At 39.8% G+C, this 461,373-nt stretch carries 368 protein-coding genes, 5 tRNA genes, 1 other RNA gene, 1 pseudogene and 1 riboswitch (2 of these 376 cut by a window edge); of the genes and pseudogenes, 206 read left to right on the forward strand and 169 right to left on the reverse strand.

From position 1 onward, the window contains the following. Together DVR12_RS05265 and DVR12_RS05270 are read left to right on the forward strand one after the other, a co-directional pair. Positions 1 to 278: the final stretch of a hypothetical protein gene (locus DVR12_RS05265; RefSeq protein WP_116974423.1), read on the forward strand. It extends 460 nt beyond the left edge of the window; the window shows 278 of its 738 coding nt (coding positions 461-738); the start codon falls outside the window, past its left edge; its stop codon occupies positions 276 to 278. A gap of 133 nt (positions 279 to 411) precedes the next feature. Next, entirely contained in the window at positions 412 to 873 is a 462-nt protein-coding gene (locus DVR12_RS05270; RefSeq protein ID WP_116974424.1) for a response regulator, read from the forward strand. A gap of 72 nt (positions 874 to 945) precedes the next feature. On the opposite strand, the gene DVR12_RS05275 is transcribed toward DVR12_RS05270, so the two are convergent. From DVR12_RS05275 to DVR12_RS05290, 4 genes are all read right to left on the reverse strand, one after another. Continuing rightward, entirely contained in the window at positions 946 to 1,299 is a 354-nt protein-coding gene (locus DVR12_RS05275; RefSeq protein ID WP_116974425.1) for a T9SS type A sorting domain-containing protein, read from the reverse strand. A 187-nt stretch (positions 1,300 to 1,486) separates the two neighbouring features. Beyond that, positions 1,487 to 2,515, reverse strand: coding sequence for a PorP/SprF family type IX secretion system membrane protein (locus DVR12_RS05280; protein ID WP_116974426.1), 1,029 nt, complete (start codon positions 2,513 to 2,515; stop codon positions 1,487 to 1,489). A 19-nt stretch (positions 2,516 to 2,534) separates the two neighbouring features. After that, positions 2,535 to 5,384: a PKD domain-containing protein gene (locus DVR12_RS05285; RefSeq protein ID WP_116974427.1), complete on the reverse strand. Its 2,850-nt coding sequence runs from the start codon at positions 5,382 to 5,384 to the stop codon at positions 2,535 to 2,537. Between the two features lie 75 nt (positions 5,385 to 5,459). Next, positions 5,460 to 10,295, reverse strand: coding sequence for a PKD domain-containing protein (locus tag DVR12_RS05290; protein WP_116974428.1), 4,836 nt, complete (start codon positions 10,293 to 10,295; stop codon positions 5,460 to 5,462). A gap of 132 nt (positions 10,296 to 10,427) precedes the next feature. Between DVR12_RS05290 and DVR12_RS05295 the strand changes: the two genes are divergently transcribed. Beyond that, a complete protein-coding gene (locus tag DVR12_RS05295) occupies positions 10,428 to 11,033 on the forward strand; it encodes a methyltransferase domain-containing protein (protein ID WP_116974429.1) in 606 nt (201 codons plus the stop codon). Next, complete coding sequence (locus DVR12_RS05300; protein WP_116974430.1) at positions 11,015 to 11,710, forward strand: rhodanese-like domain-containing protein; 696 nt, start codon at positions 11,015 to 11,017, stop codon at positions 11,708 to 11,710. The genes DVR12_RS05295 and DVR12_RS05300 overlap by 19 nt, the downstream gene beginning before the upstream one ends. Positions 11,711 to 11,774: 64 nt before the next feature. Here the strand turns inward: DVR12_RS05300 and DVR12_RS05305 are convergent, their stop codons facing one another. Beyond that, positions 11,775 to 13,286: a carboxypeptidase M32 gene (locus DVR12_RS05305; protein WP_116974431.1), complete on the reverse strand. Its 1,512-nt coding sequence runs from the start codon at positions 13,284 to 13,286 to the stop codon at positions 11,775 to 11,777. A 49-nt stretch (positions 13,287 to 13,335) separates the two neighbouring features. On the opposite strand from DVR12_RS05305, the gene DVR12_RS05310 reads away from it, so the two are divergent. The 5 genes from DVR12_RS05310 to DVR12_RS05330 all read left to right on the forward strand — a co-directional run bounded on the left by DVR12_RS05310 (position 13,336) and on the right by DVR12_RS05330 (position 19,752). Next, positions 13,336 to 14,430: a Nif3-like dinuclear metal center hexameric protein gene (locus DVR12_RS05310; protein WP_116974432.1), complete on the forward strand. Its 1,095-nt coding sequence runs from the start codon at positions 13,336 to 13,338 to the stop codon at positions 14,428 to 14,430. A 3-nt stretch (positions 14,431 to 14,433) separates the two neighbouring features. Then, the gene (locus DVR12_RS05315; RefSeq protein ID WP_116974433.1) at positions 14,434 to 15,186 is read left to right on the forward strand and encodes a zinc ribbon domain-containing protein; all 753 of its coding nucleotides are present in this window, start codon (positions 14,434 to 14,436) and stop codon (positions 15,184 to 15,186) included. 321 nt (positions 15,187 to 15,507) lie between these two features. Continuing rightward, on the forward strand, positions 15,508 to 16,992 hold the full coding sequence (locus DVR12_RS05320; protein ID WP_116974434.1) for a tetratricopeptide repeat protein: 1,485 nt from the start codon (positions 15,508 to 15,510) through the stop codon (positions 16,990 to 16,992). A gap of 79 nt (positions 16,993 to 17,071) precedes the next feature. Further along, on the forward strand, positions 17,072 to 18,727 hold the full coding sequence (gene recN / locus DVR12_RS05325; protein ID WP_116974435.1) for a DNA repair protein RecN: 1,656 nt from the start codon (positions 17,072 to 17,074) through the stop codon (positions 18,725 to 18,727). 212 nt (positions 18,728 to 18,939) lie between these two features. Then, positions 18,940 to 19,752, forward strand: a complete 813-nt coding sequence (locus DVR12_RS05330; protein WP_116974436.1) for an enoyl-ACP reductase FabI — start codon at positions 18,940 to 18,942, stop codon at positions 19,750 to 19,752. A gap of 120 nt (positions 19,753 to 19,872) precedes the next feature. On the opposite strand, the gene DVR12_RS05335 is transcribed toward DVR12_RS05330, so the two are convergent. Further along, positions 19,873 to 20,094 carry a DUF2795 domain-containing protein gene (locus DVR12_RS05335; RefSeq protein ID WP_012794455.1) on the reverse strand — a complete coding sequence of 74 codons (222 nt, stop codon included), beginning with the start codon at positions 20,092 to 20,094 and terminating at the stop codon, positions 19,873 to 19,875. Between the two features lie 100 nt (positions 20,095 to 20,194). Here DVR12_RS05335 and DVR12_RS05340 point away from each other — a divergent pair, with 100 nt between their 5' ends. Continuing rightward, entirely contained in the window at positions 20,195 to 20,845 is a 651-nt protein-coding gene (locus DVR12_RS05340; RefSeq protein ID WP_116974437.1) for an ABC transporter ATP-binding protein, read from the forward strand. Here DVR12_RS05340 and DVR12_RS05345 read toward each other — a convergent pair. The 3 genes from DVR12_RS05345 to DVR12_RS05355 are packed head-to-tail and all read right to left on the reverse strand — an operon-like array spanning position 20,842 to position 24,895. Further along, entirely contained in the window at positions 20,842 to 21,744 is a 903-nt protein-coding gene (locus DVR12_RS05345) for a histone deacetylase family protein (protein ID WP_116974438.1), read from the reverse strand. The two genes, DVR12_RS05340 and DVR12_RS05345, sit on opposite strands and share 4 nt — an antisense overlap. An 11-nt stretch (positions 21,745 to 21,755) precedes the next feature. After that, positions 21,756 to 22,403, reverse strand: coding sequence for a ligase-associated DNA damage response endonuclease PdeM (gene pdeM / locus DVR12_RS05350; protein ID WP_116974439.1), 648 nt, complete (start codon positions 22,401 to 22,403; stop codon positions 21,756 to 21,758). Between the two features lie 38 nt (positions 22,404 to 22,441). Next, on the reverse strand, positions 22,442 to 24,895 hold the full coding sequence (locus DVR12_RS05355; RefSeq protein ID WP_116974440.1) for a ligase-associated DNA damage response DEXH box helicase: 2,454 nt from the start codon (positions 24,893 to 24,895) through the stop codon (positions 22,442 to 22,444). 29 nt (positions 24,896 to 24,924) lie between these two features. On the opposite strand from DVR12_RS05355, the gene DVR12_RS05360 reads away from it, so the two are divergent. Further along, entirely contained in the window at positions 24,925 to 26,268 is a 1,344-nt protein-coding gene (locus DVR12_RS05360; RefSeq protein WP_199417046.1) for an NCS2 family permease, read from the forward strand. Here DVR12_RS05360 and DVR12_RS05365 read toward each other — a convergent pair whose 3' ends face one another. The 3 genes from DVR12_RS05365 to DVR12_RS05375 all read right to left on the reverse strand — a co-directional run bounded on the left by DVR12_RS05365 (position 26,269) and on the right by DVR12_RS05375 (position 28,627). After that, positions 26,269 to 27,300 carry a S66 peptidase family protein gene (locus tag DVR12_RS05365; protein ID WP_116974442.1) on the reverse strand — a complete coding sequence of 344 codons (1,032 nt, stop codon included), beginning with the start codon at positions 27,298 to 27,300 and terminating at the stop codon, positions 26,269 to 26,271. A gap of 23 nt (positions 27,301 to 27,323) precedes the next feature. Continuing rightward, a complete protein-coding gene (locus DVR12_RS05370; RefSeq protein WP_116974443.1) occupies positions 27,324 to 27,710 on the reverse strand; it encodes an ester cyclase in 387 nt (128 codons plus the stop codon). 71 nt (positions 27,711 to 27,781) lie between these two features. Beyond that, positions 27,782 to 28,627, reverse strand: a complete 846-nt coding sequence (locus tag DVR12_RS05375) for a helix-turn-helix domain-containing protein (protein WP_116974444.1) — start codon at positions 28,625 to 28,627, stop codon at positions 27,782 to 27,784. A gap of 60 nt (positions 28,628 to 28,687) precedes the next feature. Here DVR12_RS05375 and DVR12_RS05380 point away from each other — a divergent pair, with 60 nt between their 5' ends. Further along, the gene (locus DVR12_RS05380) at positions 28,688 to 29,275 is read left to right on the forward strand and encodes a hypothetical protein (RefSeq protein ID WP_116974445.1); all 588 of its coding nucleotides are present in this window, start codon (positions 28,688 to 28,690) and stop codon (positions 29,273 to 29,275) included. A gap of 8 nt (positions 29,276 to 29,283) precedes the next feature. On the opposite strand, the gene DVR12_RS05385 is transcribed toward DVR12_RS05380, so the two are convergent. The 9 genes from DVR12_RS05385 to guaA all read right to left on the reverse strand — a co-directional run bounded on the left by DVR12_RS05385 (position 29,284) and on the right by guaA (position 38,586). Next, positions 29,284 to 29,928 (reverse strand): hypothetical protein, encoded by a 645-nt coding sequence (locus DVR12_RS05385; protein WP_158563206.1) that lies wholly within the window; start codon positions 29,926 to 29,928, stop codon positions 29,284 to 29,286. A 64-nt stretch (positions 29,929 to 29,992) separates the two neighbouring features. After that, positions 29,993 to 30,673: a hypothetical protein gene (locus DVR12_RS05390; protein WP_116974447.1), complete on the reverse strand. Its 681-nt coding sequence runs from the start codon at positions 30,671 to 30,673 to the stop codon at positions 29,993 to 29,995. Between the two features lie 56 nt (positions 30,674 to 30,729). Further along, positions 30,730 to 31,431, reverse strand: coding sequence for a hypothetical protein (locus tag DVR12_RS05395; RefSeq protein ID WP_116974448.1), 702 nt, complete (start codon positions 31,429 to 31,431; stop codon positions 30,730 to 30,732). A gap of 152 nt (positions 31,432 to 31,583) precedes the next feature. After that, positions 31,584 to 32,171, reverse strand: a complete 588-nt coding sequence (locus DVR12_RS05400; protein WP_116974449.1) for a hypothetical protein — start codon at positions 32,169 to 32,171, stop codon at positions 31,584 to 31,586. Positions 32,172 to 32,205: 34 nt separating this feature from the next. Beyond that, entirely contained in the window at positions 32,206 to 32,700 is a 495-nt protein-coding gene (locus DVR12_RS05405; protein ID WP_116974450.1) for an Lrp/AsnC family transcriptional regulator, read from the reverse strand. A 57-nt stretch (positions 32,701 to 32,757) separates the two neighbouring features. Continuing rightward, on the reverse strand, positions 32,758 to 34,350 hold the full coding sequence (locus tag DVR12_RS05410; protein ID WP_116974451.1) for an ATP-dependent DNA ligase: 1,593 nt from the start codon (positions 34,348 to 34,350) through the stop codon (positions 32,758 to 32,760). A 12-nt stretch (positions 34,351 to 34,362) separates the two neighbouring features. Further along, positions 34,363 to 35,370, reverse strand: coding sequence for a ligase-associated DNA damage response exonuclease (locus tag DVR12_RS05415; protein WP_116974452.1), 1,008 nt, complete (start codon positions 35,368 to 35,370; stop codon positions 34,363 to 34,365). Positions 35,371 to 35,478: 108 nt separating this feature from the next. After that, positions 35,479 to 36,786, reverse strand: a complete 1,308-nt coding sequence (locus tag DVR12_RS05420; protein WP_116974453.1) for an ABC transporter substrate-binding protein — start codon at positions 36,784 to 36,786, stop codon at positions 35,479 to 35,481. A gap of 261 nt (positions 36,787 to 37,047) precedes the next feature. Then, a complete protein-coding gene (guaA, locus tag DVR12_RS05425; RefSeq protein ID WP_116974454.1) occupies positions 37,048 to 38,586 on the reverse strand; it encodes a glutamine-hydrolyzing GMP synthase in 1,539 nt (512 codons plus the stop codon). Between the two features lie 95 nt (positions 38,587 to 38,681). Here guaA and DVR12_RS05430 point away from each other — a divergent pair, with 95 nt between their 5' ends. From DVR12_RS05430 to DVR12_RS05475, 10 genes are all read left to right on the forward strand, one after another. Continuing rightward, on the forward strand, positions 38,682 to 39,413 hold the full coding sequence (locus tag DVR12_RS05430) for a head GIN domain-containing protein (RefSeq protein WP_158563207.1): 732 nt from the start codon (positions 38,682 to 38,684) through the stop codon (positions 39,411 to 39,413). Positions 39,414 to 39,697: 284 nt separating this feature from the next. Beyond that, positions 39,698 to 40,618: a dialkylrecorsinol condensing enzyme gene (locus DVR12_RS05435; protein ID WP_116974456.1), complete on the forward strand. Its 921-nt coding sequence runs from the start codon at positions 39,698 to 39,700 to the stop codon at positions 40,616 to 40,618. A 188-nt stretch (positions 40,619 to 40,806) separates the two neighbouring features. Beyond that, entirely contained in the window at positions 40,807 to 41,943 is a 1,137-nt protein-coding gene (locus DVR12_RS05440) for a beta-ketoacyl-ACP synthase III (RefSeq protein ID WP_116975116.1), read from the forward strand. Positions 41,944 to 41,967: 24 nt separating this feature from the next. Next, positions 41,968 to 42,366, forward strand: coding sequence for a hypothetical protein (locus tag DVR12_RS05445; protein ID WP_116974457.1), 399 nt, complete (start codon positions 41,968 to 41,970; stop codon positions 42,364 to 42,366). Between the two features lie 42 nt (positions 42,367 to 42,408). Continuing rightward, the gene (locus DVR12_RS05450; protein ID WP_116974458.1) at positions 42,409 to 43,413 is read left to right on the forward strand and encodes a BtrH N-terminal domain-containing protein; all 1,005 of its coding nucleotides are present in this window, start codon (positions 42,409 to 42,411) and stop codon (positions 43,411 to 43,413) included. A 64-nt stretch (positions 43,414 to 43,477) separates the two neighbouring features. Continuing rightward, positions 43,478 to 44,224, forward strand: coding sequence for an ABC transporter ATP-binding protein (locus DVR12_RS05455; RefSeq protein ID WP_233522136.1), 747 nt, complete (start codon positions 43,478 to 43,480; stop codon positions 44,222 to 44,224). 5 nt (positions 44,225 to 44,229) lie between these two features. Then, complete coding sequence (locus tag DVR12_RS05460; RefSeq protein WP_116974459.1) at positions 44,230 to 45,522, forward strand: ABC transporter permease; 1,293 nt, start codon at positions 44,230 to 44,232, stop codon at positions 45,520 to 45,522. An 89-nt stretch (positions 45,523 to 45,611) separates the two neighbouring features. Next, positions 45,612 to 45,878, forward strand: coding sequence for a phosphopantetheine-binding protein (locus DVR12_RS05465; RefSeq protein ID WP_116974460.1), 267 nt, complete (start codon positions 45,612 to 45,614; stop codon positions 45,876 to 45,878). Between the two features lie 15 nt (positions 45,879 to 45,893). Beyond that, positions 45,894 to 47,108 carry a beta-ketoacyl-[acyl-carrier-protein] synthase family protein gene (locus tag DVR12_RS05470; RefSeq protein ID WP_116974461.1) on the forward strand — a complete coding sequence of 405 codons (1,215 nt, stop codon included), beginning with the start codon at positions 45,894 to 45,896 and terminating at the stop codon, positions 47,106 to 47,108. 16 nt (positions 47,109 to 47,124) lie between these two features. Then, the gene (locus DVR12_RS05475; RefSeq protein WP_158563208.1) at positions 47,125 to 48,141 is read left to right on the forward strand and encodes a beta-ketoacyl synthase chain length factor; all 1,017 of its coding nucleotides are present in this window, start codon (positions 47,125 to 47,127) and stop codon (positions 48,139 to 48,141) included. Positions 48,142 to 48,669: 528 nt separating this feature from the next. Here DVR12_RS05475 and DVR12_RS05480 read toward each other — a convergent pair. Continuing rightward, the gene (locus DVR12_RS05480; protein WP_116974463.1) at positions 48,670 to 50,394 is read right to left on the reverse strand and encodes a M14 family metallopeptidase; all 1,725 of its coding nucleotides are present in this window, start codon (positions 50,392 to 50,394) and stop codon (positions 48,670 to 48,672) included. A gap of 75 nt (positions 50,395 to 50,469) precedes the next feature. Continuing rightward, a complete protein-coding gene (gene rpsT, locus DVR12_RS05485) occupies positions 50,470 to 50,724 on the reverse strand; it encodes a 30S ribosomal protein S20 (RefSeq protein WP_116974464.1) in 255 nt (84 codons plus the stop codon). A gap of 243 nt (positions 50,725 to 50,967) precedes the next feature. Between rpsT and DVR12_RS05490 the strand changes: the two genes are divergently transcribed. Together DVR12_RS05490 and odhB are read left to right on the forward strand one after the other, a co-directional pair. Beyond that, positions 50,968 to 53,721, forward strand: coding sequence for a 2-oxoglutarate dehydrogenase E1 component (locus DVR12_RS05490; RefSeq protein ID WP_116974465.1), 2,754 nt, complete (start codon positions 50,968 to 50,970; stop codon positions 53,719 to 53,721). 77 nt (positions 53,722 to 53,798) lie between these two features. Further along, positions 53,799 to 55,358: a 2-oxoglutarate dehydrogenase complex dihydrolipoyllysine-residue succinyltransferase gene (gene odhB, locus DVR12_RS05495; RefSeq protein ID WP_116974466.1), complete on the forward strand. Its 1,560-nt coding sequence runs from the start codon at positions 53,799 to 53,801 to the stop codon at positions 55,356 to 55,358. 50 nt (positions 55,359 to 55,408) lie between these two features. On the opposite strand, the gene DVR12_RS05500 is transcribed toward odhB, so the two are convergent. The 6 genes from DVR12_RS05500 to DVR12_RS05525 form a co-directional block, all read right to left on the reverse strand. Then, a complete protein-coding gene (locus DVR12_RS05500) occupies positions 55,409 to 56,104 on the reverse strand; it encodes a LytR/AlgR family response regulator transcription factor (RefSeq protein WP_116974467.1) in 696 nt (231 codons plus the stop codon). Then, entirely contained in the window at positions 56,105 to 57,109 is a 1,005-nt protein-coding gene (locus tag DVR12_RS05505) for a sensor histidine kinase (protein ID WP_116974468.1), read from the reverse strand. A 53-nt stretch (positions 57,110 to 57,162) separates the two neighbouring features. Further along, positions 57,163 to 57,555 carry a lipocalin family protein gene (locus DVR12_RS05510; protein ID WP_116974469.1) on the reverse strand — a complete coding sequence of 131 codons (393 nt, stop codon included), beginning with the start codon at positions 57,553 to 57,555 and terminating at the stop codon, positions 57,163 to 57,165. A gap of 200 nt (positions 57,556 to 57,755) precedes the next feature. Continuing rightward, entirely contained in the window at positions 57,756 to 58,226 is a 471-nt protein-coding gene (locus tag DVR12_RS05515; protein ID WP_147323413.1) for a hypothetical protein, read from the reverse strand. Positions 58,227 to 58,253: 27 nt separating this feature from the next. Continuing rightward, positions 58,254 to 62,531, reverse strand: coding sequence for a DUF6443 domain-containing protein (locus tag DVR12_RS05520; protein WP_116974471.1), 4,278 nt, complete (start codon positions 62,529 to 62,531; stop codon positions 58,254 to 58,256). 25 nt (positions 62,532 to 62,556) lie between these two features. After that, positions 62,557 to 65,316, reverse strand: coding sequence for an RHS repeat domain-containing protein (locus DVR12_RS05525; protein ID WP_116974472.1), 2,760 nt, complete (start codon positions 65,314 to 65,316; stop codon positions 62,557 to 62,559). A gap of 306 nt (positions 65,317 to 65,622) precedes the next feature. On the opposite strand from DVR12_RS05525, the gene DVR12_RS05530 reads away from it, so the two are divergent. Continuing rightward, positions 65,623 to 65,973: a hypothetical protein gene (locus tag DVR12_RS05530; RefSeq protein WP_116974474.1), complete on the forward strand. Its 351-nt coding sequence runs from the start codon at positions 65,623 to 65,625 to the stop codon at positions 65,971 to 65,973. A 57-nt stretch (positions 65,974 to 66,030) separates the two neighbouring features. Here DVR12_RS05530 and DVR12_RS05535 read toward each other — a convergent pair whose 3' ends face one another. Both DVR12_RS05535 and DVR12_RS05545 read right to left on the reverse strand, forming a co-directional pair. Then, the gene (locus DVR12_RS05535; protein ID WP_116974476.1) at positions 66,031 to 66,237 is read right to left on the reverse strand and encodes a hypothetical protein; all 207 of its coding nucleotides are present in this window, start codon (positions 66,235 to 66,237) and stop codon (positions 66,031 to 66,033) included. A 653-nt stretch (positions 66,238 to 66,890) separates the two neighbouring features. Next, positions 66,891 to 67,205, reverse strand: coding sequence for a hypothetical protein (locus DVR12_RS05545; RefSeq protein WP_147323414.1), 315 nt, complete (start codon positions 67,203 to 67,205; stop codon positions 66,891 to 66,893). A 550-nt stretch (positions 67,206 to 67,755) separates the two neighbouring features. On the opposite strand from DVR12_RS05545, the gene DVR12_RS05555 reads away from it, so the two are divergent. Next, entirely contained in the window at positions 67,756 to 68,910 is a 1,155-nt protein-coding gene (locus DVR12_RS05555; RefSeq protein WP_116974483.1) for an RsmB/NOP family class I SAM-dependent RNA methyltransferase, read from the forward strand. A gap of 54 nt (positions 68,911 to 68,964) precedes the next feature. Here the strand turns inward: DVR12_RS05555 and mnmA are convergent, their stop codons facing one another. Then, positions 68,965 to 70,071, reverse strand: coding sequence for a tRNA 2-thiouridine(34) synthase MnmA (gene mnmA / locus DVR12_RS05560; protein ID WP_116974484.1), 1,107 nt, complete (start codon positions 70,069 to 70,071; stop codon positions 68,965 to 68,967). Between the two features lie 191 nt (positions 70,072 to 70,262). Here mnmA and DVR12_RS05565 point away from each other — a divergent pair, with 191 nt between their 5' ends. Genes DVR12_RS05565 through DVR12_RS05585 form a run of 5 tightly spaced genes read left to right on the forward strand, consistent with a single transcriptional unit; the run spans position 70,263 to position 76,141 of the window. Beyond that, on the forward strand, positions 70,263 to 71,753 hold the full coding sequence (locus tag DVR12_RS05565) for a tagaturonate reductase (protein WP_116974486.1): 1,491 nt from the start codon (positions 70,263 to 70,265) through the stop codon (positions 71,751 to 71,753). 11 nt (positions 71,754 to 71,764) lie between these two features. Next, positions 71,765 to 73,162, forward strand: coding sequence for a glucuronate isomerase (gene uxaC / locus DVR12_RS05570; RefSeq protein WP_116974488.1), 1,398 nt, complete (start codon positions 71,765 to 71,767; stop codon positions 73,160 to 73,162). Further along, on the forward strand, positions 73,159 to 74,157 hold the full coding sequence (locus DVR12_RS05575) for a sugar kinase (RefSeq protein WP_116974490.1): 999 nt from the start codon (positions 73,159 to 73,161) through the stop codon (positions 74,155 to 74,157). Before uxaC ends, DVR12_RS05575 begins: the two co-directional genes overlap by 4 nt. Before the next feature lie 4 nt (positions 74,158 to 74,161). Further along, positions 74,162 to 74,824 carry a beta/alpha barrel domain-containing protein gene (locus DVR12_RS05580; RefSeq protein ID WP_116974492.1) on the forward strand — a complete coding sequence of 221 codons (663 nt, stop codon included), beginning with the start codon at positions 74,162 to 74,164 and terminating at the stop codon, positions 74,822 to 74,824. Between the two features lie 33 nt (positions 74,825 to 74,857). Next, the gene (locus DVR12_RS05585; RefSeq protein WP_116974494.1) at positions 74,858 to 76,141 is read left to right on the forward strand and encodes an MFS transporter; all 1,284 of its coding nucleotides are present in this window, start codon (positions 74,858 to 74,860) and stop codon (positions 76,139 to 76,141) included. A 186-nt stretch (positions 76,142 to 76,327) separates the two neighbouring features. On the opposite strand, the gene DVR12_RS05590 is transcribed toward DVR12_RS05585, so the two are convergent. After that, positions 76,328 to 77,974, reverse strand: coding sequence for a UxaA family hydrolase (locus tag DVR12_RS05590; RefSeq protein WP_116975118.1), 1,647 nt, complete (start codon positions 77,972 to 77,974; stop codon positions 76,328 to 76,330). A gap of 169 nt (positions 77,975 to 78,143) precedes the next feature. Here DVR12_RS05590 and DVR12_RS05595 point away from each other — a divergent pair, with 169 nt between their 5' ends. From DVR12_RS05595 to DVR12_RS05625, 7 genes are all read left to right on the forward strand, one after another. Beyond that, the gene (locus DVR12_RS05595; RefSeq protein ID WP_116974495.1) at positions 78,144 to 80,078 is read left to right on the forward strand and encodes a heparinase II/III domain-containing protein; all 1,935 of its coding nucleotides are present in this window, start codon (positions 78,144 to 78,146) and stop codon (positions 80,076 to 80,078) included. A gap of 83 nt (positions 80,079 to 80,161) precedes the next feature. After that, positions 80,162 to 81,004, forward strand: a complete 843-nt coding sequence (gene kduI, locus DVR12_RS05600) for a 5-dehydro-4-deoxy-D-glucuronate isomerase (RefSeq protein ID WP_116974497.1) — start codon at positions 80,162 to 80,164, stop codon at positions 81,002 to 81,004. Positions 81,005 to 81,028: 24 nt separating this feature from the next. Beyond that, positions 81,029 to 83,200: a DUF4861 family protein gene (locus DVR12_RS27550; protein WP_158563209.1), complete on the forward strand. Its 2,172-nt coding sequence runs from the start codon at positions 81,029 to 81,031 to the stop codon at positions 83,198 to 83,200. 4 nt (positions 83,201 to 83,204) lie between these two features. After that, complete coding sequence (gene kduD, locus DVR12_RS05610; protein WP_116974499.1) at positions 83,205 to 83,966, forward strand: 2-dehydro-3-deoxy-D-gluconate 5-dehydrogenase KduD; 762 nt, start codon at positions 83,205 to 83,207, stop codon at positions 83,964 to 83,966. An 11-nt stretch (positions 83,967 to 83,977) separates the two neighbouring features. After that, entirely contained in the window at positions 83,978 to 85,027 is a 1,050-nt protein-coding gene (locus DVR12_RS05615) for a LacI family DNA-binding transcriptional regulator (RefSeq protein ID WP_116974501.1), read from the forward strand. A 20-nt stretch (positions 85,028 to 85,047) separates the two neighbouring features. After that, a complete protein-coding gene (locus DVR12_RS05620) occupies positions 85,048 to 86,241 on the forward strand; it encodes a glycoside hydrolase family 88 protein (RefSeq protein WP_116974503.1) in 1,194 nt (397 codons plus the stop codon). A gap of 47 nt (positions 86,242 to 86,288) precedes the next feature. Further along, positions 86,289 to 87,539, forward strand: coding sequence for a DUF2264 domain-containing protein (locus tag DVR12_RS05625; protein ID WP_116974504.1), 1,251 nt, complete (start codon positions 86,289 to 86,291; stop codon positions 87,537 to 87,539). On the opposite strand, the gene DVR12_RS05630 is transcribed toward DVR12_RS05625, so the two are convergent. Next, the gene (locus DVR12_RS05630; RefSeq protein ID WP_116974505.1) at positions 87,540 to 88,070 is read right to left on the reverse strand and encodes a GNAT family N-acetyltransferase; all 531 of its coding nucleotides are present in this window, start codon (positions 88,068 to 88,070) and stop codon (positions 87,540 to 87,542) included. 2 nt (positions 88,071 to 88,072) lie between these two features. Further along, positions 88,073 to 92,005, reverse strand: a complete 3,933-nt coding sequence (locus DVR12_RS05635) for a Pls/PosA family non-ribosomal peptide synthetase (protein WP_116974507.1) — start codon at positions 92,003 to 92,005, stop codon at positions 88,073 to 88,075. 686 nt (positions 92,006 to 92,691) lie between these two features. Between DVR12_RS05635 and DVR12_RS05640 the strand changes: the two genes are divergently transcribed. Continuing rightward, positions 92,692 to 93,099, forward strand: a complete 408-nt coding sequence (locus DVR12_RS05640) for a c-type cytochrome (protein WP_116974509.1) — start codon at positions 92,692 to 92,694, stop codon at positions 93,097 to 93,099. Positions 93,100 to 93,152: 53 nt separating this feature from the next. On the opposite strand, the gene DVR12_RS05645 is transcribed toward DVR12_RS05640, so the two are convergent. Next, complete coding sequence (locus DVR12_RS05645; RefSeq protein WP_116974511.1) at positions 93,153 to 94,034, reverse strand: hypothetical protein; 882 nt, start codon at positions 94,032 to 94,034, stop codon at positions 93,153 to 93,155. Positions 94,035 to 94,136: 102 nt separating this feature from the next. Here DVR12_RS05645 and DVR12_RS05650 point away from each other — a divergent pair, with 102 nt between their 5' ends. The 9 genes from DVR12_RS05650 (at position 94,137) to DVR12_RS05690 (ending at position 103,234) form a co-directional block, all read left to right on the forward strand. Further along, on the forward strand, positions 94,137 to 94,847 hold the full coding sequence (locus DVR12_RS05650; RefSeq protein WP_116974513.1) for a glycine-rich domain-containing protein: 711 nt from the start codon (positions 94,137 to 94,139) through the stop codon (positions 94,845 to 94,847). Between the two features lie 12 nt (positions 94,848 to 94,859). Further along, positions 94,860 to 95,207, forward strand: a complete 348-nt coding sequence (locus DVR12_RS05655; RefSeq protein ID WP_116974514.1) for a hypothetical protein — start codon at positions 94,860 to 94,862, stop codon at positions 95,205 to 95,207. 473 nt (positions 95,208 to 95,680) lie between these two features. Then, positions 95,681 to 96,841, forward strand: coding sequence for a sensor histidine kinase (locus tag DVR12_RS05660; RefSeq protein ID WP_116974516.1), 1,161 nt, complete (start codon positions 95,681 to 95,683; stop codon positions 96,839 to 96,841). Positions 96,842 to 96,844: 3 nt separating this feature from the next. After that, complete coding sequence (locus tag DVR12_RS05665) at positions 96,845 to 97,597, forward strand: LytR/AlgR family response regulator transcription factor (protein ID WP_116974518.1); 753 nt, start codon at positions 96,845 to 96,847, stop codon at positions 97,595 to 97,597. A gap of 107 nt (positions 97,598 to 97,704) precedes the next feature. Continuing rightward, a complete protein-coding gene (locus tag DVR12_RS05670) occupies positions 97,705 to 97,911 on the forward strand; it encodes a hypothetical protein (RefSeq protein WP_116974520.1) in 207 nt (68 codons plus the stop codon). Between the two features lie 39 nt (positions 97,912 to 97,950). After that, complete coding sequence (locus DVR12_RS05675) at positions 97,951 to 98,313, forward strand: response regulator (protein WP_116974521.1); 363 nt, start codon at positions 97,951 to 97,953, stop codon at positions 98,311 to 98,313. Between the two features lie 71 nt (positions 98,314 to 98,384). Beyond that, the gene (locus DVR12_RS05680) at positions 98,385 to 101,432 is read left to right on the forward strand and encodes a lantibiotic dehydratase (protein WP_116974523.1); all 3,048 of its coding nucleotides are present in this window, start codon (positions 98,385 to 98,387) and stop codon (positions 101,430 to 101,432) included. A 96-nt stretch (positions 101,433 to 101,528) separates the two neighbouring features. Beyond that, positions 101,529 to 102,812, forward strand: a complete 1,284-nt coding sequence (locus DVR12_RS05685) for a PQQ-dependent sugar dehydrogenase (RefSeq protein ID WP_116974525.1) — start codon at positions 101,529 to 101,531, stop codon at positions 102,810 to 102,812. An 8-nt stretch (positions 102,813 to 102,820) separates the two neighbouring features. After that, positions 102,821 to 103,234 carry a c-type cytochrome gene (locus tag DVR12_RS05690; RefSeq protein WP_116974527.1) on the forward strand — a complete coding sequence of 138 codons (414 nt, stop codon included), beginning with the start codon at positions 102,821 to 102,823 and terminating at the stop codon, positions 103,232 to 103,234. Between the two features lie 209 nt (positions 103,235 to 103,443). Here the strand turns inward: DVR12_RS05690 and DVR12_RS05695 are convergent, their stop codons facing one another. Beyond that, complete coding sequence (locus tag DVR12_RS05695) at positions 103,444 to 104,052, reverse strand: M15 family metallopeptidase (protein ID WP_116974528.1); 609 nt, start codon at positions 104,050 to 104,052, stop codon at positions 103,444 to 103,446. A gap of 202 nt (positions 104,053 to 104,254) precedes the next feature. Here DVR12_RS05695 and DVR12_RS05700 point away from each other — a divergent pair, with 202 nt between their 5' ends. Next, positions 104,255 to 105,532 (forward strand): HAD-IB family phosphatase, encoded by a 1,278-nt coding sequence (locus DVR12_RS05700; protein ID WP_233522137.1) that lies wholly within the window; start codon positions 104,255 to 104,257, stop codon positions 105,530 to 105,532. A 39-nt stretch (positions 105,533 to 105,571) separates the two neighbouring features. On the opposite strand, the gene DVR12_RS05705 is transcribed toward DVR12_RS05700, so the two are convergent. Further along, positions 105,572 to 106,909: a DUF3748 domain-containing protein gene (locus DVR12_RS05705; protein WP_199417047.1), complete on the reverse strand. Its 1,338-nt coding sequence runs from the start codon at positions 106,907 to 106,909 to the stop codon at positions 105,572 to 105,574. A 464-nt stretch (positions 106,910 to 107,373) separates the two neighbouring features. Here DVR12_RS05705 and DVR12_RS27860 point away from each other — a divergent pair, with 464 nt between their 5' ends. Beyond that, positions 107,374 to 118,473 (forward strand): PKD domain-containing protein, encoded by an 11,100-nt coding sequence (locus DVR12_RS27860; protein WP_116974535.1) that lies wholly within the window; start codon positions 107,374 to 107,376, stop codon positions 118,471 to 118,473. 42 nt (positions 118,474 to 118,515) lie between these two features. Here DVR12_RS27860 and DVR12_RS05715 read toward each other — a convergent pair whose 3' ends face one another. From DVR12_RS05715 to DVR12_RS05735, 5 genes are all read right to left on the reverse strand, one after another. Next, entirely contained in the window at positions 118,516 to 119,919 is a 1,404-nt protein-coding gene (locus DVR12_RS05715; RefSeq protein WP_116974536.1) for a hypothetical protein, read from the reverse strand. Positions 119,920 to 119,996: 77 nt separating this feature from the next. Then, on the reverse strand, positions 119,997 to 121,583 hold the full coding sequence (locus tag DVR12_RS05720; RefSeq protein ID WP_116974538.1) for a RagB/SusD family nutrient uptake outer membrane protein: 1,587 nt from the start codon (positions 121,581 to 121,583) through the stop codon (positions 119,997 to 119,999). A gap of 17 nt (positions 121,584 to 121,600) precedes the next feature. Continuing rightward, positions 121,601 to 124,990, reverse strand: a complete 3,390-nt coding sequence (locus tag DVR12_RS05725; RefSeq protein WP_199417048.1) for a SusC/RagA family TonB-linked outer membrane protein — start codon at positions 124,988 to 124,990, stop codon at positions 121,601 to 121,603. Positions 124,991 to 125,019: 29 nt separating this feature from the next. After that, on the reverse strand, positions 125,020 to 125,970 hold the full coding sequence (locus tag DVR12_RS05730; protein WP_116974540.1) for a FecR family protein: 951 nt from the start codon (positions 125,968 to 125,970) through the stop codon (positions 125,020 to 125,022). Positions 125,971 to 126,017: 47 nt separating this feature from the next. Beyond that, complete coding sequence (locus DVR12_RS05735) at positions 126,018 to 126,572, reverse strand: RNA polymerase sigma factor (RefSeq protein ID WP_158563210.1); 555 nt, start codon at positions 126,570 to 126,572, stop codon at positions 126,018 to 126,020. A 309-nt stretch (positions 126,573 to 126,881) separates the two neighbouring features. Between DVR12_RS05735 and nfi the strand changes: the two genes are divergently transcribed. From nfi to DVR12_RS05750, 3 genes are all read left to right on the forward strand, one after another. Then, entirely contained in the window at positions 126,882 to 127,544 is a 663-nt protein-coding gene (nfi, locus tag DVR12_RS05740; RefSeq protein WP_116974543.1) for a deoxyribonuclease V, read from the forward strand. Positions 127,545 to 127,606: 62 nt separating this feature from the next. Next, positions 127,607 to 127,680: transfer RNA gene (locus tag DVR12_RS05745), tRNA-Asp, on the forward strand. Positions 127,681 to 127,797: 117 nt separating this feature from the next. Next, positions 127,798 to 128,916: an EVE domain-containing protein gene (locus tag DVR12_RS05750; protein WP_147323415.1), complete on the forward strand. Its 1,119-nt coding sequence runs from the start codon at positions 127,798 to 127,800 to the stop codon at positions 128,914 to 128,916. Positions 128,917 to 128,948: 32 nt separating this feature from the next. On the opposite strand, the gene DVR12_RS05755 is transcribed toward DVR12_RS05750, so the two are convergent. The 3 genes from DVR12_RS05755 to DVR12_RS05765 form a co-directional block, all read right to left on the reverse strand. After that, complete coding sequence (locus tag DVR12_RS05755) at positions 128,949 to 129,134, reverse strand: hypothetical protein (protein WP_116974547.1); 186 nt, start codon at positions 129,132 to 129,134, stop codon at positions 128,949 to 128,951. Positions 129,135 to 129,279: 145 nt separating this feature from the next. Then, the gene (locus DVR12_RS05760; RefSeq protein ID WP_116974549.1) at positions 129,280 to 129,960 is read right to left on the reverse strand and encodes a LytR/AlgR family response regulator transcription factor; all 681 of its coding nucleotides are present in this window, start codon (positions 129,958 to 129,960) and stop codon (positions 129,280 to 129,282) included. Next, positions 129,953 to 130,990: a sensor histidine kinase gene (locus DVR12_RS05765; RefSeq protein ID WP_116974551.1), complete on the reverse strand. Its 1,038-nt coding sequence runs from the start codon at positions 130,988 to 130,990 to the stop codon at positions 129,953 to 129,955. The genes DVR12_RS05760 and DVR12_RS05765 overlap by 8 nt, the downstream gene beginning before the upstream one ends. A gap of 156 nt (positions 130,991 to 131,146) precedes the next feature. Here DVR12_RS05765 and DVR12_RS05770 point away from each other — a divergent pair, with 156 nt between their 5' ends. The 9 genes and pseudogenes from DVR12_RS05770 to DVR12_RS05815 all read left to right on the forward strand — a co-directional run bounded on the left by DVR12_RS05770 (position 131,147) and on the right by DVR12_RS05815 (position 138,716). After that, a complete protein-coding gene (locus DVR12_RS05770) occupies positions 131,147 to 131,791 on the forward strand; it encodes a DUF4395 domain-containing protein (protein ID WP_116974553.1) in 645 nt (214 codons plus the stop codon). Next, positions 131,792 to 133,234 (forward strand): aminotransferase class V-fold PLP-dependent enzyme, encoded by a 1,443-nt coding sequence (locus DVR12_RS05775; protein ID WP_116974554.1) that lies wholly within the window; start codon positions 131,792 to 131,794, stop codon positions 133,232 to 133,234. Between the two features lie 45 nt (positions 133,235 to 133,279). After that, complete coding sequence (locus DVR12_RS05780; protein ID WP_199417049.1) at positions 133,280 to 133,726, forward strand: PaaI family thioesterase; 447 nt, start codon at positions 133,280 to 133,282, stop codon at positions 133,724 to 133,726. Positions 133,727 to 133,752: 26 nt separating this feature from the next. Continuing rightward, positions 133,753 to 134,001, forward strand: coding sequence for a patatin-like phospholipase family protein (locus tag DVR12_RS27995; protein WP_116974557.1), 249 nt, complete (start codon positions 133,753 to 133,755; stop codon positions 133,999 to 134,001). Then, entirely contained in the window at positions 133,962 to 134,507 is a 546-nt protein-coding gene (locus tag DVR12_RS05790) for a patatin-like phospholipase family protein (protein WP_116974559.1), read from the forward strand. The genes DVR12_RS27995 and DVR12_RS05790 overlap by 40 nt, the downstream gene beginning before the upstream one ends. Before the next feature lie 443 nt (positions 134,508 to 134,950). Further along, complete coding sequence (locus DVR12_RS05795; RefSeq protein ID WP_116974560.1) at positions 134,951 to 135,181, forward strand: ATP-binding protein; 231 nt, start codon at positions 134,951 to 134,953, stop codon at positions 135,179 to 135,181. 521 nt (positions 135,182 to 135,702) lie between these two features. Beyond that, positions 135,703 to 135,846, forward strand: a pseudogene (locus DVR12_RS28105) (helix-turn-helix domain-containing protein); the annotation flags it as partial. Between the two features lie 512 nt (positions 135,847 to 136,358). Continuing rightward, positions 136,359 to 138,110: an SWIM zinc finger family protein gene (locus tag DVR12_RS05810; protein ID WP_116974563.1), complete on the forward strand. Its 1,752-nt coding sequence runs from the start codon at positions 136,359 to 136,361 to the stop codon at positions 138,108 to 138,110. Between the two features lie 144 nt (positions 138,111 to 138,254). Next, positions 138,255 to 138,716 carry a hypothetical protein gene (locus DVR12_RS05815; RefSeq protein WP_116974565.1) on the forward strand — a complete coding sequence of 154 codons (462 nt, stop codon included), beginning with the start codon at positions 138,255 to 138,257 and terminating at the stop codon, positions 138,714 to 138,716. Between the two features lie 335 nt (positions 138,717 to 139,051). Here DVR12_RS05815 and DVR12_RS05820 read toward each other — a convergent pair. Next, a tRNA-Asp gene (locus DVR12_RS05820) sits at positions 139,052 to 139,125 on the reverse strand. A 146-nt stretch (positions 139,126 to 139,271) separates the two neighbouring features. Here DVR12_RS05820 and DVR12_RS05825 point away from each other — a divergent pair. Next, the gene (locus DVR12_RS05825; protein WP_116974567.1) at positions 139,272 to 140,111 is read left to right on the forward strand and encodes a rhomboid family intramembrane serine protease; all 840 of its coding nucleotides are present in this window, start codon (positions 139,272 to 139,274) and stop codon (positions 140,109 to 140,111) included. Positions 140,112 to 140,162: 51 nt separating this feature from the next. On the opposite strand, the gene DVR12_RS05830 is transcribed toward DVR12_RS05825, so the two are convergent. The 5 genes from DVR12_RS05830 to DVR12_RS05850 are packed head-to-tail and all read right to left on the reverse strand — an operon-like array spanning position 140,163 to position 147,944. Then, positions 140,163 to 141,200, reverse strand: coding sequence for a family 16 glycosylhydrolase (locus DVR12_RS05830; RefSeq protein WP_116974568.1), 1,038 nt, complete (start codon positions 141,198 to 141,200; stop codon positions 140,163 to 140,165). 3 nt (positions 141,201 to 141,203) lie between these two features. Continuing rightward, complete coding sequence (locus tag DVR12_RS05835) at positions 141,204 to 142,088, reverse strand: PKD domain-containing protein (protein WP_116974570.1); 885 nt, start codon at positions 142,086 to 142,088, stop codon at positions 141,204 to 141,206. An 18-nt stretch (positions 142,089 to 142,106) separates the two neighbouring features. Continuing rightward, entirely contained in the window at positions 142,107 to 143,189 is a 1,083-nt protein-coding gene (locus DVR12_RS05840; RefSeq protein ID WP_116974572.1) for a PKD domain-containing protein, read from the reverse strand. 18 nt (positions 143,190 to 143,207) lie between these two features. After that, positions 143,208 to 144,707 (reverse strand): RagB/SusD family nutrient uptake outer membrane protein, encoded by a 1,500-nt coding sequence (locus DVR12_RS05845; protein WP_116974574.1) that lies wholly within the window; start codon positions 144,705 to 144,707, stop codon positions 143,208 to 143,210. 24 nt (positions 144,708 to 144,731) lie between these two features. Next, positions 144,732 to 147,944 (reverse strand): SusC/RagA family TonB-linked outer membrane protein, encoded by a 3,213-nt coding sequence (locus DVR12_RS05850; protein ID WP_116974576.1) that lies wholly within the window; start codon positions 147,942 to 147,944, stop codon positions 144,732 to 144,734. 291 nt (positions 147,945 to 148,235) lie between these two features. On the opposite strand from DVR12_RS05850, the gene DVR12_RS05855 reads away from it, so the two are divergent. Continuing rightward, positions 148,236 to 151,121, forward strand: a complete 2,886-nt coding sequence (locus tag DVR12_RS05855) for a triple tyrosine motif-containing protein (RefSeq protein ID WP_116974577.1) — start codon at positions 148,236 to 148,238, stop codon at positions 151,119 to 151,121. A gap of 83 nt (positions 151,122 to 151,204) precedes the next feature. On the opposite strand, the gene DVR12_RS05860 is transcribed toward DVR12_RS05855, so the two are convergent. The 9 genes from DVR12_RS05860 to DVR12_RS05900 all read right to left on the reverse strand — a co-directional run bounded on the left by DVR12_RS05860 (position 151,205) and on the right by DVR12_RS05900 (position 165,585). Further along, a complete protein-coding gene (locus tag DVR12_RS05860) occupies positions 151,205 to 154,816 on the reverse strand; it encodes an ABC transporter permease (protein ID WP_116974579.1) in 3,612 nt (1,203 codons plus the stop codon). A 23-nt stretch (positions 154,817 to 154,839) separates the two neighbouring features. After that, positions 154,840 to 155,727 carry an ABC transporter ATP-binding protein gene (locus DVR12_RS05865; protein ID WP_116974581.1) on the reverse strand — a complete coding sequence of 296 codons (888 nt, stop codon included), beginning with the start codon at positions 155,725 to 155,727 and terminating at the stop codon, positions 154,840 to 154,842. Positions 155,728 to 155,809: 82 nt separating this feature from the next. Then, positions 155,810 to 157,312 carry a PKD-like family lipoprotein gene (locus DVR12_RS05870; RefSeq protein WP_116974583.1) on the reverse strand — a complete coding sequence of 501 codons (1,503 nt, stop codon included), beginning with the start codon at positions 157,310 to 157,312 and terminating at the stop codon, positions 155,810 to 155,812. Between the two features lie 10 nt (positions 157,313 to 157,322). After that, entirely contained in the window at positions 157,323 to 158,042 is a 720-nt protein-coding gene (locus DVR12_RS05875; RefSeq protein ID WP_158563211.1) for a DUF4843 domain-containing protein, read from the reverse strand. 13 nt (positions 158,043 to 158,055) lie between these two features. Continuing rightward, positions 158,056 to 159,465: a RagB/SusD family nutrient uptake outer membrane protein gene (locus tag DVR12_RS05880; RefSeq protein ID WP_158563212.1), complete on the reverse strand. Its 1,410-nt coding sequence runs from the start codon at positions 159,463 to 159,465 to the stop codon at positions 158,056 to 158,058. 11 nt (positions 159,466 to 159,476) lie between these two features. Beyond that, entirely contained in the window at positions 159,477 to 162,824 is a 3,348-nt protein-coding gene (locus tag DVR12_RS05885) for a SusC/RagA family TonB-linked outer membrane protein (RefSeq protein WP_158563213.1), read from the reverse strand. A gap of 272 nt (positions 162,825 to 163,096) precedes the next feature. Next, entirely contained in the window at positions 163,097 to 164,047 is a 951-nt protein-coding gene (locus tag DVR12_RS05890) for a FecR family protein (RefSeq protein ID WP_116974591.1), read from the reverse strand. 65 nt (positions 164,048 to 164,112) lie between these two features. Further along, positions 164,113 to 164,706, reverse strand: coding sequence for an RNA polymerase sigma-70 factor (locus DVR12_RS05895; RefSeq protein ID WP_116974593.1), 594 nt, complete (start codon positions 164,704 to 164,706; stop codon positions 164,113 to 164,115). A gap of 93 nt (positions 164,707 to 164,799) precedes the next feature. Then, a complete protein-coding gene (locus DVR12_RS05900) occupies positions 164,800 to 165,585 on the reverse strand; it encodes a PhzF family phenazine biosynthesis protein (protein ID WP_116974594.1) in 786 nt (261 codons plus the stop codon). 121 nt (positions 165,586 to 165,706) lie between these two features. On the opposite strand from DVR12_RS05900, the gene DVR12_RS05905 reads away from it, so the two are divergent. Next, entirely contained in the window at positions 165,707 to 166,057 is a 351-nt protein-coding gene (locus DVR12_RS05905; protein ID WP_116974596.1) for a hypothetical protein, read from the forward strand. A gap of 301 nt (positions 166,058 to 166,358) precedes the next feature. Here DVR12_RS05905 and DVR12_RS05910 read toward each other — a convergent pair whose 3' ends face one another. The 4 genes from DVR12_RS05910 to DVR12_RS05925 form a co-directional block, all read right to left on the reverse strand. Then, the gene (locus tag DVR12_RS05910; RefSeq protein ID WP_116974598.1) at positions 166,359 to 166,556 is read right to left on the reverse strand and encodes a KTSC domain-containing protein; all 198 of its coding nucleotides are present in this window, start codon (positions 166,554 to 166,556) and stop codon (positions 166,359 to 166,361) included. Positions 166,557 to 166,580: 24 nt separating this feature from the next. Further along, positions 166,581 to 167,396, reverse strand: coding sequence for an oxidoreductase (locus DVR12_RS05915; RefSeq protein ID WP_116974600.1), 816 nt, complete (start codon positions 167,394 to 167,396; stop codon positions 166,581 to 166,583). An 85-nt stretch (positions 167,397 to 167,481) separates the two neighbouring features. Continuing rightward, positions 167,482 to 168,456, reverse strand: a complete 975-nt coding sequence (locus tag DVR12_RS05920) for a family 43 glycosylhydrolase (RefSeq protein ID WP_233522138.1) — start codon at positions 168,454 to 168,456, stop codon at positions 167,482 to 167,484. A gap of 96 nt (positions 168,457 to 168,552) precedes the next feature. Next, a complete protein-coding gene (locus tag DVR12_RS05925) occupies positions 168,553 to 169,782 on the reverse strand; it encodes an ROK family protein (RefSeq protein ID WP_116974602.1) in 1,230 nt (409 codons plus the stop codon). A gap of 263 nt (positions 169,783 to 170,045) precedes the next feature. Here DVR12_RS05925 and DVR12_RS05930 point away from each other — a divergent pair, with 263 nt between their 5' ends. Then, the gene (locus DVR12_RS05930; RefSeq protein WP_116974604.1) at positions 170,046 to 171,776 is read left to right on the forward strand and encodes a GMC oxidoreductase; all 1,731 of its coding nucleotides are present in this window, start codon (positions 170,046 to 170,048) and stop codon (positions 171,774 to 171,776) included. A gap of 352 nt (positions 171,777 to 172,128) precedes the next feature. On the opposite strand, the gene DVR12_RS05940 is transcribed toward DVR12_RS05930, so the two are convergent. The 4 genes from DVR12_RS05940 to DVR12_RS05960 form a co-directional block, all read right to left on the reverse strand. Then, positions 172,129 to 173,073: a nitrilase family protein gene (locus DVR12_RS05940; RefSeq protein WP_116974608.1), complete on the reverse strand. Its 945-nt coding sequence runs from the start codon at positions 173,071 to 173,073 to the stop codon at positions 172,129 to 172,131. A gap of 27 nt (positions 173,074 to 173,100) precedes the next feature. Continuing rightward, positions 173,101 to 173,892 (reverse strand): helix-turn-helix domain-containing protein, encoded by a 792-nt coding sequence (locus tag DVR12_RS05945; protein WP_116974609.1) that lies wholly within the window; start codon positions 173,890 to 173,892, stop codon positions 173,101 to 173,103. Positions 173,893 to 174,330: 438 nt separating this feature from the next. Further along, a complete protein-coding gene (locus tag DVR12_RS05955; RefSeq protein ID WP_116974613.1) occupies positions 174,331 to 175,506 on the reverse strand; it encodes an aminotransferase class V-fold PLP-dependent enzyme in 1,176 nt (391 codons plus the stop codon). A 9-nt stretch (positions 175,507 to 175,515) separates the two neighbouring features. Then, a complete protein-coding gene (locus DVR12_RS05960; RefSeq protein WP_116974615.1) occupies positions 175,516 to 176,112 on the reverse strand; it encodes a hypothetical protein in 597 nt (198 codons plus the stop codon). A 117-nt stretch (positions 176,113 to 176,229) separates the two neighbouring features. On the opposite strand from DVR12_RS05960, the gene DVR12_RS05965 reads away from it, so the two are divergent. Next, entirely contained in the window at positions 176,230 to 176,778 is a 549-nt protein-coding gene (locus tag DVR12_RS05965) for a DUF1801 domain-containing protein (protein WP_116974617.1), read from the forward strand. Here the strand turns inward: DVR12_RS05965 and DVR12_RS05970 are convergent. Next, entirely contained in the window at positions 176,768 to 178,576 is a 1,809-nt protein-coding gene (locus tag DVR12_RS05970) for an ABC transporter ATP-binding protein (protein ID WP_116974618.1), read from the reverse strand. The two genes, DVR12_RS05965 and DVR12_RS05970, sit on opposite strands and share 11 nt — an antisense overlap. A 154-nt stretch (positions 178,577 to 178,730) precedes the next feature. Between DVR12_RS05970 and DVR12_RS05975 the strand changes: the two genes are divergently transcribed. Beyond that, positions 178,731 to 179,258, forward strand: coding sequence for a GNAT family N-acetyltransferase (locus tag DVR12_RS05975; protein ID WP_116974620.1), 528 nt, complete (start codon positions 178,731 to 178,733; stop codon positions 179,256 to 179,258). On the opposite strand, the gene DVR12_RS05980 is transcribed toward DVR12_RS05975, so the two are convergent. Beyond that, a complete protein-coding gene (locus DVR12_RS05980; protein ID WP_116974621.1) occupies positions 179,250 to 179,831 on the reverse strand; it encodes a TetR/AcrR family transcriptional regulator in 582 nt (193 codons plus the stop codon). The two genes, DVR12_RS05975 and DVR12_RS05980, sit on opposite strands and share 9 nt — an antisense overlap. A gap of 67 nt (positions 179,832 to 179,898) precedes the next feature. On the opposite strand from DVR12_RS05980, the gene DVR12_RS05985 reads away from it, so the two are divergent. From DVR12_RS05985 to DVR12_RS05995, 4 genes are all read left to right on the forward strand, one after another. After that, the gene (locus tag DVR12_RS05985; protein ID WP_116974622.1) at positions 179,899 to 180,093 is read left to right on the forward strand and encodes a hypothetical protein; all 195 of its coding nucleotides are present in this window, start codon (positions 179,899 to 179,901) and stop codon (positions 180,091 to 180,093) included. Next, positions 180,048 to 180,479 carry a hypothetical protein gene (locus tag DVR12_RS27475; protein ID WP_147323416.1) on the forward strand — a complete coding sequence of 144 codons (432 nt, stop codon included), beginning with the start codon at positions 180,048 to 180,050 and terminating at the stop codon, positions 180,477 to 180,479. Before DVR12_RS05985 ends, DVR12_RS27475 begins: the two co-directional genes overlap by 46 nt. A 75-nt stretch (positions 180,480 to 180,554) precedes the next feature. After that, positions 180,555 to 181,403, forward strand: coding sequence for a hypothetical protein (locus tag DVR12_RS05990; protein WP_116974624.1), 849 nt, complete (start codon positions 180,555 to 180,557; stop codon positions 181,401 to 181,403). Positions 181,404 to 181,670: 267 nt separating this feature from the next. Continuing rightward, positions 181,671 to 182,549 carry a hypothetical protein gene (locus DVR12_RS05995; protein ID WP_116974626.1) on the forward strand — a complete coding sequence of 293 codons (879 nt, stop codon included), beginning with the start codon at positions 181,671 to 181,673 and terminating at the stop codon, positions 182,547 to 182,549. Between the two features lie 58 nt (positions 182,550 to 182,607). On the opposite strand, the gene DVR12_RS06000 is transcribed toward DVR12_RS05995, so the two are convergent. Then, positions 182,608 to 182,982 carry a winged helix-turn-helix transcriptional regulator gene (locus DVR12_RS06000; RefSeq protein ID WP_116974627.1) on the reverse strand — a complete coding sequence of 125 codons (375 nt, stop codon included), beginning with the start codon at positions 182,980 to 182,982 and terminating at the stop codon, positions 182,608 to 182,610. A 130-nt stretch (positions 182,983 to 183,112) separates the two neighbouring features. Between DVR12_RS06000 and DVR12_RS06005 the strand changes: the two genes are divergently transcribed. The 4 genes from DVR12_RS06005 (at position 183,113) to DVR12_RS06020 (ending at position 186,369) form a co-directional block, all read left to right on the forward strand. Continuing rightward, positions 183,113 to 184,051 carry an alpha/beta hydrolase gene (locus tag DVR12_RS06005; protein WP_116974629.1) on the forward strand — a complete coding sequence of 313 codons (939 nt, stop codon included), beginning with the start codon at positions 183,113 to 183,115 and terminating at the stop codon, positions 184,049 to 184,051. A gap of 137 nt (positions 184,052 to 184,188) precedes the next feature. Continuing rightward, positions 184,189 to 185,019: an AraC family transcriptional regulator gene (locus DVR12_RS06010; RefSeq protein ID WP_116974631.1), complete on the forward strand. Its 831-nt coding sequence runs from the start codon at positions 184,189 to 184,191 to the stop codon at positions 185,017 to 185,019. Positions 185,020 to 185,092: 73 nt separating this feature from the next. Beyond that, on the forward strand, positions 185,093 to 185,641 hold the full coding sequence (locus DVR12_RS06015) for a cupin domain-containing protein (protein WP_116974632.1): 549 nt from the start codon (positions 185,093 to 185,095) through the stop codon (positions 185,639 to 185,641). 200 nt (positions 185,642 to 185,841) lie between these two features. Next, positions 185,842 to 186,369: a helix-turn-helix domain-containing protein gene (locus DVR12_RS06020; RefSeq protein ID WP_116974634.1), complete on the forward strand. Its 528-nt coding sequence runs from the start codon at positions 185,842 to 185,844 to the stop codon at positions 186,367 to 186,369. Between the two features lie 214 nt (positions 186,370 to 186,583). On the opposite strand, the gene yiaA is transcribed toward DVR12_RS06020, so the two are convergent. Then, positions 186,584 to 187,006, reverse strand: a complete 423-nt coding sequence (yiaA, locus tag DVR12_RS06025; protein WP_116974636.1) for an inner membrane protein YiaA — start codon at positions 187,004 to 187,006, stop codon at positions 186,584 to 186,586. 80 nt (positions 187,007 to 187,086) lie between these two features. Further along, the gene (locus DVR12_RS06030; RefSeq protein ID WP_199417050.1) at positions 187,087 to 187,650 is read right to left on the reverse strand and encodes a Crp/Fnr family transcriptional regulator; all 564 of its coding nucleotides are present in this window, start codon (positions 187,648 to 187,650) and stop codon (positions 187,087 to 187,089) included. A gap of 296 nt (positions 187,651 to 187,946) precedes the next feature. Here DVR12_RS06030 and DVR12_RS06035 point away from each other — a divergent pair, with 296 nt between their 5' ends. After that, a complete protein-coding gene (locus DVR12_RS06035) occupies positions 187,947 to 189,053 on the forward strand; it encodes a Fic family protein (protein WP_116974638.1) in 1,107 nt (368 codons plus the stop codon). 357 nt (positions 189,054 to 189,410) lie between these two features. On the opposite strand, the gene DVR12_RS06040 is transcribed toward DVR12_RS06035, so the two are convergent. Beyond that, positions 189,411 to 189,484 (reverse strand) — tRNA-Asp (locus DVR12_RS06040). A gap of 174 nt (positions 189,485 to 189,658) precedes the next feature. On the opposite strand from DVR12_RS06040, the gene DVR12_RS06045 reads away from it, so the two are divergent. Together DVR12_RS06045 and dapA are read left to right on the forward strand one after the other, a co-directional pair. Further along, on the forward strand, positions 189,659 to 190,612 hold the full coding sequence (locus tag DVR12_RS06045) for an acetyl-CoA carboxylase carboxyltransferase subunit alpha (protein WP_199417051.1): 954 nt from the start codon (positions 189,659 to 189,661) through the stop codon (positions 190,610 to 190,612). A gap of 77 nt (positions 190,613 to 190,689) precedes the next feature. Beyond that, positions 190,690 to 191,565, forward strand: coding sequence for a 4-hydroxy-tetrahydrodipicolinate synthase (gene dapA / locus DVR12_RS06050; RefSeq protein ID WP_116974641.1), 876 nt, complete (start codon positions 190,690 to 190,692; stop codon positions 191,563 to 191,565). A gap of 89 nt (positions 191,566 to 191,654) precedes the next feature. Here the strand turns inward: dapA and DVR12_RS06055 are convergent, their stop codons facing one another. Further along, complete coding sequence (locus tag DVR12_RS06055; RefSeq protein WP_116974643.1) at positions 191,655 to 192,563, reverse strand: ribonuclease Z; 909 nt, start codon at positions 192,561 to 192,563, stop codon at positions 191,655 to 191,657. Between the two features lie 40 nt (positions 192,564 to 192,603). Further along, positions 192,604 to 192,978, reverse strand: a complete 375-nt coding sequence (locus tag DVR12_RS06060; RefSeq protein WP_116974645.1) for a hypothetical protein — start codon at positions 192,976 to 192,978, stop codon at positions 192,604 to 192,606. 297 nt (positions 192,979 to 193,275) lie between these two features. Between DVR12_RS06060 and DVR12_RS06065 the strand changes: the two genes are divergently transcribed. The 8 genes from DVR12_RS06065 to DVR12_RS06100 all read left to right on the forward strand — a co-directional run bounded on the left by DVR12_RS06065 (position 193,276) and on the right by DVR12_RS06100 (position 208,254). After that, positions 193,276 to 195,810 carry an ATP-dependent Clp protease ATP-binding subunit gene (locus DVR12_RS06065; RefSeq protein WP_116974647.1) on the forward strand — a complete coding sequence of 845 codons (2,535 nt, stop codon included), beginning with the start codon at positions 193,276 to 193,278 and terminating at the stop codon, positions 195,808 to 195,810. A 460-nt stretch (positions 195,811 to 196,270) separates the two neighbouring features. Beyond that, on the forward strand, positions 196,271 to 198,055 hold the full coding sequence (locus tag DVR12_RS06070; protein WP_116974649.1) for an autotransporter outer membrane beta-barrel domain-containing protein: 1,785 nt from the start codon (positions 196,271 to 196,273) through the stop codon (positions 198,053 to 198,055). Between the two features lie 91 nt (positions 198,056 to 198,146). Continuing rightward, positions 198,147 to 201,263: a hypothetical protein gene (locus DVR12_RS06075; protein ID WP_116974651.1), complete on the forward strand. Its 3,117-nt coding sequence runs from the start codon at positions 198,147 to 198,149 to the stop codon at positions 201,261 to 201,263. A 16-nt stretch (positions 201,264 to 201,279) separates the two neighbouring features. Then, positions 201,280 to 202,848 carry a T9SS type A sorting domain-containing protein gene (locus tag DVR12_RS06080; protein WP_147323417.1) on the forward strand — a complete coding sequence of 523 codons (1,569 nt, stop codon included), beginning with the start codon at positions 201,280 to 201,282 and terminating at the stop codon, positions 202,846 to 202,848. 123 nt (positions 202,849 to 202,971) lie between these two features. Continuing rightward, complete coding sequence (gene cmk / locus DVR12_RS06085) at positions 202,972 to 203,661, forward strand: (d)CMP kinase (RefSeq protein ID WP_116975124.1); 690 nt, start codon at positions 202,972 to 202,974, stop codon at positions 203,659 to 203,661. A 383-nt stretch (positions 203,662 to 204,044) separates the two neighbouring features. Further along, a complete protein-coding gene (locus DVR12_RS06090) occupies positions 204,045 to 204,722 on the forward strand; it encodes a formylglycine-generating enzyme family protein (protein WP_199417052.1) in 678 nt (225 codons plus the stop codon). 762 nt (positions 204,723 to 205,484) lie between these two features. Next, the gene (locus DVR12_RS06095; RefSeq protein ID WP_116974656.1) at positions 205,485 to 207,431 is read left to right on the forward strand and encodes a tetratricopeptide repeat-containing sensor histidine kinase; all 1,947 of its coding nucleotides are present in this window, start codon (positions 205,485 to 205,487) and stop codon (positions 207,429 to 207,431) included. 55 nt (positions 207,432 to 207,486) lie between these two features. Beyond that, complete coding sequence (locus tag DVR12_RS06100) at positions 207,487 to 208,254, forward strand: LytR/AlgR family response regulator transcription factor (protein WP_116974658.1); 768 nt, start codon at positions 207,487 to 207,489, stop codon at positions 208,252 to 208,254. A gap of 259 nt (positions 208,255 to 208,513) precedes the next feature. Here DVR12_RS06100 and DVR12_RS06105 read toward each other — a convergent pair whose 3' ends face one another. Together DVR12_RS06105 and DVR12_RS06110 are read right to left on the reverse strand one after the other, a co-directional pair. Beyond that, positions 208,514 to 209,737, reverse strand: a complete 1,224-nt coding sequence (locus tag DVR12_RS06105) for a 4-hydroxy-3-methylbut-2-enyl diphosphate reductase (RefSeq protein WP_116974660.1) — start codon at positions 209,735 to 209,737, stop codon at positions 208,514 to 208,516. A 24-nt stretch (positions 209,738 to 209,761) separates the two neighbouring features. Then, positions 209,762 to 210,646: a rhomboid family intramembrane serine protease gene (locus DVR12_RS06110; protein WP_116974662.1), complete on the reverse strand. Its 885-nt coding sequence runs from the start codon at positions 210,644 to 210,646 to the stop codon at positions 209,762 to 209,764. A 483-nt stretch (positions 210,647 to 211,129) separates the two neighbouring features. On the opposite strand from DVR12_RS06110, the gene rpsA reads away from it, so the two are divergent. After that, positions 211,130 to 213,025, forward strand: a complete 1,896-nt coding sequence (gene rpsA / locus DVR12_RS06115) for a 30S ribosomal protein S1 (protein WP_116974664.1) — start codon at positions 211,130 to 211,132, stop codon at positions 213,023 to 213,025. 211 nt (positions 213,026 to 213,236) lie between these two features. Here rpsA and hxpB read toward each other — a convergent pair whose 3' ends face one another. Next, positions 213,237 to 213,899 carry a hexitol phosphatase HxpB gene (hxpB, locus tag DVR12_RS06120; protein ID WP_116974666.1) on the reverse strand — a complete coding sequence of 221 codons (663 nt, stop codon included), beginning with the start codon at positions 213,897 to 213,899 and terminating at the stop codon, positions 213,237 to 213,239. A 455-nt stretch (positions 213,900 to 214,354) separates the two neighbouring features. Here hxpB and DVR12_RS06125 point away from each other — a divergent pair, with 455 nt between their 5' ends. From DVR12_RS06125 to DVR12_RS06135, 3 genes are read left to right on the forward strand one after another with little or no spacing between them, the layout of a single operon-like run. Beyond that, positions 214,355 to 216,475, forward strand: coding sequence for a nitrite reductase (locus DVR12_RS06125; RefSeq protein WP_116974668.1), 2,121 nt, complete (start codon positions 214,355 to 214,357; stop codon positions 216,473 to 216,475). 30 nt (positions 216,476 to 216,505) lie between these two features. Next, positions 216,506 to 217,282: a uroporphyrinogen-III C-methyltransferase gene (gene cobA / locus DVR12_RS06130; RefSeq protein WP_116974670.1), complete on the forward strand. Its 777-nt coding sequence runs from the start codon at positions 216,506 to 216,508 to the stop codon at positions 217,280 to 217,282. Beyond that, positions 217,282 to 217,875, forward strand: a complete 594-nt coding sequence (locus tag DVR12_RS06135; protein ID WP_116974672.1) for a precorrin-2 dehydrogenase/sirohydrochlorin ferrochelatase family protein — start codon at positions 217,282 to 217,284, stop codon at positions 217,873 to 217,875. The genes cobA and DVR12_RS06135 overlap by 1 nt, the downstream gene beginning before the upstream one ends. Here the strand turns inward: DVR12_RS06135 and DVR12_RS06140 are convergent, their stop codons facing one another. Next, the gene (locus DVR12_RS06140; protein ID WP_116974674.1) at positions 217,876 to 218,217 is read right to left on the reverse strand and encodes a DUF488 domain-containing protein; all 342 of its coding nucleotides are present in this window, start codon (positions 218,215 to 218,217) and stop codon (positions 217,876 to 217,878) included. It lies immediately after the preceding gene. An 83-nt stretch (positions 218,218 to 218,300) separates the two neighbouring features. Here DVR12_RS06140 and DVR12_RS06145 point away from each other — a divergent pair, with 83 nt between their 5' ends. After that, a complete protein-coding gene (locus tag DVR12_RS06145) occupies positions 218,301 to 218,975 on the forward strand; it encodes an HD domain-containing protein (protein WP_116974676.1) in 675 nt (224 codons plus the stop codon). Between the two features lie 124 nt (positions 218,976 to 219,099). Here the strand turns inward: DVR12_RS06145 and DVR12_RS06150 are convergent, their stop codons facing one another. Next, positions 219,100 to 219,618 (reverse strand): acyl-CoA thioesterase, encoded by a 519-nt coding sequence (locus tag DVR12_RS06150; protein WP_116974677.1) that lies wholly within the window; start codon positions 219,616 to 219,618, stop codon positions 219,100 to 219,102. Between the two features lie 336 nt (positions 219,619 to 219,954). Here DVR12_RS06150 and DVR12_RS06155 point away from each other — a divergent pair, with 336 nt between their 5' ends. Continuing rightward, complete coding sequence (locus DVR12_RS06155) at positions 219,955 to 221,598, forward strand: CTP synthase (protein ID WP_116974678.1); 1,644 nt, start codon at positions 219,955 to 219,957, stop codon at positions 221,596 to 221,598. Between the two features lie 243 nt (positions 221,599 to 221,841). Further along, the gene (yidC, locus tag DVR12_RS06160; protein ID WP_116974680.1) at positions 221,842 to 223,683 is read left to right on the forward strand and encodes a membrane protein insertase YidC; all 1,842 of its coding nucleotides are present in this window, start codon (positions 221,842 to 221,844) and stop codon (positions 223,681 to 223,683) included. Positions 223,684 to 223,775: 92 nt separating this feature from the next. Here the strand turns inward: yidC and DVR12_RS06165 are convergent, their stop codons facing one another. Beyond that, a complete protein-coding gene (locus DVR12_RS06165; RefSeq protein WP_116974682.1) occupies positions 223,776 to 224,363 on the reverse strand; it encodes an RNA polymerase sigma-70 factor in 588 nt (195 codons plus the stop codon). A 161-nt stretch (positions 224,364 to 224,524) separates the two neighbouring features. On the opposite strand from DVR12_RS06165, the gene DVR12_RS06170 reads away from it, so the two are divergent. From DVR12_RS06170 to DVR12_RS06195, 6 genes are all read left to right on the forward strand, one after another. After that, positions 224,525 to 224,728: a hypothetical protein gene (locus tag DVR12_RS06170; RefSeq protein ID WP_116974683.1), complete on the forward strand. Its 204-nt coding sequence runs from the start codon at positions 224,525 to 224,527 to the stop codon at positions 224,726 to 224,728. Then, the gene (locus DVR12_RS06175; protein WP_116974685.1) at positions 224,707 to 225,522 is read left to right on the forward strand and encodes a FecR family protein; all 816 of its coding nucleotides are present in this window, start codon (positions 224,707 to 224,709) and stop codon (positions 225,520 to 225,522) included. Before DVR12_RS06170 ends, DVR12_RS06175 begins: the two co-directional genes overlap by 22 nt. Positions 225,523 to 225,759: 237 nt before the next feature. Continuing rightward, positions 225,760 to 229,020, forward strand: a complete 3,261-nt coding sequence (locus DVR12_RS06180; RefSeq protein WP_158563214.1) for a SusC/RagA family TonB-linked outer membrane protein — start codon at positions 225,760 to 225,762, stop codon at positions 229,018 to 229,020. Between the two features lie 22 nt (positions 229,021 to 229,042). Beyond that, on the forward strand, positions 229,043 to 230,677 hold the full coding sequence (locus DVR12_RS06185; protein ID WP_116974689.1) for a RagB/SusD family nutrient uptake outer membrane protein: 1,635 nt from the start codon (positions 229,043 to 229,045) through the stop codon (positions 230,675 to 230,677). Positions 230,678 to 230,694: 17 nt separating this feature from the next. After that, positions 230,695 to 231,972 carry an IPT/TIG domain-containing protein gene (locus tag DVR12_RS06190; protein ID WP_116974691.1) on the forward strand — a complete coding sequence of 426 codons (1,278 nt, stop codon included), beginning with the start codon at positions 230,695 to 230,697 and terminating at the stop codon, positions 231,970 to 231,972. 2 nt (positions 231,973 to 231,974) lie between these two features. Then, entirely contained in the window at positions 231,975 to 233,102 is a 1,128-nt protein-coding gene (locus DVR12_RS06195; protein WP_116974693.1) for a family 20 glycosylhydrolase, read from the forward strand. Between the two features lie 246 nt (positions 233,103 to 233,348). Here DVR12_RS06195 and DVR12_RS06200 read toward each other — a convergent pair whose 3' ends face one another. From DVR12_RS06200 to DVR12_RS06220, 5 genes are all read right to left on the reverse strand, one after another. Beyond that, complete coding sequence (locus tag DVR12_RS06200; protein ID WP_116974695.1) at positions 233,349 to 233,981, reverse strand: SprT-like domain-containing protein; 633 nt, start codon at positions 233,979 to 233,981, stop codon at positions 233,349 to 233,351. 4 nt (positions 233,982 to 233,985) lie between these two features. Beyond that, positions 233,986 to 234,372, reverse strand: coding sequence for a hypothetical protein (locus DVR12_RS06205; RefSeq protein ID WP_116974697.1), 387 nt, complete (start codon positions 234,370 to 234,372; stop codon positions 233,986 to 233,988). After that, a complete protein-coding gene (locus DVR12_RS06210; RefSeq protein ID WP_116974698.1) occupies positions 234,365 to 234,589 on the reverse strand; it encodes an AtpZ/AtpI family protein in 225 nt (74 codons plus the stop codon). Before DVR12_RS06210 ends, DVR12_RS06205 begins: the two co-directional genes overlap by 8 nt. Continuing rightward, a complete protein-coding gene (locus DVR12_RS06215) occupies positions 234,558 to 234,980 on the reverse strand; it encodes a bactofilin family protein (protein ID WP_199417053.1) in 423 nt (140 codons plus the stop codon). Before DVR12_RS06215 ends, DVR12_RS06210 begins: the two co-directional genes overlap by 32 nt. A gap of 147 nt (positions 234,981 to 235,127) precedes the next feature. Next, a complete protein-coding gene (locus tag DVR12_RS06220; protein WP_116975126.1) occupies positions 235,128 to 235,532 on the reverse strand; it encodes a hypothetical protein in 405 nt (134 codons plus the stop codon). Positions 235,533 to 235,785: 253 nt separating this feature from the next. Here DVR12_RS06220 and porW point away from each other — a divergent pair, with 253 nt between their 5' ends. After that, positions 235,786 to 238,863, forward strand: coding sequence for a type IX secretion system periplasmic lipoprotein PorW/SprE (gene porW, locus DVR12_RS06225; RefSeq protein WP_116974700.1), 3,078 nt, complete (start codon positions 235,786 to 235,788; stop codon positions 238,861 to 238,863). A 201-nt stretch (positions 238,864 to 239,064) separates the two neighbouring features. After that, positions 239,065 to 241,464, forward strand: coding sequence for a penicillin-binding protein 1A (locus DVR12_RS06230; RefSeq protein WP_116974702.1), 2,400 nt, complete (start codon positions 239,065 to 239,067; stop codon positions 241,462 to 241,464). Between the two features lie 49 nt (positions 241,465 to 241,513). Here DVR12_RS06230 and DVR12_RS06235 read toward each other — a convergent pair whose 3' ends face one another. Then, positions 241,514 to 243,655 (reverse strand): TonB-dependent receptor plug domain-containing protein, encoded by a 2,142-nt coding sequence (locus DVR12_RS06235; RefSeq protein WP_116974704.1) that lies wholly within the window; start codon positions 243,653 to 243,655, stop codon positions 241,514 to 241,516. A gap of 267 nt (positions 243,656 to 243,922) precedes the next feature. On the opposite strand from DVR12_RS06235, the gene DVR12_RS06240 reads away from it, so the two are divergent. Further along, positions 243,923 to 244,918, forward strand: a complete 996-nt coding sequence (locus DVR12_RS06240) for a helix-turn-helix transcriptional regulator (protein ID WP_116974706.1) — start codon at positions 243,923 to 243,925, stop codon at positions 244,916 to 244,918. 238 nt (positions 244,919 to 245,156) lie between these two features. Here the strand turns inward: DVR12_RS06240 and DVR12_RS06250 are convergent, their stop codons facing one another. Further along, the gene (locus DVR12_RS06250; protein ID WP_116974709.1) at positions 245,157 to 245,486 is read right to left on the reverse strand and encodes an antibiotic biosynthesis monooxygenase family protein; all 330 of its coding nucleotides are present in this window, start codon (positions 245,484 to 245,486) and stop codon (positions 245,157 to 245,159) included. Positions 245,487 to 245,659: 173 nt separating this feature from the next. Here DVR12_RS06250 and DVR12_RS06255 point away from each other — a divergent pair, with 173 nt between their 5' ends. The 5 genes from DVR12_RS06255 (at position 245,660) to DVR12_RS06275 (ending at position 249,732) form a co-directional block, all read left to right on the forward strand. Further along, the gene (locus tag DVR12_RS06255; RefSeq protein WP_116974710.1) at positions 245,660 to 246,355 is read left to right on the forward strand and encodes an HmuY family protein; all 696 of its coding nucleotides are present in this window, start codon (positions 245,660 to 245,662) and stop codon (positions 246,353 to 246,355) included. Between the two features lie 24 nt (positions 246,356 to 246,379). Beyond that, entirely contained in the window at positions 246,380 to 247,168 is a 789-nt protein-coding gene (locus tag DVR12_RS06260) for an HmuY family protein (protein ID WP_116974712.1), read from the forward strand. Between the two features lie 20 nt (positions 247,169 to 247,188). Next, entirely contained in the window at positions 247,189 to 247,932 is a 744-nt protein-coding gene (locus tag DVR12_RS06265; RefSeq protein WP_116974714.1) for a hypothetical protein, read from the forward strand. A 12-nt stretch (positions 247,933 to 247,944) separates the two neighbouring features. Continuing rightward, positions 247,945 to 248,964 (forward strand): hypothetical protein, encoded by a 1,020-nt coding sequence (locus DVR12_RS06270; RefSeq protein WP_116974716.1) that lies wholly within the window; start codon positions 247,945 to 247,947, stop codon positions 248,962 to 248,964. A gap of 63 nt (positions 248,965 to 249,027) precedes the next feature. Continuing rightward, complete coding sequence (locus DVR12_RS06275) at positions 249,028 to 249,732, forward strand: hypothetical protein (RefSeq protein WP_116974718.1); 705 nt, start codon at positions 249,028 to 249,030, stop codon at positions 249,730 to 249,732. A 206-nt stretch (positions 249,733 to 249,938) separates the two neighbouring features. On the opposite strand, the gene sucC is transcribed toward DVR12_RS06275, so the two are convergent. After that, complete coding sequence (gene sucC, locus DVR12_RS06280) at positions 249,939 to 251,150, reverse strand: ADP-forming succinate--CoA ligase subunit beta (RefSeq protein WP_116974720.1); 1,212 nt, start codon at positions 251,148 to 251,150, stop codon at positions 249,939 to 249,941. 126 nt (positions 251,151 to 251,276) lie between these two features. Between sucC and DVR12_RS06285 the strand changes: the two genes are divergently transcribed. The 9 genes from DVR12_RS06285 (at position 251,277) to DVR12_RS06325 (ending at position 259,467) form a co-directional block, all read left to right on the forward strand. Then, positions 251,277 to 252,098: a purine-nucleoside phosphorylase gene (locus DVR12_RS06285; RefSeq protein ID WP_116974722.1), complete on the forward strand. Its 822-nt coding sequence runs from the start codon at positions 251,277 to 251,279 to the stop codon at positions 252,096 to 252,098. 19 nt (positions 252,099 to 252,117) lie between these two features. Next, positions 252,118 to 254,097: a putative porin gene (locus DVR12_RS06290; protein ID WP_116974724.1), complete on the forward strand. Its 1,980-nt coding sequence runs from the start codon at positions 252,118 to 252,120 to the stop codon at positions 254,095 to 254,097. Positions 254,098 to 254,134: 37 nt separating this feature from the next. After that, positions 254,135 to 254,521 carry an HYC_CC_PP family protein gene (locus tag DVR12_RS06295; RefSeq protein WP_116974725.1) on the forward strand — a complete coding sequence of 129 codons (387 nt, stop codon included), beginning with the start codon at positions 254,135 to 254,137 and terminating at the stop codon, positions 254,519 to 254,521. Between the two features lie 83 nt (positions 254,522 to 254,604). Continuing rightward, positions 254,605 to 255,153 (forward strand): heavy-metal-associated domain-containing protein, encoded by a 549-nt coding sequence (locus tag DVR12_RS06300; protein ID WP_158563216.1) that lies wholly within the window; start codon positions 254,605 to 254,607, stop codon positions 255,151 to 255,153. A gap of 14 nt (positions 255,154 to 255,167) precedes the next feature. After that, positions 255,168 to 256,022, forward strand: coding sequence for a hypothetical protein (locus tag DVR12_RS06305; RefSeq protein WP_147323418.1), 855 nt, complete (start codon positions 255,168 to 255,170; stop codon positions 256,020 to 256,022). A 6-nt stretch (positions 256,023 to 256,028) separates the two neighbouring features. Beyond that, on the forward strand, positions 256,029 to 256,601 hold the full coding sequence (locus DVR12_RS06310; RefSeq protein WP_116974730.1) for an AraC family transcriptional regulator: 573 nt from the start codon (positions 256,029 to 256,031) through the stop codon (positions 256,599 to 256,601). 267 nt (positions 256,602 to 256,868) lie between these two features. Next, complete coding sequence (locus DVR12_RS06315) at positions 256,869 to 258,539, forward strand: L,D-transpeptidase family protein (RefSeq protein ID WP_147323419.1); 1,671 nt, start codon at positions 256,869 to 256,871, stop codon at positions 258,537 to 258,539. Positions 258,540 to 258,673: 134 nt separating this feature from the next. Next, positions 258,674 to 259,225, forward strand: a complete 552-nt coding sequence (locus DVR12_RS06320) for a hypothetical protein (RefSeq protein ID WP_116974733.1) — start codon at positions 258,674 to 258,676, stop codon at positions 259,223 to 259,225. 2 nt (positions 259,226 to 259,227) lie between these two features. Beyond that, positions 259,228 to 259,467: a hypothetical protein gene (locus DVR12_RS06325; RefSeq protein ID WP_116974735.1), complete on the forward strand. Its 240-nt coding sequence runs from the start codon at positions 259,228 to 259,230 to the stop codon at positions 259,465 to 259,467. 32 nt (positions 259,468 to 259,499) lie between these two features. Here the strand turns inward: DVR12_RS06325 and DVR12_RS06330 are convergent, their stop codons facing one another. Together DVR12_RS06330 and icd are read right to left on the reverse strand one after the other, a co-directional pair. Next, the gene (locus DVR12_RS06330; protein WP_116974737.1) at positions 259,500 to 260,732 is read right to left on the reverse strand and encodes an NADP-dependent isocitrate dehydrogenase; all 1,233 of its coding nucleotides are present in this window, start codon (positions 260,730 to 260,732) and stop codon (positions 259,500 to 259,502) included. Positions 260,733 to 261,091: 359 nt separating this feature from the next. Then, positions 261,092 to 262,360 (reverse strand): NADP-dependent isocitrate dehydrogenase, encoded by a 1,269-nt coding sequence (icd, locus tag DVR12_RS06335; RefSeq protein WP_116974738.1) that lies wholly within the window; start codon positions 262,358 to 262,360, stop codon positions 261,092 to 261,094. A 165-nt stretch (positions 262,361 to 262,525) separates the two neighbouring features. Here icd and DVR12_RS06340 point away from each other — a divergent pair, with 165 nt between their 5' ends. The 5 genes from DVR12_RS06340 (at position 262,526) to DVR12_RS06360 (ending at position 266,297) form a co-directional block, all read left to right on the forward strand. Continuing rightward, positions 262,526 to 263,128 (forward strand): SGNH/GDSL hydrolase family protein, encoded by a 603-nt coding sequence (locus DVR12_RS06340; RefSeq protein ID WP_233522139.1) that lies wholly within the window; start codon positions 262,526 to 262,528, stop codon positions 263,126 to 263,128. A gap of 184 nt (positions 263,129 to 263,312) precedes the next feature. Continuing rightward, positions 263,313 to 264,086 carry a LiaF transmembrane domain-containing protein gene (locus DVR12_RS06345; protein WP_116974742.1) on the forward strand — a complete coding sequence of 258 codons (774 nt, stop codon included), beginning with the start codon at positions 263,313 to 263,315 and terminating at the stop codon, positions 264,084 to 264,086. A 53-nt stretch (positions 264,087 to 264,139) separates the two neighbouring features. Beyond that, positions 264,140 to 264,493 (forward strand): DUF4288 domain-containing protein, encoded by a 354-nt coding sequence (locus tag DVR12_RS06350; RefSeq protein ID WP_116974744.1) that lies wholly within the window; start codon positions 264,140 to 264,142, stop codon positions 264,491 to 264,493. An 18-nt stretch (positions 264,494 to 264,511) separates the two neighbouring features. After that, complete coding sequence (locus tag DVR12_RS06355) at positions 264,512 to 265,576, forward strand: sensor histidine kinase (RefSeq protein ID WP_199417054.1); 1,065 nt, start codon at positions 264,512 to 264,514, stop codon at positions 265,574 to 265,576. Continuing rightward, on the forward strand, positions 265,554 to 266,297 hold the full coding sequence (locus DVR12_RS06360) for a LytR/AlgR family response regulator transcription factor (protein ID WP_116974746.1): 744 nt from the start codon (positions 265,554 to 265,556) through the stop codon (positions 266,295 to 266,297). The genes DVR12_RS06355 and DVR12_RS06360 overlap by 23 nt, the downstream gene beginning before the upstream one ends. Here DVR12_RS06360 and DVR12_RS06365 read toward each other — a convergent pair. From DVR12_RS06365 to DVR12_RS06375, 3 genes are read right to left on the reverse strand one after another with little or no spacing between them, the layout of a single operon-like run. Then, on the reverse strand, positions 266,292 to 266,684 hold the full coding sequence (locus tag DVR12_RS06365; protein ID WP_116974748.1) for a thioesterase family protein: 393 nt from the start codon (positions 266,682 to 266,684) through the stop codon (positions 266,292 to 266,294). The two genes, DVR12_RS06360 and DVR12_RS06365, sit on opposite strands and share 6 nt — an antisense overlap. Before the next feature lie 9 nt (positions 266,685 to 266,693). After that, on the reverse strand, positions 266,694 to 268,556 hold the full coding sequence (locus tag DVR12_RS06370) for an Nramp family divalent metal transporter (protein WP_199417055.1): 1,863 nt from the start codon (positions 268,554 to 268,556) through the stop codon (positions 266,694 to 266,696). Between the two features lie 8 nt (positions 268,557 to 268,564). Further along, positions 268,565 to 269,224, reverse strand: a complete 660-nt coding sequence (locus DVR12_RS06375; protein WP_116974751.1) for a metal-dependent transcriptional regulator — start codon at positions 269,222 to 269,224, stop codon at positions 268,565 to 268,567. Between the two features lie 133 nt (positions 269,225 to 269,357). Between DVR12_RS06375 and DVR12_RS06380 the strand changes: the two genes are divergently transcribed. Both DVR12_RS06380 and DVR12_RS06385 read left to right on the forward strand, forming a co-directional pair. Next, positions 269,358 to 270,302 carry a hypothetical protein gene (locus tag DVR12_RS06380; RefSeq protein WP_116974753.1) on the forward strand — a complete coding sequence of 315 codons (945 nt, stop codon included), beginning with the start codon at positions 269,358 to 269,360 and terminating at the stop codon, positions 270,300 to 270,302. 229 nt (positions 270,303 to 270,531) lie between these two features. Continuing rightward, a tRNA-Val gene (locus tag DVR12_RS06385) sits at positions 270,532 to 270,606 on the forward strand. 271 nt (positions 270,607 to 270,877) lie between these two features. Here the strand turns inward: DVR12_RS06385 and DVR12_RS06390 are convergent. Then, positions 270,878 to 273,022, reverse strand: a complete 2,145-nt coding sequence (locus tag DVR12_RS06390) for a cation:proton antiporter (protein ID WP_116974755.1) — start codon at positions 273,020 to 273,022, stop codon at positions 270,878 to 270,880. 127 nt (positions 273,023 to 273,149) lie between these two features. On the opposite strand from DVR12_RS06390, the gene DVR12_RS06395 reads away from it, so the two are divergent. The 3 genes from DVR12_RS06395 to DVR12_RS06405 all read left to right on the forward strand — a co-directional run bounded on the left by DVR12_RS06395 (position 273,150) and on the right by DVR12_RS06405 (position 274,913). Beyond that, positions 273,150 to 273,458, forward strand: coding sequence for an ATP-dependent Clp protease adaptor ClpS (locus tag DVR12_RS06395; protein ID WP_116974757.1), 309 nt, complete (start codon positions 273,150 to 273,152; stop codon positions 273,456 to 273,458). Continuing rightward, positions 273,458 to 274,096 carry a leucyl/phenylalanyl-tRNA--protein transferase gene (gene aat / locus DVR12_RS06400; protein ID WP_116974759.1) on the forward strand — a complete coding sequence of 213 codons (639 nt, stop codon included), beginning with the start codon at positions 273,458 to 273,460 and terminating at the stop codon, positions 274,094 to 274,096. The genes DVR12_RS06395 and aat overlap by 1 nt, the downstream gene beginning before the upstream one ends. Before the next feature lie 202 nt (positions 274,097 to 274,298). Then, a complete protein-coding gene (locus tag DVR12_RS06405; RefSeq protein ID WP_116974761.1) occupies positions 274,299 to 274,913 on the forward strand; it encodes a DinB family protein in 615 nt (204 codons plus the stop codon). Positions 274,914 to 274,916: 3 nt separating this feature from the next. Here the strand turns inward: DVR12_RS06405 and mtaB are convergent, their stop codons facing one another. Then, on the reverse strand, positions 274,917 to 276,194 hold the full coding sequence (gene mtaB, locus DVR12_RS06410) for a tRNA (N(6)-L-threonylcarbamoyladenosine(37)-C(2))-methylthiotransferase MtaB (protein WP_116974763.1): 1,278 nt from the start codon (positions 276,192 to 276,194) through the stop codon (positions 274,917 to 274,919). A 79-nt stretch (positions 276,195 to 276,273) separates the two neighbouring features. Between mtaB and DVR12_RS06415 the strand changes: the two genes are divergently transcribed. From DVR12_RS06415 to priA, 3 genes are all read left to right on the forward strand, one after another. After that, on the forward strand, positions 276,274 to 276,717 hold the full coding sequence (locus DVR12_RS06415; RefSeq protein ID WP_116974764.1) for a DUF4258 domain-containing protein: 444 nt from the start codon (positions 276,274 to 276,276) through the stop codon (positions 276,715 to 276,717). Positions 276,718 to 276,788: 71 nt separating this feature from the next. Further along, the gene (locus tag DVR12_RS06420) at positions 276,789 to 277,556 is read left to right on the forward strand and encodes a lysophospholipid acyltransferase family protein (protein WP_116974766.1); all 768 of its coding nucleotides are present in this window, start codon (positions 276,789 to 276,791) and stop codon (positions 277,554 to 277,556) included. Next, entirely contained in the window at positions 277,553 to 279,994 is a 2,442-nt protein-coding gene (priA, locus tag DVR12_RS06425; RefSeq protein WP_116974768.1) for a replication restart helicase PriA, read from the forward strand. The genes DVR12_RS06420 and priA overlap by 4 nt, the downstream gene beginning before the upstream one ends. A 2-nt stretch (positions 279,995 to 279,996) precedes the next feature. Here priA and DVR12_RS06430 read toward each other — a convergent pair whose 3' ends face one another. Then, entirely contained in the window at positions 279,997 to 281,943 is a 1,947-nt protein-coding gene (locus DVR12_RS06430; protein WP_116974770.1) for a DUF3857 domain-containing protein, read from the reverse strand. 30 nt (positions 281,944 to 281,973) lie between these two features. Continuing rightward, positions 281,974 to 282,648 carry an oxidoreductase gene (locus DVR12_RS06435; protein WP_116974772.1) on the reverse strand — a complete coding sequence of 225 codons (675 nt, stop codon included), beginning with the start codon at positions 282,646 to 282,648 and terminating at the stop codon, positions 281,974 to 281,976. 88 nt (positions 282,649 to 282,736) lie between these two features. On the opposite strand from DVR12_RS06435, the gene murB reads away from it, so the two are divergent. Further along, positions 282,737 to 283,753: a UDP-N-acetylmuramate dehydrogenase gene (murB, locus tag DVR12_RS06440; protein ID WP_116974773.1), complete on the forward strand. Its 1,017-nt coding sequence runs from the start codon at positions 282,737 to 282,739 to the stop codon at positions 283,751 to 283,753. Here the strand turns inward: murB and DVR12_RS06445 are convergent. The 5 genes from DVR12_RS06445 to DVR12_RS06465 form a co-directional block, all read right to left on the reverse strand. Beyond that, the gene (locus DVR12_RS06445) at positions 283,750 to 284,715 is read right to left on the reverse strand and encodes a YpdA family putative bacillithiol disulfide reductase (RefSeq protein WP_116974775.1); all 966 of its coding nucleotides are present in this window, start codon (positions 284,713 to 284,715) and stop codon (positions 283,750 to 283,752) included. The two genes, murB and DVR12_RS06445, sit on opposite strands and share 4 nt — an antisense overlap. A gap of 15 nt (positions 284,716 to 284,730) precedes the next feature. After that, the gene (locus tag DVR12_RS06450) at positions 284,731 to 285,426 is read right to left on the reverse strand and encodes a glutamine amidotransferase-related protein (protein WP_116974777.1); all 696 of its coding nucleotides are present in this window, start codon (positions 285,424 to 285,426) and stop codon (positions 284,731 to 284,733) included. A gap of 18 nt (positions 285,427 to 285,444) precedes the next feature. Then, the gene (locus DVR12_RS06455) at positions 285,445 to 286,326 is read right to left on the reverse strand and encodes a class I SAM-dependent methyltransferase (RefSeq protein ID WP_116974779.1); all 882 of its coding nucleotides are present in this window, start codon (positions 286,324 to 286,326) and stop codon (positions 285,445 to 285,447) included. Between the two features lie 122 nt (positions 286,327 to 286,448). Continuing rightward, entirely contained in the window at positions 286,449 to 287,282 is an 834-nt protein-coding gene (locus DVR12_RS06460) for a hypothetical protein (protein ID WP_116974781.1), read from the reverse strand. Positions 287,283 to 287,329: 47 nt separating this feature from the next. Continuing rightward, positions 287,330 to 287,710, reverse strand: coding sequence for a hypothetical protein (locus DVR12_RS06465; protein WP_116974783.1), 381 nt, complete (start codon positions 287,708 to 287,710; stop codon positions 287,330 to 287,332). 175 nt (positions 287,711 to 287,885) lie between these two features. Here DVR12_RS06465 and DVR12_RS06470 point away from each other — a divergent pair, with 175 nt between their 5' ends. The 3 genes from DVR12_RS06470 (at position 287,886) to DVR12_RS06480 (ending at position 294,654) form a co-directional block, all read left to right on the forward strand. Further along, a complete protein-coding gene (locus tag DVR12_RS06470; protein WP_116974785.1) occupies positions 287,886 to 289,667 on the forward strand; it encodes a type VI secretion system Vgr family protein in 1,782 nt (593 codons plus the stop codon). Positions 289,668 to 290,145: 478 nt separating this feature from the next. Next, positions 290,146 to 293,382: a PAAR-like protein gene (locus DVR12_RS06475; protein WP_116974787.1), complete on the forward strand. Its 3,237-nt coding sequence runs from the start codon at positions 290,146 to 290,148 to the stop codon at positions 293,380 to 293,382. 153 nt (positions 293,383 to 293,535) lie between these two features. Next, positions 293,536 to 294,654: a hypothetical protein gene (locus DVR12_RS06480; RefSeq protein WP_147323420.1), complete on the forward strand. Its 1,119-nt coding sequence runs from the start codon at positions 293,536 to 293,538 to the stop codon at positions 294,652 to 294,654. Between the two features lie 113 nt (positions 294,655 to 294,767). Here DVR12_RS06480 and DVR12_RS06485 read toward each other — a convergent pair whose 3' ends face one another. The 9 genes from DVR12_RS06485 to DVR12_RS06525 all read right to left on the reverse strand — a co-directional run bounded on the left by DVR12_RS06485 (position 294,768) and on the right by DVR12_RS06525 (position 306,608). Beyond that, a complete protein-coding gene (locus DVR12_RS06485; RefSeq protein WP_116974791.1) occupies positions 294,768 to 295,334 on the reverse strand; it encodes a hypothetical protein in 567 nt (188 codons plus the stop codon). A 195-nt stretch (positions 295,335 to 295,529) separates the two neighbouring features. Beyond that, a complete protein-coding gene (gene nagB, locus DVR12_RS06490; protein ID WP_116974792.1) occupies positions 295,530 to 297,455 on the reverse strand; it encodes a glucosamine-6-phosphate deaminase in 1,926 nt (641 codons plus the stop codon). 234 nt (positions 297,456 to 297,689) lie between these two features. Continuing rightward, positions 297,690 to 299,975 carry a glycoside hydrolase family 20 protein gene (locus DVR12_RS06495; RefSeq protein WP_116974794.1) on the reverse strand — a complete coding sequence of 762 codons (2,286 nt, stop codon included), beginning with the start codon at positions 299,973 to 299,975 and terminating at the stop codon, positions 297,690 to 297,692. Between the two features lie 43 nt (positions 299,976 to 300,018). Then, the gene (locus tag DVR12_RS06500; protein WP_116974796.1) at positions 300,019 to 300,789 is read right to left on the reverse strand and encodes an endonuclease/exonuclease/phosphatase family protein; all 771 of its coding nucleotides are present in this window, start codon (positions 300,787 to 300,789) and stop codon (positions 300,019 to 300,021) included. A gap of 42 nt (positions 300,790 to 300,831) precedes the next feature. After that, positions 300,832 to 301,716: an alkaline phosphatase gene (locus DVR12_RS06505; RefSeq protein ID WP_116974797.1), complete on the reverse strand. Its 885-nt coding sequence runs from the start codon at positions 301,714 to 301,716 to the stop codon at positions 300,832 to 300,834. A 60-nt stretch (positions 301,717 to 301,776) separates the two neighbouring features. Then, positions 301,777 to 302,532, reverse strand: coding sequence for a copper homeostasis protein CutC (locus tag DVR12_RS06510; protein ID WP_116974800.1), 756 nt, complete (start codon positions 302,530 to 302,532; stop codon positions 301,777 to 301,779). A gap of 131 nt (positions 302,533 to 302,663) precedes the next feature. Beyond that, the gene (locus DVR12_RS06515) at positions 302,664 to 303,707 is read right to left on the reverse strand and encodes a N(4)-(beta-N-acetylglucosaminyl)-L-asparaginase (protein ID WP_116974802.1); all 1,044 of its coding nucleotides are present in this window, start codon (positions 303,705 to 303,707) and stop codon (positions 302,664 to 302,666) included. A 47-nt stretch (positions 303,708 to 303,754) separates the two neighbouring features. Further along, on the reverse strand, positions 303,755 to 304,720 hold the full coding sequence (locus DVR12_RS06520; protein WP_116974804.1) for an ROK family protein: 966 nt from the start codon (positions 304,718 to 304,720) through the stop codon (positions 303,755 to 303,757). Then, positions 304,692 to 306,608 (reverse strand): MFS transporter, encoded by a 1,917-nt coding sequence (locus tag DVR12_RS06525; RefSeq protein ID WP_199417056.1) that lies wholly within the window; start codon positions 306,606 to 306,608, stop codon positions 304,692 to 304,694. The genes DVR12_RS06520 and DVR12_RS06525 overlap by 29 nt, the downstream gene beginning before the upstream one ends. A gap of 195 nt (positions 306,609 to 306,803) precedes the next feature. On the opposite strand from DVR12_RS06525, the gene DVR12_RS06535 reads away from it, so the two are divergent. Both DVR12_RS06535 and galK read left to right on the forward strand, forming a co-directional pair. Continuing rightward, on the forward strand, positions 306,804 to 308,126 hold the full coding sequence (locus DVR12_RS06535; protein ID WP_116974806.1) for a sugar MFS transporter: 1,323 nt from the start codon (positions 306,804 to 306,806) through the stop codon (positions 308,124 to 308,126). A gap of 207 nt (positions 308,127 to 308,333) precedes the next feature. Continuing rightward, entirely contained in the window at positions 308,334 to 309,491 is a 1,158-nt protein-coding gene (gene galK / locus DVR12_RS06540; RefSeq protein WP_116974808.1) for a galactokinase, read from the forward strand. Positions 309,492 to 309,680: 189 nt separating this feature from the next. On the opposite strand, the gene DVR12_RS06545 is transcribed toward galK, so the two are convergent. Then, on the reverse strand, positions 309,681 to 311,075 hold the full coding sequence (locus tag DVR12_RS06545) for a Gfo/Idh/MocA family protein (RefSeq protein ID WP_199417057.1): 1,395 nt from the start codon (positions 311,073 to 311,075) through the stop codon (positions 309,681 to 309,683). A gap of 262 nt (positions 311,076 to 311,337) precedes the next feature. Here DVR12_RS06545 and DVR12_RS06550 point away from each other — a divergent pair, with 262 nt between their 5' ends. The 9 genes from DVR12_RS06550 to argH all read left to right on the forward strand — a co-directional run bounded on the left by DVR12_RS06550 (position 311,338) and on the right by argH (position 322,284). After that, positions 311,338 to 313,374 carry an alpha-L-fucosidase gene (locus DVR12_RS06550; RefSeq protein ID WP_116974810.1) on the forward strand — a complete coding sequence of 679 codons (2,037 nt, stop codon included), beginning with the start codon at positions 311,338 to 311,340 and terminating at the stop codon, positions 313,372 to 313,374. A gap of 573 nt (positions 313,375 to 313,947) precedes the next feature. Further along, positions 313,948 to 314,724, forward strand: a complete 777-nt coding sequence (locus tag DVR12_RS06555) for a GNAT family N-acetyltransferase (protein WP_116974812.1) — start codon at positions 313,948 to 313,950, stop codon at positions 314,722 to 314,724. A 47-nt stretch (positions 314,725 to 314,771) separates the two neighbouring features. Further along, on the forward strand, positions 314,772 to 315,962 hold the full coding sequence (locus tag DVR12_RS06560; protein ID WP_233522140.1) for an argininosuccinate synthase: 1,191 nt from the start codon (positions 314,772 to 314,774) through the stop codon (positions 315,960 to 315,962). Then, positions 315,962 to 316,945, forward strand: coding sequence for an N-acetyl-gamma-glutamyl-phosphate reductase (gene argC / locus DVR12_RS06565; RefSeq protein ID WP_116974813.1), 984 nt, complete (start codon positions 315,962 to 315,964; stop codon positions 316,943 to 316,945). Before DVR12_RS06560 ends, argC begins: the two co-directional genes overlap by 1 nt. A 31-nt stretch (positions 316,946 to 316,976) precedes the next feature. Then, positions 316,977 to 318,101: an aspartate aminotransferase family protein gene (locus DVR12_RS06570; RefSeq protein WP_116974815.1), complete on the forward strand. Its 1,125-nt coding sequence runs from the start codon at positions 316,977 to 316,979 to the stop codon at positions 318,099 to 318,101. A gap of 6 nt (positions 318,102 to 318,107) precedes the next feature. Beyond that, complete coding sequence (locus DVR12_RS06575; protein WP_116974817.1) at positions 318,108 to 319,061, forward strand: N-acetylornithine carbamoyltransferase; 954 nt, start codon at positions 318,108 to 318,110, stop codon at positions 319,059 to 319,061. Continuing rightward, positions 319,058 to 319,846, forward strand: a complete 789-nt coding sequence (gene argB / locus DVR12_RS06580; protein WP_116974819.1) for an acetylglutamate kinase — start codon at positions 319,058 to 319,060, stop codon at positions 319,844 to 319,846. The genes DVR12_RS06575 and argB overlap by 4 nt, the downstream gene beginning before the upstream one ends. Before the next feature lie 3 nt (positions 319,847 to 319,849). Next, entirely contained in the window at positions 319,850 to 320,914 is a 1,065-nt protein-coding gene (locus DVR12_RS06585; protein ID WP_116974821.1) for a M20 family metallo-hydrolase, read from the forward strand. 35 nt (positions 320,915 to 320,949) lie between these two features. After that, a complete protein-coding gene (gene argH / locus DVR12_RS06590) occupies positions 320,950 to 322,284 on the forward strand; it encodes an argininosuccinate lyase (protein ID WP_116974823.1) in 1,335 nt (444 codons plus the stop codon). A gap of 161 nt (positions 322,285 to 322,445) precedes the next feature. On the opposite strand, the gene DVR12_RS06595 is transcribed toward argH, so the two are convergent. The 6 genes from DVR12_RS06595 to DVR12_RS06625 form a co-directional block, all read right to left on the reverse strand. Further along, the gene (locus DVR12_RS06595; RefSeq protein WP_116974825.1) at positions 322,446 to 322,766 is read right to left on the reverse strand and encodes a hypothetical protein; all 321 of its coding nucleotides are present in this window, start codon (positions 322,764 to 322,766) and stop codon (positions 322,446 to 322,448) included. Positions 322,767 to 323,383: 617 nt separating this feature from the next. After that, positions 323,384 to 323,704 carry a hypothetical protein gene (locus DVR12_RS06600; protein WP_116974828.1) on the reverse strand — a complete coding sequence of 107 codons (321 nt, stop codon included), beginning with the start codon at positions 323,702 to 323,704 and terminating at the stop codon, positions 323,384 to 323,386. A gap of 61 nt (positions 323,705 to 323,765) precedes the next feature. Next, positions 323,766 to 324,014 carry a hypothetical protein gene (locus tag DVR12_RS27480; protein WP_147323421.1) on the reverse strand — a complete coding sequence of 83 codons (249 nt, stop codon included), beginning with the start codon at positions 324,012 to 324,014 and terminating at the stop codon, positions 323,766 to 323,768. A 331-nt stretch (positions 324,015 to 324,345) separates the two neighbouring features. Next, positions 324,346 to 324,663 carry a hypothetical protein gene (locus tag DVR12_RS06610; protein ID WP_116974832.1) on the reverse strand — a complete coding sequence of 106 codons (318 nt, stop codon included), beginning with the start codon at positions 324,661 to 324,663 and terminating at the stop codon, positions 324,346 to 324,348. 648 nt (positions 324,664 to 325,311) lie between these two features. Then, entirely contained in the window at positions 325,312 to 326,211 is a 900-nt protein-coding gene (rhuM, locus tag DVR12_RS06620) for a RhuM family protein (protein WP_199417058.1), read from the reverse strand. A gap of 403 nt (positions 326,212 to 326,614) precedes the next feature. Continuing rightward, a complete protein-coding gene (locus DVR12_RS06625) occupies positions 326,615 to 328,990 on the reverse strand; it encodes a TonB-dependent receptor (protein ID WP_116974835.1) in 2,376 nt (791 codons plus the stop codon). Between the two features lie 249 nt (positions 328,991 to 329,239). Here DVR12_RS06625 and DVR12_RS06630 point away from each other — a divergent pair, with 249 nt between their 5' ends. The 5 genes from DVR12_RS06630 to DVR12_RS06650 all read left to right on the forward strand — a co-directional run bounded on the left by DVR12_RS06630 (position 329,240) and on the right by DVR12_RS06650 (position 332,419). Beyond that, a complete protein-coding gene (locus tag DVR12_RS06630) occupies positions 329,240 to 329,644 on the forward strand; it encodes a single-stranded DNA-binding protein (RefSeq protein WP_116974837.1) in 405 nt (134 codons plus the stop codon). 108 nt (positions 329,645 to 329,752) lie between these two features. Further along, a tRNA-Met gene (locus DVR12_RS06635) sits at positions 329,753 to 329,824 on the forward strand. Between the two features lie 96 nt (positions 329,825 to 329,920). Next, on the forward strand, positions 329,921 to 330,790 hold the full coding sequence (era, locus tag DVR12_RS06640) for a GTPase Era (RefSeq protein ID WP_116974839.1): 870 nt from the start codon (positions 329,921 to 329,923) through the stop codon (positions 330,788 to 330,790). A 25-nt stretch (positions 330,791 to 330,815) separates the two neighbouring features. Beyond that, positions 330,816 to 332,129, forward strand: coding sequence for a ribosome biogenesis GTPase Der (gene der / locus DVR12_RS06645; protein ID WP_116974841.1), 1,314 nt, complete (start codon positions 330,816 to 330,818; stop codon positions 332,127 to 332,129). 77 nt (positions 332,130 to 332,206) lie between these two features. Further along, positions 332,207 to 332,419: a hypothetical protein gene (locus DVR12_RS06650; RefSeq protein ID WP_116974843.1), complete on the forward strand. Its 213-nt coding sequence runs from the start codon at positions 332,207 to 332,209 to the stop codon at positions 332,417 to 332,419. A gap of 100 nt (positions 332,420 to 332,519) precedes the next feature. Here the strand turns inward: DVR12_RS06650 and DVR12_RS06655 are convergent, their stop codons facing one another. Together DVR12_RS06655 and topA are read right to left on the reverse strand one after the other, a co-directional pair. Continuing rightward, the gene (locus DVR12_RS06655) at positions 332,520 to 333,419 is read right to left on the reverse strand and encodes a transglutaminase-like domain-containing protein (protein ID WP_233522148.1); all 900 of its coding nucleotides are present in this window, start codon (positions 333,417 to 333,419) and stop codon (positions 332,520 to 332,522) included. A gap of 97 nt (positions 333,420 to 333,516) precedes the next feature. Beyond that, complete coding sequence (topA, locus tag DVR12_RS06660) at positions 333,517 to 335,868, reverse strand: type I DNA topoisomerase (RefSeq protein WP_116974845.1); 2,352 nt, start codon at positions 335,866 to 335,868, stop codon at positions 333,517 to 333,519. 268 nt (positions 335,869 to 336,136) lie between these two features. On the opposite strand from topA, the gene DVR12_RS06665 reads away from it, so the two are divergent. The 4 genes from DVR12_RS06665 to DVR12_RS06680 all read left to right on the forward strand — a co-directional run bounded on the left by DVR12_RS06665 (position 336,137) and on the right by DVR12_RS06680 (position 339,058). Further along, positions 336,137 to 336,904, forward strand: a complete 768-nt coding sequence (locus DVR12_RS06665) for a Rossmann-like and DUF2520 domain-containing protein (protein WP_116974848.1) — start codon at positions 336,137 to 336,139, stop codon at positions 336,902 to 336,904. A gap of 102 nt (positions 336,905 to 337,006) precedes the next feature. Beyond that, positions 337,007 to 337,528: a KdsC family phosphatase gene (locus DVR12_RS06670; RefSeq protein ID WP_116974850.1), complete on the forward strand. Its 522-nt coding sequence runs from the start codon at positions 337,007 to 337,009 to the stop codon at positions 337,526 to 337,528. 15 nt (positions 337,529 to 337,543) lie between these two features. Beyond that, complete coding sequence (locus DVR12_RS06675) at positions 337,544 to 338,485, forward strand: geranylgeranylglycerol-phosphate geranylgeranyltransferase (protein WP_116974852.1); 942 nt, start codon at positions 337,544 to 337,546, stop codon at positions 338,483 to 338,485. After that, complete coding sequence (locus tag DVR12_RS06680; protein WP_116974854.1) at positions 338,486 to 339,058, forward strand: Maf family nucleotide pyrophosphatase; 573 nt, start codon at positions 338,486 to 338,488, stop codon at positions 339,056 to 339,058. 85 nt (positions 339,059 to 339,143) lie between these two features. Here the strand turns inward: DVR12_RS06680 and DVR12_RS06685 are convergent, their stop codons facing one another. Together DVR12_RS06685 and DVR12_RS06690 are read right to left on the reverse strand one after the other, a co-directional pair. Next, positions 339,144 to 340,325 (reverse strand): homoserine dehydrogenase, encoded by a 1,182-nt coding sequence (locus DVR12_RS06685; protein WP_116974857.1) that lies wholly within the window; start codon positions 340,323 to 340,325, stop codon positions 339,144 to 339,146. 72 nt (positions 340,326 to 340,397) lie between these two features. Beyond that, positions 340,398 to 341,576 carry a trans-sulfuration enzyme family protein gene (locus DVR12_RS06690; protein WP_116974859.1) on the reverse strand — a complete coding sequence of 393 codons (1,179 nt, stop codon included), beginning with the start codon at positions 341,574 to 341,576 and terminating at the stop codon, positions 340,398 to 340,400. Between the two features lie 178 nt (positions 341,577 to 341,754). Beyond that, positions 341,755 to 341,871, reverse strand: a riboswitch (SAM riboswitch). 119 nt (positions 341,872 to 341,990) lie between these two features. Here DVR12_RS06690 and DVR12_RS06695 point away from each other — a divergent pair. Beyond that, positions 341,991 to 343,304 (forward strand): DUF2851 family protein, encoded by a 1,314-nt coding sequence (locus DVR12_RS06695; RefSeq protein WP_158563217.1) that lies wholly within the window; start codon positions 341,991 to 341,993, stop codon positions 343,302 to 343,304. Between the two features lie 190 nt (positions 343,305 to 343,494). Here the strand turns inward: DVR12_RS06695 and DVR12_RS06700 are convergent, their stop codons facing one another. After that, positions 343,495 to 343,902 (reverse strand): OsmC family protein, encoded by a 408-nt coding sequence (locus DVR12_RS06700; protein ID WP_116974862.1) that lies wholly within the window; start codon positions 343,900 to 343,902, stop codon positions 343,495 to 343,497. Between the two features lie 174 nt (positions 343,903 to 344,076). Here DVR12_RS06700 and DVR12_RS06705 point away from each other — a divergent pair, with 174 nt between their 5' ends. The 5 genes from DVR12_RS06705 (at position 344,077) to DVR12_RS06725 (ending at position 351,920) form a co-directional block, all read left to right on the forward strand. After that, entirely contained in the window at positions 344,077 to 344,898 is an 822-nt protein-coding gene (locus DVR12_RS06705; RefSeq protein ID WP_116974864.1) for a hypothetical protein, read from the forward strand. 36 nt (positions 344,899 to 344,934) lie between these two features. Further along, positions 344,935 to 345,831: a lipoyl synthase gene (gene lipA, locus DVR12_RS06710; RefSeq protein WP_116974866.1), complete on the forward strand. Its 897-nt coding sequence runs from the start codon at positions 344,935 to 344,937 to the stop codon at positions 345,829 to 345,831. A gap of 399 nt (positions 345,832 to 346,230) precedes the next feature. Beyond that, the gene (locus DVR12_RS06715; RefSeq protein WP_116974868.1) at positions 346,231 to 347,565 is read left to right on the forward strand and encodes a TolC family protein; all 1,335 of its coding nucleotides are present in this window, start codon (positions 346,231 to 346,233) and stop codon (positions 347,563 to 347,565) included. An 18-nt stretch (positions 347,566 to 347,583) separates the two neighbouring features. After that, a complete protein-coding gene (locus DVR12_RS06720) occupies positions 347,584 to 348,708 on the forward strand; it encodes an efflux RND transporter periplasmic adaptor subunit (protein ID WP_116975131.1) in 1,125 nt (374 codons plus the stop codon). Positions 348,709 to 348,737: 29 nt separating this feature from the next. After that, positions 348,738 to 351,920: an efflux RND transporter permease subunit gene (locus tag DVR12_RS06725; RefSeq protein ID WP_116974870.1), complete on the forward strand. Its 3,183-nt coding sequence runs from the start codon at positions 348,738 to 348,740 to the stop codon at positions 351,918 to 351,920. A gap of 295 nt (positions 351,921 to 352,215) precedes the next feature. On the opposite strand, the gene DVR12_RS06730 is transcribed toward DVR12_RS06725, so the two are convergent. From DVR12_RS06730 to DVR12_RS06740, 3 genes are all read right to left on the reverse strand, one after another. Continuing rightward, positions 352,216 to 353,658, reverse strand: a complete 1,443-nt coding sequence (locus DVR12_RS06730; RefSeq protein ID WP_116974872.1) for a LamG domain-containing protein — start codon at positions 353,656 to 353,658, stop codon at positions 352,216 to 352,218. 189 nt (positions 353,659 to 353,847) lie between these two features. Beyond that, positions 353,848 to 354,237, reverse strand: a complete 390-nt coding sequence (locus DVR12_RS06735; protein WP_116974873.1) for an SdpI family protein — start codon at positions 354,235 to 354,237, stop codon at positions 353,848 to 353,850. Between the two features lie 79 nt (positions 354,238 to 354,316). Then, a complete protein-coding gene (locus tag DVR12_RS06740; protein WP_116974875.1) occupies positions 354,317 to 357,004 on the reverse strand; it encodes an AsmA-like C-terminal region-containing protein in 2,688 nt (895 codons plus the stop codon). A gap of 66 nt (positions 357,005 to 357,070) precedes the next feature. On the opposite strand from DVR12_RS06740, the gene DVR12_RS06745 reads away from it, so the two are divergent. Continuing rightward, complete coding sequence (locus tag DVR12_RS06745; RefSeq protein WP_116974876.1) at positions 357,071 to 357,679, forward strand: TrmH family RNA methyltransferase; 609 nt, start codon at positions 357,071 to 357,073, stop codon at positions 357,677 to 357,679. A gap of 231 nt (positions 357,680 to 357,910) precedes the next feature. Here the strand turns inward: DVR12_RS06745 and DVR12_RS06750 are convergent, their stop codons facing one another. Together DVR12_RS06750 and DVR12_RS06755 are read right to left on the reverse strand one after the other, a co-directional pair. Continuing rightward, the gene (locus DVR12_RS06750) at positions 357,911 to 360,286 is read right to left on the reverse strand and encodes a ribonucleoside-diphosphate reductase subunit alpha (protein ID WP_116974877.1); all 2,376 of its coding nucleotides are present in this window, start codon (positions 360,284 to 360,286) and stop codon (positions 357,911 to 357,913) included. A gap of 38 nt (positions 360,287 to 360,324) precedes the next feature. Then, positions 360,325 to 361,299, reverse strand: coding sequence for a ribonucleoside-diphosphate reductase small subunit (locus DVR12_RS06755; protein ID WP_116974878.1), 975 nt, complete (start codon positions 361,297 to 361,299; stop codon positions 360,325 to 360,327). Between the two features lie 424 nt (positions 361,300 to 361,723). On the opposite strand from DVR12_RS06755, the gene DVR12_RS06760 reads away from it, so the two are divergent. Together DVR12_RS06760 and DVR12_RS06765 are read left to right on the forward strand one after the other, a co-directional pair. Beyond that, positions 361,724 to 362,365 carry an ABC transporter ATP-binding protein gene (locus DVR12_RS06760; protein WP_116974879.1) on the forward strand — a complete coding sequence of 214 codons (642 nt, stop codon included), beginning with the start codon at positions 361,724 to 361,726 and terminating at the stop codon, positions 362,363 to 362,365. Between the two features lies 1 nt (position 362,366). Next, on the forward strand, positions 362,367 to 363,494 hold the full coding sequence (locus DVR12_RS06765) for a hypothetical protein (protein ID WP_116974880.1): 1,128 nt from the start codon (positions 362,367 to 362,369) through the stop codon (positions 363,492 to 363,494). Between the two features lie 2 nt (positions 363,495 to 363,496). Here DVR12_RS06765 and DVR12_RS06770 read toward each other — a convergent pair whose 3' ends face one another. Next, positions 363,497 to 365,050, reverse strand: coding sequence for a hypothetical protein (locus DVR12_RS06770; RefSeq protein ID WP_116974881.1), 1,554 nt, complete (start codon positions 365,048 to 365,050; stop codon positions 363,497 to 363,499). A gap of 155 nt (positions 365,051 to 365,205) precedes the next feature. Here DVR12_RS06770 and leuC point away from each other — a divergent pair, with 155 nt between their 5' ends. The 6 genes from leuC to DVR12_RS06800 all read left to right on the forward strand — a co-directional run bounded on the left by leuC (position 365,206) and on the right by DVR12_RS06800 (position 371,129). Next, positions 365,206 to 366,606: a 3-isopropylmalate dehydratase large subunit gene (gene leuC / locus DVR12_RS06775; RefSeq protein WP_116974882.1), complete on the forward strand. Its 1,401-nt coding sequence runs from the start codon at positions 365,206 to 365,208 to the stop codon at positions 366,604 to 366,606. 10 nt (positions 366,607 to 366,616) lie between these two features. Next, positions 366,617 to 367,366, forward strand: coding sequence for a methyltransferase domain-containing protein (locus tag DVR12_RS06780; protein ID WP_116974883.1), 750 nt, complete (start codon positions 366,617 to 366,619; stop codon positions 367,364 to 367,366). A gap of 14 nt (positions 367,367 to 367,380) precedes the next feature. After that, positions 367,381 to 367,980: a 3-isopropylmalate dehydratase small subunit gene (gene leuD, locus DVR12_RS06785; RefSeq protein WP_116974884.1), complete on the forward strand. Its 600-nt coding sequence runs from the start codon at positions 367,381 to 367,383 to the stop codon at positions 367,978 to 367,980. 19 nt (positions 367,981 to 367,999) lie between these two features. Then, positions 368,000 to 369,079, forward strand: a complete 1,080-nt coding sequence (gene leuB, locus DVR12_RS06790; protein WP_116974885.1) for a 3-isopropylmalate dehydrogenase — start codon at positions 368,000 to 368,002, stop codon at positions 369,077 to 369,079. Between the two features lie 25 nt (positions 369,080 to 369,104). Continuing rightward, positions 369,105 to 370,610, forward strand: a complete 1,506-nt coding sequence (locus tag DVR12_RS06795) for a 2-isopropylmalate synthase (RefSeq protein ID WP_116974886.1) — start codon at positions 369,105 to 369,107, stop codon at positions 370,608 to 370,610. Between the two features lie 264 nt (positions 370,611 to 370,874). Then, on the forward strand, positions 370,875 to 371,129 hold the full coding sequence (locus DVR12_RS06800; RefSeq protein ID WP_158563218.1) for a hypothetical protein: 255 nt from the start codon (positions 370,875 to 370,877) through the stop codon (positions 371,127 to 371,129). On the opposite strand, the gene DVR12_RS06805 is transcribed toward DVR12_RS06800, so the two are convergent. Beyond that, positions 371,126 to 371,806, reverse strand: coding sequence for a M15 family metallopeptidase (locus DVR12_RS06805; RefSeq protein WP_116974888.1), 681 nt, complete (start codon positions 371,804 to 371,806; stop codon positions 371,126 to 371,128). The genes DVR12_RS06800 and DVR12_RS06805 overlap by 4 nt on opposite strands. Before the next feature lie 134 nt (positions 371,807 to 371,940). Here DVR12_RS06805 and DVR12_RS06810 point away from each other — a divergent pair, with 134 nt between their 5' ends. The 9 genes from DVR12_RS06810 to DVR12_RS06850 all read left to right on the forward strand — a co-directional run bounded on the left by DVR12_RS06810 (position 371,941) and on the right by DVR12_RS06850 (position 379,602). Then, a complete protein-coding gene (locus tag DVR12_RS06810) occupies positions 371,941 to 372,723 on the forward strand; it encodes an SDR family NAD(P)-dependent oxidoreductase (RefSeq protein ID WP_233522153.1) in 783 nt (260 codons plus the stop codon). Positions 372,724 to 372,784: 61 nt separating this feature from the next. Next, positions 372,785 to 373,525 carry a hypothetical protein gene (locus DVR12_RS06815; RefSeq protein ID WP_147323423.1) on the forward strand — a complete coding sequence of 247 codons (741 nt, stop codon included), beginning with the start codon at positions 372,785 to 372,787 and terminating at the stop codon, positions 373,523 to 373,525. 25 nt (positions 373,526 to 373,550) lie between these two features. Further along, entirely contained in the window at positions 373,551 to 374,402 is an 852-nt protein-coding gene (locus DVR12_RS06820; protein WP_116974890.1) for a fumarylacetoacetate hydrolase family protein, read from the forward strand. A gap of 5 nt (positions 374,403 to 374,407) precedes the next feature. Continuing rightward, the gene (locus DVR12_RS06825) at positions 374,408 to 374,737 is read left to right on the forward strand and encodes an L-rhamnose mutarotase (protein ID WP_116974891.1); all 330 of its coding nucleotides are present in this window, start codon (positions 374,408 to 374,410) and stop codon (positions 374,735 to 374,737) included. A 136-nt stretch (positions 374,738 to 374,873) separates the two neighbouring features. Continuing rightward, positions 374,874 to 375,701 carry an amidohydrolase family protein gene (locus tag DVR12_RS06830; protein WP_116974892.1) on the forward strand — a complete coding sequence of 276 codons (828 nt, stop codon included), beginning with the start codon at positions 374,874 to 374,876 and terminating at the stop codon, positions 375,699 to 375,701. Positions 375,702 to 375,724: 23 nt separating this feature from the next. Further along, positions 375,725 to 376,507, forward strand: a complete 783-nt coding sequence (locus DVR12_RS06835) for an L-fucose dehydrogenase (RefSeq protein ID WP_116974893.1) — start codon at positions 375,725 to 375,727, stop codon at positions 376,505 to 376,507. A 49-nt stretch (positions 376,508 to 376,556) separates the two neighbouring features. Beyond that, positions 376,557 to 377,792 carry a sugar MFS transporter gene (locus DVR12_RS06840; protein WP_116974894.1) on the forward strand — a complete coding sequence of 412 codons (1,236 nt, stop codon included), beginning with the start codon at positions 376,557 to 376,559 and terminating at the stop codon, positions 377,790 to 377,792. A gap of 47 nt (positions 377,793 to 377,839) precedes the next feature. Next, complete coding sequence (locus DVR12_RS06845; RefSeq protein ID WP_116974895.1) at positions 377,840 to 378,571, forward strand: MbnP family protein; 732 nt, start codon at positions 377,840 to 377,842, stop codon at positions 378,569 to 378,571. Beyond that, positions 378,568 to 379,602 carry a cytochrome-c peroxidase gene (locus DVR12_RS06850; protein WP_116974896.1) on the forward strand — a complete coding sequence of 345 codons (1,035 nt, stop codon included), beginning with the start codon at positions 378,568 to 378,570 and terminating at the stop codon, positions 379,600 to 379,602. Before DVR12_RS06845 ends, DVR12_RS06850 begins: the two co-directional genes overlap by 4 nt. A gap of 247 nt (positions 379,603 to 379,849) precedes the next feature. On the opposite strand, the gene DVR12_RS06855 is transcribed toward DVR12_RS06850, so the two are convergent. From DVR12_RS06855 to DVR12_RS06870, 4 genes are all read right to left on the reverse strand, one after another. After that, entirely contained in the window at positions 379,850 to 380,425 is a 576-nt protein-coding gene (locus DVR12_RS06855; protein ID WP_116974897.1) for a DNA-3-methyladenine glycosylase I, read from the reverse strand. Further along, a complete protein-coding gene (locus tag DVR12_RS06860; protein WP_116974898.1) occupies positions 380,413 to 382,614 on the reverse strand; it encodes a DUF4954 family protein in 2,202 nt (733 codons plus the stop codon). The genes DVR12_RS06855 and DVR12_RS06860 overlap by 13 nt, the downstream gene beginning before the upstream one ends. Before the next feature lie 156 nt (positions 382,615 to 382,770). Continuing rightward, on the reverse strand, positions 382,771 to 384,606 hold the full coding sequence (gene glmS / locus DVR12_RS06865; RefSeq protein WP_116974899.1) for a glutamine--fructose-6-phosphate transaminase (isomerizing): 1,836 nt from the start codon (positions 384,604 to 384,606) through the stop codon (positions 382,771 to 382,773). Positions 384,607 to 384,985: 379 nt separating this feature from the next. Beyond that, a complete protein-coding gene (locus DVR12_RS06870) occupies positions 384,986 to 387,349 on the reverse strand; it encodes a S9 family peptidase (protein WP_116974900.1) in 2,364 nt (787 codons plus the stop codon). 101 nt (positions 387,350 to 387,450) lie between these two features. On the opposite strand from DVR12_RS06870, the gene DVR12_RS06875 reads away from it, so the two are divergent. Further along, positions 387,451 to 387,990 (forward strand): histidine phosphatase family protein, encoded by a 540-nt coding sequence (locus DVR12_RS06875; RefSeq protein ID WP_116974901.1) that lies wholly within the window; start codon positions 387,451 to 387,453, stop codon positions 387,988 to 387,990. 66 nt (positions 387,991 to 388,056) lie between these two features. Here the strand turns inward: DVR12_RS06875 and DVR12_RS06880 are convergent, their stop codons facing one another. The 3 genes from DVR12_RS06880 to DVR12_RS06890 all read right to left on the reverse strand — a co-directional run bounded on the left by DVR12_RS06880 (position 388,057) and on the right by DVR12_RS06890 (position 391,972). Continuing rightward, complete coding sequence (locus tag DVR12_RS06880; RefSeq protein WP_116974902.1) at positions 388,057 to 389,400, reverse strand: hypothetical protein; 1,344 nt, start codon at positions 389,398 to 389,400, stop codon at positions 388,057 to 388,059. Positions 389,401 to 389,659: 259 nt separating this feature from the next. Continuing rightward, positions 389,660 to 391,036, reverse strand: a complete 1,377-nt coding sequence (gene mgtE / locus DVR12_RS06885) for a magnesium transporter (RefSeq protein WP_116974903.1) — start codon at positions 391,034 to 391,036, stop codon at positions 389,660 to 389,662. Positions 391,037 to 391,093: 57 nt separating this feature from the next. Continuing rightward, positions 391,094 to 391,972 (reverse strand): bestrophin family protein, encoded by an 879-nt coding sequence (locus tag DVR12_RS06890; protein WP_116974904.1) that lies wholly within the window; start codon positions 391,970 to 391,972, stop codon positions 391,094 to 391,096. Between the two features lie 127 nt (positions 391,973 to 392,099). Between DVR12_RS06890 and DVR12_RS06895 the strand changes: the two genes are divergently transcribed. The 6 genes from DVR12_RS06895 to hutG all read left to right on the forward strand — a co-directional run bounded on the left by DVR12_RS06895 (position 392,100) and on the right by hutG (position 398,733). Further along, a complete protein-coding gene (locus tag DVR12_RS06895) occupies positions 392,100 to 392,498 on the forward strand; it encodes an SET domain-containing protein (RefSeq protein WP_116974905.1) in 399 nt (132 codons plus the stop codon). Positions 392,499 to 392,662: 164 nt separating this feature from the next. After that, positions 392,663 to 393,142: a MarR family winged helix-turn-helix transcriptional regulator gene (locus tag DVR12_RS06900; protein WP_116974906.1), complete on the forward strand. Its 480-nt coding sequence runs from the start codon at positions 392,663 to 392,665 to the stop codon at positions 393,140 to 393,142. Between the two features lie 13 nt (positions 393,143 to 393,155). Continuing rightward, the gene (hutH, locus tag DVR12_RS06905) at positions 393,156 to 394,724 is read left to right on the forward strand and encodes a histidine ammonia-lyase (RefSeq protein ID WP_116974907.1); all 1,569 of its coding nucleotides are present in this window, start codon (positions 393,156 to 393,158) and stop codon (positions 394,722 to 394,724) included. Next, the gene (hutU, locus tag DVR12_RS06910; RefSeq protein ID WP_116974908.1) at positions 394,702 to 396,375 is read left to right on the forward strand and encodes a urocanate hydratase; all 1,674 of its coding nucleotides are present in this window, start codon (positions 394,702 to 394,704) and stop codon (positions 396,373 to 396,375) included. Before hutH ends, hutU begins: the two co-directional genes overlap by 23 nt. Before the next feature lie 133 nt (positions 396,376 to 396,508). Continuing rightward, complete coding sequence (gene hutI, locus DVR12_RS06915; protein WP_116974909.1) at positions 396,509 to 397,735, forward strand: imidazolonepropionase; 1,227 nt, start codon at positions 396,509 to 396,511, stop codon at positions 397,733 to 397,735. Continuing rightward, complete coding sequence (hutG, locus tag DVR12_RS06920) at positions 397,732 to 398,733, forward strand: formimidoylglutamase (protein WP_116974910.1); 1,002 nt, start codon at positions 397,732 to 397,734, stop codon at positions 398,731 to 398,733. Before hutI ends, hutG begins: the two co-directional genes overlap by 4 nt. Here hutG and DVR12_RS06925 read toward each other — a convergent pair. Next, positions 398,712 to 399,557, reverse strand: coding sequence for a CHAD domain-containing protein (locus DVR12_RS06925; protein ID WP_116974911.1), 846 nt, complete (start codon positions 399,555 to 399,557; stop codon positions 398,712 to 398,714). The two genes, hutG and DVR12_RS06925, sit on opposite strands and share 22 nt — an antisense overlap. 78 nt (positions 399,558 to 399,635) lie before the next feature. Between DVR12_RS06925 and DVR12_RS06930 the strand changes: the two genes are divergently transcribed. Next, a complete protein-coding gene (locus tag DVR12_RS06930) occupies positions 399,636 to 400,220 on the forward strand; it encodes a hypothetical protein (RefSeq protein WP_116974912.1) in 585 nt (194 codons plus the stop codon). Between the two features lie 202 nt (positions 400,221 to 400,422). Here DVR12_RS06930 and purU read toward each other — a convergent pair whose 3' ends face one another. Then, positions 400,423 to 401,292, reverse strand: a complete 870-nt coding sequence (gene purU / locus DVR12_RS06935; RefSeq protein WP_116974913.1) for a formyltetrahydrofolate deformylase — start codon at positions 401,290 to 401,292, stop codon at positions 400,423 to 400,425. Between the two features lie 52 nt (positions 401,293 to 401,344). Here purU and DVR12_RS06940 point away from each other — a divergent pair, with 52 nt between their 5' ends. Both DVR12_RS06940 and DVR12_RS06945 read left to right on the forward strand, forming a co-directional pair. Continuing rightward, entirely contained in the window at positions 401,345 to 401,818 is a 474-nt protein-coding gene (locus tag DVR12_RS06940; RefSeq protein ID WP_262511918.1) for a metallophosphoesterase family protein, read from the forward strand. Positions 401,819 to 401,853: 35 nt separating this feature from the next. Further along, positions 401,854 to 402,906: a DUF4421 domain-containing protein gene (locus DVR12_RS06945; RefSeq protein WP_116974915.1), complete on the forward strand. Its 1,053-nt coding sequence runs from the start codon at positions 401,854 to 401,856 to the stop codon at positions 402,904 to 402,906. Here the strand turns inward: DVR12_RS06945 and DVR12_RS06950 are convergent. The 3 genes from DVR12_RS06950 to DVR12_RS06960 form a co-directional block, all read right to left on the reverse strand. Beyond that, positions 402,903 to 403,484: an LOG family protein gene (locus tag DVR12_RS06950; protein ID WP_116974916.1), complete on the reverse strand. Its 582-nt coding sequence runs from the start codon at positions 403,482 to 403,484 to the stop codon at positions 402,903 to 402,905. The genes DVR12_RS06945 and DVR12_RS06950 overlap by 4 nt on opposite strands. Before the next feature lie 3 nt (positions 403,485 to 403,487). After that, positions 403,488 to 404,117 (reverse strand): HD domain-containing protein, encoded by a 630-nt coding sequence (locus DVR12_RS06955; protein ID WP_116974917.1) that lies wholly within the window; start codon positions 404,115 to 404,117, stop codon positions 403,488 to 403,490. Between the two features lie 317 nt (positions 404,118 to 404,434). Next, positions 404,435 to 406,705 carry an aconitate hydratase gene (locus DVR12_RS06960; RefSeq protein WP_116974918.1) on the reverse strand — a complete coding sequence of 757 codons (2,271 nt, stop codon included), beginning with the start codon at positions 406,703 to 406,705 and terminating at the stop codon, positions 404,435 to 404,437. Between the two features lie 342 nt (positions 406,706 to 407,047). Here DVR12_RS06960 and DVR12_RS06965 point away from each other — a divergent pair, with 342 nt between their 5' ends. Then, complete coding sequence (locus DVR12_RS06965; protein ID WP_116974919.1) at positions 407,048 to 407,269, forward strand: PspC domain-containing protein; 222 nt, start codon at positions 407,048 to 407,050, stop codon at positions 407,267 to 407,269. Positions 407,270 to 407,446: 177 nt separating this feature from the next. On the opposite strand, the gene DVR12_RS06970 is transcribed toward DVR12_RS06965, so the two are convergent. Continuing rightward, the gene (locus DVR12_RS06970; protein ID WP_116974920.1) at positions 407,447 to 407,851 is read right to left on the reverse strand and encodes a hypothetical protein; all 405 of its coding nucleotides are present in this window, start codon (positions 407,849 to 407,851) and stop codon (positions 407,447 to 407,449) included. A 69-nt stretch (positions 407,852 to 407,920) separates the two neighbouring features. Continuing rightward, entirely contained in the window at positions 407,921 to 408,736 is an 816-nt protein-coding gene (gene kdsA, locus DVR12_RS06975) for a 3-deoxy-8-phosphooctulonate synthase (RefSeq protein ID WP_116974921.1), read from the reverse strand. Positions 408,737 to 408,973: 237 nt separating this feature from the next. On the opposite strand from kdsA, the gene DVR12_RS06980 reads away from it, so the two are divergent. Beyond that, on the forward strand, positions 408,974 to 409,912 hold the full coding sequence (locus DVR12_RS06980) for an NAD-dependent epimerase/dehydratase family protein (RefSeq protein WP_116974922.1): 939 nt from the start codon (positions 408,974 to 408,976) through the stop codon (positions 409,910 to 409,912). Positions 409,913 to 409,996: 84 nt separating this feature from the next. Here the strand turns inward: DVR12_RS06980 and DVR12_RS06985 are convergent, their stop codons facing one another. Genes DVR12_RS06985 through DVR12_RS06995 form a run of 3 tightly spaced genes read right to left on the reverse strand, consistent with a single transcriptional unit; the run spans position 409,997 to position 412,895 of the window. Continuing rightward, a complete protein-coding gene (locus DVR12_RS06985; RefSeq protein ID WP_116974923.1) occupies positions 409,997 to 411,244 on the reverse strand; it encodes a sulfate adenylyltransferase subunit 1 in 1,248 nt (415 codons plus the stop codon). Between the two features lie 29 nt (positions 411,245 to 411,273). Then, positions 411,274 to 412,182 carry a sulfate adenylyltransferase subunit CysD gene (cysD, locus tag DVR12_RS06990; RefSeq protein WP_116974924.1) on the reverse strand — a complete coding sequence of 303 codons (909 nt, stop codon included), beginning with the start codon at positions 412,180 to 412,182 and terminating at the stop codon, positions 411,274 to 411,276. 29 nt (positions 412,183 to 412,211) lie between these two features. After that, entirely contained in the window at positions 412,212 to 412,895 is a 684-nt protein-coding gene (locus tag DVR12_RS06995) for a phosphoadenylyl-sulfate reductase (RefSeq protein ID WP_116974925.1), read from the reverse strand. 487 nt (positions 412,896 to 413,382) lie between these two features. Here DVR12_RS06995 and DVR12_RS07000 point away from each other — a divergent pair, with 487 nt between their 5' ends. Continuing rightward, positions 413,383 to 414,159, forward strand: coding sequence for a hypothetical protein (locus tag DVR12_RS07000; RefSeq protein WP_116974926.1), 777 nt, complete (start codon positions 413,383 to 413,385; stop codon positions 414,157 to 414,159). Between the two features lie 94 nt (positions 414,160 to 414,253). On the opposite strand, the gene DVR12_RS07005 is transcribed toward DVR12_RS07000, so the two are convergent. The 7 genes from DVR12_RS07005 to DVR12_RS07035 form a co-directional block, all read right to left on the reverse strand. Further along, on the reverse strand, positions 414,254 to 414,724 hold the full coding sequence (locus DVR12_RS07005) for an NDR1/HIN1-like protein (protein ID WP_147323424.1): 471 nt from the start codon (positions 414,722 to 414,724) through the stop codon (positions 414,254 to 414,256). 199 nt (positions 414,725 to 414,923) lie between these two features. Beyond that, positions 414,924 to 415,340, reverse strand: coding sequence for an RrF2 family transcriptional regulator (locus tag DVR12_RS07010; RefSeq protein WP_116974928.1), 417 nt, complete (start codon positions 415,338 to 415,340; stop codon positions 414,924 to 414,926). A gap of 137 nt (positions 415,341 to 415,477) precedes the next feature. Further along, complete coding sequence (gene dapB / locus DVR12_RS07015) at positions 415,478 to 416,197, reverse strand: 4-hydroxy-tetrahydrodipicolinate reductase (protein ID WP_116974929.1); 720 nt, start codon at positions 416,195 to 416,197, stop codon at positions 415,478 to 415,480. Between the two features lie 46 nt (positions 416,198 to 416,243). Continuing rightward, positions 416,244 to 416,960: a DUF5683 domain-containing protein gene (locus tag DVR12_RS07020; RefSeq protein ID WP_116974930.1), complete on the reverse strand. Its 717-nt coding sequence runs from the start codon at positions 416,958 to 416,960 to the stop codon at positions 416,244 to 416,246. After that, a complete protein-coding gene (locus tag DVR12_RS07025; RefSeq protein ID WP_116974931.1) occupies positions 416,953 to 417,867 on the reverse strand; it encodes a ParB/RepB/Spo0J family partition protein in 915 nt (304 codons plus the stop codon). The genes DVR12_RS07020 and DVR12_RS07025 overlap by 8 nt, the downstream gene beginning before the upstream one ends. Next, positions 417,851 to 418,672 carry a ParA family protein gene (locus DVR12_RS07030; RefSeq protein ID WP_116974932.1) on the reverse strand — a complete coding sequence of 274 codons (822 nt, stop codon included), beginning with the start codon at positions 418,670 to 418,672 and terminating at the stop codon, positions 417,851 to 417,853. The genes DVR12_RS07025 and DVR12_RS07030 overlap by 17 nt, the downstream gene beginning before the upstream one ends. A gap of 66 nt (positions 418,673 to 418,738) precedes the next feature. Next, complete coding sequence (locus DVR12_RS07035; RefSeq protein ID WP_116974933.1) at positions 418,739 to 419,419, reverse strand: metal-dependent hydrolase; 681 nt, start codon at positions 419,417 to 419,419, stop codon at positions 418,739 to 418,741. 452 nt (positions 419,420 to 419,871) lie between these two features. Here DVR12_RS07035 and DVR12_RS07040 point away from each other — a divergent pair, with 452 nt between their 5' ends. The 4 genes from DVR12_RS07040 (at position 419,872) to lon (ending at position 425,555) form a co-directional block, all read left to right on the forward strand. Then, positions 419,872 to 421,131, forward strand: a complete 1,260-nt coding sequence (locus DVR12_RS07040) for a metallophosphoesterase (RefSeq protein ID WP_116974934.1) — start codon at positions 419,872 to 419,874, stop codon at positions 421,129 to 421,131. A 109-nt stretch (positions 421,132 to 421,240) separates the two neighbouring features. After that, complete coding sequence (locus tag DVR12_RS07045) at positions 421,241 to 422,146, forward strand: hypothetical protein (RefSeq protein ID WP_116974935.1); 906 nt, start codon at positions 421,241 to 421,243, stop codon at positions 422,144 to 422,146. Between the two features lie 110 nt (positions 422,147 to 422,256). Then, a complete protein-coding gene (locus tag DVR12_RS07050; protein ID WP_116974936.1) occupies positions 422,257 to 422,865 on the forward strand; it encodes a porin family protein in 609 nt (202 codons plus the stop codon). A gap of 287 nt (positions 422,866 to 423,152) precedes the next feature. Next, positions 423,153 to 425,555 carry an endopeptidase La gene (lon, locus tag DVR12_RS07055; protein WP_116974937.1) on the forward strand — a complete coding sequence of 801 codons (2,403 nt, stop codon included), beginning with the start codon at positions 423,153 to 423,155 and terminating at the stop codon, positions 425,553 to 425,555. 348 nt (positions 425,556 to 425,903) lie between these two features. Here lon and DVR12_RS07060 read toward each other — a convergent pair whose 3' ends face one another. Continuing rightward, positions 425,904 to 426,635 carry a pyridoxine 5'-phosphate synthase gene (locus DVR12_RS07060; RefSeq protein ID WP_116974938.1) on the reverse strand — a complete coding sequence of 244 codons (732 nt, stop codon included), beginning with the start codon at positions 426,633 to 426,635 and terminating at the stop codon, positions 425,904 to 425,906. A 247-nt stretch (positions 426,636 to 426,882) separates the two neighbouring features. Continuing rightward, positions 426,883 to 428,211: an adenosylhomocysteinase gene (ahcY, locus tag DVR12_RS07065; protein WP_116974939.1), complete on the reverse strand. Its 1,329-nt coding sequence runs from the start codon at positions 428,209 to 428,211 to the stop codon at positions 426,883 to 426,885. Positions 428,212 to 428,712: 501 nt separating this feature from the next. Between ahcY and DVR12_RS07070 the strand changes: the two genes are divergently transcribed. From DVR12_RS07070 to DVR12_RS07085, 4 genes are read left to right on the forward strand one after another with little or no spacing between them, the layout of a single operon-like run. Beyond that, positions 428,713 to 437,913 carry a Calx-beta domain-containing protein gene (locus DVR12_RS07070; protein ID WP_158563219.1) on the forward strand — a complete coding sequence of 3,067 codons (9,201 nt, stop codon included), beginning with the start codon at positions 428,713 to 428,715 and terminating at the stop codon, positions 437,911 to 437,913. 23 nt (positions 437,914 to 437,936) lie between these two features. Further along, entirely contained in the window at positions 437,937 to 438,848 is a 912-nt protein-coding gene (locus DVR12_RS07075; protein WP_158563220.1) for a PorP/SprF family type IX secretion system membrane protein, read from the forward strand. Positions 438,849 to 438,869: 21 nt separating this feature from the next. Next, positions 438,870 to 441,008: an OmpA family protein gene (locus DVR12_RS07080; protein WP_116974942.1), complete on the forward strand. Its 2,139-nt coding sequence runs from the start codon at positions 438,870 to 438,872 to the stop codon at positions 441,006 to 441,008. A 34-nt stretch (positions 441,009 to 441,042) separates the two neighbouring features. After that, positions 441,043 to 443,529, forward strand: a complete 2,487-nt coding sequence (locus tag DVR12_RS07085; RefSeq protein ID WP_116974943.1) for a Calx-beta domain-containing protein — start codon at positions 441,043 to 441,045, stop codon at positions 443,527 to 443,529. Positions 443,530 to 443,818: 289 nt separating this feature from the next. On the opposite strand, the gene DVR12_RS07090 is transcribed toward DVR12_RS07085, so the two are convergent. The 6 genes from DVR12_RS07090 to rplU all read right to left on the reverse strand — a co-directional run bounded on the left by DVR12_RS07090 (position 443,819) and on the right by rplU (position 448,738). Further along, entirely contained in the window at positions 443,819 to 444,313 is a 495-nt protein-coding gene (locus DVR12_RS07090; RefSeq protein WP_116974944.1) for a GNAT family N-acetyltransferase, read from the reverse strand. An 8-nt stretch (positions 444,314 to 444,321) separates the two neighbouring features. Next, on the reverse strand, positions 444,322 to 445,035 hold the full coding sequence (locus DVR12_RS07095) for a PrsW family intramembrane metalloprotease (RefSeq protein ID WP_116974945.1): 714 nt from the start codon (positions 445,033 to 445,035) through the stop codon (positions 444,322 to 444,324). After that, positions 445,032 to 446,720 carry a DNA polymerase/3'-5' exonuclease PolX gene (locus DVR12_RS07100; protein ID WP_116975133.1) on the reverse strand — a complete coding sequence of 563 codons (1,689 nt, stop codon included), beginning with the start codon at positions 446,718 to 446,720 and terminating at the stop codon, positions 445,032 to 445,034. The genes DVR12_RS07095 and DVR12_RS07100 overlap by 4 nt, the downstream gene beginning before the upstream one ends. 781 nt (positions 446,721 to 447,501) lie before the next feature. Then, positions 447,502 to 448,032: a histone gene (locus DVR12_RS07105; protein ID WP_116974946.1), complete on the reverse strand. Its 531-nt coding sequence runs from the start codon at positions 448,030 to 448,032 to the stop codon at positions 447,502 to 447,504. Between the two features lie 64 nt (positions 448,033 to 448,096). Further along, the gene (gene rpmA / locus DVR12_RS07110) at positions 448,097 to 448,375 is read right to left on the reverse strand and encodes a 50S ribosomal protein L27 (RefSeq protein ID WP_089765535.1); all 279 of its coding nucleotides are present in this window, start codon (positions 448,373 to 448,375) and stop codon (positions 448,097 to 448,099) included. Positions 448,376 to 448,435: 60 nt separating this feature from the next. Beyond that, the gene (rplU, locus tag DVR12_RS07115; protein WP_116975134.1) at positions 448,436 to 448,738 is read right to left on the reverse strand and encodes a 50S ribosomal protein L21; all 303 of its coding nucleotides are present in this window, start codon (positions 448,736 to 448,738) and stop codon (positions 448,436 to 448,438) included. 400 nt (positions 448,739 to 449,138) lie between these two features. Between rplU and DVR12_RS07120 the strand changes: the two genes are divergently transcribed. The 5 genes from DVR12_RS07120 (at position 449,139) to DVR12_RS07140 (ending at position 454,474) form a co-directional block, all read left to right on the forward strand. Beyond that, positions 449,139 to 450,638: a GH3 auxin-responsive promoter family protein gene (locus tag DVR12_RS07120; RefSeq protein ID WP_116974947.1), complete on the forward strand. Its 1,500-nt coding sequence runs from the start codon at positions 449,139 to 449,141 to the stop codon at positions 450,636 to 450,638. 92 nt (positions 450,639 to 450,730) lie between these two features. After that, positions 450,731 to 451,897: a 1-deoxy-D-xylulose-5-phosphate reductoisomerase gene (locus DVR12_RS07125; protein ID WP_116974948.1), complete on the forward strand. Its 1,167-nt coding sequence runs from the start codon at positions 450,731 to 450,733 to the stop codon at positions 451,895 to 451,897. Positions 451,898 to 451,982: 85 nt separating this feature from the next. After that, positions 451,983 to 453,314 (forward strand): RIP metalloprotease RseP, encoded by a 1,332-nt coding sequence (rseP, locus tag DVR12_RS07130; protein ID WP_116974949.1) that lies wholly within the window; start codon positions 451,983 to 451,985, stop codon positions 453,312 to 453,314. Positions 453,315 to 453,395: 81 nt separating this feature from the next. After that, positions 453,396 to 453,769, forward strand: a transfer-messenger RNA (tmRNA) gene (ssrA, locus tag DVR12_RS07135). Between the two features lie 60 nt (positions 453,770 to 453,829). Next, positions 453,830 to 454,474: a putative polyvalent protein kinase domain-containing protein gene (locus tag DVR12_RS07140; protein WP_116974950.1), complete on the forward strand. Its 645-nt coding sequence runs from the start codon at positions 453,830 to 453,832 to the stop codon at positions 454,472 to 454,474. A gap of 377 nt (positions 454,475 to 454,851) precedes the next feature. On the opposite strand, the gene DVR12_RS07145 is transcribed toward DVR12_RS07140, so the two are convergent. The 4 genes from DVR12_RS07145 to DVR12_RS07160 all read right to left on the reverse strand — a co-directional run bounded on the left by DVR12_RS07145 (position 454,852) and on the right by DVR12_RS07160 (position 459,331). Beyond that, on the reverse strand, positions 454,852 to 455,193 hold the full coding sequence (locus DVR12_RS07145) for a HopJ type III effector protein (RefSeq protein WP_116974951.1): 342 nt from the start codon (positions 455,191 to 455,193) through the stop codon (positions 454,852 to 454,854). Positions 455,194 to 455,236: 43 nt separating this feature from the next. Further along, positions 455,237 to 457,603, reverse strand: coding sequence for an ABC transporter permease (locus DVR12_RS07150; RefSeq protein ID WP_116974952.1), 2,367 nt, complete (start codon positions 457,601 to 457,603; stop codon positions 455,237 to 455,239). A gap of 155 nt (positions 457,604 to 457,758) precedes the next feature. Then, a complete protein-coding gene (locus DVR12_RS07155; RefSeq protein ID WP_116974953.1) occupies positions 457,759 to 458,751 on the reverse strand; it encodes a nucleotidyl transferase AbiEii/AbiGii toxin family protein in 993 nt (330 codons plus the stop codon). Then, positions 458,726 to 459,331, reverse strand: a complete 606-nt coding sequence (locus DVR12_RS07160; RefSeq protein WP_116974954.1) for a DUF6088 family protein — start codon at positions 459,329 to 459,331, stop codon at positions 458,726 to 458,728. The genes DVR12_RS07155 and DVR12_RS07160 overlap by 26 nt, the downstream gene beginning before the upstream one ends. A gap of 418 nt (positions 459,332 to 459,749) precedes the next feature. Here DVR12_RS07160 and DVR12_RS07165 point away from each other — a divergent pair, with 418 nt between their 5' ends. Further along, a complete protein-coding gene (locus DVR12_RS07165) occupies positions 459,750 to 460,337 on the forward strand; it encodes an RNA polymerase sigma-70 factor (RefSeq protein ID WP_158563221.1) in 588 nt (195 codons plus the stop codon). 75 nt (positions 460,338 to 460,412) lie between these two features. After that, positions 460,413 to 461,373 carry the 5' portion of a FecR family protein gene (locus tag DVR12_RS07170; RefSeq protein WP_116974956.1) on the forward strand. 224 nt of this gene lie beyond the right edge of the window, so only the first 961 of its 1,185 coding nucleotides appear in the window; the start codon lies at positions 460,413 to 460,415; the stop codon falls past the right edge of the window.

Raw genomic sequence — 461,373 nt, forward strand, 5'->3', positions numbered from 1 at the left:
AAAGGCTCAGAGTCACAGCTACGGAATGGCCAGACTATGTTTTTGGTAAAGATTATCAGTTGATGGATATCCTGGAAGTAGCAGCGTTTATTGAAAAGAATAAACACTTACCGGAAGTACCATCGGAAACGGATATACGAAAAACTGAAGAGGTTGATTTAGGAGATATGAATAAAATTTTATTAAAGAAAATAGAAGAACTAACACTCTATATCATAGAGCTAAAGAAAGAAAACCTCTCAATGATAGAACGGCTGGATCGCAATAATATCAAGTGATTCAGCTTGTAACCAATTTTCTCATTTTTATAGTATTAAAAAATTTCTATGTTCAGGATTCATCATTGAATATGTTTTTCAGAATAAATTCGCTCTGTTAATCACGAATTTTATTACCATAAAAAATTATTTTATGTCAGAAGATCAGTTCAAAATGATTTCGGTATTGATGGAAACCGTAGCCACTAAAATGAGCGGATTTGAAGAGAGGTTTGACAAAATGGATGCGAGGTTTGATAGAATGGATGCGAGACTTGATAGAATGGATGAGAGATTTGATAAAATGGATGAGAGATTTGATAAAATGGATGCGAGGTTTGATAGAATGGATGCGAGGTTTGATAGAATGGATGCGAGGTTTGATAGAATGGATGAGAGATTTGATAAAATGGATGAGAGAATTGATAAAATAGATGATAGATTATCAGTCTTAGAATCAGAGGTTGGATTAGTTAAGTATGGATTAAATAGTGTAGAATCTCGATTGTATAAAGTAGAGTCACGACTGGGTAATGTAGATTCACGACTAGGCAATGTTGAACTAGGTTTGGTTGATATAAGAACCTGGATTGACAACAAAGAAATGTTAAATTAATCATCTAAATCCCAAAAAGGCGAAGGGCTTAAGTATTACAACTTAAGCCCTTCACCTTTTATATAAGTTACTTTATTTTATCACATTAAACTTCCCCGATTCAATCAGATTCCCTCGCTGATCGCGCAGCTGGAAAATATACAGGCCATTGTAATAGTTATCCAGACTTACAGTTGTTCTATTACTAATGCCTTTCAACTGCTCAATTTTCTTTCCCAGAAAATTATATACAATAAGATCGTACAAACGATCGTTATTATGCTGTTGAATTTCGAAATTGATAATCGTGGTAGCGGGGTTGGGATATAACTTCACAATCTTACTACCCCCATCCGTATTAGGTTGGGTTTTATCGCTTTGAGCCTTGCCAATAAATGACGTCAGGCTAAAAACCATTATGAGAAGTAGGGTAGAGGTTTTCCACATAGTACTATAAAAATAAAATTTTATTCAAATATATCCTAATTTTCGTTTGATAATTTCCTCCCATCTAAGGACATTGCACACCTTGTAAAAATAACAAACGGCAGGCCATTTTGTTAATCTCTCGTTATTTTTTATGTTAAATTTAACGCTTGAAAAGATTTTTCGTTACATATTGAAAATCAAGTAGTTAAAAACGCGGACAGTTCACACTCTCCAAAGTCGAGTTCCTACTATTCAAAAATCCTTTGAAAACCAATGATATTTCAAACCCTCCAAAGCTCTGACTCGCCGTTTTTAGCTGGGAAATATTCGTATCATAACTCATAGCAATCTCATACTTGTCCATATCCAACTTAACAGTAGGTATAATTGCGTCATTCCATCTCAGAAAAATACCCCCATAAATCGCTCTTGTGGATTCTAATCCACGATCCATCAACCCATATCCAATTAATGCCCCACCAATAAACTCAGAATAAGTACCCTGATGTAATTGATTGTACTGGGCAATTACCTTTACCCGCTCTTCTACAGGTATCGTAATCCCCGCATTAAAGGTAATCTTTGGGTTTAACTCAATGTTTTTATCATTATAAAAGGAAATCTTAGGGCGGTTAAAGTGAAAATATCCGGCTCCAATAAAGTAATTTACATCTTCCCCAATTACACTATTATAACTTAATCCAACTCCGGCATCAAGATAAGAATAGCCTTTGAGAGCTAATTTACCTTCCTCTCCCGTAGCGGCAGCAGCATCAAACCGCCCGCCCGTATACTGGTTGTTGAATGTCATCCGGGTAAGATCAAACTGCCGTTGTACCAATCCTCCCATAAAACCAAGCGATAGGAAACTGCTCTTATCCTCATTTAAGGATTTATGATAGTTCAGTGCCGGCAATACCTGGGTAGCCTGCAATTTTGAAGTACCCGCTCTGTCGTAGGTAAATTGCAATCCTGCTGTCAGGTAATCATTTCCCCTGCCTATCGGAAATTTGATTTCTCCGCTCAAGGTACCTGTCTGGTAAGGTACTGTTACGCTGTTCCATTGATTTCTGTAAACAGCCTGTACACGCACATCTCCATTAAATATACCTATCAGCGCCGGGTTTCTTAAAATCGGCGTTTCGTAGAATTGAGATAAATGTATATCCTGGGCATACAAAGACTTTACACCTAAAAGGCAGGCAATCAGTAGTATCCGGCATATGGTTTTCATGTTATCCAGGTTAATTGGTTTATCTGAGTAAGGTTACATTCCCTTTTAATTGGAAAAATTCATTCGTATCGCAATAAGCTTCAACAAAGTAGATGTAAACATCTGCTGGCATCGGCTTTCCGTTATAGTTGCCATTCCATCCGGCATTGATATCATCAATATTTATTTTCTCACGATGAAAGACTTCCTGTCCTAAACGATTGAAAATCCGGAATGACTTGATGAAATTGATTCCCTTTCCTCTTACATAGAAGATATCGTTTACGCCATCTCCATTAGGACTAAAAGTATTAGGGATATACATCACATCCGAGTTGCAGACAAGGTCTATATTTACAACATCACTTTTCTTACACCCATATTGGTTGGTTCCCGTAACGCTATAAGTCATGGGTTTACGAACCGCTGCTATAGCGTAAGGGGTATTAGGATTATCGAGGTACTCGGTTGGTGACCAGGTGTATTTTATAACATCCGGGCTACCGCTTGCCCGCAATGAAACGATGCTTCCAACCATCACCGTCTGGTCTTTCCCTGCGTATACCTGTGGCACTGGTTTAACTTCCACTTTTACTGATAACGGTGCGCTCATCGGGCAAATAGGATCATTGGTTCCTGTTACCTGATAGGTAATGTCTTCAATTGGAGTGGTTACCGGATCTGCCACATTATCGTTGGTTAATCCTAATACCGGCGTCCATTTATAGTAGGCTGCACCAGCAGCTTTCAACTGTACTGAGCTTCCGTAACATGCAATAGTATCATTACTTACGGTGAGGTTTACTTTCGGAACTACAGTAATATCTGTTGAGTCCTTCATCATACATCCGTAAACGTTGGATGCCTGTACTATATACCTTGTATTGGTAGTTGGATTGGCAATTGCATCTGTGCAGAAGTTGCAACTAATATTGGTTGTTGTAAGCCATTGAACTGTACCATCAGAAATTGCCTTCAGGGAAACACTATTGCCTTCACAGATTTTTGATTGTGCTGCATTTGCTTTTACAAATGGAGTTGGATTGATGTTGATGGATTTGGTAATGGAATCCTTGCAATTACGGGCATCTACCACTACCAGTTTAACAGACTGATTTCCGGATGCACTAAATTTGGTATCAGGTGGTGGTGTCAGGGCGGTAGAGCTACGTCCATTGCCCAGATCCCATTGCCAGTTTGCAATTGGAATATTGGGTGATGGAATCGTTTGATTCACAAAGGTCACAGGCTGACCAGCACACAGCAACGAGCTGGTTGTGAAGTTGGCCTGTGGTGCGAGAATATTAATATCATTTGTTTTAGTAACAACATCATCGCAATACGCCGGATCTTTATAATGAATAACTAACTGATTCGCAAATAATCCGGCATTGTTCCAGGTTTTGATTTGCGTTTGACTGGTAGTTGTCATGGAGGTGCCATCTCCAAAGTTCCATGTATAGCTCGAAACCAGCCCTAAAGGCACGTTTAATACTTCATAGGTTGCTTTAGTTCCACGGCATATAGCATTTACCCCTGAAGTGAAGTCGGGAATGAAATAGTAAATCTTCTGATAACTACTATGTGAACACGCTTTGCCATTCTCACTAATTGTAAGTCTGACAGTATAATCACCAGGAACAGTATATATATGCGAAGCATCTCTGCTTTTTACAATTGGAGTATTATCTCCGAAATCCCATTCAAAATTAGTGTTGGCAGTAATACCACTCGAGCTATTGGTAAAGATGAACTGACTTTTATTATTACAGTCACGAATGACATTGAACTGGGATATTGGACCTGTAATATCAACGGTAGCAGGAGTTGCAGCGATATAGCAACCATTGTTGCCTGCCTTCATATTTACAGTTAAAGTACCATTGGCATTGAAATTATGTCTGATATCATTTTCCAGACCAATTAGCGTCTGACCATCACCAAAATCCCAGCTATAACTATCCGCATACCTGGCGCTGGCAATTAATCTTACCGGTTCGCCAACGCAAGCAGCCGTTGGTGCCAATGTGAAACTTACGTTGCCAGGAGGATTGCCAGTACGTACTTGTTTGGAAAATGTTTTTGTAACAGTACATCCGCTACCTGTAGTAATAGTTACTCCAACATCATAGGTGCCTGTTTGAGTGTACTGATGCGTTAGATTTCCACCAGATTGAGTCACAGTTTGACCATCCCCGAAATTCCAGGTATAAGAGGTGGTAGGATCATTGGTAGAATTAGTAGAAGTAGCTGTAAATACTGCATTGTATGGTACACAACCGGATACAGGACTGCTCAGCACTACGTCTGGCAGGGATATGTCTATATATTCTGTTTTTTTAAGAGTAGCCTGGCATCCACTACTTGATGTAACAGTAAGCGTTACATCAAATTTACCTGCTTTCGTATAGGCATGCTGAATATACGGATTACTTGTTGTAAGCGTTGTTCCATCGCCAAAATCCCAAACCCGGGTGGCGATATTAGGAGTAGCATCGGTAAAATTAGCAGTATACGTTTTACAGCTTTTGGTAACATCGGCTGAAAAACTGATGACAGGTGTACCACCGATGGTAATATCCTTATAATAACTACTGGTATTAATACCTCCTGGTGTATAATACTGTGCTTCAAGTGTAATTCTTTTTATGCCCCCAGTCGTGAAAGTAATTTGTGGATTAGGTTCAGTCGATGTACGTCCATCCCCAAAATCCCATTTGTACCCTAATGCGGTGCCAGTACTGGTATTTTTGAATGTCAATTCCACTGGCGTACACAAATTGGCCGATGATGCCGTATAACTAAAGTCGGCCTTCTGCGCCAACACATTGCTTACAGAAAGAATAAAAACCAGAAAAGTCCATAAACACTTTGCCTGTAGGTATTTCATAGGGTACACAGGTTTTCCATTTACGATTAATTATACAAATTAACAAAAAATATATATGATTACCTCGTTTTTTTATTACTTGATGAGTGTAACATTACCTTTTATAAGTGTTACTTCTCCTTTATCACACACAATTTCAACATAGTAAACAAATACATCCGGATTAAGTGGCTGTCCTTTGAATTTACCATCCCACCCTTTGGAAGCATCATTGGTATTGCTATTATATCGCTCAAAAATCAACTGTCCCCAGCGGTTGAATATTTTGAAGGCCCGGATGGTCTGCATCCCTTGCCCCCGAACATAAAATATATCATTCATCCCATCTCCATTAGGAGAAAAGGTATTAGGAATAAATACATTACCGGTTTCGCAGACAGTAGATATTTTCAATTCATCCGTAGCCGTACAACCAAATCTGTTAGTCACTTTTACACGATAGGTAATATTTCCTGTTAGTGTAGTTGTAGGAGTAAGGCAATTATAACAGCTTAATCCGGTTTGTGGCGACCATTCAGTGCTAATAATATCTTCACTTGCCTTAGCTGGTATTTGTAGTACCGACCCTGTTGGCAAAACTATATCCGGCCCCAGATCAATCGTTGGAGCGGTGCGAACATAAATTCTTGCTAAAACAGTATCTGTAAAACAGGTATTATCGTTATAGCCTACTACCTGGTAAGTTATGTTCCCATCTGGCTTGGCAACCGGATTGGCAATATCACTTCGATTAAGCCCCCTGTCTGGAATCCATTTATAAGTCAATGCGCCTCCGGTCTGCATTTGAACACTTTCTCCCTGACAAATTTCCTGATCTACTGCATAAATTTTAAAAGGTTGATTAACCTTGATGCCTATTTTTCCGGTATTCGTACATCCATATTGGTTAGTTGCTACAACGCTGTAGGTAGTATCAATATCTGGTGTAACCATTGGATGCAAATCATAGGGATCAGAGATCTTATAATCTGTCCAGACAACATTTACATTATTGTTTGTTAATGCATTCAGTTGTAAGGCAGCGCCTTTACAAATAGTAGCGGTGGTAGGAGTTAGATTTAAATCTGGCGATGGATTAACCACCATCGTGCTATTGGCAACCGAAGGGCAGGAGCCATCCTCATTGGTAATGGTCAGAGATACTGGTATATTACCCGGAGCAGTTAATGAAATCAGTGGCGGCACTACCTGATTATAGGTATTGCTGCCCACTCTCCAGATCCATTTGGCGGTAGGTAAATGACTGTCATCGATCCCGGATAACTGTATTTGTCCACTTACACAAAGCGGATTTATAGGATCTATTGTAGCTTTCGATTGTGTAGGAATCGTTAAGGGCAGCGTCATCTGGTCTTTACAACCATAGGCACTGGTAATTTGTAGTGTTACATTGGCAGCTCCGGGTTGTGGATAATTAAAGGAGCCATCCAGTGTAGTACCGTTGTTATCCGGAGCTCCGGAAACTCCATAATCCCATGCATTGATGAATGGTAATCCGAGCGAATCATTAGTAAGTGTCTTGCTGTTGTTAGGGAACGTGATTAATCCGCCTCCACATGCACTGAAATTGTCTATGCTGAAATCTGCTTTCGCATAATCTACTATAATCTTGTCATTACCCTGGGCTTTAACAATACATCCCTGATCATCTTCCAGTGATACTCTTGGATAATAAATTCCAGGCTTCGTATAAGTATGTGCAGGAGAAGTTGGGGTATTGGTTATTAACACGGAACCGTCGTCAAAATCCCACATATATTTGTTAGTCTTGGCAGCAGTAGCACTAATGCTTATATCCATTGGCACACATCCCTGTGTTGGAGTTGCTTTCATTGCTCCATCAGGCCCTTTAATAGTGATTGGCAGGGTGGTGCTGCTGGTACAGCCTCCATCGGCATACACTGTAAGTTTTACATTATAGGTTATTGCCCTGGTATAAATATGTTCGTCAGGATCATTTTTGGTAGATATACCATTATCTCCGAACTCCCACAAGGCTGATTTGAAATCGGTAGAAGTGTTGGTGAAAAGTACTTTCACCGGTGGACATAAATCCAGGTCTGAAGGAACTGTGAAACTGGCCTGCGGATCGGGTACAGTTATAAAAGCCGGTTTAGTAATCTGATCTGTACATCCATAAACGCTGAGAATACTTAATGTTACATCATAGTTGCCCGGAACCGAATACTTCTTAACCGGTTGTACTCCTGTTCCCGTAGTATTATCACCGAAATCCCAGACATAATCTTTAATGGTGCCGGTAGATTGATCCATGAAATCGAATGTCTTATCCTTACAGGCAATATTTGATGGCGCTGTAAAATCGGCTTTTATTTTTTCGAACTTTACGGGCTTGGTGGTAAATGCTTTACAACCAAATTTATCTGTCAGCGTAAGTTTAACAGTATAGTTGTTATCATTTATATATGCATGGGTAACATTTGCTCCTGTAGTATTATCAGTGGTATTTCCATCTCCAAACTCCCAATGCCAGTCGGTTAATTGATTGCCGGTATTGGTAGTTGAATGATCAGTAAATGTTAAAGGTTCATTTTTACAGAGCTTTCCTGTAAAATCAAAATCCGGAACGGGACCATTTATGGTTACACTTAAAGCGTTGGAAGTACGAACACAATTATTGTTATCGGTGATCGATAATACTATATTATATTGGCCGGGAGTAGTGTAGGTATTGCTTCTACCCTGTGTTGGGTCGAAATTAGCGCCTGGTATATATTCAAGGAAGTTGTATCCCCAATCCCACGTATAGTCCTGAATGTTAGATGCGATCAATGGGCCTAATGTAATATTTACAGGTTCGCCTATACATGCACTATTTTTCGCTGTAGCGATTACTGGTATTTCGTCAATGATATGAATAGTTTCACTGTGAGTAGAAGTACATACGCCATTGTCGATCGTCAGTGTTACTACTTTATCGCCGGTTGTAGTGTAGGTGAAATCGGGATTTGGATCAGTGGAGGTAGCCCCATTTTCTCCAAATTCCCAATACCAGGTTTTAACAGGTGTAGGAATAGGCCCAAATGTTGAATTATCAGTGAATTTCCTGTGATAAGGATTAACACAGTCCGGAGCTGTAGTGAAATTAGCAATTGGTGGGATAATCTGGATATAGTCCAGTTTAACCAGTTGATTTTGACATCCCTTGTGGATGGCCGTTAGAATCACATCATGACTCCCGATTACATTAAATGTGTGATTGGGATTTCGTTCTGAACTGCTGCTATTGTCTTGTGGAAAATCCCATATCCATACAGTTTCATTTACAGGAGTTGAATTGTTGGTAAATTGAATGGGGTCTTTGGCACAAGACTTAAGCGGGTTGGCGGTAAAGTCAATAATAGGCATGGTTCCCGCCTGAAGAGCGGTGGTAGTAGTAGCTTCACATCCACTTTGGGTTTTGATTTTTACGGTTACGATAAAATCTCCTTCATTAATATAAGTATGGGAAACCGGACTTCCTGTGCCGGTAGTTCCATCTCCAAAATCCCATTCATAACTGGCAATTGGTTCTGGAATATTGATGCTTGCATTAAAATTTACAGCCAGAGGAATACAACCTTCAATTACATCAGGCTGTATAGTTGCTTGTGGCTGCACAATACTTATATAGTTGGTTTTACTGATTGTTTGCGTACAACCTTCGGCGTTGGTAGCCTTAAGGCTGATGCTATAGCTGCCAGGTTGAGTGTAGGTATGCGGTGGATTTTCAGCATTAGAAGTACTGCCATCACCAAACGTCCAGTTCCAGGAAGTAGCATTGGCCGACTGAGCATTGAATTGAGTGGTGAAAGGAGCGGTACATGAACTTTGTGGCGTAGCAACAGGATCAATTGTTGGTGATGGGTTTATATGAATTGTTTGGGTGATTTCCTCTTCACAAGCTCCAATTGTTGCTTTCATTTTAATGATATAATCACCCGGTGCATTAAACTGTTTAACTGCATTGTTGGTAAATTGTGTAGTGCCATCCGGGAAAGTCCATAATACATTTGCAGGAATAGGCATAGTAGTATTGGTAAAGATCACAGATTGGCCGGCACATTGATTAGATGCTGTAAAAGAGGGTTTTATTTTTTCTATGACTATATAATCCTTCTTTACCAGAGGTTTGGAGCAGGAAGGAGTATGGGCAGTAAGTGTAACGGTGTATCTTCCTTCCTGGGTATAAGTATGTTGGAAATCCTGACCAGTAGTACCATCTCCATAATCATAGGTATAGGTAACCGGGTCAGGAGAATTATTAACAGTAGAATTGAAGAAGTTGACTGTTAAAGGAGCTGTACAGCTTTGTGTTTTATCGGCTGTAAATGAAGGTGTTGGAGCACTTTCCACTTTAATTGGTACCGGATCACCATTGCTGCTACAATTCATAGTGTTGGTAACAATGCTGATCACATTATAAGTTCCTGCCTGCGTATATGTATGTGCGGCATTAGGACCTGTAGCTCCGCTTCCATCACCGAAATCCCAGGTAATACTTTTAATGCTTCCATCTCCAGGGATAGACTGGTCGGTAAATGAAGCCATAAATGGTGCACAGCCGGAAAGATTCAGGGCATTTATTTTTACGGTTGGTTTGTTATAAACCTGAATATCCAATTGCCGGGTAATCACAACACCCGGATAGGTAGCTGTTAGGGTAACATGATAGATACCAGGGTTCTGAAAAGATTTGGAAGGATTTAACTCGTTGATAACATTGGCGCCAAGTCCAAAGCTCCATTCCAGTTTCTGATATCCGGGATCAGCAGTTGCACTGAAATTAACAAGAAATGGCGGACATCCTGCCATTTTATCTGCCTGTATTGAAACTGTTTGTGCCTTGGCATTGAATGCCAATACAATAAGCATCAGGCTATATAAAAAAATTCGAAGTAGGTTTTTCATTTGACATAGGATGGCCAAGGGGCCGGTTCGGTCATAGGTATGTTCAAAGTATAAAAATAATAATAATGTTTGTAAAACGCATTAGTTTAATGTATATAACCGAATGACCGTAACTTTGCAGAAAGTACTAAGATGAATTTGGACAGTCAATATTGGGATAACAGGTATTTGCATCACGAAACCGGGTGGGATATGGGAGTAGTATCACCTCCTTTAAAATCATATATAGATCAGATCCATAATAAGGATTTGAGTATTATGATTCCTGGTGGAGGAAATAGCTATGAAGCCGCCTATCTGGCAAGTCAGGCTTTTGGTGATGTTACAGTAATTGATATTGCTCCGTCTTTAGTAGAAAAGCTACAGGAACAATTTAAGCATACACGAATAAAGGTGATCTGCGGCGATTTCTTTGAACATACAGGATCATATGACCTGGTGCTGGAACAGACCTTCTTTTGTGCGATTGATCCGGCAAAAAGACCAGAATATGCTGCACATATGTATTCGTTGCTGAAGCCTGGTGGCCATCTGGCAGGTGTGCTTTTCGACAGAACATTCGAACAAAGTGGCCCGCCTTTTGGAGGTAGCCAGGAAGAATATGAAAAATTATTCTCAACATTATTTGACATAAAGACATTACAACCGTGTTACAATTCTCACCCTGCCCGTAAGGGTTGTGAATTGTTTATTAACTTAATGCCGAAAATCAAACACCTATGCGACAATTCGTATTAGCAGTTGCAATAGCACTGTGTTCCACGTCCACGTTAGTAGCCCAACAATCTGGCAGCATTGATGCTGTTGCTTTTGAGAAAGGGATTCAACAGGCTGGTGTACAAATATTTGATGTGCGTACAGCCGGTGAGTTTAGTACAGGTCATTTACCCAACGCTTTACAGGCAGATTATACAAAGCAGGATGAGTTTAAGTCAAGAGTTCAATATCTGGATAAGCAGAAGCCGGTATATGTTTATTGCCTTAGTGGCGGCAGAAGCAGTGCCGCTGCCAAATGGATGCGCGAAAATGGATTTGCCAATGTGGTGGAGCTTCAAGGGGGTATAAATGCCTGGAAACAAGCCGGTAAAGGGCTGGATGGAGTAACAGACAGCAAATCTCAGCAAAGCATTGAAGATTATAACAAGGCTATAGCCGCAAAAGGTTATGTGCTTACAGACGTTGGTGCTAAATGGTGCCCTCCCTGCCGGCAGATGGAACCTGTATTGGAAAAATTCTTCAACTCACATAAGAATGTAAAAAAGGTGTTGGTAGACGGAGGAAAGGATACAGAAATAATGAAATCAATCAATGCTACTACTTTGCCTACTTTCATCATATATAAAGACGGGAAAGAAGTTTGGAGAAAACAGGGCGTATTGGAATTGAAAGAATTAGAGCAGCATGTAACTATATAATGCTATCATCAACATAAAAAAAGACCAGCGCAAAACTGCTCTGGTCTTTTTTATGTTGAAAAATTTATAAGCTATAAATACCACTGTATTTCTTTTTTGCATAGTTCATGAAAGCACTGAACTCCAGTGGCTTTCCTGTAACCCGCTTACATAATTCGTTAGAGGTATAAAACCTGCCAAACGGATGGATATTCGTATGTAACCAGGTCAGGAGTGGTTGGTAATCGCCGGTTGAGATACTTTCATCCAAACCCGGAACCTGTTTTTGTGCAGCTTCAAAAAACTGTGCAGCATAGAAACTTCCTAAAGAATAAGTTGGGAAATATCCAAAGCTGCCATGAGACCAATGTATATCCTGTAAGATGCCTTGCGCATCATTAGGTACCTTGATATGCAAATATTGCTGATAGTACTCATTCCAAACATGATTAAGATCTTTCACATCAATACTTCCGTCCAGCAGCCCCTTCTCAATTTCATACCTGATCATGATGTGGAAATGGTAGGTCAATTCATCGGCTTCGGTACGAATGAGGGATGACTGTACTTTATTAATAGCCTTATAGAAGTCGTGCAGTGATACGGTACGCAGATTTCCAGGGAATAATTCCTGGAGTTGTGGATAACGGGATTGCCAGAAATTGAGGCTTCTGCCAACATTGTTTTCCCAGAGGCGTGATTGAGATTCATGAATTCCCAGACTGGTGGCTTCTCCGCAGGGGAGGCCATATTCATCGGTTGGCAGGCCTTGTTCGTAAAGTGCATGTCCGCCTTCATGAATGCAGCTCCAGGTCATATTGCCAAAATCGTTTTCATCAATTCTGGTGGTAACTCTGACATCCAGTGGGTTAAAGCTGGTAGTGAACGGGTGTTCGGAAATATCCTGTCTACCGGCCTTCATATCATATCCCATTTGTTTAAGCAGGGTAATACCGTAGTTCCATTGAGCATCTTTCCCATAATGGAGATGTAGGAAATCCTTGTTTATTTCAGGTTTCAGCTCAATTTCTTCGAGTAGGGGAACCAGGGAAGTCTTAACCTCTTTGAAGATAGCATCCAGTTCAGTGGTGGTCATGCCTTTCTCATATTCATTGAGCAGGGCATTATAAGGGTGACCGGTATATCCCAGCAGTTCGGCTTCCTGTTTTTTCAGGTCCACCATTTTGGCAAGAGCAGGAGCATAGATCTGGTAGTCATTTGCTTTCCTGGCTTTTATCCATGCATGATAGCATTCGTTTGTAATATTGGAAAGGGCGGCGACCAGTTCGGCCGGGTATTTTTTATTTTTTTCCACATCTTCGAGAGAAAGCTCAACATTTTTCAGCTCCACTGGGTTAAGATCGGAGTTTTGGTGCAGAGATCGGATGATCTGTTCAAGGTCTGGCGACGTAAATAATTCATGGGCAATACCGCTGAGAGTAGTGATTTGTTGTCCTCTGAATTCGGCGCCTTTTTCGGGCAGGTAGGTTTCCTGATCCCATCCCAGTACAGCAATCGCATTTTTAACATCTGCGATTTTTTGCATTTTTATTTTATAATCTGCATATTGTTCTGCTGTAGATTTGTTGCCAGCCATAAAAAATAATTTTTTACAAATTTAGGTTGATGCTATAATTTTCCGAGATATGAAGATAAAAGAGATTATTCAGGTTATAGAAGCTTATGCTCCACCGGTTTATCAGGAGAGCTATGATAATGCCGGGTTAATTTTCGGGGATCCGCAAACGGAGGTGACCCAGGTGCTGCTAACCTTAGATACCACGGAAGCCGTAATAGACGAGGCAATAGCGAAGGGGTGCAATTTGGTGATTGCGCATCATCCGATAGTATTTGGGGGATTAAAGAAGATTAATGGAAAGAATTATGTTGAAAGGGTGGCTATAAAAGCTATTAAAAACGATATAGCGGTTTATGCGGCTCATACGAATCTGGATAATGTGAGGAATGGGGTATGTATGGAAATGTCGGCCAGGCTGGGGTTGACAGATTACCGTGTTTTACAGCCAAAGAAGGGGCTGTTGAAGAAGTTATACACATTTGTGCCACAGGCGGAGGCAGAAAAGGTGAGATCGGCTTTATTTGAAGCAGGGGCCGGGCATATTGGAAACTATAGTGAGTGTAGTTTTAACGGGGCAGGAGAAGGAACTTTTAAAGCGGGGGAGGGAACAGATCCTTATGTAGGGGTTCAGGGTCAGAGACATTTTGAAGCAGAAATAAAATTGGAAGTAATTTTTCCGGTATATTTGGAAGGCAAAATTTTGCAGGCCCTGTTAAGTCATCATCCGTATGAGGAGGTGGCATATGATATAGTGGCTTTGGAGAATGCTTATTCGCAGGTTGGTTCGGGAATGGTAGGGCTTTTACCGGAGGCTATGGATGAGATGGCCTTTTTGCAGCTGGTAAAGGATCGATTTGGGGCGGGATGCGTAAGATATACCCCGTTGAGAGGTAAGCAGGTTAAGAAAGTGGCGTTATGTGGAGGTGCCGGCAGCTTTTTATTAAAGTCGGCGATTAGTTCGGGAGCGGATGCCTTTGTTTCTTCAGACTTTAAGTATCACGAATTTTTTGATGCTGAAAATCAATTAATTATAGCAGATATCGGACATTTTGAGAGCGAGCAGTTTACAGTGGAATTATTTTATCATATATTGACTGAAAAATTCCGTAATTTTGCGCCTCTAAAATCTACGATTAAAACAAACCCGGTAAATTATTTATAATACATGGCAACTGTAAAAGAATACTCCGTTGAAGAAAAATTAGCCTCTGTACTCAGATTGCAGAAGATTGATTCCAAGCTGGATGGAATCCAGGTGTTGAAAGGGGAGTTGCCGATGGAGGTAAAAGACCTGGAAGACGAGATCGAAGGTTTAAATACCCGTCAGGCACACATTGAAAACGAGGTGAAAGGAATTCAAGACTTCGTTGCCAGCAAGAAAAACGCTATCAAAGATGCGGAAGCGCTGATCAAGAAGTATGAGAAGCAGCAAGACAATGTAAAGAATAACCGTGAGTTTGAAGCAATTACCAAGGAAATGGAAATGCAGGCCCTTGAAATCAAATTGGCAGAAAAGCATATTAAAGATGCCAATGAAGAGATTAAGGATAAGAGCAGAGTCCTGGAAATGGCTAAGAAAGCGATTGCTGACAAAGAAGCTAACCTTAAGCACAAGAAAGGCGAACTAGAAAAGATCATAGCTGAAACAGATAAAGAAGAGAAAGCTTATCGCAAAGAAAGTGAGGAAGCTAAAACTAAAGTAGATCCACGCTTATTGCAGGCTTACGAGAAAATCCGTAAAAATTACCGTAACGGTCTGGCTGTGGTAACAGTAGAGCGTGATTCCTGCGGTGGTTGCTTCAATGCGATTCCTCCTCAACGTCAGGCTGAAATTCGTCAACACAAGAAAATTATCGTTTGTGAACATTGTGGCCGTATCCTGGTAGATAACGACCTGGATGCCACTGTCACTATTTAATAAACGACAGACAAACAGTATTTTAAACGGTTAATGGCTTATAGCTGTTAACCGTTTTTTCATGCCAGAACTTTCTTTTATTTCTGTAGTTATAATTAAAGGAATTTTTACGCTTTATATTTTTTCCCAATATTTTTAGTTTTGTTTTACTAAATTTATTAGCTTTGTGCCAGCCTGCCACTACGCAGGTAGCATGCGTAAAAGTTCTTTTATTTTATGGCAGGGAATTGGATAAGCGATTAGGCATAAATTGTGAATTGTTTTTGGGATGTGCAGCGATTATGTGAGATTTGACCATTAATTGTAGGAATACTTGCCCTTATGCGTATTATTTTTTCTTTGTTGCTATTGCTGAATGTATTGAATGTTAGCGCCAGACAGAAAGTCTACGATTTTAATCCTCGCTGTGAACAAGCCTATGATGCTATCATGCAGCTACGGCTAAACGCAGGTAGAGCTTTGCTGGAGGCAGAAAAAAGAGAACATCCTGATAATTTAGCACCCTATTTCCTGGATAATTATGCAGACTTTTTTACGCTCTTCTTTAATGAAGACCCTTCAGAATATTCCCGTAAAAGAAGTATGCGTTCTTTCCGATTAAGTAAAATGGAGGAAGGCTCGTCAGATTCTCCCTACTACTTGTATACGCAAGCTGCTATCAAGTTTCAATGGGCGATGATCAAAATTAAATTCGACGAAAAATGGGATGCTACCTGGGAAGTACGGAAAGCTTATATGCTCCTGAAAGAAAACCAGCAGAAATTCCCTGATTTCGTTCCTAATAATTTATTGATGGGAGCCATGCAAACAGTGTTTGGAACTATCCCCGAAGGTTATAAATGGATTACCAACATCCTGGGCCTGAAAGGAAGCATTAAACAAGGAATGGCCAATGTGAACAAGTTTATTGAAAGCGGCGCTCCGGAAGCAAAATTATTCAGGGAAGAGTCTTATTACTATTACTGCTATCTCACATTGTTTATTGTGAATAAGCCCGAAGAAACCTGGGCATTTTTGCAAAGAAAACAGTTAGATACTAAAAATAACTACCTGTTTGCCTTAATGGTGGCTAACCTGGCATTAAACAATCAGAAAGCTGCCATGGGATTGAAGGTAATGGAGGAAAGAAACGATACGCCGGAATACGCTGATATTGAATATTATAATTATGTAGTTGGGTTACTAAAACTCAGCAGACTGGATCCCGATGCGCATGTTTATCTTGAAAAATTCATTAATAGTTTTAAAGGTAAATTTTATGTGAAAGAATGTCTGCAACGCCTTAGCTGGTTCTATTTTCTGGAAGGAAATCAGGCAATGGCCAATAAATACCGGGCAATGATCCTGACTAAAGGCGGAACCGAAACCGATGCAGACAAACAGGCTTTGAAAGAAGCTAAAACAACTAAATGGCCTAATCCTTTTTTACTTAGAGTTAGATTACTAAGCGATGGAGGATTTTTCAACAAGGCCTTAACTTTGCTCTTATCCAAAAAAGTTTCCGAATTCACCGCTTTAGAAGATAAACTGGAATATGCTTATCGACTAGGCCGTATTTATGATGAAAACGGACAGGATGATCAGGCAATTACCATGTACGAGGCCACAGTAAAGGTAGGGAGCAACCGCCCTGAATACTATGCTGCAAGAGCAGCCCTCCAAATGGGATACATATACGAAAAACGTAGAGATAAAACCAAAGCCCAGGAATGTTATCAGCAATGTCTGAACATGAAAGGGCATGATTATAAAAACTCCCTCGACCAAAGAGCCAAAGCCGGGCTACAGCGGTTGAGCGGATCCTGACCTAGAAGTTTAAAATTAACGACTGTTCCTTCCTTTGGTTGGTAAGTCAATCCGGGCAGCCGGGCATTTTACATTACTTATGTTACAGCGATTAACTATCAGGAATTACGCTATTATCGATTATCTGGAAGTCGATTTTTCCCAAAATCTCAACGTGATCACCGGTGAAACCGGTGCGGGTAAATCTATTCTCCTGGGTGCTCTTTCCCTAATCCTGGGCGACAGAGCCGATCCTGGCGTTTTATTCGATAAAACTGGGAAATGTATTATCGAAGGGTTCTTCAAAGTGAAAAAAGCGCAGGTGCTTTCTTTCTTTGAAAAACATGAACTCGACCTGGAAGAACTCCTCATTATCCGGCGTGAAATAAGTGCATCCGGCAAATCCCGTGCATTCGTTAACGATACTCCCGTTAATATATCACAACTCGGTGAACTAAGTACTTACCTGGTAGATCTGCATCAGCAGTTCGATACCCTCGCACTGGCAAATGCCGATTTTCAACGGGAAGTAATTGATGCCCTGGTAAATAAACCCGTTGTCTTACAAGAATATCAACAAGTTTATTCACAATATGCACAGGTGCAAAAGCGATATAAACACCTGGTTGAAAGCAGAGATAGCGCTAACAAGGAACTTGATTATAATCGTTTTCTGCTGGATGAGCTGACAGAAGCTAATTTCTATCAGAATGAAGTTGAGGACCTGGATGCTGAGCTGCAAACCCTCAGCCATGCCGAAGAAATTAAGAATACCCTGAATCGTATTTACTTTCAGCTTAAAGAAGATGAACAACCAATTCTTCAGCAAATAAAACAACTACAGGCCTCCCTGAATGGCTTGGCGAACTTCCATAAGGAAATTCCCGGTTTAGCAGAGCGATTATTATCGACTTATGTTGAACTGCAGGATATTTCCGGGGAAATAGAAGGGATCAACGACCAGGTATTTTATGATGCTGCCAGAATAGAAGTCGTAAATGAAAGACTTACTATGGGGTATCGCCTGTTCAAAAAGCATAGCGTTCAAACAACCAATGAATTACTGGAAATAAAAGAGGCACTGTCAACAAAGGTTGCCGATGTTTTAAACCTCGACGATCAGTTACTGGCGCTGGAACAGGAGCAGACAAGATTACAGGAACATTTGCTGCAAACGGCAGCCATTATTACTGCACATCGGCAGGAACAGGCAATGCCATTTGCTCAACGTGTCAATGAATTGCTGGCCCAGGTAGGCATGCCAAATGCCAGATTGAAGGTCGATATTCTTGTTGGTGAACTGAATCCGCATGGTCAGGATACTATCGATTTCCTGTTCGATGCCAATAAAAGCAATCAATTTGCGCCAGTGGGTAAGGTGGCTTCCGGCGGTGAGTTAAGCCGGATTATGCTGTGTATTAAGTCTCTGGTTGCTAAATCAGTGGCTTTACCAACCCTCATTTTTGATGAAATTGATACTGGTATTTCCGGAGAAGCCGCCCGTCAGGTAGGTATTATTCTGAAAGATTTGGCTAAATCTCATCAAATCATCTGTATTACACATCAGCCGCAGATTGCCGGTAAGGCAGATGCTCATTATTTTGTCTTTAAAGATGCAAAGGCAGATAAAGTGACTACCAGCGTACGTTTATTGTCGGTGGAGGAACGTGTAAATAAAATTGCTCAGATGCTTAGCGGTGAAAAACCAACTGCTGCAGCGCTTGAGAATGCACGTGAAATGCTGACGAGTTTCTAGCTCGCGATGCTCGCGTTTTTCTCGCAAAGAAGCAAAGAAGCAAAGAGGCATAAGGATCAAAGCGGATGTTTTCAAGAGCTATTGACCGATTTCTTTTATAATTGGAGCGAATCGGAAGTCCTTAAAAACATCCGCTTTGATCCTTATGCCTCTTTGCTTCTTTGCTTCTTTGCGAGAAACTACTATTTTTGCCGAAATTAATTTTTGACCAAATGGCTCATAACTTATTAAAAGGGAAGAAAGGTATCATTTTCGGTGCATTAGATGAAAAGTCTATTGCATGGAGAACTGCACTTCGTTGTGTAGAAGAAGGCGCTGAAATTGTGCTTACCAATGCCCCTATTGCCCTCCGTATGGGTGAGATCAACAAACTTGCGGAAACTTGTAAAGCACCTGTAATTCCTGCGGATGTTACCAATATGGATGATCTGACCAACCTGTTCAACAAATCTATGGAGCATTTTGGTGGCAAGATCGATTTCGTGCTCCACTCAGTAGCAATGGGTATGAATATCCGTAAAGGCAGAAGTTATATGGATCTGGATTACGATTTCAATCACAAAACCTTCGATATTTCTGCAATTTCATTACACCGCGTTCTGCAAACAGCTTACAAGCTCGATGCATTAAACGAATGGGCTTCTGTAATTGCATTATCTTATATAGCTGCTCAACGCGTATTCCCTGACTACGGCGAAATGGCCGATGCTAAAGCATTACTCGAGTCTATTGCCCGCAGTTTTGGTTATCACTACGGTACTCATAAGAAAGTACGTATCAATACCATCTCTCAATCTCCTGTTAAAACAACTGCAGGTGGTGGGGTAAAAGGTTTTGATGGCTTTATGGCTTATGCAGAGAATATGAGCCCTCTTGGTAATGCAACTGCAGACGAATGCGCTAATTATGCAGTGGCATTGTTCTCAGACCTTACCAAAATGGTTACTATGCAGAATTTGTTCCATGATGGAGGTTTCTCCTTTACCGGAGTTTCTCAGGGAGTTATTAATCAGATGGAGAAATAATTACAAATGGGTATGGCCTGGCCATACCTTTTTTGTTTAAAAAATAAAAAGCCGTTTCCTTCCGGGAACGGCTTAAATATTATTTGTCATAGTGTGGGAGAACAATAAACAAACACTTGTCTAATACTCATCTTCATTAAAGAAGAAGTCGTCTTGGGACGGATAATCAGACCAAATATCTTCAATCCCCTCGTAAATTTCTCCCTCATCCTCCAGCTCCTGAAGGTTCTCGATTACTTCGATCGGTGCACCGGAACGAATGGCGTAGTCGATAAGTTCGTCTTTTGTAGCTGGCCATGGAGCGTCCTCCAGGTATGAAGCTAATTCTAATGTCCAGTACATCGTATTAAAATTTTTACTTTTTAATTTTCCGCAAAAGTATTATTTAATTTGAAATAAACAACTTTTACTATTTTATTGGTTAATTACGTTTCTTTGGGTTATGCTAACCGCTCGCAATCTTACCAAAAATTATTCCAATTTACCCATTCTGAAAGGGGTAGATATTACTGTTGGCAAAGGAGAAATCGTAACCATCGTAGGCTCTTCAGGCGCTGGGAAAAGCACTTTGCTGCATATTCTTGGCACACTGGATACTCCCTCTTCAGGAGAAATTTTTCTGAATGATGTCAATCTGGCCGATCTGAAAGGCGACTCATTGGCCGATTTCAGGAACCGGCATATAGGCTTTATCTTTCAGTTCCATCACCTTTTACCAGAATTTTCAGCACTCGAGAATGTTTGCATTCCAGGCTATATTGCTGGTACCAAAAAGAGTGAGGTCAAAGAAAAAGCACTTTTCCTCCTCGAAACGCTTGGCCTCCAACACCGGTTAGATAATAAGCCCAATCAGTTGTCGGGCGGTGAACAACAACGCGTTGCCGTTGCCCGTGCCCTGATCAACAATCCGGATGTGGTGATGGCCGATGAACCGACAGGCAATTTAGACTCTAAGAATGCTTATGAACTGCACCACCTCTTTTTGGAGTTAAGGGATAAACTGAAGCAAACTTTCATCATAGTAACGCACAACGAAGAACTGGCGCCAATGAGCGACAGGCAGCTGGTGATGAAAGATGGAAGAATTATTTAATGACCAAAGATATCTGCGGCTGCCTTAAAAGTCTGACAGTGGGCATTCACCACATCCCTTACCTGCGGGGAGTATCCTCCTCCCATTGCTACGGCACAGGGAATCTGATGTTTATATAGGCATTCAAAAACCAGCTCGTCACGCTGCCGGCAGCCATCTGGAGTTACTTTCAATTTTCCGAATTTATCTGTTTCCAGGATATCTACCCCTGAAAGATAAAATACGAGATCAGGCTTCACCTGGTTTATCAACTTAGGCAGGGCTCCGGCCAATAAACCCAGATAGGCAGATGTATCCATTCCGTCCTGCAATGGAATATCCCAATCCGACACCTCTTTGTGGAATGGATAGTTATGTGCACCATGCATACTAAACGTATATACATTGGGGTTATTGGCAAAGATAGCCGCACTGCCATTCCCCTGATGCACATCCAAATCAATGATCAGCGCCTGCTTAATTTTTTTCTGTTCCAGCAGATAATTGGCCGCTACGGCAAAATCATTCAACAAACAAAATCCTTCTCCTCTGTCTGCAAATGCATGATGGGTACCTCCGGCGATATTTAAACCTATACCATGCTCAAGCGCATGCAACGCAATATCAATCGTACCTTGAGTAATTACAATTTCTCTTAATGTTAATGCAGGAGATTGCGGAAAACCTATTTTTCTCTGCTCCCTGGCCGGTAAGGTCTGGTCTCTTAGTTGCTGCCAATAGGATTTGCTATGGGTTAAACAAATAACCTCTTCCGCAGCAGGTGCAGGTTCAAAGAGGTGTTCAGCCTGAATAACACCTTCTCTCAGCAACTGCTCTGGTATTAATTCATACTTAACCATCGGAAAGCGATGATCGGCCGGTAACGGATGTGTATAAATCGGATGATATGCTATTTTCATGAATGTATGGTTCACTGCGCCCGAATTATGGATTTTCCGGCTATTACAAACACGATGTCATCTTCTGAGGGGTTAATGTTCGCATGGCCAGTAAAGTGTCCGAAAGCGGGTAAAATGCCGCAATGTTCACCAAAATAGAAGCAGGGTACTCTCAGTCGCTGCTTGCCGGCCCCCTGCATTACAAACGCCGGATGTAAATGCCCCGAAAAAGTATATTTATACCCATTAGCCTCTTCACAAGGTTCATGGATGAAGTGAATATCCCTTATTGTCAGCGTATCATGCACATTTATTGCTAATTGTTCGTATACGGATTCTGCCATGATATCATGATTTCCTTCAACTAAATCAAAATCAATATTTGCAAATTGCTGGCGCCAGATCTTAAAATACTGCACTTCATTATTCTCTGCACTATGAAACATATCGCCTACAATGATGATCCTCCGGGGCAGAAATTTGATGATCAGCTGCTGTAACCTAAATAAGTCTTCCTCGCCAATACCCGATGGTACGGCAATCCCCGACTTACGGAAATGCGTTGCCTTACCCAGATGAAGATCTGATACAATCAATGCTTTTTCTTCTTCCCAAAAAATAGCCCGCTCGGCCAACAAATGCCAATGCTGATCCTGAAAGTTAAATATTTCCCCTACCACTGAACCTTGTATTTAATGGGGTGCAAATTATTAATTTCTTAACCGTTCACCGCTATCAATTTTTTGATACGGTCTTCCAGCTTTTCACTGGTCATAGTATCTCTTAAACTATCTACCTTAATCGGGAAGCAGAATGGTGTAAGCTTCTCAGGGGTGGTGATTACAATATGGCTAACTGCAATACGCTCAAGGGTTTCTCTTAACCTGGCCTCTTCCATCTGGTAGAAGAATGCCTCGTTAAAGGCTTGGCGAAGCAAAAGATTATCGGGATCATAATCCTTAAAAACATTAAACAACAAGGAGGCCGAAGATTGTAAGTGCCTGTTGGCTTTATGTTTACCCGGATAGCCCTGAAATATCAGTCCGGCTATCACTGCTATGTCTCTGAATTTCCTTCTGGCCATTTCTGTAGCGTTAACACTGGTCTGAAGTTCTGTCAGCAGATTATCTGTAGTAAATAATGCTTTGGCATTCTCTATAGTTAATGGGATTGGCTGGTCAGATAAAAGCTCAAACCCATAGTCATTCATCGCTATGGAAAAAGTGATCGGTTGTATCTGGCTGATTCGGTATGCTAATAATGCAGCCATTACTTCGTGTACCAACCTTCCTTCGAAAGGATAAACAAAAAGATGGTAACCATCTTTTGTAGTTATTTTTTCAACCAGCAATTCATTATCCTTAGGTATATGTGATAATGTTTCCTGTAAATTGAAAAGCGGCTGCAATGCGATTAATTCAGGGTCTTTGGTGCGCCCGGAAAGTGCCTCATTGAATTTCTGCCTGAGCATCCTGCCCAGGTTCGAAGACAGCGGAATTCGGCCTCCCTGGTAACTTGGCACTATTGTTTTTTTAGCATTGGATTTACGCACCAGTACTGTCATGTCTTTGATCATCACAAATTCCAGGTTTCGTCCGGCCAGTGTAAAGGTATCACCAGCCTGCAATCTGGATATAAATCCTTCTTCTATTACGCCTACGTAGCCTCCACTGAGAAATTTCACTTTAAGCATAGCATCGCTCACGATGGTACCAATATGCAGCCGGTGCCGCATTGCCATAGTTCGATTCCTGCAGATATAGAAATCGCCTGTTCTTTCTACTTTTTTAAATTCATCATACCCGCCAAGTGCATCTCCTCCGGTTGTGAGAAAAGCCAGTAACCATATCCATTCCTCTTCTGTAAGATCCTGGTAGCAAAAGGTTTTCTTTACTTCTTCAAAGATTTCATCAGAATTAAAGCCTTCCGATACAGCAAGGGTCATCAGGTACTGAAGTAATACATCGAAAGCCAACATCACCGGCATTCGGCTTTCGATAAGATCTTCTTCCATAGCAGCTTTTAATGCAGCCGCTTCCACTAATTCCAATGCATGGGTAGGTAAAAAGAATATTTTACTCACAGCTCCAGGTTGATGGCCGCTACGTCCGGCTCTTTGCAGAAACCGGGCTACTCCTTTAGGGCTACCTACCTGAATAACACTGTCGACCGGCCGGAAATCTACTCCCAAATCCAGACTGGCAGTACAAACCACTGCCTTTAGTATACCATTGTGTAAGGCTTCTTCCACCCAAATTCTCAATTCCTGATCAATAGATCCATGATGCAATGCCAGGGCTCCTGCCAGCATTGGATCATACTTCAGTAATGCCTGATACCAGATTTCTGATTGAGAACGGGTATTGGTAAAGATCAGGGTAGTTTGGCTTTCTTCAATAACTGGCAATGCCTGAGGCAACATTCGTATTCCTAAATGTCCGGCCCAGGGGTAGTTTTCAATTTCTTCGGGAATAACACTTTTGAGTGCAATATTCTTTTTAAGATTAGATCTGATGATTATTCCATTTCCGTGATAAGGCCCCAATAATACTTCGAGTGCTTCATCCAGGTTGCCAATGGTGGCTGAAATACCCCACACTTTAAGTTCACCGGCTTTGAGTCCTTTAAGTCTGCTAAGTGCCAGTTCTACCAATACGCCTCTTTTACTGCCTATCAGTTCGTGCCACTCATCCACTACCACTGTATGCAGCTTTTTAAATACAGCCGGGTATTCTTTCTGAGCTAATAACAAATGCAGACTTTCGGGGGTGATGATCAAGACTTCCGGCATTTGTCGTTTTTGGGCAGCACGGGTAGCTACAGCTGTATCTCCGCTTCGAATACCTACCTGCCATGGAATATCCAGTTCCTGTAATGCGGCTTCCATTGCTCTGCCAAGGTCTTTGGCCAGGGCACGCAAAGGAGTTACCCACAAAAGTTGCAGGCCATTTTTTGTTTTACTCTTATAATCTTTTGGATGATTATCAATCCAGGAGATCACGGCTCCTAAAAAGAGAGAGAATGTTTTTCCGAATCCTGTGGGAGCATTCACAATACCTGATTTGCCCTGCAAATAGGCTTTCCATGCATCTTCCTGGAATTTAAAGGGTTTGAGTTCCTTATCTTCCAGCCATTTATTAATCACTTTCCAGCCACCCGAACGTTGTTGCATGGTATGAAATTAGGACAAAATGATAAATATTGAATCGCTTATTTTTGCATATGCTTTCTTATTTCAAACTATCTGAAAATAATACTACAGCGAAGAAGGAGATTCTTGCCGGACTTACAACATTTTCCACAATGGCATACATTCTGGCAGTGAATCCGGGGATTTTATCTACCACCGGAATGGATTTCTCTGCACTGATTACTGCCACAGCGCTGGCCGCAGCCATCGGTACGCTGGTAATGGCATTTTATGCCAATCTACCTATTGGGGTTGCACCCGGCATGGGCTTAAATGCTTTCTTCGCCTATACTATTGTTTCATCCATGGGATATAGCTGGCAGTTTGCGTTGACAGCTGTATTTCTGGAGGGAGTGATTTTTATCTTTTTGTCGATGTTTCGGATTCGGGAAGCTATAATCATCAGTATTCCGCATAATCTGAAGCATGCCATATCTGTGGGTATAGGATTGCTGATTGCATTGATTGGGATGGCAAATGCAGGGATTATAGAAACAGGTATGCATCATGTTGGTGAGGGCAAGTTGGATGGGGTAATCCTGAAGATTGGAGATATAACAAGCGCGGGTCCGCTTATTGCACTAACAGGTCTGGTAGTGAGTGGCGTACTGATGTATAAAAAGGTAAATGCTGCATTGCTGATAGGAATACTTGCCGCAACCGTGGTTGGTATCCCGATCGGGTTAACACATTTACCAGCAAACGGACATTTTGTGAGCCTGCCTCCTTCTATTGCTCCCATTGCTTTTAAGCTGGAATTTGATGAGATCTTTTCGTTAGATATGCTGTTGATTTTATTTACGCTGTTAATGGTAAATCTTTTCGACACAGTAGGAACCCTTATAGGGCTATGTAATAAAGCTGGTTTGTTGGATGCCAATGGCCGCTTTCCCAGAGCTAAGCAGGCATTAATGGCAGATGCTGTGGGCACTACAGCAGCCGGATTGCTGGGTACCAGTGTGGTTACTGCTTATGTAGAAAGTGCCAGTGGTATTGCTGCCGGAGGTAAAACTGGGCTAACAGCTTTAACAGTGGCCGTAATGTTTTTACTTTCCCTGTTTTTTGCTCCTGTTTTTGCAATGATTCCTGCAGCTGCAACTGCTCCTGCATTGATTATTGTTGGTATGTTGATGATGGGGGCGGTTACGAAAATCGACTTCCATGATGTTACAGAAGCTATTCCGGCATTTCTGGCAATTGTTATGATGCCTTATAGCTATAGCATTGCTGAAGGGATTGTATTTGGAATGTTGTCTTATGTATTGTTGAAGGTATTAACCGGACAATACAAAAGTATCAGTCCTGTAATGTACGTTTTGTCGATCCTTTTCATCATTACATTCCTGGTGAAATAATTATTCTTTTAGAGTAGTGCCACTGGTTGTCACGTTTAATGTGTGCATAGCTCCGCATTTTAATGCGTAATTATTTTTTTGATGCCCAACCGGGAAGTTGAAACATACAGGATATTTGAAGTCTTTTACTTTTTCCATTACAATATCATAAACACTTCTTCCAAATTCTTCACCGGGGTCATCAGCTTTAATCTTGGTAAATCCACCAATGATGAGGCCTGCCAGGTTATCTAATTTGTGCGCCCTGTGCAGGGTGCCCATTAGTCGGTCGAGGTTATAAAGATATTCTCCTGTTTCTTCCAGGAAGAGTAATTTACCGGTAGTTACAATTTCTGAATTTGTGCCGCACATTCCCTGAATAATAGACAGGTTGCCACCGATAAGTACGCCTTTGGCTTCGCCACGACGATTGTGGATATCTGCAGGGGCTGTATATTTCATTTTTTTACCGGTCAGCGCCTGGTAAATAGACATAATTGTATCCTGAACTATCGGTTCTGCTTTTGAAAAATCATCAGGAAAACTATTACACATTTTCGAATGCAGGGTGCCTATTCCGAAATGCCTGTTGATATGGCAATGCAAGACTGTTATATCACTGAATCCTATCACCCATTTTGGGTGGTGCTGAAAATGAGAAAAGCTTATCTGATCAATAATTCTGGCAGATCCATATCCTCCCCGGGCACATAATATGGCTTTGATTCTGTCGTCGTTTAACATGCTTTGAAGGTCGGCGGCCCTTTCGGCATCGGTACCTCCAAATGTATAATCACGGGCTCCTACTGTTTTGCCTATTCTTACACTAAATCCCCAACTCTCTAAAAGACGTATGGCAGGCATTATATCTTCACGCTTGATATAACCTGCAGGGCAGGTAATACCAATTGTGTCTCCAGGTTGCAGATAAGGGGGAAGACGATGTTCCGGCTTATCGGGCAACTCCGAAAAACCGGAACTGGCAAATGAAGAAAGGGTTGTGACACCAACACTGGTCGTAAGAAGTGTCGACAAAAAATGTTTGCGATTCATTTGCTTAAAGTAAGCAATATTCTTTAGATAATTACTTCACGGACCGACCAATGTCCTATGTATTTTTCATCTCTTAACTGCACGATATCAATGATTTTAAGGGTGATTTTACTACCTATGACGGTTGCATTCATAAAGGGGGCTGAGAGAGTTCCTTCAATAGTTTTGAAGGTAACCACTTTGTCTCCTTCCGTTAGCATGTCGATGATGGTAAGTTTCCTGTTGGTAATAGCTTTATGCAGGGTGTAAATAAAATCGCGGGTAATAGTTCTGGTGTCTTCGCTGGCAGGAAAATTATAGTTGATAAAATCTTTATCTACCACTGTTTCAAATACTTCCAGATCTCCATTCATCAGAAATTCTTCATTAAATTTTCTGACGATTATTTTGTTTTTTTCCTGTGTAGTCATGTTTCAAATATTTGAAACAAAAGTATTGTGGATATTTTAGATCCGATTATGGTATTAGCTCAGATAGTTATTTAATTAGCTCTATCCTGGTTTGGCGTAATGCCGAAGTTTTGCTTATAGGACTTGATAAAATGAGGGATATTGTTGTATCCGCATTCGTAAGCTATTTCAGCAACTTGCTTGTTTGTTTGTCTCAAAAGCATTCGGGCATGCATGAGTCTTTGTTCATTAATCCATTTCCCGGGGGCTTTATTAAACTGGTGAACAAAATCTCTTTTGAAAGAGGCCAGGCTTCTGCCAGACAGTTTGGCTAATTCGGGTAGTGAAAGTGGTTGGAAAAGGTATTGTTTTACCAGGTAGCTAATATCGGCAGGTTGCTGAAAGGCTATCTGTTGCAGGTAAGCCAGTATTTGTTGCTGTTGCGGAGTAGCCATTAAAAGCAGAAAAAGCTCATTGAGCTTTAATTGAAGGATAGAAGAAAGGGTATTTATGTTTTGGTTGAAGTATTTGATATAATGCAACCTGAAATCTTCCAGCCCATTACTTATGGGTATTGATAAATAAGAATCTGTAGATTGAGAAACTGCTTCAGTATAATTAAATTTTATGAGGAATTTCCTGATTTGCTCATCAGTAAAATAAATCAACAAACTTTGAAAGACAAGTCCATCATCCACAAAATCAGACATGACATAAAAGCCTCTTTTCAGGAATAATAAAGAGCCTGAATTAACTTTAATATTATGATTTTCGAAATGGAGCATTTTATGACCTTCAATGACGAATACAAGTGTATTCTCCTGCAGGAAAATAGTTCGCTTACTTGCTCGGGTTCGCTGTTTTAGAAGGGCATAATGGTGATTATCGACTTTCAATATTTGTTGTCCATCAGCCTCGTTTGGGAATCTTAGAAGCATCCTATAAAGTTAGGATATTGATGGCAATATTTTTGACCTTTAACCTCAAAAAATACTTGCATGAAACAGATAATGTTAACCTTGAGTTTGTGTATATGTATCTTGTTTTCTCAGGCGCAACAGCAGGCCTGGCTTATAGTACCGGGCAAGTCGATAGGTCAGGTAAAAATCGGATGGCCATCGGATAGTTTATCTGTTGTTTTAGGAGCATCGGATGCAGGAGATGCTGCTATGATGAAAGCATGGAATTTATGGTATGGTCGCAGGGCTGATGGTGAAAGGGATTCCTCACATATTTTGGCAGTATTTACTGCCATGAGGGATCAGGATACGCAATTTGTTAAGCAAATCAGGGTTACTTCTCCTCAGTTCAGAACTCCACAGGGATTAGGTGCAGGAAGTACGATAAGGGCTATACGCAAGGCATATCCCGGATTAAAGCTGACGAAGGCTTATGAATCTGCCGATCATAAGAAACGAATTGATGTATATGAAGATAAAAAAATGGGAATAGCCTTTGAAACTGCCAACCCGAAAAATAAAATACCACTTTGTTCCATGGTTGTGGTATTTGATCCGGGAGATTCAGCTGAAGGCTATTTGGATTATCATGTCGGCTTCGATGAAATGGTGCCGGCAAAGCTATAAAATGAGGTTTATAGCCTATGCCGCTTTTTCATTTTCGGATGTATAGGAGTATTGATATTATACAATATTGAACAGGAGAAAATACCATTGATATCTGAAGATTTTTCGCTATAACTATAAGTTTTAAAGGTATAATTGGCATTAAAAGTCCATGAAGTATTTCCGATTGGAAAGTTGAATTTGCCATCTATGCAAATCCCTTCGGGGTCTACCTCCTGGCTCCAATCATCAATAGAACGGGAACCTCCGTAGGCACTATATCCAAAGCCAATTGCACCTCCCAATTTTTTATATGCCCGCCTGGTGGCTGCATTGCCGAAATTATAGGAAAATAATCCTTTAAAACTGGCCGATAAACCTACTGGCAGAAATCGAATTTCATATATATCAAATGAGTCTTTTGCATTGGAATTGTATTCATTACGGCCATATCCAATACCTAGTCTGCAATTTAGTGAAATGGAAGAGGTGGAAGAGAATGCATAGTTCAGCCTGGCTTCATATTCTCCAAAGTTAAAGCCATTGTATTGGTGGGCGGTAAAGTAACCTATCCCAACCGCCTGCTGAAAAGATACTTTGTTCTGGGCGTTTACAGTGGTTGAAATAAGTGCTAAAATGAGTACCAGGCCATAGTAATATTTACGTATATTCATAAAGGTTGTTGTATTTGTTTCGTTTAATTTTTTGGATGTCGACTTTTTCATTTATCGAAGCTTATCATATAAATTTATTGTACTTCTCTTTTTTGAGCTGATGCCTGCTTTTTCTTTTGGGTTCATGAATTGGAACATGAATATTATAAAGCAGCGCAAAGGAAAACATTCCTTTGATGTCGGGATTTTTGTTGAATAAATTGTAAGTGTAATTGGCATCTAAAGTCCATGAAGTATTGAATACAGGGAAGTTAAATTTGGCATCCACGCAAATTCCGGAAACGATGATTTCCGAGCCTTTCCAGTAAGTTGTAGAATCAACAAACCTCCATCCATTTTTGTAGTTGTAACCAACACCAAGAGCTCCGCCAAATTTTTTATATGAGTAGCTATTTGCAGCATTCCCAAAATTATAGCTTACCAGGCCGCTGAAGCCAAAAGACAGATTACCCAAAGGTTTACCACGATGAAGGATGGAATCTATAGGTCGTTTATCCTGTCTGTAATCATTTTCTCCCACTCCTGAAATTAATCTGCCACTTAATGATATTGAAGAAGCCGGAGTAAGCGCATAGTTAAGTCGTGCTTCGTAATTGAAGAAATTAAAGCCTGTAAACTGATGTGAAAAAAATCCACCCAGTCCGCCAGCTTGCACGAGATTTACTTTTCTTTGAGCCCTGGTTGCAAGTGGAATAACCGCTAATGAGGCTATTAATAACCGAGTACAGAAGTGACGGAAGTTCATAAATTGTTGTAGGTAAATGCTCTATTTGTCGGCTAACCGATGAGATGAGAGAATCTTCACAAGGATCTGAGCTTCTGCTCCTTGTTTTCCTGTCTGATTTGTTTTTGCCTGATAGCACGTTGATGCCTGCTTATACCTGTTGTTTCATGAATGTGAATACCTATATTATAAAGCAATGCAATTGAAAATATTCCTTTGATATCAGGATTATATCGTTGCAAATCATAAGTATAATTGGCATTAAAAGTCCAGGAAGTATTGCGAAGAGGAAAATTGAATTTCGTATCTAGGCTAATACCGGACAGTCTTACTTTTGAACCGTTCCAGATAGTTGTAGAATCAACAAATCGTCTGCCTCGTTTGTGGTTAAATCCAATGCCTACAGCGCCACCAAATTTCTTATAGGCAGTTCTTGTTGCAGCATTTCCAAAGTTATAACTTACAAATGTACCAATACCGGAACCCCATCCAACACCAAGGGCATCATATTCATGAAGTACCGAGTCTAAAGCTTTTTTTTCTTTTCTATAGTCATTCTCTCCATACCCTACAGTCACTCTGCCACTTAGTGATATGGAAGAAGCGGGAGTAAGTTCATAATTTAGCCGGGCTTCATAATTGACCAGGTTAAATCCGGCGAATTGATGAGCAAAAAATCCTCCTATACCACCGGCTTGTTGAATGCTAATTTTTTGGGCACTGGCAGCCAACGAAAAGGTTGATAATAGTAAGCCAATACATAAATATCGGTTGTACATAATTTGTTTTTGAGGTTTGGTATAGTTTCAAGTTACGTTTGCAAACAGGAACTTTTCAATTTATAGGGAATCATCACTAAATCTTCCTAAAATCTGATCAAAGTGCTACCCATATAGTACGTATATCCAATATTAAATGTTACAATTTATTCTTAATTAATACCATAATCCAGGCAGATAGTTCCGATGCCTTTAATATCGGCATTGTATTGATTGTTGTTGTTTAACCAGTTGAACCTGAGCCCTAAAGTTTTCTTGCCAACCGGCCAGCATACTCCGGCACTTAAAGATAAACCGGATACGTGAATTTGTGCGGGGGTAGCTTCTTCATCTTCCGATACTTCCACAATACCATGGGCAGAATTGTGAAAGCCCCAGCCTATACCTGCTGAATAACCAATTTTCTTATGTACATCATGTGTAGCATTATGGCCAAAATGCCAGGATAATAATACGGGAACATTCAACATAAAAATACTGGTAGAGTTGCCACCTGTATTGCTATTATAATTATCGCCAATACTCATTCCGGCAGCAATATTACTTTCAAGGGAAAGGGTAGAGCGATCGCTTAAATGCAGGAAGTTAAAACGCGGTGAATATACTGCAGCAGCCCCCAGGAACTGTTTGGCAGTATAAATACCAGCTCCTATAGCATGTGAAAAATGGTTGGATTGCGCGCTAATTGTAAATGGTATTAATAAGGCATTACACAATACAATTGTGTATTTCTTAAGCATAGGTCAAATAGGTTTATTAATATTCAGTTTGTTATTAAAATACGACCTGGTGAGTTGTTTTGATTACTGATATTACAAATATACTTTGTGTATGGCTTAGGTTGTCTAATTCTCCCAATTTATTTACATAAAATTCACGATACTCGTCCATATCTTTTACCTGAACTTTTATCATGAAATCAAATTCGCCTGAAATATTCAGGCATTCGGTAACTTCTGTAAAGCCAAGTATTTCCTGTATGAATTTCTTACCATACTTCTTACTATGTTCTTTCAAAGTAATATAGCATAAAACGGTAAGGCCTTTATTAATCTTCTTGGGATCCACAATTGCAGCATACTGTTTAATTACTTCAGCCTGTTCCATTTTTTTGATTCGCTCATATACAGGAGTAGTACTTAGATTAAGTTTTGAGGCAATATCACGAATTGTCATTTTGCCATCTATCTGCAATAACTTTAAAATAGCCATATCCTTTTCATCTAACTGAAGAATGGGTAACTGGTTGGTAGATTGTTTGGTGGACATTATATTTTTTAGAACAAATGTCTGTTTTTTATTTTAATGCCAGATGTTTTTACTTTTTTAAGAAGTATATCGATGAAGTAATTCTTTTAAGTCATTAAGTGTATTGATTTCATCAAGTGGTTTATCATGCCGCCACCGTTTAATACGTGGGAATCTTAATGCCACACCAGATTTATGTCGATTGGATGCTGCTATTCCTTCAAAAGCAATTTCAAAAACCAGGGAAGGAGTCACAGTTCTTACAGGTCCGAATTTCTCAAGGGAATGTTGTCTGACCCATCTGTCTACCTCTGTAATTTCCTTATCTGTAAGTCCGGAATATGCTTTGGTGAATGGTACCAGTTTATCACCATCTTTCACAGCAAAAGTATAATCAGTATAAAGATTAGATCTGCGTCCATGGCCTTTTTGGGCATAGATCATTACGGCATCAATAACGAATGGATCTATTTTCCATTTCCACCAGTCACCTCGTTTACGACCCACCTGGTAGGAAGAACTGAGCTTTTTCAACATCAACCCCTCACTTCCAAACTGCCGGGCAGTTAAACGCTGCAAAATCAACTCTTGCCATGTTGCAAACTCCAGTATCGGTGAGAGCTTCAAAACTGGGAGATCAACTAACTGTACTATTTTTTCAAGCAGTGCTCTTCTTTCAGCAAGTGGCTGGTCGCGGATATCAGTTTCTTCATACTCTAAAAGATCATAGCTATAGAAAATGACAGGAGCTTCCTGCAATTGTTTTTTGGTAATATTTTTCCTTCCAATCCTGGTTTGAAGAGTTTGAAAAGGCAGAGGGCTACCATTGTTGTAGGTGAGTATTTCACCATCCAGGACCGTACCATTGGGTAGTGCATTGAGCAATGGTTGGAACTCCGGAAATTTTTCGGTGATTAATTCTTCACCTCGCGACCACACAAAGAGTTTATCTTCTCTTTTAACAATCTGTCCTCTGATTCCATCCCACTTCCATTCTGCCTGCCAATCTTTTACACTCCCCAGTAAATGAGGATCTTCTTCCAGGGCATAAGCCAGATAAAATGGATAAGGCCGCGATGCATCAGCTCCTGAAGTATGCAGATGTAATAAATCTTCTATGGTAACCCGATAGGGGCTCCAATTACCACTAAGCATATGCGATAAAGTGGGGGCTGGAATTTTATAGGTTTCAGCCAGCGCATTAACCATTGTTTTTTGAGAAACACCTATTCTGAATCCACCGGTGATCAGTTTATTAAAAATGAATCTTTCATTATGGTCTAGCGACTCCCACGACTGTACTATAAAATCATGTTTAATAGATTCGTCTGCCTTATCCAATCTCATCAGTTGTTCCATCCAGTAATGGAGAGGAGCAGATACCAGTTTGGTAGCAGGAGGCAATAGTAGGGCAATAGTTTCTGCCAGATCACCGACGGTATGATAACATTCATCAAAGAGCCAGGGAGGAAGATGACTTACTTCAATGCACCAGTTTTTTAATTGAGTGCTATTAACAGTTCTTTTGGGGCGGCGGCCCGAAAATAAAGCAAGGACCCATGTTTTATCTTTATCCGGGGCAGTTGCAAAATACTGGCTCAGGGCAGCTAACTTTTCATTAGTTTTTGTGCTGCCGCTTAAAAGCTTTACCAGGTGAGAAAACTGCTGCACTTGTTTTGGGGTTTAAGGTTCAGGGTTAGAAATTATTTCTTCATCGCCATAATCTGTACTAACAGCAGAGGCAAGTATTCCATTTTCTGTTAAGTATCTGGCAAACACACTGCTAAAACCATGGGTTACAAATACCTGCGCTGCGCTGGTTTCCTTCACCGCCTTTAATAATCCGTTCCAATCGGCATGATCAGACAAAACAAAGCCTGCATCAGCATTTCTGCGACGCATGTTTCCTCTGACTTGCATCCATCCGCTACATATGCCTAGAGAATAGGGTTGCATGCGCCTCAGCCATACATGATCTTCTGCAGATGGGGGAGCAATTATTACAGCATTTTTAAAGTCTTCTTTGGGAGTTTCCGGTGTAATCCTTTCTACCGGAGGCAGTAACCAGCCTTGAGATAATAAGGTTTCATGAGGTATTGCTATTGCTCCATGAACTAAAAATCTATCTACCTTATCTTTTAATTGAAATAATAATCTTTGGGCCTTTCCTAAGCTATAAGCGAGCAATACACTGGCTTTACCATCGAGTTTATTATTACTGATCCATTGAAAAATATCACTGAATATTTGTTCCTGGGGTTGCCATCTGTAGATGGGTAAACCAAAGGTAGATTCTGTAATAAATGAATGGCATTTAACAGGTTCAAAGGGAACCGACAGGCCATCATTTTCTAACTTATAATCTCCGCTTGCTACCCATACTTCTCCGCCATAATCTACTTTAATTTGGGCCGATCCAATCATATGTCCGGCGGGTATAAGCGAGAGTGTGACACCGTTTATGATAACTGTTTCATGATATGCTACTCCCTGAACCTTGATATCACTGCCTAAACGCAATTTGAGTAAGGGAACAGTAGCGTGTTCGCATAAATAATACTGGTTTCCATATCTGGCATGATCGGCATGTGCATGAGTAATAACAGCTCTTTTAACGGGCTGCCAGGGGTCTATATAAAAATCACCGGCGGAGCAATAAATGCCTTTATCAGTGAATTCCAGGAGTTTCATATCAATGGGGTCGGTATAAAATAAAAAGATTGAAGCGAATAATATTAAGAGCTTTTCTCAATATTATTCGCTTCAATCTTTATGCCTTTCTGGCTATGCCTGAGCAACCTATTTATTCATCTTAATATCGGTGCTATCGCCTTTCTGAATGATGAAAATGTTTTTATTTTCAAAGTAGGATGGTGTTGTTTCATTCTCTTTGATATAAACAGGCTGGAAATCATAATTTGAAATCACTTTAGGAGCATTTTCAACTTTCGAATTGAAATAAACACCATTGTTATAAAGCAGCCTAACGAAATAGAAGGTATTTTCAAATCCTTTGAAAGCCATATCTGAAGGTCTTGCTTTATAGGTTTTTCTGAATACATCATTCAGATATCTGCTATAGCTATCAGATTTGTCGTTGAAGTAAGGAGTAGAGTAATATACCTGTAATCCTTTAAATTCAGGTTCTTTGAATTTAAAAACATCCCAGGTAGGCATACCAAAAATTTGCATTGGGTAGGTAGAAGAAATACTGCTTAATTTCCTGAGTAAGTTTTTGGCGCCTGCTTCGTCTAAAGCGGTAACGATAATTACGTTTGTGCGATCGGTAAGCAGGGATGCTGAAATTTCATCTGTAGTGGTGTTATCGTTCCATACAACTTCTCTGATCCGGCTTTTTTTGCTGCTTTGCAGTTTATCGTACGATGCTTTGAAATCGGCTGCCAGTTTTGTTTCAAAAGGAGTATTTCTGCGGAACAGTACTATATTTTTAGTTGCGAATGCTTCCTGAACATAGTTTTGGAGTGCTTCGCAATGTGTTTTAAGAGTACTGTTGGAAAGATACAGGAATGGATTATCACTAATTCCGCCATCGTTAGGGAATGTGGCAGAAACAAAGTTGATTTCCTTTGTTTTAGCGAAATCGCTTAAGTCTTTCAGTTCTGGATTGTTAACAGAGCCTATTATGAGGTCTGTATTGTCCAGGGTTTTGCTATGAATCAGACTTGCTACGCTTTGTTTGCCTTTGCTATCGTAAACATTTACTTTCAGTTTATAGCCCAGTTGTTGCAAACTATCGAGAGCTATTTGGGCTCCTTCGTAAAATTCCAGCCCTGGCATTACATATCTTGGCATAGTACGGCCAGGAATTTCAGTAGATGTTGCAAAAACTGAATCCAGATATAAAGGTGCAAAGATGGCGATATTATAAGAAGGCTTCTTTACTTCCTTTGCAAATGCAGGTACATTGAAAGGAGCTTTTGCTATTGTCTTGGTTTCTTCCGGTTTTTTAGCCGGAGCAGGTTTACTCAAAGATGGCGGTGGGCCGTCTACTTTTCCTGAACTTTTTCGGGTGGAAGAGCAGGAGGTAATAAATACCAGGCAAGCTATTCCAGCCAATAATTGTTTTGTAACAGCTAAATAATTCATAATTGGCGCTAATTTACAAAAATCATTCCGTATGTGTCTCGCAAAGGGGCAGAGATTAATATTAAGGTACAAAGGATTTTTTTTAAGATTTTAAGGATTGAAGCGGGTATTATTAAGAACTACTGATTGGTTTCTACTATTGTTGAAATCTATCTGAAGTTCTTGAAAACATTCATTGCAATCCTTAAAAATCTTAAAAAAAATCCTTTGTACCTTAATATTAATCTCTGCCCCTTTGCGAGAAACAGCGAGTTTACGAGCCTATTCCCACTCGATAGTTGCTGGTGGTTTTGAGCTGATATCGTATACAACGCGATTGATACCTTTTACCTTGTTAATGATGTCGTTAGACATTTTAGCAAGGAATTCGTAAGGTAAATGCGCCCAATCGGCAGTCATACCATCTACGGAAGTAACAGCACGGAGAGCAACGGTGAATTCGTAGGTACGTTCATCACCCATAACGCCCACACTCTGAACAGGGAGGAGAATGGTACCGGCTTGCCATACTTTATCATATAATTCGGCTTCACGGAGTCCTTCGATATAAATAGCATCAGCTTCCTGCAGCATCTGTACTTTTTCCGGGGTGATGGCACCCAGGATACGGATAGCCAGGCCCGGGCCAGGGAATGGATGGCGGCCAAGGAAGATATCGCTGATACCAATTTCACGGCCAACGCGGCGTACTTCGTCCTTAAACAGGAATCGGAGTGGTTCTACCAGCTGCATATTCATCTTTTCCGGTAAACCACCTACGTTATGGTGTGATTTAATGGTAACGGAAGGGCCGTTAACAGAAACGGATTCAATTACATCGGGATAGATAGTACCCTGACCGAGGAATGAAATATCTGTTAATGAAGTGGCTTCCTGCTGGAATACTTCTATGAATAAACGACCAATGATCTTTCTTTTTTGTTCAGGATCAGAAACACCATTCAGTTCACCGTAGAAAAGGTCTTTGGCATCAACACCTTTCACGTTGAGACCCATATGTTTATAAGACTCAAGAACGGTAGTGTATTCATCTTTTCTCAATAAACCATTATCTACGAAGATGCAGAAAAGGTTTTTGCCAATTGCTTTATGAATCAATTCAGCGGCAACGGTAGAGTCAACGCCTCCGCTAAGTGCCATTACCACTCTTTTGTCGCCAACCTGGGTTTTGATTTTTTCGATTGTTTCCTGCACGAATGCAGCAGGGGTCCAATCCTGTTTGCAATTGCAAATATGGATGAGGAAGTTGCGGATGATTTGTTTTCCTTCCAGGGAGTGGGTTACTTCCGGGTGGAATTGCAGCCCGAATATTGGATTTTGGGCAGCGGTAAGGCTTTTGAAAGCGGCAACCGGAATGTTTTCGGTTGTTGCAATGACCTCAAAATTCGCCGGGATTTGTTTGATGGTATCGGAGTGGCTCATCCAAACCTGGCTCTTGGCAGAAATATCGAATAATAATTTCTCCTCTTTGTCGGAATGTAGCATAAATGCACGGCCATACTCACGGATATTGCTTTTCGCCACTTCTCCGCCAAAGTTTTTTGCCATTAGCTGAGCGCCGTAGCAGATACCTAAAACCGGTACTTTTTCCGCAATGGCAGCAATATCAATATTGGGTGCCTGAGGATCATTTACGGAAAATGGACTACCGGATAAAATAACACCTTTGATGGTTTCATCCCATTGGATGGGCTGAAGACAAGGCTTAATTTCACAATAAACATTTAGTTCACGAATGCTGCGAGCAATCAGCTGTGTGTACTGGGAACCGAAATCGAGGATTAGAATCTTTTCTGTCATGGTGGTGCAAAGATATACTCCTTCTTTCAATTTTCGGGTTGTGGAAATTCGAATTTCATAAAATTCTGATGTATCTTTCCTCACAATCTAAACCGATGATAGCAACCAAATTTTTCCCAAGAATTAGCCTTGCCCTGCTGGCTTTAGTTAATCTAACCTCCTGCGATATCGCCCAAAATCGTGTTAAAGGCAGTGGAAATGTAGTAAAGGAACAACGCCAGATTTCCTCATTTCATCAACTGAAAGTACTGGGAAGTATGGATGTTGAATTAACCCAGGGAACATCCACCTCTGCAGCTGTGGAGGCCGACGACAATATTCTTCCGCTTATCGAGCTAAAGGAGGAGGGTGATCAGCTTGTTGTAAGAATTAAAAAAGGATATAATGTTAGCAATAGTAAGCGAATGGTCGTTTACTTAACTACGAATGAAATTGAAGCTGCCAGTATGGCCGGATCGGGCGATCTTAAGATTATAAATAAATTCAACTCTGACAGGGAGGTTAAATTTGGCCTTTCTGGTTCCGGAAATATTACCGGAGCTATAAATGCCCCTGCTGTACGTGCTTCCATTGCGGGTTCAGGAGATATAACATTAAATGGTGAAACTAAAGATTTAAGCGTGTCTATTGCTGGTAGTGGAAATTATCATGGATATGAGTTAATGGCAGAGAACGCAACAGTTAAAATTGCCGGCAGTGGGGATGTAGATTTGTTTGCCAGTGTAAAACTGGATGCTAAAATTGCCGGAAGTGGAAATGTAAATTATAAGGGTACTCCACAGATCTCCACCCATATAGCTGGTTCTGGTACTGTTAGCCAGAAATAAGCAGAATATTTGCAAATTTTTAACATTTCAATTATCATATTTTCGACTGAAAGTGAGTTAATTAGAATATTCAAATTATTCATTCAAAAGTCCTTGAGACCAGGTACCGCATTCGCAACATTATGCCGGCTGATGCTGTACCTGGCTGGGGCACAAAGCCACTTCACTTATTATCACTAACCCCAATCCATCAACTTTTCACATCAAGTTATCATTAAATCACATGAATAATTGTGTTTTTTTGTATGTTTACAGTTTGAATTGTTGAACTCCTTATTCCTTTTATGAACGAAAGACCGAAGGTCCTGGTCGTATATTTTACGCAAACAGGGCAATTAAAAAGGATTATTGATCATGTGCTGGCTCCGTTGGAAGGCAAAGCAGATATTACTTTTGAGCAGCTGGTACCTGTAACACCGTTCCCTTTTCCATGGGGGAAACAGCAGTTTTATGATACTATGCCGGAATCAGTTCGAGGTGTACCCCGGGCAATTGAACCCATAAAAGTAGATCCGAATACTCATTTCGATCTGGTAATTTTAGCTTACCAACCCTGGTTCTTATCACCATCTCAACCCACTGCTGCATTTTTACAAAGCGAGGCAGGGAAACAACTGTTGAAAGGAAAAAAGGTAATTACCTTATTGGGAAGCCGGAATATGTGGTTGAATGCACAGGAAAAAGTAAAACAATATCTTCATCAGGCAGGTGCTCAGTTGGTAGGAAATATTGTGCTGGTAGATAAATCACCGAACCTGGTATCATTGATAACAGTGTTGCGTTGGGCTTTTAAAGGTAAAAAAGAAGCTACCAAATATTTACCACAGGCCGGTGTTCAGGAAAATGAAATTCTTACTTCAAATAGATTTGCAGCACCAATAGAAAATGCGTTGACCAGGCAGCAATGGGATACGCTACACCCCCAATTATTAGAGTTAAACTCCGTAGAGTTATTGCCTAATTTGGTTATATTGGAAAACAGAGGGATAAAAGCATTCCGTTACTGGGCTAAATTTATCAGTGAGAAAGGAGGGCCGGGAGCATCTTCCCGCCAGGGTCGTGTGACTATGTACAGAAGTTTATTGTTGCCAGGAATAGTTGTTTTATCACCTATTACATTCGTTTCCTCAGTTTATCAATTGAACTTCAGAAAAAAACAGCTAACGCAGGAAGTAGAATACTATAAAGGAATTGCTTTACGTTAAGTAACGCCAATACTTTACCGCTGTAGCAAAAACGGGAACGTAAACACTGTAATTCCGCTTAGAATTCTATATTTACGTCCTATGTACAACTAATTCTAAACACAAATCATCACTGTGAACTGGCCCAAGTGAGGCAGGTTGGTTCTATTCAGGTTTATATATTAGCCTTAAAGACGAATAATATTCAAATGAAGGAAGTTTATATTACCAGGCTGTCTAAGTTTTTACCCAACAAGCCTGTTGAAAATGATGAAATGGAGAGCATTCTCGGCATGGTTGATGGCAAAGCTTCTCGTGCCCGGTTAAAAATTCTGGGTAATAATAAAATTAAAACACGTTACTATTCATTAGATAACGAAGGCAACTCTACTCATTCCAACGCTGAAATGACAGCAAATGCGGTAAGCCAGTTATTTGATGAAAAGTTTCCTATAAGCAAATTGCAATTACTGGCTTGCGGAACTACCTCGCCAGACCAATTGCTGCCTAACCATGCTGCAATGGTTCATGGTATTCTGAGATGTCAGCCCGTTGAGCTCATCGCAGCTACCGGTGCCTGTGCTGCTGGTATGCAGGCTTTCAAATATGCCTGGATGTCGATCCGTTGCGGAAATACATCCAATGCAGTTAGTACCGGTTCCGAAAAATTCTCGTCCTGGATGCTGGCACGCAAATTCCAGCCGGAAGCTGAGAATCTGAAGAATCTCGATGAAAATCCAATCATTGCCTTTGAAAAAGACTTCCTCCGCTGGATGTTGTCTGATGGTGCCAGTGCTGCATTATTCCAGGATAAACCTAATGAAGATGGACTCTCGCTGAGAGTTGATTGGGTAGAAATCCTTTCTTATGCCAATGAACTGGAAACCTGTATGTATGCAGGTGCCATTAAAAATGCAGATGGTACTACCAAAGGATGGATAGATATGACTCCTGACGAATGGGGCCATCATAGTGTTTTCTCATTCAAACAGGATACCCGCCTCTTAGGTAAAAATATCGTTCCTTCCGGTGCTGTGATGTGGAAAGAACTGGTAGAACGTCATAACATCAATCTCGATGAAATTGATTTCTTCCTGCCACACCTTTCTTCTGAATTCTTCAGATTAAAAATTGAAGAAGAAATCTCTCGTATCGGTGCTCCTATTGCATTAGACAAATGGTTTACCAACCTGGCAAATGTAGGTAACGTAGGTACTGCCTCTCCTTACCTGATGCTGGAAGAACTAATGAATACCGGTAGATTGAAGAAAGGACAGAAGATAGTGCTGATGGTGCCTGAGAGTGCACGTTTCTCTTATGCTTATGCCCACATTACTGTGGTTTAATAATCATTGTTAAAAAACTGTGTCATGAAACAAGACGAAGTACCACAGGATGGCGATAATCTTCACCAGGGTACATTCAAACAGATTATGTACGCGGTGGATAACACCGGGAATTATGTACAGGTACCAAGCTCTGGTTGGGAACCGGAGAATGTGGCCTTGGGACAAGCCTGGGAAGAAGTGAACGAAAAAGTTAAAAATGCGCTCGCAAGAGTACATGCAGGTGAAATTAGTCCTGTTGCCTACTATATGGAAAAAACCTTGATGGACCTGCCCCTGTTGGCCAGTTACGTAGGTAAATTTCAATGGCAGGTTAAAAGACATCTTAAACCTGAAGTATTTAAAAATCTTTCTCAAAAAATGTTGTCACGCTATGCTGCTGCTTTTAAGGTCAGTGTAGCTGAATTAATACAACCAGCTTGAAAACGCAATTGAATTTCAATTGCGTTTTCTCAATATAACAATATGAGTAATTCCTTTTTCCAGCACACACAAACTGCTCATTGTGAAAGTGGTGTCATTTCCAATTTATTGGGCCACTATGGATTGCAAATCAGTGAACCAATGGCTTTTGGTATTGGTGCCGGTATTTTTTTCGGTCATCTTCCTTTTGTTAAAGTGAACGGGGTACCGGGTACTACCTATAGAATCTGGCCTGGAGCTATTTTTCAACGGGTATGTAAAAGACTGGGTGTAAAAATGGAGGCCGAGAAATTTTCTACTCCGGAAAAAGGAATGCAGGCTTTGGATAAGGTTATTGCAGAAGGAGTGCCGGTTGGATTACTATCCAGTGTATACTATCTGCCTTATTTTCCACCTTCCTATCGGTTTCACTTCAATGCACATAACCTGGTTGTTTATGGCAAAGAAGATGGTCAGTACCTGGTAAGCGATCCGGTTATGGAAACCGTTACTACCATAGATCCCGAAAGTCTTGCTCAAGCTCGTTTTGCCAAAGGGTTTCCTGCTCCTAAAGGAAAAATGTATTACCCCGTAAGTGTTCCTGACTCGGTTTCTTTTGAGAAACCAATAAAAGCCGGAATTGAGCAGGCCTGTCATTATATGCTAAAAATCCCGGTTCCGTTATTTGGGGTAAAAGGTATTCGGTATCTGGCTAAAAAAGTACAGCATTATGCCGAAAAACCAGGTGATCGCAAGGCTACTCTTTATCTGGGTAATGTGATCCGCATGCAGGAGGAAATTGGTACCGGTGGCGCCGGATTCCGATTCCTATATTCAGCTTTTTTGCAGGAAGCCTCCACCGTTCTGAAGAACGATCAGCTTAGCAAATTGGCTACTGAATTTACTGAAACAGGCGATTTATGGCGCAATTTTGCTTTTGCTGCCGGAAGAGTTTGTAAAAGCAGATCTGTTGATTCAGTTTCATATAAAGAGTTAAGCGAAATGCTGTTGCAATGTGCTGCTTCAGAAGAAGTATTTTTCAGAAAGCTGGCACAGGTACAACTCTAAGTTTCAAGCACGGATTTTGACCAGCCTCTATGGCTAATTCTACAGAATCCCCAATGATATTATTATGTCCGGCATTGTTGTTAATGATTTAAATAAAACCTATAAAGGTAATCTTGAACCTACATTGAAAGGATTGTCATTTCAGTTTAGGGAGGGAAGTATTGCCGGGTTATTAGGGCCAAATGGAGCCGGAAAAACAACTACTATTTCAATTCTGTGTGGTATCGTAAGAGCCGATAGCGGCGAGGTCACCATTTTCGGCAAACATCAGGATGCAGCTAACAGGGAAACTATTAAACAATTAATAGGTATTGTGCCTCAGCAAATTGCATTGTATCCTCAATTGTCGGCCTTCGAAAACCTTACCTACTTTGGAAATCTGTATGGGTTCAAAGGTAAGGCGCTCACAGAAAAGATTATGCACTACCTGGAAATTTTCGGGCTGGCACAAAATGCACATAAAGAAATTTATAAGTATAGTGGTGGAATGAAAAGGCGGGCGAATATCATTGCTGCAATTTTGCACGAACCCCGGTTGCTGATTCTGGACGAACCAACAGCAGGGGTTGACGTACAATCCCGCAGTATGATTCTCCAGTTTTTACGTGACTACAATCAGCAGGGCGCAAGTATTTTATATACTTCACACTTGCTGGAAGAAGCACAATCTATCTGCAATGAAATTGCAATAATGGATGCCGGCCAGTTAATTGTACAGGGAAATCCGAATGATCTGATTTTGCAACATTCACAATGCAATAATCTGGAGGAGGTATTCCTGTATTATACAGGTGAAGCACTAAGAGACTAACAGCTATGTTAAGGTTACTGGCAACAATAAGAAAAGAATGGCAACTGCTGTTACGCGATAAAACAGGTATTATACTGTTGTTCGTCATGCCTGTGGTGCTCATTACTGTAATGGCACTCATTCAGGACGCCCCGTTTAAGGATTATCAGGATATTAAGTTCGATCTGCTGACGGTGGATAATGATCACGGTAAGCTTGGTGCATTTGTAAAAGAGGGATTGGCTAAAAGTGGTCAGTTCAATATAATAGATTCTATTGATGGTAAACCATTAACAGAAGATGAGGCCAGGAAGTTGGTAAACGTTGGTAAGTATAAGATCAGCATCATTGTACCGAAAGGATCAACAGCGGAGATTGTCAGCAATGCTAATCGAATTGTCAATGATATTACCAAAAGAATGGGGATACCGGGATCTTTGCCGGTAAAGCTAAGACCAGATTCTTTGCACGTCACCATTTATTTCGACCCTGCTGCTAAGAAGGCTTTTAAAAGCGCTATACATCAGGCGGTCGATAATTTTCTGACACAGGTAGAAACAGATATGCTGATTGATCGGATTCAGCGACAGCTAAACAGTAAAGATAGCAGTCATGTAGCTTCCGATACATTATCAATTCGCCTGCAGGCAGTTGGATTAAAAGAACAAAGCACCGGAACGGGAAAGCAGTTAGATGTTATTTCCAATTCGGTACAGCATAATGTACCAGCCTGGAGCATTTTTGCCATGTTTTTTATCGTAATACCTATTGCTGGTAATATGATCAGAGAAAGGGAAGATGGTAGCCTGTTGAGAATGAAATTGATCCCTGGTTCCTATTTGAATATACTCGCAGGAAAAATGTTGTTCTTTGTTGGAATCTGTGTTGTTCAGTTTTACCTGATGATGTTGGTAGGCATCTATTTAATGCCACTGCTGGATTTACCAAAACTGGTGATGGGATTTCATCAGGGTGCTACATTAGTTGTTGCTATTGGTATAGGCCTGGCTGCAACATCATATGGAATTTTAATAGGAACGATTTTTAAAACGCCTAATCAGGCACTCAACTTTGGAGCAATATCAATAGTAATCCTATCTGCCATCGGAGGAATCTGGATTCCACTGGAAGTAATGCCGGAAAAGATGCAGGTTATTGGCCACTTATCACCATTGAGCTGGGGATTAGATGCAATCAACGATATCTATCTGCGAAACGGAGATATCGGGTTTGTATGGATGAAGGTAGTAAGGTTAGTATTGGTAAGTATAGCCATGCTGACAATTGCCGGATATATTGAAAAAAGGAGAATGGCCTGATAAATATTTTCAAAACAACTGTAAAACCGTATTTTTACTCCCCACAAGGGCATTCGCCTTCTAAATACAGGCGATAAACCTACAACATTATGGAAGATTTAAAAACAAAACTGAAAGTACAAATCATTGAGGCATTAAACCTTCAGGATATTAAACCAGAAGATATTGATGATAACGCAGCATTATTCGGAGATGGTGGCGAGGGCCTGGGGCTCGATAGCATCGACTCTCTCGAATTGATGGTGTTAATGGAAAGACAATATCATATCAAAGTGGAAGATCCAAGGGAAGGCCGCAAGATACTAACGTCTGTTCAGTCTATGGCCGATTTTATTAAATCAAAACAGCCAGCATAAGTTTAAGTTAAGCAGATGGCGGAAAGAGTGTATATAACAGGGGTAGGAATGATCACCGCCATAGGTGATGACGTTGCCGGAAATTTACAGCAGCTGCATGCCCAAAAAAGCGGCCTGGGATATACTCGTTATATCGATACTGTTTATAAAAACGTACTACCGGTTGGTGAAGTAAAACATTCGAATCAGTCGTTGTTTGAACTGGCCGGAGTTCCAATACAGGAAGGTCTTACCCGTACTACTTTATTAGGACTGGTGGCAATGCGTGAAGCCTTACAGCAAGCCGGGATCGGCGATCTCAATGCTGTGCCTACCGGTTTCATTAATGCCAGCACCGTAGGAGGGATGTGCGATACCGAAAAGGTATACTTCGATATTACTGACCCTGAAAAAGATGGGTCGTTCTTAAAGTTTATTGATACACTCGATTGTGCGGATTGTACTCAACGTATAGCCGATATAGTTGGATTTGGTGAACATATTGCAACTATCAGCACAGCCTGCTCTTCTTCTGCCAATGCATTGATGTTTGGCGCCAGAATGATTAAACAGGGATTGTACGATCGTATGGTTTGTGGTGGTACTGAAGCACTGACACGTTTCACGTTAAATGGATTTAATTCATTGAAAAATGTGGATAAGCAGTTTTGCCGCCCATTTGATCAGCAACGCACCGGCCTGAATCTGGGAGAAGGTGCAGCCTATCTGGTACTTGAATCAGAATCATTTGCAAAAGCAAATAATAGCAGGATCTTAGGAGAACTTTCAGGTTATTGTAATACCAATGAAGCGTTTCATCCAACCTCGCCTTCTCCGGATGGAGATGGTGCTTTGGAAGCAATGCGGAGCGCAATGGCAATGAGTGGCATTACCAGTAACGATGTTTCATATATCAATGTACATGGTACTGCTACGTTGAATAATGATATTTCTGAGGGTAAAGCCCTGGAAAGATTGTTTGGAAGCCAGGTTCCGCTGTTTAGTTCTACCAAGCCTTTTACCGGCCATACGCTGGCTGCCGCCGGAGCAATTGAGGCTATTTACTCATTGCTGGCAATCAGACAAGGGCTTATTTTCCCTAATCTGAATTTTTCTGAACAGATGGAAGAACTACAAATTTCACCTGTTACCACGCTGATGGAAAACGTAACTGTAAATCACGTCATCTCAAATTCTTTTGGCTTTGGCGGTAATAACGCCTCACTTGTGATAAGTAAATATGAAGGGTAAGTGCTACATACAAGGAATGGCAGCAATTTCGCCGCAGCCAACATTTGAAGAGAATCTCTTTTCAGCTCAGTTATTATATACAGATAACAATCTCCTTCCCTGTAAGGAACCCGATTATAAACCATTCATTCCGGCAAATAGTCTGCGCCGAATGTCGCGCATGCTGAAAATTGGTCTGACAACCGCACTGAAAGCGATTACAGATAGTAATCTTACCGTCCAGGGACCAATTGTAACCGGAACAGGAAAAGGATCATTACAGGATACAGAGAAATTTCTGAAAGAGATAGTAACCTATCAGGAAACTGCTCTGAATCCAACTCCGTTTATTCAGTCGACCTACAATTCTGTAAATGGTCTGATAGCCTTACAACAGAAATGTACTGCCTATAACAACACTTTTGTACATCGTGGATTCTCTTTTGAGAATGCATTGTTAGATAGTATGATGTTGTTACAGGAAGGCTCAGATCATGTGTTGACAGGCGCTTTTGAAGAAATTACCGCAGAGCATTTTTATATTAAGAGCCGAATCGGTTTTTGGAAATCCGAGCAAATAGATAGTCGTGAATTGTTGTTGCACAATACTCCAGGCTCTGTTGCCGGAGAGGGTGCAGCTTTCTTCATGCTCACACAAGAGCCAACCGATCAAAGTTATGCAGCAATCAATGGTTTGAAGCTATTGTATAAGCCTTCTGCGGAGAAAGTGTTATCTACCTTACAGGCATTTGCTCCTGAAGTAGATGCAGTAATAACAGGTAGAAACGGAGATTGCAGGTTCAATCATTTTTATAATATTGTTGAGCAGCATTTTGATAATATCCCTCATATTCCATTCAAACATTTATGTGGTGAATATGATACAGCAAGTGCGTTTGGAATGTGGCTGGGTGCTAATTTGCTGAAACACCAGGAACTTCCTGAAGCCTGGTTTGCAAAGGATCAACATCCATCTAAACCAATTAACAAAATACTGTTATACAATCATTTTTACGGAGAACAACATGCGTTTATATTGTTAGAGCGAGTGTAGTTTTCCTGAAGCGAATTTTAAAGGCTAACCTTTTTGGGTTAGCCTTTTTTATGTTGATGATTATGTGATTAATTGGAATGAAATTGAAGTATCTGTATGTGTGTTTCTCGTGGCTGAAGACAGGGGAGGGGCAAGCCCAATGCTATTAAGTTAAGGAAGGGGGGGATGGAATATTGACTTCAATTTAAATAATTGGTTTCCTTTACCGTAAACTGGGCAGGGGTAAACTCTGCCCCTACAGGGCTTCAGCGAATTACAGTTTCTATATTGTAGAATTGTTTCTTTACAGAAATGAAATTAGTAGATGACATTTAACATGAAATATATCTAACAGATGAAAATATAGTTTCGCTGAAACTCTGTAGGGGCAGGGTTTACCCCTGCCAGTTTATGGTAAAGGAAACTAGCCAATTAAATTGAAGTCAATATTCCATCAACCCCCTACCTAATCCTAATAGCATTAGACTTGCTCCTGCTCCGCTTACAGTAAAAGAAATTTATCAATCACAGAAAGCCTATAAAATCATCTTAGAAAACCCTATACACCGGATATCTCATATACTCTGGCTCTGCGTAGGGAGAGCTATTAAAAATGAATTCGAGTTGGGCACCTGCACTATTGGCGAAAGTGGAATCACCTGCTTTTTTCTGTTGTAATTGCTCCTGTACTTCAGGGTGCTGAGATAACCATTCGGCGCCTGTATCTTCAAAAACGTAAGGGCTATAGCCTTCTTTCTGGCTAAGAATTGCATCAAAAAAGTTCCAGGCAAAGTAGGAATCAGGAGCAGTTGGTTCCAGCACTTCCATGAGGTATCGATTTGCTGTCTGGTTCATAGGGATATAATAATCGCCTTTTCTGAACCGGATGCTATCCATGCTGCTTCGTACTTTGACGTTAGTGTGCAGATAATGTTTTTCAAATGGTTTGGGATATGATTGATAATCTGTAATATGATAGGTTTCCACTACCATAATAGTATCCTTTTGCAATTGTTGGAGTTTCACCTGATTGTTTTTGAGCAAATTGATGACTGCCCACCAACCTTGAGGAATAATATATGCCTGGGGTTTATTCACAAAATTTTCGGGGCTATAGGTATCGTAGAACTTTACTTCTTTTACGTAAGGAGCAGCGCGATCGTAGTATAGTCGGGGTAATCCGGAAATTGAGCTGGGTTTATAACCGGCAGTAAAACCTCTGAAGGTAATCAACCGGTGTTGGGATTTATCGACTTTCCAGGCTAGCGGGAAGGACGTTTGATTGATGCTGGCTTGTTTGGTAGCATCACGCAGTTGTTTTATTTCCTGGCTATGTTCGGAGGTAAACTGAATGAAGCATTCCATGAGCGCATAAGTAGCTTTAACTCTTTGTGGGTATGGTTTCAGCATATGTGTTTCGGGTACAAATCCGAATGTATGAAATAGGGTAGTATAACCGGAAGAGTAGCGTGGGCCATCGGCAAATTCCGTCCAGCCGCTATCTGGTGTGTTGCCGAAATGATTCACGTATGGTACAAGGTCATAACCTTTAGCTTTCATGAGGGAATAAAGGCCGGGTTCGAAGGTTTTATGCAGAAAATCGCCCATTGGGCCACCCAGTTTAGTATGTTGAGTGGCGAGGAGGGTGATGATATGTTGATAATCGGCACCATTGCTAACATGGTTATCGATAAAGACATCGGGATCGGTAAGGTGATAGATTTGCTGGAAGGCCAGGGCGTTTCTGGAATCCGTTTTTATGAAATCGCGGTTTAGGTCCAGATTCTGGGCATTTCCTCGCGATCCGAAGGCATCGGGGCCATTTTGGTCTACCCGGTAATAAGGGGAACGATTTAGCATACCTCCGATATTATAGACAGGGATTACGGCCAGAACAATATTATCGGGGATAGAGATACGTTTGAGTGCCAGGTCTCTGAGGAGCATCATTGAGGCATCTATTCCGTCTGGTTCCCCGGGATGTATTCCGTTGTTGATCAGGATAATACGTTTGTTTTGTTGGCGTAATTTATTGAAATCGAATACCTTAGAGGTAGAATAGGTGACAAGGTGCAGGGGGAAGCCGGCATCGGTATTTCCTATAGTTTGGAGGTGGATTTGTGGAAAACGTTTGGCCAGGAGTTTATAATAGTCGATTACTTCGTTGTAAGTGGCGGTTTGTTGTCCGTTTGTTTTCTCGTAACGGGTTGTCAGATCTTGGGCAAAGGCCAGGAAAGGGATAAAAATGGCTATTAGCAGGCAGATTTTCTTCATTTTCACAAAAGTTGATAGAAAAACAAAAAGCCCTTCCTGTGTAAGGAAGAGCTATAAATATTGTTACTGAAGCAATTAAGCGAGAGTAGCGATTCTCTTAGCCAGTTTGCTTTTCAGATTTGCTGCTTTGTTTTTGTGGATAACGTTACGTTTAGCCAATTTGTCGATCATGGAAGCTACCTCAGCCAAATCTTTCTGCGCTGTTGCCTTATCGGTTACGGCTTTCAGGTCACGGATGGCGTTACGAGTGGTTTTACCGTAGTAACGGTTACGCTCATTACGTTTTCTGCTTTGACGTACGTCTTTTTTCGTTGCTTTATGGTTTGCCATTTTTCAAATTTCAAGTTTCGGACGGCAAAGGTAAAGATATTCCTTTTACAAAACAAACTTAAAGTAGTTTTTCCGTCAAGCTGCAAATATAAGTACCTTTTATCACAGATAATTGCTTGATTTTTTCTAATTTTTTCGATCCTATGTATTGAAAAACGTGCGATATTTGCAATCCCATATATTAATATATAGGGAACACTGAAGAAAAGTATTTGAACTGAAGATCAGCAAAACTCGTTGTAAATGAAGGACTTCTCATTCGTCACCAGCTCACATCCTGCTTACATTGAATCGTTATATCAGGATTTCCGCAAAGATCCCAATTCTGTGGACCCAGAATGGGTTAAATTTTTTGAAGGATTTGATTTTGCAGTATCCAATGTAAACGGTAAGGCCGGAGCGCCTACAGCAGGAGGCAGCACCTCTTTGCCGGTGAGTGACGACCAGTTGGCAAAAGAACTGGGCGTATACCGTCTGATACAGGCGTATCGCAAAAAAGGCCACTTAGTCGCAAAAACCAATCCCATCCGTGAACGAAAGGACCGCAAGGCCAATCTGGATCTCGCCAGCTATGGTTTGAGCGATGCTGATCTAAAAACCACATTCTATGCCGGTACAGCTATCAATTTGGGAAAAGCAACCCTAGAAGATATCGTTGCTTACCTGAAGAAGATATACACCGGTTCTGTAGGCATCCAATATACCTATATCAATTCCCGCGAAAAGTCGAAATGGCTTGAAAAGGAATTTGAAAAAATCATGACAGAGCCATTATCGCTCGATCAACGCCGCCGTATTCTGCAAAAATTGAATCAGGGCGTAATTTTCGAAAAATTCCTTCATACAAAATATATCGGGCAGAAGCGTTTTGGTCTGGAAGGTGGTGAAGCTACTATTCCGGCGCTGGATGCAATGCTTAATGTGGCAGCCGATTACGGTGTTCAGGAATCTGTGATCGGAATGGCACACAGAGGACGTCTGAACGTGCTGGCTAATATTCTCGGTAAAACATATGAGCAAATCTTCAACGAATTTGAAGGATTAGCAGTACCGGATATGACCATGGGAAGTGGCGATGTGAAATATCACCTCGGTTTCCGTTCTCAGGTAACTACCCAAAATGGCAAAGCAGTAAACCTGCAACTGATGCCAAACCCTTCTCACCTCGAAGTAGTAGATCCTATAGTAATTGGCTTCTCCCGCAGTAAGGCAGATGTTATTTACGATAGCGATTACGATAAAATATTGCCTATTCTCATTCATGGTGACGCAGCTGTTGCTGGTCAGGGTATCGTGTATGAAGTAGAACAAATGAGCAAATTGAAAGGCTACTACGTAGGTGGTACCATTCACTTTGTAATCAACAACCAAATTGGTTTTACTACCGATTTCGATGATGCAAGATCTTCAGACTACTGTACCAGCGTAGCTTCTATCGTTCAGGCTCCGGCCTTCCACGTGAATGGCGACGATGCTGAAGCGGTGGTAAAAGTTTCTCAACTGGCTGCCCGTTACCGTCAGGAGTTCAACGAAGATGTATTCATTGATATGGTGTGCTACCGTAAGCATGGTCATAACGAAGGTGATGAACCTAAGTTTACCCAACCTAGCTTATATGCACTGATCGAGAAACATGCAAATCCTCGTGAGGTTTATACTCAGTTCTTACTGAATAATGGTGAGTCTGATGCCCAGGCATTAGCTAAGGAAATGGAGAAAGGATTCTGGGATGAGTTGCAAGCCCGCCTGGATGAAGTAAAGCAACATCCGCTGCCTTACTTTAATCAGAAACCAGAAGAATGGTGGCTGGCTTTACGTAAAGCTACCCCGCAGGACTTTGACGCTTCTCCTACTACTGCTATTAAGGAAGAAGATTTCAAACGTTTATTCGATGGTTTGATGAAATGGCCTGAAAACTTTGTGCCATTACGTAAAGTGAGCAAACTGCTTCAGGATAAAATCAAATTGTATCAGGAAGAAGGAAAAGTTGACTGGGCAACCGGTGAACTTCTGGCTTATGCCAGTCTTTTGATTGAAGGCAAGGATGTAAGAATGAGTGGGGAAGACGTGAAACGCGGTACTTTCTCTCACCGTCATGCAGTATTGTTCGATGAAAACACGAATGAGACTTACAACCGTCTTAACCATCTTCAGGAAAATCAAGGTAAATTCAGAATATATAACTCTTTATTGAGTGAATATGGAGTATTAGGATTTGAGTATGGCTATGCAATGGCTAATCCTAATGCCCTGGTGCTGTGGGAAGCACAGTATGGCGATTTCGTTAACGGTGCTCAAACAGTGATCGACCAATATGTAACCAGTGCAGAGCAAAAATGGACTACTCAGAATGGGTTGGTAATGTTATTGCCTCATGGTTATGAAGGAGGAGGGCCAGATCACTCTAACGCCCGTCCGGAGCGTTTCCTGCAACAATGTGCTGAAGAAAACATGGTAATTACCAACATTACTACAGCAGCCAACTTCTTCCACGCATTGCGCCGTCAGCTTACCTGGCAATTCCGTAAGCCATTGATCAACTTCTCGCCAAAAGCGAATTTGCGTCATGTGGGTGCTTACTCTCCAATGGAAGAATTTACATCCGGAGGCTTCAAGGAAGTGCTGGATGACCCATTCATTGAAGATGCCAGCGTAGTGAAGAAAGTATTGCTTTGCACCGGTAAGATGTATTTCGACCTGAGTGACAAGCAGGCAAAAGATGATCGTAAAGATGTAGCAGTTGTAAGATTGGAACAGCTTTATCCATTACCACTGAAACAGCTGGATGTTATTGCTCAGAAGTATAAGGGCGCAACATTCTTCTGGGTACAGGAAGAACCACTGAACATGGGTGCTGCTTCTTACTTACAAATGAATCTGAAACAGATCAACTACGGTGTTATTAGCCGCAACCCTAGTGCTTCAACAGCTACAGGTTATGCGAAAGTACATGCTCGTGAACAACAGCAGATCATTGATACAGCTTTTAACATCTAAAAAAATTGAAACTATAAACAGAATAACCAGGTTTTATGTTTAGGCTAAAAGCTGGTATCACCATCAACTGATTAAATATGGTTATCGAAATCAAAGTCCCTACGGTAGGAGAATCTATTAGCGAGGTAACAATTGCGAAGTGGTTGAAGAAAGACGGAGACTATGTACAGCAGGACGAGGTATTGTGCGAAATGGAATCTGAAAAAGCCACCTTCGAATTGAATGCAGAAAAGGCAGGTATCCTGAAGATAGCGCCTAACGCACAGGAAGGAGCAACACTAAAGATTGGTGATGTTGCCTGCACAATTGATACAGACGCCGCTGCCCCTGCTGCATCTGCCAGCCCTGCACCCGCTGCTGCGCCGGCTGCTGCTGCACCTGCCGCTGAAGCTGCTCCGGTAGCTCCAGCTGTCAACAAAGGGACCATTGAAATGAAAGTACCTACGGTGGGAGAGTCTATCAGCGAAGTGACTTTAGTACAATGGTTAAAGAAAGATGGTGATTATGTAGAACGTGACGAAGTAGTTTGCGAACTGGAATCAGAAAAAGCAACTTTTGAACTGAATGCAGAAGAAGCCGGTGTACTGATTACTGTAGCAAAAGAAGGTGATACTTTAAAAATAGGTGATGTTGCCTGCAAGATAGATACCAGCGCTCCACGCCCTGCCGGTAAAGCCGCCCCGGCTGCTGCCCCTGCAGCTCCTAAAGCCGCTCCTCAGGCCCAACAAGCTCCTGTAACCAGCATTCCTAATGATGTGAAAGCTTCACCTGTTGCCGCCGCCGTACTGGCCGACAAACACGTGGATCCTACCAGCATCAAAGGTAGCGGTGCAAATGGTAAAATCATGAAAGACGACGTTTATGCAGCCCTGCAAAACCCAGGTGTGGCTATCGGACATGAAATGTTTAGCCGCATAGAACGTCGTGAGAAAATGAGCAACCTGCGTAAAACAGTTTCCCGCCGCCTGGTAGAAGCTAAAAATACCACAGCTATGCTAACTACCTTCAACGAGGTAGATATGACCGAAATCATGGCATTGCGTGCGAAATATAAAGAGGTATTCAAGAAACAACATGATGTGAACCTTGGCTTCATGAGCTTCTTCACCAAAGCATGTTGCTTCGCCCTGCAGGAATTCCCGGCTGTTAATGCGTATATCGACGGAGAAGAATTGGTATACCACGATTACTGCGATATCTCCATTGCTGTATCTGCACCAAAAGGACTGGTAGTACCGGTTATCCGTAATGCAGAAAGCCTGGATATGGCAGGAATTGAAAAAGCAGTATTGGCCCTGGCTACCAAAGCAAGAGACAATAAATTATCAATGGATGAGATGACCGGAGGAACTTTCACTATCACCAACGGTGGTGTGTTTGGTTCTTTAATGAGCACTCCAATCATCAACATTCCTCAGTCTGCCATTCTTGGAATGCACAAAATACAGGATCGCCCAATGGCCATCAACGGACAAGTAGTTATTCGCCCGATGATGTACATTGCCCTTAGCTATGATCACCGTATTATCGATGGTCGCGAGTCTGTAAGCTTCCTGGTGAGAGTTAAAGAAATGCTCGAAAATCCGGAGCAACTGCTGTTCGGTAAAGATCCACTGAAAGCATTGCTGAAGTTATAATCCTATAATACGAAAAGAGGCAGCTTCTACTAAGTAGAGGCTGCCTCTTTTTATTTACTGTCTTTGAATCCTAATAAGGCGTAAAAACTGTTTCTGTAAGTTTCGCTGATTGGGAAGATCTTATCCCTGACTTTTACCTGCCCCCTTTCTATATACTCCACTTTATCTATTGCTACCATAAAGGATTTATGTATTCTGCAAAGCTTATCTCTTGCAACTATAGATTCCAGTTCATTAAATGTTTGCAGGGTGAGGATTTTCTCTTTTTCTGTGTAGATGCAACGGTAATCCCTCATTCCTTCTATATATAACACATCCTTGTAAAAGAGCTTAATGTTTCGATATTCAGATTGTATGAAGAAGAAATCCCTTGTTTCTGATTGCTTAGCCAAAAACAATTCCTGTATCTTCTCGGAAGTTTTAAGAAAGCGCGCGAAATCGAATGGCTTAAGCAGATAATCGGTTACATTGAGCTCATAACCTTTTAAGGCATATTGCTCATACGCAGAAGTAATAACGATATAAGGTATATTATTTAATGAAGAGATCAATTCAATCCCATTCAATGCTTCCATCTCTATATCAACAAACACTAAAGGTACCGGACTCTCTTTCAAATAAAGAAAGGCTTCCATACTATTATGAAATCCCTTTATCAGATTAAGGTAAGGTACCTTTCTGACAAAATCGGCTGTCTTTTCCAAGGCCAGAGGCTCATCTTCAATGATAATACAATCTATAAGCATCTAAAACAACTTTAAGATTACTTCATAATAGTGTTCATCTTTATTTATTTCCATAGAATAACAGGAACCATAAATAAGATCCAATCTTTGCTTCAATAACTGCCAACCGAGACCACCATTTTTAGTGTTTCTATTTTCATATTTATTTCTGCAACTAAAAAAAATCTGCTTATCATCTGCATTCAGATTTAAAACAATTGCATCTGTTTGCATTCGACTGCTATGTTTGAATGCATTTTCGAGAATGGGTATTAGTACCATTGGTGCAATTAGCTGCCCATTTACCCTACCTGTAATATGAAAATTAATAAATTCAGGATTTACAGATCTTATCTTCTCTAAGTTAATATATTCCTGTACGTAATTAATTTCTGAAGTAAGCAGAATCTTTTCATTAGAAGATTCATAAAGCATAAACCGGAGCAAACCTGATAACCTATTGAGATACTGCGATGCTTGCTCCGGATCACGAGATATCAGTGCATCTATATTGTTGATTGTATTGAATAAAAAGTGAGGATCAGTTTTTGATTTTACCAGCTCTAATTGCGTAGTAGTATTAGCCTTTTCAAGCATTAACAATTCATCTTTTGCCCGGATAAATTTTTTAATAACTGCAGAGAGTGACCCCATAATAGAAAAAGGTAAAACTACCATGTAGGTTCTGATTACAAAATAGGGGAAAGACCAATATACTGCAAAAAATGGGTAGGTTAGGCTTAGGTTGAGTAACACCGGAAAGCTTAGCAGTAAAATGGTTTTATAAATGATCTTTTTCTTTGAAGGATATAGAATTATTGATTCAGAAAGATAAAAAGAATTTATACCAACAAATACGATAAATAAATTAATGAGTGCTGTTTCTCTCAGCAAAGAAGAATAACTACGGATAGGAATACTTTTTAAAGGTGTGAGAGCCGCAATCTGAAGCCAATTAATAAAAGTAAGAACAAATGGCACTGATATCCAGAAGAGAATATGCAGCATTATGATATATTTCTTCATTAGTCGCAAGTTTAAAAGGGTGAAATGCGCTGAGAACAGCGCATTTTCATTTTCTACTTTTTCACGTATTGATAGTAAATACTTCCTCCGGCTTTATTGCCTGATGGAGCATAACTTTGTTCCAGGGTCATTTCCTGCTTACTTACTTCAGCAACTTTCATAGAAACTTCTTGTCCGTTGCTGAGCTTAAGTATTATATTTTCGTTTTGCCTGATCCATCGACCTTGGGAGTTTCCTGAAGTTATAAAACTTCCGTCGGCATTAAAAGCAACCGTAGAATAATTCAGCGCTGCAAGATCGGTATTTTCTGGTGTTCCCTGAGAATCATTTACTTGCATTAAGTCGTTGAGCTTCCAGCTTCCATTAATTTCATCTACTGTGGTATCTGTTTTTTTACAGGCACTGAGGCAGGCGATTACTGTCAATAAGGTTAATAATGTTTTCATGATACTTTGTTTTGTTACAATCCAAAAGTAGAACTTAGGTGGAGTGGGAGATTTAGGGATTTGTGTAGGGGGGATATTTGTCGGTTAAATTGAGGAAGATGCCTGCAAGAGGGGAGGATTATATAAGGGCTGTTTTACCAGCCCCCGTTTTTAGTGCCCAAAGTATTCAGTAAAAGTAAATAAGTAAGTATCCAATGTATTTAGAGGATAATTACATTTTCTAATATCTCGTAGTTTTCGATAAGTACTTGGTATATTTTTAATTTTTTCTTACATGAAATATCAGGTTTATATTTTTTGGTAAAAGAGTTGAATTTTAATAAATCAGACTCTAATTTATCATTGCCATAGAAGGTATGATTTTTACTTTCATTAACAAGTAGATAACGTCTACTATGAGCCCCATTATTGCCAAATACATAAACTGCATCTCCTTTTTTATTATTAAGTTTGAAGAGCCTGAAAATGTAATATTGGTCTTTAGCCAATTCTATCTGTCCATTTTTTATGGCTTCATTTTGTGATGATTTAAAATTATCATTCTCGGCAAGATATTTTATTACTATTTTAAGGATATTACTATCAGTAGTAAATTTCTGTGCAGATATATTTATGGAATAAAACATGCAAAATGTAAACGTAACTAATGCGAAAAATTTATAGACCTTCATTTTAGTAAGTTTTATTTTTAATACTCATTAAGGATTTTTCCTTTGATTATAGTAAATTAATTCTAGTTTCCTAGGATTATCTTCGGTACCCCCACTTGTAAATACAGTCATGGACTTTTTGTCGGTTGCATGTACTCCTTCATGTACTCCATTAGCGCCAATATGGTCCTCTAGAGAATAATCTGTCAAATTTACTTTAGTACCATTAAAGTCTTTTTCAACATTCTTCCCTTGAGATTTTGCATTATCTATTTTTTTTATGTTTTTTTCATAAATAGTAATCTCTGAACCTATTAATTTATCCTTATCACGAATATTATCTGTCCAACCAAATAGAAGTAGTTTAGCCATACCCTTATCAGTAGTACGCCCTTTGCCATCAAAATACATATCATCAGTTGTGTTGATGATCATCTTAATTGGGTGTTTAGCTTTAGACATATCATCCAAGGTTTTGAGCCCTATTTCTGTTTGAGCCATTGCATTTCCGATTCTCATAATATCACTAGATACATTATTTGACCATTCAAGCCCACTATTTTTTATGCTGTAGCTGACTTTTGAACCGTCATTATTTACAATAGTATCGCCCAAAAAATCGGAGTATTTAATAGGATTATTAGCCATACTTGCATAAGGACTAGAATAATAAGTTGGTTTGGGGTCTTTTTGTAGCCATCTCCCAATTTGTGGATCCAAGTTTCTTAACTTAGCATCATAGATATTAAGATCAAAATCGGTGGTATGCTCTATACCATTATACTCATTTCGATTCTTCGGATAATTTGATCCTTTCATTGCGTTAGAACTAATCCCTGCCATCGTCAACCCAAACGGATAATAATGTGTTTCTTCTACAACTGTTCCGGTAGATAAAGTTATTGCTAAATTGTCGAAATAGACATCTAATGGAGATTCATTACTGGTATATACATAAATGAATCCTGATTTTGAAGCGACTATTTCATCCTGAGCTAATACCTGTACCTCATCCGGAGTTTCTTTTACCTGTTTTACACCACTGTTTTCATCAACCATTTTAAATTGTTCATCAAACAGAACATAGCTGAGATAGGCTTTGGGCTTATTTGGATTGTTGGCATCGGTATTTTTTTCTTTTAATAACTCATACTGTTTGCTGTTAAATTCATTGTTTTGTATAGCATCAATACCACTGGCTTGTACATCGTGTGCAGCGACACTTGAATTATTGCCGGTGCCATTTTGAAGTATATTGGCAGCAAGGCTTTCCAATACAGATGATGCAGGTTTATTTTCTTCAGGGCCCTGTGATTTATAGAAAGCTTTTGTGCCAATACGGATAGTATCACCAGCCATTACATGCAATACAATAGACGGACCAACAACCTTCTTGCCATTTTTAGCATTTAGCTTAGCAACAAATTTATTATTTGCATCTTTTTCAGGATATCCGACAGGAGCTTCACTTCTTGTTTCATCTACATTACTGAATAAAGCTACTTCTGTACTGGCAGCTTGTGTTTCCATTGTTGCTACATAGTTGGATATTTCTTTTTTTTCTGTCAGAACTATGCGTGTATTTCCTAGATGATCTTTAACGAAATAATCGAAAATATATTCAGGAGTTTGACCTGCAGTATATTTTAACCTCACCCTTCCTTCTTCATGTCCGAAGAATTTTAAACTATCATTTTCAAATACCAGACCATTACTATAGTTGGTTGTAGTAGTTTTGACTGGGTTAGAGGTTTTATCGGTAACTACCTTTTTTATTTTGTTTCCTTCTGCGTCATAAACATATTGTATTGTGCCTTTATTGTCAATAGTTATAAGTGATGGTAGATTCAGATGGTTGTTAATAATATTTGAAATAGATCTGCTAGGATTTTTAAAAAGGTTACCATTTTTATCATAAAGATTTACATCTGCAGTATTTGAAGAATTTTTATAATCTCCTAACATAGGAACAAAACCAGAGCTATCATATACAGATGCCAGTCTATTACTATTATTTTCATAGCTATACTGGAATCTGTCGATATATGTACTGGTTGTACCATTCATTCCTTTTTGGGCCATTTTGGTAATGTTTCCATTTGCATCATACCTAATCCATGGAACGGTGAAATCTATTGCAGTATTACTCCAGGTTGTAGTGCCTGTGTTATTATTTTGCAGATAGTCTGCTTGGGATAATCTACTGGCCTGATCATATGTATAACCATATGAGCGCTGTATAGGAGCATTAAATCCCTTCCATTTGATACCTGCTATATCTCCATTATAGTATTTAGTTGAGTATCCTGCATCAAAGTAAAGTTCTTCTCCAAAATGCGAAGTAGCATTACCATTATCAAGGTAGTCTTTATTTATAGCTTTAATCCATCCATGGATATTATAATCATAAGTTAATTGGGTGATACCCTGAGACGCTGAAACTTGCCCTAAAACTTTATTTTTTAACCGACCTAATTGATCATATTCATTTACACTGACAGATCTTTCCAGGTTTGTATTATCATTGACTCTTTTTCTCAGCTTAGCAAGCCGACCAGATTCGTCGTATTCGTTAATAGTAAGAATAGTAGTTACCGGAGTAATGCCACTTTTTAAATTATTATGACGCTCATAGGTACTTAGTAGCTTATTATTAAAATCATAAAGCGATGAGATAATAGACTTTCCTCCAGATTCATTGTCCTTTACTACTTGTATAACGCGATTCTTTTTGTCGTAGAAATTTGTTGAAGTCAACCATTGATCTGTGCCTAATAATCTTACTTTCTTGCCAGTAGTAAGTCCTGTGGTTGCAGTACTGGTGGAGGTTGCAGGTTCTGCATACAAATTACTTCCTGCCTCCGGTTTGGAAAGGTCGGTAAGCAAGGAAGCATGTACCCCTGAAAAGTTGTAGCTATCATAAAATGTATAGGTTAATGGCATCAGTTGAGCCGGATCAATAGATGGCAGCGGATTAGATACAGTACTTACTATTGTTTCTCCAGCAGCAGATGGGTTTATAAATACATCTATCTCAGTAGCTGCATCAAAACCGGGTAGTAAAGTGACAGAATTGGTAGCGACATAACTACTTTGAGTATTTACAGCAGTCTCCAAATCCTGAATTGCAGGTATAGTATAGCTCAATGAAGAAGATGGTAGAATAGCATTCATGCTATTTTGCAATGTAGTTCTACTGGCGTTACTATTATAAAACGCTGTCTGAACTGGACGATTGAGGTCATCATAGAAGGTAGCTAACCATTTTCCATCCTGTTTTTGATTTCCATCTCTTGAAAATACGAGCCTTCCTCTAATGTCATAGACCATTTCAACAGAATCGGAACCTGGGGTAATTTTAGAAATCACCTGATTTTTAGTATCGTATCTATATTGGAAACATAATGTATTAAGGACGCTACTGGTATTCCAGGTGCCTGCTATTTTTTCTACGGCTAATGGAGGGAGAACGGTGCGAAGATTATTATAATCATCAAATACATAATAGGTGCAAAGCCACCCGAAGTGGCCTTCAGCCGTATAGGATTGAAACTGTTTTTTTACCAGTATAATCCTCTCACTTTTGTCTTTATAAGTGATTGATTTGTTGCCGCCTGCATCTGTAGTAATAGTTTTATAAAGTTGTCCGGCAGCATATGAACTTGTAGATACTACCTGATCTGAATTATTAATTCTCCAAATTCTTACGGAGTCTTTATCGGTATTGGTCATGTAATCCATGAGTACAGGTCGATTACCCCCAGTCTTTCCCCAGCTATTTCCTGGAGAATAGTTACTGGTAGGCCGATTTAATGATGATTGTTCAAAAACCATTTCCTGGTAATAGATTTTTTCTCCGTTGATACCTGGATTTAATGTGGTATTTGAGTAGAATGAATTTTGTGCAGAAAAAGGATCTGATTTAAATTTGCCATCATTCAAATTACCCATTTGTTGGGTATATGGAAGATATTTAAAGGCCTCTCGTCCAAATTCATCATAAAGAACAGGAGTTACCTCATCTTGTCCACTATTAATTCCTTTTTTTACTGTCTGTAAAATTCGACCAAAGTCATCGTAATATTCAGTCTGTTGTTGAACCTCGGCAGTAGTACGTTGAGTTGATCTAACAATCGCAGTATCGGTAGTAGGAAGTGCGGGCGACCATGTTCGTCTGTAATTAACAGCATTATAGTTATAAGTACTAGGAACAGGACGTGCTACTGCAGTAGGGGCAAAGCTTCCATCGGGCTTATTTTGTGCCCATAGAGTAGTTGATATTGCAGTAAATATTATGGTGAATATTATAGCTTGTTGAATTTTCATGTAATAGGCGTTTTGGGAGAATAGATTATTTATTGAGAGGGGCCTGAAATTGGTAATCAAAAGTTTTTATTATTTTTTGATCCATATCTCTTAAGGCTATAAGACGTCCAACGGCATCATATTCATAGTAAATAGTCTGGCCGCTTGGATCTGTTTCACTACTCAACCCTCTCAGAAGTTTATATGTATAGGTATAAACTAGTGCTTTCCCTTTTAGTGCTACTCTGATTTTATCTAATTCATTTCTCAGTGTTTGTTCGTTGGGGTTATTGCTAAGGAGTATACTATTATCAAAATAGGTTTTTACTGTATTATAGTCGCTTCCAATAATTTTAGCTACGGGATATTGTTTGTTGTAGCCCCAAATATATACTTCATTAGCATCCCCATATTTGGCTTGCTCCAAAATGTTGCCTTCGTTATCATATTGTTTGAATGTGATTCTTTCTTCCAGGGTATTATTGCCAGTTTTCTCTGAAATTTTTCTGACAAGAGCAATACTATCTGTACCGACACTGAAACTTGTGTAGGAAGTTTTAATATGATTATTATTTATTGAATAAATTGAGGCAATCGGCGAGGCTACTATTCTTCTTCTTTGCATGAAATTTCTTGCAGTTTCTTCAGTACCCGTAAGTAATGTATCCGATACAAAAACTTGTTTCAGTATACTGGAATCACCATTGCTTAAATAATGCACGGTTCTAGTAGGGTAAAAATGTGATTTGCTATCGTAATAGTATTGAGTTATCTGGCTGATAGAAGTATTATTAACCCTGTCAAATTCAGTGACAGTGGAATTCAATTGAAGTAGCTGTCTGGCTTTTACTATATTTCCAATATATGACTGATGGTAATGTGTAGCACAATAATATTCCCACAATCCGTCCCACTGGGTTCCAGGAGGAGTGAGGTAAGTTCCGGCATTAGCATAAATGTATTGCTTAAGGCTATCAATTTCGACAGTTGTATAATTATAAGTTGTCTGTTGTAGAATGTTTGCATCTGTGGGAAATGTACCTTTGTATACATACCTGGCACTTAGATATGGTTTGTAAACATTATACATTTGTAAATCGCCTTTATAAATCTCTTTAGTTATTTGTGCCTTGTTGATATCTTCTCCTGATTCTGTTACAATTACTTCATTATAGAAATAGTTACGAGGTAAAACATCGTCACCTTGCATACTAGAGTTATAATCAATCCTTACGCAGCCGTGATTTCCATCAGATGCAAGTGCCTGATACGTGTATGCAGGAACTGTACTGAATCGCCCATTAAATCCTTTATAACTAAATGATTTTCTATTAATCAGGGTACTCTTCTGATCAAAATTCTCAATTTTGGAGACTATTACTCCACCGCCATAGATATTTCCTTCCATGTTCAGCTGGTAAGTGAACCTGGTTTTACCGCCTGTGGGATAGGTTATTTCATTTAATGTTCCATATAATAATGCATTAAGGTTCGGGTCTCTGTTTGCTGGAGTAAAAGGTACGTTACTAGATAATGGTCGTATTAGGCTGGTATTGTATGCACCATTGTTGTAACCCATAATATCTTTGGACAGGTCTCCCAAATTAGGCACGCCCATACTCCCATATGAAAATTGATAAGAAGAAACTACGGCATCAGTTTGAGGATTTAGATCCTGAATACTTTTAAGTGCTAGTTTACCTAGCGAATCGTCTATATTTAGTTTTGATTTATGGATAGCGCTGTTATTAGCATCACTAACAATAATATTGGTAAGTTTTCTTTTCCATACATCAGCAGTATTTAAATCATCATAATTAAATGTGATATTACCATATTTAGAGGTAATCTTTTTTATTAGATAAGTACCACCTGAATAAGTAAGCCATCTAATAGTGCCTTGAGATGAGCCACAACCACAATTAAATAATTCAGATCCAGGTCCGGGAGGAGTTAGACTTGCATAAACAAACGTTTTTGCTGTTTCATAATTATAGTTATAAAGTTCATAGTCAAATTTGATCGTATCCTTTTCAGGTGTGATGATCTGGTAGAGTTTCCATGAATTGACACCATTTCCATCTATACTTCCTGGAATAACATCATCACTTATTGCAGTAGCACCTGTTAGATGTGTATTTGAATACTCTATATATTGGCCTCCAAAGAAAAATTTGTTACCATTATTATCGGTGATAACAAAACTTTTTAACCCATTAATGTTTGTTTCGATGTCATAGTCACTAGATTGATTTTCTGAGTAAAATTTGCCATTATTATGATTGAATAGCATATTTCCACCCCCAGTAGGCAAGCTATAACTATATTCATCAGTCAGAATATCAATAATATTTTTGTTCATGGCCTCATAAGTCACCTGAGCTCCCCAAGTCATAAAAACAGTTTTAAGGCTATCTATATATGCTGGAGTATAGCGCTTATAGTTTTGGAAGAAGTAAGTCTCATCTGGGGCACCGTTTATGGAACGATCAATCGAACCACCTGCATTTAAACTCCATTTTAAACCAGCAGCAGTGGCAATATCATCTACTTTTACACCTGAAGCATGATAGCTTAAAGTAATAGGAAGTTTATAGCTCCCTACTTCCAACGTGTAAATTGGTATTGAAATTTCCGGAATGCCAGTGGTTAGACTAACAGGGGTATTAATATAGTTATCAAATGCTGTAGCTACCGGATTTTTAGGAACTAAATTCTTTAATGCTGATTGTTCCGGAACCTGGCCATAGGTCAAAAGAGATAGGCATAGTGCGGTTAGCACCAGTACAGATTTTAACTTGTTCATAAGTATAGTTTCCTCGTATAGGTTAAACTGTTAGCAAGTGAAACTAACAGCGGGTTCACATATTTTTACTCTAATATTTGATTTTGTGTATTAATTCTTTATTGGTGCTAATGTAATCAATTGAATTGAAAAAATAGTAATAATGTTTTCATGTGGATTGTTTGGTTTCAATTTTCATAAATATAAATTGTGTGGAGTGTGAGACTTACGTAGCTGATATTTGCCGGTTAAATTGAGGAAGATGTCTGCAAGAGAATTTATAATGATTCAGGGTTATCTTTGTTTCATAACATAGTAACTCAATAAATGATAGTTTATTTATTAACTGGATATTTAATCCTTGCAAGTATTATTATACCTCTGGCATTTGCAGGTGATTTGATTGATAGGAATATTAAGAAAGAAATTTCGAGAATTTTAAAGGAGCATGATTGCCAGCTAGTTTCAATAAATGATACCTATAAATCATTTGTTTTTAAAAGTCAATTATCTGAATTGGATTGGAGAAATTTCGTTTGGTTCAAGCCAAGGAGCCGTCCTTATAAAGAAGTAACTTTTGTTAGAGGAGATAATGACGAGGTAATAACTTCATTGGTATTTGTAAGATGTTTATTCTTCAAGCCGTATGAAATAGTGTTTGATAAAATCTCTAAATAAGTTTGAGTGTTAGAACAATTACCAGATTAATTAAATTGTGTTTAATTAGAGTCGTACTTATTTAAAGAATTTATGGCATAAATTGATGAGTAAACCGACTATAATTCCTAATAAGTACAACAAAGCAAAAACCATAAAGTAAACTTCAATAGCATTCTCTTTGATTGCAATAATTGCAACGCCTGTCATTAAAATTGTAAAAACTATATTTCTTGGATTTTTGAACCATTTTTTTAGTTTTATCCACATTTTTTTCCTTCTCATTGAGTAATATTGTTATATATAATCTGAACTACATTTTTAATACACTTAATTAATTTTACGGATTTTTTTTCTGGAGATGAATCATTTTTTTTATTAGCCATATTGAACCAAAAATAATAAAGAGAAGTACTGCACACATTAGTATATATAGATTAATACTAAGGCGCTGTGTTTTGTTTAAAAATGAATTGGCAACTACAATCAATATTGAATAAATAATTGTTCTGGATATATTTATTGATGTGTATTCTTTGAACTTTATCATTATGTACAATGTAAATATCAAAAATGCCGGGCCGAATAAAGCTATTATTCCTAAAATATATACTACATTATTATTTAAATTGTCCATTAAATTATTAATTGGCTGCATTTTGTGTTGTCACTTTTTCAGGGTTTCGAATTATTGAATCTAATTAATTTTTAGTTCACTAAATTATTCAGCGTATTTAGAGAATAATTACATTTTCTAAGATCTCGTAGTTTAAGTGTAATTTTCTGTTCTCTGCTTAGTTCTTCCTCTTTCCCAGTATTGTCTTTTACTACCTAATGTAGAAACGCGGATATTCAATTCGAAATCTGATGGGAGAAATTACATCATCAGTTTACATTGATAATTTATTCTAGAATTATAATACTCCTTATTCTATCTGTTATTCGTTACAAATCCATTTAGTAACTATAGTCGTATCTTTTTTAATTAAGGAGATTTTAGCCTCTCCTAGTATCTTCAGTATCGTATCGCCTGGCTCTGCTGCATCATAAATTTTGTAATCGCCAGTTGTCCTATATTCTTCATACTTACCATCAATATTCACACCCTTTATAAGTATCATTCTGAATTGTCTAGACTTTTCTTTTACTACAAAATGGCATGAATTTGCCTTGAACTGCTCGGCAAACTCCTTACAGGAGTGGCATGACTGTAGTATGCATAAAGCTGTAATGAAAAATAATCCCTTTACCATTATTCTCATTTTATGTATCTGATATTTAATCAATTTTTTGACCGGATCATCTTTCTAGGCTACATCCTTTTTACACTAATCCATAAAATGTTTCCTGAAATAATTATATAGGAAGCAACCAACATTTAAATATAACCAGTTAATAACAGTAAACATTATTACTCCGGATAACGTAAAAATAAGACCTATAATTAATCCTTGTAATCCTACAATGTTGTCATTGTTATAATTTATCGGTATTATCTCAAAAAGAGCGAGAAAGGATAGTATGATGCCTAATGGAAGTATTGCAAAGGCATAGGCAAGGAATAGACTTCTGAACTTAAAATAACTCATAGATTAGGGAATTGACTAGGTAATAATGTTATGCTATTTAATCGGATAAGCTTTTAGCAATTCGACGTTAAGAAATAGCGTATTTCAGTCTAAAATACTTGAATGTTTTAAGTATTCATAATTATCCATCAATATCTGTAATGATTATATCTTTTTAATTACTCATTTAGAAAAGATAATCCGCCAACCCTGTAAAATCGATTATCTTCGCTGCATGACCCGGTGGGAAAATTACTTATCATCAGCAGAAAAAATTATCGCAAGCTATAATGGCAGCTTGCCTCTTCATCATTTCCTGAAATCTTTTTTTAAGGAACATCCTTATATGGGGGGAAGAGACAGACGATGGATATCGCAACTGGTATATCAATATTTCAGATTGGGATATTGGGGCAAGTCTTTACCCGTAAAGGAAAAGATAATTACAGGAGTATTTGTTGGAGAAACGTCTGAGAATGATTTTCTCAAGGCAATAAGACCCGAATTAAATGATAAGGCGAATTTATCTCTGGAAGAGAAGTTACAACTACTGCCATTACCTTTGGATGCAAGTATGCTTTTCCCGTGGATAAGTGAATTGTCGGAGGGTATAGATGCAAAAGCTTTTGCAGAGGCATTACTGAAACAACCACGATTGTTTATTCGTGTCAGAAATGATAAACTTCAGAAGATATTAGCATTGTTAGAGAAGAATGAAGTAAAGTATGAAGTCCTAAATACCCATACTATTTCTCTTCCAAATAGTACAAAAATAGAAACAATCATCCCTGATAAAGGCTGGTATGAGGTACAGGACGCCAGCAGCCAGGCTACCGGCGAGTTATTCAGACCTCATAAGAATGAGCAATGGTGGGATGCTTGTGCAGCAAGTGGCGGAAAATCCCTGCTGTTAAAAGACGAGCAACCGGATGTTAGGCTGGTAGTTTCAGACATCAGGAAATCGATCCTCGATAATCTGCAGCAGCGATTTAAAACGGCGGGAATAAAACAGTACGAATCTATCGTGGCTGATCTCACGTCCGACAAGCTACCTGCTCTGTTGGGTAAAAGAAAGTTTGATGGAATCATCCTGGATGCGCCATGCAGTGGTTCAGGAACCTGGGGGCGTACGCCTGAAAGCATCAGCTTTTTCAATAGAGATGAGATCTATAAATTTCAATCATTACAACAGCAGATAGTAAAGAACGTGATACCTTATTTGAAGGAAGGGGGAGCATTGATTTACATTACCTGTTCGGTATTTAAGCAGGAGAATGATCAGATGGTGGAATATATAGAGAATATCAGTAAGCTGAGAAAACAGGAGGGAGGAGTAATTCCGGGATATGACAGGAATGCAGATACGATGTTTGCTGTGCGAATGCAATAAAAAAGGTGAGCTGGGATGCTCACCAATTTTTATATCTATCTTATGAAATTAAATCTACTGAAATAAAGGAGTACTTCTTTGAATGATACCTCCGCCAATTACATCGTCGCCTTCGTAGAAAACCGCTGATTGACCAGGAGCAATTCCTTTTACATTTTCGAAGAAAGTAACTTTTACTTTACCATCTTCATTATTGAGTGTGCTTAAAGCACCTTTGTCTTTGTAGCGGATCTTGGTTACAGCTTCCATACCATCAGGGATAGACGCATATTTACCCATATTAATACCGCTTACAAACATCTCGCTTTTCTGCAGTTCATCTTCGTCTCCCAGTACTACTGTATTAGTTTCCGGGATGATTTCAGTTACATAGATTGGTCGGCCTAATGCTATTAATCCCTTACGTTGACCAACTGTATAAAAAGGATACCCATTATGCTTTCCAACAATGGTGCCATCTGCTAAAACGAAGTTGCCACCCTGCACTTTTTCTTCGAGTCCATCTACTTTCCTTTTCAGGAAACCGCGATAGTCGTTGTCTGGAACGAAGCATATTTCATAGCTTTCGGCTTTCTTGGCTAATTCGGGGTAGCCAAAATCGAAGGCCATTTGTCGGATTTCGGTTTTGCGATACTTACCTAATGGCAGTATTGTACGTGCCAAAACGTCCTGTTCTATGCCCCAAAGCACATAGCTTTGATCTTTGGTTTCGTCTATTCCTTTGCTGATAACGTATCTGCCATTATCGTGCTGGCGAATTTGACCATAGTGGCCTGTTGCGATGAATTCGCAGTCCATAGCGTCGGCACGTTTCATGAGCGCGCGCCATTTTATATGGGTGTTGCAAAGCACACAAGGATTGGGAGTGCGACCTGCAAGGTATTCATCTACAAAGTTATTTATGACAAAATCCCCAAATTCATCACGGATATCCAGTACAAAGTGAGGGAATCCGTGATGCACCGCTGCTGCGCGGGCATCATTGAAAGAATCGAGGTTACAGCAGCCGGTTTCCTTTTTACTGGAGCCAGCAGAAGCATAATCCCAGGTTTTCATGGTAATACCTACCACTTCATACCCCTGTTCATGCAACATTAATGCTGTAACAGTGCTGTCTATACCGCCACTCATGGCTACCAGCACTTTACCGTGCTTACTCATTTTAAATTGTTTATGGGTGCAAATTTACGTTAATTCCAGCCAATCGCCATACCAACCCCATCAATCCTGCCGATACTGGCATCGATTCTATTGATATCAACGTTTTATTTTTAAAAAATATTAAGAATCTCTACTCCTTCAGGAATAAATTTATTAGTTTTAGCCACCTTTTTTAGCATAAATCAACTAAAATGCTACCTATTTTAAACAAGACGCTAATTCAAAGCAACGCGAATTCCAACGTTAGTCAAGACGTTTTTTCCTTTCCGGAAACAATTCTCCAATTCGGAACCGGCGTATTATTACGTGGTTTGGTAGATTATTTAGTAGATAAAGGCAACCGGAAAAATCTGTACCAAGGGCGAATCGTAGTAATTAAATCAACTGACGGTAGCACCAGCGACTTCTCCAGCCAGGATTCCCTGTTTACCACTCATATTAAAGGCGTGGCACAAGGCGAATTGGTGGATAATGTGCTCATTAACAGTTCTATTTCCCGTGTTTTGCAATCGAATGCAGAGTGGAGCGAGATTTTAGCCTGCGTGCATCAGCCCGCCTTAAAAACCATTATTTCAAATACTACAGAAGTAGGAATCCAGTACTCCGCCGAAAAGATCAATACAGGTGTACCAACCTCTTTTCCAGGTAAACTACTGGCCATCCTCTGGGAACGCTTCAATCACTTTAAGGGTGACTCAAGTGCCGGATTCGTTATTGTACCCACTGAACTGATAGTAAATAATGGTAATCTGCTCAAAGAAATCATTATCAAACTGGCCAACTTCAACGAACTACCTGATAACTTCATCCAGTGGATCAACACTGCCAACAGATTCTGTAATTCACTGGTCGACAGAATTGTACCGGGTAAACCCCGCAACCTGGCCGATTCTGAAGCCAAAGCCGGATATACCGATCAGTTATGGATTGAAGTAGAACCCTTCCTTCTTTGGGCTATTGAGGGGGATGAATACGTGAAATCTGTACTCTCTTTTCACCAGGCCGATGAAAGAATGCTGATTGAAAGCGATATCACTCCATTCAGAGAGCAAAAGCTCAGATTACTGAATGGAAGCCATACTGCCGCCGTGCCGCTGGGTTTCTTAAGTGGACTCAATACGGTATACGAATGTATGAGTGATCCTTACATGAACGGCTTCTTCAAAAAAGTAGTCCTGGAGGAGATTCTGCCCACTATTCAAGACGATTGTCCAACCGCCACCGCTTTCGCCAATGATGTTCTCGACCGCTTTGCCAATCCATTTATTGAGCATAAACTGATCAGCATCACCTTCCAGGAAAGCTCAAAGATGAACGCCAGAAACGTAAAGACGCTCTTGCGTTATCAACAAAAATTTAATAAACTTCCGGAAAATATCTGTCTGGGCTTCGCCGCTATGCTGCTCTTCCTCCGTCCTGCCGGTATTAATAAAGATGGCAAGTACTACGGTAACAGAGAGGCTGGCGAATATGTTATTACTGATGATAATGCCGCAATTTTTGCTGATTATTGGCAAAATGAAACGGATATTAATAGCTTAGTAAATAAAATTGCTTCAGATACCCGTTTATGGGAAACAGATTTGTCTGTCATTCCTGGATTTGTATCTAAAGTTTCAATGTTTTTATCCGCTTTAAAAGATAATGGCGTTTCTGCATTCATTAAATCGCAGAACCTATAATAATCATCGTTATGAAAGAATTTTTGTCAGAAGATTTCTTGTTACAAACGGAGACGGCTAAACGCCTGTACTTCGAGTTTGCCGCAGATATGCCAATTATCGACTATCATAATCACCTTCCTCCCGATCAGATAGCCGATAATAAAGCCTTTGAAAACCTATATGAAATCTGGTTGAAAGGAGATCACTATAAATGGAGAGCAATGCGTGCCAACGGGGTATCAGAAGAGTTTATTACCGGAACCGCCGACGACTATACGAAATTTCGTCATTGGGCCACTACTTCGCCATATACCATGCGCAACCCTCTATACCACTGGTCGCATATGGAATTACGCAATCCTTTTGGTGTTACCGAATTACTGAGCGAAAAAACTGCTGAGAAAATCTATCACGATTGTAATGCCCAGCTTCCTAACCTTACTACGCAGAAATTATTACAACATTATAAGGTTGAAGCCTTGTGCACTACCGATGATCCGGTAGATAGCCTGGTGCATCACCAACATATTTCAAATAATCCTTTCGGAACAAAAGTATTTCCTACTTTCCGCCCAGACAGGGCCATGGCTGTAGATAACCCAGTTAGCTTCAATCAGTTTATTGATCAGCTTTCTGCTGTTGTCGGAAAAGAAATCAATACATATGAAGATTTGCTGGATGCCTTAAAAAGCAGACATGATCATTTTCATGCTGCTGGTTGCCGACTGAGCGACCATGGCTTAAATACTTTCTACTTCACAAAGGCAAGCGCCCAGGAACTGAATGCTATTTTTAGAAATACCAAAAGCAATCAACCTGCCACTGCATTAGAAAATGCACAATTCAAAACTGCTGTATTACTGGCTGTTGCAGAATGGAATCACCAGGCAGGCTGGGCTCAGCAATTTCATGTTGGTGCTATTCGTAACAACAATTCCAGGCTGCTTTCGAAATTAGGTGCCGATGCAGGGGTAGATTCAATTGGCGATTGGCCGGTTGCCGAAGCCATGAGTGGGTTCTTTGATGCATTGGACAGGAAAGACAGACTGGCTAAAACCATTGTTTATAACCTTAATCCAGCTTATAACGAGGTATTTGCTACTATGGCAGGTAACTTCCAGGATGGGGAGATTGCGGGTAAAATTCAATTTGGTTCTGGTTGGTGGTTCCTCGATCAGAAAGATGGAATGGAAAAACAAATGAACGCATTGAGCAATATGGGCTTACTGAGCCGCTTCGTAGGCATGCTCACCGATTCAAGAAGTTTTCTTTCTTATTCGCGACATGAATATTTTAGGCGTATTTTGTGTAACCTGTTAGGTAAGGATGTGGAGAATGGAGAATTACCGAACGATGTGGCCTGGTTAGGAAAGATGGTACAGGATATTTGCTATTATAACGCTAAAGCATATTTCGAGTTTTCATGAAACCGGTTAAAGTAATTACGTTCGGTGAAATCTTGCTACGATTATCACCCGATTTTGCGAAAAATTCGGCAGCTGTTTTTGTTGGAGGTGCAGAAGCAAATGTTGCTGCTTCACTGGCACAATGGGGTACTGATGTTGCTTATATCAGTAAAGTACCAGAAAATGGGTTGTCTAAAGATATTGTATCCCAGTTGGGGTTGAAGGGGATTGCAACAGACCGTATGATCTGGGGAGGCGAACGTATAGGGCTATACTATCTTGCGCAAGGAAGTGATCTGAAACATGCGGAAGTAGTATATGACCGTGCTGATTCGGCTTTTAGCACGATTGAGGCCAAAACTCAGGATTGGGATGCTTTGCTGGGAGATGCTGAATGGTTCCATTGGAGCGCCATCACTCCGGCACTGAATGAAAACATGGTCACTATCTGTGAAGAAGTACTGAAAGCTGCATCCCGTAAGGGAATGACCATTTCTACGGATCTGAATTACCGCAGTAAACTTTGGCAATATGGCAAACATCCGATTGCCGTTATGCCAACTCTCGTACAATATTGCGATGTGATTATGGGTAATATCTGGGCTGCTAATCTGATGCTGGATACGGAACTCGACGAAGATGCCATCGGTACCAATACGAAGGAAGCCTATCTGCAACAGGCGGAAGCTGTTTCTACTGCTATCTTTTCTCAATATAAAAAATGTAAAAGGATAGCATTTACCTTCAGGTTTAGCGACGGGCCAACCCATAACAGATACTATACATTCTATAATCATGATAATGTAATCAGTATTTCCAAAGAATATGAAACCAATGAAGTGGTGGATAGAGTAGGAAGTGGCGATTGCTTCATGGCCGGACTTATTCACATGCAACTAAAAGGGGGAAATGATCAGCAGATCATTGATTTTGCTACTGCTGCAGCCTATTCCAAATTCTTTGTAAAGGGTGATTTTAATTCAACATCAGAAAAAGATATACTAAAACTTATTTAATCTTATGGCTACTAGTCCAGATACTATTATAGCAGCATTTGAGCAGAGTGGAATTATCCCTGTATTTTATCATGATGATGCAGACGTTTGCCTGGCAGTTATGCAAGCCTGCTATGATGGCGGTTTGAGAGTTTTTGAGTTTACCAGCAGAGGTGCCAATGCGCGTAAGAACTTTACCATCTTAAGAGAGAAGAAACTGGCTTCAATGCCTGACCTGTATTTGGGAATAGGTACTATAAAGCAGGCGGAAGATGCTGCGATTTATTCAGGATTAGGGGCCGATTTTATAGTAAGCCCGATTATTGATCCTGCAACTGCAGAATATTGCAGGTCGGCCAGGCTGCTTTGGATTCCTGGATGCATGACGCCTACCGAGATTTCTCTGGCAGAAAAGCAGGGTGCTAAGCTGATAAAATTATTTCCGGGTAATGTACTGGGCCCGGGTTATGTAAAAGCTATAAAGCCGCTGTTCCCTAATCTTAAATTTATGCCAACCGGAGGTGTAGAGCCAACAGAGGACAGTATTGCTTCCTGGTTAGAAACGGGAGTGGTTTGTGTGGGAATGGGATCTAATTTATTATCAAAAACATTGATTGAAAGTAGAGACTGGGAAACGCTGAAAGATAAAGTTTTGCAATCGTTTGCAATTGTCAGAACGATGAAGTAACTTATGCCCTTTATAAATGTCAAACGGACTGAAATGAATTCCACAACTTTAGGTAAATATCGGTGGCGGGTATGCGCACTCCTTTTCGTTGCCACAACAATTAATTACATCGACAGACAGGTATTAGGACTATTAAAAACTGATCTTTCAGCCGAATTTAACTGGACTGAAACAGATTACAGTAACCTTGTAATGGCTTTTTCTGCAGCCTATTCAGTTGGTTTACTGTGTTTTGGTGCCTTAATAGATAAAATAGGATCTAAGCTCGGATATGCAGTATCTATTGCTGTTTGGAGCTTATCTGCCATGGCACATGGTATAGTGCGCAGTACTTTGGGTTTTGGTGTTGTAAGATCGATATTAGGAGTAAGTGAAGCCGGCAACTTTCCAGCAGCAATTAAAGCTACTGCCGAATGGTTTCCAAAGAAGGAACGTGCCTTGGCAACCGGAATCTTTAATTCAGGATCAAATATAGCAGCCGTTGTAGGCCCGGTATTGGTATACTGGCTGGCTCGTAATCATGGCTGGAGAAGTGCATTTGTATGGACCGGCGCCATCGGATTTATATGGCTGGTTTTATGGTGGATTTATTATGAAGTGCCTTCAAAGCAAAAGAAACTTTCAAAAGAAGAATACGATCATATTCATTCAGATCAGGAAGAAGAAGGAACTGGTGAACGAATTAAATGGGCCAAACTTTTAGGCGTAAGACAAACTTATGCATTTGTATTCGGAAAGTTATTAACAGACCCGGTTTGGTGGTTTTTCCTCTTCTGGTTGCCAGGTTATCTCGAATCTATATTCCATATGGATCTGAAAGCAAATCTGGGCCTTCCGATTATTATTATCTATTCAGTTACAAGCTTAGGAAGTATTGGAGGTGGATGGTTATCATCCCATCTGATTAAAACAGGCTGGCCTGTTTTTAAAGCAAGAAAAACATCTATGTTGATTTTTGCTATTTGCGTGGTACCTATTATGTTAATTCAATACACCAATAACCTGTGGATTGCTATTGCACTTATTAGTTTGGCTACGGCTGCGCATCAGGCCTGGTCTGCAACAATTTTCACTACAGCATCAGATATGTTTCCTAAACGTGCGGTTAGTTCGGTTGTTGGAATAGGCGGTATGGCAGGTTCAATCGGAGGTACATTATTCCCGATGGTTATTGGAGCAATGTTGGATCACTATAAACTTTTAGGTAATATCGGAACCGGCTACAATATTCTCTTTACAATGTGCGGAGTAGCGTATTTAGTAGCATGGACTGTTATGCATTTCTTTGCACCTAAGATGGAGAGAGTAAATTTGTAGATTTCTCGCAAAGGGGCAAAGAAGCAAAGAAGCATAAGGAATTTTTTTAGGAGACATAAGGATCGAAGCAAATGTTATTAAGGACTCCCGTTAGGTTTCAATTTTAATAGAAACCAGTCAGTAGTTCTTAATAACATTCGCTTCGATCCTTATGCCTCTTTGCTTCTTTGCCTCTTTGCGAGAAATCTATAAAGAAACCCCTCTTTTCCAAGGAATAAAATCATCCTGATTTAAAAGTTCTGCCTTCGTATATACTTCCCCGCTGGCTGTTTTAATAACATACTCTAATATTTCTTCACCCATTTCTTCAATACTTCTTTCCCCGCTGATAATTGTACCGGTATTGATATCGATGATATCTTTCATACGGGTAGCGAGTTTGGTATTGGTAGCTAATTTTACAACAGGGGCAATAGGGTTACCGGTTGGGGTACCCAATCCGGTTGTAAATAATACTACATTGGCGCCGGAACCTACTTCCGCGGAGGTAGACTCTACGTCGTTGCCGGGGGTACAAAGTAAATTTAGTCCGGGTTTGGTCACGTATTCTGTATAATCCAAAACATCAGTTACAGGAGAGGTACCGCCTTTTTTAGCAGCACCGGCCGATTTAATGGCATCGGTGATCAATCCGTCTTTGATATTACCAGGAGAAGGGTTCATATAAAACCCTGAACCAACTAATTGGGCCTGTGATTCATAAGCCCGCATAATTTTGATGAATTTATCAGAGATTTCAGTAGTCTGACAACGATTTATCAGTTCCTGTTCTACTCCACATAACTCAGGAAACTCGGAGAGGATAGAGGTGCCACCTAATGCAACCAATAAATCGGAGGTATGACCAACAGCCGGATTTGCAGAGATGCCTGAGAAGCCATCGGATCCGCCACATTCCAGGCCTATGACGATTTTCGATAAAGGACTTGGCTGCCTGGTTAATTTATTTGCTTCTGCCAGTGCCAGGAAGGTATCTTTAATAGCTGAAGATAACATGGCAAATTCGGAAGCACTTTTTTGTTGCTCGTAAACCAATACAGGTTTATTAAACGATGGATTCAGCTTCTTCAACGATTCCTGTAAAATAGAAACCTGGGCATGCTGGCAACCTAAACTCAGAATAGTTGCTCCGGCTACATTTGAGTGATGTATATATCCTGCCAGTAAAGCACACAGGGCATCTGAATCCTGACGTGTGCCTCCGCAACCACCTTCGTGAGTAAGGAATTTTATACCATCAATATTAGGGAAAATAGAACTACGTTGATTCGTAGACGTTAGTTCTTTTGCCTGATAATTACGAACAGCCTCAAGGTCTCCTTTTTTATAAAGATCTACCAGTTCATGAACCTGATCGTTATAAACCTCTGCAGGAGCAAATCCCAGCCCTTTTTCAAAAGCTGTTTTAATTACACTTACATTCCTGTTTTCACAGAAAACCAAAGGAATTACCAGCCAATAATTGCGGGTACCTACTTGTCCGTCTGCTCTCTGGTAGCCCATGAAGGTTCTGTTCTTCCAACTGCTAACATCCGGAGCCTGCCAGTCGATAGCTCCTTCTTTTTCATGAAAAGCATTAGCATCGTGAATTACATTCTTGGTATTTATACTGGCTCCCTTCCCGATAGGTTGATTTGATTTACCTACCAGCACTCCATACATGGTAATAGGAGCACCCGATTCTACATCATTTATCAGAAATTTATGTTTAGCTGCAATATTTTCTTTTAGTTGAATTTCATGCCCTTTAAATGAGATATTAGTGCCCGCCGGTAAGTCTTGTAATGCTACCAGCACATTGTCATCCGGATGTATTTGAAGATAAGTATTCATAGAGCTAAAGTAGTAAATCTGGTTTCTGGCTGATGATACTATAATATTAATCCTTGATAACATTTTGTCCAATCATTATTCAACAGCCGAAAAGCCATACTGCCACTGGTAAAAAAATGGTTTTATCCCTCGATTTATAGAGTATCTTGTTTATAAAATTAACTGTCAAATGTACAATATAAAGCCGACTTTCATAATACTGGTATTGCTTCTCGGTATTGGGGTAAATGCCTATAGCCAGCGAGATTACCTTTATAAAGAGTTCCGGAGGGCAGGTGGAACTACTGCTTTTGCTGATATAGAAAAATGGAAACAGGAAAAGTATTCAGCTATTATCAGCGATATGGCTAGTTTGCCAGCCGAAGCAAAAGCCAATATCCTTGCGGCAGCCGATAAAGCAAGGGAGTTTAACTGGCCCTCTCTCACAGCCGCCCTATATCTGCAATACCGGGATAACGGAAACCGGGTAAATTTTGAAAATGCTCAATTTGAAAGAAGAAAAGTTCTTTCTGCCCTTGTAGCCGGCGAATTAGCAGGTGGAAATGGTAAGTATTTACCTCAGATAGCCAATGGTTTATGGCTGATTTTGGAAGAAAGTACCTGGGTTTTACCTGCCCATATAGGCGCACAAAAAGCCGGCAGCGGCTTGCCGGATCCTTCCGAACCTGTAGTGGATTTATTTGCGGGTGAAACCGCTGCCACTATCAGCTATACACAGTTTCTCCTACGAAAGGAGCTGGATAAGCTTTCGCCTCAGCTAAACAGACGAATCGATTTTGAGCTAAAATATCGTATTACAGAGCCTTTTTTAGCAAGAAATGATTTTTGGTGGATGGGATTCAATGGCCGTGAAATGAACAACTGGAATATATGGATCAATACTAATGTGTTGCAGGTCGCCCTGCTGAGTGAACAGGATACTGATACAAGAAATAAAATGATAGACAAGGCTATCAGAAGCGCCGATTTCTTCCTGAATGGTTACCCCGAAGATGGTGGATGCGATGAGGGGCCCACCTATTGGGGCCATGCAGGTGGTAAACTAATTGAATTTATTAACTGGTTGCAAATAGCTTCCAATCAGCAATTGAACTGGAGCAATAATGAACTGATTCATCAGATTGGAAACTATATCTATAAGATGCATGTAGATAGTAACCGGTACGTAAATTTCGCCGATGCATCTGCGCAAACGATTCCACCACCACATACCGTGTTTTTATACGGACTTGCATTCAATGACCCGGCATTGCAACATTTTGGGGCTTACTTAGCCCAGATCGAGAATCCCGACAGCAACAAGATTAAGAACCCTTCACTTGCCTTTTTTATCTATAATCTGGAATATCGCCGGGCTATGCTGGCCACCCAACCGGCAGCTCCGTATACTGCAGTAAACTGGTTGCCCAACCTGCAGGTGTTATCTATGAGGTCTGAAGCTGGTACTGCAAAAGGTTTATTCTTTGCTGCCCAGGGCGGACATAATGCCGAAAGCCATAATCACAACGATGTAGGCAATTTTGTACTCTATATGAATGGTAAACCCGCTATTATAGATGTGGGTGTGGGAACCTATACTAAACAAACATTTAGTGCCGACAGATACAAACTATGGTTTATGCAGTCGCAATGGCATAATTGCCCGACAATCAACGGGGTACAACAACATGATGGAAGAAAGTTTCAGGCAAAGAATGTTTCCTTTATAAAAAATAAGCTGAGCATGGATTTATCGGCTGCCTATCCCGAAGCTGCCGCGGTAAAGGAATGGCAGCGTAGCTTTATTTTTCAGCCGGCGAAACGTTCCTTACAGTTAGATGATCAGTGGGAACTTTCTGCTTACAAAGAACCCACCAGGCTACATTTTATTACTTCCCTGGAAGCCGATACCAGTAAACCAGGCCGCATTCTGTTGAAAAGTGCAGATGCTACTCTCCAGATCTCCTATAATGCTGCTGCCTTTGAGCTGCAGATCGAAAAACAGGAGGTGGCAGACGGAAGGCTTACACCAGTATGGGGAGATCATATCGGACGTATTTCATTGCAGCCTAAATCCAATACCCTGAAGGGTAGTAGCCATATTGTATTTACCATGCTTAAGTAAGAAAGTACATTTTTTTTATATTGATGCCTTGATTTTTGCAAACGTTTGCATAAATTTATTGTCAATTAACACAGCGCGAATTTATGAGTACCATCTTTGAATCCAGATATGCCAACAGCCCGGCAGCAATTAAACAATTTGATACCGCACAATTAAGACAGGAATTCCTGATAGAAAAGATTTTTGAAGCAGAGGAGTGTAGATGGACTTATACCCATTACGACCGCTTTATGGCTGGTGGTGCAATGCCTGTTTCCAAAGCAATTAAACTCGAAACAATAGATTTGCTCAAAGCTCCGTATTTCCTGGAAAGACGAGAACTTGGCATCATCAACGTAGGAGGCACCGGAATAGTGCAGGTAGGAGATACCACCTATGAACTGGCTTTTAAAGAAGCACTATATATAGGAAAAGGAGAAACACAGGTAGTTTTCCACAGTAAAGATCCACAACATCCGGCTAAATTTTACCTGAATAGTACTCCTGCTCATCATACTTATCCAACCCGTAAGGTGTCAAGGCTCGATGCAGAGGTTGTAACGCTGGGAGCTTTGGAAACCTCAAACCATCGCACTATCAATAAACTGCTTGTAAACAGTGTGTTGCAAACATGCCAGCTGCAAATGGGAATGACAGAACTGAAACCTGGTAGTGTATGGAATACGATGCCTGCCCACACTCACGACAGAAGAATGGAGGTCTATTTCTATTTTGAAGTACCAGAAAACCAGTCTGTCTGCCATTTTATGGGCCAGCCTCAGGAAACCCGCCATATATGGATGCAGAACGAACAGGCTGTAATTTCCCCACCATGGTCTATCCACTCCGGTGCCGGTACCAGTAACTACACCTTTATCTGGGGCATGGCTGGTGAAAATATGGATTATGGAGATATGGACCATTGCAGGATCAACGATCTACGTTAATGAACTGATAACATCTGCTAAAACATGAAAAAGAAATTAAGTAACCTGCTGGCTTTATTACTATCCGGTTTAGCGCTGCAGGCTCAACAACCAATTTCAGAGTATAGCGCACCACAAATAGTGACGCAAATGGAAAAAGTAGCTTCCTGGCAGTGGCAACGCATTACCGACAGAGGCTGGAACCATTCCCCTACCGACTGGACCAACGGCGCTATGTATGCTGGTATGATGGCCCTTACCACCGTTTCCAACAATGCTGCTTATATAAACAGATTATTGGAGGTTGCTAAAGGAAATAATTGGAACACAGGACCAGACAGGTTTTTTGCAGATGACTATTGTGTTGGCCAAATGTATTCACAACTCTCTTCCCTATATAGTGATCCATCGATGATTGCTAAATGGAGGAAGCTAGCGGATAGTATAGTGGCTGCTCCACATACCGAATCGCTCGAATGGAAAAATAGCATTCATCGCAGAGAATGGGCATGGTGCGATGCCTTGTTCATGGGCCCACCGGCGCTGGCTTACTTAAGCACAGCAACCAAAGATCCCCGTTATATTGAAACAGCTATAAAACTCTGGTGGAAAACTACCGACTACCTGTACAATAAGCAGGATAGTTTGTATTATCGTGATGGTAGCTTTATTGGAAAGAAAGAACAGAATAATGCCAACATATATTGGAGCAGAGGCAATGGTTGGGTAATGGGTGGATTGGTGCGTATGCTGAATAATCTGCCTGCAAATCATCCTTCCCGGCAGCAGTTCATAGAGCTATATAAGCAAATGGCCTATCGCATTAAACGCCTGCAATCGGCCGATGGTACCTGGCATGCCAGCCTGCTCGACCCGGACAACTATCCTGCAAAAGAAACAAGCGGCACTGGTTTTTACGTATATGCATTAACGTGGGGAGTCAATAATAATATACTTCCGGCGGCAGAATTTCTGCCTGTTGTACAGAAAGGCTGGCAGGCCCTTATCGGATGCGTACAACCCAATGGTAAACTTGGCTTCGTACAGGTAATAGCTGCTGCTCCAGGCAAAGCAACAGCGGAAGATACCGACGTTTATGGCATAGGCGCTTTTCTACTGGCAGGATCAGAGTTAATTAAATATGATCTTCAACAGCAAAAAGCTCCGGTACTCACAATCACTAATAATACCGGCTTAAGCAGAGAAACGGAAGTAGTGGAAATACCCTATTCACAGTTTGCAGCTAAGCTAAATAAGCAGCTTTCCAAAAGCTTTATAGTAACTGACCTGTTAAGAGGCGTCGAAATTCCATATCAACTCGTTTATGAAGGAAAAACTACTCCTCAGAAAATAGTTTTTCTGGTTACCATCCCTCCCGGAGCCAGCATCCCGGCAGCTATTACTGCAGGTACTCCGGCTCCTGTTAAAGCAAGAACCTACGGCAGATACGTACCTGAAAGAAAGGACGATTATGCCTGGGAAAATGATAAAATTGCTTTTAGAATGTACGGAAAAGCATTGGAGCAGGTGCCTAATGAAATGGCACATGGTATTGATGTCTGGGCTAAACGTACAAATGACCTGGTAATAGATACCTGGTATAAACTGGATAATTATCACCACGATAATGGTCAGGGGCTCGATTTCTTTAGTGTACATCTTACCTTAGGTGCTGGAGATACCGCGCCCTATGGAAAAGATTCAATCTATTATCCAAAAAACTACAGGCAATGGAAAACATTGGATAATGGACCCTTACGCACTACTTTCGTTTTAACTTATGAAGCCTGGAATGCTGGTAATGTTCCTGTAACCGTTACCAAAACAGTGACAATAGACGCGGGTTCCCAGCTCAACAAAATGCAGATGCAATTCAGCTTTAAAGGCGATTCTTTACCGGTAGTTACAGGCATCATCAAACGAGACGAACCAGGAACCCTGCTACTCGACGAAAAAAATGGGATAATGGGATATTGGGAACCTCAACACGGCGCAGATGGAACTATTGGAACCGGATGTGTGTTTAATTCTCCGGTAAATCTTCAGACCGATAAAGTGCATCTATTGCGCAAAGGAACGGCAAATAATCAACAGCCCTATAGTTATTACTTTGGTGCTGCCTGGAGTAAGGGTGGAAATATAGAATCTGCCAATGCCTGGTTCGATTATCTGCAATCATTTGCACAGAAATTAAAACAACCATTAACGATTCAATAAACTCATGAATTTATTTCAGCTAAACGGAAAGATAGCCCTTGTAACAGGTTGTAAACGTGGCATTGGTAAAGCAATGGCTATTGCACTGGCAGAGGCAGGAGCCGATATTATCGGAGTATCTGCCTCCCTGGAACTACAAGGCAGCGAAGTGGAAAAAGAGGTTACCGCTATAGGCCGTAACTTCAAAGCATATCAATGCGATTTCTCTGATCGTAAAGCCCTTTACACGTTTATTGAACAGGTGAAACAAGACTTTCCGGTTATCGATATCCTAATCAATAATGCTGGTACTATCAAAAGAAAACCGGCTGCCGAACATCCTGATGAATATTGGGATGAGGTAATTGATACCAATCTTAATGCCCCGTTTATTCTTACCCGTGAAATTGGTAAACGAATGACGGAACAAGGGAGCGGAAAGATTATCTTTACAGCCTCACTGCTAACCTTCCAGGGTGGAATAAACGTACCGGGTTATGCGGCCAGTAAAGGGGCTGTAGGCTCTCTGGTGAAGGCATTTGCAAATGAATGGGCCTCAAAGGGTGTAAATGTAAATGCAATAGCACCAGGATATATAGATACCGACAATACAGCCGCATTAAGGGCAGATAAAGACCGCAGTCAGTCAATTCTCGACAGAATACCTGCTGGTCGCTGGGGTACACCCGCCGATTTTGCCGGGCCGGTTGTTTTTCTGGCTTCCAAAGCTGCCGATTATGTACACGGTACTACCCTGATTGTTGATGGAGGTTGGATGGGAAGATAATAAGGAACTACATGAGCAAACGTACTGAAAAAACTATTGTTGATATTGCAGAAGAGCTAAACCTCTCCGTATCTACCGTGTCACGCGCCTTAAATGATAATCCAAACATTAGCGCACGTACGAAAGAGAAAGTGAAGAAAATGGCTCGTAAGTTGGGTTACCGACCCAATGCACTGGCAGCCGGACTTAGAAATAATAAAAGCAAAACTATCGGATTGATAGTGCCGCGTATTTCTATGTTCTTTCCGGCAACTATCAGTACCATTATCCAGAACAAACTCCAGGAGTATGGATATCACCTGATCATTTGCCAATCGAACGATAGCTACGAACAGGAAATTGCACTGGTCAATACATTGTATTCGGCCAGGGTAGATGGTTTGGTGGTTTCAACTACTTTATATACCACCGACTTCTCGCATTTTGATATTTTCAGAACAAACAATATTCCTGTCGTATTTTTTGATAGGGTTCCGAAAGATTATGATGTTAAAGTAATTAAGGGGGATGATTATTTAGGAGGATACCTGGCCACCTCCCATCTTATAGAACGTGGCTGCCGTGATATTGTGCATATTTCAGGGCCCTTGTCCTGTAACCTGTATGTAGAGAGAGTTGCAGGTTATAAGAAAGCATTGCAGCAACATCAGATTCCGGTTAGGAAAAACAGGTTGTTTTACCAGGAATTAACCCGTGAAAGTGCCTGGCAGACCTGTAAGAAGATATTTTCCCAGAAGCCTTATCCCGATGGGATTTTCGCTTCCAATGATACCACTGCCATTACTGTTATGGAGTATTGCAGAACAATAAAGGTAAAAGTGCCCGAAGAACTAAAAATAGTAGGATATTCTAATGATCCGAGAACGGAAATTATTTCACCACCTATTTCTAGTGTGGATCAATATCCTGCAATGATGGGTGAAAGAGTAGTGGCAGCACTGATGGAATTGATAAATTCTCCAACTGCTGCAACAAAGTTCACTCCGGAAATTATACCTATCCAACTGCTGGAGCGCGAATCGTCTGCTGCTCCGGTGAAGCATGGGAGAAAGAAGAAATGATTAAATAATAATCCACTGTTATGAAGAAACGTTATCTAACCTTATTCTGTTTGCTGGTTCCTTTTATGCAAACGTATGCACAAACCGGTAAAGCTAATGCCGGGTTACTTGCAAAAGCTGATGCAGCACTGCAACTAGCCGCCAAGCAATACAAAGGCATGATGGCAGTTTTGCCTGCCAATGTATTACCCAAAACTACCAAAAGTAAAGACGGAAGTCTGGAAACTTCCAATTCAGGATGGTGGACATCCGGTTTCTATCCAGGTACCAACTGGTACCTGTATGAATACACTAAAGACCCCATCTTTAAAGATGAAGCACTGAAGCGGATGGAATTAGTCAAAAAAGAACAATTCAATACATCTACCCATGATCTTGGGTTTATGATGTATTGTTCATTTGGCAATGCCTTGCGTATTACAAAAGATACTGCTTACAGATCCATTTTATTAACAAGTGCAAGATCTTTATGTACCCGCTTTAACCCAACTGTTGGTTGCATAAAATCCTGGGATCATGGTACCTGGAAGTTCCCCGTTATTATTGATAATATGATGAACCTGGAACTTTTAAACTGGGCTTCAAGAACCAGCGGAGATCAGTCTTTTGCCAAAATAGCCCGTACGCATGCCAACACTACTATTAAGAATCATTATCGGAATGATTATAGTTCTTTTCACGTAGTAGATTATGACCCGGCAACCGGAAAAATAAATGAGCGAAAAACGGCTCAGGGAGCTGCAGATAGCTCTGCATGGGCAAGAGGGCAGGCTTGGGGTTTGTATGGATTCACCATGATGTACCGCGATACCAGAGATAAAAAATACCTGGCGCAAGCCAAGCAGATAGCCGACTATATGCTTAATCATCCAAATATGCCGGCCGACCTCATTCCATACTGGGATTTTAATGCTCCTGGTATTCCGGATGCGCTCAGAGACGTATCTGCCGGTGCTATCACCGCTTCGGCTCTTCTTGAGTTGAGTGGTTATGCCGGAAAAACGGAAGGCAAACGTTATTGGTCGGCTGCTGAAAAGATTTTAAATAGCTTATGCAGCGATGCCTATCTCGCTAAGGAAGGAACAAATAATCATTTCATACTGATGCATAGTGTTGGTTCTATACCTCATAAATCAGAAGTAGATGTACCATTGACCTATGCAGATTATTATTTTGTTGAGGCATTATTGAGATATAAAAATCTTGCTAAATAGTTTTTAGATTGATGCTTAACATTTTTAGAGTATAAATATTTAGAACAATGAACAGGCGTTTTTTTCTTAAAGCCGTTCCAATGGCTGGTGTGGCTACTACCCTCGGTAGTGGCCATATCACCCAGGCTATTGCGGCCCCTGCTCCCGTTTCGGACAGAGATTATAATGTAGATCTGCTGATTAAAATTGTAAATCCGGTTATCAAACAATTAAGTGCAGGAAATCTGAAAGCTACTATGCCTACAGAAGTAGCTCCGCATTATGGCAAGCAGGTAGATAAAGTTACTTATCTGGAAGCGTTTGGAAGAACTCTTGCCGGTCTGGCTCCCTGGTTGGAACTGGGGCCCGATAATACGGTGGAAGGAAAGAAACGAGAACGTTTATTAACCCTAACTCTGCAAGCCATAGAAAAGGCTGTAGACCCACGGTCGCCCGATTATATGAATTTTACCGGGAAGTACGATGGGCAGCCATTGGTAGATGGTGCATTCCTGGCACATGGAATGTTGAGAGCGCCTAAGCAAATCTGGCAAAAGCTTTCAGCAACAACTCAGCAACAGGTAATCGATGGATTAATAAGTTTGCGTAGTATAAAACCTGGAAACAGCAATTGGCTATTATTTTCAGCTATTATTGAAGCAATGCTGTTACAATTCGGGGCAGCCTGGAAAAAGAAACCTGTTACCTATGCAGTAGAGAAGATGCAGGAATGGTATAAAGGAGATAGTATGTATGGAGATGGGGCGGCCTTCCATTTCGATTATTACAACTCGTTTGTGATTCAACCCATGCTGGTTGATGTTCTTAAAGTAATGGCCGATAAGAATGAAGTGCCTGTAATGGCTTATGAACAGGCATTCAAACGTATGCAGCGTTACAGTGCTATTTTAGAAAGGCAGATTTCACCAGAAGGTACATTTCCCATTGTTGGCAGATCTATGCCTTACAGAAATGGTGCATTCCAGGCATTGGCACAAGTGGCACTGGCAGATAAACTTCCCGAAGGAATTACTGGTGCGCAAGTAAGAGCTGCACTAACGGCAGTGAATAAACGTTTATTTGAAGCTCCTGGTACTTTCGATAAAAATGGGTGGTTAAGAATTGGAGTATGTGGCCACCAGCCGGATATAGCAGATGTTTATACTTCTACGGGCAGCCTGTATTTATGTACTACCGGGTTCCTGGCTCTTGGCCTGCCACCGGAGCATCCTTTCTGGTCTGACCCGGCGGCAGCATGGACTTCAAAAAAAGTATGGGGTGGTGAAAATGTGATGAAAGATCATGCAATTGACTTTTGATTATTGTTTAGGTTGAAGACCTAAATCAATTGTCTTTGTGCCGTCTTCATCCAACCATTTTTCGTATACAATCCTGACCGCTGTATATTCCTTGCTGGCCAGGAATTCCTGCATTCTGTGATTGTTGGTGAGGGTATACCTGACTATTCTTCTGACTCCTTTTGCCAGGTATATTTTCTCCAGTTCATCATTCATCATTCTGTAAATACCCTGACGTCTGAAAGTTGGTTGAACATATCCATCAGAGACATACAATGTATTGCCGGTATAGGCTTCAATTCTGCTCTCGTCGGGTTCTTCGATATATGCGAAAATAAATCCTGCAGGAACTCCATCAACATAAGCCATTAAACAAGTACCATCATAGTTTTCCTGCATTTCAATTACATGATCAAGATAATCGCCTGAAATGCTATCCCAGTCGGCCGTTTGAGCGAAGAACATTTTCTCTGAAATATGTAATTCTCGCATCAGATCATTCATGATAGTATAATGATCTCTGATCTGTACAGGTACAATGGTGATGCTCATAACTATGCAGGTTTAACCGGGCTACCCGTCCAATTGGTACCAGATTGTAAATTTTCGCCTTTCATGACCAATGAAAGCGGAGCGATATTTACATCGTCTCCCACTTCACTATCATAAAGGATGATGGATCTTGCACCGATGCTACTTCGGTCACCTATTTTAATAGCTCCAATCTTCATTACTCTGTCTTCAAACAGATGTGTCTGAGGGCCGCTGTCTTCATTTAGTGCACTATCGCTACCTATGCTCACCATATCAAATTCAGTGATATCTGCTGTATACATTATTACTCTTCTTCCTGTTTTTACGCCTAATAATCTCAATGACATAGGTAACCAGGGAGTACCTTTCAGAAAATCGAGCAGGAAGGGAATTGAAAGCGCCTCATAAGTGGCAGTGATCAATTCACTGCACCAAACTTTGCTGGTCCACATCGGGCTTTGGATAGGTTTATATTTACCTATCAACAGCCATTTTACAATTACTGTAAACATAAATGCAGGAAGGCCCAGGAAGAATAGGTAGTAAAGTGGGAATTTCAATAATACCTGCCACATAGGCTTCTGAGTAAGCAAATCATGGCTATAGGCGATGAAAAGAATACTGCAGCAGATAACAACTGTTTCAGGGATGAGAATTCTTACAAATTCTACGAATGCCCTTGCTGTTCTTCTTCGGTTAGAAGGGTTAGTTGTTAGTTCCGGAGGGAAGTAATAACTGGCCTGTCTGCGAGGCAGGGCAATCGCAGGAGAGCCAAACCAATCGCGTGATTTATCGCTTTTCAATTGTTCTTTATCCGGAGGTGTGGATAAAACACCGATCAGCATGTTTTCGGGTAACTCGTAGCCCTGAGGAATCAGAGCACTGTTACCAACAAAACTGGTATTATGAATAATTGTTTTTTCAAGAATTAATCGTTGTCCTCTTACGTCCGATTCCCCTAATGTTACGGCATCAGCAATGAAGGCACCGTCGCCAATTTCCAGTAGCGGATGTGTAACACTACTTGCAGTCGAAACCTCTGTGTTCTTCCCGATTTTAGCTCCTAAAGCTCTGAAGAGTGAGGAGATATAAACTGTTGCATAAATCGGATGGATCACAATTAAGGATAATGACATCAATTGATCTGCAAACCATTTACGTACATAAAAAGCACTGTATACCGGATAAACACCCGGTTTTATGCCGGTTTGCAGCAGCCTGCTTAGTATAATCGTTTGTGCTATAAACAGGATGATATAACTCAACGCCAAAGCCGGAACGATGATCATGTAATTGAAATTATAATCGGGGGCAGCGTCATCCATCCTGTTAATTGCAATAATGGTAGGCAACAGCGGAAGTAAAACCGTAAATGGAAATACAAGCAGGAATAATGAAAAGATTACACTATACCTTATTCTGGTTGCCCTCGATACAGGCAGTGGTTGCGGTAATTCGTCCAGCGATTTTGTTACCTTTAAAACAGCAGGGCTACCGTACCAAACTTCTCCACTTTTAATAGTATTATTGGCTGAGAGATAGCTTAAGTCCTGTAGTTCGCTCCATGGCTCCATTACAGTATCTCCTGCTACTACTGCACTACTACCTATATAAGCATGATCACCCAGGTAAACATGGCGAAGCTTAAGCAATCCATCTTCCACCACTGCATTATTAATTACTACCTGAGAACTGATACTTACATCACTTCCGATAGTAACCAGATCTTCGGCACCAATAGTTACGGCGGCCAATTGCGCATCCGGCGAAATTTTTACTCCCAATGCCCTTAAGTACATTGGGTACAGCGGAGTTCCGTTGAGAAACTGGCTTGGCATCAGTCGTTGTATTGTTTTTACCAACCACCATCTGAAGTAATAGCCTCCCCAAACGGGATAATCTCCGGCTTTCATTTTGCCGATAATTAATCTTTTGGAGATAATGATTAATGCTGAAAATATAGGTGGCAATAAACAGAATAATACCAGGGCAGTAAGTATACCATAACCCAGGTGTTCTGTATTTTCCTGAACATAATAATAACCCAGATAAGGAAAGAAAATCTGCATGGCGAAAAGTCCGTATATCACCAAAACAGAAATAGTTTGTCCAAACCAACATAGCAAATGGCGCCATTCCGGCACTTTCTGAAAAGTAGATTCTTTGGGTTTAGTAACGGGAGCGGCACTTTCCCAGGCTCTCACCAATTTCTGGAGCGGCCTGTGCATATAAATATCCTTTAAGGATGCCTGAGGTACATTTGCTTCTTTCCGAAGTCTGGAAACAAATGCAGCTGCCAATAGAGAATGGCCTCCCAGGTCTGTAAAGAAGTCTTGCTGCCAATTGATTTCCCGGTCAGGAAAGACTTTTTTAAGAATAGCGTGTACACGTTCCTGTAAAGGAGCATTAGGATCTATTGTTTCGTGAGATGCCACCTCTTTAAAAGCTTCGGGAAGCGGTAGGGCTTTCCTGTTAATTTTGCCACTTGGCAAACGAGGCATATCAGGCAGTTCTACAATAATTCCGGGTATCATGTAGGCTGGCAAAACCTTAGCGAGGTTGGCTCTTAAGATAGCCTGGTCCTGTTTTATGCCGGCTTCACTTACGATATAACCAACCAGTTGATCCTGGTCGTTATTATCTTTTTTCACGGCTACAGCTGCGGCCACAATACCTTCATTCGCATTAAGCTGGTTTTCGATTTCGCCTAATTCAATTCTGTAACCACGTAGTTTTATCTGATCATCCAGTCTCCCCTGAAAGTCGATGCTTCCATCGGGCATAATGATGGCAGCATCACCGGTTCGATATAATCTTGTACCCGGTAAATCGGTCATCCTGGCTGGCTTATCTACAAATTTAGCGTTGGTGAGTTCGGGATTGTTAATGTATCCCAATCCTACACCTGGTCCTGAAATAATTAGCTCACCCCTTTCACCGGCGGGAAGAATATTTAACTGATCATCTACCACAGCCATATTATAGTTGGGCAATGGCTGGCCGATGGTGATATAGTCGCCAGGTTTGAGAGCAGCAAAGGTGGCACTCACGGTAGTTTCCGTAGGACCGTAGCTGTTGTAAAACTTTCTGGGAGGATTTCCCCAGCGGGCGAGTACCTGAGGAGTGCAGGCTTCACCACCTGCATTGATTAAGCGAATAGATGGAATATCGTTGTCCATAATTGCCAGTAAACTGGGAACAGCATGTAAAACAGTAATCTGTTCTTTTTTAAGGACATTGGCCAATTCATCTATTGCTTTAGCAGTGGTGGCATCAGCAACCCAGATGGTAGCTCCTACATAGTAGCTAACCCAGGTTTCTTCGCACCACATATCAAATGATACAGAGAAGCCCTGGTATACTTTATCTGTTGGTAATATATTCAGCACCGTTTGTTCAGCTCTGATTAGGTGGCAGATCTGACGTTGGGTGATTGGAATTCCTTTGGGTTTGCCGGTACTTCCGGAAGTGTAGAGTACGTAAGCGATGTTATCCGGTGAAGTACTGCCTTTAAGTGTAAAGGTTTCGGTTTTATTGGTGAAAGCCGGAACACTTAAAATAGGGGCCGGGATTTGTAAAGCATGTTGACTAAAGCAGGCGGCAGCTTGTACTTCTGTTAATACGCCTTCCACTCTTTCAGCAGGCATTTCACTATCGAGAGGTACATATCCGGCACCGGCTTTAATAATGCCAAGAATGGCAGCATGTAATTCGGCACCACGAGGCCACCAGACGCCTACAAGGCTGCCGGGGCCAATACCATTCTCCTGTAGGAAAGCAGCAATAGCATTACTCCAGTTATCTAATTCCTGATAAGTATATGATCGTTGTTGAAAGATCAGGGCGGTGTGTTGAGGATTCGACGTCACAGTGGCAGCAAATAGATCTGCCAAGGTTTCATCGTGGATAAGTTCTGGCTGGTGGGGCCCTTTAACTATGCTATTCACATTCATAAATTCTTGTGCCGTATTTCTTCGTTGTTTGTACCTCAAAGGTACACGTAAGAAAAGTACGTTGGGCTTATAATACCCTTAAAAAAATGAGGTTTGGTATGGTCAACTTCGGGTTTCATCTTCCGAAGATACTTAATTCGGGTTCTGTAACAAAATCAGAAATAGGTGTAGTAACACCAGTGTTGCGATTTGATGAATAATTGATTAAATTTAAGAAAGCTTCAACCAAAAAAATACTGTCGTTAGCAATTTAAGCATTCCAATTCCGAATACTAGACAATTATACTTGCTGCTGGTAAAATCTGATAAATAGCAAAACCATTATCTGACTAAGTGTTTCAAGGATCATGTTTAAAAATTATTAGCCAAACTATAGCAGGTATTGGTTTTAACTACTTTCTTTATGGCCACAAAAATTATTCTTTCGTATAACCGGCAGGCACTTTTTAGTGCTGGTCCTTTTTTCATAAGCAAAAACCGGGCTGTCCACTTAACCGGGCAGCCCTTCTTTTGTTATATAAGTTTTTTTAAATACAGCCTCTAGCGTTATATAATCAAATTTTAAGGTTTTACCCCATGTATTTCATGGCTTTAGATTAAATCTAACGGACATAACAAGATATTATTCTTTTTTGTAGATTACCTGTCTGAAGGAAGCATTTAACAGACTAATTAAACCTATGGTCATGAAAATCAGAAAAAGTTTCGTGGTAGTTGCTGCTATTGTTGCAGCAGGTACCCTTTGTTCTCTTACTCTGCCCCAGGAGCCGGAGAAGGCGACTAATCTAAAAGTCCTGCCTAAAAATATTGGGCATGAAGAGCTTATCACTGTTATGCGTGGTTTTAACGCTGCATTAGGCGTAAAATGTAATTTCTGTCACGAGCCTCGTCAGGATGATCCCAAAAAACTGGATTTCGCAAGCGATGCCAATGAGCATAAAGGAATTGCAAGAGATATGATGCGTATGAGCCAACGTATTAATAAGAAGTTCTTTAAAGGCAGTGCAACAATGTCTGTTACCTGCTACACTTGTCATAATGGTAATAAAGAGCCAAAGACAAAACCAGATGTAGCACCGGAACCAGGAAAATAGTAGATGTATTTGCAAAGCAGCAGGGAGCTTATCACTGCTGCTTTTGTATGAATCTAGTGCTGAGTAATCCGGTTTTGCTCGCTATCCTTCAATTGCTCCAAAATGCGCTGTGGTAACAATGGACTATCAAATGGCAGGTCTATCGATTGGCGCTGAAACTCCTTAGGCTTAATCCGGTGAAAGATCTCATAGAGTGCAATTGGCTCCTCATTAAAACTAACGCAGGTGCTTACAAAATTCAATTCATCAATCTTATATCCGTTGCGATGTAATTTATCTTCCATATCATTTACTTTCCCAATAAAATGACGTTGGCGAATAAACGTAGTACTATTCAGAATAATAAATATGAAGTTGTTGAAGCAGGTGATTTTCCCGTAGTAAATATGGTTATCTCTACCACTTCTTTCTACCAGATATTCTTCCCCCGACTTATAGATTTCCAGCGATGAGCGCATAATTCTTTCCTCGGCTTTCTTACTTGTTTCAGAGGAGAGGTTGCGGTTATAACAATACCAATGCCCTACAAGCTGGTCTAACAGCTGACGATTGGGAGAAGCCAGAGGAATATTGATTTTCAATTCCTGGAAAGGGTGATTGGTAGCTGCGCTGTTGAGGAAATCTATATAATTGTGATACCCCAGTAAAAAGCTTATTTGGTTGAGCTTTGAGAAATTGGGGCTACTTATACTTTGTAAGGATTGTTTGTTACCTGCTTTTAATTTTTTGATGATGATGTGTTCATATAAATAATTATCTCCCAGTAGAGGCAGTATGTTTTTCTTACTGTGTTTTCTTGCTGCTATAGCATTTAATTCTTGTGCTGCGTAGGTCCATTCGGCTTTGCTGACATGCTCCCAGGACGATTTTTTGAGGAAATGCCAGGATATATAGTTCACTAATCTTTCTAAGTTATTAAATTCTTCCCTAGTCATAATAAGACGATTATAATACAGAAATAAGATGCGATAAGATACGTATAAGATTTCTGTATTAATATAATTTTTCAATTTTAGTTCAACATAAAAAAAGAAGATATGAGTACAAGTCAAAAATTTATGGAGTTGCCACCAGGCAAGCAGTTATGGGATAGGATAGTGGCCTTTGAGATAGATGATCCGTTGGCGTTAGTTCCTTTTTCGGGGCGATTGGCAAAAGAGCAGAAATGGGATAAAAGCTTTACGGATCGGGCAATAGAAGAATATAAAAAGTTTGTTTACCTATGTTGTATCTCACCAACGGGAGCCTCCCCCAGCCAGGTAATTGATGAAGTCTGGCATTTACACTTACTCTACACAAGAAATTACTGGGAAGTATTTTGCGGGCAGACATTAAAGCAGTCTCTTCACCACGAGCCAAGTACCGGCGGAGCTGATCAGCGGACTAAGCATAAGGAATGGCAGCAGGCAACTATTAGTTCGTATGTGGAGCAGTTTGGAGAAACCCCACCGGCCGACATTTGGGAAGTGAGCAAGCCGGTGAAAAAGTTACCAAAATTTAAATGGCCTTTGTTAATATTCTTAGCTTTTATAGTACTACTTACGGGTTGTTCCTCTGCTCCTCCCGTCTTTTATATTAGCCTGATGATAGCAGCCTTTGCCTTTATTTCCACATTAGGAGGAGGAAAATCTGATGGTAGTGGAGGTGGAACGAGTTCCTGTACGAGTGGCGGTGGAAGTAGTTGTGGAAGCAGTTGCGGTAGTAGTTGTGGCAGTGGATGTGGCGGATGCGGTGGAGGGGGAGATTAAAACATGAATACTATGAGAAATACAAAAGTCTTAGATCTGGTATATATCGGCTACTTTTTACCTTTCATATATGTTTATATAAAAAGTGGTGGAATTTCTCCTTATAATTTGGATGGGAAGCAGTTTTTAAGTTTCTATTGCAGTCTGTTTTTGGTCAACCTGGTAGACGTGAGGTGGTTGTTAAAATTAAATGAATCGCGGGTCGATTTACTGAGGTGGGTAACAACCGGAGTGATGGTTTTAGGGATGGTAAGGTTGACTCAGGGGCTTTATAATGGGCGTTCTATAGGATATTTGAGTATTATACTGATAGTTCAGTTGTTTACAATGCTGATGGTGTGGGCAAACAAAAAGAGATAGACTATTGTCTATCTCTTCAAAGGGGGCTTCATAGAATCAAATGTCTTTAATAGATATTGAGACGAATTATAGATTGTAAATGAATTATAATGATGTTAATGCTCTGGTACAAATAGCACAATGGTAACAACAATGGATGAAAGTATTAAGTACGTTTGTGAGACGAACATTCATCATTGTTTTTGAGTTCAATACAGTGTCATTCACTAGCACTGCTTTCTGATATCAAAAGTGAGCATAAATTATCTGTTTGATAAACTTATTAGATGAAGTAACTAATATACACGATGAAAATACGGTACTATCCAATAACTGAAGTAGTATATAGGGTATAATCAATTAGGAATCTGGAAGTTGCAGAGGAATTATGATAATTAAATTATAAGTATATTTAATGTGAAAAGAAATTAACAGACAGATCAGGTATTTTTTATTACTTGCTTTTTTAAATGAAATAGATATACACAGAAGTAATGACTGGAATATTAAGTAACACGGCAGAATTAGATGAATCCAGGGTAAAAAAGAAACTGGCGTCCTGGGTTTCATTTTTTATGTCTGACCGGTATTATAAGACTAATGCACGGTTATGGACACATATAATTATGTGGGTAGGTCTGGCGGTGATGAATTTTATCATGTTTTATTCGGGCTTCATGGTATCGTTACCGGTAGCCTTTTCTATTCTGGCCAGGAATATTTTCGGCAGTATGTTTGCGTTTTATACTGTCTTTTATTTTACTATTCCTAAGCTTTTGCTGAAAGGGCATTGGTTTTTGGCATTTATAGGGTTTTGCCTGCCATTTGTATTCTGGGCGGTCCTCAATTATTTGAGTGCAACCTATACGATGTCGCATTTTGAGGTATCGGATCTGGGAACGAGGCAACTGATGCAAAGGGTTGTAGACGGAGGATGGGCCCAAACACTGTCGATTTCCAATCTTTTACGTTTATTTATTCCAGTGATTATTGCGATCGGACCAGTAATGATTTTAAAATTGGTGCTCGATATAATAAGGGGTACAACGCGTCAGCTGCGTTTAGAGAGAGATAATCTGGATTTGGAGGTCAATTTTCTAAGATCTCAGTTAAATCCTCATTTTTTATTTAATACACTTAATAATATTTATTCCTTATCTATTCGTAATGATGCATTGGCTTCAGATCTTATTATGCACCTGTCGGAAATGATGCGTTATACATTGTATGATTCAAATACGGATAAGGTACCATTACAGATGGAAGCGGAGTTTCTTAAAAACTATATTGAGTTGGAATCCGTAAGATATGGTAAGAATGCAAGCATCACCTTTAATTATGATCCTGATCAGATGACAGATCTGACCATTCCTCCATTATTAATGTTCCCTTTTGTAGAAAACGCATTCAAATATTCTCACAGCACTAATTCTGCTGAGTGTTGGGTGAATGCAAAGATTGAAGTGACCGATAAACTCAGATTTGAAATTGCAAACAGCAAAGGGCAGGGGCCGGAGCAAAAGCAGGGAGTTGGAGGAATCGGATTGGTAAACACAAGAAAACGCCTATTATTACTATATCCTGGTAAGCATGATCTACAGATTGAGAATAAATCAGATTCTTATAAAGTAGTGCTGACAATAACCTTAAGCTAAAGTATGGAGCAAACAATTAAATGTCTCGTTGTAGATGACGAGCCATTTGCCAGAGACCTAATGGAGAACTATATTTCACGGATTCCTTTTTTACATCCTGTAGCATTTTGTGAAAACGCTATGGAAGCCATTGAGGTGTTGCAGACACAACAGATCGACTTACTGTTGTCCGATATTCAGATGCCTAATATAAATGGGCTTGAAATGATCAGATCGCTTAGTAATCCTCCCTTTATTATTTTTACAACAGCATCCAGAGATCATGCTATTGCTGGTTTTGAGCTCGATGCGGTAGATTATCTAGTAAAGCCTATTTCCTTCGAACGTTTTCTGAAAGCAGTTAATAAGGCAAGAACAACCATTCAGCAGAAAAGTCTGCAATCTATCGCCGCAGAAGCCGCTAAACCCAAGGCAGCAGCGAATAATCATCTGTTTGTAAAGGATAATAATAAATTTACCAAAATACTGTTCGATGATATTCTTTATATTGAGGGAATGAAAGACTATATAAAGATTATCTGCCAGGATAAGTCGATCATTACTTACATGCGAATGAAAGGAATCGAAGACTTACTCCCCTCAGATCAGTTTTTCAGAATACATAAATCCTATATTGTAAGGCTGCAGGCAATTAAATCTTTAATGGGCAATACAGTTGAAGTAGTGAATGGTCAGAACATTATTATTTCTAAAACTGCAAGGCAAGATTTGAAAAGATTATTGGGAATTGCAGGATTTAATGATGAGGAAGAATAACTGTTTGTCGAAAATTTCGGTAATTACGTCTAATAAACTGTGAGAGTTAACCCTCTTGAACGAATTTCGGCGTGACAAACAATTAATCACTTTTAAATTTGTTTATCATGTTAAAAGATAACGCTGTTATCAGCCGTTCAATGCTGAAATTCGAGAAAGAAGTTGTTATGAAAGCTGATGTAGCTGTAATTGAAAATCTGAAAGCTGGTAGAACCAGAGGTACAGCTGCCATGAGTTTACCTACTCAACCTACCACTTACGAAACTTCACCAACTACAACTATTCTTACCACAATAACTACCGGTAAACCTTAATTAAATTTATTCATTGTGCTTAACCCCCCTTGTGATACAATGCAATACAGATGCGCGATAATTGATGACGAGCCACTTGCATTAGACATACTAGAAAGCTATATCCAAAGAACACCCTATCTGGAACTTGTTACTAAATCCCTGGAATTGAAAACCGTAGCTGATTTAATTGCTGAAAGGAAAGTGGATGTTGTCTTTATGGATGTTAATCTAAGAGGTGATAATCGGGAATATATCTCACGACTTATGCAAAATGATTGTGTTTTTATTCTCGTAACGGCATACTCGAGCCGCGAAGTGCAACACCTTTTTCATCGTGGAAAACGTGGTTACTTGGGAAAACCCGCAAGCTATAAAAAGTTTGTCGGAGAAATGGAACGATTGAAGATTGCCTCTTCATAAGTTTTTTCTTAGAAAAAGAAAGTACCTTTATTTAAACACGCGATCAAAAAATTTCGATCCACTGTTTAGATATGACATGTGCATTACAACCAGCGGACTTCTTTTTAATTAGAATTCCACTACTGCCTTTTAACACGGTACATCATTTTCATCAAACTACTAATCGCAATACTCAGTCATTTATTGACGAATTACGCCGATTATTTAGTGATCCACTCATGCAGGAAGCCGTTTTCCTGGCTAGTGTACCACTTTACGACGAAACATTAAAATGGCTAAATAACCCAAATGATTCTTCCCTCAAATTACCGTTAGCTTTATACCGGTATCTTATCAGAATGTGTACCCGATGTACTCCATATGGCCTGTTTGCCGGCTGTACAACGGGTACAATATCTGATAAACCCTCTTCCTTTCATCTACCCCAAAAAATCATTCACCAAAAAATAAAACGCCTCGATATGGGGTATCTGTCAACTTTGTTGAATGAATTAGTCAATACCCCCACCATACGTGAACAAATTCTTTTCTATCCCAATGATAGTATCTATAATATTGGTGATAGCTCCAGATATTTCGAATATCAATTGTCTCAACAACGTAGACAATACTTTATCAGCGCTTTTGCCAGAAATGAGTTTATAGATGAACTCCTGGAAACCGCTACAGACGGCGCTTCCTTAAACACCCTCTCCGAAGTATTAACAAGCCAGGATATAGCAGAACCCGATGCTCAGGAGTTTATTAATACACTCATCAATAACCAGGTTCTGGTACCTGGATTAGTACCTGCTATCAGCGAACCTGGAGACTTACAGTTTACCACCTTCTTTAAAAAACTGACACCTATAAAGGAATTGTTACAAATTCAACAAACCGGTGTAGCTAGCTATAAACAAATATCTTCACTGTTGGATGAGCAGTTTCCCTCCGTACCAGCAAAGGCCCCCGTGCAGGTAGATCTATTCTACCCAAATATCAACAGCAATATTTCAAATACAGTAATAGTAGATTTACTTTCAGATCTTGAAAAGCTATCTCCATTAGCCTCTGCTCATATCCCTACAGATCTTAACCTTTTTAAGGAACAATTCCTGCAACGGTACGAACAACAGGAAATTCCACTAATGATAGCCCTGGATAGCGATATTGGAATTGGATATGGACTGATTACAGGCGGAATTGCAAACTATACTCCTCTGGTAGATGATTTGATATTGCCAGGTAAAGATGTTGAACAGTCTTTAAAATGGAATAGCCTTACCCAGTTTGTATGGCAACAGTTTCTGCAATCACAGCAACAGGAAAATCAGATCATCACCATAAAAGAAGAAGATCTCCAAAAACTCTCTGAGCAACTGCCCACTGTGACTATGCCTAATTCCCTTGTTTTAATGGGAAGCCTGATGGCTGAAAATACTCAACAACTGGAGAATAAAGATTATAAATTCTTACTCAAAACCTGTAGTGGCCCTAATGCACTTGCACTACTCGGCAGATTTGGCGCCGGTAATCCTGAACTGGCCACTTACATGAGAAACTTTGCCAGAACAGAACAATCTATTGATCCGGAAAAAATATTCGCTGAAATCATTCATCTGCCGGAAGGTAGAATTGGAAATGTACTACTGCGTCCGAAGATCTACGATTACGAAATTCATTTTCTGGGTAAAAGCAGTGTTGATACTTCATATCAGATTCCTGTCAGTGACTTGTATGTAAGTGTACGAAATGATAAAGTTGTATTGCGATCCCAACGCTTAAACAAAGAAGTAATCCCCCGACTTACCAGTGCTCATAATTTTGTAAGGGGATTAGCGATCTATAAATTCCTCGCAGATTTACAACAACAGGTAGCTATTGGCATACAATGGAATTGGGGGGCTCTTCTCGAACAACCATTCTTACCGCGTGTAGCGTTTAAACATCTGATTCTGCAAAGAGCACGTTGGTATATTACTTCAGAATACTATCAGCAGTTGCTGCTGAAATATACACCTGAAGAGGCTTTGAAGGTATGGCAAAAAAAATATAATGCTCCTGATTTTGTTTTCCTGACCGAGGGCGATAACGAATTACTGATTGATCTTAACAATGAATTTGCATGCACCTTATTAATTGATAAATTAAATAAGGCAGATGTTGTATTGTATGAAACATTAATGGATGATAATGACAGATTACTGTCTAATGAGGATGGTTCTTTCTGTAATGAGCTGATCATTCCATTGAAAAATTCGGCCTACCATCACAACGATTCAATAAGTAATAATATTATTTCCGAGCATATACAGCGAAGTTTTCCGCCTGGTAGTGAATGGTTGTATATTAAAATTTACTGTGGTTTTGCCTGGATTGATAAGCTGCTTGTAAATGCCTTATATCCGCTTATCCAGCAATTGCAGGCAGTAGGGATGGTAGACAGATGGTTCTTTATCAGATATCAGGATCCTGATGCTCATTTGCGGATTCGGCTGCATCTGACCGATCCGGGTACCCAGCTGGGCTATGTGCTACAACAAGTACATAACATTTTGCAGTCTTATCTCGATGCGAAAATAGTGCAGCGTATACAATTAGATACCTATGTCAGGGAGACAGAACGCTATGCGGCAGAATATATGGAGCTATCAGAGCAGTTTTTCTGGCACGACAGTGAAATGGTGGCCTATTTATTGAGCATTCCGGGCTTAAGATCAGTCGACCGTTGGTTGCTGGCTCTAAAGGGCGCCAATACCCTCCTGGATGCGGCGGGTTTATCTCCTGTACAAAAGTTGGCCTTATTCCAGCAATTGCAGCAGCAATTTTTCACCGAACATAGAGGAAACGATGATCTGATGTTGCAACTTAACAAGAAATTCAGGGAACATAGAAAACAGATAGAACTGGCATTAGAGAACAGCGAAGCATATGCGCTGAATGAGATTTCCACAAGCATTTTTGATAGAAGAACCAGTTCACTCCAAAAAGTGTTCAATGGGCAGATACCTGAGTTTTTACTACCGCATTATCTGCATATGTTCCTGAACCGGATGTTTACAGCTAATGCCAGAATGCAGGAATTGGTTATTTACCATTATTTGATGAAGTACTATTCTTCAGTAGTTGCAAGGGGCTAGGCCATTCAACATAATTCATATGTATTAACTAAAATGATTGTTATTTTTAGTTACTGGTTTTTGAGCATCTTTTTCAATCATTGAAAATTACTAAATATGAGAACTAAAATGATCCTTCTGGGATGCGTTTCCTTACTTGGATTATTATCCGTGCAATGTTTTGCCGATCATAAAACTAAAGACAGTAGTAATCATGCCAAAGTAGATCCTGGTAATGCAGGGTTAACATTACCTGCAGGGTTTCATGCCCAGGCTATTGCTGAAAATCTGGGAGCAGCACGACATATAGCTGTAACTCCTAAAGGAGACATCTATGTGAAAATCTCTTCAGGTAAACCCGGAAATGCCATTGCCGTTTTGCATGATGATAACGGAAAAATGGATGTTAAAACATTTGGTACCTATCGCGGAACTGGTATTGCAATAAAAGATGGTTATTTGTATGCTTCCTCTGATGAGGACGTTTTCAGATACAAGTTGGACGATCAGTTTCAGGTTATCAACAAAGATCAACCTGAGAAAATTATTACCGGGCTGATCAATCGCCGGCAGCATGAATCGAAGTCAATAGCCCTGGATAATGACGGTAATATTTATGTGAATATCGGGGCTTATTCTAACTCCTGTCAGGTTCAGGATCGAGCAAAAGGCTCTAAAGGTATACCTGGTTGTCCGATCCGTGATTCAGCGGCAGGAATCTGGCAATTCAGAGCAGATAAGGCTAACCAGACGTATGGTGACGGTAGCAAATTTGCTACTGGTTTACGTAACGTAGTAGGGCTCGACTGGAACAATCAAAGCAACCACCTCTTTGTGATGCAACATGGGAGAGACGGGCTTTTTGATATGTGGCCTGAGTACTATTCACTTGAACAGGGTAATGAATTGCCAGCAGAGTGTATGTATAAATTAAATAAGGGAGATGATGCCGGCTGGCCTTATATCTACTATGATGGAATTCAGAACAAGAAAATGCTGGCTCCGGAGTATGGTGGTGATGGAAAGAAAACAGGTGGAGAAAATGCAATAGACCCAGTAGCTGCTTTCCCTGCGCATATGGCACCGAATGGATTATTGTTTTATACCGGTAACCAATTTCCGGCTAAGTATAAAAATGGTGCCTTTATAGCATTCCATGGTTCATGGAACCGTCAGAAAGGACAAAAAGGATATCTTGTAGCCTTTGTTCCTTTCAAGGATGGGATGCCAAGTGGTAAATGGGAAGTATTTGCCGATGGTTTTGCAGGAATAAAAGATATTCAGTCACCAGGGCAGGCCCAACATCGTCCTTGTGGCTTAGCTCAGGGTCCTGATGGTTCGTTGTACGTAACAGATGATGTTAAAGGAACGGTATATAAAATTACCTATAACGGTAAATAAATGTAGATATGAAGAAATGGATGTTGGTAGGCGTAGTATGCGGATTGTGGACAATGGCTGCCGCGCAGACCAAAAAGCCTGCAGCTGCCGGAAGTTCGGCCGTCAGAGGAAAGAAGGTGTATGAACAATATTGTCTTGCCTGTCACCAGATCGACGGAAGCGGTGTGCCACGTATGAATCCTCCATTGATCAAAACATCCTATGTATTAGGAGAAAAAGAACCTTTGATCAATGTGGTTTTAAAAGGTATGGATGCTTCAGTACCCATTGATGATGAGTACTACTCTAATAATATGCCTCCACACGCTTTTTTGAAAGACCAGGAAATTGCAGACGTATTAACATATGTTCGCAGCAATTTTGGCAACAAAGCAAGTGCAGTTACCCCTGCGGAGGTAAAAGCTGTTAGGGAGAAGAAGTAGTTTCTCGCAAAGGCGCAAAGAAGCTAAGCAGCAAAGGAATTTTTTTATAAGGAATAAAGGATTAAATCGGATGTTTTTAAAGCTATTGATAGGTTTCAATAATAATATAAACCGATCAATAGTTTTTCAGATAATATTCATATCAATCCTTTATTCCTTATAAAAAAATTCCTTTGCTGCTTAGCTTCTTTGCTTCTTTGCGAGAAAAACTAAGCGTAACTGATGCCCTTTTCAAAGAGGTCTCTGAGTTTGGTTACGCTATCAGATACGGCTTTTAGCTGGTAGTGTGGATTGTCTTTAAAAGTAACCCAGTTGCCACCCCATAAAAGATCTGGAAATAAGGGAAGTACTTTTGCAGCTAATGCCTTGTACTTAGTATCTGTGGTGATATAGGCCCCACTCTCAAATAATCCTATATCCCATGCCAGGCCAAAATTATGGTTACTCTGACCTCCTCTTGCATTAGTTACTTTGGGCAGTTTGTTCCCAAATCTTCCTTGTTTGTAGATCATATCCTGTTCGGCATATGTTCTGGTTCCGGAAATGATTCTTACATCGCTGCCAGTTGTAGTAAAGGCTTTTAGCACCTGGCGGGCAAGAATTTGTGCTTTGGGGATAAGTGTTACAATGTTACTCTCGCTTCGGGGGTCGAATGTTCCATATTGGAGGGCGATTTGCTGACTTTGAGCGGTGAATGCATTATCTGCCGCATCTGTAAGGGGGCCCCATTTTCCATCAAGCTTACCTGTATAAAAGCCTGTGGATTTGAGCAAACGTTGATAAAACAGAATATCTGTTTTTAATAATTGATAGCTCATGGTATAGCATATTTAAATTGCCGGAGGAATAGTTGGTTTTTTATAGGGTGGGGTCAAAATTCAGGGTAACATCAAAATAAGATATAAGTATCATTTATGCAAGTTATCAGCGTAAAATATATGCTTTTAAATGTTCTCTAAACTTCTAATTTTGTGCTTCTTTTCAAATGTTGCCGTATAACGGCCTAATAAACTTCAGATTGTGAGCAAAAAGTATTTTATCATAGACTTTGACAGCACCTTTACCCAGGTAGAGGCACTTGATGAGCTGGCGCGTATTTCCCTGCAAGACAGAGCAGATAAGGAAGAAATCTATAAGAAAATAGAAGATTATACGAATCAGGCAATGGAAGGAAAACTTTCTTTTCGTGAAAGTTTGGCAGCCCGTGTAAAATTACTGGAAGCAGATAAGTCTCACCTGAAATTATTGGTTAAACATTTAAAAACCTTAGTTTCTACCTCTTTTGCCAGAAATAAGAACTTCTTTAAACAACATGCCAATGAAGTATTGATTGTTAGTGGTGGATTTAAAGAATTTATAGCTCCTGTTGTATTGCCTTATCATATCAAATCTGAGAATATTTATGCCAACACTTTTGTGTTTGATAAACAAGGAAAGATTATAGGATATGATGATACCAATCCATTATCTTTTGAAGGTGGAAAGGTGAAGTTATTAAAAGAACTGAAATTACCCGGCGAGATACACGGAATTGGAGATGGCTACTCCGATTTTCAGCTGAAGGAATCCGGAATGATTAAGAAGTTTTATGCCTTTACAGAAAATGTAGAGCGCAAATCTGTGACCGAAAGGGCAGATCACATTACTCCAAGTCTTGATGAGGTTTTATTTATTAATAAAATTCCGGCAGCTATTTCTTATCCTAAAAACAGGATTGTTTGTTTGGTTGCAGGAGAAAATATACCAGAAGCTTCCGTTAAGTTATTGAAGAAAGATGGTTTTTCTGTTAAACAGGTAAGCGAATTAACTAAAGCATCCATTGCGGAAGCAGGAATCCTGCTTATAGGTAATAAACTAACGTTAACGAATGAACTGTTATCCTATGCTACAAAGCTAAAGGTAATAGGAACAGCAGAAGGTGCCGGTTTGCCGGTTGAGTTATGTACAGCACATGGAGTGGCGATCTTTGAGTCGGGTAAAAAACCGGAATCATTAGGTAAACGTATTGCAAAGTATATAAATAATGGAGATACAATTAAAAGCATTAATTTTCCACATCTCCAGCTTCCTTCTGTAAACGGTCATAGGTTTATTCATATACATCAGAATGTTCCTGGTGTATTGGCTAAAGTGAACCAGGTGTTTGCAGACAATCAGCTAAATATTACTGCTCAATACTTAATGACCAATTCTCAGATTGGTTATGTGATTACTGATATCAGTGGGCAATATGATAAGCAAATGCTTAAAACAATGAAAAGCATTCCGCATACTATTCAACTACGGTTCTTATATTAATTTAATAGAGAGCATAGAATCTACATTTTATGCTCTCTGTTATTTAATTTTATAGGAGAAAATCTGTAACCATTTTTTTCCATCGGTGCCCGTTACATACTGATTATATACCAGCATACTTCCATTGTGCGACCAGCTTACTGCTCCATATGGTTCAAGATTTCCAATAATTCTGTAAGATTCACCCGTAATAATATTTGTTACCCGAATAGTATTCTGAGCAAAATATACCAGATAATTACCATCGGGGTTAAAATTAATACCACCTTGAATATCGCTGGGTTCAAATGTTAGCTGGCTAACATTTCCACCATTGGGGGATACACCAAATGCATTGATCACTCCTTTGGAATCTTTAGCAAGAAAGGCGATTAGTCTACCGTCTGGAGTACTTCTCAGCCAATGGCGGGGGCCTTCGATTCCACGCTCGGTATATGTAATCCGGCGCTGAGTTACATTAGCGGGAGCTCTGGGGGCTGATTGAGAAGTTCCTTCCAGTGGTGTTTTATTATTTTTTAAATCAAATTTTTCAGGAAGATCAACAACGAAAACTTCAGTTTTAGTTACGCCATTTGAATCGAGTACATTTCCCTGAAATGCTATAGCTTTTTTTTGCCGGGAACCATTTTCTTTTTCATATCCATCAGTGCCTATCCAACATTCATCAAAAGCTTTATCTATTTCATCACTCCCTGGAGTAGGAGATGTTGTTACCTTAGCCACTACAACTGAATACATTTCGCCGCTATTGTTTTCGCCGGCAGAATCTTTGGGTACCCTAACACGTTTGGGAAACATAACTCCAACTGTTCTTCTATCCCTGCCTAATTTTTCCATTACTGCATCATTATAGGTAAAGCTGATCCATTTACCATCATAGTTCCAGGAATGGGCATGCGTACCACCTCTTAAAGCACCTGGAGTATAAGGTGCATAGATGTTCCTCGCGTCCATAAACCTTACATTATCCGGATGCTTCAGTGCTATTGAAACTCCGGTACGCCTGGTTATGCTGTAAGGGTTTGATTTATCTGCATTTAAGATACCCTGAATAAACATAACACGATCTTCTCTGGGAGAGAAGGTAGCTGCACCTACACCCGGTCCGTATTCCGTATTATTGGGAATGGTGTAGAGGATTTTAATTTCTTTCGTGTATATATTCAGAATGCCTATAGTATTGGTAGAAGCAATTTTTGTATCCTCATTCCGGGTATCAAAAACTACCAGACTATCATTCGCAGAAAAGCACTGAGTACTGTTTAAAGTATGCCCCTGTTGTTCGAATGTGAGTTGAACCGCGTTTCGAAACTGTGCAAACAGCAACTGACACCAGAGTAAACAGGCAGGCATTAATATTAAAGGACGATAAACCATTTACCCAAGATATATTTTTATGGTCATATTGTTCAGGGGTTTATAGAATCAATGTACCAGAACTCTTTGGCAATAATGTTAAGATGTCTCTGATCATATAAATATACGTGTCGGTAAGCTATAGTGCAAGCGTGCATTGTTCAGGAACTATATCATATCTATTAATTGTAGGATATCTGTATGGGGCGCTATTCTTCAGGGAAAATCAGACTATATAAATTAAACCTACAAAATATCCTTAATTATTGTTTTTGCCTCACTTTCTGATATACTAACCAGGATAGATGATAGATATAAATAAAACAGTTTATCTGCTATTACTAAAATTATATGGATTTAATATTGAAGAATATTATAGTAGTATATGTATATACGAAAACTTGGGTTTCAATATATCCGTATAATATTCAAGTGTATTAAACAAAAGAAAACATCTGTTGTTTGTAGTTAAAAAAAACTGAGATATGCTCAGTATCAACCATGTTCTAAGAAGATTTGCTTTCTTCTTACTGTTAGTTACAGTTTTTACGTCTGAGATTCAAGCACAATTTACTATCCGTGAAAGTTTTGGTGAGAATTCATTAGTGTCAAGCCGGTTAGTATTAGGTGGAGCTGCACAATTAACTGCAGCTTCCGGAGTCGATCCGCTGGGTAGTGGATGGTTACGGCTTACTGGCGCTACTACTAATCAGACAGGCTATTGTTTTGTAAATGAAGGATTCCCCGCAAATCTAGGGGTCTTTATAGAATTTGAGTATACCGCCTGGTCAACTACCAATGCGGTACCAGAGGCAGATGGGTTTTCTGTCTTCCTGTTTGATTCGTCCTATGTTCCGGGAACTTTCCAGCTGGGGCAGGATGGAGGAGCATTGGGATATGGGGAAGTGGATGCGGCTACACACCCTACAGGGTGGAGTCTGGGGCCTGGTCTAACAGGAGGGTATGTAGGATTGGGGTTAGATGAATTTGGAAATTATTCAGTAAAGCAAACTACTACAGATAACCTGGCGCCGGGTTTGAGAGCGAATGCAATTGCAGTTAGAGGACCAGTAGGTAGTCATACTACCTATCTTGCTGGAACGGGTGCAAATTTGGGCGGTACAGTGTATGCCGGGCAGAGAATTAGTTATGGAACTTCTACGGCTACCAGACCCCTTTCTAATGTATTTTACAGAAAGGTTAGAATATTAATTGAAAAGGTTGGAGCCAATTATCAACTTACCGTTTCCATGCAGGTAGCTGAAAATGGCCCAATGAATGCAGTATTCGGACCTATTGTGCTTACAGATCCGCCACCTGCATATCTGAAATTGGGTTTTGCCGCATCAACCGGATTATATTATGCCACACATGAGATAAAGAATCTTTATATCACAACACCCGGTGCAGTTCATACGGAGAAGAATGGTCAGTTAGTTGTTTCAAACAATCAGAATGCTACTTATGATGTAAGTGTATTTAACGATTCTCAAAACCCTTTAGCCGGTATTCCTGTTGTAGATACCTTGCCGCCTGCTTTTCAGGCCAGTGGCGTTACTTTTAGCAATGATGGATATGCTTCAAATACATATGATGGTAACGGACAAATTAATGGAAGAATATTTTCCGGGGGTAAAGTAAATCTGCAGGCATATAGTAGAGGTACTTTCAGGTTCTCAGGAAAAGTAGTATTCCAGGATAGTTTGCCTACCATACTTAAAAACATTGCATTTGCGAAAGCCCCTTCGGGGTTTGATGATCCTGATCCGAGTAATGATACTTCTGTTTTCTATAGCTATCGCAAACCTGCAATCAGCATCAATACGAATACTATAACTTGTAGTGGTACGCCGGCTGTTATCAATTTGCAGACGTTGATCAATGCAAATATTAAATGGACTGTTACTACTACCGGTAATATAACAGGAGCAACAGACGGCAATGCAACCGCTTCAAATACCGGTTTACTTGGTATTTCACCTACATTGGTAAATACAGGGAATACTCCGGGTACCGTTACGTATACCTTTACTCCATCCTATACTTATACTAATCCAAAAGATCGTGCCCCCGTTTATGTTGAGGGTGATCCGGTAAGTATAACTATTACGGTTAATCCACTTCCTACGATAAATGCCTTAAATAATATTACTGTTTGTGCCGGAGATACAGTATTGCCAATAAGATTGGTAAATGGCACAACAGCAACATTTACCTGGACAAACAATAATACTGCAATAGGATTGGCGGCCAGTGGAACAGGAAACTCTATTAATGGATTCAGGGCAACCAATACAACTGCATCTCCTATAACAGGAAAAATAGTTGTAACTGCTACAGCGAATAGTTGTGAAGCGAAGGATTCATTTAATATAACAGTGAATCAACGACCTAATGTTAATTTTACAATCAATAACCCTTCTCAATGTTTAAAAGGTAATTCATTTGTATTCACCAATGCAACTACTACCGGAAACTTTGTATGGGATTTTGGTGATGGTACAACCAGTACTCAAACTTCTCCTACACATAGTTATACAGATATTGGAACATATTCTGTAAAACTTTCAACTACTGGTACCTCAGGGTGTAAAGATTCTCTTATTAGAACAGTGAACGTTACTGTATCACCGATAGTTGATTTTGTATATAATGTTATTTCTACAAATAACAATTCACGTTTTCAATTTACAGATGAAACAGATCCCGGAACAATAGATGCAAATACTACCTACTTCTGGGATTTTGGAGATGGTGCCAGTAGCACAGAAAAAAATCCGATTCATGAGTATACAGCAAATGGTACCTATACTGTTACCCTTACTGTAACTAATAATAACGGATGTTCTGCCAGCTTTTCTGAACAAATAATAGTGAATACAAATCCTAATGTCAAAGGTGGATTTACTATTAATAATGCTGAACAATGCCTGACCAACAATACTTTTGTATTTACCAATACAACCACTACTCAACCAGGTATTACAGTAACAGGGTATGAATGGGATTTTGGAGATAATAGTGCAAAAGTAACTACCATAAGTCCTACACATACTTATAGTGCGTCAGGAACCTATATAGTATCCCTAACGGTTACTATTAATACAGGTTTTAAGCAAACAGTTACACAATCAGTAATTGTGAAACCAATACCAACGGTTAATACTGTTGCCGCTCAAACCCTTTGTGCAGGATCTTCTACGAATTCAATCAATTTTTCGGGAAGCATTGCCGGTACAACCTACAGGTGGACTAACTCCAACACTGCTATAGGCCTGGCTGCATCAGGAACCGGAAATATTCCTTCCTTTGTTGCACAAAATACTACTACAAACAATGCTGTGGCTACACTTACAGTGATACCAATGTTTGAAGGCTGTGAGGGTGTTGCGCAAACTACTATCATTACTATAAAACCTTCGCCAACTATCAATGCGCTTACTGCACAAACACTTTGTGCCGGAGCTAATACCCAGGCCATCAACTTTGTTACACCGGTAACCGGAACTACAGTTACCTGGGAGAATGATAATACAATGATAGGATTAGCTGTTAATGGTACAGGTAATATACCATCATTTACAGCGCTTAATCCAACTCCTAATCCGATTACTGCAATTATTGTTGCAACCCCAACAGCACAGGGATGCGCAGGTAAAACCCAACAGACAACAATCACTGTAAATCCGATTCCAACTCTGAATAATTCCCTGATCCCGACACCAATATGTGATGGAGCATTGTTTAGTTACCAACCTAGCAGTGCGACTACGGGAACAACATTTTCCTGGCAGAGGGCTGCTGTTAGCGGTATATCAAATCCGGCTGCCAGTGGCACTGGTAACCCAAATGAGGTGTTACATAATACTACTAATCAGCCAGTCACTGTCAAGTACGTATTTACATTATCAGCAAACGGATGTAATAATTTACAGGAAGTAAATCTGATAGTGAAGCCTACCCCGGCTATGACCAGTACTTTAACTCCTGCACCTGTATGTAGTGGTGAATTATTTTATTATGTTCCTGCCGCGTCTCCAAATGGTACAACCTTTACCTGGGTGAGAAGTGCAGTAGCAGGTATTACTAATCCTACCGCTACCGGATCTGGTGCTATCAGTGAAAATCTGATTAATAGTACAAATGCTCCGGTAAATGTTACCTATCAATATACCCTAAATTCAAATAATTGCCAGAGCACTACCAATGTGGTAGTTACTGTGAAACCATCTCCTGCATTGAGTTCATCCCTGAATCCTCCCGGAATCTGCTCAGGAACTGCTTTTACATATACTCCACAGAGTAATGTTCCTGGCGTAATATTCAGCTGGAGCCGTCCTGTGGTTCCCGGCATAACTAATCCGGCAGGGAGTGGTTCCAATAGTATTAATGAAGTACTGAATGTTGGGGATAATTTATCTCATGATGTAAAATACATCTATACACTAACAGCAAATGGATGTAGTAATCAGAATAATGTAGTTACTACAACAGTATCGCCATTACCTAAACCTGCATTTAATATAAGCAGTGCCGAGCAATGTATTGGCAATAATAATTTTGTCTTTACAAATACAACTCCGGGAGCAGATATAACCTGGGAGTGGAATTTTGGAGATGGCGTAACAGCAACTACAAAAAATGCTAGCTATGTATACGCAACCACCGGAAGATATACCGTAACACTGAAAGCAACTACGGCGCAAGGATGTACGGCTGTAACCACACAAACCGTAACCGTTAATGCCGCTCCAACGGCCAGCTTCATCTACCAGATTATTGCTCCAAATTCTAATGATGAATTTCAGTTTACCAATACATCTACCAGTGCAAATGGTGGTTTAACCTATCATTGGGATTTTGGAGATGGTGCTACCAGTACATTACCAAATCCTACTCACCAATATACCGACAGCGGTACGTTTGTGGTGACCCTAACCGTTACCGATAGTAAAGGTTGTACAGCAACCATGCAAACTAATATTAAGGTAACCAGACATCCTAATATTGTGGCCGGGTTTACGGTTAATAATAAAGTACAGTGTTTTGTAGGTAATGAATTTATATTTACAAATACAACAGTGGTTGAAGGTGGTGCAACCATTGCAAGCTATATGTGGGATTTTGGAGATGGAAATACCAGCAAAGAGAAAAGCCCGACACATAGCTATATTGCCCCTGGTAACTATTCTGTTACACTTACGGTAGTAGGGAGCAATGGCTATGTGGATGAGGTTTCTACATCCATTGAAGTAGTTCCGCAACCTGTTGTAAATCCAATTCCTAATGTTTCTTTGTGCAATGGCACAACTACCGACTATATTCACTTCGAAGTGGTGCCGGCAGAAACTCCATTTACCTGGACAAACGATCATCCGGAAATTGGATTGGCCGCTTCAGGCAATGACCATATTGCTCCGTTTGTAGCTGTGAATACAGGTACTACACCAATTGTAGCAACAATTACAATAACTCCCGGATTGCCAGGATGTACTGGAACACCAAAGACCTTTACCATTACAGTATATCCTACACCGATAATTACTTCTGTAGCTCCCGTTGTAGTATGCAATAATTCTTTGGCTTCACTAATAATATTCGGAAGTAATGTTGCCGGAACAACATTTACCTGGGAAAATGATAATTCTACAATTGGATTAGCCACATCTGGCACTGGAAATATTCCTGCATTCGTGGCTAAGAATCCAGGAGCTAAACCTGTTATAGCAAATGTTAGAGTTACCCCTGTGGCAAATACCTGTAAGGGCGCTATAGGAGCATTTACAATTACAGTAAATCCGGCACCTAAGCTCACCAGTTCATTATTACCACCTGCAGTTTGCAGTAATAACACATTTAGCTATACTCCTGCCAGTAGTACCGCTAGTACAACTTTTGAATGGTCTCGTGCGGTTGTTGCTGGTGTAAGTAACCCTGCAGCTATAGGTAATGGAAATCCGAATGAAGTATTAATCAACACAACAGATAATCCAATAACTGTTACATATGTTTATTCGTTAACGGCATTCAACTGCCCGGCGTCCGAGATATATGAAGTTAAAGTTGTCGTGAATCCATTGCCTAAGTTGAGCAGTTCCTCAACTCCTGCAGCAATATGTTCCGGTACTCTCTTTAGTTATTCTCCTACCAGTAATACTGCTGGAGCTACGTTTGCATGGAGCCGGCCAGCAGTAACGGGTATTAGTAATCCTGCTGCCACAGGTACAAATAATCCCGAAGAAACGTTAATCAATACTACAAATGCTCCAATACCAGTTGTCTATAATTATACGATAACAGCTAATGGTTGTGTAAATGAAAGTAAAGTAACTGTAATTGTAAATCCATTACCGGTTACAGATTTCAATATTAATAACCCATCACAATGTTTAACAGGCAATAGCTTTGCCTTTACTTCCACTGGCGGAACTGGTACTTTTGCATGGGATTTGGGAGATGGTACTACAGCAACTACCAGCAGTGTAACCCATAGTTATTTGGCGGAAGGTAGTTATGATGTGCAATTGCAGGTAACAGGAAGCAATGGTTGTGTGAAAGCAAGTGATGTGAAAATTGTAACAGTGAATCCTAACCCTGTTGCTGCCTTTACATACAGTACTGTTAATCCTGTTATAAGCGACGAGTATAACTTTACTAATATCTCTACAATTTCATCAGGTACATTAACTTACAACTGGGATTTTGGAGATGGAAGTACAAGCACTACCAAGAATCCAACTCACCAATATGTGGCAGCTGGTACTTACACTGTTACCTTAACAGTTACAAGTGATATAGCGCCAACTCATTGTACGGCGGTTGCTACGGCGTCAATAGTCGTTACCAAGAATCCTAATATAGTGCCCGGATTTACTATAAATCCTGGTGCTGGTGGTAATTGTTTAAACACGAATAACTTTACGTTCGACGCCTCTCCAACAACCTCGGTAAATCCAATTGTATCATATGACTGGGAATTTGGTGACGGACAAACCGGTACAGGAAAGGTTGTAACACATCATTATACCAATCCTGGTATTTATATAGTTAAATTAACAGTAACAGATAATGTTAGTAACTCAGCTGCTGTAACATCCACAGTTGCTGTATTTATGAATCCTGTACTGACAAAACCAGCTGATCAGACTATCTGTAATGGTAGCAGTACTAAAAATGTGAATTTTGTTGCTACACCTTCAAGCACTGTTAATAGCTGGACAAACAATCATCCGGAAATTGGCCTTGCAGCATCAGGAACCGGCAATATTCCTGCATTTACAGCAGCGAATACAACTAATACTCCAATAGTTGCTACAATCACCGTAAGTCCGGTTTATGAAGGTTGTACAGGTACTTCTCAAACATTTACTATTACGGTAAATCCGACACCATCAGTAAACAGTATATCAGACTATGTGCTCTGTAATGGAGAAACGGTACCTTCTGTTACCTTTAGCAGTAATGTTACAGGAGCTACCTTTGCATGGGTGAATGACAACACAAGAATGGGTTTGGCTGGCATGGGAACTGGTAATATTTCATCATTCCAGGGTATCAATTCAGGAGCTGTTCCAGAAGTTGCAAATATTAAGGTAACAGCTGCAGCTAATGGATGTAGTAGTGCGGCGCAAGGATTTAAAATCACGGTAAAACCAACACCATCATTAACAAGTACCTTGCTACCGGCAGATATTTGCGGCGGAAATGTATTTAACTATACACCTCAAAGTACTGTAGCGGGAACTACGTTTAACTGGACCCGTGCAGCCATTACCGGTATCAGTAACCCAACCGCCAGTGGAACAGGTGATCCGGCCGAAACATTGGTTAACACTACTAATGCACCAATAGCTGTAACATATAATTATACCCTGTCGGCTAACGGATGTAACAGTAGTACTACCTATCATGTGGTAGTGGTTGTGAACCCAATCCCGGTTCTGACCAGTAGTCTTACACCTCCTGCTATTTGTTCAGGTCAGGAATTTAACTATTCACCGGAAACGAATGTAGACGGAGTGGTCTTTGGCTGGACCAGGGCTGCCATCGCTGGTATTAGTAATCCTCCGGCGTCGGGAGATTATAATCCCAGAGAAGTATTAAACAATACAACCAATGCTCCGATTCCGGTAGTGTATACTTATACTATTACTGCAAATGGATGTAGTTCTGTTCAAAATGTAACGGTAGTTGTGAATCCATTACCTGCTGCTAATTTCAATATCAATGATCCTAGTCAGTGCTTGAATGGCAATAACTTTATCTTCACAAATACATCCAGCGCCGGTACTTACAATTGGAACCTTGGTGATGGAACTGTTGCTACCACTACAAATGTTACTCATACTTATAGGACTGATGGAACATTTAATGTGAAGCTAACCGTACAAAGTGCTACAGGATGTGTTGATACCAGTATTACCAAACAAGTAACGGTAACTCCTTCACCGGTTGCAATAATTACCTATTCTATTATTGCTCCGAATTCAAATGATCAATATCAATTCCTGTCTTCAAGAACAAGATTGCGCAGAGGTACAACTCTGGACTATCTTTGGAATTTTGGAGATGGAGGTACCAGCACCGATCCGAATCCTCGTCATACTTATACGGCAAGTGGAACATATACAGTGAAACTAATTGTAACTGCCGACAATGGTTGTACAGATACAGCTTCTGCCATTATTAAGGTGACTAAGAATCCTAATGTAGTAGCTGGATTTAAAATCGATACCACAGCGCTTTGCCTCGTGGGTAATCAATTTAAATTTACCAATACCACAACAGTTTCTGGTGGTGCAAGCGTAACTGGTTATACCTGGAATTTTGGAGATGGAACCACAAGTACTCTCGAAAATCCAACTCATACTTATTCCGCACCAGGTATCTATACTGTTCAATTATCTGTTCAGACAAATACTGGATTTATAGCTATTGCATCTAGCAGTGTAGAAGTATTTGATATGCCTGTTATTACTCCACCGGCTAATGTAACTGCATGTGCCGGTAGTACTATATCCAATATTAACTTTAGTGTTAAGAAGACTTCCGCAATTGTTAGCTGGACAAATGATCATCCTGAAATTGGATTGGCTGCAAATGGAACCGGTAATATAGCAGGCTTTACAGCTATTAATACTACCAATGCGCCGATAGTGGCAACAATCACCACAACGGCCGTAAGCAATGATTGTGCAAGTGCCCCGCAACAATTTACCATCACAGTAAATCCTGTTCCGGTATTAAATGGAGTTAGCGACCAGATATTATGTGCAAATAATCAGACAATGCTAGTTGAATTTATCAGTGCTGTAACGGGTACTGTAGGTAACTGGACTAATGATAATACATCAATTGGATTAGCCGCTGCCGGAACAGGAAATATTGCCGCATTTACTGCAATTAATAATAGTATTGATCCGGTTACGGCTACGGTTACAGTAACGCCGGTTGCAAATGGATGTTCTGGCACTGCAATACAATATAGCTATACAATAAATCCAGCACCTCGTTTAACAAGTACACTAACTCCAAATGCCGTATGTAGCAAGGCTCCATTCAAATATGTTCCTGCAAGCAATACTGCTAATGCAACCTTTAAATGGAGCAGGGCAGCAGTACCTGGTATTAGTAATCCTGCAGCTTCCGGAGAAGATAGCATCTCTGAAATACTGATCAATACAACCAATACTCCAATAACAGTAAAATATTTAATCACAGTGGATGCTCCTGGTTGTGGAACCGCTACTGCTACTGTAAGTGTAGTAGTGAATCCTATACCATCCTTAACAAGTTCTGTATCTCCACCTGATATATGTAATAACACTGTGTTTAGTTATGAACCTACATCCTCAGTTGTAGGTACCCAATTCTCCTGGACAAGAAAGGCAAGTAGTGGACTTAGTAATCCGGCTGCTACAGGTTCGGGTAGTCCTGATGAAACATTGAACAATATCACTAATGATATTACCAGGGCGATATATATGTATACACTTGATGCAGGAGGATGTTTCAATACTCAAAATGTGGTTGTAGTTATAGCACCAACAATTCTCCTGACCAGTAGCATACAAACAAAGGCAATTTGTTCTGGTACTACTTTCTTCTATCAACCAGTCACAAATGTTCAGGGAGCTGTAATTACATGGAGCAGAGCTGCGATTGCCGGCATCAATGAGGCCGCAACAAGTGGAAACGGAGCGATTAATGAGGTATTGACAAATACAACTGCCGCACCAATTACTGTTACTTATGTTTATACTTTAACATTCAACGGATGTGAGGCTAAACAAAATATAACAGTAGTTGTGAATCCTGCACCACTATTAAGCTCGGAACTTGCTGATCAGACATTATGTGGCGGGGAAACTACAACAGCAGTACCATTGAGGAGTGACGTGGCAGGTACGGTATTTACCTGGACCAACACCAATGAGAATATTGGCTTACCAGCCAATGGAACAGGAGATATACCGGCATTTAAAACTTCAACGGCCTTTAATTCAACTATTGCAGGTACTATTGTAGTAAATGGAGTAACTCCTCAGGGTTGCAGACTTACTACACCTGCTAAGTTTACTATTACAGTAAATCCGACTCCAACAGGTAATATTATATTGCCTAAGGGTGTTAACTTCTGCCAGGGAAATACTGTTCCTCTGATTGCTACGGGGGGTGACAGATATCAATGGTATAGAAATGGAACACAGATTAGTGGTGCAACCAAAGCAATATACCTGGCGGGTGAAAGTGGTACTTATTCTGTTTCTGTATTTACAAATCTGGGTTGCTTTGTTGAAAAGGCAGGAAATGTGGTGTTGACGGCGGCTATTAAACCAGTGGCAAACTTTACCTTCGATCGTTATTGTGTGAATCTGCCAGTTACATTTACTAATACGTCAGTTGTAAATGAATCGGGTAATGTTTCCTACAGATGGGCCGATAATGCCGGACATGCAAGCAACGATACCTCTATAATATTTACTTATACTCAGGCAGGTACTTATAATATGCAGCTTATTGTTACTCCGTTAGGCTGTCCATCGTTGGTTGATAGTGTAACTAAGGCAATTAATATTGAAGCACCTCAACCTGGTATAACACTACCGCTTATTAACACAGTTCCTAATAGCCCTACTCAGCTGGAAGCCAGAAATATAGGTAATAGTACTTATTTATGGGAACCTGCAACAGGTTTGAATAATAACACTATCAGAACTCCAATAGCAATATTGGGCAACGATCAGCAATACCTGATAAATATGACAATGGCTTCCGGTTGTGTAACTACTGATACTTTGTTAGTGAGAATAAAAGGTGATGATATCATCTATATTCCAAATGTTATCAGTCCAAATGGCGATGGAAAGAATGATCGGTTTGAAATTATTGGACTGGAAAAATATCCGGGATCCGGAATGTATATTTATAACCGCTGGGGTAACCAGGTATATCAAAGCAAGAACTATGATAATAGCTGGACAGGAGATGGATTGAATGAAGGAACTTACTTCTATATCTTCAACCTGAGACTGGATACTGGAGAGATTAAAAAGTATAAAGGATGGATTTTATTAGTAAGATAAAATTGTAATCTGATTTAAAAATAGGATGTCAAATTTGATATCCTATTTTTTTATATTGATATAAACAGGACTTTCACTTATTGTTAATGAAATAGAAGTTTGATTATTTTTTTTGAAATCTATTTTCTGGGAGCTGTTCTCATTAACTGCCATTCCTTGTATCTGTACTACATCTCCTGGAATATTGTATAATGCGATGGTTGTTTGTACAGGTTGATAATTTTTCTTTTTGTCGGTTCTTACACCGGTAGGAGACCAGGCAACCCAGATGATATCATTATTATCACTTCCTTTTACAAATTCATATACGTATGCTTTGCCGGGTTGTTGTTGAATAATCTTTCTGAAACGATATTCACCAAGAGTCTGGTATAATTGTTTCACAGCCCAGAATGCTGTTTTGGGTGCAAAATGTCTGGTAATGCCTGATGCAGCGTGTACGGATGCTTCATCGTTATCATCATAATAATATAGATAGGCTCTCTGAATATCTAATGCAGAAAATAATAAAAATGATCTTACCAGGTACTGTGCCTGCTGCAAATCTGTGGTTCCCTGCCAATTCAGTTTTAATGCCCAGTCTTTTCGTTTAAGCATGGCGGAATCTGTACATGCATCATATCCAAACTCCGTTACCCAGATTTCCTTGTCTTTTGCATGTTTATCTCTCCAGTCGATAGTTTCGGTGACCATTTTGAAATAATAAAGGTCTTTGTCTTCAGGAAAGCTTCTATTCCAAACATTTTCATCAAACATACCTTTATCAATTGTTGGGTAGGTATGCACATTAATTACATCATATAGAGGTAGCATCTCATCGCTGCCATACATAGAACCCAGATCCTGGGAGTACTTATCGAGGCGGCCAGCTTTTACTGCCGGGGTAAGAATTTTAACTTTAGGATCGCCTTCTCTTATACCTTGCGCCATTTCTTTGAAAAGCTTTTTGAAGAGGGTACTATCAAAGAAGCTACCAGGTTCGTTGTCGATTTCCATTGAGGTACAGAGTTTCTCGCTACCGGAAGGACCGAAGTAGGCCGACATCACCTTACCATACTCACGTGCCCAGCTTTCCTTTCCGGCCCATCGTTGCTGGTAATCCTTTACAGAAGGGCCAAATCCCAGGAATTGAAGACAGATATCAGTTTCAAATCCATGTTCTTTCCATGGCCCATAGACGTCTTTCTGCCAGTTGATATTATTGTTTGTGAAGGGAAGATGAAGGGAATCGCCTGGTTTTTCTGCATCCCAGTTCATATTATGGTAGTTGCGTACCAGTCGGCATACCTGCCCATACAGTGCTGGTTTAAACGTAACGTGGCCATTGATGCCCATAAAATCTTTAAAGAGGGGTTTGGAAGCGGAAGATTCAGGGGGTTGATTGGCGTTGGAAACGCCACAGCTAACAGCGAATAGGAAAATAAAGTACAGAAATCGTGTTGGCATAAAAGAAAGATGAATTTTGGGAATAGTTGACTAAGGTAGTGAACATAATCCCAAAATTCATCTTTATTACTCAAATATTACCAACCCGGAGTTTGTTTGTAGGCGCCGTTGCTGTTAGCAACATCGTCCGGACTCATAGGCCAGGCCATATGTTTTTTAGGATCGAAATTCCTTTTAGGCCATACTTCTTTAATGGTATAGGTAGAATTAGGATCATTTTTATTAGCATGTTCGCGACCATGCAGTGGCATATTGATTTTATCAAAATCGCCCCAGCGTTTGAGGTCTGCAAGTCGGTCTGTCCATTCACAAGCTAATTCAACTCTGCGCTCATGCTTCAGATCTGCCATAGTAGGATTAGGTATCGGGTTAAGTCCAACCCGGCTGCGAACTTCATTCAGCGGATCGGCAGCCAGGCCACTTTTACCGGTTTTAATCAGTGCTTCGGCTTTGAAAAGCAGAATTTCGGCATAACGGATCAGCGGAACACTCAGGCTTGTAGTAGGGTTGTCACCGCTAGGGTTGATAAACGGATTGGAACCTGCAACACCAAACTGGCCATAGCTAAATGGTTCCATATATTTTCTGATCTGGAAACCAGAAATGCTGTTGGTAGAGAAATAAGATCTCTCCTGGCTAAAGTAAGTAAATTTATCACCGAATTTCAGGATAGTCACTTCTCTTCTTGGATCGTTTGCTTCGTACTCGTCGTACAATTCTTCAGTAGGTTGGAAATATCCCCAACCATTGTAGGCTGTCCAGCCTTTGTTTTCAAGAACAACCCCAGGAAATTCGCATCCATTAACTGCGCTGGAAGTAATAGACCAGATATATTCTGAACTCCAGTTGCTGGCTGTTATGAATACGGATTGATAGTTGTTTTTGAAACTGCCTGCATTTTTGATAAGGGCGCGATGACCTTCGTCTCTTATTTTATCGCATAATGCAGGAACCAGGTTCCATTTAGATTCATCATACTGAGCCCAGTATGCATAGGTCTTAACCATGTATGCCCATGCTGCCGCTTTATGAGCGCGGCCTTTATCTTTATTTCCATATGTTTCAAAGAAAGGTAAAAGGTCGGCTGCTTTTTGGAGGTCACTGATGATTTGTGCATAGTTTTCCATTACGGAAGGTAACTGCGGCGGCATTTTCATACCATATGCAGGATCTTCGGCACCGATAAATGGAACCCCCTGATCTTTGTGGCCCCAGATGTATGCTATCCAGAAGTGAGCAAATCCTCTCATGAAATATGCTTCTCCCAGCGCCTGATTACGGGCAGCTTCGGAGGTGTTTTTTGAAGTAGGTACACCCTGAATTACCTGGTTAGCTTTATTCAGTGTGATATAAAGAAATCTCCACCCTTCCTTTAAATAATCCTCATTTCCACTTGGAATGAAGTTTTTAATATTTTCACCATCAGCTTTTGCTCTACCTACAATTAAATCGTCGCTTGCATCCTGTACCCAGAATAAGTCTCTTCCCCAGGTAGCTTCCTCATTCATCGACTCATAGATTGCAGCAGTAGCTTTTTGCAAATCGTTATCGCTTTGCCAGAAGTGTGCTGTAGTTGGAACACCGTTAGGTTTAGTATCCACCCACTTGGTACAGGAACTAAGCCCGATCAGGGAAGTAAGTAGAATATATTTGAAAGTTTTCATGACATCATTAGTTTAGATCAGAATTTAACATTTGCACCAATAGAATACACACGGGAAATCGGGAATTGACCACCATCCAGACCCGTTGAACCAATTTCAGGATCCATACCAGAGTACTTAGTGAAAGTGAAGAGGTTATCACCACTGAAGTAGATACGAAGACCTTTGTTCCAGCTCATCTTAGGGAATGTATAACCAATCAGGATGTTTTTAACACGGAGGTAGTTACCATTTTCGAGGTAGAAATCTGAGTTGGTTCCGAAGTTCTTGTTAGGATCGTCGGCAGAGATGCGTGGAATAGTTCCGTTTTTGTTTTCAGGTGACCATGCATCCAGAATTTTGTTCCAGCGATTATAACCTTGCTCAGCACCGCTGAGGGTTGTCATCTTAAATGCGTTGAAGAGTTTTACACCACCAACCCCCTGAACAAACAGGCTTAAGTCGAAGTTTTTCCAGGTAATACCGGCGTTAAATCCGTAGGTGATTTTAGGGAATGCACTACCCATATATACGCGGTCTGCATCTGTGATTTCGCCATCACCGTTCTGATCTACGAATTTGATATCGCCTGCTTTAGCATAGGGTTGTACTACTTTACCTTTATTCTGATAGGCCTGAACTTCTGCATCTGATTGGAAGATACCGTCTGTTTTCACCAGCCAGTAAGAGTATAACGGGGTACCTACTTTTGATCTGAAAGGTTTGAGAATTCCTCTGAATGCATCTCCAAATTGCATTACAGAATTAGGATTATTATCTATTTCAAGCACTGTATTTTTCAAAGTAGTGAAGTTAGTACCCACATTGTAACCTACTGCGCCTACCTTACTATGCCAATTTGCACTGAACTCAAGACCTTTATTGCCAATCTTACCCTGATTAATAAGCGGAGCATCTATGCCGTATGTAACAGGCCAGCCACTAGTTTGGCGATAAATCAGATCGAAGGTTGTTTTGTTGAAATAGTCAGCGGTTAATGTTAATCGTTGTTTTAACAGACTGATATCAATTCCCACGTCAGTTTGTTGAGATGTTTCCCAACTTAATTTTGGATTAATTTGTTCGTTAATAGATAATGATCTGGAACGTTGCGTACCGTCTGCTCCTATCTGGAATGTTTCGCCTGTTCCTAAAGTTGCATATCCATAATTCCATCTAACAGATCCGATATTCCCAACCTTACCCCAGCTGGCTCTTAGTTTAAACAGATCGACCTGCGGCACATTGAAGAAAGGTTCTGAACTGATTTTCCAGGCACCGGTAATACCAGGGAATCCGTGCCCTCTGTATCCTGGCGCCAGTCGGCCTGCAATATCATATCTGTAACTTCCTGTAACAAAATATCTGTCGGCCCAGCTATAAGATAAACGCCCAATATAGGAGGCATTTCTATCTAAGTTATTCCAATCATTAATAAGATCCTTGGTAAACTCTCTCGCATTCACAAAGTATTGTGCCCAATCGGCTTCATTTTCAAAGTTTCTTGCAGCACCATTAAAACCACGGCCATTCTCTTCCTGAGCTGTAATGGAAGCCATCGCGCCAATACTATGCCTGTTTATGGTTCTGGAATAATTTACTGTATTTTCCCAAATCCATTTGTAACCTCTACCTTCTTTGTAGCTAAGCATATTTTCAAGATTTGGTTTGCCCGGTTCAGTAACCATTGGACTGAAACTTCTATACAAAGTATCGCTCTGGCGATAAGTAAACCTTGAAACCGCAGACAACCCCGGAATAATATCTGTATAAGATAATTCAGAAACAGATTGGATACCAGTCGCTTTATTAAATGGTTTATTTCTCAGAAGAATAGCTACCGGATTGATAGCATCTCCGTGGATACCAAGGTAATCTGAGCCAATAGGACCAATACCACCGAAGGTGCCATCAGGATAATAAACAGTAGCAGAGCGTGGCATATACATGGCAGAAAGAATAACACCACTATAACCACTTGATGTTTGTGCATCCCGGTTGTCGTTATTATTCCAGAATATATCTTCCCTGAATTTTAGTTTATTGGTAAATTGATAATTGGCATTGAATCGAAGAGAGATATTCTTATTATAGGTATTTAATAAAGTTCCTTCTTCATTTTCATATCTGCCCTGGAATAAAGTACTTAATTTATCGTTACCTCCATTTACGCTGATAGAATGTCTTTGGACCAAACCGGTACGGAAAATTTCTTTCATCCAGTCGGTACGTGTAACCTGGGCATATGGGTTTTTATTGATATCCCAACCATCCAATGGTTGCATGCCGGCATTTTTGTAAGCCAGGTTAGCCACCTGAGCTTCCTGGGATGCATCCAGAGATTGTAAAGTACGCCAGGCCTGTTTGGCACCTACAAATCCACTGTATTGTACAGAAGGATCGCCTTTGGTAGCCTGTTTGGTAGTAATCAGAATAACACCCGAAGAACCAGAAAAAGCTCCGTAGATAGCCGCGGAAGCAGCATCTTTAAGAACGGTTACAGATTCTACGTCCGCCGGATTAAAAGGAGCACCAGGTACTCCATCTACTACATACAGTACCCCTTCACCGGTAGGGGAGCCCATACCTCTGATTACTATACGGTTTGCATCAGTAGTATGACCACCATTACTCACAACAGTTACCCCGGCTAATCTGCCTTGCAACATATTAGCAAGATCGGTTACAGGCCGCTCTTTCAGTGTTTTCATGTCTGAGATTACACTAACAGCAGCAGAGAGGTCTCCTTTTTTAGCAGTACCATAACCTACCACCACAACGGCATCGAGGTCACTACTCCCATATTTCAGGGAAACGTTAACAATACTCTGTCCACCAACAACAGCTTCAGTGGTTGTATAACCAATAAAGCTAAACGAAAGTACGGCCTTCTCGTCTGGGACATTTATTTCATACCTCCCTGCAGCATCTGTCACTGTTCTAATCTGAGTTCCTTTTACCCATACAGAAACACCAGGAATGGCTTCCTGACTTTCGGAGATAACACGACCGGTAATTTTTCTGTTCACTGTTTGTACCGGTTCGGTAGTTACGTCCTGCTCTGCTTTTCTAAGTAAGATAGCTTTATCATTAACACTATACTCTATACCTGATTTAGTACGGAGCATATTTAATGCTTCATTTAAAGTAATATTATTGGGCTTATAATCCTTTACGATTATGTGATCAAAATCCTGTTTTACATAATTAAATGTAAAAGAGCTTTGATTGCCTAAAGCCATAAGAACCTGGGATAGAGAGGCGCTTGTAATATCTAATTTTACTCTTTCTGTCAACCCACTTTGTCTGGCGGTTGAAGTGAGTGAAAGTAGTAAAGCTCCTCCAACTAAGCCTAGTCGTTTAATACGTCTGGCAATTACTCTGGGTAACAGAGTAAATTGATCTGAAGAGGTAAACTTAATGTTCATGTTCTAGTTTTTTCAGATAGTTCGATGCGTTAAAAAATAGTTACTTGATTGTCTGTTATTCGATAGTTTTTGCGTGTGATGTAGCATAAGTTTTTAAGTACAGTCTCAAAGTCGGAATGCTCGAACAGTACATTAATATGCTTGTTTATATTGTCTGTAGTCTGCCATTTTACAGTATAGCCATGATGTGTGCATAAGCGGCCTATTGCATCTTTAAACGAGATATCATTAGCACCAAAAGCATCTTCCTTCCATGACGTTATTTGGGAAATATTTACAGCACTGATATTGAGAGCCTGACCTTCATTGATGTAGGAAGCGGCATATCCAGGTTTCAGTATGGTGTTTATAGTCTTATCCTTCAATGATTGTACCTTCACCTTACCCTGACTCAGCGCTACTCTGGTGAGTCCTTCGGCCGCATAGGCCTCAACATTAAACTGTGTACCTAATACACTAATGTCGATATCGCGGGTTCGGACGATGAAAGGATTGCTTTCATTTCCATTTATATTGAAATAGGCTTCCCCGGCCAGTTGTAGCCGACGTTGCTGCATGCTGAAATCTTTTTTATAGCGAATGGTAGATGCAGTGTTGAGCCAAACAGTACTGCTATCGGGAAGGGTAATAATTTTAGGAGACTTATCTGTATTCGTGATAATAACATATGCCGAATTATCCAGGCTATTATTGTTTAGTAATAATGCAGAACAGATACCAATACCGGTTAGGATTGCAGCGGCAGCAGCCCAGCGCCACATTCTGAATTTAGTATGTTGTGGTTTTTGGATCTGTTGTCTGAAGTTTTGCAGAAACTGTTGTTGATAGGTGTCAGACAGCTGTTGATCGATCGGATTATTTTCCGCTGAGTCAATGTTCTCGTACCACTTGCTCAAAAGCTCAAGTTCCTCGGGAGTACATTTCCCTGCGTGAAATTTGTCTAGTAAGGCAGCGGCCTTGGGATTTTTTTGTCGTTCCATCTATAGGTAGAATAACCGATGATGAACGAATGTTAACTGGTCTAATGTTAACGAATTGTAAACAATAACATGGATGATAACAGACTGACAGAGAGAGAAGGATTAGTTTGAATATGCATTTTAACCTGTTTCAGGGCTCTGCTATATAAAACTCTTGCCGAGGCAGCATCTATATTTAGTAGTTGAGCGATTTGCTGGTAGGAATAGTGATGTTTTACTCTTAGTATGAATAGTTGGCGTTGACTGTCAGATAAGGTGTCTAATGCTTCATTTACAAGGGTTTCTTTTAGTCCATGTAATTCTTCCTGGGCGAGGGCGTCGGCAGTTTCGAGGGTTTCGTTGAGTATGATTTCAAGGTTTTTAAGATGGGCAGTATAGCGGCCGGTAGTACGGTAATAATTATACACTCTGAATTTTAGAGCATTCAGCAGGTAGTATTCCAGTTCTTCATCTTTTGGAACTAATTCCCAGCGTTCCCATAAAGACAAAAAAACATCCTGCACAATGTCGAATGCATCGTGTGAATTTGTTTTGGCGGCAGCAATACCCAAAAGTTTATTCCAATGTAATGCTACTGCAGCTTCAAAAGCTGTTTGTGACATATTGTTGGCACTAGAGTGGGGGGGATTTAATTTCTGATACGCAGGCATAACGCTATATAACAGTCGGACCAAAAATAATAGATCAATATTACGTGGATATTAACTCATTCTCAGGTATCATTTTTTCATCGGATACTTCGACAATCCTATCACCTATGATTCATTTAAATCTTCTATTCTCTAATTTGTAAATTATTTCATTCTAATGCATTAGTTGTTTTGATTGAAGCGTTACTGTTACACTTTAGTAAGTGAATAATTATAAATATAGTTTTATTTTGTATAGGCTAAAAAAAATAATTTCGTGAAATGATTACGGAAGAAGAAGCAATAGCATTACAGGAGGAATTAAGTCGAGCCGTTATTCTAACAGATCAATTGCCAGCTACTATTAATTATATAGCAGGTACGGATGTCGAATACGATAAGGATACAAATCTGATAGCCGGAAGTATTGCGGTATTAGATTATAAGACTTTAAATGTAATAGAAGTCGCTACCCATTGTATGGAAGTTACTTTTCCCTACATCCCCGGGCTTTTTTCATTTAGGGAAATGCCACCATTATTGGAAGCCTTTAATAAACTGGAAGTAAAACCCGATTTATTTGTTTGTGATGCTCAGGGTATGGCCCATCCAAGAAGGTTTGGGCTAGCATGTCATTTTGGGGTTAGCATAAATTATCCGGTTATAGGATGTGGTAAAACAAAATTGTACGGAGTATATGAGGATTTGGGAGAAGAGAGAGGAAGTGTGGCTTCCTTAATTGCTCCCGATAACGGAGAAACAATAGGCAATGCCTTAAGAACCCAGGCAGGAATCAATCCTGTATTTGTATCCGTAGGGCATAAAATTTCGCTTGCAACGGCAACGGATATAGTCTTAAAACTCTGTACCCAGTATCGTTTACCTGAAACAACCAGGGTTGCTGATCATTATGGTAGATTAGCTCTTTTAGCATACAAGAAATAATTTTTTAAAATAGGTTTGGAAGATTCGTTTTTTTTATTCTATATTTGCAGCCCCTTAGGGAAGGATCGGTAGTTCAGTTGGTTAGAATGCCGCCCTGTCACGGCGGAGGTCGCGGGTTCGAGTCCCGTCCGGTCCGCAAGGATCGAAAAGAAAGTCACATCGGAAGGTGTGACTTTTTTGTTTTTGTGTGACGCTCTCTTATGTTCTCTAAATAGTCATTAAAAAAACCTATACTTGCTTACCCAATAACTCATTGAATACAATAACAATGGCCTATTATATAAACCTCTTTTCACCGACTACATACGAAACATTTACTAACTCTGACAAAACCATTTCTGGCTTCGCAGAAAACAAGCGATCAATTGCGAATGGTCTTCGACCAGGAGATAAACTTATATGTTATGTAACTAAGGTATCAAGATGGATAGGTGTAATTGAAATAAATAGCAGCATGTATGAAGATGATAAGCCAATATATTACCCCGTGAATGATCCGTTTACCTTACGCTTTAAGATTGAATCAACAGTCTGGTTACCACTTGAATATAGTATTCCTATTACGGATAGTAAAAGCTGGGATCATTTATCTTTTACAAGTGGGCTGCCTCCGGGAAGTAATGCTTGGACTATGCAGGTGAGAAGTAGTCTAAGGAAATTGAAAGATGAAGATGGTAAATACCTGGAAGAAATAATGAGGAGTCAGATGATCAGTCCTGTAAGCTATCCTCTTACGGAAGCTGACTTGAAAAAGATCAGAACAAATGTTACAGCGCTTCAAAGTACGGGAGCTATTGATCTTACCATTCCTGATGGAGATGAAACTAATATAATTCCTAATCAATCATCATCAAGAGACAGTATTAAGATACAAGCCACACTTGCCGAAATGGGTGAAAAAATGGGGTTCAAAATTTGGCTTCCAAGGGCAGACAGACAACGTGTACTCGAGCATTGGCAGGCAGGTGAGAACTGTTTATTAGACAGACTTCCCTTAAATTATGTAAATGCTGTTTTGAAAACAATCGAAAATATTGATGTACTCTGGATTAGTAGAAATATGATAATTAGAGCTTTCGAGGTGGAACATACAACGTCAGTATACTCAGGTATTCTTCGGATGGCCGACCTTTTGGCACTACAGCCAAACATGAATGTGAAATTGCATATTGTTGCACCAGAGGAAAGAAGAGATAAGGTTTTTCAAGAAATAACAAGACCTGTATTTTCCTTTATGGAACATGGACCGCTGAAAAATACGTGTACATATCTTAGTTATGAAAATGTGATAACTCTAGCGGAAGATAGACATTTGGGTAATCTGAGGCATACTGTTCTGGATGATTACGATGAATCAGCGGAAGACTCATGAGCAATGATTAGGTACTTTAATAAAATAATTAATTATTGAGCTCTTTTAACAATACTATTAAGTTCGGCCATAAAGTTTTCTGCATCCTTTTGAGAACGGATTACTTGTGCTAAACTATCTACACGAACAGACTTAGATTGTGCAGGTTTTGAATTACTTCCCTGACTTTGTGCTAATTTCTTATACCGATCTATTTTCTGTTGAAGACTTTGTTTCATAATGAGAATATAGTTAAGGAGGGGTTAACTACTCCTTTATTTTATTATGCGAAAATATTACGTGAATAATTATTTTAAGAGCCAAGAAAATTAAATGATTTTATATTAACAATTGATTTACAAATTATGGAGCTAGTAAATTAATTCATAACCGCTCAATCACATCCTTATATCCACGCCCGATAGGAATCGAAATGCCTTTTATCTCCACTATTTCAGCAGTGTATGCATCAATATGATTTACTGAAACAATGAAAGAACGATGGATACGCTTAAAAATATGACCAGGTAATAGTTCTTCTATATCATTAGTACTCATTTTAGATAGATACTCATGCTTGGTAGTAACAATTTTAACATACTCCTTTTGACTTTCTATATATAAAATTTCCTCAAACAGGATTTTTACTTTTCGCTTCTGTACATTCACAAAAATAAAATCCCGGGATACAGATTCAGTATTCCCACGGTTATCTACATTTACCTTATTTACAGCTGTAAGAAATCTTTCAAATTCAATAGGCTTCAGCAAGTAGTCGGTTACATTGAGAGCAAATCCTTCAACCGCATATTGATGATATGCTGTGGTAACAATTACAGAAGGTGGATTCGTAAGCGTTTTGAGAAATGCCATCCCCTTTAATTTGGGTAGATGAATGTCGAGAAAAATCAGATCAACCTCATTCTTTAATAAGAACTCAGAAGCCAGAATAGCATCTTTAAAAATGCCCTGTAATTCCAGGAAAGGAACAGCTGAAATATAATCCTTTAACACTTTCGCTGCTAATGGTTCATCTTCTATAACAATACATTTGATTCTAGACATGACTGTTGAGATTTATATTCAGAGTAGCCGTGAATTTATAATTTGCTGGTTCAATAAGAAGATGGTAGTCGGTATATAGTAAGGCCAACTGCCTGCGTAAATTCGATAAACCTATATTTTCTTTTATATTTATATCTGTGGCCGGCTCTCCGGTTGAGTTTTGAACTGTAAAAATCAATCTTCTGTTTTTTAAAGAAATATGAATATTCAGAAACGGATGCTCCCTGGTTTCTGATACCCCGTGTTTAAATGCATTTTCTACCAATGGAATGAATAAGAGTGGCGGTATTCCTTGCTTGGCATCTTCGAGATCATGACTAATATTTACATTCAGGGAATCGTCATACCGTAGTTTCTCCAAAGCAATATAATCTTCAATAATCCTGAGTTCCTGTTCTATGGAAGTATTGGGTGCGCTGGTTTCGTACAACATATAACGCAGAATTTTTGATAATCTTAGTATCGATTCCGGCGCCAGATCAGATTTATCTCTGGCAAGTGCGTATATATTGTTCAGGGTATTAAATAAAAAATGCGGATTGGTCTGAGACTTAAGATAATTCAACTCAGCTTGCTGACTCTCAATTCTCAATTGTTGTGAAATCTGTTTTAGGTTGATATAGTTATAAATATGCCTGGCTATTCCAAATACAATCACAGATCCGATACCATAACCTAACAATCCACCAATTCTATTCTGTACAGAAATCGTATTATCTAATACTGTATATACATGGATCCCGATTCCTATCTGCCTCCAAATAAAGAAGCCCAATGAGTAAACAAAAAAGTATAATACTACAAGCAGTACTGATCTGAAAACCTTTTTCCAGCTCATACCTGGTATACTATATTCAAACAGAAAATAGTTGACCACGGAAAGGTAAACCGCCAGCCAGATTTCATTCACAGCTTTTGCGGGGAAATTGAGGGTACTCTCTATTGCATCTGTCAACAGATTCAATAGTATGAATGCCGGAACCAACCAGACATATAACTTATATCGTCTTATATGAGATAACCATTTCATTTTGATAAAGGTCGATAAAATGTTTATTAGTCGCTTGTTTTCAATATTAATTGACCGAATTCCGTGGTTCGTTGACTTTACCCGGTGGTATGTTGACCAGCCAGCTCTGTAATCAGCCCTATTCTCTATCCTTGTATCCTAAAAGTTAATAAAAACATGAATAAGCTGATACAATTCGGAGAAAAAGTAGAAGGATACGAGATACCTGTACTAAATGAAAGGGAAATACGTGCCGCCGCCGGGCTCCTGTTTCTGGCTACCTATACTTCTTTAATGTTTATTGCTTTTAAAGGAAACTTCATTCCTGTAAAGTTTGTAATCACTTTTTTCTTGCTCGACTTATTGATCCGGGTTTTGATAAATCCACGGTTTTCTCCATCGCTAATAGCCGGACGTTTAATTGTTCGCAATCAACACCCTGAGTATGTTGGGGCTCCACAGAAAAAGTTTGCATGGACGATTGGTATTGTTCTCTCCTCCATCATGTTTTTCTTTTTTATTGTTGTTAATGCCTATAGTCCTATTACTGCATTAATATGCCTGATCTGTCTTTTATTTCTCTTTTTTGAAGCGGCTTTTGGCATTTGCCTTGGTTGTATTTTTTATCCATGGTTTAATAAGAGAAAAGTAGGGCATTGTACGGGAGAAGTATGTACAGTTAGTGAGCGTAAGCATATTCAAAAGGTTTCAAAAGTACAGATTCTTATGTTGATGCTTTTTTTTGTAATCCTCCTTGCTGCAATCCTCTTATTAAATGAGCAATATAGTAAAGCTCCTCATGCCTTATTTAAACAACTTTAAATGCTCACCAAGAATCTGGAAACCTACTTTTCAACCTATAGAAAAGATATCATAGGGAATAACAAGCACTTTGAATCGCCCTACGGTAACAAACGAATTATTTATGCAGATTGGACAGCAACAGCCAGGGCCTATGCACCAATTGAGGGCTTTATTCAGGATGAGATCCTTCCCATTATTGGCAATACGCATACTGGTACCACAATTACCGGCAGGGCTATGTCTGATGCCTATGAAACCGCAAAAACTATTATCAAACAGCATGTAAATGCCGGAAATGATGATATGTTGCTGTTCTGTGGGAGTGGCATGACATCAGCCGTCAATAAGCTTCAGCGTATATTGGGGTATCTGAGACCGGTAGTTTTCATTACGGCAATGGAGCATCACAGTAATCATATAAGTTGGTTGGAGACAGGCGCTATTGTTGAGATGATTGATCTTGATAAGGAAGGATTACCTGATATGACACATTTCCAATGGTTGCTGGAAAAGTATAGAATGCATAAATGTAAAATAGCGGCTGTTACAGCATGTTCAAATGTGACAGGAATACAAACCCCTTATTATGAAATTGCCAGGCTAATTCACAGGTATAATGGCTTATGCTTTGTAGATTTTGCATGTTCAGCTCCCTATTGTGAGATAGATATGCATCCACCAGCTCCCGGAATGCACCTGGATGCTATATATTTTTCCTGTCATAAGTTTTTAGGAGGGCCTGCTACCCCGGGTGTATTAATCTTTAACAGGCAATTGTATACCAATAAAGTTCCTGATCAACCTGGCGGAGGCACTGTGAAATATACAAATCCCTGGGGTGGACGGGTGTATGTAGATGATATTGAACAGCGGGAAGATGGAGGTACTCCCCCCTTTATTCAGGGAATTAAAGCAGGTATGTGTATTAGGCTTAAAGAAGCAATGGGGGTAACTAATATCCTGCAACGAGAAGAAGAACTGCTAGCTATTATTTTTTCCAGGTTAACAGGAATCGAGAAAGTAGAAATTTTACAACAAAATATTACTCAACGTTTGGGAATAGTTTCCTTTATAGTAACCGGAGTGCATTATAATTTAATAGTAAGATTACTCAACGATAGATTCGGTATTCAGCTACGAGGTGGTTGTTCCTGTGCCGGAACCTATGGCCATAAACTACTAAATGTGGATAGAGCTCATTCTTACAGTATCCTGGAAGCTATACAAGTTGGAGATTTATCTTCTAAGCCGGGCTGGATTCGATTGTCTGTTCATCCTACAATGACAAATGCAGAAATACATTTCATACTGGATGCGCTTGAAATAACTATAGAAAATATACAAGAATGGGAAAAAGACTATTATTATGATCGTTATACCAATGAGTATTATTATAAGAACACGATTGATGGAATAAGAATATTGGATTGGTTTAAAGTAAAAAATTGGAAATCTGAATAACCATTCATTACTCTATTTTCTTAAATTACAGGAAAAAATAGTGAAATGCGGCACCAGGACCAATTGGAAGTTTTACAACAACATATTAATCAGGAATTCACGAATTCGCCTTCACCATTTATGAGATGGCTGCGACCAGTAATCTTATCTGCCAGTCGGGGTAGTTTGTCATTTAGTTATCAGATTAGAGAGGAGATGTTAAATCCATCCGGGGTTTTGCATGGTGGGGTAACGGCTGCAATAATTGATGATGTAATTGGAGCTACTATGTTTACATTAAATGAAGAGTATTATTATACGACGATTAATAATTTGGTGGATTACTTTTCGGTAGCTCGATTGGGTGAAACTATAATCGCCGATACTCAAATCGTGAAGAAGGGTAAGCAAATTGTAAATGTATCTTGCGAGATTTTTTCCGAAGATAAAAGCCGGTTGATAGCCAAAGGAACAAGTAACCTCATTCAGGTAAATATTAAGAAGCCAGCTTAATCTGAAAATATATCCCTATAGAAATTATGAATACTATAACTAAACGTCCTTTTGTTTTATCGGGTGGTGGTTCCCGGGGTTTTGCCCACCTTGGAGTATTGAAAGCATTTATTGAAAAGGATATTTATCCAGAAGTGATCTCTGCTACCAGCGCTGGTTCTATTGCCGCAGCATATATTTGTGATGGTTATTCGATATCAGGGAGTTTTTTGCAAAAAGTAAACTTGGATTGTCGATGCAGTGGAAGAACTGGAGAAGTGGTTTGCTTTCTTTAAAAAAGGTAGAAGATGTACTTAAACAAACTTTAAGAAGTAAGACATTCGAAGAGCTAAAAACGCCGCTATATATTACTGCCACTAATTTTATAAATGGAGAACAACAGGTATTTGAGTCTGGTCCGCTGATTCCGGCAATATTGGCTGCATCCTCTGTTCCAATGCTTTTCCCACCAACAGATATTCAGGGTGTTGAGTATGTAGATGGCGGATTATCGAGTAATCTGCCAGTTGAACCATTATTGCAGCAGTACAAAGGAATCATTGGTGTGCATGTAAATCCGCTTACCCCATATAATCCAACAGACGGATTTCTGGCTAATCTGGAGCGAACATTACATCTGGCAATCAGGGAGCCGGTTTTAAAAAACAGGCTTTTATGTAGCTATTTTGTAGAACCAACAGCACTGGGTAAATTTGGTATGTTTGAATTTGGAAAGTTAGAAGCAATTTATGAAGTAGGGTTAGATTATACCAGAAAGTTATTGGAAGATAACCCATTGTGAGTTGTCGAAATATGAGGATATTAATCTTGATAAAATTCTCCACATTAATTCTCCTGCTTATAGCTCCGGTTTTTTTTGTTTGCCCAACAATTAGTTCTGAAAGTTAAAGTAGAAGTAAAAGTAAATAAATATAAGTACCACTAGCTCTCAGACTCTCATAGTCTATGGTTCTTAAGTTTAAAATGACAGTAGAGCATTGTGGATATTTAATACTTGTCGTTTTATATTACTAGTATTTGTTCATTTTATTAATGTGTAATTAATTGAAAAACAATTATAATAATAACGAAATCAATTTTGTAGGATAAATCAATGTATTATAGGCCCTTATATAAGCCATCTATTTGGCTTTACCTATATCTATTGTAAGACTTAGAGCGAGTTTGATGGTCTATTTGGCTCTAAGTGCTTAAATAAATATATTTAAAGCCAAATTGTAAGTAATGAGGATAATTGGAAGAGAGAAAGAGCTGAAAATTATTGATCAGGCAACAAAATCTGAGACTTCCCAGTTTATTGCAGCATATGGAAGGCGAAGAGTTGGTAAGACTTTTCTAATCAGAGAAGCTTTTCAGCAAGATTTTACATTCTACCTTACTGGTGTAGCTAATATAAATCTACAACAGAATTTGTCGAATTTTCAAAGAGCCATGCAGAAATATCATCCTGATTAAACTGCACCCCTTCCGGATAATTGGTTTACAGCTTTCGGTCAACTGGAAGAATTATTATCAAAAAGCGGGAAACAAAAGAAAGTAGTATTTCTGGACGAACTCCCATGGCTGGATACTGCGTAATCTGGTTTTATTCAAGCTCTCGACTATTTCTGGAATTCAAATGCTAGTGCAAGAAAAGATGTTATCCTGATTGTGTGTGGATCGGCTGCTTCATGGATGATCAATACACTTATTCATAATAAGAGAGGGTTACATAACAGAGTTACTCACAGGATACGTCTGGCCCCCTTTTCATTGAAGGAATGTGAGACTTTTTTTCAGAGCCGTGGTGGAGTATTTAGTCGATATCAAATAATTCAATCATATATGGTGATGGGAGGCGTACCTTGTTATCTTGATCATGTTGATGTAAGTATGAGCGCCTCTCAAAATATAAATCGATTATGTTTTCAACGAGATGGATTATTGACAGAAGAGTTTAGGAATCTCTATACTTCAATAAAGCAGAGAAATATCTTTCTGTCATTGAAACATTAAGTAAGAAAGCAAAAGGTTTAACACGTTCCGAAATTATTGACGATACAGGGTTGCCTAATGCAGGAAGTACAACGAGAATATTAAATGAACTGGAGGAAAGTGGTTTCATACGTAAGTATTTCTAATTGAGAAAAATAGTCTTTTTCAATTAAGTGATTTTTATTCCTTGTTTTATATCAAATTTATACGCGGAAATCATGCACTGAATGAGAATACCTGGATTAACGGACTAGATTCACCACGACAGAGAGCCTGGAGTGGTTATGTATTTAAGCAGGTTTGTCTTGCTCAACTAATGGAGATTAAACACGCTCTTGGTATGTATAGACAAGTAGTTCTTCCTGGATCAACACAGGTGAGGGAGTAAGCGACAAATAGATCTGGTTATAGATAGAAAGGACGATGTTATTAATATATGCGAAATGAAGGTCTCTATTAATCCTTTTACTATTGATAAAAAGTATCAAACAGAATTACAGGATAAAATAGACACATTCCGAACAGCAACGCATACTAATAAATCCATTTTTTTAACTATGATTACTACTTTTGGAATAGTGAGAAATATGCATTCTAATAGTATAGTTCAGAATAGTTTAACCATGGATGATTTTTTTCGTTGATTTAAATATTTCTTATGCTGGCACTGAGAAACTTTGAATTGCAGATAAGTGATACAATTGTATATAGAGGAAGGGAGTATTATGAAAGTGGTGCTGTTGTTGAGCTTGAGGAAACAGGAAAAGACTTCTGGATAGCAGAAGTAATGGGAACTGAATTATATACAGTGGAAGTTAGTATTTTCAAAAAGAACAATGTAAAATCATATTCATGCGACTGTCCTTATGACGGTGATATTTGCAAGCATGTCGTAGCTGTTTTATTTCTTCTGAGGGAAAAAATTACAAACACTGATATTCGTAAAAAAGTAGTTTCCAAAGCAGATTTTGACAAGTTAGTACAAAAAATAAGCTTAAAGGAGTTCCAGAACTTTGTGTTGGCCTATGCTACAAAGGATAAAACCTTTAAATCTCTGTTTGAGCGTCACTTTGCGGATAAGGAAAGCGGCGGCATTGATCTTGGAGATAAATATGCGAAACAGCTTAAAAGTTTGATAAGGAGTCATTCAAATGGAGATTTTATTGATTATCGATCAGTTCACAGGCTAACAAATGAGGTTAATCGATTGCTTGATGAAGGCCAGCGGCAGATATATAAAAGCAATTTTCGAGATGCTTTTATGGTGGCAAGATCTGTGTTAACAGAAGTTATCGAACTTATTACTTACTGTGATGATTCCAGTGGGCGCATTGGTGATGTTATCAACGGTTCTATAGAACTGATAGGGATCATAGCTAAAACTGAAGGCCTACCAGTGGATTTGCAGGAGGAAGTCTTTTATTTTGTACAATCGGCGATAAATAATGCTATATACTTTGATTATGGTGACTTTGGATATGAGATATTTGATTTGTATCAAACTCTTGCCATAAAACTAAATAGGGAAAGGTCTTATTTGAAATCCGTTGATGATCAAATTAAAATGGCCTCAGCGGATAAATATCCTTACAGAAAAGAATATTTCATTGCCCAAAAAATATCATTTCTGAGAGCTACAGGAAACGTTAGAGGTGCGCAGGAACTTGTTCGTGAAAACTTAGATATTGTTGAAGTAAGACGTGGGGAGATAAACTGTTTAATAGAAGACAATGATTTCCCCACAGCGAAAAAGTTAATAGCTGGAGGAATTAAAATTGCTGAAAAGAAAAATCATCCTGGAACCGTTGTAGAGTGGCAGAAAGAATTGTTGCGCATAGCCATTTTAGAAAACGACATAAAGGAAGTCCGGCATTACACGAAGTATTTTGCTTTTGACCATAGATTTGATACGGTTTACTACAATCAATGGAAGAATACCTTCACCATCGAAGAATGGGAAGAGGAAATAGAAAGATATATCGAGGAACGAATAGCAGATGTAGAATTGCAATATCAAAAAAATAAGGGCAAGGTATGGTATTCGAAAGATACGTTGTTGCTAGATTTACTTGCCCCAATTTATATTGAAGAAAAATATTGGAACAGGCTATTTGCACTTATTTGCAAGGAAACAGATTTGGACAAATTGTTACAGTATCATAACTATTTGATAAAGATATATCCGATACAGCTTTTGGCAATATATATTCCTGCATTTGAACATAAAGGAAAAGTGGTAGGAAATCGTAGAGAGTATGCAAATTTGGCTATCAAAATGAAAGAGGTAATTAGAGCTATTCCTGAAGGAAAAGATGAAATGATTGCTGTGGCAAAAGAGCTAATCCTTAAGTACCCTCGTCGTCCTGCTATGATAGAAGAACTGAATTCCGTCATTAACGAGGATTGCTAAAAAACAAAGGAGTTGGAGAAGATCCATAAAAACGGTATCAAAGCCCGGAGTAAAAGGGAACGATCAACTGAATCGCTACTTAGTATCCAATTAATTCCCTGTTGTGTAAGCATTTTTTAAAAATGCATAAAATATCCCATTTTTATGAAACAAGTTTTTTTTGTGTTGTCACTTTCCCTGTTTGCATTTTGTCATAGTACCAATGTAACAAGTAAATCAGATACAATTGTATCCCCAGCAGTGCCGGGCTCCATTTCAGATACCAGTTGGGCGCAACATCCAGCCATTCTTATTGATAGCTCCTATTTTGAGATAAATAATCAGTTCCCATGGCTTGCAGATACCATTCGTAGTTATATTCAGCTTTCAACTAATGAAATGACGAAGCTCTATATTAAGGACAGCTCTATTGTATTTATGTACGACGGGTATGAAAAAACAAATACTGGTGGTTATGTTAGTGTACGATTAGGTGCGGACTCCTACAACGGAGAGGGTACAGTATTTTCAACAGCTGAAGTGATATCAGTCGATATCCTGAGTCGTGAAATAACTTTGTATGATATAGCTACTGATTCCAGCTACCTGTGGGTTAGACCACAATAGAAAATGGATAAGCTGAAGGCCTTTAATATTTTGCTAACCATTATCGTTTTTTTAGCGCAACGAAAGGCATTCGAATCCCAGTATCTGTTACAGTCAAAATCATTTGTGATACGACAGTCGCAATATTTTTTTCATTTCTTTACGGACCGGACGGAACTCGAACCCGTCTCTACTGAGTAGAGACCGTGACAAGGCGGCATCATTTTAGAAGATTTTGTGGTTGGTTCTACAGATATTCAAAATATCGTTTATTTCCTCTCTTCAATGCTTTTACTCGAATTCCCAAAAACAAAAAAAGTCACACCTTCCGATGTGACTTTTAAATTTGATCCTTGCGGACCGGACGGGACTCGAACCCGCGACCTCCGCCGTGACAGGGCGGCATTCTAACCAACTGAACTACCGATCCTTAGAAAGAAGAGCCTTTAGCTCTACCGTTTCGGGAGTGCAAATGTAGCAACATTATTTATTACAATCCAAATATTTTTTTAGAAAATCCATTTTTTTCCAGAACCGCTACTAATTTGATATATTTATTCCAGAACTTCCTATTCTATGATTTATATCGGTTCACTTAGCCTGGTAATCGTTTTAGCCAACTTTGTTATCTCCTGGAAAGGGCTGCAAGACCGCTCCTTCTTCAACAGATTTTCTTTTGAAGTCGAAAGAATCCTAAAATTTAAAGAACGTATCAGATTATTTTCTGCCGGTTTTCTGCATGTCAACTGGTTGCATCTCTTCTTTAATATGCTTTCTTTATTGCTGTTCAGCTTCTACCTCGATGACGGACTTACACCTCTGAGATACCTGGCGCTCTATTTTGGTAGCCTTTTAGGCGGTAGCCTGCTTTCCTTATTTCTACATCGGAATAATCCAACCTATAGCTCTGTAGGAGCTTCAGGAGCAATATGTGGAGTTATATTCGGTACAATAGTGCTTAATCCCGGAGCCTTGGTCAATTTATTCGGAATATTGAATATTCCAATCTGGATTTATGGACTACTATATGTACTTTATGCCATTTATGGAATCCGCTCAAAAGAAGAAAATATTGGACACGATTCACATATTGGAGGAATTATCCTTGGGGTATTGATTGCCTGTGTAATAAATCCTTATGTACTAATGTATCATACAGGCCTGATCGTATTAATACTTGGAGTAACCAGTTTTGCTATTTATGTAATTACCACCAAACCATATATAGTACTGGTCGATAATCTCTACTACAAACAAATTAATTTGCTTTCAGATATTGATCATCGATATAATTTTGAAAAAGCAAACAAGCAAAAAGAACTGGATGCAATCCTCGAAAAAATTCATCTGAAAGGAATAAATAGCTTGTCGAAAAGTGAAAGGGAAAAGCTGGAAAGATATTCGCAGGAAAATTAAAAAGCCTGCACCGATGTGCAGGCTCCCATGGTTAATGTCCTATGATGATTCCTAGTTTTTGTAAACTCTTACGTAATCGACCTCGAAAGTAGATTTATTAAATGCCGGATCTATTGACCCGCCAAAGTTTCCACCCATCGCAAAATTCAACAGGATGAAAAACTTGTCATTAAACGGCAGACTTGCAGTATTGTTGAATGTAAAGAACAATTGATCATCTACATAAAACTTAAGCGCAGTTGGTGTCCAGTCGAGTGTATACTTATGGAAAGAATTACTCATGTTCGAGACATTTGTTGTGCTACCCACTCCGTTTCCTCCTGAATGATTTGGATAATGTAAGGTAGAATAAAGTTTCTGTGGTTCCACTCCTTTATGCTCCATTATATCAATCTCCCCACAAGCCGGCCAACCAATTGTATTTACACTACTTCCCAACATCCAGATGGCAGGCCACACTCCAACACCTGAAGGCAGTTTCGCACTTACTTCTACTTTACCATATGTAAACTCAAACTTCCCACGGGTCAGTAATCTCGCTGATGTATAAGATTTGCCTTGATAGTTTTCTTTCATAGCCGTAATCTTAAGTGTACCATCAGATACTATTACATTTTGAGCCCTGTCTGTATAATACTGCGCTTCGTTATTGCCCCAGCCATTATCTCCGGTGCCAATATCATAACCCCATTTATTGCTATCAGGAGCCCCATCTTCTGTGAATTCATCAGACCATACCAGTAGTTTTGAAATGCTCACTTTTACACTGGTCGACTGGCTCACAGTAAGTCCATCTGCACTTTTAGCTGTGACTTTCACTGTAAAATTCTGTTCTCCACTGCCGGAATAGGTATATTTTACCGTTCCATTGGTGACGGTTTTTGTTTTACCGTTTCCAAAATCAAAGTCATAACTCACTGCATTTTGGGCAGTGGCGCTGAATGATACGGTACCACTACTATCTGTTGCTACAACTGCGTTGATAGTCAGATTAGAAGGAGCTACCTTGGCTGGTGGAGCATTATCATTTTTTCCACAGCTGGCGGTACTAATCAGTAACGCCAGCATTATTCCTGTTAAATATTTCATATACTAATCGATTGCTACAATTTTAACATACCAGGCACCAGGATCCTGCAAACAACGCAATGACATATGCGTGGCTGATCTTTCTAATACCTGAAATTTATGCGCTCCTAAATACATACCTAAATGGCCTTTGCCGGAGAAGATGATAAATTCTTCTGTTGCACTACCATCATAGCTGAAAGTAGTAGTATAATTGGCGGCTTTAGGGCCAGTTAAGGTAAAGTCACCGGTTCCGCTAAGTGATGGATCAAAATCTGTCAGGTATTCTTTTTTACCGAAGATGTCGTTGTTGGTAGTATGCTCAAATACATTTCCCTGAGCAGTAAACGTATACACATCATCGTAAATACCTAATCCATCTTTTTCATTCGGACCTGCTGCCCACCAGGCTGGAGTGAAGGTGCTTGCATCAGATACACCCAGGTGGCCTGGAGCATCTTTATCTACCCTCCATTTTTTACTGCTGTTATTAGTGAGCATGGTCACTAATTCAGGATTAGGCTCAAATGCACGGAATACAGATATTTCAGAGCTGTTGGTGCTGGATACTCCTCCTTTACCATATACCATTACTGTAATGGTAAACTTCTTAGTACCTGTATGTTTATACTGGTAATGAATAGAACTATTGGTACTGGTTTTAGGTGCTTCCCCATCTCCGAAATCTATTTTATAATTGATTCCGTTTTGAGACTGCACAGAAATATTAACTGCACCTGAACCATCTCCATCCGGATGCGCATCGTCTTTTCCTGTCACTGCAATATTTAGTACGGGTTTAGATGGTGCAGTCATATCGCCGAAATGGTGATCATCTTTATTACAAGCTCCTGCTACCAGAATGATACTAAGTAACAGAAAGGATAATTTATTAATTATGTGTTTCATAATAGTCGTATTACCGCATTAATTAGTTAATTCAATATCGTCGAACAGTAAAGTGTAATTGTTGGAGCCATCTCCTTTCGTCCCATTATCGAGGAAGAATAGGATGTTTTGAAGTTTTTTACTGTTGTCTTTTATTATAGCGCTAAAGTCGAAAGTCAGTGTTTCCCATTGATTGGCCTTGGTTGTAACAACTTCAAGGTTTTCCATAAATGTGTTGTCACCACTCCTTTCTAATTGAAGTAATACGCGCATGCCTACACGCCATGAGTAAACTTTTACCTTGAATACTCTGGTGGTGGTAAAGTCCATTGGATTACTCAGAATGATGTAGTTACCTGCCCAGGTTTCTCCAGCATTTTTTACAATTTTACCAACGGTGTTACTTACATTAATGCCGGTTTTATATGGATTTGGAATCACGCTTGTAGAACTTCCTCCAAAATCGCCCCATGCATAATTCACGGTTGGCAGTTCAAAGGTCATTGGCAAAGTAAGCGGATCGTAAACGGTGACATCTTTTGTTACAACAGTAGTAGCAGCACCACCACTTAAAGCCTCAACTTTTACAGTGTAGGTTCCGGCGGTGGCATACGTATGTTCAAGACTGGCGCCTGATGCAATCAATGTAGGTGTTTCATTGGCTGTTTCACCAAAGCTAACTTTAAATCCTCCTGTTGCATATAAAGCGGTGGCAGACACTGTAACTTTATGCAAATCTGTATTTGCATTAATAACTACACTTTCAGGAGCTCTGAATGTAACGGCCAATTGTGCTGTTGTATCGGCCTTTTTACCTCCCAAACTTTTAGCTGTTACTTTTACTGCGTAAACTCCTTCTTTATAGACGTGTGTGGTATGCTTACCTGCCAAAACAGTTTCTGTTGATGTTGTTCCGTCTCCAAAGTTGATTTCATAAGAACTGGCACCTGCGCTGTTGGGCGTAATGGTAACCAGTCCGGAGTTATCATTGCTTACATTGAACTGCAAAGAGCTGGAGGATGGAGCTTGTTCCGTTTGGAGGAAATCCAGATCCCCATCCGGTATTTTACTACAACCATAGAATGCAGTTAATATTGTTAGTATGAAGATTGCTTTTTTCATTCGTGGAAGTTTTTAATATTAATAACCATCATTTTGTTTAAGCTTAGAAATATCAACTTCATCCTGTGGAATAGGGAAGAGTTCATGTTTATTCTGCTTGAAACCTGTTAGTACACTGGCTGCCTTACCGATTCTTACAAGGTCGAAGAACCTATCGCCTTCCATTGCCAATTCGAGTCTGCGTTCATTCCATATGGCATTTGTTAGCGCGGTGCCGGTAAGAGTGATATTATGAAGGTTATCTTTAAATGCACGTTGTCTTACTCTGTTCAGGTAAGTTTGTGCTTTGGCGTCATTGGGCGTAGCGGATCTGTTATATGCTTCAGCAGCTAATAATAGCACTTCCGCAAAACGAATAGTTCTGAAATTGTTAAGGTAGTTCAGTTCCAACTGTCCGGATGTTTCGCCTTTTCTTGGAAGGTATTTCTGGTTGTATAAGCCTGTATTCTTATAAGGAGCTACCTGGTAGGAGATATTAAATTCCGGATGAGCGGTTTTATATGCTTCAATATCGAGTACTGTAACATCTTTGCGCTGATCACCAGCTTCGTAGGCTTTTGCCAGATCGGTAGATGGCAGATTAGTACTCCATCCGGCGGCATAAGGAGAGCTTCCGTTTAATCCTCGTATTCCACACTGCTGAACAGCATAGTTGCCCTGTCCGCGGGTGGCTCCTCCCCAGTTGTAGTAGGGGGAAAGATTAGAGTATTGAATTTCGAATACAGATTCCGGGCCATTTTCACCTGATTGAAGAAAGATATCTCCGAAGTTGGATACCAGGGTAAACGGACCACTGATCACATTTTCAAGAACAGTGGCAGCGGCATCGAATTTTTGCTGATAAATAAGCACTTTGCCAAGTAAAGCCTGCGCTGCATATTTAGTAACGCGGCCAGGTTGAGAGGCGGATGTAGGTAATGTACCAATTGCACTATTCAGATCGGCTTCAATTTGTTTATAAACATCGGCTTTAGGGGTTCTGGTTAAAGTTTTAGAATCACCCAGCGTTAACCTGCGATCTGTAAATAATGGAACATCTCCAAAAAATCTAACTAATGTATAATAGTAATAGGCACGGAGGAAATAAATTTCTCCATACATGACATCTTTTCCGGAGAAATCTACAGCTATGCCTCCTGGATTTTTATCCTTGTACTGGGTGAGGTAATTCACACGGTTAATACCTTCGTAGGCCGATTTCCATAGTTCTGTAAGATAATCGTTGTTAGCTGTGAGAGTAAAGTCATCTATTTGTTGCAAACCTAATACATCACTGGCAGATTCACCTCCGGTTACAGAATTGTCGGAAGCAATATCGCCAATCGGAACTGCCTGGTTTAGCCATTGTAAAGGGGTATAACAGCTTACACCCATTGTACGATAATCATTTTCTGATTTTAAGTAATCAAGATCTGTTACCTGGAAATCGTCGTGCGGTGTATAATCCAACCATTTCTTACACGATTGTGAAGTAATGAGAAAGAGTGCTACACCTGCTATTTTAAGTATGTTTTTCATGTGTTGATGTTTTTACGTGGTGTACTACAGTTTGAAATCAATTCCCAATGCCCATATTCTGGATTGTGGATAAGCACCTCTGTCGATGCCGGTATTCATCACATCGCCGGCGATTTCCGGATCATATCCTGAGTACTTGGTGAAAGTATAGGCATTTTTAACCTGCCCATAAATGCGGATCGATTTAAACCCTGCTTTCATGAAGAATGGTTGGCGGAAAGTATAGCCAATCTGTATATTCTTCAGTTTGATGAAAGAACCATCTTCTATATATCTGTCTGAAGCCCTTGCATTATTGTTGTCATCTGTAAATGAGTAGCGAGGGTTTTTGGCATCATTAGTAGAACCCGGACCGGTCCATCTGTCGAGGATATTACGGAACTTATTGGTGTAGTTGGCATTTCTTTCATAGGCACGGTATACATCGTTACCATATGAAGAATAAGTGAAAATATTAAAGTCAAAGTTTTTGTACGCCAGTGAAATACTCCAACCCATAACGAATTTAGGGAAAGGATTACCAATCTGGGTTTTATCTGCGGCAGTAATTTCGCCATCATTATTTACATCTACGTATTTAATGTCTCCAGGTTTAGCACCTTGTTGTTTAGGAGCTTTATTAATTTCATCCTGAGTTTGGAACAAACCATCTGTTTTGTATCCATAGAAATAGCCGGGAGATTTTCCAACTTCAAAAGCGGTAACATTCTGAGATTGACCATTGAAGTAATTACCTCCATAAAGTACAAAGGTATTGTTGGAGTTGGTTTGTGTTACAACGCTACTATTGGTTGTAAATGTTACTTTAGTATTGAAGGTAAAGTCTTTAGACCATTTATCGGTATATCCCACTGTCAAATCAAGACCCTCAACTTTTGTAGAACCGATGTTGGCATCCGGAACTTTAGCGGTTCCTAAGTAAAGCGATGCAAGTGGTTTAAACAATAAACCCTTTACATCTTTCCGATAATAATCAGCTGCAACGTTGAATTTATTTTTATAGAAGGTTATGTCAAAGCCCACATTCATCTGGATTTGTTTTTCCCAGTTCAGGTCTGGATTCGCGTACGATCCTATTGTGGAACCCGGAACGAAGGTATTTCCGAACGTATACCCGTTATTGTTGGCATCATCATAATTCGGACCTCCGGTTACTACTTTTACGAAAGGAGGTGTTGAGTTTTCGTTACCAATAGAACCATAGCTACCTCTGATTTTTAAGAAATCGATGAAGTTGGATTCAAAGAAATCCTCCCTGGAAACTACCCAACCAGCAGATCCTGCATAGAAATCGGCAAACTTACCTTTTGGAAAGATATGAGAACCATCTCTACGCATACTGAAAGATGCCAGGTATTTTTCTTTATAATCGTAGTTAATTCTACCAAAATAAGAAAGGTTCTTTCTGAAACCTCTTCCCTGACCCATAGTTCTGGCATTCAGGTTGGCTGCAACATCACCTCTGGAATCTCTTACCTGGGTAGAAACTCCATTGATTACAGTATCGCGGAAATAAATAACACCAGATGAATTGGTTCCGGTTGCTGTATTTACATCTGCAAAATCCCATGAATTAAATGGTACATCCTGAGCAGTGACATTCATGTTGTAGTAACTGCTTTTGGTTAAACCAATACCAAGCACTGTTTCAAAATGATGGTTTTCTTTTATATTGAAATCATAGTTGGCGAAGGTTTCCGACATAATGCTGGAAGCACTGTTCGTATATTCATTTACGCTATTATGTGCGCTTGATGAAATTCCACCCAGTCCATTTTTTATCGCTACCGTAGATCCATCTGCATTCATGGTATTTTCCACATTCAACGGACCATAGAATACCAGTGGTGTGAAACTTTTTCCTATCTGGTTCCAATTGGTATAACCAAAGCGGGTGGTTACCTTTAAGTTCTTGAGTATATTATACTGGAGTTCTACTTTCCCAAATAATTTGTTACCATTGGATTTTCCATAAGTATTGTCCAATTTGGTAAGTGGATTAAAGATTTCAGATAATAAGAGATTGCTGAACCCATATTTTCCAACTGTGTTAGGTACATCATTATATACCGGAACGGTAGGATCGAAGTTCAAAGCACTACCGATGATAGAGTTAAAGGAATTTTCCTGGATACCCTTACTCTTGAGATTGGCATAGTTGGTATTTACTATCAATTTCAATTTGTTGGTGATATCAGCAGCTAAATTGGCTGTTCCGTTTATTCTGTTGAAGTTGGATTTATCACCGCCTCCAACAATACCATCCTGGCCTGTATATGCTCCGGATACGAAATAGGTGATCTTGTCGCTACCTCCCCGGGTGCTTACACTATAATTCTGCATTGGGGCGGTGTGGAAGATTTCTTTCTGCCAGTTAGTTCCCTTACCCAACTTGGAAAGATCCGGGAAGATGATATTTCCACCGGATGCGGTGCTACCTTCATTAAGCATAGCTGCATATTCGGTAGCATTTAGGACTCCGATGGTTTTTAAAACTTCCTGGGAGCCATAATTGAGATTAACGTTGATTTCCGGTTTTTGATTTTTCATACCGCTGCGGGTGGTCACTACCAACACGCCGTTGCCGCCTTTGATACCATATATAGCAGTGGTTGCTGCATCTTTCAAGACATTTATGGATTCAACGTCGGCCGGATTGAGGGCATTCAGGTCATCGAGCGACTGTTGTACTCCATCAATAATTACTAATGGTTCTACACCGGAAAAGGAAGGAATCCCACGAACAATAACCGTAAGTTTAGCACCCGGACTACCACTTTGCATCACATTTACACCGGAAGCCTGACCTTGTAGCGCTTCTTCTATTCTTACTGGTTTAAGGCGTTGAATATCTTCGTTTTTTACACTTGAAAGGGCACCGGAAACCTTGGTGATTTTTTGGGTACCGTATCCGATTACTACTACTTCACTCAATTCTTTATCAGATGTTTTAAGTCTGACGGTAATTGGACTATTTCCAATTACTACTTCCTGCTGGGCAAAGCTGATGGCTGAAATAGTAAGCACTTTGTCTTCTGCTCCAACTGAAATACTAAAGTTTCCATTTTCATCTGCAGCAACAGCTTTCTTTGATGTTTTTGCGAGTACTGAGGCTCCGGGCACAGGGGAGCCGGTTTCGTCTGTTACTTTCCCTGTCACAGTTCTTTGTTGTGCCCAGGATATTTGGGCAAACATTAAAAGTACCAGCAAAGGAATTCTTTGTAAGATTTGTTTCATACGTGAAATTGTTTTTGATAATGTTTCGTACAAAGGCTAATGTCTAATCGTTAAGGGATGATTTTCATATTATCGTCAGCGTTGGGCGTATTTTTTACGCTTAATTTTGTTGTTCTTGGTCGATATTTGTCGTTATATTCATATAACTTTTGACGGAATGAAGTTAGGACTTGCCAAAATTGAGAACAACTTTTGTGATACAACTCTATTACATCATTTTTGAGTAAGTGATTGATTTTTAATAAATACTTACTACATCATTACTACATCAACCGAAGTAATGCCAGCGTTATGAAACATTATTTACTATTTGCCCTATGTTTTTTTTACAGTTGGAGTGCCGGGGGCCAAAATACCATTGGCCTGCCTCAGATCATTAATTATAGTAAGATCGATTATCAGGCAGGTACGCAAACCTGGGATATAAAACAGGATAGCCGCGACATTCTCTACTTCGCCAATAATGAAGGAATGCTAACCTACGACGGTAGTCACTGGAAAGTATATCCGCTTCCAAACAGAACTATCGTCAGAGCCCTGGGAATTGATAGCGATGATAATATCTATGTAGGTGGACAAGGGGAAATAGGTTACTTCAGCACCGTTAATGGAAATTTGTCCTATACCTCATTAAAAGATCAGATTCCTGCGCAATACAACAAATTTGCCGATATCTGGCGTATAGAAATCTATAAAGGATCGATTTTCTTCCAGGCTTCCGATAGGATTTTTGAATACAGCAACAAACGTATAAAGGTATACGCAAACGATTGGCAGTATTTTAGACTGGCAGATAATACACTCTATGCACAGGATAAATCTAATGGCCTGCTCAAAATGAAAGGACAGGAATGGGTACCCGTACATACAAAACCCCAACTTACCAATACATTAATTACCGGTATTTCTTCCATAGGAGAGGATAGCGTATTAATTAGCACCCAGGCGCACGGTATCTATTTTCTATATAAAGACTCAATAATCAGACATCAGTCTCCTTTATCTACCAGCAACGCTAACGTTGCCGCCCGTATTAATTCCACAGAAATGCTGGTAGGTACCACCTCCGATGGGTGTATTATTACCGACTTTAACGGAAATATTGTTCAACAGATTACCCGCACTGAGGGGCTCCAAAACAATGACATTATCAGCGTATTCCTCGACCGTAATAATAATGTATGGGTAGGATTGAATAATGGAATAAGCATGATAGCTTATAATTCGGCAGTAAAGTTTATCACTCCAAATACTAAAAATGAATTATCAGGATATTCAACCCGCATTTTTCACAACGAACTTTTTATTGCCACCTCGGATGGAGCATACTATGTTCCTTTAAGCAACAACATCGGCGATCTTAGCTTTTCCAAAGGTGATTTCAGCAGGGTAAAGAACAGCAGAGGCGAAGTATGGCGATTGGATGAAGTAAATAATCAACTGTTGTTAGGTCAGCATACCGGGATAGCCGTACTACGGGATCATAGTAGTATAATGTTATCTGACCGTGCAGGTGCCTGGTTATATAAACCATTGACATCCGTTTTTCCTGCTACCGAAACCCTGGTTGGTACATATACCGGGATAAGCAGACTGTCGTTTCAGGGCGGAAATTTTGAACCATCACTCAAGGCAGATGGGCCTGAAGAATCGTTACGCTTCCTGGAAATTGATAATAACAATAACATCTGGGCCTCACACCCCTATAGAGGGGTATACCGACTTCAATGGTCGCCCAATCAGAAAAATATTACCTATCAGCTTTATACCGAAAGCGGGTTGCCTTCTGCCCTTAGTAACTATGTGTTTAAAATTAGAAACAGGGTAGTATTCTGTACGCAAAAGGGAGTGTATGAATTTAATGCAACCACCAACAGGTTTGAACCATCAGATTTTCTTAATCCCATCTTCGGGAATATGGAAATACGATTTCTCAATGAAGATGCTGATGGCAACATCTGGTTTTGTAGTGGTAAAACCATTGGTGTAGTTAGTTATAATCCTCCTGGCAGTGAGCAACCTTTTACCATTACAAGAATTCCAGAACTAAATGGCAAAATTTTACTGGGATTCGAAAATATTTATCCTTTTAATAACGAGAATGTATTTATAGGATCTGAAAAAGGCATTATTCACCTTAATTATAAGAAATATACCAATAGTAAACAGGTGATAAAAGTATTGCTAGGCCAGGTAAAAGCTTTCGGGAAATCTGACAGCATTATTTTTGGCGGTTACTTTAAAGCAAAAACATCTGCTGGTTATATTCAGGATGAAAATGATTTGTTAACTCTTCCGAGTAGCTTTAACTCCTTTCATTTCGAGTATAGCTCTCCGGCTTATGGCTTACAAAACAATATCGAATATAGTTATCAGCTAGAGGGGTATGATAATAAATGGTCGGCCTGGTCGCCGAAGCCGGAAAAGGATTACACCAACTTGCCTGATGGAAATTATACCTTTAAAGTAAAGGCGCATGATAACCTGGGGCATGAATCTACAGTTGTGACTTATGGCTTTATTGTGGCTCCGGCATGGTACAAAACATTCTGGGCCTATATCTGCTACTTCCTGCTATTTGGAGCCATCCTGTATTTACTCTATCACTGGCAACTGAGAAACCTGGCAGTTCAGCAACGCAGATTTGATGAGGAACAGCAGCGACTCAAATATATTCATCAACTCGAGATAGAGAAAAATGAAAAAGAGATCATCAAACTACAAAATGATAAACTGGCTAGTGAAATAAATAATAAGAATAATGCTTTGGCAGATGCTTCTATGCACCTTGTGGAAAAAGGAGATGCACTTGGAAAAGTAAAGGATATATTGGCAAACGTTTATAAAAAATCTGATAATCCGGAAATCAAGGATGCATTATTACTGCTTAATGACGCAGAAAAGAATAGCGATAACTGGGATAAATTTGCCGGCCACTTCGATGAAATCAATAATAATTTCCTTAAGAAATTAAAGAATAAATATCCAAGCCTTACCCATACCGATCTGAAAGTTTGCGCTTATCTCCAATTGCAGTTATCCACCAAGGAAATTGCTCAATTATTGGCAATTTCGGTACGTGGAGTGGAAATTAAACGATATCGTATCCGAAAAAAATTGCAGTTACAAACAGAACAATCAATGTCTGCATTCCTGAATGAGATTGCGGGTTCCTGAGGTTTGTTTTTTTAGGTTGAGGAAGGTGGATGAAAAACAGGGCTTAGTTCTGTCGTACAATCCACCTCCATCAATTCATCATCCTACAAATTCACTTTCTTCCATTCATCATTTTTACCACTCAGCAAATTCAGATTCACCAACAGGTAGCGTGGATCTATCATTACTTTAGTTGGAGGCGCATCCGAATAGAAAACAAGACGATTAATGCCATCAGTAAGTTTTACTGAAGTGATGATGTCCGGAATCCTTGCTTCAGGTGGATTGCGCATAGTGAAAATTCCCATGTCTACATACTCCTCATCCTTAATTGGTTTCTCATTACCTGCACCATCATCTTCAAATTTATGTTTCTCTACTTCCACTTCTATACGATATCTTTTATCGTCGGTTTGTGTGGCTTTAATGCTTCTTACCTTATTTCTATATACAATTACCTTGTAAAAATATTCATCAAAGCGCTGATGCATGGAATCAGGAACATGAGTCCGCAGGAAGGTGATCAGATCTTCTGAGAGTAGATATGGAGGTCCTTGAAACGCATGGGATTCACGGAATTCAAGCAGGTAGGTATTTAACAGGGAATCGCCCAGCATGGCACTAAGATTTCCGAAAGCCATGTCCATCTTCCCCGACATATAGGTGATGTTATAGGTATTGAAAATTGGTCGTTCCTGTATTTTTTCCTCTGCTCTTCCTGTTAAATAATTCTGAAGTGGCTGATAGAAAATCTTACCATCTGCATTACTTCCATATTTCCAGGAGATCCCGCTGGATGTATATTTGTTTGTCAGGCTACCATATACACCTGCGCCTGCAAATGCAGCCGGGGCAAGGGCATTGCTGAAATACTCTTTCAATACTGCCTGGGAAACCCTGTAATCCATGAAATTAGGACCTGCATAGTCGAAATGTGCCAGCATAGAATTTTCAGACAATGAACCTCCGTTGTATGGCATCTCTACAAACCTTAATAAATTAAGCGGCTGTTTCCCGCCTGTATAATGGAGGTAATCCAGATAATTTTTACTGATATTAAAAACGCTATCAGCATTGGTAGTATGACGAGGATGAACGTAGAGTTCTATTCTGGCACTATCCTGCATATCTTTGCTTACCCAATATCGCTCTAATTTCAGAAACTGACCTGAATAGATATCGAAACTTGGAGGTTGTTTACTTCCGGCAGTTGAATAACTGAAGTAATTGCGCTGGTGGTCACTCCATTGCTTTAATAATTTTCCTGGTGCAATAGCAGTATGTGAATTGTCGGTACTCACGGTGATATTAATATTCACCCAATCGCTATTGGCAGACCAGATATTTTTATATTTGGCAGTGGTGTCTGGTTGTTGACTGCTACTGGCAGTACGTGGGGCCAAACCATATTTTACCCTTGCATCGTTGGCTCCGATTTCTACACGTGGCTCATATCCTAAAATCGGGAAATCCATATCACTGGAGATCGACATATATTTAGATGAGAATCTGGCAATATCTGACTGCGTTTCATTTTTAAATCCTTGCGGGTGGATTTTGGTATTAAGTACCATTTCAAAATGCTCTCCCGGCAATATGGACTTTGCAAGTTTTAATGCAAAAAATTGCAGGCGTGGATCGTGAACGATTGATTGTGATTCATACCCTTTAACCGTAAAGCTTTCCAGTTTCAATTGTGGTGGTAATGTTGCTATTAAAGTATCAATGGCTTTTGTGGTTCTGTTTTCCATTGAATAGCGTATATTCATTACAGTTTTTCTTTCTGTAGGATAAATATCAGCATCAACATTAATATCCGTTACCCAGGGAACTGGTAAGGCGGCATAGGATTTATACTTCTTCTCATAGTCGGCCCTTTTTTGAAATGGTACTTCACTGGTTTGTGGCAGATACTCATTAAGTACGTTTGTATTATAGAATATATAGCTTCCGCAGGCTATCAGCGCTATACCGAATACTCCGAATGCCAGGATTGCAGCTTTATTAATTCTGCTCTTCATTAAACGAAGTCTTTCTCTGAAATTCAGTTCAATACCTCTTTTCCACAAAAGGTTCACCACAATTGTCAGAAGTATAGCAAATATTAACCAGTAAATGGTAAACCAGGTACGTCCGGCAAGGTAAGGCTCATAACCATTCATCTCTGAATAATCGATATTGTAACCCGCCCAGCCAGATAAAGGACCGTTGCCTGGTTTGGGTGGTGCTCCATAAAAAAGCAAATTATGCTCAATACCCAAACTTTTTGCAATAACATTCAGAATAAAGAACAAAATCATTATCGTATGTCCAACAAATTTATTCTTTACCAAAACCTGAATACCAAATGCTAATACCGCCAGGAGGGCATAGTATGGGAATACAATTCCATAGCATTCTAAAAGATAAACTCCCGGATTATAGATGGGGTAGCCCTTGTAAAGGATGGAAAAGAACATTGCAACTAGTACTAATGTACTGAGAATGAAAGCAATTCCTATAATTGAAAGTAACTTTGATCCTGTGAATATCCAGTCTGGAATCGGTAATGCATCTGTTATATGTGCAAGTTTAAGTTCCCTTTCTCTGTTTACTGCCTCTCCGGCAAAGAAAACAAGGATGATTAATGCAAAGATGCTGAAGTAGCCATTCTTTATTTCAAGCACATATCCGGTGGTTGGATAGGTTAGTGAAATGCCATCATAAAAGAGAATGAATCCGGCTGCAAATATCATCACTATAAAGAATATAGTTTTGAGATGATAGGAGAGTTCCAGCTTTGTCTGGAAAAATAAGTGGTGCAGATTATCCTTGAACCTGAAAGTTCTGTTTACAGTTGGGATGGCTATACGCGCATCTTTGGCCGAGGTATCTTCCTTAATTTTCCTGGCCGATTGCTTGTCTTGCATCCATCTCCCAAAATCAAATCTGATATATCCTATCAGAAATAAAATAAGTCCAATTCCCAGCCACAATAACCTGTTATAAAGCATCCAGCTTTCCATAGGCACGAGGGCAGTGTTTCTTTGCACTATATTCCATCCTCTGATCATAGTAAAGAAAGCATGCTCGCCATAGGGATCGAGATAACAGTATAAGGTAAGATCTTCCGGATTAAAGAAGCGTTGCGCAATCATGTTTAAGGCAATGATCAATACCGCTGTCATATAACCTCCAAGTACGTTTCTCGTGAGCGTAACCATAGAGAAAAAAATGAGGCTGGCAATCACAATATTAAAAATGATCAACACAAAAAATGGCCATATAAAATATATTGCCTTAAATGGTTGTAAGGTCGCCGGATCATGACCAGGCATCAGATAGCCGATTGTAATCCCAACTAATACTGCTGTTGCAATAATCAGAAGTATTACAAGTGTACCTAAGAACCTTCCTAATAAATAACCACTTTTGGTAATTGGTAAAGCAAAGTAAAAATTAGCTGCTTTTGTTTCTCTATCCCTGATAACGGGAACACTCATTAAGGCTGCTGCAATAGCAATCAGCCAAATGCTCATATGTGAAATGAAGTAACTGATAGTTATGCTCGAATTGGCATAAACTCTTTGTCCGGCTCCGCCATAGTTTACAAATAATGTAGACCCATGAATAGAATAAAAGCTAAATAGCAGAAAGGCCAGAAAGTAAATATAGGTATCCCACCGCCTGAAGCGATATTGGAGTTCGAATTGAAATATCTTGATAAAACTTTGCATCGGAAAAATTTGAAGTAATAGAATTACAGCATTACCAGATTCACTTTGCTGGATATAGCATGGAAGTATACATCCTCCAGATCCGCGTCTATTGGACTAAATCCGGACTCAGGTAAACTTTCGCTATACACATGGAGCATGGTTTTGCCCCCGAGTAAATTGGTAGAAATCACTTTCATTCGGGAGGCATAATCTTTGGCTTCATGTTTTTCAACTACTTTCTTCCAAATCTTACCTTGCATACTGCTGATTATTTTCTTTGGTTCTCCTTGCAGCATTACTTCACCGCCACAGATTACAGCCATATTGGTACATAGGTGGCTTACATCTTCTACAATATGTGTACTTAATATTACTACCGCATTTTCACCGATTTCTGATAAAAGGTTATGAAAACGTACTCTTTCAGTAGGATCTAATCCGGCTGTGGGTTCATCTACAATAATGAGTTGCGGGTTACCGATCATTGCCTGTGCAATGCCGAATCGTTGTCTCATCCCTCCTGAATAAGTGCCCAGATTTTTATGTCTTACATTATAGAGGTTTACTTTGTGGAGAAGTGCCTCTACAATTTCTTTTCTTTCTTTTTTATTATTGATTCCTTTGAGTGCAGCAATATGATGCAACATAGTATCGGCACTTACACGAGGGTATACTCCAAAGTCCTGAGGTAAATAACCTAATAATCGTCTTACTTCTTCTTTTTGAGAGAGTACATCAATCTCTCCGAATTTAATGCTACCGCTATCTGCATCCTGTAAGGTAGATATAGTACGCATAAGGCTCGATTTTCCTGCACCATTCGGGCCCAGAAGCCCAAACATTCCTTTGTTGATTTGTAGTGATACTCCGTTGAGTGCCTGTACTCCATTTGGATAGCATTTCCGTAGGTCGTTAATGACTAGTTGCATAAATATTGTTTTGTATGTAGAATGAGCATGGCTTACCCGCTCCGCAGAAGCGGATAAGCCAAAGGAATTACGGTATTATGTTTTAGAGATTTATTTTATAGTAGATTGATTTGATCACCCCAAATCCATCATATTTGTTTGTATATGTTGCTCCCTCAAAGGAACCGGATGGCAGGATAGAAAATTCGTATACACTACCAGTCTTACCATCTGTTGTAGCTACAGCCAGGCGTTTACCCAGGTTGGCCGGAGTAAACATAGGATTAGAAATCAGCTGTGGGTTAAGTATGCTGAATGCCGTTATTTGTATGCCAGCTGAGAAAGTATAAAGTAAGGTGCTGCTATTGGCGGCTATATCATACTTATATATTTTATTATCGTTGGCATAAAATAACAAAGGCAAAATAGGAGAGAGGGCAAAGAATTTGGCTTTAGCCATATCCGGACTTTTATCTATTCCCATAACACTAATGGCTGGTGTTTGATTCTTATCACTATTTCCTCTGCTGAAATCCAGTTGGTAAATAAATACAGAATCATTGCTTTTGTCTCTCAGCAAAGCGGTCGACTGCCCATTGGGTGAGTTGTAGGCATATAGCATGGTTCTGTTGCCAACATTATTTATATCGAATGCTGCCTTAGGATTTGATGGGAATGTAGAAAAGGTGGTTTCATTCAGTGGAGTATAGATGAAACGGTGATGCTTTTCATCAAAAACTACTGTCGGATATGGACCAAAGTCGGTATACGGAGAACCCATTAAATAAGGAGCGGCCTCATAATCTCCACCCAATGCAGCTCCGTACTTGGCTACAGCAAAGGGGCCCGTCCAAATTCTGGTTAATACTTTCTTTTCTTTAAAGAGGTAATCTGAAATAAAATCTTTGCCAGGATTCGGATAAAGTGCTTGGTAATCGAAGGTCGTAGGCTTAGTATAGAAACCACTATCGTTGAATGAGACAAGCTGACGGAAATCAAATGGATTTATATATGCTCCTGCTTTATCGGTAAGACAGAAGATGTATTGTTTCATCCAACCGGCAGTGAGGCAGGTTACTTGTCTTGCTTCTCCAGGCAATTGACGCCCATTGGCATTTTGGAAGAGGTTATAAAGAGTTTTTCCTGAAGGCTGAATTATGGCAGCATCAGAAGAATCTGCGCTTGTATTATACCAAACCAACCAACCATTGGAAATACTACTTGTTACGATAAGCGTAAACCGATGCCAGGAGTTAACTCCCGTTGCTTCGTCTGTAACTTTCAGATAAAGTGTATAGCTTCCCGGTAAAGAACCAATCTGAACATTTAACTTTTCCGAAGTGGAAATATAATTGATGCCTGGATAATCGGGCCTTTGTGAATAGTAATACCAGGAATATGTTAACTGGCTTTTATCTGGTAGTTGAGAAATTACCGGAGCTATTTTCAGTGAGTCGAATTGTGTTACATACACGGTATCGGATGACACTGAGATATCGATCTTATTTAATTCCTTATAGCTATAATTACCTTTATCTTTCATACAAGCATTGGCAATAATTACTAATGCCAGAAGGAATAAGAAGAGTTTATAGTTGCGTTGCATGTTAGATTATTTAATTTGGAAAAGTAACAGGATTATTGTTTTCATCGAGCAATGGCCCATGGCTATTGTTATAGTTTGTAAGCGCATCTTTCAGTATTTGCTTTATATACAAATAGAATTGGAAATCTACTCCCCCAACCGGTGTTAGGTAATTGAATTCATAAATTCCTGTTACATCAATGATAAATCGATATTTTGTTTTGCTATAAACTCCAAAGAAGCCTACGAGTATGTTATCCCAATTGGCTGGTTTGGTAATGATGTTGTTGATCTTAATAAGATATTTACTATTCTCCTTTACAGCATCAGTAAAATCGCTATTGTTATTGATCTTCAATGAGAGACTTACTTCACTTGTTAATAACTCCGGTTGTTTCATTACCAGAATTTTAGCGGTATCAATAAAGCTATTTGCTTTAATCACGCAAGGGAGCAGACGGTAATGTTTGCCTTCTACTGCAGTTGAACCAGCATTCGCTACTATATTTACTGTTCTGTCATTAGCAACTGGTGAACCTGTTATTTTTACCGGTATTTTCACAGTGTCTTCATTCCATTGTTGAGGACGTATAGCAAAGGAATAGGTCAGACTGTCTTTTATGAAAACATAATCAAATGCTTCAGTATAGAAATAAGCACCGGCTTGAGAATTCCATACCAGGTTGTCATCTTTCTTACATCCAAAAAACATAAACAGACAACAGATATATAAACAATATTTTTTGATCATAGTACAAGGTTTATTATTTGCCATATTCGGTTTCCAACTCTGGTTTAGGTAACACATAAACATTATCGGTACCAGGTATATTACTATCTGGAAGTTGGGTGATCTTCAGACGTTTATAGTAGAAGAATGTTTGACCTTCGGCAAAAAATTCTTTACGATACTCTTTTCTGATTTCTTCCTGTAATTCTTCTTTGGTACCACTATTATTAAGTGGATCTCTTCCTCTATGTTCTCTGATCTGGTTCAGATAATTGAATCCTGCTTTCGTGTCTTGTATACATTCCGCGGCTATGTAGTAGAGTTCGGATACCCTGATTAATGGCATTAAATATTTAATGTTTGATGGTGCTTCATCAAGTTGCCAGAATTTACTGCAGAAAGGAGTTCCATTGTATAGCTTCCATAGGTATACATACCTGTAGTCGGTGCTACCACCGCTATTTACTTCGTATAGAGCTTTAACCGCAGTTGAATTATTATTTAGCAGATATCTGGCATCTGTGGTTCTGAAATGCATATTGGCATTATTTACCAGGTCACTTATATACAAAGAGAATACATGCTCGGATGAGAATGTTCTGTCGATTCTTTCCTCTGGCCCGCTAACTGCACTATTGACTACTAAAGGAAACTTCTTACTGTTAATAACTTCATCTGCATATTTAAGCGCATTCACTTTATCACCGATATAAAGATAGATCCGTGCTTTCAGCGCTTTTACAGCGTAGATGTTGAAGTGATTACTTCTTCTGGTCGCCATGTCTGTATTTGTTGCTTTATCCGGGCTATTGATTGGATCATCGGCAAGCAGGGTTTCTGCTAAGTTTAAATCTGCAAAGCACTGGTCTATAAATTGTTTGGCAGGAGAAGATGCAGTAGGCGTTTTACTGATAGTAGTTATATAAGGTACTAACAACTTACTGTTAGCGGCATCATATGCAGGAGCAAATAGTCTGAAAATATCGAAATGCAGGTAAGCTCTTATTCCCAGCGCTTCTGCTTTCACCAGGCGATAATCGTCGGCACCAAAAACCGATGATTTTCCATCAATCTGTGCAAGGATATTATTGGCATTGGAAATAGCATTATAGCTTCTCTCCCAAATCTTATCTATATATCCACGGGTATCTAGTTCTGTATACTTATGCAGATTGGCTTTGTAATAGAAGCTTCTTGTTTCGGTGAGGTCATAATCGTGCGAGATTACACTCATGAAGCCCATCGTCATTTCTCCTCCATAAATATCGTTTCTTCCCATTAGGCTATAAGTACCATACAATGCATCCTTAAAACCGGTGGCAGTACTGAATAATTGTTCCTGATGAACTTCTGCTTTAGGTTTAACATCCAGCCATTTATTACAACTGGAATTAAGCATACCCAAAGCTATTGTTATATATATTGGAGTGTATTTGAATTTCATAATCATTCGATTTAAAAGCTGGTTTGAATACCAAGTGAATATGATTGTGCAAAAGGATATGCTAATCCTCTTTCCTGTTTGATTGAGGTGATACGGAAAGGCTCAATCATATAGAAACTGGCTTTAAGTGTTTTGAGTGCGGTACGTTTTAGTAACCTGCTGCTTAGGAAATCGTATTGCAGTGAAATCAGCTTGCAATTCAATTGGTTGTTGTTTTGTACAAACCTGGACGTTGGCAAGGTTTTGCTTTTGTCCGCAATATTTTTAAAGAAAGTGTGATCACCTGGTTTTTGCCATCTTTCTTCTAGTACACGGATATCTACATTATAGCGTAAATCGGCATTTTCAACTCTATCTACCAGCGTTTGATTATAAGTCTGACCTCCTAATTGATATTCGAAATTGATACTGGCAGTTATACCTTTATACATGAGAGTAGTACCGAATATACCGCGGTATTTAGGCAATTCATCGCCCATAATTCTTTTATCGGCAGCATCCCAGATGTAGGTTCTTGAACCATCCTGTTTAAGAAATACTTCCCGGCCGTTGGCTGGGTCTATACCTAAAGATGGTACGGCAAAGATGGCAGTCATAGATTGTCCTTCCTGGTATAATTGTACAGGGGCGCTGCTGCTATCGCTTACTTGCTTGCTTTGCTGTTGTGTATTGTAGTCTTTTAAGGCTGCTGAAATATTTTTCAGGACGTTTTTGTTACGAAAAACAGTTCCGTTTACACTCCAGAAAATATTCTGCTTTTCTTTTTTAATAAGCATCAGGCGTACATCAAATTCATATCCCTGGTTTTCGACTTCGCCTACGTTTTCTTTATAGGAAAGGAAACCCTGAGAAGGGGCAATGGTAAGATCGATCAGCTGATTTTGTGTTCTTTCCTTATAGTAGTTGGCGGTAAAGGAGAGGTAGTCTTTAAATATCTTAACATCAGCCCCAATGTTCCAGGTATTTTTCTGCTGCCATTTCAGGGTTTCATTTCCCATCCCCAGCATATAGGCTCCAATTCTATCGAGGTAGCGTACATTCTGGAAGTATTGATAAGTAGTAATCGCCTGGTAGGAAGGGAAGTTTTGAGTTCCTGTACTACCATAGGAAGTGCGTATTTTTAAATAGCTAATATTCAATTTTTTACTCCATTCCTCATTATGAACATTCCATGCAGCACCTACCGAATAAAATGGAGCAAATTTATTTTTTGTTCCGAATTGAGAAGAACCGTCTGTACTTAAAGATAGATCTGCTGCGTACCTGTTGTTATAGGTATAGTTGAAGTTTGATTGAACACTAACACGACGAACAAGCGATTCATACCCTTCTGGTCTGCTGTCCTGGAGATATTTAGCTCCAAAAATTGGAGTGTTTAAGTCTTGGTTCGGATATCCCTCTGTTGTAACCATAACATTGTTAAGTGTGTTCTGACTTAAATCAAAACCCACAGTAGCAACGAACATATGTGCATCAACACGCTTGTTGAAGTCGAGATAGGAATTGATTTCATAGCTCGACATATTTAAATGGCCCTGTTTATATTGCCCCTTGCGGAAATAATCATTTTCTCCATAGTTCAGGAACATGGTATGATCGGCTGGCCAGAAATTATTTGCTTCCTGTCTGTTTTGATACAGGCTTGCGTTACTACGTAGTTTAAATGCCCGGGATAAAGACCACTCCAACGAAAAGTTGTCCATAACCGTTTGAGTTGTACCCTTAAAACTGGTATTAATATCCCCATTATACATCGGATTCGCTATCTTGGAAGTATCCCTTATGCCTGTATGGTTAATGAAATCCACAACTTTTAAATATTTCCCATTTGCATCTCTAACTCTCCAATATGGATTCATCACAGTATAATCACTAAAGTCGCCATAGGGAGAATAGGAGTCATCACTTTGAGAAACAGAAAGATAGTTGCGGATCATCAGTGATTTATAACGGTATGATAAAGTGTTACCGCCAGAATATTTTATGTTCCCTGAACCTTTCATTACACCATTAGATTGGTTCACCGATAAATCTACTCCATATCTGAAGTAAGAATCGCCACCATCAATGTAGATAAAGTGTCGCTGACCAAAGGAATTGCGGAGAGGTTGTGTCAACCAGTCGGTATTTACTCCCTGTGCTATTTCTTTTGCATGTCGGTTATATTCTTCATTAAGCCATTGTTGGAACTCCGGATCTTTACTTTCGGATGTATATAACCCACCGGCTTTTTCAGCCTGTAATTTCTGTGCTCCATTCAGCAGGTGATAATCCCTTAGATCAGGAGTGCTAGCGGTAAAGTCGCCCGTATATGATACTTGTAATTTACCTGGAACAGGTTGTTTAGTATAAACTACTACCACTCCGTTGGCGCCGCGGGAACCATACAATGCTGTTCCTGTTGCATCTTTAAGAATGGTGATCTTTTCCACTCTGTTCATATCCAGGTCCATAATCTTTTGAAGAGGCACTTCAAAACCATCTAGAATAAAAAGTGGCTGATTCGGATTAGAAAGATACTGACCTTTTAGGTTTGGGAGATTACTACTTCCTCTAAGCTGAATATCCGGCAATTTGTTTGGGTCGGAACCTGATAGGTTATTTTGAAATACCTGAAAGGAAGGGTCCAGCAGTTGCAAACTGGCAACGATATTCTGATTACCTGCAGCTCTGAGTTGCTGGGCATTGATACTGGTTACCGCTCCCGTAAAGCTTTCATAACTACGTTGTACCACTCCCGTTACTACTACTTCAGTTAATTTACTTTCTTCCTGAAGCATTCTGACATTGATAAAGTCTTGCTGTGCAACAGTTATTTCTTTTGGTTTGTATCCGATGTATTGAAATATTAGTACGCTGTTATTGTTCAGATCCTTTATCTGAAAGCTCCCGGTTTCATCTGAAAGTACCGCCATATTAGTGCCTTGTACGCGTACCGTAACCCCTGGCATTGCCTCACTTTTTTCATTTTCAATTCTTCCTTTTACCAATTTAGGACCTTCGGGTTTTGCTACTGGTTCGGTAATGTTATTCTGCGGAGGCCTGGCAGCTTCTTTTTTCAGGAGAATGTTATTACCTGAAATCTTATAGCTGAATGATCTGCTTACTAAAAGCTGGTTTAGTACAACATTTAATGGCTTCTTAGATAAGTGTAGTGTAATTTTCTTTTCAAGGGCAATTTCTTTTGAGTTGTAAATGAAACGAAACGGAACCTGTGATTCGATTTGTTTTAAAGCGTCTTTTAGATTTGCATTGTCGACATGCAGACTAATATCCGGGTTGCTGCTTTGTGCGTTGGTGGACAGTGTTGAAAATATAAGCAGTATCGGGATAAAAAGGCAGATGAACAATTGTTTCATCTGTAGTGATTTTGGTTTAAATGGCAGGGGGAAACTCCTGACCTTAAGGAATAGTTTTCCTTTTCCAATTACATACATAATTCGACTGATTTAGTTTAGCAACATTTGATACATAATTTTGACTTACAGACTGCGGTACCGGCACATGCGCCGGCACCACAGCGCGTTGGTTTTGGATTTCTATGGCATAGGAATTCCTTGCAGGCCTATATCCTGCTGTTTTGAAGTTGGCATGATCATGACTTTTTCCGGCTGATAAATTTGATTCTACATTATTGGCATCCTCGTCCCCACAGTTTTACAATTCTATTTGTCTCATCTATATTGAAATGTATATTATTGACATCACATAGTAATGTGAGTATTTCATTCAACGGTTTATTACTGTTAAATGTAGCACTGTAGGTACATGATTTTAATACCTGATCTTTAAATTCGAAGCGAACGTTATACCAACGTTCCAGAACAAGTGCTATAGCTTCTAAAGGTTGCGTATCAAAACTAAGTTCACCGTCTTTCCAGGAAAAGGCATCGGCATTATTTACTTTACTAAGAATACCTTTCCCATCCTGCAGGTTGTAGGTTAGCCTTTGACGTGGCTGTATGGTTGCAAGGGTAGAACTGCTATCAGCTACCTGTACTTTTCCTTCTGCTACTGCAACCAATATTTTATTTTCTTTACTATATGATTTAACGTTAAATGCAGTACCCAGCACCCTTGTATTAATTGAGCGTGTAACAACAATGAAGGGCTCTCCGGCCGAAGACTTTACATCAAAATAAGCTTCCCCATCGAGCTCAATTGTTCTTTTCTGATTGAAGCTTTTAGGATATCTGATTGTGGTAGCAGCATTCAGCCAGACAACAGATCCGTCAGGGAGTTGAAGTTGCCTGATTTTTCCGGTAGGGGTGCTGACGGTCAGATATTCAACCGGCTTCAAAGATAACAGGTAAACTCCTGCACTGATCAATATTAATATACTGGCTGCAGCAGCTATACGACCAATGGAAAAACGCTTTTTCTTACTGGTTGTAATATGCTTCGTTAAGCCGGCTGCTACTCTCTCTTTTACCTGTTGTAACTCATTTACATCATCACTTACCCATTCCACTGTTTCTGGTTCATTGTTCCTATACCAGTTTAGTAATTGCTCTTCTTCTTCAGGGGTGGCTTTTCCCTGCAGGTATTGAGATATTAAATATGATAATTCTTCCTGGTTCATTAGTGATGATGTACTTATATAGTGTTATGAGAAAGGATAATCCCTTAGTGAGATTTAAAAAAAAATTACACTTGAAAAGTATAGAGTATTATTAGTATCAGTATCAGGAGTAAAGTTTTAAATTGGCGGAGAGATGATCTTAATATTTTTAAAGCTTTCGTCAGATGAGCTTCAACAGTTTTAGGAGAAATATTAAGCGTGCTGGCAATCTCATTTACAGGTAATGCTTCTTCCCGGCTATATCTGAATACCAGCTGACATTTTTCGGGAAGTTTGGATACAACGCCTTTTATATATTCATCCAGGAATCTTGCTTCAATAAGTTCTTCATCGAATTGTACCGATGGTTGGATGTAATTGGCTGCGGCGAGGGATTTACGGCGTTTATTTTTGAGGAGCTGATTGAAGATCGAGAATTTTACCGCTGTTGCCAGATAGGCACCAATATTTTGGATATCTAATATTTCTCTTCGATCCCATAATTGCATGAAAACCTCCTGCAATACTTCTTCGGCTGCTGCTTTATCTTTAGTATAGTGATAAGCCATTGCAAGTAGCTTGCTCCAATATCGGTTGTAGATAGTGGTGAATGCTGCTTCATCACCTGTTTGCAACAAGATGCTTAGTTGTTCGTCCGTAAGTTCATTCAAGCGGCCCATAGGCATTCGGTTCCTGCGACGGAAATAGCAATTTAGAATGGTTACGGTTAAATGTACAAAAAGAAATTTTTAAATCAGAGTAGTGATAAGTTCTTAGAAATAAATTTCACCTCGGAGATAAAGTTTAGCCTGGCCTCCGATTTCTACCCTGTCGCCAAGCAGTTTACAGGTAAGAACTCCTGTTCGTTCCGAAAGCTGAATAGCTGTGAAGCTTTCTTTATGTAATTGCTTAGCCCAATAAGGTACAAGGCTGGTATGTGCCGATCCGGTAACCGGGTCTTCATCCACTCCTACTGCTGGCCCAAAGAACCTTGATACAAAATCTGTATTCGTACCTCTTGCGGTAATGATAACCCCTCTAACCGGTAGTTTTTTAATCTCTTCCAGGCTAGGTTTCATTTTTTTGATATCCTCTTCCTTATCGAAAATAAGCATGATATCAGTTTTACCTTTGAAGGCAGCTATTGGCTTCACTTCAAATGCTGCCAGCAATTCCGGAGGCGTAGTTATCTCCTCCAGGGTATCTGCCGGAAAGTTTAGCATTATGATCTCTCCATGTTTGGTTACCGGTAATTCTCCGCTTCTGGGAGAATAAAAATTGATCTGGTTGCTATCGTGCCCTTCCAGGTGGAATAAAACATAAGCTGAGGCAAGGGTAGCATGGCCACAAAGGTCGACTTCCACTTCAGGTGTAAACCATCTGATTTCATATCGATTCCCTTTTTTAATATAGAAAGCTGTTTCTGCCAGATTATTCTCTTTTGCAATTTTCTGCATGATATTATCATCCAGCCAATTAGGAAGAGGACAAACGGCAGCCGGATTTCCTTTAAATATTTTATCTGCAAAGGCATCTACCTGGTAAATCTTGTAGCTCATGGTTGATGTTTTATTGAGGTATCAACAAAATATGAAGGATCAGGTTTATAGATTTTCCACAATTTACAAAAAGTAGGACGTATAGATTAATTATTATATTTTACCTGCATATTTATATCTAATGAAATATCCCATACTTACACTTTTAGTATCAATTATTTGGGCCTGTAATGTTAAGAACCCCAATAAAGGGGTTAATTCTACACCAGCAATCCTGGAAGCAGGTGAAACTGCCGACTGCGTATTTGATACAAGTAGTTATAAGTTTACATCGGAGAAACTGTATTCCTATAAAAGCGATATTAAGTTCTTTTGGGATAGTACCAATCAGGAGGCAATAACTGTACTTAATGATACAGATAGTCTAAGTCTGCATATCGGAGGCTGTAACCATTTTGGATATTATGTAACCTTTTCGACAGATTCTTCTGCTTATTTGAATAATGAATTTTTATTAAGAAAATCGAGTTGATTAGCCGCTACATTTCTGAAGGATGGGTTTGATACTTATTTTAGTAACGGAATTGAAAAAAGATCCTTTGAAATTGATTCCAGTAAGGTAAATGAAAAATATATTAAGGTAAATACTTCAGACACGAGTATTACAGATCATGTTTATGATTTAATTTCCATTCAGAAGAGAAATAATCGTACAGTGATTTCCGTGGGAGGGTATGTCAACTAATTAAAATTTAATAAACGGATGCCTTTAATTTAGGTATACTGATATAGAAATTGGCAAAATGAAGTCTGAACTTTTATAATATGATAAGTTAATTGACTTTTTTATATTGATAAAAACCCTTAATTTTTTTATTGAGGAAAGTGCCCTTAGAGCTTGCCGATTTCATTTCAAGATATATTTCTTCAGGAACCTGGATATAATCGTAGATCATTCCTGAAACGAAAACGATTCTCAGGGTATGTGTTTTAGCCTTATAAACCATATGTGCAACTACAGACGATGGCATAACACAGAGGCAACAATTACTGTGCTATTCCCTGAGCTGGGAAATAATTATTTTATCTATGGTCTTATCTGTAAATATTTTGCGCATGAATAAAATAGGTTTGGCCATGTAACCAGCGGAATATCTGGTGGCTGGTTTGCGGGCTTCAATTGCCTTAAGGATGAGGTTAGCAATGATTTCAGGAGCAGAGTTTTTCGTAAGTGTTGCCCTAAAGGCTTTGGCAAATCGTTCTATCAGTAACTGGTAATTACTTTGATTGGCCGATTTCATCAGGTTATCATAGGTAATAGTTCCCCATTCAGTTTTTATTCCACCAGGTTCTATCACAATTACATCTATGCCAAATGATTTTACTTCATTTCTAAGAGAATCACTGAGCCCCTCCAATGCAAATTTGCTGGCATGATACCAGCCTCCTAATGGAGTGGCTATTTTCCCACCAATAGAAGAAATATTGACTATTTTCCCCCAGTGTTGCTGTCGCATGTAGGGGATAACTTGCTGAATTAAGCGGGCTGCGCCAAACAAATTAACATCTAACTGGTACTTTGCATCTTCAATTGACACATCTTCAATGGCACCATATTCGCCGAAACCGGCATTATTTATAAGAATATCTATTCCTTCCGCTTCCTTTGTTATATGTTCAATGCCGCTTAATACTTCTGACTCTTTGGTAACATCCATTTCCAGTGTTTGGATGCCTGCATTGCGGAGGTCCTGCATTTTATCCAATCTGCGGGCAGCTCCGTATACTTTATAATCTTTTTGTGCCAGCAACAATGCCGTTGCTTTACCAATTCCTGAAGAGGCTCCTGTAATTAATACTACCTTGTTCATGAATCTTTTTTGATAAAACAACTTGGATTTTCAAATGGTTGATTTAAAGGCGCAAAGCGTTACTCTTTGCGCCTTTATTTGAATGTTACTTTTTACCCGTTGTTGGTATCACCTTCTTTATGGTACCATCTTTATTATAGTAGAGCTTATCTACACAAATTGAACGTAGCCAGTCGTGATGCGATATTGAACTATTGTGATAGAAAGCATACCACTGCCCTTTATATTCCACAATACTTCCATGGTTGGTATAGCTATCGGTAGGGTCCATATAAATACCGCGATAGGTCCAGGGGCCTAATGGGCTCTTACTGGTAGCATACCTCATCTGATTGTGTTTACCATCTACATCATGATTGTCGGAATACGAGAGGTAGTAAATACCTTTTCTTTTATGTACCCATGTTGCTTCATGAAAATCTTCCAGTCCTTCCATTTTCTTCATCTCTCCATCAATTTCAATCATATTATCCTTTAGTTTCCCACCTTTACAGGTACCACCGCCTCCGTAGTAGAAGTATGCCTGTCCGTCGTCATCTATAAAAACTGTAGGGTCGATCATCGATTCCAGGCCCTGGATATATCCCTGTACCTGGAAGTCACTGGCTGGTTTCTTACTGGTAGCAACCCCGATTTTCCAGGTATTGTTCCATTGGTCGCCCGACCCGGTTGGATGCGGGAAATAGAAATAATACGTTCCATTCTTATACACACAATCGGGAGCCCACATGAATCCACCTTCTTTTCTGCCCCATGGAACCTGGCTCGAACGAAGAATTTCTCCATGATCTTTCCAGTGGATCATATCATCAGTTGAAAAGACATGATATTGATCCATCAGGTCACATCCTCTTGGGGGGTCTATATCATGTGAAGCATAAACATATAATCTACCATCGGCCCAAACGTGTGCAGAAGGGTCGGCAGTATACATATGAGTAATAAATGGATTAGACTGGGCTTGGGAAGTAGAGGGAATGCTCATGCCTACGGCCAGCACCAAAGCGGTAGACTGAAGAAATTTTGCAGTGGAATTAAGCAATTGTTCAGTTGTCATCATAATAATTATTAGGGCGTTAAAATTAGAGTTGATGACCTAACAAATGCGCTAATTTTTAGCAAATACTACTAATTGGGGCTAAAAAAGATAAGGTATTTAGATATTAAATAATTTGTTCCTCGCCAGTATGGAAGCTCCAATAACTCCTGCCTTACTTCCAAGCTTCGATAAACGGAATTGAGTATCGTTGTTTACTTTGCTTAAGGAATATTTGTTGATAGCACTTTTTAATGGAAGAAAGATACATTCGCCGGTTGTGGATAATGCACCTCCAAGAATGATCAATTCAGGGTTATAAAGGTTAATCAGGATTGCAATTCCTTTTCCAAGTTTCTCCCCAATTTCCGAAACCAATTCCATCGCCAGGGTATCATCGTTATTGGCGGCTTCTAAAATATCAGTTATACTTATCTGTTCCGGGTCTTGTATTTTTGAGGTAATAATAGAAGCGGCACCCGCCTGGAGCCGTTCTTTAAATTGACGCTCTAATGCGAGCCCGGAGGTTTCTGTTTCCAGGCAACCTTTTTTCCCGCAATGACAAATTATTTCGTTATCAAAAAAAGGAATATGTCCAAACTCCCCGGCATAACCGGATTTGCCATAGTGCAATTCTCCGTTTATCATTATTCCCAAAGCAATTCCATAATCTGCATTTACAAAAATTACTTCTTTCTCATCTTTAACAGATCCGCTGCAAAATTCTCCGAATGCCATAGCCCTGGAGTCATTTTCTATATAAGTTTTAATACCTAATCTGTTTGTGAGAATCTGTGTTAATGGTTCTTCATTAAAATAGAAAAAACTGTAACTATATCCGGTCCGGTAATTTATTCGCCCTGATATATTAACACATACACTATAAATCCTCTTTGAAATACCCTTGAAATCTTTTATAAACCGATTGATAATTGCACACATTTCATCGAACGACTGGGAGGTATTGGCTAACTGGTATGGGATGCCTTCCTGAAATTTGACCAGGTCTTTCTGGAAATTGAGTAATCCTATATTAATGTGATCATGTTTTACCTCTACTCCAAGAAATAAAAGAGAGTCGGCAGCCAGGCCATATAAATTTGGCCGGCGTCCTACTGCTGATTCCGTTTTTCCGTAGTCCATTACCAACTCTGAGGTTATAAGCTCTGTAATCAATTCCGTGATCTTCGGAGAGCTTACATTCAATATCTTACTTAAATCGGCAATGGTGCTGTTACCATGGTTGGCGAAATAGGAAAGGATATTCTTTTTAAGTTGAAGGTTTTTATATGCTACGCCGGAAATTTGCTCATTATACAGGTCATTTAAAAACGAATTATTCGTTGCCATCTGCTTGCTGCTACTTTTTGGTTGCTTGTTAGAACAAATTAAAATTTTTTAATCAAATACCCATTGTTTTTTACAAACTAATTAATCTGGGGCATGATAATTTTGTAGTTAATAAAAAAAATTTACAACTACCTTGGTTTTAGTAAAAAAGGTTTTTAATTTAGATTGATCGACTTTAATTCCACCTTATGAAGGCGCAACTGTTACTGGTAGCTTCTATTTATTAGGTATACACGCTATTTTTTATCAAACTCTATATTACTATGTCAGCAGTGGACACATTACAAATCAATAGCAAAGGAACAATGCAAAATACTTTTGATGTTATTGTTATTGGTTCTGGAATCAGTGGCGGTTGGGCCGCAAAAGAACTTTGCGAAAAAGGACTGAAAACACTGGTGCTGGAAAGGGGCCGGGATGTTAAGCATCTTAAAGACTACCCCACTGCTACCAATAATCCATGGGATTTTCCACATCGTGGCCGCCTCCCACTGGAAGTAAGTAAAGAAAACCCCATTGCCGGTAAATGCTATGCATTCAATGAAACATCCTCCCACTTTTTTGTAAAAGATAAAGAACATCCATACATCCAGGAGAAACCCTATGATTGGATCAGAGGCTATCAGGTAGGAGGGAAGTCACTCATTTGGGGCCGCCAAACCCAACGCTGGAGCCAATTTGAATTTGAGTCTCCCGCCCGCGACGGTTATGCGGTTGACTGGCCTATCCGCTACTCCGATTTGGCTCCATGGTATAGCCATGTCGAAAAGTTTGTTGGAATTAGTGGCAATAAAGACGGATTAATCAATTTACCGGATGGCGAATTCCTTCCGCCCTGGGAATTGAATTGTGCAGAAAAACATATCCAGCAAAAGGTAAAAGAACAGTATAAAGACAGACACGTAATTATAGGGCGCTGCGCCCATCTGACCCAACCTCAGGAAATTCATTTACAACAGGGTCGCGGCCCATGCCAGGCCAGAAGCCTATGCGAACGCGGATGCCCATTTGGCGCATACTTCAGCTCCAATTCCTCTACTATTCCCTGGGCCGAAAAAACCGGTAACCTGACGCTGAAACCCGATGCTATCGTACATTCTATAATCTACGACGAAGCAAAAGGAAAAGCAACCGGCGTAAGAGTGATTGATGCACACACAAAAAAGACGACTGAATATTTTGCCCGCGTCATCTTCCTAAATGCTGGTACGCTTAATACCAATCTGATTCTGCTTAATTCTACTTCCAAACGATTTGCCAATGGACTAGGTAACGAAAATGATCTGTTGGGAAGATATATTGCTTTTCACAATTACAGAGGAAGTATTGGTGCCCGGATGGAAGGTTTTGAGGATAAATACTACTACGGCCGCCGTCCAACCGCCGCTTTTATTCCTTCTTTCAGAAATGTATTCAAAAGAGATATGGACTTCCTCGGTGGCTATATGATGTACTATGGTGTTAGCAGAGCCGGCTGGGGAGATGCATTCGGAAAAGATGGTATTGGTGCCGGCTGGAAAGATGGTCTTGGTGAACCAGGTACATGGTCTGTATACATGGGGATGCAAGGTGAAACTATTCCTAAACACGAAAACCATGTACGCCTGAGCACCGACCAACGCGATGCCTGGGATATGCCTTTACTGATCACTTCTATCGGGTATGATGATAATGATGTTATGTCGATGAAAGACTTTCAGACTCAAGGTGTTGAAATGCTTGAAAAAGCCGGATGTAAAGACATCGGAACCTGGGATACCAACCAGGCCCCGGGTCTTGATATTCATGAAATGGGAGGGGTGCGCATGGGTAAAGATCCTAAAACTTCCATGCTCAATAAATGGAACCAACTTCATAACTGCCCCAATGTATTTGTTACAGATGGTGCCTGCATGACTTCTGTTGGTAATCAGAATCCATCACTTACCTACATGGCAATCACCGCCAGAGCTGCTAATTATGCAGCTGAAGAAATGAAGAAAGGTAATTTGTAAAAATATTTCATAGATAAAAAGAGGGTGGGGTAAGCCCAATGCTATTAAGTTAAGGAATAGATTTTATGAATATTTGATATCTAATTGTTGGATTTATTTTCCACGGTTGCCAGCAGGGCGGGGGCAAGCCCCGCCCCTACAGAGTCACATCAAAACCATGTTTTCATCTGGTAGTTTAATTTCAATTCTGTAAAGAAATAATTCTACAATATTATAACTGTAATTCGATGTAATCCCTGTAGGGGCGGGGCTTGCCCCCGCCCTGCCTACGGTCGCAAAGGTTTTGAAAACAACCAGAAGCCCCAAATTATAGAAACAGGAACCTTTACTTAAAAGCATCAAGCTTGAAATCCTATTTCAACCACACAACTTTCTGTACAGATTCATGTTCCTGACCAATAATATCTTTATATAACGAAGGTCTTCTCGCCTGAAGATATCTGTGCCCTCCTGCCTGTGTTAGCTTTTCAGGCATAAGAACAGCAGTGGTAAAATCATCTCCCGGTTTTTTACATTCACTCAGAATATCTCCAAACGGATCAATAATCATAGAACAACCATTTTTCAACTGATCATCATCCATCCCAATAGGATTTGAAAAAACTACATACACTGCATTATCATAGGCCCGGGCAGGTAACCACTTCATCAGCCAGTCGCGCCCCTTCATGCCTTCAAATTCCAGTCTTAACGAGGTAGGATCACTTTCCCTGTTCTCCCAAAGTTTAGGGTCTACAAACCCCGCACCCGGACGGGTAGATGGAGTGCACATGGTAACATGAGGCATGAAAATAATATCTGCTCCTAATAATTTGGTAGCTCTTACATTTTCGATGATATTGTTGTCATAACAGATAAGGATACCACATTTCCAACCATATAAATCGAAGACACAATAGCTGTCACCCGGTGTAAGATGTGGATTGATAAATGGATGCAACTTTCTGTACCTGGCAACCAGGCCAGTTTTATCTACACAGATATATGCTTTGAATAGATTATTGTCGGCATCTTTTTCAAACAGGCCCGCAAGAATAGTAATATCATTTTTAGTTGCAATATTTATCAAAGCTTCAACAGAAGGACCATCAGGGATTGGTTCAGCAAGTGCCAGCATTTCTTCTTTTGATAATTTTCTGGCAAAAGTGTAACCCGTTACAGAGCATTCATGAAAGGCAATAACTTTGGCACCTTGTAAAGCTGCCTGGGCAGATAGTTCTTCTATTTTTGCAAGATTGTAACTTTTATCATTACTTCTGTTTTCGAATTGGGCGGTAGCAATTTTTAACTTTTCCATTTTTCAAAGCTAGCTGCCTTGCTAAAATTAAAAATGTACAATTCCGACATTGGGGTTGTTAAATGCGAGGAAGTTTACGGCCAGGGAGTGGGAGGAAAGATATTGAGTGGGTGTTAGCCCGGTAAATTTTTTAAATGTTTTGATAAGATGTGGTTGATCACTATATCCGGCTTCATAACTGGCCGAAGTTAGGCTCACCTTATCTTTGAGATGATGGATAAATGATTGAAGCCTTATAATATCGCAAAATCGCTTGGGTGACAATCCTATAGCTGCAGCAAATTGTCTTTCCAGTTTTCTTTCCTGCCAACCCGTATATTCAGTAAGTTGTTTTACTGTGACCATTCCTTTATTCCTGGTAATATGTTTCATCAGCAATTCCATTTCTGTATTTATAGAATTGGTTAATTGATTATGGATAAAGGATTCGAATATTTTTATTTTCTGTGAAGGAGATGATGCGGCAAATATTTGTTCTTCGAGGTGATTAATACTGTTCCCATAAATAGTATTTAAGGGAACGATTAGTTGCTGAAGTTCGGATGCTGGTATGTCGAGTAAGAATTGTAAACCAATCGGTTGTAATACTACAACCATTAATTGGGTAAAACGATCGCTATATAAATCCTGGAAATCAGAAATCTGGCCATAAATAAAAGAGCCTGATAAAGATTGCTCGCCATTGGTAAATTGGCCAACGGTGAATACAATACCTGGGTTTCCATCGGCAAATAAACGGAAATTAACCATCTCTCCTGTGGTGATAAAGAGATAATGTTTAATACAATGTTGGAATGCCGGTGATGCAGGTAATTGCATATTAAAATTTTATAAATTAATTTGCTTCAAATTTATCCATTCCTATGAATTCAAAATTAAAGGTATTTAGTTTAAGCTTTGTATTCCTTCTGATTATCACTCTTATTTTTTCATATCTAACAGCTATTTCTAAGAATGATTTTTATCTACTTGAAAACAATAATTGGTACAATGCTATTATTGTAATAACGGGTATTTTAGTAATTATATACAGTAGAAAATTTATTTATTATTCCAACTTGAGAGCTATATTAATTTGTGCTTTTCTAATGTTTATGATGTATTTGCTGGGATATAACTGGTTTCATTACCTTTATGTTTCCATTGGTGAATTTTTCAAAATGGAACATAGGTATGTATACCAATTATTATTGATTGATGGGATAACTTTTTATTGTTTCTCTATATTTTTATTGGAAACAATTAAAGGCCGCCGGGTTAAATAAACTCTTTTAAGGCTTCAACTAATGAGAATATCTCTTCTTCAGTGTTGTAGTAATGTGGCGATACCCGTACAGCCCAATCAATTCCTTTTTCTTCGAAATCTATGATAGCTACACTTTTCGAAGTAAAGTTGACGTTAATCCCTTTATCGTTCAAATACTTCTTTACTTTTTCACCTGTAGTTTTTACTGGCATTGTGAAAGTAACGATACTAGATTGAACCTTGCCCCTGTCCTGTAATGTCATGCCTGCCGCTGCCAATTCCGTTTTTAGAAGGGCTGTCAGATGTTGGTTTCTTTCCCAGATATTTTGCATCCCCAATTTCAGCGCATATTCTATGGCTACTTTACTACCAAGGATATTGGCATAAGAGAACTCCCATAGCTCAAATCTTCGAGCGTCATCCCGTGTTTTATAGTGTTGTTCATTGATCCAATCTGCGCCGCGCATATCGAGGTATAATGGAGAGAGGCCTTGTGTGAGAGCTTTGTCCGAGGCATAAAGTATACCGCTGCCTCTGGGGCCACGGAGAAATTTTCTAAAAGTGCCGCTGATAAAATCGGCTTGGGTGGATAAAGCATCTACTTCCATCTGGCCAATAGATTGACAGGCATCCAGAAGATAAAGCAAATCGTAGTTCTTTACAATATTGCCTATTTCATTTACTGGCTGAACCAATCCCGAACTTGTAGGAATATGAGTGATAGATAATAATCGGGGGTGATACTGTTTTATTTTAGCTTCCAGATCTTCAAGGTCTATTTCTCCGGTATCAGTATTATTTATTTCAACCAGTTTTATACCTATTCTTTTTTGAATTGAAAGCAAAGAGATGAAGTTAGATGGATAATCATTTTTTGACAGTAATACCACATCTCCTTCTTTGAATTCTAGAGCTGACAATGCTTTGTCATAGCTATCGGTGGCATTGGTCGTAAAAGCGATATTAGTTGGTTTGCAGCCTAACAGCCTGGCACTTGCCTCATAAAACTGTTCTACTTCCCGCTCGTGTTTGGCTGCTGTTTCATACCCTCCGTAATTTGCTTCTTCAAGAAAGTAGTTCTGAACGGCATCAATGACAGGTTGAGGCATCAGTGCCGCTCCTGCATTATTCAGGTGATTAACATGCTTACAACCTGGTGTTTCGTTTCTTAATGCTTTTATATCCATATAATTATTTTAATAAAATTTGTCTCCAAATTTAAATATAGCATATATTCCAAGGATTAGCTGAATTGGAAAAGTAACAACGTCTGCAGGTACAGATAATGGGGTTAGCCAATAACGGGCATATCTTCGTTTGGGCGACCTGCTAAATACTATAAAAACGGTGGTATCATTTTTATATTGTAGTGCCATTCTTGCTCCTTTTGCGTTATTATAGGGCCCATCCACATAAGCAGAAAAACTATTCTGTTTTGCAGGAATCCCGACTTTTTGCAGGGAGCTGTCTGATTGCATATCAATAAATCCTCTCGCCACTCTTGCTACATCTATTACAATAATACTATCTCTATTGGAGAATCGGTAATGGGATAATATTTTTTTACCGGATAAACTATCCATTGGTATACTCACATTCACGGGCACACGTCTTTCTTTATTAGATAACCGGGCTATAAAATTTATCTTTAAATTTCCCAGGCTATCCTTTTCCGCTGCTTTAATTGCAATTGCTTTCTGAGGTTGACGATCTTGTTTTGCCCGATCCAGTAAATTAGATGTTATACAGCCGCTAAGGCTTATGACTGTGAGTATAGGAATAAAAATGCGCATTGAGATATTTGGGATATTAGCTTAGGTTAAATATTGTCGTAAATGCCCTTGTTTAATGTCGTGTTTTCCCTGCTATAGTAAAAATGAAATCTCCTAACTTCAACTAAAGTTTAAGTTATGAATAAAGCTAAGAATATTGATGAATATATTAATGGGTTTCCGCCAGAGATTCAAAAGTTATTAACAGCGATGAGGAAAACCATTCAAAAAGCCGCACCGGCAGCGGGGGAGAAGATAGCCTATGGGTTGCCAACATTTACATTAAATGGAAACCTCGTCCATTTTGCGGCATTTAAAGCACATATAGGTTTCTATCCTACACCCAATGGGATAGAATCATTTAAAAAAGAGTTATCAAAATTTAAGAATTCGAAAGGCGCTGTTCAATTTCCTTATACACAGCCATTACCATTAGAACTGGTAACAAAAATTGTAAAATTCAGGATAGAAGAACAAACCAGGAAAGCTAAACCGGCGCCGGACGATTTTCTGAAGGCCCTGTCGGCCCCTGCCCAACGTGCCTTGGCTGCTAATGAAGTTAAAACCTTAAAACAACTTGCCAAACATACGGAGGCAGAGGTACTTTCGTGGCATGGCGTTGGTCCTTCTGCAATTCCAAAACTTCAGAGTGCGCTGGCAGCAGAAGGGTTATCATTTAAAAAGTAAGTCGGTCTTCTTCCTCTTCCTCCTCCTCGTTGGATGAAATCGGATTAGGAATAACAGATCTGCGCTCGCCGATCTGCTGCCTCCACATGGCATAATAGAGACCTTTATTAGCCAGTAGCTCGTCATGTGTTCCTATTTCATCGATCTTTCCTTTTTCCAGTACTATAATTCTATCTGCATGCATTATCGTGGATAAGCGATGGGCTATCAATACCGTAATTTGTTCCCTTAGGGCAGAAATATTTCTTACTGTATCTGTTATTGCTTCTTCGGTAAGAGAATCGAGCGCACTTGTAGCTTCATCAAAGATCAACAATCTGGGTTTCCGTACCAGGGCTCTGGCAATGGATATACGTTGTTTTTCTCCTCCTGAAAGTTTTACTCCTCCTTCACCTAATTTGGTATAAATACCTTTACCAGACCTCGATAATAAAGAGGTACAGGAAGCTTTATCCAGCGCCTCAAGAATTTCCTGGTCTGTAGCATCTGGTTTTACAAACTGCAGATTATCCTTTATGGTGCCTGCAAACAGTTGCGTATCCTGGGTTACAAAGCCAATTTGCCTTCTCAGGGCATTGTAGCGGATTCTGGAAGATGGAATATCATTAAAATAAATCTCTCCCGAATTGGGTTTATATAATCCTACCAATAATTTCACGAGGGTCGATTTCCCCGAACCAGATGGACCAACAAAAGCAATTGTATCTCCTGTTTCAACAGAAAAACTGATGCCGTCTATAGCGTTGGAAGTAGCTGTTTTGTGATGAAATACTACGCTCTCGAATCTGATTTGTTGTAAATGGCCTATCTCAATAGGATGATCAGGTCGTTGTTCTACAGGTCTTTGCATCAACCGGTGAAATAGTTGCAAAGAGGCTTCGGCTTCACGATACTGGATGATGATGTTGCCTAAATCCTGCATGGGAACAAATATGGCGGCAGTTATAAACTGCATGGAGATTAATTCACCGGTTGTCAGAATATTTCTGAAAATAAGCCAAAGGAGAATGAAAAGAATAGACTGTTTCAAAATATTCAGGGTAGTACCCTGTAGAAATGATAAGGTTCTTACTTGCTTGGTTTTCTTCATTTCCAGATCAAAAATCTCTCTGGTAAATGTTTTTAGTCGTCTGATTTCCGGAAAAGTAAGACCCAGGCTCTTCACCAATTCTATATTCCTTAGTGATTCGGTGATAGCGCCGGAAAGCTGCAAGGTTTCCCGGTTGATGGCCCTCTGCACCGTTTTCATTTTCTTACTCAATAAGCCGGTTAGTCCGCCCAGGAATACAATTCCGATAACAAAAACCGGGATTAACGCCCAATGCTTGGTGATGGCGTACCAGATTAGGAAAGCCATTCCAACCAGGGAGGTAAAGAGTATATTAATAAAGGCCGTAATAAATCGTTCGGTATCAGTTCTTACTTTCTGTAAAACGGCAAGGGTTTCCCCGCTGCGCTGTTCTTCATATTCTTCAAAGGAAAGCCGAAGTGTTTGCTTGAGTCCATCGTTGAATACCTGCATGCCAAATTGCTGAACGATCAGCCTTATCATGTAATCCTGAAAGGATTTCGACAGGCGGGCAACCAATGCAACAGCTATAGCTATGGCCAACCAGAAGAGTACGCCTTTTACCAGTTCCGGCTGAGGTCTGTTATGTGGGTTGCCTGCATAGTCATCCACAATTTTACCAAAAATAATAGGATCTACCATGGTTAATAATTGGCTAAGACCAGCTAGGAGTAGGGCTAATATAACCAACCATTTATGTGGCTTGAGATAATTCCAGAGTATTTTCATGTCTTCAATGCTTTCCTGAACAATTACTATAATACCTTTGTATCCTTAATAGATATAAACAGATTATACCTCTTCCTGTTTTATCGAGTATGATTTTAAGGAAGTTTTCTTTTAGGTCATATCTTGTTTGTGAATTTGAAATGATGATTAATTTATGATCTATTTAGAAACACCCCGACTAAGAATTCGTGACTGGGAAAAACGTGATATCCCTCCCTTAGTAGCTATGAACGGCGACTCACGTGTAATGGAATATTTCCCTCATCCTTATACTGAAGCCGAAACGATGGACCAATATAACAGAATTAACGAGGAATTTATTGATTTCGGATATGGGCTCTATGTTCTTGAACGTAAGGAAGATAATGCATTTCTGGGATTTACCGGGTTTCATAATTTCAACTTCCTGGCCGATTTTTCTCCGGGTGTTGAAATTGCATGGCGCATAAAATTTGAAGAGTGGAACAAGGGTTATGTAACCGAAGCGGCTAAGGGATGTCTTGAATACGCCAAAAAGAACCTGTTTTTTAAAGAGGTCTTTTCATTTACCGCTATTCAAAATAAGCGCTCAGAAAGGGTTATGCAGAAAATTGGAATGGAGAAAATAAAGGAATTCGATCATCCCAATGTGCCTGAAAACCACTGGCTAAAACAGCATGTTCTTTATAAGACCTTACTTTAAGTAGGGATAAAACATAGCTTCAAATATCTTCCCATATTCCTTAGCTGCTTTTTTGCCCTGAAACTGATTGGTAAGTTCATTATTCGATAACCAGAAATCACCTACTATAAATATCTGGGTGAGGAGCGCCGACCAGATGTTTTCAGGAATATCTGACCTGAAAATTCCATTTCTAATAAGTAACTGAAAAACCCCGGTAAATTCTTTCTTCCGCCTGGCTGTCAATTGCTGGTATGCCTTTTTGATAGCAGGAATTCTGTTGCCTATTTCCACAAAATTCAGGAAGAAAAACCTGTACTTATAAACAATGCTAAAGGATTTTTCAGCAAACCCGACAATGGCAGATAGATCCGTTACCCTGGCTGATTCCATTTCAGATACCTGCTCGTCAAATTCCCCGGCAAGTTGATTATATAACGATTGAATGATATCGTCTGTATGTTTGAAATGATAATGCAAATTCCCGGCACTGATGTTAATACTGGCGGCAATATGTCGGGTAGTGATGGTATTTACACCCTTTTCATTATATAATGATAGTGCGGCTTCTAATATCTTTTCTTTTGTTTGCATACTTAAAATTAGAACATTTGTTCTAAATCAAAAAATATTAGTACATTTGTTCTAAATATTGGTAATTATGGAAGAGCTGAATGATAAAATACAGGAAGATAGTAAGCCACTCCTGAAGAGGCTCCGCGAAGCCGTATTACCGGTGAAACCGGGCGATAAGGCATTTATAAGAGTAACTAAGAATGTGGGATTTGTCATGTTTTTAATATTATTCTCATGCGTATCATTAGTATTGGCGGCAGCCATTTCTTTCGCTTTGTAAAGGCGTTGGCAGATACTTTGTTTATTATTTACTGCATATTATATACAATAGTCAGATTATGTAGAGAGATAGGGTTACCTATTCCTTATATCAATAACTGGTTGACAGATTTTTTATTCATACCAGTTGTTGCACATCTCGCCCTGGTGTTTAGTCGGTATTTTGTTCTTCAGAACCCCAACTACCGTTACCCATTATCCTACCTTTTACTGATGGCCCTATACACGTCTGTAGTCTTTGAGTTGGTACTACCTCGTTATATATCAACTACTACGGCCGATTGGGTTGATGTAATCGCCTATTTTGCCGGTGGGCTGTTTTATTTCTTCGTTCATCAGAGGTTGAATGTGATCTGTCGACGATATCCATGTATTCATCTACGTTAGCCTTCCTACTAATAATTTCCCCTTTCTTTAAACATATCTTTGGCTGGTAATAATAATACTTAAAAGATATTATCAGTGAAAAAACTATTTCTTCCCCTGTTAATTGTTGGAACATTTACATTTGGTTGTAAAAAAAAGAATGATGTAAAAGTAGATGATCCTCCGAAGGATAATACTGAATGTCAACATGCTTATTTACCGGTACTTATTGAAGCAGATAATTATAAATTGGATAGTATTATTTATAATAATGATCAAACAGTTGCCAGATGGTATTTTATGAAGATGCTGGGTGACTGGCAATATACCTATGATTTTAGCTATAATGCTGAAGGGAAATGTAATGTAATTACAGAAACTGTTTTGGCTGCAGGGAGGAAAAAAAATATTTACTCATTTACATACACTAATAATCATGTAAATGTCACCAGGCGCAATTCGAATGGTGAAGTTGTTCGGAGTTTAGAATTTACGATGAACGATAAAGGTCAGGTGATTTTATGCGGATCTAAAGATACAGTATATACACAGTCAGACCGTAATGTGAATTACACAGAGCTTAAATATAACAACAATAACATTGAAGAATGGATAGATTACGATTATACGAAATGGGAGAATGGAGATGAAAATCTGTACACAACCCTGTATACAATGAAGTATGATGATAAGCCATCTTTGTTTAACCGCTTGTTTGCTAAAAACCCCGTTTTGCAAATGCTGTTTATGATAATAAGACCGACAGAGCTATACACATTCGCAAAAAATAATGTTACTGATATAACAATCGTTACAGAATGGCTTGGGCATACTGATACAACCAAACTTCCAATCAATAATGTATTCGACAATAATACAGGTATGCTTTCTGCAAGAAAGATTGGAATTGACGATATGTATAGGTTTTATATAAAAAAGTTCTAAAGATTAAATTGGATTAAGCTTATAACGCTCAATTGCAATAAACAGGTAAACCTTTATCGAATAGAAGCATGGTTAGCGAGAACGGACCCAAAAAATAATAAAACATTAATGAAAAGCTTATTTCTGTACCTACTGTTAACCGGAATGATCACTACCCGTCGTCTTACATTTTCAGGAGTCGTTGATACGTATAAGTACTATGCATTGAAGGTAAAGTAATCGCTGTTCATCTTTTAAACCCAAAAAAGTTAACTAATAAAATATCATATGAAAACTAAATTTCTCCTATATTTCGCAATTGTATTGTTTACAGGTACAATTGTTTTGAGTTGTAAGAAAAAAGACAAGGATTTACCTCCAACACCGGCACCAGAGGAGCAACCAGATACACTACAAGGATATCTGCCATTGTATGTCGAAGATGATTATAGAATTGTGGATAGTTTTGCTTATAACAGTGATCATACAATCGATAAAATATTTAGTGGGAAATCTGTAAACAGGTGGTTAAATATTTTTGAATTCCAATATGGAAGCGATAAGAAGTGTTCAAAAATAATACAAACAGAAAATAATGGCGCTACAAGTAAAAATATATATTACTCATTTGAGTATAACCAGGAACGAATTAAACTGATTTTATCCTCAGATTACACCTCTCAGACAAGTACATTTCAATATACACTGGATAATAAAAATCAAGTGATTTTTGTTGGCTCAAAAGATACACTAAAGGAAACTCCCACTAAAGCTGTTTACTACAGGGATCTTAAATATGAAGCAAATAATTTGAAGGAATGGAATCACTATTGGTATTCAATAGAACCTGACGGACAAGAATATTTGTCTACCTTCCACTATTCTTTTAAATACGATGATAAACCTTCATTTTATACCCGTGTATTTAAGAATAATCCTGCCTTGCAAATTTTGTATCTAAATGTTAAGAACCAGGAGCTACATTTATTTTCTGAGAATAATATTACTGAGATGAAATATTTTAATAATAATATTCTTTCAGATGATACTATAAGATTTATAATTACCAATACCTACAACAGTTCTACTAAGATGCTGGAAAAACGCCGCATCGAACAAGATGGAAACATAACTAATTATAAGTACCATGTAATAAGTGTAAAGTAAGGAAGCAAAAATTCTCATTACACTTTATGGTAGCAATAAAGTGTAATGAGAAAAATACTCATTTGAATGCCTCAGCTTCTAAGTATTCCCTATGATGCTGCCCCCAATCTCCCAATCGCTCCAGAATTGGTAATAAACCCTTACCTATTTCCGATAACTCATATTCTACTCTCAGAGGTACTTCTGCATATACATATTTCAGTATTAGCTTATTTTCCTCCATCTGTTTTAGTTGGAGAGTAAGCATACGTTCCGTAATGTTAGGTATTTGATTCCTTATTTCTGAAAACCTTAATCTTGCATTTTTTAAACAATAGCAGATAGAAAGAATCCATTGCCCCTTAATCAGGTTAACTGCGTAGGCTTCCGGGCAACCAGTTGCGAGGTTACTTTTGTTTTCAAAATTTGTTGAACTAGTCTTGATTTTACCCATACTTACATAAATGTTCGTTCCTTACAAACCGCATTGCTATTGCCTATATGCGGTTTCCTTCCTTAAATTTACAGAAAAATAGCGATAACCGGAATCGCGAACAATTATTCAAATTATAATATAAATCGCCATGAATCTTAATAGAATAGACGCCGACCTAAAGTTAAGCTTAGACAACAGTCCTTCCTTTGAATTAGATCTTGATATCTTCCGGAATACTCCTGAAATTTTACAGGCCTACGGAGAGGAATTTAAAAAGAATAACCCATATGTTAGGCCGGATGGCATTAATGTCCGTGACCTTTTCATACAAAGTTCTGAAGATGGGCAGGAGATCAGACTGCATATATATCAACCTTCAGACTTCCATAAAAACAATGTAATACTTTATTTCCATGGTGGAGGGTATGTTTTTGGAACTCCCGAACATGGCGACGGACAGATGTACAGAATAGCCAGGGAAACAAAAGCTACTATAATTTCTGTTGATTACCGCCTGGCTCCAAAGTATAAATTTCCAATTCCTATTCAGGACGGATACGATGCTTTAATATGGACAATCACGAAAGGAACCAATGAATTAAACATTGATCCTGCTGCTATTACCGTTTATGGCGCAAGTGCAGGTGGACATTTAGCAGCTGCAATCACTCAAATGGCTATTGATAATGGGATTGAGAATATTAAACATCAAATTCTTTTATATCCAGTTATACACAATAAACTTACCACTGCTTCTATGGAAGAATTTGTGGATGCTCCATTATGGAATAAAAGGTATGCAGAAATAGCCTGGTTACATTTCCTTGGGAAACAAAATGCTGATAAACGTATTAAGTATGCAGATCTTACGTTCTATGATCAATTTCAAAAACTTCCTAAAACAACAATCATTGCCAGTGAATTAGATCCATTGAGGGATGAAGGTATCGAATATGCTCAACTGCTCTACAAAGCCGGGATAAGAACAGAATTATGGGTAGTTCCCGGAGCCTTGCATATTTTTGATTTCTTCCCTTCTGTTTTAACTGAAAAGTTTTATAATTTTTTGATTGACAGATTAAAGTAGTTTGAAGGTATTTGTAAGTACCTGATAAATGTGTAGCTTAGTTATGGAATAATATTGAATCTTAAGACAGTACCCCGACTCTTTCCATCTTTCATAACTCATTGACATTTATTAAGAACTGATACAAATCTGAATTTGTGCTTTTAAATGAAATTAAACCAGGTTCTTTATTAGCTGATAATATCAGACTATACAGGATTATCGATTTTCGCTTTCCTGATAGTCTGATTGTTCCTTGTAAGGTATATCCACCCAGACCTGAATTTTGCCTGCAGTTTTTTCCAAAAGATATGGAAACCGCCGAGTATCCTGATTCCAGGTTAACAATTGGAAAGAAGAGGACGATAATAATGGGCCAGCATTCTAAAGTAATTCATCGATACCCCGGTAGGGAGTTTTTATGTTTGCAAATTATTTTTCAACCTGGCGGCTTTTACAGAATTACTAATATTCCATCCGAATATCTGGCAAATAAGTATATGGATGCTGAAGAGGTTTTCGGTAAAAATATTAATCTCATTACCGAACAATTGTTTCACGCTAAGGAATATACGGAGATGATTGAGATAGTAGAACGATTTCTTACAGATCTCATCCGAAAAAGTAAGATGAATAAACATTCTGTAGATGAAATAAGTATTCAGATGATTAAGGAAGAAGAATTGTATTCAGTGGATAAATTTTTACATTCGGCTTTTCTTTCGCACCGACAGTTTGATAGAAAATTTAAAGAACGAATTGGCATGCCTCCAAAGCAGTTTCTGCAACTTATACGCTTCGACAGAGCTTTCCGCATGAAGAACCGTTTTCCACATAAAGACTGGTTGTCTATCGCATTACATTGTGGGTATCACGATTATCAGCATTTGACCAAGGATTATAAAGAATTTACCGGGCATACTCCCGTTCAGTTTTTTGAAATAGATAACAAAGCGCCTGAACGAGCTTTGGGAGATGTAGAAATTTGACATTTAAAAATGTCTTGTTTCTACCAATACTTTCGTTAGATCTGAAAATAACTTTGGGAGTAAATTTTCAGCTATGCAACGAAAACAATTTTTACTAACTACCCTTGCAGCCATGCCAGCTATTGCTTTAGCAAAATTAGCAAGTACCGGAAAGAGTATATCCCAACCCTTTATTGTTCCGGCAGGTGAGAACCGTTCGGGCAAGCCAATGATGAAATACATGGGAGCCCACCCCAATGATGTTGTGATCTCACGTCATGATACTAACAATCAGTTGTCTGTTTTTTTATTTACGGGTTTTGGCAAAGTAGGAACTCCTTTGCATATACACTATCATCAGGATGAATTTTTTACAGTGATAGAAGGGAAATACAAATTCGTTTGTGGCGATATGAAAGGCGAATTGAATGTAGGTGATACCATCTTCCTGCCAAGAAATATTCCGCATCAATGGCTGCAGATTTCAGATCAGGGAAAACTAATTTATGCAGTGAACCCGGCCGGTGAACTGGAAGATTTCTTCAAGGAAGTAAATGATTTAAAAATGCCAACTGAAGATGAAATTAATAAGCTTGCATTGAAACATGGAGTTAGGCATATTGGTCCTCCTTTGAGTGCATAGGGCTTGTATAATGACTGGAATTGTATAACTAAGTTTCATATTTGATTACAATTATTTACAAAAAATGTAAATTTAATTTTACGTTTTATGTAAATAATTGTAATTTTTTTCAATTAAGTTTTGTCAGGTATATTGAAGAAAAATATACTGGAAATCATATTATAATTGCTTTGAAAAATCGATAACACAGGAAGTAAATCATGAATCACGATAGAAAATTGAAGAAACTTACTCTTGATGAAATTGCAGACGGTTATATTTTATCTGAGAATTTGAGTAAGAATGAAAGAGCAAAAGTTATTAAAGAATTTAGAGAAGAAGGAAAAAAGGCTCTGTCTAATTTGTCGAATGAGAAACGAGTACTATCATCAATTCTTCAATTAAGATTTGAAATAGAGGATTATTTAAAGAAAAATGAATATAATAAAGAGACTTCTTTTTGTTACTTTTTAAAAGAATACATTATCAGGCTGCAACTAAAGAACAAAGATTTTGCAGAACAAATGGGTATGGAGCCTTCTGAGTTAAGTCATATTCTTAATGGTCATAGGAAACCTAATGATAAAATATTAATTCGCCTTGAGCTTCATTCCAATAAGAATATTAATGCCATGCAGTGGTATAAGATTTTGGAAAGAGATAAAGAGTATGAGTTATCCACAAATAATCGTCTCCGGGAAGAAGAGAGGCCGTATGTAAAGCAGTATTTTTCGTTTTCTTTTGGATAAATGAACCTCAAAAAAGTCACACAAGCAGTGTGACTTTTTTTTGATGCTGGCGGAGAAGAGAAACAATTTCTATTTGATCCTTGGCTTCCGGTATAATTTGTCGGTTTAGTATTGAGTACTAAAAATGTTTCCAGAAACATTTTATGATTTGTTATGCTTCTGAATTACGTTTTTAAGCATGTGCATTAGGATTAACTTTCAGAATGAAGGCCGACTACTCATTATGAGTTGAATTGTTTTGCTTTTGTCGGGCATCGCGTGTGTTCTTTTGCACAGCAATTGCAGCAAACAGGCTTAAGGTATAGGACATTGCATAAAACCCTTTTTCACTCTTTGTGATGTCGGCATTCCATAAACCAACTGTTAATAAAACGATCGATAATAAGGTGGAAAACCACGACAATCCATAGTAAATGTTAGTAACCGGAATGCCTTCTAATTGGTCTCTTACTGATTTTTGTACAGATACAGCGGCAAAGAGTCCAAACATCAACACTGTGAAATAATATCCTTTTTCGTTTAGTGCCATTTCTACATTGAATAAACCAATAATATAGGAGGTTATTCCTGCAATTAAGGCGATCCAGGCAGCGGCTACGAAGGCGGTTGATGGTTGTTGCTGATTTCTTTGTTCCATAGTGGTTATTTTATACAGCAAAACTAACAGTGGCCGATAGCAATACTTTTGACTTTAGTCAAAAATTTGATTTGTAATTGTTAAAGCCGGCTACGGACACGGCTAAGTGTTTCCTGTGAAATGCCCAAATAGGAAGCAATATATCCTAATGGCACTGTTTCAATGATATGAGGGGAGTGTTCAAGCAATTGTTCATAGCGTTCGGCTGCCGATTTGAAATGTGAGTTTACAAAACGTTCTTCAAGTCGAATATAATATCGTTCATAGGCTAAGCGTACAAGGCGTTCCAGTTCATGGTATTTGTCCATCAGTTCTGTAAGCGATTCTTTTGAAATGGCCCAGAGTATAGTTCCATTCATCGATTGTATATTCTCTACTGCTGGTTGTCCGGTTATGAAACTGTGAAAAGAAGTGACAAAGTCATTTTCAAAACTAAACCAGTGTGTTACTTCCTTGCCATCAAGATTATAAAAGCCACGTAGGCTGCCTGTCTCTACAAAATATAGATGTCTGCACACTCTCCCTTCTGAAATAAGCATTTCATTCTTGGGTAAGATGGTTTGTTTAATGCAAGAACGTAGATCATTACTTGCCTTTTCTCCGATATGATGGATTTTTGTTAGTTGCGTTAATAGACGTTCCATATAGTTAGCATATTGCTAAAATGACTTCAGCATAGTTGTTTTAGCAAAGAACTTGAAAAATGGCTAATAAAACTGCGATTTTAATAGAAATAAGGGGCATTCCAGAGTAAGAAATGGAAATTGGGTAGTTATTGGGAAAGACTATAGTAATAGTAATTACGAACTTTTCATGATGACTTAAATGTGATTTAGTTCATTAATCGCCGCATTTTTGCGGTAATTAATGAACTAAATCACCGGAATCCTATCAATTATTGGCCAATTCGTAATATATTCACCGCATTAATGCGGTGAATATGTACATGCATCAATTAGATGGTTGGCCTTTCTTTACCTGGAATAAGGATAAGCTTGAACCAAAATTAGGAGAAGTAAGATTTCGCCAGGGAAAAATACTCGGGCAGATGAAGACCTTTCGATTTAAACTACAGGAAGAAACAATGTTACAAACATTAACATTGGATGTGTTAAAATCCAGCGAAATCGAAGGTGAATTATTAAATCCTGAGCAAGTGCGCTCATCCATAGCAAAAAGGTTGGGTATCGATATTGGTGGAGCAATATATAGTGAACGGGATGTAGAAGGTGTGGTAGAGATGATGTTGGATGCAACACAGAATTATAAGTCCTTATTAACAGAAGAAAGATTGTTTGATTGGCATGCGGCGTTGTTTCCCACAGGTCGTAGTGGGATGTATAAAATAACGGTGGCCAATTGGCGTAATAATGTTATGCGTAATAATGTTATGCAGGTAACATCTGGCCCAATTTGTAAGGAAAAAGTTCATTTTGAAGCTCCATCAGCTGATAAAGTTCCCGGTGAAATGTCTAAGTTTCTACAATGGTTAAACTCAGAACAACAAATTGATCCTGTAATAAAAGCTGCTATTGCACATCTATGGTTTGTTACTATTCATCCATTTGATGATGGCAATGGGCGTATTGCAAGAGCTATTGCAGATATGCAGTTAGCTCGGGCAGATCAGAATAAAGAACGTTTTTATTCTATGTCTGCCCAAATCCAAAAAGAGTGTAACCAATACTATGATACACTTGAAAAAACTCAAAAAGGTGATTTGGATATTACCTTGTGGCTAGAATGGTTCTTAAATTGTTTGTATAGATCTATGGATTATACCGAACAAACTTTAAATAAGATAATAGAACGAAGCCATTTCTGGGAAAGGTATCGTGATTTGAAATTTAATGTTCGACAGCAAAAAATGTTGCAAGTACTCTCAGATGATTTCTTTGGAAAATTAAATGTCTCAAAGTGGGCCAAAATGACTAAAATATCAACAGATACGGCATTAAGAGATATTCAGGATCTAGTTAATAAGAATATTTTGGAACAGGAAGGTAGTGGGAAAAGTACAAGCTATAGGCTAAAGAGCATTGAATAATGAGTCTTTAGGTTCAAACCAAAAAAGTCACACCTTCCGCTGCGACTTTTCTTAGATACTTTTAATCGGAACTCGAACCCGTCTCTACTGAGTAGAGACCGTGACAGGGTCTTAAACCCAAAAAGTCACACCTTCCGTTGCGACTTTTCTTAGATACTTTTAATCGGGCCTCGAACCCGTCTCTACTGAGTAGAGACCGTGACAGAGCCTAAAACCAAAAAAGTCACACCTTCCGATGTGACTTTTCTTAGATACTTTTAATCGGAACTCGAACCCGTCTCTACTGAGTAGAGACCGTGACTGGGCCTTAAACCAAAAAAGTCACACCTTCCGATGTGACTTTTTATTTGATCCTTGCGGACCGGACGGGACTCGAACCCGCGACCTCCGCCGTGACAGGGCGGCATTCTAACCAACTGAACTACCGATCCTTCAAAAAAAAATATATTAGTGAAAACTAACTATCTTTCTGTATTCCAATTCGTTACGTTGTATCGATTTGGGATTGCAAAGATAGCAACAAAGTTCCCAATTAAGCAAATCTTTTTTAAAAAATATTTTCAGCATTATCTTTACAGCCGATCTTTAACCAATTTATTCAAATTATGCAATTCCTGGATTTCGAGAAACCTATCGCTGACCTTTACGAACAACTGGGCAAGCTGAAGGAAAATGGTGAAAAATCAGGCGTAGATGTTTCTGCAACCGTCAAAGAATATGAGCAGAAAATAGTGGAAACGCGTCAAAATATTTACGACCACCTCACCCCTTGGCAGCGTGTGCAGCTGAGCCGTCATCCTGATAGGCCCTATACACTGGCGTATATTGAAAAAATGTGCTCCAATTTTGTGGAACTGCATGGCGACAGAAACGTCAAAGATGATAAAGCGATGGTAGGCGGCTTTGCCGACCTCGACGGAGAAACTGTTATGTTTATCGGTCAGCAAAAAGGGATTAATACCAAAATGCGTCAGCTCAGAAATTTTGGTATGGCAAATCCTGAAGGCTATCGCAAAGCTTTACGTTTGATGAAACTTGCCGAACGTTTTGATAAGCCTATCGTTACACTCATTGATACTCCGGGTGCTTATCCTGGTCTGGAAGCCGAAGAAAGAGGCCAGGCCGAAGCTATTGCCCGTAACCTCTTCGAAATGGTGAAACTCCGGGTTCCGGTTATTTGCATCATTATCGGGGAAGGTGCTTCCGGCGGTGCCTTAGGTATCGGTATCGGAGATAGAGTATTAATGCTGGAAAACAGCTGGTATACTGTTATTTCGCCTGAAAACTGCTCTACTATCCTCTGGCGTAGCTGGAACTTTAAAGAAAAAGCAGCTGAAGAACTGAAACTGACTTCAGACTATATGAGTCAATTCGGACTTGTAGATGGTGTAGTGAATGAACCATTAGGTGGTGCTCACACCAATCCGGATGAAATGGCCATCATATTGAAAAAACGAATTAAGGAAACTTTGGCTGAACTTAAAAAGATCGATGCTGATACCCGCATTCAGCAAAGGATCGACAAATTCTCCAACATGGGCTTCTTCGAAGAAAAATAAAAAATATTTAGAGATCACAATAAAAATTTCGAATTTCGGCCTTCGGAATTCGAAATTTTTATTTTCCCGTAAACACAATGGAACAACTCAAAGGCACAGGTGTAGCTCTGGTAACACCCTTTAAAGCAGACGAAAGCATCGATTGGAATGCTTTGGAAAGGCTGATCAATTATGTAATTGACGGCGGCGTAAACTACGTAGTGTCATTAGGCACTACAGGTGAAACTCCTACTCTTTCATCAGATGAAAAGCTGGATTTAATAAAGTTTACTTTCGAGAAGGTAGCGAAGCGGGTGCCGGTAGTAGTGGGCATTGGTGATTACAATACAAGGGATGTAGTGAAACGTTTGGAAAAATGCCCTCTCGATGAGGCTGCAGCTATCCTCAGCGTGGCTCCTTATTACAGTAAACCTACCCAGGAAGGCATTATTCAGCACTATAAAACAATTGCCGCGGCTTCTCCTAAGCCAATCATTCTTTACAACGTTCCCGGCAGAACCGGCAGAAATATGACTGCCGCTACCACTTTACGCCTGGCTCACGAAGTGGAAAATATCGTTGCCATGAAGGAAGCTTCTGGCGATATGGTACAATGCATGCAAATTATTAAGGATAAGCCTAAAGATTTCCTCGTTGTAAGTGGCGACGATGCGCTGGCTTTAAGCCAATTGGCTTGCGGTATGGATGGCGTTATTTCTGTAGCTGCCAACTTCTTCGCTGCCGATTTCTCCAGCATGGTTCATGCTGCATTAATGAACGATTTCCCTGCAGCCCGTACACTCAATTACAAAATGCTGGATGCATTTGATATGATGTTTACCGAAAATAATCCTGCTGGGATTAAGGCATTTTTACATCATGCTGGTATAATTGAAAACTATTTCAGATTACCAGTGATGCCAGTGAGCGATGAACTTTATAAAAGAATTGATACTTTTTTAAAGAACTATTAAGAATTGAATTATTTCAATTTCGGTATAAAAGCAAAAGGGTGTTTCATTTATGAAACACCCTTTTGCTTTTATTTTAGATTGAAAACCTGCTATACTATGAAAGTTATTCCTTCTTCGGCAATCTCCGTATTCGGGAAAATAGGCCTCGATTCTTCCAAAAATGGCTCAAGCTCCGTATACTTCGATGAAAAATGACCAATTAACAAATGTTTAACCTGTGCCGCTGCCGCTAATGATGCTGCCTGAACAGAAGTGCTATGATATCTTTCAGCTGCTCTTTCATGCAAATCATGCAGGTAAGTGGTTTCATGATACATCAGATCTGCATCTTTTAACCAGGGAATTAAACCAGTATCATAAATGGTATCGGCACAATATACATACCGCTTACCTGGTGGGGGAGGAAGGGTAACCCAGTCATTTTTAACTATACTGCCGTCTTTTTTCCGGTAATCTTCGCCTTCCTGCAATTTTGAAAAATAAGCAGCCGGAATTTCATATGCTCTCGCCTGATCTGGCAAAAGCTTCCTTTTTTTCTTCTGCATCTCAAATGAAAACCCAAAGCAGGGGATTCTGTGCTGGGTAGGAAAACAGGTTACTTCCAGATCTTTATCTGTAAGTATTACACCGCTATATCCGGGTTGTAAATGAACAAAAGACAACTCAAAACGCAATTGAGTTTCAGCACTGTCCAATTGTATCTGGATAATCTGCTCTAATGGAGCTGGTCCATATATCGTTAATGGTTCTGTTCTTCCCATTAAGTTAAGGGTGTTTAACAGCCCTATTAAGCCGAAATAATGGTCGCCATGCAGATGACTGATAAAAATATAGCGAAGTTTACTGCGCCTGATTTTATATCGGGATATTTGTAATTGTGTGCCTTCTCCGCAATCTACTAAACACAATTGGTCGTTACAGGTAACGATCTGTGCGGTAGGATGCCGGTCTAATGTTGGAATGGCCGAGTTATTACCAAGTATAGTAACTGCAAACATGCTATTTCTTTTTCGGGGAGGTCAACATCTCAAAGATAATTTATTCCAGCCCATCTAATAATTCTCTTTCAAGTTCTTCCATCATCACCAGGTCAATTGCTTCTGCCATGGTTGGAGCCAAATTCAGCATTTCTCCTCCCGCTGCTTTCAATGGAACTGTTAAAGCTGTGTTAACTCCTGTAATTGCGCATGATTTATTATTGTCATACATCCATTGATAGACTGCTAAAATGTCGTCCAATCCTTTTTCGTCGTATTTTTGTACTGAACTTAAATCCAGTATAAGGTTACGTCCATTAAGCTCAGGAAGAACGCTAATGATTGATAATAAGTTATCTGACAAATTTGCATCCAAAGATTCCACTTCCGGACAGAAAATAACTATTTTTTCTTTGGTATCAATTTTGAATTTCATGCGATGGACGTTGTTTTATACTTTAGTTAATTAGAATTTAAGATAGGGAATCCGCCTATAAAATATACCGTAAGAGATTGGATCAAAATCGCTTTTTCTTCGAAAATATTTTTAAACGAACGTGCCCGCATCAACGCAAAAATAACTCTTATACTATTAAAGTGTAAGTTGTTTGAGTCTAAAAAAGAAATAACTTCAACGCAATTAGATAGCGTGATAATCTTAAGTCAGAATTATTCGTTATTATTGTATAAGCAAGCCCCCGTAAGGGTTTTTGATAAATTTAATATTCTCACAATGGACCAGAATTTTTCACCGCAAGTTAAGGAGATCATTTCGTTCAGCAGAGAGGAAGCTTTACGCCTGGGAAATGACTTCATAGGTACTGAACACCTGCTGCTAGGTATTATACGAGAAGGAGAGGGAACGGCCGTAAAGATTCTGCAGGCTCTGAACGTAGACCTTTATGAATTACGTAAAGAAGTAGAATTGGCTGTTAAGGATAAGACTGGAAAGAACATCGCAAATATCAATAGCCTTCCACTTACCAGACAGGCAGAGAAAGTAATACGGGTAACCGTTTTGGAAGCTAAGGCACTGAAAAGTACCACTGTTGAAACGGAACACCTCATGCTTTCAATACTTAAGAATAAAGAAAACGTTTGTACTCAAATCTTACAACAATTTGACGTGGACTACGATACTTTTAAAAACGAACTAGGCTTTGTTAAGTCTGCAGATCCTAAGTCTGAATTCGATGATCCAGGCGAAGAAGAGTTTGAAGACGAAAGAAAGAGCTACGCCTCCAAAGCCAAACAGACCAACACTAAATCTAAAACTCCGGTACTGGATAATTTTGGTAGAGACATCACCAAACTTGCCGAAAGCGGAAGTTTAGACCCTATAGTTGGTCGTGAACAGGAAATCGAAAGAGTTTCCCAAATTCTTTCCCGTCGTAAGAAAAACAACCCTATCCTCATCGGGGAACCAGGCGTTGGTAAAACTGCAATCGTGGAAGGATTGGCCCTCAGAATCGTTCAACGCAAAGTTTCCCGCGTGCTGTTCGATAAAAGAGTGGTAAGTCTGGATCTGGCTGCTCTGGTAGCCGGTACCAAATACCGTGGCCAATTCGAGGAAAGAATGAAAGCTATCATGAATGAACTCGAAAAAAACAGAGACGTAATCCTGTTTATCGATGAAATTCATACTATCGTTGGTGCTGGCGGCGCTTCCGGGTCTCTGGACGCTTCCAATATCTTCAAACCAGCTCTCGCAAGAGGTGAACTCCAATGCATCGGCGCTTCCACTCTCGATGAATACCGCATGTACATCGAAAAGGATGGTGCGTTAGATCGCCGTTTCCAAAAAGTAATGGTAGAACCACCTAGCGTGGAAGAAACCATTCAGATCCTCAATAATATCAAACCGCGTTATGAAGAATACCATAACGTTAGTTATACAGACGCTGCTATTGAATCCTGTGTTAAACTCAGCGACCGCTACATGACAGACCGCCTGTTGCCCGATAAAGCAATCGACGTACTGGATGAAGTAGGTGCCAGAGTACACCTGAAAAATATCAACGTACCTCAAAATATCCTCGATCTTGAAAAACAAATCGAAGATATCAAACAGGAAAAAAATAAGGTAGTTAAAAGCCAACGCTTCGAAGAAGCCGCCGCTTTACGCGATACTGAAAAGAAACTGGGTGAAGACCTGGAACGCGCAAAAGCAATGTGGGAAGAAGAAGTTAAGCATAAACGCTACCCAATCGATGAGGAAGCTATCGCCGAAGTTGTTAGTATGATGACCGGTATCCCTGTGAAACGCATGGTACAGGCCGAAACTGAAAAACTCCGTCGCATGGGCGAAGACCTGAAAGGTGCTGTCGTGGGCCAAGACGATGCTATCAGCAAAGTCACCAAAGCAATTCAACGTAACCGCGTTGGATTGAAAGACCCAAGAAAACCTATCGGAACTTTCATCTTCCTCGGCCCTACCGGTGTTGGTAAAACCGAGCTGGCTAAATCTCTTGCCCGTTATATGTTCGACTCAGAAGATGCCCTAATCCGTATCGATATGAGTGAATATATGGAGAAATTCTCCGTAAGCCGACTAATCGGTGCGCCTCCGGGATATGTTGGTTATGAAGAAGGTGGACAATTAACCGAAAAGGTTCGTCGTAAACCTTACTCCGTAATCCTCCTGGATGAAATCGAAAAAGCTCATCCGGATATTTATAACCTGCTGTTACAGGTGCTCGATGATGGTATCCTAACCGATGGCCTTGGCCGTAAAGTGGATTTTAAAAATACACTTATCATCATGACCTCTAACATTGGTGCCCGTCAGTTGAAAGACTTCGGTGCAGGTGTTGGGTTCTCCACTTCCGCAAGAGCAGAAAGCGAAGAAGAAAATACTAAATCAGTTATTGAAAAAGCACTGAAACGTACTTTCTCTCCTGAGTTCCTAAACAGAATCGATGATGTGATCATCTTTAACTCTTTGTCAAAAGAGCATATCTATACCATCATCGATATCACCATGAAGAGCGTATTGAAACGTCTGAATAACCTGGGCTTCAGCCTCGAATTAACAGACGATGCCAAGGGATTCCTGGCAGATAAAGGCTACGATCAGCAATTCGGCGCCAGACCACTGCACAGAGCTATCCAAAAATATCTCGAAGATCCACTGGCTGAAGAAATACTCAATATGAACATTCATGACGGCGATATTTTAGTAGCCGATCTGGATAAGGAAAATCAAAAACTGATTTTCACTCTTCAAAACAACTCCTCCAAGAGTAAATCAGAAAAGTCTGAAGCTTAAGGCTTTATGCGATATTCAACATAAAAGCCCGTCTCTACTCTGTAGAGGCGGGCTTTTTTTGTAGTAATTTTACTACATACTACTAAAATGTTATATGTTTGGTTTCTATAACTTGACTAATATGAGTATATGAGCTTTAATAATCAATAAACTGGTAAAGTAGCCTTTTAACCCCCTATTAAAAAAATGGTATATAAGTACCATTTTTTTAATATTTACTAAATATCATTTTTGCAGTATACATATTTTATACCCTATATAACCGAATATAAATTAGGATATAACATTTAAGTTTAAAATATATTATTTATGTATCCTAATACGTGAATTTTATATATTCTCAAATAACCTACTATATTTCGCCATTTCATTAATCCAAAGCTGAACTGACGACAGTTGTGTATTTATTGTATTGCTACGAATTTTAATTGCTTACTATTTATCCTTTTATATTAATTCTATGAGAAATTCTCTACGTATTGCTTTACGCGTTATTTTATTGGGCGGTGTAGGCCTCATTGCTTCTCAAGCTGATGCACAGCTCAAAGTAGGTTCTAATCCTACCAATATCCAAAAAAATGCAATTCTCGAACTGGAAAGCAAAAAACAAGGTCTCTTGCTGCCACGTCTCGACGATTTTAATGGAATCAACGGTATGGGAATCCCTGTTAAAGACGGTATGTTAGTGTATAAAATGAATGCTGTTGATGGTGTTGAAGGTCTTTACATCCGCCAGGCAGGTGCATGGGTACTGTTGGCTTCCGCTGCAGATGCTGCCAGCAACTGGAAACTTTCTGGAAACACTGGCGCTGCAGGTGATTTCCTGGGTACCAAAAATGCTGCCCCTATTACTTTTAAAACAAATAATCAGGATAGATTCATTATATCCAGCGATGGTAAATTACAAGCTGGCGCTAATGCTAATATCCCTACTGCTGCTACTTCTGTATTGGATGTACTCGTACTCGCTGCTGATGGAACCGTGTCTCAACGTAAAATGAATGCAAGCGCATTTAACAAGGTAGTTAGTACTCTTGATGGTCTGGATGGTGATCTGACATTTACCCTCACCGGTGATGCAACCCTGGATGTTGTTACCAAAACCGCCTCAGGTACTAACCTGAATATGGCTGTGCCTATTATGAGCAAAACAACACAGAATTATGGTTTCCTCAGCCTGGCCGACTGGAATAAAATTCAGGCTTCTCAAAAAGCAATCGTAATCGGCAACTTTGCTGCTGCTTCTGACCCTAAAGGTTTATCTATCGATAATACCGGTGCTCAGGCAAGCCTTGTATTACACCCTGCCGATGGAACTAATCCGGGTGGTGTTTCTGTTGCCGCTCAAACATTCAAAGGGGCGAAAACATTTATAGATAAGGTTACTGCACAAAATGGTTTGGATGTATCTGCCGGTGGTGCAGCAATCAAAGGTGGTGCTGTTGTTGATGGCGGCGCTACTATCAATGCTGGTGCTACTATCAATGGAGGCGCTACAGTAAATGGTGATGCAACACTCAACAATAAACTTATTCTCACCAGTCCTGCCGCTTCAACTACTGGTACTACCGTATTATTGCACGGTACTGGTGGTGAAGTTGTAACCCGTACGCTGAATGATGCTGCGTTCGATGGATCAATCACTACCATCAACTCACTGACTGGACCTAAAGTAGATCTGAAAACTGGTACTACTGGTACTGATTTTAATATCTCTACCGACGCAACTACCACTCCGATGGCTATTAATCTGAATATTCCCAATGCGTCTACTTCTACGCTACGAGGTTTGATAACTAACACCAACCAAAACATTGGTGGTGTGAAAAAATTCGGAGATTCAGTTTATACTGCAAAATCTATGTTGGTAGGTGATTCTGTTCACGGTGCCAACTCTACTCTCCAGGTAGGTTATGGTGGTACCGGTACCGTTTCCATGCCAATCAAAGTGGTATCCAGCAGTACTGCTGTCGGTGATGCATATACTGTTATTGTAAAATCCGGTACTCCGGTTGCCCTGGAATTACCTAAAGCTGTAGGCAGCGAAGGCCGTATCATCAATATTAAAAAGGTTCCTTTAGTTGCAACTACTGATGATAACACGGATAACGTTGTTACAATCAATATATCTTCTGGTTCCGGTGATAATATTGAAGGTGGTGCCTCTTACCAGATCATCAATGACTGGACTTTCGTTACTCTCCAATCAGATGGAGTGAAAGGCTGGTATATCATCAAGAAATAATTAAGGATATAGTAATTGGAAACGGTGATGGCCTCACCGTTTCCCTGTCTCCTATCCATTTATCGGTCATTTTCCCATAAAGAAATTTAGTATGAAGTTGCTACCATGGAAAGCGATGCTCGTCGTTGCTTTGTGTTGCCTTTTTGCAGATAAATTAAGTGCTCAGCAGTTAAAGCTGGGTGTGCAGCCTACGATCCTGGATAAAGATGCTGTACTGGAACTCAACAGTGATAAACAAGGATTATTACTGACCAGAGTTCTTAAAAGCAGGATCGTTAGCGGTGGTTTGTTGTTTAATGCAAAACCAGGAATGCTGGTTTATGTAACAGATGAAACAAGCCTCTATCTGAAAAAAACAACAGGATGGGTAAAAATTGCTGACTTCACTAACTTCTCTGCAGGAACAGGAATTGCAATCAACTCAACTACTGGTGTAATCTCCAACACAGGGGTTACTTCCTTTAATACAAGAACCGGAGCTGTTGTACCAGCTACCGGAGATTATAGCCTCACTCAATTATCTGATGTAGCAATAAGTACAGGAACATTGGCTACAAACCAGGTATTGACTTATGATCAGACTACCGGCAAATGGTCTAATAAAGCCGCACTTACAAGCATAAGTGTTTCTTCTCCTTTAACCGGTGCGGGCACAGCTCTCTCTCCTCTTAAACTGATAGATGGTGGTTCTGCCAACCAAATATTAAAATGGGATGGAACTAAATGGGTAGTAGGATCAGAAACTACCAGCTCCCGTAAATTATCAATCAATCCGGGTGTCGGTGTAAAACAAGTTACCCCCGCTGTTCAACAAGATTTAAGCGTCGACAGATCATGGACTATAGATATTGATAATACCAACGCACTCTGGAATGCCAATAAATTACAAGGAAAAGCTATTAGTACTATAGCTCCCGCAAGCGGACAAATTCTAAAATGGAATTCCACTACTTCTTTATATGAACCTGCAAATGATAGCACAGGTGGAGTTGTTTTTGAAAAATTGATTACCAGGGATTTAAGTTATGCCGACCAGCCGGTGGAAGCAATGAAAATGAAAATCTGGGAAGGACCCGGAACGGGCACTCCGATCAATGGACCGCTTGGTACTGATGCCAGCGCCTGGTCGGTATTGTCTTTTAGAAATGGAGGCTACACTACCCAAATGTTTATGGACAAGGCTAACCTTGCCATTAAGGAATGGGGTGGCAATACAGCTCCATTAACTTCCAATTCCGGTAACTTCTGGTACAAAGTAGTGGTTACCCATGGAGATAGCAGCTTCACCAATGGAGGAGTATTATATGGACAAAAATCCAGTGATGCTACTTCAGAAGTTAAACAGGATTATGCAAACTTTTTCTGGGATATCACTAATAAAAGATTGGGAATCGGAACCAATACTCCTGCAAGATCATTGCATGTAAACGGTAATTTACGTGTAACAGGTAGTGCCGGAACCCCTAACAATATCCTGGGGCGTGAGTCGGCAACCGGCGATGTTGGTAATATTACACTCGATGCAAATACACTTGACCTCACTTCAGGAGCATTATCTGCAAAAAGTGGTAGTGCGGTATGGAATGCCAATAAAATAGCCGGCGTGCCAGTGGTTACCACTGCTCCAGCAACGAATAATGTGCTTACATTTAATGGAACCCAATGGGAACCAAAACCAGGCGGGGCATCCGGACTAACATCCATTGGTCTTTCGATGCCGCCAACTATCTTTACTGTTACAAATCCAACTTTAACTGCTAACGGTGCCTTTGGCGTAAGTTTAAACACGCAGCCTGCTGCCAGGGTATTAGCTGGCCCGGTTAGTGGTGCCGATGCTACTCCAACTTTCAGACAACTGACATCAACAGATATTCCCTCTCTGGCATCCCTTTATATTCAAAACGGAACAACTGCCCAAACAGGCAATTTTAATATATCTGGAAATGGAACGGTAGGTGGATTAACATTATCTAATCTTACACTGGGCTCTATCGTATTTGTAGGTACAGGTAAAGCACTTGCAGAAAAAAATGCAAAGTTCTTCTGGGATAATACAAATAATCGCCTGGGATTAGGTAATAATACTCCTGCCAACACATTAGAGATTTCAGCTCCTACATATACCGGCGGTACACTTACCGGAGGAACTTCTGGTCTGAGATTAACTAACCTTGCAACGGCTACTCCTGATAACCCTAATGCAAACGTACTGTCTGTAAATAGTGCAGGTGATGTTATCTTAACTAAAAATCCAGCGAACAATAACTGGCTCATTACAGGGAATACAGGTATTGCTGCGGGTTCATTTCTGGGTACCAGAGATGATGTTGTCATGACCATGAAATCTAATAATCAGCCATATTTAGAATTTGGTAGAAGAGATCTGTTAGGATTAACCAGTACCGAATCTGCTGGTTATGGATATCCCGACCCTAACCAAAAAGTTACTCATATGCGGTCGGCCTTACAATTCGAGTCTCCTTCCCGTTTGTATAAACCAATGTTTTATGTAAATGAATTTGGAAACTTCAGGATGAAAGGTTGTGCGGCGGATGATGACTTTTTCGAATTCGGTGCTACGGGTGAAGTAGTAAATGATGGTGGATTCGATTTTATTGTGGGAGATGATGGAGATGAACCAATCGTTTTTAAAAGTTACTACTATGTAACAAAGGCCACTACCGAAATGATGCGCATTCAAAGAGGAAAAGTAGGGATTGGATTAACTGCAGAACCTGCAAGAAGCTTCCATGTAGATACTAAAAATACTCCGATACGTTTACAAAATCTGATGGATACAGTTGCCATTTCAAAACTCCTGACAATTGATGCTAATGGAGATGTAAGAGCAGTTAGAAACAATGCTAATACAACTATAACCATTACTGGTACCAGTGCCAATACTTCTAATACAGCATTCAACGTAGGAACTACTTATAGTATGATTAAGTTGAATCCTGCCGCAGCTAATACAACCTATTATATAAATGGGATGACAAATGGTACTGGTACTCCGATTGATGGGCAAGCAGTAACATTATATGTTACTGCTGCAAATGGCAATATTACCATTAAGAACAATAATGTCACCGGGGCGAATAAAATACTTACACTAAATGGTGATACAACTATTGCAGCAGCCGGTAGTGCCAATTTTGTTTATTCGGCTCAGGATGCTGCCTGGATAATGATTTCTTATATCCCTTAATTAAGTAACTGCATACGTGAAATATTTATTGATCATATTCACATTTCTTCTTTGCTCGTTGGGCCTCTCCGCTCAGCAGGGTGTATATATTCCTGCGGGCGATACCGTTTGGCTCTCAACCAACACAAATGTGGGCATCTTCGGAGATATGACCAATAATGGAATACTAGGATCACAACCTAACAGTACATTTTATTTCCTCAGTAAATTGTGGACTAACGGTAATGCTGCTACGTTGCCGGATGAAAGTACAGATGGCCTTTCAGGAACAGGTGGCGTATTTGTGTTTTCCGGAACCGGACAACAACGTGTGTTTGGCGGATATAGCCTGATTGCTAAAACCGGAGCCTCATTTCCAAATTTGCAGATCAATAATATTTCAGGTTTATGGTTGGATGATTTTAGCGATCTGAAGATTAGAAATAACCTGCATTTTGCCAATGGTAGTGTTTATTTAAATGGATGGAATATGATGGTTGGAAATAACACTCCCGGCAGTATTACCGGCTATAATGATAAACGTTTTGTAGTTACTGGTCCGCTTCCCGCGGGAGGATTGCTATACCGAGCAGCTATCAATAATGCTGCGGGTAAAGTTGTATTCCCCGTAGGAACTGATGATAACAGCTACTCTCCGGCTGCTGTATTAATGACTGGAGGAAAAGATGATTTTGGGGTAAGAACCTATGATAGTGTTTATACCATCGCGGCCGCCGGAACTGCCTATAAAGACAGCTTTGTAAATAAATCATGGAATATACAACGCATTAATAATAATGGTGGAGAAGTAGATGTCATACTTCAGCATATGGAGTCGAGTGAATTACCGACTTATGCTGCAAACAGAGACAGTAGTTATATTACTCAGTTTGTAGGTGGAGTATGGGATCGCTTGCTTACTATTCCCAATAAACCATTACCGGGTACACTTACTGAAAGCTCTATGAGTGAAGCGGCTGTGATGCATTTACGACATTTCACAAGCCTGGGAGCCAGCGAATACATGGCTAAAACCATTCTGGTTAGTAATGCCAAACCTGCCATGTTCCTCAGTTTTGAAGCTTATCGCATTTCTCCGGTAATTGCGCAGCTCGACTGGACAACCAGTAGGGAGGTCAATAATCTTAGATTTGAAGTAGAACGCAGATATGAGCGTGAGGAAACCTTTACCAAAATAGCCAGCATTCCTACTAAGGCAGTGAATGGAAATAGCAGCGTGCCGATCAGATATACCTATCAGGATTTGAATGATTACGACGACTGGACCTATTATAGAATTAAGGCAATAGGGAAAAACGGACAGGTGGTGTATTCTGAAATACGTGCTGTACCGCCATTTATTCAGGTTAATGTATATCCGAATCCGAATAATGGTAATTTCAAAGTTACTATCCATGGCATGCGAGGTGATATGATTATTCAAATCAGGGATACCTGGAGTCAGGTAGTGAGATCTTACGAAGCGAAGAGTGGGGATACAGATATTAAGATTACCGATTTACCTTCCGGAGCTTACTTCCTGGTGTTGTTCCAGAAAGAGACTATGAAGGTTGCCTATACCTGCAAAGTTATTGTTGCACAATAATGAATTTTCCTGCGAAAACGCAGCATTATGCTGGTTTCGCAGGAAATTCTTTGTTATTTGAGCAAATTGCCCCAAATTTGTAGGGTTCTTCCTATACAGATATTTTCAATTAATAAGAGAGTTTTGAGAAAGATAATCATCACGATAGATGGCTACTCATCATGTGGCAAAAGCACACTTGCGAAACAATTGGCTAAAAAGCTCAATTATACGTATATAGATAGTGGTGCAATGTATCGTGCGGTTACCTTATATTTTATTCAAAACCGCGTTGATTGGTTAGCTCCTGAAAAGGTGCATGAAGCCCTGGGCAATATCCATCTCGAATTCGTACAAAACTCATTGACTGGTTTGGGTGAAATGAATCTCAATGGAGAAAACGTTGAGCATACAATCAGAGAAATGATTGTAGCCGAAAAAGTATCTGAAGTGGCAGCCGTAAGAGAAGTGCGTGAATTTGCAGTTGCCCAGCAAAAAAAGATGGGTACCCGTAAAGGCATTGTAATGGATGGAAGAGACATTGGTACCGTTGTCTTCCCGCATGCAGAATTGAAAATTTTCATGACTGCTGAAATTGCAATAAGAGTACAACGCAGGTTCAAGGAACTTTATGAGAAGAACAAGAATATCACCCTGGATGAGGTTAAACAAAACCTCGAATTAAGAGACTATATCGATGCAAATCGTGAAATCAGCCCTCTTAGAAAAGCCGAAGATGCTATAATATTGGATAACAGCCATTTAACTCACGATGATCAGTTGCAACTCGTTATGCAATGGGTAGAAGATGCAACTATGGCACATTCATCATAAATATTTTGATATTTGATGCTTGACCGGATAAGGATGGCATTTTATATCTTTATCTCATGGCAATGAAAAAACTTTCCGCCGATCCCAACAATAATGCTAAGGCAATACTAGACTTGCTAACCGGGGAAACATCGGGCGAACAACGCAGGTAAGAATCCTGCTGCCGTTGTTTAAAAAGAAGTCAGTTTAGTTCACAGCCTGCTTAACTCGATTTATTAAAACTGTAATCTGTTCGTTTTGAGTTTCTTCCACTTCTCTTAAAAATCTCTACAATGAAATACATTTTCATGGTAGTTCTCGTCACAACGGCTTTAAGTATCTCGTGCTCGCAAAGCAATTCGAAAAAATCATTAAACGCAACCGCTTTTGACATTGAGCCAGAAATGGTAACCGTGCAAGGTGGCACGTTCGCCATGGGCGGCAATGAAGAAAATAACAAGCCTATCCATAATGTTACTTTAAACAGTTTCAAAATAGCCAAGTACGAAACTACGCAAGCACAATGGGAAAAGGTCATGGGTAAAAATCCTGTCAGTAATCCAGGTTGTGCAGATTGCCCGGTAGAAAGTGTTAGCTGGGAAATGGTACAAACATATATTACAAAGTTGAATAGGCTCACCGGTAAACACTATCGGTTGCCCACAGAAGCAGAATGGGAATATGCTGCAAGAGGCGGCAGAAAAAGTAAGAATTTTGAATTTGCAGGTAGTAATGATATCAAGGCGGTAGCCTGGACTTCCCTCGATAGCGGATTAAATCCTCATCCTGTTGGACAAAAAAAGCCCAATGAACTAGGATTGTACGATATGTCAGGCAATGTATGGGAATGGTGCAACGATTGGTATGATGAAAATTATTATCGAAAAAGTCCGAAAAATAATCCGACTGGGCCGGCGACGAAGCCGCCCGACAAGAAGAACGACGATGGACTTATTGCTCCGCTTCGTGTTGTCCGCGGTGGTAACTCAGGCAATGGATCTGCTCAGAGCCGCGTAGCATCTCGTCCAAATTACAGGTTAGGCTACCACTCAATCGGGTTTCGCCTCGCTTCTTCAAGTTAGTTTTGCCGATGTATGTCTTAATCCTTTCAAGTATTAAATTTTAAACGGAGACACTACCAAATAAAAGATTATTTTCTTTTATTAAAACTCTTTTATACATTTGCGTTGTGGCTGAAAGAATGCCAGAATAATTTTTCCACATCCTCCAGAATTTCCAACTTTTCATTATTTCTATGCCTCTTCGTTGTCCATAGTGGGAACTAGTTGCATTGTTTTAACCTTTATCCTCCCTGAAATTACTGCATTGGTAATCTTTAAGTGCTATCATGATTTAGTGCTGTTGTTCAGTATAAGACAATTTGATTAAGTGTATTCGACGCGTTATATATTCAGTATCGTGATTCGTTAAGGTCTTATCCTAGCTATATCCACAAAAGGACCCTTTGCTATTAACCGATTATCAGTATTGCTTTTAAAATATAAAAATCAACCCTATAACAGATTTCCTGCTGTTGTAGGTTGTAAAAGGTAATGTGAGAAAGCATGGAATCCATGTCTATCTCATATTTTCAGTAGGTGTATTCGGTTAATAGGAAGAAGGGGCGAATTCTTTCGCCCTTTCGCTTTTTATAAAAGTCGCTGACACATCCGGAATCAGAGGAGCATCCATCATGAAGATATTAATTTAACAATGAGGCATTAATAAGCCCCGAAATAAGAGCAACCGTTAATTCAACTGTGTATCAACTCAATAGGCTGCACGAACAGGGGAACACCAATTTTTCGCTTTTCTTTTTTAACTTGTGCTACACAAAGCGGCCAATGTCTATAAAAGGTGTATGTATTATCTGCCTGTTGTTCCTGTTTTCTCAATTGCATGCCCAGGACTCTTTGCAGGTTTATCGGAAGCTAGAGCAAATCCGTCACTTACCATCGGATACCGCTAAAGTATCGGCATTCCTGAAAGAAGGAAAATCAAATGCTAAATACTTTGATAAACAGAAGATTGAAAATATTTTCTGGCAGGAAGGCCTAACCCTTGCTCATCAGTTACGTTTCCATAAAGGCGTTGCTGCCATCTATAATGAAACCGGCACCAATAAACGAAATAAATCCCTTTACCTCCTGGCTGAAGACTTGCACGAAAAAGCACTTAAAGCTGCTGAAGAGGCTAAAGATACTCAACTGATCGTTTTTGCACTTAATAATGTGGGGGTCGATTGCCGGCGTCAGGATAAATTACAGAAAGCTTTCGACTATCACGTAAAGGCACTGAAACTCGCCGAATCGATTGGCGATATCCGCAATATCTGCGTGGCTACCAACAGTATAGGTAATATTCAGCTCTCCACAGAACTTTATGATGAAGCTATCAGCCATTTCGAAAAAGCCCAGGCACTGGAAGAAAAAAGTAATAACCCCTTAGGTGTTGCAATTAATCTCGGCAACTTAGGATATGCATACCAGGGCAAACATAAATTGGATCTGGCCATTCAATACTACAAACGATCTCTGGCTGTTAACCAAAAACTGGATAATCCCACGGGCATGGCTATTTGTTATAATGCTTTGGGAGATGCCTATAAAGAAAAGAAAGACTATGCCCAGGCAATGGAATGCTTACAAAAAGCATTGGAAGCCAATGGAAAAGTAGATGATAAAGTGCATGTGGCAGAAAGTTATCTCAATATCGGTAAATTACTTGGAGCAGAAGGAAAGCATGAAGAAGGGCGGAAATATATTCAGCAATCAATGGAAGTAAGCACTTTCTGGGGCTTCAAATCTATGCTGCTGGAAGCCTGGAAAGCTCTGGCACAGGATTACAAGACGAGTGGTGATTTCAAACGATCGCTGGAGGCTGCCGATAAATCCCTGCTTTATAAAGACAGTATCCTTGATGAAAAATCTGCAATGGCAATTGCCCAAATGCAGGCGATATATGAGGTCGACCGGAAAGATAATCATATCCGTATTCTCGAACATGATAAGCTGGTAAATGACCTTAGAACCAAGCGTAATGTAATTATTACATTCCTGCTGGCAGGGTTCCTCCTAATGGCCGTAGTTGGCGGTATTTTATATATCCGGCACCGTAACCTCGAATCCAAGAAGCAAACCTTGCAGCTAGAGTTAAAGTCTTTACGCTCACAGATGAATCCGCATTTCATCTTTAATTCATTAAGTTCTATCCATCGATATATATGGAGTAATAATCAGGAAGAAGCGTCAGATTACCTGACTAAATTTTCAAGGTTAATGCGATTGATTTTAGATAATACCCAACATACTTTTGTTACTTTAAATAAAGAATTAGAATCGTTAAAGCTGTATCTTGATCTGGAATCGTTACGATGCAACGGGATTTTTGAATGCCGTTTTTTAATCGATACCAATATTAACGAGGAAGAAGTCCTGATTCCCCCAATGATACTGCAACCATATGTCGAGAATGCAATCTGGCATGGACTGGTGCATAAGCAACCTTCTGAAAAAGGGCTCCTGGATATTGAGATTTTGTTAATGAAGCGTAGTCTGATTTGCACTATCACTGATAATGGGATAGGTAGAAAAAAAGCTATGGAGATCAAGGAAAGAAAAGGAAGAGTACATAATTCCGTTGGTATGAAAGTAACGGAGGGAAGAATTGATCTTATTCGTAAGATTAATAATAAAGAAGCAAATGTAACGATAACCGATCTCGAAGATGAAATGGGTAATCCTACCGGCACCAGAGTCAGCATTATTCTGCCGGCAGAATTTGTGTTTTAGGATCAATTATTTTTATTCAATTAAGTCCAAAAAACTTTAGCTAAAAGCTATTTGTATGAGCGAAATCAAAGCTATCATCGTGGATGATGAGCAACATTGCATTGATGCCCTGCAAACGATGTTACAGAAAAAATGCCCCGGAGTAGAAGTAATAGGATCTGCAAAAAGTGTCAAAGAAGCCAAAGAGTTAATAGATGAAAGAGCTCCGGACCTGGTATTTTTAGACGTGGAAATGCCTTACCAAAACGGATTCGAATTGTTAAAGCAGTTCGAAAAAGTAAATTTTGAAGTGATCTTTACAACGGCCTATGAACAATATGCCCTGAAGGCCATAAAGTTCAATGCGCTGGATTACCTGTTGAAACCCTTTAGCATAAAGGAATTACAGGATGCTCTCGATAAAAGTCGTGATAAAAAATCCAATAAGGTTAAAGAAGGAGGGCAGCAATCTCCAATGGATGTTTTCCTGCAGAATATGAAAACACTGCAACAGTCTCATAAAAAAATTGCACTACCTACGATCAATGGATTGGTTTTTATGCCAGTTCAAAATATCGTGCGTTGTGAGTCGACCGGCAACTACACAAGAATTTTCTTTACAGATAAGAAGAATCTGATGGTATCCCGACCCTTGAAAGAATTTGAAGAGTTGCTGTCGGATGTCGATTTCTTCAGAGTACATAACTCTCACTTGATAAATATGCAGCAAATGCAGTCCTATATTCAGGGAGAGGGGGGCTTTGCCTTAATGAGTGATGGAACTCAGGTTGAAGTATCCAGGCGCCGGAAAGCCGAATTTTTGAAAAAGGCGATGCAGTTCTAAGTTTTGAAAATCAGCACTTTTTAAAAATTTGACCTTCCAGATTTAGGCATTTTCATACCACTTATTTGAATTTAGCTACCATCTACTAAATAGGGATTGCAGACATATAGCAGAAATTATAGTTTTGGTCTAACAATATGAATTTCATACACGCAATATAAAAGTTTATATACTCTGCATTACTAGCGTGATTAGCCCCAAAGAAAAAAGACACCGGAAGGTGTCTTTTTTGCTATGTAAAAATAAAATCGTGTATCCTTTACAGTTGGGAAATTATTTCGTCGGCCTGTTGCTCAACTCCGTAGAAAGAGAGCAGTTTGCGAATGACTCCTTCCACCAGAGCATCCGGGCAACTGGCTCCGCTTGTTAGCAGAATAGTGACAGGATTCTTACTGGTAAGATAATCTGTGGTCATTAATTCCTGTTTATGATGGAAATCCCAGTGCTCAATCTCTTCGGCTGATCTTAATTTATCCGGGGAAGAGATATAGTAGGTGGGAAGTTTTTCTTCACACAACTCTACCAGGTGAGAAGTATTGGAGCTGTTATACCCGCCAACTACGATAGCCAGATCGGCTGGCTCTTTCAGCATACCAAGAACGGCAGACTGGTTGTCGTTGGTTGCATAACAAAGTGTATCGCGTGTATCTGCAAATCTTTCAGGAATAGCTTCAGGGCTAAGATCGAAGGTATCTATCATTACCTGACGGATATAATCGGCAATAGCTTGTGTTTCGGTGGCCAGCATGGTTGTCTGGTTTACAACACCAACTCTTTGTAAATCTTTTGCCGGATCAAAGCCTTCGGAATGCTGGCCTTTGAAAACAGTAGAGAAAGTAGAAGCATCTTTTTTTCCACTGATAAACTCGCCCAGCAGTATTGCTTCCTCCATATCTTTAACTACAACGGTTGGAGTTGCGGCCTGGCTATGTGAGAAAGTTGCTCTTGTTTCTTCGTGTTTAGGCTTTCCGTGAACAATAACTGTATAGTTCTTATTACCAATCTGTTCTGCCTTATTCCATACTCTTTCTACGAAAGGGCAGGTAGTATTATATTTTAGCGGCTCTATTCCAAGGGCCGAAAGTTTTGATTCTATTTCAAGTGTAGTACCGAAGGCAGGGATGATTACGATATCTTCAGGTAGCAGAGATTCCCAGGGGATCAGCTGACGGCCGGAGGTATCCATCAGGAATTGAACACCACGATCCAGCAGGTCGTTATTCACGTGTGGATTATGGATCATTTCACTGAGCAGGAAAATGCGTTTGCCCGGATTTTCATCAACTGTGCGGAATGCAATTTCTATTGCGTTTTCTACTCCGTAGCAGAAGCCGAAGTGTCGTGCCAGCAAAATTCTGATAGCTCCAAAATCGAGAAGGGTAGGTGTAAAATCTTTCTTCATCTTGTCCTGCCCCTTGCGCTTATTTTTGATGGCGCTGATAAGCGGACTTCTATATATAACCGGAACGTTAAATGTTTTCATGTGCTAAAATATAGGCAAAGGTAATTAGTTTTCTTTGCTCACTTTCTCTAACCAGGCTTTTTCTTCAGCGCTTAAGCTGTTGTAGCCTTTTTCATTTATTTTATCTAATAGTTGATCTAACTTGGAAGGATTGCTATCCTCGGCTTTTTTAACCACTTTGAGCGGTGATTTTTTAGGCTTGAATTTTTTAGCGGCGGTTTTTCTTTCTTCAGCTCTGTTTTTACTGTTGAATAACCAGATAAGCGGTTTACAAAGATCTGTACCGGCTTGTAAAATACGTATGTAGAAGAAGCCTAGCAGCGCTCCGCCCATATGGGAAATGATGCCACCAACGTTGCCATTAGGAATGGAAATAAGCCCCAGGGCAATTAGTGCGATAGCCAGCCATTTAAGTCTGACACTTCCAAAAAACATTAATCCTATCTCATAATTAGGCATGAGGGTGGCGGCAGCTACGAGTATGCACATGACGGAGGCAGAAGCACCGATTAATGCAGAACCCAGGTATGGGGTATGAATGACAGATGCTGAAATCAGGTATAATAAACCACCTGCGATTCCGCCCAGCAGGTAGAGCGGCAGTACTCTTTTATCTCCCAGAAAGTCTCTGAAAAGGTTTCCGAACCAGTATAGAGAAATCATGTTGAATATCAGGTGGAAGATCTCTTCATGCGTAAACATGTAGGTAAATAAACCCCAGGGCTGACGAATAAAACTGCTGAAAGGAACTGTTAATGCCAATTGTTCTAACGTCCAGTTAAATGGGGTTGCCTGATGGGAAACAAAAGCAATGAGTTTGAGTATATTGACTACAAGGAAAATAACAATATTCCAGAATAGTAAATGATTTACTGTATTTCCTTTCCTTAGCCAATAGCGAATATCCGATTGAAAAGAGGTCCCGTTCATATACACAAATTAAAAAAAATCCGGGATTAATGAATAGTAATTAACATTTTATACAAAGGGAAAGTAAAGCTGTTTACTGCAAATGAATAACAGGCTTTTCTTTCTATTATACCAACAATTAATCGGCGTTCTGGTTGTTACATTTTAAGATTTTCTTAAGAGAATTTGCAGGTATTTTTTAGAGTGATCAGGGAGATGGAAATAGATTTTTGTTTGGGTTGATGATTAGTATGTATATGTTTATTATTTAATTTTTATGTTGATTCTCAAAATATAGATTAATAATTATGTTAATGGTTGATATTCATCAACATACAAATTAAAAATCAATATAAAAACCTACGCTTCCATCTGCTTAAAATAGTAGGTATTTATAATTGTAAAATCTTGGTTTCACTGCGGAAAACACCCGGAATTTCCGTACCTTTGCTGTCCCATAAAACAGGGAGTCCGGGTATTCCGGATTAAATTTTAAAATTTTTTATGAGCGAAAACAACATTATTAACGAACAAAACGCTGAGCAACAGGCTCCGCAGGCAACTGCAGAAACAGCGACAACAAAAGCGCCTGTAGCAAAAGTTGAAACTGCACATGACGATTTCGACTGGAGCGTAGACAAACGTAATGTTTCTTCTTACAGCAAAGAAGAAAAAGAAAAGTATGATCAAACTTACGAAGGCACTTTCAAAGTGTTTGAAGAAAACAGCCTGTTAACAGGTACTGTAGTTGGTTTGACTAATACAGACGTAGTTATCAACATCGGTTTCAAATCTGATGGTTTGATTTCTCTGAACGAGTTCCGTGATTTACCAGGATTGAAAATCGGTGACGAAGTTGAAGTACTGGTAGTTGAAAAAGAAGACAGAGACGGTAACCTGCACCTGAGCCGTAAACAAGCTCGCCAAAAACGTGCATGGGAAAAAATCGTTGAAGTTTACAGAACTGGTGAAGTGGTTACAGGTACTGTTACCAGCAAAACTAAAGGTGGCTTGATCGTTGACGTTTACGGAATGGAAACATTCTTACCAGGTTCTCAGATCGATGTGAAACCTGTTACCGATTACGATCAGTTCGTTGGTAAAACAATGGAGTTCAAAGTGGTTAAGGTTAACGAAACTATCCGCAACGCCGTTGTTTCCCACAAAGCACTTATCGAAAGCGATATCGAACAACAAAGAGTGGATATCATCAGCAAACTGGAAAAAGGCCAGGTGCTCGAAGGTACCATCAAAAATATCACCGACTTCGGTGCATTCATCGACCTGGGTGGTCTGGATGGCTTACTGTATATCACCGATATCAGCTGGGGCCGTATCTCTCACCCAAGCGAAGTGCTCCAAATGGATCAGAAAATCAACGTTGTGGTGCTCGACTTCGACGACGAAAAACGTCGCATAAGCCTGGGTTACAAACAATTGACTCCGCATCCTTGGGATACTTTACCTGCTACCATCGTTGAAGGTGCTAAAGTAAAAGGTAAAGTTGTTAACATCGAAGATTACGGTGCATTCCTGGAAATCATGCCTGGCGTAGAAGGCCTGGTTCACGTTTCTGAAATCTCTTGGGCTTCAACTCCAATCAACGCTAAGGAATTCTTCAAATTAGGCGAAGAATACGAAGCAGTGGTAGTTACCCTGAGCAAAGAAGAGCGTAAAATGTCTCTGTCTATCAAACAACTGACAGAAGATCCATGGTCTACTATCGAAACTAAATTCCCTGTTGACAGCCGTCATAAAGGTATCGTGAAAAACATCACTCCTTATGGCGTATTCGTTGAACTGGAAACTGGTATCGGCGGTATGATTCACATCTCCGACCTGAGCTGGATCAAACGTTTCAACCACCCATCTGAATACACTAAAGTAGGTAACGAAATTGATGTAGTAATCCTGGGTATTGATAAAGAAAACCGTAAACTCAGCCTCGGTCACAAACAGATCGAAGAAGATCCATGGAACACTTTTGAAACTATCTTCCCTATCAACTCAGTACACGAAGGTACCGTTGTGAAGAAAGATGATAAAGGTGCTACCGTGCAACTGCAATACGGTCTGGAAGCATACGCTCCTGCTCGTCACCTGAAAACTGAAGATGACAAACCAATCAACGTTGAAGACGTGAAAGAATTCATGATCATCGAATTCGATCGCAGCGAAAAACGTATCTTGGTTTCTCACACCCGCGTTTGGGAAAAAGCTCAGGCTGAAGAAAAACAAGCTGTCATCAAAGAAAAGAAAGAAGAAGCTGACAAAACTCGCAAGGCTGTGAAAAACATCCAGGGCAAAGTTGAAAAAGCTACTTTAGGTGATCTTGGTGCTTTAGCTGAATTAAGAGAAAAATTGAAACAATCTGAAGGTGACGATAAAGCGGCACAATAAGTAAGTTTCATCTAATATTTATCCCGTCTCTACTCCGTAGAGGCGGGATTTTTTTTGCTTATTGCTAACTCCTTTGCTCATTCAATCAGCAAATTTTTACAGTATCAACATTGATCCATCTGGCTAATAACCGGTGATTTTATTTAAAGCAAAAAAGCATAAGCGATGTTTAACGCTTATGCTTCCATATATCATTATCCAGAGAGATTTACTATTTCATAATAAGCAGATCCAATTTCGTATCATTAAAATCCAACAAACTATCCAGCTGCATATTTGCCAGCACATATCTCGGATTATGCCTGTTATGGGCCTCTGGCACCACTACCGTAGTCATACGGGCTGCCTTGGCTGCAATCATACCCGTAACTGAATCTTCAAATGCTATACAGTCCAGTGGCTTACTGTTCAGCGCCTGTGCACAAGCCAGATAAACTGCCGGATGTGGTTTACCATAATCCTCAAACTCTGCCGAATACACTGCCTGAAAATACGGCGCCAGCTCAAAGTGCTGCAATACCGCAGTAATCAAACGCAAAGGAGAGGAAGATGCTAAGCCTATCTTAAATTGCTTAGCCTGGAAATATTGCAAAATATATTCAACCCCTTCCATAGGCCTGCCTTCTTTTATAATCTTCTGAGTAACATTGTCGATAATCTCATTTACTACCTGCTCAGAACTTTTACCTTCCCATTTAAAGTAATCATGCCAGTAACTAACTACTTCCTTGGTTCTTAGACCCGTTGTGAGATGGGTGAGCTCCGGAGATAATGTTACGCCCACTGAAGCAAATACTTCCCGCATGGCCACTCCCCAAAGTGGTTCAGAATCAACCAATAACCCATCCATATCAAATATAACCGTATCAATCATATGCGCTGTTTTCGTATGCGCCGCAAAGATAAGAAGATAAATTTCAGTGCCTACCCATAACAAAAAGTTATACCACATAAAGGGAGGTTATTCTGAATTCACCTGTAAATGCTATAAAACTACGTGTAGTAGCGGGTTTGCATTGCCACACCCGGAAAAACTCCAATAATCATTATTATTTATTCATCCTAAAAAAGTTTTGGAAAGATGAAGTACATTTCTATCTTTGTATTACTCTACTAAAATTATAGGGAATATGGGTAATAGTTGGAAAGAAAACCGCAGTATGATTGGAAATCCGTGTTGTTGTATACTGGCGGAGAGACGTGCCTAATAACGAGTAATCAGTAAATACTGAAATCATTATAGACAAGCCTCCGCTTCAAACGGGGGCTTTTATATACCCCCCGACCAAAATTAGAATTGCTTTTTACCACCACCTGAAAATACTTTTTATGCAAAGCTTCAGAACAGAACTGGAAAATCCGATCGTTGAACAAGATATCATCGAACTGGAAAAAAAGATCCGTCTATTCCGCGAAGGATCTATCAGCGATGAAAAATTTCGTAGCCTCCGCCTTGCCAGAGGGGTTTACGGCCAACGTCAACCAGGGGTACAAATGGTGCGCATCAAATTACCTTACGGTAAAATGACCCTGCAACAATGGCACCGTATCACCGAAGTTTCTGATGAATATGCTACCAGCAACCTTCACCTAACAACGCGTCAGGACGTTCAAATACACTACGTTAGTCTCGAAAGAACTCCTGAACTCTGGTCAAAACTCGAGCTCGACGATATTACAATCCGTGAAGCCTGCGGTAACACCGTACGTAACGTCACAGCTTCCGACAGAGCTGGTATCGATCCTGAAGAACCATTTGATATAACTCCATACGCCGATGCTACTTTCCGTTACTTCCTGCGTAATCCGGTAAGTCAGGAAATGGGCCGTAAAATCAAAATAGCCTTTTCTTCTTCTGAAAAAGATACCGCCTGGGCTTTCATGCACGATTTCGGCATGATCCCTAAAGTGAAAATCATAGATGGTAAGGAAGTAAGAGGATTTAAAGTACTGGTAGCCGGCGGTTTAGGTGCCCAGCCTTTCCTTGCTAAAGTAGCTCACGAATTCCTGGAAACTCACCTGCTCATCCCGTATATCGAGAATGTACTTCGCGTATTCGACCGCTATGGCGAAAGAACAAGCCGTAATAAAGCGCGTATGAAATTCCTCGTTCAAAAAATTGGATTCGAAGAATTTAACCGCCTGGTGGAAGAAGAATATACTGCTATCAAAACTAAATCAGTTCCTGTAGATGCAGCAGCATGGCCTCAAACACAACCTCCGGCTCCTGTTACTTCTTTACCGGAATATACTGTTAAGAACCCTGCAAAATTTGAAGCCTGGAAGAAAACCAACGTCTTCGAACAAAAGCAGAAAGGCTACTTCGCTGCCTATGTGAAAATCACTTTAGGTAACATCGGTTCAGCAATCAGCCGTCAGCTGATTGAGGCACTTCGCCCCGTAATTGCCGATGACGTAAGGGTAACCGCTAACCAGGGCTTATTACTGAAATATATTTTACCTCAGCATCTCGAGTATGTGTACAGCGCTTTGGAAGCGGCTGGCTTCGCAGAACCGGGTTTCGACAGCATTGCCGATATCACCGCTTGCCCGGGTACCGATACCTGTAACCTCGGTATTTCCAGCAGCACTGGTATTGCTAAGGTGCTGGAAGATGTGATCACCCAGGAATATCCTGATCTGATCTATAATAAAGATATTAAGATTAAAATAAGCGGTTGTATGAACTCCTGCGGCCAGCACGGCATCGCCAGCATCGGCTTCCATGGTTCTTCCATGAAGAGTGCCGGTAAGGTATTACCTGCTCTCCAGGTATTGCTGGGTGGTGGTATTGTTGGAGATGGCGTTGGTCGTGTAGCCGATAAGGTTATTAAAGTACCAAGCAGACGTGGCCCGGATGTTTTACGCAGCTTATTGAACGACTACGATCAAAACGGTGGTGAAAATGAACTGTTCAACGAATATTACGACAGAAATGGAGAGAAATATTTCTACGAACTGCTGAAACCTTTAACAGATCTGACTACCCTTACACAAGACGATTTCATCGACTGGGGCCAGGCTCAGGACTATGCTACTGCTATCGGAGTAGGAGAGTGCGCCGGTGTAATCATCGACCTGGTAGCTACCCTGCTGCTGGAAGCTGATGAGAAACTGGAATTAGGTGCTGCTGCTCTGGCTAATAATGCTTATTCAGATGCTATCTATCATGCTTACGCTTCTTTTGTACAGGGCGCGAAAGCACTGTTGTTAGGCGAGGGAGTTAGCGGTAATACTCAAATTGGTATTATCAACGATTTTGATAAGCATTTTACCGCTACCGGTAAATTTACTTTCGATACAGATTTTAAATCAGTGGTGTTGCAACTAAACGCTAATGAGCCATCAGAGCAATTTGCGAAAGTATACTATGCTCAGGCTGCAGATTTCTATAAAGCAGCGCAGGTTTATCGTGAAAAAGCAGCTCAGACAGCGCCTGCACAGGCATAATTAGTTTCATCTACCTAAATACTACTACAAATGCAAAATATACAACCGAAACTCACATTGATAGGTGCTGGACCAGGCGATCCTGAATTGATAACAGTGAAAGGCTTAAAAGCCATCCAGAATGCAAGGGTTATATTATACGATGCATTGTCTAGCAACGAATTGCTAGACCATGCGCCGGCTAACTGCCTGAGACGTTTTGTGGGTAAACGCGCCGGTATGCATGTCTATTCCCAGGATGAAATTAACCGGATGATTGTAAAATATGCATTAACTTATGGTAGTGTAGTAAGACTGAAAGGAGGCGATTCCTTTGTATTTGGTCGTGGTCAGGAAGAAATAGCTTTTGCACAGCAGTTTGGAATTACTGCCGAAGTAATTCCAGGTGTTTCAAGCGCCATTTCAGTTCCGGGAATCAATAAAATTCCAGTAACAGCACGTAATGTAAGCGAAGGTTTTTGGGTAATTACCGGTAACACTCAAAACGGTAATTTATCACGCGATCTTCAACATGCTATCAACGCCAATACCACAGTAGTAATACTGATGGGAATGAGCAAACTGGACGAAATAGCTGGTATCTATACCGCTGCAGGTAAAGGTGAAATTCCTGCTGCTATCATCCAGAACGGAACTTTGCCAACACAGAAAATCGGATTAGGAACGGTTGCTTCTCTACCTAAAATAGCCGCAGAAAAGGATCTGCATAACCCGGCTATCCTGGTTATTGGCGAGGTAGTCCGATTTCATGAAGACTTTCAGTCATTACAACAGAAGGTAGTGGAAGAACTAAAAATTGCTGTATAATGGAAGAAAATCATTTATTCCCTGTTTTTTTCAAGCTACACAGACTTCATGTACTGGTAGTAGGAGGGGGGAATATCGGATTGGAAAAAACCAATGCTATGCTCGAAAATTGCCCACAGGCAACGATTACAGTGGTAGCATTGGATTTTTTGCCTGAACTGGTATCGTTGACCCATCAGTATCCTAACATTACTTTAGTACAAAAATCCTTTTCCTGCGGCGACTTACTGGGAAAAGACCTGGTCATTGCTGCTACCAACATTAAGGAATTCAATTATTATGTCTGGGAAAAAGCAAAGGGAAATCGTGTGCTGATCAATGTGGCTGATACTCCTGAATTGTGCGATTTTTATCTGGGTTCTATCGTTCGTAAAGGAAATCTGAAGATTGCCATCTCTACTAATGGTAAATCACCTACGATGGCAAAACGTTTGAAACAGGTATTACAGGAAGCTATTCCGGATAGCATCGATGAAATCCTTAATAAACTAGCGGTGATCAGGGATCGGTTGGCTGGAGACTTTTCCAGTAAAGTAAAAGAGTTGAATAATATTACAGATGTATTGGTAAAATCGGACAAGGAAAAGTCCTGATTATTTTTCTATCAGTTCAAGCAGTACCTGCGCCTGATTATGTTCCGTATCCTTAGCCCCATAAAGTAGTGTAACCTTTTGATGCTGCGCTTTTTTCCTTATTGCAGTCAACAATTCTTTCTTATCCTGTAATTCATGTTTGTATTTAGTTTTAAACTCGGCGAATTTAGCAGGGTCGTGGTTAAACCATTCCCTTAATTCGTTGCTGGGAGCTATTTCTTTTTCCCATTCATCTATATGTGCTTCTTCTTTTGAAATACCTCTTGGCCAGAGCCTGTCTACCAATATTCTAAAACCATCTTTGCTATCATAAGGCTCGTAAATTCTTTTTATTTGTAGCATAACGATTGTTTTTATAGCTGTAACACAGGCAGATTACTGTTTGTTTGTAACGTACTCTGCTCAAAAAAAATTATAATTGCAGAATGACAAATCAGGAAATTATTGCCGCAACGGTTACATATGTAAAGGACGAATTGAGGTTGGCAGAAGGAGGGCATGATTGGTGGCATATCAACAGGGTATGGAATAATGCCAGATATATTGCAAAAAGCGAAGATGTGGATCTGTTGGTAGTAGAATTAGGTGCATTATTGCATGATATCGCAGATTCAAAATTTCATAATGGTGATGAGGAAATTGGTCCGGCTAAAACGGCTGCATTTCTGCAATCATTAAATCTGGAAGCAGAAGTAATTGACAAGGTGGTGAAAATTGTGCAGCATATTTCGTTTAAAGGTGGAAATGAAAAAAAGGAATATAGTTCACCCGAATTGTCTGTTGTTCAGGATGCCGACAGGTTAGATGCTATTGGAGCTATTGGAATAGCAAGGGCTTTCAACTATGGTGGATTTAAGAACAGGGCAATTTATGATCCTGAAATAGATCCTGATTTAAAATTAACCAGGGAAGCCTATAAAAAGAGTACAGCTCCAACAATTAATCATTTCTACGAAAAGTTATTGTTGCTAAAAGACAGGATGAATACTAAAACAGGAAAAAAGATGGCGGAGGAGCGGCATCAATATATGGAAGGGTTCCTGGACCAATTTTATAGGGAATGGGATGGTGGTAGCTCGCAAAGCAGCAAAGAGGCATAAGCAGCAAAGAGGCGAATTTTATTAAAAAGAGCGAAGATTATGTATTTAATGATTACATAATCTTCGCTCTTTTTAATAATTTTCTTATGCTGCTTATGCTTCTCTGCGCCTTTGCGAGCAATAATTATATAGAGAAAAATGCTTTCAGAGCATCAGCGTCTTCAGGTTTCAGTTTGCCACCGAGGATAAGACGAAGTTGTCTGCGGCTCATAGCGGTATCGTATAATTTTTTCTCTTCTTCAGTATCCGGAATAATTTTCGGAACCGGGCGGGAGTTCCCATTTGGGTCCAGTGCTACAAATGTCATAAAAGCTTCATTTGATTTATAGCGATACTGCTGAACCGGGTCTTCTCCCCATACGCGGATATGTACTTCCATAGAAGTATTAAAGGCTCGGCTTACTTTAGATTCTATATGAACTACATTACCCAGTTTGATTGGGTTTTCGAAAGATATATTATCAACTGAAGCAGTAACTACGGGGGCGCTGCAATGTTTCATGCAGGCAAGTGCGGCCGCAATATCCATCCAATACATCAGGCGGCCACCCATTAGATTACCAAAGGTATTAGTGTCATTTGGCAATACTAACTCGGTCATTTGTACCAGTGAGTCCTGGGCTCTTTTCGGCGTTAAAGTCATCTTTTTTATTGTATTTCGGACGCAAATTTACAGTTTATATATTTAACGTGGTGCATATTACCTGGAATGCATCCTGAATGAATGAAGGTTTTTAACAAATAATTTCCGCTGCTTGAAAAATCTTTAAAACGCCCATTAGATCAGTGATCAGAGCGAAAGATATTCAACTAAAAATTAACAAACAAATAAAGCAAGAGGTTAAAAAACTTGGGAGCGACGCAAATTTGTGTAACTTTGCATGACCTTCGGAAGTAGTTTACTTGATCGGTTACACCAAACGCAGTCCGGCACTTCCCCATATATAGGTCAAGTACAATTAGCTGAATTATAGTTTTTATGGCAAAATATATCTTCGTTACGGGAGGTGTTACTTCCTCTTTGGGTAAAGGAATTATAGCTGCTTCACTTGCTAAATTATTGCAAGCTCGTGGCTTTAGAGTGACTATTCAGAAATTTGATCCATATATCAATGTGGATCCGGGAACGTTAAACCCTTATGAACATGGTGAATGTTATGTAACGGAAGATGGCGCTGAAACCGATCTGGATCTGGGCCACTACGAGCGTTTCTTAAATACTCCTACCTCACAGGCAAATAATGTGACTACCGGACGTATTTACCAAACAGTAATAAACAAGGAAAGAGAAGGAGCTTACCTGGGTAAAACCGTTCAGGTAATCCCTCACATCACTGATGAAATCAAACGTCGCATTCTCTTATTAGGAAAAGATGGCAAGTATGATATCGTGATCACTGAATTAGGTGGAACAGTAGGGGATATCGAATCTCTCCCTTACATCGAGGCAGTTCGTCAATTACAATGGGAATTGGGCGAAGAAGATTGCCTGGTTGTTCACTTAACGCTTATTCCTTATCTGAGAGCGGCAAAAGAACTAAAAACCAAGCCTACTCAACACTCTGTTCGCTTACTGAGCGAATATGGAGTACATCCTGATATTATCGTTTGTCGTACTGAAGAACCTTTATATCGCGATCTCAAAAAGAAAATAGCATTGTTCTGTAATGTACAGGTAGATGCTGTGATTGAAGCCAACGACGTACCTACTATTTATGAAGTACCGTTGGAAATGATGCGCGAAAAACTGGATGTTTCTGTATTAAAAAGACTGGGATTGCCTGTTGAAAAAGAACCGGAATTGGTTAAATGGCGCGAATTCCTCGATAAATTGAAATATCCTAAAACAAAAGTTACCATCGGTTTGATCGGTAAATACGTTGAATTACAGGACGCTTATAAATCAATTCTCGAATCATTTATTCATGCGGGAGCGCAGAACGAATGTAAGGTAGTTGTACAAAATATTCATTCTGAGCATATTACATCTGAAAATGTAGCAGAAAAACTGAAAGGATTAGACGGACTTTTAGTGGCTCCGGGTTTCGGTCACAGAGGTATTGAAGGTAAAATTGTTGCCATCCAATATGCCCGTGAAAATAAATTACCATTCTTTGGTATTTGTTTAGGTATGCAGATGTCTGTCGTTGAATATGCCCGCAACGTACTCGGTTGGAAAGATGCACATTCAGTAGAAATGAATCCTGATACCGCACATCCGGTTATTAACCTGATGGAAGAACAGAAGAAAGTAACTGCAAAAGGTGGTACTATGAGATTAGGCGCTTATGCCTGCGAACTGGTTCCTGGTTCTAAAGCAGCTGAAATCTATGGCGCTACTGCTATCAGTGAAAGACATCGTCACCGCTACGAATTTAACTCAGATTTTATTCAACAGTTCGAAGATGCCGGTTTGGTACTTTCTGGTAAAAATCCGGAAAGTGGACTGGTGGAAATCGTTGAATTGCCTAACCATCCTTTCTTTGTGGGAGTTCAATTCCACCCTGAACTGAAAAGTACAGTAGAAAGCCCGGCTCCTGTTTTTGTTTCATTTGTGAAAGCAGCAAAACAATATGCTGAAAGCAAAAATGGCAAAACCAAACTTGAAGAACAAATAGCATAATTATTAACAATACTTGAAAAAGATCAGTAGGAAGTTATTCTTACTGATCTTTTTTAATATCAGGAAAGTTGGGAATGTTAGCTACTCTATTTGGAATGCATTTTTATAATTGACAATCATATATATACATATACTGTATTTTTATTTGTTATTTTAACCGCATTTAACAGGGCTTTCACCTAGAAAAGCGCGGATTTCATAAAATCCTGCTTACCTTTGCTGCCTAAATTTTAATTGCATTTCATGGACAGAAATTCGGTCATTGGATTTTTACTGTTAGGTGTTTTGACGGTAGGATATATTTTCTACAATTCGAAACAGCAATCGGCGTATGTAAAAGAAAAAGCCAGACAAGATTCTATTTTAGCGCTGAATAAGCCTAAAACTCCGGTTTCAGATAGCGTAGGCTCTCTGGCTGCTGGTCCGTTAGATTCGGCTCACCAGGCCTTATTAAGCGGAGAATTTGGTGTATTTGCCGTTGCTGCTGCCGGTACAGAAGAAAAAGCCACTTTAGAGAATGATGTAGTAAAGATCGACTTTACCAACAAAGGAGGGCAACCAGCCAGCGTGCAACTGAAAGATTATAAAACTTACGAAGGCGCACCTTTGATGTTACAGCAAGGTTCTTTCAACCGTTTATCTGTTGAAGTTCCTGCCAGCCTTACAAAAATGCTCAACAGCTCCGACCTGTATTTTACAGCCGGCAAACCTCAGGAAGGCCCGGGCGGCGTTAAAACAATCGCTTACCGATTGAATACAAACGATCCTGCCGCTTACCTCGAGTTTCAATATGCCCTGAAACCCGGTAGCTATGTAGTAGATTATACCATCCACGCTGTTGGATTACAAAAATACCTGCCTGGTAATCAGAACTATCTGAGCCTCCAGTGGAATACCCAGGACGATAAACAGGAACACGATATGCAGAACGAGCGCCTGAACAACCAGGTGCACTATATGCTGGAAAATGATAAACACGATTACTTTACTTTAAGTAAAACCAGCCACGAAAAACTGGATAAAAAAGTAAAATGGTTAAGTGTTAAGCAACAGTTCTTCAATACTACTATCATTTCCAAGAACGACCAGTTCACCAGCGCTGATATCAATACAAAAGTTCCTGAAAGTCCGCAAATCGTTGGTCAGGCTCTTACTACCCTGCAACTGCCTTACAACAGAGCAAATGATTTCTCTTTCCCTATGGAAATTTATTATGGTCCTAACCATTATAAAACACTGAAATCTTTTGATATAGGCCTTCAAAAAATCATCCCGTTAGGTACTGGTATTTTCGCCTTCGTGAAATATGTCAATATCTTCATCATTATCCCTGTATTTAACTTCCTCAGCGGATTTATCGGCAACTATGGTATCATTATCATTTTGCTTACTATCTTCATCCGTTTACTGATCGCTCCGTTTACTTACCAGAGCTACGTGTCTCAGGCTAAAATGAAGGTGCTGAAACCAGAAATCGATGCCCTGAGAGCTAAACATGGAGATGATCAGCAAGCATTCGGTGTTGAACAAATGAAGCTCTTCAAAAGCGCAGGCGTAAACCCATTAGGTGGTTGTTTGCCAGCTCTTTTACAGTTACCTATCCTGGTAGCGATGTATAGCTTCTTCCCTTCATCTATCGAGTTGCGTCAGGAAAGCTTCCTGTGGGCAAAGGATTTGTCTACTTACGATTCTATCCTCAATTTGCCTTTCAATATTCCATTATATGGTGATCACGTAAGTTTATTCACTATTCTTATGACTATCACCAGCTTGATTCTTGCCTTCTACAATCGTGGTATGGCTGATCAAAGCAACCCGGTAATGAAGTATATGCCTTACATCATGCCAATCATGTTGTTAGGTATCTTCAACCGCCTGGCTGCGGCGCTTACTTTCTACTACTTCCTTTCTAACGTAATCAGTATCCTGTTACAATTTGTGATTCAGAAATTTATCATCAACCACGATAAAATTCATGCTCAAATCCAGGAGAACAAGAAAAAGCCAAAGAGTAAATCTAAATGGCAGGAAAAACTGGAAGAAGTTCAGAAACGCCAACAGGAAATACAACAAAAGAAGAAATAGTATTAACCTAAATAGAAACGAGGCTGTATCATATTTGATACAGCCTCGTTTTATTTTTGACTACCTGATAGAATTAATCTTCCTCAGAATGTTTACGTTTTTATTTGATGTAATACCACCAGTAGCGCTAATACCATTCCATAATCCTTGAACTCCGAACGCATTACCTGTAATGCTTTTCCCATGTGCTTTTCCACAGCCTTCACTGTAATACCCAATCGTTCCGCTATCTCCTTGTTACTCAGATTCGCTTGCCTGCTTAATAAAAATACTTCCTTGCTACGCTCCGTTAATTTATCCAGTGCCTGTGCCAGTCTCTTCTCCAGCACCTTCACATCATAAGTGATTTCGGTCTCAGAACTCTTAGCCGTTTGTATATGTTGATGATGTTCCTCATGAATCAGCGAATTCCTGATTTCATTAAAAATACGGTTGCGCATTGCGCCATACAGATAAGCTTTTATATTCTTTACGTCAGTGAGTGTGTGCCGTTTTTTATATAGGTTGATAAAGATTTCCTGTAGCATATCTTCAACCAGGTGAGGAACAGGGAAACGGCTATACGCATGATGATACAGATTCCCGGCATAACGCTGATACAAGGTTTCAAAAGCCTTGTTGTCATTGTTCGCCAGTAAAACTATTAAATCTTCATCCTGTAATGCAATATACTCGGTCATTCTTTCCTCTTGTGCCAGTGAAGTTGGATAGTGTGCTTTCCCTAAAGGGCAAAAGATAGGAAAAAATGAAGGTTTAGCCTAACAATGCTGTTGAAATAATTTTCACTAAGGGGTAGGGTAGTGAGCCAATAATGTGTCTACAGTTTCAGACAACCAAAATAATGAGTGATCAACAATTAATAGGATTACTGGAAAAATACCTGCAGGGAAATTGTACGCAGGAAGAAAAAGTGTCGCTGGAATCCTGGTATGAAGGGTATAGAGCAAAGACTATAGAGCATACCGAACCAAACCTTCAACAACTCTATAACGATATTGCAGACAGGCTGAAATCAGAAAGTGAATGGACAGAACAACCACAGTAAAGGTTGTGAAATATAAATGGTGGAAACTTGGCGCTGCTGCCGCATTATTGATGCTAATAACAGCTTGGGGCCTGAAATTCTATAATTTCAGCCCGGAGCAACAACTGGTACTGAATACGGGAAAGGGTGAACGAAAAAAAATAGTCCTGCAGGATAGTACGGAAATTTGGCTGAATGTTGGTAGTAGCCTGAGTTATCCGGCTACAATGAGCAATAGGCGAACAGTAGATTTACAGGGTGAAGCTTTTTTTGAGGTTACTAAAAATAGCAGTAAACCCTTTGTTGTTCATGCGGCAGATCTGAATATCAAGGTACTTGGAACAAAATTCAATGTAAAGGCATATAAAGATGAAGATGCCCTGGAAACCTCTCTGGTAGAAGGTAGTATAGCCATTACTTATCAGGCAAACAGCATTACATTAAAAGCCGGGGAAAAACTAACATTAAGAAAGAAAAATCAGGCACTACCAATATTCTCCGATGGTAAAGCTTTAGATTGGGGAGATAAAATCGCAATTATTGAAAAACTGAATGCGGAAGCTAATAGCAAAAACAGTGAACTTGAATGGATAGATAACAAACTGTCATTTAAAGACAAATCATTTCCACAACTGGCACGACTAATGAGTCGCTGGTACAATCGAAAAATTATTCTGGCAGATACCTTTCCGGAAGATTACAAATTTAAAGGCACATTTAAACAGGAAACTGCAATCGAGGTTTTACAAGCCTTACAGGTGACCGCCGACTTTCGTTATACAATCAAAGGAGATACTATTTTTCTCCATCATTAATCAACCAAATCTTTTAAAAATTATTACGTATGAAAACTAAATAACTACTTCTTCCGCCTTAATTAAAAAAAGGGAAGTTGCACCTTCCCTTCAAAGCTAAACATGGAACGAAACAATAGCTCCGTGCGGGATACTTATTGTTTCTAATGTCTAACGTTCAATTTCAAATGTATGAAAAAAACGCTGTGTTTAAAAACAGCCCTTTCCAACTATTTAGTGAGAAAAACATTCATGTGTATGAAGCTTTGTCTGATTCTCATTACTGTTTCAATTTTACAGGTACGTGCCGAGGCATATTCACAAAGTAAATTTACACTCAACAGCCGGCAAATCACACTACATAAGCTGTTAGAGTGGGTTGAAACGAAAAGTGACTACCGTTTCCTTTACAATTACAAAACCTTTCCGAAAGATGAAAAGGTAGACGTAAATTTTAAAGATGCTACCCTGGAAGAAATTCTGGACAAGGTATTAAGCCGCAATTTCAGATATAAAATGCTGGAAGGAGGAATGGTAGCTATTTCCGATGCAAAAGCCGATATAACGGTGAAGGGTAAGGTTACTTCCGAAAACGGACAGGAACTTCCCGGCGTAAGCATCCAGGTTAAAGGTACCAGTAAAGGTACTGCCACCGATGTTGATGGTAACTTCACGCTCAATGTTCCTGAAAATGCTGTTCTCCTCGTTTCCTTCCTGGGTTATCAATCTGTTGAAGTACCGGTAAAAGGGATTCAGCAACTTCCGGTTATCAGATTAAAACCTTCGGAATCCGGATTAAATGAAGTGGTGGTGCTCGGATATGGTCAGAAACAAACCCGCCAAAGTATTACTGGTGCTGTTTCCAGCATTCAAACGAAAGAACTTAAGCAAAGTCCGGTAGCCAACTTATCCAATGCATTGGCAGGTCGATTACCCGGACTTATCACTGCTCAACATTCCGGCCGCCCCGGTGGCGATGATGCACAATTGTTTATTCGTGGTATCAGCACCATCGGTGCTACCAACCCATTGGTCGTAATTGACGGGTTGCCTAGGGGAGATGCCAACATCGGACAATTAGATCCCAACGAAGTAGAATCTGTTTCCATCCTGAAAGATGCTTCTTCCACCGCTTTATACGGAATCCAGGGTGCTAACGGTATTGTGCTGGTTACTACCAAGCGTGGTAAAAACGGTCCTCCAAACATTCAGGTAAATGGTCAGTATGCCTTGCAGCAGCCAACTAATTTTCCACGCTTCCTGAATTCTTATCAATCTGGTTTATTGGAAAATGAGGCAGCGAAAAATGATGGGCTGGCTCCTGTATTTACCGATCAGGAACTGGAATATTATAAAACCGGATTAAAGCCCTATGATTACCCGAACACCGATTGGTACGAGGAAATGATTCGGAAAAATTCACCACAAAAAACGCTGAATGTTAATATCGGTGGTGGATCTCAATATGTAAAATATTTCGTTTCCGGATCTTACCTCCGCCAGGAACCACTTTATAAACGTGCCGATGAAAATATTTACGGCATCAAGTATAAATACGACCGTTTCAACTTCCGCTCGAATGTGGATGTTACGCTTGATAAAAACACTGACCTGCAGGTAGATCTGGCCTCCCGGCTCGAAAACAGAACTGGTCCATCAAGTGATCGTAATGGTAATGAATTCCTTTGGGTGGTTTTATCACAAATGACTAATCGTCTTACTCCACGACTGAATCCTGATGGCTCCATCGCCTCCGGTACAATGAGGGAGGATTTTTACAATCCTTATGGTATGCTTACCCGAAACGGATACCTAGATGCTTACTGGCATAGTACCAATGGTAGTGTGGCATTAACCAGAAAACTCGATTTCATTACTCCCGGATTAAAAGTTAAAGGTCTTTTTACCTTCGAAAACTACGGAGATATCAACTTTGCATTGGATCAGGAATTCGATTCTTACCGCTATAAATCTGCTCCCGGTACAGAGGGTACGTATACCCAACACCGTAAGGCAACCAGTTTACAACGCTCCGGTTATTCGAGTGGTGAAAGATATTACTACTACGATTTTAAGTTGATGTATGATCGCGACTTTGGTAAACACGCAGTTAGTGCTTTATATCTTTTCAACCGTAACTACCGCTCACAATCGGGTAACCTGCCTCGTGTTTATGAAGGATTTGTAGGTAGGGTTGCTTATAACTATGCAGCTAAATACTACTTCGAGTTCAATGCCGGATATAATGGGTCTGAGAATTTCCCTCCGGGCAAACGCTATGGTTTCTTCCCTGCCTTATCTGCTGCCTGGGTGCTGAGTAGCGAAGATTTTATGAAAACACAATCTACTTTCAGTTACCTGAAAATGAGATTTTCTCATGGATATGTAGGAAATGATCAGATTGGTGGCGACCGTTGGTTGTATATGTCTGACTATGCAAGAGGAGATGGCTTTACTTTTGGTAGCGTGGCTTCCAGCGTGGGAGGTTACTACGAAAACAGAATCGGAAATACAGCCATCACGTGGGAGAAAGCAGCGAAAACCAACTTAGGTATTGAAACAGGATTTCTGAAAGACAAAGTGAAATTCTCCGTAGATCTCTTCAATGAATTACGTAAAGACATTCTCACCTATGCCGGTACTATTCCATCTTATTTGGGAATCACTGCTTCACTTAACAGAAATCTCGGTCGTATCAGAAATAGGGGGATAGAAGGAGAACTCAATATAAACACCAATGTTCATCAGGTTGGTTTATTTGCAAAAGTAAACTACCAGTATGTGAAGAATAAAATACTGGAACTGGATGAACCCAAATTAGCCTATCAGTATCAAAGTGCTGTTGGTTATCCTGTTGGCTATGGTCTTGGATATATAGCAGAAGGATTATTCCAGAGCCAGGACGAGATTAATAAGAGTCCTAAACAAACATTTTCTCCACTTATTCCCGGCGATATCAGGTACAAGGATATTAATGAAGATGGAAAGATTGATGAAGCTGATAGAACTATGTTACCTATGATGAATGTGCCAACCAATTATTATGGAGTAACACTGGGGCTCGATTATAAAGGATTTGATGTTAGTGTTTTATTTCAGGGAGCCGGAGGTGGCAGACAAATATTCTCTGCACAGCTAACTGCCAATTATCGCGAAAGCTATCGCCCTTTTCATGAAGGAAGGTGGACACCCGAAAATGCGGCCAATGCTACTTTCCCGGCACTTCACCTAACTGAAAGTAATATGGTCAACAACTTTATGGAGTCTACATACTGGATCAGAAAAACTGATTATGTGAAATTGAAGAATGCAGAAATCGGTTATCGCTTGCCTGTACAATGGCTGAAAAAAGCAAAGATCAAGAGTGCGCGTGTATACGTAAACGGAATGAATCTGCTCACCTGGGATAATGTAAAAGAATTGGGAATTGATCCGGAATCTAATACAGGTGGGCGTTGGGGCTGGCAGCCTTATCCGATTATGCGCATATTCAATGCTGGTATAACTATTAATCTTTAATCATCTGCGGTAAACAATAGCCATGAGAACATTCGTCATTAAAATAGGAGTCGCAGCTGTACTAATGCTTGGTATTACAGCCTGCGGGAAAAATTATCTCGATAGAAAACCTAGTGATCTGATTACTGAAAAGGAAGTATTTTCTAATATTGAAAATGCGGAACGATTTGTAAATACTATATATCAAAGTCTTCCTAATCTCTTTCAACCTTATGGTTGGGGATTATGCAGTGCAACTGATGAAACCAACCAGGCCAACGATACTTATGCCGGCAACTTCAATACTGGTTCTATGAGCCCTTCGAATTTCCCTTTGCAAAGCCGGTGGGGAGATTATTACGGAAAGATTCGTGCATGTAATAAATTCCTGGGTCAGTATTCTTTGGTACCAAATGATCCTAATTATCCACAACGTCGTAGTCGGTTAAAAGGAGAAGTCTTACTGCTAAGAGCATTTTATTACTTTGAACTGATGCGTGCTTTTGGAGGAATTCCTTTACTGCTGGACGAAAAAAATCCTTTTGATGATCCATCTGGTATTTATTACAAACGTAATAGCATAGATGAAGTAACAGCAAGCGTAATCAAAGATTTACAGGAAGCAGCAACGCTGCTACCCGTAACATATAACGATCGTCCTTCCAACTGGGGCCGCAGTTCTAAGATGATAGCCCTGGCATTGGAAGGAAGAGTGAGATTGTTTTATGCAAGCCCGTTATTTAATCCAAATAATGTGGCTCAACGCTGGAAAGAAGCAGCTACAGCTTGTAAAGCGGCACTCGATACTGCTATCAATAACGGCTATACGTTAAATGAGAACTACAGCGATATTTTTACCCAGTATTTCAATAAGGAGGTGATCTGGAGTCGTGGTGCCCCAGGCGCTTTCGGTGATGGAGGAATAGATCGTGAAATGAATCCTCGTAGCGCCAATGGTTATGGAAATGTTACACCACTACAGGAATTGGTGGATGATTATGAAATGAAAGCTTCCGGGCTGGGAATTACAGAACCCGGATCTGGCTATAGCGCACAACGACCCTATGAAGGCAGAGATCCACGCTTTTACGCTACTATTCTATATCCTGGAGCTACCTGGAAGAACAGGGTTTTAGATCCTAATGGAGCCGATGCTCCACGCTCCGGCCAAATTGCAACCAATTATTGGCCTCGTAAATATCTGCTGCCATCTGTTGACTTATACGCTGGTACAGGAGCTTCCGATCGAAAATGGGTATTGATCAGAACCGCTGAATTATATCTCAATTATGCAGAAGCACAGAATGAAGCTGAAGGTCCGGGTGCCGATGTTTATGCTGCAATGAATGCAATTCGTGCCAGAGCAGGAATGCCTGATTACAGTGGTGGAGATCAAATAGCTGTAAGAGCTAAAATCCGCCATGAAAGAAGAATTGAGCTGGCATTGGAAGATCATCGCTTCTGGGATGTACGTCGCTGGAAGATTGCTGAACAGGTAGATAATAAAGAAGTACATGGTGTAGCTGTATCCGGTTCCGGCAATGTAACCTATACTTATCCGGTAATAGGCAAACGAGTGTTTGATGTACGCAAGAATTACTGGTTACCAATTCCACAAAGTGAAATCGATAAAGTTGGTGGTCAGAATCCTGATTTCAAGCAAAATCCCGGTTGGTAAAACTAAATTAACTACTAATGAAAACTATTATATATCGTTTGCTGGTGGCTGTGCTACTGCTAACAACTGTTGCCTGTAAGAAAGACAAAGGATTTGTTCACGACAACAACGCACCCGTTGTAATAGATAAATTCACTCCTGAAAATGGTGCAGCCGGTACGGAAGTATTGATCTACGGTACCAATTTCAGTACAGATACCACCGGTGTTACTGTAACTGTAAATGGAAAAAAAGCCCTGATCGAGGGTATTATCAGTGATCATATTCTGATTGTAATCCCGGAAAAAGCAGGCACTGGTAAAATATCTGTAACCATTAATGGTAAAACAACTGAAACGACTAATGCTTTTCAGTATGAATCATCTTATAAAGTAACCACCCTCGCTGGTAATGGAACAGCAGGGTTTTCAGACGGTAAGGGCACAAATGCCTTCTTTAATTTTAATAAGCGTTGTGGACTGGATGTGGATGCCGATGGTAATATTTATGTAGCTGATGCTGGTAATCTGCGTATTAGAAAAATTACTCCGGATGGTACGGTTACTACTCTATGTGGTGGTACCTATGGTTACCAGGAAGGTAAAGGTGCAGATGCACAGTTCTATCTGCCTTTGGACATTGCTACTGATAATAATGGTAATGTGTTTGTGACTGATCCGGCTGCCTGGACAATCCGTAAAATCACTCCTGATGGCACCACTTCCCTTGTGTGTTGGGGGGAAGCATGGGGAATGGGAATAGACAAGCGGAATGGAATGATGTATTACGCCAACGCTGGAAATCCCGGAAGTATTTATCAGGTTACACCAACCGGCGATTCCAAACAGATCATCACAGGTCTTCAGTATCCTGCTGATGTGGCGGTAGATAGTGATGGAAATCTATTTGTTACTGAAAATGGAAAATCTGTTATTAAAAAATTCAGGGCGGGTACCTGGGAACCTGAATTAATTGCAGGTGCTGAAGGGCAAACTGGTTTGGTAAATGGAAAAGGTGCTGATTCAAGATTTGATCATCCGTGGGGAATTGCAGTAGACAAACAAAATAACCTGTTTGTTGCCGGCAACGGGGATAACGAGGGTTCTATTGTAAATACCAACCAATGTATCAGGTTAATTACGGCTAACGACTGGAATGTAAGTACCTACATTGGCGGAAGTACACCGGGTATGGCCAATGGTTCGGGAGCAGCTGCCCTGTTTAATGCCCCAACCGGAGTAGCTGTAGATAAAGATGGTGTAGTATATGTTTTAGACAGAAACAATCATTGTATTCGAAAGGTAGTAGCTGAATAATTATGAAAAAAGCATTTGTGTTGCTGATGGTTTTTGGGTTGATGCAAATCCCTGCATTTGCCCAGCAACCAACAGAATTTAAATGGAATGTTCTTCCGGTTAAAGGATTATTGCTTAGTGTTCCTCCTCCGGAAGATGTACCAATGTTATGTAAGTTTATTAAAGATGCCCTGAAAGCAGAAGGAGTAAACACATTGGTACTTAGAATTGGGTATGCATACAGGTTTAAGTCGCATCCTGAATTGGGAGAAGGAAATATTATTTCTGAAAAGGATCTGAAACAGATAGCCCTGGCTTGTAAAGATGCCGGCATCAGGTTTATTCCAATGATGAATCTGCTGGCTCATCAATCAGAACAATCGGAAATGCTCCCCTTGTTGAAACATTATCCGCAGTTTGATGAGTCGCCGGATTATGGTCCTCCTGTTCCCTGGAAAGATGGAGGAATGTTTGTTTTCTACAGTAAATGTCTTTGTCCACAGCATCCCGATTTGTTTAGTGTGATTTTTCCATTGATGGATGAGTTGATAGAGGTGAGCGGAGCAGATGCGTTTCACGTAGAGTTGGATGAAGCCTGGATTATTGGGTATGATAAATGTCCTCGTTGCGGTGGACGTGATAAGGCCGAACTATTTGCCGGATATGTAAATGCATTACATCAGCATTTGAAAGAAAAGAAATGTCAGATGTGGATGTGGAGCGACCGGCTGATAGATGGGAAGGTAACAAATCTGTTGGCCTGGCAGGCAAGTATGAATAATACGGCCAGAGCTATTGATATGATTCCAAAGGATATTATGATTTGTGATTGGAAGTATGAAGATGCTCCACCAACGCCGGGATATTTTGCGGTGAAGGGGTTTAATGTATTGCCATCGGCCTGTGGAAATACTGATGTGGCGTTAGCACAGCTACAACAGGTATATGCGGCGCGTAAAAATGGATTGAGAGCAGAATTTTCGAGAACGTTGGCGGAGCGTATGCCTGGGGTGTTTGAAACGATGTGGGTTAGTACACGTGAGTTTATAGATGGATATTACAACAGAAAGGGAGTACGTAAAGGCACCCAGGACAACGTGGATACATTTAAGGCCCTATTCGCTGAAATAAGGAAGATGGAGAAATTGTAACTCGCGTTGCTCGTTTTTTTCTCGCAAAGAAGCAAAGATTAATATTAAGAAGTAAAGTTTTTATTAAGAATAATAAAGAAGGATCGAAGCGAATCTTTTTAAGAACAGCTGATAGGTTTAATTCCAAGATAAGAACCTATTGGAAGACCTTAAAAAATAAGCTTCGATCCTTTGTCACTTAATACTAAACTTTGCTTCTTAATATTAATCTTTGCTTCTTTGCGAGAAAAAAAACGAGCCTGCGAGTTACATCTCCGCATTTTGCGAGACAGCCTGGACTTCATACACCGGGCTAAAAAGATATACTTTACCTGTAGCTACTTCGGTGCCTCTGTATCGTTTCCTGATTTTTTCGTTCCGTTGAAATATCCGGCCATCTTTTGTTCTAAAGAAGCCATGTTGAGGGATTTGCTCAATCAGTACATGGTTTTCTTTTTTACGGTCGTAGTTTCTTAGCACGCGCATAAGATTTTCATCAGCGCAGGAGCTGGCAGCCGGATTGGACATACTTTGGCGTATGGCCATTTCAACATCAGGAGGCAGATAGCTTTTGCCTACGAAACCTCTTAATATATTACTGAATTCCTGCTTCCATTCATTACCATGAGCGGCAACACGATTGGCGTATTTATTATAGGTGGTCAGATGGGCAATTTCGTGCAACAGCGTGATTAAAAAAGCGTACCTGTTAAGGTTGCCATTTATGCTTATACGATGTCCTTTCCCGTCGTGTGGATGACGGTAATCGCCCAGGATACTGGCCCTTTCGCGGGTAATAGTCAGATGTACTTTAAAAGTGACAATAAATTCCATTACCTGATCAAAGGTACCTTCGGGCAGGTAACTTGCTAAAGCGTGTAATGGCGCCTCTTTTTTCAAGTGATTACTTTTTAAGCTTCGTCAGCCGGAAAAGACTGAGTGTTTCGAAAATAGTATAGATCAGATAAATGAATAATAAAGAGAAAACGGTGAGTTTACTAAAGTCTGGCTTAAAGGATAGTACATAAGCAACGATGCCTACAATGCAAAGAAAAAACTTGATGAGCATAGAGCCGTAGATAGCTCTTACGAAGGCATTATGGTTAGAGGAGGCCAGTCCCTGGCGGCCTATGATATAAGACACCAGGGAAATGAACGCCATTAACAAATTACCGATCATCAGCACAGTTACGTGCATTCCCTGATCTAATAATTTGGGTTTAAATATGAATAATAATCCGTTTAGAATTCCGAATAATGCGAATAAGCGAATAAAAAATCTGTCAGTCATGCCGTCTGGTGTCTTTTATAATTTGCCACAAAATTATGGCTAATGCAATGAAAGAAAAAATAAGCAGGAATATAGGGAAGCGCCAGCCGATATGCTGGTCTAGTTTATAGCCTGCAAATACACCCAGACCAAGAGTGGCCATCATCTGAAAGGCCAATCCGGCATACCGATACAATAATTTTCGGTTATTCTGCTTCCTGGAGGACGGATTTTCCATGTTTTTGCAAATCAGGTCTGTGCTCCTCATCCATGTAGCAACGGCCATTGAATTTGGCAGTTGGCTCCATTTCAAAATGTGCGGTGTAAACATCACCCTTTACTAATGCATTTCCTTTCAGGAACAATAATTCTTCCACTTTAATGATACCTGTTACTTTACCCAGGATATCGGCACTCTGACATACCAGATCACCAATAATATCGCCTTCCGGACCTACTACAATCTTGGCTTTGGTAGATACTAATCCATTAACCTGACCATCGATGCGAATATCTCCTTCGCATACAATGTCACCCTGGATTGTAGTTCCAGTACCAATAATGTTGATTGTAGATGATGGCAGCATTGCCTTGTTGTCACCTTTCGATTTCGTATTGTTATTGAACATAGGGAGTTAGGTTTTTCAAGTTTACGTGTTGCAAGTTAATAAATATATTAAAAATTTGACATTTGAAAAAAATAGGGCAGGCTCTCGCCACACACACCACTTCGAAGTACTAAAATATTTAAATAATAATAATTAATCAATTACTAATTAATAGGTACTGTTATCAACAGCCGGAACTTTTAAACGAGTAGTGTCTAATTTCCCGGTGAATTCACCATTAATTACCTGTTTAATATTATCCAGGTATTTGTCGCGAAGATTAACAGCATGTTCGAGCGAGTCGGCCCGCATCTTCAGATGAATGAACTCCTTACGTTGCTTCAAATCTCCATATCCCGGGATGTAATAACGTAATGGTGTAAATACAACTGTAGCTACAGTAATGGCTACAAGCAACACAAATAAGGTACTGAAAGCAATATACACACTCATTCTGCTTAACTTGAACGAGGTTACTTCTTGATAGGTATCTTCATTCATAATCACCAAACGGTACTTATGACTGAACTTTTCCAAGCTTCTTCTGTTGTTTTTATTCACCTTACGGGCCATGTTGTGATACTGCTTAAAGGAATTTAAGGCGATAAAGTTAAACAATATTGTAAAATTGAACAGCCTTTTTAGGGAATCTATAAAGTTCTGTTCTTTAAGGTTTGAAAACCAGTCTATTAAATCTTCCCTTATGAGCCAGAAATTCGCTAATTGCTTTGAAATCAACCATTGCAATCAAGTATTTTATCCTATCTTTAAAATATTTTTCCAAACAAAGAGTTATATATAATAGCCTATACACACCCTGGCATCCATGAATTGCATCAAATTGCTACATAAAAATCTGATACTCGTTGTTTTGTCATGTTGCTTGCAGCTAACAGCCATCGCGCAACTCAGGCCTCAAAATCAGTCAAAAAATCTTCCCACACGTGGTCCGATAGATAGCACCCGGCAACAAAATGCAGGTCTTAAACCCCTGTTTAAGTCACCTCAACAAAAAGTTCAGGATAGGCGCCCCCCTTCAGAAGTAATGCTCGAAAAGAAAAAGTGGACCTGGAAAAGAATGTTTTTCCAAAATATGACCACCCGCTTCAATTATTACTATAACGCAAAAACTAAACTCAATAAAGTAGTTAAATCCGCCAACCGCGACGGACAAGACGATTATACAGTTCTTTTACCTTTCTACCCATTCAGCCTGCAAAGCAGCAGTATCAGTAAAGGGGAACTCGATTCCGTTATCGAAAAAAGCTCTATGGGTATCCAATTACATGACCCCCGCGGTAAATGGATAGATGATTGCTTCCTCCTCATGGGGAAAGCATACTTCTACGAAAATGATCTGGATAACGCTACCAAAACTTTTAAATACATCAACATAACTTTTGCCCCCAAAAAGAAATCAGAATATAAAACAGTGGTTGGTGCCAACGAAAATGACCAGATTTCAATCGCTACAAAAGAAAAAAGAAAAGGTCTGCTGGCTTTTCTAAAACATAAAAAAGTGCGCAACGATGCCTTCTTATGGCAAGCCCGCACCCTCCTGGCAATGAAGGAATATGATGAAGTTCAGTCTTTACTCAGTGTTCTCAATGCCGATCCTAATTTCCCGCACCGCCTCGATGGTGATCTGGCTGAAGTACGCGCCTACAGCAATTATATCCAAAAGCGCTACCCCGAAACAATTGAGCCAATGAAACTGGCTATCGAAAAAAGCTCTAATAAAGTTTCCAAAGCCAGAATGTCATTCATCCTGGGCCAATTATATGTTCAACAACAGCATGCCGATTCTGCTCTCGACGCTTTTCGCCATGTCATAAGCCTGAAACCAGATCCAATGATGGATTTCCAGGCCAGAATCCAAATTGCTAAAACAAATGCACAAACCACCGGCGATATAGATAAAAGCCTGGCTGGACTTAAGCATATGCTCAGAAAGCAAAAGTTTGAGAGATACCGCGACGGAATTTTTTATACTATGGGCACCCTGGTAGCAGAAAAAGACCCCGCTGCCGCTGTTAATTTCATGAAACAGTCACTGAAACAACCTAGTGATAATCTCATGCAACGCGCCCTTACCTATAAAGGAATAGCCGATATATATTATAAACAACGGAATTATCCGAATGCCAAAATGTATTACGACAGTACAGCTGGCGTAATGAACAAGGATTTCAGAGATGCGGCACTGGTGAATACCAGGAAAGAAGTACTGTCCGACGTGGTGGCAAAACTCGATATTATCCACAAACAGGATAGCCTCATGCGCATTGCCTCCATGGAGCCTTCCGAAAGAAATATCTACCTGTCGAAACTTTTGGCCGGCCTGAAAAGTGACTCGGCAAAGAAGAAAATTAAAGATGCTTTAAATACCCCAACTACTGAAGAAGGGTTTGCATCTCTCAATAATCCTGGCGGTGCCTACGCTCCCAAGGAAGAAAAGGGTGAATGGTATTTTTATAACCCTGCGAGCAAATCGGCCGGTTATTCCGAATTTAAACGTAAATGGGGAAGCAGAACTATCGCCGATAACTGGCGTCGCAGCCAGAATGGTGTAATGAACCCTACTGATAATTCCCCTGTTACGATTCCGGAAGAAAAACAGGCGTTGGCCACTACTGAAAATATTCCAACCGATAGTCTGACTGTCGAGAAACTGGCGGCCGGTTTACCATTAACTCCAGAGAAAATGACTGCTGCCAGCACTTCAGTTAAAGATGCCTGGTTCGATTTGGGTAAATTGTATCATGATAAACTGGAAGATAATCCACTGGCGATAGAAACTTATGATTCTTTGCTGATTCTCTATCCTGAGCACCCCCGCAAGCCAGAGGTAATTTACTCCCTCTATGTTTGGCATAATAAAGCTAATCATAGTGCTGAAGCAGAGCGATATAAAACATTGGTAATGACCAAATACGGAAATACCAATTTTGCCGATATTATCAGAGCTGGTGGAGTAAAAGATATTGATAATCAGAAGAAAAAAGAAATAACACAGGTCTATAATGATGCCTACACTGCCTTTAAAAAAGGTAATTATGATGAGGCAAAAGCACTTAAGACCAAGGCAGACAGCACTTATGGCATCAATTTCCTTCAATCTAAATTTGATCTCCTCGATGCTATGCTTACCATAAAAATGGATACCATAGCAGCTAATGACAGTTTGCAGTTATCCCGTAAAGCGGTTCAGCAAATATTAAATAAATATGCAGCTGATGGAGAAGTGCTTGCTCAGGCCACGGCATTAATGCAAGCGCTGGAAAGGAAAGCTGAGTTGACCAATTACCTGGCAAAGCTGGATATCAGAAGAACAGCAGACGGAAATCCAATTCTTGACGAAAATGTGTCCATGCGCTATCCCTGGCAAAATCCACAACCTGTTTTTACGGATAAAGTGAATACTGCTAAGGTACCCGCCGATTCCGCCAAGATCATTGCTAAAATGACTTCGCCTTTGCCGGCTCCGCCAACACCAATTCAGCCAGCGAAACCAGTAACACCTTATAAACTGACTGCCGATAATCCGTTTTTTGTAGTGCTTTCCTTCCAGAGAGTATCCAAAGAGCAGATGGATGAAGGCCTAAACCAGTTTGCCCGTTATAATGCCAATAAACATGCGGCAGAGAAAATAGAAGTAGGTAGTTTTGTATTAACACCAAACGACGTTATGCTTATCTTCAGGATGTTCCCGACAGAAGATAAAGCACTGGCGTATTTCGATGAGATCCGCGACGAAGCAGCGGCCAACATTATTCCAAGAATTCAACGTAAGGAATACGATTTCTTCGTTATTTCGAGAGATAATTTTATCCTGCTCAACAGCACTAAGGATCTTACCGGTTATCGAAAATTTTTTGCCGATAATTATGAAACAACACAATAGGATTTCATAACAAAATCCTAAAATTCAGCAAATCTGTAAATCCCCTGGATTTTAAATATCTTTGTCGGTCAAATTGTTATAAACAGGCTTGTTTATTGCAATAGAACTTTATTGAAAAAAAATATTATATAGCCAACAGATAATAATAAATTGCCATTTCATTAGTGCAAAAGGCAATCGTTAAACAAACTTTTATAGCGCATGAAAAAATCGGTGAAAATATTGTGGTGGGTGGCTTTTGGATTTTTAGGTTTTATTGTTCTCATTGTTCTATTGATCAACTTCCGGGTTATTGGAGGAATGCCTCCAATGGAAGAATTGGAAAACCCCCGTGCCGCTCTTGCCTCTGAAGTAATAGCCGAAGATGGTACCATTCTGGGAAAATATTATCAGGTAGATCGCTCCAGCAGCGACTATAATGAGATTTCCAAAAATGTCATCAACGCACTGATAGCTACTGAGGAAACCCGTTTCTATGATAATTCGGGAATTGACCCTAAAGGAACTTTGGCGATTCCTTTTTATCTGTTAATCGGTAAGAAAAGAGGTTCCAGTACCATTACCCAACAGTTGGCGCTGAACCTACAGGCCGATAATGGTAAGCAACGCTCCTCCAATCCAATGCATCGTGCCTTCCAGAAAATTCAGGAGTGGATCATCGCTATAAAACTTGAAAGAAATTTTACCAAGCAGGAAATACTAACGCTCTACCTGAATACTGTTGCTTTCGGAGATAACGTATATGGTATTGAAAATGGAGCCCGTACCTTTTTCAGTAAAGATGCCGGTCACCTCTCCATTGAAGAAGCTGCAGTACTGGTAGGTATGTTGAAGGGGAACACCATTTATAATCCCCGCCGTAATCCGCAGTATGCATTGATCCGCCGGAACACGGTAATCGATAACATGGAGAAAGAGAATTTTATTACTCCAGCTGAAGCCGCAGCTGCCAAGAGCAAACCAATTGTACTTCACTATAATAAGATTGATCATAACAAAGGATTGGCCCCTTATTTCAGAGAGGTATTAAGAGATGAGCTTAAAACATGGTGTAAAAACCATAAAAAGGCAGATGGTATAGATTATAACTTGTACAGAGATGGATTGAAGATCTATACCACTATTAATCCAAGAATGCAGCTTTATGCTGAAGAAGCCGTAGCAAAACATCTGGCTGTATTGCAGAAATCTCTTTTCGCACAAAATGATATCAAAACCGGGAATGTATGGAAGAAATGGCCTAAGTTCCTGGACCAATATATGAAAGAGTCAGATAGGTACAAAGCAATGAAAGATGATGAAGCTTCCGATTCTGCCATTACAAAAGCATTTAATACTCCAACCAGAATGAAGGTTTTTGGATGGAAAAGTGCTACAGAATCCGACCTGAATGAGATTGATACCGTAATGACCCCGATCGATTCCATCAAATATATGCGTGCCGTATTGCAGGCAGGCTTTATGGCAATGGACCCGGAAAGCGGGGAAGTGAAAGCATGGGTTGGCGGACCTGATTTTCGTTATTTCAAGAATGATCACGTAGCTAAAACCCGCCGCCAGGTTGGTTCTACATTCAAACCGTTCCTGTATTGCTTCGCCATCATGAATGGAATGTCGCCCAACACTATTCTGCCAAATGAACCTATAAATATCAATGGGTGGACTCCGCACAACTCTGAAGGTAGCACTGGTGGAAGCATCACCATGGCTGGAGCGCTTGCAAAATCATTGAACCTTGTAGCGGCTTATCTTATTAAGCAGATTGGAGCCAAACCATTTGCCGATTTTGCAAAAAATAAAGTTGGTTTTAGCAGCGATATTCCGGCTTACCCAGCTATTGCATTGGGTGCAGTTGAAATATCACTTTATGAATTATTGCAGGGATATACCATGTTCCCTGGCCGCGGTATCAATACCAAACCTATTTATATTACCAGAATTGAAGACAGAAATGGAAATATTCTGGAAACATTTGCTCCTGTTAAGAGAGAAGTAATAAACGAGAAAGAAGCCTATACCATGGTGAAAATGATGGAAGGAGTTGTAGCACCGGGAGGAACCGGAGCTCGTATTCGCAGCCGTTATAATATCCAGGGCGAAATTGCAGGTAAAACAGGTACTACCAACGATAATACCGATGGCTGGTTCATGGGGTACACTCCTAAACTCCTGGCTGGTGCCTGGGTAGGTTGCGAAAATAACTTTATACATTTCAGTACTACTGCAATTGGTCAGGGTGCTAATACCGGATTACCAATCTGGGCCTTGTTTATGCAAAAGGTATATGCTGATCCAACTCTGAAAATCAGTTCTAATGATCACTTCCCTGTTCCTCCGAACATGAATGAAGATGATATCTATATGAATTACGACTCCAATGTACAACCAGGTGCCGAGTCACAAAATGTAGGTAACGGATCAGCAGACGATTATGGTTCCGGTGATGCTAATGATTATGCAGATCCGGGTGTCCAAAATCCTGAGCCGGTAACAAAACCAAAAGAGCCTAAAGAATCTGCTCCTAAACCAAAAGAAGAGCAAAAGAATATTCCAAAAGCTACTATGCCTGCACAACCGAAAAAAGGGGATAGCAGCAATTAAAATATAAAGGGCAGGATTTTAGTCCTGCCCTTTATATTTTATCAAAAAACTACTCTCCACTTTTACCAATCCTGTAGCTTACGCCTCCCATTAATACTCTCCCCGGCTGAGCCGGCATAAGATAATCAGTGTAATTAGTAAGATTATCTATCGAAAATTTAACTGATAACTTTTCCCGGATTAAAGACTTCTGAACAGAAAAATATAACAACGTATATCCCTTCACAAAAACATCATATTTATCTATATAACCATTATTATCAATATCCAGAAAACCATACTTGCTTCTGTATGTACCTCTTACAGAGGCTACAATTCCCCAGGGCCGATATGTATAGAATACCTGCAAATTAGCCATATGTCTACTTCTGTTGGGTAACCCAAAGTAATCATTTATAGTAGCTGTGCGGATTCCATTCTCACCACGCACTTTGGAATAAGCACCAGATTTATTCCGGATACTATCTTCTACATCTTTACTCTTAGCTATCAGATATTGATAGCCACCAGCAATCCTGAAATTGGGAATAGGATTTAGTTCCACTGAAGTTTCTACCCCTTTGGTATATGTTCTGCCCTGGTTGAGAAAAGAAAATAACTGCTGGCCATTGCGCATAATTCCTACCTGTTCTGTATTAATTAGATGATGGATATTATTATAAAATCCATTTACTGAAATTGTAAATCCATCTGTGATTTTAAATCTGCTGCTCAGGTTATAGGAAACAGAAGTTTCAGCTTGTAGTTCTTTAATAGCTGTTGAATTACTCCATACAGATTGGATCAATCCTGCTTTTTTCAGATCTTCTATTGCATGGTTAAAGATATTAGCTCCAACCACCGTATATCCCTGCGTAATATTTGTAAATACCTGGTAAGCCTGTGCATAAGTAGGAGCTTTAAATCCCTGCCCAATACTTCCTTTGAGCTGCCACCAGCTAAACGGTGAATATTCAGCTCCGACAGTAGGATTCAATTTCCCACCATACAGGCTATTTCCATCATAACGTAAGCCGGCTATTATTCCATAATTTTTGTTGGGGTGATAGTTGGCTTGCAAATAACCAAAGTAATTCTGCTGATCAGGGATTGCTGCTATTGCTTTGTTATTCATATGTAGTAATTCTCCTCCAAGTCCACCTGTAAATGTGAGACCAGTCTCTGTTATGATTCGGCTGCCTTGAATTTCCAGTCTTTGAACCTGTTGTGAGAATTTATTCTCCTGAAGCAACTTTCCGGTTTCAGTGATCCTAACATCCTGATCGGTTAGGTAATGTGTAAAATAATACCTCGTAAGTAGTTTGGTAAAATCATTCAGATTTGTACGTAGTGATAAGGCTGCATTGAAATCTGTTTCACTAAGCTCATCGCTGAAGGGCTGAGTGCCGTATGATCTTGTCATTACCGAATTTCTGCCGGCTGCCCGGGCACTGAGTTGCAGCGTATTCTTTTCACTAAGCTGCCAATGAGCTCTCGATTGTCCGCTAACGCTTTGATAAGGAGGGGCTGTTTTCCCTTCCTTCAGATATTGTGTATTTACATTAAATCCATCGGTTCTGTAGTAATCGGTTCCAAAATAAATTGCCCCTTTTTTCTTTGCAAATGGTGTTTCGGCTGAAGCACTGAGATCAGTATTATTATAGGTGCCATAGAGGGCGGATATTGTTCCCTGGGGCTTAGGAATATTTTGCCGGGTTATTATATTGATAACTCCACCAAGGGCTTCACTGCCATACAAACTACTGGAAGCACCTTTTACTATTTCTATCCTTTCGATATCATGAACGCTAATCCGGCTGATATCGAAGTTCTCGTTAAATCTTCCGCTAAGGGGAAGCCCATTAAGTAGTATAAGTATGTAGGCAGAACTGAATCCCTGCATTTGAATACCAATACTTCTGTTACCTGCCCCCAAATCACTTACGACTGCCATTCCCACTTGTTCACGTAATACTTCATCGAGGCGGCGGCTATTCATCTGTTGGATGGTTTTGCCATCTATAATGAGTGTTGGTGCTGCAATCTTTTTTATATCAATAAGATCATCTGTTTTTTTAATGGATTGGGAATATACATCGATGCCTTTCAGTTGCCGCATAGTATGCTGACCTGTTGTGTCAGAAAGGGGAGTAGTAGCATTAGTGTTTTCTGCGGCAAGCAGTAAAATGGGAAATAGTAGTTTGATATACATCACTTATCAAAAGCGCTTTTAAAAGCTGCAAGATGTAAATTTCAGTTCTCCAGTAATGGAGAAATAATTACCAGTTGCGGAGAAACCAGGCCTGGCTGGATGTCCTGAGACGGAAAAAATGTTACCCCAAACGGAAATAGTGAATTGTCAGAGATAGTATGACAAAGGGTCTTCCCATATTTATAAAATAAGTTCCTCTTTGCGCAAATTCTTTGACAATGCAATGAATTAATATTGCTTAGTTCAAATATTCTGTAATTAATAAGTATGCCATTGTCTGCAATAACATCTACCCACAGTAAACTATTCAATGCATGCCCATTTAACATCCATGGTGAGGAGATCCTGAAGCAGAGAAAACGTGAACTAAGTCATCAGGGGCATGTAGGTACTATGCAGGAAATGCATAGTCCTGATGGTATAGCTCTGGGGTATTACAGTCTTAAGTCCGAGAAAGGAGGAAGTATTGTTTTCAGCAATCAACAACCTTTCCTCCAGCTGAGCTATACCCTTAGTGGAAATAAAAGCTATCATGTAGATAGTGGCAAGACTGTATTGGCAAGTTTAAGTAAGCAACAATACAATTATCTTTTCTTTCCTGAACAGGAAATTCAGCTTAGCTGGCAGCCTGGTGAACCACTGGAGATTTTTGAGTTAGGTGTGAGTCCTGACCTTTTACTGAATTTTCTCCCGGAAGAACATCCGCTCTTTGCGGTATTCCAAAAAAGCATTAGTGATAACACACCTGTACCATTAAGTAAAAACAACTTACCTCTACAGGCCAACATCAGCCCTATTTTATTTGATATGCTAAACTGCCCGTTAGACGGCAGATACAAACAACTTTATGTTAAAGCAAAAACTATTGAACTTTTAGCAATTCAATTAACACATTATGAGCAGGTGGCAGGAATACAAACCAAAGAGCTCACTTCCCGAACGCTTAAGAAAGAAGATATAGAAAGAATGTATCTGGCCAGAGATATTATTACGCAGAATATTAACAGTCCATGTACCCTGATCGATTTATCGCACCGGGTAGGTACCAACGATGCTTATCTGAAGAGCCATTTCAAACAAGTGTTTGGCACTACGGTGTATGGCTACCTGCAGAATATAAAAATGGTACATGCAAGAGAGTTAATGTTGGAAGGTAAGAGTGTATCTGAGGTAGCGTATTTATCGGGATATAAACACACCGCCCATTTTACCAGGGCGTTTAAGAAGCATTTTGGATTCTCTCCTGGGGTCATTAAGAAATAGGTGGGATTCATGGCTTTGAGAATCTCTTGTCTGAATAGAAAGATGTATCAGCAGTAATCTTAAGGGAAAAGGTTTTCCTATCTCGAATTACTTATGATACATCTCCCAATCAAATATTATTTAGCAACCCAGTAAATAAGATAAAGCCATACCAATCCTTTTATGAGGAAGAACATAAATCCCCAGAAGCCCACACGTTTAAGCCATAGAATTATCTTTTGTTGTCGGGATGTTTCCATTATTCGCTTATTATCTGATAAACTTTGAAATCGCTATGCATTGGAGCCGGTTTTCCTTCAGCCTTTGCTTTTGCAAGATCTTCAAATCCACGTTTATGTCCTGCAATAAAGGCCTCAGATTTGGTCCAATCTTTAAATGCTTGTTCATGCTCCCAATAGCTCACTATCAGATAATCATCTCCTGGTTTTGCCGGACGTAAAACATGCATATTCACAAAACCTGGCATGGTATCGATAGCATGAGCTCTTGAACTGAATAATTGTTCAAATCTTTCGGTGTAGTCGCTGTTACATTGTATGTAATTGATAGCTACAAAATGCTTGTTCATGATAGTTTACTTTTTTTGATACCTCAAAAGTACTATTGTCATGTTACTGTCATTTGCCTATTTGGGAATTAAGTTTACCATAAACGGAAAATTGCAGTTTTTCCTTCGGTGGTTGCTTTTTCTCCGGTTATGGTCAATAGGAATATTGACCTTTGCGACATCCAAATATTCTTATGATTAAGCATTTATTAAAGATAGCGATTCCTTTAGTAACTATTTCGTTGATGGTTTCCTGTTCGGGTAAAGATAAGGAGATTGTTGATCCAAAAGATGCTGCCGTGATGATTTTTGATTTGCCTGCAGATACAGCAGCATCAATGGGAGAAGGGGTAGACGGAAAGGATCAACGTCAGTTTTATACGATCACCTTTAGTTTTAAAACTAAAGAAACGCATGTAATTCGTAATGCAGCTGATTCGGCAAAATATCTGAAAAATGCAGAATGGGATATTGCTTTTTCAAAGGAGTACAATTCATTTGTAGTGGTGAATAATGGAGGCATTGCAGGTACTCCTGGTTATCAGGGGCCGGGTGTTGGTAATCTTGTAATTGTAGACAAACCTTTTGACCAGGTGACTTCAGCACCGGCCGACACTGAATTTGAAAACAATGGTTTGGCTGGTGTGGGTTGGGATAACGGCAATGGCCTGGGTTGGTTTTTCTATTCCCTCAATAATCATATATGCGTGCCTGTTAGAAACCGTACTTATGTATTGAAAACTGCTACAGGAAACTACGCAAAACTGGAACTGCTAAATATCTATAAAGGTAATCCGCCGGTGGTAACAGATCTTTTCTGGCCGGCGCCTTACCTGACTTTCCGCTACTATGTACAAACCGACGGTAGCAGAAATCTTAAAAACAGGTAAACATTATTTGAAATTCTATTCATTATGATTTCGCATCTTTCCTGGCGAACAGTTACCGCCATGCTGTTTATCGCCTGCTCAATCGTGGCATGCTCGAAGAATGACAACAAAAATGAAATAATAGATCCCGGAGAAACCTCCACTACTGTAAAAACAGGCATATACAAGGTTGTAAACCTGGTAGCAGATACTAATGCAACATCTGCAGGTAACGCAGTAGAACTCTATTATAATCTTGAAGAAAACAAAGTAGTTCCTGCTTCGCTAAAACAAACCAACAAATGGGATATAGTTTTCTATGGTATTTATAACAGTAGTGTATATCCTAATAATGGCGCTGCTGTTGGATCTCCGGGTTATGGTGGCCCCGGTACCGCCAGGATTTACGTTGTAACAGACCGGCAGTTCGATGCCCAGTATTATGATGTAACCAACTTCAAACCTATTAGCCTTCCCATTCCAAGGGAATTATGGAACACTGCATTCAATGCAGTAAAAACAGTTCCGGTTACCGATGAGAAAATGGTTGTAAGAGATGCAGGACTGGATCACTTTCAAAACAACTTCGATGGTTGGGGATACTACGACTTCTATGGGTCGCTGTTTCCAGGCGATCCTAAGAAAACTCATGTCGTGTATGCGTTACCGAGAGTAATCATCGTAAAAACAGTTAAGGGACATTATGCGAAAGTTATTATAGAAAATATATACAAAGACAATCCGGAAAATCCGAACAGGGATAATAAGCCCGGATATGTAACATTCCGTTACGCCATTCAGATGGATGGTAGTAAAAACTTAGACATTCAATAATCCTGCCTGACAGCACCATTATGAAAAAAATTTACCAAAGACTTGCAGCCGTATTACTGATATTTTCGGCCTGCACCAAAACAGAAACCATTCCATTCACTCCGGAAGCAGACAACCAGCTGCTGGAATATAAAATTGTGAATGTTCAGGGAACTCCGATTTATGGAGCAATCAACCAGGCAGATAGTTCTGTAACTATATATCTGCCCTTTTATTTACAGCTGACAATATTGGAACCCGAACTTAAGGTAAGTGACGGTGCCACCATTACCCCCGCATCTGGTACTATGATTGAAGATCTGCTGGATTTTTTCCGCAATGGCAGAACGATAAAATACAATGTAAAAGGAAAGGCCGGTAATGTAAAAGGATATACACTACATATTCAGGTGCAACAACCAGATCTGACGGTTAAGGAAATAACAACAGATCCTGCAAATCCGGTTACCTATAATATAGACATGAAGGCATTCTTCGATAGTTTCAGCTTCACGTTAAATGGCGCTGGTTTCGCTTCCAATCTCGATATGATAAAGGTTGTATTGGTTGATGAACAAAATAAAGAATATGGTCCGCTGGATATTAGCCAGTTTAATACAACAGATCTCACTACTCTTTCTTTCAGCATCACTCAATATAAAAATATGTCGAGTGCTATTTTGGCTACTTTACCTGCTACAGGCTTATATAAGGTAAGAATTTATTCATACGCGAAAGTGGCTACTACACAAAATTCTATTCGAATAAATCTTCTTAACAAGTAATAATTATTAAGCATGAACCGGATAAACCGATTTATATATTTAAGCTTATTGGTGGCATTGATCATCTCCTGTAAGAAAGAAACAGAATATGCTAATTCTCCATATAATAAAATTGAAAGCTTCGCTATTACAACAAGTGGTAATACAATAAGTGCAGCGTTGAGCGGAGACAGTATCATTGTTTACTGGCCTGCATACATAGTACTTCCTGAAACCGTATCGCCTGTAGTTAAAGTATCAGAAAATGCAACACTTACTCCGGCTTCCGGAACAGGTGTGGCACTGGCAACAGGTACTAAATACACAGTGAAATCACAGGAGGGAAAAACGAAAGATTACTTTCTCAAACTGGTGATCAATCAACCTGGTATTCAGATTAATGAAAATGCCACCTACGCTGTTGAAAAAGGCGGCACTTTTTCTATAAATACTAACAGAGATGTAAAATTTCTTATCGAGGATGTTGCAAAAACAAAAGTATTCCTGGTAGATAATAATGACAAGGAAGTGGAATTGGTTTTAGCCTTTAATGAAAGAGGAGGTATTCGTTTTGCTGATATAACGGTACCTCAGAATATCAGCTTAAGTGAAGGAGGGTATAAACTGAAGTTTAGTAGTGGCCAATCAGTTTTTACAACCAGTACGGCTATTGTGGGTATTCTTTATCCGGTGGTTAATTATCCGAAAGCAGATGCTTTGAATACAGATGTTACGGTTAAAAGAGGCGGGAATATCGTTTTCAAGGGAACAGGCTTTATTGGTATGCAGGATGCCTATATCTGGGGTTATACAGCTACCTGGCAAATTCATGATATCGGTTCATTTAAAGCAGTAAGTTCTACGGGTACTACTACTACGTATCAGGTACCTGCAGATTTTCCTTTAGGTACTTATCAACTTGATGGCTATGATGAACACGGAATGTTTATTCAGCTCAGAACCAGTGATTTCTTCAGAAGCTGGAATCATTTGAATCCAACAAAGAATTATGTAAATGTAAACGGATCTGCAAAGATCACAATTACAGATTAGATATAAACTTGTTACAGCAGTAAACTATGTATTAGTTCACTTTTTTCAATCCCCCTATTTGTTATGACCAAAATAACCAGAAACTTTAGTAAGTTAACTTGGATGCTGGCAGGAGCAGGGTTCCTGTTCCTGGCATCTTGCTCAAAGGATCAGAATGTGACTGCGCCAACTCTTCAACCTCTTAGTGGTACTGCCCATGCAAGTATTACGGTGCCGGACGGAGGAAGTGCAAATATCACAAACAATAATGGACAGGGTAAAGTTTACCGGGATGGTAGCGTTTACCGTGTAGAGAATTTCAGACAAACATATGTTTCAGATACCGGGCAACCTGCTGCCGGTACTTTCTTCTGGCGTTTTTCAGACAATGATGCCGGAACTATTACCAGTTATAATATTAAGTTTTCGGGTGTTGCAACGGGAGATATTTCCGCTGCCAGCACAGATACCTTAAGGTATGTAGATATAGCTTTTGCAAGTGTAACTGCATCCAACTGGGCTACGGCGCAGGTACCGGTAGCCAACACTATAGGTATGAATAGTGTAACCGGTACCGGTGTACCTCCTGCAGTTTTGGCTTTAGCCAATGGCAAAGGATGGTATACCTATAACTGGAGCTTAGGGCATACTGTTATACCGGTTAGTAATCGTACCCTGTTGTTTAAAACAGGAAGTACTTTGATAGCATTCGAAATTATTTCTATCTATCAAAATCAGGTAGTAGGTGGACCTTTCCCATATTACCACTTCCGTTATAAGGCTTTGTAATTATCGATGCTGCTGTAACATTATTATAAACAGGGCTGGCCAAGAATTGGTCAGCCCTTGATATTTAGATTGTGATTTTAATTTTGATATTGTAGATAGATGATAGAAGTAGTTAGAAATCAATAAGAAAAGTATATTGATAAAAATAAAATAGGCTGAATCAAATGATCCAGCCTATTTTTTATAGAGAATTATGTTATTTGTAATTAAGCAACTGCTTTATTTACCAGGTCAGCAGCTTCGCTGAGGAGGATAGCAGATTGTACTTTCAGACCGCTTTGTTCGATGAGCGCTTTAGCTTCAGCAGCGTTAGTACCTTGCAGACGTACAATGATTGGAACGTTGATGTTGCCGATAGATTTGTAAGCATCGATTACACCCTGAGCAACCCTGTCGCAACGTACGATACCACCAAAGATATTGATAAGGATCGCTTTTACTTTAGGATCTTTCAGAATGATACGGAAGCCTGCTTCTACGGTTTGAGCGTTTGCAGTACCACCAACATCCAGGAAGTTAGCAGGTTCGCCACCGCTTAATTTAATCATGTCCATAGTTGCCATGGCCAAACCAGCACCATTTACCATACAACCTACGTTACCATCTAATTTAACGAAGTTGAGGTTGTATTTGCTGGCTTCTACTTCTGTAGGATCTTCTTCAGAAATATCGCGTAATGCTTCCAGATCAGGATGACGCATTAAGGCGTTATCATCCAGGTTTACTTTTGCATCAACTGCAATGATTTTATCGTCGCTGGTTTTGAACAGTGGGTTGATTTCCAACATACTGCAATCCAGACCTACATATGCATTATAGAGATTGGTAACGAATTTTACCATGTTTTTGAAAGCTTCGCCGCTCAAACCTAAGTTGAAAGCGATGTTGCGTGCCTGAAAAGGTTGAAGGGTCATATTAGGCTTAACCCATTCTTTAAAGATTTTTTCAGGAGTAGAATGTGCTACCTCTTCGATATCCATACCACCTTCGGTAGAGTACATGATAACGTTTTCGGCTTTAGCGCGGTCTAACAGAATAGACAGGTAGAATTCTTTTACCGGATTTGCGCCAGGATAGTAAACATCTTGTGCTACTAACACCTTGTTTACCAATTTACCAGCTTCGCCGGTTTGGATGGTCACCAGAGTGCCGCCCAGGATATTTCCAGCAATGGTTTTAATTTCTTCAGCATTTTTTCCTACAGCCACACCTCTTTGCTCAGTACCACGGATTTTACCTTTACCGCGTCCTCCGGCATGGATTTGGGCCTTTACAACGGCAAATTCATTACCAAATTGTACTTTAAGCTGCTTATAAGCTTCCGCAGCCGCTTCAGGAGTATCCACCGGAATACCTTCCTGTACCGGTACATTATATTTTTTCAACAGTTCTTTAGCCTGGTACTCGTGTAAGTTCATCGGAATAAAATTTGCCGCTAAAATAGGTCATTATGTTTTAAATATAAAACTGCATTCATTTGTGAATTAAAAAATAACTTTGCACGGGCATAAATTTGTTCCGATCTTATTTAATAGCATAAACTAATGAGTGAATTAACAGCAAACATTGCGGCAGCGGAGGAGTATATCAGGAAGTTTTGGAATGAAAAACCCGTAGCTGGTATTATTTTAGGTAGTGGACTGGGTAATTTGGCGGCAGATATTGAGCAACCTATTGCTATACCATACAGCGATATTCCACATTTTCCTGTTTCTACAGTGGAAGGCCACTCCGGCCAACTGATTTTGGGGTATATGCAGGGCAAGCCGGTAGTTGCAATGGCTGGAAGATTTCACTTTTATGAAGGATTTTCCATGCAGCAGGTTACTTTTCCTGTAAGAGTGATGAAAGCACTGGGAATCCATACTCTTTTTATCTCAAACGCCGCAGGTGGAATGAATTCCGGCTTTAAGGTGGGTGATTTAATGGTTATTAAAGACCATATTAACCTGCAACCTGAACATCCGCTGAGAGGTAAAAACGATGAAAACCTGGGTCCAAGGTTCCCGGATATGAGCGAACCTTATACAAAAACGTTAATTCTTTCTGCCTTTGAAATTGCAAAGGCGAATAACATACATTTGCACAGTGGTGTCTATGTTGGGGTGCAGGGACCAACCTTTGAAACAAGAGCAGAATATCGCTATATGCATATCATAGGTGGTGATGCTGTTGGAATGAGTACTGTTCCTGAAGTGATAGTAGCTGTGCATGCCGGATTGAAAGTATTTGCCATGAGCGTTATTACCGATATCGGTATCCGTGAGGAGGAAAACGTAATTACACATGAAGAAGTACTGGCAGCAGCGAAAGACGCAGAACCAAAGCTAACACTTATCTTTAGAGAATTAATCCGGCAACTATAAACGCTTTTGTTACTTTCGGATGAGGCAATTTTTCATTTTTACAGCGCTGCTGTTTTTTTGTGGGAATCAATTAAAAGCCCAATTTAATTCGGGCCGTTTTGGCAATATGGGCGGCGGTATGGGCGGTGGCGGCAGCAGCAAAATGCAGCGCGATACTTCCAAACACGAACACGAACCGGATACTTTAACAATTACGTATAAACTACTCGGTGAGCCAACTTCATACAGAATAGATTCCTCGATTAACGACTTTCAGACTAATTATCAGAAAGTACCATCTAACTATACTTTATTGGGAAGTATAGGTAATCCTGCATATAATACTATTTATACTCCTATCTTAAAACCCGGATTTGATGCCGGTTTTCATGCATATGATGTGTATATGAACACTCATAAGGATGCTAAATTCTATTATACCAACAGGCCTTATACCGAATTGCAATATCTGGTAGGAAGTAAACAGGAACAGGTTATTGGGGTAAGTCATACTCAGAATCGTACCGAACGTTTCAACTTTGCTTTCGATTATAGAAAAATAAATACACAGGGTTATTTCCGTTCTCAGAATACCAGCCACGATTTTTATAGAATCACCAGCAGGTATCAAACTAAGAATAAACGCGCCAATACCTACATGAGCTTCTACTTTAATAAAATTAATGGAGGAGAAAATGGCGGTATCAGAAGCGATACTTTCCTGGATAATTCGAACTTTAAACAACGGAAAACCATTCCGGTTAATATTGGTAACAGCGCTTCTCAAACCTATTCACTCTTCAACAGCGTTATTCCTACCAAATCGACCTATAAACAAACCGGTTTCCTCATTCAACAACAGTACGACTTTGGCCATGGCGATACTATTCATGTAAACGATACAACGGATTATTATAAGTATGATCCGGTTTTCAGAATACAGTATACATTCAACCTCGAAAATGGGAACTATGGGTTTATAGATAATACACCGGATACCGCCTTCTATGTAAACCATTACAATTTCCAACCAGGAGATACTGTTCGTGCCCAGCATGTATGGAGAATGATTTCCAATGATTTATCACTCATTCAGTTTCCCGTGCGAGGCAACCTCGGCCACTTTATCAATGTAGGGGCCCGGTTCGAATCCCTGAATGGTACATTCCTGGATGCAAGTGTAAACTTTGGTAACCTGGCTTTACATGGAGAATACCGGAATAAAACCCGGAACCAGAAATGGGATTTCTCCGCCAAAGGTGAATTTTATGTAGTTGGACAAAATATAGGAGATTATAGCGTTTCCGGTATGTTAAAACGACATATCAATGATTTACTGGGAGATGTCAGATTGTCGGCCATTAACGTAAATAGAGAACCAAACTACGTTTATAAATATTTTAACAGTAATAGAGATGCCTGGTATAATACCAGCCTGGCCAAAGAAAATATCACTTTATTACAGTTTGCTACAGATAATACAAAATTAAAATACAATTTATCTGTAAACTATTATCTGTTTACTAATTACACCTATTTCCGTGATTATTTTCATAGTGCCCAATCCAATTCCCTGTTTAACCTCCTGCAGGTAATACTAAGTAAGAAGTTCAGTGCCAATGCTTTCAGCTGGTATCTTGATCTGGCATTTCAACAGATTCATGGTAACGCTCCTCTTAATGTACCAGCTTTATGGACAAGAAACAGAATCGGATTCGAGAAAACTATATATAAGAACCTAAACCTGTTTACAGGTCTGGAATTAAGATATAATACAGGGTATTTTGCCGATGATTATTCTCCTTTATTAGGACAGTTTATCTATCAGCAAAACCAGAAAATAACCAATAATTTACCAGATATTGCTGCATTTGCGAACTTTAGGATTAAATCCTTCACAGCCTATGTTAGGGCAGAAAATCTGAATACCTTCATAAGTACAAATAACTTTGCTGCTCCTTTATATCCTGAAAACAACTTTGCATTCAGACTTGGGCTGCGGTGGTGGTTCATTAATTAAGGTTGAACCACTTTTTTTAGTATTTTTGTAAATCATCATGAAACGATTTTTCGCCATATTACTTGCTTCACTGTATATCACGCTCACGGGCGGGGTTGCAGTGAATGTGCATTATTGTATGGGAAAACTGGCAGCAGTTGATTTACAAAGCAAGCCGGTTGACTTATGCAATAAATGCAAAAAGCCGGCGAAAGGCATGGATTGTTGTAAAGATGAAGTGAAGTTTTGTAAACTCACTTCATCACATCAGGCCGCAAAGGTTGCCCAACAAGTTTTCTCTGCACCGATAGATTTACAACTACCTGTAAAAATCTTACCTGTTCCATCAATTCAAAGCCTGGTGGCTTTATCTGATGCGCAACACGCCCCACCAGATATAGGCGCTTCTTCGCTTATTATTCGCAATTGCACATTTAGGATTTGATACCAGCAACCTTAATCAGTTGTTGAATGGCATTGTTATGCCATTATGTATTACATATTTATTTAGGTATCAAATCAATAATCATGAAATTCTTATCTCTTATAATTCTTGCAATAGGTATCTCTTTTGCAGCAAATGCCCAACAATTCAAAAAAGCTAGTTTACAAGCTTCCGGCCTTACCTGTGCCATGTGTCAGAAAGCCACATTCGAAGCATTGGCATCATTGCCTTTTGTAGATAAAATAGACACAGATCTTGACAATACTTCTTTCGTTTTGTCTTTCAAACCCGATGTTCCGGTGAGCATTGATGCCATCAAAAATAAAGTGGAAGATGCGGGGTTTTCAGTGGCTAAATTGGTAATGACAGCTAATTTCGAAGGCTTGAATGTAAAGAATGATGAGCATGTATCCTTCGCAGGAAGCACTCTTCACTTCATGGATGTTAAGCCTCAAACATTAAATGGAGAAAAGCAGTTAACAGTTATCGACAAAGATTTTGTCTCCAATAAACAATTCAAAAAATTCAGTACAACTACAACAATGTCTTGCTACCAGACAGGAAAAATGGGTGATTGTTGCAAACCAGAAGGCGCAAAAGCCGCTAACCGGATTTATCACGTCACCATTTAAGCTAAGTTATTGGTATGAAGAGAATTTTAATAGTGGCTATGCTAATGGCCATAGGGAAAGTTGTAACAGCACAGGAACTATATGTAAATACAGAGCCGGCAAGCAATATGCCAGCCAATTCGCTCGGGATCAGATTAGGCAATAAGATCTTTAATATGGAGCATTCGGGAGAAACAGGGATTCGCCTGGAGCCTGAAGTGATGTGGGGCGTTAATAAGAAACTGATGCTACATCTTACCGGTTATGCATCGAATATGATGCAACCTTCATTCAGAGCCGAAGGAGGAAGCGTTTACGCAAAATATCGTTTCCTGTCAAATGATCAGCCACATGCACATTTCCGGATGGCAGCATATGTAAGAGGATCACTGATCGATAATCCTTTTTATCCGGTTATGGAACAGGGGGCCAGACGCCCATATTCCAATAAGGATCTGGATCTGGAAGGAAGCAATAGCGGTGTTAACGGAGGGATAATAGCTACTCAGTTACTACATAAACTAGCATTATCTTCTACTTTGGGATATACTCGTTATATGAATAATATAAAAGATAATGTTCCTGAAGATTTTCCGAAGAATGCCATTAATTACAGCTTATCTGCGGGTTTGCTGGTATTACCGGTAAAGTATAAAAGTTTTCAGCAAACCAATCTGAACCTCTATGTAGAGTTATTGGGTAAAACCAATACAGATAACGTGGCAAGAGGCTCGTACCTGGATATAGCTCCGGCATTGCAATTGATATTCAACAGTACCACCCGGTTGGATTTATCGTACCGGACTCAGATGGCAGGGAATATGCCAAGAAATACGTTCAATTCTTTTTTGATAAGGTTTGAGCATAATATTTTTAATATTAAAAAGTAGCGGAAGATGACTGAAACAAATCTGTACATAAAAAATATGGTTTGCCCACGTTGCATTAAAGTGGTGAGTAGTGTATTGGAAGCGCAACATTTTAATTTAAAATCAATCGAATTGGGTAAGGCAGTTGTTGGAGGTACACCCGATGCAGATCAGTTACAGCAATTGTCTGAAGCTTTGGAAAAAGAAGGATTTTCTTTAATCGATGATAAAAAGCAGCAAATAGTTGCCAGTATTAAGAGTATAGTTATAGATAAGGTTCATCATTCGGAATTAGACGATATGAAAGAAAACTTTTCTTCACTACTGGCAGGAAAGTTGCTTAAGGATTACCATTATTTGAGCAATCTTTTTTCAGAATTGGAGGGCACTACTATAGAACAATTTATTATACAGCAGAAAATTGAAAAGGTAAAGGAATTGTTGGTATATAATGAGCTGAGTTTGAGTGAAATAAGTTATAAATTAGGATATAGTAGTGTAGCGCATTTATCAGCACAGTTTAAAAAAGTAACTGGGCTTACTCCAAGTAAATTTAAACAATTGAAAGCCCCTGAGCGTATATCAATAGATAAATTGTAATAACTATCAGGGAAAATATAAAAATTAGTTGTTTTAGTTTTAGTGTAAAAAAGGAGGCTGCTGAATACCGTGGCCTCTTTTTTTAAATTTATGGAACATGAAAAAATTATTAACAGGTTTATGGAAGTTTATACAGTCGTTTTTTGTAAAAGACTGTTGTAAAAATTAATTCCCGACTAAAAGATGCCATCATAGTTGTATCGGTTAAAATACCTGGTACGCTATTTTCAGGGAAAAAACTATCTTTACGCCAGCGATTTACTGCAGATGAAGAACAAATTTTTAATTATCACTTTGTTATGCGGATCAGGATTGTGCTTTATGTTAGCCTGTGTCAATAAGAAGAAGCATACCGCCCCAAAACAAAAACAGATTGTAGCCAACATCAAGCAATTAGATGAGGTTATTTCCGAAAGTATTACTGAGAGATTATCGGCTTTAAAAGATAATGAAGGAGAGCTGGAAGATAGCATACATGCTTTCAGTGCCCCGGCTATTGCTGCCTTTTATGGTGAAGATAAGCCCGTAAGCCACTGGTCTAAAAATGGAAAGGCAAGTCCGATGGTCGATTCTATGCTTTATCTGATTCAACATGCCGAGGATGTTGGGCTGTTATCTACCCAATATCATAGTGCCACACTCACCAATGCATGGAATCAGATCAGCCAGGATGCCAATGCCAAAAAGGATGCTGCTCTCTGGGCCAAAATTGATGTGTTAATGACTGATGCATTCATGAGAATGTCGTCAGATCTGCGTTTTGGGGTAGCACCACGTGATTCTATCTCACTGAAAAAAGACTCATTATTTACCGATACACAACTGGTTGAGCAGTTACAGTCGGCACTGGAAAACCAGAATGTGATTTCTCAGCTACATTCACTGGAACCTACACATGTCGGGTATTTAGCTTTAAAAGAAGGAATTCAGTCATTTAAAGCCAAATATCAGGAGCTGCATTGGGATACATTGCCACTAAATTATACGGATACAGTAGCATTCCGACAGCTGGTGATAAATCGACTGGTACAATCCGGCCACCTCGATACTACTGGCGGTAGAACAGATACAGTTGCGCTTAAAACAGGAGTTAAAGCCTTTCAGAAAGAATTTAATATTTACCCGGATGGTGTTGCCGGTAGAAGAACTGTGATGGCATTGAACCGTTCGATGCACGACTGGGTTATGCAGGCAGGCGTTAATCTCGACAGATGGCGCAAGTTGCCAGATACCTTACCATCGACTTATATAATGGTAAATCTGCCGGGTTACACATTAAGGGTGATTGATAGTGGGAAAATAGCAATGGAATCGAGAGTGATTGTAGGAACTCCACGTACCCGTACTCCGGTGCTGAATTCATATATGACCAACTTTATGATGTATCCTTATTGGAGAGTGCCTTACAGCATTGTGTTTAAAGAAATGTTGCCGGCCATTAAAAAGGATGTACATTATCTGGCGTCTAAAAATCTGGAAGTAATAGATAAGGATGGTAATACCGTTGATCCGTTAACGATAAACTGGCAGAAATTAGCTAAAGGCAATTTCCCTTACGTATTGCGCCAGATGGATGGTTTAGACAATTCCCTGGGTATTATGAAATTCAATTTCCGCAATAAATACAGTGTTTATTTACACGATACCAATAACAGAGGATTGTTTAAAAACTCTATGCGGGCAATGAGCCATGGTTGTGTGAGAGTGCAACAGTGGGATAGCCTGGCTCAATACCTGGTAAAAGCGGATACAACTTCTCATAAGTCCGACAGTATAAAAGTCTGGTTGGCAAGAGAGGAGAAACGGCAGGTAGATTTACCTCGACATATTCCTATTTACCTTCGTTATTTTACTGCAGAAGGGCAAAATGGTAATCTTGTTTTCTATGATGATATTTATGGAGAAGATAAAGTTTTGAGGAAGTTGATGAGGTTCTAAGATTTTCTTTAAATTGAGATTGTTTGTTAACCACTTAACGTTTATGCTTAAACGTTATAATTTTTTTGTTTGTTAAACCTGCAATCTTATGAACCAAAAATCATTTTGCAATCTTGATTATATTATTGAGATTAATGAGAAGAGAAATAGCAGAATATATCTCAGCTTATCAATTTGTACTTCAAAGATTTACTGACTTAGTAATCATTTATTCAGCAATTGGTATTTTTCTGATTCCTGTTTGCCAGGATATTTTCAAGAGAGAGATTTTAAATTCTTTCATGATAGGGTCTTTTATTGTCTTTTGGTTGCTTTTCGCTTCCTCAGTTTACTATGCTATTAGATTGATTATACCATATGCAGTCGGGTATCTTACAGTTCCGAGTGTGTATTATAAAAACATTCGTTTGAAGTATGAACAAATGGTGGGTAGTGAAGAAGTGTTGGATATAATTTTACAGATATCTTATATCTCTGAATTAGAGTTTTCATTGGAAGTAAACAGGTTAATTTACCTGAGGAAAAGTTCCTTTTATATAAGAGCATTGAGATTAGGATTGCTATCGGCTGTGCCTTTTATAGTTTGCTTAATATTCCATATCATAAAAAATGAACAAAATGCACAGGTTTCAAGAGAAGTTGAGACTAAGAAATTCTCTAACTTTCCTATTCAAAAAAAGAATTAATTATGTTTAAGTTTTTGGATAAAATTGAGTCTTTTATTTTCAGACCTGTAAAGTTTAAGGACGAGCCCCCGAATTATCCGGGAGTTGATAATTCACTAGTTATTATTTGTTATCCAGATATTGTTTGGGAAGGTTCCAGCAAGATAATATCAACACCACCTAAGTATCCGGAAGCATTTCTGGCAATGCAAAGAGAAAAGGAAAAAGAAAAGGAAAAAGAAAAGGAAAGAGAAGGGAAATAAATCTTCTCTTTCCTTTTTATATAAAGTAAACCTTATTTACTCAGTTTAGCTTTCAGATTAGTATCGATAGCTTCCAGGAATTCTTCAGTGTAGAGGTAGTGTTTACCATGTTCTACTTTATTACCATGGATACAAACGGCTAAATCTTTAGTCATTTTACCACTTTCAACGGTTTCGATACAAACTTGTTCGAGTGCGTTACAGAAGTGAATCAGTTGTTGGTTATTATCCAGTTTTCCGCGGAATTCCAAACCACGAGTCCATGCGAAGATAGAAGCGATTGGGTTGGTAGAAGTAGGGCGGCCAGCCTGGTGATCACGGAAGTGACGAGTTACAGTACCGTGAGCGGCTTCAGCTTCCATTGTTTTACCATCAGGAGTGATGAGAGTAGAAGTCATTAAACCGAGTGAGCCAAAACCTTGTGCAACGGTATCAGATTGTACGTCGCCATCGTAGTTTTTACATGCCCAAACGAAGTTACCATGCCATTTCAGAGCGCTGGCAACCATGTCATCGATCAGACGGTGCTCATATGTTAAGCCTTCAGCATCGAAAGCAGTTTTGAATTCATTTTGATAGATCTCTTCGAAGATATCTTTGAAGCGGCCATCATATTTTTTCAGGATGGTATTTTTGGTGCTCAGGTAAAGCGGCCATTTCTTCATCAAAGCCTGGTTGAAACATGCACGTGCAAATCCTTTGATAGATTCGTCGGTGTTATACATTGCCAGTGCAACGCCATCACCTTTGAAGTTATAAACTTCAAATTCGCTTACTTCACCATTTTCGCCTTCAAACTTAATAGTGAGTTTACCTTTTCCTTTAGTTATAAAATCGGTAGCACGATACTGATCACCAAAAGCATGACGACCAATACAAATTGGAGCTGTCCAGTTAGGAACTAATCTTGGAACATTTTTCATTACGATTGGCTCACGGAAAACAGTACCATCCAGGATATTGCGGATAGTACCATTTGGTGACTTCCACATTTGTTTCAGGTTGAACTCTTTTACGCGGGCTTCATCCGGAGTGATGGTAGCACATTTGATACCTACACCCACTTCTTTGATTGCATTGGCTGCATCGATAGTAACCTGGTCGTTGGTGGCATCGCGATGCTCCATGCCCAGGTCATAATATTTAATTTCAACATCCAGGTATGGAAGTATCAGTTTATCCTTAATAAATTTCCAGATGATCCGTGTCATCTCATCTCCGTCCAGTTCAACTACCGGATTAGCAACTTTAATTTTTTCTGCCATTTCGGGTTTTTTAAAAAATTAGATTAAAAGCTATTCACACACTTATTCAAGCGAATCCCGTTACGGGATAATCCCGAAAAATACGAATAGCTATGATAAAAACAAAAAAATTAGCTCGCGGGCTCGCTTTTTTCTCGCAAAGGGGCATAAGATTTAATATTAAGGGGCATAAGATTTTTTAGGATTTTTTAAGGATCAAAGCGATTTTATAAAAACCTTCAAGTGGTATTTAACTAAGAATAAAACCAATTAAAAGCTCTTATATTACTCGTTTCGATCCTTAAAAAATATTAAAAAATCTTATGCCCCTTAATATTAAATCTTATGCCCCTTTGCGAGAAAAAACCCGCAACGCGGGTTTAGTGCATTTGTTTGATGATCTCATCTGCAAATTCACTGGTTTTAACCAGTGTAGCGTCGTCCATCAGTTTGTAGAAGTCGATGGTTACGCGTTTGCGCATGATAGCAGTACTAAGGCTATCAATAATTATTTTGGCAGCTTCTTTCCATCCCATGTATTCCAGCATCATAACACCGCTAAGGATAACGGAAGATGGGTTCATGGTATTGGTATTAGCGAAGCGAGGCGCTGTACCGTGTGTAGCTTCAAAAACAGCATGACCGGTCACGTAATTGATATTTGCTCCAGGAGCAATACCAATACCACCTACAGCAGCAGCCAATGCGTCAGAAATATAGTCACCATTCAGGTTAAGCGTTGCAATAACTGAATAATCCTGTGGTGCCAGCAGAATTTGTTGTAAGAAGTTATCGGCGATTACATCGTTGATCAGCAGTTTTCCTTTAGCCAGCTCAACTTTCAGCTCTTTATTAGCTTCTTCTTCGCCTAATTCCTTCTTGGTTCTTTCCCAGTGTTCCCAGGTATAAACCTTATCACCAAATTCTCTCTCTGCTAAAGCATATCCCCAGTTTTTGAAACCACCTTCAGTGAATTTCATGATGTTACCTTTATGAACAAGGCTTACAGATGGGCGTTTATGTTCGAGAGCGTATAAGATGGCTGCACGTACAAGTCTTTCAGTTCCTTCAATAGATACAGGTTTGATACCCAGAGAAGATGTTTCCGGGAAGCGGATTTTTTTAACTCCCATTTCATTTTGCAGAAAATCGAGCAGTTTTTTTGCTTCCGGGGTACCTGTCATATATTCGATGCCGGCATAGATGTCTTCTGTGTTTTCACGGAAAATAACCATGTCAACTTTCTCCGGATGTTTCACAGGAGAAGGTACTTTATTGAACCAACGTACTGGTCTAACGCAGGCGTAAAGATCCAGCTCCTGGCGCATTGCAACGTTCAAGGAACGGATACCTCCACCAACAGGTGTAGATAATGGTCCTTTAATGGATACCAGATATTCCTTTAAAGCATCCAATGTTTCTTTTGGAAGCCATTCGCCTGTTTGCTGGAAAGCTTTTTCACCAGCCAGTACTTCTTTCCATTCAATTTTCCTATCACCACCATAGGCTTTTTCAACAGCTGCGTCGAAAACTCTGACACTGGCTCTCCAAATGTCCGGACCTATTCCGTCGCCTTCTATAAATGGGATGATGGGTTGTGCAGGGACCTGTAACAGGCCGTTGTTCATCGTTATTTTTTCTGCCGGCATAAAACGGTTTCTTTATGCGTTACGTAATTGTTGTAATCGAGCGCAAAGGTAACGCTTTTCAGGTTATTCACCCGTCAATAAAATGCAAATTCTCATACTATATATCATTTTTTGGTTATGTTAAGAATAATATTATTTTGCCTCGCATTTTCTACAACAAAATCTATGAATCCAGTTACTTACCTCGCATTGGGCGATAGCTATACTATTGGAGAAGCTGTACCAGCTTCTTGTTCATTCCCTGTATTAACAGCCAACATATTAAGAAAAGATGGTATCAATATTACAGAGCCACAAATTATTGCTGTAACCGGGTGGACAACCGACGAGCTAACTCAGGGAATAAAAGCTGCTACACTACATCCTCCATATAACCTGGTAACCTTGCTGATTGGAGTAAATAACCAATATAGAGGCCGGTCATCAGACGAATACAGGCGCGAATTCACAGCCTTGCTAAATCAGGCAATAGAATTTGCCGGAAACAGAAAAGAGGCTGTTGTTGTGCTTTCTATTCCTGATTGGGGTGTTACGCCTTTTGCTAAAGACAGAGATCAGCAGCAGATCGCAACGGAAATAGACGCGTTTAATGCTGTAAACAAAGAGGTCAGCACTCAATATGGAGTCGGATACCTCGATATTACCGGGTTTACGAGAGAAGCAATCTCTGATCTCTCTCTGGTAGCTGAAGATGGCCTACACCCTTCTGGGAAAGACTACCAGCGCTGGGCTAAAGCATTGGCTCCGTTACTACTTCAATCTTTATAACTACTATTAATAAGCCGGTGAAAATTAAACATAACCCCGCTCAATAATTTTCACCGGCAAATTCCTGCTTTTTACCGGTAATGCTACTTTTTTGACCTAAACCCCCTTTTACTCTTCTAAAGTGCTTTCTACATTTGTATCATCAAACCAAACATCAACATAAAACACAACACAAAGCACTAAAATGAAAAATACTGAAGATATAATCAGGGAGAGAAGAAAAGGCCGTCATATCGGGGGGATAATCCTGATTATTATTGGTACTGCCCTGCTGCTAAAGAAAATGGAGCTGGATCTGCCATATTGGCTATTCTCCTGGCAGATGATTGTAATAGCAGTTGGACTGGTTGTTGGATTCAAACATAATTTCAGACCTGGAGGTTGGATCCCGATGGTAGTCGTAGGAGGCATTTTTTTAATGGGTGATATATATGGATGGCCATATAACAGCGCTAAGTTCATATGGCCCGTAGTATTAATAGGCATTGGGGTTTCCATACTTGTTTCAAAAAATTGTGATCACTCGAAAAAAAGATATAAATCATCCAATTTTATATCAGATGATCCGTCTTCCTATTCACAGGGGGATACTTCATCCTTATCTTCAGATGACATACTAAATGTCTCAGCAGTTTTCGGAAGTGTAAGCAGAACTATAACTTCCAGGAGTTTCAAAGGCGGTCAGATTTCTTCCATTTTTGGTGGAGTAGAACTGAACTTTATGAAGTCTGATATTAATGAAGTCGCAATATTGGATATATCAGTAGTAATGGGTGGTTGCGAAATAATTGTTCCCTCCAATTGGAAAATCAAAGTAGAAATGTCGACCATTATGGGAGGTATAGAAGATAAGCGTCCGCTCGAATTTCTCTCTCCTGTAGGTCAGGGTGGTGAAAAAACATTGGTATTGAAAGGCGACTGTGTAATGGGAGGTGTAGAAATTAAAAGCTACGCCTGATCAAAGGCCCCAAAAAATAACCGTTTTCTTCCAACTTTTTAAATTCTTAAGTTATGCATTGGTTCGTTGCGAAAGTAGTATATCAGATTATTTGCGGAAATGGCGCTCATACTCCGCAATTCGATGAACAATTAAGATTGATCAGCGCTGTTACTAAGAAAGATGCCTGGGATAAGGCTCGTGAAATTGGTATGCAGGAGCAATATGCTTTCAAAAACCAACAACAGGAACTTGTACAATGGAAGTTCATCAATGTTCCGGAAATTTATACCCTCGACCAATTGACCGATGGTATGGAGCTTTATTCCAGGATTGAAGAACCGGGAGATCCAAATTCCTATATTGCCTGGTTACAGATGAAATCTGCACAGTTGCAGGGTCAGCAATATTTTGAGCTGAATGTATAAATTCTAAAATCTGCTGTTTTGTCGAAAAGCATTCTAAAAGGAAACGTTCTTTGGGTTTTCACCACCAGCTTTGTAGTATGGATGATACTATACTGGGCTTTGCTCTACTATTGGTTTGGCATGCCGCTGATGTTATCTCTGACCGATAGCTCTGTTCATGTAATTTTATTGGGAGCTGCTGGTGTTATTATCTCCCACAACGTTGCTTACTATCGCCCTTCTGCCGATGCAATGAAATTTGGATATGTTGGGTTGTTAAGTTTTGCATTGGCAATTTTATGGGTATGTTTGAGCAGATGGATTTTAGTGACTACTTACCCGGAAAATAGTGAATATCTCAACTGGTTGAATAATGCCATCCCAATCCATGCTTTTGTTGGCTGGATGACCATCTCAGGAACCGGTTTCAGAAGTCAGATGTGGTACGACGCAGTTGATCAGCAAAAGGATCAGAAAAGAAAAGAAGATACTCAAAAGATTGTAAAGGACGCAGAGTTATTTAAATTAAGACAACAACTGCAACCGCATTTTCTGTTCAACAGTTTAAATTCAATCAATGCATTAATCATGCTTCGGCCTAAAGAAGCCAGAGAAATGGTATTGAAACTCTCGGATTTTTTAAGAGGATCGTTGAAGCAGGAGGATGACCACTGGATCACGCTTGAAGAGGAGCTGAAATACCTGCAATTGTATTTGGATATAGAAAAGGTCAGGTTCGGCCATCGCTTGTCTACCAATGTAGTGCGTGAGGAATCGACACAGAAATTGTTAATGCCTCCGATGTTGCTACAACCTGTTGTGGAAAATGCAATCAAATTCGGGTTATACGATACAACAGGAGAAATCGTAATCAGTATTCGTTCGTGGTTAGAAGGGCAGTTATTATATATTTCAATCGAAAATCCATTCGACAGCGAATCATCGCTTCCCAATAAAGGAACAGGTTTCGGACTTAGTTCCATCCAGCGCCGCCTTTATCTGTTGTTTGCCCGCCAGGATTTGTTAGAGACGAAGTCAGCAAATGGCATATTTACTACCATCATTAAAGTACCACAAACCAATGATAAAAGCAGTAATAATTGACGATGAACCATTAGCCAGGGAAATAGTAAAAGAGTACTTGCTCAATTTTCCTCAAATCCAGGTTGTACAGGAGTGCAACGACGGATTTGAGGGATTGAAAGCAATTCAGCAACATCAGCCTGATCTTATTTTTCTCGATATCCAAATGCCTAAGATCACAGGATTTGAAATGTTGGAACTGGTAGAAAAATTACCTGCGGTAATATTTACCACTGCTTTTGAAGAACATGCTATAAGGGCTTTTGAAGTGAATGCAGTGGATTATCTGTTGAAACCATTTGGAAGCGATAGGTTCGATAAAGCTGTACAGAAGTGGCTGGATCATTTTCATAAACCAGCGGAAATGCCGGATACCAGCTCTTTGCTGGAAGCTGCAGGAGCTAATCCTGTACAAAATAACAGGGTTGTTATTCGCTTTAATGGTAAGATTAAAATTATTCCGGTTCCTGATATTCATTACCTGGAAGCAGCTGATGATTATGTGAAGGTAATAACGGCAGAAGGGAGTTTTCTGAAGAATAAGACAATGGCGTTTTTTGAGAAAACTTTAGATCCGGCACAATTTACAAGAGTGCATAGATCTTATATTCTGAATGTTACCCAGGTAACGCGTATAGAGCCATATGAAAAAGAGAATCATCTTGCCATTTTACGTAGTGGAGCAAAAGTTCTGGTAAGTAAAACAGGCTATCCCAAGCTGAAGGCAGCATTAGGTTTATGATTGCTGTGTAAAGAGTCTGGAGAGTTTTTCTTTCTTAAGAATTTTTTGAACCTGTGTTCCCTTTGCGATCAATCGTTCGCCACAGGTAGCAATAAAGCTGCAAGTAATGGTATGGTTAACAATTGCTGTTATTGTAGCAACAAAATTCACCTGGCTCCCTAATACTGCGGGAGCCAGGTGATCGATACTCAGATGAGTTCCAATTCCTTCTTCGGTATTATCTTTCATTTTAAGTACAAATAATCTGCAACACCATTCTGCATCCCTTGCCAGTGCAAAGGTGGCATACACCGGATGTACTTCTCCGGTATCAAAAGCTGCACAATCTTCCTTCCTCACTTCTCTGCAAAACATTTGCTGATCTCCAATCCCGAATAAGTGTTGCATGATTTAGAATTATTGTACCAATAATACAGGGATGTTTACGTGATGTCTTACCTGGTTGGCAGTTTCACCATATAACCAATCTTTAAATCCTTTATGTCCATGTGCTCCTAATACCAGGAAATCGGCATTTTCTTCTTTAACTATTCTGGCAATTTCCTTAGCTCTTCTACGGAATCCCAGTACTCCTTTTGCATGAATACCTCTGCTTTTGAGTAAGGTAATGTAGGTATCCAGTTGTTCCTGGTCTTTTCTTGTTTCCAAATCGTCGGACTCTTTGCCGGAGTATTTGGCAGAGGCACTTTCAACTATATGTATGAGTATATATTCAGTATGTTCGTTTCCGTGTGCAATGGCGTTAGTGATGATGTCGCGGTCTTTGGCTGTAAAGTCGAGTGCCATGGCAATCCGGTTGTAGACAGGAGTTTCCATATCGCCCAGCGATACTTGTGTTTTATGGATACCAGCGGCAGCATCTTCACGGTAACGCTGGCGCAAAGGATAGAGTATTGTGATAGCCAGTAATATCACAAATCCCAGGCATCCCAGGATGACCAGGGTATCAATAGCCATATTTCCGGTACCGGACATATAATCGAATGCTTCTGTAAAAACCATTCTTAAGTTAAGATACACCAATAAAGCAGTAACAATCCAACTTATTACTTTGGTTGTGTTGCTGATCACAAATTCGCCCATCAATTTTTTATCACTTACGAAATGGATAAGCGGAATGATAGCGAAACCCAATTGGAGGCTTAATAATACCTGACTGAATACCAGTAGGGCTCCAACTTCATTGTCGCCAAAGATAAGGATGGTAAGTAGGGCCGGAACGATTGCCAGCAGGCGGGTTATTATTCTTCTCAACCAGGGATTAATGCGAAGGCGTAAATATCCTTCCATTACTATTTGGCCGGCTAAAGTTCCTGTAACGGTAGAACTTTGTCCTGCTGCGATTAATGCTACTGCAAACAGGATGGGAGCCAGCTTGGTTCCAAGTAGTTTATCCAGCAATTGGTGTGCATCCTGAATTTCAGCTATATCGGTTCTTCCTGTTTTATAAAAGGCAGCAGCTGCAAGAATTAATATTGCAGCGTTTACCAGAAAAGCCAGATTTAAAGCAATCGTACTGTCTATAAAATTCATTTTGATAGCCTGACGAATACCTTTACTATCTTTTTTAATCTTTCGGGTCTGAACCAGGGCAGAATGCAGGTATAAGTTGTGTGGCATTACTGTGGCTCCAATAATTCCGATGGCGATATAAAGCGCATTATTATCTGGAATAGTAGGAATAAATCCTTGTACTACCTCACTCATTTCAGGTTTAACCAATAGTAATTCTATCAGGAAAGAAGTACCTACAATGGCAACCAGGGCAATTATAAATGCTTCCATTTTTCGGATGCCATATTGTTGCAGGAAGAGCAACAGGAAGGTATCAAGAATAGTCAGGCTAACGCCCCAGATTAAAGGCAAACCTGTCAGCAATTGGAGGCCTATAGCCATTCCCAGTACTTCGGCAAGGTCTGTGGCGGCAATAGCTATTTCTGCAAGGATATATAAAATGAAGTTGACGGCAGGGGGATAAGTTTCTCTGTTGGCCTGTGCTAGGTCGCGTCCTCTGACTATACCCAAGCGGGCGCTCAGGCTTTGCAGCAGGAGAGCCATGAGATTACTCATGAGTAGTACCCAGAGTAATTTGTACCCATACTGGCTTCCTCCTGCGAGATCTGTAGCCCAGTTGCCAGGGTCCATGTATCCGACGCTAACGAGATAAGCAGGACCGAGAAAAGCGAAAATCCTTTTCCATTTCGACTTTCCGTTAACATCCACACTTTGATGTACGTCGCTTAATGAATGATGTTCCATAATGCTATTCAGACGGGTCTAACCATTATATTTTTTGCAACCTGTTCACTGATTGTAATAGAAGGTTGTTGTTTTATTTTGATTTCGATTGAATTGTCGTATTCGTAATGCTCAACTATTTCCAGCTGGGTGCTTAGTTTGATATGTTTAGCATTCAGAAATGCCAGCAGGGCGGTAGATTGATCGGTAACGGCTGTTACCACCACTCTTTTGGCGGTAGCCTGGTCTAAAGACGTTTGCGGTCGTGGTTTAGTGAGTTTCCCATTAGCGTCGGGAATTGGATCGCCATGTGGATCAAACAGTGGATTACCGAGGTATTCACTTAGTCTGTTGGTGAGTTTTTCACTTCTTACATGCTCTAATTCTTCAGCCAGTTCATGTACTTCTTCCCAGGAGAAATGGAGCTTATCTACGAGAAAGCACTCCCAAAGGCGGTGGCGTCTGACGATTTGCAAGGCAATTTTTTTACCCTCGGCAGATAGGGTAAAGCCTTTATATTTTTCATAATCGATGAGTTTTTTGTCTTTCAGCTTCTTAGCCATATCTGTTACGGAAGCTGGTTTGGTTTCCAGCTCATAAGCTAAAGCATTGGTTGTGACAACAGTATCACCTTCCTGCAGCTTGTAGATCGATTTAATATAGTTTTCTTCCGCTATAGATAAGTTCATTTTGTCTAAAATATTATTTAGACAAATCTAAATCATAAAACTGAACTTTTCAATATCCGGTATGTTTTTTGTTTTTTTTATGCCTCACATATAAAAATTATATCTAACTTTTCGCCCAGAATTTATTTTTCTAATGAAGCGTTTCTTTTTAGTATTGTTGACTATCGGGGTATTTGCAGCCTGTAAAACGAAGAAGGGTACAGGCCAGGACAACGAGCCAATGACATTTGATGATTTCCAGGCATTGTTTACGCCGGGAACCCTGCCTTATAGACTTACTCCAGATTCCTTGCTGTTAAAAACAGCCGATTCACTGGCGCTCGATTCGGCAGGCCTTAGCTTTTTGACCGATACACTTTCAAAGGGTGATTTCGATAGAGGAACGAGAGTTAAATATTTCCCTCTTCAAAAAATAAAGGGAAATCTGGTAGACTACTTCGCTGTTAAAGCGACCTCAAAATCGGAAGCTAAAGGTTATTTGTGCTTCCTTGACAAAAAAGGGAAGTATCTCAATAAACTACGTGTAGCCGATACCGGTAGTGATGATGGTGTTATAATGTCGTTGAACCTTGATGCAAAAAATGTAATTAAAATAAGTAGTGAAACAAAGGTTGCAGGGGGTAAAACAGCGTTGAAGGAAGACTTCTATATGGTGAATGCCGATGGAAGCACTACCCTGATTATGACTAACTCCAATGGTCCTACGACGGCTGCCCAGATCTTTAATCCTATTGATACTTTACCGCGTAAACATAAGTTTTCCGGCGATTATACCGCAGGAGATATGAGTATCCTTTCGATCAGAGATGGTAATGATGGGAAAACATTTTTATTCTTTATCAGCTTCTCAAAGGATAATGGAAACTGTAAAGGAGAGTTGAGTGGAAAAGGGGAATATCTGCCTGGTAACAAAGGAGAGTATAACGATAAAGGCAGTGCATGCGGATTAAGTTTTCAGTTCTCATCAACGCATGTAAGTATTAAGGAAATTGGAGGTTGCGGTGCTTATCGCGGTATCAAGTGTTTCTTTGAAGGTAGTTTTGCAAAGAAAATAGAAAAGAAAAAAAAGAAAGCATAAACGTAAAAAGTAGGGAATAAAGTTCCCTACTTTTGTTTTGAATAAACTTATTTTTAAAGAGTAGTGATTTTTTGAAACCCTTTGTAGTATTGTGTTTTATGGGTTTTTTATTTTGATGATGAAGTTTGATAAATCACTTTTTTTAAAAAATATTTGGTAGAATTAAAATAGTTTATACCTTTGCGATCCAATCGAACGAAAGGGGCGATAGGAAATAACGAAATAAAGAGGGAGCTTAGCTCAGCTGGTTCAGAGCATCTGCCTTACAAGCAGAGGGTCACTGGTTCGAATCCAGTAGCTCCCACAACATTTAAAGCGAAGATTTATTCTTCGCTTTTTTTTTGCTCTTATTTCTCGCAAAGGCGCAAAGATTAATATTAAGGCGTAAAGGATTTTTTTTAAGTTTTTAAGGATTGAGGCGAATATTGTTAAGGTTACTGATTTGTTTATAATTATGATTAAACTAATCGGCAATTCTTAAAAAATACTCTTCAATCCTTAAAAACTTTAAAAAAATCCTTTACGCCTTAATATTAATCTTATGCTTCTCTGCGAGAAATAAGCGAGCCCGCGAGCTACTTCTTGAAAATACGTTTAACCGCTTTTCCTAATTTATTCAGATTAGCAATTTGTTCCTGAATTGGTGCCAGAGTGAGGTCTTCCGGTTGTAAGCCTGCTTCGAGAGAGTTAAATTCTCTTTGTTCAGGATACAGCAGGATCACATTATTATCCTTAAAATGCTTTTGAAGTTTGGCCGGAACACTATCCATATTTGCATTGTAGGATAAGGTGCTTTTACGGGCAGTTACCACAACTACCAGGTCATCACTGCTTATTTCTTTCGAGGCTGTTACTAGAAAATCATCAAATCCTGAGATCTGTTTAAAGCTCAAATCAGCACTTTTTTTAGTCTGATCTACATATGCCTGCACAATTGCCTGTGTTTTACTGTCGCAATATAGCACCAGTCTGGCTCCTGCCTGTTTGGAAAGGATGAATACTTTCTGGATATAGTGCAGAAAACCTAACTCATAGGCTGTATTGGGAGGCAATACCAGGGCCATCTTTTTAGTAGTATTCAGTGGAGTGTGGAAGTTACACACATATACAGTTTCCCATACCCTTTGTAATACGTTGTCTAATGTAGTACCGAAGATATTTCCTAACCAGCGATCAGTAGTGCTTGTTTTATCGGTCCACCCCAAAATAAGGTCAGTTATCAACAGTTCTTTTGCTGCCCTTGTAATGCCATCAGAAACGTTAAGATCCACCCGGGTAACGACCTGTACCTCGCTTTCAGTAGCCGCAGCATGGATGACTGCTTTTTCCAGCATTTTATTGGTCAGCTGAATTTTTTCCTTTGCTTCAGCATCATCCTGTACAACAGCGAGCGGATATATTGGAGTTGGAGCATTAGCATCTTTTATCATTACAGCAAAGTCGAGCAATGCTTCCAGCTTATCGGGATTTGCTACCGGCACAAGAATACGCTCAGGTTGCTCGGATAATTCAGGCTTACTTTCAGCCTCTTTAATAGCGAGCTTTCGACCAGCATTTTCTGTAACAAATGAGCCTACCAGGCAGGTAATTAAAATAAGGATTACCGTACCATTCAATACATTTTCATCAACAATCCCCATATTATAACCAATGAGGATTACAGCTATTGTTGCTGCAGCATGTGCACTGCTTAAGCCAAAGATTACGTTACGTTGAGTAGGGCTGTATTTAAAAACCAGTTGGGTAAAGAAAGCCGCCAGCCACTTGCTGCTTAATGCCATTAAGGTTAAAACACCTGCAATTAGCAAAGCTTCAGGTCCTTTTAATAAAACCCGCAGATCCACCAGCATTCCCACACTTATCAGGAAGAAGGGAATGAATATCGCGTTACCAACAAATTCTATCCTGTTCATTAATGGGGAAGTATGTGGGATAAGCTGATTCAGGGCCAATCCGGCCAGGAAAGCTCCGATAATTCCTTCTACTCCTGCTAATTCGGCCAGGAAAGCTGATGCAAATACCAGCGCTAATACAAAGATGAAGTGAGAGGTTTTATCGTCTTTTATCTTCTTAAAAAACCAGCGGCCCAGCATAGGCATCAACCATAAGATTATTACTGCAAAAATGGTTAATGAAATACCTAATCGAATCCAGAAATAAGTGTTTAGGTTTCCTGCCTGTGCACCGGTGATGATAGCCAGAATTAAGAGAACCAGGGTGTCTGTAATGATGGTACCTCCTACGGCCACTGTTACGGCCTCATTTTTAGTGATACCCAACCGGCTGGCCAAAGGATAGGCAACCAGGGTATGGGTGGCAAACATGCTTGAAACGAGGAGGGTAGCCATAAAGTTGAAATGCAAAACATAATGGCAGACCACAAATCCCATTAATAGCGGGATTAGGAATGTAAAGCCGCCAAATACCATGCTTCGGTAGCGATTTTTCCTGAATTCAGCCATATCCAGCTCCAAACCCGCCAAAAACATTATATACAATAATCCGGCTTTTGAGAAAAGATCTATACTTCCTTTTTCTATTATTTTAAAGCCATTATCGCCAATCAGCATTCCGGCAATGATCAACCCAATGATACTTGGGATTCTGAACTTACGGAGAATGATGGGGGCCAGCAAAATGATAAATAATACCAAAGAAAAGATCGGTATAGGATCTTTAAGTGGTAAACTGGTATTAAACAATAAAACCAATCCTTTCATATAAATCCATTTTAGGCAGTGACACTAACAAAAGCCAGTTTTTTGCCAATTTTAAAACATAAAACCCATTCAAATATGGATAAATTAACGAATAATCCATGTAATTTTGTGGAAAGCTTATAAAAAGATGAACGATCATACAAGCACAAAAGGATTGCCAGAGGAAGAAGAAGATGTGTTGGTGGCCGAGGATGAACAGTTCCCGTTTAGCCTGGTTGTCTGGAATGATGACGTAAATACCTTCGATTGGGTAATTTCTTCATTAATGGAAGTTTGCGGGCACAGTCATGAGCAAGCAGAACAATGTGCTTTAATCATTCACTTTAATGGCAAATATGCTGTTAAGGAAGGTGAATATTATAAGCTGAAACCGCAATGCGAAGCCCTGCAGGAAAGAGGTTTAAGCGCAACAATTGAAGAAATGGCTGGGAGCTGATGACAATCTTCCGATTAGATAAACGGCTGATATTTCCCCCGCCTCAGCTGGCAGAAGAAGATGGTTTACTGGCAGTAGGCGGAGATTTAAAAACTGAAAGATTACTGCTGGCCTATCGCTCCGGTATCTTTCCGTGGTACGACGAACCGCCTATTCTGTGGTGGAGCCCCGATCCCAGATTTGTATTGTTCCCCGATCAGCTTAAAGTATCTGCAAGTATGAAGCAGATTCTTCGTAAACAAACTTTTCAGGTTACCTATAATCAGGCTTTTGAAGCCGTTATAAAACGTTGTAGCTCCATTCCCCGTGCCGGGCAGGCAGGTACCTGGATTACCCCCGAAATGCAGGCGGCATATATAAAACTACATCGTGAAGGTCACGCCATGTCTGTAGAATGCTGGCAGGATGGCCAACTGGTGGGTGGTTTATATGGTGTTAAATTAGGTGCTTTCTTTTTTGGAGAATCTATGTTCTCTGATGTCAGCAATGCCTCAAAAACTGCATTTATCACTTTTGTACAGCAATATGCCAATGAATTGCAGATGATAGATTGCCAGGTATATACAGATCATCTGGCGTCTCTGGGTGCCACGTTTATTTCCAGAGAAGAATTTTTGTTGATCATTGGCTTCCTGTAATCTCCTTTTTATTTTTTAGTATGTTGATACAAAGCTTTTGTTTATAGAAAATATTGCATAATTTTTTGTCCGAATTGCCCCGACAAAATGTCTATTCAACACCCCTTAAAAGTTCTGTCTTAATAATATGTTTGTCAAACTTTCAAAATAAAAAAGGCTAATACGAAAAGGTTTAACAGTTAATTACCCACAATCAAACAAAATGAAAAAGTCAGTATTTCTGCTGCTATTGTCAGCATTTTTCGTTAGTAGTTATGCTACTATACCTGTTCCACCAAAAAAAGATAACGACAACAAATATCTTATTCATTTGCTTGTACAAACGAGAGACAGTGTGTTACAGGCTGTGAATGGATTATCAGATGCTCAGCTTACCTATAAGCCTGCACCAGACAGATGGTCGGTTATAGAATGTGTAGAGCATATCATGAAAACAGAAAAAATATTCTGGAACATGGAGCAACAAGCGGTAAATCAACCGGCTAATCCTGAAAAACGGAAAGATATTAAAGTTACTGACGAAATGATTGAAAAAGGAGTGGAAGATCGCAGCCATAAAGCCAAAGCTCCAGACATGCTGGTACCTACGCACGAGTATTCTTCCAACGCTGCATTAATAAAAGCGTTTACTGATCAACGTAACCAATTGATTTCCTATCTGGAAAACACGAAAGACAATCTGAGAGATCATGTTACCGAATTACCGGTTTTTGGCACCGCCGATGCCTATCAGATTTTATTAATGGATGCTGCCCATACAAACAGGCATACACAGCAATTAAGAGAAGTAATGGCTAGTCCTGGTTTTCCTAAATGAGGATTAACGAAGTTCCCAGTCGATCAACTGATTGTGCCACTCCTTGCGGAAAGGAGTGGTAACTTTTATGTAGTTATCTGTATACCCTTCCATCATTCCATCTTTACCTAATGATTCGAACAATACTTTTCTGGTTTGATTCAGATGTTGTTCGGTAAAGAATTGAAGTTTTTTATGACTAAGGTTTCGTAGTTGCTTATTTCTCTCCTGACGAACCGGAACAGGAACAACTGGTTTTATTTCCAGTGCTGTTGTATTGGCACGTTCAGAATAAGTGAAAACGTGGAGATAGGAAACATCCAGGTCGTGCAGGAAGTCGTAGGTTTCCTTAAAGTTTTCATCACTTTCAGAAGGGAATCCTACAATTACATCTACACCAATGGCGCAATGAGGCATCACCTCTTTAATAAGCGCTACTTTTTCTGCATAAAGCTCGCGACGATAACGTCTGCGCATTTTACCCAGAATTTCATTGCTTCCACTTTGAAGCGGAATATGGAAATGAGGCATGAATCTTTTGCTTTTTGCAACAAATTCAATGATCTCATTAGAAAGCAGATTAGGTTCTATGGAAGAGATCCGGTAGCGGCTGATACCCTCAACTTCATCCAGCGCCTGGGCTAATTCAAAGAAAGATTCTTCTTTCTTCTTTCCACCCTCAAAGCCTTTTCCGAAATCTCCCAGGTTTACGCCTGTAAGTACAATTTCTTTTACCCCATTGGCTGCCAGCTGCTGAGCCTGTGTTACCACATTGGCAACACTATCGCTCCGGCTTTTTCCACGGGCCATTGGAATGGTACAGAAAGCACAGGTATAATCGCAACCATCCTGTACTTTCAGGAAAGTACGGGTACGGTCGTTTACTGAGTAAGAAGAGTGAAAGGTATTAACATCTTCAATATCGCAGGAACAGATTTTTGCGGCATCTCCCTTGGTCAGATTCTTAAGATGCTCGGTAATGTTGAACTTTTCGGCAGCACCTAAAACCAGGTCAACCCCTTCGATATTTGCAATTTCTTCAGGTTTCAACTGGGCATAACAGCCGGTAATTACTACCATACTGCCAGGAGCACGGCGTTGAATACGCCTTACCAGCATGCGGCATTCCTTGTCGGCATTGTCGGTAACCGAACAAGTGTTAATGACATATACATCGGCAGTTTCCTCAAAATCTTTCTTGATAAAACCATCCTGTTCCAGTAACCTGCTCAAAGTAGAGGTCTCTGAAAAATTCAGCTTACAGCCGAGAGTATGAAATGCTACTGTTTTTACCTGTTCCATAAGGGGAAGCAAAGGTAGGAACTTTTTATGTCATAGTTAGGTAAGGAATTTTAAGTATTTTGCGCCGCGTTCTAATTTTATGAAATCCATACAAAAATATCTCCCTGTATTATTTCTTGGCTTGTTATTACTTGCCGGGTGGCACCAGCGTTGGTGGAAAAGCTCCAATAAATCACTTGGGCCGGTAGGAAAGCCAGTAGTAGCCAGGGGCGCTCTGGATGACAAAAATGTAGGTAGTGCTGTTATAAACAGACATGCCAAACTAGAGTATACTAAACATGCCATTTGTCGGATGGAATGTAGACAGGTGACTACCAGTGAAGTCGAAGAAATCCTTGCCGTGGGAAAGATAAATCCGGAGAAATCTAATCCCAACGACCATCCCTGCCCTACTTATGCGCTGGAAGGGTATTCTACAGAAGGCCAACACCTCCGTATCATAATAGCACCTTGCGAAGACGAAAAGGCCAAAGTAATTACCTGCATAGATCTTGATAAGGATTGGGTTTGTAACTGCGAATAGGACAAACTACATTTATTAACGATTTTCTTCGTAGTTTTCCACCTTTATTTCAACCTTTCACAGAGGCGTTTATGAAATTGTTATTGAAACCGTTGCGTGTTATATATGTGATATACGCCGCTGCTACCTTCCTGGGTATCATGTTTTTGATATTGCCGCCTATATTTTTGGCTTCTTTGCTTGGTAAGCACAGGGGAGGGAACATTATATTTTATTTTCTTCGTTTTTGGGCACATACCTGGTTCCCGCTGGTTGGTATGCCGGTAACCCGTAAATATGAATGTGAGAAAGATAAGGATCCGTGTATTTTTGTTGTAAACCACCGTTCTTACCTGGATGCTGCAATTGCTGTTAAAGTAATGCGCTTACCTTTCAGACCACTGGGGAAGATTGAAATGTCTAAAATTCCGTTTTTCGGATTTATTTATAAGAATTCCGTTGTTCCGGTAGATCGCTCGAGCGCTCCCGCCAGGGCTAAAAGTGTGCGCGAAATGATGTCGGCCCTTAAAGCCGGTATTTCTATCCTGGTATTTCCAGAAGGTACTACCAACGATACTGATCAACCACTCCGCCCTTTTCATAACGGTGCTTTCAGAATGGCTATAGAACTACAGATTCCAATAAAGCCTGTACTATATCTGGATGCTGGCGACCGCTTGCCGCATACAGGGCTCATGAATATCTCTCCAGGTAAATGCCGCGTAGTGTTTTTGCCTCCGGTACCCGTTGCCGGCCTTACTTTAGATGATATCAACACCCTTAAACAACAGGTGTATGAAATCATGGACAAAGAATTACGTAAATACCGTAAATACCCAACTTTGCAACCCGTAGGATGAAATACGCAGATGTAATATTGCCATTAGCGTTACCAAAGAATTATACTTATTCCGTTCCTGAAAAAATGGAAACCTCCCTGCTACCAGGCAGTCGGGTAGCCGTTCAGTTAGGAAAACAAAAGAAGTATGCAGGTATTGTAAAGGCTGTACATGAGCAGGCTCCTCCTTATAAAACCAAACCAATCCTCGATCTGCTGGATACTAATCCTGTCGTATATCCTACACAGTTAGCCTTCTGGACCTGGATTGCCAGCTATTATATGTGCACAGAAGGGGAAGTGCTGAATGCTGCCCTGCCTGCGCATCTGAAGCTGTCGAGCGAAACAATCCTTCTCTATAACGATGCCTATGGAACAGATTTTTCGGCACTGGATGACGATGAATATCTCATTGCTGAGGCTTTGCTTGTTCGAAAGGAATTACGAATAGAAGAAGTACAATTAATTCTCGATAAATCATCTGTCTATTCCATCATCAAAAAACTAATAGAAAAACAAGTTCTGTTAGTGTATGAAGAGTTGAAGGAAGCTTATAAAGAGAAGAAAGAAAGCTTTGTGCAGCTCCATGCCGAATATCAGGAAGATGCTCAGCTGGAAGCTTTGTTCAACGAACTGGGAAAAGCTCCAAAACAAATGGAACTGCTCCTGGCCTATTTACATCTACTAAAAACAACCGGCAGCGTTTCACAGAAAGAACTGCTTAAAAAGTCTGGCGCCACAACAGCTCAGCTTAAAGGGCTGGTAGATAAACAGGTGTTATGGATAGAAAAAAGAACAGTCGATAGATTACCCGGAAGCAATACTGCTGCCCAAATCGATTTTGACCTGAGTCCGGCCCAAACTGTAGCTTTATCAGCAATTCAGGATAATTTTAAGGATAAACAAGTTACGTTACTACACGGTGTTACCTCCAGTGGTAAAACCCAGATCTACGTAAAACTCATAGAAGAATACCTGGCAGCTGGTAAACAAGTGCTTTACCTGTTACCGGAAATTGGACTTACGGCTCAAATAACCAGACGATTAAAAAAACATTTTGGAGATATCCTGGGTATTTATCATTCCCGATTCAACAACAACGAAAGAGTAGAAATCTGGAACAAGGTAAAATCTCAGGAACTTAAAGTAATACTGGGAGCGCGTTCCAGTTTATTACTGCCATTTAAAGATCTGGGTCTCGTTATCCTGGATGAAGAACATGATGCTTCTTACAAACAGCAGGACCCGGCTCCCAGATACCACGCAAGAGATGCTGCTATTTATTATGCCGCTCAGTTTAAGGCTAAAGTATTGTTAGGATCAGCAACTCCTTCTCTCGAATCCTATTATAATGCTCAACAGGGTAAATATGGCCTGGTTACATTAGGAGAACGATTTGGAGGTATTGAGATGCCGGCAATTGAGCTGATTGATATCAAACGCGAGATGGCAGAAAAAACAATGGACGGCAATTTCTCTTCTGCACTTAAAACTGCTATTTCTGATACTGTTGCAGCTGGCAAACAGGTAATATTATTCCAGAATCGAAGAGGTTATGCTCCTTTTCTTCTTTGTACTACCTGTGGCTGGATTCCTCATTGCAAGCAATGTGATGTATCATTAACCTATCATAGAAACCAGGATAAACTGCATTGCCATTATTGCGGCACTAAATATCCTTATGTGCATACCTGCACCGCTTGCGGATCACAAACCATTGAACCAAAAAGTTTTGGTACTGAAAAAATCGAAGACGATCTGCAAATAGCCTTCCCAGAAGCCAGAATTGCCAGGATGGATGTGGATACTGTCAGAAATAAAGACAGCCATAATAAACTGATTGAACGACTGGAAGATAAAAGTGTAGATATTCTCGTAGGAACACAAATGGTAGTGAAGGGGCTCGACTTTGAGAATGTGAATCTGGTAGGAATTCTGAGTGCAGACAGCCTGCTGAGTTTTCCGGATTTCAGAGTGCATGAGAGGGCTTTTCAGTTAATGGAGCAGGTGAGTGGCCGGGCCGGCAGAAAACATGGAACAGGCAGGGTACTGATTCAGGCAGCCAATCCCCGACACCCTGTGCTGCACTACGTTACAGCACATGATTATAAAGCTATGTATGATGCTGAAATAGCTGAAAGACATGCGTTTTCCTATCCTCCTTTTGTCAGGCTTCTAAAACTGACTATCAAGCATAAGAACCAACAAGTGGCAGAACAGGCCGCTCATATTTTAGCAAGCTGGTTACATCCTATGTTAGGCAATCAGTTAATGGGCCCGGCTGTGCCTTTGGTAGCCAGAGTGAGAAATAATTATCTGCAGGAATTATTAATAAAACTGCCCCGTGATGCGAAATCTATAGCCCAAATCAAACAACGAATTCAGGACTATATTACTCAGTTAAGAACAGAGAAAAGATTCCGCACCGTGGCTATTATTCCGGATGTTGACGGAGTATAATGCTATTTGCTAAATACCATATCCAGCTTCTGTAACTGACTTACCTTTTGTTGAATAGCCTTGAAGCTTTGTTTACTCTTCCCGGTAATATCGGCATTTTTGTACCATTCGATGATGAATACACGTAACTGTTGTCCGTCTTGTGTACACTTAATTTTATACCCCAAAGCCGGATCATTAATATCGGTATTAAATTCATTGATATTTGTCAGACGTAAACCGGCAGGTACAGTTATATTAATTCTTTTCTCCTGGTAATACGGGAATGAAAGCTGAATAGGCAAATCACCCGGCGGAATCTGTAAAGCTGTGCTCATAGTGCCTCCCACTAATTCTCCTATATGCAGTTTTGTTTGTCCGTCTGTTGTACTGATGAGATTGGGAGTAGATAAAGTACTTTGTAAAAGCACAGGTTTGTTGAGTGGGATGTTTGTGAATTTTTCATTCTCAAGTTGAATTGCAGAAGGTCTTCTGCTGCCGCCCTGAAAAGGTAATAATACATTCAGGATCTTATTTTTATTCTCCTGGTTATTTTCTGAATTAGTAAAAGCAGCTTTGATATTAGCAGCAGGATAACCGCCAAACGATTGTTTTACTTCCCAGGAAGGATTGTTCCAGTCGTTTAATGTTGCTTCAAGTGTGATATTGCTGTTAGTATAAGGAACAACGGGAGTAGTAATAAAATCAGTAAGTACTTTACTTTCCTCACCAATTAAAGTATCGCGGCATCTGAGTGCTGTGATACCCGACCAGATAGACGGATAACAAGGAAAACGGGAATCCATCTCAGTAGGAGCAAGTGCTTGTTGAACCTGCGGGAAATATAATAGTATATTTTTAGGAACCTCTCCAACCACAACATCAGGTACTAATGGAATGGTATCTCTACTACTCATAAGTAATATCTGCGATTGCACATTCAAAAGGTAATATATTCCACTCAGCAGTCGGACCATTCCGGCTTTTTCAACACGTTTACTTTTCAGGATGCTGATAATATCAAAAGTTTCTTTGGTATAAACCGGATCTACAATTGTATAATTGCTCTTGACATATTGTTCTACCTGATAAATAAGTTGAGGTAGTGGCATCGGTTTTTGTAAAAATCCCCAGCGTTTTAGCTCTTTTTCAAGTTGTTTGTATTCAGGTTTTGAAATAGAGACATAGGGAATATAATTTTCCTGTCCGAAGTGTTGCCAGCTCGATCTCACGGTATCCTTTTGTTCGATAGCCTGATCTAATGAGAAGTCAACTCTTTGCAGCTGAGGCAAAAAGTAGAATAATTCATTATATACTAACGGAGCTAAATTTCTGGCAGATACGGTGTAAAATCTCAGGTAGTTGGAAGTGCTATCAGTAGCAGGAGGAAGCCCTCCTGTTGGTTTAACTTTAAAGCTATAGCTTGCAGGAGCAATTAGCTGAAAGCTTGCATTTTCAACTTCAGTAGTTGATTGAAGATAGTCTGAACCCGAGAGATCGTACAGTATTTTCATGATTAATTCATATTCGATCTCCCAACCGGGTGCCAGGCCAAAGTCTCTGACAACTATTACTTTTCTACTATCGGGCATACGAATTGTACGAACCTGCTGATCGAGGTTAATAACTTCTCCTTTAGCATTGATAGCCCTTATGCGCATGCTTACAAGTTCTTCATTTTGCTCAAACGAGAGCATGATTTGATGAAGACTATCGGCACCTTGCCGGGTGTTTACTTTAATAGATTTATAGATAGCTTTATATTGAAAGCACCTGTAACTTCTATCCTTACGGGTAACATTAAAATCCCTCACCACTTTGTAGTTAAGTACGGTGAAAGGGGCGTCGGAAGTTGTGGTATGAAGTTCGGGTTGTTCTTTCCAGAGATCCTGGAAATAGTTATTTGATTGTGCCGTTGTGATATTAGCAATGCAAATGCCTACAGTCAGAAAAAAGATCCATTTTTTCATAATGTGGCTAAGATAAGGAAATCCCTAACATCAAAAAGCGCCCAAATTTTGAATGGCATCAGATTCCAGAACATGAACCCCTTTCTCGTTATTTTTTGCAGCTATAATCATGGCATTGGCAACAGTTGCGGCTTTAATACCCCTATATTTTTTCCATCTTCCCTGCAATAAAAAATAAAATAGTTGAATAAGGTATTTACCTATCCATTCTCCAAAGCGAAATTCCTGTCTTTTGCCAATTAAAAAGGAGGGTCTGAAAATATAAGTACTTGGAAATCCAACTTTTAATACTGCCTGCTCCATTTGCCCCTTGGTTCTCAGATAAAAATTTCTTGAGCGGGCATTTGCCCCAACAGCAGAAATCACCAGAAACTGTTCCACTCCGGCAGCATGGGCGAGTTGGGCACAAGACACAGGAATCCCATAGTCTACTTCCCTGAATTTTTCTTTAGTTCTGGCCTTCTTAATGGTAGTACCGATACAGCAAAACAGAACATCCCCTTTCAGATGGGGAGTAAGAGAGGCTGTATCTTTAAAATTCACGATCACACTTTCGAGTTTAGGGCGTGGATTAACCCAGGATTTGCGTACCAATACCCTTACAGTATCATAATCGGGGTCCAGTAATAAGGCGGATACAAGGTGAGTACCTGTTAATCCTGTTGCTCCTAATACAATTGCTGTTTTACCCATAAAGGTTCTCATTATTTGGTGAATAAACCATAAATCTCAAGATCAGCATGTTTCAAATGAGATTTGCGGCTATCTTTGCTGACCATAAATTTAAGTTATTATGCAGGTATCAGAAAATGTTCCTCTCAGATCGTATAATACATTCGGAATTTCAGCTAAGGCAAAATATTTCGCTAAATTTTCATCTGTTGAAGACTTAGCCGCCCTGACAACAAATCAGAAAGCCGAAAATGCACCGATGATGATCCTTGGGGGAGGCAGCAATATTCTGTTTACCCAGAACTTCGATGGATATGTCTTAAAGAATGAAGTGTCCGGAATTGAGATAATAGGAGAAGATGATGAGCATGTGTACGTTAAAGCAGGTGCTGGCGAGAACTGGCATAAGTTCGTGCAATACTGCCTGGATGCTGAACTGGCCGGAGTAGAAAACCTCTCGCTTATTCCGGGAAATGTAGGAGCAAGCCCCATGCAGAATATTGGCGCATACGGAGCTGAAATTAAAGATGTATTTCATGAATTAACGGCCTTCCATCTTAAAGAACAGGAGCTCGTTACATTTAATAATGAAGCCTGCGAATTTGGCTATAGAGAAAGTGTTTTTAAGAAGAAATACAAAGGACAGTTTGCTATTCTTTCGGTTACCTACAAATTGAATAAAACCCCGAAATTTAATACCAGCTATGGAGCCATTTTTAATGAGCTCGAAAGCATGGGAACTGAGAAATTAACTATTCAGGCAATTAGCCAGGCTGTTATTAATATTCGCAGCAGTAAATTACCTAATCCGGCTCAAATTGGTAATGCAGGAAGTTTCTTTAAAAATCCCACAGTTTCCAAAGAGCAGTACGAACAGCTGGAGGCTCAATACCCCAAGATTGTTGCTTATCCGGTAGAGGATAACCAGATGAAATTAGCTGCAGGCTGGCTGATAGAACAATGTGGCTGGAAAGGTTACCGTAGCGGCGATGCCGGAGTGCATGTCAAACAGGCATTGGTATTGGTAAACTATGGTAATGCCAGCGGAAAAGACATCTATAATCTTTCTCAACAGATTCTCGAAAGTGTACACGAAAAGTTTGGTGTACAACTGGAAAGAGAAGTTAATATTATCTAGGCATTGCCTTTAATATGAGTAATAATCTTTCCGGCATGTTCTCTTGAGTTTTCAATAAACCAGACATGAGTGTTCATACCTCCGCAAACTACGCCGGCTAAATATATATGAGGCATATTGGTTTCCATAGTCACCGGGTCATACGCAGGTACTTTCATTCCATCGTCCGATAAAATAATTCCTGCCTGCTGTAGCAGTGAAAAGTTGGGTTGATAGCCTGTCATGGCTATTACAAAATCATTCGGTATGGTGATACTGCCATCAGGGGTGTTAATAATTACACTATCTTCCTCTATCAGGCTTATCTGGCTGTTGAAATATGCTTTAATAGATCCTTCTTTAATTCGATTTTCGATATCGGGTTTAACCCAATATTTCACTCTTTTCCCAATTTCAGTTTCCCGGATAACCATGGTTACTCTGGCACCTTTACGATAGGTTTCAAGTGCTGCATCTACGGCGCTATTATTGGCTCCGATTACAACTACATCCTGATCTGCATAAAAGTGTGGATCTTTATAGTAGTGAGTTACTTTAGGAAGATCTTCTCCTGGTATCTGCAGCAAATTAGGGATATCATAAAACCCTGTTGCCAGGATGATATGTCTGGCGTGATAAGTGCTTTTACTGGTATGAACGATATACTCGCCAGCGTTAGGATTGATATTTCTAACTTCTTCAAAAAGCTTTAGGTTGATGTGATTACTACCTGCCACTCTTCTGTAATATTCCAAAGCTTCCGGGCGGGTAGGTTTAGGATTGATGGAAACAAAAGGAATATTTCCTATTTCCAACCTTTCGGAGGTTGAGAAAAAGGTCATGTAAAGCGGATAGTTATACAGAGAATTAACAATACATCCTTTTTCAATTACAATGTAACTAAGACCAGCTTTTTTTGCTTCCAGGGCACATGCAATACCTATTGGTCCACCACCTACAATCAAAACATCAAACGCATTCATTCTTATATCGTTTTATTATAAAGCTGCCATGTGATCCAGCAGTCGAAACATTATTTCATTATTAACTGACGAGAGATCAAAATGTTGTCTGATCATATCGGCATGCTGAACAAAAGGCCCCCCAGCTTCAAGAACTGCCGTATTATAGCCAATTATTTCTTCAATATTTTCAGGTTTCATTTCCATATGAAATTGCAGACCAATTGTTCTGTCGCCCAGGATAAAGGCCTGATGCACACCAGCCGCGGATGCAGCAAATCGGGTAGCTCCGGCCGGAATATCAAACATATCTCCATGAAAATGGAAGGTAGGAAAGTGGTGTGGGAACACCTTGTCCAGGGTGGCTGCCTGATTCTGGAAACTAACGTCTATAGGGAACCAACCTATTTCTTTCTGGTTTTGGGGGTAAACATCTGCTCCCAATGCACTAGCCATTAGCTGCGCTCCAAGGCAGATACCGAGTACCTTTTTATTTTCCCGGATCGCTGAAGCAATTAGTTCGAGTTCAGTTTTGATCCATGGATAGGTATCAATTTCATAAACCCCCATTATTCCACCCATAATTATCAGCCAGTCTATATCTTCGGGAAGTTTATCGGGTTGTTGTTCGTACCAGCGGGTGCAGGAAAGTTGGTGACCTCTTTGATTGATCCAGTCAGCGATGCAGCCCAAGCCTTCAAAGGGAACGTGTTGAAAGTAATGAATGTGCATAGAACGAAGATACGTCGGCTATTTTACTTCTGCTCTAACAAGTCTGAAATATTCATAACCTTTCATATTGGCACTAGCATCACCAAAGTAGGTGGCACGGTAATCGGCAGCTCCGCCATCGTATCTGACTTTCATATTTCTTTGGGCCATGAATAAGGGTAATTCAGCCGGATTTAATCCAAAATCCCATTCTTCTCCTACTTTTTTGAGCAGTGAATTGATTTGTAAAAAGCCAAAATTCTCGGCAGGTTTTTCAAAAACCGATTTATTCACATAGGTAAAGATGACCTGGGTACCGGAAGGGAAGTCTTTCAGGTATTCAAAAATGGCTTCAGCTTCCTGTAGTTCGTGATTAGTGGTAAGAGCTTCCCAGATAAAGAGGGTTTTATAATGTTTGGGAAGAAGTGGTGAAGGCATTACATCGGCAAGCCGTTCTGAATTGAGGTCTAATTCCAGATAATCGACCGGAATTGCTTTTTCATTGGTATAAGGATGCATAACCGCTTTCTTTACTCGTTGGAGTTGCGGATGATCTATCTCCACAAAATTCACACGTTTAGCAATATTTAAGCGATGTGCTCTGGTATCGAAACGTGCATTCAGAATAATGATCTGGTTAATTCCTTCTTTAACTACCGCTTCCATCAACATATCATCTATTAACCTGGTACGTGCAATGCCAGCGGTATAGGTACCAGGCCAATTATATTGAATATAGTTGATGAAGAAGGAACGAATAAATCTGATTTGGCAAAGTTTTATAAGGAACCTGTGAAACCCCGACAAAAAATTGACCGCATAAGGGTCGAATAACAATCGTTCAGTTTCAGGTTTCGTACTTTCAATAGCCCGGAAGGTAGCCATATAGATACCCATATTGCGAGATGGGAACCGGCTCATTTAACGTATATTCTTCATAGTTACAAAATATATCGTTGGTTATTTTGAGAATGATAGTAATGTAATGATCAAATATATATAAAAATGATAACCTTATTATCGGGGATTTTTCCCGGTATCTTTTAGTCTACAGACACGATGAACTTATTAAATTTAGTAGCGAAATCTTCTCTTAAAGTTTGATCTATTCCATTCAGGAAATTAACTGTAAACCCACGTTGTAAGCGGCGGGTGTTACTTCCGGCCAATTCAAAAGGGCGGGAGTGCAGTATGCCAATGAGTTGCTGGCCCTGAAAAATAAGAGCGAGCCGGTATAAAGGGCTTGGGTCATCGATACCGCTTTCATAGTTTAGAAACAGTACATAAGGTTTAAGAACAGTTTCTTCTTCCAGTTGGAAGTTATGAATAAAAGGTTGCATGTCCTGGGTGCTTCTTCCTTTATGCTGGTTGAGAAAAACGGAGAGTGCGGATTCAATAATACTACCACTTCTAAGGCTTTTCTTTTCAGTATAACCATTAATGGTAGCCCACATTTTCTCGCCATTGGTGGCCACCGGAAGTTTAATATCTCTTTCCAGGGTTCCGGCCGGCACTCCGTTTACTTCAATTTTCCTGCCTTTTCGGAAGATAGGTTTGCTAAATTCATCCTTACTGATATCGAAATCCACATTTACCTGGTACCAATCTTTTTTAACGGGGGCACAGCGCAACGGAACGTAATCGAGCAATGATACGATAGGCTCGCCGTTTGGCTGATCCCGAACTATGGCGGATTGATTGACCCTTTCTCCTTTAATGGGAGCAGGTGAAGTGTTTTTTGGGGTTGAAGTAGGTTTAGCAGAACGAGTTGGTTGATCAACTTCCGTGCTCCCTTCATTCTTATACTTATCCGGCCTGTATTTTAAGTCACAGGCAGATAGAAGCAGCATTAATACTGCAATAGAAAGACGGTTCATATTTAACAAGATTCATGACTCTGCCGCTCATTGCTCAAATATCAAGCCTAGAATTCTGAAAAGATAATATCGTTGTCGCCTAGTTGTAATCTGTGAATTTCCTGCATACTGGAAAATGGATCGAGAGGCGACCAGTGTTGTATTGTATAAAGTTGAATGTATTTGCCTTTAATAGCTTTTTCTAATTCTGTGGAAGTAAGGTGAATATTGGTTTTGGAGGAAATATAAAAAATATGTGGATTGTCTTGCAGGTGGATAATCAGACCAGGCGACCCACTTTTTATTTCAGCAACAATACCTGTAATAGAAGTGCAATTTTGTTTAGTAGCCTTTTTGACAGAAGGCATTCCTGAAATCAAAAGTACTAAGATACAGGAAGCAGCAATTAATAAGGCAGTAACACCTTTTTGGTTAGCTTTTTTATTCATACTGAGCTGGCATAAAGTAGGTTAGGTAACCTCAAATTACAGAATATTATGATGTAGGAAAAATAATTGTTCAGGATTGATGGTAGTTTAAATAGAAGAACTTATTTTTATAGGGTTATGTTGATGTTAGCCTTTTATTGAACGATAGCCGTTCACAATTTAATGTTTGTTAACCATGTCTTTAAATTCATCTGCCATCATTACTATTGATGGCCAACAGTTCAGACAATTTAAATATCTTAGTCTCTTACAGCCTATAGATGGGCATCACGAATTTAGTGTACATATCTATACAGATTGGCTTCTGGCGCTAGGGAGAACTGCTATTTCATTGTTGGGAAAAGAAGTACTAATAACGATTAATGCTGTTTTGGATAATGGTAGAACAGAAGGGCTACTTTTCAATGGAATTGTTAGTAATGTAACTATGGGCGGTACAGCAGATGGGAATCTGGAATACTGTATTGTAAATGGAGGATGCCCAACTATTCTGATGGACAATAACCCTGATATTCATTGTTATGAGCAGCAAAAGTTATCTGTAATAATACAAGAGCATTTGAAAGCTTGTAAAGGATTTGTAAATGAGATAAAAATAAATCCGGCTACCGATTCTTTGTTGCGCTATACGGTTCAGTACAGGGAAAGTAGCTACCGGTTTATCAGAAGACTGGCAGAACAGCGGGGAGAATGGTTCTTTTACAATGGGCAGCAGCTGTTTTTCGGGAAATATAAACCTAAAGAATGGAACGTAAACTATCCATTAAATGTGCAGGAATTTTCCATTAATGCCGGTATCTCACCAGGCAAGGGAATTCATAAAAATTATGAGTACAGGAAGGGATGTTTGTATACCGAAGAATGGCCATCTTTAAACAATGGTAGTAGCTATGTTCAGCAGGCTTGTTCAGCTAGCAATCAGCTATATAATCAACCTTCCCTTTACCGTAGCCGGGATAGCTTTAGCAGTCAGGCACAATCCGAACTTTCCAGGCTTGTAGCTATTTATGAGCAACATATTGTAGCAAACAGAGTAACTGTAAAAGGAAAGTCTGGTAATGCAGGAGTCAGAGTTGGGGATATTATTAATTTAAGCAACGGAAAAGATAAACGATTACAGGGTAGTTTTTTACTTACCAAAGTTCATCATCATTATTCTGGAAATGGTACTTATTATAATCTGTTTGAGGGAATTGCAGCAGAAACGGCCATGCCAAAAGTAGTACTGGATAACTCACCGTATTGTGAATCACAGCGGGCTATAATTGTTGATAATAATGATCCGAAAGGATTAGGCAGAGTAAAGGTCAGATTCGATTGGCAGACGAGTGAAAGCTCCCCCTGGATCAGAATTGTGATGCCCTATGGCGGCCCAGGAAAGGGGGTATACTTTGTGCCTGAAATTAATGAAGAGGTTTGGGTTGCCTTTGAAGGATCAAATCCTGAACTGCCCTATGTTTTGGGTGCCCAATATAATGGTAGGGAAACACCGGAATGGAACGATAGTGAGAACAATATTAAAGTAATAAAAACCCGTAGTGGCCATACTATCCAGTTTAATGATTCGGCTGGCAAAGAGCAAATCAGTATTCACAATAAGGTAGGAAACAGCATCACATTTGATAGCTGGGATAAAAGCATCTCAATTAAATCGCCTGAAAGTATTTATCTGGAAGCGAAACAATTGTTTATTAATACCCAGGAAAACATAGCAATATGTGCAGGTGAAAGTTTTAGTTGCTATACCGGAAAAGATCTTAACCTACAGGCTACCGAATTGTTGCAGCTGAGAGCTGAAAGCGAAAATAACCTGGTAGCAGAAAAGCATACAATTCACGCGAAAGAAGTAGAATGTACAGCTGGTAAAATAAAACTGGAAAGCACTAAGGAAAACCTGGAAATCATCTGTGCTGCGCAAATCGATATTCAGAGCAAAGAGAAAATAAGTTTGTTTTAGAATAGATGTTTTATTACTGAGAAAAATTTTTGTTCAAATAACTTGATGAAATAAGCTGTGCTGAAGCAAATGACAAATTGCTATTGTTAATCCAATATATGCCCGTTTTAGAATAGGTGTTTTATTACTAAGAAAAAGTTTTGATCAAATGACTTGATGAAATAAGCTGTGCTGAAGCAAATGACAAATTGCTATTGTTAATCCAATATATGCCTGTTTTAAAATAGATGTTTTATTACTGAGAAAAAGTTTTGTTCAAATAACTTGATGAAATAAGCTGTGCTGAAGCAAATGACAAATTGCTATTGTTAATCCAATATATGCCTGTTTTAAAATAGATGTTTTATTACTGAGAAAAAGTTTTGTTCAAATAACTTGATGAAATAAGCTGTGCTGAAGCAAATGACAAATTGCTATTGTTAATCCAATATATGCCTGTTTTAAAATAGATGTTTTATTACTGAGAAAAAGTTTTGAAATGCCTGAATTGAAAGAACATGATGAAACAAGGAGTGCTGATACAAATGATACATCTGCCTCTTCTGGTGAAGGAACGCCAATGTTATTGGTTTGTGATGGTGCCACTTGTACCTGTACTATGGCAACAAATCCTGCACCTAAAAAAATAAAGGTAATCAGTCACCATAAATTTACATTAAGCAATACCAAACTGCTGGCAACAACCAAAGAGAATAATACTTCTGCATTAAACTTTGGCACCTGTAAAGTTCCGGACCCTTCGCATCCGGTGCCATGTACCGCAAATCTTAAGTGGATAAATTATTATGAACATATTCACCTACCAGGTAATACTTATCCATTAACAGAAAACAGTAAAGCTATTTGTTTGAATAAAGGTGGGAATATCCAGATCATCAGAAATGGCCAAACAGCAGGCTTCAAATCTCCAGACCATCAGACTGATATAAATAAAGACTCCTTTCAAGCAACAAACAGCCAATCAGAAAATACCCCGGTGAATAATGAGTCAATAGAAGCTACAGAAAATACTGAAGCCAATATAACTACTAATCCTAATATTCGGGAAGCCAGAGATGAAAATTCCTTACCCATTAAAGACAATAGTTACAATGGAAAAATAAGAAAGAATGAAGTAGTAACATTTGAGCTAAACAAGCACATGGACAGGCATCCAGCGGATTTCTGGCAGGTTGTTGGCAAAGGAGAAATAGTGATGGCAGGAAATACTTCAGTTTTAGTAAAAGCCGATACCCCTAATACTGCTTTTAGTGTAATCGCCTATTGCAACAATAAACGTATCGAATCGGCAACGATAGTTGTACTGGAGAATAAATTGAAATCTCTGAAGCTGGATAAGCAATGCAGAACTCATGAGACGATAGAATTGGATAGCAGCGATTATTTTGAGTTACCCCCTGATGTGGCTGAGCTTAATGCAGTTTGCTGGCATTGTGAAACACTACCTGATCTTAACTCGTTCAGAGGAGCCAGAATCAGGTATTCATTTGACATGCCGGGAACTTATCAATTATACTCCTACCTCCAGACTATGGGTAAGGAACTGCAGGTTACTGTTTTCGTAAATCGACCTTCTTTGGAATTTGCAAGTTGGAGAGATACTCAGGGCTTAAAGAAATTTATTACAGGGTTTGGTGAAACGAATCACCTGAGTTTAACATTCATGCATTCAAACAACCTATCGGTAGATGTAACAATAGGAGCCATTCATGAAACCAGTGGTAAACGGATATCACTTCAGCATTACAGGCAAAGAGTAGCTGACGACCATATTGGGATTGTTTTTGTTCCTGATAAGGTAAAACATAAAGAAGTCAAAGACGGGATGAAATTTTATGCACAGGTAAAATTCAGTAATCCGGTTTATGCTTCATACCAGGATACAATATTGCAACCAGCTAAATTGCTGAAGCTTAAATCTGTACCAGAAATTGTATCTATCAAATTTCTGAAAAATAATAAACAGGTTTATTGTGTGGGATATGGGGAAACTCTGGATGGACAAGTATATGCAAGGAATTTATTGTTTAGTGAGTTAGAAATAGAAGTATATAGAAAAGAGTTAAGAGGTAATAAAGATTGGTTAAGAAAAGATACGAGGGTTTTTAATTGCAGAACGCATGTCAATAAAGATGGATTGGCTTTTTTTCAATTCAAGTTACAGGAATCTTTTCGCCATCAATACAAAGAAGAGTTTCATACTTTTTATGTGAAGATAAAGGAGGAATCATGGTTTGGAGCTCATGCAATGATAATGGCTTTTCCTGAACTGACGAACAGTAAAAAAGGGAAAACAAGTGCAATCTCCCAAATACAGAAGAATAATAAACACAGTAAAGTAAATCAATGTCCAGCCTGTAATGCTGATATTACAGTTGAAGAGATAATGGATATATGCTCTGATAATAAAGGGAATTTACTGATCAATGATCTTTCAAAGATTCAAGATGCTATTTCAACCCTCAATAAATTCAGACCAATTGTAGGACTATCCAGGTGCATAAGAAAAGCACATTTTTTAGCTCAAATAGCCGAGGAAACCAGATTTTATCAGTTAAATGAAAACTTCAATTATTCTGCTAACTCACTGATCGAGACATTTAGGAGATTTAAAACAGCAGAAGGACGGAAAAGAGCCATGGAATGGGGGAGGAGTCAGAATAATGAGGCTCCTCCGGGGATTGAAAGACAAACAGCCATTGCCAACTGGGCATATGCCGGGATCAATGGAAATAGTCATGATTATAAGACAGGTGATGGCTGGAGATACAAAGGACGTGGATTTATACAACTAACAGGAAAAGAGAATTATAAACAAGTGTCGGAATATTTCAACAAGTATTTTAATGATAAGAAGGTTGATTGGGTTAGTAATCCTTCCTTATTGGAAAATGATTCGGCAAGTGCAATGTCTTCTGCCCTATCTTTTTGGAAGAAGCATCAGTTGAATGCCCGGGCAGATATAGGTATTTCAAGAGAAGTAGTAGCATTTGTTACAAAACCCTTAAATACAGCACTAAAGAATTTGGAAACAAGAATTGAGTTCTTTAATAGGGCAGTGAAAACATTAAGGTTAAATAATTGTATTCATTACAATGCCCGGAAGGATCAAATAGGCAGCATTGTAGTAGTAAGGGGAAACGGACATCATAAGATTGATAAATATGTAGTTTATGAAACAATAGTTTGGAGAAATCTTACATTGGAAAAATATAATCAGTTAAAATCGACCGATTGTCTTCCTGAGCCTGATTACATCACATATCTGTCGCGTGATGCCTGGGATACTACTTATTTGGATGAGGTTACCGGTGATATAATTACGGTGAAGCACGACAACAGGCGTTATGGTAGTTGTAATGAGGTGCCCCCCGGAACATATTATCTTTTTAGTGGTACAGCTACCCAAAAGTATAGCATGTATATCGGTGATACTCCCGGAGTTTCTTCCATTAATGGGATACACGGAAAGCGTGATGGCATAGCTATTCATCATTTTTCGCCAGATGATTCACAAGGATGTCTGACATTGGTTTCCGGAAAGAATAGAGAACCAGTTAGTACATTGTATAGAGAGATTCCGGATTTAACTTTTCAGTCGGGAACCAGGCCTGTAAGGATTATTCTTGAGGAGAGAAAGGTGGCTACTTCTACCTGGAAAAAGGCTGGAAATGGTACCACTAAGTGGATGGGTGTTTTGGATACGGGAGGGTAGGCCAATTATGCAGCTTGAGCTAGATAGGAGGTGATATAGATTAACCATGTATTACAATAATAGCTCCTCTTTTTATTCTGTAAATTTCTTTAGTAGCTATAAATATGTTAGAGCATTAAGAGCCCCGAATACTAATCTGTATAAATTCAATTTATGAAAAATCTTATACTAATAATATTGTTGTTACCCGGTATGACAAAAGCACAATCATCAACCAATAAACAGAATTCCGGCACAGAAGAAAAAACATATTTCTCTTCCGCTGTGGAAGCCAGATTTTTTAAGTCGGGCAGGAAAATGATAACAGCCTGTAAACTACATGATTTAAGCCTTGAGGATTTCGCTGCAAAAATTAAAAGAATCTATAGTGTTGATATTCTGAAATCTCCCGGTAATTATGTGGCATTAGACAATATGGGCCTTACTGTTGCTGTTAAAGATGCGAGGTATATTCATTTTGCGTATTCATCCCATGAAGATGGAGTTGTGCAGTTGGATTTATGTAACTACAATAAAATGGTGCTGTATGATGATCAGGCAGCCTTTGCATATTTTAAGGCATCACATCCTGAGGTTATTTATGAATTGGTAGAAGAAATTGGTTACACAGGTAATCCAGAATGGATGAAATTTACATTCAGGCATATTAATGACGAAACCGGAACAGTGGAAATCCATGATTTACTGTTTGACAAAGGAAGTAAGTGGCAATTAAGAAAAACAATGTTGCAGAAGGTGGTCGAATATCAACCTAACTTAATGTATCTCACATATAGCTTGTTAGAAAGAATAGATAACGCTAAAGAGCAATACAAAGATCCCGAGGAAACGATAGCAAGATTATTGGATGCTTCCTTGCAAAGTTCAATAACAGGATACTGTGAACAAAGATTGGATGTGCATCCCGAATTGATTAAACTTTGGAAAGAGCATCAGTTTTATAAGCTAAATGATTTGCAGGAATTTGTTGATACCTATAAAACCCCAAAAGAAAGAGCCATCGATAGACAGGAAGATGGTGAATATTATTTGTTGGAATTGACAAGCCATTTGAAAGATAAATCCCTGGCTAAAATTGGAATAATCCAGGATAAAGATGGGTATACGAATATCCGTCGTTCTATGAATAGTAAAACTGCAGCGATTATTGCAAAACTGATGGCTAATGAATCGTTTTATTATTGGCCACTAGCGGGTAATTGGTGGATAGTTGAAAAGAAGGATGGAACCAGAGGCTTCGTTCATGCAAGCAGGATCAGAGAAATAAAATGAGAAATAGACTTATTGTGGGTATCGAAATAATGAATTATAATCCTATTTAAAGGTATTTGTGGATTTAGGCTGAATAAAAAGAGGCGAGATAATCGCCTCTTCCATCAATATGCTTAGTTCTTTTTATAGTCTTGTTCGGTATCTTCCCAATCATCCCATTCATCATCATCCTCCCAATCCTCATCATCATCTTCTTCTATTAGCATACTTTGTTCGGATCCGGGTTCAACACCATTACTTCTCCAGTGGGCTACCACTTCATTTGCTTTGGCCTGGATAGGAGAGAAATCAGTAATAGGTTGATCTTCAAAAACTACTGTAGTATCGGGAAGACTCTTAAATGCTCTAAAGCATTCTTCTAACAGAGATATTGTTGCAGGAGCATTACGTAAAGCACTGTAAGACAAACGAATAGCGTCAAAAGGACCACTGTTCAAAAATACTTCTTCCCCATTTAGCATGGGAAATAACCAGATCAGAACATCGTCTCCAGTGTCTTCACTATTTAGAATTCCAAAAAAGTCATCGAGCTGCTCGAATCCTAAAGGTGCTAATTGTGCAAAAGATTTATTTTTCGGCGGAAATTTTGGGTGTTCTTCCCCAGTGATTAAAAATAAATCACCAAACTTCGGTTTTTCTTTTGCCCTAAATTTAAAGTCAATGAGGATGTCGTTTTCCATTGAAGGCTATGATATTTACTATTGTAATTTAGTCTTTTTATTTGGTAGGAATGGAAAAAGTTCTGTAGATATATGTCAGGCTCCTAACAGAATAAGAGGATGTATCAAAAATAATTTAGTAAAGGCTTGAATTCACTTCACAATTTACCTGGTACAACCAGTTAAATATTATTTTTGATACACCCTCCAGCTTTATTACATAAAATGATAACGTACAAAGGCTTCCATTGCAGCATATTTCTGCAAGCCTAGTCTATCATACAGATCAGCGGTATTGGCATTACGATCTTCGGCTCTTTGCCAGAATTCACGTAAGTCGGTTCCCTGGAAAGGAACTACGTCTTTCTGACTTTGGTGAATAAAGATTCCGAGGCGTTTTTGTAAAACCTGATCCGGGCTCATTGGAACGGCCATTTCAATTTCATGGATATCCCATTCTTGCCAGGCTCCTTTATACAACCATACCCAACAATCTTTTGCCCAATCATCTTGTTTTACAATATCCAAAGCAGCAAAAATAACGTCGAGACACACCTTGTGAGTACCATGTGGATCTGCCAGGTCGCCGGCGCAATAGATTTGCTGTGGTTTAATTTTACGCAGTAATTCTACAGTAAGGGCTACATCTTCAGGCCCCATTGGCTTTTTCTCTACTAACCCTGTTTCGTAGAAAGGAAGGTTCATGAAATGAGCATTCTCCTCAGGAATACCTACATAACGGCAGGTAGCTTTAGCTTCGCAGCGACGAATCAACCCTTTAATCGCGCGAATCTCGGGAGTATCTTTCTGACTAGGTTTTTTAGTACGGATAAAAGCTTTAGCCTCATCCAGGATTTGAGAGCTTTTGCTTTTATCGATATCAAACATTCCTTCAAAGCCTACGGCAAAGTCGATAAATCTCAGTACAAATTCATCAGTTACCGCAATGTTACCGGAAGTTTGATAGGCAACGTGAACATCATGACCCTGTTCGTGTAAACGAATAAACGTACCGCCCATAGAGATAATATCATCATCCGGATGCGGAGAAAAAATTAATGCACGTTTTTTAGCAGGTTCGGAACGCTCCGGATGGTTAGGAAGCTGAGGACCAGGTTTTCCACCAGGCCAACCGGTAATAGTATCTCTGATGCTGTTAAACTCTTCGATATTTAGTTCATATGCCGATCCGTATTGCACAATCAGATCATTCAGACCATTTTCGTTATAGTCTTTATCTGTGAGCATAAGGATTGGTTTGTTGAGTTTCAGTGCTAAACTGGTAACTGCCTTACGAATGAGACTAGGAGTCCATTCACAGTCACCGGTGAGCCAAGGTTCTTTAAAGCGGGTCAGCTCAGTTGCAGCTTGCTCATCGATCACAAACTGGCAATTAGGATGTTGCTGCAGTAAAGAAGCAGGTACCTGATCGCTGGTTTGTCCTTCAACTGAGCGGCAAACAATTTTAGCTTTGTGTGAACCCCAGGCCATTAACAGAATGCGCTTAGCCTTAAAGATAGAACCTAAGCCCATAGTAATGGCAAGGCGTGGCACCTGGCTCATATTAGGGAACTCATAAGCATTTGCTAAACGAGTGCTGTTATCTAAGGTAACAAGACGGGTATGAGAGTTCAGATTAGAACCCGGTTCGTTGAAACCAATATGGCCATTGTTTCCAATACCCAATACCTGTAAATCAACTCCTCCGAATTCCTCTATTTTTCTATCATACTGCTCGCAATATTTTTTAATCTGATCTTTAGGAATAGTTCCATCAGGAATAAAATATTGGTCTTCCGGAATATCAATATGATTGAACAAATGTTCCTTCATAAAGCGGTTGTAGCTTTGTAAAGCGTCTGGCTCAATCGGATAATATTCATCCAGATTGAATGTAATAACATTCTTAAAACTCAACCCTTCTTCTTTGTGCATACGTACCAATTCAGCATACATATATTTAGGAGTAGAGCCTGTGGCTAACCCTAATACACATTTTTGTCCTGCTGCTTGTTTCTCACGTATAAGTTTGGCAATTTCCTGGGCAACTGCTTTGGAACCCTCTTTGGCAGAGGGGTGTATTTCCACAGCAATTTGTTCAAAGCTGTCAATCAGTTCGATTTCCTGATGATTAATCGTCATTGTAAACGTTTTTGATTAGATGCGGTTTAAAAACGAGCCGGAAAATTAAAAAAATTTACTGCTAAAGTCTAGTTTTATTTAGCAAAATTTAATTAATATTTCCGTAGCTTAATCAAACCATTTGATATTCCATTCCGTTAATATGTTTATATAACAGCCGATGAGGCCGTATTAAAATTTTTTGGTGTAGGAGTCATTATACAAGCCGTTCGCAGTATTACTCGAACGGTTTTTTTAATGTACCTCCAGTTCATTTACCATTAACCATGCCTGATCACCGGCCCCTTCTGCTCCTGCAGGAATCTTACCAAACCGTTGTACATCCGCTTTCACATATCTGCCTTTAAACGTATTAAATACGCCATTAACTGTGATGATTCCAGATCCATTGAATGTTGTCTGGCGAAATACTTCTTTATAATGTTCTCCATCTTCAGAAACAGAGAATGTTACCTTGCCGGGAGCATAAATCCAATCACCTTTCTTTTGCAATACCCTAATACTAATATTGCTTATGTCCTGCACGCTATCTAAATCAACGATCGCCTGAAAATCCTTATCCTTATATCCAAACCATTGATTGTCGTTATATGATTCATTACCTCTTATACCATCTACCAATATTGTTGTTGCTACAGGTCTGTAGCTTGCATCTGCTTCATTTGTTAGCTTTACTTTCCTGCCTAATGCCTTGTGATAGATAAAATGCTGGTTATATTCATTGCCAAAAGGCTTTTTATCAAGAAATACCTGCGCTCTTATTGTTCCAGTTTGATTAATTGCAATAGGTTCTGTGTAAGGAGTCGACTGTGGAGTAGGGGCGGTACTATCTGTTGTGAAAAATATTTTCCCGTTTTGTAATTTACTATCCAAAACCTGGAACTCTTTTCCATCTTTAAACGTCTGTTGACCTGTTACTTCAAAAATATGTTTGGCATAATTGACTTTCTTTTTATCGAGATGTGCAACGTGAATCTTTAAACGTTCCAGAAAATCATTGTAATTCCTCTTATCGGCCGGTGACCACAAAACCTCAGCTAATGCTGTGGCACGTGGATACACCATATATTCCATATAATCGTTGTTTGAAATATACTCGCTCCATAAGTTAGCTTGCGCTCCTTTGATATACTTCGCTTCATCTGCGCTTAAAGCGGCAGGTATAGGCTCATACTCGTATACTTTTTTAACAGGAAGAAAACCTCCTATAGCCAAAGGCTCGTTAGGGCCCAGTGACTGGTAATGATCAAAATAACAGAAATCACCCGGTGTCATAACTACATCGTGGTGTTGTTTAGCAGCTGCAATGCCACCCTGGATACCTCTCCAGCTCATTACTGTAGCGTTTGGGGCCAACCCACCTTCTAATATTTCATCCCATCCAATAATTTGTTTGCCTTTACTATTGAGGTATTTTTCCATTCTTTGAATGAAGTAGCTCTGTAATGCGTGTTCATTCTTTAATCCTTCAAGTTTCATACGTGCCTGGCACTTCGGGCATTTCTCCCAACGAACTTTAGGACATTCATCTCCTCCGATATGAATATATTTTCCAGGGAAAAGAGGAATTACTTCATCCAATACATTTTGAAGGAAAACAAATACACTATCATTACCGGCACAGTATACGTCATCATATACTCCCCAACGCGTACCGGTTTCATATGGGCCGCCAGTACATCCTAAATCAGGATAGGCTGCCAGAGCAGCAAGGGAGTGACCGGGCATTTCAATTTCCGGAATGATTGTTACAAATCGTTCCTGTGCATATTTTACAACTTCTTTTATTTCTTCCTGGGTATAATATCCGCCGTATGGTTTTCCATCATATTGGTTGTCTGAATATTTACCTTTCATTGTTTCTTTTCGTTTGGAAGCTATCTCCTGTAAGCGGGGATATTTCTTGATTTCAATACGCCAGCCCTGGTCTTCAGTAAGGTGCCAGTGAAAGGTATTGAACTTATGAAAAGCCATGAGATCTATATACTTCTTAACAAATGATACTGGGAAGAAGTGGCGACCAGCATCGAGGTGTAATCCACGATAGGCAAATCTTGGACTATCTGTGATGCCTACTCCCGGAATGTATAAAGCGGCAGACTTACTCAATGGAAGTAATTGCATAAGTGTTTGAACACCGTAGAAGGTTCCTGCAGCAGAATTACCAGTAATATTAATTTTATGGTTTTCTACTTTAAGGGAGTAGCCTTCCGGCTGAGTAGTATCATTACCGCTATGCAGAAATATGGCGTTATCTGTACCAGAATGGTTTATAGATAGCTCGTATCCTGTCAATTCTTTGATCCATGCATTCAGTAATGCTGCTGTTGGTTCATCCTGGGCATTATCAATTACAATAACTGTCTGCTTGTCGAGCAGGAATGAGTCGGCAGTTGGTTTAACACTTGCAGGCAAAGGAATAATGCTTATCTGGCCTTTAGGGATATCTGCTTGTTTTAAGGAGGAACAACTGCAGAGTGCTATGGCTATAACTAAGCATAGGTAGTTCACTGATTTCATAATTATTGCATGTTAATTGTTGGTATGGATAAGAGAATAATTCTTATCTCACTAGCTCTAATTCACAAATGACAGGTCGATGATCAGATGCTACTGTTTCTTCGATAACCTTTGCGCCTGAAGCATTCCATTTGCCCTTAGGAGCAAGCAAAATGTAGTCGAGCTTTGTTTTAGGAGTATCTGAAGGAAAAGTAGGACCGGATTGATGTGTAGCATCAGTAAATACCTGTTTTAGTACTTTTATTTCTTTAGTATTGGGAGCTGCATTCAAATCGCCACATAGAATAACCGGAGTTCTGGCGGTTTCAAAATATCTGGCCAGTGTGTTGGCTTGTTCTATTCTTTCGGCTCCTTTTCTGCTTGCATCAAAATGTGTGGTTACGAAATGGATATCGCTGTCGCCGGGCAGTTGAATGGTTACAATACCAGCTGCTCTTGGTTCGCTGTCTTTATTGGTAGGGAGTGGTATAGTAATGCTGTTTTTAATGGGAAAGCGGGAGAGAATGCCGGTTCCATATCCTCCACCTTCGATATCCAGTGCTTTAACGAAGTAGGTGTACATGCCGGTAATTGATGCTAATTCCTTGAGTTGATCAGCACTTTTAGAGCGGGGCACAACGCTGTCTACTTCCTGTAGGGCAACAAGATCCGGGTTTGTGGCTAATATTACATTGGCAATGCCTTTCAGATCTACCTCCTGTTTCATATTTTCCCCATGATGTATGTTGTAGGTCAATACTTTTATTCGCTGGTTTTGAGCCTGAGCATAAAAGTTGAATAAACATACAGCAGTAATAAGCAGCAGTCTTTTCATAATAGTAATATTTAGAAGGAAAGGGATAGTTTATTCCTTTCTTTATTTAAACGCTTCTTTCACTGGCCTACCTGTCCAGACAGCCGGAGTTTTCAATCCAAAAATCCAGGCAAGAGTGGCTGCGGTATCATAAGTAACGACACTATTCTTTATTTCATGGTTCTTAGCAATTCCCGGGCCACGGATAATCCAGGGTATTTGCATTTCTTCCATAGTTTTTCCACCATGACCTTTTTTAATACCACCATGATCTGCTGTCAGCAAAATAATGGTATTATTCCACATGCCGGCGTCTTTTACTGCCTGAAAAATTTCACCTAGTCTGATATCATTAATATGAACCTGGTTGTAATATTCAGGGGTATTATGTCCGATGTTATGTCCTGTGCCATCCGGTTCGTCGAAATGGATGAACAGGAAGTCAGGTTTTTTAGATTTGATATAGTCAATTGCGTTAGCTGAAGCCAGGCTATCATTATCATGGCAGGCAACAGCTTTGTTTACTGCTTCTTTGGGGAACAAATAACCGATACCATCCCAACTATAGATAACTCCAATTTCAGCAGCAGGTTTTTGTTCGCGTAACAGCGTATAGATGGAAGGAAACAGGCCGTATTTATCTAATTCTCTGGAGGGTAGTTCAGGTTTCTGGCTATTCCATTCCGTATATCCATGAACTTCAGGGCCTGCACCCATTACCATTGATGCCCAGTTTACAGCACTGGAGGAGGGAAGTACACTACGAGCCTGCAGTGTATAGCTGCCATCCTGCATCATTTGTTTCATATTAGGATTATCAGCTTTTTGAAAGCTGTAGGCGCCGAAACCATCCATACCGATAAGAATGACGTGTTTCACACCTTTTATCTGGGCCTGCGCATAGTAACTACTAACTAGCAGGCTTACTGCTAAAATCAATTTTTTCATTCGTTGTTCACTTTTGGGCGGATAAAGTCTCCGCTGACTTAATTCTACTATAGCTGGTTGCTAAGATAATAATGTTTTTTCTGCAATCTCACGTATAAGGGCTACTTCTTTTTGCTGTGTTTCTGAAATGCCATATTCAGGTACTCCCGGTATGCCACCCATACTTATATTTGGGTTTCTGTAAACCATTTTGCTGTCTTCATAGGCTTTAGCGGAGGTATGATATTCTGTAATTCCGGTACTTTTAATTAATTGTTCTATGTTACCGGATCGTACTCCTGAACCAGCCATTATGGCAATTCTGTCGTTGGCGCGAATCAGTAAATCTTTCAGCAGGGTAGCACCTTCCAATGCGGTATTTCTGCCTCCGGAGGTGAGGATTCTTTCAAAGCCAAGAGCAATAATATCTTCTAAAGCCTCAAACGGATTATCGGTCATATCAAATGCTCTGTGAAAGGTAACTTTCAACGGAGCAGCAACGGTGGTCAGTACTTTGCATCTTACTTTATCAACTCTTCCGTCTGCAGTCAGGATTCCGGCAACTACGCCATTGCATCCCAGTTGTTTGCAAAGTTCAATGTCTTTGATCATTGTTTCAAACTCCAGATCGGAATAGAGGAAATCGCCACCCCTTGGCCTGATTATGGGGTAGAGAGCAATTTGTGTTTTCTCTCTTGCGAGGGCAATTGTTCCATAAGACGGAGTAGTACCTCCTTCCAACAGATTATCACAAAGCTCAATTCTATTGGCACCTCCATTTTGAGCAGCCAGGCAGGAGGCAACAGAACCGGCGCATATTTCGAGCGTAAATGCCATAAGTAATGTTTTGGGTTTTGCTCGCAGAGAAGGAAAGTTTTTTGAAGAGACATAAGACTTTTGTAATTAATATTTTTCTGTATAAATATCTTATGCTTCTTCAAAAAACTTACCTTCTCTGCGAGCAACAATTAAAAATAGTGCTTGCCATCGATCAATGTATCGCAGTTGTTGGCAGTACAAACTGCATAATTGAATCCTTGTTGCAGGCAATAGGCACCATGTTGTCCTTTTTTATTTAATGCAAGGAAGCCTATCTGAATTTCTTTTGCTTTAGCCGGGCTTCTTCTTACAATACGTTCAACGGCTTCTTTACATGCCTTTTCCGGAGGATACCCTTGTCGCATTAATTCCACGACGAGGTGACTGCCTACAATTTTTATTACTTCTTCACCAACGCCTGTACTGGTAGCACCACCAATTTCATTATCAACATATAAGCCAGCTCCGATAATTGGAGAGTCTCCTAAACGGCCATGTAATTTAAATGCCATACCGCTGGTTGTGCAGGCTCCGGACATATTGCCCTGAGCATCCAGTGCCAGCATACCGATGGTATCGTGATTGTAAACGTTACCAGGAAGTTTCAGCGGATTGAATGTGGTGGGGTTATTTCCTTGTCCGTAGGAAGAATTTTCTATGTTGATGATGGGTTTGTATTCAGATTTTTTCAGCCATTCTTTCCAGGCTTTTTCGGCTTCAGGGGTGAGCAGATTTTCTTTTTTGAAGCCATTTGCCAGTGCAAATTGAAGAGCGCCATCACCAACCAGCATTACATGCGGTGTTTTTTCCATCACCAGTCGGGCTACGGAGATGGCATGGGTAATATGTTCCAGGGCGCCAACAGAGCCGCAGTTACCATTTTCGTCCATGATACAAGCATCGAGGGTAACTCTGCCGTCTCGGTCGGGAAATCCACCGAATCCGACAGTATGGTTGTTGGGATCGGCTTCGGGTACTTTTACACCAGCTTCTACAGCATCAAGGGCGCGGCCCCCTTTTTTAAGAATTTCCCAGGCGGCAGCATTGGCAGCTCTACCAAAATCCCAGGTGGATACAACGATTGGTTGGCCAGGTTTGGCGGTTCTGCGGGTAGGTGCGGCAGTAACCCCATCTAATGAGAAAACAGCGGCTCCAAGTGCCGCTGTTTTCAAAAATGATCTTCTATCTTTCATAAATAGCATTTAGTTATTCACTTCAATTTTGCTGAAGTGCGGCTATGCTAATCTTTCATTTCCCACGCCAGTGCACTGGCACCCAAAATAGCAGCATCGCTTTCCTTCAGTTCAGAGAACAGCAATTTAACTTTATTCTGGAAAATAGGAAGCACGTTCTTTTCCATATGCTCCCTAACTGGTTTCATGATCAGATCACCGGCTTTAGTTAAGCCACCAAAGAGGATGATAGCTTCCGGGCTTGAGAACATAACGAAATTTGCCAGGGCTTCACCTAAGATCTTACCTGTAAATTCATATACTTCCGTTGCCAGCGGATCGCCTTTCATCGCTGCTTCATAGATTACTTTAGAATTGATTTCTTCTTTACTATGTTCGCGCAATATGCTAGGAGTATCGGGGCGCGTAGCTAAAAATTCCAACGCTGAAGCAGTAACACCGGTAGCAGATGCATAGGCTTCCAAGGAACCTAATGCGCCGGTACCAGGGTGTGGACGGCCATCCGGAATTACGATGCAGTGGCCAAGTTCACCGGCAAAACCATCATGACCGTAGATGAGTTGACCGTTGGCAACAATGCCGCTTCCAACTCCGGTTCCGAGTGTTATTACGATGAAATCTTTCATGCCTCTTGCAGCACCGTATATCAATTCACCTAATGCAGCTGCATTAGCATCGTTTGTCAGAACAGTAGGTACACCAAATTTTTGTTCTAAAAGGCTAGCCAGTGGCACAATACCTTTCCAACGTAAATTTGGAGCGTATTCGATATTTCCGGTATAGTAATTACCGTTAGGAGCACCAACGCCAATTCCTTTTATATTTTCCATACCACCAGCCTGCTCAATTAAAACAGAAAGGTGTTGATGTAATTCGTCCAGAAAATCGTTTACATCCTCATACTGATTTGTTAACATCCGACCATCACACAAGATATTTCCTCTGCGATCTACAACGCCGAATTTTGTATTAGTTCCCCCAATATCAATGCCCACCACTAATTGCTGACTCATAATCAATTCCTTGAGATTTTAAAATGGTTTTAACTCTAAATGCGAAGAAGGCCAGGTAAGCAAAGCAGAGGGCTGGAATGATGTAAGAGGCGTGGATACCAATGCTTGGAATATCTGCCAATCCACCTTGTACAGGAGGGATCAAAGAACCACCAAGAATCATCATAACCAGGAAGGCAGAGCCCTGACCAGTATATTTGCCCAAACCGGCAATAGATAATGCGAAGATGCTAGGCCACATTACAGAACAGTATAAACCGCCGCTGATAAAGGCAAAAGTAGCAACAGGCCCGGTTGTGAATAAACCTATCAAAATAGATCCAATACCCAGTAAACCAAATACCATCAGTGTTTTTGCTGGCTTATCCTGTCCGGCAAAGAAACCGATAATCTGGATTACTATACAAATGGAATATGGATATAAAACTGAAATATCGTTTCCTCTGATGACGTTTGCTGCCAATACCACACCGTAAGCAATGAATGGTACAATTACGCAAAGAATGTTACGTACTGTTTTAGATACATTAAATACAGAGATGGCACCAGTCCAGCGACCAATCATCATACTACCCCAAAACAGGGAAACGTACGGATCGAGCTGTGATTCAGCCAAACCATTAACGGTAAGGAAGCCAGGATGTTTCAATAATGCACCCAGGTTACTGGCAATGGTTACTTCAACACCAACATAGATGAAGATAGCAAGCATACCCAAAATCAATTGTGGATATCTCATCGCTCCCCAACCTTCACTATTATTGGCAGAAGCTTGTTTTGTATAAAAGAGTACGCCGATAATACCAACGATACCTGCAATGAAGAATGGTAATTCGATCTTCATAATTAATCCCACAAGGATAAGAATGAACATCAGGGTAATGCCAAGCAGTGATCTGGTAGCTTTCGGAGAAGATTCGAAAACTTCAGAATCCTGAGACTCAGGCATTTTTACAAAGGCAAAAATAGCAGCAGCAACAAGGAAGAGAACAATTAATAAGATGTAAAGAGTATTGATCTTACTAATATCAGTGCTTACATCACCTCCTTTAATGTTACCGAATAACAACATACTCACGATGATCGGGCCAATAGTAGTACCGAATGAGTTTACACCACCAGCCAGATTCAGACGGTGAGAACCTTTAGCAGGATCACCTAACAGAATGGCAAAAGGATTAGCGGCTGTTTGTTGCAGAGAGAAACCTAATGCCACAATAAATAATGCCATCAGGATCAGCGCAAAGTAACCGAAAGTAACTGTTTGCTGGAAATCATTTGCCAACACCGTTGTTACTTTTTCAACATTGGCTTTGTTGAAAGTGGCAACATACTGATGATGTTCATCATCTTTGTTAAATCCACCTGCTACAGCAGACAATAACTGTTGATTGGAAATGTACTGATCAGCTTTGTCTCCTTCACTAATTAAAAGTGAATAAGTGTCCGGAGCTTTCTCACGACGGATCTTTACTTGTCTGTCGGATGTTTGCAATTGCTGATCTACCTGGAAACTGCTGATGTCTTTCACGGTTTCCGAGATAGAAACGATTTTCTCTTTGTTGACACATGGAATCATAATACCTGCACCCAGTACAGAAATAAGGAGACCGTAAATGATACCTTTTCTGTAGCCGATCTTGTTCAGGATATCTACTTTTCTGGCAGCAGAAAACAGATATAAAAGCAAAGAACCAATAAAGTAGGCACTATAAAAGGCAAAATCAATTAACTGGGACTCCAGTTGGGTAAGGTTGAAATGCGATTTACAAAAAGGGATAAAGATACTGTTGGACGCAGCCAGAAATCCCCAGAAAAAGAAAACCAGAATAAGCACAAAGAACGAAGGATGAGTGCTTTGTGAATTTTGTTTTGAATGCTGAGTCATAAACGTGTTGTTACTGTGAAATTTTTGCCGGTTAAATGTATAATTATTTTTTTTAAATTTTTTTAAAAAGTATAATTTTTCTTGCAATATACTATATAGATAAAACGTTTTAGCAAAAATATTTGAGAAATATACAAGAAATATAAGAGAAGTTTGATTAAGTTCGTGTCCATCTAAAAATAATCTGACCACATTATGTCCAACCAAACAGTAACAATGGAAGCCCCTCCAAAACAGACGGGGTACGCACAATCTATGGCTATCATTGCCATGTTATTCTTCATATTTGGTTTTGTTACCTGGCTAAATGGCACCTTGATCCAATTCTTCAAAATAGTTTGTGAACTGAATGTTGCACAGGCATTATTGGTGACAATGGCATTTTTCATGGCCTATTTTGTATTAGCAATACCTTCCTCCTATATTCTTGATCGCACCGGATTTAAAAATGGAATGGCATTAGGCCTTCTTATTATTGCGATAGGTTCACTAATCTTTATCCCTGCTGCCAACTCACGTAATTTTGGAATATTCCTGACCGGATTGTTTGTGCAGGGTGCCGGATTGGCTTTGCTGCAAACTGCTTCTAATCCTTATGCCAGTATCATCGGACCAAAAGAAAGTGCTGCAAAGCGCATTAGTATTTTGGGAATCTGTAATAAAACCGCCGGAATATTGGCTCCGATTATTCTTAGTTCAATTGTTCTGAAAAATGCAACTGAACTCGAAACAAAGATCGCTGCAACCATTGATCCTGCTGAAAAAACTACTTTGCTGAATGAACTGGCTGCCAGAGTGCAGACTCCTTATATCGTTATTGCAATTGTACTGGTAATCCTGGCTTTTTTATTAAAGCGTTCTTCATTACCGGAGATTGATACCAATCAGGAAGATGAATCTACCGCTGCAGCTACCTTAGGTAAAACGAATGTATTACAGTTCCCTCAACTGACGCTGGGTGTACTTTGTATCTTTACGTATGTTGGGGTAGAAGTAATGGCAGGTGATGTAATCGGTATTTACGGTCACTCTCTGGGATTGAGTACTGATCAGACTAAATACTTTACGCCATTTACCCTTACAGCTATGCTGATCGGTTATTTGGTTGGTGTTGCAACCATTCCAAAATATCTTAATGGTAAGAAGAGTTTGCAGATTTCAGCTGTTTTAGGTATCTTATTTACCGTAGCATCATATATGTCAACCGGCTATTCAGCTATTATTTTCATTGCCTTGTTAGGTTTGGCTAATGCATTGATGTGGCCTGCCATCTTCCCAATGGCAATTGATGGTTTGGGCCGTTTTACTAAAATTGGTTCTGCCCTGTTGATCATGGGTATTGCCGGTGGTGCAATTATACCGCAGGTTTATAGCGGTATGTTTAGCGAAGAAAGTATGTTTAGCTTTTTATATAATCCAAATATCGATTTTCGCCATGCCTTCCTCTATTGCATGGTTCCTTGTTACCTGTATATTCTCCTGTATGCATTTATAGGTGATAAAGTAGGCAGGAAATAACCATTACCGGTTAAAAGATTGTCTTCTATAATAGCAGATCAGCAGAAATGGAGAAATCCGTTTTTGCTGATCTTTTTTTATTGGCACTGGTACCTCTCCGGATTTTCAAGCGTATAGTATTATCTAGCAGATAGATTAGAAAAAATCATTTTAATCCTCGTTTTTTTTATATTTTTAGGTGTAAATTTTACGTTTAATATTTTTTGAATGATACAACATACCAGAGCACTCTTTGTCGACTTATTTGAAAAAGAACCAACAATGGTGCTATCCCCAGGTCGGATCAATTTAATAGGTGAACATACTGATTACAATGATGGTTTTGTGTTGCCCGCTGCTATAGATAAGAAGATAGTATATGCGATTGCGCCTAATCATACCCGTCAGTGCACTGTGCATGCCGTTTTTACCAACGAAACACAATCATTCAGTTTAGATGCTGTAAAACCTACCCCAGGATGGATTAACTATATCATGGGCGTTGTATATCAATTACAGGAGCGCGGATTACCAGTATCCGGCTTCGATTGTGTAATCGCCGGAGATATTCCAGTAGGTGCCGGTATGTCTTCCTCTGCTGCAGTGGAAGGTGGATTAGTAGCCGCACTAGATAATTTGTTTGGGTATCAGTTATCAAGAATGGATATGGCCCTCATCGGTCAGAAAGCCGAACATACTTTCCCGGGAGTGAAATGCGGGATAATGGACCAATTTGCCAACTTACACGGCAAAAAAGATCAGGTAATGCGCCTCGATTGCCGCAGCCTCGAATTTGAATATTTCCCCTTTAATTTCCCTGACTATAAAATTGTACTGTGCAATTCCATGGTGCATCATTCCCTGGCGTCTTCCGAATATAATGTTCGCCGCCAGCAATGCGAAGAAGGTGTGAAGGCCATCCAGGCAAAACATCCTGCAGTTAAATCTCTTCGCGATGCTACCATGCAGATGCTCTATGAAGTACGTGATCAAATATCTCCGGTTGTCTATAATCGCTGTGCCTATGTAATCGCTGAAATTCAGCGCGTACAGGATGCTACCAAACTCCTGAAAGAAGGAAATATCAATTCTTTCGGTGAACTGATGTACGCCACACATGAAGGCCTAAGCAAATTATATGAAGTAAGCTGCCCTGAACTGGATTACCTGGTTTCCCTGGCGCGTACCCGACCAGAAGTTGCCGGTGCTAGAGTGATGGGTGGAGGATTCGGCGGTTGCACCATCAACCTTGTGAAGAACGATAAAGTAGATGAATATGTAGATTATATTCAATCTAACTATCAAACCAAATTCGGAAAAATACCAGAAGTATACGTGACCACTATTGAAGATGGTGCTAAAGTGATGGTGCCAAGCGCAGTTTAGTTGCTCGCAAAGCAGCATAAGTTTTTTTTAAGCAGCAAAGGGATTGAAGCGAATATTAATAAGTACACTGATAGGTTTTTATCAATAATATAAACCTATTGAAAGAGTCCTTAAAAAAATCCGCTTCAATCCCTTTGCTGCTTAAAAAAAACTTATGCCTCTCTGCGAGAAACCAGCGAGCAACGCTCGCTAGTACTGGTCATCTAATGCAAAGATCGGAGTTCTGTTCATCCAGCGACCACGGGTGAAGTCTGGAATGAATTGAACATTACCACCTTCAGCAACAGATTGCTCACTAAGCGGAGTAATCGCATACCAGGTAGCCATATCATAAACATCCAACGGATACGGTGCATTACGTTTTACACACTCCAGGAATGAGTTTAATACAAACCAGTCCATACCTCCGTGACCAGCACCTGCGGCATCTTTGCTGTAACGTTTCCACAATGGGTGGTCGTATTTCGCAAAGTAGCTGTTAGGATCTTCGAAGCTGCCGGTTTTTTCCCACTGATCATGTGGACTCTTATGTTCTACATAAATGCTGCTCTGATCATCCATCCATAAACCATTAGTTCCCTGTACGCGGAAGTTCAGAGAGTAAGGGCGTGGAGAGTTGGTATCGTGCGATAGCATGATCGTTTCTCCATTATTGGTTTTGATTAGTGTAGAAACAATATCTCCCAATTTGAAATCTACTTTCGTATTAGGATGGTTTGCACCACCATTATCTACGATATATTTATGCAAGCCGCGGGATTTGGTAGCCATTGAAGTTAATGACAGCAAACGGTTACCACGGTTGATATTGATCATATTGTTGATAGGACCGAGGCCGTGAGAAGGATACAGATCACCGTTGCGATATACAGAGTGATTAGTTCTCCATTTAGCTTCAGATAATGCTTTCTCACCAAACTCAACTCCACCACCATAATACTGCTTACCGTCATTGAATTTTACGGCGCGCAGATCATGCTGGTATCCTCCCTGCAGGTGAATCAGTTCTCCAAATATTCCCTGGCGAACCATATTCAATACTGCCATTACATCGCGGCGATAGCATACATTTTCCATTCCGAATACCGGGATACCAGTAGCTTCACTGGTATTTACCAGTTCCCAGCATTCCTGAATATCGGATGCTCCACATACTTCAACAGCTGGAGTTTTACCTGCTTTCATGGCTGCAACAGCCATGATTGTATGCCATTCCCAGGGAGTAGCAATAACAACAGCATCGATATCATCGCGTTTCAGCATGTTGCGGAAATCCTCCGGGCCATTGGTATATTCTGCTACTTTTTTCTTAGCACCATAGGCCTTTTCAATCATTGCCTTTGCCTTAGGCACTGTGAAAGCGGTATCGGGATCTGCAAAAGCAATTACTTCTGCATCTTCACGATGTAAAAAGAAATTCAGGTGTCCGAGTCCTCTTGCTCCAACACCAATTAATCCGATTCTTACTTTTGGTTTTTTTTCGCTGGCAAACAGTTTGGTAGATGAGCCAAGCATAGAAATCCCTACGCCCGCTGCTACTGTATTCTTCAGAAAGCTTCTGCGATGCAGTGGTTGTTTATTCATTGTTCAAAGTTTATCTGCGTATTATAATACGTTTAGAAGGCACTAAATTTATAAAAATTGATTTATCCAAACCAATCTGTTTAACAATAATCTTACATTTTTGTGATAAACGGTGGCTTTTGGGTGTGTTACCAATCATCTTTTTATTATTTTAAAATAGGTATTACATGATAATGATAATTTTTGATTATAAATAGGGAAATTCGAATCATTACGTTTGTATATCTATCCTATCTTTAGTTTTTTACTTTTAATTCCGACAATGAAAAAAAATTGGCTGCTATTTGCTGGGTTATTTAGCTGCGCTGTAGCTTCTGCTCAGGATATCAAACCTTATGGTGCCTTACCAACTAAACCCCAGGTTGCCTGGGCCGACCTGGAATATTATATGTTCATTCACTTTGGTCCCAATACTTTTACCAATAAAGAATGGGGGCATGGTGATGAAGATCCAAAAGTCTTCAATCCCAAACACTTGGATGCCCGTCAATGGGCCAGGACAGCCAAACTGGCTGGTATGAAAGGTATTGTAATTACAGCCAAACACCACGATGGATTTTGCCTGTGGCCAAGTAAATATAGTACCCACACCGTTAGGGAAAGTGCCTGGAAGGATGGCAAGGGCGATATATTGAAAGAACTTTCTGCAGCGTGTAAGGAATACGGACTAAAATTCGGAGTATACCTTTCACCCTGGGATCGTAACCACCCGGCCTATGGAACTGCCGAATACAATCAGATTTTTGCTAAAACCCTCAACGAGGTTCTGTCGGGCTACGGGCCGGTATTTGAACAGTGGTTCGATGGAGCAAACGGAGGAAATATTAAACAACCCTACGACTGGGATTTATTTCATAGCGTAGTATATAAGAATCAGCCTAATGCGGTTATATTCAGTGATGTAGGTCCGGGTTGCCGTTGGGTAGGTAATGAAAATGGATATGCCGGTACCACCAACTGGAGTACATTGAATGTAAAAGGCTTTACCCCTGGAGTTGGTGGCCCTGATACCAAATCGCTGAATGAAGGAAATGAAGACGGCGAAAAATGGGTGCCAACAGAATGTGATGTATCAATCCGCCCGGGATGGTTTTATAGCCCGGATACCGACGATAAGGTGAAATCACTGAACCAACTGCTGGATATTTATTATGCCTCGGTTGGAAGAAATGGAAATCTGATCCTGAATGTGCCGGTCGACAGAGATGGCCTCATACATCCGAACGATTCTACCAGGCTGATGGAGTTACGTCAGGTGCTGGATGCTTCCTTCAAAGATAACCTGGCCAGACAGGCTAAGGTTACGGCAACCAATACCCGCAGTAATAATACAGCTGTTAAAGTCTCAAATCTTACTGATGGCAATAACAAAACTTACTGGGCTGCCAGCGAAGGAAAGAATGATGCAGTAATTACACTGACATATAGCAAACCTGTTACCTTTAATCGCCTGGTTCTGCAGGAATTCATTGCACTCGGCCAACGTGTTAAAGCTTTTAAGGTAGAGGTCCTGGACAACGGTTCACTCAAGGAAGTAGCAAATGAAACAACAATAGGACATAAGCGTATACTCCGTTTACCGCTTACTACCACTTCCCAGATCCGTATTAGTATCCTGGATGCTAAAGCTGCACCTGTAATTAGTGAAATACAATTATTTAAGGCACCGGGAGTTATTACTACTCCTGAAATTTCGAGACAGGAGGGAGGAAAGGTGATTATTAACGGAGCAAGCTCTCCGGATGTAACGATTCACTACACCACCGATGGTACGGAGCCGGACTTTCAGTCGCCGGTTTACAACTGGAATTCGAATATCTCACTACCGAGAGGAGGAACTGTGAAAGCGCGTGCGTACGTAGATCAGGGCAAAACTGCCGGGAAAGTTGTAACAAAGGATTTTGACATAGCTTCTGGTACCTGGAAAGTTGTTGGTTCTACAAATAGGAAAGCGATTGATGGAAATGTTGAGTCTGTTTATGTAACTGATAAAAACGAGATCCAGATCGACTTAGCCGAAACCTTTAACCTGAAAGGATTTACTTATACCCCACCTGAATCTGATGATCATGGGGGAACTATATCCATTTATGGATATGAGTTTTATGTGAGTAAAGACGGAGAGCAGTGGAGTAAGGTGGCTACTGGCCAATTTGCCAACATTAAAAATAATCCGGTTATTCAGACGGTGAAGTTTCAGGCAACGGATGCCCGTTATATTAAATTGGTATCAACAGCTCCATCTGACGGGAAATCAAAATCAGTGGCAATTGCTGAGCTGGGAATTTTGACCAGATAAGTTTTTGAGGAAGTAAATATTACGGAAGCATAAGAATTAAAGTAAATGTGTAACTAGCATTAACCAGATTCTTATGCTTCCTGTCTTTTTGGACAAAAAATTCTTCGCTCAATATTAAATTTTTCAAATTTTTACATTCTTCTGAAAATATATAATTGATTAATAATCAATCTAAAAATGCAACAAAAATAAAATCCTGGCCCGCTGATGCAACTTTGCTGCTTTGCAAGGAAAATCCCCGAAAAAAAATCGACTATTTAAAAAGATAATATTATAACTTTGCGGGTAATCTAAACTAAAGACAATATTTATAACAATTTAACGCTGAACTGAAGTTGGAAAAAACCGCAACTCATACCAACATCTCCGCATATCATGCCCGTTTAAATAAAGGGGTGACTTCTGTTGGGTTCAATGTCTTTAGATTTCTGCTCCGACGACCTAGAATTTGATAGCGACATAGTTGTAGAAACTATCGCTATCGCACCGTGATTTCCCAATCATTCGGTGAGCCTTTCCTGTAATGGAAAAATTTCAATGTAGTTTATTGATTCACGATTTCAATTTAAAAAGTTGGAAAATCAACATATCATCGTTAGGGTAGCCACGCCTGACGACATTCACTATTCAAACATCATCACAGACGAGATGGAAGCTTCTGCAAAGGCGCGTGGAACTGGTATTGCCAAGCGTTCGCCTGAGTATGTAGAGCTCAAAATGAGGGAAGGAAAAGCCGTGATAGCTGTCACGGAAACGGGTGACTGGGTTGGTTTTTGTTATATTGAAGCTTGGGGCCATGAAAAGTTTGTTGCTAACTCCGGCTTGATCGTTAATCCAGCCTTTAGAGGTCATGGTGTTGCTAAATCGATCAAGAAAAAGATCTTCGAATTATCCAGACAAAAGTACCCTGAGTCCAAAATTTTTGGATTAACGACTGGTTTGGCCGTTATGAAAATCAACTCAGAGCTGGGATATGAACCTGTTACCTATTCAGAGCTGACTGATGATGAAGAATTCTGGAAAGGATGCAGAAGCTGTGTAAACTTTGATATTCTCACAAGCAAAAACAGAAAAAACTGTTTATGTACCGCTATGCTCTATGATCCTACCGAAAAGCTGAAAGAGGCAGAAGAAAGAGCAATGGCAGATAAAGCTGCTGAAGAAGAAAAAAAACAAAATCAACTCTCTGTTAGTGCTGAAGGACAAATTCAGCAAGATCGCCGTCTTCGTGGCTTCAAAGGCAACATTAAGTTATATGAGCGATGGCTGCGATTCAAACGATATGTGCTATTGAAAAGCAAAAAAGAAGGCGGGGCTACCGGCTCTAAAAAGAAATTTTTCCTGTTCTGAACAGGCTGTAAATATTGTTATCTGGAATTATAAAAAAAGATGTCATAATGAAAAAAGTAGTACTGGGATTTAGCGGAGGACTTGATACTTCCTATTGCGTTAAATATCTGACCGATGATAAAGGTTACGAGGTGCATTCTGTGATCGTTAACACAGGTGGTTTTTCAGAAGAAGAACTGCAGGAAATAGAAAGACGCGCTTATAACCTGGGCGTTAAAAGTCATAAAACTGTTAATGCAATACAATCTTATTATGATGGCGTGATCAAATATCTCATCTTCGGTAACGTATTGAAAAATAATACTTACCCTCTGAGTGTGAGCGCAGAGCGCATGAGCCAGGCACTGGCCATCGCCGAATATGTGAAAGAGGTTGGTGCTGATGCAGTAGCTCATGGTAGTACCGGAGCTGGTAATGATCAGGTTAGATTTGATATGGTTTTCCATATAATGATACCAGGAGTTGAAATCATTACTCCTATCCGCGATATGAAATTAAGCCGTGAAGATGAAATCTCTTACCTGAAATCAAAAGGTGTGCAGATGAATTTCGATAAAGCGGTATACTCAATCAATAAAGGACTTTGGGGTACTTCTGTTGGTGGTAAGGAAACCCTGACCTCTAACGGTATGTTACCAGAAGAGGCCTGGCCTACTCAATTAACCAAACAAGGCGAAGAACAGGTAAAACTTACTTTTACCAAAGGTGAATTAACAGGCGTGAATGATAAAGCATTCGATCATCCTGCGGCTGCAATTCAATACCTGCAAACTATTGCCGGTGCTTATGCTATTGGTCGTGATATTCACGTAGGTGATACCATCATTGGTATTAAAGGTCGTGTTGGTTTTGAAGCGGCTGCTCCAATGGTGATCATCAAGGCTCACCATGCACTTGAAAAACACGTTCTTACCAAATGGCAGCTTACCTGGAAAGACCAGCTGGCACAGTTCTATGGCAACTATATGCACGAAGGTCAGATTATGGACCCTGTAATGCGTGATATTGAAGCATTCCTGCAACATACTCAGGAAAATGTAACTGGTGAAGTGTTTGTAACGCTGATGCCTTATCGTTTCCAGGTTACTGGTATCAACTCTCCATTTGATCTGATGAGCAGCAAATTCGGTAAATACGGAGAAATGAACAGTGGCTGGTCTGGTGAAGATGTAAGAGGATTTAGCAAAATCTTTGGTAACCAAACAATGATCTGGCACCAGGTTAAAAACTCTAACTAATGGGAGAGATAAAAAAAATTAAAGCAGGAATTATCGGAGGTGCCGGGTATACGGGCGGAGAAATGATCAGGTTGTTACTCAACCATCCTGATGTAACCATTTCTTTTGTTCATAGCCGTAGCAATGCCGGTAACCCGTTATATGCAGTGCATGCCGATTTATTAGGAGATACCGACATGGTATTTACCGGTGAATTGAGCAATGACGTTGATGTTGTATTCTTATGTCTCGGGCATGGTGAATCTAAAAAGTTCATGGAATCAACAGATCTGGCACCACATATTAAAGTAATAGACCTGAGCCAGGATTTTCGTTTAGGCGAAACGGTGAAAGGCAGAACCTTTGTATACGGATTGCCGGAAATGCAGCGCGACGTTATTAAAACCGCGCAAAATATAGCGAATCCGGGTTGTTTTGCTACCGCTATTCAGTTAGGTTTACTGCCTTTGGCAGCAAATGGATTACTGACCGATGTACATACAACCGGTATTACCGGTTCAACCGGCGCTGGTCAGAAACTGCAGGCTACCTCACACTTTACCTGGAGAGCAAACAACATCTCTACTTATAAAGTATTAGATCATCAGCACCTGAAAGAAATCCGACGAAGCCTACAGCAATTGCAGCCTGGCTTCAGTGACGATGTAAACTTCGTTCCGGTGCGTGGAGATTATCCAAGAGGAATCTGGATAACCTCTTACCTGAAAAGCGATCTCTCGTTAGAGGCTGCAGTGAAGCTGTATAAAGATTATTACGATGGCCATCCATTCACTCATGTGAGTGAAAAACAAATAGATCTTAAACAGGTTGTAAACACTAACAAATGTTTAATTCAACTGGAGAAAATTGGTGACAAATTAGTTATCCACTCTATTGAAGACAACCTGCTGAAAGGAGCTTCCGGACAAGCAGTTCAGAATATGAATCTGATGTGCGGACTGGATGAAACAGCCGGACTTAAACTGAAGTCGATCGTGTTCTAAGTGTTTGATTATTTTTAACTTTTTAGCCAACATGAAACTTTTTGACGTTTATCCACTCAACGATATTATTATAGACAAAGCCTTTGGCTCTCATGTATGGGATGATAAAGGTACACAGTATCTCGACCTGTATGGTGGACATGCCGTGATCTCTATCGGCCATACACATCCTCATTATGTAAAGCGCCTTACAGATCAGCTGAATAAAGTAGGATTTTATTCCAACTCTGTTAAGATGCCGTTACAGGAACAATTAGCTGCTTTACTTGGAAAAGTTTCCGGGAAAGAAGATTATCAATTATTCCTTTGTAACTCAGGTGCAGAAGCTAATGAGAACGCACTGAAACTTGCTTCTTTCTATAACGGTAGAAAAAAGATCATTGCATTCAGAAAATCGTTCCATGGTCGTACTTCCCTGGCGGTAGCAGCAACTGATAATCCAAAAATTGTTGCTCCTGTTAATGAAACCGATAATGTAGTATTTCTGCCATGGCAGGATGAAGCTGCACTGGAAGCTGCTTTTAAGCAATATGAAGTAGCAGCGGTTATTATTGAAGGCATTCAGGGAGTAGGTGGTATTCAGGTAGCCGGCGAATCCTTTTTAAGGAAGATCAGAAGCTTGTGTGATGAATACAATGCTGTATTTATTGCAGATTCTATTCAGTGTGGATATGGCCGTAGCGGTAAGTTCTACTCACATGATTATGCAGGTGTAAATGCGGATATTTACACAATGGCTAAGGGTATGGGTAATGGCTTCCCAATCGGAGGTATTAGCATTGCTCCTAAATTTAAAGCTGTTTACGGTATGCTAGGCACTACCTTCGGTGGTAATCATATGGCTTGTGCTGCAGCGCTGGCGGTATTGGAAGTAATTGAGCAGGAGAACCTGATGGCCAATGCTGCAAAAATCGGAAACTATCTGATTGAGCAATTACGCAATTTCAAAGAAGTAATAGAAGTAAGAGGGCGCGGTTTAATGATAGGTATCGAATTACCAGATTCATTGGCTAATGTGAAGAAAGATCTGTTATTCAAACACAGAATCTTCACAGGAGAAGCCAAACCTAATGTTATCCGTTTACTGCCTTCACTGGCTTTAACTCAGGAGCATGCAGATCAGTTTTTAGAAGCATTTAGTAAAGAAGTGAAATAAAAATAAATGAAGCAATTTATTTCTACAGCAGATGTTCCCAGTGTCCCGAGACTAGTTGACATTGCGTTGAACTACAAAGCAGATCCTTTCAGAGATAAGGAGTTAGGGAAGAATAAAACAGTGGGCATGATATTTCTGAACCCAAGTTTACGTACTCGTTTAAGTACGCAGGTTGCGGCCAAAAACCTGGGGATGGAAGCAATTGTGTTTAACATCGATAAAGAAGGATGGGCGCTGGAAATGAATGATGGTGTTGTTATGAATGGTAACACTACAGAACATGTTAAGGAAGCAGCAGCGGTTATGGGGCAGTATTTCGATATACTGGCTATCCGTACTTTTCCTGGGTTGAAGAATAAAGAAGAAGATTATACAGAAAAATACATTAATCAGTTTATTAAATACGCTGGTGTACCGGTTGTAAGTCTGGAGAGTGCTACTTTGCATCCTTTACAAAGTCTGACCGATGTTATCACTATTAAAGAGCACTGGAATCAACCACGTAAACCAAAGGTGGTTATGACCTGGGCTCCTCATGTGAAGGCATTACCTCAGGCGGTTCCTAACTCTTTTGCTCAGTGGATAAATGCCTGGGGAGAAGCAGATTTCGTTATCACGCACCCTGAAGGATATGAACTGGACGAAAAATTTTCAGGAAATGCACGTATCGAGTATGACCAGAACAAAGCCCTGGAAGGTGCTGATTTCGTTTATGTGAAAAACTGGTCGTCCTACCGCGATTATGGTAAGATTATCAATTCTGATCCTTCCTGGACTTTCACTAACGAAAAACTGGCACTTACAAATGCTGCGAAAGTAATGCACTGCCTTCCTGTTAGAAGAAATGTAGTAATAGCAGACGAGGTACTGGATGGTCCTCAATCTATCGTTATTCAGGAAGCAGGTAACCGTGTTTGGGCTGCACAGGCTGTTTTAAGCGAAATACTGAAAGGAAAATGATCGATCTATTTATAATTAAAGTAGGCGGAAACGTTATTGATAATCCGGTATTGTTGCAAACTTTTCTTCAAAAGTTTGCAACAATACCCGGAAAAAAAATCCTGATACATGGTGGCGGAAAAATTGCTACCCGTATCGGTGATAAACTGGGAATTGAGTCGAAATACGTGGATGGTCGCCGCATTACCGATGCAGAAACCATCGACGTAGTGACTATGGTTTATGGAGGATTGGTAAACAAACAACTGGTAGCCCAATTGCAAGCCAATAACTGCAATGCAATAGGCTTAACCGGTGCAGATGCCAATATCATTCCGGCCGTTAAACGCCCTGTTAAAACCATCGACTATGGCTTTGTTGGAGATGTATATCCCGAACAACTAAATACAGCTCCCCTGAAAGCCCTGCTCGATGCCGGTATTACTCCTGTATTTGCTCCCTTAACACATGACGGTAAAGGACAAATATTAAATACAAATGCCGATACCATTGCATCATCACTGGCTATCGCATTATCTGCAAACTATCAGGTTCGATTGATCTATTGCTTCGAGAAAAAAGGAGTGTTAAGTGATCCAACAGACGATAATGCAGTCATTAACCTCATCAATAAAGATATTTACCAACAACTACTAACCGATAAAGTACTGTCAGACGGAATATTGCCTAAACTGCAAAATGCATTCGGAGCAATAGACAACGGTGTTAAAGAAGTATTGATCGGACATGCAGATGATGTACTAAGCAACACAACTGCAACAGTAGCAGGTACTTTAATATGCTAATAAATGTGGAACGAAAAACTATATGATGTGGCTGTGGCTTTGCTGAAGCAAATGATTGCCACCCCTTCATTAAGCCGGGAAGAAGATGGTACAGCCACGCTGATCAGCGAATTCCTGACTACCATGGATATTCCTCATGAGCGTCACCTCAATAATATTTGGGCCTACAACAAACATTACGATCCCGCTAAACGTAATATACTGTTAAATTCACATCACGATACTGTTAAACCTAATCCTCAATATACCCGCGATCCGTTTAGTCCGGATGTTGTTGACGGAAAACTTTACGGTTTAGGCAGTAATGATGCCGGTGGATGTCTGGTTAGCCTGATCGCCACCTTCCTGCATTTCTATCACCGCGAAGACCTTGGCTATAACATAATTCTAACAGCTACAGCGGAAGAAGAAATTAGCGGAGCAAACGGAATAGAAAGCATTCTTGATAAACTACCGGAAATAAGCTTCGCTATTGTAGGTGAACCTACGCTTACTCAACTGGCAATTGCAGAAAAAGGCCTCATGGTATTAGACTGCACCAGCTATGGAAAAGCTGGTCATGCTGCCAGAGAGGAAGGCGAAAATGCTTTGTATAAAGCCTTGCCAGATCTGAATTGGTTCAAGGACTATCGTTTCCCTAATGTTTCTCCAACATTAGGTCCGGTTAAAATGAGTGTAACGGTCATTAATACTTCAAATAAAGCACATAACGTAGTACCTGCCGACTGCTCTTTTGTAGTGGATGTTAGGGCTACTGATCAATATACGCTTGAAGAGTTGCTGGAAACCATTAAAGCAAATGTTTCCTGCGAAGTAAAGCCACGATCTATGCGAATGAGACCATCATTTATTCCGATGGATCATCCATTTGTGCAAGCAGGACTATCAATAGGTAAAACTTGTTATGGTTCTCCTACCACATCAGATCAGGCTTTGATACCAGCAACTTCAGTAAAGATGGGACCTGGCGATTCCGCCCGCTCTCATACCGCAGATGAATATATTCACCTGCATGAAATTAAAGAAGGTATCGATAGTTATATCAGGTTACTGGAAATGATCCAGTAATGTGTTTATTCAAAACTTGATAAAACATATTTACAATGAAATTGTGGCAAAAAGATAAAGTAGCATTGGAGTCGGTAGAACGTTTTACGGTGGGAAAAGACCGTGAAATGGATGCTTACCTTGCGCCGTTTGATGTACTGGGCTCTATGGCTCATATTACAATGCTGCAATCTATTGGGTTGTTGGAAGCAGAAGAACTGAAAATTCTGAAACAGGAATTGCGTAATATTTACCAGGAGATATTGGCCGGTGATTTTAAACTGGAAGACGGAGTTGAAGATATCCATTCCCAGGTAGAATTACTCTTAACCCGTCGCCTGGGCGAAGTTGGAAAAAAGATTCACAGTGGCAGATCAAGGAATGATCAGGTGCTGGTAGATCTTAAGCTTTTTCTGCGCCACGAATTACAGGAAATAGTTACAGAAGTTCTTGCTTTGTTTCATTTATTACAACAACAAAGCGAAGCCTATAAAAACCAACTGATGCCAGGTTATACGCATTTACAGATTGCGATGCCTTCATCATTTGGTTTATGGTTTGGCGCATACGCCGAAAGCCTGGTGGATGATCTGACCATGCTTCAGGGAGCCTATAAGGTGGTAAACAAAAATCCACTTGGCTCTGCTGCCGGTTATGGTTCGTCTTTTCCGTTGGATCGTGAGCTGACCACTTCTTTGCTGGGTTTTGAGGCACTGAATTATAATGTGGTGTATGCACAGATGGGCCGTGGTAAAACTGAAAAGCTGGTTGCATTTGCATTATCAGGAATTGCTGCTACCATTGCAAAGATGGCGATGGATATGACACTGTTTATGAACCAGAATTTTGGTTTTGTAAGTTTTCCGGATGAGTTGACAACCGGTTCCAGCATAATGCCGCACAAAAAGAATCCTGATGTTTGGGAACTGATTCGTTCTCATGGCAATAAATTGCAGGCATTACCAAATGAAATTGCGATGATGATAACTAACTTGCCATCTGGCTATCATCGTGATCTTCAGCTGTTGAAAGAAAACTTATTTCCGGCATTTCAGACGCTGAAAGATTGTATCAGCATGAGCAGATTGATGTTGGAAAACATCCGAATTAAAGACAATATTCTGGATGATGAAAAATATCAGTATCTGTTTAGTGTGGAGGTAGTGAATAATCTGGTGTTGCAGGGAGTTCCTTTCAGAGAGGCTTATAAGCAGATAGGAATGGATATTGAAAATGGTACATTTTCTCCTGCGAAAGAGGTAGCACATACGCATGCAGGTAGTATTGGAAATCTTTGCACTGCTCAGATTGCGGCGCAAATGGAAGTTGTTGTAAAAGGGTTTCCGTTTGAGGCAGTAGATAAGGCAATTGAGCGTTTATTGAATAGTTAGAATTGATTATTAGTTTGATATTAAGCAGCTGCAAGGGTTATTGCGGCTGCTTTTTTATTGCGGTTGTTTGGAGCTTAATCATTTTAATTAGAACTATTTCACTAAGAGTGTAAAGTTAAAAAAATCGGAGCCCGAACACCGATTTTTTGACTTTACACAGTTTATGAGATAGTGTCTGTTAATTGAGCTTTTCTTTTCCTGGGTTCTTTATATAAACTTCCTTGTATCTCAAACTCACAATTTTCAATCAATTTTCTCCTCTCTTTGGGAAAGATAGATAGGTCATCAGGATATATTTTAATAAATGTGAAATAGGTTTCATCTATCCATTTATCAAATTTTTCATTTTTATAAAATGAAGCTGGAGACATCTCAATAAAATGCGTTTCTGAATAAATATTATATTCATGTCGAAAACATATTGTTGGAAACAACTTTATTGCCTCTGTAAGTTTGTTTTGAAGGTATTCACTAGATGTCATAAGATCTGGTTTTAGCTATGATTAAAATTAGTTTGTAGATTGAAATAAATAATTGTTTAAGCAATCGATAATTGAAATAGATAATAGAATGGAGCGTTCACCATTACTACTACTAACCATTCTTTCCTGATAGTCAGAAAGGGTTCTCAAATTTTTTAACTCTACAATTTCTCTATTAAACTTTTTCCAATTGCAATCAAAGGTTTGTAACTCAATATTGAGGCGTTTAATCAGATATTGATGCACCCCCAGTCTGGGGATAACTTTCTTTTCTCTCTTCTTCCATTTGTCTGTCAGATAATCCTATTTTATAAAGTAGAATGTGTCTCATTAATTGTACGCAACTATAATATGCGCAATGTACCACAGACGGATAATAATATTTCATTTGCAAATGCCTGGCAGCATTAAAATTGATCTCCGATTTTATTTTCAAACAACTCATTTGGGCTAACAAATTTAAAACAGCAATGTAAGTACTAGCTTGCTAATAATAGTCAATTCATACCTTAAAATAATTTAACGAATACAAATTGGTTAAGAATGATAATTTTTGTTTGAAACGATAAATAGGATATTATTTTGAAGTCATTTGATTGTTAGAAAAATATCTTTTCTCATAAATTAGCTAATTGTGTTGTAACTTTTTTTCTACTTTTATATAAACTTCCTTGTATCTCAAACTCACAATTTTCAATGATATGTTTTCTTCTCTCTTTAGGAAAGAAACATAAACCTTCCGGATATAACGAAATGAATTCAAAAAAGGTTTTTTTCCTCCATTCTTTGAAGCTTATATCTTTTTTGAAGTATGAAGCTGGGGTAACTTCAATAAAATGAATTTCAGAATGGATATCATGTTCCTGCCTGCAATGTATTTGAGGAAATAACTTTACAGCTTCTGATAATTTGTTTTCGACATATTCTTGAGATGTCATAAGAATGGTTTTAAATGTAAATAATTGATTACCTGTTTTTTGGGAATTATTCCAATTTTATTTACAGAATAAAGTTTGTTATTAGGTAATTAGTGATAGAATTTGATAGATGCAAAGAACGTTGGCTCTTATTTCTATCGACAGGTCTTTCCTGATAATCTGATAGTATTCTTAATCTTTTTAATTCTCCAACCTCTTCATTAAACCTTTCCCAATCTATACCACAGTCTATTAACTCTATAGTTAGTCGTTTAATCAGATATTGATGCACCCCCAGGCTAGGATAACTTTCTTTTCTCTCTTCTTCCATTTGTCTGTCAGATAATCCTATTTTAAAAAGTAGAATGTGTCTCATTAATTGTACACAACTATAATATGCACAATGTACCACAGACGGATAATAATATTTCATTTGCAAATGCCTGGCAGCATTAAAATTGATCTCCGATTTTATTTTCAAACAACTCATTTGGGCTAACAAATTTAAAACAGCAATGTAAGTACTAGCTTGCTAATAATAGTCAATTCATACCTTAAAATAATTTAACGAATACAAATTGGTTAAGAATGATAATTTTTGTTTGAAACGATAAATAGGATATTATTTTGAAGTCATTTGATTGTTAGAAAAATATCTTTTCTCATAAATTAGCTAATTGTGTTGTAACTTTTTTTCTACTTTTATATAAACTTCCTTGTATCTCAAACTCACAATTTTCGACGATTTTCGATCTCCCTCTTGGATGAATACAAATACCTACGGGATATTTTTGTTTAAAAAACGACATTATTGTAGTGTCCAACCATTTATCAAATTCTTTGTTTTTATAAAAAGAAGAGGGGCAAATCTCAATGTAATATGCTTCTGCGAAGATGTCATATTCGCAACGGCAACGAATTTTGGGAAAGAGATTAACAGCTTCTATAAGTTTATTTTCAATATATTCTTTTGATGTCATAAGATTTGATTGTAGTTGTATTTTATAACCTTTAAATAGACTTGACTGAATCCTGAATAAAAAATGTTTTTAAACAATTGATGATTGAGTAGCATAATATAATAGACCGTTGACTGTTATTCTCACTAATAACTTTATCCTGGTAATCAGACCTCGTTCTTAATTTTCTTAACTCTTCAATTTCGTTATGAAATTTTTTCCAATCACAATCACCATTCTGTAATTCAAGGGTTAACCTTTCAATCAAATATTGATGTACCCCTAAACTGGGATAGTATTCTTTCCTATCTTCCTCCATCTGCCTATCCGATAACCCTATATTAAATATCAATACATGCCTCATTAACTGTATACAGCTATAATATGCACAATGTACCACAGACGGATAATAATATTTCATTTGCAAATGCCTGGCAGCATTAAAATTGATCTCCGATTTTATTTTCAAACAACTCATTTGGGCTAACAATTTTAAGGCGATAATGTAAGTACTCCAAATTAAATAACCAGCAATCCTTAACTTAAAATATTTTAATGAATAGAGATTAAATCAGAAGGATATTTTCAATATAAATACGATAAAATAATCATCGGCTTGTAATTTTTTCTTCTGATTTTTTGAACTGGATGCATTGTACTTGAAACTTACTAATTACGTAGGTTAATTAAATTTACTACCACTTTAATTATCATCTCTTTTTCATCAGGTTTAGACTCAGCTATCATTAAAGTTATCGCTACTAATGCATTATCAGCAATTTTTCTTGAACCATCCAAATGATAAAGGATATTATTTTTCTCTAAAAACCACACAAATAAGAAAGCCGCAATGCGTTTATTGCCATCAGTAAAAGAATGATTTTTAATAACAAAATAGTGCAGGTTAGCTGCCTTTTCTTCTACACTTGGATAAAGATACTGACCTCCGAATGTCATGTAAATAGCAGCCAGAGAACCCTGAAACGATTCATCCTTCTCGTTTCCAAATAAACTACTTCCATCAAATTTGTTCCGGAGCTCCTTAATAGCCTCTATTGCAGAAGGATAGCTAATTTCAAACAAGTTAACTGAGGTAGTCGATTCAATTTGCAAAACTTGTTGATCATATTGATCTAACACATCTAAGGCATAGGTGTAATCCGTGATAACTTTTAATAAACCCATTGCTTCACCAGTATTTAGGTTTTGAGTTTCCATAACATTTCCCAATAATCTAACCGTTTGCTTCAGCTCATCTAATTTGCGTGACTGTTCCTGAAAGCGCTTTTGGTCGATAGAATAGCCGCTGATCAGGTATTCTTTCAAAACTTTGTTTGCCCAAATTCGGAACTGAGTGCCACGTTGAGATTTAACCCTATAACCAACAGAAATTACCACATCAGGATTATAGAAATTAATAGGTTTTTTAGCAAATTCGGAATTTCCGAATTTCTTCATAGTTGATTCCTGATCAATTTCTTTTTCTTTATATATTTTATTAATATGTTCATTAATAGTATATTTTTTGCTTTTTGAAATAAAAAACTCATCTGGTCCTGAGTAAGCCAAACAGTATCATTTTCCAACTTAACATCGATTCTTAAATCACCTTCTGAATTCTGATAAATGAATACTTGATCATCTTTCATATGATTGTAAAAATGTAAAGTTCATGAGGTATATATACTAGCCTCTAAATCATATTGCTTGTATATAAGGATTAACTGAAAAAGTATCTGGCAGATCTGGTTTTATTTTCAAACAACTCATTTGGGCTAACAATTTTGAGGCGCTAATGTAAGTACTCCAAATTAAATAACGAGCAATCCTTGACTTAAAATATTTTAATGAATAGAGATTAAATCAAGGTGATAATTTCAATATAAAAAAGATAAAATGATCATCAATATAATTAAAAGAAAAAAGGTCTGACAGTGAATGTCAGACCTTTTGTATAATGGTTAGGATATGGCTATAACCCAATTGTTATTCCTGCAAAGAAATTGGTTCCTGCCATTGGGTAATAGTAATTGTCGTAGATCACCTTATTCTGACTTGCATCGAAGTATGGCCAGGTGCTTCCATTAGGCTCATATTTCTTGTTGAAAATATTATTCAGCATAAACTGCAATCCCAGTTCGCGAAACAGTTTCTGAGGCACCAGATAATTGATACGCAAATTGCTGACAAAATATGGATCAAGACTACCAGCTATATTGGATGTATTATCCATATACTGTCTGCTTACATATTTTCCAATTAAATCTATATTCAGATCTTTAACTGGTCTTGCTGTGAAAGTAGCGCCACCAACAAAAGCCGGTGAGAAGGAAATGTTAGCCTTATTGATCACCTGTGTATGGACGTCGGCATTTTCGTCATAGGTCACAGCATGGTAATCCAGAACTTTATTACTGCTTAAAGCTCCATTGGCTGCAATACTGAACATTGGCGACAGATTCACTGATCCATTCACTTCAACGCCTAAACGATAGCTTTTAGGAATATTGGTACGGATGTAGGCACCTACATCTGTTAACATCCCGGTTTGTACAAGCTGATTTTTATAGCGCATATAGTAAACATTGGCTTCTACAGCTGCTTTACTGCTTCTCCAGCTATACCCGGCTTCCAGGTCCTGTAGTTCTTCCGGTTTAGGAACTGAGGCTCCGTAATTGCTTTCAAAATCGCTGCGGGTAGGCTCTTTGTGCGCTAATGCTATGGATGCAAATACTCTGTTAGCTGCATTGATATTGTAGGAAATACCGGCTTTAGGATTGAAGAAGTTGTAATTCACATGCTCAATATATGTTGGTGCAGCTTCAAATCCATCCATGTAGTACATGATGTTACGATATTGTACATCCGCGAATAAACTTAACTGCTGAGTTAATTTATATTCGTTTTTCCAGTAGATATTGAAATCATTTTTTTGAGCTGGGTAACGGTAATACTCCTGATCTTTGTTGATACCAACTTGTGCCCAGATGATTTTACCATAATGATCGCCGGTATATCTGTTCCATCCACCACCAAGGCTCCAGTTATATTTATTGCCGGTGCGGTTAACAGAAAATACAGTACCATAGAAATAATTATCTAACCAAAGCTGTCTGACTAAATCTGTAGTGTGAACTGAATCTCCATTAATAATCGGGTATTCCAATCCATATTCCGAGTATTCCTGTTGTGCTCTGTATTGTTCATAGTAACCTCTTCCCCTGGTCATGTGAAGAGCTACGTTGAAGTTGAGATGTGAATTGATTTTCTGGTTGAGGAACAACTGATAATGATCTTGCTGATAGTTATCAGTTTCATTGTCGTATGGAGTTCCTGGTTTTTTAGTACCGGCTGAATTATAAGTTCTGTCGGTAAGTAATTTATCTTCCGGTACACCATTCCATGCCTGATAGGTTTTTTCTTTTCCGGAGAAAACATTCAGTCTTATGGCGGTATTGTCGGAGATATAAGCTGCAGAGGTATAGAAGGAACGGAGGTCGGAGGTCGCACGATCTATATATCCATCTGAAGAGATTTTAGACAATCGGGCATCAATGGTAAAATGATTGTTGATAAGTCCTGAACCTGCTTTAACAGTATGTTTCCAGCTATTGAATGAGCCATAGCTGTTACTGATTTCTCCATACGCTTTTTCATTGAATTCATTGGTAGAGAGATTTAATGATGCTCCGAAAGCACCGGCACCATTGGTTGAAGTACCAACACCTCTTTGAAGTTGAATGCTATTCGTTGACGAAGCAAAATCCGGCATATTCACAAAAAATGTTCCCTGGGATTCGGCATCATTAATAGGAATACCATTTACGGTAACATTGATTCTGGTAATATCTGAGCCACGAACTCTCATTCCGGTGTATCCGATTCCCGTACCTGCATCCGAGTTAGTAACTACAGAGGGTTGCTGATCCAATAATAGTGGCAGATCCTGACCCAGGTTTTGTTTTTTAATATCGGCCGCGGTCAGTGTTGTGCTAACAAATGGAGAATTTTTGCCGGCTCTCAAACTACTGATCTCAACAGGTTTTACAAAGAGTGTAATTGCTTCCAGGGAAATATTGAGCTGTTGTGGCTGACCAGTGGTGGTAATGGTAGCAGTATAATTTTTATAGCCAATATAGCTGGCATTAATGGTATAAGTTCCCTGTTTGGAAAGACGGATGCTGTAATGTCCTTCCTGGTTGGTAAGATCGCCGGTTTTGCTGATGCTGATAGTTACCCCTTCTAAAGGTTTTCCGGTTGAAAGGTCGGTAACGGTACCAGTGACAAGCGATTGTGCGTTTACAGCGCCAACTATGCAAAGTAGCGCTAATAACATTAGCTGTCTCATTTAATTATGTCTGTTTTCTATTTAGTCATTCCTAACCAGCATTACCTGGTCAAGGTTCCTTGGGTGTGATCTCAGCCTGAAAAGTAAGGCACCCCATTTATGGTATTTGCGTATAACGCAGTACAAAGGTATAGATGTGAATTTTAAAATAAGAAATTATTTTTCGGATGAATAAAATAGTGTAATTTGAATAGGTACTTCTTTAGGTCATCATTTCTAAATTTTTTAACCATTTAATCTTTATTACTGATGATCAGAATGCAGCTAATCGGGCATTTAGGCCGCGATGTAGTAAAAAGAGAAGTTAACGGTGCTGTTGTATTTTCTTTCCCGGTAGCCGTCAATGAGCGTTTTAAAAATGCTCAGGGTGTCCTGGAGGAAAGAACTACCTGGGTAGATTGCTCTTTATGGGATCGGGGAAACGTTGCACCCTATTTAACGCAGGGAACAATGGTTTTTTTAGACGGGGTTCCCAAAGTGGAGGCCTTTATTTCAAAAGCCGGAGTACTCACAGGTGCAATTAAGTTTAGAGTATTCTCTATTCAACTGCTAAGCAGCAGAGATGAAGAAAGAAGAAAAGTAATCCTTTCAGAGGTGCCGGTTCCAGAAACAGAACCATCCGTAGAGCAGCCCGCTGACGACCTTCCATTTTAATTTAAGTGTATTTGTATTCCATTATAAAGCCAGCAATTGCTGGCTTTTTTACTTTTTTTAAGAATTATTTGTTAGTTAAATTTAAGTACCCTATCTTTGCACCCTCATTGCGAGGTAGAGCAGAGGTAGCTCGTCGGGCTCATAACCCGAAGGTCAGTGGTTCGAATCCGCTCCTCGCTACAAATAAACGCTGAAGAGCGATAAAGATTAGAGCCGAAGAAATTCGGCTTTTTTTATTTGCGTAAGTTTGAGGCCATTGCCTCCTAATTAGATGTCATGCACAAAGCAGGTTTTGTAAATATTTTCGGTAAGCCCAATGCGGGAAAAAGCACCTTGTTAAACGCTATAATTGGCGAGAAACTCGCTATTATTTCTCCTAAAGTGCAAACTACCCGACACCGTATAACCGGGGTACTCACTCAACCCGATTACCAGATTGTATTTTCCGATACTCCGGGTATTATTGATCCTAAATACAAGCTGCATGAGAAAATGATGGGAGCAGTGAAGTCGGCACTCGAAGATGCTGATGTTGCTTTACTCATCCTTGATGTAAAGGACTCTTTAGCCGAAAATCTTGAATTATTCGACTCCCTGAAATTGAAAGTACCGGTGATCCTGGTACTCAATAAAATCGATAAGCTCTCTAAGGAAGAACAAGCCGAATTAGAAGCTAAAGCTAAAGAATGGGGGAAGGCTACGGCTGTTGTACCTATTTCTGCTATGCAAGGTAAAGGAGTGAAGGACTTGCTGGCAACTATTGTAAAACTATTGCCGGAAGCTAATCCTTTCTATCCGGAAGATACACTAACGGACAGGTCTACACGCTTTTTTGTTGCTGAGATTATTCGCGAAAAAATATTTCAACTGTTCAAAGAAGAAATTCCGTACCATACTACGGTTATCGTTAATCAATTCCAGGAAAAAGACACACTGACGAAGATTTCAGCTGAAATAATTGTTACCCGCGAAACGCAGAAAGCAATTATTCTTGGTGAAAAAGGTAAATCAATTCGTGAGATAGGCACTTTAGCACGTCAGGACATCGAAAAATTCATCGAAAGAAAAGTATTCCTGGAACTCTTCGTGAAAGTACGCGGTAAATGGCGCGATAACGATACATTCCTGAAAGAATACGGTTATTAATTGATCATTCGAAATAATAATAAAAATGGCTGGATATACAGTAGCTATTGTAGGCCGCCCGAACGTAGGCAAATCAACATTGTTCAACCGTTTGCTTGAACAACGTAAAGCAATTGTAGACGATCAGAGTGGGGTAACCAGAGATCGTCAGTACGGCATCGCCGATTGGAACGGCAAAACGTTTAACGTTATTGATACAGGCGGATTTGTTTCTAATAGTGATGATGTTTTCGAACGTGAAATTCGTAAACAGGCGAAAGTGGCGATGGAAGAAGCAAATCTCATTATTTTCATGTGCGACGTAGCCACCGGAATTACCGACCTGGATGAAGATGTTGCTGATGTTTTACGTCGTACTTCCAAACCTGTATACCTGGTTGTTAATAAAGTTGATAACAGTCAGCGCCAATTGGAAGCTACCGAATTTTATAGCTTGGGATTCGAAAATATTTTCTTCCTTTCTTCTATGTCGGGCAGTGGTACAGGTGAACTCCTGGATGCTGTAGTATCTCATATTACACCTGAAATGGGAGAAGCCACGTTGGAAACCGATATTCCTAAAATTGCGATTATTGGTCAGCCTAATGTTGGTAAATCATCTTTGTTGAATGCACTGATAGGAGATGAGCGTAATATCGTATCTGATATTGCTGGTACCACCCGTGATACTATTCATACTCATTACAACATGTTCCAGAAGGATTTCATGTTGATAGATACCGCCGGAATTCGTCGTAAAGCTAAAGTGCAGGAAGACCTTGAGTTTTATTCTGTAATTCGCGCTATTAAGGCAGTAGATGAGGCTGATGTGGTAATGTTGCTACTGGACGCTGAAAAAGGTATTACTGCCCAGGATTTGAGCATTTACAGCCTTGCTGCACGTAAAGGTAAAGGTGTTGTGGTATTGGTGAATAAATGGGATTTGATAGAAAAGGCTACCAACACCGCCAGAGATTATGAAAAAGAACTGAAAAACAGACTTGCTCCATTCTCTGATGTGCCTATCATCTTCACTTCTGTAACCGAGAAACAACGTATATTCAAAGCTATTGAAACAGCGCTCGAAGTTTACGAAAACCGCCTGCGCCGCATTCCTACTTCTACACTGAATGATGTAATGCTAAAAGCTATTGAAGCATATCACCCTCCTGTTGTAAGGGGTATTCCTATCCGTATTAAGTATGTAACTCAGTTGCCAACTCATACGCCTGCGTTTGCTTTCTTCTGTAACTTACCGGATGATGTAAAGACTCCTTATCGTAATTACCTGGAAAATCAACTTCGCTCGCACTTCGATTTCAGAGGGGTTCCGTTGAAATTATTCTTCAGGAAAAAATAATAGAGTAGTAGATTTTGTAATTTATAATTATTGTGCATAACTTTGCGGCGGTTTTAAAAACACAAAACAAAATCAACATGAAAAAAGTATTTGTATTCGCTATCGCTGCTGGTATGTTCTTCGTAGCTTGTAACGGTGGTAGCACTCCTGCTGCTGATTCTACTGCAACTGCTCCTGTAGACACAATGAACGCTGAACCAGCTCAGGTTCCTGCTGCTGATTCTACTGCTCACCTGGATTCTACTGCAACTCCAGCTACTGGTGATTCAGCTGCAACTCCAGCTAAGTAAGAGATTATTATAATTGATAATAAATCTTTCTTGCAAGAAATTGAAAAAGGCCATCTCTACTTAGTAGAGATGGCCTTTTCAATTATACTTCTTCATAATTTTAATCTTCCAGAATACTCGCCAGATTTATAAGCTCATTTTGCTTATAGCTATCTTTTTCGTCCTGAAAACATTTCGATAGCTCTTCCAGCAGGAACTGAATAATCTGCTTATTGGATTGCGGTTTGAAATAAGAAGGTACCGGAGGTACTGATACCCGTCTTAAATAGGTGTCCACATCCTGTTGTGTGTAAATCTGACCTTGTATCGGATCAATAAAAAATAAAATCCTGTAATCAGATGGATCTATAGGCCCGGAAAAGTCTATAAAACTGTCGAAATACGCCAGAATAAACTGTCGGGGTATCTTTACTGCATAAACTGGTAAATCAAGCATTGCACAAAGCGTCTGATAGATAATACCGTTAGTAACAGGATTACCTTTCTTCGATTCAATAACCTGATTAATGAAGAACTGATTTCTTCGCTGGTACGATACTTCTTCTCCCTTAAGCCCAAAATAGTTGTAGATCATACTATTCAGTACATTGATCTGCTCAAGCGGGGTTAGATAATTATTCAGCTCCAGCCAGATATTTCGTTTAATCCGATCTATTTCTGTCAGGATCTGGTTATCTAACAAGTCAGGGAATTGATATTTAGCAGTTAAAATAGCTCCTTGAAGTAAATCCGGCATCTCAGAACGCCCCCATCCACGAAGTGCCGATTGAAGGTCCTGGTAATGCACACGGTGAATCAGCAATTCTATCCTTTCCTGAATAGCCTCGTCGATTGTATTCTCCCACAAATTCTCCAGGTTTGGAATGATTTCCTTGCCATAAAGCAAAATCTTATTGGCAACAGTATCAAATACCTCTACATCTGGATCATCCAACAGGTGGAACAAAGCATTTATTTCTCTGTTTTCATTCATACCATTATTATGATCAGTGGTAATCATTAAATAATGATCCAGTTGGCAAATTAAATAATACGCGTATCAATTGCACTGCAGTAATTATCCATTGCCTGTTTCATCATCATTTTTTACCACCGCGTTATTCAGCTTTCTTCTTCCTTGGCGCTGCTTTTTTCTTAGGTGGATTTGCTTTAGCTTCTTCAATAATAGCTTTAGCTTCTTCCACTGTTAAATCAGCTGCGTTATCAATTTTTTCTTTCGGTATTTTGAAATTCTTTAAGCCTTGTTTGATATATGGGCCATAAGGACCTTTGAGAATTTGAATTTTTTCTTTTTCGAATATTTTGATCGTTCTCTCGTCTTTGGCTGCACGCTTTTCAACAATTAACGGTTCAATTTCATCCAACTCTACGGTGTATGGGTCCATTTCTTTCTTTAAGGAATAGAATTTCTTGTCGTGCTGCGCATACGGACCAAATCTACCGATATTTATTATAACATCAGAATCTTCGAACTGCCCCAGATTTCGTGGTAGTTTGAAGAGTTCCATTGCTTCATCCAATGTAATTGTTTCAATACTCTGGGTTGCTTTCAGTTTTGCAAAGCGAGGTTTTTCCTCATCTTCCGCACTACCAATCTGAATCATCGGACCATAACGACCCATACGGGCTACGATTGGTTTGCCTGTTGCTTCATCCACACCCAAAGGACGTTCTCCTTTTACTCTTTCTGCGTTTTCCAATGTGTTTTCCACATCTTTATGGAATGGAGAATAAAACTCCTTCAGCATTTTATTCCATTGCTTTTTACCGCTGGCTATTTCGTCAAATTCTTCTTCAATCTTAGCAGTAAAACCATAATCCATTACATTATTGAAATATTGGTTCAGGAAATCTGTAACAATCATACCCAGGTCGGTAGGGAATAACTTCGATTTCTCAGCTCCTGTATTTTCTGTTTCTGTAACCTTGGAGATTTTATCATTTTTAAGTGATAAAACTCTGTAATCCCTTTTCACTCCTTCCTTATCACGTTTTTCAACGTAATTACGCTTTTGTATGGTCGTAATAGTTGGAGCGTAGGTAGATGGACGTCCAATTCCCAATTCTTCCAGTTTTTTAACCAGGCTGGCCTCAGTATAACGAGGAGCTGGGCGGGAGAAGCGTTCAGTAGCTTTCATTTCTTTAAGATCCAGCGACTGTTTTACAGCCAGTGGAGGTAAAGAACCTTCCTGATCTTCTGATTCTTCCTCGTCATCATTACTTTCGAGGTATACTTTAAGGAAGCCATCAAACTTCAATACTTCTCCACTGGCAGATAATTCCTCGTGGTTGGTACTGATATCTATTTTAGCGATGGTTTTTTCAAGTTCCGCATCCGACATCTGGCTGGCGATGGTACGCTTCCAGATCAGTTCGTAGAGGCGGCGGGTATCACTATCGTCAACAGTCGTGTTCTCCATATAAGTAGGACGAATAGCTTCGTGAGCTTCCTGAGCCGATTCGTTCTTATTCTTAAACTTACGGTGTTGGTGATATTTATCTCCGAATGTTCCCTTGATCGATTTTTCGATGTCCTGCATCGCGGTATCGGAGAGGTTTACGGAGTCGGTACGCATATAGGTGATATTCCCACTTTCATACAGTTTTTGCGCTAAAAGCATGGTTTTAGATACGCTATAGCCCAATTTACGGCTGGCTTCCTGTTGTAAGGTAGAAGTGGTGAAAGGAGCAGCCGGTGATTTTTTACCTGGCTTTACCTGAATATCTTTAACTGTATATGCAGCTCCTACGCATTGCTGCAGGAATTTTTCAGCATCCTCTGCCGTTTTGAACTTATTAGGACCTTCAGCTTTAAAGGAGATATTTTTACCATTAATATCTTTTCCGGTAAAATAGGCATCTACTTTAAAGGTACTGGTAGAATGGAAAGCATTGATTTCTCTTTCACGTTCAACAATCAATCTAACAGCTACGGATTGCACTCGACCGGCAGATAATGAGTTACGCATACTCATTTTTCGCCATAAGACTGGAGAGATTTCAAAACCTACGATTCTGTCGAGTATTCTGCGGGCCTGCTGGGCATTTACCCTATCCATATCCAGCTTACGCGGATGTTGAACGGCATTTTCGATGGCCGGTTTGGTAATTTCATGGAAAACGATGCGCTTGGTTGTTTTAGGATCCAGGTTCAACACCTCACATAAATGCCATGAAATGGCTTCCCCTTCACGGTCCTCATCCGTTGCTAACCAAACCTCGTCGGTATCCTTCGCTAACTTCTTTAACTCCTTGACAACCTTCTCTTTATCTTCAGGGATCACATACTTAGGCTTGAAGTTATTTTCAATGTCTATCCCCATATCGTCTTTCTCCAGGTCACGTATATGACCGAAGCAAGACTTTACTTCAAAGTCATTGCCCAATATTTTTTCGATGGTCTTGGCCTTTGCCGGGGACTCAACTATAACTAGATTTTTTTTTGCCATGTATGCTTCTTTAATATACTGCTAAATACGCAAAATTCTGGAAAATAATAACTTCAATGAATTTCTGCAATGATATAAAAGTACCTTGAAATTAAAAAATCAGGGGCCTTTAAATGTTAAAATACCTTCTAATGTAACGAAAAAATCGGGGTTGGGTTTAAAGTACGTATATTCGATTAGTTAAGGTTCCGAATACCCTATTTGTGTGATAGGTGACTTATTCAAATATTAAAATCATAACATTCAAAATTTTTTAAATTAGAAATTAATGGAGATTGTTATCATTGGCACAGGTAACGTAGCGCATTGTTATGGGCAATTAATGAAAATTCATGGTCACCAGATTAGCCAGGTCATTAGCCGCAACCCCGAACACGCCCGTGAACTTGGTGAGATGTTAAATGCTTCCCATACAACCGATATTCAGGATATTAATATGGAAGCAGATATATATATTCTGGCAGTTAGTGATTCCGCCATTTCCGAATTGAACGATGAACTTCGGCTGGGGAAAAGAATGGTTGCCCATACTGCCGGTGCAGTACCTCTAAGCGCTATTTCGAAAATTTCCTCCAATATTGGCGTCATCTATCCGCTTCAATCTATCCGTAAGGAAGTAAAAAATTACCCAACCATCCCGGTAATGCTGGAAGCCAGCAATGACGAAGTGCTCAGAAGACTCCAGGCGCTTGCCCAAAGTATTTCTGGTACAGTTACTTTCGCCGATTCAACTCAGCGACTTAAATACCACCTCACCGCGGTGCTTTGTAATAATTTCACGAACCATTTAATTGCCCAGGCTAAGGCTTACTGCGAAAAGGAGCATCTCGACTTTTCCCTGCTTCAGCCGATTATTAAAGAAACTTTCGACCGGTTGGAGAAATATCCTCCGGAGGCAGTACAGACCGGGCCGGCAATCCGGCAGGATATTGTAACTATGAATTTGCACCGTTCATTACTGGAAGGAAACGAATATATGCAGTTGGTATACCAGGTATTGTCGGATGCAATTTTTCAATTTCATCACAAATCTTAAGCAGCGATTAGGATATTATATATAATGGTCATTTCATAAAATTGAAATGACCATTCATTCCTGTGTCTTTTAAGAGATTATAAATCTTTATTTTTGAGCCCTATGAACGTATTGGCTTTATTCAAACCGATCACCACTTTCGTATTAGATGTGGATGGGGTACTTACAGATGGAACTTTGCAACTTTTGCCAGGTGGGGAAATGTCGCGCAAGATGAATATTAAGGATGGCTATGCAATGCAATTGGCAATTAAGAAAGGCTATCGGGTAGTAATTATATCAGGCGGAAAATCAGAAAGCGTGGTAAGTCGCTTACAAGGGCTTGGCATTAAAGATATTTTTACCGGAATTACGGAGAAGAAAGAAAAACTGCAGGATTATGTATTTGAAAATGATCTGCGCTGGGAAGAAATAATCTATATGGGTGACGATATTCCTGATTATATGCCCATGCAGATGGTAGGCTTACCTGTTTGCCCTGCCGATGCCGCACCAGAAATTAAAAGTATCTCAAAATATATTTCCCCTTTACCAGGCGGACATGGTTGCGTGAGAGAAGTAATGGAAAAGGTATTGAAATTGAATGGTCATTGGCTTATGGATGAAGGCATAGCATCAAAATAATCAACAAAAGAAACTATGAAGCACTGGGCTGCATTTTTCAAACTAATCAGATACCCTAATCTAATATATATAGCGCTTACCCAATTCCTACTGCAATATTGTGTAGTTGAGCCTGTATTACGTAGTGAAGGGGAGGAACCATCTTTATCAGTTCCATTATTCGTGCTTCTTTCTATATCCACTGTTTTAATTGCTGCTGCGGGATACATTATTAATGATTACTTCGATATCAATATCGATATTGTTAATAAGCCCGATAAAATGGTGCTGGATAAGGTAATTAGTCGCCGTTGGGCAATGGCCTGGCATACATTCCTGAATATGGCCGGGGTATCGCTTGGCTTTCTGGTGGCCTGGAAAACAGGACAATTCTACCTGGGTTTTACACAAGTGATCTGTTCCCTGTTACTCTGGTTTTATTCCACCTCTTTTAAAAGACAGGCAATAATCGGTAATGTGGTAATTTCTATATTAACAGCATTATCGGTTGTAGTAGTTGGATTTTATGAAAAACAAATCTATCAGAGTTTTGAAGCTATTCTTTCTCCGATTGGCAGAAAGCTGATTCAGATAATAGGAGTATACGCTCTCTTTGCATTCCTTATTTCAATGGTCCGTGAAATAGTGAAGGACCTGGAAGATATGATAGGAGATAGTAAAGATGGCTGCAGAACATTTCCAATTGTTTGGGGAGTATTACCTACCAAACGATTATGCAGTGCATTGATTTTTGGATTGATAGGTATTATTTTATTGGTTGAAGTAAGAGTGTGGATTTTGGGATGGTATATCGCTATTATTTATCTCATTGCATTGGTACAGTTGCCGAGCTTTTATATATATCTGTTATTGAAAAAAGCTAACCTGCCACCTGAATATCATAAAGTTAGTTCTTTGGTTAAATGGGTGATGCTTACAGGTATTCTTTCTATGATCTTCTTTAAAATTTATTTATAAATGTATTCTGGTAAACCAGTTGTGCTGGCTTCACAGTCGCCCCGTCGTAAGCAACTGTTGGAGCAGGCCGGCATTCCTTTTGAAATCAAAGTTGTTGAAACTGCTGAAACTTATCCTGAAGGGTTGGAGATTCCCGACATTCCTGTTTGGATTGCCCGACAGAAGGCTGCGGCTGTACAGCAGTTGTGTAGCCCGAATGATATCATAATTGCGGCAGACACAGTGGTTGTATTGGATGACGTTATTATCGGAAAGCCCAAAGACAGAGCGGATGCGGTCAGAATCCTTACTACATTAAGTGGCAGAGAACATAGGGTTATAACCGGTGTGATAATACAGCAGGGAGATAAAGAGAAAGCATTTTCAAAAATTACTTACGTCACTTTTAAACCATTAACCCCGGAACAGGTCTATTATTATGTAGACCATTACAAACCCTTTGATAAGGCCGGGGCATACGCGATTCAGGAATGGATTGGGGCAGTAGCGATAGAGGGAATTAATGGATGTTTCTATAATGTAATGGGCTTACCTGTGAGTAATGTAGTTACAGAACTGGAGGCCTTTTCCTGATACCCTGTTTTACTTTCCCCTCAAAGAATAACGGCGCAGAGATCTGCGCCGTATTTTGTTGGTTTTTGCTTCATTAATAATAGCGTTATTCCAATACCAGGATATTCACATCCTTATTTTTCAACCATCCGGCTTCTCTGAGTTTTTGCAGGTTGATAGTTCCTACAACATAGCGCCATTCGGCTGATTCATATTTTTCTGATATATGGAAGAATTCGGTTAGGTCAACCTGGCCCTGAGTTTTATAACGCAGGTATATTTTCAGTTGAACATCGTTTGTAAAACTAGGTTGATTATTTTGTTTGATTTTTTTGTACTCGTACCTATAGTTGTAGAGCAGAGCAGAAATATCGGAGAGTACAGCACTACCGGTAGCAGTACCACCGGCACCTTTACCAACAAAGAATTGTTTGTCGGTGAAAGCACTTTCAAGCAGAATACCATTGTACTCGTTATACACGTCGTATAATAGGTTATGTTCTTTTACCAGATGCGGTAATACGTAGGAGAATACGTGGCCATTCTGACGACGGCATTGTGCGATCAGTTTAATAGTACTATTACGTTGTCTGGCAAATTGAATATCGAAATCATTGAGGTGATGTATTCCGAAGTTGAATACCTCTTCCGGCTTCACGAAAGTACCGAAAGCATGCAGGAGAAGAATTACGATTTTGAATTTTGGATCATAACCTTCGATATCCAGTGTAGGGTCGGTTTCTGCGAAACCTAGATCCTGTGCTTGTTGCAGTGCTGTTTCGAAGCTGAGATTTTCTTCAAAAATTTTGGTAAGAATATAGTTGGTAGATCCATTACAGATTCCTTCAACAGCGTTGAGCAAGTCGTTATCGTAGTATTCTTCCAGGTTGCGAATAATTGGAATACTAGCGCAGCTGGAGGCCTCGTATAAGAAAGGCACTTTATTTTCTGCCTGTAATTGGTAAAGAGCTGGCAGGTTTTCGGCAATCATTCGTTTGCTGGCACTTACTACGGCTTTACCATTGCGAAGTGCTGTGCTAACAATTTCAAATGCAGCTTCAGTATCATTGATCAGTTCTACTACCACATCGATAGTCGGATCTTCAAGGATTTCATTTTTATCAGTGGTAAAATAACTGCTGTCGATAGGCCTTGTTTTATTAGGGTCTTTAATACATATCTTTTTGATACGTGCATTAATACCTTTTGTTCTGTTAAGCACTTCGTACAGTCCTTGTCCTACCACTCCGAATCCAAAAATACCTAGATTGATGATCTTGTTTTCCATACTTTTTTTTCAAACTTAATGCTGCATGCAGGATTACAGGTTGCGTATATCCGGCTCCGTTACCAGGCAGCTTTATTGTAAAACAGTGATTTGCTTGCCAGCCGGATGGTTTAATTTATCCAGCGCTTGTTTCAGGTCATTGATCAGGTCTTCTGCATCTTCAATTCCGATGGATAGTCGGATGCATGAATCCTGTAACCCGCTTTTTTTCCGAAAATCTTCGGGAATGTTTCTATGAGTCATGGTGGCCGGGTGGGCCAGCATACTTTTTACACCGCCGAAACTTTCTGCCAGCTTAAACAACTTTGTTGCATTCACAATACGGATAGCATTTTTAATGTTGTCGCTCTTTAATGAAAAGCTAACCAATGCGCCGTAGTTCTTTTGTTGTTTGCGGGCAATATGATGATTTTTATGTGTGGCTAATCCGGGATAGAATACTTTATCTATAGCAGGATGAGTTGCCAGCCAATTAGCGATAGTACTGGCATTGCTACACTGTTTTTCCAGTCGTAAATACAGCGTTTCAATTCCACGGATTGTTAACCATGCTTCAAACGGGCTTAAAATACTTCCGGAAATATTTTGATTATATCTGATCTGATCGGCCAGCACTTTGGAGTTGACAACTACCAGTCCGGCTATTACATCGCAGTGACCGGCCAAATATTTAGAAGCGCTATGGATAACTATATCAGCGCCTAATGTTAAGGGTTGTTGAAGTAATGGAGTACTGAAAGTATTATCTACTACCAGCAGGATATCGTGTTGTTTGGCAATTTTGCTGATCGATTTGATATCAGAAACCTTCAAAGTAGGATTGGTAGGAGATTCTAACCAAATCACTTTCGTTTTAGGTGTGATAGCAGCCAATACTTTATCAATATTACTGGTATCAACAAAATTTACCTTAATACCAAAGCGTTCAAACATATGGTTGAATATTTGAAAGATGCCTCCGTAGGTATCTTCCACCGCCATAATTTCATCGCCCGATTTCAATAATTTTAATACAGCATCAATGGCAGACATGCCACTGGCAAAGGCAAAGCCAGCAAATCCTTCTTCCAGATTGCAGATCAGATCCTCCAGTACTTTTCTGGTAGGATTATTTGCTCTGGAAAATTCAAAGCCCTTATTAATGCCCGGAGATTCCTGCACAAAAGTGGACGTCTGATAGATAGGCACGGATATGGCGCCTGTCAGTTCATCTACCGGAATGCTATGAATCAGTTGTGTTGCTGTTTTCATTTGTTTAAATATTTTAATGATATAGAAGCCGTTTTATGGTGCAACTTTATCATTAAAGATCAACTTAAACAACATTAATCCTAAGAAATTTGAGAGAAGAAGGCATAAAAAAAGCTCTCCCTATGTTGGAAGAGCTCTTTTAGAAAGTTATATATATCTATGAAGAATAATCTCTGCCAACTTATCTTTCTCCCGACTGAGTCGAGAGCAGGAATTAGCACCTTTTTCCTGATATAATCAGGAATGGTTGCTAAGGCATCGTAGGGCCAAGTCCCTCCGCCTTTCTGGATAAGTGTTGTGTAAGAACTGGCGCAAAGTTAAGGGTACTTTGATCAGATTTCCAAATCCTTCTGTTAAAAATATTTTTTCATCCTCCCGATTTCTTAACTTTAAATGATAATCAACCGGTATAATATGTTTGTTAACCTACCGCTCACAGAGGAGCTATTCCAGCACATCTGGGCACTACGCCTGTTTCAGCAAGACAACCTTACCACAACCTCCGGAGAAAGCCTGACTATCTTATCTCCTGGCCGGATTAACCGACATGCCGGGCCGGATTTTGAAGCTGCGAAAATCCGATTAGGTTCCGTACTCTGGATAGGAAATGTAGAACTGCACTTAAGAACCTCCGACTGGTTCAGACATCACCACCAGAATAATCCTCAGTATCAGCGGATTATCCTGCATGTGGTATTTGTTCATGATCTGCCTTCATCGCATCATCCGGATGTACCTTGTCTGGAGCTACAACAATATATCCCCAAAATTCTGTTGCAGCGCTATGAACAACTAAGGCGATTATCGCCTTTTGTTCCCTGTGCTCCAATTATTGATCACTTGCCTCATCTGACCTGGGTTAGCTGGAAGGAGCGGCTATTGGCAGAACGTTGGGAGCGCAAAACAGAAAGTTTTAAAACCTGGCTAGAATGCAATAATTATAATTGGGAAGAAGTTTGTTACTGGGCATTGGCACAGAGTTATGGTACTCCTGTAAACGCCATGCCTTTCCTGCAACTGGCACAATCTGTATCATATAAGATTCTGCTTAGATACAGCAATAATCTTTTGCAAATGGAGGCTTTGGTATTCGGACAGGCAGGCATGCTAAATGGTTCTTTTACCGATTCATATCCGTTGGAATTACAGGAGATTTATACACATATGCAGCATAAGCACCAGTTGCTTCCAATATCTGCCGATCTCTGGAACTGGCTAAGAGTCAGACCATCGGCTTTCCCAACTATTCGTATAGCCACATTTGCAAGTCTTTTACAGCAAAGACCCCGTTTGTTTTCCAAACTCCTGGAAGCTGAGAGTCTGAAGGAGCTGGAGCAGTTATTTTCCATATGCCCATCTCCGTACTGGCATCGGCATTACCGGTTTAATCAGGAAGTAGATTCTACTCAATTACCTGCAACTCAAATAGTAAATAATATTCTTATAAATACGGTGTTGCCCTTGTTGCAGCTGTATGGAAGAATAAAACAGCAAACGTATTATCAGCAAAAGGCAATAGATCTTTTGCAGCAATTACCTCCGGAAAAAAATTCAATCACGAAAAGCTGGAAAAGTATAGGTGTCACTGCTGTAAATGCTTTTGAGTCGCAGGCCTTGTTGCAACTTAAGAGGTATTATTGCGAGGAGAAACAATGCCTTAAATGTGCAGTAGGGGTTAAATTATTGAGTGAATGCTGCGGAGGTTTCTCGCAAAGGCGCAAAGATTAATATTAAGGCGCAAAGGATTTTTTTAAGATTAATAAGGATCGGAGCGATTATTATTAAGAATTACTGACAGGTTACTAATATTATTGTATTGAAACCAATTGAAAATCTTTTAAACATTCTTTTTTCCTTAAAAATCTTAAAAAAAGTCCTTTGTGCCTTAATATTAATCTTTGCGCCTTTGCGAGAAAAATTACCAGTTAAAAGTTACGTTTTGTGCAATCTCAGGGTGAATACTATGGGCAACCGGGCAGGTATGAGCAGCACGTTCAAGTATAGTTCTTTCTTTTTCGCCAAGGTTCAGTCCTTGAGGGAAATCAATAACTACATTAAGTCCGGTGATTCTACGTGGATCGGTACCCATGATTTTCTGAACACTTACCTTGGTGCCTTCTATTGGCCATTTATTGTCTCTGGCCTTGATTCCCATAATGGTAAGCATGCAGGATCCTAAAGCTGCAGCAACCAGGTCGGTAGGTGAAAATCTTTCTCCTTTTCCGTTATTATCTACAGGAGGATCAGTTTCTATTACAGTGCCTGATTGCAGGTGAGTAGCAGTTGTTCTTAACTCTCCTGTATAGACGATGGAAGCAGTTTGCATATAGTTATAAAATTTTGAGTTGTTCTATCACCCTCAAAAATAAAGGTATTTTTAAGATTCCCATAAAGTCAACGAACATATGTTAAACTAAAAAAAAATTAGCTACGTTTGTAATATATACATAACAATACCTTTGTAAAAGCGTTTATTTATTATACCATAATATAGCCCGCTGTGAAAAAATTATACATTATCATTTTGCTAGTATTGGTTTTCGGTGGTTTATCTGCTCAAACTACCAATAGCAACGCTCAGAATAAGAAGGCAGAGAAAGAGCAGCGTAAGCTAAAACGGATTTCAATTTTCAAGGAACAGGAAGAGGGAGAAAATGTATTTCAACGGGATTTTTCACTGGGGGGTAGGTTAAATACAGATGGATGGTCTGGTTTTCTGGAATTCGGATATCGTAAAAGCAGGAAAATTGTTAATTACTTCCAATTTGAGTTTTCTGAGAAGAAAAGTAATAAGGAAGTAAAGACAAACAACGCCTTCGCCTTTACTCAACGCCCTTTTATCTTCGGTAAGCAAAATAATTTTTATCAAGCCAAGCTGGGGGTAGGGCAACGCTATCTTATTGGAGGCAAAGGCAATAAGAATGGAGTAGAAGTAGATGCCATTTATTATGGAGGGCTTTCTCTTGGGTTGTTAAAACCCTATTATCTCAATGTTGAAGATGTAAATGGTAATAATACCGACATTAAATATACCAGCAATCCTGATTTATTCCTGGCTGCCGATAAAATTAATGGGGCTGCAGGATTTGGAAAAGGATGGAGCGATATGAGTGTAGTTCCGGGCTTACATGCCAAATTGGGTATGCGTTTCGATTGGGCACATTTCAACGAAGTAGTAAGCGCCCTGGAAGTTGGTATGAATGCAGAACTATATACAAAAAAAATATATATAATGGTGCCGGATAACGGGGAAAAGGCTAAACAGTTCTTTTTCAATGGTTATGTAAGCATCCAATTCGGTAAGCGCTGGAATAAGAGATAAGTATTACCTTTGTTTTTCTAAAGAAAGGAATAAGCGATGCAAGAACTACCCGTAATAGCTGCCGAACCGGCTACAACAAGAGTAAAAAAGCCAGACTGGCTTCGCGTTAAATTACCTATAGGCGAAAACTACAAACAGGTTCGTAACCTGGTAGATACCCATAAATTACATACCATCTGCGAAAGCGGCAATTGCCCTAATATGGGTGAATGCTGGGGCGCCGGTACTGCAACCTTTATGATTCTGGGTAATATTTGTACCCGTAGCTGTGGCTTCTGCGCCGTTGCTACAGGTCGCCCGGCTCCTGTAGATTTTGATGAGCCTCAGCGTGTTGCTGAAGCTATCTATCTCATGAAGGTTAAACATGCTGTAATCACCTCTGTAGATCGCGATGAGATAAAAGATGGAGGATCTATCATCTGGGCAAATACCATTAATGCAGTAAGGGCGCTAAACCCTGAAACAACTATGGAAACGCTGATTCCTGATTTTCGCGGTATCTGGGAAAATCTCCAAAGAATCATTGATGTTGCTCCGGAAATCGTTTCCCATAACCTGGAAACAGTAGAACGCCTTACCAAACAAGTAAGAATTCAAGCCAAATACCATCGTAGCCTCGAAGTAATCCGCCGTCTTAAAGATGGTGGAATGCGCACCAAAAGCGGTATTATGCTGGGCCTTGGCGAAACAAAAGAAGAAGTAGTGCAGGCAATGCAGGATTTGTATGATAATGGATGCGATGTGGTAACATTGGGCCAATATCTGCAACCTACTCCTAAGCACCTGCCAGTAGCTCGCTTCGTTCATCCTGATGAATTTGCAGAATTAAGAGAAATCGGATACAATATTGGTTTAGATTACGTTGAGTCTGGCCCGTTAGTTAGATCCTCTTACCATGCAGAAAAGCATATTTTCAGCGGTCGGAATAAATGATGACCGGTCCTTAATTTCATGTAATTGTTAAAATCCATCCGAAAGGGTGGATTTTTGTTTGTATAACACTATCTTAGCGCCCGAATTCATTTTACCTGACAACAGTTTGTTGTTTAACCTACTACTTCTCTGTTATCGTGTTTCAATAACCTGAAACTTTTTGGAATTGTGAAGCCCTGGTTTCAGTAAATTTTAACGTACAACAATCCATCAACCTGCCTGTTTGCTGTTGCGATTACGGCCTAACATGTTTTATGCAGTAATAAAAATTTGCTGGGCCCGTAGGCCTACAAAAAGAAAAATTAATGCTATGCTACTTGAATAAGCCAGCTTCTTCATTGGTATCCCATTATTTTTCTTCGATTGGAATTATGAAGTATTGAATGTCAAAAGCCTTTTATGAAAAGAGCATTTTATTTGTTAGTTGTGTTATGTGGGTTATCTATTTCCCCACACCTTTTTGCACAGCAATCTTCGGACTCTCTGCTAGTAAATGCCACGCTTGAGGATTGCCTCCGCTATGCCATTGCTCATCAGCCGATCCTCCGACAATCACTGATCGATGAATCGATCACCGATCATAATGTGAAAAGTAAATTGGCCGATTGGTACCCGCAGATTAACCTGGATGCTAATATTCAGCATTACCTGGAACTGCCTACCAGTATTTTCTCTGGAACTCCCAACAAAGTTGGAGTTTCCAATACGTCTAACGGTCAATTCTCCCTAAATCAAAATCTCTTTACCAGAGATTTATTACTGGCTTCCAAAACTGCAAAGGAAGTACGAAAACAAAGTCATCAGAATACTACCAGAAATCAAATCGACCTGGTGGCGGATGTTAGTAAAGCTTACTATGATGTGCTGCTTACTACCGAACAAATTAAAGTTTTGGGTGAAGATATCGTACGCCTGGAAAGAAGTTTGCAGGATGCTAAAAATCAATATGCCAGCGGAGTTGTAGACAAAACTGATGCTAAACGCGCTGCTATTTCATTGAATAATGCAAAAGCCCAGCAGAAATCTGCCCGTGAATTACTCACTGCCAAACAAGCATTCCTGAAACAATTAATGGGGTATCCGGATAATGCTCCTGATATTCCGCTTGTTCAGAGTACTAACCAAACCAATGCAGAAGTTTCTGGTGCCGATACATTGCTCGTTGCCGACTATAAAGGCCGGATAGAATATCAATTACTGGAAACACAGCAGAGCCTGTTGGAAGCGAATCTTCGATATAACAAATGGAGCTTTCTTCCTACTGTATCAGCTTTCATGAACTATTCATTTGTATATCAAAATGAACAGCTTAGTAAGCTATATAATGCTAATTATCCCAACTCCTTTCTGGGTGTGAAACTATCCATTCCCATCTTCCAGGGAGGTAAAAGAGTGCATAATATCAAAATGGCTGAACTACAGTTGCAAAGAAGCCAGTGGGATTTTGCAGCATTGAGAAGCCAGATCAATTCCCAATACGTGCAGGCAATGGCAGCTTATAAAAGTAACTATAACGACTATCTGACATTGAAAGACAATGTGGAGATGGCTAAAGAGGTATACAATACACTGCAATTGCAATACAAGGAAGGTATTAAAACCTATCTGGATGTTTTGGTATCTGAAACAGAGCTACGCACCGCTCAGCTTAATTTCTACAATTCCATGTTTCAGGTATTATCCAGTAGGATAGATCTGCAGAAAGCATTAGGAACATTAACAACTAATTATTAAATGGTAACCGGAACGGATATGAAAAAATTGAACAATATTGTCTTAATCAGTGCTACAAGTATGCTGGGATTTGCTGCCTGTAAAGGTCCTTCCCAGAAATTACCTCCGGTAATGCCTCCAACACCGGTAAATGTTACAGATGCTGTAGTGTCAACAGCCGTTTACTATGATAAATATCCGGCAACTGTAGTAGCATTAAACCAGGTGGAATTACGTTCTCAGGTTTCAGGATTTATTACCGGAATCTTCTTTAAAGAAGGGGAGATCGTACCAAAAGGAAAAGTATTATATGAGATAGATCGCCGTAAATACGAAGCTGCATACCTGCAGGCTCAGGCTAATGTTGCCAGTGCTAAAGCAAGTTATGAAAGAGCGAAGAAAGACGACGACAGATATCAGCGACTGGCAGAACAGGATGCAGTTGCCCGCCAGATTCTCGACAATGCAAAAGCTACGCTGGAAACTTCCCGTAGCCAACTTGCTGCTGCAGAAGCCAATCTGGCTGCCGTACGTACTGATCTCGATTACTCACTGATCAAGGCTCCATTCACTGGCCGTATTGGTATTTCACAGGTGAAATTAGGTGCCCAGGTTAGTCCGGGTACTACCCTGTTAAATACTATCAGCAGTGAAAACCCCATCGGTGTGGATTTCGTAATCAATGAAAATGAAATATCCCGATACGCAGCCTTACAGGGGAATACAGTTGACTCAACATTCCGGCTGCAATTATCCAACGGTTCTAACTATGCACACAACGGTAAAATACTGGCAATAGACAGAGGTGTGGATAACCAGACGGCTACTATTAAAGTGCGTATAGAATTCAATAACCCGAACGATCAGTTAAAAGATGGAATGAGTGCCGTTTTAAGAGTGTTAAATGATCAATCCGGCGAACGTCTGATCATACCATATAAAGCCGTTTCAGAGCAGATGGGCGAATACTTCGTTTTTGTGGCGAAAGACTCAATCGCTACTCAACAGAAAGTACACCTGGGGCCTAAACTGGGCGACAGAATTGTGATCATGGAAGGCATTCAACAAGGTGATAAAGTGATCACAGAAGGGTTCCAGCGTTTGCGCGATAGCGGTAAAATTGTAATAGGAATGCCAGCTGCTCCAGGAGCAATGAAGAAATAGTTTATCAGTAGAATCAACAGCACCGAATCATGATTGCAGATACTTTTATAAAGCGACCCGTAACAGCAATAGTAATTTCTATTGTGCTGGTATTGGTGGGATTATTGGCGATGATGAACCTGGCCATTGGTCAGTATCCAGAAATCTCGCCCCCAACTGTGCAGGTAACCGGTACATATACCGGTGCTGATGCGCAAACAGTAGAACAAACTGTAGCTACTCCGGTAGAAGTGCAGGTGAATGGTACTCCGGGTATGACCTACATCAGTACCAATAACACCAGTAGTGGCCAAATGAGCATGACGGTGAACTTTGAAGTAGGCACCGATATTAATATAGCTGCATTGGATGTGCAGAACCGCGTGGGAATTGCTCAGCCTACCCTGCCTCAGGAAGTACAGCGTTTAGGGTTGACCGTTAGAAAACGTAACCCTAGTATCCTGATGTTGGTGGCCATTTATTCACCGAAAGGAACACACGATATTACCTTCCTCGACAACTATACCAACGTTTATGTTAAAGATGCATTGCTGAGAGCAAAAGGGGTAGGTGATATCTTTACAAGAGCTGATGACTTCAGTATGCGTATCTGGCTAAAACCTGATAAGCTGGCTGAAATGGGAGTAACAGCTGATGATATCCGCGCGGCACTCGCTGAGCAAAATGCTCAGATCACCGCAGGTTCCGTTGGTGCACCTCCACAACAAACCGGTCAGACTTTTGAATACAACATTTTCACTAAAGGCCGTTTATCTACTCCTGAAGAATTCGGGAATATAGTAGTGAAAACCCGCCCTAATGATGGTGCTTTAGTTTATTTGAAAGATGTTGCCCGCATACAACTAGGTAAATTCAATTATGCAGGTAATAACTTCGTAGACGGAAAGCGTGCTTCCTATTTGCTCGTTTACCAGGCACCTGGTAGTAACGCAATTGAAACTGCCGCTAACGTAACTGCAGCGATGGAAGAATTGAAAAAGCAATTCCCGATTGATGTGGATTACAACGTACCATTTGAATCAGTTTCCGTGGTAAAAGTTTCTATCGAAGAAGTGGTACATACCCTGGTAGAAGCTCTGATACTGGTAGTAATTGTGGTATTCCTCTTCCTGCAAAGCTGGAGAGCAACCTTAATCCCGGTATTGGCTATTCCAGTGTCGATTATTGCAACGTTTATATTCTTTATACCACTTGGCTTTACCATCAATACACTTACCCTATTCGGTTTCGTACTGGCTATTGGTATTGTGGTGGATGATGCCATTGTGGTGGTGGAAGCAGTGCAGCATAATATCGACCACGAAAAGATGACACCGCGGGATGCAACAGCACAGGCAATGAAAGAGATTTCAGGGCCGGTTATCGCCATTGCATTGATTCTGGCGGCGGTATTCGTACCGGTAGGATTTATCCCGGGAATCGTAGGTCGACTTTATCAACAGTTTGCTATCACTATTGCAATCTCCGTAATGATTTCGGCTTTTGTGGCATTGTCACTTACGCCTGCATTGTGTATCCTGTTGCTAAAACCAATGCACCTGGATAAGGATTCAAAAGGTTTGAATAAATTCTTCTTTAAATTCAACAGATGGTTTGGCCATACTACTTCCCGCTATTCTATGGGAGTAAAGAAAACCATTAAATACGGCCGCTATGCCATCATCTTACTGCTTTGCATTTGCGTAGGTACTTTGATGTTATTTAAGGCTAAACCAACAGGATTTATTCCAACAGAAGATGAAGGCCGACTGATCATCACATTTGATTTGCCTGAATCATCCTCCACAGAACGTACTGTTGCTGTGATGAAGGAAATGATGAAAGACCTGGATGCACTACCCGGAATCAATCACTATGCTGCATTAGGTGGATTAAATGCTGTAAACTTTGCTACCAAGGCCAATAGTGGCACTATCTTCTGTTCGCTGAAACCATGGTCCGAAAGAAAGGCCGATTCGTTGCAGATATTTGGAATGGTTGAAGCTGTGAAGAAGAAGTTCAGCAAATATAAAGAAGCTAATGTGGTAGTAATTCCTCCTCCGGCTATTCCTGGTTTAGGGCAAACTGCTGGTTTCTCCTTTGTATTACAGCAAAGAGGAGCCGGGGATATCAAGGAGTTTGAAAAGGTATTACAACAATTCCTTGCGGCAGTGCGGAACAGAAAGGAAATTGCCCAGGCATTCTCCTTCTTTACAGCGCGTACGCCAGGGTATCAGTTGGATATCGACAGAGAGAAGGCAAAGAAGATGGGAGTTAAAATTTCTGATATCGCGTCTGCCCTGCAAACATATATGGGTAGTGCCTATATCAATGACTTCACGATCTATGGCCGAAACTTCCGTGTGGTTACACAGGCCGATTCTACCTATCGGGGTGATATCAAAAATCTGAGCCAGCTTTTTGTACGTAATGCAGCAGGCACAATGGTGCCACTTAGTGCACTTACATCCTATAAGGTAATTGAAAGTGCACCGGTAATTTCTCACTATAACTTGTTCCGTTCGGCTGAGGTAAATGGTAACCCGGCGCCAGGGTTTAGTAGTGGAGATGCTATCACTGCGTTGAAAGAAGTAGCTGCACAAACTTTACCTGCAGGATATGGATATGAGTTCTCGGGCTTAAGCCGTGAAGAGATTTTATCAGGTTCCAAGACTGTATATATCTTCACCTTGTCTATTATCTTCGTATTCCTCTTCCTGGCTGCATTATATGAGAGCTGGTCGGTTCCGTTCTCTGTATTGCTGGCGGTTCCTATCGGAGCATTTGGTGCAATCACTGTATTAACTTTCCTGCCGAAATTGAGCAACAACGTATATGCACAAATCGGTTTGATTACCTTGATCGGTCTATCGGCCAAAAACGCTATCCTGATTGTGGAATTTGCTAAAGAAAGGGTAGATAGAGGTATGGACCTGGTAACAGCAGCGGTTGAGGCGGCGAAGTTGCGTTTACGTCCGATTATCATGACCTCTTTGGCCTTCCTGTTAGGTATTCTGCCACTGGTATTCTCATCGGGTGCGGGTGCTGAAGCTCGTAAGACAATGGGATGGACTGTATTAGGCGGTATGTTTACAGCAACTTTCCTGGCAATATTTATCGTACCGGTCTTGTATGTAGTAATTACACGCCTGGCTTATGGTAAAGAGAAGTTAAGGAAGATGAAGGAAACATATGGAGCAGTACCGGAGCATGATATTCAGGGCAAATTATAACTACATTTTTAGGGTTTATATTGTACACAGAGAGGCGTTGCACAAGGCAACGCCTTCTTTGTTTTTATTGTATAAACAACTTGTTTTTATGCTTTATCCGTGCATTGGATTAAATTAAAAATGACTATTCCTTAAGTTGCTAATCATAATTACTTAATCATCTCATATACACGAAATAAATGAGCCGATTAAACAAGTTAATCGGCTCATAATAATCAATATTTCTATTAAAAATACCACATTACATATTCAGTCATCTAAAGAATGATTAAATATGAATAAAAGCATTTCATCATTAATTTAAAGCACTATACAGTTGTTGAATTTCAGTTGCAGTTAAAGCTCTGTTATAGATGCGAATATCGTCTAATGTTCCTTGCCAGAAATATCCATTTGTTGGCATTGCAGGATCATCTCTACCAATGAATAATTTGGTTGTTGGAGCATTTGCAGGAGGAACACCATTGGATACTGTATCAAGTACTCCATCAACATAAATAGTCACTTGCTGGGAGGCATAGTTATAGGTACAAGAAACCATGTGCCAACTATTCAAGGCCACTACTTTTGTACCATGAGCATTAACAGATCCACCGCCAGCACCCATAAACACAGCACCGGTAGGAGCAGAAATCTGTCCATTAATCGATAAGCCAATACCAACAGGGAGATCGTTGCGTTTTGCTAAAATATCTGAACCTGAAGATGCATTGTAGTTTTCCATCTTTACCCAGGCACTAAGAGTATAACTAGTATTGGTTAATCTAATATCTGCCTGATCTTCTACAGAAATATAGCTGTTTGTACCATTGAAATAATAAGCGCCTTTGGTTCTGCCAAATCTGTCGGCTGTTAAGGAAGTATTATAAGAAGTTCCAGTATGCCCATTTCCGGTAATGTCATTTGCCAGTGCACTGCTATCCAGTGGCCAGTGTGCAATTAAGCCCGGGATTGGAGCTGCAGTTTGTTGATACAGGGCCAGAATTTCAGTAGCAGTCAGAGCTTTCTTATAAATTCGGATATCATCCAATGCGCCTTGCCAGAAATATCCGTTTGTTGGCATTGCAGGATCATCTCTACCAATGAATAATTTGCTTGTTGGAGCATTTGCCGGAGGAACACCATCAGAAACTGTATCAAGTATTCCATCAACATAAATCCTCACTTGCTGGGTTGTATAGTTATAGGTACAAGAAACCATGTGCCAACTATTCAAGGTCACTACTTTTGTACCATGAGCATTAACAGATCCACCACCTGCGCCCATAAACACAGCACCAGTGGGAGAGGAAATCTGTCCATTGATCGACAAACCAATGCCTACAGGCAGATCGTTGCGTTTTGCTAAAATATCAGAACCTGAAGATGTATTGTAGTTTTCCAATTTTACCCATGCACTCAGTGTATAACTGGTGTTGGTTAATCTAATATCTGCCTGATCTTCTACAGAAATATAGCTGTTTGTACCATTGAAATAATAGGCACCTTTGGTTCTGCCAAATCTGTCAGTAGTTAAGGTGGTATTAAAAGATGTACCATTATGGCCTTTTCCGGTAGCATCAGTTGCCAGAGCACTACTATCAAGCGGCCAATAAGCAATTAGGCTGTCCGTCAATAAATTGGAAGGCTCATCAATGGGTTTGTTTATACTAATTGGTTCGGTTCTTTCACAGGCAAACATTGACAATATTATCGCACTGATAAGGGATAATTTTCCTAGAGTTTTTGGTAAAAGCATAGCTAATAATTATATTTTAATGAGATGTATGACTTTTGGTTTAAAGGGATAACTAAATCTTAAATACTAAACAAGATTACTTTATAGGTTAGATTTATAAGGATACAAACATCCACAGATACAAAACTAATAGATTTTATATAGAATAAAAACAATTTTTTATATATGATAACTTTATGAAACAAAGCCTCACAATACATCAGACTTAACCCTATTTCCATCTTTATCAAAATGCTGTGTTAATTGCCATTCAGTATTTCCAACAATATACATGGTTCCGCAAACAACCGCCCCAACGGTAATATAAAAGAACCAATCGGTTTGGCGCTCATAAACGAGTGCACATATTACTCCAATAAGTATTAAGATGGCACCAATTCTTAAGGAAGTATATGCTGCATATTCATTCGCAGCATGCCACATATCCAAATTGCGTGTAGATAAGAAGCTTCGGTATCCATACCAGGAACGGGTGCTTTTGGGAGGGAAACGATGTATTAAAAAGCCCATGAGCACAAACAATAATCCGAATAAAATACCTGCGTTAAAGAAGGTACTATGGAGTATACGCCACCACATATAACGGGGTTTTCTTTAAGTTACTGAAAAAAAATGAAAGAGGGAAGGTTGATGGCCACCTTCCCTCGTATATTTCAGTTTATTGCTGCTTGGTTGTGTCGGTTGTTTTCTTCTTGAACAAGTTGTTTAAAGTGCCTTTAACACTTTCTCCCGCCTGTTTTCCTATATTCTCCAGCGGCTTACCGTTAGTAGCAGTCTGTCCGGAATCTTTCTTACCGCTCAGCTGATTTTTAAGTTCATCTTTCAGTGAATTTACGGCTGTATTCTTTATTTGATTCAGACTATCCTTTACGGTTGCTTTAACGGTATCAATTTTATTTTTTACCAGTGTTGCAGCCTGATCTTTCAGATTATTGGCAGATTCGCGCAAATCTGTTTTCAAATTTGGTTTCAGAATATTTCCACCCATTAATACCTGTAAATGAACGCTATCGCCTATATTAATTGGTATTCCTTTGCTTTGCGCCTGTGACGCCAGATTATTTACAAGTGTATTTCCGGCAGAACCCATCAGGCTACGTGGAAGTGCCAGTTGCAAAGTATAATCCAATGATTGATCAAAACCATGTGAACCTGCAATATTCATCTGTATTCCATTAACAGTTACTTTAAACGGATTCACAGTTACACGCCCATTTTCAAAAGAGAAATAGTTTTTAATGTCTCTTAATGAGAAATCTTTAAGCTGCGATACATTTAAGGTACTGGCAAGTTGATCTACCGGTGCAAACTGTTTCAAAAATCCCTGGATCAGTAATAAGCTACCGTCACCGCTCAGAGTACTGAGGTCGGGCGACATATCTTTTCCTAACTTTCCATGTACAGTTAATTGGGAAGTAATTTTACCCGACAGGAATTTTCCAATAGGCATTAACTTCTGAACTGTATTGAAAGTATTGAAGGTTTGCTGAACATCCAGATCCTGAACGTTGTAGGCAAGATTGATATCAGGATTGGTTTTGCTGTTTTTAGTGCTGTAGCTACCATTAATTTCCATAGTACCTTGTAAGGCATTGGCTTTCAGTTGCTGAATTGCTACAGATTCATCTTTTACAGCCAGATTACCGGAAACATTGGTCAGATCAGCCTTATCGTAGTGAATTTTATTTACAAGTGCCTGCAGCCCTAAATTCAGATTGGCAGGAACTACAAATACCGTCATTGCAGCGGTATCTGGAGTTGCAGTTGTAGTAGTACTGCTTGTTCCCATCCATTTGTCTAAATTGATTTCATCTGCTTTGAATTGCAGTTTACCTTCCAGAGGTTCATTTTTAAATGTATAGGCAAGCAGGTTATTAACCTCACCATTTGCCTGGAAGTTTGTTCCCAGATACTGACCACTAAGGTCTTTTACTGTAACATTCTTAGGATTGAACTGGAGGGAGAGATTGTTGAGTTTTACACCATCCGGATAATCTTTGCTTTTATAAAGCATATTGCTAAGTTGCAATGTACCAGCAGCATAGAATTTATCATATTGTTTTTTCTCAATTGCACTCATATTTCCTTTTGCATTGATGTCGGCATCCAGTAAGCCGCTTAGATTGGTGCCTGCCTCTAATTTTACGAATTCAGTAATTTTTGAGAGGTCCAGTTTTCCTTTGGCAGCAGCATCAACATACATATCTGAAATAGGAGTTTTAACCAGTAGGCGCAGGTCAAGTGGTGTATTGTCCATTTCCAGGTGCCCTGTAGGCATATTTACAACAGTATGATCAGGCACGCCATCAGGGTTGGTTACCTGTAAAGCGATCTGGATATTTTTTACTGGTTTTGGAAGATCAGGATATTGGAAGAAACCATCTTTTACACCAAGGTTAATACCAAAGGCTGGTAATTGTACCGGACTGTAATTTCCTTTTACATATCCATCAAAGTTGGCGCTTCCCCCTGTTTTAATCTTATCGAAGTCGGTTTTATAAATAGCAGGAACCAATGATAACAAATCCTTAAAGTTGGTAGAAGGAGCTTTAAAGCTCAGATCCATACCATAAGTGGAGTCGTTTACCAGTTTGAAGAACCCTTGCAACGCAAGTTGTAGATTATTCAGGCTTGCTTTACCATCTTTGAAGGTATAGGTACTGGTTTTATTATCTATCTGAATGCCAGCGTCCAGGGCTGTTTTTACGTTTGCCAGATAAGGAATAAGTCCATATCTGAAGCTAATGCCGTTTGCAGTGGTATGGGTTTGTAATAAAAACTGGTCCTGAGTAAAATCGCCTTGTCCTTCATGGGTAAGGCCATCAACTGTTAATTCCATATTACCCTGACGGTCTTCATACTTAATCCATGCATCTTCAATTTTATATTGCTGAAGGCTTAAAGCAAATTTGCTTTGGCTGGTATCTACCTTAGCGGCAGTGGTGTCTGGTTTGGTGATATTCCAGTTGGCCTGTCCGTCTTTATCAATAATTGCGTGTATACGTGGTTGAGAGACAGTAATATGGTAAATTTCCATCTTATCTCCTTTAATCACGCTCATAAGGTTTACAGCAACATCAATTTGTTTTACAGCAGCGAGTGTATCATTCGCGAAGTTGCCGGTACCGATAATCTGTAAGTTATCAAGTCCTACAGCCAGTTTAGGAAAGTGTCTGAACAAACTGATATCAACATCGGTGAAGTCTACTTTGGCAGTAAGTTCTTCGTTTATTACACTTTTAACTTTGGCTATAATCTTATCTTTAAAGAGATAAGGGATGGAGATAGCGGCTATTATTAGCACTCCAATGGTGATGCCCACAATTTTAAGGATCTTTTTGAGCATAGGTTTACTATTGTATTTTAACGTGAAGATAAGGGAAAGAATTATTTTTGCACCAACACCGATATTATGACACCAGAAAGAAGAGATAGATTGCTGTCGGTATTGCAAAAGCGACAGAAAAATTTAACAGTAGTTTTGGAAGATGTGGAGGACCCGCATAATGTGGCAGCAGTAATGCGTACTTGCGATGCAGTTGGGATTCAGGATTTGTATATTATTACTACGCTCGAACCCCGCCGGAAGAAGTGGGGCCATAGAAGCAGTAGTAGTGCGGAAAGCTGGCTTACTATTCACCAGTATAGCGATCCGGAGGCCTGTATTGCTGATGTGAGAAAAAATTACAGGAAGATTTATACCACTCATTTGGCTTCAGATTCAGTGAGTTTGTATGATATTGACTTTACAGATTCAGTGGCGCTAATTTTTGGAAATGAGCGCAATGGAGTTAGTGAAAAGGTAAGATCATTGGCAGATGGTAATTTTATCATTCCGCAAATGGGGATAATTCGCTCTTTAAATATTTCTGTAGCCTGTGCTGTAAGTATTTATGAGGCGATGCGCCAAAAAACGCTGGCAGGGCACTATGCTCAACCAGGTTTACCTGTCGAGCAGTATAATTCCCTGTTGGAAGAATGGGGATTCAGGGGAGAGGAATTGGATGAGGAGTTGTTGTGATCTTATTTTCTTCTATGTAGTAAAAATACTACTGATTTTTAGGCTAATAGCTACCTGATATATTTTAAATACCATCGAGTCCGATGGTATTTTTTTGCGTTTTATTTTCCTTCTAAAATTATATTGATTTGGATTCCGAATCAATGTATTATACTTTTCGGGTTAAGCATCTGCATAAAAAAATCCCTGGCCGAAAAGGCCAGGGACCAACATTTATACTTACATAAACCCTTATGCGCTACAAGTAACACAACCTTCTTCCATAGTACATACAGCGCCCATTACAATTTCTTCCTCTACACTTTCACCACTTGGAGCAACAACCGGCTGGATTTGTTGTCCACCTTGTTTTTCAACAGTGAATTGTACAGCTTGGGCAGCGGCCTGTGTACGCAGGTAATACATACCAGTTTTGAGTCCTTTCTTCCATGCATAGAAGTGCATTGAAGTAAGTTTACCAGTGCTAGGAGTATCTACGAACAGGTTGAGAGATTGAGACTGGCAGATATAGGCACCTCTGTCGGCGGCCATATCAATCAGGCTACGTTGTTTGATTTCCCATACTGTTTTATACAGCTCTTTAATATTCGCCGGGATTTCAGCGATATTTTGGATAGAACCGTTATGGGCAATGATTTTGTTTTTCATATCATTATCCCACAAGCCTAATTCTACAAGATCTTTCAGCAGGTGTTTGTTTACCACGATAAATTCACCACTCAATACACGGCGTGTATAGATGTTGGAAGTATATGGTTCGAAGCACTCATTGTTGCCAAGTATCTGAGAAGTAGATGCGGTAGGCATTGGAGCCAACAGCAGTGAGTTACGGATACCATCCTTAATGATAGATTTTTTAAGTTTATCCCAATTCCAGCGGGTAGTTGGAGTAACGCCCCACATATCGAACTGCAGAATACCTTTTGATGCCGGAGAACCAGGGAAGGTTTCGTAGGCACCTTCTGTTTTCGCCAGATCATTGGATGCACACAAGGATGCGAAATAAATAGTTTCAAAAATATCCTTGTTTAGTTGTTTGGCTTCCTCACTTTCGAAAGGATAACGCATTAAAATAAATGCATCGGCCAGTCCTTGTACTCCCAATCCTACAGGGCGGTGGCGCAGGTTACTGCGTTTTGCCTCTTCAACCGGATAGTAGTTATAATCGATGATCTTATTCAGATTGAGTGTTGCCTGGTAGGTAACTTCATATAATTTCTGATGATCAAATTGTCCGTCGATCACGAAGCGTGGTAAAGCCAGGGAAGCCAGGTTACATACTGCTACTTCATTAGCATCGGTATATTCGATGATTTCGGTGCAGAGGTTGGAGCTCTTGATAGTTCCCAGGTTTTGCTGATTGGATTTACGGTTAGCCGCATCTTTATACAGCAGGTAAGGATTACCGGTTTCGATTTGTGCATCGAGAATTGCGAACCAGAGATCTTGTGCTTTCACGGTTTTGCGTGCACGTCCTTCCTGTTCGTATTGATTGTAAAGTTTTTCGAATTCTTCACCCCAGCATTCGTGTAGTCCTGGTGCTTCGTGCGGACAGAATAATGACCAGGTGCCATTTTCTTCTACACGTTGCATGAATAAATCTGGCATCCAGAGTGCATAGAACAGGTCGCGGGCTCTGAGCTCTTCTTTACCGTGGTTCTTACGCAGATCCAGGAATTCGTAGATATCGGCATGCCATGGTTCCAGATAAATTGCAAAGGCACCTTTTCTTTTACCACCGCCCTGATCTACATATCTGGCAGTATCGTTAAATACGCGCAGCATTGGGATGATACCATTGGAAGTACCATTGGTGCCGCTGATATATGAACCTGTAGCGCGGATATTATGGATGCTTAATCCTATACCACCGGCGCTTTGGGAGATCTTGGCAGTTTGTTTCAATGTATCGTAGATACCTTCGATGCTATCGTCCTGCATGGTGAGCAGGAAGCAGGATGACATCTGAGGTTTGGGAGTACCTGCATTGAAGAGAGTTGGAGTAGCATGTGTAAACCAACGTTCACTCATCAGGTTATATGTTTTAATTGCAGATTCGATATCGTCTTTATGGATACCTACTGCAACGCGCATCAGCATATGTTGAGGGCGTTCCTGAACCTTACCATCTGTTTTCAGGAGGTAGGAGCGCTCTAATGTTTTGAAGCCGAAGTAATCGTAAGCGAAATCGCGATCATAGATAATGCTGGAATCGAGGATATCTGCATTCTTTTTAATGATCTCGTAAATTTCGTCAGACAGCAAAGCTGCCGGTTTACCGGTTTTAGGATCTATATAGTCATACAGTTTCTTCATCGTTTTAGAAAACGACTTGATAGTATTTTTATGCAGATTGCTTACTGCGATGCGGGATGCAAGCAGGGCATAGTCGGGATGTTTGGTGGTCAGGGAGGCAGCTGTTTCAGCGGCCAGGTTATCCAGTTCGCTGGTAGTAACACCGTCGTATAATCCCTGGATTACTTTTTTTGCTACATCAATTGCGTCTACATATTCGGTATTGAAGCCATAGCAAAGCTTCTCGATACGTGCAGTGATTTTATCGAATTTCACTGCTTCTTTCCTTCCATCTCTTTTAATTACGAACATGGGTTTGTGATTTAAGAGGTTAGTAATGTCTGTTTAAATTAGAAATCTTCTTCCAGGCTGAAGGTCTGTGCTTCTTTGGTACCGCCCATAACGCCTGACTTCTGATAATCGCCCACACGTTTTTCAAAGAAATTCGTCTTACCCTGTAGTGAAATCATTTCCATGAAATCAAAAGGATTTGACGCATTATATATTTTACTGTAACCTAATTCGGATAACCATCTGTCGGCCACAAACTCGATGTATTGTGCCATCAGATCGGCATTCATACCAATCAAAGCTACTGGTAATGCTTCGGTGATGAATTCTTTTTCGTAGGTAACTGCATCACGGATGATGGTATGTACCTGTTCTTCCGAAAGCTTATTTTCCAGCATGCTATACAGCAAGCAAGCAAATTCGCAGTGCAATCCTTCGTCACGGCTGATCAACTCATTGGAGAAGGTTAATCCGGGCATTAATCCTCTTTTCTTTAACCAGAAAATAGAGCAGAAGCTACCACTGAAGAAGATTCCTTCTACGGCAGCAAAAGCAACGAGGCGCTCAGCAAAGGAGCCATTTTCAATCCAGCGTAATGCCCATTCTGCTTTCTTCTTTACTGCCGGAACGGTATCAATAGCATGGAATAAGCGATCTTTTTCTACTGCATCTTTTACATAAGTATCGATCAGTAGGGCATATGTTTCAGAATGGATATTCTCCATCATAATCTGGAAACCATAAAAGCAACGGGCTTCAGGAATTTGTACTTCACTCATGAAGTTAACAGCCAGGTTTTCATTTACTATACCATCACTTGCTGCAAAAAATGCTAATACGTGAGAGATGAAATGGCGTTCACCATCGTTTAACCCTGCCCAGTCTTTCAAATCAGCGCTCAGGTCTATCTCCTCCGCGGTCCAGAAACTTGCTTCATGTTTTTTGTATTGCTCCCAGATTTTCGGGTATTTGATCGGCAATAACACAAAGCGGTCCTTGTTCTCTTTTAAAAGAATTTCATTCTCGTTACTCATCGTTTAAAATTTATATGGGTACTGTCGAAGTTTTTTGGTTTTTCTTTTTGGGGTCAGTCATCTGAAATCTCCTCATCTTTCTTACAGCACATAACAAATTTCATCATCCCTGTTTTCTAAAACCATACGCTCAGGATTACAAATGTAAGCATCCAGTTAAGGGATGAAAGAGATAGTTTTCAACAGGTGTGGAAAAAGAATGTGAACAGTATTATAACATAGTACCAGTAAGCATTACAGGAAATGTTCACAAAAGTATATAAGGTTAGTTTTCAATGTGAAAAACGAGTGAATAAAAAAGAGGCTTTTATGACAATAATTCAAACTTTAGCTAAATGCATGAACATCAACATAAAAATCGTCCAAAAAAAATTTGCATATATATGTGCTAATTTTTCATATTTACATTTTTCAAGCACTTTTTATGTCCGATTCGGTTATTACTCTCAGAGATGTTAAGAAAAATTACCAAGGTATCCCCATTCTGGATGTTCCTTCCCTGGAAATACCAGCAGGAATACACTGGCTACAGGGACAAAATGGCGCGGGTAAAACTACCTGCATGAAGGTAATAGCCGGCCTGATTCCCTTTTCGGGTGAAATATTATTGCAGCAACAGGTCAGCAGCAAAAAGGATCCGGTCACATTACGACGTTTAATCAACTATGCGGAAGCTGAACCCCTTTTTCCCTCTTTCCTCACCGGCAGGGATTTGCTTAGCCTATATATCAATACTAAAGGTGGGGATAAAGATTGGATAACCGATATAGTAGATATCCTCGGCATCCAGGGGTATATAGATAACCCGGTTAGCAGCTATTCCAGCGGGATGTTAAAAAAACTATCACTCTTGCTCGCCTTTACCGGTAACCCGGCACTGATCCTGCTCGATGAACCTTTAATTACCATCGATACCGCGGCAGTTGATACTTTATACAACCTCATCCGGGAAAAAAACAATGAAGGAGTATCCTTTATTATTACCTCCCACCAGCCATTCGATGAGCAGAAAATCACTTTAACCGGTAAATTAATCGTTGCCGATAAAACTATTACCCGTAATTGATATGCGAACCACCAGGCAAATATTAAGTAAGATTTTCACTCAACGTTTCTATGTCGAAAACCTTGGTTTCTTTTTAGTATTGTTTTATCTGTTGTTTGGTACCGTCAACGGAGCCAATCTGCTGAATTATCATCTTTCGTTAATTCGCGGCTTTTTAAACAGTACCAGCTTTCTATTGATTATGGTTGGCATCTGGACGGCCTATGCATTGAAATGTACAGCTTTTGTCATGAAAACTTTGCAGTCGCCGGGCTATGATTTCCTTTATACAACTATGGGAAGTATCCCAACCGGGGAAAGAAGACGGCATTGGTTATTTATACAATTTAATATATACCTGCCCGTACTGATCTATGCCGGGATTGCCATATTTATAGCCATTTCTTCTCATAAATGGATGCCGGCTGTTATTATAGGCGCAGTAAATATCATTAATTGCGTGTGGCCCTTGCTGTTATACGAAAAGAAATTGTGGAACCCCGACACTATCTTTTTTATTGGCCATATTCAAAGATGGCTTAATAAGCATTTTACCAAACCTCCGGTCCTGTTCTTTATATATGAATTGCTGATTAATTTCCCATTGCGCATTATTTCTACCAAATTGGCATCAACAGCGATATTATGGCTTACATTCCTTTTGCTGCACAGAAATGAAAGCTTCGATTTACGCGGATTACAGATAGGAGTAATTGTATGTGCGTTATTGCATATGCAACTGATGATTCATCACAGGGCTTTCGACGATACCTACTTAAGTTTCATGGAAAATCTGCCTATCCCGGTATGGCGCCACTATAGCAGAATGGTAGGGGTTTACCTATTATTGTTTCTGCCTGAAATTTTAATGATAATATGTAATGCCTATGCAGATACTTCAATATTGGGTATTGTAACTACTATTGCCATAGGCCTTTCTTTGCTGGTGATATTTCGTAGTTTCCTATACTTCCCTAAGATGAATACTGAGATTCATATCAGATATACCTTATCCATTTCTTTTATAGTATTATTTATGATACTGGCACATTATGAATGGATAGCAATTCTGTTAATGCAGCTGATTGCAGCTATAATATTTTTCGCTAAGTACAGGAAATATGAAGCGTATATAGAATCAACAGAATGATTCTATATACGTTTTTCATGGTTAATGAATTTTCGATGAATAACTTCCTGTACAGGTATTCCGGCGATTTTGCTTTCCAGCCAGGAAATAATATCCAGATATAGGAACGAACGTCTTTCGTACGGATCTTCAGATATTTCCACCAATCGGTCTTTCAGTTCTATAAAGGCATTCCGTAATGCTTTTGGATCTGCATAGATATATCGACGAAGGAATTTCATAATCTCTTCCATCATCAATCCTAAGTCTTTATTTTTTGAAATAAAATGATATACTGATTTGATCAGGTATTCTACCAGACTATAATTTTCCAGCTCATAATGTGCAATCAAATGAAGTATGCGTGCAAAGCATTGTATATCGGCTCTTAGATTACCAATGCGGAGGTTGATGATTTTATTCAGATAAACAATTGCCTTGCTGTTATCACCACTTCCGAAATACAAACAAGCGATCTTGTAGTAGAATACCAATACTCTGTGCTGATCAATTTTGAGGGTATGTTTACTGATTTCTGTTTCGAGTTCCGGCACCATGTTTAGCCCCTGAGTGAACGTACCTTCAAGGAAATACCTGTTTATTTTAGCGGTATACAGATATACAAACGCAGATGTTCTTGTGTTTTCATGGAAGTTATCCTGGTTATCGTGTATATAGGTTTCCAGATCACTAAGTGCTGATTTGAATTTTTCGAAGTTAGAAGTATAGAAATGGGCTGTAAGTAAGTTATGCTGAGCTTTAATATAGAGATCAACATCCGTACGTTGCAGAGATGGATAGGATTTGAACAGATCCACCCACTTCTGGGTATACCGGTAATACATCAGGAAATCCTGCAGAATATAATAATACCAGCTTGATGCCTGATAGATATAGATCTTTTCATAGAAACTCATATCTCCATGTTTTAAAGGAGGGAGCTGACTTTCGAAAAAAGATTTAACCATCTCAGCGTCGCGTTGATTGCGTGCATGACCCAATTTCAGGTAAAGTCCGTACATCCTTAATGAAAGGGTCGACAGGCGGCTGATATTTGTAAGTTGTTGTTCGATCTGCCGCGATTCACAGCTCAATACTTCTGCTCTGTTTTCCAGGCTTCGGGTAATATGACGGGCCTCAATCAATTTCTCAAATTCAACGATTTCCCAGGCCAGCATTACTTCTTCCTGCTCCATAGCCATGGATTTGGCTTTGGCCAGAAGCTTCAGGCTTTGGTTGTATAATCCTTTATTATATAACACCCGGGCATGGTCCATCTGCTCCCGTAATTCTATTACAGGATCCTTTTGCTTATAAAGTTGACGTAAACTGGATAACAGATGTTTGTAGAGATGTGCTTTAACATTTGACAGTTGCTGCTTCTTAATATCAGTTATCTTCTTGAGAATCAACTCTTCATCATACTCTTTCATTTTGTCGAGCGTGTTGAAGAGCTGAATAAACAGTACATCTTCCTTAGTATTATTTTTATTAAACGCAAGCTGAAAATTCCTCTTTTCCGCTTTAGTTAATGTTTTTATTAATACGAATAACGCATCACTTTGACTGTTGGGCATCGTTTATTAAATCTTATAAGCAATTGATAGACAATTAGTTGGTGAATATCGCGGGCTTTTAAAGGTTGTAATTAAAGCAAATTTAACGATATGCCAATTAATTAATGACCATTAGATTTGAAGGTATAAACATTTTTAAAAGGAAGCAATCAAGGATGGGAAAAACGTTATTTGATAAGATTTGGGATAGCCACGTAGTAGTTAAAAAAGCCGGTCACCCTGATGCCGTGTATATTAACACTCACTTTATCCACGAAGTAACCAGCCCACAAGCATTTGATGGATTGCGTAAACGTGGTATTCCGGTATTCAGACCAGGAAAAACCAAAGCAACCGCAGACCACAATGTACCTACTCTACACCAAGACCAACCCATTAAAGAAGCTTTGAGCCGCCATCAGGTGGAAATGTTGACAAAAAACACTTCAGAATTTGGAGTCGATTTATATGGATTAGGCCATCGTTACCAGGGTATCGTGCATGTGATTGGGCCGGAATTGGGTATTACCCTGCCAGGAATGACTATCGTTTGTGGCGATAGCCATACCAGTACTCATGGTGCTTTCGGAGCCGTTGCCTTTGGGATCGGTACCTCCGAAGTGGAACAAGTATTGGCCACACAGTGTATCCTCCAGTATAAGCCTAAAAGGATGAAAATCGAAATAAATGGCCAGCTGGGAAAAGGAGTACTGTCTAAAGACATTATTTTATATATCATTTCCAAAATCTCTGCTTCAGGAGCTACCGGCTATTTCGTTGAATATGCCGGAGATGCCATCAGAAACCTGAGCATGGAAGCTCGTATGACCATTTGTAATATGAGCATTGAAATGGGCGCTCGCGGTGGATTAATCGCCCCGGATGAAACAACTTTCGCTTACCTCAAAGGACGTGAATTTGCCCCTAAAGGAACCGATTGGGATAATGCGTTAGCCTATTGGCAAACATTATATTCAGATGCAGATGCGGATTTCGACAGTGTACTGTCTTTTGATGCTGCTGATATAGAGCCTCAGATTACTTATGGAACCAACCCTGGTATGGGAATTGGCATAACCGGCCATATTCCTGCACTGGAAGAAATAGAAGAGAAGGAAAGACCTTCTTTCCGTAAATCGCTCGACTATATGCATCTCCAGCCAGGTAAACCTTTGCTTGGCCAGAAAGTGGATTATGTATTTATCGGAAGCTGCACCAACTCCAGAATCGAAGACTTAAGACTGGTTGCCGACTTTGTAAAGGGTAAGCAAAAAGCAAGTGATGTGGTAGTATGGATTGTACCAGGTTCCAAGCAGGTAGAAGCCCAGGCTAAAGCCGAAGGAATTGATAAGATCTTTGCAGATGCCGGATTTCAGCTAAGAGAACCCGGATGCTCTGCATGCCTGGCTATGAATGAGGATAAAGTGCCTGCCGATATGTATTGTATTTCTACCTCCAACAGAAACTTCGAAGGCCGCCAGGGCCCTAATGCACGTACATTCCTGGCTAGTCCTTTAACAGCAGCAGCTGCGGCTATCACAGGAAAAGTAACAGATATAAGATCATTTATGCAATAAAACTAAGTATATGGACCAATGGAATGCCGACTTGTATAAGTCAAAACACGCTTTTGTTTTCGAATATGGTAATAGCCTGATCGACTGGTTGCAACCTGCATCCGGTGAAGCTATTCTTGATCTCGGCTGCGGCACAGGAGAACTCACAGCGCAATTGGCACTACAAGGAGCTTCCGTTACCGGCATAGACGCATCTGCAGCCATGATAGAAAGTGCACGCAAACACTTTCCTCAGGTACATTTCGAAGTAGCTGATGCTACCACTTTTTCACTGCCTCAAAAATTTGATGGCATCTTCTCCAATGCTGCTTTGCATTGGGTAAGAGAAAAAGAGAAAGCAATTGAGAGAATGGCACATCACCTGAATCCGGGCAGCAGATTAGTTATTGAAATGGGAGGAAAAGGAAATGTCGACAGTATTGTAATTGGCCTGGAAAGAGCCATGCAACAACGTGGATATACTTATGAGCCGTTCTGGTATTTCCCATCCCCAGCTGCCTATGCCACATTACTGGAGCAAGCCGGATTTACGGTAGATAAGCTGCAGTATTTTAAGCGTCCGTCTAAATTAGTGAATAAAGATACCGGGATCATTGATTGGTTAGAAATGTTTGCAGGCCATTTTTTTGCTAATGTACCTGAAAAAGATGCCAGCGCAATAATGGAACAAGTGCAACACGAAGTAGCACCACAGCTGATCCGCGATGGGGAGTTATATGCCGACTATGTTCGTCTGCGTATTGCCGCCACTAAAATTTAAAGAGAAAGATTTTTATGAGTAAGATATTCAAACATTTAGTTTCTTCTGCAGTACCTGTTCCAATTGAGAATATCGATACAGACCAGATTATTCCTGCCAGATTTCTAAAAGCCACTACCAGAGAAGGGTTTGGACAAAATTTGTTTCGTGACTGGCGTTACGAAGCAGATAATACACCTAAATCGGATTTTGTAATGAACAACCCTCTTTACAAAGGCCGGATTTTGGTTGCCGGTAAAAATTTTGGTTGTGGTTCTTCTCGTGAACATGCTGCATGGGCTATTGCTGATGCAGGATTTAAAGTAGTTGTAAGCAGCTTTTTTGCAGATATATTCCGCAACAACGCCCTGAATAATTTTATTCTGCCAATACAGGTGACCGACGAATTTCTGGATAAGATCTTCAAGGCTATTGAAGCAAATCCGGCAGCCACATTTGAAGTAGATCTGGAAGATCAGTTTATTCATATTATTGGCACAGGATTAAAAGCCAACTTCGATATTAATCAATATAAGAAGACTTGCCTGCTCAACGGATATGATGATATAGACTATTTGTTAAGTCTACGTACCAACATTGAACAATACGAAACAACCAGACCATATAATTTCTAAATAAAGTTTAAAACCATTTATGGGCGTCGAGAAGAAAATACTAGTAATACCAGGTGATGGGATCGGACAAGAAGTTACAGCATGGGGACAAAAAGTGCTGCAGTCGATAGCGGCCAACTACCACCATACTTTTACATTTGAAGAAGGTATCATGGGGCATGTTGCCATTGAAGCCACTGGTAATCCACTGCCTGATGAAACACTTGAAAAAGCCAGGAGATCTGATGCTATTCTCTTTGGTGCTATCGGTCATGCTAAATATGATAACGATCCTACGTTGAAAGTAAGACCAGAACAGGGCTTGCTAAAAATCAGAAAAGAACTGGGATTATATGCAAATCTTCGCCCAATTAAGCTGTTTGACGAATTATTGGAAGCATCCAGCATTAAACCGGAAATTCTGAGAGGAGCCGATATTCTTTTCTTTAGAGAATTAACAGGCGATGTATACTTTGGCGAGAAGATCAGAACCGCAGATCGCAATACTGCTTCAGATCTGATGATTTATCACAGATATGAGATTGAGCGTATTGCCCGCAAAGCCTACGAGGCAGCACGCACCAGACGTAAGAAGCTTTGTTCGGTAGATAAGGCAAATGTTTTGGAAGCAAGCCGGCTTTGGAGAGAAGTAGTGCAGGATGTCGCTAAAGAATATCCTGATGTGGAAACTGAACATATGTTTATCGACAATGCAGCAATGCAGCTGATCAAAGATCCTAAACGATTTGATGTGGTGCTTACCGGAAATCTGTTTGGTGATATTCTTACCGATGAAGCTTCTCAGATAGCTGGTTCTATGGGTATGCTGGCTTCAGCGTCAGTAGGCGACAGTACAGGTTTCTATGAACCAATACATGGTTCTGCACATGATATTGCTGGAAAGGGAATTGCTAATCCACTGGCTTCCATTTTATCTGCAGCACTTTTATTAGATATTTCATTTGGACTGAAAACCGAATCGCAACGTGTAATAAAAGCTGTAGAAGCAACGCTGCGCCAGGGTTACAGAACCATGGATATTGCCAATAAACATACGCCAAATGAATTCGTTATGGGCACCGATGCAATGGGCGCCAAAGTATTAGAAAACCTGAATTAATTATTCGATAAAAATATTTATAGTCATGGATAAAAATCGTGTATACGTCTTTGATACCACTCTTAGAGATGGTGAACAAGTGCCAGGATGCCAGTTGACGACAGTAGAGAAAATTGAAGTCGCAAAAAAATTAGAGGCTCTCGGTGTGGATATCATTGAAGCCGGTTTCCCAATCTCCAGCCCTGGTGATTTCCAAAGTGTTGTGGAGATTTCCAAAGCGGTAAGTGAACCGGTTATCTGTGCGCTAACCCGTGCCAATACTAAAGATATTGATGCTGCCGTAGATGCACTCCGTTTCGCAAAGCGTAAACGTATTCATACCGGTATCGGTTCATCTGATATGCACATCAAATACAAATTCAACAGCACCCGCGAAGATATCCTGGAAAGAGCTGTTGCTGCTGTAAAATATGCCCGTCAGTTTGTCGATGATATTGAATTCTATGCTGAAGATGCCGGCCGTGCAGATAACGAATATCTGGCCCGTATGGTTGAAGCAGTTATTGCTGCCGGTGCTACCACTGTAAACATTCCGGATACCAATGGTTATTGTTTGCCAGACCAATATGGTGCTAAAATTAAATACCTGGTAGATAATGTTTCGAATATAGATAAAGCTATTATTTCTGTTCACTGCCATAACGATCTGGGATTGGCTACGGCTAACTCAATTGCAGGTATTGTAAATGGAGCCAGACAGGTTGAGTGTACCATCAACGGTATTGGTGAAAGAGCAGGAAATACTTCTCTCGAAGAAGTAGCTATGATCCTGAAAACCCATCATAGCCTTGGTTATCATACCAATATCAATTCAAAAGGTATCTACGAAATCAGCAACCTGGTAGAAACAATGATGCATATGCCAGTGCAGCCAAACAAGGCCATTGTTGGTAGAAACGCTTTTGCTCATAGTTCTGGTATTCACCAGGATGGAGTATTGAAACATCGTGAAAACTACGAAATCCTCAATCCGGAAGATGTTGGTATTAGTTCAAATGCCATTATCCTAACAGCAAGAAGTGGTCGTCATGCCTTGAAACATCACTTACAACGTTTAGGTTATAACCTGGAGCGCATCAATCTCGATGAGGTTTACCAACGCTTCCTGGTAATGGCTGACAGCAAAAAAGAAATCAATGATGCTGATCTGCTGGAATTAATGGGCGATGGAGATGCCAAAACCTACGATGATCAGGCTATTAAGGTAACCTTACTGCAGGTGGTATGCGGAGATCCTCTGCGTCCTATGGCCACCATCAAGCTGAGGATTAAAGGAGAAGAGAAGGAGGCAAGTGCTGCAGGTAACGGTCCTGTAAATGCAACTATCAACGCCATTCATGGAATTATCAAAGATGATATTGAACTGGACGAATATAACGTTCAATCTATGAGAGGTGGTAGTGAAGATGTAAGTAAAGTAAATATGCGTGTTAAGTATAACGGCCAGTCTTACTATGGATTTGGAATTTCTACAGATATCGTTAATGCTTCTGTTCACGCCTATGTTGATGCATTGAATAAGATTTACTAGATAATTTTAAATAGTCAAAGAGGCTGTCTCCTGTTCAATAGGATGCAGCCTCTTTTTTATTGATCATATGATACTTTAACCTAAATTAACAGTTGGCTTGTAACTTTTTTATAGAAGTCTCGTTTAAGGAGCATGAGAATATTTTGTTTTCTATCACTTTTAATTTTGCTGGCATCTTGCAAAAAAGATGATAATACCCAGGGCTTAAACTCTAGCTGTATTCAGGTTAAGAACGGAAACATTTATAATGTTAATTATCTGGGTATGATGGATGGAGCCAGATTTGATGTAATCTGTAAATTTCCCGATGGTTGCATGTTTATAAACGGTGTAACTGAAGAACGTAAAGGCCAGGATGTTAATATTACGGTGGTTGTGGGTAATAATGCCTGCGGGCCGTGTGTTGAAACAACTACAACCCAGTCTATCACCTATATTTTTAACCCACCGGCTCCTGGTACCTATTATCTTAAATGGAAAGGTATTGATAATAGAACCGATACAATTAAGATCCGTTAATTGAAGACAATATCCATTAACATATATTTTTTATAGGTAGGCAGATAATAATGCCACCATTCTGTGGAACTGCCTTTGAAACCATGTTTTACCATTGTTGTGCGTAGTAAATCCCTGTTGGCCAGAATTTTGGGGTCCGCTGGTCTGTAATTCTGATGTGCTTTATAGGTAAAATCATCAAAATCTGTTGGCATTGCAACAGGTTGATTTGTTTTCAGATCTACCATACTTAAATCAACCGCCACGCCTCTGTTATGTCCTGATCCCTTGCGTGGGTCGGCGGCGTATAGGTCGTTTGGTACAATCGTGAACATCTTTTCTGTTATTCTGTAGGGGCGATACGCATCGTAAATTAGAAGTCCGTAGCCTTTCTGACGTAATTCGTCCTGCACGGCTTTCAATGCCCTGGCTGCCGGGAGGCGCATATAAATACTGGTATTTGAATATAGGAGTTGATGCGTAAAGTTATTGGTCGTAGCATAGCGAACATCTTTGCGGATACCAGGAATAAATTGTTCAAGGTTTACCAGCAACTGGTTACTATCTGCCTTTACCTGCATCTCATATTGTTCCTTAGTATTAATAACAGCCAGGCCGTATTTATTTACAGGTATTTTCTGTGCCGTTGCTATACCCGTAATCCCAAGGGTAAGTAGCAACAATAAGGTCATTTTCATGTCTTAATAAGGGTAGAAAACTTACAATTTATTGAATTTTGCCAAAATTAGGCAAGAAAGTATAAAATACAGTGAAAATAGAATCTAAAACACCTTATTTTAATAGGTATTTTAGAACCCTTAAATTTTTAATGATGGAATTGTTCAGGTTAGATAACAAAACAGCAGTAATAACTGGTGGAGGAAGCGGGATAGGACAGGCAATAGCCACAACATTCGGGGCACAGGGAGCAGATGTGCATATTATAGAACTAAATGAAGAAGGTGGAAAGTCTACGGCAGAAGCGATTGTTGCGGCAGGAGGTAAAGCAACTGTTCATGGTTGTAATGTGGCAGATCAGGCTGCTGTTATAAGCGTAATGGAGGGGATTACAAAAAAAGCCGGAAGGTTGGATATACTTGTCAACTGTGCCGGAATTGCGCATGTAGGGAGTCTGGAAAATACAACCGAACAGGATATCGACAGAGTGTATCAGGTAAATGTAAAAGGCACTTACAACTGTATGTATGCCGTTATTAATACAATGAAGGCACAAGGTGGAGGAGTAATCCTGAACGTAGCTTCAATAGCTGCCAGTGTAGGGATTCCTGATCGCTTTGCCTATTCTATGAGTAAAGGGGCGGTGCTTACCATGACATTATCCGTAGCAAAGGATTATCTGGGTGCTAATATTCGTTGCAATAGCATTTCTCCGGCACGGGTACACACTCCATTTGTAGATGGTTTTATAGCTAAAAATTATCCTGGACAAGAACAGGAAATATTTGAAAAATTAAGTAAAACACAACCAATAGGCAGGATGGCAAAACCTGTAGAAATAGGTAATCTGGCATTATACCTGTGTTCTGACGAAGCCGGATTCATTACAGGAACAGATTATCCGATCGATGGAGGTTTTATCCGCCTGAATAATTAATGAATAATGTAAGATGGTTTCCACGTATCTTTCGCCATCGTTCATTAATCATTATTAACTCATGCAACAATTTCGATTAGGGATGGCAATTGCCATCACCATACTATCCGCCTGTAACTCTGGAAACCAGGCATCCAAAGGTGCCGATAGCGCAAACGTAGTGCATCCCGCAACACCTGATGGAACTGTTTCAGTAACAATCGGTGACCGCGAGAAAGATACTTCACAGATTACTATCTCGTTTCAGGTAAAAGGCCTGAAAAAGGAGAAAACCTTTGATCAGGTTATTTTAAAAGATGTTTCAGATACCGACTTATTTAAAGTACTTTGGGACCAACCGAATAGTGTTTATGTTGCAGTGCTGAAACCTAGCCATAATGCCAGATATTATCACGGTTCTATCAGTGATGGAGAAGCAAAAATATTTGTGGCTGCAACACCGCCAAAAAGAATCTGGATGTATATGGAAGATTCTTTAGGCCTGGGCAAATTATCAGGTGCAAAAGGCCTGGTAGCCTCATATCGTAAAGATATACAGTCGGGAAAAATATTGGGTCAGTTTATTGCAGAAGTAAGACCAATTGATTCAGTGAAGAATGTTGAACTCTATGTGGAGTTCGGAGGAGTAACTAAAAAAATGAACATTACCCTGCCATTGGATACTAAAGCAATGATACAGCCAACAAAAGACGATAGTCACGTTTATTTCTCTTTTGTAAAAGGTGAACAGGTAGACCCAATAATTGATTTGTATGTGGAGAATGGAAGACTGCAGGTAAAAACATTAAAGGAAATCAACTAAAATTAACAAATAAAAAAGTAGTGAAATGAAACTGATCAGGTTTGGATTACCGGGAGAAGAGAAACCGGGTGTAGTAACTGGTGCTGGCATGTTTGATGTAAGTGCATTCGGTGAAGACTTTGGAGAACGTTTTTTTGAAACAGACGGTATTAATCGCCTGACTGCCTGGTTTGCCGCTAATGCTGGCCAATGCCCGAAAGTTGCTGAAGGTACCCGTTTGGGCTCACCAATTCAACGACCTTCAAAAATTATTTGCATTGGTTTGAATTACGCAGATCATGCTCGTGAAACAGGAGCAGCTATTCCTGCTGAACCAATCGTATTCTTCAAAAGTACTTCCGCATTGGTAGGACCGAATGATGATCTGGTTATTCCGCGTAACAGTGAGAAAACAGATTGGGAAGTGGAACTGGCTGTTGTAATTGGTAAAAAAGCCAGCTACATAGAACAAAAAGATGCGCTGGATTATGTTGCAGGTTACTGCCTTCATAACGATTACAGCGAAAGAGCTTTTCAAATCGAAAGAGGTGGTCAGTGGGTTAAAGGAAAGAGCTGTGATACCTTTGCTCCATTAGGCCCATGGTTAGCTACTAAAGATGAAATTGCAGACGTAGATAATCTTCGTTTATGGCTTACCGTTAATGGTAAAACTATGCAGGATGGAAATACTTCCAACTTCATTTTCAATGTTCCTTATGTAGTTGCCTATTTAAGTCAGTTTATGACACTGCTCCCGGGAGATGTAATCTCTACTGGTACACCAGCTGGAGTAGGCTTAGGAATGAATCCACAGGTTTACCTGAAACCAGGAGACGTAATTGAATTGGGAATCGACGGTTTAGGTACTTCAAAACAAACAGCAGTAGCCTATAAATAAGCTATATGAAAAGATATTGTCTGGCTCTGGATCTGGTTGATGATCCTCAAATGATCAGCGAATACGAAGCACATCATAAAACTGTTTCAGCTGAAATCAAAAAAAGCATCACCGACAGTGGCATTACTGTGATGGACATTTATAGGGCAGGTAACCGTCTGTTTATGATTATGGAAGTAGACGATACTTTTTCTTTTGAACGCAAGGATGCTATGGATGCAGCAAATCCTGCCGTACAGGTATGGGAGCAGTTGATGTGGAAATATCAACAAGCCCTCCCTGTTGCCAAAGCAGGTGAAAAATGGATCATCATGGACCAAATCTTTGCTTTATAGTTTCACGCAAAGGCGCGTAAGAAGCAAAGAAGCAACGTTTTTTGAATATTATTGATAAACTTAAAAATCAATTACAATCAATCTTTGCGCCTTTGCTTCTTATGCTGCTCTGCGTGAAATTTCTAATACTCATGTTATGATAATCGATTCTCATCAACACTTCTGGCAATATGATCCAATACGCGATGCATGGATAGATGAAACTATGCACCGTATACGCCGCGACTTTATGCCTGAAGATCTTGCACCTGTTTATGCTGCCAATGGTATAGATGGTTGTGTGGCTGTGCAGGTAGATCAAACACCTGCCGACACCACTTTTCTGCTTAATCTGGCAGCACAGCACGATTTTATCAAAGGAGTTGTAGGATGGGTAGATTTACGTGCAGATGATATTTCAGCGCAGCTGGAACAATATACTAAGTTTCCTAAGCTAAAAGGTTTTAGGCATATAGTACAGGGAGAACCGGATAACCGCTTTCTCTTAGGAAATGATTTTTGCAGAGGAATCAGTGCATTATCTGATTTCAATTTCACCTACGATATTCTTGTTTATCCCAAACAGCTTCCGGCTGTTGAAGAATTTGTATTGAAATTCCCTGATCAACGTTTGATTATTGATCATCTGGCGAAGCCGGAAATTAAACGCCAGGAATTCAGTACCTGGGCAGCTCATATGAAAAAGATTGCCCAATCACCAAATGTATATTGTAAAGTAAGCGGGATGGTAACCGAAGCTGATTGGGAAAGATGGAAGCCTGCTGATTTCAGACCTTACCTCGAAACGGTTTTGGAAGCATTCGGACCGCAAAGACTCGTATATGGTTCAGATTGGCCTGTATGTCTGGTAGCCGCTGCTTATAATGAACAGAAGAAATTAATCAACGATTTCATTAGCACCCTTGCTGCTAATGAGCAGGCCAACATAATGGGAGGTAATGCCATTACCTTCTATCAACTCTAAAAATTATTATTCAACATAGTATTATGGATTTAGGATTACAGGGAAAAGTGTTTATTGTTACCGGAGGCGCTAAAGGTATTGGTGAAGCCATTTCAAAATTAATCGCAGCAGAAGGCGGTAGTGTAGTTATAGCCGGTAGGAGCGAAACCGACAACAATAAAGCTGTAGATGCAATTATTGCAAGTGGTGGTAAAGCAACAGCAGTAACAGCCGAATTAGGCAACGTTGACGCTTGTCGCAACGTGATTACTGCTACGATTGCCAAATATGGAAAGATAGATGGATTGGTAAATAATGCAGGCGCCAATGATGGTGTAGGTTTGGAAAATGGTTCTCCTGAAAAATTCATGCAATCGCTCCAGCTTAATTTAAGTCACTATTATAATCTTGCACACTTCGCATTACCTTATCTTAAAGCTACTAAAGGTAATATTGTGAATATTGGTTCAAAAGTAGCCACCACCGGCCAGGGTAATACCAGTGGTTATGCTGCCTCCAAAGGCGCTATTAATGCACTGACCCGCGAATGGGCTGTGGAATTACTGCCGGCAGGTGTACGCGTAAATACAGTAATCCCTGCTGAAGTATGGACGCCACTTTATGAAACCTGGATTAATTCCTTACCTAATCCAACCGAAAAATTAGCTTCTATTACAGCAAAAATTCCATTCGAAAGAAGAATGACCACATCAGAAGAAATTGCCAATACAACCGTATTTCTTCTGTCTGAACGTTCTTCCCATACTACAGGTCAAATCCTGTATGTAGATGGAGGATATACGCATCTCGACAGATCAATCAGTTAATACATCAGCCAACAATTTACTATCTTTTAAATCTTTTAAATTCTTCGTTATGGCAGGAGGCGCAGTAGGTAATTCTTCCTACACTACTACAAATACTGAGGCTAAATCCAACAAGTTTCTTTTTCCATTTATTCTGGTTACCAGCTTGTTTTTCTTATGGGGACTGGCTTATGGGTTATTGGATGTGTTGAACAAGCATTTTCAGGAGGTATTAAATATTACAGCCAAACGTTCAACATTATTGCAGGGAGCTTATTTTGGAGCTTACTTTTTAATGGCCCTTCCTGCCGGTATGTTCATGAAACGATTTGGATATAAAAGTGGTATTATTCTGGGGCTATTTTTATATGCGGCCGGTGCATTCATGTTTTATCCTTCTGCCGGCGCACAGAGTTTCAATTTCTTTCTGGCTTCCCTGTTTGTATTAGCATGTGGACTAGCCTGTCTGGAAACTGCTGCAAATCCTTATGTTACGGTATTGGGATCACCAGCTACAGCAACACAAAGACTTAACCTTTCCCAATGTTTTAATGGACTGGGATCTTTCTTAGGTCCTATTATTGGTCATAGCTTGTTTTTTGGAAGTACATCCAGGGATCTGACATCTGTTCAGCTAACCTATATCGTAATTGGTTGTGTGGTATTGTTGATTGCTGCATTCTTCTACAGAACTCCTTTACCGGAGATTATAAAAACTGAAGAAGAGTCAGATGTTTTATCAGAAGATAATCGACCTCTTTCCGAACGTAAGCATTTTGTATGGAGTGTATTTGCACAGTTTTTCTATGTTGCTGCTCAGGTTGGAGTTGGTGCATTATTCATCAATTATGCAACTGCTTATTGGAATGGACTGGAATCTAAGAATGCATCCCTGATGTTATCATTAGCATTAGGACTTTTCACAGTGGGCCGTTTTGTTGGTACAGCATTAATGAGAAAGATTGCACCTAATAAATTGTTATCAATTTATGCTGTCATTAGTATTGCCTTGTGTCTGATAGTTATGACAGGAGCAGGACCGGTAGCTGTTTGTGCATTAATTGCTATTTTCTTCTTTATGTCTATTATGTTCCCTACAATTTTTGCCTTAGGGATCAGAGGATTAGGTAAACATACAGAAAGAGCATCTTCCTTCCAGATCATGTCTATCGTTGGCGGAGCCAGCGTACCATACCTGATGGGAATTGTAGTTGAGTGGCAGTCTGTAGCCATTTCTTATGGTATCCCTGCCATTTGCTTCTTTATAGTTTTCCTGTTTGGATGGAAAGGATATAAAGCGAATTAATATAGCCGAATTCCATTTAATCCGCAAAATCATTGTAACTTCCTTACATGATTTTGCGGATTTTTCTTTCTCTGATCATTGTTGTCGGCATTGTAACATCGGTAAAAGGACAGTCTTCGTTCTTCAGAATGTCAATTACGCATATGGTTGGAAATGATACCATGCAACGGGAAACGAATTATTATACTCCGACTGGTGAACCTTTTACCATTAGTCGTTTCCGTTACTTCCTCAGCAACTTTGCACTACTAACTGCAGATGATAAATATATTTCTTTGGCACCTACCTATTTTTTGATAGATGAATCGAAGCCTGCAAGTAAAATTATTGAGCTACCTGATATTCCATCAGGAAAATATAAAGGAGTCAGGTTTTTACTGGGAGTAGATAGTATCAAAAATGTGAGCGGGCCACAATCCGGTGCCCTGGCAGTAGAATCTGGTATGTTTTGGTCCTGGAACAGTGGTTATATTATGGCCCAGGTAGAAGGCCATTCACCCTTAATTCAATCTCCCACCCGGGAATTCGTGTTTCATGTAGGCGGATATAAAGTAAAAGATCAGATTCTCAAATATATTAGTTTAACATTTCCGGAGAATTTAGAACTATCGGGTAAGCAAAATGTTACGCTACAAATGACGGCCGATCTGAATAAATGGTTTCTGCCAGATACCATCAGATTTCAACAACAACCGGTAATTATGGCACCATCTTACCAGGCGAAGCGAATAGCGGCAAACTATCAGCATATGTTTCAAATTATTGGTATTCAAAAATGAAATATAAAGCAACCTATATAGTTGCAGGTTTCTGCCTGTTGATAGTATTGGTACAAGGAGCAATTGTACAGCAAAAACCTATGCCGGTTCAATTGATTTTTCCAGCGCATTTTCCTCCTCCGGTTTATGATTTTAAACACAATCCGCTTACCAGGCAGGGTATAGCCCTGGGTAGGTTTATGTTTTATGATTTCAGATTATCAAAAGACAGTACTGTTTCCTGTGGTTTTTGTCATCAGCAGTTTGCAGCTTTCGGGCATTTCGATCATGCGTTGGCACATGGGGTAGCAGGAGGGCAGGGGATAAGATCGGTTCCAACCTTGTTTAATCTGATCTGGCAGAAAGAGTTTATGTGGGATGGAGGAGTTAATCATCTTGATATCCAGCCACTTACTCCACTTACCGATAGAAACGAAATGGCATCTGATTTACCTGATTTATTGACCAAAATGCGCTCTGATACACAATATCGAAGAATGTTTAAGGAAGCATATGGGTCAGATAGTATTACCAGCGAAAGAATGTTTAAGGCATTCAGTCAGTTTGTTGCTACTATGATTTCGGCCAATGCTAAGTATGATAGTGTAATGCTGCATAAAGCCGATTTTACGGCCGAAGAAGCGGCTGGGTATAAGATATATCAGAAGAAGTGTGCAGCCTGCCATAAAGAGCCTCTTTTTACTGATTTCAGCTATCGTAGTAATGGGTTACCATACCTGGAAGCCCTGAATGATGTAGGCAGAATGAAAATAACGGGTAGTACGGATGATAATTTGCGATTTAAGGTACCTTCTTTACGGAATGTATTAAAGAGTGCCCCTTATATGCATGACGGTCGTTTCTTTGATATTTTCCAGGTATTTGATTTCTATGATCATGGAATAAAGGTTACTGCAACAACCGATCCGTTGGTAAAAGATGGTTTATCCTTAAACGCCCAGGAAAAAAGACAACTATATTTTTTCCTGAATACACTGACTGATGATTCTTTTATTAAAAATGAAGGGTTATCTGAGATTCTGATTAATTAAAGATCTTCAATTCCTAGTTCTTTAAAAAGGCTATATGTCTTAAGTTGGAGTTCCGAATTTCAATAAATAGATTTATTCCCGACTTATATTTAAAAAGTGTGTTTTGGGAGTTATACTATAACTGAAATAAAATAGAGAATCTATTAAAAGTAAATTTTGCCTGATTTTACTCAGGTGCCTGGTGATGAGAATTCTTATTACCTAATTCTCACAGCCTTCGCGTTACAGTTAATAGATCCTCTATAAATTATTTTTCTTTTACTTTCCAGCAATTGGCTACATGGTCATCAACCATTCCTGTGGCCTGCATAAATGCATAGCAGATAGTGGTACCAATAAACTTGAACCCACGCTTTTTCAGATCTTTACTCATTGTATCTGAAATAGGGGTACTTGCAGGCACATCACTCATTTTGGCCGGATGATTGATAATCGGTTTATGATTTACAAACGACCAGATATATTTATCGAATGTTCCAAATTCCTTTTGAACTGCAAGAAATGCTTTCGCATTGGTAATAGCTGCATTGATCTTTAACCGGTTTCTGATAATACCAGCATCCTGCATTAAAGCTTCTACCTTACTTTCATCGTATTGAGCTATTTTTTTTGCATCCCAGTTATTGAATGCTTTCCGATAATTCTCACGTTTTGTAAGTACGGTATACCAGCTTAAACCTGCTTGCATTCCTTCCAGGCATAACATTTCAAACAAATGTCTATCATCATGGTTTGGTTGGCCCCATTCATGATCGTGATAGTTCTGATATAGTTCGTCTTTATTTGACCAGCCACATCTCTCTTTTTGTTTTACAGTTCCCATTCCTGGATAGTTTTTTGAATGTTATTTTTATATTCTTCCAGCTCTGTAGCGGTTTGATTGATAAAGCTATTGTCTTCCAGTTTGCCTATCACTGCATCCATTTCTTTAGTGCTTTGATAGGTCATTTGTCTGAACGGATTTATATAATCTTTCTCTCTGGAACGCTTAATTTGTGCAGTAAGCCATTCCATTGTATTGATGGATTCAGTAAGCCAGGCGGATAGTAGCTCTGGGCTTAAATTTTTGATTGCTACGTCTTTAATTTCCATCATTGAAGCAACAGCATGCTGTAATTTCTCTGCTGCATATTCTTCTCCGATTTCAACATATTGATCATGTAATTGATTCCAGCTACTGATTCTGTTTTTCTTAATTTTCGATTTCAGCTGTTCTACTGTTTCAGATTTCATTAGCTGTCCACCTACATTTTGCCAGTTGCTTCGTTTGGCATTCTTAACGGCAGCTTGTAATGCCAGGAAAGATGGTTTATTGGCGGCCAGAATATTTCTGATTCCATAAAATACAATTAATTCCCTGAAAAGAGGATATGCTTTATGCACCTTTAACAATTGTACTTCTCTGGAGCTGTTTTCAAAGCCTTTAACAAGTATGGTTAATTTAGCTACTTCTTCAGGATTATTCAGCAATAGTTCTTTTCCTTTTTTGCGTATATCCTTTTCCGTTAATGCTTTTTTAGAAGCATTTTCTGCTAAAGCATACCAGGCGTTTCCTGTTGCCAGTTCCATGATGGATAAGGCGTTAAACATTTCCTCCACAGAATCCGGAGCGAGGTAGTCGTATTCGATTTGTTGGGTTTTATCGATACGTTTATCACGATCTACATATTTCCAGGAATTTCTGGCAATAGCATACATATTGTACAGGAACCAGTAACCTGGCATTACTTTCAGTCTGTTGTCGTGTTCATCATTAACCACAAGGCTGAAAGGAATGGGAATATTGAGTTCCGACATATAATTTCCTTTAGAAATTAATGTAAAGGAAGCGAAGTTGGAATTATGTTTAAGGCTTACGCATAGTCCGGGCCAGAAACCCCGTCCGGCAATCACTTCACCATCTGCGCCTCTTGAATTATGGTTAGATCCGATAGTAGCACCGGCCGCCATATTACTTTGTCCCATGATTAATGCAGCACAAAGGAAAGAGTTGTTGTGATGTTGTTCGTGAGCTGGAAAGATAAGTGAGTTAAGTACTTCACAGCAGGAGATGGTGGCATTACTTCCCAGATAGGAGTTGATTAGCCTGGCGCCATATTTCAGCTGTGAGTGGGAGGCCATGATAAAACGAACGGCTTTTACCCCATAGAATACTCTGCAGCCATAGCCAATAATCCCATTCACCAGTTCACAACCTTCTCCGATTTGTGAAGAGGCTTCCATACTACTGTTGATGGTGAGATTTTTCAGCTTATTAGCTCCTTTCAGATAGGCATCTGAGCCAATGGTCACATCTTTGATGATCTTACAGTTTTTGATTACGCATCGGTCACCTACCATTCCGTAGTACCCTCGTTTTTTATCAAACTGTTTTTCTGTGAATGACTTGAATTGTTGTTGAAGTTGTTCATCATCCCGGTTGCGGGTCCAGAGATAGGCATCTCCGGGTAGCATACCATCAAATGGCATTACTCTGCGGCCACCGTTTTCGTTACACAATTCCAGCCAGATGCGGCCATTTTCTGATTCAGCCTCTTTAACGATACCGTTACCGAATTTGGCATAGTCGGTTGTTGCCATCTCATTTACATTGGCGATGATCACTTCATTGCCAAGTATATAGTGGGAGAGGTAGTTTACATTATGCACCACCACATTATCGCCAAAATCGCAGGCGCAGATAGTGCTGTTATATAATCCAACCGGTAGTCTGAGATTATGGAATTCGAGGTAATAAGGTTCCAATTTTCCAATTCGTACCATGCCGTAGAAGTGGCAGTGCTGTACTAATTGGGGGTTAAATTCCTCTGAAACAAAGATAGTATTCCAATCGTCAGAAGTATTATCGTTGCGGACCAATGCTTCAACTTCATATGCTGTTAGTTTTCTGTATTGGTCTTTTCTGCTCCATTGTTCGTTGCGTAGATAATATTCATCTTTTCCTTTTGGTAAAGGTGTTTCGATAAAGTTATATCCCAGCGCAGATAATGGCTTCTTTTGAATTTTATTCATGAGGATACGTCAATTTAACGATGTTTCTCGCAAAGCAGCAAAGCTTTTAAAAGAAACATAAGGATTAGTAATTGGTTTAATTACTAATCCTTTTTTCTATATAAATAATCTTATGACTCTTCAAAGAACTTACATTCTTTGCGAGTAACCAGTTTATTATTCTACCGTAACTGATTTTGCCAGGTTGCGTGGTTTATCCACATCAAGCCCTTTCAGTACGCCGATATGATAAGCGAGTAATTGTAGTGGAATGACAGAAATGATAGGGGCAACCAATTCGTCGGCTGCAGGAACAACGATTACATCATCGGCCATTGGAGGAATGGTAGTATCACCTTCAGTAACAACGGCAATAACCTTTCCTTTACGTGCTTTAATTTCCTGGATATTGGAAACAATCTTTTCGTAGTAGCTGTCTTTTGTGGCAACAATTACGACAGGTAAACTTTCGTCTACAAGTGCAATCGGACCATGTTTCATTTCTGCGGCCGGGTAGCCTTCAGCGTGGATATATGAGATCTCTTTTAATTTAAGTGCGCCTTCCAGTGCAACCGGGAAGTTGTATCCGCGGCCTAAATAGAGGAAATCGCGTGCATCTTTATATTTATCTGCTATTTGTTTGACCTGGTCATCCAGTTTTAAGGCTGTAGCAACTTTATCAGGAATTTGATCCAGTTCGTCGAGCAAATGCTGGAACCGTTGTGAGCTGATGGTACCTTTGTCTGCTGCGAGTTTCAGACCCATGAGGCAAAGCACAGCCAATTGAGCGGTAAAGGCTTTGGTACTGGCTACACCAATTTCAGGGCCGGCATGTGTATATGCTCCGGCATGCGACATTCTGGCGATAGACGATCCAACTACGTTACATACGCCCAAAATAATTGCTCCTTTCTCTTTTGCACTTTCCAAAGCAACCAATGTATCGGCAGTTTCTCCTGATTGGGAGATGGCAATGATTACATCCCCTACACCAATTACAGGGTTACGATAACGGAATTCAGATGCATATTCCACTTCCACAGGAATACGGCATAATTCTTCAATCATATATTCAGCCACCAGACCGGCATGCCAGCTGGTACCACAGGCAACAATTACAATTCGTTTTGCATTGATAAGTGCTTCTGCATATTCGCGCATTCCGCCCATCGTAAGTGTACCATGTTTGGCATCCAACCTACCACGTAAACTATCAAATATAGTCTGCGGTTGTTCGAATATTTCTTTCAGCATGAAGTGATCATATCCACCTTTTTCAATGGCTGCAAGCTCCAGGTCCAGCTTCTGCACATATGGAGTTTGTCTTTCATTGGAGATATTTTTCAGGATCAGTTCATCTGCCTTAATTATTGCAATTTCATAATCATTGACATACACTACCTCCTTGGTATATTCAATGATAGGAGAGGCGTCTGAGGCCAGGAAATGTTCTCCTTTTCCTACTCCAATAACCAGAGGACTACCTTTACGGGCAGCAATCAGGGTATCCGGATTTTCCTCATCTATCAAAACAATAACATATGCACCAACAACTCTCTTCAAGGCAATTCTCAACGCTTCTTCAAGTGAACATTGGTTTTGTTTCTTAATCTCTTCAATGAAATGTAATAATACCTCGGTATCAGTATCGCTGGTGAAAACATGCCCTTTCTTCTCCAGTTCCTGTTTGAGCTGCACATAGTTTTCAATGATACCATTATGGATCATTGCTAATTTGCCATCTCCGGATTTGTGAGGGTGAGCATTTCTATCACTTGGTTCTCCGTGGGTGGCCCAGCGGGTATGTCCGATAGCGATATGGCTTCGCATGTCCTTTCCTGCAACATAATCTTCCAGCGCTGCTACCTTATCTTTACGTTTGTAAACTTGTAATCCATTATTGATAATGGCTACACCTGCGCTGTCATATCCTCTGTATTCCAGTCTTTTTAATCCTTTTAATACTACCGGGTAGGCTTCTCTTTGCCCGATATAAGCTACTATTCCACACATACGATTTTTGGGTTTGTGCTAAGGTTTATCATTGCAATATCGCATTTAATTTGTTAATATTCCATCAGTAAAATGTGAATATTGTATTGTCAGATATGGTTTTATATGGTGTATTTTGAAGATCTCAAATTAAAACGAAAAAAGGAATATGGTGCATAATAACTTGAAGATTAAGATTTCTTAATATTCAAACATTATTCACCGTATTCCCTGTTTCTTTTTATCTAAATAGAATAGTCTGTAGAATACTAGCATGACAATCTATATTTGATAAATTATATTAAAAATTTTTCTTATTTAACTATCACATTTTACTTATGAATCTGCAAAGAAACGAATAGCTCTCTAAAAAACATTAAAATAAAAAAAATTAAAATCTTTATGGTTGCAGCAGGGTACTATTAAACAACAGATGTATCCGCTTGTATTCATCCGTCCAACTGGCTGGATTAATAAAACCATGATCTTCTACCGGATAAACTGCCAATTCCCAATTGTTCTTTCCTAACTCAATTAATCGCTGCGATAAACGTACTATATCCTGGAAATGAACATTCGTATCTACCATCCCATGGCACATCAGTAGTTTTCCTTTTAACCCTTCCGCAAAGTAAATAGGCGAAGAGCGGCGATATGCTATACTATCTGTAAACGGTTCATTTAAGATATTACTGGTATATCCATGATTATAATGAGCCCAATCTGTTACTGATCTTAAAGCGGCACCGGCTGCAAATACATCTGGCTGGGTGAATAAAGCCATCAACGTCATAAAACCTCCATAACTTCCGCCATAAATGCCTATACGCTTTGCGTCGACCTGCAATTTTTCTGCCAGATATTTAGCTGCATCAACTTCATCATCCAGGTCTTTTCCTCCCATATGTCTGTAAATACCGGTTCTCCAGTTACGACCATAGCCCGCACTACCCCTGTAATCAATATCAATAACCGTATAGCCTTCATCCGTCAGCATATTATGAAACATATACTCCCTGAAATAGCTGCTCCACCACTTATGTGCATTCTGTAAGTATCCTGCTCCATGCACAAAAATAATGGCTGCATTATTCTTCTTTGCCGGATCCGGTGTATAAAGCCTTGCATACACGGTTTGCTGATCTCTTGCCTGAAAAGTAATTACCTGCGGATCTCTCCATCCGTAAGCCTTAAATTCTTCAGATTGTGCCAGATTGGTTACCTGTATTGCTTTGGCCTTCCCTTCATTTGGTTGTATAAACAGCTCCCAGGGCTTATTGGAATAAGAATAGCGGTATGCTATCCATTTCCCATCGGGCGACACCGTTACTTCATGCGCCCCGGTCTGACTGGTAATCCTTTCTGCTTTCCCGCCCTGTACCGGCAAATGATAGAACTGCTTTTCTCCGGGGTGTACCTCATTAGTAACTATGTAAAATTGTTTGTGATCTGGAGATAACTGCACATCCTGCACTTCATAATTACCTTTGGTTAATTGTGTTGTGTTGGCAGTACTAACCTGATAGGTATACAAATGTGAATATCCTGTGGCTTCAGATTGGAACCAGCAGGTGTTTTCATCAACCCAGCCAATATTGCTGCCTCCCTGGCTCCAGCCAATTCCGGGCCCGGCTATCCAAGCCTCATCCCGCTGCCGGTTAATCGATTTTAAAGTACCTGTACCTGCATCCAGTAAAGCTATCCATCTGTCTTTATTATCCTGGGATCTGAGATCTACCAGCGCATATCTTCCCTGTTCCGACCAATAAGGACCATTTACAATCACTTGTCTTGTAACCGCTGTATCTTTCTGAGGATAATCCTTTGTGTAATCCGGTAGGTCTTTTATTCCCGGTAATGCTGTTGTAATGATTGGTAATACTGTATCTTTTTGCCGGTCAAATACAAAGCTCTCATACTTTTCCTGCGGAGCACCTACTTTCTCTCTCGACTGTATATCGGTGGTAAATCCTGTAGCCGTTACAAATTCGGGAACGATGGTGTTTTTTGCATTTTTAGGTACGGAGTATAAAGTATAGGTAACGAAACGGCCGTCCGGACTAATTTGTACGTTTGTTAGCCTTTTATCCTGTGTATATAATTTTCGCAGGGCAGGGGCATCATGAGCTTTATTGAAAGCAGTAGCTGCATCTTTTTTAGCCTTTTTATCCTTGATGATGTCCAGTAATTCGAGTTGCTGACGCTGAAGATATTCTTCCTGCGCATTGCTTTTACTTTTATCATCAGACGGATTGCCCGACTGGAAATTAGTTAATTGAGTGGTTTGGCCATTTTGTTTATCCCAGGCCCACAGATTATCATCCTGCTGGTACACAATTTGTTTTTCACTAAAGCTGAATACAGGGTTTACTTCCCGGGCCACAGTGCTGGTAAGTCGCTGTACTTTACCGGTTTTAGTTTCCAACAGATAAATATCTCCCTGGTAACTGTAAACCAATAAAGATTTATCGCGGTTGTAGGTACCCTGAGACTGGGCCAGAATTAATGACCTTTCAGCAGCTTTGGTTTTTTGAGGGTTGCTGTTTTTAATACTTGAAAAGTAGAGAGAATCGGAAATCTGCTTATCCGGGTTCCAGTTAAAGTAAAGGGTCTGATTATCAGATCCCCAGAAAACTGCATCTGGCGAAGTACCGATCCACTTTGGATCTCGCATGATTTTTTCTACAGTTAGCGCACTCTTTTGCTGAGCATAGGCGGAATGGGCTGATAAAAAAATAACGACGGGAATTACCCATTTTCTCATAGCGGTTATTTATTTTGTTGCAAATAAATGTAATTGTTTATTCCTAAACCCGCGTTTTTTTTGGATAGGCGTATGCTGATTTTCTTCTTTAATTTCGCCTTATGCGCATATTTGTAATATTCATATCAATTGCTCTGGTATGGGTTGCCTGCAAGCCTAAACAAGCAGTCAAACAACCTATTGAAGTATCGGACGATAGCGTTTTTCTAACGGGCACCTTTTTCGTGGTACGACATGCAGAGCGGAACCCGGGGAGCGATTCTACCCTAACTTTAGCGGGGCAGCACAGAGCTGGTGCACTTTATCATCTTTTAAAAGATTCCCTTATCAATAAAATATATATTACTCCATTTAAAAGAAGTATTCAAACTGCCGATAGTCTGAGAATATACCAGCATATTGATACTTGTTATTATACAGCAGATTCAACAGGTGAAAGTCTGATTTATCAGATCACCAGGCATGATGACTGGGGAAAACGTATTTTAATTATTGGTCACTCCACTACTATCATCCCCATTTTGAGGAGTCTTAAGGTAGAAGGGCCTTTATCGCCTATACATGAAAACGATTTTGAAAGATTTTACAGGGTTAGAATGACCAGGGAAAAATCAGAGCTTACAGAGAGCTGTTATCCATAAAGAAATAGGCTGAAGCAAAGATTACCTTTGATTCAGCCTATTTAAAATTATAGCAGCAGTGCAAAATTATTGTGTTCGTTTCATCGAAAATTCAGCCTTTACTTTTAATTCTTCCAATACACGACAAGGAATAGGTTTTTTTCTATCTGGTCTCATTAATGTAGCTTCAAGGGTTCCTGTTACCAGTTCACCTACATTTCCCCAACGCGTTATGTTTACAGCACCGGCGGATGCTACTTTTTCTACACCACCATCTGCCTTACATATGTTATTAGAAGATAAGAAGTTAAGGTCATCATCATTATATTCATAATAACCAAATGCTTTACCGGTAGCTCCAACATCGCCATACGGATAACTTCCTACACCTACGCCTCCCATAGTAAACTGGAAGCTTCCATCTTCAGTTTCGCCTGCAATATAAAAAGACTGATTGTTTCCACTAATAGCAACATCTTTAAGATTAACCTTTAGTCCACCTACGTACATATCGAACTTCCCTGCAATAAGTTTTATATCCTTTAACAGGATCATCTTACCTGTTTTGCCCGGACGGGTAGGATCTTTTTTGTCGAAAAGATTGGAAAGGGTAACTTCAACAGTAGAAGTGCTGCTACGGGTCAGTTTGTTTGGTGCGGTCAATGTCACGGACACATTATCTCCATTAGCGGCCATAGTACCAAGACCATGCAATTTCCAGCCTGAAACATTACTTGTTTTTTTATAGTCTTCAATCCCAATTAAAGGGAACATTATATAATCCGATGCCTGATCTGTTTCCGGTATATCTTTCGCACTTGTAACCTTTCTTATACCCACTTGAGCCTTTTCTCCTTCATTCAAAGAGGTATGATCGGCCATTAGTGTGAAAGAACGATACACTCCCCAGGTACTGAAGTGGGTAGTCGTTACAGTCAGGGTTTTATGAATACTGTCAAGAACGGTAGATTCTTTACCAAACCAATAACCAGCTTCATCCTGATATGCTACAACCAGTAATTCCGGGTGACTACCATCTACATCCAGATCCGAATATTTAAATTGGATAGAAACCGGTTTTGCAAATTTTACATTTGAAGGTTGTAATTGATAACAAATAGTATCACCATTCAATGGGAGTGTGGATTTAACAGGTTGCAGGCTAAACTGGGTAGCAGCAGTAACAGTACCCGGAGGAACGGTTACAGTGATACGATTATCAGTAGTTGCAAGAGTACCACCAGCAGGTCCTATGGATTTTGTAATAGGGGCTCCAACAGCTGCTCCTTTTTCAAAAACAGTAGGAGGGGAATCTGCATTGATCGAATTATCAGGATCTTTTTTGCAAGCTGCGAAGCTACTTAAAAGCAAACCACATAAGAGGACACGATACAATTTCGTACCGAAGAAGGGCAAACAGTTCTTTTTCATGCTTTTCGCGTTTAATCAGAGTTTTGATTACAAAAAAAGACCGTATTGAAACAGGAAGGAAATGATTGAGATATAGACAGGTGTTTCGACAATAGAAAGCAGGTATATGACGATGAATGACATTTATGGCATTATTTGCCCTTTTTCGTGTATTATGGAGTAGTTAGTAAGCAGAATAGGGTAATTGGTTTGCATTCACTACTAAAAAAGCTGACCCAAACAGGCCAGCTTTTAACTATAATTTTTTGAGAGAATGATTTTATAATAAAGTTCCTTTCAGGAAAGAATAAGCTACTGTAAAATAGATCAATAACCCTGTCACATCCACCAGGGTAGCTACAAACGGGGCAGAGGAAGTAGCCGGATCCGCTCCGATTTTCTTTAGTATTAACGGAAGCATGGAACCGGAAAGGGTTCCCCATAAAACTACGCCTATCAGGGTAACACCAACAGTAGCGCCAATCAGGATAGTATGATCTCCATAACTATGGAAGAATGAGCTCCAGATTAGTATTCTGATAAAACCTATTGACCCTAATACACTACCTAATAAAATGCCTGAAATGATTTCCCTTCTCATGACTCTCCACCAATCGGCTACTGTGATTTCTCCCAGTGCCATAGCCTGAATAATAAGGGTGGAGGCCTGTGATCCGCTGTTTCCTCCTGAAGAGATGATTAGAGGAATAAACAGTGCCAGTACAACCGCTTTAGCTATTTCATCTTCAAAAAAGCCCATAGCAGTAGCAGTAAGCATTTCTCCGATAAATAAAACAACCAGCCAGCCAACACGCTTCTTCACCAGCTTGAGCAAGGGCATATCGAGGTATGGTTCATCCAGGGCCTCGGTACCACCAATCTTCTGGATATCTTCTGTGTGTTCTTCGTTGGCAATCCATAACATATCATCGATGGTCACAATACCCAGTAATATGCCATTGTCGTCTACCACAGGTAAAGCGACGCGGTTTTCCATTCTGAACACCTGAATAGCTTCTTCCTGGTCGTCGCTGGCATGTAGTGATACGAAACGGTCATCCATCAGGGTATGCACTACGGTATCCGGCGATACCAGAAGGAATTCCCTGATTCGGAAGTCATCCAGCAAAATCCCTTTCTCATCAATAACATAAATAACATCAATGGTCTCACTGTCTTTCCCATATTCACGGATAAAGTTCAGTACCTGTTTCACCGTCCATTCTTCACGGACAGCGATATAGTCGGGGGTCATAATACGACCCACACTGTTTTCCTTATAACCTAAAAGGGAGAGGGTAATTCGTCTTTCTTCGGGGTCTAACAGTTTAATCAGCTCTTTTACCACTTCACTTGGCAGTTCTTCCAGGAAGGCGGTACGGTCATCCGCTGGAAGCTCATTCATCAATTCTGCAACTTTGGAGGGTGTCAGGGCTTTAATGACATCTTCCTGTAGTGGAAAATCGAGGATACGAAAAGCCGCAGCCGCCCGGCTGATCGACAAATTATTGATGATGATGCCGGCATCGTCCGGCTCTTCGTGAATTAATTCGGCTATATCCGTGATCAACTGGTCATCCAGATACACCGACAATTCACGATAATTCTTTTCTTTAACCAGGGTCCGGAATCTTTCCAGTAAAGCTTCATTTTCCATGTACAATTGCCTCTGACTGCGAAATTAACTTAAAATAGGCTCCTGTCGAACCTCTTCCTATAATAATTCTGATACATGCAACCTGATATTGTTGCTCATAGTATCCACTGGTAAGTCGTTTGCATCCTTGCCGAAGGGATCTTCTATTTCCTCGGCAATCAGCTCAAGACTCGCCAGTACAAAGAAAATAAACACTACCATCGGTATAATTAGATAACCTAAACTAAAGACATATCCGAAGGGCATGGTCATGATATAGAAAAAAATAAACTTCTTTATAAACACGCTATAAGAAAAGGGAATAGGAGTATTTTTAATGCGTTCACAAGCCCCGCAAACCTCCGTGAAGGATTGTAGCTCATTATTCAACACAATTAATTGCTCTCCGGTTAATTGATTTTTTCTATATAATTCCATCGTTTTATTCATCAATTGCTGGGCCAGCTGATTAGGAATATGTTTCTCAGGGTCCAAAGATACTGGTCCTTCTCCCGGAACCGGCTGAAATTCATCCGGGTTAAAGGTCTTGCGCAGATGATTTTTCAAGGCAAAAGCATAATTGGGGATCATTACCTTGAAATACGCTCTTGCTTCTGTATTGGTACCAGGAAGCATGGCTTGCAGTTTCATAGCCAGATTACGGCTACTGTTTACCAGGGTGCCCCACTGCCTCCTGCCTTCCCACCAGCGGTCATATGCCGTATTGGTGCGAAATACAAGTAACAGGGAAATTACAAAGCCCAGTAGTCCATGCATCAGGGAAATATTTTTAATCTCGCTGTTGGCAGATAGTTTCCATACTTCCAGCTCCAGCCAGGCTATAAGGGCTGAATAGATGGATAATGCAATGAACATAGGGAATAGCTTGCGTACAGTATCAGCTTTGTGAATACGGAAAATAAAGGTGAACCACTCTTTTGGATTATAATTAATCATATATCTGGGTTGATGATGCCGCAAAAAAAATATTTTTCGGGTCGCAAACCTAAAATTTTTGATTGTGATTTTGATAACTTATTGGTTTAACTTTACTTTACGTCTTTCTTTTATTTGAAATAGCGCTATGATAAAGCCATACTTGTACATTGATAAGTCTAAAGGACGAGGCAGAGGTGTTTTTACAAAGGATAAAATTCCTGCAGGCACCAGAATCGAAACCTCTCCTGTACTTGTCCTCTCTAACGATGATACCGCAATTGCAGACAAAACAAAACTCCATAACTACATCTTCCTTTGGGGCGTAAGAGAAACACGTTCCTGCATTGCACTGGGGTATTGCTCTATCTATAATCATGATTATAACCCTAATTGTGAGTATGAAATGGACTTTGATGCCGAAACCATGAGCATTATTACCCGTCGGGATATTAAAAAAGGTGAAGAGCTTACCATCAACTATAATGGTGATGTGACCGATACTTCCCCTGTTTGGTTCGATATCAAAAAGAGAAAAGAAGAATAGCCCCAGCGGCAGTTTAACGAATTAAATGTTATTTGATTCGTTTTTCTTTTTGTAAAATATATAAGTGCTTATATAAATTTCATACATTTACATTGTATAAGTGCTTATATAGTTTGATGATTAAGCACGAAATTATTGACTGGTAATAGTTTAATAACCATAGCATGTCGTTTTACCCATCATTAGGCTATCTGGTATTTGGCAGCCGCCTGCGCCGCCTCAGCGAATATTTCCTCATGGAAGTAAATAAAGTTTACGAACAAAAAGGCATCCCCTTCGATGCCAGCTGGTTTCCGGTGTTCTATTTATTATCGCAACATCAGCCCATTTCATTGATTGAAATGGCTGAACAACTGGAAATATCCCACTCCGCTGTCAGCCAGATGATCACCAACCTGAAAAAGAAAGGACTTGTTAAAGCTACTCCCTGCAAAGAAGATGGCAGACGACAACTAGTAGCTTTTTCAAAAAAAGGAGAAGAAATGCTGCATCAGATACAACCTATCTGGACAGCCATCACAGCTGCCATGGATGAATTGGTTTCTACCAACAAGCAGAGCCAGCAAGTACTTGCTGCCATTGCCCAAATCGAACAATCAGTACAATCGAAACCTTTATCTGAAAGGATAAAAGAACAACTATAAATACACCAAAACAATGAGTAATATATTTAAATATGGAATCGACCAGCTTACCGTTCCCCTGGCAATAGATATTGCTGCCGGTAAGATCAAAGGCGTTCTTACACCTGAAGTAATTGAACGGGTGCAGGCCAGCTACGGTTATGTACAAACGATTGTTTCCCAGCATACCACTGTATATGGCATCAACACCGGATTTGGTCCGCTTTGCGATACCAAAATCTCAGAAGAAGATACCCGCGCACTCCAATATAATATCCTTCAAAGCCATAGCGTCGGTGTCGGAAACCCTATCCCTGAAGAAATTGCCCGTATCATGCTTGTTACTAAAGTACATGCACTGGCCCAGGGATATTCAGGAGCCGCTTTATCAACGCTCGAACGTATCATCTGGCATATAGATCATAAGGTCACTCCATTGGTGCCTGAAAAAGGATCTGTTGGCGCATCGGGCGACCTGGCTCCATTATCTCACCTCTTCCTGCCTTTAATTGGCCTGGGTAAGGTTTGGTACAAAGGCCAGGAAACCGATACAGCTGCCATGATGCAACAAGAAGGTATTAAACCTGTTGTATTAGGCCCTAAAGAAGGCCTGGCTCTAATTAATGGTACCCAGTTTATTCTCTCCTTCGCAGTAAAAGCCGTACAGCGCTTATACAATCTGTTGGAAGCAGCTGATATTGTTGGGGCTTTATCGCTCGAAGGCCTGATGGGAACTGCAAAACCATTCGATCCACGCTTACATAATATTCGTCCTTTCCCCGGAAATCAGCTTGTGGCACATCGACTCAAAACGATGCTGGACCATTCTGAAATCATGGTGTCGCATATCGATTGTGACAGGGTGCAAGACCCTTATTCATTGCGTTGTATGCCACAGGTGCATGGTGCATCCCGCACCGCATGGCTGCATCTCACTGAGCTAACCAATATTGAGCTGAACTCCGTAACCGATAATCCGATTATCTTCTCAGCCACCGATACCATTAGTGGAGGAAACTTCCACGGACAGCCAATGGCCCTGCCTTTAGACTATGCTACCGTTGCTGCTGCCGAATTGGGAAATATCTCTGATCGCCGTTGCTATATGATGATTGAAGGCCGGTATGGATTACCTAAACTCCTGATTCAGGATGCAGGGTTGAATTCAGGTTTCATGATCCCGCAATATACCACCGCCGCATTGGTTACAGAAAACAAAACACTTTGTTTCCCGGCAAGTGCCGATAGCATACCAACTTCCCTTGGTCAGGAAGATCATGTTTCCATGGGTTCTATCAGCGGAAGAAAATTAAACCAGGTGATCGGAAATGTGGAATACATATTAGCTATAGAGTTGCTGTATGCCGCTCAGGCAGTAGATTTCCGCCGCCCGCTTAAATCGGGCCCGGTGTTGGAAGCAGTGCATCAATACACCAGAGAAAAAGTTGCTTTTGCGGATAAAGACAGAATTTTCGCCAATGATATCGCAGCATTGTATGAAATTATCAAAGATCAGTCTCTTGTTCGTGTAGCCAATGAAGCAGCTCTTAACAATCAACTTAACTTAAACGGATTATACAATGACCAGTTTGGACTTTATTAATAAATACGCGGCTCACCCGCATTACAAAGCCCCTCGTGGCAATAATCTTCATGCTAAATCATGGCAAACTGAAGCCCCGCTTCGCATGCTATTGAACAACCTGGATGCCGAAGTAGCTGAGAACCCCGACGAACTGGTTGTTTACGGCGGTATCGGACAGGCAGCCCGAAATAAGGAGTCATTACAAAAGATAATTGAATTACTACTGGAATTAGACGATAATCATTCGCTGTTAGTACAATCTGGAAAACCGGTTGGAATTGTTCGTACTCACCCGCAAGCGCCACGTGTAATGATTGCCAATAGTAACCTGGTACCTAAATGGGCTACCTGGGAACATTTCAATGAACTGAGAGCCAAAGGACTCATGATGTATGGCCAGATGACCGCTGGTAGCTGGATTTACATAGGTACACAAGGTATTTTACAGGGAACCTATGAAACATTTATGGAGTGCGGACGTCAGCATTTCAATGGTAGTCTGAAAGGTAAATTGTTAGTAACTGCGGGTATTGGTGGTATGGGTGGTGCTCAGCCACTGGCAGCTACAATGGCCGGTGCAGTGTTTATTGGTGCCGATATTGATCCTACCCGTATCCAAAAACGATTGGATACCCGCTATATCGATAGAATGACTACTTCTTATGAAGAAGCAATCCAATGGGCTAAAGCGGCTCAGGAGAAAGGGGAAGCCTTATCTATCGGTTTAGTTAGCGATGCCGGCGATATGCTGGAAAGAATGTTGAAAGACAATATTATTCCCGATATTCTCACAGACCAGACATCAGCTCATGATCCGCTGAATGGTTATATTCCAAACGGGCTTACTTTAACTGAAGCCACTGAATTACGCAAACTGGACCCTTCAAGGTATCGCGAGTTGTCGTTAAAGAGCATGGCCCGCCATGTTGGCTTCATGTTGCAGATGCAGCAAAAAGGTGCTGTAACCTTCGATTATGGCAATAATCTCCGCGAATTCGCAAGAGAAGGAGGAGAACCCAATGCATTTAATTTCCCGGGATTTACCCCTGCCTATATACGTCCACTTTTCTGTGAAGGTAAAGGCCCATTCCGCTGGGTAGCATTATCAGGCGATCCCGAAGATATTTATACTACTGATCAGGCATTGATCGAAGCATTTCCGGAGAATACACACCTGATCAACTGGCTGAAACAGGCCAGAGAGAAGATCGCATTCCAGGGATTACCTGCACGTATCTGCTGGTTAGGACTTGGAGAAAGAGAGAAGGCCGGCTTGATATTCAACGATCTCGTGAAAACAGGTAAAGTGAAAGCCCCAATTGTAATAGGCCGCGATCACCTCGACTGTGGCTCTGTTGCTTCACCGAATCGCGAAACTGAAGCAATGAAGGATGGTTCTGATGCAGTGAGTGACTGGACTTTATTAAATCTTATGTCTAATACCGGTGGCGGAGCTACCTGGGTATCATTCCATCATGGAGGTGGAGTAGGCATGGGATATTCTCAACATGCCGGTATGGTTGTTTTGGCAGATGGAACAGAAAGGGCTGCTGAGTGTTTAAAAAGAGTGCTTTTCAATGATCCGGCTATGGGAATTTTCAGACATGCTGATGCAGGTTATGAAAAAGCCCAGGAATGGGGAAAACGCTTTGGAATAAATATTTACTAATAAGTTTCACGCAAAGAGGCATAAGAAGCAGAGAAGCAGAGTATTTGAATAGAAGATCTTATTTCTAAACACACAAATAAATTCCTTTGCGTCTCTGCTTCTTATGCCTCTTTGCGTGAAAAAAAATCAGTATATGAAAACATTAATAGGACCTTTTGCACAGATAGTTACGCTTACCAATCTCGCTGAGAAAGGTACATTACACGATGAACAGCTGGAAGTAATAGAAAAAGGAGGGATTGTAGTTGAAGGGGCCGAAATTATAGCAGTTGGAGAATACCACCTGTTGCAGCAAAAATATCCGGGTTGTGAAATTTCGTTTATAGACTCCCCAATGGTATTAGTGCCAGGTTTCATCGATTGTCATACACATATTTGCTTTGATGGGAATAGAAACCGTGATTATGCCATGCGTATTGCAGGTAAAAGCTATCTCGATATTGCACGTGCAGGTGGCGGCATCTGGGATTCTGTATCAAAAACCAGAGCAGCAGATATTATTAACCTCACAGAAAATACAGTTGCAAGAGCTAACAGACAATTGCAGGAAGGTGTAACTACCATTGAAGTTAAAAGCGGATATGGACTTAACCTGGAAGAAGAGTTAAAAATGCTCAGAGCTATTCAGAAAGCGGGAATGCACACCAAAGCAACTTTAGTATCTACCTGCCTGGCAGCTCATATGAAACCCCGCGATTTTGAAGGCTCTACCAAAGAATATCTCCAATGGATTGTTACAGAATTATTACCAGTAATTCAATTGGAAGAATTAACAAAGCGAGTAGATATTTTTGTTGAAGAAACGGCTTTCTCACCCGAAGAGGCTACCTGGTTTTTGCAACAGGCTATTCAGAAAGGATTTGCAGCAACAGTACATGCAGACCAATTTACTGCCGGTGGTTCCAGGATCGCAACAGAATTAGGCGCCGTGTCGGCCGATCACCTCGAGGCAAGTACTGATCAGGAAATAACATTTTTAGCAAAAGCAGATACAGTTGCAGTAGTTTTGCCCGGTGCATCCCTGGGATTGGGAATGGGGTATGCACCAGCCAGAAAGCTATTAAATGCCGGAGCATGTGTGGCAATTGCAAGTGACTGGAATCCTGGCTCGGCTCCAATGGGCGACCTCTTAATACAAGCCGCTGTATTGAGTGCAGCAGAAAAACTATCTACTGCCGAAGTGATGGCCGGACTTACATTCAGAGCAGCAAAAGCATTGCAATTTAATAATATTGGTAGGTTGCAACCAGGATACCAGGCGGATTTACAAGCATACCCAACAAACGATTACCGGGATATACTTTATTATCAAGGGAAAATGAAACCAGCGATGGTCTGGAAAAATGGCAGTTTAATATGATAACAGCAGCTAATTATAATGCTACCGCCTCCGGGATATGGACAGGCAGGATCGATGGCACAGCACCAGAACAACTGAGGTGGCACCAGGTAGTAAGGATTGCGAATCTTTTGCAGTCGCCATTACCTCCATTGCTTCCCAAACAAAAAGGAGTGGCACTATTAGGATTTGTCTGCGATGAAGGTGTTAGAAGGAATAAAGGAAGAGTAGGCGCAGCAGATGGCCCGGCTGCTTTGAGAAGCGTATTGTCGAACTTTCCGGTTCATTTTCCTGAGCAAACCATGTTGCTGGATGCAGGTGATATTTTATGTGTTGGGCAAGCTTTGGAAGATGCACAGGAAGTATTGGCCCATGCTGTTGCAACATTGCTTGAAGCTGGCTATTTTCCGGTGTTACTGGGCGGCGGACATGAAATTACGTATGGTCATGCCAGTGGTATCAGGCAGTGGGCTAAAGGAAAGGAAGTTGGATTTATAAATTTTGATGCACATTTTGATATCAGAATTCCTGAGGCTGAAGGCCCAAGTAGTGGTACCGGATTCTGGCAGCTGGCACAGGATTGCAAAAGAGATAATCAGCTATTCCACTATCTGGCATTGGGAATACAGCAGAACAGCAATACCAGGCAGTTATTCAATATTGCTGGGGAAGAAGATGTAACCTATGTTGGAGCTGATGCTTTTCAACTAAACGATAAGGATACACTATTTGCAGCTATTCAACATTTTTTGAGCCAGGTAGATAAAGTATATCTGACAACCTGTATGGATGTTTTTGCGGCGGCTTTTGCACCGGGAGTAAGTGCTGTTGCCTATAACGGAATAATGCCAAATGGACTTATGTTACAGGCTTTTCGTCAGATTTTGAACAGTGGTAAAGTGGTGAGTGCTGATGTTGCCGAGTTGAACCCAACTTATGATGTTGATAAACGTACAGCTAAACTAGCTGCTGCATTAGTTTTTGAGATCGTGATGGCTTATTGCGGTGAAGCAGCCTGATTGACCGAGAGTTTTCGTAATTGCTTTGAAGCTAAAGCCAATTGTTCTTTTTCATCTGTTTGAATAAGTGATACCAGTTTGTGTGTATTAACAGGTAGATTGATGTTTTCCTTTTTTAACCAGGATACTAACTGTTTCACATACTGTAAAAGCATACTGGTATCATGCCATTTCCCCAATATCTCACCTCCTTTATACATTTCTGCAATCAGTTTTTTGCTACCGTAGCCCGAAGGTAATACCTCCGATAAAATGGTTAACTGATAATATAAGGACTTTACCTTTTTCCTTTCTTCGTGCCAGATCTTATGATGTGCATTACTGGCAGGCAGGATAATACTCTTTCGTTGTTGATCCAAAAATCTTGTCAGATCGGTCAGTGCGCGATCTTTATCCAGATCCCGAATAGATTTGAGAAACCTGTCGGGCAGTGTTTTGATCTTTTTAAGGGTTACATGCTTAAGGGTATCTGTCAGCATTTCAATGGCAGTAGTTTGCCTTGTATTTAATAATAAATGTGCATGAGAAAAGCGTGTTTTGGCTTTTCTTTCATAGCTTTTGAGATGCATTTCCTGTAAATGAATATCTCTGGCTGCCCCACCTATTTTTTGGATCAGTTTTAAGGTATGAAGATGCTTACTCGTTCCAAAGGAGTATCCTGGTAATTGTTTAGCCAACGAAAAGAAAGCCCGAAGTTTTTTGGTAGATACTCTGAGTGCATGAATAGCTTTGGGATCAGAAGGATGTTTTAGCAACGCTTCATATGCCAGGAGGATTGCTTTGCTCTCCTGTTGCAGGTATTCATATAACGCTTTGGATAGCATCTTTCTAAGTTAAAAAAAATTATGGGTTTTGAGAGTTATTACAAGAATTAATATATTTGCGCCTTAAACTTATATGTCATGCAACGATTCCCCAAATTGTTGATGTTAGCTTTACTAACATCCTTGTCAACTTCCGTTTATGCCCAAAAAATCAAATTACAAAGCGGCGACCTATCTTCTCTTCAAGACCAGAAAGAATTGAATGTTGAATTTACCTACGATAATTTGAATGTTGGTAAAGAAACAGAAGAAGCTTATGTAAAAAGAAGAACTTCTGAATTAAACAGCAAAGAACCTGGTAAAGGTGATACCTGGGCTAAAGCCTGGGTTGCTGATAGAAAAGACAGATTTGAGCCTAAATTTGATGAGCTGTTTAATGATAATGGCGATATTAAGGCTGGAAGCTTTCCTAATGCTAAGTATACACTGGTATTTCATACCACCTTCATTGAACCAGGTTTCAATGTTGGAGTTGTAAGAAAGAATTCCTACATCGATGCTGATATTTCTATTGTGGAAACAGCCTCCAAAAAAGAAGTAGCAAAAATTTCTATTGATAATGCACCTGGCCGCATGATGGGCTTCGACTTCGATACAGGTATGCGTATCACCGAGTCTTATGCGGTTTCTGGAAAGAAATTAGCGAAGTTTATTCGTAAATAGCGAGCGTTGCTCGCTTGTTTCTCGCAAAGAGGCATAAGAAGCAAAGAGGCATAAGGATCGAAGCGAATATTATTAAGAGCTTCTGATAAGTTCCTTTCATTAACTGGAATCTATTGGAAGTCCACAAAAATATTCGCTTCGATCCTTATGCCTCTTTGCTTCTTATGCCTCTTTGCGAGAAACAACAAGCGAGCAACGCTCGCTAGAAAACAATTGTCTTGTTTCCGAAGAGGATTACGCGATTATTAATATGTGCCTTCACTGCACGGGTAAGTACTTGTCTTTCTATATCTCTTCCCAGCATTACCAGGTCATCTACGGTATGTTTATGACTTACTCTTGCTACATCCTGCTCAATAATTGGTCCTTCGTCTAATTCATCTGTTACATAATGGGCTGTTGCGCCAATTAATTTTACTCCTCTCGTATAGGCATTTTGATAAGGTTTGGCTCCTGCAAATGCCGGTAAAAATGAATGGTGAATATTGATAATGCGTTGAGGGAATCGACGTACGAAATCGGATGATAGAATTTGCATATACCTGGCCAATACTGTAAAGTCGACCTGTTGCTCTTCCAGTAATCTGATAGCCTTTTCTTCCTGTTCTTTTTTAGTTGATGCAGTTACCGGAATATAATGGAAAGGAATATCCATTGCGCTACATTCCTTTTCCAGGCTTTGGTGGTTAGATATTACCAGGGGGATATCTACGGCTAATTCACCACTTTTCCATCTCCAAAGCAGTTCCAGCAGGCAATGGTCATATGCCGAAACCATAATGGCCATTTTCTTCCGATGGTCGCTGTAATCGATTTGCCAATCCATTTTTAACGGAGTGGCAACTTTTGCCTGGAACTCTGCTTCCAGCAACGTTTTATCCATGTTGGGCAAATGAAATTCCATTCGCATAAAAAATAAACCTTCCCGGGGGTCGGTACTGTGTTGACTGGCATCTAGTATATTTGCACCTAATTGGTATAGGAACTGCGACACTCCTGCAACAATTCCTGGCTTATCAGGGCAGCATATCAGCAGGCAGGCAGTGGGATATTGTGAGTTGTTATCTGGCATAAGCCCTAAAATATAAAAATAAATAGCATCTCATTTGAAAAAAATAGGATTGATGTCAGATACTCACAGTTATCTGCATCCACAGGTATTTAAGTATTTTGAAGAGGTAGATGAAATCTGGCATGCCGGAGATATTGGTAATCTGGCGGTGGCAGACCAGTTGGAAGGATTTAAACCTTTTAGAGCGGTATACGGAAATGTAGATGGTGCAGATATTCGTATACGTTATCCTGAAGTCTTACGTTTTACTGTGGAAGATGTACCCGTGATGATGATACATATTGGTGGGTATCCGGGGAAATATGCCCCGGGAGTAAAAGCACTGATTCAGCAGGAACCAACTAAGCTCTTTATCAGCGGGCATTCACATATTTTAAAAGTAGTACCCGACCCGGCATTGCATTTGTTGCATATGAACCCCGGGGCCTGTGGGCAACAAGGCTGGCATAAAGTGAAAACTCTATTACGCTTTCAACTAGATGCCGGTAACATTCAACAACTGGAAGTAATTGAACTTCCGTCCTAGTTACTAATCCAAGTTTTTTTCTAACCTACAACTTTATGAGTCAACGTTACTGGATATGTTTTTTATTAGGAATAACAACAATTGGGCAGGCAAAGGCGCAAAAGAAACTTCTTAAATGGTTTAAAACTGAGAATGATTCGGCGTATATAGCCGATCATACCGAAGATATTACATTCAGATTATATGGGTCGAGGAAGTATACTAAATACGATATAATAGACCGAAAGGAGAAAAATGATATCCTTTACCGCCCTAATACCCCCTTTAATATAGGATTTGGTGCAAACTACAGGTTTATTGGGGTAAATCTTGGCTTTAATCTGCCTTTCATAAACCGGCAAAACGACAAATATGGCCAAACCAAATATCTCGATTTACAATCGCATATTTATCTGCGTAAGATAGTGGTAGATTTTTACGGTCAGTATTATAAAGGCTATTATATAGCCAATCCCGATGTTGTCTATGGAAAAGAGTATGCTAAATTGAACCCCTACCCACAGCGACCTGATTTAAGGAATGTGGATTTCGGACTAAATGTGCAGTATGTATTTAATGACAAACGGTTCTCTTACAGAGCACCAAATCTGCAGAATGAATACCAGCGCAGAAGTTCAGGCTCCTTGATTGTGGGTGGAGAAATGTTTTTAGGCAGAATTAAGGGCGATTCTTCTCTAGTTCCTTCCAATATGAAGGATACAATGTTTTTACATGATCTTAGATTTTATAAGACCAACATATCTTCACTGGCTGCCAATGTTGGATATGCACATACTTTCGTGGTACGACAGCATTTCTTTTTATCTCTTTCCCTAACAGCCGGACTTGGCGGTAATGCCAATACCTTCTTTTTGGAGGATGGATCAATAAAACATAATGTTGGATTGCAATTCAGTAATACAGTCAGGGCTTCTGTTGGGTATAACTCTCATCGTTATTTTGCAGGTATACACTATGTAGGGATGGCTATACGCAGTGGTATGGCGGTTCCACATACTTATCAGACATTCGGAACAGGGAATTTCAGGGTTAGCCTTGTAAAGCGTTTTACCCTGAAACAGCCGCTATGGAAGATGAAACAAAGTTAGCTCCGTTCAGGAGTTATCCATTTGGTTTTAACGGGAGGTTGATATTGTTCCAACTTTAACAATAAATCTTCAATATTATCGCTACATAAAAGCATATCCCGGTTTTCAGCAGAAAGGAAACCATTTTCCGTCATAGTATGAGAAAGCTGAATAAGGGAGTCGTAAAATCCATTGGTATTCAGAAGGCCAATGGGTTTTCCATGCAGTCCTAATTGCCCCCAGGTAAGCATTTCAAATAATTCTTCCATCGTACCAAAACCACCGGGTAATGCAATTACTGCATCGCTCAGTTCATTCATTTTGGTTTTCCGCTCATGCATGGTATCTACCAGTATTAACTCTGTTAGATTATCATGGGCTAATTCTTTCCGTTGCAGGAAATATGGCAGTACGCCAATTACCTTACCATTTGCCTGCAGGCTGCCATCAGCTACTGCGCCCATTAATCCTACTCTTGCTCCTCCATAAACGAGGGTAAGCCCACGTTTTGCCAGGGCGTTGCCTAAAGCCGTAGCCTGTTCTAAATAAACGGGGTTATGTCCGGCACTGGATCCACAAAAAACAACAATACTTTTCATGTCTTATAAGGTGGTTATTTCTGTTGATATATTTTTTCTGGCTTTCTCTTCAAAAGCTGCTCTACCAACGGGTGTATGATAAATAAAAGGTTTTTCAAGAAAATGATGAAGTACCTTTTTTCTACCTGGTTTATAAAGAAAATCAGGGTAGATACTATACTCTTTTCTGATTTGTTGAGTATAGGCACGATACGTAGCTTCATCGGCCCCTAATATTTGCAGATCCATATCCAGAAAGTAATTCAGGTCTTTGCTGCCAATTGAATTAATATGTGTTTTGGTAGCAATAATAAAATCTCTTACTGCAGTTATTCTGGAATTTGGATATCCGATTTTAAGTAGGTGAAGTTCTGCTTTTTCAGCGCTTTTTTCTTCGTTATCTGATTTCTTTACATCGTAAACAATATCGTGGAAGAAAATCGAAAAGGCAATAATCTCTGCATCATCAACTTCATGACTGCATTGATTAAGGCTACTGAACATGCTTTGAATATGACTTATATTGTGATAATATCGCTTTTTTTGGGCATAAGCAGTCAATAATTGAATGAAGGATTGTTCAATAAAATCCTTGTCGGAAGTCCATGCCTGGTGAAGCTGAAACCAATATGTTTTTAGTTCGTTAGTTAACATACCAGCTACTTTAGTTTAACGTTTGTTTCTCGCAGAGCTGCAAAGGAGGCAAAAGGGCAAAGTTTTTTTATTATGTTATTTATGCAATCCATTTTTATAATCTTTAGAGCAACAAACTATTTCAAAAAACTATTGTGCTTTTGTGAGAAATCCTTAAAAATCTTAAAAAAATCCCTTGCGCCTTAATATTAATCTTTGTGCCTTTGCGAGAAAGAAACAAAAAGAAAAAGGGAAGATAATTAAAGAAATTAATTTCCTTAATTATCTTCCCTTTAATTCTTTACAAACCTTTGTTACGCTGTGAGCAGCAAAAGCAATTATGCTTTTTTCGCAAATTCGGAACGAATTACATTCAGTGCTCCACCGGCTTTGAACCATGCAATTTGCTGTTCATTGTAGGTGTGGTTTACAGGGAATTGTTCTGTAGAACCGTCTTTATGTACTAATTCGATAGTCAGTTGACTTCCTGGAACGAAGGAGGTAAGACCTAAGATGTTGATAGTATCATCTTCCTGGATCTTATCGTAATCTTCTTTGTTAGCGAAAGTAAGTGCTAACATACCTTGTTTTTTCAGGTTAGTTTCGTGAATACGAGCGAAAGATTTAACGAGGATTGCACGAACGCCTAGGTGACGAGGCTCCATTGCAGCGTGTTCGCGGCTAGAACCTTCACCGTAGTTTTCATCTCCCACAACAACAGCACCGAAACCAGCAGCTTTATAAGCGCGCATAGTAGCAGGAACTGCACCGTATTCGCCGGTTAAAGCATTTTTAACGGTATCAGTTTTATCGTTGTACGCATTTACAGCGCCAATGAGCATGTTGTTAGAGATGTTATCCAGGTGTCCGCGGTATTTCAACCATGGACCAGCCATAGAGATATGGTCAGTGGTACATTTACCTTTAGCTTTGATGAGGAGTTTCAGACCTTTCAGATCAGTACCTTCCCAGGCATTAAATGGTTGCAGTAATTGCAGACGATCAGAAGTTTCAGATACGATTACCTTAACACCGCTACCATCTTCAGCAGGAGCCTGATAACCGGCATCTTCTACTGCGAAGCCATTAACTGGCAGTTCAAAACCTTTAGGTTCATCCAGTTTAACCTGCTCACCATTTTTGTTGGTAAGGGTATCTTTCAATGGGTTGAAAGTCAGGTCACCAGCGATAGCCAGAGCGGTTACAATTTCAGGAGAAGCAACGAATGCGTGAGTAGAAGCTAAACCATCATTTCTTTTAGCGAAGTTACGGTTGAAAGAAGTGATGATAGAGTTTTTACGGTTAGGATCATCGATATGACGAGCCCATTGACCGATGCAAGGTCCGCAAGCGTTAGCCAGTACTACACCGCCAACTTTATCGAAAGTATTCAGTAAACCGTCTCTTTCGATTGTATAGCGTACTAGTTCAGAACCTGGAGTGATAGTGTATTCAGATTTCATTTCCAGGCCTTTATCGATAGCTTGTTGAGCTAATGATGCAGAACGGGAAATATCTTCGTAAGAAGAGTTGGTGCAGGAACCGATCAATGCTACTTCCAATTTCTCAGGCCAGTTATTTTCTTTAACTGCTTGAGCAAATTTAGAGATAGGCCATGCCAGATCCGGAGTAAACGGACCATTTACATATGGTTCCAGTTCGTCCAGGTTGATTTCGATCAGTTGATCGTAGTATTTTGCAGGATCAGCATATACTTCAGCATCCGGGCGCAGGTGATCTTTTACTACATCGGCAGCAGCAGCGATTTCTGTACGACCAGTGATTTTCAGGTAATCAGCCATTTTGCTGTCATAAGCGAAAATTGAGCAGGTAGCACCAATTTCAGCACCCATGTTACAAATAGTAGCTTTACCGGTAGCGCTGAAGCTATCAGCACCTTCACCGAAGTATTCAACGATAGCACCGGTACCACCTTTTACAGTAAGGATACCAGCCACTTTCAGGATAATATCTTTTGCAGAAGTCCAGCCGCTCATTTTACCGGTTAATTTAACACCGATAAGTTTAGGCATTTTAAGTTCCCATGGTAAGCCTGCCATTACGTCTACAGCATCAGCACCACCTACTCCGATAGCCACCATACCCAAACCACCAGCATTAGGGGTGTGAGAGTCGGTTCCGATCATCATACCGCCAGGGAATGCATAGTTTTCCAGTACTACCTGGTGAATGATACCAGCACCTGGTTTCCAGAAACCAATACCATATTTGTCGGAAATAGAAGAAAGGAAATCGTAAACTTCTTTATTTGTATCAATAGCTGTTGCCAAGTCTTGCTTTGCACCAACTTTTGCTTGTATAAGGTGGTCACAATGAACAGTAGAAGGAACCGCAACTTTATCACGGCCGCAGGTCATAAACTGGAGCAATGCCATCTGGGCGGTTGCATCCTGCATAGCTACGCGATCGGGAGCAAATTCCACATAGGATTTACCTCTTTCGTAGGGCGTGGTAGTAGGTGCATACAGGTGAGCGTACAAAATCTTCTCGGCAAGTGTCAACGGACGACCCAGCATCTTACGGGTCGCTTCCACTTTACCCGGTAGTGCCGCATACACTTTTTTAATCATGTCAATATCAAACACCATGGGAAAAAAAATATTTTAAGAGCGGTTAAAAATTGCTTGCAAAATTAGCTAAAAACATGAAGTTTTTAAATTAAATAGTTAAGACATAATTATTTGACCAGGAACTTTTAGTACCTCTAAAGTACCCCGAAAGATTCTCAGGGTAAGGAAAGAGCTTCAATATACCCCCCTCAGAAATTATTGAAAAATTTCATATTAAAGCTAACTTCCCTGTTTTATGGGTATAACGACTGAAATAATATATCATTGGTTTTTAAATAATTGATATTCATATACTTATGTATATAAAACAGGGAACGGCGAGCTCTTGTTTTATCAGGAAGAATTTGATAAATTTGAACTATGAACCGGATAAAAGATTTCGTGGAATGGAAAGCGTTCGGTGTTTGTGCCGCTATTGGAGAAAAACTAGGAGTGGCATCCTCCCGTATTCGCTTCTTTTTCATCTATGCCACCTTTTTGACAATGGGTTCACCCCTCATTGTTTACATGATTCTTGCATTTTGGGTTAATATGAAAGCATATATCCAAAACGCCAGAAGAAACCCCCTACGCTATTTATAAGCACTAGTTTCTCGCAAAGAAGCATAAGAAGCAAAGAGGCATAAGGATCGAAGCGAATGTATTAAGGGCTGCCAATAGGTTTCTATTTATAATTGAAACTTATCAGCAATTCTTAAAAACATTCGCTTCGATCCTTATGCCTCTTTGCTTCTTATGCTTCTTTGCGAGAAATTATTCTTACTCCAGATGGAAATTAGTCATCGCGTGATAATGATTCTGTAGCTCGTTCAATGTTATTGGGTCGTTCAGGCTACGGGTTTCATCCCTGTAGTGTAACTGTAGTAAAGGTTTATGCCCTTCTTCAAACCACCTTACGGAAAAAGGCCCCCTTACATATAAGGTACCACCTCCCTTTGTTGAAGCAGCTTCGTCTTTATGAAACTGCAAATCCAATAAAGTGGCAGGAGTCAGATGTATAGTCACCAGGTTATCCAAATCATACCAATATTCATTGTCATCCCCGGTTGATACCAACACTTTATTTCCGTAATGATCTACCTGCAAAATGGTTCCTTTCTTTTCTGCTCCTCCATAGTTTGTGATAACGGTATCACCTGATTTTAAATCGTGAATGTTAATCATAGTGAGCTGAATTTAGTGCACTATGAATTTACATAAAAGACCGTAAAGCAGCAAAAAAGGAATCCTGACCTAACGAACCACTTTACGGATAGCTACCAGCTTCTCCAGCAGCTCTTCCAGCAAGTCTAAACGTAGCATATTTGCGCCGTCAGACTTAGCCTTGGATGGATCGGGATGAGTTTCTATGAATAAACCATCAGCACCTGTGGCAATAGCTGCTTTGGCAATTGTTGTAATCATATGCGGATTACCACCGGTAACTCCACTGGTTTGATTCGGCTGTTGCAGGGAGTGTGTACAATCCATTACCACCGGCTCTCCGAATTGCTTCATGATCGGAATATTGCGGTAATCTACCACCAGATCCTGATAGCCAAATGTAGTGCCTCGCTCCGTGAGCATGATATGATCATTACCTGCTCCCTTAATTTTTTCTACTGCAAACTTCATCGACTCTCCACTCAGAAACTGCCCCTTCTTTACATTCACAACCTTACCTGTTTCCGCTGCCGCCAATAAAATATCTGTCTGCCGGCAGAGGAATGCAGGGATCTGCAATACATCTACGTAAGCTGCCGCCATCGCTGCTTCTGCAGCTGAATGTATATCTGAAGTGACAGGTACCTGGAAGGTCTTGCCAATTTTATTCAATAATTCTAATCCTTCTACATCTCCTATACCAGTAAAAGAATGAACACTTGTACGGTTGGCCTTACGATAGGAAGCTTTAAAAATATAAGGAATCTCTAAGCGTTTACATATCGCCGTTACCTTTTCTGCAACTTCCATCAATATTTCTTCCTCTTCAATCACACATGGACCAGCAATAAGAAAGAAATTCTCCGGGTTATACTGCTCTTTGAACAATGATTTTAAATGCTTCATTTTTATGGGTCTTTATTAGAAGGGGCAAAGATAAGGCTTTTTCATGGGCTTGATCCCGTTTTAAACCTATAAAAAACTATATTTGTCATGAGATTGTAATCTACCTATCTTCATTCATCATCTCTTTTGCTTTCATTGTTATGACATTGTCATGCTGTGAAGAGCATTGAACGTAAATATCCTGGAAGCATTTAATATTACGGTCCAATTTTAAAATAGCTTACAATTCAATTTTGTATGAAGAAAGATAAGATCCTGGTAATTGGTGCATGTGGCCAGATTGGTGTAGAACTGACCTTAGCATTGAGGAAGATGTATGGCGATGCCAACGTGGTAGCATCAGACCTGAGAGAAGAACATGATTTGTTGAAAGGCACCGGCCCTTATGTGTCGCTGGATGTTATGAACAAGGAAATGCTGCATGTGCTGGTGATCCGCCATAATATTACCCAGATCTATTTATTGGCTGCAATCCTTTCTGCAACCGGTGAGAAAAATCCATTACTGGCATGGCATATCAATATGCAAAGCCTCTTAAACGTATTGGATATTGCAAAGGAAGAAAATCTCGACAAAATCTATTGGCCAAGCTCCATTGCGGTATTCGGACCAAATTCTCCTGCTAAGGAAACACCTCAGCATACTATCATCGAACCTACTACCATCTACGGTATCAGCAAATTTGCGGGAGAACGTTGGTGCGAATATTATAACCACCGGTTTGGGGTAGATGTACGTAGCTTGCGCTATCCTGGCCTGATCAGCTATAAATCTGCTCCTGGTGGCGGTACTACCGATTATGCTGTTGAAATATTCCATGAGGCTAAAGAAAATCAGAAATATACCAGCTTCCTGTCAGAAAATACCTATCTGCCAATGATGTATATGCCTGATGCTATCAGAGCTACTATTGAACTGATGGAAGCCGATGCTGCGAAGATTTCTATTCGCTCTGCTTACAATCTTTCTGCTATGAGCTTCTCTCCGAAAGAAATCGGTGCAGAAATCAAAAAACATATTCCTTCCTTTGAATTGAGCTACGAACCAGATTATCGTCAACAAATTGCTGATGGCTGGCCAGATAGTATGGATGATACCCTGGCACGCAAAGACTGGGGTTGGAAGCCAGAATATGATCTCGAAAAAATGACAGCCGATATGTTGCAGAATATTTAAGTACAGAAAATATATCTATAAAAATAGTACACCCCGATCTGCCTGCGCTGATCGGGGTGTTTTGTTGTTCGTTGTGAATACAAGTTATATTACAAACCCTACGCCTACGGTAGTGTTATTAAACTCGTCTATTAGAATAAATGCTCCGTTAGCCGGGTTTTCTGCATATTTATCTGCAAAAATAGGAGCAGCGGTTTTAATGGTTATACGACCAATATCATTCAGGCCCATATCTGTTTTACCAGCGTGTTCTGTAAGGGTAGTTACATCGGTAACATACTGGATTTGCTGTACTTTAGCCTTTACCCTGTTTACGCCATGTTGCAGTAAATAAGTTTTACCAGCAACTAATTTTTGTTGATCCATCCAGCAAACATCTGCAACGATTTCTTTCAGTTGCTCCGATGGTGAATCTGCTTTTACAAGCATATTACCCCTGCTGCTATCAATCTCATCTTCCAGTGTGATTACCACACTTTCTTTAGTATGGGCAACAGACAATTGCTTTTCGAATTGCTCAATTGTCTTGATCTTGCTTTTTTGTCCGCTTGGCAGTGAAACTACCTCATCGCCTACACTAAAATGGCCACTGGCTACTTTACCGGCAAATCCTCTGAAATCGTGATATTCAGTAGTACGAGGACGAATCACGCTTTGAATCGGAAATCTTGCAGGGTGCTTTTTATCTTCATGGTCGAACGACACTTCCTCGAGATATTCGAGTAGGGTAGGGCCGTTATACCAGTCTATTGCTCCGTTATGTGATGCAACGTTTTCGCCGTATAAAGAGGAGATTGGAATAAACTGTACTGCCTGGCCTTTAAAGCTGGCATTATCGAGCATTTGCTGGAAGTCTTCCACTATCTGGTTGAAACGTGCCTGGTTGTAATCTACCAGGTCCATTTTATTAACGCAAACTACCAGATAAGGAATACGCAGCAGGTTAGCGATAAAGAAGTGGCGATGTGTTTGTTCCACAATTCCTTTACGTGCATCAATAAGAATCAGTGATACCTGGGCATTGGAAGCACCGGTAACCATGTTACGGGTATATTCGATATGTCCGGGAGTATCTGCTATGATATATTTGCGGGTAGGAGTAGAAAAGTAAATGTTAGCCACATCGATAGTGATACCTTGTTCTCTTTCAGCAACCAGTCCGTCGGTGAGCAGCGACAGGTCGGTGAAATCGAGTCCTTTACGTTTGCTGGCAGCATGTAAGGCTTCCATTTTATCCTGGGGGATTGAGTTGGTATCGTAGAGTAATCGACCGATCAGCGTGCTTTTTCCATCATCTACACTTCCTGAGGTGGCTATACGTAAAACCTCCATATATTTTTGGTTTTTGAATGAATGTTGAATTAGAAATATCCTGCTTGTTTTCTTTTCTCCATGGCAGCTTCAGAGCGTTTGTCATCGATTCTGGCTCCACGTTCAGATATTTTTGCTTCCATGATTTCAGCAATGATATCTTCCAGTTTATCTGCTTCAGAGAGAACAGCAGCAGTACAGGTCATATCCCCTACAGTACGGAAACGTACTTTACTGAGGAAAGGAACTTCGTCGGCTGTTGTATTGAGGAAAGAAGAATATGGCCAGTATAAACCATCTCTTTCAATAATTTCTCTTTCGTGAGAGAAGTAGATGGAAGGAATTTCCAGTTTTTCTCTGACGATATAATTCCAGACATCCAGTTCTGTCCAGTTAGAAATTGGGAATACTCTTACGTTTTCGCCTATATTAATTTTACCGTTGAGGATATCGAACAGTTCAGGTCTTTGCATTTTAGCGTTCCATTGGCCGAATTCGTCGCGTACGCTGAAAATTCTTTCTTTTGCACGGGCTTTTTCTTCGTCGCGTCTTGCACCGCCGATGCAGGCATCGAATTTACCTTCTTCAATAGCATCGAGGAGGGTCACGGTTTGTAAGGCATTACGACTGGCATATTTACCGGTTTCTTCCTGCACTTTTCCCTGATCAATGCTGTCTTGTACATTTCTAACGATGATATCGAGGCCGAGTGTATTTACCAGCCAATCGCGGAAGGCGATTGTTTCCGGGAAGTTATGGCCTGTATCTACGTGTAGTAAAGCGAAAGGAATTTTTCCCGGATAGAAGGCTTTTTGAGCAAGTCTCACAAGGGTAATAGAATCTTTTCCGCCTGAGAAAAGCAGCACAGGTTTCTCGAATTGAGCAACGGTTTCACGAAGGATATAAATAGCTTCATCTTCCAATGCTTGTGGGAATTCCCAATTTATTTTATTAGTCATAGACTATATTGATTTAACGCAAATGAAAATTAACCGTGGAGGCCACACTCTTTATGAGATTGTTCCCACCACCAGCGGCCGGAGCGAGGATGTTCGCCGGCTTCAATAGCACGGGTACAAGGAGCACAGCCAATGCTGATAAAGCCTTTGTCGTGCAGCTTGTTGTAAGGAACTTTATGTTCTTTGAGATAAGCTAATACTTCGTCGTAACCCCAATGGATCAACGGATTATACTTATATAATCGTTTTTGGGCATCCCATTCCAGGATTTCCATTCCCTGGCGGTTTTCGGATTGTTCGGCTCGTAGACCGGTGATCCAGACTTTTACGCCTTCCAGGGCTCTGTTTAAGGGTACAATTTTTCTGATGCCACAACACTCTTTACGATTTTCAACGGATTCATAAAAGCTGTTTGGGCCTTTTTCTGATACCAGCTTTTCAACTGCAGCAGTTTCAGGGTAATACACGGCAATAGGCTGGTTGTAACGGGCCATTGTCAGGTCCATTACATCGTAAGTTTCCTGAAATAGTCGGCCAGTATCAAGGGTGAATACTTTTACCGGTAAGTGATTGCGCCAGATAATATCTGATATTACCTGGTCTTCCTGGCCAAAAGAGGTAGAAAAGGCAACGCCTCCGGGATATTGTTCCAGCAGGTAGCTGATGGCTTCCTCAACCGGTTTGTTGACCAGTGCGGTGGTAATGTCTGTCATTTCGATACGATTGATTGATAGGTGCCAGCGAAACAACTTTCATCGTTTCATCGACAAAAATACATAAATCCTATAAAAAAGATAGACTAATTTTTTGGGATGAATTTTTGAGATAAAATTCTTATCAAGGATTAAATTAATCCATAGTATTTCAGTCTTTTATAATATTTTTAAACAGTCAACCATATTGATCTAACTTATTAAACATTATTAATACTAATTCAAACCAACAGCTTAAATTAACTACCCAATAATTTAAAATTCTGAGCATTACCTATGTTAATCCGGTTTTGTTTTCTAATCTACCCTACAAGAAGCAAAAGAATCAACATAACAATTAGGTCATGAATTCTTAACCCGTATTTCCTTATCTGTTAAGGAAAATGTTCATTTGTTTTTATATATAATAATATTTTATTCTTTTTAATTTCAAAATCAATTATTTATGATTTTGAAAACGAAAACAATACCGAATTAATAACTATTTATGAAGAAGCTGTTATTATGTCTGTTATTCCTTAAATATTCAATTGTTCTAAACGCTCAAATCTCAGATTTTGGCAGAGGAGTTGTAAAAATTAAGGCTTACAGTTATTCACCTGATCAGCAGGCCCCAGATTATAATGTTACTAAATCTGAAAAGCAATTATTTAACAGGTTTACATACTATATCGATGGAGATTGGATACAACAAAAAGATGAATTTGGTGATGACTTTGGTAGAACCAAAACAAAAAGTGAAGAAATTGCCACTGATTTCTCTTTTACAATATTGCATCCAACCTATTGGATCGACTGGAGAGCGAAAAGGCTATATAGCTATTCTATTTCTAAAACCTTTATTGGTGTACTTGATTTAGAGAAGGATACCAGGGAGATGTTTTTTCGTAGGATTGGTAAAGAAGACAGTGCAAGGATTATAGAATTAAAAGAAGATTTAGCAGTAATGATTGGAGGCAAAAAATCATTCAAGGGAAAGACTGTAAAAGGGTCAGATACTTTGACTTTTTATTATTCTAAAGAAAAAGTTCCTGTTTATTCTCCTCTCAACAGTTTTGTACCTGCTGATTTCCCTTATTTTGTAACTTCTGTAAGGACCACAACTACCTGGTCAAATACAACTAAGTTGGGGCATTTAATATTTGAAGTTATTAACACAAGCCCTCTACCTGAGAATTATTCTGACAAGAAGGCTCCTGGTAACTTACCTGTTAAGGAAATAAAGGATGTAATGGAGCTATTTCAGGATTATAGCAATAATTAACCTATTAATCTTTATTTAGATCACTTCATACAGGATACATCAAAGCTGTATCAATACAGGATCGGGTGTAATACTATTACACCCGATCCTGTATTTACATTTTCAAATCTATATAATGCTTTCCTTTATAGTCGATATGTACTTTCCTGGAAAACCATCCAACGCTCCCTTTCATATCTCCCTTAAAAGAAATAAACACAGAATCGGCCAGATTAAGGTTTGTTTTACCTAATGCTTCAAAATCTGGTTCTACAACCACCGGAACGGTGAATAAGGAATTAGCAGGAACATTAAAGGTGGTATCGATATGTACATGACCTAGAAAGAAAGAGTCCAGCATTAAGTCAAGATCCCCTCCTTTGAAAGTAAAGCTATAGTTATTGGCGTTATAGTATTCGCCATTAATTTTTAAAGCTGGTCTTTCATTTGTAATGTTGAATACTCTTACTTCCAGTTTAGCCGGCAGTTTTGGCTGTGGATTTTTAAAGATTTCGCAGCTGGTGAGAAATATTGGGAAAGATAGAAGCGCGAGGCTTAATTGTTTGATTTTGCCTGATTTTTTCATTTGGTTGATATTAAGCATAAGTTTTAAGTGATTCTGTGTTCACAACAATCTTAAGGATTGGAGATTGGCCTTAGCCTTAGGCAATTAAAAATGTAAAAAGGGTGAATGGAGAATGAAGTTTTGGGGATTTAGAACTAAAATAAAACAGGAAGAGCTGCTTCTGATTCAGAAGCAGCTCTTCCTGTTTTAAATGATTTTACTATCCTTTAGTGAGGATATCCTTCAATGTTTTATTTTCTAATATTTTCAGCGCAGAATCCCGTACTCTTCCCATTACTTCATTTAGCCCGCAGGTGGCTTCATCTCTGCAATTTTCGCAGCGTTCATAATAGTTTAAGCTTACGCATGGGAGTAAGGCAATAGGACCATCCAATAAACGGATGATTTTCGCCAATGCAATTTCTTTAGGAGGGCGCATCAGATAATATCCGCCGCCTTTTCCTTTCTTGCTACCCAGAATACCGGCATTCTTTAACTCCAACAGGATATTTTCCAGAAACTTGATGGAAATATTTTTTTCCAGAGCGATTTCTGATATCAGGATTGGCCCTTTATCTACATTCTCTGCCAGGTGAATTAATGCGTGAAATGCGTATTGTGTTTTCTTCGATAACATACTGACTATTTCATCCCTCCAGGATGTTCTTTAAGTGTTGGTGACCACTAAAATCTGGCTGCAAAGATAAGCAGTTTTTCCAGTTTGCGTTCAAATGCAATATTACCCATTGAAAATCAATAGGTAATGCTGTCGTCTTATCCTAAATTCAACACATCGCGCATGGTAAATACGCCTTTTTTATCTTTTAGCCATTCTGCCGCTATTACAGCACCTGCAGCAAAGCCCTGACGGGAATGTGCTGTATGAGTGATGGTAATATCATCAATATCAGAAGTGTAAGTGACTGTATGGGTTCCTGGAGCCGGGTCTATTCTTTTGGAAACGATACCCATTACCTCAGATTGTTCGGTGGTTTCGTTTACCCATTCTTTTTTGCGTGGAACAGCTTCCAGGATTTGTTCGGCTAATGTAATAGCAGTACCGCTTGGAGCATCTTTCTTTTGGGTATGGTGAATTTCTTCCATCCATACATTGTATTGTGGTTGGCTTGCCATTAAAGCAGCCAGTTTTTTATTTACCTCAAAGAAGATATTTACACCGACACTGAAGTTGGTAGTGTGTAAAAAAGCCTGATTTTTTTCTTTGCAAAGGGCTTTGATTTCCGGCAGTTTTTCTAACCATCCGGTAGTTCCGCTTACTACTGGAACATTTGCTTCAAAGCACTTAAGAATATTATGATAGGCTGTTTCAGGAGTGGTAAATTCGATGGCAACATCAGCCTTGCTTAAATGTTCTTTTTCAAGCAGGTGCTGGCTGTTGATATCTACACGCAATATTACCTCATGGCCTTTTGCAGTAGCAATAGCATCGATTGCCTGCCCCATTTTACCATATCCTATAAGCGCTATTTTCATGACTCTTTTTGTAGTTGTATGTTAGGTTGATAAATAATAATTAGTATTAACGGCCGGCAAAATATTTACTCTTGCCAGATTTCTTACCACCGAAAGTAAGGTTTACGCCTACACCGAGGGTACGACCATTAATGAGGGTAGGAGAGATTCTCATACTCAGATCATCCGACATATCGAAATTCTTAAGATGCGCGAATACAGTGGCATCTACGATATTTAGTCCATATGCCAATACAAAGAAAAGTACTGAATAATCTACATACTGCCTGAACTGGTCTCTGTTGAGTTTCAGGGCTTCAGTGTCGTAGGGTACAGTTTCTCCGGTATCGTTAGTATCCGGGTTGCCGTCTACTCTCAATCGATATGCATCCCTGAACATTTTATAGACCTTCATATTATCGATGAAGAAATAAGTACAGGTTCCCAGCGCTGCATAAACCAGCGGCATTTTCCAGTATTCTCTGTTATATGCCTGTCCGAGGCCTGGAAAAACGGCAGAATAGAGCGCTGCTTTTCTGGGGCTATGAGGCAGTTTAGAGTTTGGAACGTAAGCAGAATCGGTAAAAAGGCCGCTATTGGCTTTTTTAACGGTATCGGCCGCAGGAATAGGAGTAGCAGTGATACTGAAAGTTGTGTCTGTGGGTTTAGAAACAGGGCGTGAAGTATCGTGTTGCGCCTGCAGCGGAACATCCAGCACAACGACCAGCAAAAACAATATGAAATAACGTAACAATCGAGTTATGTATCCAGCCTTATTAGCCACCGTAAATATCTATTTTTTCCAGAATGCCATTCAATTCATCATCAGAATAGAATTCGATTAAAATACTTCCCTTACCATTTTTTCCTCTGTCCAGTTTCACTTTTGTAGAGAAGTGAGAAGCCAATTGGTCCTGTATTTTCTGAAACGATGGAGGTAATTTAATTTTTGCCGCCTCAGTGGTTGTTTTACCAGCCTGGTTCATTTTGCGGGCCAGTTCTTCGGTTTGGCGAACAGACAAACCACTTTTCAGGATTTCATTAAACAGGAAAAGTTGGTTTTCTACGTTTTCCACACCGGTAAGTACTCTGGCATGACCCATGCTGAGGAGGCCATTTCTTACAGCTACCTGAATATCGGGAGGTAGTTTAAGCAAGCGTATATAGTTGGTAACCGTACTTCTTTCTTTGCCCATACGATCGGCCACTTGTTCCTGAGTAAGGCTGCATTCATCCATCAGTCTTTTATAGCTGAGGCCCACCTCAATAGCATTGAGGTTTTCGCGTTGCAGATTTTCCAGGAGTGCCAGTTCCAGGAGTTCCTGGTCGTTGGCCTGGCGCACATAAGCAGGAATATCTTTTAAGCCGGCAAGTTTGCTGGCTCTGAGACGTCTTTCACCTGCGATGAGCTGATATTTTTTATTGTTAATCTTAGCAACAGTAATAGGCTGAATAATGTCGTGTATTTTGATAGACGTACTCAGCTCCTGTAAAGACACCTCATCGAAGTCGCGGCGCGGCTGTTTAGGATTAGTAACAATCTGCTCCAGCGGGATGCGTTCAATACCTGTAGCCGTAGCTACTACTTTATCACCTAGGGCGCCAGCAGTGTGCTTCAGATCTGTATCGATATTTTGAAGCAGTGAGCGAATGCCTTTGCCCAACGCCTCTTTCTTACTTGGATTGGTCATCGTTGATAGCTAGGATTTTATCTTTAGTTTTAATTTTAGTGAAGTCGTGTTTCTGCAAAATTTCTTTGGCCAGATTCAGATAGTTGATAGCACCGGTGCTTGCCGCATCATACATGATAACGGATTTACCGAAGCTGGGAGCTTCTCCGAGTTTAGTATTACGGTGAATGATGGTATCGAACACGCTTTCTTCAAAGTGTTGTTTTACTTCATCAACCACCTGGTTACTTAATCTCAGGCGGCCATCGTACATGGTCATCAGAATACCTTCAATTTCAAGTTCAATATTCAGGCGGCTTTGTACGATTTTGATTGTATTGAGTAATTTACCCAGACCTTCCAATGCGAAAAATTCGCATTGCACAGGGATGATTACGGAAGTAGAAGCTACCAATGCATTAACTGTGATAAGTCCTAATGAAGGGGAGCAGTCTACAATCACGAAATCATAATCTGCTTCTACAGAATCAATAACCTGTTTCATTACCCTTTCTCTGCTAGGGTGATTGATCAGTTCCAGCTCAGCACCTACCAGGTCGATATGTGAAGGTAATACCTTAAGATTAGGAGTATCAGATTCCAGGATCACGTCTTTGGCCTGCACATCGTTTACCATACAATCGTATAGGCTCTGTTGCACATTGCGCAGGTCAAAACCCAGTCCGGTAGTACTGTTGGCCTGTGGATCGGCATCTACCAGCAGTGTCTTGTATTCCAGCACAGCCAGGCTGCTTGCAAGGTTGATAGCACTTGTAGTCTTTCCTACGCCACCTTTCTGGTTAGCGATTGCGATTATTCTAGCCATTGTGTAATTTAAAAATTCAAAGGTTATTTATAGGATAAAGGATAAATCACTCAAATCTCTTCTTCCTCAAACCTCTATTGTGCTTCCAATTTCAGGAAGTATCAGCTCAATTCCGGCATCGTCAAATTGTTTTACTGCTTCTTCAGTATCAATTTTCACATATCCGAAAGTGTTATAATGTACACCAATAATTTTATCACATTCAATCAGTTCGGAAGCTGCTATTGCATCTTCTATGCCCATTGTAAAGTTGTCACCTATTGGAAGTACGGCAAAATCAAGTGTAGTGAGTGCAGCTACCAGCTCCATGTCTAACGTCAGTGCCGTATCGCCGGAATAGTAAAAATTACCATCTTCCGTCATAAATACAAAACCAACAGGACAGCCACCATATGAACCATCCGGTAAGCTACTGGAATGTTGAGCAGTTACGCATTTAACAGTGCCAAAAGAGAATTTCCATTTACCACCAGGGTTCATCGGGTGCACTTTTTCAACACCGTTTTTGAGCGCCCACATCGCAACCTCATAATTGGCAACTACCTTAGCACCAGTACGTTTGGCCAGTTCTATCAGATCGGCAGTATGATCATCATGCCCATGAGACACAAAGATATAATCTGCTTCTATCTTACTGATATCCACCTTTTTAGCCAGTTCATTATGCGTGATGAATGGGTCAAAAAGCACCTTTTTACCCTGAATTTCTACAGCAAAGCAGGAATGGCCGTAACAAGTATACTTCATGCGTATCAATTTATTGATCACCGGATTTGATAAGAAAAATTATCACTTTTTCCCAAAAATGCCGGAATCATGATTCAATAATTCCCAATTTCCAATAAAAATAGCTCAATCGGCCAAAAATACAACGAATAGATAAAAATCAGGTACTACCTTGTATTTATTTATACACAAAGTGTCCGCAATGTTGTGCCCCCTATTTTTTCAATGGGTTAATTTTTAGCCGGTTTCAGAAGTTCTGGCCTTTTATATTACTAAAATATTAAAATTATTTTATCCCTCAGGCAAATAGCAAAAGTACAGTTTCTACCTACGCCACAAAAAAAATAAAACATACAATTCTTCCCGTTGTTATTCGTCTGTATATCTGTTATTAAGTTGTTTTAACTTTTTGGAGCAGTTTAGTTACCTTAAATTGCTAAAATATTATTACATAGCTATATTAAATTTTCATAATGCGACCCGGCTTAAACTCTATAGTACTGATTCTCTTCCTCTTATTACTGGACGTATACGTGTTCATGGCTATCAGATCATTGGTCTATTTGTCCAGCCCCCGGATCAGAACAATAACCTATACCAGTTACTGGACTGTTTCAGCTATCTGCGTCACAATGATTGCGTTGCTACCGTATATCAACTGGCATAACTGGCCATCCAATCTGAAGTCATATCTCATGGCTATTTTCATTGGGCTGGTTTTAGCTAAGTTATTTGTAGCAGTATTTTTGTTGATTGATGATTTAAGACGGCTCGTCGTTTACCTGATCCGAAAGTTTGGCAGTAGCACTGCCACTACCGCCGCCACCGACGGAATTAGCCGCTCCCAGTTCCTTGTAAAACTTGGCTTGTTAACCGGTGGGGCATTCTTCGGCTCCCTCATCTACGGCTTCTCCAATAAATATAATTATCATGTCAGAAAGGTAAAACTGGCATTTAAAGAACTGCCGGCTTCGTTCAAAGGTCTGCGCATTATCCAGATTTCAGATGTGCATTCAGGTAGTTTTACCAATAAAGCTGCTGTAATGAAGGGAATTAAACTGATCAATGACCAGAAACCTGATCTGGTGCTGTTTACCGGCGACCTGGTAAACGACCGGGCAGTGGAGATGGACGAATGGATGGACGTATTCAATCAGATCAATGCTCCTATGGGCGTTTATTCTACCCTTGGTAACCACGATTATGGCGATTATTATCCCTGGCCCGATAAAACTCCGGATGGTTTCAGTGCTATGAAACACGAAAACCTGGAGCAACTAAAAGCTGTACATGGTAAACTCGGATGGCGATTGCTGATGAATGAAAACGTAATCCTCGAACGAAACAATGAAAAAATTGCGTTGATTGGAATCGAGAACTGGAGCGCCATAAAAAGATTTCCAAGATATGGTGACCTGAAACGCGCCTACGAAGGCACTCAGGATATTCCATTTAAAATATTGCTCTCACACGACCCAACACACTGGGATGCACAGGTACGTCCGGAGTATCCCGACATTTCCCTGATGCTGGCCGGGCATACCCACGGAATGCAGTTTGGTGTTGAAATTCCTGGCTTCAAATGGAGCCCGGCACAATTCTTTTATAAAGAATGGGCAGGATTATATAAGACCGGTAAGCAACTATTGTATGTCAACAGAGGCTTTGGATTCCTGGGTTATCCCGGAAGAGTGGGAATTTTACCAGAGATCACGGTAATAGATCTGGTATAGGCAGGTTGACCGACAGATATAGTCTGTTTACCCATACAAATACCTTATTCACGGGAACATTGTGATTTAAATGTGCTATTGCTTTATTTTGCGTGTACGTACTTAACTTATGCGCCTATACTTCTTTACCTTATTGTTGTTATGTAGCAAGATTGCCGCAGGCCAAACTTTAGCAGAGTTGGAACAACAACTCGATTCTTTGTTGCAAAAGAAACAACGCAGCGAAGTAATGATTGGAATAGGCTACGGTAATAATCCTGCATATAGTAGTAAGGTCAATAGTTTTGACCTTCCAATAGTGCTTAAGCCCTATCTGGCTCCTTCAATTTCCTATTATCATAAAAGCGGTTTTTATGGCAGTGCCAGTAGTTATTACATGCTCAAATCTGAAGGTAAGCCATGGTTCGAATGGGATCTTACAGGCGGTTATGACTATACGAAAAATAAAAACCTGTTGACCGGTATTTCGTATACCCGTTATCTGTTTGCCGATTCTTCTGATGTTCCTACCACCCCAATTAAGAATGAGTTGTATGCTTATTTCTATTATAGAAAATGGTGGTTACAACCTGGTGCAGCAATGGATTTTGGATGGGGGAAACACATAAGCCAGAATAATCAGATTAGGGAAACACTTAAAGGGAATGATTTTAACTTTATAGCCTCGGTAAGGCATCCTTTCAAATTCTTCGGTATTTTTCATTTGGGAGATGCCTGTATTATTACTCCCGCTGTGAACCTGACATTCGGAACAGCCAATTATTTCAGCAACCTTAAAGCGTTTCAATATCTTGTCTGGAATACCAAACCAACGAGAAATCATGCTCCGGGAAAAGAGATGAATTTTGAAGATCATTCAGATTTTGAAGCCAGAGCAATTGATTTGACATTAAATATTTCTTACTTCATAGGCCCCTTCACCGTTACTCCAACCTTTGCATTATTTAAGCCATTCACTGGTACTAACCAATCAGTTATGAGCTATTTCACTACAGGAGTGTTCTATAGTTTTTAATCCTTTTTAACAAATAGCACGGAATTTGTATTTAAGGAAACTCTATTATCAAATAGGGGTATAGGACATCAGGTACGTCTATATTTTAACCATTACTAACAAGATTTATTATGAAAAAACTGTTTCTCGCCGCAGTAGTATTATTGTTGGCTGCTGTAACAACTGTTAATGCGCAGGATAGAGTATTGCGTTTTGGTATCAAAGGAGGAGCAAACCTCGGAAAACTTGATGGAACCGGCTTTCAGGACGGATTTAAATTAGGCTACCATCTGGGAGCTTTCGCCCAGCTTAAATTGGTAAAAGGTTTTGGGGTACAGGGAGAGTTAATCTTTTCTTCTACTAAAACAGAAACAACAGAAGGTTTTGACAAGATTTATGAAGGTGTAAGTACTGCAGATAACCGCAAAAAAATTAACCTCAATTATCTGAGTATTCCATTGTTAGCTAACATTGATCTGGGAACCCCACGGTTGAAATTACAGGTAGGTCCTCAATTCGGGGCTTTGGTAAGTGACAGGAAGGTTCTTGGAGCTGCCAATGAAGCATTTAAAGGAGGTGAAATTTCCGGTGTCGCAGGTTTATGGCTCCAACTCCCGATTGTAAATGTGAGTGCAAGGTATGTTATTGGCTTTAACGATGTTAAAGGTATCAATAGCGTAACCAGTACCAGTAACTGGAAGAACCAGGGCATTCAACTGGGTGTTGGTGTAACTTTCTAAGAAGTTTTTTTCTCGCAAAGCAGCAAAGAAGCAAAGAGGCATAAGGATCGTAGCGAATGTTATTAAAAACTCTTGTTGGGTTTCAATTATAATAGAAACCAGTCAGTAGTTCTTAAAAACATTCGCTACGATCCTTATGCCTCTTTGCTTCTTTGCTGCTTTGCGAGAAAAAACACTGCCAACCCGTCACTTGGCACCAAACTTGACAATAGTAGGGCGCATACTAAATTGAGGACAGATACAGATTAAACTGTCAGAATGTCCTCGGACGGATTTAAATATCTCAGATGAACAAATTTTATTTAGGAAATTCAGAAGATGAAATGGAGTTCATGCCAATTATCCCTCTAAATGAAGAGGGAGAAGGACAGGAAGATGAGCAGTTCCCGGAAGAATTGGCATTATTACCATTACGAAATACCGTATTGTTTCCTGGCGTAGTACTACCTATTACTGTAGGCCGGGATAAATCTATAAAAGCTGTTAATGATGCCTATAAGGCAGATAAGTCGATAGGCGTTGTTGCCCAGAAAGACAGTACAATAGAAGATCCGGAAGTAGGAGATTTAAGTGAAGTTGGTACTATAGCCCGTATCGTAAAACTCATCAAAATGCCGGATGGTGGCACAACCATCATTATCCAGGGCAGGAAACGTTTCAGAATAGATGAAATATTGACAGAAGATCCTTACTTCAAAGCTAAAATTGAAGTATTAACAGACGAAATTGTTGAGGATGATTCTGAATTTGATGCATATATTTCTTCTATCAAGGATTTAGCCGGACAAATCATTCAATTATCCCCGAATTTACCTTCAGAAGCCAGCATCATTCTTAAGAATATTGAAAATGCCTCTTTCCTGGTACATTTCGTGTCCTCTAATCTGAACTCTGATGTTAAAGACAAACAACAGCTGTTGGAAATCAATAATCTGCGTACCAGAGCAGAATTGTTGATGAAATTATTGCAGACAGAATTACAGTTGGCAGAGCTGAAAAATAAGATCACCAATAAAACAAAGGCAGATCTGGACAAACAGCAACGCGACTACTTCCTGCAACAACAGATGAAGTCTATCAAAGAAGAATTAGGTGGCGATAGCAATGATCGCGAGCTTAAGGAAATGAAGCGTAAGGCGGAAGAAAAGAAATGGCCTAAAGCTGCTGCTGAAGCTTTCTCTAAGGGTATAGAAAAACTCGAGAGAATGCATCCTAGTACACCGGATTACAGCGTTGTTTATAATCACCTCGATCTATTGCTCGATCTGCCATGGGATAGCTATACAACCGATAGCTATGATCTGAAGAAGGCTAAGAAAATATTGGACCATGACCATTATGGTATGGACAAAATCAAGGAACGTATTATCGAATACCTGGCAGTGCTTAAGCTAAAAGGCGATATGAAGTCTCCTATTCTTTGCTTTGTTGGCCCTCCGGGTATTGGTAAAACCTCGCTGGGTCGCTCTATCGCTAATGCAGTAGGTCGTAAATATGTTAGATTGAGCTTAGGTGGACTGCATGATGAAAGCGAAATCCGTGGTCACCGTAAAACCTATATCGGTGCTATGCCTGGTAGGGTGGTGCAGTCGATCCGTAAAGTGAAATCCTCTAATCCTGTTATGATCCTCGATGAAATCGATAAGATCGGAAATGACCTTAGAGGAGATCCTAGTTCTGCATTGCTGGAAGTACTGGACCCTGAACAGAACAGCACTTTCTACGATAATTACCTGGAACTGGAATATGACCTTAGCAAGGTATTATTTATTGCAACTGCCAATAATATCAATGCTATACATCCTGCGTTAAGAGATCGTCTGGAAATCATTGATCTGAGCGGCTACTCTATTGAAGAGAAAATAGAAATTGCTAAACGTCACTTGCTGCCAAAACAAAAAGAGGCACATGGACTGAAAGATATTAAGATTAAGGTTCCTAATAATGTGATTGAGCATTTGATTGCCAATTATACCAGAGAGAGTGGAGTCAGGGAGTTGGACAGACAGATAGCTGCTATAATGCGTAACCTGGCGAAACAGGTGGCAATGGAAGAAGAATTGCCTGAAACACTTACTGATCAAAACATTGAGGATATCCTGGGAAGATCCAGATATTCCAATGAGATGTATAAGGTTGGAAATCCTCCCGGTGTTGCTGTAGGCCTGGCCTGGACATATGTAGGTGGCGATATCCTGTTTATTGAAACCAGTTTAAGTGAAGGAAAGGGAGATCTTAAGCTTACAGGTAATCTGGGTAATGTAATGAAGGAATCTGCGATTACAGCGTTGACTTATATACAGTCACATGCCGCTGAGTTGAAGATTGATTCCAAGTTGTTTTCTTCAAAGAGTGTGCATATACACATTCCTGAAGGTGCAGTGCCCAAAGATGGTCCAAGTGCGGGTATTACCATGCTCACTGCTCTGACATCCTTATATACTGGACGTAAAGTTAAATCGTACCTGGCGATGTCTGGGGAGATTACCTTACGTGGACAAGTACTGCCGGTTGGTGGGATAAAGGAAAAAATCCTTGCGGCAAAAAGGGCTGGTATTAAAGAAGTGATTCTTTGCTGGCAGAATGAGAAGGACATCAAGGATATTAATCCATCTTACATTAAGGGTATGAAATTCCATTATGTAAGGGAAATGAACCAAGTGCTTGAAATTGCGTTATTAAAGAAATAACGACGCGTACCATTGCTGTCAGTCATGACGGCAATTTATATATGTTCATATCCGGTTTTGTTGTGACCCCGGCTATGAGCTTCATGTTGATTGTTTTAAGGGTTGATAAAGCCATTCCGGGTGATGCTGGAATGGCTTTATTTTTCTCGCAAAGGCGCAAAGATTAATATTAAGAAGCAAAGGACTTTTTTAAGATTTTAAGAAATGAAGAACATAATAATGACTTCCAAATGGTTTCAATAATAATAGTAACCAGTCAGTAGTTCTTAATAATATTCGCTTCGATCCTTATAAGCTTAAAAAAGTCCTTTGCTTCTTAATATTAATCTTTGCGCCTTTGCGAGAAAACTAATCTATCAATTGGCGTTTATACAATTGTATAGTATTCTCCAGGCCGAAGTAGAGGGCATCTGCAACGAGAGCATGGCCGATAGATACTTCTGCCAGTTGAGGAATATGTAACTTAAAGAAGCGTAGATTATCCAGATTCAGATCATGACCTGCATTGAGCCCTAATCCGATATTGGTAGCTTCCCTGGCGGTATTTTTATAATCGTTAAAAAGTTTCAGGTTTTGAGGCTGGGTGCGGGCATTAGTATATTCTTCGGCATATGGGCCGGTATAGAGCTCAATACGATCTGCGCCTGCGGTTTTAGCACCTTCTACTTTTGTAATATCTGGGTTTAGGAAGATAGAAACTCTGATACCAGCTTGTTTCAAAGCAGAGATAACCTCTTTGAGTTGTGATTGATGGGCTACGGTATCCCAACCGGTATTGGAAGTTATAGCATTAGGAGGGTCCGGAACCAGTGTACATTGGTCTGGTTTTACGGATAATACCAGGTCCATAAATTCTTTGGAAGGATATCCTTCAATATTAAATTCAGTAGTAACCAATGGTTTAAGGTCTAGCACGTCCTGGTAGCGGATATGACGTTCATCGGGACGAGGGTGAACGGTAATACCATCGGCGCCAAAGCGCTCGCAATCCCGAGCAACTTTTAATATATCCGGCAAATTGCCGCCCCTGGCGTTTCTCAGGGTAGCAAACTTGTTGATGTTAACACTCAGCTTAGTCATGTTGCAAAGCTAAAACATTTCTGGGAAAGGATTTCTCGCAAAGGCGCAAAGATTAATATTAAGAAGCAAAGGACTTTTTTTAAGATTTTTAAGGAATAGAGAATGTTATAAAGACCTCTAATTGGTTTCAATAATAATAGTAACCAGTCAGTAGTTCTTAATAATATTCGCTTTGATCCTTAAAAATCTTAAAAAAAGTCCTTTGCTTCTTAATATTAATCTTTGCGCCTTTGCGAGAAAAACGCTACTAGTATCTGTAGTAATCTGGTTTGAAAGGACCTTCAGCCGGAATACCTAAGTATTCAGATTGAGCAGAAGTCAGTACATCCAGTTCCACACCGATTTTCTTCAGGTGAAGTCTGGCTACTTTTTCATCCAGGTGTTTAGGTAATACGTATACTTTGTTTTCGTAGTTTTCGCTGTGGAGCCAGAGTTCTAATTGAGCGAGAACCTGGTTGGTGAAAGAGTTACTCATTACGAAAGAAGGGTGACCGGTAGCGCAACCCAGGTTTACCAGGCGGCCTTCGGCGAGGAGGATGATATCTTTACCATCGATGGTATATTTATCAACCTGAGGTTTGATTTCAACTTTGGTGTTACCGTAGTTTTTATTCAACCATGCAACGTCGATTTCGATATCGAAGTGACCGATATTTGAAACGATACATTTATCCTTCATCAGTTTGAAGTGCTCACCGGTGATGATATCGCGGCAACCAGTGGTGGTAACGATGATATCAGCTTCTTTCACGGCATCGTTCATTTTTTTCACTTCATAACCTTCCATAGCTGCTTGCAGAGCGCAGATAGGATCGATTTCGGTAACGATAACGCGGGCACCAGCACCTCTTAAAGATTCAGCGGAACCTTTACCAACGTCACCAAAACCAGCAACAACAGCAACTTTACCAGCAATCATAACATCAGTAGCACGGCGGATAGCATCTACGCAGGATTCGCGGCAACCGTATTTGTTATCGAATTTGGATTTAGTTACAGAGTCGTTGATATTGATAGCCGGGATAGGTAAAGAACCAGCTTTCATTCTTTCGTATAGGCGGTGAACACCGGTAGTAGTTTCTTCACTTAATCCTTTAACGTGTTGAACCAGTTCTGTGTATTTGTCGAATACCATGTTGGTAAGGTCACCACCATCGTCGAGAATCATATTTAAAGGACGATCCGGGCTACCGAAGAATAAAGTTTGTTCGATACACCAGTCAAAATCCTGTTCATTCAGGCCTTTCCATGCGAAAACAGGGATGCCGGCAGCAGCGATAGCAGCAGCAGCGTGGTCCTGGGTAGAGAAGATATTGCAGGAGCTCCAGCGAACTTCCGCACCCAGATGTACTAATGTTTCGATTAATACAGCGGTTTGAATAGTCATATGAAGGCAACCGGCAATACGGGCACCCTGTAAAGGTTTGCTATTTCCATATTCTTCTCTCAATGACATCAGACCTGGCATTTCAGCTTCCGCCAGTTCGATCTCTTTACGACCCCAAGCCGCAAGAGACATGTCTTTTACCTTATATCCGAGGCTAAAGTCAATGTTTGATTTTGAAATTGTAGACATTCAGAATATTTTTTTGCAAATCTATGTTTATTTTAACTTTTAACATAATCATTAACCCCGAATAGATGGAAGTTTGGAGCCTAAAAATTTGTTAATCATAGCTATTCTCCAATTGTTAACGTCTTACATAAATTTATTTGATTTAATATAAATAATATTATAGATTTGCTTATTAAAATATATAATATTATATTTAATTGTTAGGATGTAAGAAACACGTGGAAGGGTATATCAATTAATTTAAGGACGATCACGTATTATCAGAATCGATGTCTTACTCCTTGTTTTAGAATAGATTAGAAGATTAGATACGCCGGCAAAGGTTTTTCATTTATCCGTTAGGGTAAATTGCCGGGAGAGCCAATTTACAGAGATTCGCATATAGGGTTTTACAAGGACTGTTTTTCACATTTTTGGACTTAAAAATCTATATGTATTAATAGAAATTTACACGCTTATATGTTACTCCTTTCCTATCCTATGAGATCTAATGAGCTAGGTATGCCTACTCGGTACTATGCATTTCTACGCAAAGTAATGTATCTGGTTTTTCTCTTCATCATACTTACCACTGCAGCTATAGCGCAGGTCATTATTAATCCAACCGGTGGAACTAATGCAAGTAATGGATTAAGAATTGAAGTAAATAATGATGGTACGTTCAAAATTTTCCGGAATGGGAGGTCAGAAAGCTCCGATGCCGGGATAAATGCGTTTTTTCGTACAAAGTCTACCTATGGAAATTATTATAATGTTAATAATCCCATTTCTATAACTTACTGTGATGTATCCCCCGTAGTAGTGAAACCAGGACCTACTGTCGATACTTTTAAAGTATTTATGAGTGGAAGAAGTACCTATTATTCATATACTTATCTGTTTGAACTTAATGTTACTACCATCATAACTTATGTAAAAGGTGATAAATATTTCACGCTGGATTATATTTTCTTTAACAATGATGATGGAATCAATCCAAGATTGTATCTAACAGAGTCGCTGAATATGCAGGATCCGATTGGTGCATCTATGTCAGGTAACCAGGAAGCAGGTATTGGTATTGCTACACCAGTAGGGGCAGTTAATCAGGTAGGGTTTTCCAGGAATAATGGTTTGAATGCAACCCCCGGGTCGTTTTCACATACTTTTCATGCTCTAAACACATTTGCTTCATATAGTGCAAGATATGAGTATGAAATGGAAGACGTTAATAATTCAACTTTTAATTTATACAACACAGTAGCTGGCGCTTCTGATCCTAATAACCCCAGAGGTATTGGTGTAGAAGTGACGATGGATTATAAGATGGATGCCAAGCGTGCCGTTGGTACACGTGTAGGTGTTGGATACACCGATAATACAAGTCCTGTCCATATTACTCTGCCGACTCAAACAGCTACCAACTCAACCCAAATTAAAATAGGCTTCGAAAGTGCCACTGCTAGTGGAGATGAGGGTAATAATAACGCTCTTTCCAATGCAAAAATTAAACTAAAGGTACTTCAGGCCGGGTTGTTGAATGTTCCGCTTTATGTGAAAATGAAATTAAAACCAGATCCTCTGGAAGCTCATCCTGCAGTAGTAGGTACAGATTTTAATTTCACTGGCGTATTGGTGATTCCTCCGGATAATTATACTGTCGGAAAAACAATTGATATCGATAATATCAAAATAATTGGAAATAATACGCTTGAATACAGTAGAAAATTTACTGTAGAACTGGATTCTATCTGTTCCAATTATTCACAACTCGTAAGCATCGATAAAACTGGTTTTACTTCCTGTGTATACACCATCATTGACGACGAGCCAAGAGACATCACTCTTTCCGGTCGTGATCTGCTGGAAGGTTTAACAGACGAAGTTGTTCGTGTAACCTTACCTCCCGGTGTTGCAGCTTCAGAACCTACTGGTGTTACTTTATCCGTTACCGGTGGTACTGCCACTCTGAACACAGATTATACTTTCCAGGCTAATAGCACCATCCTCAAAGATTCCAACGGTGTTTACATCCCGGTGAAAGCTCTCCTGGATAAAATCCTGGAAGACAAAGAGTCCATCATATTCAAAGCCGATGCAACTGTGATGGGAGAAGCAAAAAGCTCCAACTTAACTATTTATATTCAGGACTCTACAAGAAGAGATACCAGTTTAACAAAGATTAGGCTCATTAAGCCTGATCCTTCGTTATTAAAAGAACCATTTGATGGCAAGCTTACCGTTACATTACCTACAGATGTAACTACCGATTTACCTATTAACATTACAATCGCCAAAGATCCAACTTCTACTGCCACAGAGACCGCTGATTATACCTTGCCCGGTACTGCAACTATTACTGCCAGTAATGGCTCGGTAGATGTACCGTTTAAAATATTTGATGATGGCCTGATTGAAGGCAAGGAATATCTTTATCTCTCATTGACTGCCACAGATGGAGTTGCAGGTACCGTGTATAAAGGTTGGAAGGATACCATTACAATTATTGATGCACAAACACCAACTCCGCCAATCCAGCTGCATATTTCTGCAAGCTCTGTAGATGAAGGAGGAACAGATCCGCAAATCTGGGCATCTTTACCGGCAGGTATCAATACCGCTATTCCAATTACAATCGACTTTGCTGTTGATGCAACATCCACTGTAGATGCCAGTAGCTATACCTATACCAGCTCTGTGACCATTGACCCTACCAAAACTGTTTCGAATAAAGTAAATATTCATGTACAACCTAACCTGGTATTTGATGATGGGGGAGATTTAGTGTTGGTTGGAAGTTGTGCTAATCCTGATATCACCGTAAATGGTAGCCTGAAACTAACTATAGTTGATAAAACAGATGCCAGCAAAAAGGTAATCACACTTACAGCAGATAGTACACAAATCAATGAAGGTAATAAAACAGGTATCACTGCTTCATTGCCAACCGGTTATTCTTCTGCTAAAGACCTTCAGATCGCACTTGTAGAGCATTCGACTTCTGAAGCAAAATTAACTAAAGACTTTACCCTGCTTACTCCGATTACACTAACTCACCGGCAGAACTCACAGAAAACTAATAATGTTCTGGTTGCACTCACTGATGATGTAATCGAAAAGGATGAAATAGCCGTTATTGATGGTTCGCTTACCGGATATGATTTCCAAAAGACGCAGGTTAAAATCATGGACCTAACCCGTCGTACTGCCGCCAATACCAAACTTACATTTACGTATCCATTAGTTCCAATGCCGGAAAACAGCAACCAGACAATTGGCTATGCCTTACCAACCGGTATTACTACTGAAATACCTATTTCAATAGATCTGAGCGGCACTAAGGGTACGGCTATCAATGGTACAGATTACACACTTCCAACACCAGCTACATTAAGTACTGGTAATTCAAGTAGTGTAACCCTGGTAGTTAAATCAGATATCCTGGTAGAAGGAGATGAGACGATATATGTAGGGCCGACTATAACAGACGCTTACAGTACCGCGTATACATCAAGCATAGACACCCTTCGCATGACTATCAAGGATGCGCAGTATCCTTTCACGGGAACAGATTCGGTGATCCTGAGTGCTTCACCAAATCCGGTATCAGAGGGAGCTACAGCCACCATTACTGCAACTTTCCCTAATGGCTGGAAAGCAGGAAAGAACTGGGATATTGCTATAACAAAAGATGCAGCAGCATCTGTAGCCACAGGTCGTCATACAGCTTTGCCAACTAATATTACAATAGTAGATGGATCGGCTTCTGGTTCCACGGCTCCAATCACTATCACACCAAACTATACATTTGATGATGATGGTATTCTGAAGATCGATGACAACATGCACAATACCGATATGCCGGTTACCAGTGCAATACTTCAAATCAAAGACGCTACAGATGCCAGTAAGAAAGTACTGACATTAGTAGCAGATAGTACAACCTTATTTGAAGGCAATAAAACCGGAATCAAGGTATCGTTACCTAGTGGATATACATCAACAAAAGACATCGTAATAAATCTCACCAGAAATACCAGTTCAGAAGCGGGAGACGGAGATATCACTATGCTGTCGACAATTACGCTGGATCATGATAAAAACTCGGATGTGATCGCCGACGTAATAGAAGCCAATGCCGATAACATAATAGAGAAAGACGAACAACTTAAGATTTCCGCCACCGCCACCGGTTATGGTTTTGACGCTTATCCACAACTTCAGATTCTGGATAAAACCCGTCGTACTGCCGCCAATACCAAATTTACATTTACCTATCCATTAGGTCTAATGCCGGAAAACAGCAACCAGACAATTGGTTATGCCTTACCAACCGGTATTACTACTGAAATACCAATTTCAATAGATCTGAGTGGCACTAAGGGTACGGCTATTAACGGTACAGATTATACACTTCCAACACCAGCCACCTTGAGTACTGGTAATTCGAGTAGTGTAACCCTGGTAGTTAAATCAGATATCCTGGTAGAAGGAGATGAGACGATATATGTAGGGCCGACTATAACAGACGCTTACAGTACCGCGTATACATCAAGCATAGACACCCTTCGCATGACTATCAAGGATGCGCAGTATCCTTTCACGGGAACAGATTCGGTGATCCTGAGTGCTTCACCAAATCCGGTATCAGAGGGAGCTACAGCCACCATTACTGCAACTTTCCCTAATGGCTGGAAAGCAGGAAAGAACTGGGATATTGCTATAACAAAAGATGCAGCAGCATCTGTAGCCACAGGTCGTCATACAGCTTTGCCAACTAATATTACAATAGTAGATGGATCGGCTTCTGGTTCCACGGCTCCAATCACTATCACACCAAACTATACATTTGATGATGATGGTATTCTGAAGATCGATGACAACATGCACAATACCGATATGCCGGTTACCAGTGCAATACTTCAAATCAAAGACGCTACAGATGCCAGTAAGAAAGTACTGACATTAGTAGCAGATAGTACAACCTTATTTGAAGGCAATAAAACCGGAATCAAGGTATCGTTACCTAGTGGATATACATCAACAAAAGACATCGTAATAAATCTCACCAGAAATACCAGTTCAGAAGCGGGAGACGGAGATATCACTATGCTGTCGACAATTACGCTGGATCATGATAAAAACTCGGATGTGATCGCCGACGTAATAGAAGCCAATGCCGATAACATAATAGAGAAAGACGAACAACTTAAGATTTCCGCCACCGCCACCGGTTATGGTTTTGACGCTTATCCACAACTTCAGATTCTGGATAAAACCCGTCGTACTGCCGCCAATACCAAACTTACATTTACGTATCCATTAGTTCCAATGCCGGAAAACAGCAACCAGACTATTGGCTATGCTTTACCAACTGGCATTACTACTGAAATACCTATTACAATAAATCTCAGTGGCACTAAGGGTACGGCTATTAACGGTACAGATTACACACTTCCAACACCAGCTACATTAAGCACTGGTAATTCGAGTAGTGTAACCCTGGTAGTTAAACCAGATATCCTGGTAGAAGGAGATGAGACGATATATGTGGGGCCTGTTATTACTGATGCATACAGTACCGCGTATACATCAAGCATAGACACCCTTCGCATGACTATCAAGGATGCACAGTATCCGTTCCCGGCAGGAGATTATATAATACTTACAAGCAATCCGGATAGTATTTATGAAGGAGGGGCTTCTAAGATTACAGCAACATTACCAAATGGTTGGAAAGCAGGTAGAGATTGGGCAATTACACTTGCCAAGGATGCTGTTGCATCTACAGTTGCGGATGCGCGTCATTCGGCCATTCCTGCTACTATCACTATTTCCGATGGCCAGGCCAGCGGCACTTCTTCCAACATTTCAACCTATACTAATAATATATTAGATGATGAAGGTAAAATAGTAGTAACTGCCAATGCAGGTAATACAAATATGCCGGCTAAGGGAACTGAAATTTATATTAAGGATCAAACTGAGAAACTGCCAAATGCAAGAGTGTTGGCCGCTACTCCGGCTACTCCAACAATTGCAGAAGGCAATAAATATAATGTAACAGTTAAAGCACCTTATGTTTCGACTAAGCCGGTTACAGTACAGTTTAGTATTGCTACTGGTTCTACAGCTACCTTAAATACAGACTACACAATTTCCAATACTTCAGTAACGCTGCAACCTGGCGAAACAACTAAAACATTTGAACTGCTCGATATCTTGCCTGATGATGTTTTGGAAGCAGATGAGAAGATCAATGTTCATGCTACTGTTAATGGCTATACGATTAACGACCTTGTTGTTACCATTACAGATGTAACCAGAACTATTGCTGCAAACAGAGTTATTACTGTTAATGTGCCAAGTCCATTAACAGAGGGAGATGACAAAACAGTAACCTTTAGTTTGCCAACAGGCATTACTACAGAAGTTCCTATAACTGTTCAGTTACCTCAAACTTCGGGAACAGCTGAAGCAGGACTTGATTATGTATTAGCTTCTCAGGTAGTAATTAATAGTGGAAATTCTACTACTACCAGCTTAAAGATTAATACTGATAACTTTATAGAAGGTCCTGAAACCATAGTAATTACGCCTACTGCCACTGATGGTATTAGTTCCTATGTGGTTAATATTCCTACAATTACGATTGAGGACGATCCATTACAATATCCGATTCCGGCTCCTATAGTGTTGAATAGCTCAGTAGCCAGCATTGATGAAGGCGCGGCAACCGGGGCTACCTTAAGTGCACAACTGCCAAATAATTTGCAGGCAGGTCGTGATATCACCGTACGTGTAGTTAAAGATGCAGCCCGTAGTACCGCGGTTGATGCAGATCATAATGTAATACCTTCTCCTTACGATATCGTGATTAAAAAAGGACAGAATGTTGGTCAGCATGCCTTCGAACTAAAAGCATTGTTGGATTTAATTTTGGAAGATGATGAAACAGTGGTATTTACCGGAAGTGTAGTTGAACCACTATTTGCAGCTGCAACGGTTAAAGACACTACGATAATCATTAAAGATCATACGCATGATGATCCTTCCACTGGTTTTGTACACCTTACCGCTGTAACTACCGGCACTCATGTGCTGGAAGGCAATAGTTACACAATGAAGGTAAGCCTGGCACCAGGAGTTACTTCATCTAAAGATGTAAAGGTTGGGTTGGCAATCGGAGCCGGCTCCATTGCTACGGCTGCCGATATTGATCAATTACCTGATACAGTAGTAATAGCTGCGGGTCAGCCTTCTGCAACCTTTACTTTCATAGCGAAGAATGACTTCATTATAGAGAAACCTAAACTACTGTGGATAACTGCTACTCCAAACCTTTCAGGTATGCAGGGCGATAAATTGTCGGTGATCATAGATGATGCTACTGGCCTGAACCCCGACAACCGTAAGATGGAGTGGAGAATAGATTCTTCTCTTATCCATGAAGGTAGTGCCAGTGCGGTAACCTATGGTTTTGTAAATAGTCAGATTACTTCAGATGAAGATATCGTAGTAAATATCTCTCTGAATAATACTACATCTACCGCTGATGCTGCTGATTATACCGGAGTTCCGGCTCAGATGACTTTACTGGCAGGTGAGCATAATAAAACAATATCTCTGCAAATTGTGGATGATAATATATTGGAAGGAGATGAGCAATTACAGTTTAATGTTCAACTGGTAACCGCAGGTTACACGATCACGCAGCCTGGTATGGTGCTTATTCCTGAAACCGGCAACATGAGTGTACAACTGTTGAAAGGTGCAGATGCAGCAGAACCGGCAACAAATGGTTCTTATATTATTAAGCTGCCGGGAAATAGCACTGCTGCAGCTGATGTAAAAGTTGTGTTCTATGTGAGCAGTATTGCAGGAACAACCAATATTGCCCCGATTCAAACTTCAGCAACTATCCTGGTCGGAGACAACAGTGTATCCGTTCCTGTTAATGTAATAGATAATAAGGTGATTGACGGAGATGAAACAGTTTCGGTGGCACTGATGTTGGCTCAAATGAAACGATTCAACAGGAATATTCCGCTTGATGTAAATGATAAGGATACCGTTAAGCTCACAGTTTTTGATGATGAGAGCAAATCTCCTGGCAGAGAAATGATGATTGAAAAGATCAGCGATGCTTCTGAGCCATCTATTAACGGCATATTCAGGGTACATTTTGCCGATGCGGCAATTACTGCTGCTAAAAACGTTGAAATCACCTATGCAGTAGGCGGAACTGCCACTCCAATTGTTCGTTATCATCCATTATCAGGTAAAGTAACAATCCCGGCTGGTCAGAATGGTGCAGATATCACTGTAGCGCCAATAGATAATGACATTGTGGAAGGTGATGAAACTGTGATTGTTGATCTGAAATCTGTGGCAAGTACAATGGTAGGAGTTACCTGGCCTATCTCTTCTTCTTCATCAGCAACAATGAACATCCATGACAATGATACATTGGTGGTGGATCTGACTACTACTGTTACGACCATTGAGGAAGGTAAGGATATTGTTTTCAAACTCACTTCGCCAAGCAGGCCGGCACATGATATGCCAATCCGTGTGCAGGTATTGCAGGATGCTGTCCGCACCTTTACCACCAGCGAAGGCATTGTAAACAGTAATATTATTACTGTGATGATGCCGGCTAACAGTAAAGAACATTCGTTTACGATTGCAGCTAAGGACAACGATATAAATGATGATAATGGTTTCCTTAAAGCCACAATATTGCCTTATCTGAGTGGTACAGGTTCGTTGATTTATAAACCAGGTACAAACTATGAAGCACAGGTAGCAATTACAGATAATGATCCGCTGACCCTAAGCTTTGCGGCCGAGAAGTTCAGTGTGAAAGAAGGAAATACCGGAGATATAACGCCTCTGAAGTTCAATGTTCAGATGAACAGACAAAGCTCCAGACCTATTACTATCAGCTACGACTTTGAAGAAGCGACAGATGGAGTATCCTTTCCGTTCATGGATTTCAAGGCAACTCCGGGAGTAGACTTTGATAATACCGTTAAACAGGCTACCATAGCCCCATTACAAATGAATGGACAGATTGCCGTGAATATCATTGGTGACGATATTTTTGAACAGAATGAAACATTTATTGTGAAAATGTTGAATGCTACTGTACCTTCAGGACAAAATGTGCCAACAATAGGTACTCCTAATAGTGCAACCGGTGTAATTCTGAATGATGATCCTATGTGTAAAACCTGTGATACCGATGGTGATGGGCTGACAGATGAAGAGGAAGATATCAACCAGAATGGCGATCCGTTTGATGATGATACCGATGGAGATGGTATTCCAAACTTCCTGGATCTGGATTCGGATGGCGATGGGGTTCCCGATTCTGTTGAGCGATTCTCTACCGATAAAAGAGTAATTAACAACAATAGTGGCAAACTGAGAGTGCATCCGGCTATTTCTCCGAATAATGATGGATTGGGTAATGATTTAATGTGGGTTGAGAATATTGATAAATACCCGGATAATGAGGTAACAATATTTAACCGTTGGGGTGGAACAGTATTTAAATTGAAGAATTACGACAATAAATCCAGAAACTTTAGAGGTAAAGCCAATACTGGAAGTATGTCAGGAAATGATGTACCGGAAGGATCCTATTTCTACAATATCAATGTAGTAATAGACGGAAAGAGGGAACAATACACAGGATTTATTGTGATTAAACGCTAATGCTATACTTTAAGCTGATACCTATGAAAAAGTATCTTATGCGAACTTTAGGAGGGGCTGTTTTATGCCTGTACTGTATGGGTGCGAATGCCCAGCAACAGCCTCTGTACTCACAATACATGTTTAATGGCATGGTAATCAATCCGGCTTACCCGTCTATGGACGAGTCTTCCAGCCTGACGGCGGTAGGTCGTAACCAGTGGGTAGGAGTTGATGGTGCGCCAAAAACAGCAACAGCTTCGTTTTATACACCTATCAAGGCTACAAATACCAGTTTGGGATTTTCTTTAATGAATGAAAAGATTACAGTTAATTCCCAAACTGCTGTGAACCTGAATATTTCACAACGGGTAAAGCTAAACGAGAAAATATATCTCGCTATGGGCCTTAAAGGGGGAATGTCACAGTACCGGGAAGATAATACGAGGTTATCTACAACCGATCCGGTATTTGCACATAACCAAAGCTACTGGAAAACAGATGTTGGCTTTGGGTTTATGATCTTCACCGACAGGTTCTTTATAGGGCTTTCTTCACCGGCTTTTAAAAGCTTTGATCTCGGAAGTAGTCAGTTTAAAGTGGAAGTAGCTTCCCAATATTATTTACAAACTGGTTACCTGATCAATATCAATGACGATGTTAAGCTTAAACCTAACGTTTTGTTAAGAGCCGTAAAAGGTGCCGGTGTTCAGTATGATCTTAACGCCAATGTTCTGTTGAAGAATACTGTATGGTTAGGAGCATCCTGGCGTTCGGAGAAAACCCTTACAGGATTGATACAGGTGCAGTTGACAAAAAATCTGCAATTGGGATACTCTTATGATGCACCAATGCAATCGAATCTGAAAGGTGCGCAAACGGTATCGCATGAAATTATGCTTAACTACCGTTTCTCCTGGTCTAAATGGAAGGTGGTAGCACCTCGTTATTTCTAAACAAATTAATTCAAGAATAGTATGCGAAAATTTAGTTCATTCAACTTCATACTCTTCCTGAGCTTTATATTGCTGTTTGTTTCCTGCAGTTTTGTTAAAGATAACCTCCAATCTGGCGGTATGGCAAAAGTAAAACGTGCAGAAAGATTGTATAAACGACAGGAATATGATAAAGCCATTTCACTATGCAATAGTGTAATCAATAACGGAGGAAGTGAGGAGGTTTTAAGAGGCGCAAAATTGCAATTGGCTCGTGTCTATTTCGAAACCCGCCAGTTCGAAAAAACTATCAGCTTGTATGATGAGCTATTATACAAACCAGAGAAGGATATCCTGGTTACCGATGTTACAAATTATATTGATTTGCTTAAACGCACCGGTAGAGTAAATAAGGCACAGGAAATCAGCGCTACCTATGCCGATAATTATAAGAATAATGCCCGCTTCGCCAATCAACAACAATCCCTGGAAAATTATTATAGTTTTTTCAACAGAGATTCTTCTAAAAGTGTGAGAGTGGATAGTTTGCGCCTGAATCTTACAGGCTACCAGTATGGATTGGCATTGTATAAAGACAACCTCGTGTTTCTTTCCAATGATATTAAAAAGAAAGAACAACAATCTTTCTATACCAACTCAAAACTTTATCAGATTTCGGAAGATGGGGTAGAACCATTTAATAACAGTCTGAAAGGTGTATTACAGGTTGGGCCGGCATCTTTTTTCGATAACGGCCAAAGGGTAATTTATACCTCCAACAGATTTGCAGATGTAAAGAACGATAAGAACTCCTATATCAATTATAATAACGGAACCCAGTTACTGGCGGCATATTATCAACAGGATCGTGATGCCTGGACAAAGCCAGTACCGGTAAAACTGGGCAAAAACATGGAAGGATACTCTTTCCTGCATCCATCAGTTGTTCCATCAGGCAAACGGTTGTACTTTGCATCCGATATGCCAGGCGGATATGGTGGAACCGATATTTATTATTCAGATTGGGATAAAGAAGAGAAAAAGTGGAAAGCACCAGTGAATCTTGGCCCAACTGTAAATACTAACGGAAATGAGTTGTATCCGTTCATCATTGGAGAAAAATTATTTTTTTCGTCAAATGGGCTTCGTGGGTTCGGAGGACTTGATATCTTTGTGATTAATATCAAGGAATTAGGTAAAGAACCTGAACATCTGCCATTCCCTGTAAATACACAGTTTGATGATCTGAATCCTGTACTGGATGAAAAGAAACTCCTGTTGTATTTTACATCAGATCGTTCGGGAGTACATGATAACGACCATATCTATGTATTAAATCTTAAGAAGAATCCTTTGAAACAACTGGATCTTGGTAAACCAGGAAAAGATGATGATAAAGTACCTTATACTATGAACGAGGTGGACAACCGCCAGATGCAAACTTTAGTAGGAACCAAACAATATGATGGAATTCCTGTGAATAAGCCTGTTACAGAAGCTGCTCCTAAAGCACCGGCAGTTGCTGTAGTTCCTGCGCCTGCGGAAAGAACCGTCGTTGATTATTCCAATGATATTAAAGACAGCAATCCGGAAATGATTCAATGGCAAGGTAGCAATACCAATACTACCGCTATGCCAGTTACGTCATCCAATTCCACTACTACCAACACTACTACCAACACTACTGCTTCACAAACGTCACAGTCGGCCTATAGCAGCCCGGAGCTGGTATCATGGCGCGATGAAAATACCATTGTAGCTAACGGTATCAGATATATGATGAACCAGGACAGTGCCATTAAATCGGTTGATCAGTTATGGAGAGTTCCCGGAGTGATTTATTATGACCTTAATTCATTTGTACCACAGGACCAGGAATGGAGAAAAATCGATTCTATTTTCAGGCTTTGGAAAGTCAATCCGGGTAAGATTATAGTTGTAAATGGGCATACAGATGTGATAGGAACAGAGAGGTACAACCTTTCCCTCTCTAAGAACCGGGCAGTGTATATACAGGAGTGTCTGAGAAGCAGAGGAGTGGATGCAGGCAAAATCAGAATAAACTATTTCGGATCTACTAAACCGGTATTCGTAGCATCTCAATATAGTCTGGAGAGTAACAGAGAAATATTTATCCGTTTACAGGGAGTAAACAGGCGTTGTGAAATCAATATTCAATAGTCAATTATTATTCGCGTATATCAAACTAAAACTAATGAACAAATTTTCTTCACTAATGCTTTTCCTTGCGATAGGTACACAAGCCTTCGCACAGGAAATGCCTGTCGTGTTTAACAAGAGTTTCAGTGGCCCGAAGAACCAGTACAAGAAGCTGGCAATTGCGGAAAACAATGCCATTGTTGCAATTGGAGGGGGTAGTGATAATGGATGTATCACTAAATTATCGGCCACCGGTAACCTGATCTATAATGCCAAACTGAATAAAGGTGGGTTGGTAGCATTTCAGGATATGTTGTTGTTACCAAAAGGAGAACTGGTAGCAGTTGGAGGAGGAACAATTGCCTACGGTAACGCACGTATTACCAAATTATCATCTACAGGTGAGGTAATATTCGATAAAAGCATTGGAAATGGCCAGGGAGGTTATTTTACAAAAATCATAACCGACCGCCATGGTAACTATATTACAGTAGGCGTTGACGGTAGTAAACCTGCTCAGGCACGCATAACAAAAATGGCACCTGACGGGAAAATAGAGTTCGACAAAGGATTTGGTTCTCATAATGTATTTACTAATGTTTTGATTGATGAAGATGAGAATATTATTGCAGTAGGTGGAGATGTGGGAGACGGACAGGGTAAAGCATTTATGGTGAAAGTAGATGGTAAGGGTGAAAAACAATTCGACCTTTCTTTCGGTAAGCCAGGAGCTATGTTCGAAAAAATGTTGTTGCTGGAAGACGGCGCAATATTAGCAATGGGTGGTGGTGCCTATGGTACGGGAAATGCCAGTCGTATTGCTAAAGTAAATAACGAAGGTCAGGTAGTATTTGATAAAGAATACAGTACTGCCGATGGTAAATTCAATGCTATCAGAGTTAATGACCTGGGTCAGATTTTCGCTTGCGCAGAAGAGAAAGATAAAGGTCGTATCGTGAAACTTCGCCCGGATGGTACCGAATTATTCAATAAAGAAACAGATGGCGCTCTTTTCTCTTTGGAAGTAGGAAAGAATGGTAAAGTTGTTGCTGCAGGAGGTAACCTTACCAACAACACTGGTAAAATTGTAAAACTCTTACCAGATGGTACAACCGTATTTGATAAAAATATGGGATCAGCATTTCAACATCTCCTATTAACAGAAGACGACGAAATCTGTGTAGTAGCAAAAGATGGCTACCGCCTGATTAAAGTAAGTGCAGATGGTGAAATGATGTTCGACAAGCAATTAGGAAAATATGATGCTAAAACTTCACTGGCTTCATTACTGATGAGCCCTTCCGGCGAAATCATTGCAGCTGGTGGTGGAGATGAAGATGGTAACCGTATCATTAAAATCAGCCATGGAGTTACCATTAATGATATTGCAGTATCTGAACCACTGAATGGTTTAAGTAATGCTTCCCTTACAATTACCTTATCCGGATTTTTGAGAAATAATGGAGTTAGAACACCGGTAAATGTTCATTATAAAACAATTCCTCATAAAGGTGGTGCCGGAGCTAATGATTTTGATATTACAGAAGGTACTATCTCGTTTGTTCCTTCAGAATTTGCATCGGGCGCAATTATCTCTAAAACCATTCAAATTCCGATTAAAAGTGATAATCTGTTAGAGGGAAAAGAAACGTTCCACGTTGAAATATTAGACGCTTCTGATTTACATCTTACCAAATCCAAAGGAGAGGTTACAATATTAGATCAACCTGCTATTGTAAAATTTATTGGAGGCAGTAATGGTGCTGAGCCGAACACAGATATCGTATTTTCTGCAGGATTGTTTAAAAGAGATAATTCTCCATTAATCAATGCAACATCAAAACCAGTTAGATTAACCTACAAATTTGGTAATGGTACAGCAATGCCTGGAGCTGATTTTGTAAACAGTACCAAAGCACCTTTCGTAATTGACAGTGGTGCTTCAACGGCGAGTCTGAACGTTAAAGTAAAAGACGATAACCGTTTTGAGCTGGCTGAAACAGTAGTATTGGTACTGAGCGAAATTAAGGCAGAGAATGAAGCGATTGTAGGATATACCGGGGATGTAACCTCTATTTCAGCGTCACAGTATATTCAGGATCAGGCTGCCTATGTTACATTGGTAAAACTCACCGATGCTAATGAATCAGCAACAGCACCGGTTAGTATGTTTAAATGTATTCTGGTAAAAGCAGCAGATCAGACTGTACAAACCAATTGTACGGGTAGTGATATCAATATTTACTTTGGGGTAGATTCTTCCAGCACTGCGGCTTACGGTAGAAAGTACATTATCATGAATGGAGATATGGTGAAGATTACGGGAGATTGTGCATTCAGTGAAACCGATATTCAGGTAGCATTGGTAAACGACCGTATTAAAGAAGATGATGCATTGGTGGTAGTAAAACTCCGTGATGTAACAGCAGCAGCACATTCTGGTATGTTGAAAATATCTCCGGATGTAAAACTTAATAAGGCAGTTGCAGTGATCCACGACGATGATAACGACGAAGGTAGTAAGATGGCAACTGCCAAATAAAACAGGCTTGGATTAACCGATATACGCATTTCAGGCACACCTACGGAGGCTGACCAAAAGTAATTTTGGTTAGCCTCTTTTTTTATAATCAATACATTAAAAAATAGCATCTTTTATATTAAAATATAAAAGATGCTATTTTTTTTTATTGAATCAAATCCAGGCAGAATTTGTTATCGTAAATAAAGCATAACACTACGATCAAACTTACTCAATATAAAAAGAGTTGTGTCTTTTAATGGTTAACTTGGGAATAAGCCTGGTATATCCTTACCGGGCTTTACTATTTTTATAATGGTAATCTCATTACATAATCATCCATTACAAAGCCATTTCCGACATCGGTAATTTTCTCTTTATAAATACTAAAACCCATCTTTTTGTAGAAGTTAACAGCCTTATTAAAGCGATTTACATCCAGTTCCAATATTTTGATGCCTTTTGCTTTTACCTGCTCAATAACCTGTAGCAGCAGCCATTTTCCGGCGCCTTTACCCTGGTAGGAAGGATCTAAGTATATGCGATGAAGTTTGTATACTTCAGGTTCATTAGTATGGCTATACGAAGCAAAACCAATAGGTTTATCTTCGTCACTTAAAATATTGAACTGATGGTTTAAGGTATTGAGTTGCTGAGTTAATGCATTGGTATTATACATCATGTCCATCATATAGGTAATCTGCTCCGGGGTGAGGATTTCTTTATAAGAAGGAGGCCAGATTACTTCCACTAAACCCTGAATTAAAGGGATATCATCTACTGTTGCGAGTTGAATCTTATACATAGTATTTACTAAAGCTGTTCGTTATTTTTATCGTCAAAAAAATGCTGTTCATACAGTTGTTTGGATAAGGCAGTATCTTTTTTTACTGCTCTGATAGATAGGCGGGCAGCAAAAACAAGTGTTATAATGGATGCTCCGACGAGGAATATGTTGTTGCCCAAAAACAGGAAGAAATCGAAAGTTCCATGAAAGAAGATGGCGACAGCTAATCCTTTTAATAAGAGTATCGTATTTTTTTGGGGTATGAATTTGGCCAATCCGGTATAATATCCCATTAATATGGCGAAGGTAGCATGTGCAGGAACCGATAAAAACATACGTGCAACACCAGTACCAATGCCATATTTACCAACATACGCAATATTTTCAAGGGTTGCAAACCCCATTCCTATCATTACTGAATATACGATTCCATCCAGTGGCTCATTAAATGCTTTTTTAGGATAGGCATAACCCCGGAGAACCAGAAATTTGGCCATTTCTTCAGACACCCCTACAATACCATAAGCAAAAGCAGCGGTGCCTATCAGGGTACCATTATTTTCTTTAAAGCCTAATGTTAATGCTACTCCCTGGATTACCAAAGGAAAAGCCACACATAACATTCCTAATATAAAACTCTTCAGAAGTAAACCAGCTGGCTCCCTGTCGTATTTGTCCATCGCATAAAAAAACAGGCAGATAGCAAATCCCGGGGCCACAGCTAAAGCCAATAGCATCATGTATGGATGTTTTTAAGTTGCTTACGCTGATGCAGGTAAGCCTCCAGCATGTCAACAGTATAACTACTTAGATTGTTTGCGCTGGTTAGTCCACCTTTCTGTGCAGCTAATGTTCCATATTTCACATCATTAAAGCCATGAATGCTATGAGCATCAGGATCAATTGAGATCAGCACTTTCTTTTCTATGGCATAAGGCAACCAGGTATAGTCGATATCTAATCTTCTCGGGTGAGCATTTAACTCAATAACTACCTGATTAGCAGCGCAGGCATCAATGATCGCCTTATGATTTACGGGATAGCCATTCCTACTAAGCAACAAGCGCCCGGTCATATGTCCGAGTATGGTAGTATACGGATTTTCTATAGCCTTCATTAGTCGGCTCATCGCTTTTTCTTCGGTCATTTTCAGGTTAGAATGAACAGAAGCAATGACCAGATCGAATTTTGCAAGGATTTCATCCGGATAGTCGAGCATTCCATCGTTCAGAATATCAGATTCGATGCTTTTGAAGATCTTAAAGGGAGCGAGTTTTATATTGAGCGCTTCAATTTCTTCGTGTTGCTGTAATACTCTTTCTATGTGAAGTCCATTTGCATAAAAGGCAGTACGGCTGTGATCACTGATCACCAGGTATTCAAATCCCTGTGCTTTGGCAGCCAGTGCCATTTCTTCGATTGACGATTCTCCATCGCTCCATTTACTATGTGAGTGGATGATACCTTTAATATCAGAAGGAACAATCACCTTAGGCAGCTGGTGTTGACGGGCCAGTTCAATTTCTGCTGCTCCTTCGCGTAAGTACGGAGGGATAAATTCCATATCAGCAGCGCTGAAGATAGCTTCTTCGGAGATGGCTTCCTTAATACAGGTAGCGCCACCGGCAGCATTGAAATGATCTATAAAGGCAGCAGCTCCGGTAGTAGTGAATAACTGGGCGTAAAAGTCTTTCGTTTCACAGCAGTGAGTAACTATTTTAAGTTTCTCATCCAATTGCCAAACGGCATTATGCTGATTGGTTTCCTTAAGCGTAAAGCCTGGAAGAGTACTTAGTTTTTGTTGAGCATCTTCAGCGGAAGCAGCTATCAGAATTTCGATTTCTTCAATTATTGTACTGTTTCTTCGAAAAGCACCAGTAATAGAGACAAGAGCCGGAGCAAACAAATCTTTTATTTTTTGTTCCAGGTTATGACCTGGTTCTTCTACTTCGGCAAAAAGGAACCGGTGGCGATTTGCCAGGTAGAATTCTATATTTTGTTTAACGTTTTCCTGAGTTTTGGCACCAAATCCTTTGAGGAGCATTAGTCTGTTTTCGTTACAGGCATAAAGCAGTTCGCCCATGGATTCGATTTCCAGTTCTTTCCAGATGGTGGCAATTTTTTTTGGACCCAGTCCTTTTATCTTCATTATTTCGAGAATACCTGGAGGGGTGATGCTGAGGTATTGTTCGAGTAATGAGAAGGTGTTTGTATCCAGCATTTCAAGGATGGCTTTACCGGTAGATTCTCCGATACCCTTTACTTTAAAGATTTCATCTTTAGGCATTTCCGATAATTGGAAAGGGAGTTTTTCTATTGTAAAAGCGGCAGAGGCGAATGATTTAGCTTTAAAGCTGTTTTCGCCGTGTATGTCCATTAGTTTGGATAGCAGGGAAAAGTTATCTGCGATAGCGTAATTGTCCATGAGGTAAAAATACGGTTTCTCGCAAAGCGGCCAAGTTTTTTTAAGAGGGGTAAGAGGAGGGTTTTTAATTTTTTTTATAGTTGCTAACAAAATAGTTGAGGAGGGATTTGGTTGGAGGAAGAGGTGATGGCAAGAACTTTAGAACAACATTTAAGATGTGAGTATAGGAAGGGTATGGAAGGTGAAATAGAAATTTTCCTTTCAGGCAATCTTCGAGGTTATAAAGTTTGATAAAATAATAAGCGAGATGAGTTGGTCGAGATAGGGAGGTGGTCCTTTCAGGCAATCTTCGAGGTTATAAAATTTGATAAAATAATAAGCGAGGTGAGTTGGTTGGGATAGGGAGGTGATCCTTTCAGGCAATCTTCGAGGTTATAAAATTTGATAAAATAATAAGCGAGGTGAGTTGGTTGGGATAGGGAGGTGATCCTTTCAGGCAATCTTCGAGGTTATAAAATTTGATAAAATAATAAGCGAGGTGAGTTGGTTGGGATAGGGAGGTGATCCTTTCAGGCAATCTTCGAGGTTATAAAATTTGATAAAATAATAAGCGAGGTGAGTTGGTTGGGATAGGGAGGTGATCCTTTCAGGCAATCTTCGAAGTTATAAAGTTTGATAAAACAACAAGCGTGATGAGTTAGCTAGGATAGGGCTGAAATATTACAAGTTCTTATGCTTCTTAAAAAAACTTATAAGGCTTTGCGAGCCAGGGGCCAGGAGGCATAAAAAAACTCCCTCTACGTGTAGAGGGAGTTTTATAACTACATTTTGTAATCTAATCTTAGTTAGAAGCTGGAGTTGAAGGAGTTGCTGGAGCAGCAGGTGCTTTTGCAGCTTTCTTAGTTGCAGCTTTCTTTTTAGGAGCAGCTTTCTTAGCAGCAGCTTTCTTTTTAGGAGCGGCTTTCTTAGCAGCAGCTTTCTTTTTAGGAGCAGCTTTCTTAGCAGCAGCTTTTTTAGGAGCGGCTTTCTTAGCAGCAGCTTTCTTTTTAGGAGCGGCTTTCTTAGCAGCAGCTTTTTTAGGAGCGGCTTTCTTAGCAGCAGCTTTCTTTTTAGGAGCGGCTTTCTTAGCAGCAGCTTTTTTAGGAGCGGCTTTCTTAGCAGCAGCTTTCTTTTTAGGAGCGGCTTTCTTAGCAGCAGCTTTTTTAGGAGCGGCTTTCTTAGCAGCAGCTTTCTTTTTAGGAGCGGCTTTCTTAGCAGCAGCTTTTTTAGGAGCAGCTTTCTTAGCAGCAGCTTTTTTAGGAGCGGCTTTCTTAGCAGCAGCTTTCTTTTTAGGCGCAGCTTTCTTAGCAGCTGCTTTTTTAATTGTTGCCATTGTTTTTTGAATTTGGGTTAGTAAAATAATTGGGTATTAAAAAAAACTTTATGGCTAACACTGATTAGGCTTCTGCCTGAGCAGTGGTGTCAAATGCTTTAACAGAAACGTAAGTCTTGTTTTCGCGACCTTTTCTGAATTCAACTACACCGTCTGCAACTGCGAAAATGGTAAAATCCTTACCAATACCTACGTTTTGACCGGGATGATAAACCGTACCTCTCTGGCGAACGATGATGTTACCAGATATCGCAGGCTGACCACCAAAGATTTTTACTCCAAGCCTTTTGCTTTGGGAGTCGCGGCCGTTCTTTACGCTACCTTCACCTTTTTTATGTGCCATTGTATAATAACTTTAATAAAACGTTGTCTTAGATAAAAAAATTTAGCTTAATAATGATAATTAAGCTATTTCATTGATTTTGATTCTTGTAAAGTGGGTGCGGTGACCGATTTTCTTTCTGAAGCCTTTTCTTCTCTTCATTTTGAAAGCGATTACCTTGTCGCCCTGAACATGAGCCAGAATCTCTGCCTTTACTACTGATTTTACATCAGTGCCTACGGACAGGGTACCAGCATTGTCAGTTAACAGTACATCAGAGAATTCAACTTTATCTCCAATATTTCCTTTTAACTGTTGTACAAAAATTTCCTGGTCTTTTTGTACTTTAAATTGCTGACCTGCGATTTTTACAACTGCAAACATAATTATCCAAAATATAATTTCCGCAAAAGTAACCTTTTGTTTTATAATAGACAAAGTTTTTCGGGCTTTTTTAATATCCAATGTATAAATCAATGGAAAAAAGCATCCAAAACTTAATATTTTCAAAGATACATACTTTCTTGAATTTTAAATTAATTTAACAAATAATCCTATTATTATTAGAATTATTTTCCCTTTGTCATTTCCTCATAAAACAGTCCGCTACTGAACAAACCAAAGCAATTTTGCCTACATTTGTCGTTTATGCAAATAGTGAAGGAGCCGGAATATTTTGTAACGAAAATGTGGAGCTGGATAGCTGCAGGGTTTTAATCAGATCTTGCCACAAAAAATCCAAAAATATTCCTAATCTTTAGTCTTCAATCATAAAATAACAGGCATGAAGTTTAAATCACTGCTGGCCAAACCATTTGCTTCTATTGTCCATAATAAGATAAAGAAGGAAATGTTGAAGGCGGTGGAAGATCAGGAGGCAATCCTGCAGGAATTAGTAAAGACAGGCAGAAAGACTGAATTTGGTAATGAGCATCATTTTAACGCTGTACAATCCTACGACGAGTTTAAGCAAGCAGTGCCTTTGAGGGATTACGAACAGTTTAAGCCTTATATACAGCGGATTAAAGAAGGTAAGCAAAATGTATTATGGAAAGGACAGCCTATCTATTTTGCGAAAACTTCAGGCACTACCAGTGGTGTTAAATACATTCCGATTTCTAAAGATTCTGTCAATAATCATATAGATACAGCCCGTAACGCCTTATTAAATTATATGGGCGAAACCGGGAATTCAGCATTTGCTGACGGGAAAATGATTTTTCTTTCAGGATCGCCGGAGCTGGAACGTGTTGGCGGTATACCTACCGGAAGGCTAAGTGGTATTGTTAATCACCACATTCCAAGATATTTACGTACTAACCAGTTACCTTCTTACGAAACAAACTGTATTGAAGATTGGGAAACCAAACTGGATAAAATAGTTGAAGAAACCATTAATCAGGATATGACCCTGATCAGTGGTATTCCACCTTGGGTTCAAATGTATTTCGATCGCCTGATCGAACGTACAAACGGGAAGCGTATCAAAGAGATCTTTAAGAACTTTGATGTAATGGTTTATGGAGGGGTGAATTTTGAACCCTACCGAGCTAAATTAATGGCTTCTATTGGTGGTCCTATTCATACTATCGAGACTTTCCCCGCCTCAGAAGGCTTTTTTGCTTTCCAGGATTCTCAGGAACAGGAAGGACTATTATTAAATACCAATTCTGGTATTTATTATGAATTCATTCCCGCAAATGAGATTTTCAATGAAAATCCTACCAGATTATCGTTGAAAGATGTTCAAACAGGCGTAAATTACGCTATGATTATCAACAGTAATGCAGGATTATGGGGCTATAACCTCGGAGATACCGTCAAATTTATTTCCACTAATCCATATCGACTGTTGGTAACCGGCCGTATTAAACATTTTATTTCAGCTTTTGGTGAACACGTTATCGGAGAAGAAGTAGAATATAGTCTGATGAGAGCTGCAGCTGAAGAAAATGTTCAGATCACCGAATTTACTGTTGCTCCAAAAGTTCAGACATCAGGAGAATTACCATATCACGAATGGTTTGTTGAGTTCGAAAATCCACCTGCCGACCTTTCTGCGTTTGCAAATAGAGTGGATGCTAACTTACGCCAGAAGAATATATATTACGACGACTTGCTGAGAGGTAATATTTTGCAACCTCTTAAAATCAGGAACATCCGGAAACAGGGCTTTATCGATTATATGAAAGCAATAGGTAAACTCGGAGGACAAAACAAAGTACCTCGGTTAAGTAATGATCGGAAGCTGGCCGACGAACTATCGGCCTATATACAGCAATGATATTGATTACAATCAGATAACCATTACAATTATCAGTATTGATAATTGTTTCATCATGTTTATGTTAACCTGAAAAAAAGTAAATCACCGTAATGAATAAACGAAAAATTGCCATCTTCGGGTCAACCGGCTCTATTGGCATACAAGCACTGGAGGTGATCGCGGCGCATCCCGACAGATTTTGTGTAGAAGTATTGACCGCTCAACAAAATGCAGACCTGTTAATTGAGCAAGCGCTTAAGTTTAAACCTAATGCTGTAGTAATAGGTAGTGAAGCAAAATATAAGCAGGTTAAAGATGTATTATTCGATAAAGGCATCAAAGTCTTTGCCGGTGCTCAGGCGATGGTGGAAGTAGCTGCCTGGAATTCTATAGATATGGTATTAGCCGCCATCATGGGATTTGCTGGTTTAGCTCCCACTTTGGCAGCAATTGAACAAGGTACTCCTATTGCCCTGGCTAATAAGGAAACCCTGGTAGTTGCAGGTGATATTGTAATGGCAACTGCCCGCAAAAAGAATGTGCCTATCATCCCGGTAGATTCCGAACATTCCGCTATTTTTCAATGTCTCCTCGGTGAGCCAATGACTAAAGTGGAAAAAGTGATTCTTACCGCTTCAGGAGGTCCATTCCTCGGGAAGAAACCAAACTTCCTCATTAATGTAAAAAAAGACCATGCTTTACAGCATCCTAACTGGAGCATGGGTGCTAAAATAACTATCGATTCCGCTACCCTTATGAACAAAGGGTTGGAAATGATAGAAGCCCGCTGGTTATTCGGACTATCGCCAGAGGATATTGAAGTGGTGATTCATGCTCAGTCTATTATCCATTCTATGGTGCAATTCGTAGATGGATCATTGAAAGCACAAATGGGATTACCAGATATGAAACTGCCGATTCAGTACGCACTGGGATATCCTGACCGTCTGGCTAATGATTTTCCCCGCTTTTCCTTCAAGAATTATCCGGCATTAACATTTGAACAACCAGATACCAAAACCTTCCGCAATCTGGCAATTGCTATTGATGCTATGTATAAGGGCGGTAACGCTGCCTGTGTTATGAATGCAGCGAATGAGGAAGTAGTGAATGCCTTCCTGAGAAACAGAATAGGATTCCTGCAAATGACTGAAGTGATCGAAGAAACATTGGTGAAAATACCATTTATAGAGCAGCCAACTTTGCATGATTATTATCAGTGCGACCGTGCTGCACGAGAACATGCTGCATCCCTGATCAATGCTATAATTATATAAATTGCAGTTAAAAATTAACAAGACTTTTATCTGATATATCTGCTAAAACAGATATATTACGCGATTAAAGAAGAAATTACTTTAAATGAGTACAGAAGAAATCTTAATAAAAGCGGCACAATTGATATTGTCGCTCTCTATACTGGTAGTCTTACATGAACTGGGGCACTTTATTCCTGCTAAATTATTTAAGACGAGAGTAGAGAAATTTTACTTGTTTTTTGATCCCTGGTTTTCTATCCTGAAATTTAAAAAAGGAGAAACTGAATATGGTATTGGATGGGTGCCCCTGGGTGGATATGTAAAAATATCCGGAATGATCGATGAGAGCATGGATACAGAGCAGATGGCAAAACCTCCGCAACCCTACGAATTTCGTTCTAAACCAACCTGGCAGCGTCTTATCATCATGATTGGTGGTGTAGTCGTAAATATTCTGGTGGCATTCTTTATTTATGCTATGCTCTTATGGCACTATGGTGAAACCCGTTTACCTAATGCCAGTGTTGTTTATGGAGTAGAAGCCGATTCTTTAGGCCGTAGTATTGGTATTCAGGACGGAGACAAAATAGTGTCTTTGGATAACAGACCAGTTAAGTATTTCGATGGAATTACTGCTGAAGTGATCCTGAAAGAAGTGAAATCAATTCAGGTCGACAGAGCCGGACAGGTTATCAACCTGCCTATTCCTGAAGGCTTTGTGAATAAGCTCATTAAGCGTAAATCATCTTTTGTAGAAGCAAGACGACCTTTTGTAATAGATACCCTCCTCCCGGATGGTGCTGCAATTAAAACTAATTTACAGAAAGGGGATACTATGTTTGCAGTAAATGGTGTGCCAACACCGTTTATGAGTGGATTTACTACTGAACTGAGAAAGCATAAAAGTGAAAGTGTAGATTTGGGCGTACTTAGAGGAAAAGATACCCTGCATGTAAATGCAACATTAAGCGATAAAGGTACCGTAGGTATAGGGGGTAAAGAAGTATTGGAACTTTCTACCATTCATTATACCTTCCTGGAATCACTTCCTGCCGGCTTCCATAAAGGAATTGATAAGCTGAAGGATTATGTTAGCCAATTACGTTTGATTTTTGTGTCGAAAGAAATTAAAGCAACTGAATCTGTTGGAGGTTTTGCAAGTATTGCCAACTTATTTCCTGCTAAATGGGATTGGGTTGCCTTCTGGAATCTGACCGCCTTTTTATCTATTGTACTGGCATTTATGAATATTCTGCCCATTCCAGGATTGGATGGAGGACACGTATTATTCCTTGTATACGAAATTGTTACCGGCCGCAAGCCTAGCGAGAAATTCCTGGAATACGCCCAGGTAGCAGGCATGCTCCTCGTTCTTGCACTATTGCTGTTTGCCAATGGGCTCGACGTTTGGAGATGGCTTAAAGGACTTTTCTAGAATTATTTTATAAAACCAGCAAGAGGTCGCTTCTTGCTGGTTTTATCATAAAAAAGCTGTATATTTGTACTTCTAATTACCGGGGATGCCTGGTTTTGACAGCATAGATCTTTGATAGTGTAAGCATGCCGTGCGTTGGATAATTAGCACGATAATCTGAATATTCAAAATTTAACTGGCGAATCTAATTACGCCATGGCTGCCTAATCAGAGATTAGACACCCATTATAGCCGCCTGGAGTTGTCGCCTTATGCGACTCCCGCCGCTGAATCATAAAACCATAGGGATAGGCATTCATGGTTTCTGTGAGTGAATGCTGAAACAACAACGGATAAGAACAGGGTTGGTTCGTTACGCCCCTGCCAGGTTCCGACAAAGCAATGCGTAAATAAGCATGTAGAAAGCTATCGGCGATTGTGTTTGGACGCGAGTTCGATTCTCGCCATCTCCACAAACTCAGAATATATTGGATTGTTGGTATATTCTGAGTTTTTTAATAACAATATTATTTTAGATGATCTCCAATGAAATCCGGCGAAAACTTCAAAATATCATTAGAGGAGCTCTCATTGAGGGGGAAGAAGATCATTGCTCAGCAATCAGAAATCTCCTTAGCCAAAGCTTTGGCTCAAATCCAACTATTAAAAGAGAATTCGAAAGTCGATCAATTCTCAAAGAAGAGCAGGCTTGCCTCTTAAAATCTTACGCAAAAAATAATAATTTTTGGATCCAAACCTTATCCTCTGGTAATCAATATTTGACCAGAGGTGGAGAATCTGAAATTTTCCTCGCTACAGATCATCGGCATGTGATTAAGGTCAATGACGCAATTTATTACGCTACTTGGCTTGAATACTTTAATAGCCTGGTAATACATAATTTATTATTTCCTAGTACAGCTTATGAATTTTTAGGTTTTACTTCCTGCAAGGAAGATACACTTTGCATTATACTTAAACAACCATTTATTGAAGGTGAACAAGCTGATCTTGCAAATATAAAAGAGCTATTAACTTTTAATGGATTTCAAAATACTAGAAGACAGGATTATTATAATGAAGAATTTGGATTAGTATTAGAAGATATGCATGATGAAAATGTGATATCAAAAGATGGTACTTTATTTTTTATTGATACTGTCTTTTATATAATGAAATAGAAATGTTAATTATGACTTATAAGGGAGGTTCATAATTAAATAATTTCTGAAAGTCTGAACGCTTTTAATATCGGATTGAATTAAATCGTTGGTGATTATTAGTAGTAAAGGAAATATTATCTATCTATTTTTCTGATCCCCCATCTGGAGAACAATACTTCAAGTATAATATTGGGAAATCTATTTTGTAAAAAAATAATCGACTGTATATCAATAGACTAATTCAAACTAATTACATAAAACAAAAAGAGGGTGTCTCAAAAGTAATTTTTCCCCTATTTTATTCGGGTACCTGATGGGGAGAATTTTCGTTTATGCTATTCTCAGAGCCATCAAATTACTTTTGATCCATCCTCTTTTTCACGCTTAAATACTAATTATTTTGCTGTCAGTGCCTGTCCTTCAAACGCTATCCCATCCCAACCATGAATCATAAACTGTCTGATATTCTGATGATCAGCAGCATCAGGAGTCTGGAGTACTGACTGATAATGTTCTGCAAATAAGTAGAGTGTATCTTCTTTGCTCAGGTTGTTTAAAAGAGCAAAGGAAAACACTTTTGCACTACCCTGATTTTGAGAAGCCTCATTATATGCATCCCCATTTTTGAAAGCAGTAGGCTGATGCAGATATGCAGATTCAATAAATGTAATCACTTCTTTAAAGGTAAGTGAGTTGTCTTTTAATTGTTGAATTAATGTATTTACCTGTTCTATCATGCTGAATTTTATCTGAATGAACAAAAGTAAAAATTTAAAGTGGTTATTCCGACTTCAAACTCTTCACAGGGTCCATTAATGCGGCCTTTATTGCCTGATAACTTACCGTCAATAAGGCTATTAAGATTGCTAATGCCCCTGTAATTATAAATATCCAGATACTGACTCCAATATGGTACTGGAAGCTTTTTAGCCATTGGTTTGAAATGAAATAAGCGAATGGTGATGCAATGAAAATTGAAACGATTACCAGTTTTATGAAGTCGCTGGATAGTAGAATAGTTAGACTTGTAACAGTAGCTCCCAGTACTTTTCTTACGCCTATTTCCTTAAATCTGTTTTCTGCCAGAAAAGCTGATAAGCCGAATAAACCAAGGCAGGAAATAAAGATGGCAAGCGCAGAGAAAAGTGCCGTTAATTTACCGGTTAACTTTTCATTATTGAATTTGTTTGTGTAGGCATCGTCTGTAAAATGAAATTCCAATGGATAAGCAGGATTATATTTTTTGAAGATGCTTTCCATACCTGCAATATTTGTAGTTCTGGAATTGTTATCATTAAGTTTTACAATAACAGTACCCATCCAGCTTTTAGGGCCTTTGACAATAAGAGGTTTTACGCTTGCATAAGGAGATTCCTGGATGAAATCACCAATCACTCCAACAATTTGCCAGGTTTCTTCATCATCATAAATCAGCTGACCAATGGGGTCCTTAAATTTCATGAGTTTTGCAGCAGTTTCATTGATAAGGCAGGCACCAGAATCGGAAGGATGATTTTTTATATCGATATCGCGGCCTCTTATTAGTTTCAGTCCAGCTGTCTTAACCAAATCACCTTCTGTAGTATATCTATTAACCTGCACCTGGAGATTGGGATCTTTCCCTTGCCAACGTAAACTAAGGCCATAGCTCCAATTTTCAGTAAGAGGAGATTGGGTTTTAGTTACAGAGGTGGCGTAGCCGGAGGTGAGTAAATCGTTTTTTATTATGTTGAAATTCTTTTCCATTTCATCATTCAGAATGATATGAACCAGGTTATTCATATCGTAACCTGTTTTCCTTTGCTGACCGTATTTAACTTGTTGAGTTACCACCAGGGTACAAATAATAAGGACTATCGCAAAAGTAAATTGCAGCACAACTAACAGTTTGCGGGGTGCCAACATTGTATTGCTGTTCTTAATGCGCCCTTTAATTGCCAGGATTGGTTTAAATCCGGATAGAAAGAATGCAGGATAGCTACCTGCCAGAATACCTGTAAACATAATGAATCCGATACCTGACAACCAGAAACTAAGGTTGTTAAATTCTATGCTGAGTTGTTTTCCAACCAATGAATTAAACGCTGGCAGAACAAGTAACACAACAAGAAGAGCAAATACTCCGGAAATAAATGCATACAATAATGATTCACTCATAAATTGAATAATAAGTGATACTTTAGAAGCACCTATAACTTTTCGTACCCCCACTTCCCGGGCTCTTTTTTCACTGCGGGCAGTAGAAAGATTCATAAAGTTGATGCATGCAATCAGAAGGATGAATACAGCGATGAGTATAAATACTCTTATAGTTTCTATGCGACCACCAACAGCTTTTCCATTTTCAAATTTGTCATACAACCATAATTGGCTTACAGGATATAGAAATTCCTCAGTTTTTTCAACGTTGCTGGTATGTTGATGAATGATGGTTTTTAATTTATTATTGATAGTTTCCTCAGAAGTATTAGGATTTAACAGCACATATGTTGAAACTGAAAAATTGCTCCAGTCTTTATCAATGTTGCCGGAAAGTGTTTCTTTGTCATAAGAAGTCAGGTATTCAATAAAATTGAACTGGGTATTGTTAGGTAAATTTTTCAGGATACCAGTAACGATATAGTTCTGTGAGTTGCCCATTACCACAGTTTTACCGATAGGGTTTTCATTTTTAAAAAGCTTCGTTGCCAGTTGCTGTGTGAGTACAATTGAGTTAGGATCACTAAGTACATTTTTTATGTTCCCGAATTGAAGAGGGAAACTAAACATAGATAAAAAATCCTGGTCCACAATAGCGCCTGTAGATAAGAGTTTTTTGTCTGGTGTATTTAAGGATAGGAGGTTGCGTGTCCATCTTACTCTAGAAACACCTTCTATTTCGGGGTAATCAATTTTCAATGTAGGAGCCATGATTTCGGGTGTAAAAGTCATGGATCTTACTTTTCCGTTAATTGTATCGTTAGACCAAACCTGGTATAATCTATCCTGTTTCGAATGGAAACGGTCGTAGCTTAATTCGTTATGTACCCAAAGTAAGATTAACAAGGCACTGGCCATACCGATAATAAGGCCACTTATATTAATAAACGAGAAACCCTTATTGCGCCAGATATTCCTGAATGCCAGGTTTAAATAGTTCTTTATCATAATTGATGAAATCTGTATGACGGAATGCCGGAGGTCAGCCAAAAAAATGCCAGAGAGCAGATGTTATTGATAATGAGATTATTAGAGAAGTTAGAAGTAAGATATTGTTCGTTTTTGATGCATGAAAATGTACGGTTATGAACGTATGGGAAATTTCAATTTTTTAGGTTTTCAGAGAACTTGCTAAGTTTTTCGATCAATTCATTAAAATCCGGAGCTTCATTATCTAACATTGAACGTTTCATTAGCAGGTAATCTTCCATCCATTTTTCCCTTACTTCCGGAGGTGGTATAAGTTTTAGATCAGTTATTGATGTTTGAAGATAATTTACATATTTGTTAGGAGTGAATTTGCTTCTGTGAGTACGAATGGCATTAAAGAGTAATTCATCATTTCTGGCTATTTCAGCGTGAGAAGAATTACTAAGACAATATAAGTCATACATATGCCTGGAAAGACGTATATGCCGAATTTCATTTGAAGGCTTGGAAAATTCTTCATGCAACAACCACATTTTTTCAAGCATTGTTCGTGCTGGTAGTACTGTTGGAACTGGGAATATGGGAAGATTAAAATTTCTATTCGGAATGATATTAAGTAATGATGAAATTGGGCGATCAGAGAAGGGTTCTTTTAATGATCTGGCACCTAATTCCAGTAATACTTTTGATCTCATATAGTTTGAATCGGAAAATAGGGAAGTATATTCCATTTCAATGATTCTGGGATCAGCATCGCTGGATTTTGTTGTTCTCACATCTGCAGTGATTACTTTTTTGCTTACTCCAATTTGTAATAATTTTTCTCTTAAAGTGAATAGGAATTGATCACCCACAAATTCAGCGCTTGCTTTACGCAGTTTTCTTATTTGAGTTTTACTTATTTCTGATTGGAAACCTAGAATTACTGGATCTATTGCGAGATCTACATCCTCAGAAAATCTTTTAATTAATTGCCATCCTTTACTTAAAGATGTACCACCCTTAAATATGATATTTTTCGCAAAAGTTGTGCTGAAAACCGCTTGTAAAGCCAGGGTTACATAACAATCTTTTTCTAAAGCAATTGGAGAATATCCAGAAAGAAAACTTGCATGATTAATTAATGCTTTCTTTTGTTTTTCAGGCAGATTGAGCCACTCGATCATATCGTTTGTTAAGATAATTAGTTAACAATTGTGAAGTTTTTCGATTAATTTTTCTTGCGGTTTTGATAATCTCCTTCTTGCTATAATTATCTAAAGTCGAAAATAACTGATTGGTTGATTCACCAGTTTCAAGAGCGCTAACAATAAGCTCTAATTTACTATTAGCCCTGCTTACTTTTTTATTAGATATACTTTTATAAATAATCTTATTGGAACCAATACGTACTACTTTATTTGGGCCATTTGACAAAAATACGACATGAATTGGAACCTGAGTTGATAATCCTAATTTATTCAATGCAGATTCCCGGGTTGGGGTTATTGTGATATTCTCGTTGGCTGCAATTGCATAGGCAATATCTTCCATACTAGGATACAATATTCCTAAGTTTTTATCTATTTCAGGATAATAATAAATTCCATGACCTAATCGTAAAAGTTTCTGCTCTTTTACTAATCGCGATAAAGCAATTCGAAGTTGATCATATTCAATCCTTCCAATGAAATCATCAATAAAGACAAAGTTACCTCTTCCTTTACGTTTTATTGATTGGTATAGCTTTACTTTAACTGATTCCATATGTTACAATTATAATACTAAGATACAAATTTTTGATACAATTTTATATAAAAATTGTATCAAAAATAATACCTGGTAAATTTAGTTTTTAAATTAAAAAAATAATATTATATATTATAAATCAATATAAAATACATTTAATTTATTTTTAAATAAAATTAGATTTAATTTTTTCAATTTGACATAATTCTTGATTTACCAAAAAAATCATAACCTTTGAGTTCCACTTTTTAAGTTTTCTTGGTAAATCAATTTTTTTATTTTACGTTTGGGTCAGAACGATAATAATTACTCTGGATCAACTGAAATCTATCTAATTACTTTAGAGACATGAAAGCTATGCACGTATAAGTCCAACAATTTTCGCTTGTAATTTCACAAAATCACTTAGTTATTTTACCTGATATCCCATTCGACAGTGCAACATTTACTTACATCATCAGTAGATCTGCAGGAGGTTGCTGCAGGTAACGAAAAGGCATTCAAAATTCTGTTTGAACAATATAGAGGGAAGTTATTTAATTATATTTCCCGCTTTGTAAAATCAGAAACGATTGCCGAGGAATTGGTGCTTGATGTATTTATGAAGATTTGGATCGGAAGAGACCTGATAGCTCAGGTCCGAAATTTTGATGCTTTCCTCTTTCGTATAGCACATAATAAGAGTATTGATTTCCTGCGTTCTGCAGCCGGTGATAAACGACTGCAGGAACTATTGTGGGATAAAATTGATCTGGCCGATCAAATTGGAGCCGATACCGGCCTGATGGCACAGGAATATGAAAGCAAAATCAGGGCTGCCATAGCCTTATTACCTCCTCAATGCAAAAAAGTATACACCCTTAGCCGGGAAGAAGAACTATCGCACGACCAGATTGCACAACAACTCAATATTTCAAGAGCAACCGTTAATAACCATATAGTTATGGCTCAAAGATTTATCCGCAACTTCCTTTCAAAAGAGATAGATCTGGCCATCGTTATCCTGCTTCTCGGAAAAATTTAAAAAAAATTTCATCTCACACTAGTTATTCATCATTTTTTCTCCGTCTTATTAAGAACGGAGTATCTATTTATTGCTATGAAGCATGCAGAAACACACAACTGGAAAGATCTGATAACAAGGTATTTGAATAATCAAATATCCAGGGCCGAGTTGGCAGAGATGCTACGCAAAGTAGAGAATGAAGAAGATCTCGATGCATTACATGAAATACTTAGTACAGAATGGAACCACGAAGAATCGCAGACAGATAATTCAGGTATCGATTGGAATGCTCACTACGAGGCTATTATTAATGCTTCACCCGCTTTTTCTTCAAAAAAAGGATTGGGGAGATGGACACGCTGGCTGTTAGCCGCCTGTCTGTTAACAATTTTTTCGGTAGGAGGGTATTGGACATATTCTACCTACTACAATAAACAACAAAAGATTACTGCCACAACGCAATTTGACAAACAACCAGGAAGCAATGGCGGTATTCTGATACTTGCAGACGGCAGTAAAATACAACTGGATAGCATGGGAAATGGAACCCTGGCCATGCAAGGCAATACTAAAATCAGCAACCGTCAGGGTCGTATAATTTATAACGCTTTCGAGAGAGGCGATGAACCACAAATGTTCAACACTATTACAACCCCAAGGAGCAAGCAGTTTCAGCTTGTATTGGCTGACGGAAGTGGTGTTTGGCTAAATGCCGCTTCCTCTGTGCGCTTTCCAACTACTTTCAACAATAATGAAAGAAGAGTAGAAATTACAGGTGAAGCTTACTTTGAAATAGCTCAACAATCAAAAAATGGTAATCCCATACCCTTTATTGTTTCCGTAAATGGTGTAGAAATAAAGGTATTGGGAACGCACTTCAACGTTAATGCATATGCCGATGAAGAAGTTATTAAAACTACCCTACTGGAAGGGAAAGTAATAGTCTCTAAAACAAACAAACAACAGGTTTTACAACCAGGTGAACAATTGCAGCTGGATCATAACGGCAATTTCACACTCTTAAAAGATGTAGATACTGATAGCGAAGTAGCCT

This window comes from Chitinophaga silvatica, from assembly GCF_003419895.1.
GTDB classification, from domain to species: domain Bacteria; phylum Bacteroidota; class Bacteroidia; order Chitinophagales; family Chitinophagaceae; genus Chitinophaga; species Chitinophaga silvatica.

What these genes read in the sequence shown, in the direction of transcription:
- DVR12_RS05270 (WP_116974424.1), top strand. Translation starts at nt 412, where the DNA reads ATGTCAGAAGATCAGTTCAAAATGATTTCGGTATTGATGGAAACCGTA.
- DVR12_RS05275 (WP_116974425.1), bottom strand. Translation starts at nt 1,299, where the DNA reads ATGTGGAAAACCTCTACCCTACTTCTCATAATGGTTTTTAGCCTGACG.
- DVR12_RS05280 (WP_116974426.1), bottom strand. Translation starts at nt 2,515, where the DNA reads ATGAAAACCATATGCCGGATACTACTGATTGCCTGCCTTTTAGGTGTA.
- DVR12_RS05285 (WP_116974427.1), bottom strand. Translation starts at nt 5,384, where the DNA reads ATGAAATACCTACAGGCAAAGTGTTTATGGACTTTTCTGGTTTTTATT.
- DVR12_RS05290 (WP_116974428.1), bottom strand. Translation starts at nt 10,295, where the DNA reads ATGAAAAACCTACTTCGAATTTTTTTATATAGCCTGATGCTTATTGTA.
- DVR12_RS05295 (WP_116974429.1), top strand. Translation starts at nt 10,428, where the DNA reads ATGAATTTGGACAGTCAATATTGGGATAACAGGTATTTGCATCACGAA.
- DVR12_RS05300 (WP_116974430.1), top strand. Translation starts at nt 11,015, where the DNA reads ATGCGACAATTCGTATTAGCAGTTGCAATAGCACTGTGTTCCACGTCC.
- DVR12_RS05305 (WP_116974431.1), bottom strand. Translation starts at nt 13,286, where the DNA reads ATGGCTGGCAACAAATCTACAGCAGAACAATATGCAGATTATAAAATA.
- DVR12_RS05310 (WP_116974432.1), top strand. Translation starts at nt 13,336, where the DNA reads ATGAAGATAAAAGAGATTATTCAGGTTATAGAAGCTTATGCTCCACCG.
- DVR12_RS05315 (WP_116974433.1), top strand. Translation starts at nt 14,434, where the DNA reads ATGGCAACTGTAAAAGAATACTCCGTTGAAGAAAAATTAGCCTCTGTA.
- DVR12_RS05320 (WP_116974434.1), top strand. Translation starts at nt 15,508, where the DNA reads ATGCGTATTATTTTTTCTTTGTTGCTATTGCTGAATGTATTGAATGTT.
- recN (WP_116974435.1), top strand. Translation starts at nt 17,072, where the DNA reads ATGTTACAGCGATTAACTATCAGGAATTACGCTATTATCGATTATCTG.
- DVR12_RS05330 (WP_116974436.1), top strand. Translation starts at nt 18,940, where the DNA reads ATGGCTCATAACTTATTAAAAGGGAAGAAAGGTATCATTTTCGGTGCA.
- DVR12_RS05335 (WP_012794455.1), bottom strand. Translation starts at nt 20,094, where the DNA reads ATGTACTGGACATTAGAATTAGCTTCATACCTGGAGGACGCTCCATGG.
- DVR12_RS05340 (WP_116974437.1), top strand. Translation starts at nt 20,195, where the DNA reads ATGCTAACCGCTCGCAATCTTACCAAAAATTATTCCAATTTACCCATT.
- DVR12_RS05345 (WP_116974438.1), bottom strand. Translation starts at nt 21,744, where the DNA reads ATGAAAATAGCATATCATCCGATTTATACACATCCGTTACCGGCCGAT.
- DVR12_RS05355 (WP_116974440.1), bottom strand. Translation starts at nt 24,895, where the DNA reads ATGCAACAACGTTCGGGTGGCTGGAAAGTGATTAATAAATGGCTGGAA.
- DVR12_RS05365 (WP_116974442.1), bottom strand. Translation starts at nt 27,300, where the DNA reads ATGAATCGCAAACATTTTTTGTCGACACTTCTTACGACCAGTGTTGGT.
- DVR12_RS05370 (WP_116974443.1), bottom strand. Translation starts at nt 27,710, where the DNA reads ATGACTACACAGGAAAAAAACAAAATAATCGTCAGAAAATTTAATGAA.
- DVR12_RS05375 (WP_116974444.1), bottom strand. Translation starts at nt 28,627, where the DNA reads ATGCTTCTAAGATTCCCAAACGAGGCTGATGGACAACAAATATTGAAA.
- DVR12_RS05380 (WP_116974445.1), top strand. Translation starts at nt 28,688, where the DNA reads ATGAAACAGATAATGTTAACCTTGAGTTTGTGTATATGTATCTTGTTT.
- DVR12_RS05385 (WP_158563206.1), bottom strand. Translation starts at nt 29,928, where the DNA reads ATGAATATACGTAAATATTACTATGGCCTGGTACTCATTTTAGCACTT.
- DVR12_RS05390 (WP_116974447.1), bottom strand. Translation starts at nt 30,673, where the DNA reads ATGAACTTCCGTCACTTCTGTACTCGGTTATTAATAGCCTCATTAGCG.
- DVR12_RS05395 (WP_116974448.1), bottom strand. Translation starts at nt 31,431, where the DNA reads ATGTACAACCGATATTTATGTATTGGCTTACTATTATCAACCTTTTCG.
- DVR12_RS05400 (WP_116974449.1), bottom strand. Translation starts at nt 32,171, where the DNA reads ATGCTTAAGAAATACACAATTGTATTGTGTAATGCCTTATTAATACCA.
- DVR12_RS05405 (WP_116974450.1), bottom strand. Translation starts at nt 32,700, where the DNA reads ATGTCCACCAAACAATCTACCAACCAGTTACCCATTCTTCAGTTAGAT.
- DVR12_RS05415 (WP_116974452.1), bottom strand. Translation starts at nt 35,370, where the DNA reads ATGAAACTCCTGGAATTCACTGATAAAGGCATTTATTGCTCCGCCGGT.
- DVR12_RS05420 (WP_116974453.1), bottom strand. Translation starts at nt 36,786, where the DNA reads ATGAATTATTTAGCTGTTACAAAACAATTATTGGCTGGAATAGCTTGC.
- guaA (WP_116974454.1), bottom strand. Translation starts at nt 38,586, where the DNA reads ATGACAGAAAAGATTCTAATCCTCGATTTCGGTTCCCAGTACACACAG.
- DVR12_RS05430 (WP_158563207.1), top strand. Translation starts at nt 38,682, where the DNA reads ATGATAGCAACCAAATTTTTCCCAAGAATTAGCCTTGCCCTGCTGGCT.
- DVR12_RS05435 (WP_116974456.1), top strand. Translation starts at nt 39,698, where the DNA reads ATGAACGAAAGACCGAAGGTCCTGGTCGTATATTTTACGCAAACAGGG.
- DVR12_RS05440 (WP_116975116.1), top strand. Translation starts at nt 40,807, where the DNA reads ATGAAGGAAGTTTATATTACCAGGCTGTCTAAGTTTTTACCCAACAAG.
- DVR12_RS05445 (WP_116974457.1), top strand. Translation starts at nt 41,968, where the DNA reads ATGAAACAAGACGAAGTACCACAGGATGGCGATAATCTTCACCAGGGT.
- DVR12_RS05450 (WP_116974458.1), top strand. Translation starts at nt 42,409, where the DNA reads ATGAGTAATTCCTTTTTCCAGCACACACAAACTGCTCATTGTGAAAGT.
- DVR12_RS05455 (WP_233522136.1), top strand. Translation starts at nt 43,478, where the DNA reads ATGTCCGGCATTGTTGTTAATGATTTAAATAAAACCTATAAAGGTAAT.
- DVR12_RS05460 (WP_116974459.1), top strand. Translation starts at nt 44,230, where the DNA reads ATGTTAAGGTTACTGGCAACAATAAGAAAAGAATGGCAACTGCTGTTA.
- DVR12_RS05465 (WP_116974460.1), top strand. Translation starts at nt 45,612, where the DNA reads ATGGAAGATTTAAAAACAAAACTGAAAGTACAAATCATTGAGGCATTA.
- DVR12_RS05470 (WP_116974461.1), top strand. Translation starts at nt 45,894, where the DNA reads ATGGCGGAAAGAGTGTATATAACAGGGGTAGGAATGATCACCGCCATA.
- DVR12_RS05475 (WP_158563208.1), top strand. Translation starts at nt 47,125, where the DNA reads ATGGCAGCAATTTCGCCGCAGCCAACATTTGAAGAGAATCTCTTTTCA.
- DVR12_RS05480 (WP_116974463.1), bottom strand. Translation starts at nt 50,394, where the DNA reads ATGAAGAAAATCTGCCTGCTAATAGCCATTTTTATCCCTTTCCTGGCC.
- rpsT (WP_116974464.1), bottom strand. Translation starts at nt 50,724, where the DNA reads ATGGCAAACCATAAAGCAACGAAAAAAGACGTACGTCAAAGCAGAAAA.
- DVR12_RS05490 (WP_116974465.1), top strand. Translation starts at nt 50,968, where the DNA reads ATGAAGGACTTCTCATTCGTCACCAGCTCACATCCTGCTTACATTGAA.
- odhB (WP_116974466.1), top strand. Translation starts at nt 53,799, where the DNA reads ATGGTTATCGAAATCAAAGTCCCTACGGTAGGAGAATCTATTAGCGAG.
- DVR12_RS05500 (WP_116974467.1), bottom strand. Translation starts at nt 56,104, where the DNA reads ATGCTTATAGATTGTATTATCATTGAAGATGAGCCTCTGGCCTTGGAA.
- DVR12_RS05505 (WP_116974468.1), bottom strand. Translation starts at nt 57,109, where the DNA reads ATGAAGAAATATATCATAATGCTGCATATTCTCTTCTGGATATCAGTG.
- DVR12_RS05510 (WP_116974469.1), bottom strand. Translation starts at nt 57,555, where the DNA reads ATGAAAACATTATTAACCTTATTGACAGTAATCGCCTGCCTCAGTGCC.
- DVR12_RS05515 (WP_147323413.1), bottom strand. Translation starts at nt 58,226, where the DNA reads ATGAAGGTCTATAAATTTTTCGCATTAGTTACGTTTACATTTTGCATG.
- DVR12_RS05520 (WP_116974471.1), bottom strand. Translation starts at nt 62,531, where the DNA reads ATGAAAATTCAACAAGCTATAATATTCACCATAATATTTACTGCAATA.
- DVR12_RS05525 (WP_116974472.1), bottom strand. Translation starts at nt 65,316, where the DNA reads ATGAACAAGTTAAAATCTGTACTGGTGCTAACCGCACTATGCCTATCT.
- DVR12_RS05530 (WP_116974474.1), top strand. Translation starts at nt 65,623, where the DNA reads ATGATAGTTTATTTATTAACTGGATATTTAATCCTTGCAAGTATTATT.
- DVR12_RS05535 (WP_116974476.1), bottom strand. Translation starts at nt 66,237, where the DNA reads ATGAGAAGGAAAAAAATGTGGATAAAACTAAAAAAATGGTTCAAAAAT.
- DVR12_RS05545 (WP_147323414.1), bottom strand. Translation starts at nt 67,205, where the DNA reads ATGGTAAAGGGATTATTTTTCATTACAGCTTTATGCATACTACAGTCA.
- DVR12_RS05555 (WP_116974483.1), top strand. Translation starts at nt 67,756, where the DNA reads ATGACCCGGTGGGAAAATTACTTATCATCAGCAGAAAAAATTATCGCA.
- mnmA (WP_116974484.1), bottom strand. Translation starts at nt 70,071, where the DNA reads ATGAGTAAGCACGGTAAAGTGCTGGTAGCCATGAGTGGCGGTATAGAC.
- DVR12_RS05565 (WP_116974486.1), top strand. Translation starts at nt 70,263, where the DNA reads ATGCTACCTATTTTAAACAAGACGCTAATTCAAAGCAACGCGAATTCC.
- uxaC (WP_116974488.1), top strand. Translation starts at nt 71,765, where the DNA reads ATGAAAGAATTTTTGTCAGAAGATTTCTTGTTACAAACGGAGACGGCT.
- DVR12_RS05575 (WP_116974490.1), top strand. Translation starts at nt 73,159, where the DNA reads ATGAAACCGGTTAAAGTAATTACGTTCGGTGAAATCTTGCTACGATTA.
- DVR12_RS05580 (WP_116974492.1), top strand. Translation starts at nt 74,162, where the DNA reads ATGGCTACTAGTCCAGATACTATTATAGCAGCATTTGAGCAGAGTGGA.
- DVR12_RS05585 (WP_116974494.1), top strand. Translation starts at nt 74,858, where the DNA reads ATGAATTCCACAACTTTAGGTAAATATCGGTGGCGGGTATGCGCACTC.
- DVR12_RS05590 (WP_116975118.1), bottom strand. Translation starts at nt 77,974, where the DNA reads ATGAATACTTATCTTCAAATACATCCGGATGACAATGTGCTGGTAGCA.
- DVR12_RS05595 (WP_116974495.1), top strand. Translation starts at nt 78,144, where the DNA reads ATGTACAATATAAAGCCGACTTTCATAATACTGGTATTGCTTCTCGGT.
- kduI (WP_116974497.1), top strand. Translation starts at nt 80,162, where the DNA reads ATGAGTACCATCTTTGAATCCAGATATGCCAACAGCCCGGCAGCAATT.
- DVR12_RS27550 (WP_158563209.1), top strand. Translation starts at nt 81,029, where the DNA reads ATGAAAAAGAAATTAAGTAACCTGCTGGCTTTATTACTATCCGGTTTA.
- kduD (WP_116974499.1), top strand. Translation starts at nt 83,205, where the DNA reads ATGAATTTATTTCAGCTAAACGGAAAGATAGCCCTTGTAACAGGTTGT.
- DVR12_RS05615 (WP_116974501.1), top strand. Translation starts at nt 83,978, where the DNA reads ATGAGCAAACGTACTGAAAAAACTATTGTTGATATTGCAGAAGAGCTA.
- DVR12_RS05620 (WP_116974503.1), top strand. Translation starts at nt 85,048, where the DNA reads ATGAAGAAACGTTATCTAACCTTATTCTGTTTGCTGGTTCCTTTTATG.
- DVR12_RS05625 (WP_116974504.1), top strand. Translation starts at nt 86,289, where the DNA reads ATGAACAGGCGTTTTTTTCTTAAAGCCGTTCCAATGGCTGGTGTGGCT.
- DVR12_RS05630 (WP_116974505.1), bottom strand. Translation starts at nt 88,070, where the DNA reads ATGAGCATCACCATTGTACCTGTACAGATCAGAGATCATTATACTATC.
- DVR12_RS05635 (WP_116974507.1), bottom strand. Translation starts at nt 92,005, where the DNA reads ATGAATGTGAATAGCATAGTTAAAGGGCCCCACCAGCCAGAACTTATC.
- DVR12_RS05640 (WP_116974509.1), top strand. Translation starts at nt 92,692, where the DNA reads ATGAAAATCAGAAAAAGTTTCGTGGTAGTTGCTGCTATTGTTGCAGCA.
- DVR12_RS05645 (WP_116974511.1), bottom strand. Translation starts at nt 94,034, where the DNA reads ATGACTAGGGAAGAATTTAATAACTTAGAAAGATTAGTGAACTATATA.
- DVR12_RS05650 (WP_116974513.1), top strand. Translation starts at nt 94,137, where the DNA reads ATGAGTACAAGTCAAAAATTTATGGAGTTGCCACCAGGCAAGCAGTTA.
- DVR12_RS05655 (WP_116974514.1), top strand. Translation starts at nt 94,860, where the DNA reads ATGAGAAATACAAAAGTCTTAGATCTGGTATATATCGGCTACTTTTTA.
- DVR12_RS05660 (WP_116974516.1), top strand. Translation starts at nt 95,681, where the DNA reads ATGACTGGAATATTAAGTAACACGGCAGAATTAGATGAATCCAGGGTA.
- DVR12_RS05665 (WP_116974518.1), top strand. Translation starts at nt 96,845, where the DNA reads ATGGAGCAAACAATTAAATGTCTCGTTGTAGATGACGAGCCATTTGCC.
- DVR12_RS05670 (WP_116974520.1), top strand. Translation starts at nt 97,705, where the DNA reads ATGTTAAAAGATAACGCTGTTATCAGCCGTTCAATGCTGAAATTCGAG.
- DVR12_RS05675 (WP_116974521.1), top strand. Translation starts at nt 97,951, where the DNA reads ATGCAATACAGATGCGCGATAATTGATGACGAGCCACTTGCATTAGAC.
- DVR12_RS05680 (WP_116974523.1), top strand. Translation starts at nt 98,385, where the DNA reads ATGACATGTGCATTACAACCAGCGGACTTCTTTTTAATTAGAATTCCA.
- DVR12_RS05685 (WP_116974525.1), top strand. Translation starts at nt 101,529, where the DNA reads ATGAGAACTAAAATGATCCTTCTGGGATGCGTTTCCTTACTTGGATTA.
- DVR12_RS05690 (WP_116974527.1), top strand. Translation starts at nt 102,821, where the DNA reads ATGAAGAAATGGATGTTGGTAGGCGTAGTATGCGGATTGTGGACAATG.
- DVR12_RS05695 (WP_116974528.1), bottom strand. Translation starts at nt 104,052, where the DNA reads ATGAGCTATCAATTATTAAAAACAGATATTCTGTTTTATCAACGTTTG.
- DVR12_RS05705 (WP_199417047.1), bottom strand. Translation starts at nt 106,909, where the DNA reads ATGGTTTATCGTCCTTTAATATTAATGCCTGCCTGTTTACTCTGGTGT.
- DVR12_RS27860 (WP_116974535.1), top strand. Translation starts at nt 107,374, where the DNA reads ATGCTCAGTATCAACCATGTTCTAAGAAGATTTGCTTTCTTCTTACTG.
- DVR12_RS05715 (WP_116974536.1), bottom strand. Translation starts at nt 119,919, where the DNA reads ATGCCAACACGATTTCTGTACTTTATTTTCCTATTCGCTGTTAGCTGT.
- DVR12_RS05720 (WP_116974538.1), bottom strand. Translation starts at nt 121,583, where the DNA reads ATGAAAACTTTCAAATATATTCTACTTACTTCCCTGATCGGGCTTAGT.
- DVR12_RS05725 (WP_199417048.1), bottom strand. Translation starts at nt 124,990, where the DNA reads ATGAACATTAAGTTTACCTCTTCAGATCAATTTACTCTGTTACCCAGA.
- DVR12_RS05730 (WP_116974540.1), bottom strand. Translation starts at nt 125,970, where the DNA reads ATGGAACGACAAAAAAATCCCAAGGCCGCTGCCTTACTAGACAAATTT.
- DVR12_RS05735 (WP_158563210.1), bottom strand. Translation starts at nt 126,572, where the DNA reads ATGTCACAAACAGCTTTTGAAGCTGCAGTAGCATTACATTGGAATAAA.
- nfi (WP_116974543.1), top strand. Translation starts at nt 126,882, where the DNA reads ATGATTACGGAAGAAGAAGCAATAGCATTACAGGAGGAATTAAGTCGA.
- DVR12_RS05755 (WP_116974547.1), bottom strand. Translation starts at nt 129,134, where the DNA reads ATGAAACAAAGTCTTCAACAGAAAATAGATCGGTATAAGAAATTAGCA.
- DVR12_RS05760 (WP_116974549.1), bottom strand. Translation starts at nt 129,960, where the DNA reads ATGTCTAGAATCAAATGTATTGTTATAGAAGATGAACCATTAGCAGCG.
- DVR12_RS05765 (WP_116974551.1), bottom strand. Translation starts at nt 130,990, where the DNA reads ATGAAATGGTTATCTCATATAAGACGATATAAGTTATATGTCTGGTTG.
- DVR12_RS05770 (WP_116974553.1), top strand. Translation starts at nt 131,147, where the DNA reads ATGAATAAGCTGATACAATTCGGAGAAAAAGTAGAAGGATACGAGATA.
- DVR12_RS05775 (WP_116974554.1), top strand. Translation starts at nt 131,792, where the DNA reads ATGCTCACCAAGAATCTGGAAACCTACTTTTCAACCTATAGAAAAGAT.
- DVR12_RS05780 (WP_199417049.1), top strand. Translation starts at nt 133,280, where the DNA reads ATGCGGCACCAGGACCAATTGGAAGTTTTACAACAACATATTAATCAG.
- DVR12_RS27995 (WP_116974557.1), top strand. Translation starts at nt 133,753, where the DNA reads ATGAATACTATAACTAAACGTCCTTTTGTTTTATCGGGTGGTGGTTCC.
- DVR12_RS05790 (WP_116974559.1), top strand. Translation starts at nt 133,962, where the DNA reads ATGCAGTGGAAGAACTGGAGAAGTGGTTTGCTTTCTTTAAAAAAGGTA.
- DVR12_RS05795 (WP_116974560.1), top strand. Translation starts at nt 134,951, where the DNA reads ATGAGGATAATTGGAAGAGAGAAAGAGCTGAAAATTATTGATCAGGCA.
- DVR12_RS05810 (WP_116974563.1), top strand. Translation starts at nt 136,359, where the DNA reads ATGCTGGCACTGAGAAACTTTGAATTGCAGATAAGTGATACAATTGTA.
- DVR12_RS05815 (WP_116974565.1), top strand. Translation starts at nt 138,255, where the DNA reads ATGAAACAAGTTTTTTTTGTGTTGTCACTTTCCCTGTTTGCATTTTGT.
- DVR12_RS05825 (WP_116974567.1), top strand. Translation starts at nt 139,272, where the DNA reads ATGATTTATATCGGTTCACTTAGCCTGGTAATCGTTTTAGCCAACTTT.
- DVR12_RS05830 (WP_116974568.1), bottom strand. Translation starts at nt 141,200, where the DNA reads ATGAAATATTTAACAGGAATAATGCTGGCGTTACTGATTAGTACCGCC.
- DVR12_RS05835 (WP_116974570.1), bottom strand. Translation starts at nt 142,088, where the DNA reads ATGAAACACATAATTAATAAATTATCCTTTCTGTTACTTAGTATCATT.
- DVR12_RS05840 (WP_116974572.1), bottom strand. Translation starts at nt 143,189, where the DNA reads ATGAAAAAAGCAATCTTCATACTAACAATATTAACTGCATTCTATGGT.
- DVR12_RS05845 (WP_116974574.1), bottom strand. Translation starts at nt 144,707, where the DNA reads ATGAAAAACATACTTAAAATAGCAGGTGTAGCACTCTTTCTCATTACT.
- DVR12_RS05850 (WP_116974576.1), bottom strand. Translation starts at nt 147,944, where the DNA reads ATGAAACAAATCTTACAAAGAATTCCTTTGCTGGTACTTTTAATGTTT.
- DVR12_RS05855 (WP_116974577.1), top strand. Translation starts at nt 148,236, where the DNA reads ATGAAACATTATTTACTATTTGCCCTATGTTTTTTTTACAGTTGGAGT.
- DVR12_RS05860 (WP_116974579.1), bottom strand. Translation starts at nt 154,816, where the DNA reads ATGCAAAGTTTTATCAAGATATTTCAATTCGAACTCCAATATCGCTTC.
- DVR12_RS05865 (WP_116974581.1), bottom strand. Translation starts at nt 155,727, where the DNA reads ATGCAACTAGTCATTAACGACCTACGGAAATGCTATCCAAATGGAGTA.
- DVR12_RS05870 (WP_116974583.1), bottom strand. Translation starts at nt 157,312, where the DNA reads ATGCAACGCAACTATAAACTCTTCTTATTCCTTCTGGCATTAGTAATT.
- DVR12_RS05875 (WP_158563211.1), bottom strand. Translation starts at nt 158,042, where the DNA reads ATGATCAAAAAATATTGTTTATATATCTGTTGTCTGTTTATGTTTTTT.
- DVR12_RS05880 (WP_158563212.1), bottom strand. Translation starts at nt 159,465, where the DNA reads ATGAAATTCAAATACACTCCAATATATATAACAATAGCTTTGGGTATG.
- DVR12_RS05885 (WP_158563213.1), bottom strand. Translation starts at nt 162,824, where the DNA reads ATGAAACAATTGTTCATCTGCCTTTTTATCCCGATACTGCTTATATTT.
- DVR12_RS05890 (WP_116974591.1), bottom strand. Translation starts at nt 164,047, where the DNA reads ATGAACCAGGAAGAATTATCATATTTAATATCTCAATACCTGCAGGGA.
- DVR12_RS05895 (WP_116974593.1), bottom strand. Translation starts at nt 164,706, where the DNA reads ATGGGCCGCTTGAATGAACTTACGGACGAACAACTAAGCATCTTGTTG.
- DVR12_RS05900 (WP_116974594.1), bottom strand. Translation starts at nt 165,585, where the DNA reads ATGAGCTACAAGATTTACCAGGTAGATGCCTTTGCAGATAAAATATTT.
- DVR12_RS05905 (WP_116974596.1), top strand. Translation starts at nt 165,707, where the DNA reads ATGAAATATCCCATACTTACACTTTTAGTATCAATTATTTGGGCCTGT.
- DVR12_RS05910 (WP_116974598.1), bottom strand. Translation starts at nt 166,556, where the DNA reads ATGCCATCGTCTGTAGTTGCACATATGGTTTATAAGGCTAAAACACAT.
- DVR12_RS05915 (WP_116974600.1), bottom strand. Translation starts at nt 167,396, where the DNA reads ATGAACAAGGTAGTATTAATTACAGGAGCCTCTTCAGGAATTGGTAAA.
- DVR12_RS05920 (WP_233522138.1), bottom strand. Translation starts at nt 168,456, where the DNA reads ATGATGACAACTGAACAATTGCTTAATTCCACTGCAAAATTTCTTCAG.
- DVR12_RS05925 (WP_116974602.1), bottom strand. Translation starts at nt 169,782, where the DNA reads ATGGCAACGAATAATTCGTTTTTAAATGACCTGTATAATGAGCAAATT.
- DVR12_RS05930 (WP_116974604.1), top strand. Translation starts at nt 170,046, where the DNA reads ATGTCAGCAGTGGACACATTACAAATCAATAGCAAAGGAACAATGCAA.
- DVR12_RS05940 (WP_116974608.1), bottom strand. Translation starts at nt 173,073, where the DNA reads ATGGAAAAGTTAAAAATTGCTACCGCCCAATTCGAAAACAGAAGTAAT.
- DVR12_RS05945 (WP_116974609.1), bottom strand. Translation starts at nt 173,892, where the DNA reads ATGCAATTACCTGCATCACCGGCATTCCAACATTGTATTAAACATTAT.
- DVR12_RS05955 (WP_116974613.1), bottom strand. Translation starts at nt 175,506, where the DNA reads ATGGATATAAAAGCATTAAGAAACGAAACACCAGGTTGTAAGCATGTT.
- DVR12_RS05960 (WP_116974615.1), bottom strand. Translation starts at nt 176,112, where the DNA reads ATGCGCATTTTTATTCCTATACTCACAGTCATAAGCCTTAGCGGCTGT.
- DVR12_RS05965 (WP_116974617.1), top strand. Translation starts at nt 176,230, where the DNA reads ATGAATAAAGCTAAGAATATTGATGAATATATTAATGGGTTTCCGCCA.
- DVR12_RS05970 (WP_116974618.1), bottom strand. Translation starts at nt 178,576, where the DNA reads ATGAAAATACTCTGGAATTATCTCAAGCCACATAAATGGTTGGTTATA.
- DVR12_RS05975 (WP_116974620.1), top strand. Translation starts at nt 178,731, where the DNA reads ATGATCTATTTAGAAACACCCCGACTAAGAATTCGTGACTGGGAAAAA.
- DVR12_RS05980 (WP_116974621.1), bottom strand. Translation starts at nt 179,831, where the DNA reads ATGCAAACAAAAGAAAAGATATTAGAAGCCGCACTATCATTATATAAT.
- DVR12_RS05985 (WP_116974622.1), top strand. Translation starts at nt 179,899, where the DNA reads ATGGAAGAGCTGAATGATAAAATACAGGAAGATAGTAAGCCACTCCTG.
- DVR12_RS27475 (WP_147323416.1), top strand. Translation starts at nt 180,048, where the DNA reads ATGCGTATCATTAGTATTGGCGGCAGCCATTTCTTTCGCTTTGTAAAG.
- DVR12_RS05995 (WP_116974626.1), top strand. Translation starts at nt 181,671, where the DNA reads ATGAAAACTAAATTTCTCCTATATTTCGCAATTGTATTGTTTACAGGT.
- DVR12_RS06000 (WP_116974627.1), bottom strand. Translation starts at nt 182,982, where the DNA reads ATGGGTAAAATCAAGACTAGTTCAACAAATTTTGAAAACAAAAGTAAC.
- DVR12_RS06005 (WP_116974629.1), top strand. Translation starts at nt 183,113, where the DNA reads ATGAATCTTAATAGAATAGACGCCGACCTAAAGTTAAGCTTAGACAAC.
- DVR12_RS06015 (WP_116974632.1), top strand. Translation starts at nt 185,093, where the DNA reads ATGCAACGAAAACAATTTTTACTAACTACCCTTGCAGCCATGCCAGCT.
- DVR12_RS06020 (WP_116974634.1), top strand. Translation starts at nt 185,842, where the DNA reads ATGAATCACGATAGAAAATTGAAGAAACTTACTCTTGATGAAATTGCA.
- yiaA (WP_116974636.1), bottom strand. Translation starts at nt 187,006, where the DNA reads ATGGAACAAAGAAATCAGCAACAACCATCAACCGCCTTCGTAGCCGCT.
- DVR12_RS06030 (WP_199417050.1), bottom strand. Translation starts at nt 187,650, where the DNA reads ATGGAACGTCTATTAACGCAACTAACAAAAATCCATCATATCGGAGAA.
- DVR12_RS06035 (WP_116974638.1), top strand. Translation starts at nt 187,947, where the DNA reads ATGTACATGCATCAATTAGATGGTTGGCCTTTCTTTACCTGGAATAAG.
- DVR12_RS06045 (WP_199417051.1), top strand. Translation starts at nt 189,659, where the DNA reads ATGCAATTCCTGGATTTCGAGAAACCTATCGCTGACCTTTACGAACAA.
- dapA (WP_116974641.1), top strand. Translation starts at nt 190,690, where the DNA reads ATGGAACAACTCAAAGGCACAGGTGTAGCTCTGGTAACACCCTTTAAA.
- DVR12_RS06055 (WP_116974643.1), bottom strand. Translation starts at nt 192,563, where the DNA reads ATGTTTGCAGTTACTATACTTGGTAATAACTCGGCCATTCCAACATTA.
- DVR12_RS06060 (WP_116974645.1), bottom strand. Translation starts at nt 192,978, where the DNA reads ATGAAATTCAAAATTGATACCAAAGAAAAAATAGTTATTTTCTGTCCG.
- DVR12_RS06065 (WP_116974647.1), top strand. Translation starts at nt 193,276, where the DNA reads ATGGACCAGAATTTTTCACCGCAAGTTAAGGAGATCATTTCGTTCAGC.
- DVR12_RS06070 (WP_116974649.1), top strand. Translation starts at nt 196,271, where the DNA reads ATGAGAAATTCTCTACGTATTGCTTTACGCGTTATTTTATTGGGCGGT.
- DVR12_RS06075 (WP_116974651.1), top strand. Translation starts at nt 198,147, where the DNA reads ATGAAGTTGCTACCATGGAAAGCGATGCTCGTCGTTGCTTTGTGTTGC.
- DVR12_RS06090 (WP_199417052.1), top strand. Translation starts at nt 204,045, where the DNA reads ATGGTAACCGTGCAAGGTGGCACGTTCGCCATGGGCGGCAATGAAGAA.
- DVR12_RS06095 (WP_116974656.1), top strand. Translation starts at nt 205,485, where the DNA reads ATGTCTATAAAAGGTGTATGTATTATCTGCCTGTTGTTCCTGTTTTCT.
- DVR12_RS06100 (WP_116974658.1), top strand. Translation starts at nt 207,487, where the DNA reads ATGAGCGAAATCAAAGCTATCATCGTGGATGATGAGCAACATTGCATT.
- DVR12_RS06105 (WP_116974660.1), bottom strand. Translation starts at nt 209,737, where the DNA reads ATGAAAACATTTAACGTTCCGGTTATATATAGAAGTCCGCTTATCAGC.
- DVR12_RS06110 (WP_116974662.1), bottom strand. Translation starts at nt 210,646, where the DNA reads ATGAACGGGACCTCTTTTCAATCGGATATTCGCTATTGGCTAAGGAAA.
- rpsA (WP_116974664.1), top strand. Translation starts at nt 211,130, where the DNA reads ATGAGCGAAAACAACATTATTAACGAACAAAACGCTGAGCAACAGGCT.
- hxpB (WP_116974666.1), bottom strand. Translation starts at nt 213,899, where the DNA reads ATGATTGATACGGTTATATTTGATATGGATGGGTTATTGGTTGATTCT.
- DVR12_RS06125 (WP_116974668.1), top strand. Translation starts at nt 214,355, where the DNA reads ATGCAAAGCTTCAGAACAGAACTGGAAAATCCGATCGTTGAACAAGAT.
- cobA (WP_116974670.1), top strand. Translation starts at nt 216,506, where the DNA reads ATGCAAAATATACAACCGAAACTCACATTGATAGGTGCTGGACCAGGC.
- DVR12_RS06135 (WP_116974672.1), top strand. Translation starts at nt 217,282, where the DNA reads ATGGAAGAAAATCATTTATTCCCTGTTTTTTTCAAGCTACACAGACTT.
- DVR12_RS06140 (WP_116974674.1), bottom strand. Translation starts at nt 218,217, where the DNA reads ATGCTACAAATAAAAAGAATTTACGAGCCTTATGATAGCAAAGATGGT.
- DVR12_RS06145 (WP_116974676.1), top strand. Translation starts at nt 218,301, where the DNA reads ATGACAAATCAGGAAATTATTGCCGCAACGGTTACATATGTAAAGGAC.
- DVR12_RS06150 (WP_116974677.1), bottom strand. Translation starts at nt 219,618, where the DNA reads ATGACTTTAACGCCGAAAAGAGCCCAGGACTCACTGGTACAAATGACC.
- DVR12_RS06155 (WP_116974678.1), top strand. Translation starts at nt 219,955, where the DNA reads ATGGCAAAATATATCTTCGTTACGGGAGGTGTTACTTCCTCTTTGGGT.
- yidC (WP_116974680.1), top strand. Translation starts at nt 221,842, where the DNA reads ATGGACAGAAATTCGGTCATTGGATTTTTACTGTTAGGTGTTTTGACG.
- DVR12_RS06165 (WP_116974682.1), bottom strand. Translation starts at nt 224,363, where the DNA reads ATGACCGAGTATATTGCATTACAGGATGAAGATTTAATAGTTTTACTG.
- DVR12_RS06170 (WP_116974683.1), top strand. Translation starts at nt 224,525, where the DNA reads ATGAGTGATCAACAATTAATAGGATTACTGGAAAAATACCTGCAGGGA.
- DVR12_RS06175 (WP_116974685.1), top strand. Translation starts at nt 224,707, where the DNA reads ATGGACAGAACAACCACAGTAAAGGTTGTGAAATATAAATGGTGGAAA.
- DVR12_RS06180 (WP_158563214.1), top strand. Translation starts at nt 225,760, where the DNA reads ATGAAGCTTTGTCTGATTCTCATTACTGTTTCAATTTTACAGGTACGT.
- DVR12_RS06185 (WP_116974689.1), top strand. Translation starts at nt 229,043, where the DNA reads ATGAGAACATTCGTCATTAAAATAGGAGTCGCAGCTGTACTAATGCTT.
- DVR12_RS06190 (WP_116974691.1), top strand. Translation starts at nt 230,695, where the DNA reads ATGAAAACTATTATATATCGTTTGCTGGTGGCTGTGCTACTGCTAACA.
- DVR12_RS06195 (WP_116974693.1), top strand. Translation starts at nt 231,975, where the DNA reads ATGAAAAAAGCATTTGTGTTGCTGATGGTTTTTGGGTTGATGCAAATC.
- DVR12_RS06205 (WP_116974697.1), bottom strand. Translation starts at nt 234,372, where the DNA reads ATGACTGACAGATTTTTTATTCGCTTATTCGCATTATTCGGAATTCTA.
- DVR12_RS06210 (WP_116974698.1), bottom strand. Translation starts at nt 234,589, where the DNA reads ATGGAAAATCCGTCCTCCAGGAAGCAGAATAACCGAAAATTATTGTAT.
- DVR12_RS06215 (WP_199417053.1), bottom strand. Translation starts at nt 234,980, where the DNA reads ATGTTCAATAACAATACGAAATCGAAAGGTGACAACAAGGCAATGCTG.
- DVR12_RS06220 (WP_116975126.1), bottom strand. Translation starts at nt 235,532, where the DNA reads ATGGCCCGTAAGGTGAATAAAAACAACAGAAGAAGCTTGGAAAAGTTC.
- porW (WP_116974700.1), top strand. Translation starts at nt 235,786, where the DNA reads ATGAATTGCATCAAATTGCTACATAAAAATCTGATACTCGTTGTTTTG.
- DVR12_RS06230 (WP_116974702.1), top strand. Translation starts at nt 239,065, where the DNA reads ATGAAAAAATCGGTGAAAATATTGTGGTGGGTGGCTTTTGGATTTTTA.
- DVR12_RS06235 (WP_116974704.1), bottom strand. Translation starts at nt 243,655, where the DNA reads ATGTATATCAAACTACTATTTCCCATTTTACTGCTTGCCGCAGAAAAC.
- DVR12_RS06240 (WP_116974706.1), top strand. Translation starts at nt 243,923, where the DNA reads ATGCCATTGTCTGCAATAACATCTACCCACAGTAAACTATTCAATGCA.
- DVR12_RS06250 (WP_116974709.1), bottom strand. Translation starts at nt 245,486, where the DNA reads ATGAACAAGCATTTTGTAGCTATCAATTACATACAATGTAACAGCGAC.
- DVR12_RS06255 (WP_116974710.1), top strand. Translation starts at nt 245,660, where the DNA reads ATGATTAAGCATTTATTAAAGATAGCGATTCCTTTAGTAACTATTTCG.
- DVR12_RS06260 (WP_116974712.1), top strand. Translation starts at nt 246,380, where the DNA reads ATGATTTCGCATCTTTCCTGGCGAACAGTTACCGCCATGCTGTTTATC.
- DVR12_RS06265 (WP_116974714.1), top strand. Translation starts at nt 247,189, where the DNA reads ATGAAAAAAATTTACCAAAGACTTGCAGCCGTATTACTGATATTTTCG.
- DVR12_RS06270 (WP_116974716.1), top strand. Translation starts at nt 247,945, where the DNA reads ATGAACCGGATAAACCGATTTATATATTTAAGCTTATTGGTGGCATTG.
- DVR12_RS06275 (WP_116974718.1), top strand. Translation starts at nt 249,028, where the DNA reads ATGACCAAAATAACCAGAAACTTTAGTAAGTTAACTTGGATGCTGGCA.
- sucC (WP_116974720.1), bottom strand. Translation starts at nt 251,150, where the DNA reads ATGAACTTACACGAGTACCAGGCTAAAGAACTGTTGAAAAAATATAAT.
- DVR12_RS06285 (WP_116974722.1), top strand. Translation starts at nt 251,277, where the DNA reads ATGAGTGAATTAACAGCAAACATTGCGGCAGCGGAGGAGTATATCAGG.
- DVR12_RS06290 (WP_116974724.1), top strand. Translation starts at nt 252,118, where the DNA reads ATGAGGCAATTTTTCATTTTTACAGCGCTGCTGTTTTTTTGTGGGAAT.
- DVR12_RS06295 (WP_116974725.1), top strand. Translation starts at nt 254,135, where the DNA reads ATGAAACGATTTTTCGCCATATTACTTGCTTCACTGTATATCACGCTC.
- DVR12_RS06300 (WP_158563216.1), top strand. Translation starts at nt 254,605, where the DNA reads ATGAAATTCTTATCTCTTATAATTCTTGCAATAGGTATCTCTTTTGCA.
- DVR12_RS06305 (WP_147323418.1), top strand. Translation starts at nt 255,168, where the DNA reads ATGAAGAGAATTTTAATAGTGGCTATGCTAATGGCCATAGGGAAAGTT.
- DVR12_RS06310 (WP_116974730.1), top strand. Translation starts at nt 256,029, where the DNA reads ATGACTGAAACAAATCTGTACATAAAAAATATGGTTTGCCCACGTTGC.
- DVR12_RS06315 (WP_147323419.1), top strand. Translation starts at nt 256,869, where the DNA reads ATGAAGAACAAATTTTTAATTATCACTTTGTTATGCGGATCAGGATTG.
- DVR12_RS06320 (WP_116974733.1), top strand. Translation starts at nt 258,674, where the DNA reads ATGAGAAGAGAAATAGCAGAATATATCTCAGCTTATCAATTTGTACTT.
- DVR12_RS06325 (WP_116974735.1), top strand. Translation starts at nt 259,228, where the DNA reads ATGTTTAAGTTTTTGGATAAAATTGAGTCTTTTATTTTCAGACCTGTA.
- DVR12_RS06330 (WP_116974737.1), bottom strand. Translation starts at nt 260,732, where the DNA reads ATGGCAGAAAAAATTAAAGTTGCTAATCCGGTAGTTGAACTGGACGGA.
- icd (WP_116974738.1), bottom strand. Translation starts at nt 262,360, where the DNA reads ATGCCGGCAGAAAAAATAACGATGAACAACGGCCTGTTACAGGTCCCT.
- DVR12_RS06340 (WP_233522139.1), top strand. Translation starts at nt 262,526, where the DNA reads ATGAATCCAGTTACTTACCTCGCATTGGGCGATAGCTATACTATTGGA.
- DVR12_RS06345 (WP_116974742.1), top strand. Translation starts at nt 263,313, where the DNA reads ATGAAAAATACTGAAGATATAATCAGGGAGAGAAGAAAAGGCCGTCAT.
- DVR12_RS06350 (WP_116974744.1), top strand. Translation starts at nt 264,140, where the DNA reads ATGCATTGGTTCGTTGCGAAAGTAGTATATCAGATTATTTGCGGAAAT.
- DVR12_RS06360 (WP_116974746.1), top strand. Translation starts at nt 265,554, where the DNA reads ATGATAAAAGCAGTAATAATTGACGATGAACCATTAGCCAGGGAAATA.
- DVR12_RS06365 (WP_116974748.1), bottom strand. Translation starts at nt 266,684, where the DNA reads ATGCAACACTTATTCGGGATTGGAGATCAGCAAATGTTTTGCAGAGAA.
- DVR12_RS06370 (WP_199417055.1), bottom strand. Translation starts at nt 268,556, where the DNA reads ATGGAACATCATTCATTAAGCGACGTACATCAAAGTGTGGATGTTAAC.
- DVR12_RS06375 (WP_116974751.1), bottom strand. Translation starts at nt 269,224, where the DNA reads ATGAACTTATCTATAGCGGAAGAAAACTATATTAAATCGATCTACAAG.
- DVR12_RS06380 (WP_116974753.1), top strand. Translation starts at nt 269,358, where the DNA reads ATGAAGCGTTTCTTTTTAGTATTGTTGACTATCGGGGTATTTGCAGCC.
- DVR12_RS06390 (WP_116974755.1), bottom strand. Translation starts at nt 273,022, where the DNA reads ATGAAAGGATTGGTTTTATTGTTTAATACCAGTTTACCACTTAAAGAT.
- DVR12_RS06395 (WP_116974757.1), top strand. Translation starts at nt 273,150, where the DNA reads ATGAACGATCATACAAGCACAAAAGGATTGCCAGAGGAAGAAGAAGAT.
- aat (WP_116974759.1), top strand. Translation starts at nt 273,458, where the DNA reads ATGACAATCTTCCGATTAGATAAACGGCTGATATTTCCCCCGCCTCAG.
- DVR12_RS06405 (WP_116974761.1), top strand. Translation starts at nt 274,299, where the DNA reads ATGAAAAAGTCAGTATTTCTGCTGCTATTGTCAGCATTTTTCGTTAGT.
- mtaB (WP_116974763.1), bottom strand. Translation starts at nt 276,194, where the DNA reads ATGGAACAGGTAAAAACAGTAGCATTTCATACTCTCGGCTGTAAGCTG.
- DVR12_RS06415 (WP_116974764.1), top strand. Translation starts at nt 276,274, where the DNA reads ATGAAATCCATACAAAAATATCTCCCTGTATTATTTCTTGGCTTGTTA.
- DVR12_RS06420 (WP_116974766.1), top strand. Translation starts at nt 276,789, where the DNA reads ATGAAATTGTTATTGAAACCGTTGCGTGTTATATATGTGATATACGCC.
- priA (WP_116974768.1), top strand. Translation starts at nt 277,553, where the DNA reads ATGAAATACGCAGATGTAATATTGCCATTAGCGTTACCAAAGAATTAT.
- DVR12_RS06430 (WP_116974770.1), bottom strand. Translation starts at nt 281,943, where the DNA reads ATGAAAAAATGGATCTTTTTTCTGACTGTAGGCATTTGCATTGCTAAT.
- DVR12_RS06435 (WP_116974772.1), bottom strand. Translation starts at nt 282,648, where the DNA reads ATGAGAACCTTTATGGGTAAAACAGCAATTGTATTAGGAGCAACAGGA.
- murB (WP_116974773.1), top strand. Translation starts at nt 282,737, where the DNA reads ATGCAGGTATCAGAAAATGTTCCTCTCAGATCGTATAATACATTCGGA.
- DVR12_RS06445 (WP_116974775.1), bottom strand. Translation starts at nt 284,715, where the DNA reads ATGAATGCGTTTGATGTTTTGATTGTAGGTGGTGGACCAATAGGTATT.
- DVR12_RS06450 (WP_116974777.1), bottom strand. Translation starts at nt 285,426, where the DNA reads ATGCACATTCATTACTTTCAACACGTTCCCTTTGAAGGCTTGGGCTGC.
- DVR12_RS06455 (WP_116974779.1), bottom strand. Translation starts at nt 286,326, where the DNA reads ATGAGCCGGTTCCCATCTCGCAATATGGGTATCTATATGGCTACCTTC.
- DVR12_RS06460 (WP_116974781.1), bottom strand. Translation starts at nt 287,282, where the DNA reads ATGAACCGTCTTTCTATTGCAGTATTAATGCTGCTTCTATCTGCCTGT.
- DVR12_RS06465 (WP_116974783.1), bottom strand. Translation starts at nt 287,710, where the DNA reads ATGAATAAAAAAGCTAACCAAAAAGGTGTTACTGCCTTATTAATTGCT.
- DVR12_RS06470 (WP_116974785.1), top strand. Translation starts at nt 287,886, where the DNA reads ATGTCTTTAAATTCATCTGCCATCATTACTATTGATGGCCAACAGTTC.
- DVR12_RS06475 (WP_116974787.1), top strand. Translation starts at nt 290,146, where the DNA reads ATGCCTGAATTGAAAGAACATGATGAAACAAGGAGTGCTGATACAAAT.
- DVR12_RS06480 (WP_147323420.1), top strand. Translation starts at nt 293,536, where the DNA reads ATGAAAAATCTTATACTAATAATATTGTTGTTACCCGGTATGACAAAA.
- DVR12_RS06485 (WP_116974791.1), bottom strand. Translation starts at nt 295,334, where the DNA reads ATGGAAAACGACATCCTCATTGACTTTAAATTTAGGGCAAAAGAAAAA.
- nagB (WP_116974792.1), bottom strand. Translation starts at nt 297,455, where the DNA reads ATGACGATTAATCATCAGGAAATCGAACTGATTGACAGCTTTGAACAA.
- DVR12_RS06495 (WP_116974794.1), bottom strand. Translation starts at nt 299,975, where the DNA reads ATGAAATCAGTGAACTACCTATGCTTAGTTATAGCCATAGCACTCTGC.
- DVR12_RS06500 (WP_116974796.1), bottom strand. Translation starts at nt 300,789, where the DNA reads ATGAAAAGACTGCTGCTTATTACTGCTGTATGTTTATTCAACTTTTAT.
- DVR12_RS06505 (WP_116974797.1), bottom strand. Translation starts at nt 301,716, where the DNA reads ATGAAAAAATTGATTTTAGCAGTAAGCCTGCTAGTTAGTAGTTACTAT.
- DVR12_RS06510 (WP_116974800.1), bottom strand. Translation starts at nt 302,532, where the DNA reads ATGGCATTTACGCTCGAAATATGCGCCGGTTCTGTTGCCTCCTGCCTG.
- DVR12_RS06515 (WP_116974802.1), bottom strand. Translation starts at nt 303,707, where the DNA reads ATGAAAGATAGAAGATCATTTTTGAAAACAGCGGCACTTGGAGCCGCT.
- DVR12_RS06520 (WP_116974804.1), bottom strand. Translation starts at nt 304,720, where the DNA reads ATGAGTCAGCAATTAGTGGTGGGCATTGATATTGGGGGAACTAATACA.
- DVR12_RS06525 (WP_199417056.1), bottom strand. Translation starts at nt 306,608, where the DNA reads ATGACTCAGCATTCAAAACAAAATTCACAAAGCACTCATCCTTCGTTC.
- DVR12_RS06535 (WP_116974806.1), top strand. Translation starts at nt 306,804, where the DNA reads ATGTCCAACCAAACAGTAACAATGGAAGCCCCTCCAAAACAGACGGGG.
- galK (WP_116974808.1), top strand. Translation starts at nt 308,334, where the DNA reads ATGATACAACATACCAGAGCACTCTTTGTCGACTTATTTGAAAAAGAA.
- DVR12_RS06545 (WP_199417057.1), bottom strand. Translation starts at nt 311,075, where the DNA reads ATGAATAAACAACCACTGCATCGCAGAAGCTTTCTGAAGAATACAGTA.
- DVR12_RS06550 (WP_116974810.1), top strand. Translation starts at nt 311,338, where the DNA reads ATGAAAAAAAATTGGCTGCTATTTGCTGGGTTATTTAGCTGCGCTGTA.
- DVR12_RS06560 (WP_233522140.1), top strand. Translation starts at nt 314,772, where the DNA reads ATGAAAAAAGTAGTACTGGGATTTAGCGGAGGACTTGATACTTCCTAT.
- argC (WP_116974813.1), top strand. Translation starts at nt 315,962, where the DNA reads ATGGGAGAGATAAAAAAAATTAAAGCAGGAATTATCGGAGGTGCCGGG.
- DVR12_RS06570 (WP_116974815.1), top strand. Translation starts at nt 316,977, where the DNA reads ATGAAACTTTTTGACGTTTATCCACTCAACGATATTATTATAGACAAA.
- DVR12_RS06575 (WP_116974817.1), top strand. Translation starts at nt 318,108, where the DNA reads ATGAAGCAATTTATTTCTACAGCAGATGTTCCCAGTGTCCCGAGACTA.
- argB (WP_116974819.1), top strand. Translation starts at nt 319,058, where the DNA reads ATGATCGATCTATTTATAATTAAAGTAGGCGGAAACGTTATTGATAAT.
- DVR12_RS06585 (WP_116974821.1), top strand. Translation starts at nt 319,850, where the DNA reads ATGTGGAACGAAAAACTATATGATGTGGCTGTGGCTTTGCTGAAGCAA.
- argH (WP_116974823.1), top strand. Translation starts at nt 320,950, where the DNA reads ATGAAATTGTGGCAAAAAGATAAAGTAGCATTGGAGTCGGTAGAACGT.
- DVR12_RS06595 (WP_116974825.1), bottom strand. Translation starts at nt 322,766, where the DNA reads ATGACATCTAGTGAATACCTTCAAAACAAACTTACAGAGGCAATAAAG.
- DVR12_RS06600 (WP_116974828.1), bottom strand. Translation starts at nt 323,704, where the DNA reads ATGACATCTCAAGAATATGTCGAAAACAAATTATCAGAAGCTGTAAAG.
- DVR12_RS27480 (WP_147323421.1), bottom strand. Translation starts at nt 324,014, where the DNA reads ATGGAAGAAGAGAGAAAAGAAAGTTATCCTAGCCTGGGGGTGCATCAA.
- DVR12_RS06610 (WP_116974832.1), bottom strand. Translation starts at nt 324,663, where the DNA reads ATGACATCAAAAGAATATATTGAAAATAAACTTATAGAAGCTGTTAAT.
- DVR12_RS06625 (WP_116974835.1), bottom strand. Translation starts at nt 328,990, where the DNA reads ATGAGACAGCTAATGTTATTAGCGCTACTTTGCATAGTTGGCGCTGTA.
- DVR12_RS06630 (WP_116974837.1), top strand. Translation starts at nt 329,240, where the DNA reads ATGATCAGAATGCAGCTAATCGGGCATTTAGGCCGCGATGTAGTAAAA.
- era (WP_116974839.1), top strand. Translation starts at nt 329,921, where the DNA reads ATGCACAAAGCAGGTTTTGTAAATATTTTCGGTAAGCCCAATGCGGGA.
- der (WP_116974841.1), top strand. Translation starts at nt 330,816, where the DNA reads ATGGCTGGATATACAGTAGCTATTGTAGGCCGCCCGAACGTAGGCAAA.
- DVR12_RS06650 (WP_116974843.1), top strand. Translation starts at nt 332,207, where the DNA reads ATGAAAAAAGTATTTGTATTCGCTATCGCTGCTGGTATGTTCTTCGTA.
- DVR12_RS06655 (WP_233522148.1), bottom strand. Translation starts at nt 333,419, where the DNA reads ATGATTACCACTGATCATAATAATGGTATGAATGAAAACAGAGAAATA.
- topA (WP_116974845.1), bottom strand. Translation starts at nt 335,868, where the DNA reads ATGGCAAAAAAAAATCTAGTTATAGTTGAGTCCCCGGCAAAGGCCAAG.
- DVR12_RS06665 (WP_116974848.1), top strand. Translation starts at nt 336,137, where the DNA reads ATGGAGATTGTTATCATTGGCACAGGTAACGTAGCGCATTGTTATGGG.
- DVR12_RS06670 (WP_116974850.1), top strand. Translation starts at nt 337,007, where the DNA reads ATGAACGTATTGGCTTTATTCAAACCGATCACCACTTTCGTATTAGAT.
- DVR12_RS06675 (WP_116974852.1), top strand. Translation starts at nt 337,544, where the DNA reads ATGAAGCACTGGGCTGCATTTTTCAAACTAATCAGATACCCTAATCTA.
- DVR12_RS06680 (WP_116974854.1), top strand. Translation starts at nt 338,486, where the DNA reads ATGTATTCTGGTAAACCAGTTGTGCTGGCTTCACAGTCGCCCCGTCGT.
- DVR12_RS06685 (WP_116974857.1), bottom strand. Translation starts at nt 340,325, where the DNA reads ATGGAAAACAAGATCATCAATCTAGGTATTTTTGGATTCGGAGTGGTA.
- DVR12_RS06690 (WP_116974859.1), bottom strand. Translation starts at nt 341,576, where the DNA reads ATGAAAACAGCAACACAACTGATTCATAGCATTCCGGTAGATGAACTG.
- DVR12_RS06695 (WP_158563217.1), top strand. Translation starts at nt 341,991, where the DNA reads ATGTTTGTTAACCTACCGCTCACAGAGGAGCTATTCCAGCACATCTGG.
- DVR12_RS06700 (WP_116974862.1), bottom strand. Translation starts at nt 343,902, where the DNA reads ATGCAAACTGCTTCCATCGTCTATACAGGAGAGTTAAGAACAACTGCT.
- lipA (WP_116974866.1), top strand. Translation starts at nt 344,935, where the DNA reads ATGCAAGAACTACCCGTAATAGCTGCCGAACCGGCTACAACAAGAGTA.
- DVR12_RS06715 (WP_116974868.1), top strand. Translation starts at nt 346,231, where the DNA reads ATGAAAAGAGCATTTTATTTGTTAGTTGTGTTATGTGGGTTATCTATT.
- DVR12_RS06720 (WP_116975131.1), top strand. Translation starts at nt 347,584, where the DNA reads ATGAAAAAATTGAACAATATTGTCTTAATCAGTGCTACAAGTATGCTG.
- DVR12_RS06725 (WP_116974870.1), top strand. Translation starts at nt 348,738, where the DNA reads ATGATTGCAGATACTTTTATAAAGCGACCCGTAACAGCAATAGTAATT.
- DVR12_RS06730 (WP_116974872.1), bottom strand. Translation starts at nt 353,658, where the DNA reads ATGCTTTTACCAAAAACTCTAGGAAAATTATCCCTTATCAGTGCGATA.
- DVR12_RS06735 (WP_116974873.1), bottom strand. Translation starts at nt 354,237, where the DNA reads ATGTGGTGGCGTATACTCCATAGTACCTTCTTTAACGCAGGTATTTTA.
- DVR12_RS06740 (WP_116974875.1), bottom strand. Translation starts at nt 357,004, where the DNA reads ATGCTCAAAAAGATCCTTAAAATTGTGGGCATCACCATTGGAGTGCTA.
- DVR12_RS06745 (WP_116974876.1), top strand. Translation starts at nt 357,071, where the DNA reads ATGACACCAGAAAGAAGAGATAGATTGCTGTCGGTATTGCAAAAGCGA.
- DVR12_RS06750 (WP_116974877.1), bottom strand. Translation starts at nt 360,286, where the DNA reads ATGTTCGTAATTAAAAGAGATGGAAGGAAAGAAGCAGTGAAATTCGAT.
- DVR12_RS06755 (WP_116974878.1), bottom strand. Translation starts at nt 361,299, where the DNA reads ATGAGTAACGAGAATGAAATTCTTTTAAAAGAGAACAAGGACCGCTTT.
- DVR12_RS06760 (WP_116974879.1), top strand. Translation starts at nt 361,724, where the DNA reads ATGTCCGATTCGGTTATTACTCTCAGAGATGTTAAGAAAAATTACCAA.
- DVR12_RS06765 (WP_116974880.1), top strand. Translation starts at nt 362,367, where the DNA reads ATGCGAACCACCAGGCAAATATTAAGTAAGATTTTCACTCAACGTTTC.
- DVR12_RS06770 (WP_116974881.1), bottom strand. Translation starts at nt 365,050, where the DNA reads ATGCCCAACAGTCAAAGTGATGCGTTATTCGTATTAATAAAAACATTA.
- leuC (WP_116974882.1), top strand. Translation starts at nt 365,206, where the DNA reads ATGGGAAAAACGTTATTTGATAAGATTTGGGATAGCCACGTAGTAGTT.
- DVR12_RS06780 (WP_116974883.1), top strand. Translation starts at nt 366,617, where the DNA reads ATGGACCAATGGAATGCCGACTTGTATAAGTCAAAACACGCTTTTGTT.
- leuD (WP_116974884.1), top strand. Translation starts at nt 367,381, where the DNA reads ATGAGTAAGATATTCAAACATTTAGTTTCTTCTGCAGTACCTGTTCCA.
- leuB (WP_116974885.1), top strand. Translation starts at nt 368,000, where the DNA reads ATGGGCGTCGAGAAGAAAATACTAGTAATACCAGGTGATGGGATCGGA.
- DVR12_RS06795 (WP_116974886.1), top strand. Translation starts at nt 369,105, where the DNA reads ATGGATAAAAATCGTGTATACGTCTTTGATACCACTCTTAGAGATGGT.
- DVR12_RS06800 (WP_158563218.1), top strand. Translation starts at nt 370,875, where the DNA reads ATGATGGATGGAGCCAGATTTGATGTAATCTGTAAATTTCCCGATGGT.
- DVR12_RS06805 (WP_116974888.1), bottom strand. Translation starts at nt 371,806, where the DNA reads ATGAAAATGACCTTATTGTTGCTACTTACCCTTGGGATTACGGGTATA.
- DVR12_RS06810 (WP_233522153.1), top strand. Translation starts at nt 371,941, where the DNA reads ATGGAATTGTTCAGGTTAGATAACAAAACAGCAGTAATAACTGGTGGA.
- DVR12_RS06815 (WP_147323423.1), top strand. Translation starts at nt 372,785, where the DNA reads ATGCAACAATTTCGATTAGGGATGGCAATTGCCATCACCATACTATCC.
- DVR12_RS06820 (WP_116974890.1), top strand. Translation starts at nt 373,551, where the DNA reads ATGAAACTGATCAGGTTTGGATTACCGGGAGAAGAGAAACCGGGTGTA.
- DVR12_RS06825 (WP_116974891.1), top strand. Translation starts at nt 374,408, where the DNA reads ATGAAAAGATATTGTCTGGCTCTGGATCTGGTTGATGATCCTCAAATG.
- DVR12_RS06830 (WP_116974892.1), top strand. Translation starts at nt 374,874, where the DNA reads ATGATAATCGATTCTCATCAACACTTCTGGCAATATGATCCAATACGC.
- DVR12_RS06835 (WP_116974893.1), top strand. Translation starts at nt 375,725, where the DNA reads ATGGATTTAGGATTACAGGGAAAAGTGTTTATTGTTACCGGAGGCGCT.
- DVR12_RS06840 (WP_116974894.1), top strand. Translation starts at nt 376,557, where the DNA reads ATGGCAGGAGGCGCAGTAGGTAATTCTTCCTACACTACTACAAATACT.
- DVR12_RS06845 (WP_116974895.1), top strand. Translation starts at nt 377,840, where the DNA reads ATGATTTTGCGGATTTTTCTTTCTCTGATCATTGTTGTCGGCATTGTA.
- DVR12_RS06850 (WP_116974896.1), top strand. Translation starts at nt 378,568, where the DNA reads ATGAAATATAAAGCAACCTATATAGTTGCAGGTTTCTGCCTGTTGATA.
- DVR12_RS06855 (WP_116974897.1), bottom strand. Translation starts at nt 380,425, where the DNA reads ATGGGAACTGTAAAACAAAAAGAGAGATGTGGCTGGTCAAATAAAGAC.
- DVR12_RS06860 (WP_116974898.1), bottom strand. Translation starts at nt 382,614, where the DNA reads ATGAATAAAATTCAAAAGAAGCCATTATCTGCGCTGGGATATAACTTT.
- glmS (WP_116974899.1), bottom strand. Translation starts at nt 384,606, where the DNA reads ATGTGTGGAATAGTAGCTTATATCGGGCAAAGAGAAGCCTACCCGGTA.
- DVR12_RS06870 (WP_116974900.1), bottom strand. Translation starts at nt 387,349, where the DNA reads ATGAGAAAATGGGTAATTCCCGTCGTTATTTTTTTATCAGCCCATTCC.
- DVR12_RS06875 (WP_116974901.1), top strand. Translation starts at nt 387,451, where the DNA reads ATGCGCATATTTGTAATATTCATATCAATTGCTCTGGTATGGGTTGCC.
- DVR12_RS06880 (WP_116974902.1), bottom strand. Translation starts at nt 389,400, where the DNA reads ATGAAAAAGAACTGTTTGCCCTTCTTCGGTACGAAATTGTATCGTGTC.
- mgtE (WP_116974903.1), bottom strand. Translation starts at nt 391,036, where the DNA reads ATGGAAAATGAAGCTTTACTGGAAAGATTCCGGACCCTGGTTAAAGAA.
- DVR12_RS06890 (WP_116974904.1), bottom strand. Translation starts at nt 391,972, where the DNA reads ATGATTAATTATAATCCAAAAGAGTGGTTCACCTTTATTTTCCGTATT.
- DVR12_RS06895 (WP_116974905.1), top strand. Translation starts at nt 392,100, where the DNA reads ATGATAAAGCCATACTTGTACATTGATAAGTCTAAAGGACGAGGCAGA.
- DVR12_RS06900 (WP_116974906.1), top strand. Translation starts at nt 392,663, where the DNA reads ATGTCGTTTTACCCATCATTAGGCTATCTGGTATTTGGCAGCCGCCTG.
- hutH (WP_116974907.1), top strand. Translation starts at nt 393,156, where the DNA reads ATGAGTAATATATTTAAATATGGAATCGACCAGCTTACCGTTCCCCTG.
- hutU (WP_116974908.1), top strand. Translation starts at nt 394,702, where the DNA reads ATGACCAGTTTGGACTTTATTAATAAATACGCGGCTCACCCGCATTAC.
- hutI (WP_116974909.1), top strand. Translation starts at nt 396,509, where the DNA reads ATGAAAACATTAATAGGACCTTTTGCACAGATAGTTACGCTTACCAAT.
- hutG (WP_116974910.1), top strand. Translation starts at nt 397,732, where the DNA reads ATGATAACAGCAGCTAATTATAATGCTACCGCCTCCGGGATATGGACA.
- DVR12_RS06925 (WP_116974911.1), bottom strand. Translation starts at nt 399,557, where the DNA reads ATGCTATCCAAAGCGTTATATGAATACCTGCAACAGGAGAGCAAAGCA.
- DVR12_RS06930 (WP_116974912.1), top strand. Translation starts at nt 399,636, where the DNA reads ATGCAACGATTCCCCAAATTGTTGATGTTAGCTTTACTAACATCCTTG.
- purU (WP_116974913.1), bottom strand. Translation starts at nt 401,292, where the DNA reads ATGCCAGATAACAACTCACAATATCCCACTGCCTGCCTGCTGATATGC.
- DVR12_RS06940 (WP_262511918.1), top strand. Translation starts at nt 401,345, where the DNA reads ATGTCAGATACTCACAGTTATCTGCATCCACAGGTATTTAAGTATTTT.
- DVR12_RS06945 (WP_116974915.1), top strand. Translation starts at nt 401,854, where the DNA reads ATGAGTCAACGTTACTGGATATGTTTTTTATTAGGAATAACAACAATT.
- DVR12_RS06950 (WP_116974916.1), bottom strand. Translation starts at nt 403,484, where the DNA reads ATGAAAAGTATTGTTGTTTTTTGTGGATCCAGTGCCGGACATAACCCC.
- DVR12_RS06955 (WP_116974917.1), bottom strand. Translation starts at nt 404,117, where the DNA reads ATGTTAACTAACGAACTAAAAACATATTGGTTTCAGCTTCACCAGGCA.
- DVR12_RS06960 (WP_116974918.1), bottom strand. Translation starts at nt 406,705, where the DNA reads ATGGTGTTTGATATTGACATGATTAAAAAAGTGTATGCGGCACTACCG.
- DVR12_RS06965 (WP_116974919.1), top strand. Translation starts at nt 407,048, where the DNA reads ATGAACCGGATAAAAGATTTCGTGGAATGGAAAGCGTTCGGTGTTTGT.
- DVR12_RS06970 (WP_116974920.1), bottom strand. Translation starts at nt 407,851, where the DNA reads ATGATTAACATTCACGATTTAAAATCAGGTGATACCGTTATCACAAAC.
- kdsA (WP_116974921.1), bottom strand. Translation starts at nt 408,736, where the DNA reads ATGAAGCATTTAAAATCATTGTTCAAAGAGCAGTATAACCCGGAGAAT.
- DVR12_RS06980 (WP_116974922.1), top strand. Translation starts at nt 408,974, where the DNA reads ATGAAGAAAGATAAGATCCTGGTAATTGGTGCATGTGGCCAGATTGGT.
- DVR12_RS06985 (WP_116974923.1), bottom strand. Translation starts at nt 411,244, where the DNA reads ATGGAGGTTTTACGTATAGCCACCTCAGGAAGTGTAGATGATGGAAAA.
- cysD (WP_116974924.1), bottom strand. Translation starts at nt 412,182, where the DNA reads ATGACTAATAAAATAAATTGGGAATTCCCACAAGCATTGGAAGATGAA.
- DVR12_RS06995 (WP_116974925.1), bottom strand. Translation starts at nt 412,895, where the DNA reads ATGACAGACATTACCACCGCACTGGTCAACAAACCGGTTGAGGAAGCC.
- DVR12_RS07000 (WP_116974926.1), top strand. Translation starts at nt 413,383, where the DNA reads ATGAAGAAGCTGTTATTATGTCTGTTATTCCTTAAATATTCAATTGTT.
- DVR12_RS07005 (WP_147323424.1), bottom strand. Translation starts at nt 414,724, where the DNA reads ATGAAAAAATCAGGCAAAATCAAACAATTAAGCCTCGCGCTTCTATCT.
- DVR12_RS07010 (WP_116974928.1), bottom strand. Translation starts at nt 415,340, where the DNA reads ATGTTATCGAAGAAAACACAATACGCATTTCACGCATTAATTCACCTG.
- dapB (WP_116974929.1), bottom strand. Translation starts at nt 416,197, where the DNA reads ATGAAAATAGCGCTTATAGGATATGGTAAAATGGGGCAGGCAATCGAT.
- DVR12_RS07025 (WP_116974931.1), bottom strand. Translation starts at nt 417,867, where the DNA reads ATGACCAATCCAAGTAAGAAAGAGGCGTTGGGCAAAGGCATTCGCTCA.
- DVR12_RS07030 (WP_116974932.1), bottom strand. Translation starts at nt 418,672, where the DNA reads ATGGCTAGAATAATCGCAATCGCTAACCAGAAAGGTGGCGTAGGAAAG.
- DVR12_RS07035 (WP_116974933.1), bottom strand. Translation starts at nt 419,419, where the DNA reads ATGAAGTATACTTGTTACGGCCATTCCTGCTTTGCTGTAGAAATTCAG.
- DVR12_RS07040 (WP_116974934.1), top strand. Translation starts at nt 419,872, where the DNA reads ATGCGACCCGGCTTAAACTCTATAGTACTGATTCTCTTCCTCTTATTA.
- DVR12_RS07045 (WP_116974935.1), top strand. Translation starts at nt 421,241, where the DNA reads ATGCGCCTATACTTCTTTACCTTATTGTTGTTATGTAGCAAGATTGCC.
- DVR12_RS07050 (WP_116974936.1), top strand. Translation starts at nt 422,257, where the DNA reads ATGAAAAAACTGTTTCTCGCCGCAGTAGTATTATTGTTGGCTGCTGTA.
- lon (WP_116974937.1), top strand. Translation starts at nt 423,153, where the DNA reads ATGAACAAATTTTATTTAGGAAATTCAGAAGATGAAATGGAGTTCATG.
- DVR12_RS07060 (WP_116974938.1), bottom strand. Translation starts at nt 426,635, where the DNA reads ATGACTAAGCTGAGTGTTAACATCAACAAGTTTGCTACCCTGAGAAAC.
- ahcY (WP_116974939.1), bottom strand. Translation starts at nt 428,211, where the DNA reads ATGTCTACAATTTCAAAATCAAACATTGACTTTAGCCTCGGATATAAG.
- DVR12_RS07070 (WP_158563219.1), top strand. Translation starts at nt 428,713, where the DNA reads ATGCCTACTCGGTACTATGCATTTCTACGCAAAGTAATGTATCTGGTT.
- DVR12_RS07075 (WP_158563220.1), top strand. Translation starts at nt 437,937, where the DNA reads ATGAAAAAGTATCTTATGCGAACTTTAGGAGGGGCTGTTTTATGCCTG.
- DVR12_RS07080 (WP_116974942.1), top strand. Translation starts at nt 438,870, where the DNA reads ATGCGAAAATTTAGTTCATTCAACTTCATACTCTTCCTGAGCTTTATA.
- DVR12_RS07085 (WP_116974943.1), top strand. Translation starts at nt 441,043, where the DNA reads ATGAACAAATTTTCTTCACTAATGCTTTTCCTTGCGATAGGTACACAA.
- DVR12_RS07090 (WP_116974944.1), bottom strand. Translation starts at nt 444,313, where the DNA reads ATGTATAAGATTCAACTCGCAACAGTAGATGATATCCCTTTAATTCAG.
- DVR12_RS07095 (WP_116974945.1), bottom strand. Translation starts at nt 445,035, where the DNA reads ATGATGCTATTGGCTTTAGCTGTGGCCCCGGGATTTGCTATCTGCCTG.
- DVR12_RS07100 (WP_116975133.1), bottom strand. Translation starts at nt 446,720, where the DNA reads ATGGACAATTACGCTATCGCAGATAACTTTTCCCTGCTATCCAAACTA.
- DVR12_RS07105 (WP_116974946.1), bottom strand. Translation starts at nt 448,032, where the DNA reads ATGGCAACAATTAAAAAAGCAGCTGCTAAGAAAGCTGCGCCTAAAAAG.
- rpmA (WP_089765535.1), bottom strand. Translation starts at nt 448,375, where the DNA reads ATGGCACATAAAAAAGGTGAAGGTAGCGTAAAGAACGGCCGCGACTCC.
- rplU (WP_116975134.1), bottom strand. Translation starts at nt 448,738, where the DNA reads ATGTTTGCAGTTGTAAAAATCGCAGGTCAGCAATTTAAAGTACAAAAA.
- DVR12_RS07120 (WP_116974947.1), top strand. Translation starts at nt 449,139, where the DNA reads ATGAAGTTTAAATCACTGCTGGCCAAACCATTTGCTTCTATTGTCCAT.
- DVR12_RS07125 (WP_116974948.1), top strand. Translation starts at nt 450,731, where the DNA reads ATGAATAAACGAAAAATTGCCATCTTCGGGTCAACCGGCTCTATTGGC.
- rseP (WP_116974949.1), top strand. Translation starts at nt 451,983, where the DNA reads ATGAGTACAGAAGAAATCTTAATAAAAGCGGCACAATTGATATTGTCG.
- DVR12_RS07140 (WP_116974950.1), top strand. Translation starts at nt 453,830, where the DNA reads ATGATCTCCAATGAAATCCGGCGAAAACTTCAAAATATCATTAGAGGA.
- DVR12_RS07145 (WP_116974951.1), bottom strand. Translation starts at nt 455,193, where the DNA reads ATGATAGAACAGGTAAATACATTAATTCAACAATTAAAAGACAACTCA.
- DVR12_RS07150 (WP_116974952.1), bottom strand. Translation starts at nt 457,603, where the DNA reads ATGATAAAGAACTATTTAAACCTGGCATTCAGGAATATCTGGCGCAAT.
- DVR12_RS07155 (WP_116974953.1), bottom strand. Translation starts at nt 458,751, where the DNA reads ATGATCGAGTGGCTCAATCTGCCTGAAAAACAAAAGAAAGCATTAATT.
- DVR12_RS07160 (WP_116974954.1), bottom strand. Translation starts at nt 459,331, where the DNA reads ATGGAATCAGTTAAAGTAAAGCTATACCAATCAATAAAACGTAAAGGA.